Annotated in this window: 359 protein-coding genes, 8 tRNA genes, 3 rRNA genes, 1 other RNA gene and 17 pseudogenes (1 of these 388 only partly in view); 173 read left to right on the forward strand and 215 right to left on the reverse strand. The window is 67.1% G+C overall.

The features are described 5' to 3' along the window. Window positions 1–867: pseudogene (locus IPK27_19990) on the forward strand (aminotransferase class III-fold pyridoxal phosphate-dependent enzyme). Window positions 868–1,348: 481 nt separating this feature from the next. Here IPK27_19990 and IPK27_19995 read toward each other — a convergent pair. The 13 genes and pseudogenes from IPK27_19995 to IPK27_20055 form a co-directional block, all read right to left on the reverse strand. Continuing rightward, entirely contained in the window at window positions 1,349–1,651 is a 303-nt protein-coding gene (locus IPK27_19995; GenBank protein MBK8069811.1) for a hypothetical protein, read from the reverse strand. A gap of 259 nt (window positions 1,652–1,910) precedes the next feature. Continuing rightward, window positions 1,911–3,065, reverse strand: a complete 1,155-nt coding sequence (locus IPK27_20000; GenBank protein ID MBK8069812.1) for a diguanylate cyclase — start codon at window positions 3,063–3,065, stop codon at window positions 1,911–1,913. Window positions 3,066–3,134: 69 nt separating this feature from the next. Further along, a complete protein-coding gene (gene pip, locus IPK27_20005) occupies window positions 3,135–4,088 on the reverse strand; it encodes a prolyl aminopeptidase (protein ID MBK8069813.1) in 954 nt (317 codons plus the stop codon). Window positions 4,089–4,157: 69 nt separating this feature from the next. After that, window positions 4,158–4,234: transfer RNA gene (locus tag IPK27_20010), tRNA-Pro, on the reverse strand. A 183-nt stretch (window positions 4,235–4,417) separates the two neighbouring features. After that, window positions 4,418–4,801 (reverse strand): MerR family transcriptional regulator, encoded by a 384-nt coding sequence (locus tag IPK27_20015; GenBank protein MBK8069814.1) that lies wholly within the window; start codon window positions 4,799–4,801, stop codon window positions 4,418–4,420. After that, on the reverse strand, window positions 4,782–5,081 hold the full coding sequence (locus IPK27_20020; protein ID MBK8069815.1) for an integration host factor subunit alpha: 300 nt from the start codon (window positions 5,079–5,081) through the stop codon (window positions 4,782–4,784). The genes IPK27_20015 and IPK27_20020 overlap by 20 nt, the downstream gene beginning before the upstream one ends. 3 nt (window positions 5,082–5,084) lie before the next feature. Then, window positions 5,085–7,457 (reverse strand): phenylalanine--tRNA ligase subunit beta, encoded by a 2,373-nt coding sequence (locus IPK27_20025; protein MBK8069816.1) that lies wholly within the window; start codon window positions 7,455–7,457, stop codon window positions 5,085–5,087. 197 nt (window positions 7,458–7,654) lie between these two features. Next, the gene (pheS, locus tag IPK27_20030; protein ID MBK8069817.1) at window positions 7,655–8,647 is read right to left on the reverse strand and encodes a phenylalanine--tRNA ligase subunit alpha; all 993 of its coding nucleotides are present in this window, start codon (window positions 8,645–8,647) and stop codon (window positions 7,655–7,657) included. 113 nt (window positions 8,648–8,760) lie between these two features. Further along, on the reverse strand, window positions 8,761–9,123 hold the full coding sequence (rplT, locus tag IPK27_20035; protein ID MBK8069818.1) for a 50S ribosomal protein L20: 363 nt from the start codon (window positions 9,121–9,123) through the stop codon (window positions 8,761–8,763). A gap of 15 nt (window positions 9,124–9,138) precedes the next feature. Next, window positions 9,139–9,336, reverse strand: a complete 198-nt coding sequence (rpmI, locus tag IPK27_20040; GenBank protein MBK8069819.1) for a 50S ribosomal protein L35 — start codon at window positions 9,334–9,336, stop codon at window positions 9,139–9,141. A 197-nt stretch (window positions 9,337–9,533) separates the two neighbouring features. Next, a pseudogene (gene infC / locus IPK27_20045) lies at window positions 9,534–10,012 on the reverse strand (translation initiation factor IF-3). A 102-nt stretch (window positions 10,013–10,114) separates the two neighbouring features. Further along, window positions 10,115–12,023, reverse strand: a pseudogene (gene thrS, locus IPK27_20050) (threonine--tRNA ligase). A gap of 178 nt (window positions 12,024–12,201) precedes the next feature. Continuing rightward, window positions 12,202–12,276: transfer RNA gene (locus IPK27_20055), tRNA-Val, on the reverse strand. A gap of 528 nt (window positions 12,277–12,804) precedes the next feature. On the opposite strand from IPK27_20055, the gene IPK27_20060 reads away from it, so the two are divergent. Further along, window positions 12,805–13,911 (forward strand): SpoIIE family protein phosphatase, encoded by a 1,107-nt coding sequence (locus IPK27_20060; GenBank protein ID MBK8069820.1) that lies wholly within the window; start codon window positions 12,805–12,807, stop codon window positions 13,909–13,911. 203 nt (window positions 13,912–14,114) lie between these two features. On the opposite strand, the gene IPK27_20065 is transcribed toward IPK27_20060, so the two are convergent. From IPK27_20065 to IPK27_20090, 6 genes and pseudogenes are all read right to left on the reverse strand, one after another. After that, on the reverse strand, window positions 14,115–14,735 hold the full coding sequence (locus IPK27_20065) for a thioredoxin fold domain-containing protein (GenBank protein ID MBK8069821.1): 621 nt from the start codon (window positions 14,733–14,735) through the stop codon (window positions 14,115–14,117). 110 nt (window positions 14,736–14,845) lie between these two features. Next, complete coding sequence (locus tag IPK27_20070) at window positions 14,846–15,523, reverse strand: NAD-dependent epimerase/dehydratase family protein (protein MBK8069822.1); 678 nt, start codon at window positions 15,521–15,523, stop codon at window positions 14,846–14,848. A 2-nt stretch (window positions 15,524–15,525) separates the two neighbouring features. Further along, window positions 15,526–15,990 (reverse strand): DUF3828 domain-containing protein, encoded by a 465-nt coding sequence (locus tag IPK27_20075; GenBank protein ID MBK8069823.1) that lies wholly within the window; start codon window positions 15,988–15,990, stop codon window positions 15,526–15,528. Between the two features lie 43 nt (window positions 15,991–16,033). Beyond that, window positions 16,034–16,246, reverse strand: coding sequence for a hypothetical protein (locus IPK27_20080; protein ID MBK8069824.1), 213 nt, complete (start codon window positions 16,244–16,246; stop codon window positions 16,034–16,036). Further along, window positions 16,231–16,800 carry a sulfite exporter TauE/SafE family protein gene (locus IPK27_20085; protein MBK8069825.1) on the reverse strand — a complete coding sequence of 190 codons (570 nt, stop codon included), beginning with the start codon at window positions 16,798–16,800 and terminating at the stop codon, window positions 16,231–16,233. Before IPK27_20085 ends, IPK27_20080 begins: the two co-directional genes overlap by 16 nt. Window positions 16,801–16,993: 193 nt before the next feature. After that, window positions 16,994–18,654: pseudogene (locus tag IPK27_20090) on the reverse strand (IS1634 family transposase). A gap of 181 nt (window positions 18,655–18,835) precedes the next feature. Between IPK27_20090 and IPK27_20095 the strand changes: the two are divergent. Next, the gene (locus IPK27_20095; GenBank protein ID MBK8069826.1) at window positions 18,836–18,982 is read left to right on the forward strand and encodes a hypothetical protein; all 147 of its coding nucleotides are present in this window, start codon (window positions 18,836–18,838) and stop codon (window positions 18,980–18,982) included. Between the two features lie 74 nt (window positions 18,983–19,056). Here IPK27_20095 and IPK27_20100 read toward each other — a convergent pair whose 3' ends face one another. The 4 genes from IPK27_20100 to uvrB all read right to left on the reverse strand — a co-directional run bounded on the left by IPK27_20100 (window position 19,057) and on the right by uvrB (window position 25,246). Next, window positions 19,057–20,823 (reverse strand): hypothetical protein, encoded by a 1,767-nt coding sequence (locus IPK27_20100; protein ID MBK8069827.1) that lies wholly within the window; start codon window positions 20,821–20,823, stop codon window positions 19,057–19,059. Window positions 20,824–21,010: 187 nt separating this feature from the next. After that, window positions 21,011–21,544 carry a hypothetical protein gene (locus IPK27_20105; protein ID MBK8069828.1) on the reverse strand — a complete coding sequence of 178 codons (534 nt, stop codon included), beginning with the start codon at window positions 21,542–21,544 and terminating at the stop codon, window positions 21,011–21,013. Further along, window positions 21,517–23,127: a tetratricopeptide repeat protein gene (locus IPK27_20110; protein MBK8069829.1), complete on the reverse strand. Its 1,611-nt coding sequence runs from the start codon at window positions 23,125–23,127 to the stop codon at window positions 21,517–21,519. Before IPK27_20110 ends, IPK27_20105 begins: the two co-directional genes overlap by 28 nt. A gap of 85 nt (window positions 23,128–23,212) precedes the next feature. Then, window positions 23,213–25,246 (reverse strand): excinuclease ABC subunit UvrB, encoded by a 2,034-nt coding sequence (uvrB, locus tag IPK27_20115; GenBank protein ID MBK8069830.1) that lies wholly within the window; start codon window positions 25,244–25,246, stop codon window positions 23,213–23,215. 122 nt (window positions 25,247–25,368) lie between these two features. Between uvrB and IPK27_20120 the strand changes: the two genes are divergently transcribed. Continuing rightward, window positions 25,369–25,914, forward strand: coding sequence for a GspH/FimT family pseudopilin (locus IPK27_20120; GenBank protein ID MBK8069831.1), 546 nt, complete (start codon window positions 25,369–25,371; stop codon window positions 25,912–25,914). A gap of 29 nt (window positions 25,915–25,943) precedes the next feature. Next, the gene (locus IPK27_20125) at window positions 25,944–27,221 is read left to right on the forward strand and encodes a hypothetical protein (protein ID MBK8069832.1); all 1,278 of its coding nucleotides are present in this window, start codon (window positions 25,944–25,946) and stop codon (window positions 27,219–27,221) included. 52 nt (window positions 27,222–27,273) lie between these two features. Here IPK27_20125 and IPK27_20130 read toward each other — a convergent pair whose 3' ends face one another. The 12 genes from IPK27_20130 to rpsP all read right to left on the reverse strand — a co-directional run bounded on the left by IPK27_20130 (window position 27,274) and on the right by rpsP (window position 41,333). Then, a complete protein-coding gene (locus IPK27_20130; protein MBK8069833.1) occupies window positions 27,274–30,012 on the reverse strand; it encodes a site-2 protease family protein in 2,739 nt (912 codons plus the stop codon). 120 nt (window positions 30,013–30,132) lie between these two features. After that, window positions 30,133–31,341 carry an ABC transporter permease gene (locus IPK27_20135; GenBank protein MBK8069834.1) on the reverse strand — a complete coding sequence of 403 codons (1,209 nt, stop codon included), beginning with the start codon at window positions 31,339–31,341 and terminating at the stop codon, window positions 30,133–30,135. An 83-nt stretch (window positions 31,342–31,424) separates the two neighbouring features. Next, window positions 31,425–32,135, reverse strand: a complete 711-nt coding sequence (locus tag IPK27_20140; GenBank protein ID MBK8069835.1) for an ABC transporter ATP-binding protein — start codon at window positions 32,133–32,135, stop codon at window positions 31,425–31,427. Next, window positions 32,125–33,576, reverse strand: coding sequence for an efflux RND transporter periplasmic adaptor subunit (locus IPK27_20145; protein MBK8069836.1), 1,452 nt, complete (start codon window positions 33,574–33,576; stop codon window positions 32,125–32,127). The genes IPK27_20140 and IPK27_20145 overlap by 11 nt, the downstream gene beginning before the upstream one ends. A gap of 94 nt (window positions 33,577–33,670) precedes the next feature. Next, window positions 33,671–34,759, reverse strand: coding sequence for a PA0069 family radical SAM protein (locus IPK27_20150; protein MBK8069837.1), 1,089 nt, complete (start codon window positions 34,757–34,759; stop codon window positions 33,671–33,673). A gap of 206 nt (window positions 34,760–34,965) precedes the next feature. Next, window positions 34,966–35,424 (reverse strand): hypothetical protein, encoded by a 459-nt coding sequence (locus IPK27_20155; protein MBK8069838.1) that lies wholly within the window; start codon window positions 35,422–35,424, stop codon window positions 34,966–34,968. After that, window positions 35,424–36,059 (reverse strand): DNA-3-methyladenine glycosylase 2 family protein, encoded by a 636-nt coding sequence (locus IPK27_20160; GenBank protein MBK8069839.1) that lies wholly within the window; start codon window positions 36,057–36,059, stop codon window positions 35,424–35,426. Before IPK27_20160 ends, IPK27_20155 begins: the two co-directional genes overlap by 1 nt. A gap of 76 nt (window positions 36,060–36,135) precedes the next feature. Beyond that, window positions 36,136–38,985, reverse strand: a complete 2,850-nt coding sequence (locus IPK27_20165) for a penicillin acylase family protein (GenBank protein ID MBK8069840.1) — start codon at window positions 38,983–38,985, stop codon at window positions 36,136–36,138. Between the two features lie 156 nt (window positions 38,986–39,141). After that, window positions 39,142–39,504 carry a 50S ribosomal protein L19 gene (rplS, locus tag IPK27_20170; protein MBK8069841.1) on the reverse strand — a complete coding sequence of 121 codons (363 nt, stop codon included), beginning with the start codon at window positions 39,502–39,504 and terminating at the stop codon, window positions 39,142–39,144. A 35-nt stretch (window positions 39,505–39,539) separates the two neighbouring features. After that, window positions 39,540–40,292, reverse strand: coding sequence for a tRNA (guanosine(37)-N1)-methyltransferase TrmD (gene trmD, locus IPK27_20175; protein MBK8069842.1), 753 nt, complete (start codon window positions 40,290–40,292; stop codon window positions 39,540–39,542). 239 nt (window positions 40,293–40,531) lie between these two features. Further along, complete coding sequence (gene rimM, locus IPK27_20180) at window positions 40,532–41,017, reverse strand: ribosome maturation factor RimM (GenBank protein MBK8069843.1); 486 nt, start codon at window positions 41,015–41,017, stop codon at window positions 40,532–40,534. A 55-nt stretch (window positions 41,018–41,072) separates the two neighbouring features. Next, window positions 41,073–41,333: a 30S ribosomal protein S16 gene (gene rpsP, locus IPK27_20185; protein MBK8069844.1), complete on the reverse strand. Its 261-nt coding sequence runs from the start codon at window positions 41,331–41,333 to the stop codon at window positions 41,073–41,075. 234 nt (window positions 41,334–41,567) lie between these two features. On the opposite strand from rpsP, the gene parC reads away from it, so the two are divergent. From parC to IPK27_20210, 5 genes are all read left to right on the forward strand, one after another. Next, window positions 41,568–43,808 (forward strand): DNA topoisomerase IV subunit A, encoded by a 2,241-nt coding sequence (gene parC / locus IPK27_20190; protein MBK8069845.1) that lies wholly within the window; start codon window positions 41,568–41,570, stop codon window positions 43,806–43,808. Window positions 43,809–43,901: 93 nt separating this feature from the next. Beyond that, window positions 43,902–44,576 (forward strand): ribonuclease T, encoded by a 675-nt coding sequence (gene rnt, locus IPK27_20195; protein MBK8069846.1) that lies wholly within the window; start codon window positions 43,902–43,904, stop codon window positions 44,574–44,576. 6 nt (window positions 44,577–44,582) lie between these two features. Further along, complete coding sequence (locus IPK27_20200; GenBank protein ID MBK8069847.1) at window positions 44,583–44,873, forward strand: zinc ribbon domain-containing protein; 291 nt, start codon at window positions 44,583–44,585, stop codon at window positions 44,871–44,873. Window positions 44,874–45,069: 196 nt separating this feature from the next. Further along, window positions 45,070–47,211 (forward strand): S9 family peptidase, encoded by a 2,142-nt coding sequence (locus IPK27_20205; GenBank protein MBK8069848.1) that lies wholly within the window; start codon window positions 45,070–45,072, stop codon window positions 47,209–47,211. A 206-nt stretch (window positions 47,212–47,417) separates the two neighbouring features. Continuing rightward, on the forward strand, window positions 47,418–49,784 hold the full coding sequence (locus tag IPK27_20210; protein ID MBK8069849.1) for a penicillin acylase family protein: 2,367 nt from the start codon (window positions 47,418–47,420) through the stop codon (window positions 49,782–49,784). A gap of 348 nt (window positions 49,785–50,132) precedes the next feature. Here the strand turns inward: IPK27_20210 and lolA are convergent, their stop codons facing one another. Beyond that, window positions 50,133–50,786, reverse strand: coding sequence for an outer membrane lipoprotein chaperone LolA (gene lolA / locus IPK27_20215; protein ID MBK8069850.1), 654 nt, complete (start codon window positions 50,784–50,786; stop codon window positions 50,133–50,135). An 85-nt stretch (window positions 50,787–50,871) separates the two neighbouring features. Then, window positions 50,872–53,179: pseudogene (locus IPK27_20220) on the reverse strand (DNA translocase FtsK 4TM domain-containing protein). 152 nt (window positions 53,180–53,331) lie between these two features. On the opposite strand from IPK27_20220, the gene IPK27_20225 reads away from it, so the two are divergent. From IPK27_20225 to IPK27_20235, 3 genes are all read left to right on the forward strand, one after another. Next, window positions 53,332–54,177: a pyrroline-5-carboxylate reductase gene (locus IPK27_20225; GenBank protein MBK8069851.1), complete on the forward strand. Its 846-nt coding sequence runs from the start codon at window positions 53,332–53,334 to the stop codon at window positions 54,175–54,177. A 3-nt stretch (window positions 54,178–54,180) separates the two neighbouring features. Then, complete coding sequence (locus IPK27_20230; protein MBK8069852.1) at window positions 54,181–54,729, forward strand: YggT family protein; 549 nt, start codon at window positions 54,181–54,183, stop codon at window positions 54,727–54,729. Between the two features lie 142 nt (window positions 54,730–54,871). Next, window positions 54,872–56,551 (forward strand): hypothetical protein, encoded by a 1,680-nt coding sequence (locus tag IPK27_20235; protein MBK8069853.1) that lies wholly within the window; start codon window positions 54,872–54,874, stop codon window positions 56,549–56,551. Window positions 56,552–56,905: 354 nt separating this feature from the next. Here IPK27_20235 and greA read toward each other — a convergent pair whose 3' ends face one another. The 6 genes from greA to msrA form a co-directional block, all read right to left on the reverse strand. Next, complete coding sequence (gene greA / locus IPK27_20240; GenBank protein MBK8069854.1) at window positions 56,906–57,385, reverse strand: transcription elongation factor GreA; 480 nt, start codon at window positions 57,383–57,385, stop codon at window positions 56,906–56,908. Next, window positions 57,382–60,654 (reverse strand): carbamoyl-phosphate synthase large subunit, encoded by a 3,273-nt coding sequence (carB, locus tag IPK27_20245; GenBank protein ID MBK8069855.1) that lies wholly within the window; start codon window positions 60,652–60,654, stop codon window positions 57,382–57,384. Before carB ends, greA begins: the two co-directional genes overlap by 4 nt. 63 nt (window positions 60,655–60,717) lie before the next feature. Continuing rightward, window positions 60,718–61,104, reverse strand: a complete 387-nt coding sequence (locus IPK27_20250; GenBank protein ID MBK8069856.1) for a GxxExxY protein — start codon at window positions 61,102–61,104, stop codon at window positions 60,718–60,720. Between the two features lies 1 nt (window position 61,105). Then, on the reverse strand, window positions 61,106–62,263 hold the full coding sequence (carA, locus tag IPK27_20255; GenBank protein ID MBK8069857.1) for a glutamine-hydrolyzing carbamoyl-phosphate synthase small subunit: 1,158 nt from the start codon (window positions 62,261–62,263) through the stop codon (window positions 61,106–61,108). Window positions 62,264–62,411: 148 nt separating this feature from the next. Next, complete coding sequence (locus tag IPK27_20260; protein ID MBK8069858.1) at window positions 62,412–62,576, reverse strand: hypothetical protein; 165 nt, start codon at window positions 62,574–62,576, stop codon at window positions 62,412–62,414. Between the two features lie 132 nt (window positions 62,577–62,708). Further along, window positions 62,709–63,266: a peptide-methionine (S)-S-oxide reductase MsrA gene (gene msrA, locus IPK27_20265; protein ID MBK8069859.1), complete on the reverse strand. Its 558-nt coding sequence runs from the start codon at window positions 63,264–63,266 to the stop codon at window positions 62,709–62,711. A 211-nt stretch (window positions 63,267–63,477) separates the two neighbouring features. Between msrA and IPK27_20270 the strand changes: the two genes are divergently transcribed. From IPK27_20270 to frdD, 6 genes are all read left to right on the forward strand, one after another. Next, window positions 63,478–64,557 (forward strand): hypothetical protein, encoded by a 1,080-nt coding sequence (locus tag IPK27_20270; GenBank protein MBK8069860.1) that lies wholly within the window; start codon window positions 63,478–63,480, stop codon window positions 64,555–64,557. Window positions 64,558–64,757: 200 nt separating this feature from the next. Next, complete coding sequence (locus tag IPK27_20275) at window positions 64,758–65,324, forward strand: porin family protein (GenBank protein ID MBK8069861.1); 567 nt, start codon at window positions 64,758–64,760, stop codon at window positions 65,322–65,324. A 171-nt stretch (window positions 65,325–65,495) separates the two neighbouring features. Further along, window positions 65,496–67,295: a fumarate reductase (quinol) flavoprotein subunit gene (frdA, locus tag IPK27_20280; GenBank protein MBK8069862.1), complete on the forward strand. Its 1,800-nt coding sequence runs from the start codon at window positions 65,496–65,498 to the stop codon at window positions 67,293–67,295. Beyond that, window positions 67,292–68,047 carry a succinate dehydrogenase/fumarate reductase iron-sulfur subunit gene (locus IPK27_20285; protein MBK8069863.1) on the forward strand — a complete coding sequence of 252 codons (756 nt, stop codon included), beginning with the start codon at window positions 67,292–67,294 and terminating at the stop codon, window positions 68,045–68,047. Before frdA ends, IPK27_20285 begins: the two co-directional genes overlap by 4 nt. Further along, window positions 68,044–68,442, forward strand: a complete 399-nt coding sequence (locus IPK27_20290) for a fumarate reductase subunit C (GenBank protein ID MBK8069864.1) — start codon at window positions 68,044–68,046, stop codon at window positions 68,440–68,442. The genes IPK27_20285 and IPK27_20290 overlap by 4 nt, the downstream gene beginning before the upstream one ends. Continuing rightward, a complete protein-coding gene (gene frdD, locus IPK27_20295; protein MBK8069865.1) occupies window positions 68,439–68,792 on the forward strand; it encodes a fumarate reductase subunit FrdD in 354 nt (117 codons plus the stop codon). Before IPK27_20290 ends, frdD begins: the two co-directional genes overlap by 4 nt. Window positions 68,793–68,796: 4 nt before the next feature. On the opposite strand, the gene IPK27_20300 is transcribed toward frdD, so the two are convergent. Both IPK27_20300 and IPK27_20305 read right to left on the reverse strand, forming a co-directional pair. Next, window positions 68,797–69,441, reverse strand: coding sequence for an exopolysaccharide biosynthesis protein (locus IPK27_20300; protein ID MBK8069866.1), 645 nt, complete (start codon window positions 69,439–69,441; stop codon window positions 68,797–68,799). Between the two features lie 476 nt (window positions 69,442–69,917). Beyond that, complete coding sequence (locus tag IPK27_20305) at window positions 69,918–70,526, reverse strand: arylesterase (protein MBK8069867.1); 609 nt, start codon at window positions 70,524–70,526, stop codon at window positions 69,918–69,920. Here IPK27_20305 and IPK27_20310 point away from each other — a divergent pair. The 3 genes from IPK27_20310 (at window position 70,525) to IPK27_20320 (ending at window position 74,136) form a co-directional block, all read left to right on the forward strand. After that, window positions 70,525–71,205 (forward strand): ABC transporter ATP-binding protein, encoded by a 681-nt coding sequence (locus tag IPK27_20310; GenBank protein MBK8069868.1) that lies wholly within the window; start codon window positions 70,525–70,527, stop codon window positions 71,203–71,205. The genes IPK27_20305 and IPK27_20310 overlap by 2 nt on opposite strands. Next, complete coding sequence (locus tag IPK27_20315) at window positions 71,202–73,679, forward strand: hypothetical protein (GenBank protein ID MBK8069869.1); 2,478 nt, start codon at window positions 71,202–71,204, stop codon at window positions 73,677–73,679. Before IPK27_20310 ends, IPK27_20315 begins: the two co-directional genes overlap by 4 nt. A gap of 127 nt (window positions 73,680–73,806) precedes the next feature. Further along, window positions 73,807–74,136 (forward strand): PilZ domain-containing protein, encoded by a 330-nt coding sequence (locus IPK27_20320; GenBank protein MBK8069870.1) that lies wholly within the window; start codon window positions 73,807–73,809, stop codon window positions 74,134–74,136. A 123-nt stretch (window positions 74,137–74,259) separates the two neighbouring features. Here IPK27_20320 and IPK27_20325 read toward each other — a convergent pair whose 3' ends face one another. From IPK27_20325 to IPK27_20340, 4 genes are all read right to left on the reverse strand, one after another. Further along, entirely contained in the window at window positions 74,260–74,619 is a 360-nt protein-coding gene (locus IPK27_20325) for a DMT family protein (protein ID MBK8069871.1), read from the reverse strand. Continuing rightward, on the reverse strand, window positions 74,616–76,751 hold the full coding sequence (locus IPK27_20330; protein ID MBK8069872.1) for an EAL domain-containing protein: 2,136 nt from the start codon (window positions 76,749–76,751) through the stop codon (window positions 74,616–74,618). Before IPK27_20330 ends, IPK27_20325 begins: the two co-directional genes overlap by 4 nt. Continuing rightward, complete coding sequence (locus IPK27_20335) at window positions 76,751–77,677, reverse strand: phosphate/phosphite/phosphonate ABC transporter substrate-binding protein (protein MBK8069873.1); 927 nt, start codon at window positions 77,675–77,677, stop codon at window positions 76,751–76,753. Before IPK27_20335 ends, IPK27_20330 begins: the two co-directional genes overlap by 1 nt. Window positions 77,678–77,768: 91 nt before the next feature. After that, window positions 77,769–80,924, reverse strand: a complete 3,156-nt coding sequence (locus tag IPK27_20340) for a sialidase (GenBank protein ID MBK8069874.1) — start codon at window positions 80,922–80,924, stop codon at window positions 77,769–77,771. Between IPK27_20340 and IPK27_20345 the strand changes: the two genes are divergently transcribed. Further along, entirely contained in the window at window positions 80,825–81,715 is an 891-nt protein-coding gene (locus IPK27_20345) for a hypothetical protein (protein ID MBK8069875.1), read from the forward strand. The genes IPK27_20340 and IPK27_20345 overlap by 100 nt on opposite strands. On the opposite strand, the gene IPK27_20350 is transcribed toward IPK27_20345, so the two are convergent. Beyond that, window positions 81,670–84,012 (reverse strand): hypothetical protein, encoded by a 2,343-nt coding sequence (locus tag IPK27_20350; protein ID MBK8069876.1) that lies wholly within the window; start codon window positions 84,010–84,012, stop codon window positions 81,670–81,672. The two genes, IPK27_20345 and IPK27_20350, sit on opposite strands and share 46 nt — an antisense overlap. 117 nt (window positions 84,013–84,129) lie before the next feature. Here IPK27_20350 and kynU point away from each other — a divergent pair, with 117 nt between their 5' ends. The 12 genes from kynU to IPK27_20410 all read left to right on the forward strand — a co-directional run bounded on the left by kynU (window position 84,130) and on the right by IPK27_20410 (window position 99,991). Next, on the forward strand, window positions 84,130–85,458 hold the full coding sequence (gene kynU, locus IPK27_20355; protein MBK8069877.1) for a kynureninase: 1,329 nt from the start codon (window positions 84,130–84,132) through the stop codon (window positions 85,456–85,458). Then, window positions 85,455–86,816, forward strand: a complete 1,362-nt coding sequence (locus tag IPK27_20360) for an FAD-dependent monooxygenase (GenBank protein MBK8069878.1) — start codon at window positions 85,455–85,457, stop codon at window positions 86,814–86,816. The genes kynU and IPK27_20360 overlap by 4 nt, the downstream gene beginning before the upstream one ends. Beyond that, window positions 86,816–87,601 carry an RNA methyltransferase gene (locus tag IPK27_20365; protein MBK8069879.1) on the forward strand — a complete coding sequence of 262 codons (786 nt, stop codon included), beginning with the start codon at window positions 86,816–86,818 and terminating at the stop codon, window positions 87,599–87,601. The genes IPK27_20360 and IPK27_20365 overlap by 1 nt, the downstream gene beginning before the upstream one ends. A 232-nt stretch (window positions 87,602–87,833) precedes the next feature. After that, entirely contained in the window at window positions 87,834–88,706 is an 873-nt protein-coding gene (gene tesB, locus IPK27_20370; protein ID MBK8069880.1) for an acyl-CoA thioesterase II, read from the forward strand. Between the two features lie 16 nt (window positions 88,707–88,722). Next, window positions 88,723–89,466: an arginyltransferase gene (locus IPK27_20375; protein MBK8069881.1), complete on the forward strand. Its 744-nt coding sequence runs from the start codon at window positions 88,723–88,725 to the stop codon at window positions 89,464–89,466. Between the two features lie 137 nt (window positions 89,467–89,603). After that, the gene (locus IPK27_20380; protein ID MBK8069882.1) at window positions 89,604–90,146 is read left to right on the forward strand and encodes a GspH/FimT family pseudopilin; all 543 of its coding nucleotides are present in this window, start codon (window positions 89,604–89,606) and stop codon (window positions 90,144–90,146) included. A gap of 7 nt (window positions 90,147–90,153) precedes the next feature. Further along, window positions 90,154–90,684, forward strand: a complete 531-nt coding sequence (pilV, locus tag IPK27_20385; protein ID MBK8069883.1) for a type IV pilus modification protein PilV — start codon at window positions 90,154–90,156, stop codon at window positions 90,682–90,684. Between the two features lie 20 nt (window positions 90,685–90,704). After that, a complete protein-coding gene (locus IPK27_20390; GenBank protein ID MBK8069884.1) occupies window positions 90,705–92,027 on the forward strand; it encodes a prepilin-type N-terminal cleavage/methylation domain-containing protein in 1,323 nt (440 codons plus the stop codon). 32 nt (window positions 92,028–92,059) lie between these two features. After that, a complete protein-coding gene (locus IPK27_20395) occupies window positions 92,060–92,704 on the forward strand; it encodes a hypothetical protein (protein MBK8069885.1) in 645 nt (214 codons plus the stop codon). A gap of 9 nt (window positions 92,705–92,713) precedes the next feature. Further along, a complete protein-coding gene (locus IPK27_20400) occupies window positions 92,714–97,138 on the forward strand; it encodes a hypothetical protein (GenBank protein MBK8069886.1) in 4,425 nt (1,474 codons plus the stop codon). 123 nt (window positions 97,139–97,261) lie between these two features. Continuing rightward, window positions 97,262–97,675: a prepilin-type N-terminal cleavage/methylation domain-containing protein gene (locus IPK27_20405; protein MBK8069887.1), complete on the forward strand. Its 414-nt coding sequence runs from the start codon at window positions 97,262–97,264 to the stop codon at window positions 97,673–97,675. Between the two features lie 117 nt (window positions 97,676–97,792). Continuing rightward, window positions 97,793–99,991: a M3 family metallopeptidase gene (locus IPK27_20410; protein ID MBK8069888.1), complete on the forward strand. Its 2,199-nt coding sequence runs from the start codon at window positions 97,793–97,795 to the stop codon at window positions 99,989–99,991. A 205-nt stretch (window positions 99,992–100,196) separates the two neighbouring features. On the opposite strand, the gene IPK27_20415 is transcribed toward IPK27_20410, so the two are convergent. Next, window positions 100,197–100,418 carry an RNA-binding S4 domain-containing protein gene (locus IPK27_20415; GenBank protein MBK8069889.1) on the reverse strand — a complete coding sequence of 74 codons (222 nt, stop codon included), beginning with the start codon at window positions 100,416–100,418 and terminating at the stop codon, window positions 100,197–100,199. 203 nt (window positions 100,419–100,621) lie between these two features. Between IPK27_20415 and IPK27_20420 the strand changes: the two genes are divergently transcribed. Then, window positions 100,622–101,380, forward strand: a complete 759-nt coding sequence (locus IPK27_20420; GenBank protein MBK8069890.1) for a hypothetical protein — start codon at window positions 100,622–100,624, stop codon at window positions 101,378–101,380. Between the two features lie 252 nt (window positions 101,381–101,632). On the opposite strand, the gene IPK27_20425 is transcribed toward IPK27_20420, so the two are convergent. The 3 genes from IPK27_20425 to IPK27_20435 all read right to left on the reverse strand — a co-directional run bounded on the left by IPK27_20425 (window position 101,633) and on the right by IPK27_20435 (window position 104,467). Continuing rightward, window positions 101,633–102,811: an aminotransferase class I/II-fold pyridoxal phosphate-dependent enzyme gene (locus IPK27_20425; GenBank protein ID MBK8069891.1), complete on the reverse strand. Its 1,179-nt coding sequence runs from the start codon at window positions 102,809–102,811 to the stop codon at window positions 101,633–101,635. A gap of 65 nt (window positions 102,812–102,876) precedes the next feature. Next, window positions 102,877–103,908, reverse strand: coding sequence for an aminotransferase class I/II-fold pyridoxal phosphate-dependent enzyme (locus IPK27_20430; GenBank protein ID MBK8069892.1), 1,032 nt, complete (start codon window positions 103,906–103,908; stop codon window positions 102,877–102,879). Window positions 103,909–104,023: 115 nt separating this feature from the next. Further along, on the reverse strand, window positions 104,024–104,467 hold the full coding sequence (locus IPK27_20435; GenBank protein MBK8069893.1) for a hypothetical protein: 444 nt from the start codon (window positions 104,465–104,467) through the stop codon (window positions 104,024–104,026). Between the two features lie 176 nt (window positions 104,468–104,643). Between IPK27_20435 and smc the strand changes: the two genes are divergently transcribed. After that, window positions 104,644–108,141, forward strand: a complete 3,498-nt coding sequence (smc, locus tag IPK27_20440) for a chromosome segregation protein SMC (protein ID MBK8069894.1) — start codon at window positions 104,644–104,646, stop codon at window positions 108,139–108,141. A 99-nt stretch (window positions 108,142–108,240) separates the two neighbouring features. On the opposite strand, the gene IPK27_20445 is transcribed toward smc, so the two are convergent. The 4 genes from IPK27_20445 to IPK27_20460 form a co-directional block, all read right to left on the reverse strand. Further along, a complete protein-coding gene (locus IPK27_20445) occupies window positions 108,241–110,226 on the reverse strand; it encodes a M13 family metallopeptidase (GenBank protein ID MBK8069895.1) in 1,986 nt (661 codons plus the stop codon). A 38-nt stretch (window positions 110,227–110,264) separates the two neighbouring features. Beyond that, entirely contained in the window at window positions 110,265–110,540 is a 276-nt protein-coding gene (locus tag IPK27_20450) for a hypothetical protein (GenBank protein ID MBK8069896.1), read from the reverse strand. A 154-nt stretch (window positions 110,541–110,694) separates the two neighbouring features. Continuing rightward, complete coding sequence (locus tag IPK27_20455; protein ID MBK8069897.1) at window positions 110,695–113,985, reverse strand: PD40 domain-containing protein; 3,291 nt, start codon at window positions 113,983–113,985, stop codon at window positions 110,695–110,697. Between the two features lie 79 nt (window positions 113,986–114,064). Further along, window positions 114,065–115,057: an MBL fold metallo-hydrolase gene (locus IPK27_20460; protein MBK8069898.1), complete on the reverse strand. Its 993-nt coding sequence runs from the start codon at window positions 115,055–115,057 to the stop codon at window positions 114,065–114,067. 158 nt (window positions 115,058–115,215) lie between these two features. Here IPK27_20460 and IPK27_20465 point away from each other — a divergent pair, with 158 nt between their 5' ends. Beyond that, on the forward strand, window positions 115,216–116,004 hold the full coding sequence (locus tag IPK27_20465; protein MBK8069899.1) for an SEC-C domain-containing protein: 789 nt from the start codon (window positions 115,216–115,218) through the stop codon (window positions 116,002–116,004). Between the two features lie 211 nt (window positions 116,005–116,215). On the opposite strand, the gene IPK27_20470 is transcribed toward IPK27_20465, so the two are convergent. Next, complete coding sequence (locus IPK27_20470; protein MBK8069900.1) at window positions 116,216–117,271, reverse strand: DUF2333 family protein; 1,056 nt, start codon at window positions 117,269–117,271, stop codon at window positions 116,216–116,218. A gap of 276 nt (window positions 117,272–117,547) precedes the next feature. On the opposite strand from IPK27_20470, the gene IPK27_20475 reads away from it, so the two are divergent. From IPK27_20475 to IPK27_20485, 3 genes are all read left to right on the forward strand, one after another. Continuing rightward, complete coding sequence (locus IPK27_20475) at window positions 117,548–118,648, forward strand: Glu/Leu/Phe/Val dehydrogenase (GenBank protein MBK8069901.1); 1,101 nt, start codon at window positions 117,548–117,550, stop codon at window positions 118,646–118,648. A gap of 206 nt (window positions 118,649–118,854) precedes the next feature. Continuing rightward, on the forward strand, window positions 118,855–120,009 hold the full coding sequence (locus IPK27_20480) for an isovaleryl-CoA dehydrogenase (protein ID MBK8069902.1): 1,155 nt from the start codon (window positions 118,855–118,857) through the stop codon (window positions 120,007–120,009). Between the two features lie 285 nt (window positions 120,010–120,294). Further along, window positions 120,295–121,818, forward strand: coding sequence for a DUF3369 domain-containing protein (locus IPK27_20485; protein MBK8069903.1), 1,524 nt, complete (start codon window positions 120,295–120,297; stop codon window positions 121,816–121,818). 427 nt (window positions 121,819–122,245) lie between these two features. On the opposite strand, the gene IPK27_20490 is transcribed toward IPK27_20485, so the two are convergent. From IPK27_20490 to IPK27_20500, 3 genes are all read right to left on the reverse strand, one after another. Next, on the reverse strand, window positions 122,246–122,782 hold the full coding sequence (locus IPK27_20490) for a hypothetical protein (protein ID MBK8069904.1): 537 nt from the start codon (window positions 122,780–122,782) through the stop codon (window positions 122,246–122,248). 17 nt (window positions 122,783–122,799) lie between these two features. After that, complete coding sequence (locus tag IPK27_20495; GenBank protein MBK8069905.1) at window positions 122,800–125,385, reverse strand: leucine--tRNA ligase; 2,586 nt, start codon at window positions 125,383–125,385, stop codon at window positions 122,800–122,802. A gap of 95 nt (window positions 125,386–125,480) precedes the next feature. Next, a complete protein-coding gene (locus tag IPK27_20500; protein MBK8069906.1) occupies window positions 125,481–125,780 on the reverse strand; it encodes a hypothetical protein in 300 nt (99 codons plus the stop codon). Here IPK27_20500 and IPK27_20505 point away from each other — a divergent pair. The 6 genes from IPK27_20505 (at window position 125,766) to trxA (ending at window position 133,633) form a co-directional block, all read left to right on the forward strand. Then, window positions 125,766–126,914 carry an efflux RND transporter periplasmic adaptor subunit gene (locus IPK27_20505; protein ID MBK8069907.1) on the forward strand — a complete coding sequence of 383 codons (1,149 nt, stop codon included), beginning with the start codon at window positions 125,766–125,768 and terminating at the stop codon, window positions 126,912–126,914. The two genes, IPK27_20500 and IPK27_20505, sit on opposite strands and share 15 nt — an antisense overlap. A 6-nt stretch (window positions 126,915–126,920) precedes the next feature. Then, a complete protein-coding gene (locus IPK27_20510; GenBank protein MBK8069908.1) occupies window positions 126,921–130,028 on the forward strand; it encodes an efflux RND transporter permease subunit in 3,108 nt (1,035 codons plus the stop codon). Then, the gene (locus IPK27_20515; protein ID MBK8069909.1) at window positions 130,025–130,651 is read left to right on the forward strand and encodes a TetR/AcrR family transcriptional regulator; all 627 of its coding nucleotides are present in this window, start codon (window positions 130,025–130,027) and stop codon (window positions 130,649–130,651) included. The genes IPK27_20510 and IPK27_20515 overlap by 4 nt, the downstream gene beginning before the upstream one ends. A gap of 14 nt (window positions 130,652–130,665) precedes the next feature. Next, a complete protein-coding gene (locus IPK27_20520) occupies window positions 130,666–131,010 on the forward strand; it encodes an alkylphosphonate utilization protein (protein MBK8069910.1) in 345 nt (114 codons plus the stop codon). Between the two features lie 83 nt (window positions 131,011–131,093). After that, the gene (locus IPK27_20525) at window positions 131,094–132,362 is read left to right on the forward strand and encodes an amidohydrolase family protein (protein MBK8069911.1); all 1,269 of its coding nucleotides are present in this window, start codon (window positions 131,094–131,096) and stop codon (window positions 132,360–132,362) included. A gap of 401 nt (window positions 132,363–132,763) precedes the next feature. Continuing rightward, window positions 132,764–133,633, forward strand: a complete 870-nt coding sequence (gene trxA, locus IPK27_20530) for a thioredoxin (GenBank protein ID MBK8069912.1) — start codon at window positions 132,764–132,766, stop codon at window positions 133,631–133,633. A 109-nt stretch (window positions 133,634–133,742) separates the two neighbouring features. Here the strand turns inward: trxA and IPK27_20535 are convergent, their stop codons facing one another. Continuing rightward, a complete protein-coding gene (locus tag IPK27_20535) occupies window positions 133,743–135,161 on the reverse strand; it encodes a tetratricopeptide repeat protein (GenBank protein ID MBK8069913.1) in 1,419 nt (472 codons plus the stop codon). 207 nt (window positions 135,162–135,368) lie between these two features. Between IPK27_20535 and IPK27_20540 the strand changes: the two genes are divergently transcribed. Continuing rightward, window positions 135,369–136,691 (forward strand): HAMP domain-containing protein, encoded by a 1,323-nt coding sequence (locus tag IPK27_20540; GenBank protein MBK8069914.1) that lies wholly within the window; start codon window positions 135,369–135,371, stop codon window positions 136,689–136,691. Continuing rightward, window positions 136,688–137,326 (forward strand): response regulator transcription factor, encoded by a 639-nt coding sequence (locus IPK27_20545; GenBank protein MBK8069915.1) that lies wholly within the window; start codon window positions 136,688–136,690, stop codon window positions 137,324–137,326. Before IPK27_20540 ends, IPK27_20545 begins: the two co-directional genes overlap by 4 nt. Before the next feature lie 439 nt (window positions 137,327–137,765). Here IPK27_20545 and IPK27_20550 read toward each other — a convergent pair whose 3' ends face one another. Further along, window positions 137,766–138,776, reverse strand: coding sequence for a DUF3011 domain-containing protein (locus IPK27_20550; protein MBK8069916.1), 1,011 nt, complete (start codon window positions 138,774–138,776; stop codon window positions 137,766–137,768). 228 nt (window positions 138,777–139,004) lie between these two features. On the opposite strand from IPK27_20550, the gene IPK27_20555 reads away from it, so the two are divergent. The 4 genes and pseudogenes from IPK27_20555 (at window position 139,005) to IPK27_20570 (ending at window position 147,441) form a co-directional block, all read left to right on the forward strand. Continuing rightward, the gene (locus IPK27_20555; GenBank protein MBK8069917.1) at window positions 139,005–141,044 is read left to right on the forward strand and encodes a heme-binding protein; all 2,040 of its coding nucleotides are present in this window, start codon (window positions 139,005–139,007) and stop codon (window positions 141,042–141,044) included. Window position 141,045: 1 nt separating this feature from the next. Then, entirely contained in the window at window positions 141,046–142,836 is a 1,791-nt protein-coding gene (locus IPK27_20560; GenBank protein MBK8069918.1) for a hypothetical protein, read from the forward strand. A gap of 247 nt (window positions 142,837–143,083) precedes the next feature. Further along, window positions 143,084–146,777, forward strand: a pseudogene (locus tag IPK27_20565) (hypothetical protein). A gap of 187 nt (window positions 146,778–146,964) precedes the next feature. Continuing rightward, on the forward strand, window positions 146,965–147,441 hold the full coding sequence (locus IPK27_20570) for a DUF423 domain-containing protein (GenBank protein MBK8069919.1): 477 nt from the start codon (window positions 146,965–146,967) through the stop codon (window positions 147,439–147,441). A 96-nt stretch (window positions 147,442–147,537) separates the two neighbouring features. On the opposite strand, the gene IPK27_20575 is transcribed toward IPK27_20570, so the two are convergent. The 6 genes from IPK27_20575 to IPK27_20600 form a co-directional block, all read right to left on the reverse strand. After that, the gene (locus IPK27_20575; GenBank protein MBK8069920.1) at window positions 147,538–147,999 is read right to left on the reverse strand and encodes a group 1 truncated hemoglobin; all 462 of its coding nucleotides are present in this window, start codon (window positions 147,997–147,999) and stop codon (window positions 147,538–147,540) included. Between the two features lie 11 nt (window positions 148,000–148,010). Next, window positions 148,011–148,916 (reverse strand): DUF3034 family protein, encoded by a 906-nt coding sequence (locus IPK27_20580; GenBank protein ID MBK8069921.1) that lies wholly within the window; start codon window positions 148,914–148,916, stop codon window positions 148,011–148,013. A 27-nt stretch (window positions 148,917–148,943) separates the two neighbouring features. Further along, the gene (locus IPK27_20585) at window positions 148,944–149,651 is read right to left on the reverse strand and encodes a hypothetical protein (protein MBK8069922.1); all 708 of its coding nucleotides are present in this window, start codon (window positions 149,649–149,651) and stop codon (window positions 148,944–148,946) included. A gap of 312 nt (window positions 149,652–149,963) precedes the next feature. Further along, entirely contained in the window at window positions 149,964–150,596 is a 633-nt protein-coding gene (locus tag IPK27_20590; protein MBK8069923.1) for a hypothetical protein, read from the reverse strand. 54 nt (window positions 150,597–150,650) lie between these two features. Then, complete coding sequence (locus IPK27_20595; protein ID MBK8069924.1) at window positions 150,651–151,112, reverse strand: cupin domain-containing protein; 462 nt, start codon at window positions 151,110–151,112, stop codon at window positions 150,651–150,653. Further along, window positions 151,105–151,848, reverse strand: coding sequence for a sigma-70 family RNA polymerase sigma factor (locus tag IPK27_20600; GenBank protein MBK8069925.1), 744 nt, complete (start codon window positions 151,846–151,848; stop codon window positions 151,105–151,107). The genes IPK27_20595 and IPK27_20600 overlap by 8 nt, the downstream gene beginning before the upstream one ends. Window positions 151,849–151,980: 132 nt before the next feature. Between IPK27_20600 and IPK27_20605 the strand changes: the two genes are divergently transcribed. Next, window positions 151,981–153,078, forward strand: coding sequence for an MFS transporter (locus IPK27_20605; GenBank protein ID MBK8069926.1), 1,098 nt, complete (start codon window positions 151,981–151,983; stop codon window positions 153,076–153,078). A gap of 371 nt (window positions 153,079–153,449) precedes the next feature. On the opposite strand, the gene IPK27_20610 is transcribed toward IPK27_20605, so the two are convergent. Further along, entirely contained in the window at window positions 153,450–158,168 is a 4,719-nt protein-coding gene (locus IPK27_20610) for a fibronectin type III domain-containing protein (protein ID MBK8069927.1), read from the reverse strand. A 526-nt stretch (window positions 158,169–158,694) separates the two neighbouring features. Here IPK27_20610 and IPK27_20615 point away from each other — a divergent pair. From IPK27_20615 to lpdA, 3 genes are all read left to right on the forward strand, one after another. Next, on the forward strand, window positions 158,695–161,679 hold the full coding sequence (locus IPK27_20615; protein MBK8069928.1) for a 2-oxoglutarate dehydrogenase E1 component: 2,985 nt from the start codon (window positions 158,695–158,697) through the stop codon (window positions 161,677–161,679). A gap of 9 nt (window positions 161,680–161,688) precedes the next feature. Then, window positions 161,689–162,903 carry a 2-oxoglutarate dehydrogenase complex dihydrolipoyllysine-residue succinyltransferase gene (gene odhB / locus IPK27_20620; protein ID MBK8069929.1) on the forward strand — a complete coding sequence of 405 codons (1,215 nt, stop codon included), beginning with the start codon at window positions 161,689–161,691 and terminating at the stop codon, window positions 162,901–162,903. Window positions 162,904–163,041: 138 nt separating this feature from the next. Further along, window positions 163,042–164,469, forward strand: coding sequence for a dihydrolipoyl dehydrogenase (gene lpdA, locus IPK27_20625; GenBank protein ID MBK8069930.1), 1,428 nt, complete (start codon window positions 163,042–163,044; stop codon window positions 164,467–164,469). 86 nt (window positions 164,470–164,555) lie between these two features. On the opposite strand, the gene IPK27_20630 is transcribed toward lpdA, so the two are convergent. Continuing rightward, window positions 164,556–165,779 (reverse strand): PD40 domain-containing protein, encoded by a 1,224-nt coding sequence (locus IPK27_20630; protein ID MBK8069931.1) that lies wholly within the window; start codon window positions 165,777–165,779, stop codon window positions 164,556–164,558. Window positions 165,780–165,911: 132 nt separating this feature from the next. After that, the gene (locus IPK27_20635; protein ID MBK8069932.1) at window positions 165,912–166,886 is read right to left on the reverse strand and encodes a winged helix-turn-helix domain-containing protein; all 975 of its coding nucleotides are present in this window, start codon (window positions 166,884–166,886) and stop codon (window positions 165,912–165,914) included. Between the two features lie 179 nt (window positions 166,887–167,065). On the opposite strand from IPK27_20635, the gene IPK27_20640 reads away from it, so the two are divergent. The 3 genes from IPK27_20640 (at window position 167,066) to IPK27_20650 (ending at window position 173,812) form a co-directional block, all read left to right on the forward strand. Next, window positions 167,066–168,979 carry an amidohydrolase family protein gene (locus tag IPK27_20640; GenBank protein ID MBK8069933.1) on the forward strand — a complete coding sequence of 638 codons (1,914 nt, stop codon included), beginning with the start codon at window positions 167,066–167,068 and terminating at the stop codon, window positions 168,977–168,979. Continuing rightward, the gene (locus tag IPK27_20645; GenBank protein MBK8069934.1) at window positions 168,976–170,574 is read left to right on the forward strand and encodes a VCBS repeat-containing protein; all 1,599 of its coding nucleotides are present in this window, start codon (window positions 168,976–168,978) and stop codon (window positions 170,572–170,574) included. The genes IPK27_20640 and IPK27_20645 overlap by 4 nt, the downstream gene beginning before the upstream one ends. A gap of 304 nt (window positions 170,575–170,878) precedes the next feature. Beyond that, window positions 170,879–173,812 (forward strand): diguanylate cyclase, encoded by a 2,934-nt coding sequence (locus IPK27_20650; protein ID MBK8069935.1) that lies wholly within the window; start codon window positions 170,879–170,881, stop codon window positions 173,810–173,812. A 50-nt stretch (window positions 173,813–173,862) separates the two neighbouring features. Here the strand turns inward: IPK27_20650 and IPK27_20655 are convergent, their stop codons facing one another. From IPK27_20655 to IPK27_20665, 3 genes are all read right to left on the reverse strand, one after another. After that, window positions 173,863–177,435, reverse strand: coding sequence for an FG-GAP repeat protein (locus IPK27_20655; protein ID MBK8069936.1), 3,573 nt, complete (start codon window positions 177,433–177,435; stop codon window positions 173,863–173,865). A gap of 106 nt (window positions 177,436–177,541) precedes the next feature. Further along, window positions 177,542–181,480, reverse strand: a complete 3,939-nt coding sequence (locus IPK27_20660; GenBank protein MBK8069937.1) for a response regulator — start codon at window positions 181,478–181,480, stop codon at window positions 177,542–177,544. Window positions 181,481–181,495: 15 nt separating this feature from the next. Next, a complete protein-coding gene (locus tag IPK27_20665; GenBank protein MBK8069938.1) occupies window positions 181,496–181,816 on the reverse strand; it encodes a hypothetical protein in 321 nt (106 codons plus the stop codon). A 312-nt stretch (window positions 181,817–182,128) separates the two neighbouring features. Between IPK27_20665 and hsdR the strand changes: the two genes are divergently transcribed. The 10 genes from hsdR to IPK27_20715 all read left to right on the forward strand — a co-directional run bounded on the left by hsdR (window position 182,129) and on the right by IPK27_20715 (window position 199,219). Next, a complete protein-coding gene (hsdR, locus tag IPK27_20670) occupies window positions 182,129–185,515 on the forward strand; it encodes a type I restriction-modification system endonuclease (GenBank protein ID MBK8069939.1) in 3,387 nt (1,128 codons plus the stop codon). Between the two features lie 565 nt (window positions 185,516–186,080). Then, window positions 186,081–186,362 carry a DUF1778 domain-containing protein gene (locus IPK27_20675; GenBank protein ID MBK8069940.1) on the forward strand — a complete coding sequence of 94 codons (282 nt, stop codon included), beginning with the start codon at window positions 186,081–186,083 and terminating at the stop codon, window positions 186,360–186,362. Next, entirely contained in the window at window positions 186,363–186,854 is a 492-nt protein-coding gene (locus tag IPK27_20680) for a GNAT family N-acetyltransferase (protein MBK8069941.1), read from the forward strand. It abuts the gene before it with no gap. Then, window positions 186,851–188,314, forward strand: coding sequence for an N-6 DNA methylase (locus IPK27_20685; GenBank protein MBK8069942.1), 1,464 nt, complete (start codon window positions 186,851–186,853; stop codon window positions 188,312–188,314). Before IPK27_20680 ends, IPK27_20685 begins: the two co-directional genes overlap by 4 nt. 19 nt (window positions 188,315–188,333) lie before the next feature. Then, window positions 188,334–189,650, forward strand: coding sequence for a restriction endonuclease subunit S (locus IPK27_20690; GenBank protein MBK8069943.1), 1,317 nt, complete (start codon window positions 188,334–188,336; stop codon window positions 189,648–189,650). Continuing rightward, a complete protein-coding gene (locus IPK27_20695) occupies window positions 189,647–190,834 on the forward strand; it encodes an AAA family ATPase (protein ID MBK8069944.1) in 1,188 nt (395 codons plus the stop codon). Before IPK27_20690 ends, IPK27_20695 begins: the two co-directional genes overlap by 4 nt. Continuing rightward, window positions 190,831–191,424 carry a DUF4276 family protein gene (locus IPK27_20700; protein MBK8069945.1) on the forward strand — a complete coding sequence of 198 codons (594 nt, stop codon included), beginning with the start codon at window positions 190,831–190,833 and terminating at the stop codon, window positions 191,422–191,424. Before IPK27_20695 ends, IPK27_20700 begins: the two co-directional genes overlap by 4 nt. Before the next feature lie 882 nt (window positions 191,425–192,306). Continuing rightward, window positions 192,307–192,777 carry a hypothetical protein gene (locus tag IPK27_20705; GenBank protein MBK8069946.1) on the forward strand — a complete coding sequence of 157 codons (471 nt, stop codon included), beginning with the start codon at window positions 192,307–192,309 and terminating at the stop codon, window positions 192,775–192,777. A gap of 161 nt (window positions 192,778–192,938) precedes the next feature. After that, window positions 192,939–195,374, forward strand: coding sequence for a hypothetical protein (locus IPK27_20710; GenBank protein ID MBK8069947.1), 2,436 nt, complete (start codon window positions 192,939–192,941; stop codon window positions 195,372–195,374). A gap of 1,271 nt (window positions 195,375–196,645) precedes the next feature. Next, complete coding sequence (locus IPK27_20715; protein ID MBK8069948.1) at window positions 196,646–199,219, forward strand: cation-translocating P-type ATPase; 2,574 nt, start codon at window positions 196,646–196,648, stop codon at window positions 199,217–199,219. Here IPK27_20715 and IPK27_20720 read toward each other — a convergent pair. After that, window positions 199,207–201,042, reverse strand: coding sequence for a hypothetical protein (locus IPK27_20720; GenBank protein ID MBK8069949.1), 1,836 nt, complete (start codon window positions 201,040–201,042; stop codon window positions 199,207–199,209). The two genes, IPK27_20715 and IPK27_20720, sit on opposite strands and share 13 nt — an antisense overlap. Before the next feature lie 9 nt (window positions 201,043–201,051). Next, on the reverse strand, window positions 201,052–201,912 hold the full coding sequence (locus tag IPK27_20725) for a UbiA family prenyltransferase (protein ID MBK8069950.1): 861 nt from the start codon (window positions 201,910–201,912) through the stop codon (window positions 201,052–201,054). An 80-nt stretch (window positions 201,913–201,992) separates the two neighbouring features. Here IPK27_20725 and IPK27_20730 point away from each other — a divergent pair, with 80 nt between their 5' ends. From IPK27_20730 to IPK27_20740, 3 genes are all read left to right on the forward strand, one after another. Beyond that, complete coding sequence (locus IPK27_20730) at window positions 201,993–202,232, forward strand: galactosyldiacylglycerol synthase (GenBank protein ID MBK8069951.1); 240 nt, start codon at window positions 201,993–201,995, stop codon at window positions 202,230–202,232. Further along, on the forward strand, window positions 202,229–202,705 hold the full coding sequence (locus IPK27_20735; protein ID MBK8069952.1) for a hypothetical protein: 477 nt from the start codon (window positions 202,229–202,231) through the stop codon (window positions 202,703–202,705). Before IPK27_20730 ends, IPK27_20735 begins: the two co-directional genes overlap by 4 nt. 553 nt (window positions 202,706–203,258) lie before the next feature. After that, a complete protein-coding gene (locus IPK27_20740) occupies window positions 203,259–204,305 on the forward strand; it encodes a zinc-binding dehydrogenase (GenBank protein ID MBK8069953.1) in 1,047 nt (348 codons plus the stop codon). 195 nt (window positions 204,306–204,500) lie between these two features. Here the strand turns inward: IPK27_20740 and IPK27_20745 are convergent, their stop codons facing one another. Together IPK27_20745 and IPK27_20750 are read right to left on the reverse strand one after the other, a co-directional pair. Next, window positions 204,501–205,172 carry a hypothetical protein gene (locus IPK27_20745; GenBank protein ID MBK8069954.1) on the reverse strand — a complete coding sequence of 224 codons (672 nt, stop codon included), beginning with the start codon at window positions 205,170–205,172 and terminating at the stop codon, window positions 204,501–204,503. Between the two features lie 8 nt (window positions 205,173–205,180). Then, window positions 205,181–206,536, reverse strand: coding sequence for a DUF11 domain-containing protein (locus IPK27_20750; protein ID MBK8069955.1), 1,356 nt, complete (start codon window positions 206,534–206,536; stop codon window positions 205,181–205,183). A 4-nt stretch (window positions 206,537–206,540) separates the two neighbouring features. On the opposite strand from IPK27_20750, the gene IPK27_20755 reads away from it, so the two are divergent. Further along, window positions 206,541–206,921, forward strand: coding sequence for a hypothetical protein (locus tag IPK27_20755; protein MBK8069956.1), 381 nt, complete (start codon window positions 206,541–206,543; stop codon window positions 206,919–206,921). Window positions 206,922–207,094: 173 nt separating this feature from the next. Then, window positions 207,095–207,484, forward strand: a complete 390-nt coding sequence (locus IPK27_20760; protein MBK8069957.1) for a hypothetical protein — start codon at window positions 207,095–207,097, stop codon at window positions 207,482–207,484. A gap of 235 nt (window positions 207,485–207,719) precedes the next feature. On the opposite strand, the gene IPK27_20765 is transcribed toward IPK27_20760, so the two are convergent. Further along, entirely contained in the window at window positions 207,720–209,192 is a 1,473-nt protein-coding gene (locus IPK27_20765) for a hypothetical protein (GenBank protein MBK8069958.1), read from the reverse strand. A gap of 138 nt (window positions 209,193–209,330) precedes the next feature. On the opposite strand from IPK27_20765, the gene xseA reads away from it, so the two are divergent. Beyond that, the gene (xseA, locus tag IPK27_20770) at window positions 209,331–210,755 is read left to right on the forward strand and encodes an exodeoxyribonuclease VII large subunit (GenBank protein ID MBK8069959.1); all 1,425 of its coding nucleotides are present in this window, start codon (window positions 209,331–209,333) and stop codon (window positions 210,753–210,755) included. A 1-nt stretch (window position 210,756) separates the two neighbouring features. Here the strand turns inward: xseA and IPK27_20775 are convergent, their stop codons facing one another. Continuing rightward, on the reverse strand, window positions 210,757–211,272 hold the full coding sequence (locus IPK27_20775; GenBank protein ID MBK8069960.1) for an FHA domain-containing protein: 516 nt from the start codon (window positions 211,270–211,272) through the stop codon (window positions 210,757–210,759). Window positions 211,273–211,475: 203 nt separating this feature from the next. On the opposite strand from IPK27_20775, the gene IPK27_20780 reads away from it, so the two are divergent. From IPK27_20780 to IPK27_20795, 4 genes are read left to right on the forward strand one after another with little or no spacing between them, the layout of a single operon-like run. Further along, window positions 211,476–211,991: a sigma-70 family RNA polymerase sigma factor gene (locus tag IPK27_20780; protein MBK8069961.1), complete on the forward strand. Its 516-nt coding sequence runs from the start codon at window positions 211,476–211,478 to the stop codon at window positions 211,989–211,991. Beyond that, window positions 211,988–212,968 (forward strand): hypothetical protein, encoded by a 981-nt coding sequence (locus IPK27_20785; GenBank protein ID MBK8069962.1) that lies wholly within the window; start codon window positions 211,988–211,990, stop codon window positions 212,966–212,968. Before IPK27_20780 ends, IPK27_20785 begins: the two co-directional genes overlap by 4 nt. Continuing rightward, window positions 212,965–213,552, forward strand: coding sequence for a YigZ family protein (locus IPK27_20790; GenBank protein MBK8069963.1), 588 nt, complete (start codon window positions 212,965–212,967; stop codon window positions 213,550–213,552). Before IPK27_20785 ends, IPK27_20790 begins: the two co-directional genes overlap by 4 nt. A gap of 52 nt (window positions 213,553–213,604) precedes the next feature. After that, on the forward strand, window positions 213,605–213,781 hold the full coding sequence (locus tag IPK27_20795) for a hypothetical protein (protein MBK8069964.1): 177 nt from the start codon (window positions 213,605–213,607) through the stop codon (window positions 213,779–213,781). A 26-nt stretch (window positions 213,782–213,807) separates the two neighbouring features. On the opposite strand, the gene IPK27_20800 is transcribed toward IPK27_20795, so the two are convergent. Continuing rightward, window positions 213,808–214,095, reverse strand: coding sequence for an antibiotic biosynthesis monooxygenase (locus IPK27_20800; protein ID MBK8069965.1), 288 nt, complete (start codon window positions 214,093–214,095; stop codon window positions 213,808–213,810). A 119-nt stretch (window positions 214,096–214,214) separates the two neighbouring features. Between IPK27_20800 and IPK27_20805 the strand changes: the two genes are divergently transcribed. After that, window positions 214,215–215,510 (forward strand): NAD(P)/FAD-dependent oxidoreductase, encoded by a 1,296-nt coding sequence (locus IPK27_20805; protein MBK8069966.1) that lies wholly within the window; start codon window positions 214,215–214,217, stop codon window positions 215,508–215,510. Between the two features lie 4 nt (window positions 215,511–215,514). On the opposite strand, the gene IPK27_20810 is transcribed toward IPK27_20805, so the two are convergent. The 3 genes from IPK27_20810 to IPK27_20820 all read right to left on the reverse strand — a co-directional run bounded on the left by IPK27_20810 (window position 215,515) and on the right by IPK27_20820 (window position 220,047). Continuing rightward, window positions 215,515–216,534, reverse strand: a complete 1,020-nt coding sequence (locus IPK27_20810; protein ID MBK8069967.1) for a GGDEF domain-containing protein — start codon at window positions 216,532–216,534, stop codon at window positions 215,515–215,517. Between the two features lie 143 nt (window positions 216,535–216,677). Then, window positions 216,678–217,580: a ribonuclease H-like domain-containing protein gene (locus tag IPK27_20815; GenBank protein ID MBK8069968.1), complete on the reverse strand. Its 903-nt coding sequence runs from the start codon at window positions 217,578–217,580 to the stop codon at window positions 216,678–216,680. A 10-nt stretch (window positions 217,581–217,590) separates the two neighbouring features. Continuing rightward, window positions 217,591–220,047: a DEAD/DEAH box helicase gene (locus IPK27_20820; GenBank protein MBK8069969.1), complete on the reverse strand. Its 2,457-nt coding sequence runs from the start codon at window positions 220,045–220,047 to the stop codon at window positions 217,591–217,593. A 58-nt stretch (window positions 220,048–220,105) separates the two neighbouring features. On the opposite strand from IPK27_20820, the gene lexA reads away from it, so the two are divergent. The 3 genes from lexA (at window position 220,106) to IPK27_20835 (ending at window position 221,870) form a co-directional block, all read left to right on the forward strand. After that, complete coding sequence (gene lexA, locus IPK27_20825; GenBank protein ID MBK8069970.1) at window positions 220,106–220,732, forward strand: repressor LexA; 627 nt, start codon at window positions 220,106–220,108, stop codon at window positions 220,730–220,732. Window positions 220,733–220,840: 108 nt separating this feature from the next. Then, complete coding sequence (locus IPK27_20830) at window positions 220,841–221,185, forward strand: hypothetical protein (protein ID MBK8069971.1); 345 nt, start codon at window positions 220,841–220,843, stop codon at window positions 221,183–221,185. A 16-nt stretch (window positions 221,186–221,201) separates the two neighbouring features. Next, complete coding sequence (locus tag IPK27_20835) at window positions 221,202–221,870, forward strand: SOS response-associated peptidase (protein ID MBK8069972.1); 669 nt, start codon at window positions 221,202–221,204, stop codon at window positions 221,868–221,870. On the opposite strand, the pseudogene IPK27_20840 reads toward IPK27_20835, so the two are convergent. Then, a pseudogene (locus IPK27_20840) lies at window positions 221,871–222,433 on the reverse strand (DUF3011 domain-containing protein). Window positions 222,434–222,870: 437 nt separating this feature from the next. Continuing rightward, window positions 222,871–223,938 (reverse strand): chromophore lyase CpcT/CpeT, encoded by a 1,068-nt coding sequence (locus IPK27_20845; GenBank protein ID MBK8069973.1) that lies wholly within the window; start codon window positions 223,936–223,938, stop codon window positions 222,871–222,873. Window positions 223,939–224,039: 101 nt separating this feature from the next. Between IPK27_20845 and IPK27_20850 the strand changes: the two genes are divergently transcribed. The 3 genes and pseudogenes from IPK27_20850 (at window position 224,040) to IPK27_20860 (ending at window position 226,744) form a co-directional block, all read left to right on the forward strand. Continuing rightward, window positions 224,040–224,456: a VOC family protein gene (locus IPK27_20850; protein ID MBK8069974.1), complete on the forward strand. Its 417-nt coding sequence runs from the start codon at window positions 224,040–224,042 to the stop codon at window positions 224,454–224,456. After that, a complete protein-coding gene (locus tag IPK27_20855; GenBank protein MBK8069975.1) occupies window positions 224,440–225,678 on the forward strand; it encodes a TIGR03862 family flavoprotein in 1,239 nt (412 codons plus the stop codon). The genes IPK27_20850 and IPK27_20855 overlap by 17 nt, the downstream gene beginning before the upstream one ends. Further along, window positions 225,675–226,744: pseudogene (locus IPK27_20860) on the forward strand (methyltransferase domain-containing protein). The gene IPK27_20855 and the pseudogene IPK27_20860 overlap by 4 nt, the downstream one beginning before the upstream one ends. A 184-nt stretch (window positions 226,745–226,928) precedes the next feature. Here the strand turns inward: IPK27_20860 and IPK27_20865 are convergent. Further along, on the reverse strand, window positions 226,929–228,113 hold the full coding sequence (locus IPK27_20865) for a M23 family metallopeptidase (GenBank protein ID MBK8069976.1): 1,185 nt from the start codon (window positions 228,111–228,113) through the stop codon (window positions 226,929–226,931). A gap of 11 nt (window positions 228,114–228,124) precedes the next feature. After that, window positions 228,125–228,685, reverse strand: coding sequence for a winged helix-turn-helix transcriptional regulator (locus IPK27_20870; protein MBK8069977.1), 561 nt, complete (start codon window positions 228,683–228,685; stop codon window positions 228,125–228,127). A 376-nt stretch (window positions 228,686–229,061) separates the two neighbouring features. On the opposite strand from IPK27_20870, the gene IPK27_20875 reads away from it, so the two are divergent. The 4 genes from IPK27_20875 to IPK27_20890 all read left to right on the forward strand — a co-directional run bounded on the left by IPK27_20875 (window position 229,062) and on the right by IPK27_20890 (window position 231,122). Then, complete coding sequence (locus IPK27_20875) at window positions 229,062–229,949, forward strand: acyltransferase (GenBank protein MBK8069978.1); 888 nt, start codon at window positions 229,062–229,064, stop codon at window positions 229,947–229,949. Between the two features lie 144 nt (window positions 229,950–230,093). Further along, window positions 230,094–230,357 carry an AbrB/MazE/SpoVT family DNA-binding domain-containing protein gene (locus IPK27_20880; protein ID MBK8069979.1) on the forward strand — a complete coding sequence of 88 codons (264 nt, stop codon included), beginning with the start codon at window positions 230,094–230,096 and terminating at the stop codon, window positions 230,355–230,357. Further along, window positions 230,354–230,761: a type II toxin-antitoxin system VapC family toxin gene (locus IPK27_20885; GenBank protein MBK8069980.1), complete on the forward strand. Its 408-nt coding sequence runs from the start codon at window positions 230,354–230,356 to the stop codon at window positions 230,759–230,761. The genes IPK27_20880 and IPK27_20885 overlap by 4 nt, the downstream gene beginning before the upstream one ends. Window positions 230,762–230,843: 82 nt before the next feature. Next, window positions 230,844–231,122, forward strand: a complete 279-nt coding sequence (locus IPK27_20890) for a hypothetical protein (protein MBK8069981.1) — start codon at window positions 230,844–230,846, stop codon at window positions 231,120–231,122. Between the two features lie 852 nt (window positions 231,123–231,974). Here IPK27_20890 and IPK27_20895 read toward each other — a convergent pair. Genes IPK27_20895 through IPK27_20905 form a run of 3 tightly spaced genes read right to left on the reverse strand, consistent with a single transcriptional unit; the run spans window position 231,975 to window position 235,653 of the window. Continuing rightward, window positions 231,975–232,910, reverse strand: a complete 936-nt coding sequence (locus tag IPK27_20895; protein MBK8069982.1) for a hypothetical protein — start codon at window positions 232,908–232,910, stop codon at window positions 231,975–231,977. A 27-nt stretch (window positions 232,911–232,937) separates the two neighbouring features. Further along, on the reverse strand, window positions 232,938–234,956 hold the full coding sequence (locus tag IPK27_20900) for a HAMP domain-containing histidine kinase (GenBank protein ID MBK8069983.1): 2,019 nt from the start codon (window positions 234,954–234,956) through the stop codon (window positions 232,938–232,940). Next, window positions 234,940–235,653 carry a response regulator transcription factor gene (locus tag IPK27_20905; GenBank protein MBK8069984.1) on the reverse strand — a complete coding sequence of 238 codons (714 nt, stop codon included), beginning with the start codon at window positions 235,651–235,653 and terminating at the stop codon, window positions 234,940–234,942. Before IPK27_20905 ends, IPK27_20900 begins: the two co-directional genes overlap by 17 nt. 307 nt (window positions 235,654–235,960) lie before the next feature. On the opposite strand from IPK27_20905, the gene IPK27_20910 reads away from it, so the two are divergent. Genes IPK27_20910 through IPK27_20920 form a run of 3 tightly spaced genes read left to right on the forward strand, consistent with a single transcriptional unit; the run spans window position 235,961 to window position 238,274 of the window. Further along, the gene (locus IPK27_20910; GenBank protein ID MBK8069985.1) at window positions 235,961–236,494 is read left to right on the forward strand and encodes a PspA/IM30 family protein; all 534 of its coding nucleotides are present in this window, start codon (window positions 235,961–235,963) and stop codon (window positions 236,492–236,494) included. Continuing rightward, window positions 236,491–237,051, forward strand: a complete 561-nt coding sequence (locus IPK27_20915) for a hypothetical protein (GenBank protein MBK8069986.1) — start codon at window positions 236,491–236,493, stop codon at window positions 237,049–237,051. The genes IPK27_20910 and IPK27_20915 overlap by 4 nt, the downstream gene beginning before the upstream one ends. 17 nt (window positions 237,052–237,068) lie before the next feature. Further along, window positions 237,069–238,274 (forward strand): VWA domain-containing protein, encoded by a 1,206-nt coding sequence (locus IPK27_20920; GenBank protein MBK8069987.1) that lies wholly within the window; start codon window positions 237,069–237,071, stop codon window positions 238,272–238,274. 153 nt (window positions 238,275–238,427) lie between these two features. Here the strand turns inward: IPK27_20920 and glmM are convergent, their stop codons facing one another. The 4 genes from glmM to rlmE form a co-directional block, all read right to left on the reverse strand. Further along, window positions 238,428–239,792 carry a phosphoglucosamine mutase gene (gene glmM / locus IPK27_20925; GenBank protein ID MBK8069988.1) on the reverse strand — a complete coding sequence of 455 codons (1,365 nt, stop codon included), beginning with the start codon at window positions 239,790–239,792 and terminating at the stop codon, window positions 238,428–238,430. Window positions 239,793–239,839: 47 nt separating this feature from the next. After that, window positions 239,840–240,745: a dihydropteroate synthase gene (folP, locus tag IPK27_20930; protein MBK8069989.1), complete on the reverse strand. Its 906-nt coding sequence runs from the start codon at window positions 240,743–240,745 to the stop codon at window positions 239,840–239,842. 13 nt (window positions 240,746–240,758) lie between these two features. After that, the gene (gene ftsH, locus IPK27_20935) at window positions 240,759–242,657 is read right to left on the reverse strand and encodes an ATP-dependent zinc metalloprotease FtsH (protein MBK8069990.1); all 1,899 of its coding nucleotides are present in this window, start codon (window positions 242,655–242,657) and stop codon (window positions 240,759–240,761) included. Between the two features lie 99 nt (window positions 242,658–242,756). Then, the gene (gene rlmE, locus IPK27_20940; protein ID MBK8069991.1) at window positions 242,757–243,386 is read right to left on the reverse strand and encodes a 23S rRNA (uridine(2552)-2'-O)-methyltransferase RlmE; all 630 of its coding nucleotides are present in this window, start codon (window positions 243,384–243,386) and stop codon (window positions 242,757–242,759) included. Window positions 243,387–243,459: 73 nt separating this feature from the next. Here rlmE and yhbY point away from each other — a divergent pair, with 73 nt between their 5' ends. Next, complete coding sequence (gene yhbY, locus IPK27_20945) at window positions 243,460–243,753, forward strand: ribosome assembly RNA-binding protein YhbY (GenBank protein MBK8069992.1); 294 nt, start codon at window positions 243,460–243,462, stop codon at window positions 243,751–243,753. Between the two features lie 19 nt (window positions 243,754–243,772). Then, the gene (locus tag IPK27_20950) at window positions 243,773–244,138 is read left to right on the forward strand and encodes a hypothetical protein (protein MBK8069993.1); all 366 of its coding nucleotides are present in this window, start codon (window positions 243,773–243,775) and stop codon (window positions 244,136–244,138) included. 577 nt (window positions 244,139–244,715) lie between these two features. Here the strand turns inward: IPK27_20950 and IPK27_20955 are convergent. From IPK27_20955 to IPK27_20970, 4 genes are all read right to left on the reverse strand, one after another. Beyond that, complete coding sequence (locus tag IPK27_20955) at window positions 244,716–248,273, reverse strand: hypothetical protein (protein ID MBK8069994.1); 3,558 nt, start codon at window positions 248,271–248,273, stop codon at window positions 244,716–244,718. Window positions 248,274–248,387: 114 nt separating this feature from the next. Further along, window positions 248,388–249,248, reverse strand: coding sequence for a hypothetical protein (locus IPK27_20960; protein ID MBK8069995.1), 861 nt, complete (start codon window positions 249,246–249,248; stop codon window positions 248,388–248,390). Between the two features lie 17 nt (window positions 249,249–249,265). Beyond that, entirely contained in the window at window positions 249,266–251,008 is a 1,743-nt protein-coding gene (locus tag IPK27_20965) for a phosphoenolpyruvate carboxykinase (GTP) (protein ID MBK8069996.1), read from the reverse strand. Window positions 251,009–251,182: 174 nt separating this feature from the next. Next, window positions 251,183–251,788 (reverse strand): TetR/AcrR family transcriptional regulator, encoded by a 606-nt coding sequence (locus tag IPK27_20970; GenBank protein MBK8069997.1) that lies wholly within the window; start codon window positions 251,786–251,788, stop codon window positions 251,183–251,185. Between the two features lie 79 nt (window positions 251,789–251,867). Between IPK27_20970 and IPK27_20975 the strand changes: the two genes are divergently transcribed. From IPK27_20975 to IPK27_20985, 3 genes are read left to right on the forward strand one after another with little or no spacing between them, the layout of a single operon-like run. Continuing rightward, window positions 251,868–252,746: an alpha/beta fold hydrolase gene (locus tag IPK27_20975; protein ID MBK8069998.1), complete on the forward strand. Its 879-nt coding sequence runs from the start codon at window positions 251,868–251,870 to the stop codon at window positions 252,744–252,746. Between the two features lie 29 nt (window positions 252,747–252,775). Further along, window positions 252,776–255,250, forward strand: coding sequence for an acyl-CoA dehydrogenase (locus tag IPK27_20980; protein MBK8069999.1), 2,475 nt, complete (start codon window positions 252,776–252,778; stop codon window positions 255,248–255,250). 10 nt (window positions 255,251–255,260) lie between these two features. Next, a complete protein-coding gene (locus IPK27_20985) occupies window positions 255,261–255,767 on the forward strand; it encodes a DUF4442 domain-containing protein (protein MBK8070000.1) in 507 nt (168 codons plus the stop codon). 237 nt (window positions 255,768–256,004) lie between these two features. On the opposite strand, the gene IPK27_20990 is transcribed toward IPK27_20985, so the two are convergent. The 14 genes from IPK27_20990 to nadA all read right to left on the reverse strand — a co-directional run bounded on the left by IPK27_20990 (window position 256,005) and on the right by nadA (window position 270,175). Continuing rightward, window positions 256,005–256,090 (reverse strand) — tRNA-Leu (locus IPK27_20990). Between the two features lie 52 nt (window positions 256,091–256,142). Then, window positions 256,143–256,216, reverse strand: a tRNA-Cys gene (locus IPK27_20995). A gap of 69 nt (window positions 256,217–256,285) precedes the next feature. After that, window positions 256,286–256,361, reverse strand: a tRNA-Gly gene (locus IPK27_21000). 84 nt (window positions 256,362–256,445) lie between these two features. Further along, on the reverse strand, window positions 256,446–257,021 hold the full coding sequence (pgsA, locus tag IPK27_21005) for a CDP-diacylglycerol--glycerol-3-phosphate 3-phosphatidyltransferase (GenBank protein ID MBK8070001.1): 576 nt from the start codon (window positions 257,019–257,021) through the stop codon (window positions 256,446–256,448). A 34-nt stretch (window positions 257,022–257,055) separates the two neighbouring features. Continuing rightward, window positions 257,056–258,894, reverse strand: a complete 1,839-nt coding sequence (gene uvrC / locus IPK27_21010; protein ID MBK8070002.1) for an excinuclease ABC subunit UvrC — start codon at window positions 258,892–258,894, stop codon at window positions 257,056–257,058. Between the two features lie 16 nt (window positions 258,895–258,910). Next, window positions 258,911–260,341 carry a redoxin domain-containing protein gene (locus tag IPK27_21015; protein ID MBK8070003.1) on the reverse strand — a complete coding sequence of 477 codons (1,431 nt, stop codon included), beginning with the start codon at window positions 260,339–260,341 and terminating at the stop codon, window positions 258,911–258,913. Window positions 260,342–260,367: 26 nt separating this feature from the next. Continuing rightward, complete coding sequence (gene kdsB / locus IPK27_21020) at window positions 260,368–261,612, reverse strand: 3-deoxy-manno-octulosonate cytidylyltransferase (protein ID MBK8070004.1); 1,245 nt, start codon at window positions 261,610–261,612, stop codon at window positions 260,368–260,370. 93 nt (window positions 261,613–261,705) lie between these two features. Further along, window positions 261,706–261,818 (reverse strand): 5S ribosomal RNA (gene rrf / locus IPK27_21025). A gap of 77 nt (window positions 261,819–261,895) precedes the next feature. Next, a 23S ribosomal RNA gene (locus IPK27_21030) occupies window positions 261,896–264,733 on the reverse strand. Window positions 264,734–265,023: 290 nt separating this feature from the next. Next, a tRNA-Ala gene (locus IPK27_21035) sits at window positions 265,024–265,099 on the reverse strand. 60 nt (window positions 265,100–265,159) lie between these two features. Beyond that, window positions 265,160–265,236, reverse strand: a tRNA-Ile gene (locus IPK27_21040). A 145-nt stretch (window positions 265,237–265,381) separates the two neighbouring features. After that, window positions 265,382–266,914, reverse strand: a 16S ribosomal RNA gene (locus tag IPK27_21045). The 16S, 23S and 5S rRNA genes sit together here with 2 tRNA genes alongside, the layout of an rRNA operon. A 568-nt stretch (window positions 266,915–267,482) precedes the next feature. Next, a complete protein-coding gene (gene nadB / locus IPK27_21050) occupies window positions 267,483–269,000 on the reverse strand; it encodes an L-aspartate oxidase (protein MBK8070005.1) in 1,518 nt (505 codons plus the stop codon). A 152-nt stretch (window positions 269,001–269,152) separates the two neighbouring features. Continuing rightward, window positions 269,153–270,175, reverse strand: coding sequence for a quinolinate synthase NadA (gene nadA, locus IPK27_21055; GenBank protein ID MBK8070006.1), 1,023 nt, complete (start codon window positions 270,173–270,175; stop codon window positions 269,153–269,155). A gap of 232 nt (window positions 270,176–270,407) precedes the next feature. Here nadA and apaG point away from each other — a divergent pair, with 232 nt between their 5' ends. Together apaG and IPK27_21065 are read left to right on the forward strand one after the other, a co-directional pair. Next, the gene (gene apaG, locus IPK27_21060; GenBank protein ID MBK8070007.1) at window positions 270,408–270,788 is read left to right on the forward strand and encodes a Co2+/Mg2+ efflux protein ApaG; all 381 of its coding nucleotides are present in this window, start codon (window positions 270,408–270,410) and stop codon (window positions 270,786–270,788) included. A gap of 57 nt (window positions 270,789–270,845) precedes the next feature. Further along, a complete protein-coding gene (locus tag IPK27_21065) occupies window positions 270,846–271,715 on the forward strand; it encodes a symmetrical bis(5'-nucleosyl)-tetraphosphatase (protein MBK8070008.1) in 870 nt (289 codons plus the stop codon). Between the two features lie 3 nt (window positions 271,716–271,718). Here IPK27_21065 and IPK27_21070 read toward each other — a convergent pair whose 3' ends face one another. Genes IPK27_21070 through IPK27_21080 form a run of 3 tightly spaced genes read right to left on the reverse strand, consistent with a single transcriptional unit; the run spans window position 271,719 to window position 275,148 of the window. Then, window positions 271,719–272,213 carry a dihydrofolate reductase gene (locus IPK27_21070; protein ID MBK8070009.1) on the reverse strand — a complete coding sequence of 165 codons (495 nt, stop codon included), beginning with the start codon at window positions 272,211–272,213 and terminating at the stop codon, window positions 271,719–271,721. Beyond that, window positions 272,210–274,228 (reverse strand): amidohydrolase family protein, encoded by a 2,019-nt coding sequence (locus IPK27_21075; GenBank protein ID MBK8070010.1) that lies wholly within the window; start codon window positions 274,226–274,228, stop codon window positions 272,210–272,212. The genes IPK27_21070 and IPK27_21075 overlap by 4 nt, the downstream gene beginning before the upstream one ends. A gap of 26 nt (window positions 274,229–274,254) precedes the next feature. Beyond that, window positions 274,255–275,148 carry a DUF1684 domain-containing protein gene (locus IPK27_21080; protein MBK8070011.1) on the reverse strand — a complete coding sequence of 298 codons (894 nt, stop codon included), beginning with the start codon at window positions 275,146–275,148 and terminating at the stop codon, window positions 274,255–274,257. A 191-nt stretch (window positions 275,149–275,339) separates the two neighbouring features. On the opposite strand from IPK27_21080, the gene IPK27_21085 reads away from it, so the two are divergent. Next, the gene (locus IPK27_21085; GenBank protein MBK8070012.1) at window positions 275,340–275,525 is read left to right on the forward strand and encodes a hypothetical protein; all 186 of its coding nucleotides are present in this window, start codon (window positions 275,340–275,342) and stop codon (window positions 275,523–275,525) included. A 9-nt stretch (window positions 275,526–275,534) separates the two neighbouring features. On the opposite strand, the gene IPK27_21090 is transcribed toward IPK27_21085, so the two are convergent. The 5 genes from IPK27_21090 to IPK27_21110 all read right to left on the reverse strand — a co-directional run bounded on the left by IPK27_21090 (window position 275,535) and on the right by IPK27_21110 (window position 286,422). Then, the gene (locus tag IPK27_21090) at window positions 275,535–276,947 is read right to left on the reverse strand and encodes an FAD-dependent oxidoreductase (GenBank protein MBK8070013.1); all 1,413 of its coding nucleotides are present in this window, start codon (window positions 276,945–276,947) and stop codon (window positions 275,535–275,537) included. Between the two features lie 143 nt (window positions 276,948–277,090). Continuing rightward, window positions 277,091–281,554, reverse strand: a complete 4,464-nt coding sequence (gene gltB, locus IPK27_21095) for a glutamate synthase large subunit (protein MBK8070014.1) — start codon at window positions 281,552–281,554, stop codon at window positions 277,091–277,093. A 292-nt stretch (window positions 281,555–281,846) separates the two neighbouring features. Then, window positions 281,847–284,948 carry a PAS domain S-box protein gene (locus IPK27_21100; GenBank protein MBK8070015.1) on the reverse strand — a complete coding sequence of 1,034 codons (3,102 nt, stop codon included), beginning with the start codon at window positions 284,946–284,948 and terminating at the stop codon, window positions 281,847–281,849. After that, window positions 284,945–285,631, reverse strand: coding sequence for a GNAT family N-acetyltransferase (locus IPK27_21105; protein MBK8070016.1), 687 nt, complete (start codon window positions 285,629–285,631; stop codon window positions 284,945–284,947). The genes IPK27_21100 and IPK27_21105 overlap by 4 nt, the downstream gene beginning before the upstream one ends. Continuing rightward, window positions 285,514–286,422, reverse strand: coding sequence for a glycerophosphodiester phosphodiesterase (locus IPK27_21110; GenBank protein ID MBK8070017.1), 909 nt, complete (start codon window positions 286,420–286,422; stop codon window positions 285,514–285,516). Before IPK27_21110 ends, IPK27_21105 begins: the two co-directional genes overlap by 118 nt. Before the next feature lie 181 nt (window positions 286,423–286,603). Between IPK27_21110 and IPK27_21115 the strand changes: the two genes are divergently transcribed. The 3 genes from IPK27_21115 (at window position 286,604) to trpC (ending at window position 289,123) form a co-directional block, all read left to right on the forward strand. Continuing rightward, window positions 286,604–287,209, forward strand: coding sequence for an aminodeoxychorismate/anthranilate synthase component II (locus IPK27_21115; protein MBK8070018.1), 606 nt, complete (start codon window positions 286,604–286,606; stop codon window positions 287,207–287,209). A gap of 115 nt (window positions 287,210–287,324) precedes the next feature. Beyond that, on the forward strand, window positions 287,325–288,338 hold the full coding sequence (gene trpD, locus IPK27_21120) for an anthranilate phosphoribosyltransferase (protein MBK8070019.1): 1,014 nt from the start codon (window positions 287,325–287,327) through the stop codon (window positions 288,336–288,338). Beyond that, entirely contained in the window at window positions 288,335–289,123 is a 789-nt protein-coding gene (trpC, locus tag IPK27_21125; GenBank protein ID MBK8070020.1) for an indole-3-glycerol phosphate synthase TrpC, read from the forward strand. The genes trpD and trpC overlap by 4 nt, the downstream gene beginning before the upstream one ends. Window positions 289,124–289,263: 140 nt before the next feature. On the opposite strand, the gene rnhB is transcribed toward trpC, so the two are convergent. The 15 genes from rnhB to rpsB all read right to left on the reverse strand — a co-directional run bounded on the left by rnhB (window position 289,264) and on the right by rpsB (window position 303,917). Then, window positions 289,264–289,836 (reverse strand): ribonuclease HII, encoded by a 573-nt coding sequence (gene rnhB, locus IPK27_21130; GenBank protein ID MBK8070021.1) that lies wholly within the window; start codon window positions 289,834–289,836, stop codon window positions 289,264–289,266. Window positions 289,837–289,841: 5 nt separating this feature from the next. Then, window positions 289,842–290,996, reverse strand: a complete 1,155-nt coding sequence (gene lpxB, locus IPK27_21135) for a lipid-A-disaccharide synthase (protein MBK8070022.1) — start codon at window positions 290,994–290,996, stop codon at window positions 289,842–289,844. A 41-nt stretch (window positions 290,997–291,037) separates the two neighbouring features. Then, window positions 291,038–291,811 (reverse strand): acyl-ACP--UDP-N-acetylglucosamine O-acyltransferase, encoded by a 774-nt coding sequence (gene lpxA / locus IPK27_21140; GenBank protein MBK8070023.1) that lies wholly within the window; start codon window positions 291,809–291,811, stop codon window positions 291,038–291,040. Window positions 291,812–291,837: 26 nt separating this feature from the next. After that, the gene (gene fabZ, locus IPK27_21145) at window positions 291,838–292,278 is read right to left on the reverse strand and encodes a 3-hydroxyacyl-ACP dehydratase FabZ (GenBank protein MBK8070024.1); all 441 of its coding nucleotides are present in this window, start codon (window positions 292,276–292,278) and stop codon (window positions 291,838–291,840) included. 4 nt (window positions 292,279–292,282) lie between these two features. Next, window positions 292,283–293,296 carry a UDP-3-O-(3-hydroxymyristoyl)glucosamine N-acyltransferase gene (gene lpxD, locus IPK27_21150; GenBank protein ID MBK8070025.1) on the reverse strand — a complete coding sequence of 338 codons (1,014 nt, stop codon included), beginning with the start codon at window positions 293,294–293,296 and terminating at the stop codon, window positions 292,283–292,285. Further along, window positions 293,293–293,859 (reverse strand): OmpH family outer membrane protein, encoded by a 567-nt coding sequence (locus IPK27_21155; GenBank protein ID MBK8070026.1) that lies wholly within the window; start codon window positions 293,857–293,859, stop codon window positions 293,293–293,295. Before IPK27_21155 ends, lpxD begins: the two co-directional genes overlap by 4 nt. Before the next feature lie 18 nt (window positions 293,860–293,877). Next, window positions 293,878–296,214 carry an outer membrane protein assembly factor BamA gene (bamA, locus tag IPK27_21160; protein ID MBK8070027.1) on the reverse strand — a complete coding sequence of 779 codons (2,337 nt, stop codon included), beginning with the start codon at window positions 296,212–296,214 and terminating at the stop codon, window positions 293,878–293,880. A gap of 92 nt (window positions 296,215–296,306) precedes the next feature. Beyond that, window positions 296,307–297,653: an RIP metalloprotease RseP gene (gene rseP / locus IPK27_21165; GenBank protein MBK8070028.1), complete on the reverse strand. Its 1,347-nt coding sequence runs from the start codon at window positions 297,651–297,653 to the stop codon at window positions 296,307–296,309. A gap of 1 nt (window position 297,654) precedes the next feature. After that, window positions 297,655–298,833 carry a 1-deoxy-D-xylulose-5-phosphate reductoisomerase gene (locus IPK27_21170; GenBank protein MBK8070029.1) on the reverse strand — a complete coding sequence of 393 codons (1,179 nt, stop codon included), beginning with the start codon at window positions 298,831–298,833 and terminating at the stop codon, window positions 297,655–297,657. Then, window positions 298,830–299,690, reverse strand: a complete 861-nt coding sequence (locus IPK27_21175; GenBank protein MBK8070030.1) for a phosphatidate cytidylyltransferase — start codon at window positions 299,688–299,690, stop codon at window positions 298,830–298,832. The genes IPK27_21170 and IPK27_21175 overlap by 4 nt, the downstream gene beginning before the upstream one ends. Then, window positions 299,683–300,390: a di-trans,poly-cis-decaprenylcistransferase gene (gene uppS, locus IPK27_21180; protein MBK8070031.1), complete on the reverse strand. Its 708-nt coding sequence runs from the start codon at window positions 300,388–300,390 to the stop codon at window positions 299,683–299,685. Before uppS ends, IPK27_21175 begins: the two co-directional genes overlap by 8 nt. Before the next feature lie 74 nt (window positions 300,391–300,464). After that, complete coding sequence (gene frr / locus IPK27_21185) at window positions 300,465–301,031, reverse strand: ribosome recycling factor (GenBank protein ID MBK8070032.1); 567 nt, start codon at window positions 301,029–301,031, stop codon at window positions 300,465–300,467. Between the two features lie 219 nt (window positions 301,032–301,250). After that, on the reverse strand, window positions 301,251–301,979 hold the full coding sequence (locus tag IPK27_21190) for a UMP kinase (protein MBK8070033.1): 729 nt from the start codon (window positions 301,977–301,979) through the stop codon (window positions 301,251–301,253). Between the two features lie 73 nt (window positions 301,980–302,052). Then, the gene (locus IPK27_21195) at window positions 302,053–302,934 is read right to left on the reverse strand and encodes an elongation factor Ts (protein MBK8070034.1); all 882 of its coding nucleotides are present in this window, start codon (window positions 302,932–302,934) and stop codon (window positions 302,053–302,055) included. A 107-nt stretch (window positions 302,935–303,041) separates the two neighbouring features. Continuing rightward, window positions 303,042–303,917, reverse strand: a complete 876-nt coding sequence (rpsB, locus tag IPK27_21200) for a 30S ribosomal protein S2 (protein MBK8070035.1) — start codon at window positions 303,915–303,917, stop codon at window positions 303,042–303,044. Between the two features lie 469 nt (window positions 303,918–304,386). Between rpsB and map the strand changes: the two genes are divergently transcribed. The 14 genes and pseudogenes from map to IPK27_21270 all read left to right on the forward strand — a co-directional run bounded on the left by map (window position 304,387) and on the right by IPK27_21270 (window position 322,464). After that, window positions 304,387–305,160 carry a type I methionyl aminopeptidase gene (gene map / locus IPK27_21205; protein ID MBK8070036.1) on the forward strand — a complete coding sequence of 258 codons (774 nt, stop codon included), beginning with the start codon at window positions 304,387–304,389 and terminating at the stop codon, window positions 305,158–305,160. 213 nt (window positions 305,161–305,373) lie between these two features. Next, window positions 305,374–307,488 carry a [protein-PII] uridylyltransferase gene (gene glnD / locus IPK27_21210; GenBank protein ID MBK8070037.1) on the forward strand — a complete coding sequence of 705 codons (2,115 nt, stop codon included), beginning with the start codon at window positions 305,374–305,376 and terminating at the stop codon, window positions 307,486–307,488. Window positions 307,489–307,718: 230 nt separating this feature from the next. Further along, window positions 307,719–308,528, forward strand: a complete 810-nt coding sequence (gene dapD / locus IPK27_21215; GenBank protein ID MBK8070038.1) for a 2,3,4,5-tetrahydropyridine-2,6-dicarboxylate N-succinyltransferase — start codon at window positions 307,719–307,721, stop codon at window positions 308,526–308,528. A gap of 123 nt (window positions 308,529–308,651) precedes the next feature. Beyond that, window positions 308,652–309,788: a succinyl-diaminopimelate desuccinylase gene (gene dapE, locus IPK27_21220; protein ID MBK8070039.1), complete on the forward strand. Its 1,137-nt coding sequence runs from the start codon at window positions 308,652–308,654 to the stop codon at window positions 309,786–309,788. 292 nt (window positions 309,789–310,080) lie between these two features. Next, complete coding sequence (locus tag IPK27_21225; GenBank protein MBK8070040.1) at window positions 310,081–312,063, forward strand: hypothetical protein; 1,983 nt, start codon at window positions 310,081–310,083, stop codon at window positions 312,061–312,063. A 97-nt stretch (window positions 312,064–312,160) separates the two neighbouring features. Then, complete coding sequence (locus IPK27_21230; protein MBK8070041.1) at window positions 312,161–314,035, forward strand: hypothetical protein; 1,875 nt, start codon at window positions 312,161–312,163, stop codon at window positions 314,033–314,035. Further along, window positions 314,032–314,616, forward strand: coding sequence for a hypothetical protein (locus tag IPK27_21235; protein MBK8070042.1), 585 nt, complete (start codon window positions 314,032–314,034; stop codon window positions 314,614–314,616). The genes IPK27_21230 and IPK27_21235 overlap by 4 nt, the downstream gene beginning before the upstream one ends. Next, a complete protein-coding gene (locus tag IPK27_21240) occupies window positions 314,613–315,740 on the forward strand; it encodes a hypothetical protein (GenBank protein MBK8070043.1) in 1,128 nt (375 codons plus the stop codon). The genes IPK27_21235 and IPK27_21240 overlap by 4 nt, the downstream gene beginning before the upstream one ends. Window positions 315,741–315,756: 16 nt before the next feature. Then, a complete protein-coding gene (locus IPK27_21245) occupies window positions 315,757–317,616 on the forward strand; it encodes a M2 family metallopeptidase (GenBank protein MBK8070044.1) in 1,860 nt (619 codons plus the stop codon). A gap of 22 nt (window positions 317,617–317,638) precedes the next feature. Beyond that, window positions 317,639–318,037 carry a PilN domain-containing protein gene (locus IPK27_21250; protein ID MBK8070045.1) on the forward strand — a complete coding sequence of 133 codons (399 nt, stop codon included), beginning with the start codon at window positions 317,639–317,641 and terminating at the stop codon, window positions 318,035–318,037. Between the two features lie 253 nt (window positions 318,038–318,290). Continuing rightward, a pseudogene (locus IPK27_21255) lies at window positions 318,291–318,620 on the forward strand (PHP domain-containing protein). A 108-nt stretch (window positions 318,621–318,728) separates the two neighbouring features. Continuing rightward, a pseudogene (gene dnaE / locus IPK27_21260) lies at window positions 318,729–320,933 on the forward strand (DNA polymerase III subunit alpha). Between the two features lie 387 nt (window positions 320,934–321,320). Next, complete coding sequence (locus tag IPK27_21265) at window positions 321,321–321,800, forward strand: hypothetical protein (GenBank protein MBK8070046.1); 480 nt, start codon at window positions 321,321–321,323, stop codon at window positions 321,798–321,800. 262 nt (window positions 321,801–322,062) lie between these two features. Beyond that, window positions 322,063–322,464 carry a bleomycin resistance family protein gene (locus IPK27_21270; protein MBK8070047.1) on the forward strand — a complete coding sequence of 134 codons (402 nt, stop codon included), beginning with the start codon at window positions 322,063–322,065 and terminating at the stop codon, window positions 322,462–322,464. A gap of 15 nt (window positions 322,465–322,479) precedes the next feature. Here IPK27_21270 and IPK27_21275 read toward each other — a convergent pair whose 3' ends face one another. Continuing rightward, window positions 322,480–323,904 carry a hypothetical protein gene (locus IPK27_21275; GenBank protein ID MBK8070048.1) on the reverse strand — a complete coding sequence of 475 codons (1,425 nt, stop codon included), beginning with the start codon at window positions 323,902–323,904 and terminating at the stop codon, window positions 322,480–322,482. A 112-nt stretch (window positions 323,905–324,016) separates the two neighbouring features. Further along, the gene (fdhD, locus tag IPK27_21280; protein ID MBK8070049.1) at window positions 324,017–324,877 is read right to left on the reverse strand and encodes a formate dehydrogenase accessory sulfurtransferase FdhD; all 861 of its coding nucleotides are present in this window, start codon (window positions 324,875–324,877) and stop codon (window positions 324,017–324,019) included. A 143-nt stretch (window positions 324,878–325,020) separates the two neighbouring features. On the opposite strand from fdhD, the gene IPK27_21285 reads away from it, so the two are divergent. Beyond that, the gene (locus tag IPK27_21285) at window positions 325,021–325,806 is read left to right on the forward strand and encodes a DUF4200 domain-containing protein (protein MBK8070050.1); all 786 of its coding nucleotides are present in this window, start codon (window positions 325,021–325,023) and stop codon (window positions 325,804–325,806) included. 17 nt (window positions 325,807–325,823) lie between these two features. Here the strand turns inward: IPK27_21285 and IPK27_21290 are convergent, their stop codons facing one another. The 7 genes and pseudogenes from IPK27_21290 to ccoN form a co-directional block, all read right to left on the reverse strand. After that, complete coding sequence (locus tag IPK27_21290) at window positions 325,824–326,054, reverse strand: hypothetical protein (GenBank protein ID MBK8070051.1); 231 nt, start codon at window positions 326,052–326,054, stop codon at window positions 325,824–325,826. Between the two features lie 123 nt (window positions 326,055–326,177). Next, window positions 326,178–327,785: a 4Fe-4S binding protein gene (locus IPK27_21295; GenBank protein ID MBK8070052.1), complete on the reverse strand. Its 1,608-nt coding sequence runs from the start codon at window positions 327,783–327,785 to the stop codon at window positions 326,178–326,180. A 156-nt stretch (window positions 327,786–327,941) separates the two neighbouring features. After that, window positions 327,942–328,199, reverse strand: coding sequence for a hypothetical protein (locus IPK27_21300; GenBank protein MBK8070053.1), 258 nt, complete (start codon window positions 328,197–328,199; stop codon window positions 327,942–327,944). A 61-nt stretch (window positions 328,200–328,260) separates the two neighbouring features. After that, entirely contained in the window at window positions 328,261–329,172 is a 912-nt protein-coding gene (gene ccoP / locus IPK27_21305) for a cytochrome-c oxidase, cbb3-type subunit III (protein ID MBK8070054.1), read from the reverse strand. Further along, window positions 329,169–329,318, reverse strand: a complete 150-nt coding sequence (locus IPK27_21310; GenBank protein MBK8070055.1) for a cbb3-type cytochrome c oxidase subunit 3 — start codon at window positions 329,316–329,318, stop codon at window positions 329,169–329,171. The genes ccoP and IPK27_21310 overlap by 4 nt, the downstream gene beginning before the upstream one ends. Further along, the gene (ccoO, locus tag IPK27_21315; GenBank protein MBK8070056.1) at window positions 329,315–330,001 is read right to left on the reverse strand and encodes a cytochrome-c oxidase, cbb3-type subunit II; all 687 of its coding nucleotides are present in this window, start codon (window positions 329,999–330,001) and stop codon (window positions 329,315–329,317) included. The genes IPK27_21310 and ccoO overlap by 4 nt, the downstream gene beginning before the upstream one ends. A gap of 10 nt (window positions 330,002–330,011) precedes the next feature. Then, window positions 330,012–331,429 (reverse strand): annotated as a pseudogene (ccoN, locus tag IPK27_21320) (cytochrome-c oxidase, cbb3-type subunit I). Window positions 331,430–331,697: 268 nt separating this feature from the next. Here ccoN and IPK27_21325 point away from each other — a divergent pair. After that, the gene (locus IPK27_21325; protein MBK8070057.1) at window positions 331,698–332,165 is read left to right on the forward strand and encodes a hypothetical protein; all 468 of its coding nucleotides are present in this window, start codon (window positions 331,698–331,700) and stop codon (window positions 332,163–332,165) included. Between the two features lie 112 nt (window positions 332,166–332,277). Here the strand turns inward: IPK27_21325 and IPK27_21330 are convergent, their stop codons facing one another. From IPK27_21330 to IPK27_21360, 7 genes are all read right to left on the reverse strand, one after another. Then, window positions 332,278–332,628 carry a PilZ domain-containing protein gene (locus IPK27_21330; protein MBK8070058.1) on the reverse strand — a complete coding sequence of 117 codons (351 nt, stop codon included), beginning with the start codon at window positions 332,626–332,628 and terminating at the stop codon, window positions 332,278–332,280. A 481-nt stretch (window positions 332,629–333,109) separates the two neighbouring features. Continuing rightward, complete coding sequence (gene lysS / locus IPK27_21335; protein ID MBK8070059.1) at window positions 333,110–334,630, reverse strand: lysine--tRNA ligase; 1,521 nt, start codon at window positions 334,628–334,630, stop codon at window positions 333,110–333,112. 283 nt (window positions 334,631–334,913) lie between these two features. Then, window positions 334,914–336,009 (reverse strand): peptide chain release factor 2 gene (prfB, locus tag IPK27_21340; protein MBK8070060.1). Its coding sequence is split into 2 segments (ribosomal slippage): window positions 334,914–335,936 and window positions 335,938–336,009, totalling 1,095 coding nucleotides; the frame shifts between segments, so codons are not numbered across the junction. A gap of 455 nt (window positions 336,010–336,464) precedes the next feature. Beyond that, window positions 336,465–337,544 (reverse strand): IS630 family transposase, encoded by a 1,080-nt coding sequence (locus tag IPK27_21345; GenBank protein MBK8070061.1) that lies wholly within the window; start codon window positions 337,542–337,544, stop codon window positions 336,465–336,467. A gap of 372 nt (window positions 337,545–337,916) precedes the next feature. Next, window positions 337,917–339,653 (reverse strand): single-stranded-DNA-specific exonuclease RecJ, encoded by a 1,737-nt coding sequence (gene recJ, locus IPK27_21350; GenBank protein ID MBK8070062.1) that lies wholly within the window; start codon window positions 339,651–339,653, stop codon window positions 337,917–337,919. Continuing rightward, window positions 339,646–339,819, reverse strand: coding sequence for a hypothetical protein (locus tag IPK27_21355; GenBank protein ID MBK8070063.1), 174 nt, complete (start codon window positions 339,817–339,819; stop codon window positions 339,646–339,648). The genes recJ and IPK27_21355 overlap by 8 nt, the downstream gene beginning before the upstream one ends. Window positions 339,820–339,951: 132 nt before the next feature. After that, complete coding sequence (locus IPK27_21360; protein MBK8070064.1) at window positions 339,952–342,141, reverse strand: M36 family metallopeptidase; 2,190 nt, start codon at window positions 342,139–342,141, stop codon at window positions 339,952–339,954. Between the two features lie 450 nt (window positions 342,142–342,591). Here IPK27_21360 and rpmJ point away from each other — a divergent pair, with 450 nt between their 5' ends. From rpmJ to IPK27_21400, 8 genes are all read left to right on the forward strand, one after another. Next, window positions 342,592–342,717: a 50S ribosomal protein L36 gene (rpmJ, locus tag IPK27_21365; GenBank protein ID MBK8070065.1), complete on the forward strand. Its 126-nt coding sequence runs from the start codon at window positions 342,592–342,594 to the stop codon at window positions 342,715–342,717. A gap of 185 nt (window positions 342,718–342,902) precedes the next feature. Beyond that, window positions 342,903–343,229, forward strand: a complete 327-nt coding sequence (locus tag IPK27_21370; GenBank protein ID MBK8070066.1) for a hypothetical protein — start codon at window positions 342,903–342,905, stop codon at window positions 343,227–343,229. Beyond that, entirely contained in the window at window positions 343,226–344,263 is a 1,038-nt protein-coding gene (locus IPK27_21375; protein ID MBK8070067.1) for an agmatine deiminase family protein, read from the forward strand. Before IPK27_21370 ends, IPK27_21375 begins: the two co-directional genes overlap by 4 nt. Before the next feature lie 5 nt (window positions 344,264–344,268). Further along, window positions 344,269–345,150 (forward strand): carbon-nitrogen hydrolase, encoded by an 882-nt coding sequence (locus IPK27_21380; protein MBK8070068.1) that lies wholly within the window; start codon window positions 344,269–344,271, stop codon window positions 345,148–345,150. A 98-nt stretch (window positions 345,151–345,248) separates the two neighbouring features. Beyond that, window positions 345,249–346,475, forward strand: coding sequence for a TraB/GumN family protein (locus IPK27_21385; protein MBK8070069.1), 1,227 nt, complete (start codon window positions 345,249–345,251; stop codon window positions 346,473–346,475). Then, entirely contained in the window at window positions 346,475–347,824 is a 1,350-nt protein-coding gene (locus IPK27_21390) for a hypothetical protein (protein ID MBK8070070.1), read from the forward strand. Before IPK27_21385 ends, IPK27_21390 begins: the two co-directional genes overlap by 1 nt. Then, window positions 347,716–349,143 carry a DUF349 domain-containing protein gene (locus IPK27_21395; protein ID MBK8070071.1) on the forward strand — a complete coding sequence of 476 codons (1,428 nt, stop codon included), beginning with the start codon at window positions 347,716–347,718 and terminating at the stop codon, window positions 349,141–349,143. Before IPK27_21390 ends, IPK27_21395 begins: the two co-directional genes overlap by 109 nt. A gap of 233 nt (window positions 349,144–349,376) precedes the next feature. Next, window positions 349,377–349,565, forward strand: a complete 189-nt coding sequence (locus tag IPK27_21400; GenBank protein MBK8070072.1) for a hypothetical protein — start codon at window positions 349,377–349,379, stop codon at window positions 349,563–349,565. Between the two features lie 18 nt (window positions 349,566–349,583). Here IPK27_21400 and IPK27_21405 read toward each other — a convergent pair whose 3' ends face one another. Further along, window positions 349,584–350,393: an amidohydrolase gene (locus IPK27_21405; GenBank protein ID MBK8070073.1), complete on the reverse strand. Its 810-nt coding sequence runs from the start codon at window positions 350,391–350,393 to the stop codon at window positions 349,584–349,586. Next, the gene (locus IPK27_21410) at window positions 350,381–351,526 is read right to left on the reverse strand and encodes a pyridoxal phosphate-dependent aminotransferase (GenBank protein MBK8070074.1); all 1,146 of its coding nucleotides are present in this window, start codon (window positions 351,524–351,526) and stop codon (window positions 350,381–350,383) included. The genes IPK27_21405 and IPK27_21410 overlap by 13 nt, the downstream gene beginning before the upstream one ends. Before the next feature lie 556 nt (window positions 351,527–352,082). On the opposite strand from IPK27_21410, the gene IPK27_21415 reads away from it, so the two are divergent. Together IPK27_21415 and IPK27_21420 are read left to right on the forward strand one after the other, a co-directional pair. Beyond that, on the forward strand, window positions 352,083–352,523 hold the full coding sequence (locus IPK27_21415; GenBank protein MBK8070075.1) for a GNAT family N-acetyltransferase: 441 nt from the start codon (window positions 352,083–352,085) through the stop codon (window positions 352,521–352,523). 21 nt (window positions 352,524–352,544) lie between these two features. Beyond that, window positions 352,545–353,102 carry a DUF2062 domain-containing protein gene (locus IPK27_21420; protein ID MBK8070076.1) on the forward strand — a complete coding sequence of 186 codons (558 nt, stop codon included), beginning with the start codon at window positions 352,545–352,547 and terminating at the stop codon, window positions 353,100–353,102. Here the strand turns inward: IPK27_21420 and IPK27_21425 are convergent, their stop codons facing one another. The 5 genes and pseudogenes from IPK27_21425 to hrcA all read right to left on the reverse strand — a co-directional run bounded on the left by IPK27_21425 (window position 353,103) and on the right by hrcA (window position 359,063). After that, window positions 353,103–353,912 (reverse strand): 4-hydroxy-tetrahydrodipicolinate reductase, encoded by an 810-nt coding sequence (locus IPK27_21425; protein ID MBK8070077.1) that lies wholly within the window; start codon window positions 353,910–353,912, stop codon window positions 353,103–353,105. A gap of 53 nt (window positions 353,913–353,965) precedes the next feature. Then, window positions 353,966–355,091, reverse strand: a pseudogene (gene dnaJ / locus IPK27_21430) (molecular chaperone DnaJ). A gap of 160 nt (window positions 355,092–355,251) precedes the next feature. Further along, on the reverse strand, window positions 355,252–357,168 hold the full coding sequence (gene dnaK / locus IPK27_21435) for a molecular chaperone DnaK (GenBank protein MBK8070078.1): 1,917 nt from the start codon (window positions 357,166–357,168) through the stop codon (window positions 355,252–355,254). Between the two features lie 263 nt (window positions 357,169–357,431). Next, complete coding sequence (gene grpE / locus IPK27_21440; GenBank protein MBK8070079.1) at window positions 357,432–357,833, reverse strand: nucleotide exchange factor GrpE; 402 nt, start codon at window positions 357,831–357,833, stop codon at window positions 357,432–357,434. Window positions 357,834–358,001: 168 nt separating this feature from the next. Further along, complete coding sequence (hrcA, locus tag IPK27_21445) at window positions 358,002–359,063, reverse strand: heat-inducible transcription repressor HrcA (protein ID MBK8070080.1); 1,062 nt, start codon at window positions 359,061–359,063, stop codon at window positions 358,002–358,004. A gap of 263 nt (window positions 359,064–359,326) precedes the next feature. Between hrcA and recN the strand changes: the two genes are divergently transcribed. After that, window positions 359,327–360,994, forward strand: coding sequence for a DNA repair protein RecN (gene recN, locus IPK27_21450; protein ID MBK8070081.1), 1,668 nt, complete (start codon window positions 359,327–359,329; stop codon window positions 360,992–360,994). Between the two features lie 368 nt (window positions 360,995–361,362). On the opposite strand, the gene fur is transcribed toward recN, so the two are convergent. Further along, on the reverse strand, window positions 361,363–361,791 hold the full coding sequence (gene fur, locus IPK27_21455) for a ferric iron uptake transcriptional regulator (protein MBK8070082.1): 429 nt from the start codon (window positions 361,789–361,791) through the stop codon (window positions 361,363–361,365). 85 nt (window positions 361,792–361,876) lie between these two features. Here fur and IPK27_21460 point away from each other — a divergent pair, with 85 nt between their 5' ends. After that, window positions 361,877–362,254 carry an outer membrane protein assembly factor BamE gene (locus IPK27_21460; GenBank protein MBK8070083.1) on the forward strand — a complete coding sequence of 126 codons (378 nt, stop codon included), beginning with the start codon at window positions 361,877–361,879 and terminating at the stop codon, window positions 362,252–362,254. A 3-nt stretch (window positions 362,255–362,257) separates the two neighbouring features. Here IPK27_21460 and IPK27_21465 read toward each other — a convergent pair whose 3' ends face one another. Continuing rightward, on the reverse strand, window positions 362,258–362,524 hold the full coding sequence (locus IPK27_21465) for an RnfH family protein (GenBank protein ID MBK8070084.1): 267 nt from the start codon (window positions 362,522–362,524) through the stop codon (window positions 362,258–362,260). Between the two features lie 4 nt (window positions 362,525–362,528). Further along, complete coding sequence (locus IPK27_21470; protein MBK8070085.1) at window positions 362,529–362,963, reverse strand: type II toxin-antitoxin system RatA family toxin; 435 nt, start codon at window positions 362,961–362,963, stop codon at window positions 362,529–362,531. A gap of 88 nt (window positions 362,964–363,051) precedes the next feature. Between IPK27_21470 and smpB the strand changes: the two genes are divergently transcribed. From smpB to IPK27_21530, 12 genes and pseudogenes are all read left to right on the forward strand, one after another. Continuing rightward, a complete protein-coding gene (gene smpB / locus IPK27_21475) occupies window positions 363,052–363,534 on the forward strand; it encodes an SsrA-binding protein SmpB (protein MBK8070086.1) in 483 nt (160 codons plus the stop codon). Window positions 363,535–363,835: 301 nt separating this feature from the next. Further along, window positions 363,836–364,186: a transfer-messenger RNA gene (gene ssrA, locus IPK27_21480) on the forward strand. Between the two features lie 233 nt (window positions 364,187–364,419). Continuing rightward, window positions 364,420–365,666, forward strand: a pseudogene (locus tag IPK27_21485) (integrase arm-type DNA-binding domain-containing protein). A gap of 80 nt (window positions 365,667–365,746) precedes the next feature. Further along, window positions 365,747–366,331 carry a hypothetical protein gene (locus IPK27_21490; protein ID MBK8070087.1) on the forward strand — a complete coding sequence of 195 codons (585 nt, stop codon included), beginning with the start codon at window positions 365,747–365,749 and terminating at the stop codon, window positions 366,329–366,331. Between the two features lie 108 nt (window positions 366,332–366,439). Next, window positions 366,440–366,661, forward strand: coding sequence for an AlpA family phage regulatory protein (locus IPK27_21495; protein ID MBK8070088.1), 222 nt, complete (start codon window positions 366,440–366,442; stop codon window positions 366,659–366,661). Further along, on the forward strand, window positions 366,661–366,939 hold the full coding sequence (locus IPK27_21500) for a hypothetical protein (GenBank protein ID MBK8070089.1): 279 nt from the start codon (window positions 366,661–366,663) through the stop codon (window positions 366,937–366,939). The genes IPK27_21495 and IPK27_21500 overlap by 1 nt, the downstream gene beginning before the upstream one ends. Before the next feature lie 250 nt (window positions 366,940–367,189). Next, the gene (locus tag IPK27_21505; protein ID MBK8070090.1) at window positions 367,190–367,384 is read left to right on the forward strand and encodes a hypothetical protein; all 195 of its coding nucleotides are present in this window, start codon (window positions 367,190–367,192) and stop codon (window positions 367,382–367,384) included. A gap of 130 nt (window positions 367,385–367,514) precedes the next feature. Further along, a complete protein-coding gene (locus IPK27_21510) occupies window positions 367,515–369,089 on the forward strand; it encodes a hypothetical protein (protein ID MBK8070091.1) in 1,575 nt (524 codons plus the stop codon). Window positions 369,090–369,207: 118 nt separating this feature from the next. After that, window positions 369,208–369,462 carry a hypothetical protein gene (locus tag IPK27_21515; protein MBK8070092.1) on the forward strand — a complete coding sequence of 85 codons (255 nt, stop codon included), beginning with the start codon at window positions 369,208–369,210 and terminating at the stop codon, window positions 369,460–369,462. A 187-nt stretch (window positions 369,463–369,649) separates the two neighbouring features. Continuing rightward, window positions 369,650–370,375 carry a phage major capsid protein gene (locus tag IPK27_21520; protein MBK8070093.1) on the forward strand — a complete coding sequence of 242 codons (726 nt, stop codon included), beginning with the start codon at window positions 369,650–369,652 and terminating at the stop codon, window positions 370,373–370,375. Between the two features lie 23 nt (window positions 370,376–370,398). Continuing rightward, entirely contained in the window at window positions 370,399–371,073 is a 675-nt protein-coding gene (locus IPK27_21525; protein MBK8070094.1) for a phage major capsid protein, read from the forward strand. A 156-nt stretch (window positions 371,074–371,229) separates the two neighbouring features. Then, window positions 371,230–371,598 (forward strand): P27 family phage terminase small subunit, encoded by a 369-nt coding sequence (locus tag IPK27_21530; GenBank protein ID MBK8070095.1) that lies wholly within the window; start codon window positions 371,230–371,232, stop codon window positions 371,596–371,598. 355 nt (window positions 371,599–371,953) lie between these two features. On the opposite strand, the gene IPK27_21535 is transcribed toward IPK27_21530, so the two are convergent. Beyond that, window positions 371,954–372,898 carry a hypothetical protein gene (locus IPK27_21535; protein ID MBK8070096.1) on the reverse strand — a complete coding sequence of 315 codons (945 nt, stop codon included), beginning with the start codon at window positions 372,896–372,898 and terminating at the stop codon, window positions 371,954–371,956. 557 nt (window positions 372,899–373,455) lie between these two features. Continuing rightward, window positions 373,456–374,367, reverse strand: coding sequence for an AraC family transcriptional regulator (locus IPK27_21540; protein ID MBK8070097.1), 912 nt, complete (start codon window positions 374,365–374,367; stop codon window positions 373,456–373,458). Between the two features lie 248 nt (window positions 374,368–374,615). Between IPK27_21540 and IPK27_21545 the strand changes: the two genes are divergently transcribed. Together IPK27_21545 and IPK27_21550 are read left to right on the forward strand one after the other, a co-directional pair. Further along, window positions 374,616–376,604, forward strand: a complete 1,989-nt coding sequence (locus tag IPK27_21545; protein MBK8070098.1) for an amidohydrolase family protein — start codon at window positions 374,616–374,618, stop codon at window positions 376,602–376,604. A 13-nt stretch (window positions 376,605–376,617) separates the two neighbouring features. Beyond that, window positions 376,618–376,884: a DUF1161 domain-containing protein gene (locus IPK27_21550; protein MBK8070099.1), complete on the forward strand. Its 267-nt coding sequence runs from the start codon at window positions 376,618–376,620 to the stop codon at window positions 376,882–376,884. A gap of 65 nt (window positions 376,885–376,949) precedes the next feature. Here the strand turns inward: IPK27_21550 and IPK27_21555 are convergent, their stop codons facing one another. The 3 genes from IPK27_21555 to IPK27_21565 all read right to left on the reverse strand — a co-directional run bounded on the left by IPK27_21555 (window position 376,950) and on the right by IPK27_21565 (window position 378,695). After that, the gene (locus IPK27_21555; GenBank protein MBK8070100.1) at window positions 376,950–377,687 is read right to left on the reverse strand and encodes a DUF4197 domain-containing protein; all 738 of its coding nucleotides are present in this window, start codon (window positions 377,685–377,687) and stop codon (window positions 376,950–376,952) included. Between the two features lie 67 nt (window positions 377,688–377,754). Further along, window positions 377,755–378,552, reverse strand: a complete 798-nt coding sequence (locus tag IPK27_21560) for an arylamine N-acetyltransferase (GenBank protein MBK8070101.1) — start codon at window positions 378,550–378,552, stop codon at window positions 377,755–377,757. A 67-nt stretch (window positions 378,553–378,619) separates the two neighbouring features. Continuing rightward, window positions 378,620–378,695 (reverse strand) — tRNA-Thr (locus tag IPK27_21565). Between the two features lie 172 nt (window positions 378,696–378,867). On the opposite strand from IPK27_21565, the gene IPK27_21570 reads away from it, so the two are divergent. Further along, a complete protein-coding gene (locus tag IPK27_21570; GenBank protein MBK8070102.1) occupies window positions 378,868–379,371 on the forward strand; it encodes a hypothetical protein in 504 nt (167 codons plus the stop codon). 4 nt (window positions 379,372–379,375) lie between these two features. Here the strand turns inward: IPK27_21570 and IPK27_21575 are convergent, their stop codons facing one another. Beyond that, complete coding sequence (locus IPK27_21575) at window positions 379,376–380,038, reverse strand: pyridoxamine 5'-phosphate oxidase family protein (GenBank protein ID MBK8070103.1); 663 nt, start codon at window positions 380,036–380,038, stop codon at window positions 379,376–379,378. 105 nt (window positions 380,039–380,143) lie between these two features. Here IPK27_21575 and IPK27_21580 point away from each other — a divergent pair, with 105 nt between their 5' ends. From IPK27_21580 to orn, 6 genes are all read left to right on the forward strand, one after another. Further along, the gene (locus IPK27_21580; GenBank protein ID MBK8070104.1) at window positions 380,144–381,571 is read left to right on the forward strand and encodes a PLP-dependent aminotransferase family protein; all 1,428 of its coding nucleotides are present in this window, start codon (window positions 380,144–380,146) and stop codon (window positions 381,569–381,571) included. A gap of 337 nt (window positions 381,572–381,908) precedes the next feature. Beyond that, a complete protein-coding gene (guaB, locus tag IPK27_21585; protein MBK8070105.1) occupies window positions 381,909–383,366 on the forward strand; it encodes an IMP dehydrogenase in 1,458 nt (485 codons plus the stop codon). 137 nt (window positions 383,367–383,503) lie between these two features. Beyond that, on the forward strand, window positions 383,504–384,013 hold the full coding sequence (locus tag IPK27_21590; GenBank protein ID MBK8070106.1) for a hypothetical protein: 510 nt from the start codon (window positions 383,504–383,506) through the stop codon (window positions 384,011–384,013). Beyond that, on the forward strand, window positions 384,010–385,578 hold the full coding sequence (guaA, locus tag IPK27_21595; protein MBK8070107.1) for a glutamine-hydrolyzing GMP synthase: 1,569 nt from the start codon (window positions 384,010–384,012) through the stop codon (window positions 385,576–385,578). Before IPK27_21590 ends, guaA begins: the two co-directional genes overlap by 4 nt. 98 nt (window positions 385,579–385,676) lie before the next feature. Continuing rightward, on the forward strand, window positions 385,677–386,165 hold the full coding sequence (tadA, locus tag IPK27_21600) for a tRNA adenosine(34) deaminase TadA (GenBank protein ID MBK8070108.1): 489 nt from the start codon (window positions 385,677–385,679) through the stop codon (window positions 386,163–386,165). Beyond that, window positions 386,158–386,730, forward strand: a complete 573-nt coding sequence (gene orn / locus IPK27_21605) for an oligoribonuclease (GenBank protein MBK8070109.1) — start codon at window positions 386,158–386,160, stop codon at window positions 386,728–386,730. Before tadA ends, orn begins: the two co-directional genes overlap by 8 nt. Window positions 386,731–387,121: 391 nt before the next feature. Here the strand turns inward: orn and IPK27_21610 are convergent. The 12 genes and pseudogenes from IPK27_21610 to IPK27_21665 form a co-directional block, all read right to left on the reverse strand. Then, window positions 387,122–387,821 (reverse strand): annotated as a pseudogene (locus IPK27_21610) (response regulator). Further along, window positions 387,818–388,120, reverse strand: coding sequence for a hypothetical protein (locus IPK27_21615; protein ID MBK8070110.1), 303 nt, complete (start codon window positions 388,118–388,120; stop codon window positions 387,818–387,820). The pseudogene IPK27_21610 and the gene IPK27_21615 overlap by 4 nt, the downstream one beginning before the upstream one ends. Continuing rightward, on the reverse strand, window positions 388,062–389,276 hold the full coding sequence (locus tag IPK27_21620) for a HAMP domain-containing protein (GenBank protein MBK8070111.1): 1,215 nt from the start codon (window positions 389,274–389,276) through the stop codon (window positions 388,062–388,064). The genes IPK27_21615 and IPK27_21620 overlap by 59 nt, the downstream gene beginning before the upstream one ends. A 101-nt stretch (window positions 389,277–389,377) precedes the next feature. Further along, the gene (locus IPK27_21625) at window positions 389,378–389,980 is read right to left on the reverse strand and encodes a bifunctional phosphoribosyl-AMP cyclohydrolase/phosphoribosyl-ATP diphosphatase HisIE (protein ID MBK8070112.1); all 603 of its coding nucleotides are present in this window, start codon (window positions 389,978–389,980) and stop codon (window positions 389,378–389,380) included. A gap of 374 nt (window positions 389,981–390,354) precedes the next feature. Further along, the gene (hisF, locus tag IPK27_21630; protein MBK8070113.1) at window positions 390,355–391,122 is read right to left on the reverse strand and encodes an imidazole glycerol phosphate synthase subunit HisF; all 768 of its coding nucleotides are present in this window, start codon (window positions 391,120–391,122) and stop codon (window positions 390,355–390,357) included. Beyond that, window positions 391,119–391,844: a 1-(5-phosphoribosyl)-5-[(5-phosphoribosylamino)methylideneamino]imidazole-4-carboxamide isomerase gene (hisA, locus tag IPK27_21635; GenBank protein MBK8070114.1), complete on the reverse strand. Its 726-nt coding sequence runs from the start codon at window positions 391,842–391,844 to the stop codon at window positions 391,119–391,121. Before hisA ends, hisF begins: the two co-directional genes overlap by 4 nt. Continuing rightward, the gene (hisH, locus tag IPK27_21640; GenBank protein MBK8070115.1) at window positions 391,841–392,470 is read right to left on the reverse strand and encodes an imidazole glycerol phosphate synthase subunit HisH; all 630 of its coding nucleotides are present in this window, start codon (window positions 392,468–392,470) and stop codon (window positions 391,841–391,843) included. Before hisH ends, hisA begins: the two co-directional genes overlap by 4 nt. Then, window positions 392,467–393,528: a bifunctional histidinol-phosphatase/imidazoleglycerol-phosphate dehydratase HisB gene (hisB, locus tag IPK27_21645; GenBank protein ID MBK8070116.1), complete on the reverse strand. Its 1,062-nt coding sequence runs from the start codon at window positions 393,526–393,528 to the stop codon at window positions 392,467–392,469. The genes hisH and hisB overlap by 4 nt, the downstream gene beginning before the upstream one ends. 319 nt (window positions 393,529–393,847) lie before the next feature. Beyond that, on the reverse strand, window positions 393,848–394,906 hold the full coding sequence (gene hisC / locus IPK27_21650) for a histidinol-phosphate transaminase (GenBank protein MBK8070117.1): 1,059 nt from the start codon (window positions 394,904–394,906) through the stop codon (window positions 393,848–393,850). Further along, complete coding sequence (gene hisD, locus IPK27_21655; protein MBK8070118.1) at window positions 394,903–396,240, reverse strand: histidinol dehydrogenase; 1,338 nt, start codon at window positions 396,238–396,240, stop codon at window positions 394,903–394,905. The genes hisC and hisD overlap by 4 nt, the downstream gene beginning before the upstream one ends. Next, on the reverse strand, window positions 396,237–397,133 hold the full coding sequence (locus tag IPK27_21660; GenBank protein ID MBK8070119.1) for an ATP phosphoribosyltransferase: 897 nt from the start codon (window positions 397,131–397,133) through the stop codon (window positions 396,237–396,239). The genes hisD and IPK27_21660 overlap by 4 nt, the downstream gene beginning before the upstream one ends. A 79-nt stretch (window positions 397,134–397,212) precedes the next feature. Next, window positions 397,213–397,548 (reverse strand): DNA-binding transcriptional regulator, encoded by a 336-nt coding sequence (locus tag IPK27_21665; protein ID MBK8070120.1) that lies wholly within the window; start codon window positions 397,546–397,548, stop codon window positions 397,213–397,215. A gap of 1,311 nt (window positions 397,549–398,859) precedes the next feature. Here IPK27_21665 and IPK27_21670 point away from each other — a divergent pair. The 4 genes from IPK27_21670 (at window position 398,860) to IPK27_21685 (ending at window position 402,316) form a co-directional block, all read left to right on the forward strand. Continuing rightward, entirely contained in the window at window positions 398,860–399,729 is an 870-nt protein-coding gene (locus IPK27_21670; GenBank protein ID MBK8070121.1) for an SPFH domain-containing protein, read from the forward strand. 6 nt (window positions 399,730–399,735) lie between these two features. Further along, entirely contained in the window at window positions 399,736–399,945 is a 210-nt protein-coding gene (locus tag IPK27_21675) for an Arc family DNA-binding protein (protein ID MBK8070122.1), read from the forward strand. After that, the gene (locus tag IPK27_21680) at window positions 399,942–401,276 is read left to right on the forward strand and encodes an alpha/beta fold hydrolase (protein MBK8070123.1); all 1,335 of its coding nucleotides are present in this window, start codon (window positions 399,942–399,944) and stop codon (window positions 401,274–401,276) included. Before IPK27_21675 ends, IPK27_21680 begins: the two co-directional genes overlap by 4 nt. 299 nt (window positions 401,277–401,575) lie before the next feature. Then, entirely contained in the window at window positions 401,576–402,316 is a 741-nt protein-coding gene (locus tag IPK27_21685) for a hypothetical protein (GenBank protein MBK8070124.1), read from the forward strand. A gap of 109 nt (window positions 402,317–402,425) precedes the next feature. Here IPK27_21685 and IPK27_21690 read toward each other — a convergent pair whose 3' ends face one another. The 4 genes from IPK27_21690 to IPK27_21705 all read right to left on the reverse strand — a co-directional run bounded on the left by IPK27_21690 (window position 402,426) and on the right by IPK27_21705 (window position 413,958). Then, window positions 402,426–403,502: a phytase gene (locus IPK27_21690; protein ID MBK8070125.1), complete on the reverse strand. Its 1,077-nt coding sequence runs from the start codon at window positions 403,500–403,502 to the stop codon at window positions 402,426–402,428. Window positions 403,503–403,545: 43 nt separating this feature from the next. Then, the gene (locus IPK27_21695) at window positions 403,546–405,714 is read right to left on the reverse strand and encodes a glycoside hydrolase family 44 protein (GenBank protein MBK8070126.1); all 2,169 of its coding nucleotides are present in this window, start codon (window positions 405,712–405,714) and stop codon (window positions 403,546–403,548) included. A 244-nt stretch (window positions 405,715–405,958) separates the two neighbouring features. Further along, a complete protein-coding gene (locus IPK27_21700) occupies window positions 405,959–409,744 on the reverse strand; it encodes a PAS domain-containing protein (GenBank protein ID MBK8070127.1) in 3,786 nt (1,261 codons plus the stop codon). After that, window positions 409,744–413,958: a PAS domain-containing protein gene (locus tag IPK27_21705; GenBank protein ID MBK8070128.1), complete on the reverse strand. Its 4,215-nt coding sequence runs from the start codon at window positions 413,956–413,958 to the stop codon at window positions 409,744–409,746. Before IPK27_21705 ends, IPK27_21700 begins: the two co-directional genes overlap by 1 nt. Window positions 413,959–414,078: 120 nt before the next feature. Here IPK27_21705 and IPK27_21710 point away from each other — a divergent pair, with 120 nt between their 5' ends. From IPK27_21710 to IPK27_21735, 6 genes are all read left to right on the forward strand, one after another. After that, window positions 414,079–415,260, forward strand: coding sequence for a thiolase family protein (locus IPK27_21710; GenBank protein MBK8070129.1), 1,182 nt, complete (start codon window positions 414,079–414,081; stop codon window positions 415,258–415,260). A 371-nt stretch (window positions 415,261–415,631) separates the two neighbouring features. Then, entirely contained in the window at window positions 415,632–415,949 is a 318-nt protein-coding gene (locus tag IPK27_21715) for a hypothetical protein (GenBank protein ID MBK8070130.1), read from the forward strand. 102 nt (window positions 415,950–416,051) lie between these two features. Then, window positions 416,052–416,438: a hypothetical protein gene (locus tag IPK27_21720; GenBank protein ID MBK8070131.1), complete on the forward strand. Its 387-nt coding sequence runs from the start codon at window positions 416,052–416,054 to the stop codon at window positions 416,436–416,438. A 14-nt stretch (window positions 416,439–416,452) separates the two neighbouring features. After that, window positions 416,453–418,060 (forward strand): methylcrotonoyl-CoA carboxylase, encoded by a 1,608-nt coding sequence (locus IPK27_21725; protein MBK8070132.1) that lies wholly within the window; start codon window positions 416,453–416,455, stop codon window positions 418,058–418,060. Window positions 418,061–418,162: 102 nt separating this feature from the next. Continuing rightward, window positions 418,163–418,918, forward strand: a complete 756-nt coding sequence (locus tag IPK27_21730) for a hypothetical protein (GenBank protein MBK8070133.1) — start codon at window positions 418,163–418,165, stop codon at window positions 418,916–418,918. Window positions 418,919–419,575: 657 nt separating this feature from the next. Next, window positions 419,576–419,992, forward strand: coding sequence for a hypothetical protein (locus IPK27_21735; GenBank protein MBK8070134.1), 417 nt, complete (start codon window positions 419,576–419,578; stop codon window positions 419,990–419,992). Between the two features lie 316 nt (window positions 419,993–420,308). Here IPK27_21735 and mazG read toward each other — a convergent pair whose 3' ends face one another. The 12 genes from mazG to gspG all read right to left on the reverse strand — a co-directional run bounded on the left by mazG (window position 420,309) and on the right by gspG (window position 429,533). After that, on the reverse strand, window positions 420,309–421,121 hold the full coding sequence (mazG, locus tag IPK27_21740; protein MBK8070135.1) for a nucleoside triphosphate pyrophosphohydrolase: 813 nt from the start codon (window positions 421,119–421,121) through the stop codon (window positions 420,309–420,311). Beyond that, window positions 421,099–421,935 carry a 3'(2'),5'-bisphosphate nucleotidase CysQ gene (locus tag IPK27_21745; GenBank protein ID MBK8070136.1) on the reverse strand — a complete coding sequence of 279 codons (837 nt, stop codon included), beginning with the start codon at window positions 421,933–421,935 and terminating at the stop codon, window positions 421,099–421,101. The genes mazG and IPK27_21745 overlap by 23 nt, the downstream gene beginning before the upstream one ends. Then, a complete protein-coding gene (nudE, locus tag IPK27_21750) occupies window positions 421,932–422,480 on the reverse strand; it encodes an ADP compounds hydrolase NudE (GenBank protein ID MBK8070137.1) in 549 nt (182 codons plus the stop codon). The genes IPK27_21745 and nudE overlap by 4 nt, the downstream gene beginning before the upstream one ends. A 212-nt stretch (window positions 422,481–422,692) precedes the next feature. Then, a complete protein-coding gene (locus IPK27_21755; protein MBK8070138.1) occupies window positions 422,693–423,442 on the reverse strand; it encodes an inositol-phosphate phosphatase in 750 nt (249 codons plus the stop codon). A gap of 20 nt (window positions 423,443–423,462) precedes the next feature. Then, entirely contained in the window at window positions 423,463–424,236 is a 774-nt protein-coding gene (gspN, locus tag IPK27_21760) for a type II secretion system protein N (GenBank protein ID MBK8070139.1), read from the reverse strand. Between the two features lie 56 nt (window positions 424,237–424,292). Next, complete coding sequence (locus IPK27_21765) at window positions 424,293–424,769, reverse strand: type II secretion system protein M (GenBank protein ID MBK8070140.1); 477 nt, start codon at window positions 424,767–424,769, stop codon at window positions 424,293–424,295. Continuing rightward, window positions 424,766–425,923: a hypothetical protein gene (locus IPK27_21770; GenBank protein ID MBK8070141.1), complete on the reverse strand. Its 1,158-nt coding sequence runs from the start codon at window positions 425,921–425,923 to the stop codon at window positions 424,766–424,768. Before IPK27_21770 ends, IPK27_21765 begins: the two co-directional genes overlap by 4 nt. 219 nt (window positions 425,924–426,142) lie before the next feature. After that, entirely contained in the window at window positions 426,143–427,027 is an 885-nt protein-coding gene (gspK, locus tag IPK27_21775) for a type II secretion system minor pseudopilin GspK (GenBank protein MBK8070142.1), read from the reverse strand. Window positions 427,028–427,356: 329 nt separating this feature from the next. Continuing rightward, complete coding sequence (gene gspJ / locus IPK27_21780; GenBank protein ID MBK8070143.1) at window positions 427,357–427,965, reverse strand: type II secretion system minor pseudopilin GspJ; 609 nt, start codon at window positions 427,963–427,965, stop codon at window positions 427,357–427,359. Window positions 427,966–428,227: 262 nt separating this feature from the next. Continuing rightward, window positions 428,228–428,611, reverse strand: a complete 384-nt coding sequence (gspI, locus tag IPK27_21785) for a type II secretion system minor pseudopilin GspI (protein ID MBK8070144.1) — start codon at window positions 428,609–428,611, stop codon at window positions 428,228–428,230. Then, window positions 428,608–429,102, reverse strand: coding sequence for a prepilin-type N-terminal cleavage/methylation domain-containing protein (locus IPK27_21790; protein MBK8070145.1), 495 nt, complete (start codon window positions 429,100–429,102; stop codon window positions 428,608–428,610). Before IPK27_21790 ends, gspI begins: the two co-directional genes overlap by 4 nt. Continuing rightward, entirely contained in the window at window positions 429,102–429,533 is a 432-nt protein-coding gene (gene gspG / locus IPK27_21795) for a type II secretion system major pseudopilin GspG (protein ID MBK8070146.1), read from the reverse strand. The genes IPK27_21790 and gspG overlap by 1 nt, the downstream gene beginning before the upstream one ends. Before the next feature lie 266 nt (window positions 429,534–429,799). On the opposite strand from gspG, the gene IPK27_21800 reads away from it, so the two are divergent. After that, a complete protein-coding gene (locus IPK27_21800) occupies window positions 429,800–431,122 on the forward strand; it encodes an adenosylmethionine--8-amino-7-oxononanoate transaminase (protein ID MBK8070147.1) in 1,323 nt (440 codons plus the stop codon). 213 nt (window positions 431,123–431,335) lie between these two features. Here the strand turns inward: IPK27_21800 and IPK27_21805 are convergent, their stop codons facing one another. Further along, entirely contained in the window at window positions 431,336–431,545 is a 210-nt protein-coding gene (locus tag IPK27_21805) for a cold-shock protein (GenBank protein MBK8070148.1), read from the reverse strand. Window positions 431,546–431,767: 222 nt separating this feature from the next. After that, a complete protein-coding gene (locus IPK27_21810) occupies window positions 431,768–433,366 on the reverse strand; it encodes a diguanylate cyclase (protein ID MBK8070149.1) in 1,599 nt (532 codons plus the stop codon). Between the two features lie 105 nt (window positions 433,367–433,471). Here IPK27_21810 and IPK27_21815 point away from each other — a divergent pair, with 105 nt between their 5' ends. Both IPK27_21815 and IPK27_21820 read left to right on the forward strand, forming a co-directional pair. After that, entirely contained in the window at window positions 433,472–435,568 is a 2,097-nt protein-coding gene (locus IPK27_21815) for a molybdopterin-dependent oxidoreductase (GenBank protein ID MBK8070150.1), read from the forward strand. Window positions 435,569–435,648: 80 nt separating this feature from the next. After that, window positions 435,649–437,040: an MBL fold metallo-hydrolase gene (locus tag IPK27_21820; protein ID MBK8070151.1), complete on the forward strand. Its 1,392-nt coding sequence runs from the start codon at window positions 435,649–435,651 to the stop codon at window positions 437,038–437,040. Here the strand turns inward: IPK27_21820 and IPK27_21825 are convergent. From IPK27_21825 to IPK27_21850, 6 genes and pseudogenes are all read right to left on the reverse strand, one after another. After that, the gene (locus IPK27_21825) at window positions 436,989–437,441 is read right to left on the reverse strand and encodes an HIT family protein (protein ID MBK8070152.1); all 453 of its coding nucleotides are present in this window, start codon (window positions 437,439–437,441) and stop codon (window positions 436,989–436,991) included. The two genes, IPK27_21820 and IPK27_21825, sit on opposite strands and share 52 nt — an antisense overlap. Window positions 437,442–437,480: 39 nt before the next feature. After that, window positions 437,481–438,265 (reverse strand): annotated as a pseudogene (locus IPK27_21830) (dienelactone hydrolase family protein). Continuing rightward, window positions 438,262–439,170: a tetratricopeptide repeat protein gene (locus tag IPK27_21835; protein ID MBK8070153.1), complete on the reverse strand. Its 909-nt coding sequence runs from the start codon at window positions 439,168–439,170 to the stop codon at window positions 438,262–438,264. Before IPK27_21835 ends, IPK27_21830 begins: the two are co-directional and overlap by 4 nt. A 568-nt stretch (window positions 439,171–439,738) precedes the next feature. Continuing rightward, window positions 439,739–440,764: an RNA 3'-terminal phosphate cyclase gene (locus tag IPK27_21840; protein MBK8070154.1), complete on the reverse strand. Its 1,026-nt coding sequence runs from the start codon at window positions 440,762–440,764 to the stop codon at window positions 439,739–439,741. A 362-nt stretch (window positions 440,765–441,126) separates the two neighbouring features. Then, window positions 441,127–442,347 carry an RtcB family protein gene (locus tag IPK27_21845; protein ID MBK8070155.1) on the reverse strand — a complete coding sequence of 407 codons (1,221 nt, stop codon included), beginning with the start codon at window positions 442,345–442,347 and terminating at the stop codon, window positions 441,127–441,129. Between the two features lie 525 nt (window positions 442,348–442,872). Next, window positions 442,873–444,414: an RNA-binding protein gene (locus IPK27_21850; GenBank protein MBK8070156.1), complete on the reverse strand. Its 1,542-nt coding sequence runs from the start codon at window positions 444,412–444,414 to the stop codon at window positions 442,873–442,875. Window positions 444,415–444,605: 191 nt separating this feature from the next. Here IPK27_21850 and IPK27_21855 point away from each other — a divergent pair. The 5 genes and pseudogenes from IPK27_21855 to IPK27_21875 all read left to right on the forward strand — a co-directional run bounded on the left by IPK27_21855 (window position 444,606) and on the right by IPK27_21875 (window position 451,384). Continuing rightward, window positions 444,606–446,215, forward strand: a pseudogene (locus IPK27_21855) (sigma 54-interacting transcriptional regulator). A 98-nt stretch (window positions 446,216–446,313) separates the two neighbouring features. Further along, entirely contained in the window at window positions 446,314–447,939 is a 1,626-nt protein-coding gene (locus IPK27_21860) for a hypothetical protein (GenBank protein ID MBK8070157.1), read from the forward strand. Between the two features lie 42 nt (window positions 447,940–447,981). Continuing rightward, a pseudogene (locus IPK27_21865) lies at window positions 447,982–448,433 on the forward strand (sigma 54-interacting transcriptional regulator). Window positions 448,434–448,564: 131 nt separating this feature from the next. Beyond that, entirely contained in the window at window positions 448,565–449,191 is a 627-nt protein-coding gene (locus tag IPK27_21870; protein ID MBK8070158.1) for a Crp/Fnr family transcriptional regulator, read from the forward strand. A 135-nt stretch (window positions 449,192–449,326) separates the two neighbouring features. Further along, the gene (locus tag IPK27_21875) at window positions 449,327–451,384 is read left to right on the forward strand and encodes an exo-alpha-sialidase (GenBank protein ID MBK8070159.1); all 2,058 of its coding nucleotides are present in this window, start codon (window positions 449,327–449,329) and stop codon (window positions 451,382–451,384) included. A gap of 55 nt (window positions 451,385–451,439) precedes the next feature. Here the strand turns inward: IPK27_21875 and IPK27_21880 are convergent, their stop codons facing one another. The 8 genes from IPK27_21880 to pxpB form a co-directional block, all read right to left on the reverse strand. Continuing rightward, on the reverse strand, window positions 451,440–451,628 hold the full coding sequence (locus tag IPK27_21880; GenBank protein ID MBK8070160.1) for a DUF2892 domain-containing protein: 189 nt from the start codon (window positions 451,626–451,628) through the stop codon (window positions 451,440–451,442). Between the two features lie 69 nt (window positions 451,629–451,697). Next, complete coding sequence (locus tag IPK27_21885) at window positions 451,698–452,456, reverse strand: Crp/Fnr family transcriptional regulator (protein MBK8070161.1); 759 nt, start codon at window positions 452,454–452,456, stop codon at window positions 451,698–451,700. Continuing rightward, on the reverse strand, window positions 452,356–452,958 hold the full coding sequence (gene pcp / locus IPK27_21890) for a pyroglutamyl-peptidase I (GenBank protein ID MBK8070162.1): 603 nt from the start codon (window positions 452,956–452,958) through the stop codon (window positions 452,356–452,358). Before pcp ends, IPK27_21885 begins: the two co-directional genes overlap by 101 nt. Beyond that, window positions 452,955–453,887 carry a DUF979 family protein gene (locus IPK27_21895; GenBank protein ID MBK8070163.1) on the reverse strand — a complete coding sequence of 311 codons (933 nt, stop codon included), beginning with the start codon at window positions 453,885–453,887 and terminating at the stop codon, window positions 452,955–452,957. The genes pcp and IPK27_21895 overlap by 4 nt, the downstream gene beginning before the upstream one ends. A 170-nt stretch (window positions 453,888–454,057) precedes the next feature. Beyond that, complete coding sequence (locus tag IPK27_21900; protein MBK8070164.1) at window positions 454,058–454,735, reverse strand: DUF969 domain-containing protein; 678 nt, start codon at window positions 454,733–454,735, stop codon at window positions 454,058–454,060. Then, the gene (locus tag IPK27_21905; protein MBK8070165.1) at window positions 454,732–455,487 is read right to left on the reverse strand and encodes a LamB/YcsF family protein; all 756 of its coding nucleotides are present in this window, start codon (window positions 455,485–455,487) and stop codon (window positions 454,732–454,734) included. The genes IPK27_21900 and IPK27_21905 overlap by 4 nt, the downstream gene beginning before the upstream one ends. Window positions 455,488–456,324: 837 nt before the next feature. Continuing rightward, a complete protein-coding gene (locus tag IPK27_21910) occupies window positions 456,325–457,302 on the reverse strand; it encodes a biotin-dependent carboxyltransferase (GenBank protein ID MBK8070166.1) in 978 nt (325 codons plus the stop codon). Window positions 457,303–457,304: 2 nt separating this feature from the next. Continuing rightward, window positions 457,305–457,967 (reverse strand): 5-oxoprolinase subunit PxpB, encoded by a 663-nt coding sequence (gene pxpB / locus IPK27_21915; protein ID MBK8070167.1) that lies wholly within the window; start codon window positions 457,965–457,967, stop codon window positions 457,305–457,307. A gap of 115 nt (window positions 457,968–458,082) precedes the next feature. Between pxpB and IPK27_21920 the strand changes: the two genes are divergently transcribed. Further along, window positions 458,083–458,550: a hypothetical protein gene (locus IPK27_21920; GenBank protein ID MBK8070168.1), complete on the forward strand. Its 468-nt coding sequence runs from the start codon at window positions 458,083–458,085 to the stop codon at window positions 458,548–458,550. 560 nt (window positions 458,551–459,110) lie between these two features. Here the strand turns inward: IPK27_21920 and IPK27_21925 are convergent. Next, window positions 459,111–461,373: the 3' portion of an MMPL family transporter gene (locus IPK27_21925; GenBank protein ID MBK8070169.1), read on the reverse strand. Its footprint extends 251 nt past the window's final position; 2,263 of the gene's 2,514 nt are visible here — the last part of the coding sequence; its start codon lies beyond the right edge, outside the window; it ends in the stop codon at window positions 459,111–459,113.

The following is a 461,373-nucleotide window of genomic DNA, read 5'->3' on the forward strand; positions in this document are numbered from 1 at the left end:
GCACCGAACTGCCGGCGCTGTATTCGGATTCCTCGCGCAAGGCCTATGCCGACCACTCCGGCGAGCTTCGCGCACCACAACCACACGATCACCATCGAGCCCTACAGCGTCGAAGGGCTGCGCCAGGCTTTCGCCGATGCCGAAGCCAACGGCTGGCACATCGAGGCGATGTTCCTCGAGCCGGTGATGGGCGAAGGCAACCCCGGTCGCGCGGTCACGCCCGAGTTCTACGCCGCCGCGCGCGAGCTCACCAAGGCGCATGGCACGCTGCTGCTGGTCGACTCGATCCAGGCCGGCCTGCGTGCCCACGGCGTGCTGTCGATCGTCGACTACCCGGGCTTCGAGGGCATGGAAGCGCCGGACATGGAGGCCTATTCCAAGGCGTTGAATGCCGGCCAGTATCCGCTGTCGGTGCTGGCGGTCGGCGAGCGCGCGGCCAAGCTGTACCGCAAGGGCATCTACGGCAACACCATGACCACCAACCCGCGCGCGATGGATGTCGCCTGCGCCGTGCTGGACGGACTGACGCCGGCGCTGCGCGCGAACATCCGCGAGCGCGGCGCCGAGTCATGCGCAAGCTGGGAGCCGTCTCGCGCGAACTGCCCGGCATGATCCACCGGCGTGCAGGGCACCGGCCTGCTGTTTTCCTGCGAGCTGGCGCCGGACTTCAAGTGCTACGGCACCCAGAGCACCGAGGAATACATGCGTGAGCACGGCGTCGGCGTCATCCACGGCGGCGTCAACAGCCTGCGCTTCACGCCCTACTTCAATGTGCGCTCGGATGAAGTCGACCTGGTCATCGACGCGGTGCGCCAGGCGCTGACCGAGGGCCCGCGCCTGCGCCAGCCGGCCGCCCAGGCGGCCTGAGTCCTCGCGCGTGTCGAGCGCGCCCGTCGGCCTGCGTCGTCGACTCGCCAGCCACGGCTTCGAGTCGAACGACGATTACGAGTTCGCGCTGCGCCTGCTGTTCGAGGCGCAGCCGGCCGGCGTGCGCTGTCTCAATGTCGCCGGCGAATCCGGCCGGCGCAAGACCGCCTTCGCGCACGCGCTTGCGGCGGCGCTCGACTACCCGCACGTGCTCTACCACGACTTCTCGCGCAACGAAGCGCCGGTGCCGGCGCTGGTGGTCGACGCTGAAAGCGGCGAGACCCAGACCGCCGAGGCCGCCGCCAGCGCCTTCGACCGGGTCATGACCGAGGCCTGCGCCTATTCCGAGGGCGCGCGGGTGATCCTGATCCTGGACCAGATCCAGGCCAGCGATTTCCAGGACCAGATCGCGCTGTACCAGTTTGCCCAGTCGCGCGAGTGGCAGGGCGTGGTAGGCACGGTGACCGCCAATCCGGCGACCCTACTGCTGGTGCTGATCTCGGAGCAGCCGCTGTACCACTCGTTGCAGAAGATCAGCTTCCGCGTCTGGGCCGACGCCGCCGGCGGCGCGCTTGAGTTCGACCCGAAGGATTTCGGCCTGGGGGTCGAGGCACGCTCCCTGTTCGTCGCGCTGACGGACCTGTTCCGCCAGATCGGACAATCGCCTACGCCCAGCGAATTCCAGCGCATCCTCGACGACCTGCTGGTCCGCGTGCGCAGCCTTGACCAGTTGCGCACCAGCCTGTTCGGCTGGATCGAAAACCTGGACCGCGACCACCTGCATGCGCCCGCGGTCAAGCCCGCGCTCCAGCAGGTGATCGGCGAACTCGACCGCCTGATGGGCGTCGAGGAGATCGAGGTGCGGGCGGATCTAGCGCGGGGAGAAGTCGGCGGGGATCGCCAAAAGCGGGGCGCAGGCCTGGCCTTGGGCCCATGCGGTGGTTCGCTATCGCCGGCTGAGCGACGCCGGTTCCCTGTTGCTCCTGCAGCCGACGCTCTGCGTCCGCTTGGTCCCTTGCCCCTGCCCCTGCCCGCTCTTCTCGTCAGGGCACCTCCTGCACCGACCCCTGCCAGCTGGCCGGTTCCCACCTGTCTCGGACGGAACAGCCGCCCGGCCCATGATCTTCACGCACATCCCCGCCCCTGCCCCCTTTCAACTTGTCTCCCGCGCGGCGCGGCGCGGTCATCGCCGCATCAGCGGCGCGCGCCAGCGTATCGAAGTCGCTGGCGTGTCCGGGAAACATCGCGATGCCGATCGACGTGGTCACCTGCAGTGAATGCTGCTCGATCTCGAATGGCTCAGCGATCAATTGGCAGATCTTGGCCGCGACGTGCGCCGCGCCATCGGCCGCGGTATCCGGCAGGATGATGACGAACTCATCGCCGCCCTGGCGGGACACCGTGTCATGCTCGCGCACTGCCGAGAGCAGGCGTTCGGCGACGGCCACCAGCAGGAGATCGCCAACCCGATGCCCCAGCGTGTCGTTGATCTCCTTGAAGTGATCCAGGTCGAGGAACATCAATGCCAACGGCGCCTCGGTGCGCCGGGCCAGGCTCAAGGCCTGCGTGGCACGGTCCACCAGCAGGGCGCGGTTGGGCAAACCAGTCAGTAAGTCGTAGTGCGCTAGTCGCTGAATCTGCTGCTCTGCTCGGCGTCGTTCCGTGATGTCGCTGAAAATGCTGACGTAGTTACGAGTCTGCCCGTCGTCGTCCGCCACCCGGGTGATCGACAGGCTCTCCGCGTACAGGCTGCCATCGCGGCGCCGGTTCCAAAGTTCGCCGCGCCAGCTTCCTTCGCGCTCGATGGCCTCCCACATCTCGCGATAGAACGCGGCTTCCTGCATCCCCGACGACAGCATCCTCGGGTTGCGGCCGAGCGCCTCGGATTCCGGGTAACCGGTGATGGTGGTGAACGCCGGATTGACCATCACGATATTGTGGTCGGCGTCGGCAATGATCACGCCTTCGCGACTGTGCTTGAACACCGTGGCTGCCAATCGCATGCGCTCCAACTCGCGTCCGGAGCGCGGCTTCACCGCACGCCACCAGAACAGTTGCGCCAGCGCGGCCGCCAGCAAGGCGAACTTCGCGCCCAACGGCGGCCACGTCCACACCAGGCAAACCAGCGCCACTGCCCACAGCAGCGCCGCGATGGCCTGTCCGGTGCCTCGGCGAAAGCGTCCGCGTCGACCACTCATTTCTTGCCGCCCCTGCACGGCCGTCGGATCAAGCAGACGCCCTGATTACCGCCGCGGCCTTGTCGCCGGTCAAACGCCGGCGAATCGATCCGTCGCCAGGATCAGTTCGTGCAGGTTACCGGGCTCGAAGGCGGAATGACCGGCGTCCGGCACGATACGCAGGTCGGCTTCCGGCCAGGCCTGCTTCAGGTCCCAGGCGGAACGCATCGGACACACCACGTCGTAACGCCCCTGGACAATGACTGCCGGGATGCCCTTGAGCCGGTAGGCGTTCGCCAGCAACTGGTCGTCGCGATCGAAGAAGCCGCCGTTGACGAAGTAATGGCACTCGATGCGCGCGAAGGCCAGCGCGAACAGATCGCCAGCGGAGGCTTCGATGTGCGCTGGATCCTGGTACAGGAAACTGGTGCTCCCTTCCCACACCGACCAGGCTTTGGCCGCATCCAGGCGAACCTGCGGGTCGGCGGAGGTCAGTCGCCGGTGGTAGGCGCTCATCAGGTCGCCACGCTCGACTTCCGGAATCGCCGCGAGGTAGGTGTCCCAGGCATCCGGGAACAGCGCGTCCGCGCCGGCCTGGTAGAACCACTCGAGTTCCCAGCGGCGCAGCATGAAGATGCCGCGCAATACCAGCTCGGTGACGCGCTGCGGATGGGTCTGCGCATAGGCCAGCGCCAGGGTGGAGCCCCAGGAACCGCCGAACACCTGCCAACGCTCGATCTGGAGCGCCACACGCAGCTTTTCGATATCACCCACCAGGTGCCAGGTGGTGTTCGCTTCCAGGCAGGCATGCGGCGTGGAACGGCCGCAACCGCGCTGGTCAAACAGCACTATGCGGTATCTGTCCGGGTTGAAGAAGCGCCGCGCCTTCGAATTGCAACCCGCGCCCGGGCCGCCATGCAGGAACACCACCGGTTTGCCGGCCGGGTTGCCGCACTGCTCGTAGTAGATCTCGTGGCCATCGCCCACCGGCAAGGTGCCAGTTGCATACGGTTCGATCTCGGGATAGAGCTGGCGGCGATCCATGGCGTTTCTCCGGCTGCAAACGAAAACGGCGACACGGTCAGGCCGGTCGCCGTCGAATGGATCCTTCGTTGGTCGGGGCGGAGAGATTCGAACTCTCGACCCCTACAACCCCATTGTAGTGCGCTACCAGGCTGCGCTACGCCCCGACCGAAGGAGCGCGGAGACTAGCGCATTGTGGGCGGGATGGGTAGGTGTATCCCGGTGCAGGTTGTTGGTGTTGGTGTTGGTGTTGGTGTTGGTGTTGGTGTTGGTCAGAGCAGACGGTGCGAGTCGGCGTCTCCGCCGCCCAAACCAACACCAGCAACCCACACCAACACCGCTTCAAACCGTCAGCGCAGGATTTCCAGCACCGCCTCCAGATCGATACGCATCTGGCGCACCAGTTCCGCGGGGACCTTGGTCTCAATGGGTGGCGGCGCAGCGGCGGCAGCCGCCGCTCGCGTGGCCTCGCCTTCCAGACGCTGGCGCGCGCCGCCGATGGTGAACCCCTGGTCGTACAGCAAGGAGCGGATCTGCCGGATCATCAGCACGTCGTGGCGCTGGTAATAACGACGGTTGCCGCGGCGCTTGACCGGCTTCAGGCTGGGGAACTCCTGTTCCCAATAGCGCAGCACATGCGGCTTCACGCCACACAGCTCGCTGACCTCACCGATGGTGAAGTAGCGCTTCGCTGGAATCGGTGGTAGCTCGCTGTTACTGCCCGGATCCAGCATAAGCCTCTACTCGCGCCTTGAGCTTCTGCCCTGCCCTGAACGTCACTACGCGCCGCGCGGAGATCGGAATCTCCTCGCCGGTCTTCGGATTGCGGCCCGGGCGCTGGTTCTTCTGGCGCAGGTCGAAATTGCCGAAACCGGACAGCTTGACGTTCTCCCCCTTCTCCAGCGCATCGCGGATGACGTCGAAGAAGATGTCGACGAACTCCTTGGCCTCGCGCTTGTTCAGGCCTACGTCCTCGAACAACCGCTGGGCCATCTCGGCCTTGGTCAGCGCCATCCCCTAACTCCGCAACTGAGCCCCGAGTTCCGCCGCTGCACGCTCAACCACAGCGGCCACCAGACGGTCCACATCCGCGTCCCCTAGAGTGCGCGAGTCGTCTTGGAAAATCAAGCCGATAGCGAAACTTTTGCAGCCGGTTTCGATCCCAGCGCCGCGGTATACGTCGAACAGGCGCAGCTCGCGCAGCAAGCCGCCAGCTGCCTCGCGGACCACCCGCTCCAGCGCGGCGTGGGCCACCGATTCGGCCACCACCAGCGCCAGATCGCGGCGGACGGACGGGAAACGCGAGAGCTCGCGCGCCAGCGGCATCCGCCGCTCACGCACGCCCTCGAGATCCAGTTCGGCCAGCAATAACTCGCCGTCCACATCCAGCCTGCGCGCCAGCTCGGGATGCAGCGTGCCCAGGCAACCGATGACCCGGTCGCCCCGGCGCAGTTCTGCGCGCCGGCCGGGATGCAGGTAATCCGGACCGCCGGCATGCCAGCTGGCGCCGTGGTCGTCGCCCAGCAGGGCCTCGATATCTCCCTTCACATCGTAGAAGTCGACATTGCGCGCGCGCTCGCCCCATTGCTCGGGACGCGCAGCGCCGCTGGCGACGATCGCGAGCAACTCGGTCTCCACCGGTGCACCGTCTGTACCGAGCACATAGCGGCGACCGATTTCGAACAGGCGCACCCGCGCCTGCTGGCGGTTCTGGTTGCGCACCAGCGCCGACACCAACCCAGGCAGCAGCGAGGTGCGCATCGTGGCCAGTTCCGCCGACAGCGGGTTGGCCAGGGTGATGGCATTCGCGTCGAGGCCCCAGCGCACCAATTCATCGGCGCCGAGGAAGGCGAAGGTCAACGCTTCGGCGTAATCCCGCGCCACCAGGCGTTCCTTCAGGCGAGTCAGCGGCAGGCGCGATTCGCTGACCGGCAGCACCACCAGCTCGCCGCGCGGGGCGACGGTCGGGATCTGCTCGTAACCGTGGATGCGCGCCACTTCCTCGATCAGGTCTTCCTCGATCCCGATGTCGAAGCGCCAACTCGGCGGCACCACCTGCCAGCCATCCGCCGTGGCCTCCACTTGCATGCCGAGCGTGGCAAGGATGCGCTGCACCGCGTCGCGCGGAATCTCGATGCCGAGCACGCGGGTCAGGCGCGCGTGGCGCAGGCCGACCGGCTTGCGCTGGGGCAGTTCGGCGTCCAGCACCGCCTCGACCACCGGACCGGCGCTGCCGCCGGCGATCTCGAGCAACAGCGCAGTGGCGCGCTCCAGCGCCAGGCGCGGCAGCTCCGGGTCGACGCCGCGCTCGAAGCGGTGCGACGCATCGGTGTGCATGCCCAGCCGGCGCGCGCGGCCGCTGATCGCACCCGGTGCGAAGTGTGCGCTTTCGAGAAACACGCGGCGGGTGCCGTCGGTGATGCGGCTGCCGAAGCCGCCCATGACACCGGCGAGCGCCACCGCGCCAGCGTCGTCGGCGATCACCAGGAACTCCGGATCCAGCGTCACCTCGCGGCCATCGAGCAGGGTGCAGGGCTCGCCGGCGGCGGCGCGGCGCACCTGGATGCCGCCCTGAATGCGGTCGGCGTCGAAGGCATGCAGCGGCTGGCCGAGTTCCAGCATCACATAGTTGGTGACATCCACCAGCGCGCTGATCGGGCGCAGGCCGGCGCGGCGCAGGCGCTCCACCATCCAGCCCGGCGTGCGCGCGGCGCTGTCGAGGCCGCTGATCACGCGACCGCAATAGCGCGGGCAACCGGCGCCCGGCACCAGCGAGATCTTCAGTTCCTCGGCGTGCGCCGCCGGGACTGGCGTGATCGCAGGCAAATTCGCCGCCGTGCCGAGCTCTGCGGCGACTTCCATCGCCAGCCCGCGCATGCCGAGGCAGTCGCTGCGGTTCGGGGTCAGGCTGAGTTCGATGATCGCGTCGGGGAGACCGAGGTAAGCCGCAAAACCCGTGCCAGTGGGCGCATCGCCCGGCAGTTCCAGCAGGCCGGAGGCGTCTGCATCGGTGCCGAGTTCCTTGGCCGAGCACAGCATGCCGAAGGACTCGACACCGCGCAGCTTGGCCGCCTTGATCTCCAGCCCGCCCGGCAGCCTGGCGCCGACGGTCGCGACCGGCGCCTTCAGGCCCACTCGCGCATTCGGCGCGCCGCAGACAATCTGCAGCGGCGTACCCGCCTCGATGTTGACCGTGCACACACGCAGGCGATCAGCATTCGGATGCTGCACCGCCTCGACGATCTCGCCGATGACCACGCCATCCAGCGACTCGCCCAGCACCTCGGTAGCCTCAACCTCCAGCCCGCACATCGTCAGCCGATGCGTCAGCTCTGCGCGCGTGGCAGGAATATCAACCAGTTGCCGCAACCAGTTCTCGGAAAACTTCATATCTGTTCAGTCTTCTCTGGGGCCCTGGCGCGTGAACTTTGCGCTTCGATCGGGCTGGAAAAGCGTAGGACGCAAAGGACGCAAAGTTGGAAAGAAAGGACGCAAAGGAGAGCTGGTCCCGGGTTCGCATCGAGTCTCGCGCCCCCTCTTTCGCTTCTCTCCGCGTCCTCCGCGTCTCCGCGTTGAATGGGTTGGTCTCAGGCGAACTGCCCAAGGAACCGCAAATCGTTCTCGTAGAAGGCGCGCAGGTCGGTGACGCCGTAGCGCAGCATGGCGAAGCGCTCAACGCCCAGGCCAAAGGCGAAGCCGGTGTAGCGCTCGGCATCGATGCCGCAGTTGCGCAGCACATTCGGGTGGACCATGCCGCAGCCCAGCACCTCCAGCCAACGCTCGCTGCCATCGGGCAGTTCCCAGTTCATCAGCACATCCGCGGACGGCTCGGTGAACGGGAAATACGACGGGCGGAACAGCAGCTTCGGTTCTCGCTCGAAGTAGGCGCGCACGAAGTTCAGCAGCGTGCCCTTGAGGTCGGCGAAGTTGATGTCCTCGCCGACGACCAGGCCTTCGACCTGGTGGAACATCGGCGAATGGGTCTGGTCCGAGTCGCTGCGATAGACCTTGCCCGGCATGATCACGCGGATCGGCGGTTGCTGCTGCTGCATCACGCGAATCTGCACCGGCGAGGTGTGGGTGCGCAGCAGGCGCCCGTCGGGGAAATAGAAAGTGTCGTGCATCGTCCGCGCCGGATGGTCCGGCGGGAAATTCAATGCCTCGAAGTTGTACCAGTCGCTCTCGATCTCCGGGCCGTCGGCCACGGTATAGCCCAGGCGCTCGAAGATGCCGACGATGCGGTCAAGCGCGCGGGTGATCGGATGCAGGCCGCCCAGCCCGATCTGGCGACCCGGCAGGCTGATGTCGATGCGCTCGCGCTCCAGCTTGGCGGCCAGCGCCACCTGGTCGAGCGCCGACTTGCGTTGGTTCAGCGCTTCGCTGATCGCATCGCGCACGCGGTTCACTTCCGCGCCGCGCGTCTTGCGCTCTTCCGGCGACAGGCTGCCGAGGGTCTTCAGCATTGCGGTGACGCTGCCGGACTTGCCGAGCAGTTCGACGCGCAAGGCGTCGAGCGCCGCGAGGTCGGCGGCGGATTCGATGCGCGCCTGCGCACCGGAAAGCAGTTGATCGAGACTCATGGGGATCCCGGAAACGCGAACGGGGAAAAGCGAGCTTCTCCCCGTTCGTCGAACGCTTGCGCATGGTTGGCAGACGCGCCGACGATCCGGCGCGCCCGCTTTCAGCTCATGCCTCAGGCGGCGGCGAGCTTCGCCTTGGCCTGGTCGGCAACCGCCTTGAACGCGACCATGTCGTGCACCGCCAGATCGGCCAGCACCTTGCGGTCGATCTTGATCCCGGCCTTCGACAGGCCGTTGATCAGACGGCTGTAGCTCATGCCGCACAGACGGGCCGCTGCATTGATGCGGACGATCCACAGCGAGCGGTACTCGCGCTTCTTCAGCTTGCGACCAATGTAGGCGTACTGCAGCGCCTTGGTCACCGCCTGCTTGGCGACGCGATAGACCTTGCGGCGGGCGTTGTAGTAGCCCTTCGCGCGCGACAGCAGCTTCTTGTGGCGCGCACGCGCCGTTACACCACGCTTCACTCGTGCCATTTTCGAAATCCTCCCTTATGCGTAAGGCAGCATGCGTGCCACGCGACCTGCGTCTTCCGCCCGAACCAGGTTCGGAGCGCGCAGGCCACGCTTACGCTTGGTGGACTTCTTGGTCAGGATGTGGCTCTTGAACGCGTGACCACACTTGAACTTACCGCCACCGGTCTTGCGGAAGCGCTTGGCCGCCGCCCGGTTGCTCTTCATCTTCGGCATTGTCTTTCCTTCACTCACTTGGTTGAGCCAGCGGGTGACCAGTGTTGCCACTGGTACTTTCCTGATCCGTACCCGTTTGGCTGCGTGATTCCGGTTGCCCGGAGGTTGCCCGGCCGTCAGCGGCCGGAGGAGCAGCGGCCCGCCTTACCCTGGCAGGCCGGTCGGCGACGATAGACTGTCGCCCATAGAGCAGGCGATCAGGCCTGCACTGGTTTCTTCTTCGGCGAGATCATCATGCTCATCACGCGTCCTTCGACGCGCGAGCGCTGTTCGACCACGCCGTCCTCACCCACCTCCTTGGCGATCCGCGAGAGCATCGCGTCGCCAAGGTCGATGTGCGCCAGCTCGCGTCCGCGGAAGCGCAGATTGATCTTGACCTTGTCGCCTTCTTCGAGGAAGCGGCGGATCGCCCGCATCTTGACGTCGAAGTCGCCGTCGTCGGTACCCGGCCGGAACTTCATTTCCTTGATTTCGACCTGCTTCTGCTTCTTCTTGGCCAGGTTGGCCTTTTCGGCAGTTCGAACTTGTACTTGCCGAAATCCATGATGCGGCAGACCGTCGGAGCGGCATTCGGCACGATCTCGACCAGGTCAAGCCCGGCGTCCTGCGCCATGCGCAAGGCCTCGAAGCGGGACAGGATTCCAACCTGCTCGCCGTCAGGGCCGATCACGCGAATCTGCGGGACACGGATTTCTTCATTCTTCCGGGTGGGGCGTTCCAGGACAGCTATGGCGGCAACTCCTTGAAAATCAAACCGATGGGTCCGGCATCGGCACCGTCAACGGGCGCTGTGCGCCAAGTCTGCGCGCAAGCGTCCGGCGAACTCCGCAACCGTCATGACACCGAGATCCTCACCGGTGCGCAGGCGGACGGAGACGCTTCCCGATTCCTTCTCGCGCTCACCAGCGACGAGCAGGTACGGGATCTTCTGCAACGTGTGCTCGCGGATTTTATAGCCGACCTTCTCGTTCCTCAAGTCCGCAATGACGCGGAAATGCTGATCTGACAGGCTTTTGGCCACGCCAGCGACATATTCGGCCTGTCCGTCGGTGATTCCCATCACCACCGCCTGCACCGGGGACAACCAGGCGGGCAGTGCGCCCGCGTGGTTTTCGATCAGGATGCCGATGAAGCGCTCCATCGACCCGACGATCGCGCGGTGCAGCATCACCGGGTGACGGCGCTGGCTGTGCTCGTCGACGTATTCGGCGCCCAGGCGCCCCGGCATCATGAAATCCACCTGCATGGTGCCGAGCTGCCAGGTGCGCCCGATCGCATCCTTCAGGTGGTACTCGATCTTCGGACCATAGAAGGCGCCCTCACCCGGCAGTTCTTCCCAGGCGACACCGGCGCTGCGCAGAGCTGCCCGCAGGGCCTCCTCGGCCTTGTCCCAGGTGGCGTCGTCGCCCAGGCGCTTCTCCGGCCGCAGCGCGATCTTGATCTGCGGCTCGCCGAAACCGAAGTCGGCATAGACCTTCAGCGCCTGTGCGTGGAAGGCCGAGACCTCGGATTCGACTTGCGACTCGGTGCAGAAGATGTGGCCGTCGTCCTGGGTGAATCCGCGCACACGCAGGATGCCGTGCAGCGCGCCCGAAGGCTCGTTGCGATGGCAGGAGCCGAACTCGCCGTAGCGGATCGGCAAATCGCGGTAGCTGTGCAGGCCGTGGTTGAACACCATGGCCGGGGCAGTTCATCGGCTTGAGCGCGTACTCGCGCTTTTCCGACTCGGTGAAGAACATGTTCTCCTGATAGTTGTCCCAGTGGCCCGATGCCTTCCACAGGGACACGTCCAGGATCTGCGGGCAGCGCACTTCCTGGTAACCGGCGCTGCGGTAGACCCCGCGCATGTACTGTTCGATGGCCTGCCACAGCGCCCAGCCCTTGGGGTGCCAGAACACCATGCCGGGCGCCTCGTCCTGCATGTGGAACAGGTCCTGCTGCTTGCCGATGCGCCGGTGGTCGCGCTTTTCGGCTTCCTCCAGCTGGGTCAGGTAGGCGGCGAGATCCTTCTTGTTCAGCCAGGCCGTGCCGTAGATACGCTGCAGCTGCTGGTTCTTCGAGTCGCCGCGCCAGTAGGCGCCGGCCACCTTCATCAGCTTGAAGGAACCCAGCTTGCCCGTGTTGGGCACGTGCGGGCCGCGGCAAAGGTCCACCCAGTCGCCCTGTCCGTACAGCGAGATCTCCTCGCCCGGCGGGATGATGTCGTCGATGATCTCGGCCTTGAACAGCTCGCCCTTGGCCTTGAAGAAGTCGATCGCGGCGTCCTTGGCCATCACGCTGCGCTGCACCGGCAGCGCCTCGGCCACGATCTTCGCCATTTCGGCCTCGATCGCTGCGAGGTCGTCCGGCGTGAACGCGCGCTCGAAGGCAAAGTCGTAGTAGAAGCCGTTGTCGACCACCGGGCCGATCGTCACCTGCGCGCCGGGGAACAGGCGCTGGGTGGCCTGCGCCAGCAGGTGCGCGGTCGAATGGCGCACGATTTCCAGCGCGTCGGGGTGCTTCTCGGTGACGATCTCGAGCTTGCTGTCCTGCTCGATGCGGAAGCTCAAGTCGACCAGCTTGCCGTCGATCTTGCCGGCCAAGGCCGCCTTGGCCAGGCCCGGGCCGATGCTGGCGGCGACATCGCCGATCGACAGCGCTTGTTCGAAGGAACGGATGGAACCGTCTGGGAGTTGGACATTCAACATGGGACTCTCCTGCCGCCGCGCGCACAGCGCCACACGGCTGGAACAGATCGAAGGGCAAATCCGGGCACAAAAAAAGGCGCCGAGCGCCTTTGATTGCTGCATCGAGGACACTCAGGCCGTCAGTGGTTGATCGCCGTCTTAGTGCTCATGTGCCACCTCGCTGCGTTTGCCGAACTCTTGGTGGGCGCAACAGGGATCGAACCTGTGACCCCTACCATGTCAAGGTAGTGCTCTACCGCTGAGCTATGCGCCCAAGAGAGCCCGGAACTATAGCGAAGGGAATTGCGTTCGCCAAGGGGGCATGGCGCGAGTGTCGGATTGATTTCCGGTTGTCGGTGGTCGGTGGTCGCCAGCAAAGCCTGCACACCGCGGCCTTGCCCGCGACCTTTCCAACGGCCGCCGGAAGAGGTCGCGGCTGAAGCCGTTCCCACCATCGAACAATCATTATGACATTGATTTTGCTTGGAAACATCCGGATGACAAGGGGCGCGAGGGCACGCAAAAGCGCTCTATCGCACCAAACAGGCTCTTGCGTGCCCTCGTGCCCTCGTGCCCTCGTGGCCTCGTGCCCTCATGCCATCCAGTTCGATGCGCGAACAAGCGCAGCGCCAGGGACGGAACTCCCGCAGGTCCTCGGCACACCGGATCCAATGGCGACAACCGACAACCGACGGTCAGGTCCCCTGCACTTCTGAACCGCAAGCCTCATCCCCCGCACAACCTCCCGCAACGGCGCAACACTGGTAACCTGCGCACCATCACGAATTGTGCACGGGTTTCCATGTTGTCCATCCGAGTCCGCCTGCAGTGCACCGATGCGCTGGGCGCCACGCAACTGCTCGACATCACCAGCGGCGGAGTTGCCGGGCGCGATCCGGCGGGCGACATCGTGCTCGAGCACCCGACCGTTTCGCGCAAGCACGTGCGCTTCAGCGTGCGCGTGGACGAGATCGAGGTACAGGACCTCGGCAGCGCGAATGGCACCTTCGTCAACAACCGCCCGCTCGACCAGCGCCCGGTGTTGCTCGCCGACGGCGACCAGTTGCGTCTGGGTCATTTGCACCTGCGGGTGTTCATCTCACCCGGCGGCGAGGCCCTGAGCCCGCTGGCGATGACGCACGTCCCATCCAGCCGCGACCAGACCACGGTGCCCGGCGGCTCGCGGGTGGAGCCGCAACTGCTGCTCGCACGGATCTCGCAGCGGCGGATGCTGTCCGACCCGCCCCCGGCAATCGAGGGTTATGAAGTAGGCCAGGTGATCGTGCCGGCGCTCGGCGTCGGTGGCGACTTCATCCATTGGGCGATCGCCAACGACGGCCGCCAGGCCGTCGTGATGGGCGATGTCTGCGGCAAGGGCGTCGCGGCCGCGATGTACATGGCTTTCGTCAGTGGCATGCTGTTCGAGATCGTGCCCGCCTGCGGCTCGCCGGAATCGATCCTGCGCCGGCTCAACCGCTCCTTGCACAAGGTGGTCGAACCCGGTTTGTTCATCACTGCGATGGCGGTGATGCTCGATCCGCACCAGCACACCATCGAGATTGCCTGCGCCGGGCATCCGGCGGGATTGCTCAAGCTGGCTGGCGGCGAGGTGATCGAACTCGGCATCGACCCCGGCCTCGCGCTCGGCCCCGAGCGCGATCCGGATATCGGCGTGCTGCACCGGGCGATGGCAACCGGCGAGGTGCTGATGGTCACCACCGACGGCGTCGAGGAAGCGCAGAGCCCGGATGGCCGCGAACTCGGCCGCGAGCGCGTGCTCGAAGTGCTGAAAGCCGCCGCCGGCGCCGCCGATGCCGCGCGGCGCCTGCAGTCGACCATTACCGAGCACGCCGGCTCGGCGCGCCAGCACGACGATCTGACCATCGTGACCCTGGAGCGGTGTGCCTGATCTGGGTTGTGGGTTGTGGGTTCTGGGTTTTGGGCAGCGAAGCAGAAGCGGCGACGCGGGAGCGGTGCCGCTGTTGGTTCTCCTCGTCGGGATCTCCGCGCGGCGCGCCTACATCGCCGCATCCAGCCGCTGGCTCAGTTCCGCCGGTGGCACGAAGCCGAGCATGACGGTGCCGTCACTGGCAACAATCGTGGGTGTGCTGGTCAGGCCGAGCTCTGCGCCAGCGCCAGGTTGTCGGCGATCGGGTTCGGGCAGATCTTCGGTTCGACGGGCTCACCGCGCTTGGCCAGGGTCAGCGCATTGCGGCGATCATCCGCACACCACACCGACACCGATTCCTGGTAGGCCGGCGACTGCAGGCCGCCGCGCGGGAACAACACGTATTCGACGCTGATGCCGGCCTGGTTGTAGGCACCCACCTGCTCGTGCAACTTGCGACAGTAGCCGCAGTCGATGGCGGTGAACACGGTCACCGCATGCCGCGGCTGTTCCGCAGCAAAACTGATCTTGTGGTCTGCCGGGAGCGCCGCGATCGCCTCGCGGCGGCGGTCCGTGCGTGCCAGTTCGGTCAGGTTCTCCTTCTTCGCCACCCGCGCCAGGGCACCCGACAGCAGGTATTCGCCATCGGCACTGACGTAGACATCGGAGCCGTTCACCACGGCGGTGTACCAGCCCGCCATCGGCGCCGGCGCAATGGATTCAATGGTGGCGTCGGGCACGAGGCGGGCGACGGCGGCCCGCGCCTTGGCATCGTCGCCGGCCTCCGCAGACGTCGTGGCGGTAAACGCAACAGCGGCCAGCCCGAGACTGAGCAAGATTCGCATGGATCACTCCTGAAGGTTGCCGGAGCGGCAACGTGGCGATGGAGTGAACACCGTGTCTCGCAGTTCCACCCTGGCGCCGAACGGTGTCTGTCGCGCGCCGAACGGTGCGCTCAGCCGCGCCGGGCCAGGTCTTCGATCCCCACATTGTCCCAGCGCCGGGTGCCCGGCCCGGCGTCTTGCAGCAGCACCACCAGCGCCGCGGCAACAGCAGCCGATTCGACCGCCCGGTAGCGTCGCAACGGCCCGCGCAACAGCGGGTTGTAGAGCGGCGCCAGGCGCTGGGCGAAGTGCTCGCCGGGACGGCGCTCGCCACGCGCGCCGAGCAGCAGCCCCGGCTGGAGGAAATCGCAGCGTTCGAATCCGAGCGCCTCGATGCCCGCCTCCATCTCGCCTTTGACCCGCAGGTACAGGTTGGACGAGCCTGCCACAGCGCCGACCGACGACACCACGACGGCATGCCGTGCGCCGCGGCGGCGCGCCAGTTTGGCCAGCGCCAGCACCAGGTCGCGGTCGACTGCGGCGAAGGCAGCGGCCGAACCGGCCTTCTTCAGGGTGGTTCCGATCGCGCAGGCGAAGGCGTCCAGGGTCGGCAGGTCGCCCTCGATGCGCGCCAGCGTCGCCGCATTGTCAAGGTCGCCCACCGCCACCTGCAGACGCGCGTGGCGCACGCCGAGGTCGCTGCGCGCCGGCACGCAGACCGTCCAGTTCCCGGCGCGCAGCAGCCGCTCGAGCGCCTGCTTGCCCACCAGCCCGGTCGCGCCCGCCAGCATCAGCGCAGATGTGGCCATGGTCATTCCCCGCGCAGGGTCTTGCGCAGCGTGCTGTCCTCGCCGTACTCGATGTCGTCGATCCGCCAGGCCTCGCCATCCAGCACCACGCGGTAGGCGATCTCGACCGGATTACCGGCGTTCTCGAAGCGCACCAGCGCGACGGTGGCGTTGCCGCTGACCTTGGCGACCGCGACGTCCATCGTTCCGAGATCGGTTTCCTGCGCGTTGTAGAAAGGATCGAAGTCCAGGTTGCCGAGTTCCTCCGGATCGGGCCGGTCGATCTCGCGTTCCAGGGCCTCCACCAACGACGCAGTGAAGAACACCCGCCGCTCCGCCTTGCCTTCGCTGCGCAACAGCGGACCGTCGCCCTCGGCGTGGACCCGGTACAACTCGCGCATCAAGGCCTGCGGCGAGTCGTTCGGCGCATCGCCCCAGGCGGGCGCCGCGATCAGCACGCAGACCGCCGCCAGCAGGTATCGACACATGGGATTCTCCGATGCGTGGGCATGGCCGCCATCTTACGCCGGCTCAGCCGCGGATCAGGTCGACCGCCACCTTGGCGGTCAGCGCGCAGACCACGCCGAGGAAGACCCAGCGGATGAAGCGGCTGCCGCGCAGGATGGCCATGCGGCTGCCGATCTGGCTGCCGGCCATGTTGCCGATGATCAGCGGCAGCACCACGATCCAGCGCACATAGCCGCCGAGCAGCAGGACCGTCCAGGAACTCAGGTCCGCGGCCACGTTGGCCGCCTGACACCGCCGACGCACGCAGGAAGTCGAGACCGATGACGCTGACGAAGGCGAACACCATCAGGGGTGCCGGTGCCCGGGCCGATCAGCCCGTTGTAGAAGCCGGTGGCTGCGCCGACCAATCCGGCGACCATCCATTGGACGCGCCCGGCGAAGCGCGGCTCATGGTGCTGGCCGAGGTCCTTGCGCACGAAGGTGTAGACCGCCAGCAGCACGCACATCGCCAGGATCGACCACTTCAGCAACTGCGGGTCGGTGCGCCTGGCGAGCATCGCGCCCAGCGCCGAACACGGCAGCGCCGCGCCGCAGGCGGCGAGCACCAGCGGCCACGGCAGGCTGACGTGGCGGAAGTAGTTCCACGCCGCCACCGAGGTGCCCATGATCGAACTGGTGCGCTGGGTGGCGATGATGTTGAGGATCGCCCATTCGGGGAACAGGTTGACCATCGCCGGGGTCATGATCAGTCCGCCGCCGCCGACGATGCTGTCGAGCAGGCCCGCACCAAAGCCGGCCAGCATGGCCAGCACGAAAGTCCACGCATCCATGCGCATCAGGTCCGACCGCGAAGCGCGGATTCTCGCCTGTACGCGCGGCGGCAGCGCGGACATTTTGCTGACGCGCGGGGCTCACGCACCCATCGCAGGCCATGTCAGCATCCCCGAGTTCGACACTTATCCGACTTAAGTAATTGATTCGTAGCGCATCCGGTATCCCCGGTTGCCACTACGATGGCGTCGATCAGCTCGTCTGGAGGGCTTTGGTGTCGGGCAACGGCAGGTCCAGTTGCTGGAAGATCGAGCGGGTTTCCTCGCCGGTGGCGGTCAGTCCGCTCACGGTCTTGCCGTCGGCGGTGAACCGGTGCAGTTGGATGGCCTTGAGCTTGCGCAGCGCGGCTGCCGGGCTGAACTCGGTCAGTTTCGGACGCATGACCCGGTGCAACAGCAACGCGAGGAAGCAGATCAACGCGTGCGCGCGGATGCGCTCGGGGAGCCGGTGATAGACCGGCGCCAGCGCGATGTCCTGCTTGAGCACACGGAAGCCGCGCTCGATGTCCGCCAGGCGCTTGTAGCGTTCCACCACCTCGACGGCTTTCAGGTCGCGCACGTTGGTCAACAGGATCAGCTTGCCGTCGAAGGCTTCCTGGCGTGCCAGCGCCGCTTCGTCCAGGTGCCAGCTGAAGCTGTCGGCGCGCAAGTCGGCTTTGAGGATCTTCGACAGATGTGCTTCCCTCACCGCTGTGATGAAGCGCAGGTAGGCGCCGCGGTCGCTGGCTTTGCGGCCGCGGGCCTTCTTGCCCTGATCCTGGCGCTCCAGCTTGTCCACCGCAGACTGCGCCTGCGCCTCGATGGCCGCGATCCGGGCGCGGCGCTGCGCAGTCTGTTCGGCTGCCACGAGAGGGTCGTGCGCCACTACCATGCGATAGCCGCCCGCTTCGGTCTCCAGCACCTTGGGCGCGGTCGCATCGACGCACGTTCGCGCCAGTTCCACGACCGATCCATGAAGTCGCCGTAACGGCGCGCTGGCACCGCGATGATCCAGGACAGCTCGACACCCTTCGGCAACTTCAGCGCCTCCAGGGCCGCGATCTGATCCAGACTCAGCATGCCGCGATCGGCCACCAGCACCACGCGCTTGACCGCATAGCGCGCCAGACTGCGCTGGATCATCGGCAACAAGGTGCTCACCTCGCCGACATCGCCGGGGAACACCTCGAAATCCAGTGGCATCCCGCAGCCGCTCTGCACCAGCCCCAGCGCGAACTGACGCGCGATGCCGCCGGTGTCCTTGTTTATGCCAAAGGCACGCACATCGTCCGCCAGTCTGGTCTCGCCCTGGATGCGCACATTGGTCAGGTCGTAGAACACCAGGTTCAGGTCCTGATCCAGCAGCGGTCGCACCAGCCCAGCCAGCCGCGACAGGATCGTGCCCGCATGGGCATCCAGCACATCCATGGTCCGCAACAGACGCTGGTGGGTCACTTCGTCTGGCACCACGCCAGGGACGATGACTTCTTCCAGCCAACGCAGCACGCCGAGCTTGGAATCCGCGTCGCACAGGCGATTGATCACCATCAGCCGCGTCAGCGTGTCGACATCGAGCTTGGCGTCCGAGCGCGTCAGCCCGCGCAGGCAGCGCGAAAGACCCAGGCGATCCCAGAGCGCCGACAGCAGCCACGGTCCGCCCACTTCCAGCGATCGCTGGAAGGTTGGCGCCGCCGGCGGCCCGCGACCGGCCGCGCGGCTCAGGCTGGCGATAAGGCGATCGAGCTTGTCCTGTGAGTCCTCGACCCGGCCGAGGTTGGCGACATGCCGGTGGCGAGCAACGCCATCGGCATCCCGGAAGGCCTCGACGAGCTGGATGTACTGCCTCGGGCCGGACTTGGTGATCTTCGCGAACATGCCGCCACGGTATCACGCCACAACAGCGTATTCCATGGTGTTCAAGCTGAACGCGTGCCACTACACGATAGTTGCGGAATCGGCATCCTCAGACAGCGCAAGCCATTGATCCTGCAAGACCAACCCGGCAACGAGGGACCGCGAAACGGGCAAAAGGTGTCGAACTCGGGAGCATCCGGCCATGGAGATGCAGACCGACATCGTCGGCTATCGCTTCGGGCGGGTCGAGCTTGACCTCGCGCGCGGCTGCCTGCGCGTGGACGGCAGCGATGTCTCCGCCACTGGTGCGCGGCCTGATGTCGGCCTGGGCCCGCCAACGGCGCGGTGACCGGCGTCGAGCGCCTGCTGTGCCTTGCCGAGCGAGACGACCGCTTCGGGCACCTCGCTCAGTAGCCGCTTCCCTCAGCGACCTGTGGCACCGCCATCGAGTACTGCCAGCGCTGCCTCGGCTTCTGCATCGCCGCGGGCGACTGCCGCAGACAAGACCTGCCTTGGCGTGGCGCCATTGGCACAGGGTTTCTGGATGTCGGCACCGGCCTTCATCAAAAGGGCCAGACTGCGGTCATCGTTTCGCGCGGCGGCGCCGCATACGGCAGTATCCTTCCAGAGGAAATTGATGGGAATGTTCACGTCCTTGATGGATGGCAGAACCTCCGACAAGGAGTCCGCACGGCGATAGTGGATAGCGCAAGCAAACAGCGCCTGGTCCAATTCACCCGCAACCGTACCGCCCGACATCGCTGTTCGTACCGCGGCGATGATCGAAGAGTCGCGCGCTCTGCAGGCTGCGAATCCGATCTTCTCGGGATAGAAGCTCGCCTTGATCACGGCCTTGGCGACTTCGACGCGGGCAGTTAGGGCTTCCGATCGTCCCGTCGCGTCCAGCACGCGCGCCAGGTTCATGATCGCGCGGTGCCGCGTCAGTTGACGGTTGCCTGCGGCGACGATGGCAGCTCGATAGAGCCTCTCGGCGTCTGCATATTGCTTCTGGGCGTATGCAAGGTCGCCCTCAAACTGGGCCAACATCGCGTTGGCGGGATCGATCCGTCGCGCATGCGCATAGTGCTCGGCCGCCTTCTTGTCGTCGAGCTTGAGGAATTCGACATACCCAGCAAGGGCACGTACGTCTGCATCATCTGGTGCCACCGCGAGTGCGCGCTCGATGGCGATCTCCGCATGGCTATAGTCTCGCGAACCGGACGGCAGGTCGGAATCTCTCACCAAGCGCGGATCCCTAGGACGCTTGATGCCCGGCTTCTCCAATGCAAACATGACCTCGAACTTCGCAAACAGTGATGCGATTCTCGGGTTGTCCGGATCGCGCAAGGCCAAGTCGTTGAGACGGCCGCGCAAAGGCTGCTTCGTGTGGAAAGTTCCGACGGCTTCGATCTGGTCGGCGATTTCATCCAGTAGAGCAGCGATCGCATCATTGCCCAAGTGCACGACCACCGGCGCTATGCGCGTCCTCATCTGCTCCCCGAGAAGCTCGATCCAGTCTCGTTGGGCACCGGAGTAGGTCGCCGCCAATGCACGATAATAGGCCTTTCCGGGACCCGATTCGGCCCACTCCAGGAATGCCTCGATGTCGCTGTCCGGAACCTCTGATAGACGCCGGGCAAGGCGCACGTCCACCCCGATTTGTTCCGGCTCTTGCTGAGGCGCCAGGGACTCCATCATGAAGAAATTGCCCGTCTTCAAGGGATCCAGCTCGAGCTCGACCTCGGCGACAATGCGCTGGATGCCCCGTTGCTTCGCCGCAGCGAGATCGAATTTGCCCGTGGCCGTCCAGAGTCTCTGCAGAAGCTCTCGCCGCCGGCCGCTCGGCGCCGGTCCGGTTGTTGCTATTGACGCCTCAGTCATGATGGCGTCATGCACCTGGTGCAGGCGCGCATTTGCGGCCCAAGCCTCCCAGGCTTCGATCATTGGAGGAATTCGCGAATACCGAGTGAAATCACAAACGGATTGCTTGCGCAGCACCTCCTCGGAAAACAGGGTATCGAGCACCAGGCCTACATCCGCGAGTGCATTTGGATTGCGGGCCGAGAGAACGCGCTCGATTTCACCCCGAAGGATGCGAAAGTGCGTTTGCGCCCGCACCAAGTCGCCGCTCTGGCTCACGATGGCAATGGTTCGCTTGTACGCGGGGTAGTCGACGCCACGATCAGTCATGCAGTTTCTGGCGGTGGACCTCACCGGATCGTAGGCGATCGGATCAGGTTGGCCGGACTGTGGCGCCGTCCCGTTCGTGCACCCGGACAGCGTGAAAATGGCAAGAGCAACACTCAAGGACCAATAACGCATGAAACCACCGGTTTTCCTGTGCAATCGGGCAAGGGGGCGCCCTGCGGGACGGAGGTCAGCGGCCATCATCCTGACCTTCCAGCAACTGGAGCATGTCTGCGGCAGCCTTTCTGAACGACGGTTCCGCATGCGGGCGTGTAGCACGCTCGGCCAGTTGCTCTCGTACAGTCTTGCCATCGCCACAGGGAGTCACGACGTCAGGCTTCGCCTTCAGGAGCGTGCCGAAAACGATGGGATCCATCTGGCCGACAGCGCTGCATACGGGTCGTTCCCCGTGCATCGAGACGTTGGGTTGATTGATGTCCTTGACCATCGGCAGGATCTGCTTGATGAATTCATGATCGTTACTCTCAATGCCACAGGCGAGCAGTCGATCGGAGGCCGCGTTCGGCTGGTCACTTCCCGCGACTACGTCCGCAGCGACGAGGACACGTACGCGAGAGGAGCAGGCCGCCTCCACAACCTCAGCCGACGTCTTGGCGAGTTCATACGCCCGCAGCACTTCGCGTGAGCGCTGTGCGGGAACAGCTTCGCCGGCACGAAGCAGTTGCAGACGGACCATCACATCGCGTTTGTTGTGGGGAGCCAACTGTCGGGCACAGGCGAGATCAGGGCTTCAATCTCGGCTGCCGCGCCATCGGACTGGACAAGCCGGTACGCGTGTTTCAGTCGGAAGTCCCACATGTCCGGATGACGCTCGAGCTGATCGTTCGCGAGTTGCCTGAAATCGCTTTCCCGCCCCTGCTTGGCGAGCACTATCCGCAGTCTTTCCAGCGAAAAGTGATGATCGAAGGCCCGTACTTCCGGAGCGGCGATTATCTGTCGGTACACCCGCTCCGCCTGCGCATAATCGCCGCCGACATAAGCAAGGTCTGCCTCGAAATACGCAAGCGCCGGGCCCTGCGGATCGATTTGCCGCGACCGCGCATACAACTTGGCGGCTTCTTCATCTCGCGACAGCATGAACTGCACGCGACCGAGATACAGGATCGCCTGAGCGTTCTCCGGGTCAATCTCGAGCGCACGACGCAAGTGCTTTTCGACCTCGGCATAGCGTTCCGGGTTTGCGGAATGCGTACGATCGATCAGGGGACGGATCTGGAAATCGTCCTGCATGAAAGCGGGCGGCAAACTGGCCAGCGCAACCCGGGCGAGCAGGACCTGTACCTCGGCGTTGTCCGGATCCAGACGTTCGGCCTGAACCAACAGTGTCCTTGCCTCGGGAACCACCACGCGAGTACCTACCTGGTCGAATACCCGTCGAGCTGCCACAAGGAGGCGCCTCGCCTCCTCGGGGTCTCTCATGATCGTGTTCTGCCCGGCAAAAGGCCTGAGCGTCGCGGCAACCCGTTGAGTCCAAGGCTCCAATTGCATGCGGAGTTCGCGCAAGGTCGTGTAATACGCTTGGCCCTCCCGCGATTCCGCGAAGATGAGGAAACGCTGCAACTCTTCATCGGATGCGTTTTTCAACGCACCCCCGAGGAAATGGTCAACAAGAACTTGCTCCGGCGGCACACCGAGGTTGCGCGGATTCATCGCCAGATCTTGCTGCAGCGACGACGCGGGATCCATCGCAGCCTCCGCGACGGCGACAATCCGCCACCTGAGCGCGGCCATGGCATGCTGGTAACCAGGCAGATCGACTGCACGAGAGACTCTCTGAAGGTGCGCGCGACGGTTTTCGGTCAGGGATTGATTGCGAGCCGGGATAGCGCCACTCACGTCGATGTCAACTATGGCGGCGTGGATCTCGCGCATCCGTGGGTCCAACGACCAGGCTTCCCACGCCTCGAATGCTGGCTGGACCATGTCAAAACCGCTGAAGGCGCACAAGGTGAGCGTCTCGATCTCGCTGACAGAGAACACTCCGTCCAGGGCTGAATCAAAGCGCTTGCGGGTGGCGGGATCGGACTTGTCCAGTCGCGCACCCAGCAGGCCCCTGAGTTGCTGGAAGAAGTCCTGGAAGCGTTCCACCTCGCCATTGCGTCGCAGCGTTGCGGCAATGATCGAAAATCCGTCGAGATCCGGACTTCTTTGCGGGCAATCCGGAACTTTCTCGCCGGGGGAGGCATTGCCGGCTGACTGGATCGAAAGCGGCGGCTGTGGGTCGTATGTCTCCGAACATCCGGTCACCAGCAAGATCGCCGCAAGACTGAGAGATCTGGTACGCATATCAATTCGTCACTTTTTCGTATCGAGCGAGAATAGCGCATGCATCAGCGTCCATTGCGTCGTCATTTCGCGACTGCCCCCGGCCTCAGAGCAAACCCTGCGCCTTGATCTTGCGGATCTCGTCGCGCACCCGGGCGGCTTCCTCGAACTCCAGGTTCTGCGCGTGCTTGAACATCTGGTCCTCGAGCTTCTTGAGCTTGGTCCCGAGTTGCTCGGGCGACAGCGCGGCGTAGTCGACGCGCGGCTCGGCGACGCCGACGGCGCGTTTGCGGCCTCGCGTCGTGTCCGTTGCGGGAACCTCATTCGCAGCAGGCTCGCGCGCGCCCTCCATGACATCGGTGACGGCCTTGACGATGCTGCGCGGGATGATGCCGTGGGCCAGGTTGTACTCAACCTGCTTCTGTCGCCGGCGGTCGGTCTCCTCCAGCGCGCGGCGCATCGAGTCGGTCACCCGGTCGGCATAGAGGATGGCCTTGCCGCGCAGGTTTCGCGCGGCGCGGCCGATGGTCTGGATCAGCGAGCCGGTGGAACGCAGGAAGCCCTCCTTGTCCGCGTCCAGGATCGCCACCAGCGAGACCTCGGGCATGTCCAGGCCTTCGCGCAGCAGGTTGATGCCGACCAGCACGTCGAACTCGCCGAGGCGCAGGTCGCGGATGATCTCGACGCGCTCGACGGTCTCGATGTCCGAGTGCAGGTAGCGCACCTTGATGCCGTGTTCGGACAGGTATTCGGTCAGGTTTTCCGCCATCCGCTTGGTCAGCGTGGTGACCAGCACGCGGTCGCCCTGGGCTACGCGCAGATGGATCTCGGACAGCAGATCGTCGACCTGCGTGGCGACCGGGCGGATCTCGGTCGCCGGATCGATCAATCCGGTCGGGCGCACCAGTTGCTCGACCACCGCGCCGTCAGTCTGGCGCAGCTCATACGGGCCCGGCGTCGCGGAGACGAAGATGCTGCGCGGCGCGCGACGCTCCCATTCCTCGAAACGCAGCGGGCGGTTGTCCAGCGCCGACGGCAGCCGAAAGCCATAGCCCACCAGGGTTTCCTTGCGCGAGCGGTCGCCCTTGTACATCGCGCCGAGCTGCGGGATGGTCACGTGGCTTTCGTCGACCACCAGCAGCGCATCGGCCGGCAGGTAGTCGAACAGGGTCGGCGGCGCCTCGCCCTCGGCGCGCCCGGTCAGGTGGCGCGAGTAGTTCTCGATGCCGTTGCAGTAGCCGATCTCGGCCATCATCTCGAGGTCGAACTGGGTGCGCTGCTTGAGCCGTTGCGCCTCGACCAGCTTGTTCTCCGCGTACAGCACCTCCAGGCGCTCGGCGAGCTCGGTCTTGATCGTCTCCACCGCGTCCAGCACATTGCGCCGCGAGGTGACATAGTGCGATTTCGGATAGATGGTGAAGCGCGGCAGCTTGCGCAGGATCTCGCCGGTCAGCGGGTCGAACAGCGCCAGGTTCTCGACTTCGCCGTCGAACAGCTCGATGCGCAGCGCTTCCTTGTCGCTCTCCGCCGGGTGCACGTCGATGATCTCGCCGCGTACGCGATAGCTGCCGCGGCGCAACTCGTAGTCGCCGCGGGTGTACTGCAGCTCGGTCAGGCGGCGGATGATCTCCCGGTCGGGGATCCGGTCGCCGCGCACCAGGTGCAGCACCATGTTGAAGTACTGGTCGGGATCGCCCAGGCCGTAGATCGCCGAGACCGTGGCCACGATCAGCGCGTCCTTGCGTTCCAGCAGGGCCTTGGTGGCCGATAGCCGCATCTGCTCGATGTGCTCGTTGATGCTGGCGTCCTTCTCGATGTAGGTGTCGCTGGACGGGACGTAGGCCTCGGGCTGGTAGTAGTCGTAGTAGGAAACGAAATACTCCACCGCGTTGTCCGGGAAGAACTCCCTGAACTCGCCGTAGAGCTGCGCCGCCAGCGTCTTGTTCGGTGCCAGCACCAGGGTCGGCCGCTGGACCTGCTGCACCACATTGGCGATGGTGTAGGTCTTGCCGCTGCCGGTCACGCCGAGCAGTACCTGGTGCGCCAGGCCGGCGCGGAAACCAGCGACCAGTTGCTCGATCGCCCGCGGCTGGTCGCCGGCAGGCGGAAACACGGACTTCAGTTCGAAACGGTCGGACAAGGGTCACTCCGGCGGTCGTCGGGCGCGCTGTAGGCAGATTCCGACACGCGAATCGGAATGCGCCGGCTGTCGCGCGGGAGGCGCGAGCCTAGCGTATCGGAAACCCCGACCGGAGCCCGCCGATGTCCTCTCCCCGCCATGCCCCTGGCCACAGCCGTGGCCTGAGTGCGATCGAACTGCTGGCCGTGCTGGCCGTGACCAGCGTGGTGCTGTCGATCGCCGTGCCCTACCTCCGCGGGGTGAACGCCAACACCCGCCTGAGCAGCGCCAGCAATGCGCTGGTGGTCGCGCTGCAGCGCGCACGCGTCGAGGCAGTCAGCACCGGGCGCAACACGGTGCTCTGTCCCAGCCTGAACGGAACGCAGTGCAGCGACAGCAGCGACTGGTCGCGCGGTTGGCTGATCTACCGTGACCAGAACCGCAACACCCGCTTCGACGCGGGCGAGCCATTGCTCCAGGTACAAATGCTGGACAGCGCGCAGCTGAGCGTACGCAGCAACAATGGCCGGCGCTGGGTGACCTATCGTAGCCTCGGCGAGTCCGAAGGCGCGAATACCACCTTCGTGTTCTGCAGCCGGCAGGATCCGGCGCGCGGGAGGCAGGTGATCGTGGCCAATTCGGGTCGCGTGCGCACGCTGAACCACGCGCCGCCTGACGGGTGCCCCTGAACCGCAAATCCACCTAGTCGAGATCCTGCATGTCCACGTCCAAGCCCGCTGCCACGCTGCCCTTCTGGGAGCGACTGCGCCCGATGCTGCGGTACCCGATGCACTCGGAGGCACTCCTCACGATCTCCGTGCTCGCGGTGCTGCGATTGCTCGGCTATGTGCCCGGCATGGGCTGGCTGCTCAACATCCTGATCAGCGTGGCGATGCTCAAGTACGCCGCCGAAGTGCTGACCAATACGGCCAACGGCAACATGGAGGCGCCGAATGGCTATTCCACTCCGGACGAAGTCGGCTGGACCGTCCTCAAGGTGCAGGTGCTGCTATGGCTGCTCGCCATTGGTCTGACCATCCTGCTGGCCTACATGGGCGCCGGCGTGCTGTCCTACGCGCCGCTGTTCGCGGTCGCCCTGGGCGCGCCTGCGGCCTTGATGTCGGCGGCGATCGACCAGGACACCTGGGGCGCACTGAATCCTTCAATGTGGCTGGCCACGCTTTCACGCATCGGCTGGCCGTACATCGGGGCCTCGCTGCTCTGCCTGGTGATCATGTTCAGCGAGACCAACGCCCAGCGCATGCTGGTGCCCTTCCTGCCCGGGCCGCTGGCCATCATCGGCCACTATTTCATCGCACATTACTTCACGGTGGTGACCTTCCACCTGCTCGGCTACCTGGTCTACCAGTACCGCGACGCGCTGGGCTACGAGGTCAAACCTACCCACGCGAAGCCCTTGCCACGCCCACTGGACCGCGACCAGAGCATCCTGGATCAGAGCGAGAAGCTGGCTGCGGACGGCGACACCGCTGGCGCCGCGGCGCTGCTCGGCGAGCACATCCACGAGCGCGGCGGCACCGATGCGGTGCACCAGCGTTACCGCAAGCTGTTGACCCTGCATGGCGAAACCGAGGCGCTGGCGAAGCACGCGCGCACCTGGCTCAATGTGATGATCGCGCAGGAGCGCTGGCGCCAGGCGCTGGAGTTCTGGGCCGAGGTGCGCGGCGCCGATGCCAGCCTGTGGCCCAGCGATCCGGACCAGGTGCTGGAACTGCTCGACAAGGCGCACGAACTTGGACGGCCCGAGATCTCCCTGCCCTTCGCCAGCGGCTTCAGCCGAGCTTATCCGAAGCACCCGGCAGTCGGCGCCGTGCACCTGCGCGTGGCCCGCGCACTCGCCGGTCCGATGGGCCGCGCCGCGGATGCCCTGAAGCTGCTGCAAATGACCCGCGACGCGTTCCCCAGGTCGAAGGCGCTGGGCGAGATCGAGGCGATGATCGAGGAACTGCAGCGCGATCCGCGGCTGCGCGGTTGAGTCGCGGGAGGAAGTAGCCCGGAATACGCGCTGCCCGGGACTCCGGGCTACGCTACGCCTCCGGATCCTGCAACACCGACAACTGCGCCGCCCGCGTGCGCGCCAGCGACAGCACGTCGGGGTAGCGCAGCAACATACGCAGGTCGAAGACGCCCGCCTGCGGGTGTCCGCCTGGGCACAGCACGGTCGCCGCCGATACCTGATCTGAATCCGCCTGCAGTGCCAGGCACCCGACCAACTCCTCGCGCGAGGCCAGATTGGCCGGCTGTGCGCCGGGCACGCCCTGCGCGCTGCGAGGACGCGCCAGATCATTGAGCCAGATATTCCTGGCCAACTCGTCGGCATCGAGCACATGCACCTTGGCGATCGCATCCAGCCCCAGCATCGGGTGGCCGTCATGGCGCAGCAGCAACTCGCGATAATCCGCCGGCAGCGCACGCCCCAGGCGCTGCTCCGCGGCGGCCAGCGCCTCGGTCGTGGCCGGATCGGGCAGCTCAGGCGCGCCCGCGAACAGGAGCACAAGCATCGGCGTCTCCGGCTGCAGCGCCTCGAGCACGGGGTCCCAATCGGCGCCCGCAAAGCGCGCGTAGGCTCGCTGCTGCCGCTGCTGCATCTCCCGAGCGTAGCTTTGTTGCTGCTGCGTGGAAACCCACGCGTCCTGCAGCCATTCATGCAGGCTGCGATAGCCGGACGGCGACTCGGCCCACAGGTTGATCCACTGCGCCGGCTGTGCCGCCGGATCCGGATTGAACAGCAGCAGCGATTCGTCGTCGCCACCGGCCAGCAACCAGGTGCGCAGCAAGGACGCTGTCATCACGATGCTGTCTGGCTGCTCCGCACCGGGCACATGGATGTCGACCGGGTACTCGTCGACCTCAATCAACCCGAACCATTCGTCCACCTTCGCAGCGGCGGGCGCCAGGTCTGAGGCCGGGCCGATGCCCAAGGCCGGCAACCCATCGTGCCGGTGATAGAGCGCCAGCAGCGGCGGCGGCATCGGCATGCCGATGCGCGCCTCGGCGGCCGCGATGGCCTGGGCATGGGCCGGCGCTGCGGGCGCGCCGGCCCAGTCCGCGGACGCGAGAATCCCCTCGACCAGTTGCTCGTCGGACATCGCCGCTGCCGTCGCATGCAGCGCCGCCTCCTGCGCGCGGCGGGACTCGAGGGCCTCGCCAGAAATGGCCGGCTGGCGTGCGCCAAATCCCTGCAGGTCCCAGGCAAGCACCGCAATCCCGACCGGCACCACCAGCAACAGCGCGAGCGTGCCGCCCACCAACAGGGACTGCCAGGCCCGCATGGGCTTGCGGTCCAGCCGGTGGAGCACGTCCAGCGCCTGTTCCACCCGATGCTTGGCGTGCGGCGTGGGCCCGAGCAGGCGTTCGAGCGCATCGGCCACGACGCGGATGCGTAGCGGACGCGCCATCGCCGGCGCCGGCGGCTGTTGCGCCACGGCGGCGAGCGCGCGTTGCGCCTGCCAGCGGCCGGACAGCGAAAACAGCTGCAGCAGGGCCAACGCCGCCAGCAGCACGAAACCGAATTCCCACGCCGCCCATGCGCCCAGCAGGCAGGCGGCGGCGATGAATCCCACTTCGATCCAGGCCCGGCGCGGCGGCAGCAGCGCCTGCACCACGTGCGCGCCGTTCAGTGGCGGCACCGGCAGCACATTCAGGTAGTTGAGCAAGAGGAACATCGTCGCCCACGCCGAACCGTCGCCAAGCGCAGCCGGCCAGGCATCCAGCGCAACAGCGCCCATGATCGCCCAACCGATCAGGATCCCGGGCAGCGGCCCCATCAGCGACATCCACGCGCTGCGGTGCGCGCTGGGATCGACGTCCTGGCCGATGGCGACGCCGCCCACCAGCGGCAGCGCCATCATGTGCACATTGCGGTAACCGAAGGCGCGCATCGCGAGGAAATGGCCGAGTTCGTGGATCACCACGACCACCAGGATCATCCACGCCGCCATCGGATCCCACAGCACGGCGCCCAGGCCCATGAATAGCGCGACGCTGAGCGCAAACAGCGCCCACTCGACCTGGCGCGAAGGCGAGCGGCTGCGCATGCGTTCTTGCTGAGTGGCCATCAGCGCGATCCGCGCCGGCGGCACCGGCCGTGGGTCGGCCGGTGGCTTGGGCATCCTGCGCATCGCCGCCACCGCGCGCCAGGCAAAGCGCAGGCTTGGTCGCGCCGTCGAGTCGCTGGACGGCACCAGGTCGCCCGCCGCAATCAGCGCCTGGCGCTGGCGTTCCATCCATTCCGAGTAAAAGCCGAGCAACTGGGCATCCTCGATGCCGGCCGGGTCGGTGGCTCCGTGGGTGGCCACCAGCGCGCAATGCGCCGCCCACTGGCCAGCGAAGCTGGGTTCGCCGCAAGCCTGCACCAGCGCCTGTTCGCGCGCCAGCAACTGGAAGTAGACGTCGAAGGGCTGGGTGATCAGGGTGCGCCCGTCGAGCATGCGCGTGACGTACCAGACCACCGGCCGATTGGGCGCGAACAGCGTCGGTGCCTCCAGCCAGACCGCCGCGTGGCACTTGCGATGCAGGCGCACGATCCGCAGGTGCGCCTGCGCCCCGTCGGCGTTGACCACGCGCACCCAGCGCGCCGGCTCGAAGCCCAGCTCATCCAGTTCCGCATTCGCCTGCGCGACCAGGTCCGCGATCGCCGCTGGCGCCGCTGCGTCGACGAAGCGCGCTGCCTGCCGCGCGAACGGCAGCGCCGCCACCTGACGCAGCAGCACTACACGCACGATCAGCCAGATCGCCCCGATCAGCGCCAGCAGGTCCAGCCACATGCATGTGCCCCAGGGTCCGAAAGCCGTCCTCGACTATCAGCGTCGCGAAGCGTGCTTGCAACCGTTGGTCACAGTCTCCAGGGCAACTGGCCGGTGCCGGGTCTGACTGATGAACCCGGGTCATCCCTGGTGCCGCAGAGCCTCGATCGGATCCAGTTGGCTCGCCTTGCGCGCCGGGTAGTAGCCGAAGAACAGGCCGGTGGCGACGGAAAAACCTGTAGCCATCAGGATCACCTCGAGGTTCAGCGCCACCGGCAGCGAGCCGAATTCCTCCGCCAGCAGGGCGCCGCCGATGCCGAGCGCGATGCCGATGGCGCCGCCGGCGAGCGAGATCAGCATCGCTTCGGCGAGGAACTGCAGCTGCACCTCGCGCGGGCCGGCGCCGACCGCCATGCGCAAGCCGATCTCGCGGATGCGCTCGGTGACCGAGACCAGCATGATGTTCATGATGCCGATGCCGCCGACGACCAGTGAGATCGAGGCGACGGCGCCGAGCAGCAGCGACATCAACCGGGTGGTCTGGGTACGCGCGGAGACCATCTCGGTCAGGTTGCGCACGGTGAAATCGTCCTCGGCGCCGGGCGCGATCTTGTGCCGCTGGCGCAGCAAGTCGTTCAACTGGCGCTCGGCCGCCGGCAGGTCCTCGGCGCGCGCGGTGCCGACCGAGATCGACTGCACCGCACCCGGCGGCAGCGACATCGGCCCGGACAGGCGCCGCCGCGCGGTTTCCAGCGGGACCAGGATCAGGTCGTCCTGGTCGCCCCACGGGCCCTGGCCCTTCGATTTCAGCACGCCGACCACGGTGAACGGCACGCGGCCTACGCGCACGCTGGCGCCGACCGCCTCGGCATCGCCGAACAGTTTCTCGCGCGTGGTCTTGCCGAGGATCACCACCTTGGCCGCCGAACTGTAGTCGCGTTCGCCGAAGCGCGCGCCCTCGACCACCTCCCAGCCATTGGTTTCGAAATAGTCCGGCTGGATCCCGGCCCACTGGGTGCTCCAGTTCTGCTCGGCATTGACCACTTGGGTGCCGCCGCGGATCTGCCCGGCAACGTACACCGCCTCCGGAATCTCGGCGCGGATCGCGGCGATGTCGCCGTCGGTCAGCGAACTCTGGCTGCCGGCCCCGCCGCGCACGCCACCCATGCGGCTGGCGCCGCCCCAGACCTCGATGCGGTTGCTGCCGAGGCTGGCGATGGTGCGGTCCAGCTCGGCCTGGGTGCCCTGGCCGACCGAGACCATGATGATCACGGCGGCGATGCCGATGATCACGCCGAGCGCGGTCAGGACGCTGCGCATCCAGTTGCCGCGCACGGCGAACATGGCCATCTCGGCGATGTCGCGGAAACCCACGCGGTGGCGCGGACGCGCCTGCGGCCATGGGCCGGTTGCGGTGGCAGCGGCGGTCTTGTTCATGCGTGCGCCTCCTCGACCAGCTGGCCGTCGCGGATATGCAGCGCACGGTCTGCGCTTTCGGCGACTTCCGGATCGTGGGTGATCAGGATGATGGTGTGGCCGGCCATCTGCAGTTGCTTGAACAGCACCAGGATGTCATGGCCGGTCTTGGTGTCGAGTGCGCCGGTGGGTTCGTCGGCGAGCAGGATGGGCGGCCGGTTGACCAGTGCGCGGGCAATCGCGACGCGCTGCTGCTGGCCGCCGGACAGCTCGCTCGGCGTGTGCTTCGCGCGTTCTCCCAGGCCGACATCGCGCAAGGCATTCTCCGCAAGCTGGCGCCGCTCCGCGCGCGGCACGCCGGCGTAGACCATCGGCATCATGACGTTCTCGAGCGCGCTCATGCGCGTCAGCAAATGGAAGCCCTGGAACACGAAGCCGAGCTTCTCCAGCCGCAGCCGCGCACGCCCGGCGGCGTCGAGCCTGGCGACGTCGACGCCATCGATCAGGCAGCGTCCGCTGGTGGGCACGTCGAGGCAGCCGATCAGGTTCATCAGGGTCGACTTGCCGGAGCCCGACGGCCCCATGATCGCGACGAACTCGCCGCGCGCAATCGACAGGCTGACGCCGCGCAGCGCGACCACCTCGGCCGCGGTGCCGGGCGAATAGACCTTGCCGACGTTGTCGAGTTCGATCACCACCGGATCAGCTCCTGCGCGCTCACGCGCCACCCGAGCCGACGATCACGTCGGTGCCGGGCGCCAGGTCGCCGCCGATGATCTCGGTGTGGGTGCCGTCGGATACGCCGGCGCGCACGGTGACCGGGCTCGGCTTGCCGTCCTTGAGCAGCCACAGTGTCACCCGGCGGGCATTCGCCAGCAGTTGCATTTCGGCATCCCAGAGCGCGCGCTGGGTCTCATCCAGGGTGTCGCGGAAGGGCGCCATCGCGTCCTGGAACATGCGGCGCATGCGTTCGCGCATCTCCGGCGTAGGTCCGGTCGCTGCCCCCGTTGGCGCACCGTTGCCGCCACCGGCCGGCGCACCCGATCCGCCGCCCGCGGCCATCGCCTGGCGCCGCTGTTCGAAGCGTTGGCGCATTCCGGCGAGCACCTCATCCAGCGCCGCCTGCTGCGGCGCGCTGAGCTTGAGTCCGGCAGCAATCTTCGACAATTCGTCGAGCATGCCGCCGCCCTGCATGCCGCCGGTGGCTGGCGCCTCGGCCCCTTCCGGCTTGAAGCGCAGCGCGGCGTTGGGCACGCGCAAGGCATCGCTGCGACTGGCAATCTCGATCTCGGCGTTCGCCGTCATCCCGGGCAGCAGGCTGAGGTCCGGGTTGCTGACCTCGACCACCACCGGGTAGGTCACGACATTCGCGACCGCAGTGGCCGACAGGCGGATCTGGTGCACCGTGCCGGTGAAGTTGCGATTGGGGAAGGCGTCGACCGTGAAGTTCACCGGCAGGCCCTCGCGCACCTGGCCGACATCGGACTCGTCGATCGACAGATCGATCTGCATCCGCGTCAGGTCCTCGGCGATGCGGAACAGCACCGGCGTCTGGAAGCTCGCGGCCACGGTCTGGCCCGGCTCCACGCTGCGCAGCAGGATCACGCCGTCCACCGGCGATTTGATCACCGTGTAGTCCACATCGAGCTGCGCGTCCTCGACCGCCGCCGCGCGCTGCTTGATCGACGCCTGCGCCGAACCCACCCGTGCGGCGGCCTGGTCCCGCGCAGCCTGCGCAATGTCGAGTTCGCTCGCCGAGATCAGCTTGCGCGCGGCCACATCGCGCTTGCGCTTGAGCTCGGCCTCGGCCAGCTTCAGCGCGGTCTGCGCCTCGACCAGCCCGGCGCGGGCGCTCGCCAGGTCCGCCTCCGACTGGGTCAGGCGCGTCTGGAAGTTCGCCGGATCGATGCGCGCGATCACTTGTCCCTGGGTCACCCGGTCATTGAAATCGACCTCGACGCTGAGCACCTGGCCGGAGACCTGAGTACCGACATCCACCGTGGACAGTGCGCGCAAGGTGCCGGTGGCCGAGATCGACACCGCCACGCCACCGCGGTCGAGCTTGGCGGTGCGGAAGCCGGTCTTCTCGCCGGGCTGACCGTTGCATGCGGCGAGCAGCAACAGGGCGCCGAGGCAGGCGAAGCGACGCAAGGAAAGGGCTGCGGGCACGCGGTAGACCTTGGAATCAGGGAAGCCGGAGATTACAACGCAGTCAATGCGCAGATTCCGTCGTTTGCGCGCGCGCCAACTGTAACGCCTGGGCTCAGCCGAACAGATCACCCTGCGGCGAGGCGTCCTTGGCCCTGGCCGGCGCGTGGAACAAATCGCAGCGCAGGCCGACGTGCTCTTCACGCGTGGCGAAGCCCAGGCGCTTGCGCGCGATTTCGAATCGACGCTTGAGCAGGTCGGCGAACAGCCCCTCGCCGCGCATGCGCGAGCCGAAGCGCGGGTCGTTGTCGCGCCCGCCGCGCATCTGCTGGATCAGGCTCATGACATGCGCGGCGCGATCCGGGAAATGCAGCTCCAGCCACTCGCGGAACAGCGGCGCCACCTGGTGCGGCAGGCGCACCAGGGTGTAGCTGATGGTGCTGGCGCCGGCCTCGCGCGCGGCCTGCATGACACTCTCCATCTCCGCGTCGGTGATGGCCGGAATCAACGGCGCCACGAACACGCCCACCGGGACTCCCGCCGCAGCCAGTTCGGCCACCGCACGCAGCCGCGCATGCGGCGCGCTGGCGCGCGGCTCCAGTCGGCTGGCGAGGCCGTTGTCGAGCGTGGTGACCGACAGGAATACCTGCACCAGGTCATCGCGGGCCAGGTCGCGCAGCAGGTCCAGATCGCGCAGCACCAGCGCGTTCTTGGTCACGATGGTGAGCGGATGGCGCGCTTGCGCCAGCACTTCGATCACGCCGCGGGTGACCCGGTGGCGGCGTTCGATCGGCTGGTAGGGATCGGTACTGGCGCCGAGATTGATCGGGCTGACCTTGTGGCCGGGCTTGGCCAGTTCGCGGCGCAAGACCTCCGGCGCGTTTTCCTTGGCGTACAACCGGGTCTCGAAATCCAGCCCCGAAGACAGGTTCAGGTACTCGTGCGTCGGCCGCGCGTAGCAGTAGATGCAACCGTGTTCGCAGCCGCGGTAGGGATTCAACGCCAGGTCGAAGGGCAAATCGGGCGAATCGTTGCGCGTGATCACCGAGCGCGCCTGCTCGATGGTCACCTGCGTGCGCGGGGATGGCGCGTCCAGTTCGCGCCACCAGCCGTCGTCCTCGCTCTCGTGCCGGGTGGACTCGAAGCGCCCCACCGGGTTGCCGGCGGCGCCGCGGCCCTTGATGCGGGAGGGGGGCAAGGGCATGGCCCGGAAGCAGTGGAAGGGGGGCCCCGATTATGGACGTCCAGCGTCGGGACTGCCTGTGGTCGGGAGCGCATTGAAGCCGATGGCGACCTACCCTCGCGATTGGCAAACAGGCCCGCGGAAGGCTGATTCGCGGCACCGGGGGGCGCAAAGTGCGTATCGCAAGGCCGGACGTCCGAGCCGGGATGCTCCCGTCCGCGTCGTCCTCAGTTCAGCACGACCGGCCCTTGTTCCGTCCGCGGATCGGGCTGCTGCGGCAGGTCCACCGGCAGGCGGATGTTCTGCATGCCAAGGTCGTGCAGCAGCGCCTGGGCGCGCAGCGACATGGCGGGAAACAGATGCCGTGCGAAGACGGTGTGGTGGATCGCGAAATCGTTGGCCGTCAATGCACCGCTGGCGATCTGCCGATAGGTCGCCAGCGCGCGGATCTCGAGATCGAACAGCTTGGTGCGGTTGCCGCGCACCGGCGTGCCGACGCAGGTCAGGCGCGTCTGCAGGGCGAACTGCGGCGGGTTGGAACCCTCGATGGCGCTCGGTGTGAGCTGGAACTCGACGTGGGCGGTGCATTCCACCCCGCGGGCATCGCCGGTATGCATGTCTGCCCTCAGTCCGTGGATGCTGAGGCCCTCCAGCGTCAGCGCGCGAAACATCTCATCGGCGGTCATCAGTCTTTGTTTTCCCGGGCAGTGTCGACAGCGCGCCAAAGATACAGGCTGGCCAGCGATCGGTAAGGCGCCCAGGGCGCGCCCAGCTCTGCCAGTTGGGCGGTGCCCGGCATCGCGTCGAGCCCATGCACCAGCTGTGCGCCGGCGCGCACCCCGAAATCGCTGAGCGGCAGGATGTCGACGCGGCCCATCCGGAACATCAGCAGCATCTGCACCGTCCACGGCCCGATGCCGCGCACGATGGTCAGTTTGTCGATGGCTTCCTCATCGGACATCGCGTGCAGGGCGTCGGGCGATGGCAGGCGCCGCGCCTGCGCGTGCGCGGCCAGGTCCTTGAGCGCGCGGATCTTGGACCCTGACACGCCGGCCGCGCGCAAATCGGATTCGTCCGCCGCAGCCAGGGCGCGCGCTGACACGCGGCGGCCCCCGAGCGCCTGCTGCAATCGCCCGAAGATGGTCTCGGCAGCCTTGCCGTTCAACTGCTGGAAGATGATCGAGCGCGCCAGTGCGTGCACCAGGGCGAAGGGTTCCGGGCGCGGCAACGGCAGGTCGCCGACGCGGGTCATCCAGATCGCCAGCTTAGGATCGCGCTCGCGCAGGTGCTCACGTGCGAGACGGTCGACATCGCTGCTCATGGGATGGACATCCTGGAATGAGAACGGGGTGCCCTCGCGGGCACCCCGTCATGATGACAGCTGGTGCGGTCGCGCGTTACGGACGGAACTCGAGCCGTTCGCGCTCTGCCTGCAGTGCCTGGTCGCGGTTGATGATCAGCGTCTTGTAGCGGTTGGTCAGCCAGCGACCGAGCTGGCTCGCATAGGTCTGCGAACCCAACACACCCGACTGGCCACCCGGATGGATGTTCTCAGCCGAGATTGCATCGGTCATCGTGCCCACGAAACGCCGCGCCGGTCCGCTGCCGAACATGAAGCCATTCAGCGTGTTCGCCTTGGTCGAGTGACCAGCCACATCCAGCGTCTCGTATCCGCCAGGACGCGCGACGCCCGGCAGCTGCGGCGACAGGTTGCTGAAGCCGTAGGGGTTGGCTCCCGGCAGGTTGAACGGACCGCCCAGCGGGTGGTCGAACACGATGCGGTGCAACCGGCCCCAGCGATAGTCGTCGATGTTGGTCGAATTCGCATACGCCGGCGCGAAGTCGTTGCTCGCGAGCGCCGTCAGCGCATCCCGCAGCGCACGCAGCAGGATCACGTCGCGCGCCGCCTCCGGACTCGGCGCGCCGCTGACCTGGAAGAAGTTGACGCCGCTGGCGCCAACGCCGCGCGCCGTCGGGTACTTCTCCAGCAGGTTCAGCAGCGCGCGCACCGATTCCTCGGAGCCCGGTGTCTGGCTGGACAGCCCGATGCGCGTCAGCGTGGCATCCACCACGCCGCGGATCGCGAAGGAACGCCACACCGCGAAGACGGTGGCAGCGGTCGAGTTGCGGATTTCGGTCTGGCTGGGCTGCGGCAGGCTCGCCGGGTTGTCGCCGGCGTCATAGCCCTCCGGAATGCCGGTCGGCGTGGTGTAGTCCCAACTCTGCAGGCGGGCGATGGCCGCCGCCACGCGCGCGTCCGTAGCCACCGCACGCAGTTCTGGCCAGGCATTCGCCGCATTGGCGTTGGCGGCCGCTTGCAACAGGAAGGGCGTCAGCTTCTCGGCGTCCAGCGGCTGGTTGTTCGCCTGGGTCTGCTTGATGAAGTCGACCGTAATCGGGTTACCTGCGCGGATGCGGTCGGCCAGCAGGCGGTCGATACGGCCCTGGCGGAACGCGGAATAGCCGTTCTCCAGGTAGTAAATGCCGCCGCCTGGGCGCAACTGGTTCAGCGAGTTGTTGTCCAGCGTCACGCCGACCGGATCGTTGTTGCAGTTGGCGATGTAGCCCTGGGTCGGATTGATCACAAAGGGCATCTCCGCCGGCGGCAGGATTTCAAACGGCACCGACTGGTTCGGATGGTTGCTGGTGCGCGGCAGCCAGTCGTGCTTGAGCGCGCCCGATCCATCGCGGATCAGGAACGGCGGAACGCCGCCATCCGGCCGGCCGAGCGTCTGCAAATCGGTGCGCAGTGGCGCTTCGGCGGTGGTGAAGTAGGCGATGTTGTTGTCGGTGTCCGCATACACGAAGTTCTGCGAGCCGACGTCGAAGTACTGCAGGTTGTCGCGGAACTCCTGCACATTGCGCGAGCGCGGCAGGCGACGGAAGGTCTCCAGCTCATTGGTCGCGCCCCAACCGGTGTAGGCCACCGACAGGCCGGTCGAACCGGAAATCTGCACCACCGGGCCATTGTTGCGGCGCGGAACGATGATGGTCACACCGCCGTTGGTGTAGCCGATGCTGTTGCTCCGCGCCACGTTGTTGGCCACACCGTCGCCGACGTTGTTGACGAAATAGCTCTGGAAGATCCAGACCACCGGCTCGGCGACACCGTTGTAGATCGTGTGCGTCGGCAAGCCATAGGTATTGAGCCGGAAGGTCTCCTGGTAGGTGTCGGTGACATCCAGCGGATTGGTGGTCAGGCCCCAGCAGAAACGATCGGTGCAGCCGAGCAGCGGACCCGGCGCGCCAGCGACCGAGGACCCGCTGAAGGTGTACGGCACCGGAAAGCGCGAATCGGTCGAGTACAGGCGGTTTTCATAAAATACGGATGGCGTATCGAGGCCAAGGTGCGGATCGTTGGCCAGGATCGGCCGGCCGGTATTGGTGTTGCGCCCGGCGACCACCCACCAGTTGCTCGCGCCACGACCCTCGCGGAAGTTCAGCGCGGGACCGATCAGCGGGTGGTCGGCGATCTGCTCGCGATAGGCGCGCGCCAGTTCCACCGTCTGCGGCGAAATGCTCGGCACTTCGTCGGCGAGGCTCTTGGGTGCTTCGCCCTGGCCGCCGATCGATTGCAGGAAGCCGGGGATCGACACCCGGTTGTCGCCCGGCTGGGTGCGATGGGTGTCTTCGAAGAACAGCGCCGTGCCGTTGAAGCCGCCAGCGGCGCCAGCCTGCTGGTAGGCCGCCAGGCGCAGGGTGAAATCGATGTCCAGATCGAAAGACAACTGGAAGGCGAGCGCCTTGCCGATCACCAGCGAATCCACCGGCGACCAGGGATCGACACGGGTCAGTTCCAGCGCGCCGTATTCGGGCGGCAGCGCCGGGGTGGTGCGGATCCAGTGATTGACGCCGTTGGAATAGGCCTGCAGGAAATCGCGCATGTCCTGCGATGCCTTGGCGTAAGACTCCCACGCGGCGCGGCGCAGGCCGAGCGTGCGGATCTGCACGTCATTGGCGAGGCCCGCCGAGCCCACCAGTTCCGACACCGTGCCGCTCGCGCCGCGCCGGCTGAAGTCCATCTGGAAGAAGCGGTCGCGGGCGTGGATGTAGCCCTGCAGGAAGGCCATGTCGAGGTCGTTCTGCGCGACTACCGTCGGCACGCCCTCGGCATCGATCGAAATCTGGCCGTTGGCGATCAAGCCCGGCGCCACCGTCGGCGTCGACTGCGCCGCTGCCACGCCCGCCCACAACGCCATTGCCGTCGCGACCGCCAGCGGTCGCCTGTACAAACCCGTGCTGCGCATGACCCGTCCTCCCGTCTGGATACCGTCCGTCGGCATCGTCCAAGCGGTGGTTATACGCCTTCCCCATGCATGCGGAATGGCGCGGATCAATGCGAAATCCAGAAACGATGAAGGCGCCCGCAGGCGCCTTCATCTGCAACCGACCGGGTGTACCGATCAGCCCTTGGCGGCGGCCGACAGGTCCTCGCGGATGCGGGCTGCCTTGCCTTCCAGTTCGCGCAGGTAGTACAGCTTGGCGGCACGCACCTTGCCGCGGCGCTTGACCTGGACCGACTCGATCGCCGGGCTGTAGGTCTGGAACACGCGCTCCACGCCTTCGCCGTGCGAGATCTTGCGCACGGTGAACGAGGAGTTCAGCCCGCGGCTCTTGATCGCGATGACCACGCCCTCGTACGCCTGCACGCGCTCACGAGAACCTTCCTTGACCTTCACATTGACCACGACGGTGTCGCCAGGCGTGAACGCCGGGATGTCGCGGTTCATCTGCTCAGCTTCCAGCTGCTGAATGATTTTGCTCATGGCACGTCCCTCAGGGTACAAACAGACTTAGCCGACTAGTCTACACTGATTTTCGGCCTGTGTTCATCCATGAACTCAATCAGCAGTTGCCGATCGAGTTTGTTCAGTTTCAGCCGTGCCAGCAGGTCCGGCCGCCGCAGCCAGGTGGCCCCGAGCGACTGCTTGCGCCGCCATCGTGCGATGGCCGCGTGATTGCCCGACAGCAGCACCGACGGCACCTCACCTTCCTCGGCATGCTCCGGCCGGGTGTAGTGCGGGCAGTCGAGCACGCCGTCCATGAAACTGTCTTCGATCGCCGAGGCATCCGTGTGCAACACGCCCGGCAGCAGGCGCGTTACCGCGTCCATCACCGCCAGCGCCGGCAACTCGCCGCCTGAGAGCACGAAATCGCCGATCGACAACTCATCGTCAACGTAGCGGTCCACGAAACGTTGGTCGATGCCCTCGTAGCGGCCGCACACCAGCACCAGGCCCGGCAGCGTCGCGAACTCTCGCGCGCGGTCCTGGTCGAAACGCCGTCCTTGCGGGCTCATCAGGATCACCGGCGCCGCGCCAGCGCGCTCGCGCGCATCGGCCAGCGCGCGCTTGAGCGGATCGATCTTGAACACCATGCCCGGTCCGCCACCGAAGGGCCGCTCGTCGACCCGCCGGTAGTTGTCCTCGGTGTAGTCGCGCGGATTCCAGCACGCCAGGCTGACCCGCCCCTGCTCCAGTGCGCGCCCGACCACGCCCACGCCCATCGCCTGGCGGACGAAGTCGGGGAACAGGGTGATGACGTCGAAGCGCATGGGCGGGGTGAGTGCGGGTGCCTTTGGGCCGGTTGTTGGTTGTTGGTTCTTGGTTGTTGGCGGCAAAGCGCGCGCACCGCGGCTCTTGTGGGAGCGGACTCTGTCCGCGAGCTCACACCTCGGCCGCCGTCACGCGTTCGCGGCTGAAGCCGCTCCCACAAACTGTCGGCCGCCATCGCCATCGCCGCCGACACCCGACAACCAGCAACCGATAACCGGACTCAGGGCTCCGGCCTCCCTCAGAACTCGGGATCCCAATCCACCACGAGCTGCCGATGCTCAAGATCCACGGCATCCACAAAATGGTCGAGTACGAAGGGCACCAGGCGCTCGCGCTCGCCGTCGCGGATGACCAGCACCGGGTGCGCGCCGTTGTCGAACAGATGATCGACGACGCCGAGATCCACGCCCTCGCGGTTGCGCACGCGCAGCCCCTCGAGGTCGGTCCAGTAGTACTGGCCCTTGCGCAGCTTCGGCAGCGCGGCGCGCTCGATGGCGATCTCGGCGCCCTTGAGCGCGGCGGCCTGGTCACGGTCAGAGAGGCCCTCGATCTCGACGATCAAGCCTTTGGTGCTGTCCTGGCCGCGCAAAACGCGCACGATGGACGGCACGCCATTGCGCACCATCCACCATGGGGAGTAATCCAGCAATCGACGCGCGGGCTCGCAGAAGGATGCGACCATCAGGGCCCCACGCACACCGTGCGCACCGAGCACACGGCCCATCGTCACCAGCCGCTGCGCGGGCGCGGCGACCAGGTCGATGCGTTCCACCAGGGCCTCAGGCCGCGGCGGGTTGCTGCTTCTGCGCGATCTTGATCAGCTGGCGAACCTTGTCGGTCGGCTGCGCGCCGACGCCAACCCAGTGGTTCACGCGATCCAGATCGACCGTCAGCGGCACTTCCTTGCCCTGCGCGATCGGGTTGTAGAAGCCGACGCGCTCGATGCTGCGGCCATCACGCGCATAGCGCTCATCGGCGACGACGATGTAATAGAACGGCCGCTTCTTGGCGCCACCACGTGCAAGGCGAATCTTGACCATCGATTGAGTCCCTTCAAACTGATGCAGAACGAGCGAAGCCCGCGAGTTTAGCGGAGTCCGTGCGATGTGCCAAGGACCGCGGCCGGTTGTTGGTTGTGGGTTGTTGGTTGTTGGTTAAGGCAAAAGCACGCGATGCACGGTGCCTGCTGCCAACAACCAAGAACCAACAACCGACAACCCGGCTGTTCATTGTAGAGTCGCCGCCCTCCGTATGGACCCGGCGCGACGTTTCCGATGAGCACTGGCGAACTCCTGCCCTTCGAGCAGATCCCGCTGCGCGATTACGCCGAACAGGCGTACCTCAATTATTCGATGTACGTGGTGCTCGACCGCGCCCTGCCCTTCGTCGGCGACGGGCTGAAGCCGGTGCAGCGCCGCATCCTGTACGCGATGAGCGAGCTCGGGCTGAATGCCGCCGCCAAGCACAAGAAGTCGGCGCGCACCGTCGGCGATGTGATCGGCAAGTACCACCCGCATGGCGACTCGGCCTGTTACGAGGCGCTGGTGCTGATGGCGCAGTCCTTCAGTTTCCGCTACCCGCTGATCGACGGCCAGGGCAACTTCGGTTCGCCGGACGATCCGAAGAGCTTCGCGGCGATGCGCTATACCGAGTCCAAGCTCACGCCCTTCGCGAAGCTGCTGCTCGACGAACTTGGCCAGGGCACGGTGGAGTGGGAACAGAACTTCGACGGCACGCTGGAAGAACCATCGTGGATGCCGTCGCGGGTGCCGCATGTGCTGCTCAACGGCACCACCGGCATCGCCGTCGGCATGGCCACCGACATCCCGCCGCACAACCTGCGCGAGGTGCTCAGCGCCTGCATCCGCCTGCTCGACGATCCGGACGCCACCACCGCGGACCTGTGCGAGCACATCCGCGGGCCGGACTTCCCGACCAGCGCGGAAATCATCACCCCGCGCGCCGACCTGATCCGCATGTACGAGACCGGCAACGGCTCGGTCCGGGCGCGCGCCGTTTACCTGCGCGAGAACGGCAACATCATCATCACCGCGCTGCCGCACCAGGTCTCGCCGAGCAAGATCATCGAACAGATCGCCGAGCAGATGCGGACCAAGAAGCTGCCGATGGTCGAGGACCTGCGCGACGAGGGCGACCACGCGCAACCGATCCGTATCGTCATCGTGCCGCGTTCCAACCGGGTCGATGTCGACGAACTGATGGGGCATCTGTACGCCACCACCGATCTGGAAAAGAGCTTCCGCATCAACGTCAACCTGATCGGCCTGGACGCACGGCCGCAGGTCAAGCCGCTCAAGCTGCTGCTGACCGAGTGGCTGCAGTTCCGCACCGACACCGTGCGCCGGCGCCTGCAGCACCGGCTGCAGAAGGTCGAGCGCAGGCTGCACCTGCTGGAAGGCCTGCTGATCGCCTTCCTCAACCTGGACGAAGTGATCCGCATCATTCGCACCGAGGATGAGCCCAAGCCGGTGCTGATGGCGCGTTTCGGCCTGAGCGAGGAACAGGCCGAGTACATCCTGGAAACCAAGCTGCGCCAGCTGGCGCGGCTGGAAGAGATGAAGATCCGCGGCGAGCAGTCGGAACTGGCCGCCGAGCGCGCCGAACTGCAATCGATCCTGGAGTCCAAATCCAAGCTGAAATCGCTGATCAAGAAGGAACTTGAAGCCGACGCGAAGCAGTACGGCGACGACCGCCGTTCGCCGCTGGTCGAACGTGGCCAGGCCAAGGCGCTGTCCGAGGCCGATTTGACGCCATCCGAGCCGGTCACCGTGATCGTCTCCGACAAGGGCTGGGTGCGCGCGGCCAAGGGTCACGACATCGACGCCACTGCGTTGAGCTATCGCGAGGGCGACCGCTACCTCGCCAGTGCACGCGGGCGCAGCAACCTGCAGGCGGCCTTCCTCGACACCACCGGACGCGCGTACTCGACGCCCGCGCACTCGCTGCCATCGGCTCGCGGCCAGGGTGAGCCGCTGACCGGGCGCTTCGATCCGCCCTCCGGCGCGCGCTTCCTCGCGACCGTCTGCGCCGACTCGGACGCGCTCCTGCTGCTGGCCACCGATGCGGGCTACGGCTTCCACACCCGCTTCGAGAGCCTGGTCTCGCGCAACCGCAGCGGCAAGCAGCTGCTGACCGTACCCGACGGCGCCCAGGTGATGGCGCCGACCATGGTCCCCGGCAACGCCGAGACCGCGCTGGTCGCGGCGGTTTCCAGCGACGGCCACCTGCTGGTGTTCCCGCTCGGCGAGCTGCCGGAACTGGACAAGGGCAAGGGCAACAAGATCATCAACCTTCCCGCTGGCAAGCACGCCGCGGGCGCGCGCCTGATCGCACTGGCCGCATTTCAGCCTTCGCAGGAACTGGTCGTGGTCGCGGGCGGCCGCATCACCCGCCTCAAGGGCCATGACCTCGACGCCTACCGCGGCACCCGCGCCCAGCGCGGCGCGCTGCTGCCGCGCGGGCTGCAGCGGGTGGATCGGGTGGAGGTGGTGTGACGGGGCAGGGAAAAGTGAAAAGTGAAAAGTGAAAAGGGGGCGCCCGTGTGTTTTGGGCGTTCGCTTCAGCCTGCCCCTGCTATCGTGCCGCGGATGAAACCATCGCAAATTCCCTCGACGTCTCTCGCCGACCGCTTCCGCGGTTTCTATCCCGTGGTCGTGGACGTCGAGACCGGAGGCTTCGATTGCGACGGCGACGCGCTGCTGGAGATCGCAGCGGTGCTGCTGGACATGACGTCGGACGGCCGGCTGGTGCGCACCAAGACCGTGTCGACGCACGTGGTGCCCTTCCCCGGCTCCAACATCGATCCGCGCTCGCTCGAGATCACCGGGATCGATCCCACCCATCCGCTGCGGGCGGCGCTGGACGAGCGCGAGGCGCTGGACCACATCTTCGAGCCCGTGCGCAAGGCGATGAAGGCGCTCGACTGCACGCGGGCGATCCTGGTCGGGCACAACGCGGCCTTCGACCTGTCCTTCATCAACGCCGCGATCCGCCGCACCGGCCACAAGCGCTCGCCCTTCCACCCATTCAGCACCTTCGATACGGTGTCGCTGGCGGGACTGGCCTACGGGCAGACGGTGCTGGGCAAGGCGCTGCATGTCGCCGGCTTGAACTGGGACAGCAAGGCCGCACATTCGGCCGTGTACGACGCCGAACAGACCGCCGATTTGTTCTGCACCATCGTCAATCGCTGGCGCGAGCTGCATCTGGCTGCGCCTGCCGGCGCCGATGCGGATGCTGCGGTTGCGCTGATCGTGGACTGAAGCCCGATGCCGATCTACGAATACACTGCCGCCGACCCGCAACACTGCTGTCCGCATTGCCAGACGAGCTTCGAGGTGTTCGCGCGTATCAGCGATGCCGACCTTGCCCAGTGCCCGCAGTGTGGGTCGCCGGTCAAGCGCCTGATTTCTGCCGCGTCGGTGATCAGCGGCACGGCGCACCTGCACCAGGAGTCGCACTTCTCCAAGCGCGGCTTCACCCAGTACAAGAAGGCCGGCGGCGGCGTCTACGAGAAGACCGCCGGGGATGGCCCGCAGTTCATCAGCGGTAACGACTGAAACTCGCGGTGTGCGCGCCCCGCGCGTTCACCGGGTGCTTTGCGGCAAGCACCCGCTGAGCGGCTGCCGCCGCACACCGGGCTACGCTGAGTAGAGCTAGGGACTGTGCTCGAATGTACGTGCGCGCAAGAGGCCGCACAGTCGCCTTTGCCGCCTGCGTTATCCTCCGGCGCTCTCCACTTGCCGGAACACGCCGATGCGCTGCAACCTGCTGGTCCTGACCCTGCTCGCCCTCGGGGCCTGCGCCACCGCACCTGAACCTGCGAAGGACGAGGCCAGCGTCGCGGTCACCACCCTCGCCTACCCGGCCGCACGCACTGTCGATCAGGTCGACAGCTATCACGGAGTGCAGGTGGCCGATCCCTATCGCTGGCTGGAAGAACTGGACGCGCCCGACACGCGCGAGTGGATCGCGGCGCAGAACGCGCTGACGCAGCGGTATCTCGGCAGCGTGCCTCAGCGCGGCGAAATCCACGCGCGCATGACTGCGCTGTGGAACTACGAGCGCTTTGGCCTGCCCAGCCGCGAAGGCAGCCGCTACTTCCTGACGCGCAACGACGGCTTGCAGAACCAGGCCGTGCTGTACGTGATGGATGCCCTCGACGGCGAGCCGCGGATGCTGCTCGACCCGAACACCTTCTCCAGCGATGGCACCGTGGCCCTGACCGGCACCGAGGTCTCGCCGGACGGCAAGCACCTGGCCTACGGAACGGCCTCCGGCGGATCGGACTGGCAGGAATGGCGTGTGCGCGACATCGCCACCGGCCAGGACACCGGCGATGTGATCCAGTGGGTGAAGTTCTCCGGCGCCAGCTGGGCCAAGGACGGCAGCGGCTTCTACTACGGCCGATATGACGAGCCCAAAGGCGAGAACAAGCTGAAGGCGGTCAACGAATTCCAGAAGGTCTATTTCCACCGCATCGGCACGCCGCAGACGGCAGACACCCTGGTCTACGACCGTCCCGACCAGCCCAAGTGGGGCTTCGGCGCCGAGGTCAGCGAGGACGGGCGCTACCTCATCGTCAGCGTCAGCCAGGGCACAGATGAGCGCAACCGCCTGTTCTACCGCGACCTGACGACGGCCAACGCGCCGATGGTGGAACTGATCGCGGAGCTGGAGGCGGCCTACGAATTCGTCGGCAACGACGGCCCGGTGTTTTGGTTCCGCACCAACTTGGACGCACCGCGCTACCGCGTGATCGCGATCGACACCCGCCAGCCGGCGGAGGCGAACTGGCGCACCGTGGTGGCGCAAACCGACGCCACCCTGGTGCGCACCACGCTGGTCAACCGCCAGTTCATCGGCCAGTACCTGCGCGATGCGCGCAGCGAGGTGCGCCGCTACGCCATCGACGGCAAGGACCTCGGCGCCATCGAACTGCCCGGCATCGGCGCGGCCGCGGGTTTCGACGGCAAGTCCGATGGCAGCGAGACCTTCTACAGCTACACCAGCTTCACCGTCCCCACCGACATCTACCGCCTGGATCTGGCCACCGGCCAGTCGACCCTGTTCCGCCGCCCCAAGGTCGCCTTCGACCCCGCGCAGTACGAGACCCGGCAGGTGTTCTACTCCAGCAAGGACGGCACCCGCGTGCCGATGTTCATTACCGCGAAGAAGGGCCTGGCGCTGGACGGGCAGCAGCCGACGCTGTTGTACGGCTACGGCGGCTTCAACATCCCGGTGACCCCGGCCTACACCGTGCCGATGGCCACCTGGCTGGACCGCGGCGGCGTCTACGCGGTGGCCAATCTGCGCGGCGGCGGCGAGTACGGCGAGACCTGGCACCAGGCGGGAACCAAACTCAACAAGCAGAATGTATTCGACGATTTCATCGCCGCGGCTGAGCATCTGATCGCCGCCGGCTACACCAACCCGCAGAAGCTGGCGATCTACGGCCGCTCCAACGGCGGCCTGCTCGCCGCCGCCACCGCGCTGCAGCGCCCGGACCTGTTCCGCGCCTCGCTGCCGACGGTCGGCGTGCTGGACATGCTGCGCTTCAACCAGTTCACCATCGGCTGGGCCTGGGAGTCCGACTACGGCTCGCCGCAGAAGCCGGACGAGTTCGCCGCGCTGCGCACCTATTCGCCACTGCACAACATCAAGCCCGGCGTGCGCTACCCGGCGATGCTGGTGCCCACCGGCGACCACGACGACCGCGTCTACCCGGCGCACAGCTTCAAGTTCACCGCCGCGCTGCAGGCCCAGGCCGGCCCCGGCACCTACCTGACGCGCATCGAGACCCGCGCCGGCCACGGCGCCGGCAAGCCGACCGCGATGCAGATCGACGAGTGGACCGACATGCTGAGCTTCCTGGTCCACGAACTCGGGATGCGCTGAAGCGGGGGCACAAACTTGCCCCAAGGCATCGATTCGAGTAGCCCGTTGTGCCGCGCAGCGGCTCAGCGGGTACTTGTCGCAAGTACCCGGGGAACGCGCTGCGCGCGTACCACCGGGCTACTCCCGCTCAGCGCGCTGACAGGCTCCCAACGATCTCGCGCTCTCGCCTTTTCACCTTGATTGCTGACCCGACCCAAAGGCCCACCATGCGCTGGATCCGCCGCATCCTGCTCGCCCTGCTGGCCCTGGTTGCCGGCACGCTCACGCTGGCCTGGCTGCTGCTGCGCGGTAGCCTGCCGCAACTGGATGGCGAGGTGTTGGCGCCGGGGCTCGCGGCACCGGCGACCATCGAACGCGACGCGCTGGGCACGGTGATCCTGAGCGCCGCGAATCGCGACGACATCGCCTGGGCCTTGGGCTACGCGCACGGCCAGGAGCGCTTCTTCGAAATGGACGTGCTGCGCCGGCGCGCCACCGGCGAGTTGTCCGCGCTGTTCGGCCCGGCCACGCTCGAAGCCGATCGTGGCGCGCGCGTGCATCGGTTCCGCCATCGCGTGGCTGGCTACTTCGCCGCACTGCCACCAGACCACCAGCGGCAGATGCAGCGCTACGCCGACGGCGTCAATGCCGGTATCGCTGCACTGGATGTCCGCCCGTTTCCCTACCTGCTGTTCGGCCAGCAGCCGCAGCCGTGGACCGCGCAGGACTGCCTGCTGGCGCCGCTGGCGATGTACTTCAACCTGCAGGACGGCAGCAACACGCGCGAACTGAAGCTGGAACGCATGCACACGGCGCTGCCGCCCGCGGTCTTCGCCTTCCTCACCGCCGCCGGGACCGAATGGGATGCGCCGCTGGTGGGCGACCCGCTGCCCGATCCGCCGATTCCATCCGCAGAGGCCATCGACCTGCGCCAGACGCCGATTGCCGATCCCGCACTCGATGCGCCGGCCAGCAGCGAGGGCATCGGCAGCAACAACTTTGCCGTCGCCGGCACCGTGACGCCGCATGGCGGCGCGATCGTTGCCAACGACATGCACCTGGGCCTGCGCGCGCCGAACATCTGGTTCCGCGCCGAACTGCGCTATCCCGACGCCCGCGGCGAGGCCCAGCGAATCACCGGCGCAACCCTGCCGGGCACCCCGTTCATGGTCGTCGGCAGCAATCGCTACATCGCCTGGGGCTTCACCAACAGCTACGGCGACTGGCTCGATTTCATCGAGATCGGGCTGCATCCGGACGACCCCATGCAATACCGCGAGTCCGACATCATGGCGCCGCTGACGCTCAGCGAGGAAGTCATCGAGGTGGCCGGCGGCGAATCGGAGAAGCTGCTGGTTCGCGAGACCAGTTATGGTCCGATCGTTGGCGAGGACAGCGCTGGCAAGCCGCTGGCGCTGCAATGGGTTGCGCACCACAAGCAAGGCGTCAACACCGGCCTGGCTCAGCTCGAGAGCGCGCGCAGCATCGAGGAAGCCCTGGCTGCCGCGCACACCACCGGCATGCCGGCGCAGAACCTGGTGGTCGGCAGCCGCGACGGGCGCATTGCATGGACCTTGATCGGCGCAATCCCGAAGCGATTCAAGGGCTTCGGCGAAGCCGACGAACGTCTGCCGCAGCCGGGATACAAGCTGGGCTGGATCGGCTGGCTGAATGACGCAGAAACACCGTCCGTCGTCGATCCTCCGTCCGGCCGCCTGTGGACGGCCAATGCGCGCAACCTTTCCGGTGACGCACAGGCACTGATCTGCGACGGCGGCTACACCCTCGGCGCCCGCGGCCGGCAAATCCGCGACGGCCTGTACGCCCGTGAACGCCTGTCCGAGGCCGACCTGCTTGCGATCCAGCTCGACGACCGCGCGATCTTCCTGCAGCGCTGGCACGACCTGCTGACGGCCACGCTGGCGGGCCGCAACGAGCCGGAACTGGTGGAACTGCGCGAGGCGATCGGCGACTGGAACGGCCGCGCCGAAGCCGATACCCGCGCCTATCGCCTGGTGCGTGACTTCCGCCTGCGCGTGCACCGGCGCTTCTTGCAACTGTTCGCATCACCGCTGCTGGCGAAAGACCCGGAGTGGACCTGGCCGACCCTGCCGCAAATCGAGGGCGCGGTCTGGGCCACGATCCAGCAGCGTCCTGCGCACCTGCTGCCGCAGAACTTCGCCGACTGGGACGCCTGGCTGCGCGCGGCCGCCGGCGATGTGATCGCCAACCTCGCACAGCGTGACCTCAGGCCAGCGGATGCGACCTGGGGCGAACTCAACACCATGGCCATCCGTCATCCGCTGAGCGGCGCCCTGCCCGGCCTCGGCTGGCTGCTCGACATGCCCGCGCAGGCGCTCGACGGCGACCAGTACATGCCGCGCGTCCAGGGCCCGCGCTTCGGCGCCAGCGAGCGCATGGTAGTCTCACCCGGCCGCGAGGAACTCGGCTATTTCCACATGCCCGGCGGCCAGAGCGGCCACCCGCTGTCGCCCTACTACGGCGCCGGCCACGCCGACTGGGCCGAGGGCAAGCCCAGCCCCTTCCTGCCCGGGGCCGCGGAGCACCGGATCACCTTGCTTCCGTCGAATTGACACCGATTAGACGCGGAGCCGCAGAGGACGCGGAGGAAACGCAGAGAAGAGCTAACAGGATCGCTTTCTCTGTGATCCTCTGCGTCTCTGGCGCGGTCGCTGATTGACACCGATAGACGCGGAGCCGCAGAGGATGCGGAGGAAAACGCGGAGAAAAGCGAACGGGCGCATTCACAGTAATGCTCTGCCACTCTGCGTCTCCGCGTTGAAACCAGATGCGGTCGCTGACTGACAAACGTTGTGACGCGGAGCCGCAGAGGAGAAGCACACAAGAGGTGCTTTGCTTCTCTCTGCGCTTCTCTCTGCGTCCTCTCCGTCTCCGCGTTGAACCGACCCCGTCCGGAGCGGTCAGTCGCCGATCGGCACAACCTGGGCGCCGGGCTTGATCTCGCCGACGACGTCGACGCCGGGCGGCGGGTCGAAGCGGAAGGTGCCTGCCGGCAACTGCCCGTTGCGCTTCCAGTCCTGGAACACGATCTCGGTGCGCTGGCCGACGATGTCGACCATCACCATGCGCTTGAGCTCGGCATCGCGGAAAGCCAGGTCCACATGGTCGAACTCCGCGTCCTCGGACTTGGGCTTCAGCCGCATCCAGGCGGCGCCATCGGCTTCGCCGCGGTCCTCGGTCGCGAACTGGGCATCCAGCGCCTTCAGGTCCAGCAGCACCGCAAGCGGGCTTTGCTGCTCGTCGAAGGCCTGCGGGCGCACGCTGACCTGCTCCAACTCCACATCGTAAACCCAGATGTGGTCGCCGTCGGCCACAATGCGCTGCTCCTCCGGTTCCAGGTAGTCCCAGCGGAAGCGGTTCGGGCGCGCCAGCGCCAACGTACCCGAGGCCGCGTCCAGACTGTCGCCCTCGGCAGAGAACACCTGCTGGGTGAAGCCCGCCGACAGGTTCTGCACGCCCGAAGAGAACTGATCGAGCTGGGCGCGGGCATCCGCGGCGACGGCCGGCGCGGCGAACCAGGGAAGCAGGGCAAGGGTCAGGGCGATACGGCGCATCGGCAGCCTCCAGCAGACAGATGCGCGTACCCTAACCCGAATCCCCCGAACCGCGGCTGTAGGACCGCGCCGGGCCGCGGGAACTTCAATCCTTCGGCGGCGGCGGCGCGAGCACGGTGCGATTGCCGTTGTGTTCGGGCGGGCTGACGATGCCGGCGGCTTCCATTTCCTCGATCAGGCGCGCGGCGCGGTTGTAGCCGATCTTGAGGCGGCGCTGGACGCCGGAGATCGATGCGCGGCGGGTCTCGGTGACGATGCGTACGGCCATGTCGTACAACTGGTCGGCTTCGCCGCCGGCGGCGTCCTCGGGCAGGCCGGTCTCGCCGATCACGCGGCCATCGCCGAGTTCCTGGGTGTCCTCAAGGATGCCGTCCAGGTACTCGGCCTTGCCGTGGGTCTCGCGCAGGTACTTGACCACGCGGTGGACCTCGTCGTCGGAGACGAAGGCGCCGTGCACGCGCTCGGTGGTCGCGGTGCCGGGCGGCAGGTAGAGCATGTCGCCGTGGCCGAGCAGGGTCTCCGCGCCGGATTGGTCGAGGATGGTGCGCGAGTCGATCTTGCTCGACACCTGGAAGGCCACGCGGGTGGGGATGTTGGCCTTGATCAGGCCGGTGATCACGTCGACCGAAGGCCGCTGGGTCGCCAGGATCAGGTGGATGCCGGCGGCGCGGGCCTTCTGCGCCAGGCGCGCGATCAGCTCTTCGACGTTCTTCTTCGCCACCATCATCATGTCGGCGAATTCGTCGATGACCACGACGATGAAGGGCATCGTGTCGAGCGGCTGTGGCTGCTCGCCGGGGCCGGCCTTGGCCACGTTGAACAGCGGGTCGAGGATCGGGTGACCCTGCTCGGTGGCTTCGCGCACCTTGCGGTTGTAGCCGGCCAGATTGCGCACGCCGACCGCGGCCATCAGCTTGTAGCGACGCTCCATCTCGGCCACGCACCAGCGCAGCGCGTTGGAGGCTTCCTTCATGTCGGTCACGACCGGCGCCAGCAGATGCGGGATGCCCTCGTAGACCGAGAGCTCCAGCATCTTCGGGTCGATCATGATCATGCGCACGTCTTTGGCCGTGGCCTTGTACAGCAGCGACAGGATCATCGCGTTGAGCGCCACCGACTTGCCCGAGCCGGTGGTGCCGGCAACCAGCAAGTGCGGCATCTTGGCCACATCGACCACGCTCGGGCGCCCGCCGATGTCCTTGCCGAGCGCCAGGGTCAGTACCGAAGCGGCCTTGTCGTATTCCTTGGAGCGCAGGATCTCGGACAGGAACACCATCTCGCGCTGCTGGTTCGGAATTTCCAGGCCGACCACCGACTTGCCCGGGATCACGTCGACCACGCGCACGCTGATCACGCTCAGGCCGCGCGCGATGTCCTTGTCCAGCGAGGAAATCTGGCTGCCGCGGATGCCGGGCGCCGGTTCCAGTTCGAAGCGGGTGATCACCGGGGCCGGGATAGACCCCGACCACCCGTGCTTCGATGCGGAAATCCTTGAGCTTGAGTTCCACCTGCCGCGACAGCGCTTCCAGCGCCTCCGGCGAGTAGGGTTTGCCGGTCTCCCGCGGCTCGTCCAGCAGCGCCAGCGGCGGCAGATCGCCCGATGGGATGTTCTGGAACAGCGGCATCTGCAGTTCGCGCTCGACCCGCTCGCTCTTCTCCATCACCGGCGCCGGCGATTCGATCTTCACCGGCTCGCGCTTCTTGCGCTTGACCACCTCTTCCTTGCGCACCACCTCGCGCTCGGCGCGCGCCTTCTGGCCCACGCGCCAGTCCGCGTACTGCTGGCGCCAGACCTTGATGCGCTCGATCAACGCCAGCGTGGCCGCGCCGACACGGTCCATCGCCTTGAACCAGGAGACGCCGGTGGCGAAGGTCGAGCCGATCAGGAACAGCACCAGCGCGAACATCGTGGTGCTGCCACGGCCGACGCTGCCGATCAGCGCATCGCCGGCAAAGCTGCCGAGCACGCCGCCAGCACCGCCCGGCAGGCCGCCGCCGCGCATCTGCGCGTGCGCGAGCACACTGCCACCGACCAGCGCCACGCCAAGGCCGATCAACCGCGTCAGCGGCACCAGCGGATCCGGTGCGGGGCCGGTCTCCGGCGGATCGCGCAGGAAGCGCCAGGCGTACCAGAGCAGGACCAGCGGCAGCAGGAAGGCCATCCGGCCGATCAGGTACAACAGGACATCCGCCAGCCAGGCGCCGGCGCGACCGCCCCAGTTGTGCACCACCGCGCTCGACCCGGCATGCGACCACGCCGGATCCGATGCATCGAAGCTGCTCAGGGCCACCAGCAGATAGGCCGCCACCGGCACCAGCAGCACGAACGCACTCTCACGGAGCGCCCGATGGAATCGTTCCCGCCAGCCGGCCATTGCCACGCTCACCGCCATCGTCAATCCTGAGCCCTTACGCGAGGAATCGCGCGCAAGGGATTCAGTCTATTGGAAATATGGGGAAACGGGAACGCCGCCGGCAGACGACGCGGCGGCACTCGCCCAGGGAGGCGGCATTGTCAGTTGCCGCCGGGCGCCACGTACCCTCTATGCTCCGCGGCGAACCCCAGGAGCGTAGACGGATGAGCAAGCACATCGCATTCATCGGTGGCGGCAACATGGCGCGCAGCCTGATCGGCGGCTTGATCCGCGAAGGCCACGCGCGCAATGCCATCCATGTGGCCGAGCCGAATGCGGATCTGCGCGCCGCGCTCGCGCAGGACTTCGGGGTCATCACCCATTCGGTGAATGCCGCGGCAGCGCTGGTCGCCGGGACCTGGGTGCTTGCGGTCAAGCCGCAGGTGATGGGCCTGGTGCTGGACGAACTGGCGCCGGTCGCGGCTGACTGCGCGCCGCTGGTGGTATCGATCGCGGCCGGGGTGACTCATGCGCGGATCACCCACACACTCGGCGCTCGGGCGCGCGTGGTGCGCACGATGCCGAACACGCCGGCAATGATCGGTGCCGGCATCACCGGGCTGTATGCCGGCGCGGATGTCGCCGGCGACGAGCGTGTCGAGGTCGAGCGCTTGCTGGCCGCTGCGGGCGCGACGGTGTGGATCGACGATGAACGACTGATGGACGCCGTCACGGCGGTCTCGGGCAGCGGCCCGGCCTATTTCTTCCTGCTGATCGAGGCACTGGCCGCGGCCGGTACACGCCAGGGCCTGCCCGAAGCCACCGCGGGCAAACTCGCGCTGCACACTGCGCTCGGCGCCGCGCGCATGGCGGTCGAATCCGGCGAGCCTGCGGCGACACTGCGCCAGCGCGTGACCTCGCCTGGCGGCACCACGGCGGCGGCGCTCGATACCTTCGCCCGCGGCGGATTCAGCGAACTGGTCGATGCCGCCGTGGATGCCGCCACTCGGCGCGGCCGCGAACTGGCGGGAGCCTGAGCGATGGGCTGGACGATTTACGGATACCTGATCCAGTTCCTGTTCTGGATCCCGCTGACGATCCTTTTCTTCCGCATCGCCCTGCCCTTGGTGCGTGCCCCTTTTTCCGATCCGCTGGTCGGCTGGGTCTACTCGGTCACCAATCCGCTGCTGCGCCCGCTGGAGCGCCACATCCCGCGCTGGCGCAACTTCAGCATCGCCGCGGCGCTGCTGTTCTGGCTGGTGGCCAGCCTCGAGTTCGCGCTCCTGCTGCGATTCTATGGACATCCGGGAACTTGGTTGGTCGGCGGCCTGGTGGGCGCCATCAGCTTCGCGACCGGCTTCCTGATCGCGCTGATCATCCTGTCGGCGCTGTTCACCCTGTTCCAGCCGCGAGCCGGCAGTTCCTTTGTGTTCCTGACCGAACGCCTGGCCTCGCCGCTGGTACGCCGGGTGCGCCGCTATCTGCCGCCCGTTGGACCTTTCGACCTGTCGCCCGCTGTCGCGGTGTTGCTGCTGGTGATCCTCAGGATGTTGTTGGCCTGGCTGGTCTTCAAGCTCTCGGGATTCTGACGTGGGCGCCAGCGCCTGGTGTCCTTCAGCCCGCCGCTCGTCCGTTTATCCCGAAATTGCCTGCGACGGACGCCCACAACACGCGCGTGTCACGGCATGCTTGCGTGTCACACTTTCATACGTCATCCACGAGGAGTCACCCATGTTCGTGCATACCCGCCGCGCCCTGCTTGCGGCGCTGATCGCCGCCACGCTTGCCGGTTGCGGCAAGGACGAAGCCGCCACGGATCCGCTTGCCTACGTGCCGGCCGATACGCCCTATGTGTTCGCGAACCGCACGCCGACCGGCAAGGCCGTGATCGATGCCTGGCTGAACATGTACGGCGTCAGCATCGAGCAAATGTACACCGACATGGCCAACGATCCGGAGATGCAGAAGATCGAGGGCGAGTTCGGCGAATGGGCGCGCGCTGCGCTGCCCGAGATCGGCAAGATGGCCTCCGTGGGCGGCATGGAAGCGCTCGGCATGAAGGCCGAAGGCCGCTTCGCGGTCTACGGCTACGGTCTGCTGCCGGTGTATCGCATGGAACTGGTCGACGCGGCCAAGTTCGGTGAGGCGGTCAAGCGCATCGAAGGCAGGGCTGGCAAGCAGCTGACCACGCGCAAGGTCGGCGATCACACCCTGTGGGAGTTTGCCAATGACAAGGCCTTGGTGGTGTTCGGTCCCGTCGGCAACTTCCTGGTGGCCACCGTGCTGCCGGCAAAGGCCGACGAGGCACGCGTCAACGCGCAGATCGGCCTGACCCTGCCGGAAGCCTCGCTGGCCTCGGGCAAGGTGCTGGCCGATCTCGACCAGAAGAACGGCTACGACGGCCACTTCACCGGCTACCTCGACATTCGCGGCCTCGCCCAGCGTCTGACCGGGCGCAACCAGGACGACAATCAGGTGATCGCCGCCTTTGGTGGTGAGGTGCCGAAGCTGAGCGATGCCTGCGCCAGCGAGCTGGATGCGATGACGCAGAAGTTCCCGCGCATGGTGTTCGGCACCACCCAGTTCGACGCCAAGCAGATGAATGTCAACAGCATGCTCGAGGTCGAACCGGAACTGGCGAAGTCGCTGCAGAAGATTGCCGCCCCGATTCCGGGCGCCGCGGTGGGCGACGAGATGATGCTGCGGGTGGCGCTGTCGATCGACCTGCCGGAAACCGTGCGCTTCCTCAATGGCGTCGCCGATGCGATCGCGGCCAAGCCGTATCAGTGCGAGGAGCTCCAGGACATCAACCAGAGTGCGACCGAACTCAAGCAGAACCTCGCCAATCCCGGCCTGGCGATGGCGGGTTCGCTGACTGCGCTGCATTTCGGCCTGAAGGACATCAGTATCGATCCCGCCAGCGAGATGCCGACCGCTCTCTCGGCTTTCGTGACACTCGGCTCGCCCTCGCCGATGATGCTTTGGGGTTTTGCGCAACAAGGGGTGCCGGCACTGGCGCAGCTGACGATCAGCACCGACGGCAAGATCGTTGCGTTGCCGGCCGACGCCATTCCCGCGCCAATTCCGCTGGAGTTCAAGGCGCTGATGACACCCAAGAGCCTGGGCGTGGCGACCAAGGACATCGACGACGCGAGCTTCAGCGCTGCCGCGGCAGTACCGGACGCCGCCGACGGCACCGTGCTGCGCTATGGCTTCTCCGGCAAGTTCTTCACCCTGCTGGCCGACAGCATGCCGGCCCCGGGCCCTGAGGTGGAAGAAAAGCAGGCGAAGGAAATGGAGCGCGGCCGCGAACTGATTCGCTCGATGGGCAAGTCGGTCAAGGCGATGGACGTGCGCATGCAGCTGACCGCGCGCGGCATCGAGTTCGTGCAGACCAACTCGCTCAACTGATCGCACCGGGCCGGCGTCGGTGGCGCCGGCCCGTGCAATCGGTTGTGGGTTCTGGGTTCTGGGTTGTGGGCAGCAAGGCCCGCAACCCGCACCTTGGGGCATGGATGGATCGGCATGTGTCGCCAATGCCCAATGCCGCGGGCCGCGGGCTTTGCCGCCCACAACCCAGAACCCACAACTCACAACCGGCGGGCAGAAAGCGCGGCACAACGGGCTACGCAAGCGGCTGCGTCGGTGGTTCGGACCGCGCGCCTCGCTGCCCAGAACCCAGAACCCAGAACCCAGAACCCACAACCGGACTCAAGCAGGACGGCGCGATGTCCCACGCACCGCCCCAATTCCCGGGTGGACGGCTCAGTCCTCGTACCGCACCTCGACCACCTCGAAGCTCTTGCGCCCGCCCGGAGTTTCGATGTGCACGGTGTCGCCTTCGCTCTTGCCGATCAGCGCACGCGCCACGGGAGAACTGACCGAGATCATCCGCTGTTTGATGTCGGCTTCGAGGTCGCCGACGATCTGGTAGCGCACCTGTTCTTCGCTGTGGAGGTCCTGCAACTCGACCAGCGCGCCAAACACGATACGCGAGCCCGGCTTGAGCTTGCTGGTGTCGATGATTTCGGCATTCGCGAGCGTGTTCTCCAGCTCGTTGATGCGTCCCTCGGTGAAGCTCTGTTGCTCGCGCGCCGCGTGGTACTCGGCGTTCTCGCGCAAATCTCCATGCGCACGCGCCTCGGCGATCGCCTCGATGATCTGCGGCCGCTTGACCGACTTGAGGTGTTCCAGTTCGGCGCGCAGCTTGTTCGCGCCCTTCTGCGTCAGTGGTGCCCGCTTCATGCGATTGCTTCCTTGCTGTCCCGATTCCCGGTTCCCGGTTCCCCGTTCCCCACCAACTCGCTGTGCAGTTCCTTCAGCGAGTGCACGCTGTCGATGCTGCCAAAATCCAGCGCGTGCACAATGGCCCGCGCGCCTGAAATCGTCGTCGAGTAGGTCAGGCGGTGCTGCAGCGCCTCGCGGCGGATCGAGAAGGAATCGGCGATGGCCTGGCGGCCCTCGGTGGTGTTGACGATGAAAGTGACCTCGTCGTTCTTGATCAGGTCGACGATGTGCGGCCGCCCTTCCATCACCTTGTTGATCCGCTGACAGGGCACGCCGGCGGCGATCAGCGCGTCGCAGGTGCCACCCGTGGCGACCAGCCGGAACCCACGCGAGACCAGGTCGCGCGCCAGCGGGACCAGGCGCGGCTTGTCGGCGTCACGCACCGACAGGAAGGCCTTGCCGAGCGCCGGCGCCTTGACGTTGGCAGCCATCTGCGCCCGCGCGAAAGCAGCGCCGAAACTGCGGCCCACGCCCATCACCTCGCCGGTCGAACGCATCTCGGGGCCGAGGATGGGATCCACCCCCGGGAATTTGACGAAGGGGAAGATCGGCTCCTTGACCGAGTAGTACTCCGGAATCACTTCCTTCAGTGCCCCCTGCTGCTCCAGGGTCTGGCCGACCATGCAGCGCGCCGCGATCTTGGCCAGCGCCACGCCGGTGGCCTTGGCCACGAAAGGCACCGTGCGCGAGGCGCGCGGGTTCACTTCGAGGATGTAGATGTCCTCGCCCTGGATCGCGAACTGGGTGTTCATCAGGCCGACCACATTCAGCGCCTTGGCCATCATCGTGACCTGGCGGCGGAGTTCATCCTGCACCGCGGGCGACAGCGAGTACGGCGGCAGCGAGCAGGAAGAGTCGCCCGAGTGCACGCCAGCCTCCTCGATGTGCTCCATGATCCCGCCGATCATCACGTCGCGCCCGTCGCAGATGCAGTCGACGTCGATCTCGCCGGCGTGGTCGAGGAAGCGGTCGAGCAGCACCGGCGAGTCGTTCGACACACGCACCGCCTCGGTCATGTAGCGGCGCAGGTCCGCCTCGGCGTAGACCACTTCCATCGCGCGGCCGCCGAGCACATAGCTCGGGCGCACCACCAGCGGGTAGCCGATCTCGCGCGCCAGCGCGACCGCCGCCTCCGGCGTGCGCGCGGTGCGGTTCGGCGGCTGCTTCAGGCCCAGCTCGACGATCATCTGCTGGAAGCGCTCACGATCCTCGGCGAGGTCGATCGAATCCGGGCTGGTGCCGATGATCGGCGCGCCTTCCTTCTCCAGTGCGCGCGCCAGCTTCAGCGGCGTCTGCCCGCCGTACTGCACCACCACGCCCTTGGGCTTTTCCTTGTCCAGGATCTCGAGCACGTCTTCCAGCGTGACCGGCTCGAAATACAGGCGATCGGAGGTGTCGTAATCGGTCGACACGGTCTCCGGGTTGCAGTTGACCATGATCGTCTCGTAACCATCTTCGCGCAGCGCCAGCGCGGCGTGCACGCAGCAGTAGTCGAACTCGATGCCCTGGCCGATGCGGTTGGGGCCGCCGCCGAGCACGACGATCTTGTCGCGATTGGTCGGCGCCGCCTCGCACTCGTCCTCGTAGGTCGAGTACATGTAGGCGGTGCTGGTGGCGAACTCGGCGGCGCAGGAATCGACCCGCTTGTACACCGGACGGATGCCGAGCGCTCGGCGCAGCGCACGCAACGCGCCTTCATCGGTGCCGACCAGTGTGGCCAGGCGCGAGTCCGAGAATCCCTTGCGCTTGAGTTCGCGCAGACGTGCACCGTCGAGCCCAGCAAGGCCCTGCTGCGCCACCTCGCGCTCCAGCCGCACCAGGTCCTCGATCTGCACCAGGAACCAGGGATCGATCGCGCAGTGGCTGTGGACATCGGCCACGCTCATGCCGGCGCGGAAGGCGTCGGCGACATAGAAGATGCGATCCGGACGCGGCTCGCGCATCTCGCGGCGGATGACTGCAATGCTGTCGTCGTCGTACGGCGGCGGCACCCGCGGATTGAGGCCGTCGTTGCCGGTCTCCATGCCGCGCAGCGCCTTCTGCAGGCTTTCCTGGAAGGTGCGGCCCATCGCCATCACCTCGCCGACCGACTTCATCTGCGTGGTCAGGCGTGCGTCCGCCTTGGGGAACTTCTCGAAGGCGAAGCGCGGGATCTTGGTGACCACGTAGTCGATGGTCGGCTCGAACGAGGCCGGCGTCAGGCCGCCGGTGATGTCGTTGCGCAGCTCGTCCAGGGTGTAGCCGATGGCCAGCTTGGCCGCGATCTTGGCGATCGGGAAGCCGGTGGCCTTGGACGCCAGCGCCGACGAGCGCGACACGCGCGGATTCATCTCGATGACGACCATGCGGCCGTCCTTCGCATTGATGCCGAACTGCACGTTCGACCCGCCGGTATCGACGCCGATCTTGCGCAGCACCGCGATCGACGCATCGCGCATGCGCTGGTACTCGCGGTCGGTCAGGGTCTGCGCCGGCGCCACCGTGATCGAGTCGCCGGTGTGCACGCCCATCGGATCGAAGTTCTCGATCGAGCAGACGATGATGCAGTTGTCCGCGCGGTCGCGGACCACCTCCATCTCGTACTCCTTCCAGCCGAGCACGCTTTCCTCGATCAGCACCTCACCGACCGGCGACAGGTCCAGGCCGCGCGAGACGATCTCGACGAACTCCTCGCGGTTGTAGGCGATACCGCCGCCGGAACCACCGAGGGTGAACGAGGGGCGGATGATCGTCGGGTAGCCCACCTTTACCTGCGCAGCCTGCGCCTGGTCCAGCGAGCGCGCGATCTCGGCGCGCGGGCATTCCAGGCCGATCTCGGCCATCGCGTGGCGGAACAGCTCGCGATCCTCGGCCAGCTTGATCGCCTCGCGCGAGGCACCGATCAGCTCGACCCCGAACTTCTCGAGGACGCCGTGGTCGGCCAGGTCCAGCGCCGCATTCAGCGCAGTCTGCCCGCCCATCGTCGGCAGCACCGCATCCGGGCGCTCCTTCTCGATGATCTTCGCCAGCGAAGTCCAGTGCAGCGGCTCGATATAGGTCGCGTCGGCCATGTCCGGATCGGTCATGATCGTCGCCGGGTTGCTGTTCACCAGCACTACCCGGAACCCTTCTGCCTTCAGCGCCTTGCACGCCTGCGCCCCGGAATAGTCGAACTCGCAGGCCTGGCCGATGACGATCGGGCCGGCGCCGATGATGAGGATGGATTTGAGGTCTTGCCGCTTCGGCATGTTGCTTCTCGCTACATTGAGCATCCTTCTTGTCCGCAAAGGACGCAAAGGACGCAAAGGAAATCAAATGCGGTCTGATTCGTTGTGGTGCCACACGAGCCGGCGAATGCCCAACTGCGGCCTGCCGAAATTCAGCAGGAGTGCGACGGCACATCCGGTGGCACGCAGGTAGTTCATTACTTGCGCGTCATGCAATGGGCTGAATCGGTCCAGTGCCTTCACTTCCACAAGCAGCCCTTCCTCCACCAGGATGTCAACGACGTAATCGCCGACCACCGCGCCCCGGTATCGCACCAGCACCGGCTTCTGCTGCTCAGCGCGGATGCCAGCGCGAACCAGCTCAACCATCAATGCGTTCTCATACACCTTCTCCGCAAATCCACATCCGAGATGTCGGCTTACTTCGATCGCACAACCGATGACGCGTTTCGAGAGGGGTGAATCTTCCATCTCAACCGCTCTTCTTTGCGTCCTTTGCGTCCTTTGCGGACGAAATCAGCTTCACAAAGTCGTCGAACAACCCCTCGACATCGCGCGGACCAGGGCTGGCTTCCGGGTGACCCTGGAAACTGAAAGCCGGGGCATCGCTCAAGGCAATTCCCTGATTGGAGCCATCAAACAAAGACTTGTGAGTGACCTTTGCGTTGGAGGGCAGACTCGATTCGTCGATCGCGAAGCCGTGGTTCTGGCTGGTGATCATCACCCGGCCGCTGTCCAGGTCGATCACCGGGTGGTTGGCGCCGTGGTGGCCGAACTTCATCTTCAGCGTCTTCGCACCGGCGGCCAGGCCGAGCAGCTGGTGGCCGAGGCAGATGCCGAAGGTGGGGATCTGTTCCGCGAGGAAGCGGCGGATGGCGGCGATGGCGTAATCGCAGGGTTCCGGGTCGCCGGGGCCGTTGGACAGGAAGATGCCGTCGGGCTCGAGCGCAAGGACGTCTTCGGCGGGCGTCTGGGCCGGGACCACGCTGACGCGGCAGCCGCGGTCGACCAGCAGGCGCAGGATGTTGCGCTTGACGCCGAAGTCGTAGGCGACCACGTGGAAGCGGCCTGCGCCCCCCTTGAACCCGGGCGCGCCGAGATCGTAGACGCCCTCGTTCCAGTCGTAGCGCTCGGAGGTCGTAACCACCTTGGCCAGGTCCATGCCCTTCAGGCCCGGGAAGGCGCGCGCCAGAGCGAGCGCCTCATCGGCGCTCGCGTCGGGTCCGGCGACGATTGCGCCGTTCTGGGCGCCCTTCTCGCGCAGGATGCGGGTGAGTTTGCGGGTGTCGATGTCGGCGATCGCGACCACACCGCGCGCCTGCAGGTAGCCGGACAAATCGCCCTCGCTGCGCCAGTTGCTGGCCATCAGCGGAAGGTCGCGGATCACGAGGCCGGTGGCATAGATCCCGCGCGATTCCTCGTCCGCCGCGTTGCAGCCGGTGTTGCCGATGTGCGGATAGGTCAGCGTGACGATCTGCTGCGCGTAGGATGGATCGGTCAGGATCTCCTGGTAGCCGGTCAGGGCCGTGTTGAACACCACCTCGCCGCTACGGGCGCCCTCCGCACCAATCGACAAGCCATTGAAAACACTGCCATCAGCCAGGGCCAGGATTGCGGATACGCGCGCCATTCATCACTCCGGGTGCGACAAGACCCGCGGATGCACCAGAGCGGTGATCCGAAGGCTTGATCGATTGGGACCGACCGGATCATAACCGCTGCGCGGCGTGCTGACACTCGGGCCCGGCAATCCGCCGGGCCAGCGCCCTACCCTGCGTTCAGCGCCGTTCCGGTTCTGGCGGCTTGGGCGGCAGCAGCCGCGCGCGCAGCATCGCGTCTGCATATGCATAGGCCATCCGCGCGGTCCCATCGACGTTCATCGGCAACACGCCAGGCACCTTGGGCGCGGGCAGCATCCCGGCCAGCGCGTGGGCTGCGAACATGTCGCGCAATGCGAGCAGGGCCGGGTCGGTGGGCAGGCGTAGCGCTTCGTTGGCGTCGATGGGGGCAATTCCGGTGTGGGGTGCCCCACCTTACACCCTATCGAGGCCCGCGGAATGGTCCCGATCGTGACCCTACTTGAGGATCGCCGCGAAGCGCTTCTTGAACTTGGCGACTTTGGGCGCGATCACCAGACTGCAGTAGGGCTGCTCGCCATTCAGTTCGAAGTACTCCTGGTGGTAGTCCTCGGCTGCATAGAACGCCTTCAACGGCTGCACCTCGGTGACGATGCTTCCACGCCATTCACCGCTGGCCGCGGTGCGCGCGATGGCTTCCTCGATGGCCGTCTTCTGCGCCTCGTTGGCGTAGAAGGCGATCGAGCGGTATTGCGGGCCGACATCGTTCCCCTGGCGATTCAGGGTGGTGGGGTCGTGGATCGTGAAATAGACATCGAGCAGGGTGTCGCGGCTGACCACGGACGGATCGAAGGTGATCTCGACCACCTCCGCATGACCGGTGCGTCCGCCCGTCACTTGCTTGTAACTCGGGTTGGGCACCTCGCCGCCCGCGTAGCCGGAAACCGCGGACTCGACGCCGCGCACCTGGTCGTAGACGGCTTCGAGGCACCAGAAACAACCGCCTCCAAGAACGAGCGATTCGAGTTGCGGGGTCTGGGCGGCGGCTGTGTTCATGGCGGCGAGGGTCAGGACTGAGAGTGTGAGGGTGCGGAACCAGGAGGACATCTTCGGGCATTCCTTGTGCGGTTGCGCTGGAGTGGACCGTCGCGGGGTGCCGGAGCTTTCGCGCTGTGGCGTGGGCCACAGCTTCACATGTGCACGCAATGGCCATCGGCGGGATGATGCGCGCACCGCGCTCTACACGATGCGAAGAGGAACCCGCGTCATGCTTCCGAAATCCGGCCTTGCCCTGACCCTGGTGTCGCTCAGCGCGTCGCTGGCCGCCGCACCCCTGCCACGCGTGCACCCGGGCTCGCCGTGGTACCAGCGCATCGACCAGGCCGCGGCGCATCCGGACTCGGCGACGATGATCTCGACGCTCACGGGACTTGGCGGCTTCGGCAACAACCGCATGCAGATCGATTTCTCGATGCATGTGCTGTACGCCACGCCAGGAACGCCGACCCAGCCCCTGATCGAGATCCCTAGCGCGGATCCGAACGACGACTACTACCTGCCGGACTGCGATGCGCTCGGCACGCCGATCCCGCTACCGGTGGGCGGTGCCATCGAGGGCCAGGCCGGCTACAGCTGCGATGTGTTCGGCAACGACTGCCATCTGCTGGTGGTCAACGGCAACGAAATCTTCGAGGTCTACCGGGCCAACGTCACGGCACAGGGCGTGCAGAGCCAGTGCCTGGCGCGCTGGCGCATGGATGCGCTGTATCCGGCCACCGGACGCGGCGAGCATTGCACCAGCGCGGATGCCGCCGGCTTCCCGATCGCGCCGCTGCTGTTCAACGCCGATGAGGTGGCTGCTGCCGCCGCGCAGCCCGATGGCGACCTCGGCCACGCCATCCGTTTCATCCTGCCCAACCCACGGATGGCCAGCGACGCTACGCTCGGTGGCGTTTCGGGCCGGCTCTACGTGCGCCCCGGCACCCACGCGGGCGCGCCCTCGGGCCCGGCCGCCAGCGTGCCCTACGGCGCGCGCCTGCGGCTGCGCAGCGATTTCCCGATGACCGGCTACAACGCCGCCGCGCAGGTCATCCTGCGCACGATGCAGCGTTACGGCATCGTGCTGGCCGACGGCGGCACCGTGGCCCTGAACGCGGAGAGCGACCGCTACACCACGAACACCTGGGCCAGCCTGGGCATCGGCTCGCGCGTGTTCGACCAGACGGCCGGCGCGCAGAAGGTCTTCGTCAGCGATTTCGCGGTTCTCGATACCGGGCCACGGATCGCCGAGACCTACGAATGCGATCGAACGCAACTCGACCTGCTGTTTGGCAACGGCTTCGAATAAGTCGGTCACCGTCTCCGCGGCGGCGGGTGTCGCGAGAGCATTGGCTTGCGATGTGGACTCACAAGGACCAGTGAAGCGACGCGGCGATTCGGAACAATCGGTCGATTCACTCGCGGAACCAAGCCGACGACCAATTGTCAAGGATTGCACCGGCCAGCCAGAGGCCGGCATTCAACCTTTCACGAACGGACCCTGTGAACTTGAACAAGACTCTGCTTGCGATGCCCATCCTGCTGCTTTCGGCCAGCGCCCATGCGCAGTCCTTTTTTGCTGGCGCCAGCCTCGGTGAAGCGATCGTCGACGACTCCCCTCCCCAGGTCATCGGCGACCTGGACAACGAAAACAGCTGGCGCATCCATGCTGGCTGGCAGTTTCATGAAAACTGGGCAGTGGAAGCCAGTTACCACGACTTTGGCACCGCTTCGGGCCAATTCAGCCCGTGCCCAGAAGCATGCACTCCGGACATTTCCATTTCTCGCGAGTTCTCGTCTGAGGCCTGGTCGCTGCGGGCGGCGTGGCGCCTGGGTACGCAGCGCTGGCAGCCGTTCGTGGCCGCTGGCTGGACCTGGTCGAACACCGACGGTCATGTCCGCGGTTTGGGTTCGGGCACCGGTGTCGGCTACAGCGACAGCGATAATGGCTTCAGCGCAGAACTGGGGATGCGCGTGCTGCTCGGCGAATCCTTTGCATTGCGTGCAGGCTACGAGTGGTTCGATCTCGACGCGTCCGATGGCGCTTTCAATTTAGGCGGCGAGTTCACCTTCTGATTCGGACACAAGTCCCCGACGATAACTGCAGTGCGGCCAGGTGGGTTGCCGAGGCACTCGAGCACCCACCATGAAATGGGTCTGTTGATCTCCCTCAACGCAGACACACTGGCTTGGGACTAGCGTCCGGCAAGTCTGGAAAGTGCCTTCGTCGGCTACCGGGGGAGATCCGTGGATTCGTTCAAGGCAGATGTCGCGATCATCGGTGCCGGCGGCGCAGGGCTGCGCGCCGCGATCGCCGTGGCGCAATCCGATCCGCGCCTGAAGATCGCGCTGATCTCCAAGGTCTACCCGATGCGCAGCCACACGGTGGCAGCCGAGGGCGGCGCGGCGGGCGTGGTCCAGGGGCACGACAGCCTGGAGCATCACTTTCACGACACCGTCGCCGGCGGCGACTGGCTATGCGAGCAGGATGTGGTCGACTACTTCGTGGCCCACTGCACCGAGGAGATGGTGCAACTGGAGCACTGGGGTTGCCCCTGGAGTCGCAAGCCTGATGGCCACATCAACGTGCGTGCTTTCGGCGGCATGAAGATCGAGCGCACCTGGTTCGCCGCCGACAAGTCCGGCTTCCACATGCTGCACACGCTGTTCCAGACCTCGCTGCAATTCCCGTCCATCCGTCGTTTCGATGAACACTTCGCACTCGACCTGCTGGTCGACGACGGCCGCACCCAGGGCGTGGTGGCGGTCAATGTCGCCTCCGGCGAATTCGTGATGATCGAGGCCGGCGCGGTGGTGATCGCGACCGGCGGCGCCGGGCGGGTATTCCGCGAGAACACCAATGGCGGCATCGTCACCGGCGACGGCATGGCGCTGGCCTACCGCCACGGCGTGCCGCTGCGCGACATGGAATTCGTTCAGTACCACCCAACGTGCATGCCCGGCACCGGCCTGTTGTTCACCGAGGCCTGCCGCGGTGAAGGCGGTTTCCTGGTCAACAAGGACGGCTACCGCTACCTGCAGGACTATGGCCTGGGGCCGGCGGAACCAACGCCGCGCAACAAGGCGATGGAACTCGGCCCGCGCGACCGCCTGAGCCAGGCCTTCTGGTACGAACAGCAGAAGGGTCGCACCATCGAGGGCCAGCATGGTCCTTGCGTGCACCTGGACTTGCGCCACCTCGGCCACAAGAAGCTGCGCGAACGCCTGCCGCAGATCTGCGAGCTGGCCGAGCAGTTCATGGGTATCGACCCGGCGCTCGCGCCGATCCCGGTACGCCCCGCGGTGCACTACACGATGGGCGGAATCCTGGTGGACGGAAAGTGCGCGAGTCCGTTGCCGGGCCTGTACGCCGCTGGCGAATGTTCCAGTGTCGGCATCCACGGCGCCAACCGCCTCGGGTCCAACTCCTTGTCCGAGATCTGCGTGTTCGGCAAGGTGGCCGGTGAGCAGGCCGCACAGCACGCACGCTCCGCCCCGGCGGGCAACTCCGCACGCCTGATGCAGCAGGCACAGGCGGCGCAGCAGAACGCCATCAAGCTGCGCGGCACCCAGGGCAGCGAGAGGCTCTCGGTGTTGCGGCGCGAGATGGCGCAGACGATGGAAAACGGCTGCGGCATCTATCGCACCGGCGAAGGCATGCAAGCGACCTGCGACAAGCTGGTCGAGTTGCGCGAGCGTTACACACGGGTGCGGGTGGACGATGGCTCCAGTGTGTTCAACACCGAGTGGCTGCTGGCGATCGAACTCGGCTACCAGCTGGAAGTGGCGCAGGCGATGGCAGTGTCGGCGCTGAATCGCCGCGAGTCGCGCGGTGCACACCAGCGGCTGGACGGTTTCAACACGCGCGACGACGCCAATTTCCTCAAGCATTCGCTGGCGGTGTCCGCGGGCGCCGACCCGCCGAAAATCAACTATGGCGAGGTCAAGATCACCCATTCGCCGCCCGGCGTGCGCGCTTATGGCGCTGCCGGCGAAGCGGCCGATGCCGCCGGCAAGGCCCAGACCAGGGAGGCAGGCGCCCGATGAACGCATCCCCTCGCACGATCCGCATCGAAGTGCTGCGCTACCGGCCGGAACAGGAGAGCGAGCCGGCGGTGCAGGCCTTCGATGTCCCCTTCAGCGACGACATGTCGGTGCTGCAGGGTCTGCAGTACATCAAGGACGAACTCGACGGCAGCCTGTCCTACCGCTGGTCCTGCCGCATGGCGATCTGCGGCAGCTGCGGCATGATGATCAACGGCGTGCCCAAGCTCGCCTGCAGCACTTTCCTGCGCGATCTCTATCCCGGCCCGCTGCGGGTCGAGCCGCTGGCGCATTTCCCGATCGAGCGCGACCTGGTCATCGTCATGGACGACTTCATGACCAAGCTGCACAAGATCCAGCCGTACATCATTCCGAAGGAAAAGCGCGCCCTCGCCGACGGCGAATACCTGCAGACGCCGCAGCAGCTTGCCCGGTATGAACAGTTCAGCGACTGCATCAACTGCATGTTGTGCTACGCGGCATGCCCGCAGTACGGGCTGAACAGCGAGTTCCTGGGCCCCGCGGCCACGGCGCTGGCGCACCGCTACAACATGGACAGCCGCGACGGCGGCCAAGCCCTGCGCATGCCGCACATCCATGCGGAGGAAGGCGTGTTCAACTGCACCGCGGTGGGCTACTGCTCCGAGGTCTGTCCCAAGGGCGTGGACCCGGCGAATGCGGTCAACGTGAACAAGACCGAGAGCGCCAAGGACTACTTCTTGCGCTTCCTGCGTCCGCGAGGAGGACAGCCATGAACGCCCGACGTCCCTATCGGCGGCCGATGACTGGCTGGTGGCGGAAGAACCCCTACTTCGTCGAATACATGATCCACGAAGGCACCGCGCTGGCGGTCGCCGCGTATGCGCTGGTGTTGCTGGCTGGCCTGATTGCACTGGCGCGCGGCGAAGCAGCCTGGACCGCCTGGCTCTCGCTGCTGCAGAGCGCCCCGATGCTGATCCTGCATGGCGTGCTGCTGCTGGGATTCGTTTACCACACCTGGACCTGGTTCCACATCATGCCGCGCACCCTTCCGCCAATCCTGATCGGTGGCTCCCGCGTGGCCGGCAGCACGATCACCCGCGCCGGCCTGGCTGCCGCCCTGCTGGCGAGCGCGCTGGTCTACATCGTGGTTGCGAGGTTGGCCCCATGAAACGCTCGAACGCTCCAATCTTCTGGGCCCTGTTCGGCGCCGGCGGCATGCTCTCGGCGCTTGTCGGCGCGATGCTGGTGTGGATCACCGGCCTTGCCGCCCCACTCGGCATCGGCCTGTCCAAGGCAAGTTTGAGCCATGCGAATGCGCTGGCAGTCGCCCAGAGCTGGCCCGGCAAGTTGGCGATCTTCGTCGTCGTTGCCCTGTTCCTGTGGCACGCGGCGCACCGCATCTTCCACACCCTGCATGACTTCGGCATCCACGCCGGCATGGTTGCGAAGCTGCTGTGTTACGGCACCGCGATGGTCGGCACGCTGGCAGCCATCGCTGCGCTGGTGGCGATCGGCTGAGGAATCAGAACAGCTTCGGCATCCAGCCGGTGAACCACTCGACCGCCTCACCGCCGAGGAAGTACAGCGCGTAGAAAAAGGCGCCGAAATAGACGATCGTGGCAACGATCCAGAACACGCTGACGATCACCATCGCACCATCGCGCTCCAGCAGCGCAATCGCCGCCGACAGCATGGCCAGCGCCGGCAGGGTGTTGTTGAACGGCAGGATGGGCGCCGGAATCACCAGCAGCGCACCGCCGAGCGCGATCAGGCCGCCGCACAGGCGCTCGCCGAAACGGCCGTCGACCCAGCTGACCAGGCGCACTCGGGTCAGTCTTGCGAGCACCGAGATCAGCCAGCGGCACAGCCCCAGCAGGCGCTCCCACAGTTTGGTGGACGGCTTGATCTCGTAGATCTTCGCCGGCAGCCAGATGCGCTCGCGGCCGCGGAACAACTGCCAGCCGAGTGAGGTCAGCACCAGCCCACCGGCGCTCGACAGCGGGCCCAGCGTCAGCGGCTGGAGGAAGGGCAGGCACAACAGCACGGCCGAGAGAGCGAAGGCGGAGGTCTTCAGGCTGTCCAGCGCCTCACCGAGACTCATCGGCTCATGCTCCGCGCGCTCGACGCATTCGTTAAGCACGCGGATCAGGGTCTCACGATGTTCCATGCGGGGGCGTCGGTGCGGGTGAGGGGCGGATCATACGTGCCGGGGGCGATGGGGGCACGAGGGTTGGGTTGCTGGCGCGTGTCGTGGGCCCGTGCCGGCTTCGTCTTCGCGACTTCGTCTCCAAGATCGAGAGCGTTTCGGCCTGGCGGCCGAGTAACTTTTCTTTGAGTGGCCAAAGAAAAGTCACCAAAAGAAAGGCCACCCCGCGTCCGCGCTTGCCGCGCGTCGTGCGCGGCAAGTTCCCTGCGGTGCTCGCGAAGCGCAGGCCGCTGCGCAACTCGCACGTCCATGTGCTCGGACATGCTCGCTTTCCCCTGCGCTTCGCTCCGCTCCTCGGCGCTCCCGAGGGGCCCCATTTTCCTTCGACCCGGCTTCCTGCCTGGAGTTTGCTGCATCGCGGGTCAATCGGCTTCGAGTGGTGTCCTGAGGCCCCACAGCCCAAGCGGATATGCGGTCTCAGTTTTTCAGCCGCGCTTTCAAGGCAACACCGGCTCCAACCACGCGAGCACCCGGTCGCGGATCTTCGGTTGCACTTCTGCCGTCGGGTGCACCTGGTCTTCCTGGAAGTTGGACAGATCGTGCGCGATGCCGTCGAGCAGGAAGGGCAGCAGCGGCAGGTCGTGTTCGGCGGCGAGGTCGCTGTAGACCTTGCGCATGCGGCTGCGGTAGGCCTCGCCGTAGTTCGTCGGCAGTTCGATGCCGATCAGGGCGACCTTCGCGCCGGCGTCACGCGACAACTCGATCATGCGCTTCAGGTTCTCGCGCAGGGCGGGAAGCTGCAGGCCGCGCAGGCCGTCGTTGGCGCCGAGTTCGATGATGACCAACGCCGGTTTGTGCTCGGCGAGCGCCGCCGGCAGTCGGGTCAAGCCGCCAGCGCTGGTTTCGCCGCTGATGCTGGCGTTGATCACGCGGTAGCGGCCGGGGTGACTTTCGGCCAACTTGTCATCCAGCAGTTGCACCCAACCTTGCTCGATGGGCATGTTGTGTGCAGCACTCAGGCTGTCGCCAAGCACCAGCAGGGTCGCGGGCGCAGCCGCCAGCGGCGGGCACGCCAGACACAGGAACAGGAGCAGGAATCGCCACATGAATGTCGCCACCGCTGGGATCGTCGTTGCCGAGCACATTAGCAAACGGGTGAGCACCGCCGCAGGAGAGCTGTCGGTGCTCGAGGCCATCGACGTTCAGCTGGCAGCGGGCGAGAGCCTGGCGATCGTCGGCGAATCGGGATCGGGCAAGACCACCCTGCTTTCCCTGCTCGCGGGACTGGACCAGCCCAGCGATGGGCGCATCGCGCTGTTCGGCTCGCCGCTCGCCGGGCTGGACGAGGACGGGCGCGCGGCGCTGCGCCTGGGCCGGGTCGGCTTCGTGTTCCAGGCCTTCCACTTGCTGCCGAGCTTCACCGCGCTGGAGAACGTTGCCGCGCCTTTGGAACTGGCCGGCCGCGACGATGCGCTGGGCCGCGCGCGCTCCGCGCTGGAACGCGTGGGCCTCGGCCACAGGCTCGACCACCTCCCGCGCCAGCTCTCGGGCGGCGAGCAGCAGCGGGTGGCGCTGGCGCGCGCATTCGCGATCGGCCCGCGGTTGCTGTTCGCGGACGAGCCAACGGGCAACCTCGACCAGCAGACCGGCCAGCGTGTCGCCGATTTGCTGTTCGACAGCAACCGTGAGAGCGGCACCAGCCTGATTCTGGTCACGCATGATCCGCGCCTGGCCGCGCGCTGCCAGCGGCAGATCCGCCTGGAAGCCGGGCGCCGCGTCGCATGAAGATCCTTCAAGTGTTGTGGCGCCATGCGCAGCGCGAATGGCGCGCCTCCGAGCTGAAGCCGGTCCTGGCAGCCCTGCTGGTCGCCGTCGCGGCGGCCACTGGCGTGCTGGCCTTCAGCGAACGCATCGAGCGCGCCCTGGCGCAGCGCAGCGGCGAGCTGATCGGCGGCGATGCGGTCATCGCCTCGCGCCAACCCTTGCCACAGGCGCTGGTCGATCAGGCCAGGGCCGCGGGACTCAAGACCAGCGCGGTAATCTCCTTCCCTACCGTGCTGTTCGCCGGCGAAGCCAGCGTGCTGGTGGAGATCAAGGCCGTTGGTGCCGACTATCCGCTGCGCGGCAAGCTGATGGTGGACGACGGCGGCGAACTGCCCCCGCAGCCCGCCAGCGCCCCGGGCGCCGGCAACCTGTACCTGGATGCGCGGGCGCTGCAGGCGCTGGACCTCGCGGTGGGCGCCGACGTGGAGATCGGCAACGCGAAGCTGCGCGTCGCCGGCGTCCTGGTCGAGGACCCGGAGGGCGCCGGCAGTTTCCTGACACTGGCGCCGCGTGCACTGGTGCGCGACGCCGATGTCGCCGAACTGGGCCTGCTCGGCCCGGCCAGCCGCGCCTTCCACCGCGTGCTGCTGGCCGGCCCGATCGAGGCAGTCGAACGCTACGCCGAACGCATCAAACCGCAACTCAAGGGCCAGCGGCTGACGCTCGCGCGCGACGCCGAGCAGCAGCTGGCGAACGTGGCGCGGCAGACACGCGCCTTCTTCGGCCTGGCCGCACTCGCGGTGTTGTGGCTCGCGGCGCTGGCAATCGCGCTGACCGCGCGCCGCTACACCGAGGCGCGCCGCGAGGTGGTGGCGCAGCTGCGCTGCTTCGGATTGTCGCGCCGGCGCATCCTGCTGCAGCTGGGGGCCACGCTCGGCATCTACGGCCTGCCGGCGATCGCGCTCGGCATCCTCGCCGGCTACGGCCTGCAGTCGCTGATTGCGCTCGGTGTCGGCGCGCTGTTCACCGAGACCCTGCCAGCGCCAGGTGTGAAGCCCGCGCTGCTCGGCGCGCTGGTCGGCGTGCTCGCCTACCTGAGCTTCACCCTGCCCGCGCTGTCGCGCCTGGCCGGCACGGCCCCTTCCAGCCTGCTGCGCCAGGTCGAAGATCGCCTGGGCTGGCGCGAGTGGGTGGCCTATCCGCTGGCGCTCGGCGTGCTCGCCTTTGCGGTTTTCCTGCTTACCGGCGAAGGCCAGATCGGCCTGATCGCGATGGCCGGCATGAGCGCGCTTGCAGGCGCCTTGGCGGGCGTGCTCTGGTTGCTGCTGCGGCTGGTGCGGCGACACCTGCCGGGGCGCAGCTTCGTGGTGCGCCAGGCCCTGCGGCAGTTCGCTTCGCGTCCGGGCACGACGCTGCTGTCCTCGGTGTCGCTGGCGCTTGCGCTGGCGGCGGTGTTGTTGCTGGGTGTGGTCTCCGGCGACCTGGTCAGCCAGTGGCGGCGCGGCCTGGGCGTCGATACGCCGAACCGCTTCCTGCTGAACATCCAGCCGGAGCAGGTCGAACCTCTGCGCGCCGAACTCGAAGGCATCGGCGTGCCGGCGCCCGAGTTCTTCCCGTTCGCGGTCGGTCGGCTGGTGGCGGTCAACGGCGAGCCGGCAACCGCCGACCGCTTCCCGGATCCGCGGGCCGAACGCTTCCTCGACGGCAATCTCAACCTGTCCTGGAGCGAGCGCCTGCCGGAGGCCAATCAGATCGTCGCCGGCCAGTGGTGGGGTGAAGGGGATGAGGTGTCGATCGCCGAGAGCTGGGCGCAGACTTTTGGCCTGATCGTTGGCGACCGCGTGACCATCCGCGTCGGCGAGCGCGACATCGAAGCGCGCATCAGCAGCGTCCGCAAGGTCGACTGGGACTCGTTCCGGGTCAACTTCTTCCTGCTGTACAAGCCGCAGACAGTCGCCGGCCTGGAGAGTACCTGGGTGACCAGCGTGCGCACCGATGCAGCCCAGGGGCACCAGCTTGGGCCGCTGCTGCGGCAATACCCGAACGTGACGCTGATCGATGTCGAAGCCCTGCTGACGCGCATCCTCGGCGTGGTCGATGCAGTCATCCGCAGCCTGGCCACGATCTTCTGGTGTGCCCTGGCGGCCGCCTCCTGCGTGCTGCTCGCTGCGCTCTCGGTCAGCGCCGGTGTGCGCCGCTTCGAGAGCGCGCTGTGGCGCAGCCTTGGGGCCTCGCAGCAGACCTTGAGACGCACTTTGTGGCTCGAATTGGGCGCGGTCGGTGCTCTGGGCGGCGGCTTTGGCGGCCTGGCTGCGCTGGTCACCGGCTGGGCGCTCGCCGAACGGGTGTTCCGCATCGGCTACAGCGCGCCCTGGTGGCTGGTCGTGGCCGGCGCGGCGCTCGGCGCGCTGCTGTCGCTGATTGCCGGCTGGGTCGTGCTGCGTGGCGTGAACGCAGTTCCACCGGCGACCACGCTGCGCGCCGGATCGGCCTGACCGGCGGAGACTCAGGGTAACCGGGGCCACAGCGGCCCCGGCCGAGCCCCAGTTCACATCTTGACGCTCGCCGGCTTGTACCGCCCTGCGGGTGGGCTTATGGTGTCTCCCAGGCATGGAGGGCAGCATGGTTCAGGGCTACGAAAAACGCCGGCATCCGCGCACCGAGATCAGCGCCGTGGCGATCCTCGTCGCGACCGCCCGCGGCGGCTTCCTGACCAACGCACTCGACATCTCCGGCGGCGGCGCACGCGTCGCGCGGCCATTGGCCTGGAAAGACCCCGCGCAGCCACCCTTCCGACTGTTCTTCATCTTCGACCAGGACACCGTGGTCGATGTCCGCGCCACCCTCGTCCGTGCCGGCGACGACCACCTCGCCTTCCAGTTCGAATCCGGCCAGCCCGATGAGATCGACCAGTTGCTCTACGAGACCCGCTTCATCGCGCAGGCGGTCTGAGGCAGAAGCGGTGAGTGGTGCGCGCGGCTGCGCCGCGCTCAGCAGTGAGTGGTGAGTAGCGAAGGCACGGGATCCCGGATGGCCGCTTTTGCCACTCACCACTCACCACTCACCACTCACTACTCACTGCTGTCCGGGCAGGAACATGAAGTACGCCGCCAGCGCGATCAGGGCGAAGGCAAGGAAGTGGTTCCAGCGCAGGCTCTCGCCGAGGTAAGTCACCGAGAACACGCAGAACACGCAGAGGGTGATGATTTCCTGGATGGTCTTGAGCTGCGCCGCGCTGTAATGGCCGTGGCCGATGCGGTTGGCCGGGACCTGCAGGATGTACTCCGGCAGCGCGATCAGCCAGCTGACCATGATTGCGGTGACCAGCGTGGTGGTCTTGAACTTCAGGTGCCCGTACCAGGCGAAGGTCATGAACACATTGGAACCGAGCAGCAACAGGATCGGCAGCCAGGCGGCGGTCGGCCAGCTGCTCATGTCGCGCTCGCCTCGCTGCTGAGGTGCACTCGCGCGGGGCGCCGGACCAGTTCTTCCGGACTGACCGCGGCGCTCATCCAGAAGCCCTGCGCCAGATCGCACCCACGGGCGCGCAGCAGCGCGAACTGGGCCTCTGCCTCGACGCCTTCGGCGATCACCTGCATGCCCAGCGAATGCGCCATCGCGATGATTGCGCTGGCAAGCGCCAGGTCTTCTGGATCGCTGAGGATCTCGGTGATGAAGCTGCGATCGATCTTGACGCCGTCGACGCGCGCGCGGCGGAGGTGACTCAAACCCGAGAATCCGGTGCCGAAATCGTCCAGCCAGACGCGTACGCCGGTGGCGCGCAACTGGCCGAGCGCGGCGAAAGCCAGTTGCTCGTCGTGCAACAGGCTGGACTCGGTCAGCTCCAGGTGCAGCAGCCCCGGTGCCAGCCGCCTGCGTGCGAGGGTCGCGCTCACGCGCTGGCCCAGATCGTGCCGCTGCAACTGACGTCCGGACAGGTTCACCGCCACCGACATGCCCGGAAGCATGGACTGCCATGCCTGGCAGTCGGCGCAGGCGCGATCGAGCACCCACTCGCCCAGCGCATCGATCAGGCCGCAGGACTCGGCGATCGGCACGAAGATCGAAGGTGGCACATTGCCCCGTCGCGGGTGATTCCAGCGCAGCAGGGCCTCGGCACCGACCAGCATGCCGTTGGCGAGGTCATGGATGGGCTGATACGCAACCGCCAGTTCACCCGCTTCGAGCGCTTCGCGCAGATCGTGCTCCAGGCCAAGACGTTCTTCCGCCACCTCGGTCAGGTGGCCGGCGAAGAAGCGGTAGCAGCTCTTGCCCTGCTGCTTGGCCTGGTACATCGCCAGATCGCCATGTTTCAGCAGCAGTTTGGAGCTGTGTGCATCGTCCGGGAACACGGTGATGCCGATGCTCGCTCCGACCAGGATCGAATGCCCGCCAACGACGAAGGGCCGCTTCAATTGCTCCAGCAGGCTGCGCGCAGCCTGCTGGCCTGCCGCGCGGGCATCGACACCGGGCACCAGGGCGACGAACTCGTCGCCCCCGAGTCGCGCAAGGACCGGCGCGGCCTGCCCGTTCGAGCCGATGAGTGCCTGCTTGAGGCGCCCGGCGAACTCGATCAGCACATCGTCGCCCGCATCGTGCCCCAGGGTATCGTTGATCCGCTTGAAATCGTCGAGGTCGACGAACAGCAAGGCGATGCCCTGCCCTTCGCTGCGCCTTTCGATGATCGACTCGTCGAGCAGTTCGCGGAACATGAGCCGGTTCGGCAACCCGGTCAGGCTGTCGTGATAAGCCAGCTTGCGGATGTCGTGATGATGGCGACGCACCGAGTCGCTCATCCGCGAAAAGGCGCGGATCAGCTCGCCGAGCTCATCCCGGCGGGCGCTTTCCGGGTGTGCCTCGAATTGCCCGCGTTCGATCGCGCGCGCGCTCACCGCCAGCTCGCGGATCGGCCGCACGAGCCCACGCGCGACCAGCCAGCCGGACAATGCCACCCAGGTCAGCAGGATCAGCACGCAGATCGCAATGACATGGGCCGGACCGGCGAAGGCCTGGCGCAGGCGCTCGCGCGCGCTGGAGGCCTCGCGAGCCAGCGAATGCTCGGTGCGTGCCAGCGACAGCCCCACGCGGACGCCGCCCAGGCGCAAGTCGCCGATGGCGATCGGTGCGCTCGCGTCGACGCCGACGCTGGCCCATTGCACCTGCGGCTCGCCGGCTGCAATCGCCGCCGCCGCCAGGGGATCGTCCATCACCTGGCCGAAACGCGGAATGTCGCGGGTGCCGTCATGCAGCAGGCGGCCCTGGCCATCGTAGACCAGGACATAATCGACATCCGGCTGGTCCAGCGCCGAGCGCACCACCTCGCGCACGGTCATCAGATCGGTGTAATAGACCGGATTGGTCAGTGCATCGGCGAGAAAGCTGGCGAGTTGTACGCCGCGCTCGGAGAGCGCCTTGCGGCCCTGATCGCGCATCGCGCTCTCACCCTGCCGCAGCACATCGCCCATCGCGCGCGAGCTGCTGTTCCAGGCGAAGCCGAGCACCACGATCCACAGGAGCGTGGTCGCCAGCAGGCTGAGCACGAACTTTCCGCGCAGGCCGAGCGTCATCATTCGATCTCCGCACGCACCCGACGCACGCCGTCGCGCAGGTTCTCGAGCGCTGCCCAGGTGAGCTGGTCGACCTCGTCGAAACGCTCGGTGCGCAGGTAAGCATCCAGCGCCGGTCGCGCGGCAGGGTCGTCGTGCGCCGCCAGCAGGATCTCGCGCAGGCGCTGCTCGATGGCCGGGTCGAGGCCCGCGCGCACCAGCTCCAGGGCACGCGGAAACTCCCGGCTCTGGTGGAACACCACAAGTTCGGAGGCGATCGCCGGCGATGCCTGCTGCAGTTCCTCCCAGTCCTGGTTGCTGAAAGCCGCGGCATCCACCAGGCCCTTCTGTACCCAGGTCACCAGGTTGCTCTCGGAACGGGCAAACACGTAGCCGACGAACTCCGGCGGCGGCTTGTCCAGCGGTGAGGCCTGGATCGCCAGCGGAATGCCGTGATTGAGCAGGATCGCCGCCGGCACCAGGTAGGCAGTGGTCGACATCGGATGCTGCAGCCCGAGCGCCCTGCCCTGCAGGTCCTCGATGCCATGGATGCCGCTGTCCTTGCGGGCGAAGAATACCGAGCGGTAGTCGAACAGGCCGCCACGCCGGGAGCGCAGGAAGATCCGGGCGTTGGCGCGCTCGGCGAAACCCAGCGCGGCACCGGACGTCTCGGTGATCCAGTCGACCTTGCCCTGGCGCAGGTAGCTGACCATCTGCTGCGCGTCGCGCGCCATCAGCACGCGGCCGTCGCGGATGCCGAGGTCGGCCATCTTCGGAACCACATAATCCAACAGCGGCTTCAGGCGTTCATAGTGCGCCTTGGGATCGTCGCTGACCCGTCCGAGAACCAGGGTGGACTGGCCGGCCTGCGCCAGCACGGGCAGCCAGCACCACAGCGCCAGCACGGACAGGGACAGGATTCGATCAACCGAGCACGGGCGGCTCATCGGGACGGAGCGGCGGAATCGGAGGATCGAGTATAGGCGGCGCAATCAGCAAAAGGCGGCGCCCGCGCGCTGCGGGCGCCGCCTCGGTTCCTCAGTACATCCGCAGGTTGGAAAGCGGATGACGGTAGTACTTCTTCGGCGCCGAGAACCCACCCGCATTGCCGTCGGAACTGCGCGCATCGGCGGCTGCCGGCATGGGCCCCTTCGGCGGCCATGCCAGCTCCGGCAACTTGCGCTGCTGCAACTGCTGGTTGATCTTCGGCAGCGACTTCTGGCTCAGCTGGTCGAAGCTGGCGGTGACGCGGCCCAATTCCCCTTCGAGTACAGCGATGCGCTTGATCAGTGTTTCGGCCGGCTTGCCGTCGTAGCCCAGGATCGCGCTGTAGAGCATGTCGGTGTGCTCGCGCAGGCGCTCCTCGCCGGTGATCGCACCGCCCTCGGTGGTGGCGACGATTTCCTTGCGGATCGCTTCGGCATCTTCGACAAAGGTCTGCAGCCCGCTGCGCAGCTTGTCCGTTTCCGGCAGCTGGCCGGCGATTCCGCCCGCCATCTGCTGCAGGAAGCCGATGCGGTCGGTCAGCGCGGTCATCCGGCCGAACAGCGCGTGCACACGCATCGCGGCATCGAACTGCTGCTGGCGGTCGGCAACGGTGTAATCGGCGCGGCTGTCCAGGCCCACCTCGATCCGTGTCTCGTAGACCTGCTTGTTCTTGGTCAGGCGCACGGTGTACGTGCCTGGCATCACGCGCGGACCCTGGGTGCCCGCGAAGGCAATCTGGGCCGCCTTCGGCACGCGCGGCGGCTTGACCCGCATCGACCAGGTGACCCGGTTGATGCCGCGGCGCTTGCTCGCCGGGATCGTGTCGATCACGGTTCCGCTGCTGTCGAGGATCTCCAGCTTGAGGTCGCCGAACAGGTGGCGGGTACGCTGGTAGTAGCTGATCACCGCGCCGCCGGGGGCATTCGGACCGACGAACTTGGCATCGCCATCGGACCAGCCGCCGACACCACCGATGCGCTGCTGCACCGGTCGCGAGGGCAGGAAGGCCGCTTCGGCACTCAGGGTCTGCGTGCCGATGCTGCGCAGCGGGGTCAGGTCGTCGATGATCCAGATGCCGCGGCCGTGGGTACCGATGACCAGGTCGTGCTCGCGTTCCTGGACTGCGATGTCGCGCACCGCCACGGACGGGAAGTTGCCGCCCTTGAACTCGGCCCAGGTGACACCGCCGTCGATGCTGATCCACAGGCCGAACTCGGTGCCGAGGTAGAGCACGTCCGCGTCCATCGGATCCTGGCGCAGGACGTGCGCATAGCCGCGGATGCCCTGGCTGGCGGAAGCGATGCGCTGCCAACTGCGGCCGTAATCGCGGGTGACGAATGCGTGCGGCTGCATGTCGCCGAAGGTGTGGCGGTCCACCGTGATGTAGGCGGTGCCTTCGTCATGCCGCGAGGCCTCCACCCACGAGATCCACGAACCCTTCGGCACGTCCTTGAGGTTCTTCGCAGTATTGGTCCACGACTTGCCGCCATCGCGCGTCAGCTGCACATTGCCATCGTCGGTGCCGGCCCAGATCAGGTTGCGGTTCTTCGGCGATTCGCTGATCGCATAGATCACCGTGTGCATCTCGGCCGAGGAGTTGTCGACGGTGATGCCGCCGGACTTCTCCTGCTGCTGCTTGGCCGGGTCCTGGGTGGACAGGTCCGGCGAGATACGCTCCCAGGTCTGGCCCTGGTCGCGGGTGCGGAACAGGAACTGCGAGCCGAGGTAGATCGTGCCCGGATCATTCGGGCTCTGGTGGATCGGCGCATTCCAGTTGTAGCGCAGCTTGACCTTCGGGTCGTCGGATTTCGGCTGGATGTCGCGCGCCTGCTTGGTGCGGCGGTCGATGCGCGCGATGTTGCCGCCCTGGTACTCGGCGTAGACGATGTTGGGGTCGCGCGCATCCGGGATCACCCAGAAGCCGTCGCCGCCGTACAGGTTCTCCCAGCGGGAGTTGCTGACGCCGCCAGGGTAGGAGGACTCGGCCACCCAGGAACTGTTGTCCTGCAGGCCGCCATACACGCGGTAGGGATCCTGGTTGTCGACGGCGACGTGGTAGAACTGGCTGATCGGCAGGTTCTCGCCCTTCCACCAGCGTCCGCCGCCATCCTTGCTGTACCAGATGCCGCCGTCGTCGCCCAGGATGAGGTCCTTGGGGTTCGCCGGGTTGATCCAGATGTCGTGCGAATCCGCATGGGTGGAGCCGGCCGCGTCGGAGAAGCTCTTGCCGCCGTCCTCGCTGACAATCAGGCGCAGGTTCATCTTGAACAGGCGGTCGGCATTGGTCGGGTCGACCACCAGGTTGGCGAAGTAGAACGGGCGCCAGACCATCATCTGGCTCTTGTCGCGCTGCTCCCAGGTCGCGCCGCCGTCGCCGGAGCGATACAGCGCGCTGTCCTTGCCCGCCTCGATGAAGGCGTAGACCACTTTCGCATCGGAGGGCGCGATCTCCACCTCGACGCGCCCCCAGGGCTTGGCCGGCAGGCCCGGGAAGCGCTTGGCGTCGAGTTCGCTGAAGCTCTGGCCACCGTTCTCGCTGAGGTACAGGCCGCTGCCGCTGAGTGCCTTCTCGCCATCGCCGCCGGAGCGGAAAGTCCAGCCCTGGCGCCGGAAGTCCCAGGTACCGACCATCAGGCGCTCGGGATTGGTCGGGTCCAGGGTTAGGCCCGAGCAGCCGGTGGAGAGGTTCGGGCCCTTCAGGATCAGCGACCAGGTCTTGCCGCCGTCCACCGTCTTGTACAGGCCGCGGTCTTTCGAGTCGCTCCACAGCTTGCCCGGCGCGCAGACGTAGGCCACATCGCCATTCTTCGGGTGCACGATGATCTTGGTGATGCGCTCAGTCTCGGGCAGGCCGAGGTAGCTCCAGCTCTCGCCGCCGTCGGTGGAGCGGTAGACGCCGTTGCCGATCGACACCGAATTGCGGGTCCAGCTCTCGCCAGTGCCCACCCAGACGTTCTTCGGGTTCTGCGGATCGAGCGCGATCGCGCCGATCGACTGCACCGGCTGCTTGTCGAACAGGGGCTTGAAGCTGGTGCCGCTGTCGATCGACTTCCACACGCCGCCGCTCGCGGCGCCGACATAGATCGTGGTCTTGCCGTCTTCCACGTGTGCGGCGAGCGCCAGAACAGCGCGTCGTCGATGTCGACATTGACCTCGGCCTTTTCGACCGTGATCTTCTGCCCGCGACGACCGCCCTTCGGGCCGGATTCCATCGCGAACGGCAGGTAGACGCCGCCAACCTTCTCGTAGTTGCCGAGTTCGGTTTCCATCTCGGTCTCGACCCCACGGCGCTTGCTCTGGTCCACCACCAGGATCTCGAGGAAGTAGTCCGGATCCAGATAACGGTACTGCACGTCGCCGTTCTTCAGGCTGATCTTCAGCTTGTGCGCCTCGGTGCCGTCGACATCCTCGGTGCCGAGGTACTCCACCTGGTGCCCCTTGGCCTTCCAGTCGACCAGCGGGCCGTCGAAATCTGCCTGCACCTGCAGGCCCTTGGAATCCTCGGCGCTCATGCGTTCCGGATCGCGGCGGCCCTGGAAGGGATTGATCGTCCAGGCCTCCTTGCCATCGTAGGCGGTGACCTGGGTCAGGCCCTGGATGCTCGCTTCCATGCGCAGCTTGGCATCGCGCTCATTGAAGCTGACGATACCGAGGTCGATGCTGAAGTCGCCGCCGGAGAAGTTCATGCGCCCGGTGGACTTGATCGACTGGATCGCGCGGATGGCTTCGAGGCCACCGCGTGCTTCGATGTTCTTCGCGACGAGTTCGTCGACAGTGAGCGCGTGCGCGGCGGATGCGCACGCGCCGAGCATGAGCGCCAACAGCAGATGGGAACGCATGGATGGCTCCGGTTCGGGAAGGATGGACGACCGCCGGTGGGCGATCGCTGGACGCGCCGCGACGCTACGCCGTGCACATCTCGTCCACACCGGCCAGAAGTCACCCGGTCGATCTACTCGAAGCCATCGTCGAACAGGGAGTCGATACGCACGCTGTAGGCCATGCCTTCGAGCGGGTTGGCGATTCCCTTGGCGGGCGCACCGATCACGACGTTACCGGTGGTGTCCGCTGCCAGCGCGCGGCCGAAGGCATCGCCCCCGGCCGCATCCGTGGCGAACCACTGGGCGACCTCACGCCAACCGACTGCATCGCGCTCGAACACCAGCACGCGACCGCTGCCGCTGGCGCCGCTTCGGTCGAACCCGGAAGCGCCGAGGTAGGCACGCGATCCGGCCAGCGCCACGGAAATTCCGGCCAGTTCGCCGGGTTGTGCCAGCGAAGCGCGCAATTCCCCGTCCAGCGCGAGGGTATCCGCGCGATAGACATAGGCAGCGCCGCGCGCCTGCAGGCCATCCTGGAAAGCGCCGACCATCAGCCTCTCGCGGTCGCTGGCGACCGCAAAGCCATAAGCCACGTTGGATGCCGGCTGCGGTGCCCGGAGCACGCCCGTCAAGGACCAGGCCCCGCCATCGCGCTGGTAGGCATAGGCCGCGCCGGCAGCCTCCGGACCTGGTTCGACAGTCATCCCCGGCGCGCCCACCAGCAAGCGCTCTGCGTCGATGGCCACGCTGGTCCCGAAGTAGCCCAGGCCGTTCTGGGTGGGAGGGTCGATGCGCGCCTGCGCGACCCAGGTCCCGCCCTGGCGCACGAACACATGCACGGCGCCCTGCTCCAGCGCGATGTCCGAGTCGCCGCGCGCGCCGACGACCAAGGTGTCGCCATCGAGTGCCAGCGCGAAACCGAAGTAGTCCCCGGGATCGCCGGTGGCATCGGTCAGCTTGGTGTCGAATACCCAGTCGCCGTCCTGCCGCCGGTACAGGTAGGCCGAACCCTGGTCGACATTGCCATTCACCACATCCCAATAGGCACCGACCGCGAGCCAGTCGCCACTGACATCGACCGCGATGCCAAAGCGGTCTTCGATCTCTGCATCCGGCGCCACCAGGCGCCCACCCGGCAACCAGGCCTCACCGACCCGGCGGAACCAGTGCGCGGCGCCGGCATCGGCACCCGCCTGGGTGTCTTCGACATAAGCGCCGGCGACAGCGATGTCGCCATCCACCGCCACCGTGGTGGCGAAGCGGTCGAACATCGCACCATCGCCGTTGTCGAGACGTGCAACCGCCACGTATTCACCGCCCTGGGGCTGCATCCAGTGCACTGCGCCCTGCCCGCGGTTCGGCCCCACCTGGTCGAGATCGGCGCCGACCAGCAACCCGTCGCCGGCCAACGCGACCGAGGCACCCAGCCGATCTGCATTGCCACCGTCGAGCATCTCGACGCGGTCGATCTCGACGAACTGCGCGCCACTGCGCGCGTACACCAGCAAGAGCCCCTCGGCACCATTGGCGCCCACCGCCGCCACCGCCGCGCGCTGGCTCCCGAGGGCCAGCGCGTTGCCGAAGCGATCGCCCTGCACCAGGCCGGAGGCAGGCATGGCGCCGGCGGCGACCCAACCGTCGCCGTCCTTCGTCAGGATAAAGGTCGCACCGGCAGCGGAACCCGGCGCGCCGGCCAGCGCCACGCCGTTGTCGATCACCAGCGCGGCGCCCAACTCGGACTGCGGGGCGCCAGTCAGCGGAACGCGTACCGCATCGTTCCAGACCGCGCCGACCAAGCGGCTGCTGTAGACCGCCCCGGTTCCATCGGCGTCCGGCGCGCCAATCAGCAATTCGCCATCGGCCATCGCCAGGGCGGCGCCGAATCGCGCCCCGACTCCGCCGCCGGGGACGATCAGCGTGCGCCGAAACTCGAAAACACCGCCACCAACATGCCGGTACAGATCGACCGCATCGGCCGCGGGCACGCCTACCGCCAGCTGGTCCTGCCAGAGGGCGACGGCCGCGCCGAAACGCTCGCCCTGCGAGGGTATCTCGGCTGACAGCAACTGGCGCTGTTGATAGCCACGCTCGGTCCGCTGGTAGATGAAGACGCTGCCGGCCTCGGTTGCCAGCGCTACGCGCCGACGCGGCGCGCCAATCGCGAGCAGATCGCCGGCCGCGGCCACGCTGACGCCGAAATTGTCGCCATCCCCGCCGGCAGGCTCGGGCCAGAGCTTCTGGCTCTGAATCCAGTGGCTGCCCTCGCGCCGGAACACACTCGCCGATCCTTGGGCGACGCCGAAGGTGATTCCGGCAGCAGGCAGGGTATCTCCATAGGCACCGATCACCGCGTATTCGCCCACGATCACGCTGGCGATGCCGAAGTTGTCCCCCGACGCGCCGTCGCCCTGCGTGGGCGGTGGCATGCGTCCATCGATCAACTGCGCGGGCTGCGCGGACAGGCTGGCGGGCAAGCACCATCCCCCCAGAGACAGGGCGACCCACCACCCCAGGGCACTCACAAATTTTCGCATCTTGCGTCGGTCTGGCCAGGCTGCGCGCAAGCATGGCACGCCGACACCGGGACTCGCATGCCACGTCGAGCCACTGGCGCAAAACGCGTAACATCCCGCCGCCCACGCCTGCAGAGTGACGCCGTGACTGCCCACCCGCCAGCCCCCGCCGCAGGCCTGCCCCTGCCCTCGCTGCGCGACGAGTTCGCGATTCCGGTGCATCAGGGTGACCCGGTGGCCTACTTCTGCGGCAACTCGCTGGGCCTGATGCCGCGCGCGACGCCGGCGGCGCTCGAGCGAGTGACCGAACAGTGGCGCCTGCATGCGGTGGAAGCGCATTTCACCGATGCGGACGCCTGGATGCCGTACCACGAACTGGTGCGCGACGGACTGGCGCGGCTGGCCGGCGCGAAACCGTTGGAAGTGGTGGCGATGAACACGTTGACCACCAACCTGCACCTGATGATGGTCAGCTTCTACCGGCCGGTTCGCCAACGCCGCAAGATCCTGATCGAAGCGCGGGCCTTCCCGTCCGATCGCCACGCAGTGGCTTCCCAGATTCGCTTTCACGGGGGCGACCCGGCCACCGACCTGATCGAACTGGCGCCGCGCCCAGGCACGCACACCATCGACATCGAACAGGTCGCCGATGTGTTGCAGCGTGAAGGCGAGCGTATCGCGCTGGTCCTGTGGCCCGGCGTGCAATACGCCAGCGGCCAGCGCTTCGACCTCGAGGCGATCGCAGCCCTCGGCCATGCCCAAGGGTGCGCGGTCGGCTTCGACCTCGCCCACGCGATCGGCAATGTGCCGGTGGACCTGCACGCCAGCGGCGCCGACTTCGCGGTCTGGTGCAGCTACAAATACCTCAATGCCGGGCCCGGCGCGATTGCCGGTTGTTTCGTGCATGAGCGGCATGCGCAGGCGGACCTGCCACGCTTTGCCGGTTGGTGGGGCCACCAGCAAGCGACCCGCTTCCAGATGGGCCCGGAATTCATCGCGACACCCGGCGCCGAAGGCTGGCAGCTGTCCAATCCCTCGATCTTCTCGCTCGCGCCGCTGCGTACCTCGCTGGCGCTGTTCGACCGGGTTGGCCTGACCGCCCTGCGCGAGCGCTCGGTCGCGCTGACCGGCTGGCTGGCCGACGCGATAGACGCCGAGTTGCGCGCGCACCTCGAAATCCTGACGCCCGCCGACCCCTGGCAGCGCGGCTGCCAGCTCTCGCTGCGCGTGCGCCAGGGACGCGATGCGGGTCGGCGGGCCTTCGACCAGCTGTCACGCAACGGCATCGTTTGCGACTGGCGCGAGCCGGACGTCATCCGCGCCTCTCCGGTGCCGCTGTACAACGAGATCGACGACTGTCGCCGGCTGGTTGACTGCCTGGCACGGCATTTCGGGAGCATGGCATGAGCGCGCCCATCGTGATCGCCGGTGCCGGTCTCGCCGGCGCGCTGCTGGCCGCGCAACTGGCCAGCGCCGGTCACCGGGTCGCGCTATACGAACGCCGCGGGGACATGCGGCGCGTCCCGGTGGCCGCCGGGCGATCGATCAACCTGGCGCTTGCGGCGCGTGGCTGGGAGGGCTTGCGCCGCGCCAACGCCACGCAGCAAGTGCTGGAGTACGCGCTGCCGATGCGCGGCCGCATGCTGCACGACCGCACTGGCCAGACCCAGTTCCAGACCTATGGCCTGAACGCCGACGAGGTGATCTGGTCGGTGCACCGGGGTCATCTGAACCAGACCCTGATCGATGTGGCTGCGGCAGCCGGGGCCGAATTGCATTTCCACACCGCACTGCACTCGGTGGATTTCGATGCGCGCCGGGCGCTATTCGTCGACGAGCGCGACGGAAGCCAGCAAGCGGTGGCTTTCGACGTGCTCATCGGCGCTGACGGCGCGGGCTCGGCCGTGCGTGCCGCGATGGAGGCGGAGAAACCGCTCGGGCAACACACCGATTTCCTCGACCACGGCTACAAGGAGCTGACCATCCCGCCGCTGGCTGACGGCGGCCCGGCGCTGAGCCCGGATGCTCTGCACATCTGGCCGCGCGGCGGCTACATGCTGATCGCACTGCCAAACCCGGACCAGAGTTTCACCGTAACCTTGTTCCTGCCGCACGAGGGTGAAATCAGTTTCGCCAGCCGGTCGGATCCGCAGGCGGCGCGCGAATGGTTCGCGCAGGATTTTGCGGATGCGCTGGCGCTGATCCCGGATTTCGAACAGCAATACCGCGAGCATCCGGTCGGCATCCTCGGCACCCTGCGCTGCCCGCACTGGCGGCGCGGCGATCGCGCGCTGCTGATCGGCGATGCGGCCCACGCGATCGTGCCCTTCCACGGCCAGGGCATGAACTGCGCCTTCGAGGATTGCGTGGAACTGCTCGATTTGATCGAGACCCGTACCCGCCAGGGGGCGGTCGACTGGGAGCGCTTGTTCGCCGACTTCGAGGCAGCCCGGCGCCCGAATGCGCACGCGATCGCCGAGATGGCGCTCGAGAATTACATCGAGATGCGCGACTCGGTGGCGGATCCCGGCTACCAGTTGCGGCGGCAGCTGGAACTGGCACTGGCCCAGCGCCTGCCGGGGCACTTCATCCCGCGCTACAGCATGGTCATGTTCAACTCGATTCCCTACGCCCGGGCGCGTGAACGCGGCGAGCTGCAGCGCGCGCTGCTGCAGGAACTGACGGCTGGACACTCGTCGCTGGACCAGATCGACCTCGAGGCGGCCGCCGCGGCGGTGGCGCAGCGACTACCCAAGCTCAGCTGATGACATCGTCGGAACCCGCCTTTGGCGCCGAGGATCTGCTGCGCCCGATCGAAACGGTGCTGATGCAGACCTCGCATCCGGGCAACATCGGCTCCACCGCGCGCGCGCTCAAGACCATGGGGCTCTCGCGCCTGTGCCTGGTCGACCCCTTGCGCTTTCCCGATCCGGAAGCCACCGCGCTGGCGTCGGGCGCCGAGGATCTGCTGGACGATGCGCGCGTGGTGGCCACGCTGCCCGAGGCCCTCGCCGAGGCGCGGATGGTCTTCGGCAGCAGCGACCGCCGGCGGGGTATCCGCATGCTCGAAATCGGCCCGCGCGAGTTTGCGCGCCTGGCCCTGGACGCTGCCGCGGTCGGTCCGGTCGCGGTGCTCTACGGCACCGAGCGCACCGGCCTGACCAACGAGGAACTGGAACTGTGCCAGTACCTGGTGACGATTCCGGCGAACGCGGCGTACAGCTCGCTGAACCTCGCCAGCGCGGTGCAGGTGCTGGCCTACGAACTGCGCCAGGAGGCGCTGTCGCGTTTGGCGGTCGCGCCCGACCCGGACCCGCATGTGCCGGCGCCGAACGAGCAGCTGGAGCGCTACTTCGCGCACCTGGACGAGACCCTGGAGCTGATCGGATTCTTCGGCGACCGGGTCTCGGTCAAGATCATGCGTCGCCTGCGCCGGCTGTACCAGCGCGCCATGCCCGACGAACGCGAGTTGCAGATCCTGCGCGGGATCCTGACCGAAACCGCCATCGCCGTCCGCGGCCGGCAGCCGCGCAAGCACCGCGACGGGTGAGTTCCTCAGCGCGGACGTCGATCCTGGCTGCACCGTCCGGCGCGAAAGAGCGTTGGACGCAAAGTCCGCAAAGGGGAAAAGAAAGGACGCAAAGGAGAGCAAATGCTGCAGAACCATCCGGACCTGAGTTTTTGCGACCTCTAATTCCTCTGCGTCAACAACAGGGTATCGCGGACGTGGCACCAGTCTCACCTGCCTATACTGACCGCCATTCCCGCCTGTCCCCTGCCCCATGACCAAAGCCATCGTCAGCGAGCTCGTCGAATTGCTGCAGCTGGAGCGTATCGAGGAAAACCTGTTCCGCGGCCAGAGCCGCGACATCGGCACGCGCTTCGTCTTCGGTGGCCAGGTCCTGGGGCAGTCGCTGGCGGCCGCGCAGCGCACGGTCGAGGGTCGCGTGGTGCACTCGATGCACGCCTATTTCCTGCGCGCCGGCGACGTCGAAGCGCCGATCGTCTACGAAGTGGATCGCAATCGTGACGGCAAGAGTTTCAGCTCGCGCCGGGTGGTGGCGATCCAGCACGGCCAGCCGATCTTCACCATGGCTGCCTCGTTCCAGGATCCGGAGGACGGCTTGACCCACCAGTTGTCGATGCCGGACGTGCCGCCGCCGGAGGACCTGGCCGAGCCCGAACCGCTGGACGCCGGGACACTGGCGAAGATTCCGCCGAAGCTGCAACGCTGGGTCACCAGCAAGGGGCCCTTCGAATTCCGCCACGTCTACCCGCGCGACGAGTTCAAGCGCCCCAAGCGCCCGCCGTTCCAGCATGTCTGGTTCCGTCTGGTCGACCGCATCCCGGACGACGAACTGCTGCATCGCGCGCTGCTCGCCTACGCCTCGGATTTCCACCTGATCGGCACCGCGACGCTGCCGCACGGCATCAGTTACCTGCAGGGCAATGTGCAGATGGCCAGTCTGGATCACGCGATGTGGTTCCACCGCGCGTTCCGCGTCGACGAATGGCTGCTGTACTCCTGCGACAGCCCGTCGACGCAGGGCGCACGCGGGCTCTCGCGCGGGATGATCTACGACCGCCAGGGCCGGCTGGTGGCGTCGACGGCGCAGGAAGGGCTGATCCGGCTGCTGCCGGAATCCGTCGCCTGATCTGCATACACCCGACATGAGCGGCGACAGCATCCGACTCTATCGCACCGCCGAACATGCATGCGGTTACTTCGCAGGGCGGCGATCGCAGAACCTGGTGCTGGATCCGGAATCACCGCTGCTGGCGCAACTCTACGGACGTGCGCTGGCACATGGCTTCCGGCGCGCCGGCAATGTTGTCTACCGCCCTGATTGTCCGGGCTGCGGCGCCTGCGTGCCCTATCGCATTCCTGTTTCCCGCTTCAAGCCCGACCGTGCCCAGCGGCGCGTGATGCGGCAAAACCAGGATCTCGAAGTGAGCTGGCTCCCCGCGCGCGCTGGCGTCGAGCATTACCAGCTCTATCGGCGCTACCTGCGAGGACGCCACGCAGACGGCGGAATGGACGACGCCACCCAGGAGGACCAGAGCCGCTTCCTGCTGAGCCAATGGGCCAACACGCACAATCTCGAACTGAGATGCGCCGGGGAACTCATCGCCGTTGCCGTGACCGATGTGGTCGCCGATGCCATCTCCGCCGTCTACACCTATTACGCACCCGAGCTATCCAGCCGATCCCTGGGGACGCAAGCGATCCTGCAACAGATTGCATATTGCCGGCAGCAGGGGCTCGCCCATGTCTACCTCGGATTCTGGATCGAAGGCCATCCGAAGATGGACTACAAGCGCCGTTTCGGCCCTGCGGAGGTGCGCGTCGGCGACCGCTGGGAACCGATGGACCCGCCAGCCCGGGCCGCCCCCCGGGGCACCGCGCCGCCATGATCGGCGCGCCGCAAGGGCGCAGCCGCCGCGCGCATGCCGTTCGTCCGCTCTCTGCTACCTCGTGACCGCACAGGCTTGCGACCCGCGCACCGCGTGACTAGCGTAAGCTCGTGAGAATCCAATCACCCGGAACCAACATGGGCACTGCCAACAACCCGCCAACCCGCAAGCGCCGACGGGCCGCGGGTTTCACGATGGTCGAACTGATGATCACGCTGGCGGTGATCGCCATCCTCATGGCGGTGTCGACACCGGCCTTGCGCGAACTCAACATCCGCGCCAATGTGACCTCGACCACCAACGACATCGTCATTGCGCTCAATCTGGCGCGTTCCGAAGCGGTCAAGCGCGGCCGCCTGGTATCCGTGGTTGCCAACGGCGCTGACTGGAGCAACGGCTGGACCGTGCAGTCGGACGATGGCACGGTACTCAGCTCACGCAATGCCGTGGCCGACAATTACCGCGTGCTCGGCGCGCCCACCGGCGCCGGCGCCCAGACCGATCGCGTCATCTTCACCGGGACCGGTGCCCTGTCCGTGGCCACCGCCTGGGACTTCAGCATCTGTCGCCCCAGCTTCTCCCCCGACAGCACCCGCTCGCGCCGGGTCATCGTCACCGCCACCGGCACCGTCCGTTCCCGCCGCGATACCACCGGCTCCCCGGCCGGTGTCTGCACCTGATGCCGCCATGAAAAGAACGAACTTCCAACGCGGATTCACCCTGATCGAAGTAATGATCGCCCTGCTGATCTTCAGCCTCGGACTGATGGGCATGGCGGGCCTGATGGTACTGTCGGTCAAGACCAACCAGAGCGCCTACCTGCGCACCCAGGCGTCATTCCTGGCGCAATCGATGGCCGACCGCATGCGCGCCAACATGGGCCAGATCAACGCCTACAACGGTACTTACAACTACAGCACCGTCGGCAGCGATCCATGCGCGTCCGGCGCTGCCTGCCCGCCAGTGACCCAGGTGGTGCGCGACCGGGTGTTGTGGAGCCAGTTGCTGGTCGATTCACTGCCGAATCCCACCGCCGTGATTGCCTGCAACGGCGCCGTCCGCGGTACGGCCGTGCACGCGGGAGCGTCTCCCTACGACGGTCTGTGCACCATGACTGTCAGTTGGGATGAAACCACGCTCCAGCGCGGACAGCGCGGCGCAGCTCCTGCCGCTGCCACAGCCGACCTGCAGACCTTTGCCTGGGTGTTCCAGCCGTGACTTCCTTGCCGACGACCGCCATGACCGCTCACCGCCGCGCCGCTGGCTTTACCCTGATCGAACTGATGATCGCGATGGCCATTGGCCTGATCGCAATGCTCGGCATCATCAGCCTGTTCGGTGGCACCAACCGGACCAACAAGCTGCAGGAGGGTCTGGCGCGCCTGCAGGAGAATGGCCGGTTCGCAGTGATGCGGATCGAATCGGACCTGCGCATGGCCAGCGCGCAGTACTGCAGCGACTATGTCGGCAATCGATTCACAGATGCGGTGGCGCCATTGTGGGCGGACCGGGTTCCGTTTGTTTATGCGGCCAATTTGAACCTGCCGGATTCCGGTGGAATGCGCAGCGTGAATCCGATTACCGGCGCACGCTCCACCGTTGACGCCACAAATGTCTACGCGCTAAGTACGCGCTTTTTTAAACAGGGATTCACTTGTACCACCGGGACCACCTGTACGCCGACGCTGTGGAACACCGGAATGTTTCCGCCGGCCGGACTGGCCGCGGGTCGTCGCGTCCCTAACAGTGACATCCTGACCCTTCGCTATCTCCGCGGAACCGGGTGGCCCATCTCCGGTGCCGGCAACTGCGTGACTGGCGGCAATATCACGCTCGCGCCGCAACCGGGCGACGATCCACTGAACTTCCCAGCGGCGGCACCGTCGCTGGCACTACTGAGCGATTGTGGGTCACCCAGCATTGTTCCAATCTCAGCGGCAGCGGGGAACACCTTGACGGTGGGAACAATCATCGGGACATCAGCAGTAGCGTCCTGCCAAGCTCTCGGCGAACGAGATATCCGCGTGTTCAATTTTTCCACCGACTTCGTTACGGTCACCTACTATTTGGCCTTCAGGGCCAATGACAATCCGGACGCACGCCCGAACGCGGGCGGGTTGCGGTTGGTGCCCACCCTGATCCGACGTGAAAACGGCGTCGAGCAGGAACTCGTACGCGGCGTAGACCGACTGGACGTGCGCTATGGGGTCCGCGACAACGTCGGGAACCTACGCTACCTGACCGCTGCACAGGTCGACTCGCGACTCGGCAACACGCTGATCTGCCCACCCAAGGCCGGCGGTGTCGCGCCATCGCCGGACGACCAAGCGGCCATGGAACCGGGCTGCTTGTGGCGCTCAGTTCGACGAATCGAAATGTACCTGCTGGTCAACTCCGGCGACGAAGTCCCGGTGATGGATGACATCGGGCGCTCCTATCGCTATCTGGGCGTCGACGTCGCGCCGGCCCAAAACACGCCGCTGCCGTCGGGTCTGCTGCACAACAACCTCCCGCGACGGGAGTTCGTCGCGCACACCAGCGCACGCAACAAGAACCCTTGAGCATGTCAATGAAAGCCCCGATGAGAATCTTGATGAACGCACGATCGTATCGGCGCCAGCGCGGCGTCGTTCTTTTTCTGGCGATGATTTTCCTCGTCTTGTTGACCATTCTCGCAGTAACCGCGAGCAGCACCTCGGTGATGCAGGAACGGATGACCGGTGGCATGCGTAATCAGCAATTAGGTCTGATGGGCGCCGAATCTGCTGTGCGAGGTGCTGAGGATTTCCTCTGGAATACCGAGTTCAACGCAGGATCGCCACTACCGCCATGCATCGACACCAGCGACGGTAGCGACTGTGTTTACAAACCTAATCCTGATGGAACTTTGAATCCTGTCGTGCAGCGTTTCCGCACCTCGCGCGACTGGCTGGATCCAGCCACCGACGGTGCACGCGCTTATCCGCGCGCCCTGACAGCACTCACCGGAAGTGGTGAAACTGCAAGTCTCGCGGAACAGCCCCGCTTCATGATCGAGTATCTTGGACTAATGCCTGGGCCATATCGCCCCAGCGGCGGCGAGGATCCCTCCGGCCCTGCGCGGCCCGGCGAGCACGTACTGTACAGAATCACTGCGCGCAGCCAAGGTGGCACAGATGCTGTTGTTCGCGTAGCCGAATCCTACTATTCGGCCATGAACCTGACCAATATCAACTCCAACCCGGAACCGGCGCCATAGGAAACTGTCATGAACATGTCCATCCATTCGATGCCAGTCGGGCGCGTGCGGCTGCTTTTCTGGGCCACCGGTTTCGCGCTCTTTTCTGACGGTCTGGCCGCCGCGGCGCCCGGCACTGTCGATCTGCTCGCCACGCCACCCGAGATCACGGCCAGCGTTGCACCAAACGTCGTCTTGACCTTCGACGATTCGGGCTCGATGGCTTGGGAGTACATGCCGGATCAGCGCCCCTACGGCGGCGGTGGCTGGGGCATCTCTACGTCGGTGACGACCAATTCCAGTCACCCCTGGTTCTGCGCCGGGCGCATCGACGGACTGGTCAGCGATCCTGCCAATCCGCGCTCGAAGCCGATGAACGGGATGTATTACGATCCGAACGTCACCTACCGTCCGCCGTTGAACGCAGATGGCGTGACCGAATTTCCCCAGGCGAGCTTCACCGCCGCCTGGAATCACGGCATCGCGCACAATCGTCCGTCCTCACCGAACACGACGCTGGGCACGCGCAACCTGCGCACCAGCAGTTTCTGCCGCACCGCCCAGCCACTGGCCGATGCCACCTATTACCAGTTGGAAGGCGGTGACTTCGCCCAGGATTGGGAAGACACTGGACTCATCAGCGCCAATAACAACTGGAACGGGGTCCCTCATCTCTACGGTTATGCAAACGACCGCTCCGGCAGCACGGTCGACATCAATCCGCAGACACTGACGGGTTACACCACCACCTCGCTGAACGTAACCGCCAACTCCACAAATCCGGCGACCACCTCAGGTGGTATTTTCGAATTGTCCGGTGCCTCTGTCGGTGGAAACCCGACGATAGGCCTCCAGGGCGCGAGCAATCGCGATGCACCCTATATCCTGCTCCGGCTGAACACCGTGCGCTGCACTGCCGCGCAGTTGCAATACCGGTTGCGCGACCTGAATCCGGCCAACATCACGGCGGTCCAGCAGATCGACGTGCAGATCCGAACGCCGGACAGTGGCAACTTCACCAGCATCAACTATCACGCCAATGCCAACAACGGCGGCGTGATCGACGCCTCGGTCAACCTCGATGCCGCTTATCTCGGACAGGAAAAAGTCCAGATCCGCTGGATGACCACCAATGCGTCGGGCAACGACAACATGATCGGCGTCGATGACATCAAGCTCATCGGCACCTGTACCCAGCAGACCACGGACGAAAACGCCGGTTACTATCGCCTGAAGGACTCGGTCACGCTGACCACGGATGCCTTCGGGCGCATCACCACCGACCAGGCGACGCTCTACGATGCCGCCAACTGGGAATGGGTGCCGCTGCCGGTCAGCCAGCGCCAGAACTTCGCCAACTGGTACTCCTACTATCGCAATCGCAATCGTTCCGCGACCACGGCCATGTCGCGCGCCTTCGCACCCTTCAACGAGAACATTCGCGTTGCCTGGCAGAATCTCGGCCTGAATACCGCCACGGCCGGCGTGGATGCACCGATATTCGGCGCCACCACTCCAATCTACAAGTTTCTGGATGAAGCAAGCAACAGCAACGTGCGTACCAGGTTTTACGACTGGCTGTTTCAGATTCCGGCCAGCGGGAGTACCCCGAACATCGCCGCCTCCATTCGCGCCGGCGACTTCTTCAAACGCGCTGGTGGCGCAGTCGACACCAACCCGTACTGGGATCGCGACCTGTCCCGCGAACTCAGCTGTCGCCAGAATTTCCATATCAACATGAGTGACGGATTCTGGAACAACGGAAACCCGGCACCCGCCACTGCCGGTAGCCCGCCCGCAAGAAGGTACCTTGATACCAACGCCGCACTGCCTGACGGCCGCAGCTACAACACCGGCAACGCAGAAACCAAGTTCTTCAACCGCTTCGCTGGCACTCCGATCGAGCCGAGTCTGGCGGACGTCATGTTCCACTACTGGGCGTCGGATCTGAGACCGGATTTTGCAGGCCAGGACTCCACCCGCTTGAAGGTGCCTCCCTTCATTCCGGATCGTTCTACCAACCTTTTCGGCAATCCAGTCGGATCCGGTCAGAATGCGCTTGATAATCTGGAGGTCTACTGGAATCCGGCCAATGACCCCGCAACCTGGCCGCACCTGGTCAATTTCAATATCAGTTTTGGTCTGGAGGGCACCCTTCCGCAGACACCCGACGTGTACGAATCACTGCGGCTGGGCGATGATCCGGCATTCATCTGGCCATATCCGGTGGTTGGAACCGATGACGGTCGCAAACTTGATGATTTCTGGCATGCAGCATTGGTGAGTCGGGGCCGCTTCCTGTCGGCCCAGAACCCAGAAGAACTGATTACTTCGCTGCAGGAGATCATCGCCAGCATCATTGCGCGCCGCGGTGCATCGACGGCAGTGTCGGTTTCCCTGCCGATCATCACCGACGGCACGACCGGCTACGCGGCCGGCTATGACACTACCGACTGGTCCGGCTTCGTGACCCGCAACGAGTTGGATCCGAACACCGCGGAGTCCATTGGCATCGAGTGGGATGCCGGTTGCTTCCTGACCGGTGGTCCGTGTCCAACCACGGTCTCCGATTATGGCCCGGCGCGGAATCCGGATACCCGCGAGATCATCACCTCGAACGGCACGTCCGGCAGCGGCAAGCCCTTCCGCTGGGCCAACTTGTCATCGCAGCAGCGTGCACGTCTGAACGTCGATCCGACCACCATCCGCCTCGACCTGGGGACCTGGTCCACCGATACCTTCGGCGACGAGCGCGTGGCTTACTTGCGTGGCGACCGCACCAACGAAACCACGGAAACGCCGCGCTTCCGCCAGCGCAGTTCCGTGCTCGGTGGGGTTATTCGCGGCCAGCCGGTCTATGTCTCCTCGCCTATCTCAGGTTACCCAGATACCTTCCCGAACGGCTCCCCGGAGCGCATCGCCAGCGACGCCGGCAACAGCTATGCGCGCTTCCAGAACACCAATCGCAACCGCGCGCCCACGCTGTATGTGGGTGCCAATGACGGCATGCTGCATGCGTTCAATGCTTCGACCGGCGCCGAGCGCTTCGCTTATGTACCCAATGCGGTCATCGAGAATTTCCGGCTCACGCGCTCCACGCAGTTCGAGGGCGGTCTGACGCCCACCGTGGATGATGCCCCGCTGGTCACCGACGTCTTCATCAATGGCTCCTGGCGCACGGTCCTGCTCGGTTCCTTGCGCCTGGGTGGACGCGGCGTCTACCTGCTGGATATCAGCAACCCCACCGGGACCACCGACAGCAGCCCGACCGCACTGCCCATGCGGGAGGTCACGAACGTGCCGCCCCCCGGTGACACCAGTGTCGACTGCGCGCCGGGTGCACGTTACTGTTCGTCACTGGGTTACACCTACACCGGCGTCAACACTGCTCGCATCCAGTACCAGAACAAATGGGTTGCGCTGGTCTCCAGTGGCTACTTCCCGATCGATTCGCTGGATCCCGCCAGCCTGTCGCCGAAGGCCAATCAGACCTCGCTGCTGGTGATCGACATGGCCACCGGCCAGTTGATCCGCGAGATCATCACCTCCACGGCACCACAATCGGCGACTCAAAGCTTCGGCTTGTCGCAGGCGATCGTGATGGACGTGGGCGGCGACTATATTGATGACGTCGCATTCGCCGGTGATCTCGCCGGTAACATGTGGCGCTTCGACCTGACTGGCAGCCCTGCGGAATGGAAAGTGGACCTGATGTTCAAGACCTATGGCACGGGTGGCGTCGGCGTCGGCGACCAGCCTATCGCTGCCTCTCCACGAGTGATGTCTGACAGTACCCGGCGCAGCCCGCTGATCGTGTTCGGCACCGGCAAGTTCATTGGACTCCCGGACCGTTCCGCGGCGATTCCGCAACAGTCCTTCTACGGCATCAAGGATCTGGGCACCTGCGACACCACCGACAACCCGGCCGCCTGCAGCGCATACCCGACCACTCCGGACCACGCGGTAGTGCAGAAGATCACTCAGGCATCAAACGCCGTCCGCAGCATCGGCCCGTCCAGCGAACCGACGCCGAGCAATCCCATGGGCTGGCGACTTCGCCTCGATGTGGCCAGTGAACCGGGCGAGCGCGCGTTCGAGTCGGTGTTCCCATTCTACGGTTCGAACGCGGTTCTTTTGCGCTCGATCATTCCGAAGGGCGTGGATCCCTGCGATCCGGGCGCGCGCTATGGCTTGATGGTGGTCAATGCCGCAACCGGCTCTGCCATCTTGGATCCGACGAGTTCATCTCCTTCCTCATCAGGAGTTGTAGGAGGCGTAATTTCCACCCCGACGCCTCCGGGTAAGCCAGTGGTCGTTCGCGGAGGCGGCGACGTGGAGATTCCAGGGCTTCCACCGGATATCAGTGATGCCGTAATGGATGCAATCGAGGAAAGCTTGGAGGAAGCTGACGACGTCTGGCACCGCGGCGCTTGGCGCGAGATCCTGAATCAATGACCCAACACGGACGCGCCCCGGCGAACCCGGGGCGCGTTCCGGCGCAAGCCCGCCAATCCGGTCTCGACGCAGAGCAGACATCATCAGGGCGCTCAGTCGCCCATCACCACCGGAGCCGAAGCAATGAAAGGACGCACGCGCGGATTTACCCTGGTCGAACTGATGATCGCCGTCGCGGTCATTGCGGTCCTCGCAGCGATCGCGCTGCCCTCCTACCAGAACTACATGTTCCGCGCACGGCGAGCCGACGGTCGCGAAATGCTGCAGCGGATCGCGTCCGCGCAGGAGCGCTTCTATACCAACCGGATGCGCTACACGGCCGATCTGACCACCGCTGCCGGGCTCAACCTTGGCACCGCAACCTCAGAGGCTGGCCACTACGCGGTGGCTGTGAACGTGGCTGGCGACGGTCAGAGCTTTACCTTGACGGCCGCGCCGCAGGGAATCCAGGCTCCCGATGCCTGCGCCAATCTGACCGTCAACAATGTCGGAGCGCGCGGTTACTCGGGAAGCGACAGCAACGGTAGTTGCTGGTAGCGCCCTGAAGCACAACATGACCTCTGGCCCTTGCATCACCGTCTCCGTCCGCTAGCGTCGCGCAGGTTCCTGCACTGACCCGTGCCGGTGCCGCCCGACCAGTTGGAGATCCTGACGATGCGCCCTGCCCTGCTGTCCGCCGCCCTCGCTTGTGCGGTCGCCGCCCTCTCAGCCTGCCACCAGCCTACGGCCACTGATCCGGCAAAGGTGGCCGCGTCAGCCGAGACCGGCCATCCGGCAGAGACCACTGCCAACCCGCTGCTCGCGGAATGGACTGGCCCCTACGGCGGCGTACCGCCCTTCGACCAGATGCAGGTCAAGGACGTCAAGCCAGCCATCGAGACGGCGATCGCGGCGCACCTGAAGGAACTCGACGCGATCGCGGCGCAGGCCGAACCGGCGAACTTCGAAAACACCCTGGTTGCGATGGAGCGTTCCGGCGAGCTGATCACCCGCGCCCAGGTGTTCTTCGAACTCTACTCGTCGAGCCTGTCGACCCCCGAGTTCCGCGCCGTGGAAGCCGAAGTGGCGCCGATGTTCGCCGACTACCAGTCGCGCATGGTGCAGAACGAGAAGCTGTTCCAGCGCATCCAGGCGGTGCGCGAGGGGGCCGAGTTCGCCACCCTGCGCCCTGACCAGCAGCGCCTGGTGCAAGTCACCCACGAACTGTTCCGCAGCATGGGCGCGCAACTCACCGGCGAAGCGCGCGAGCGCTACGCCGCGATCAACAAGGAACTGGCCAGTCTCTACACCCAGTTCTCGAACAACGTGCTGGCCGACGAAGAAGGCTACGTCAGCTACCTCGATGCCACCCAGCTTGGCGGACTCCCGGAGTCCTTCACCAAGTCCGCCGCGGCGCTGGCGGAAAGCAAGGGCCAACCCGGCAAGTACGCGGTGCTGAACACACGTTCGTCGATGGATCCGTTCCTGACCTATTCGACCGAACGCGCCTTGCGCGAACAGGTCTGGCGCACCTACTACAGCCGTGGCGACAACGGCGATGCGCATGACAACAACGCGCTGATCACGAAGATCCTGGAACTGCGCCACGAGCGCTCGCAGCTTCTGGGCTACGCCAATTACGCCGAATGGCGCCTGCAGGACCGCATGGCGAAGACCCCGGAACGCGCCTTCGCGCTGATGGAGGCGGTGTGGCCGGCAGCCATCGCGCGGGTCAAGGAAGAAGTCGCGGACATGCAGAAGATCGCCGATGCCGAAGGCGCCGGGATCACCATCGAGCCCTGGGACTACCGCTACTACGCCGAAAAGGTGCGAACCCAGCGCTACGCCTACGACAGCGAGGCGGTGAAGAAATACCTCAACCTGGACCAGCTGACGCAAGCGATGTTCTTCGTCGCCGGCGAGTTGTTCGACTTCGACTTCACTCCGGTACCCGAGGGCCAGGTTCCGGTGTTCCACCCGGACGTGAAGGTCTGGGAGGTCAAGCGTCGCAACAGTGGCAAACATGTGGGCCTGTGGTACCTCGATCCCTATGCCCGTCCGGGCAAGGGCTCCGGTGCCTGGGCATCGAGCTTCCGCAACCACGACACCCTGCACGGCGAACCGAGCGTGCTGTCGACCAACAATTCGAACTTCATCAAGGCTGCGCCCGGCGAGCCGGTGCTGGTGTCCTGGGATGACGCAACGACCTTCTTCCACGAGTTCGGGCATGCGCTGCACACGCTGTCGTCCAACGTCGACTATCCCAGCCAGAACTGGGGCGTGCGCGACTACACCGAGTTCCAGTCGCAGCTGCTGGAGCGCTGGCTGCTGACCGAACCGGTGATCCAGAAGTATTTCCGCCATGTCGACAGCGGCGAGCCGATGCCCGCCGAGCTGGTGCAGAAGCTCAAGCAGTCGGCGAGCTTCAACCAGGGCTTTGGCACCACCGAATACCTGGCCAGCGCGTTGATCGACCTCAAGCTGCACATGGTCGACCCCAAGGGCATCGATCCCGACGCGTTCGAGCGCGACACGCTCGCCGCGCTCGGCATGCCGAAGGAGATCGTCATGCGCCACCGCACGCCGCACTTCGGCCATGTGTTCTCCGGTGAGGGCTATGCCGCAGGCTACTACGGCTATCTGTGGGCCGAAGTGCTGACCGCCGATGCAACCGAAGCCTTCGCCGAGGCGCCAGGCGGCTTCTACGACAAGGAACTGGCGCGCAAGATGGTCGACCACCTGTTCGCGCCGCGTAACAAGGTCGACCCGGCCGAGGCCTATCGCGCCTTTCGCGGGCGCGACGCGACCATCGACGCGCTGCTGCGCGATCGCGCCTTCCCGAACGACAACGTACTGCCCGGCGCGGGCAAGTAAGCGGCGTAGCCCGGGGTACGCGCGCAGCGCGTTCCCCGGGTGCTTGCGGCAAGCACCCGCTGAGCCGCTGCGCGGCACAACGGGCTACGCGGAATCAACCGCTCGCGACGATCTCTCGCGAGCGCAGCCACAGGCTTGCGCCGCCGCACCCGCGCTGCGGGCGAAGTAACAGGCCTTTCGCAACGCCAGCGGGCAGGCTGGTTGATCAGGCGCCCGCACGCACCTCGATGCGCTCGCGGCCGAGGGTGACCACCTGTCCTGCATGGATCTTGGCCGTCTTGCGCAGTTCCTGGGCGCCATCGACGTACACCGCGCCGCTCGCCACCAGTTGCTTTCCGGCGCCGCCGCTATGGCAGAGACCGGCGAGCTTGAGCAGTTGGTTGAGCTCGATATAGGGGCCTTCCAGGTCGAAATGCTGCGTGGGCATCCATCCATCCGGTCACAAGGTCGGGGCTCAAGTCTGGTCGCGCCCGCGTATCCGCGCAATGCACCCGGCGGCGGCGGTCGCGACGCCCGTGCCGGGCAGCGCGCATTCCAGCCGCAGGGTTCTCGCCGGACTGGCGGGCGCCTGAAACTCCGTTCAGCGAGGTGGGCGTAAGGTTCAAGCAACGGACTGCTGCGGAGCCGGGCATGGCGATCCTGCGTTGGTGGGCGTGCATCCTGATGCTGATGGCGCTGCGGATTGCGGCAGCAGATGCTCCGATTCGAGTACAGACCGAGGTCAAGGTCGGTGATCGATCGCTGAACTTCGATCTCCAACTTCGCCTGAGCCGGGCCCAGCACGGCGCCACCCAGATCACCACCCTGGTAGACCTGGGGCCGGTGCTGCCTGCCCTGCGCCAGGCGCTGCTGCAGCGCCTGCCGCGCGACCGCTGTCGGCGGGAGGGGCTCGACAACTGGGTGGCGGACCTGCGCCAGCTCAATCTGCGCGTCGATGAAGACTGGCTGCTGCTGGAACTCGAGCTCGACGCGCAAGCATGGGCCTGCGTGGACATCCACGGCAGCGAACTGCGGCGAAGAATCTCGCATGCGCGGGTGCGCCTGCTGCTGCCGCTGCGCGTCAGCGCCAATGATGCCGGCCTGCGCCTGCGCGTCGGCCGCCCGCAGGTGGCCGCACGCGGGCCGCTGGCTGATGCTGCCCGCCTGTGGTTCGCGCTGCGGGGAGAGGAACTCGGAGACGTGCTGGCAAGGCGAGCCCAAGCGATCGACCCGCGTCGACTGGCCTTGCCACCACCCTCGCTCTGGCTACATCAGGGGCAACTGGTGTCGGCGCGTTTCATCGACGCGGGTCGGCCATCCCTGGAACTGGTCGCGATCCTGCAGCCGCAAATGCCCGGGTGGTTAGACCGGCTTTGGCCTGGCCGTCGCACGGTGCAGCCAGGACCCTGACCGGGCGGGCTACTCCATTGCGAATCCCGACGCCGTGACCCGTTCCAGCGCTGCAACTACCCCGGCGGCGCGGCGCACAAGCGGCTGCACGACAAGTTCAGCGCGACCCTGATGCAGGTACTGAGCGATTTCGAGGCTGGCGGAGACATCGCCAGCGGCGTGCTGGAGTTGCTCAAGGACTGGCTGATCCAGCACATCCTGGTGGCCGACAAGGCCTACGCGCCGCACCTCGCGCAGGCGGCCTGAGGCGGGTCACAATCGCGCCAGCGCCTGGTCCAGGTCCGCGATCAGGTCTCCGGGGTCTTCCAGGCCGATCGACAGCCGCACCAGGTTCCACGGCAGGCCGGTCCGGTTGGACTCTGCGTTGCCGCCGCGAATGACCACGGCCACCGGCCACACCAGGCTCTCGTGGCCGCCCCAGGACACCGCGAGCAGGAACATCTTCAGGCTGTCGCAGAAGCGCTCGACGCCGGCGAGATCGTCGGCCAGCACTTCGATCGACAGGATCCCGGAGCCGCCCTGCATCTGCCGCTGCGCCAGCTCGCGCTGCGGGTCGCTTGCGCTGCCGGGGTAGTAGACTCGCGCGACCTTTGGATGGCGCTCAAGGAACTCGACGACCTGGGCGGTCGATTGCTGCACCCGCTGCATGCGTACGCCGAGGGTGCGCAAGCCGCGCAGCATCAGCCAGGCCTCGAAGGGCCCGATGATCGCGCCGAAGGTCATGTACGGGCCGCGGAAGATCTCGCGGATCATCGCCTGCGGCCCGCAGACCACGCCGGCAACGACATCGCTGTGGCCGTTGAGGTACTTGGTCGCCGAATGCATGACCAGATCGATGCCCAATTCCGCCGGCCGCTGCAGCAGCGGACTGGCATAGCTGTTGTCGCACAGCGTGCGGATGCCGCGTGGGCGCGCGATGGCCGAGATCGCCGCCAGGTCCTGCAATTCCAGGGTCAGCGAGTTCGGGCTTTCGAGCACGATCATCTTCGTGCGCGGCGTCAGCGCCGCCTCGACGGCGGCGAGGTCGGCGCCATCGACGAAACTCAGCTCGATCCCGAAGCGCGGCAACCAGTCGCGCACCAGCACGCGGGTCCACGCATAGGGCTTTTGCACGCAGACCAGGTGGTCGCCGGCACGCACGCAGGCGAGCACCGCGGCGGCCATCGCGGCGGCGCCCGATCCGAACACCAGCGCATCCTCGGTGCCTTCGAGCGCGGCCAGCTTGCGCCGCAAGATCTCCACCGTCGGGTTGTTGCCGCGGGTGTAGAAGGCATTCGCCAGTTCATCCTGGCCCGCCTCGCGCATCGCCGCGACGCTGCCGAAGGCGAAGTTGCTGGTCTCGTAGATCGGCGGCGTCACCGCCCCGCGATAGTGCTCGCGTTCCTCGGCGAGGTGGTTGAGGATGAAGCTGAGCGAGGGGTTCTCGGCCATGCGCGGGCAGACTGGAAAGGATGGCGCCAAGACTGACGGCGGCGCCAGGCCGGCGCAAGCCGGCGTCAGCGCGGCCGCGCCGGAATCGACGCGAGCGCCTTGCACACGCGCTCGATCATCGGCCGGTCCACATCCAGGTGGGTCACGAAGCGCACCGTGCGCGGCCCGAAGGCCGAGGCGCGCACATCGCGCTCGCGCAGGCTGTCGAGGAAGGCCGCCGCGGTCCAGCCTTCGGCCAGGTCGAAGATCACGATGTTGGTGTGCACCGGGCGCAAGCCGGACACGTAGGGCGCCTCGGCCAGCGTCGATGCCAGCATTCGCGCATGTTCGTGGTCCTCGCGCAGGCGCTCGACATGATGCGTCAGCGCGTGCAGGCCTGCCGCCGTGAGGTAGCCGATCTGGCGCATCCCGCCGCCGAATCCCTTGCGCAGGCGCCGCGCGCGGGCGATCAGTTCAGCGCTGCCGATCAGCAGCGAGCCCACCGGTGCGCCGAGGCCCTTGGACAGGCAGATCGACAGGCTGTCGAACTGGCCTCCCCAGTCCAGGGTGGATTCGCCCGACTCGACCAGCGCATTGAACAGCCGCGCGCCGTCGAGGTGCAGGCGCAGCCCACGCTCACGGCAGAGCGCGCGGATCGGCCGCACGCGGTCGAGCGTGTAGTAGCTTCCACCGGCTGCGTTGCAAGTGTTCTCGAGCACCACCAGGCGCGAACGCGGCAGCCAGTCGGCGACCGGCTTGATCGCGGCGGCCACCTGCTCCGCCGTCAGCCGCCCGTGGTCGCCCGGGATGGTCTGGATCGCGATCTGCGAATGGAAGGCGTAGCCGCCGTTCTCATAGCGGAACACATGCGAGGTCTCCTCGCAGATCAGCTCGTCCATCGGCTCGGTGTGCGCCTTGATGGCGATCTGGTTGCTCATCACGCCCGAGGGCATGAACAGCGCGGCCTCATGCCCGAACATCGCTGCCGCGTGCGCCTGCAGCGCATGCGCCGAGGCGTCCTCGTTGAACACATCGTCGCCGACCTCCGCCGCCCACATGGCCTTGAGCATGCCCGGCGTGGGGCGGGTCACGGTGTCGCTGATCAGGTCGATGGGCATGGTGCGCCGTTGGCTGGAATCGATGGTCTGGGTGAAAACGCGCTGGCGTGCCCCGGAAGTGGGGGCGCACGGTCAGGAGCCAAAGCCCGCCGACCCGATCGGGCGCCGCGGTGGTCTAGCGCATTTTCCCGCGCCAATGGTCTTCTTTCCGTCGGCCTTCGGCATGCCGTCGATCGCCTCCGGCCTTGTCGAAGTCGATCACGGGCTGGTCGATCGGATCCATCCGACGCTTGCGCTTGCGGTTCTCGGTAATCGGCAGATAGCGGCAGCTGCAGCGATTGCCGCAACCGGCGATCGGCACCGGGATTGCGCTCTCCACCCGAAAGCGATGGCCGCTGCACTCGCGCGCCCAATGGCAGGCGCGTTCGGGTTGCGCAACCACCAGCTCCCAGACGCGGACGCGCTTCAGACCGGAGAACTGGCGCGGGTTCTGGACCGTCGCGGGGATCAGTGCCAGCTCGCCCAGGGTGCGGCGACGCACCTGGCGACGCCATAGAACCCCCACCACGGCCAGCACCAGGGCAATGACGGCAGCGATTGCCAGTGTGATCGGATCCATCGGTGGCTCCGGCGCAGGCCTGATGGCCGCAGCATGGCCCGCCATGGCCGCGCCGGCAAGCCTTGCGTTGCGAAAGTGCTTGCGCTGAGGATCGGGTGCTCTGGAAGCGCGGTGCTATGATCCGCGCCCCGCCGCGCGGCGGGTCCCACATCCGTCCGCCATTCCAGACCGTCCTGATGCGCCTCGCCACCGTCAAACTGGCCGGGTTCAAGTCCTTCGTCGACGCGACGACCTTGCACCTGCCGACCAACATGACCGCCGTCGTCGGTCCGAACGGCTGTGGCAAGTCGAACATCATCGACGCGGTGAAATGGGTGCTGGGTGAGTCCGCCGCCAGCCGTTTGCGCGGCGATTCGATGACCGACGTGATCTTCAACGGCACCACCGAGCGCAAGCCGGTCGGCCAGGCGTCGGTGGAGCTGATCTTCGACAACTCCGACGCCAGCGTGCTCGGCGAGTACGCGGCCTACAACGAGATCTCGGTGCGCCGCGTGGTCGGGCGCGATGGCCAGTCGCAGTACTGGCTGAATGGTACCAAGTGCCGTCGCCGCGACGTGACCGATTTGTTCCTGGGTACCGGCCTCGGGCCGCGCTCCTACGCGATCATCGAGCAGGGCATGATCTCGCAGATCGTCGAGGCGGCGCCCGAAGACCTGCGCGTGCACCTCGAAGAGGCCGCCGGCATCTCCAAGTACAAGGAGCGGCGCAAGGAGACCGAGTCGCGCATGCGTGCGACGCGCGAGAACCTGGAGCGCCTGAAGGACGTCTCGGACGAGGTCGACAAGCAGCTCGAACACCTGCGCCGCCAGGCCAAGCAGGCCGAGCGCTGGACCGAGCTGCGCGCCGAGCAGCGCAAGGTGGACGCCGAGGTGAAGGCCCTGGGCTGGCGCGCGCTGTCCACCCAGCTGGCGGCCGAGATGGAGCGGCTCAAGCAGGCCGAGCTGCTGGTGGAGCAACTGGCCGCCGACCAGACGCGCAACGAGGCCGACACCGAGCAGGCGCGCAGCGAGCACGTCACCGCTGCCGAGAATTTCCGCGCGGTGCAGGCCGAGCATTACCAGGTCGGCGCCGAGATCGCGCGGGTCGAACAACAACTGGCGTTCCGCCGCGACACCGTCGCAAGGCTGAAGCGCGAACTGATCGAGGCCGGCGCGCAGCGCAGCCATCTCGACGAGCAGCTGCGCCTGGATCGCGACCAGCAGACGCTGCTGGCGCAAGCGCTCGAGCGCGAGGAGCCGCGGCTGACCGCGCTGGCCGATGCCGCTGCCGACCGCAGCGACGCGCTGGCGGCCGCGGAGGCCGCGCTGGCCGCCTGGCACAGCCGCGCCGACACCCTGACGCGCACCGCGGGCGACGCGACCAAGGCGGCCGAGGTCGAGCGCACGCGCATCGACTACCTCGAGCGCCAGATGCACCAGGCGATCAAGCGCCGCGAGATCCTCGATTCCGAGACCGCGATGCTGGCCTCGCGCGGCAGTGCCGACGAGCTCAGCGCGCTGCGCGAATCGCTGCAGGTGGAGGAAGAAACGGTCGAAACGCTGTCGGCCGAGCTGGATGCGCGCAAGGCCGCGGTGGCCGGCGCCGACCAGTCGCTGCGCGGCAGCCAGGCGCAGCTGAACCAGTTGCGGCAGCAGCTGAGTTCGGCGCGCGGCCGGTTGGCCTCGCTGGAGGCCCTGCAGCATGCCGCGCTCGGCGAAGACCGGCGCGAACTGACGGCCTGGCTGAATCGCCACGGCCTGCAGCAGGCGCCGCGCCTCGGCACGCTGCTGCAGGTGGAGCCAGGCTGGGAGGCCGCAGTCGAAACCGCGCTCGGCATGGCGCTGGAAGCCATCGTGGTCGACCAGGCCGCGACGCGCGATCTGGACATCGCCTCCCTGCCGAAGGGCGTGCTGACCCTGGTCGACACGGCACAGGCGGATGCGACCCCGGAACCCGGCACCCTGGCATCGCGCGTGCGCGGCCCGGCGGCGCTGGTCTGCTGGCTGGGCGGCATCCGTACCGCCGCCGATGCCGATGCGGCGCGCACGCTGGCGCAGGGCCTGGCGCCGCACCAGAGCGCGATCAGCCCCGACGGCCACTGGTTCGGCCCGGGCTGGCGTCGGATCGATCGCGGCAGCCAGGGTCACGAGGGCGTGATCCAGCGGGGGCGCGAGATCGAGGCGCTGAAGCAGGAGATCGAGGCCGGCGACGAGCGCTCCGCCGAGCTGGACCAGTTGCTCAGCCAGAGCCGCACCGCGCTGGCCGAGGCCGAGCGCGCGCGCGAACTGGCGCAGACCAGTTTGTACGCCGCGCACCGCAAGTTGGCGGATTTCTCCGGCAAGGTGAAGAGCCACGAAGGCAAGGTCGAGCAGGAGCGCCAGCGCCGCGAAGCCATCGCCCGCGAGCGCGAGCAACTCGGCGAGCAGATCCACCAGGCCGAGCAACAGACGCGCGAGGCGCGCGGCAAACTGAATGGTGAGATGGCGCGGCTGGAAACCCTGGCCGAGGAGCGCGAGCGCCTGGAAGCCGAACGCCAGCGCCTGACCCAGGCACGCGAGAGTGCCCGCAACGGCGCGCGCGAGGCGCAGGAAGGCGAGCGCCAGTTGGCGCTGTCGGTGGAGTCCAAGCGCACCGCAGCGCGCTCGCTTGCCGCCGCGATCGAGCGCATCCAGGTCCAGCTCGGCCAGCTCGGCCAGCGCCGCGGCCAGTTGGAGCAGCAACTGGAAGAGTCCGAGGGCCCGCTGCCCAAGCTGGAGCAGGAACTGCGGCTGCACCTCGACCAGCGGGTACTGGTCGACCAGCGCCTGTCGGCCGCGCGCCAGGCTTTGGAGCAGCTCGACCAGAAGCTGCGCAAGCACGATTTCGAGCGCCAGCGCATCGACCACCAGCTGGCCCAGGCGCGCGAGAAGAAGAGCCAGGCGCAGCTGGGAGAGCAGGCGATCCGGATCAAGGCCGAGGCGCTAGAAGAAGCGCTGCACGCCGAAGGTTTCGAGCGCGATGCAGTGATCGCCGAACTCGACCCGGCCGCGACGCTGCCGGTCTGGGAAGCGCGCCTGGCGGACCTGGAACAGCGCATCAAGCGGCTGGAGCCGGTCAACCTGGCGGCGATCCAGGAACTGGAAGAGCAGTCGCAGCGCAAGACCTACCTCGACGCGCAGCACGCCGACCTGACCGAGGCGCTGGAAACCCTGGAAGAGGCGATCCGCAAGATCGACCGCGAGACGCGCACGCGCTTCAAGGAAACATTCGACCGCGTCAATGCCGGCGTGCAGGAGCTGTTCCCGCGCCTGTTCGGCGGCGGCCACGCCTACCTGGAGCTGACCGGCGAGGACCTTTTGTCGACCGGCGTCAACATCATCGCGCGCCCGCCCGGCAAGAAGCCCGCCAGCATCGGCCTGCTCTCCGGCGGCGAGAAAGCGCTGACCGCGGTGTCGCTGGTGTTCTCGATTTTCCGCCTCAACCCCGCGCCGTTCTGCCTGCTCGACGAGGTCGACGCCCCGCTCGACGAAGCCAACGTCGGCCGCTTCAGCCAGATGGTGGTCGAGATGAGCAAGAGCGTGCAGTTCCTGGTCGTCTCGCACAACAAGGTCACCATGGAAGCCGCCAGCCAGCTCGCCGGCGTCACCATGCGCGAACCCGGCGTGTCGCGCCTGGTCAGCGTGGACCTGGCAGAGGCCACGCGCCTGGTGGGGTGAGCAACCCGAATCTCTTCCGCGTTTGCTCCGATCAGGCGCCTTCGGGATTCCGTTGGCATCTGCGCCTGGCAGGTCCTGACCGGGTGCGCCGGGGGTGGATCACCAGATTTCCACCCGTTCACTCCCGATCCGCACCATCGGATCGCCGCGCGTACACCCGAAGGCAGAGTGGAACTCGGGCATGTTGGCCAGCGGCGCGTTGACGCGGAAGGCGCCCGGCGCGTGCGGCCCGGTCTGGATGTGCAGGCGCAAGGCTTCGGGGGTCCAGTTGCGCCGCCACACGCGGGCCCAGCCAAGGAAGAAGCGCTGCTGCGGGGTGTAGCCGTCGATTGCAGACCCGCTGCCGGGCAGAGTCGAAACAAATGCCTGGTAGGCGAGGCTGACGCCGCCGAGGTCGGCGATGTTCTCGCCCAGGCTTGCCTTGCCATTGAGCCTGAGGCCGTCGGGCGTTGCAAACTCGCCGGCCTGCGCGATGAGCCGCTGCGCGCGGCGTTCGAATTCGGCGCGGTCCCGGGTGCTCCACCAGTCGCGCAGCCGGCCCTGCGCATCGAAGCGGCTGCCGGCATCGTCGAAGGCATGCATCAGTTCGTGTCCGATCACCGCGCCGATGGCGCCGAAATTCAGGGCGTCGTCGGCGTCCGGATCGAAGAACGGCGGCTGCAGGATGCCGGCCGGAAACACGATCTCGTTCAACAACGGGTTGTAGTAGGCGTTGACCTGCTGCGGCGCGATGTACCACTCGCTGCGGTCCGCCGGACGGCCCACACGCGCGTACTCCTGCGCCTGGCGGAAACGGTCGAGGGCACGCACGTTGGCGAGTAGCGTGTCCGGCGCCAGGATCAGCCCGGAATGGTCGCGCCAGCGGTCGGGATAGCCGATCTTCGCGCCGAAGCTGGCCCATTTGCGCAAGGCCTCGGCGCGGCTGCCCTCGCCCAGCCAGGGTAGCGACTCGATGCGAAGGCGCAGGGCCGAGCGCAATTGCTCGACCAGCGCCAGCATCCGTGCCTTGGCCTCCGGGCGGAAATGGCGCTCGACGAACAACTGCCCCAGCGGCTCTCCCAGGCGCTGGTTCATCTGCTCGATGGCGCGAATCTCGCGCGGCCGCAGGCGTTTCTGGCCGCGCAGGGTGGCGCCGTAGAAGCGAAAGCTCTCGTCCACCATCGCGGCATGCAGGAAGGGCGCGGAATGGCGCAGCAGCTGCCAACGCAGGTACGCGCGCCAGCTCGCCAGCGGCCATTGCGCGATGCCCTGCGCCACCGTGGAAAAATGCGCCGGGTGCGACAGCGAAAACTGCTGCGCGTGGGCGAGCCCCACGGCGTCCAGGTATCCGCGCCAGTCGAAGCCCGGCGTTGTGGCGCTCGCCTCGCCCACGCTGCGCAAGTGGTAGCTGCGGGCAGGATCGCGCAGTTCTTCGCGCGAGAGGTGTGCGCGCGCCAGCCGGGTTTCGAGCGCCACGATGCGCCCCGCGTCGGCCTGCGAGCGGCGCATGCTGCTGCCGGCAAGCGCGAGCATGCGCGCGATGTGCTCGCGATAGGCCTCCAGTTGCCGGCGCGACTCGGCATCGTGGCGCAGGTAGAAGTCGCGGTTCGGCAGGCCCAGTCCACCCTGGAAGGCATAGGCGATGACCTGTCCGGGGTCCTTCAGGTCAGGCTGCGCCACCAGGTGGAACAACACCGGTACCCCGTCCCGGTGCAGGCGCTGGATCAGCGGCTGCAGCTCCGAGCGCGCGCGGATGGCGGCAATCGCGTCCAGGTCGGCCTGGATCGGCGCAAACTGCAGGGCCTCCAGTTGCGCCGGGTCGGTCGCCGAGCGGAAGAAGCGCCCGACCAGCCACTGCGGCGATCCTTCGGTCGCGTCCCGCTGCGCCGCCGCCTCGCGCGCGATCCGCAGCAAGCGTTCGTTGTTGCGATCCTCGATCTCGTTGAAACTGCCCCAGCTCGAGTACGCCGGCGGCACCGGATTGCGCGCCAACCAGCCGCCGTTGGCGTACTGGTTGAAGTCCTGGCAGGCGGAGACGGCGGGATCCAGGTCACCGGCAACCAGCCCGCTGTCGGCGGCCTGCGCCGGGACCAGCCAGGCGAACACGGCAAGGCACACGGCCCGGCTGGCGGTGGATCCGGCAATCACGCGATCGGCAACAGGGTCAGCAGGAGACGCCGGAATTGTCCCGATCGCGGCGGCAGGGGACAGTGCAACAGGTCATTGCCTGAAAGCGGGTGTAGGCGTGAGCAGCGGGTGTTGGTTGTTGGTGTTGGTTGTTGGTGTTGGTTGTTGGTGTTGGTTGTTGGTGTTGGTTGTTGGTGTTGGTTGTTGGTGTTGGTTGTTGGTGTTGGAAGGAGCGGATGCCCGCCAGTCCGCGCCAGGCTGCGATTGCCAACATCAGAAGCCAGCAGCAACACCGGTGTTGGTTCCCGGTGTCGGTGTTGGAAAGAGCGGCTCCCTGCCAGCTCGCGCCAGCCGCTCCAACCAACACCAACAACCAACACCAACACCCGCTTCTGACGCCAACACCAACAACCAACACCAGCTTCTGACGCCAACACCCGCTTCGACTTAGTGCCCGTGCGCCCCGGACTTCGGGCAGTGGCAGGCGCCGGTGGGGCCGTATTCGATGCCGAAGGTCTGGCCGTCACGGTGGCGCTGCCAGTAGAACTCGGGTGCCGGCAGGCCCTTGCCGCCGACTTCGGCCATGTCGGCCTTGAGGTCGAACAAGCGGCCGTCGACCATCACCATCGCGGTGTTGTCGCTGTCGCGGATGTCGGCCAGCGGGTTGCCGTCGAGCACCACCAGATCAGCCTGCTTGCCGGCTTCCAGTGAACCGAGCTTCTTGCCGAGGCCGATGTAGTCGGCGCCGTCGATGGTCGCCGCGCGCAGGGCTTCGAAGTTGCTGAAGCCGCCCTGGGTGAGCATCCAGATCTCCCAGTGCACGGCGAGGCCCTGCATCTGGCCATGGCCGCCGGTCTGGATGCGTACACCGGCATCGCGCAGGCGCTTGGCGGACTTGGCCACTTCGATGTGGAAATAGTCCCAGTCCGGCGCGGTCTCCCGGCGGATCGCGCGCGCGGCGAGTTGCTCCGCCGGGAAGTAGCGGTTCAGGCGCGGCTCTTCCCACACCGGATCGCGCGCATACCACCAGTACTCACCATTGAGGCCACCGTAGGTCACCACCAGCGTCGGCGTGTTGCGCACATCGGTGCGGCTCATCAGGCCGATGATGTCGCCGTACAGCGGCGCCACCGGCAGGTTGTGCTCAACGCCGGTAACGCCATCGAGCACCATTGTCAGGTTGTGGTTAAGGGTGGAACCGCCCTCCTCCACCACGAGCATGCCGAGCTCACGCGCGGCGGTGTTGATCTGCTGGCGCTGGTCGCGGCGCGGCTGGTTGTAGCTCTTCACGCTGAAGGCACCGAGCGCCTGCATGCGCTTGAGGTGGAAGCGCGCGTCGTCGATCGAATCCACCACCGCCTTGAAGTCGCCGTCGGCGCCGTACAGGATCGTGCCGGTGCTGTAGACGCGCGGGCCGACCATGCGCCCGGCCTTGACCAGTTCCGCCTGCGAGAACACGAACTCATTGGTGGCGGACGGGTCGTGCATCGCAGTCACGCCGAAGGCCAGGTTGGCGTAGTAGGCCCAGTTCTGCTGCGGCACCACGCCCTGGCCGAAGTGCGCGGCGTGCGCATGCGCGTCGACGATGCCGGGCATCAGGGTCTTGCCGGCGACATCGATCACCCGCGCGCCGTTCGGGATCGTCAGTGCAGCGCGGCTGCCCACCGCATGGATGCGGTCGCCATCGACGATCACCACGCCGTCCTCGATCACTTCCTGGCTCTGCTCCGCATCGCGCATGGTGATCACGCGGCCACCGACGAAAGCGGTGACGCCGCTCGGCGTGTAGACCGGCTGCTTGAGGCCCACGGCGATCGACTTCGCCTCGCTGGCCTTCGGCAACTCCTTCGGCGCACCGGGCAGGAAGGCGAACACATCCTTCAGCGCGCGGCTGACGTAGCGGTCGCCGAGCATCCAGTGCAACTGCTGCGCCTCGCCGCTGCCCGACCAGTGCAGGTAGGAGCCGGCGTCGCCGCTGATCCGGGTCACCGGGATTGCGCTGGTGTCCTTGCTGAGTTCGATGCTGCCGCCGGTGGCCGGCAATGGCGCCACGTAGGCATTGAACAGTTCGGTGAAGGCGACAAACTTGCGGTCCGGGCTCAGCGCGACGAAATCGACGTACTTGAGGTTGAACACCTCACGCACATCCTCGCCATGCAGCCCTGCGGACATCAGTTTCTTGCTCAGGCCCTCTCCCGTGAAGAAGTAGATGCGCGAGCCGTCTGCGGAAAACTGCGGGGTCTGCCCGTCCTTGGCCACGCGCGTCGGCGTGCCGCCGGCGGCCGGGATCCAGAACACGCCGCGCTCGCGCGACCACAGACTGCCGGTCAGGCCACCGCCACCGCTGCGCGCGTAGACGATGCGCGTGCCATCCGGCGAATACTGCGGGCCGTAGTAGAAGCCGGGTTCGCTGCTGAGCTTGCGCTCGGCGCCGCTCGCCAGGTCGCGCTCGATGATGGCCCCCATCGCAGCGTCCGACCATGTCGTGTAAAGCAGCTTGTTGCCATCGGCGCTGAAGCTCGGCTGGTACTCGAACACCCCTGTCGCACTGGTCAGCCGCTGCGGCTGGCCGTCCGGCAGCGCCTTGCGCCACAGCGATCCGACCGCGTGGAACACCAGCGTACGCCCATCCGGGCTGGTGGCCACGTCGCGGATCATCTTCGGGCTGAACTCGCCTTCGTCTACGCGCTGCTCGAAGCGCAGCGGCTGGACCACCTGCTGGTCGATCTCGGCCGTGAACGGGATCTCGACCGGCTTGCCGTCGGCCACCGACACGCGCCACAGCTTGCCCTGCGCCCAGATCACGATGGACTGCGAATCCGGGGTCCAGTCGAAGTTCGGGTATGGGCCGAAGATCGCCCAGGCTTCCTGCTGGTCGTGGCTCAGGCCATCCCACAGCGGGCGCACGTCGCCCGATTCGAGGTCCAGCAGGTGCAGCACGGTGCGTTCGCGCACGCGCTTGACGAAGGCCAGGGTCTTGCCATCCGGCGACGGCTGCGGACGCACCGCGCCGCCCGGCGTGGCGACCAGCGTCTCGATCTCGCCGGTCTCGCGGTCCAGCCGGCGGATGGCGTAGATCAGATCGTGCACATTCTTGTTGTACTGGAAGTAGGGGCCGGCGCTGACGTCCTCGCTGAAATAGACGTAGCGGCCGTCCGGACTGACCGCCGGCTCGCCCAGGTCCTGCTGGTCGTTCTTTTTCTTGGTCAGCTGCAAGCCGTCGCCGCCGCCCACGTGGTACAGCCACAGCTCACCGGCGCCGAGCGAGCGCTCGGAACTGAAATGCTTGCGCCCCACCAGGTACTGCCCGTCCGGGGTCCACGCCGGGTTGTTCAGCAGGCGGAAGCTCTCCTTGCTGACCTGGGTGGACTTGCCGTCGGAGAGCGTCATGCGCCACAGGTTGTTGCCGCCTGCGCGGTCGGAGGTGTAGGCGATCTGCTTGCCATCCGGCGAATAGCGCGGCTGCACGTCGAAGGCCAGGCCCTGGGTCAGGCGCTTCGCCGGTCCGCCGGCGATCGGCAGTTCGTACAAGTCGCCGAGCAAATCGAACACGATTCGCTGGCCGTCCGGGCTGACGTCGAGGTTGGTCCAGGTGCTCTCGGACACGCTGAAGCGGATCCGCTTCAGCTCACCCGGCGGCTGGTTGACGTCCCACTTGGGGGCTTCCTTGTCCTTGGCCATGACCGGCGCGGGAATCGCCAGCACCAGGCCCAGGGAGATGATTGCCGCACGGATCATGCGCGCCCTCGTCAGCTTTCACGGAAGGCGCCGACGCTAGCACGCCTGCCGGGATACGCGAGGTAGACGATTGCAGCGCTCAGCCGGCGGTGGGCGCCTGGGTGCAGAAACGGTCGCGTTGCGCCGGTTCCGCACGCAAATGCTGACTGAAGTAGTAATCGAGCATCTCGCGGACCCGCGTGTGTTCCGTCTCTGGATAGAAGCTTCCGGTCTGCGCGATCCACCCGTCCGCGCATTGCGCCAGGGTCTGCTCGCTGGCGGCGCAGGCCAACAGCTCATCGAAGGCATGCCGGTAGCGCGTGAACTCGTCGCGCGTGAGGTCAGGTCCATGCCCCGGCACCAGGCGCACGAAGGGCATGTCTTCCAGCCCCGCAAGCGCACTGGACCAGCGGGCAGGACAGGCGGTGTCGAAGAATGGCACGGGCAAGGTGACCAGGTCCCCGGCGGCCAGCACGCGGCTGCCGCGATCGTAGAGCCACAGATCGCCCTCGGTGACCGCATCGGTCTCGAGGCCGATGCGCAATTGCCGGCCGGCGATGCGCCAGTTGCGCGTGCGCGTGATCGGCTCCGTCGGCAGCAAGCGCTCGCCGAGGTCGATCAGGCCGATGTCGACGCGGTACTTCTCGCGCTCCGCCGCGCGGGTCTTGGGGTCGTCGACCATGGCCACCAGTTGCGCGCGATAGCTGGCCAGCCAGCTGCCGAGCGCATGCTCGATGCCGGGACTGGCGTACACCCGCGCGTTCGGGAAGCGCTCGCGGATGAGCGCATTGCCGCCGACGTGGTCCAGGTGCCAGTGCGAGTTGACGATGGCCGCGACGCGGCTCAGGTCCTCGTCGACAAAAGCCAGGATGCGCCGCGCGTGCACCGCATGGCGGCCGGTGTCGAACACGATCCAGCCGGTGTCGCCCGACAGCAACAGGGAATTGCCATCGGGCTGCGCGCCCGGCACGAAGCTGCCGGGAAGCAGGTAGACATCGTTGGACAGTTGCAGCATGCCGTCGTTGGCCGACACCGGCGCCGCCGCGCAGACCAGCGCGCAGCAGCCACTCAGGAAGCGCAGCCATGACGTCATCGGGCAGGTAATGGTGGCGGAAGGACGCGCCGAGCATGCCCGCAATTGGTGCGCGAAACCTGAGCGGCAGCATAACGATCCCCGCGCGCCCGGATTGACATCGATGCGGGCAGCGCAAGGTGCATCATCTCAGTCATTCGATGACCGCAGCGAGCGCCATGATTCCCACCGATACCACCAACGCTGCCGATCCGGGCAATCCAGCACCAGACGAGCACGATCCCGCGCTCGACCTGCCTTCGTTTCCCGGCGGACTGTCGCGCCGCGAAATCGGCGCCGCGCGGGATTTCTGGCATGGGCAGGTGACTCCGCGCGGCGGCCTGGCCTTCGATGCGCTCGACGGCTTCCTGACCGTGCTCGCATTGCTCCCGCATCCGCCCTCGCCGCAGCGCTGGACCGCGGTAGCGCTGGGCCCCGCTTTTGCCCCGCTCGATGCGCACGCGCGCGACGAGGCCACTGGCTGGCTGTATCGGCTTGGCACCCATGTGGCCCAGCGTATCCGGCTGGACCCGGCCCAGCACAAGGCCGCCGTGCTGCCGGAATTCGACATCCTGCCGCAGGACGACGCCGACAACGACGAAGCGGCCGAGCAGCGCACGGCGAAGTCCTGGTCGGCCGGCGCCGCGGCGGCGCTGGCGCTGGACCCCACCGGCCTGCAGGACATCGTCGACCACGAATCGCTGCGCGAGGAACTGGCGCCCTTCGTCCTGCTCGGCAGGGACGGCCCCGAGGACGGCCTGGCCTACACCCGCACCCAGCGGCTGCGCCTGATGCGCGCTGCCACCTTCGGCGCGCACCGGCTATGGAAGCACTACCAGCCCATCCGCGAGCGCGGCGGCTTGCGCCGGCAACCCGTCCGCGCCACTCCCGAACCCGGCCGCAACGACCCCTGCCCCTGCGGCAGCGGCCGCAAGTTCAAGCTGTGCCATGGGAAGGCGGTGCATTGAGGGCAAGAGCGGGCTGGGGATTGGGGGCTGGGGGCTTGGGCGCGGAAATCAGCGACTGGCGCAAGACCGACTCTTAATCGGGAGCCGCCTATCGTTGTCTCAGAGCATGAACCGGGACTTGCAGATTCGCAGCCAGAAGCCGGTCGTACGCCAGTGCTGATCCCGGCGCCCCAGCCCCCAGTCCCCAGCCCCGCTCCTGCTCCCCCGCGATTCACCCCCGTTCCAACAGCTTGCGCAGATCAATCAACGCCGCGTTCGCGCGCGAGATGTAGTTGGCCATCACCAGCGAGTGGTTGGCGAAGAAGCCGTAGCCGCCGCCGTTGAGGATCATCGGGCTGTAGATCGCTGCCTGGGATTCTTCCAGCTCGCGGATGATCTGCTTGACGCTGATCACGGCGTTCTTGTCCTGCAGCACCGGACGGAAATCGCGTTCGATGGCTTTCAGCAGGTGCAGCAGGGCCCAGGTGGCGCCACGCGCTTCATAGAACACATTGTCGATCTGCATCCACGGGGTGCGCATCACCAGCACCGACGGTCCTGGCGTGGACTGGGTGGCACTGGACTCGTTGGCAAGGTCAGTATTGATGCGCACCTGGCCGACGCTCATCGACAGCCGCTGCGACAAAGAGCCCATCTGCTTCTCGACCAGTTGCAGCCAGGATGCGAGATTGTCGGCGCGCACGTAGAACTGCGCGTTGAACTCGTCCGCGTCTGCAAGCCGCTTGAGATAGCCGTCCAGGTGGGCGATGCCCTGGCGGTACTGGCTCTCGGTCGACGGCAGGATCCAGTGGTCGTTGCTGTAGGCGAACAGCGGCTGCGCCTCGCGCAGGTCCGCATCGTCCTCCGACTGGCTCTGCGAGCGCGAGAAGTCGTTGCGCAGCGCCAGTGAGAAATCCCGCAACTGCTGCAGCACACCGAATTCCCATTCAGGGATGTTGTCCATCAGCACGCCGGGCGGCGCGATGTCGTTGGACAGGTAGCCGCCGCGCTTGTCGAGCAAGGTCTCCGCCAGTTTCATGGCGGTAGACACGCTGACGTAGCCCGGCACCACCTGCTGTCCGGCCGCCTTGGCGCGCGCCTCCGCCGTCGCCAGCACCTTGAAGCGAGCGGGCTCGGTGGACCACCAGAACATCACGGCCAGCAGCGCCAACACCACCAGCCCTGTCAGCCCCAGCCAGAGGCGCAGCCCTGGGCGCCACCAGCGGCGCATCGGCGGCACCGACACAACCTCATTGACGGGGGGCACGCTGGCATCCTGGGTTTCCATGGGCACGCTCGCTCGACAGACTGGCGTCGATCCTACCGCAGCCACCGTTGCCCGCCGCTGATCGCAGCCGCACCTGAACTTTCGCTGGTGCTGTCAACCCAGTGTCATGCGCCAACGCGGTGCATCCGCGTATGATCCGCGCCGCCTGCACCCGGGGAGGTCCGGATTCGCCTTGCGCGCCGCACTGGCGACCGGTCCGCCTCCACGACGTGCCCCCGATCCTGGCGCGCGCCCCGGCGTGCGCCCCCGCTTCTTCCATCAGAGAGAGTCATTGCCATGGTGTTCGAGACTGTAGGCCTGCTGGGCCACGAGCAAGTCGTGTTCTGCCAGAACAAGGATGTGGGCCTGAAGGCGATCATCGCCGTGCACAACACCACGCTTGGGCCCGCGCTCGGCGGCCTGCGCATGTGGCCGTACAAGACGGAGCAGGAAGCGCTGAACGATGTGCTGCGCCTGTCGCGCGGCATGACCTACAAGGCGGCGGTGGCGGGCCTCAACCTCGGCGGCGGCAAGGGCGTGATCATCGGTGATCCGTCCAAGGACAAGTCCGAGGGCCTGTTCCGCGCCTTCGGTCGCTTCGTCAATTCGCTGGGCGGACGCTACATCACCGCCGAAGATGTCGGCATCGACGTCAACGACATGGAGTACGTGTTCCAGGAGACCGATTACGTCTCCGGCGTGCACCAGGTGCATGGCGGCTCGGGCGATCCCTCGCCGTTCACCGCCGCCGGCTCGCTGCAGGGCATCATGGCCAGCCTCAATGTGCGTTTCGGCACCGAGGAAGTCGGCAAGTTCAGCTACGCGGTGCAGGGCGTCGGCCATGTCGGTTATGAACTGGCCAAACTGCTGCGCGCGGAAAAGGCCAAGGTCTTCGTCACCGACATCAACCGCGCCGCGGTGCAGCGCTGCGTCGACGAACTCGGCTGCGAGGCGGTCGCGCTGGACGAAATCTACGATGTCGACGCCGACGTCTACAGCCCCTGCGCCCTCGGCGGCACGGTCAACGAGAAGACCATGCCGCGCTTCAAGTTCAAGATCGTCTGCGGCGCCGCGAACAACCAGCTGGCCACCGACGACTGCGGCGACGAACTGGAGCGCCGCGGGATCCTGTACGCACCCGACTACGCGGTCAACGCGGGCGGCCTGATGAACGTGTCGATCGAGCTCGACGGTTACAACCGCGAGCGCGCGATGCGCATGCTGCGCTCGATCTATTACAACGTGGGCACCATCTTCAAGATCGCCAAGCGCGATGGCATCGGTACGTGGAAGGCTGCCGACCGCATGGCCGAAGAGCGCATCAACACCGTCGGCAAGGTCAAGCTGCCGTACATGGGCAGCACGCGTCCGCTGTTCAAGGGCCGTTCGAAGAGCTGAGCCTCGCTCCGAACGGGGCTGCATTTTTCGAACGCAAAGGACGCAAGGGAGCGCAAAGGACGCAAAGAAGAGCTGACAAGAGGATGATGCCGAAGTAATGCTACTGGCTCCTCTTGCGTCCTTTGCGCACTTTGCGTCCTTTGCGTCCCCCATCCAGAGCCTGACCGGAGCGCCAGCGCGGCCAGGCACCATCGGAGCGCCACCGCATGCACACTTCCCACGGCGACGACATCGAGATGCTGCGCGAGACTGTCCGGCGCTTCGCCGACAGCGAAATTGCCCCGCGCGCGGAGGAGATCGACGGCAGCAACTGCTTCCCGCGCGACCTGTGGCCAAAACTCGGTGAACTGGGTCTGCTCGGGATCACAGTCGACCACGAGCACGGTGGCAGTGGCCTGGGCTACCTCGCCCACCTGATCGCGATGGAGGAGATTTCCCGCGCATCCGGCTCGGTCGGGCTGTCCTACGGCGCGCACTCCAACCTGTGCGTGCAGAACCTCTACAACAACGCGAATGCCGCGCAGAAGGCGAAGTACCTGCCGAAGCTGTGCAGCGGCGAGTGGGTGGGCGCGCTCGCCATGAGCGAGCCGGGCGCCGGCTCGGATGTGGTCGGCTCGATGGCCTGCCGCGCCGAGAAGCACGGCGACCGCTGGGTGGCGAACGGTTCGAAGATGTGGATCACCAACGGCCCGGATGCCGAGGTCCTGGTGGTGTACATGCGCACCGCCCCGAAGGACCGCGGCTCGCGCTGCATGACCGCCTTCATCGTCGAGAAGGGCATGAAGGGCTTCCGCACCGCGCAGAAGCTGGACAAGCTCGGCATGCGTGGGTCGAACACCTGCGAACTGGTGTTCGACGACTGCGAGATTCCCGAGGAAAACGTCCTGGGTGAAGTCGACCAGGGCGTCAAGGTGCTGATGAAGGGTCTCGACACCGAGCGTCTGGTGTTGTCCGGTGGCCCGCTCGGGCTGATGCAGTGCGGCTTCGAACTGACCCTCGGCTATGTGCGTGAGCGCAAGCAGTTCGACCAGCCGATCGGCACCTTCGGCATCATGCAGGCCAAGCTGGCCGACATGTACACCCAGTTGCAGTCCGCGCGCGCCTATGCCTACCGCGTGGCCGAGGCCTACGACCGTGGCCAGCGCTCGCGCGTCGATCCGGCCAGCTGCCTGCTGTACGCCTCCAAGGCGGCGGTCGACGTCAGCCTGGAGACGATCCAGGCCCTCGGCGGCAATGGCTACATCAACCAATACCCGGCCGGGCGCCTGCTGCGCGACGCCAAGCTCTACGAGATCGGCGCCGGCACCCAGGAGATCCGCCGCATGCTGATCGGACGGGAGTTGTTCGCGGGCAAGGCATAGGGGAAACGGGAGCAGGAGCAGAAGCGGGGCAAGGGGAAAGGGGCAAGGGGAGACCTCGCGCCAGACCAAAGACTGCGCTGTGCTCGCACGCAAACGCGGGACAGGCTCCGGGACAGCGAGCTTTTCCCCTGCCCCCTGCCCCGCCTTTGCTCTTCCCTTGCCCCACCTTTGCTGCCACCCTGCCCCACCGCGACACTTGTTCGCCCCCATTCACATTCCTGCGCATTTACAGCACGCCCGAGGATGGCTAGTTTCGACGAATCGGGGTCTGAGCCGGGGGCAGTAATGGCGCAGGGTGAGGAACTCTTCGAGTTCGCGGCCGAACCGGTCACGGCCGAGCCGTGGAATGTGCTGATCGTCGACGACGAACCCGCGGTCCACGAAGTGACCCGCCTGGTGCTCGGCAGCTTCCGCTTCGAAGACCGCCCGCTCAAGTTCCACCACGCCTATTCCGCCAACGAGGCCCGCAAGCTGCTGCGCGCGGTCCCGGACATCGGCGTGATGCTGCTGGACGTGGTGATGGAGTCCGACCAGGCCGGCCTGGACCTGGTCAAGTTCGTCCGCGGAGAGCTGAACAATCACTTCGTGCGCATCGTGCTGCGCACCGGGCAGCCGGGCCAGGCGCCCGAGCACGAGGTGATCACCAACTACGACATCAACGACTACAAGGACAAGACCGAGCTCACCGCGCAGAAGTTGCGCACCATGATGTACGCCACCCTGCGCGCCTACCGCGACGTGATGCTGATCGAGCGCAACCGGCTGGGCCTGGAGCGCGTGATTTCGGCCAGCGCGCACATCTTTTCGCATCAGAAATCGCACGAATTCGCCTCGGCGGTGTTGGCGCAACTGGGCAATGTCGTCGGGCTGGAACGCGGCGCGTTGTATTGCAAGCCGGTGGAAACACCGGTGGCGTCGGGCGAGCAACTGGTGGTTGCAGCGGCGACCGGCGACTACGCGCGCTTCGTCAACACGCCGGTGGACTCAGCTCTTCCGCAGCGGCTGCTGGACTCGGTGCACAAAGCCTTCGAGCGCAAGGAGAACTTGTTCGCCGACGACCACTACGTGCTGCATTTCACCGACAGCCACTCGACCGAGAGCCTGCTCTACGTCGGTGAGACGCCCAAGCTGCGCGATGTCGACTACCGCCTGGTGCAACTGTTCTGCACCAATGTCTCGATCGCCTTCGAGAACCTGCACCTCAACAAGGAACTGTTCGAAAGCCAGCTGGAAATGGTCTACCTGCTGGCGGGCGCGGCCGAGACGCGCTCGCGCGAGACCGCCAACCACGTTCGGCGCGTGGGTCTGATCGCCGAGCTGATCGGTCGCGTGGCCGGGATGGACGAGCAGGAAGCCGGCATGTTGCGCTTCGCCGCGCCGCTGCATGACATCGGCAAGATCGGTATCCCCGACGCGATCCTCAACAAGCCGGGGGCCCACACGGCCGAAGAGGCCGCGGTGATGCGCACCCATGCGGACCTCGGTGCGCAGATGCTGGCCTCATCCAAGCGCCCGCTGATGCAACTGGCCGCGCAGATCGCGCGCGAGCACCACGAGAACTGGGATGGCAGCGGCTATCCGCGCGCGCTCAAGGGCGCCGAGATCGGGCTTCCCGGCCGCATCGTCGCACTCGCCGACGTGTATGACGCGCTCGGCAGCAACCGCTGCTACAAGCGCGCGTGGGCGGTCGAGGAAGTGCAGTCCTTCATCCGTGGCCAGTCCGGACGCAAGTTCGATCCTTCACTGGTCGACCTTCTGTTCGATCACTGGGACGCCGCCGAGGACATCCGCAAGCGCCTGCCGGATTGAGGCAGGTGTTGGTGTGGGTTGAAGCTGGTGTTGGTGTGGGTTGTTGGTGCTGGTTGGTGCGGCGCGTCGCACGCAACAAGCCTCAGCCGGCTCCAAACCAACACCAACACCAGCAACCAACACCCAGACTGAAGCAGGTGTTCGCGTGAGTTGTGGCAGTTGGTTGGCGCGAGGCGCTGCTCTCACCGAACATCCGATAACTCATTGATCTGAAGAGCAGTTTGTCCGCAAAGGACGCAAAGGACGCAAAGAAGAGCGGAAACCGCTTCGCTTCCTCTGCGTTCTTTGCGTCCTTTGCGGACAAGAAAAGTGGCGCGGGTCGCGAAGAAGTTCGATGCGCGAAAAAGCGCACCGCCAGGGGCGACCGGGACTCTCACCTCAGTCCCGCTCCAATCCAACACCAACACCAAAAACCAACACCGGCTCCTCAGCGTTGCCCCGCGCTCTCGCGGTCCTCCAGCGCCCCACCCGGCTCCTGGATGCGCTGCAGGTGTTCCATGATCATGCGCACGGCGTCGCGACGCAGTTCGGTGCGGATGATCTCCTCTTCCTGGCCGGCACCGATCGCCTGCTGCTCGTCGAAGCTGTAGACGCGCGACAGCTCCACCGGGGTGTCGCGCAGCAGCGGCTTGCCGTCGGGCGCGTCGACCGCGTACAGCACGCGGTAGTGCAACTCGTACTCACCCACCTTGGCGCGGTCGTCGAGGCTGATGACATTGCGCTCGACGGTCTCGGACTCGATCTTCAGGGTGCTCGCGCCAGCGCTGTTGAGCGGCTTCAGCGAGGCGCCGGCGGCGCCCAGTTCGCGCTCCAGGTCCTGCACCAGCGGGCTGTCGAGGTCCACCGCCTGGATCGCGATGGCGCCCATGACCCGTGGCAAGGGCGCGCTGTCCTTCAGCGCGAAACCACAGGCGCCCAGCATCGACGCGACGGCGACGACGGCCAGCTTGCGGATGGCGTTCATGATCTGGGGCTCCTGGGTCAGTCGGACACGACAATGTTGACGAGTTTATCCGGCACCACGATGAACTTGCGCACAGTCTTGCCGTCGGTGAACTTGGCAACGTCGGCGTGGGCGAAGGCCAGCGGGCGCAGGACATCCTCGCCGCTGCCGGGCGCCACTTCCAGCTTGCCGCGCAGCTTGCCGTTGACCTGCACCACCACGGTGATCAGGTCCTTCACCAGCGCGGCCGGATCCGCCTTGGGGAAACCGCGGTCTTCCAGCAGTTCCTCGGCATGCCCCAGCGCCTGCCACAGCGCGTGGCTGGTGTGCGGGGTGATCGGGTTCAGCATCAGCACGATGGCTTCCCAGGCCTCCTGCAGCACCGCGCGCGAGGCCGGGCCGCTGGCCTCGAACTTGCCGATCGCGTTCGACAGCTCCATCACCTTGGCGATCGCCGTGTTGAAGGTGTAGCGCGTGCCGATGTCGCGGTTCACGCCCTCGATGGTCTCGTGCAGCTTGGTGCGCAGCGCCTTGTCGGCGGCGGTCAGGGCGGCCACGTCCAGCGCCGGCGCCGGCCCGGCGGCGACGTGCTCGGCGACCATGCGCCAGACGCGCCGGAGGAAGCGCGCCATGCCTTCGACGCCGGCCTGGCTCCATTCCAGCTGCTGGTCCGGCGGCGCGGCGAACATCGAGAACAGGCGCACGGTGTCGGCGCCGTATTCGTCGATCAGCGCCTGCGGATCGACGCCATTGTTCTTGCTCTTGCTCATCTTCTCGATGGCGCCGATGGTCACCGGCTGGCCATCCTCGATCAACGTCGCGCCGGTCATGCGCCCGTGGCTGTCGCGGACGATCGAGACTTCCGCCGGGTTGTAGTAGGTCTTCTTGCCGTCTTGCTCGCGGTAGAAGGTCTCCGCCACCACCATGCCCTGGCACAGCAGGTTGATCGCCGGCTCGTCGCTGTGGACGTAGCCGAAATCGCGCATCGCCTTGTGCCAGAAACGGAAGTACAACAGGTGCATCACGGCGTGCTCGATGCCGCCGATGTAGAGGTCGATCGGCAGCCAGTAGTTGGCGCGCCCGTCCAGCATGGTCGGCGCGCCCGGGCAGGTGTAGCGCGCGTAGTACCAGGAGGACTCGACGAAGGTGTCGAAGGTATCGGTCTCGCGCTTGGCCGGAGCGCCGGTCAGCGGATCGGTGGTCTCGTAGAAGGCCGGCATCTTCTTGATCGGCGAGGCCACGCCCTCGAACAGCACGTCCTCGGGCAACACCACCGGCAGCAGTTCCGGCGGCACCGGCACCGCCTCGCCGTTGTCGCGGTAGATCATCGGAATCGGGCAGCCCCAGTACCGCTGGCGCGACACGCCCCAGTCGCGCAGGCGGAAATTCACCTTGCGCTTGCCCTTGCCTTCCGCCTCCAGCTTCGCCGCCAGCGCGTCGAACGCGGCCTTGTAGTCCAGGCCATCCAGCAGCGACCCGGAGTTCACGCAGATGCCCTTCTCGGTGTAGGCGCCCTGGGACAGGTCGACCCCGCCCTCGCGGGCTTCGATCACCTGTTTCACTGGCAGCCCGTACTTGGTCGCGAACTCCCAGTCGCGCTGGTCGTGTCCCGGCACCGCCATTACCGCGCCGGTGCCATAACCCATCAGCACGAAGTTCGCGGCATACACCGGCACGCGCTCGCCGCTGATCGGGTGGATGGCGTGCACGCCGAGCGCCACGCCCTTCTTTTCCATGGTTTCGACGGCCGCCTCGGCCACCGCCGCGTGGCGGCATTCCTCGATGAAGGCGGCGACCTCGGCATTGGAATCGCCCGCCCGGCGCGCCAGCGGGTGTTCGGCGGCCACCGAGATGTAGGTCACGCCCATCAGGGTGTCCGGGCGCGTGGTGTAGACCACCAGGTCCTCGCCGCCTTCGACCGCGAAGTGGATCTCCAGGCCCTCGGAGCGGCCGATCCAGTTGCGCTGCATGGTCTTGACCGAATCCGGCCAGCCGGTCAGCTCATCCAGCTTGCCGAGCAGTTCGTCGGCGTAGTCGGTGATGCGGAAGAACCATTGCGGGATCTCGCGGCGCTCGATGACGGCGCCCGAGCGCCAGCCGCGGCCGTCGACCACCTGCTCGTTGGCCAGCACGGTCTGGTCCACCGGATCCCAGTTGACCACCGAGTTCTTGCGATAGACCAGGCCCTTGGCGTACAGCTCGGTGAAGAAGCGCTGCTCGTGCTGGTAGTAATCCGGCTTGCAGGTGGCCAGTTCGCGCGACCAGTCGTAGGCGAAACCAAGCGCCTGCAGTTGGCGTTTCATGTTCGCCATGTTGGCGTAGGTCCATTGCGCCGGCGGCACATTGCGCGCGATCGCGGCGTTCTCGGCGGGCAGGCCGAAGGCGTCGAAGCCCATCGGCTGCAGCACGTTCTTGCCCAGCATGCGCTGGTAGCGGCTGACCACGTCGCCGATGGTGTAGTTGCGCACATGGCCCATGTGCAGCGCACCGGAGGGATACGGCAGCATGCACAGGCAGTAGAACTTCTCTTTCGACGGGTCTTCGACGACTTCGAAAGCGCGCGTGCGCTGCCAGTAGTCCTGCGCCGTGGATTCGACGCTGCGCGGTTCGTAGGTGGTCTGCATGGCCGGGAGCCGATCGGAAGCGAGCCGGCAAGACTACAACGAGCAGCGTCGAGCAGGCACCAGACGGTGGCCTGCCCGACGCCTGCGGCCCGCGGTCAGGCCTTTTTCTGCTCCTCGTACTCCTGGTGCAGGTGGACCGGCGCGCCGGTCGCCTTGCGCGCACCGATGTTCAGCAGCTCAACCAGCACCGCAAAGCCCATCGCGAAGTACACATAGCCCTTCGGCACCGGCTGGCCGAAGCCGTCCGCGATCAGGATCACGCCGATCAGCAACAGGAAGGCGAGCGCAACGGTCTGATCGCGGCGCCCCCCAAAGGTCATATGGCAATGAAGAGAATGATCGTTCACTCTCCCGATCATTCCCTTGCCCGGTGTCTGCCCATGCGCCTGCCCCATCCCTTGCCTTCGCTGGCGTGCCTGACGCTGGTCCTGTCGCTGGCGGCCTGCAGCAGCGAGGCTCCGCCCTCGCCGCGTGGCAAGCCTGAAGTCACCGTCGTCACCGTGCAGCCGGAGGCGGTGACGCTGACGCGCGAGCTGCCGGGGCGGGTGAGTCCCTTCCTGGTGGCGGAGGTGCGCCCGCAGGTGGGCGGCCTGGTGCGCGAGCGCTTGTTCGAGGAAGGCTCGCGGGTTACCGCAGGACAGCCGCTGTACCAACTCGACGACGCCAGCTGGCGCGCCGATGTGGAGAGCGCGCGGGCGGCGCTCAAACGCGCGCAGGCCACGCTGCAGGCGGCGAAGCTGCGCGCGGCGCGGGCGGCGGAGCTGGCGGCGAAGAAGCTGGTCGCGGCGCAGGACAACGAGACTGCGGTGGCTGAGCTGGCCACCGCGCAGGCGGATGTGGGCGTGGCGCGCGCCGAACTCGAGCACCGCGAGGTGAACCTCGCTTACGCGCGGATCCTCGCGCCGATCGCCGGGCGCATCGGCAAGTCCAGCGTGACCCAGGGTGCGCTGGTCACCGCCAACCAGGACGCGGCGCTCGCGACCATCCAGCAACTGGACCCGATCTATGTCGACCTGACCCAATCCAGCGCCGAACTGCTGCAGCTGCGCAAGCAGGTCGAGGCCGGCAAGCTGGATGCGAACGCCGGCCTGCCGGTGCGCATCCTGCTGGAAGACGGCAGCCGCTATCCGCATGACGGCAAGCTGGCCTTCACCGACCTCAGTGTCGATCCGGCAACCGGCAGCTACTCGCTGCGCGTCGAGGTGGCCAACCCGGATGAGCTGCTGCTGCCGGGCATGTTCGTGCGCGCAGAGATCGGCCTCGGCCAGAGCGGCAGCGCCTTGCTCGTGCCGCAGCCCGCGGTGCAGCGCGACGCCAAGGGCGGCGCCTTCGCCTGGGTGGTCGGCGCCGACGGCAAGGTCGCGCGGCGCGACCTGAAGGTCAGCCGCACCGTGGGTGATCGCTGGCTGGTCGACGGCGGCCTGGATGCCGGCGAGCGCGTGATCGTTGAAGGCGTGCAGAAAGTGCGCCCGGATGCCGAAGTGACCGCGGTCGAACGCGGCGCGGCGCCCTCCGCGCCGCAGGGCTGACCGGCCATGGCGCGCTTCTTCATCGACCGGCCGATCTTCGCCTGGGTGATCGCCATCATCATCATGCTGGCCGGCGCATTGGCCCTGACTCGGCTGCCGATCTCGCGCTACCCGAGCATCGCGCCACCGACCATCACGATCAACGCCAGCTACCCCGGCGCCACGGCGCAGGCCGCGGAGAATTCGGTGACCCAGGTCATCGAGCAATCGATGACCGGCCTCGACGGCCTCGACTACATGTCCGCCACCAGCGATTCCAGCGGCCAGGTCGGCGTGACCCTGACCTTCACCAACGAGACCGACCCCGACATCGCCCAGGTGCAGGTGCAGAACAAGCTGCAGGTGGCCAGCGTGCTGCTGCCGGCCATCGTGCAGCAACAGGGCCTGCGCGTCAGCAAGTCGAGCGCCGGCTTCCTCCAGGTGGTCGCCTTCGTCTCCGAGGACGGCAGCATGCAGCGCGACGACATTTCGGACTATGTGTCGTCCAACCTGGTCGACCCGCTGAGCCGCGTGCCCGGCGTCGGCAGCGTGCAGGTGTTCGGCGGCAAGTACGCGATGCGCATCTGGCTGGATCCGAACAAGCTCGCGAGCTACAAGCTGACGCCGGCCGACCTGGTCAGCGCGATCCGCGCGCAGAACGCGCAGGTGGCGGTTGGCCAGCTCGGCGCCACGCCGGCGGTCGCCGGCCAGCAGATCAATGCGCCGATCACCGCGCAGGACCGGCTGCAGACGCCGGAGCAGTTCCGCGCCATCGTGCTGCGCAGCGAGCGCGACGGCTCGGTGCTGCGCCTGGGAGATGTCGCGCGGGTGGAGCTGGGCTCCGAAAGCTACGGTGTCATCAGCCGCTTCAATGGCAAACCGGCCTCCGGCGTGGCGGTCTCGCTGGCGACCAATGCCAACGCCCTGACCACCGCGCAGGGGGTGGCCGAGTTGCTGGAGCGCCTCAAGCCCTCGTTCCCGCCGGGCCTGACGGCGGTGGTGCCCTTCGACTCCACGCCCTTCGTGCGCGCCTCGATCGAGGAAGTGGTCAAGACCCTGATTGAAGCGGTGGTGCTGGTGTTCCTGGTGATGTACCTGTTCCTGCAGAACCTGCGCGCCACGCTGATCCCGACCATCGCGGTGCCGGTGGTGCTGCTCGGCACCCTCGCGGTGCTGCTGGCGCTGGGCTTCTCGATCAACATGCTGACGATGTTCGCGATGGTGCTGGCGATCGGCCTTTTGGTCGACGATGCCATCGTCGTGGTCGAGAACGTCGAGCGGGTGATGCGCGAGGAAGGCCTGTCGCCGCTGGAGGCCACGCGCAAGTCGATGGACCAGATCACCGGCGCGCTGGTCGGCATCGGCCTGGTGCTGGCCGCGGTGTTCGTGCCGATGGGCTTCCTGACCGGCTCCACCGGCGTGATCTACCGCCAGTTCACCGCCACCATCGTGGCCGCGATGGGCCTGTCGGTGCTGGTCGCCATCGTGCTGACGCCGGCGCTGTGCGCTACCTTGCTGAAACCGGGCCAGCACAGCGGCTCTGGCGCATTTTTCGGCTGGTGCAACCGCAACTTCGACGCGGCCAACCGCGGCTACCAGGGCATGGTCGGCGGCATCCTGCGCCGCGGCGGACGTTTCCTCGCGCTGTTCGCCGCGCTGTCGGCGGTCGCCGCCTACGTCTACCTGAGCGTGCCCTCCTCGTTCCTGCCGGACGAGGACCAGGGCACCCTGTTCACCATCGTGCAGGCGCCCGTGGGCGCTACCCAGGAGCGCACCGGCGCGGTGATGCAACAGGTCGAGCAGCACTTCAACACCCATGAGGCGGCGCACATCGAATCGGTGTTCGCGGTGCAGGGTTTCAGCTTCAGCGGTGGCGGCCAGAACAGCGGCATGGCCTTCGTCAAGCTCAAGGACTGGGCCGAGCGCAGCGGGGCCGATGCCAGTGTGCAGGCCATCGTCGGCCGTGCGATGGGCGCTTTCGGCGCGATCAAGGACGCGATGGTCTTCGCGGTGGCGCCGCCGCCGGTGTCCGAACTCGGCCAGACCGGCGGCTTCAACTTCTACCTGATGGACGACAACGGCGCCGGCCACGCCGCGCTGATGGCCGCGCGCAACCAGTTGCTGCAGGCCGCCGGGCAGAGCAAGCTGCTGACTGGCGTGCGCCCCAATGGTCAGGAGGACACGCCGCAGTTCCGCCTGGACATCGACCGGGAGAAGGCGAGTGCGCTCGGCGTCTCGCTGGCAGAACTCAACGAGACGCTCGCGATCGCCTGGGGCGGGCGTTACATCGACGATTTCATCGACCGCAACCGGGTCAAGCGCGTCTATGTGCAGGCCGACGCGCCCTTCCGCATGGTGCCGGAGGACTTCAACCGCTGGTATGTGCGCAACAGCGCCGGCGAAATGGTGCCGATGTCGGCCATCGCCGCCTGGCGCTGGGACTACGGCTCGCCACGGCTGGAGCGCTACAACGGCGTCGGCGCGGTCAACATCACCGGCACCGCTGCACCCGGCATCAGCTCGGGCGATGCGATGGCCGAGATCGAGCGCCTGGCGGCCGACCTGCCGGCCGGGTTCGGCATCGAGTTCAGCGGCGCCTCGTACCAGGAGCGGACGGCAAGCGCACAGACGCCGCTGCTGTACGCGCTGTCGCTGCTGGTGGTGTTCCTCTGCCTGGCCGCGCTGTACGAAAGCTGGTCGATCCCGACCGCGGTGCTGATGGTGGTGCCGCTCGGCATCCTCGGCACGGTGCTGTTCACCTGGGCGCGTGGGCTCGAACGCGACGTCTACTTCCAGGTGGGCATGCTGGCGACCGTCGGACTGTCGAGCAAGAACGCCGTGCTGATCATCGAGTTTGCAAAGGCCAATGTGGAGCGCGGCATGGGGCTGCTCGAGGGCACGCTGGCCGCGATCGGCGACCGCCTGCGCCCGATCCTGATGACCTCGATCGCCTTCGGCTTCGGCGTGCTGCCGCTGGCGCTGGCCACCGGCGCCGGCTCCGGCGCGCAGCGCGCGATCGGCACCGGCGTGGTCGGCGGCATGCTGACCGGCACCTTCCTCGGGCTGTTCTTCATCCCGTTGTTCTTCGTTTCCATCCGCCGGTTGTCTGGCGCCCGCGCGCAGGCCGGCGCATGAGCGCCCGCGAGAAGCCGCGTGCCGAGGTGCAGCGCGAGCGCATCCTGGTCGCGGCGCAGCAGTGCTTCATCCGCCACGGCTTCCACGCCGCCGGCATGGCTGCCATCTCCACTGCGGCCGGCATGAGCCCCGGGCTGATCTACCGCTACTTCGACAGCAAGAACGCGATCATCCTGGCGATCATCCAGCGCCAGTTGGACGACAAGCGCAGCAGCATCGACAGCCTGCCGCTGCAGACCGACTGGGAAGTGCGCATCCGCGAGCTGTTCGCCGGCTGGCAGCGCGGCGACCCCACGCTGATGAACCCCGCGTTGTTCCTGGAGATGAGCGCGCAGGCCACCCGCGATCCGGCGATTGCCGACGCGCTGGCCGCCGCCGACGAAGCCAGCCGCCGGCATTTCCTCGCGTGGATGCGCGCCCATGCGCAGGCGCAGGGCGCGCTCGTGCCCGAGGACGAGCTGCGGACGCGCGCGCTGGCGCTGCAGAGCTTCATCGAGGGCCTGGCCATTCGCGCCGTGCGCGAGCCAGGCATGGACGCGGCGCGAGTGGCTGCCGCAGTGCGACGGTTTGTACCTGCACTGCTGCGCTTCGAGGCCGGCGAGCCCACCGACAACGTCCTTTGACGTATTCTTCACGAATGAATACTTTGCCGAATTGCCCGAAGTGCAACTCCGCCTTCACCTATGAAGACGGCCCGATGCTGGTCTGCCCCGAATGCGCCCACGAGTGGTCGCCAGGCGCCGCCGAGACGCCCGCCGAGGCCACCCGCGTGGTGCGCGATGCGGTCGGCAACGAACTGAAGGACGGCGACACCGTCACCGTGATCAAGGACCTCAAGGTCAAGGGATCGTCCTCGGTGGTCAAGGTCGGCACCAAGGTGCGCAACATCCGCCTGGTGGACGGCGACCACGACATCGACTGCAAGGTCGACGGCATCGGTCCAATGGGCCTGAAGTCCGAATTCGTCAAGAAAGCGAACTGAACTCGCAAGGGCGGGCACAGGCGATTGCCCGGCGGCTGGGCGGACCAGATACTCCGGGGCCCATCCGCTGCCCGGAGTCGACCATGCGCCCTGCCCTGCTCGCCGTTGCCCTCGCCATTGCAGCGAGCGCTCCCGCGCATGCGCTGACCATCGCCTGCGGAAAAGTCTTCGACGCCGAGAGCGCGAAACTGCTCGGCCCGCACCTCATCGAGGTCAAGGACGGACGAATCGCCGCGCTGAAGCCCGGCAATCCGGCGAAAGGCAGCAAGTTCATCGACCACGGCAAGCAGGTCTGCCTGCCCGGCCTGATCGATCTGCACACGCACATCAGCAACATGGAAGCCGGCGCCGCGCGCTACGCCGAAGGTTACCGCCTGAATCCCGGCGACTACGCGCTGCGCGGGGCACTGAACGCAAAGAAGACCCTGCGCGCCGGCTTCACCACCATCCGCGACCTGGGCGACACCGACGGCGCCAGCATCGCCGTGCGCAACGCGATCAACGAGGGCATCGCCGAAGGCCCGCGGATCTACACCGCCGGCAAGTCCATCGCCACCACCGGCGGCCACGCCGACCCGACCAATGGCACGCGGCGTTCGTTGGCAGGCAAGCCCGGCCCGCGCGAAGGCGTGATCAACAGCGCCGACGAGGCCTATACCGCGGTGCGCTACCGCTACAAGGAAGGCGCCGACCTGATCAAGATCACCGCCACCGGCGGCGTGCTCTCCTACGCCAAGAACGGCATGAACCCCCAGTTCAGCCAGGAGGAAGCCAATGCCATCGTGGCAGCGGCGAAGGACTACGGTTTCGCCGTGGCCGCGCACGCCCACGGCAAGGAAGGCATCCGCCGCGCGATCCTCGCGGGCGTCACCAGCATCGAGCACGGCAGCTACATGGACGCCGAGCTCTACCCGCTGATGAAGGAGCACGGCACCTGGCTGGTCCCGACCCTGCTTGCCGGCGCCTGGGTGGGCAGCAAGGCCGACGAGCTGCCGCCGATCGTCGCCGCCAAGGCGCGCACCATCGGCCCGCTGCTGGCGAAGAACTTCAAGCGCGCGGTCGATGCCGGCGTGAAGATCGCCTTCGGCACCGACACCGGCGTGTCGCCGCACGGGCAGAACGCGAAGGAGTTCAAGCTGATGGTCGACGCCGGCATGCCGGCCAACCTGGCGATCCAGAGCGCCACCCGCAACGCAGCCGAGGTCCTGGGTCTGAGCGCCGACATCGGCTCGCTGGCCCCCGGCCATTACGCCGACATCCTGGTCGTCGCGGGAGATCCGATTGCCGACGTGACTGTGCTGGAGAAGCCGGTCACCACCTACAAGGAAGGCGTGGCCTATCCGCCGCTCTGATCGATCTCTTGCCAGCAGCGAGGGCAGATCGCCGACAGAGTCGGCTCCACAGGGATGCAGCAGGCGGACTCGCTGGTTGTTGCTTGATGGTTGTTGTTTGTTGGTTGTTGTTTGTTGGTTGTTGGTTGTTGGTTTGTGGCAGCGACAGCCGGTAGCCGGGGCCCGGTGGGAGCGGCTTCAGCCGCGATCTTCAGTCGTTGCCCGCGGTTAGACGATCGCCGACCGGAATTGCCCCCACGGGTCCGCCGCAGCGCCGGGACAGCACCGATTGCCTGCTTTTCTCTGCGTTCCTTCGCGTCCTTTGCGTCTCTGCGTTGAACTGTTTTCCGTTGCCAGCGGCCCGGGTGTTGCTTTCCGCACGACCGCCCCCACTTCGCCAGCTACCTTTCCGGAGACCCGCCATGGCCGACTCAGCCCATATCTTCAACGCCACCCAGGACAACTTCGAGATGGACGTCCTGGAGGCCTCGTTCACGACGCCGGTGCTGGTCGATTTCTGGGCGCCGTGGTGCGGCCCGTGCAAGACCCTGATGCCGCTGCTGGACAAGATCGTTGGCGAGGCGAAGGGGGCGCTCAAGCTGGCCAAGGTCAACACCGACGAAGAAATGGCGCTGGCCGGCAGCTTCGGCATCCGCAGCCTGCCGACGGTGGTGCTGTTCAAGGACGGCCGCCCGGTGGACGGCTTCATGGGCGCGCAACCGGAAGGCGCGATCCGCGCGCTGCTGGCCAAGCACCTTGGCGCACAGCCGGCCGCTGCGCCTGAGCCGGAACCCGAGCCGGAGGCTGACCTCGATGCCGAGGACCTGGGCGCGCTGATCGTCAGCCTGCAGGCCGCAATCAAGGCCGACCCGAAGAAGGCCGAACTAAAGGCTGAACTGGCCGACGTGCTGCTCCGCGCGGGCGAGGTCGAGGAGGGCGTCGCCCTGCTCGACAAGCTCCCGGGCGAAGCCCAGGAGCACGAGATTGCCCGCCGCGCGCGCGCCCGCCTGGGCTTCATCCAGGCGATTGAACACGCGCCGGGCGAACAGGCGCTGCAGCAGGCCATCGCAAATGACGGCGGCAACCTGCTGGCGCGTTACCAGATCGGCGCGCGCCTGCTGCTTGGCGGCCAGTACGCGGCCGCCATGGACCAGTTCCTGGCCGTGCTCAAGGCCGATCGCAAGTTCAATGACGACCTCGGCCGCCGCGCGCTGCTCGACGCCTTCCGCGTGGTGCCGGACGCTGACCTGATCGGCGACTACCGCCGCAAGATGACCAGCCTGCTGTTCTGAGCGTCTTCACCGCTGCGCCCGGGGTCCGCGCGCAGCGCCTTCCCCGGGGTGCTCGCGGCGACACCGGGTGAGCCGCCGCCCCGGCACGCCGGGTCAGCGGCTGCGGCGATCAGCTCAACCCGAGTTGCTTCAGCAACTGCGCCGGCTGCGGATCGTCGGGATAGATCTGCGCCATCTGTGCAAGCAGTTTGCGCGCGCCTTCAAGATTGTTGGAATGGGTGGCCAACACGCGCGCCAGTTGCAGCCCCGCCGCCAGATGCTCGGGGTGCGTGCGGTGCTGCTTGAGGAATGCCAGCAGCAAGCGCGAGGCGAGGTCGGAGCGCTCCGCGAAAGTGAGCTTTTTCGCGACGGCGAGCACACGGTCCGGCAAATCCATCAGGAACTGCGGCTGCAGCGCCATGCCCTGGTCGACCAGCCAGGGCAATTCCCCCGGCTTGCTGGCGCTGGCCCATTCGACCGCCAGCGGCGCCAGCTCGCGCGCCAGCGCCTCGGGCTGTCCCAGTTGCTGCATCAGCGCGGCCAGTTCCGCTTGTGACCGCAGCCGCGAACGCACCCAGTTGGCAAGGCGGCGCGCCGCGATCTCGGCGCCTTCCTCCGCATGCACCCGGGCCAATTGCTCGGCCAGGCTGACCGCCGGTGCGCTTGCAGGCGCTGCCTCCGCGGCTTGCTCCAGCGACGACTCGAGGTCCTCCTCGACGCCGAGTTCGGGCAGGTACACGCGCTCGATGACGAACCAGAACGGCAACAGCAGCAGCATCGTGATCGCGCCAAACACGATCACGATGCCCCAGCCGGCGCGCACCACCAGGCCCGCCAGGCCGTTGGCGATGACTTCCGCGCCCATCCACAGCACGCCGATGGCCACCGCCGACAGCGCCCAGGCCGGGATCGCGATCGCCAGCAGGTCGCGATTCACGCGCTGGAAACTGTCGACCAGAATGTCGCCGATGGGTTCCTCGCCACGGATGGCGCGGATCTGCGTCACGGCCGACAAGGTCGCCAGCCAGAAGCCGATCGGCGAGAACAGCCACAGCACCAGCGGAACCGTCCACCAGCCGAAGGTGCCGAACAGCCACATGCCGAATTCGATGAACGAGGGCGACTTCGCCAGCGCCATCAGCATCGCGCGCAGGATCCACGCCAGCACCAGGCCGAACAGCAGCCAGAAGCCCATGACCAGCGCCAGCCGCTCGGCAATGCCCTGGGCGGGTGTCACGCGAGCGAGGCCCCAGGGCTGTCCTTCGGCGCGAACCAGCGCGATGTAGCCGGCGGCGCAGAGCGCGGCGGTGACAGCCGAGCCAATCACACTGTCGACAATCTGGCGCCAGGCACCGGCGCGGCCGATGCCCGACGCCATCAGGTCCGGCCAGAGCCAGATGAACACGCCGTAGCCCAGCGCCACGGGCAGGATCCGCATCCAGTGGCGGGCCAGGACCTGCCAGCTGGGCAAAATCCAGTGCCAGAGCCAGGTGCCCGCCAGCGCAGTGTCAAAGGGATGCTCGCCGGTACGCGCCGCCAGTGTGCCCATCGACCACCCGATGTCTGCCCCGTTGCGACCAGTCTAGCCCGGCCGCCGCAGGAACGGTCGCTCAACCACCGGGACACCTGCGCGCGAGCACAGACAAGGGATGCGCCGCCGGAATCGACGCTGCGGCTGATGCGCCTCCCACTGCAGGAGGATGCGCTCGCCCGGGCGCCGGATGCACACGGGGCGCGCCTCGCGCATGATTCGGCCATGCCTACCCGTCGCCGCGGCCTGCGCCTGCAACTGACCTTGTTCTACATCGCGCTGTCGGTGCCCGCGCTGCTGCTGATCGAACAAATCATGCTCGGCGTGCAGTTCCAGCGCTGCCTGTCCGAACTGGACGATGGCCGCGTGCAACGCGTGCTGGCGCGCGAGGCCGGCGCGCTGGCCGAGGCCATGGCGCGCGGCATCGCCCAGCCCGAGGTCGACCAGCGTCTGCGCCGTTTCGTGCTGGAACTGGAGCGCCCGCGCGAGAGCCTGGGAACGCAGGCAGCCTATGTACTGCTGGAACTGGCGCCGCATCCTTTCGCGGTATCGCTGCTTGCACCCGGCGCTCCCGCCCTGGCGCCCGCAACGGACGGCATGGTCCATCGCCGCTGGAGCGCCTCGCTGCCCGGCCAATCGGGCACCCTGGTGCTGGATCTTGCGGTACCCTCGCCGTGGGATCCCTTCGGCCGCAAGCTGAGTTTCGAGTGGCCCATCGCCGTCGCCTATCTCGCGCTCTTCCTGGTCGGCTCCGCCTGGTTCCTGCGCCGCCGGGTGCTGGCGCGCATCGCGCGCATCGATGCGGCCGCGCAAGCTTGGGCGCGCGGCGATTTTGCGCCGCATCTGGTCGATCGCAGCAGCGATGAACTGGGCCAGCTCGCGGCCGACCTGAACCGCATGGCCGCTGACCTGAAAGCGCTGTTCGCCACCCGCGCGCAGCTGGCCACGCTGGAGGAACGCCGCCGGCTGGCGCGCGATTTGCACGACACGGTGAAGCAGAAGGTGTTCGCGCTGTCGCTGCAGCTGGCCGCGGCGCGCGAGGGCAGCGCCGATGGTGCGCGCCAACAGCAGCGCCTGGCTGAAGCGGCGGCGCTGGTCGAGGAGATCCAGCGCGAGCTTGCCGACCAGCTGCGCGAACTGCGCGAGGATGCCGGCGCGGCCGAGGACCTGGTTCCCGAGTTGCAGCGACGCCTCGACGATTTTGCGCGGCGCAGCGGGCTGGCGGTGCTGCCGAACCTGCCGGCCCAGCTGAGCCTGAAGCCGGCGCAGACCGAATCCGTACTGCGCATAGTTGACGAGGCCCTGGCCAATGTCTGGCGCCACAGTGGCGCCTCGCATGTACGCCTGGACCTGCTCCGCAGCGATCGCTGGGTGGAACTGGTGGTCGCCGATGACGGCCGCGGTGGCGCGCGCGAATCGCCGCTGGGAATGGGCATCGGCAATATGCGCCAGCGCGCCGCCGGACTGCCCGGCGGCGAATTTGCGCTCGACAGCCGGGAGCACGGCACTACCGTGCGCATGGGGTTCGAACTGGAGGCAACGGCATGAAACTCAGGGTCTTGCTGGTCGATGACCATGCGGTGGTGCGCCAGGGGCTGCGTGCTTACCTGGAGCTGCAGCCGGACATCGAGGTCTGCGGCGAATCCGGCAATGCCGCGCACGCGGCAGAACTCGCAGGGCGGCTCAGGCCGGACGTTGCGCTGGTCGACATGGTCATGCCCGGAGGCGATGGCATCGAGGCCACCCGCGGCATCCGCAGCGCGAGCCCGGCCACCCAGGTGGTGATCCTGACCTCGCTGACCGATGAAGCCAGCGTGCGCCCCGCGCTCGAAGCCGGGGCCGTCAGCTACCAGCTCAAGGATGTCGCCGGTCCGGAACTGGTCGAGTGCATCCGCAGCGCCGCCCGCGGCGAATCCCGCCTGCACCCGCGCATCGCCGCCAGCCTGGTGCGTACCCTGCGCGGCGACCACAAACCCGACCCGCTCGCCCACCTCAGCGCGCGCGAACGCGACGTCCTGCTGCTGATCGCAGACGGCCTGTCCAACCAGCTCATCGCCGACCGCCTTGGGATCGGCGAAGCCACCGTCAAGACCCACGTCGGCAATCTGCTGGCCAAACTCGAACTGGCCGACCGCACCCAGGCCGCGGTGTGGGCGTGGCGGCATGGGCTGGTGCCGGGGTGAGAGTCCCGGTCGCCCTGGCCGGTGCGCTTGTTCGCGCATCGAACTGCAGGGCACGAGGCCACGAGGGCACGCGAGAGTCGGTTCGGTGCCAAGGAGCGCCTTTGCGTGCCCTCGTGCCCTCGTGCCCTCCGAATTACCTTTTCTAAATCAATGCCTTGCGACAGGCTCGGCGAGAGCAGGCCTTGGTTTGGGATTCAGTTTTCGGTCGTCGGCAGCGATGCCGGCTGGCCGGATCTCCTGTGGAGCCGACTCTGTCGGCGGTCTCTCCCGCTGCCGCCGGGAAAGACCAGCAAACCCCGCGACATATCGCGCGGCTTCACGCTGGCCGATAGCGAACCGTCCGGCCCAACTGCGGAAATCGCGCCGGCGCCGCACCGACAGCCCGGCGAGACCAACCCGGCGCCCACAGGTGCGCCGGGTCGGGAATCAACTCAGCCGGTTACTTGCCGGCGCCAAAACGCGCGCGGCAGCCGCGATCCACCCACAAGCCACGCCGCGGCGAGTAGCCCCATGAGACGCCCTCGACACATGGCTGGCGCGAGTACTGCTCCAGCAAGTACGGCTGACCCTGACGCTGATCCCAACTGCACAGGGCATAGCGGCCGTCGAGGCTGGCGCATTCGGTGGTGAACGCGTCGTAGCGGTCCGGATCGTAGAATCCACCGCTGGAACGATAACCCTCGGCGAACACACCGCCGCAGCCGCGGTCAACCCAGATCACGCCCGGGCGCTGGCCCCAGGTACGGCCTTCGACGCACAGGCTGCTGCCGCTGAGCTGACGCAGCATCACCGCGACGCCGCGGAACGCGACATTGCATTCGCGGTATCCGCGCACGCTGCTGCAAGTGATTTCGGGCAACTGGCCGACTGCAACCGGCGCGCCCTCGATGAAGCGCGCGCGACAGCCTCCCGAGACCCAGACCACCCCCGGGCGGTGGCCCCAGTTGCGGCCTTCGACGCAGCGTGTCGAGGACAATTGACGCTCGATCGTCGGCACATTACGGAAACCGGTCAGGCATTCGCGATAGCGACCATCGCGGGATTCGCACAAGACTACCTGTCCGCGGCCCGGGAACGGCTGCTGCCAGCCCGGCGTGGTCCACTGTCCCTGCCCCGGACCCGGCCCCGGGCCCGGGCCCGGACCCGGCGGCGGGTTGTTTGGAAACGTATTGCCGTCAGCCCGATCGCGCAGGGACTCGGCCATGTCCTGGGTGATCTGTGCATAGGTCCAGCCTCGCGGGATCTGCTCCAGGTAGAACTCGAGCTGATCTTCCGGCAGGGACGCACCGCCGGACATCTCGGCGTACTGCTTCTCCAGCACGCGGACCTGTTCGGGCTGGGTCAACTTGCCCAGATCCTCGGGCGCATAGGCCTTTTCGCCTGGCGCTTGCGCCAGCAAGGGGAGCGAAACCGCCAGCATCAGGGCTGCCAACCATCGAGTCATCTTCATTGCAAGGCTCCTGGAGTTTCATGCGATCGACGACCGCACTGGCCCCGATGGTAGCGCCTGCGCCTGACCGGAGCATGATCAAGGTCGAAAATCCGGACGATCCGACAACGTCTTCGAGTGCGATTGCGCATGCGAACGGTGCTCAATCGTTACCGAAGACGTTTATGATCGTCCCGCCACAGTCGACCTGATCAGCGGTCGGCCCACCGAACTCGGGGAGGACGCAGGATGGCTTGGGGACGCAACCGCAGCGTGGCGTTGGGAATGGCCGTGGCACTGCTCGCCGGATGCGGCGGCGGCGGCGGGCCCGATTCGACCGGCACCGCGCCACCGCCCGCGACGGCACCGTCGCAGGGCTGCACCGGCAACTGCGCGACAGCCGAGTCGCGCCTGACCGTGGCCGATGTCAACACGGTGATCGCACAGGCGGTGGCGGAGGCGCAGGCGCAGAACCTGCCGGCCACCATCGCGGTGGTCGACCGGGTCGGCAACGTGCTCGGTGTGTACCGCATGACCGGCGCCAGGGCGCTGGTGCGCATCCACTCCGAGCGGACGGTCGTGGGCGGCCTGGAGAACCTCCAGGTTCCCTCCGAACTTGCGGCCATCGCGAAGGCACTGACCGGCGCGTACCTGTCGAGCGAAGGGAATGCGTTCACCACGCGCACGGCCAGCCAGATCGTGCAGCAGAGCTTCAATCCGGGCGAGGCCAATGCGCCCTCCGGACCTTTGTTCGGCGTGCAGTTCTCGCAATTGCCCTGTTCCGACTTCATGGGTCGCTTCCAGTCCGGCCAGTCGCCGGGTCCAGGCCCGAAGCGATCGCCACTCGGATTGTCGGCCGACCCAGGCGGCTTTCCGTTGTACAAGAACGGTGTGCCGGTCGGCGGCATCGGCGTTGCGGCCGATCCCGACTACACCCTCGATCCGCGCATCACCGATCGCGATCGCGATCAGGACGAGATGATAGCGCTGGCGGGCACCTTCAACTTCGGCGCCCCGACCAACCGTCGCGCCGATGCGATCACGGCCGATGGCAAGACCTTCCGCTACAGCGATGTCGAGTTCTCCGACCTTGCGCGGCAGCCTGGCGGGGCGCCGGCGTTGTCGGCAAGCACGGGCGCCTTCATCAGCGTCGCTGCATACGCTGATTCGCTGCCACGCGATGGCACGGCCTTTGGCACCCCGGCATCCGGCATCCGCCCTGCCGATGGCGACTTGTCGGAACTCGACGCATTCATCCTGGTCGACGCCGCCAATCAGAACCGCTTCCCGGCGCGGGCCGGAACGGAGGATGCAGGCGCGCTGACAGCGGCAGAGGCCCAGACGGTCCTGCGCGAGGCACTCAAGATTGCGAACCGCGCACGCGCCCAGATCCGCCAGCCGCTCGGCTCCCAGGCACGCGTGAGCGTCTCGATCGTCGACACCCATGGAACCCTGCTGGCGATGGCGCGGACCCGCGACGCGCCGGTGTTCGGCCTCGATGTCAGCCTGCAGAAGGCGCGCACTGCCGCCTTCTATTCGAATGCCGCAGCCGCGGGTGACCTGCAGAGCCTGCCTGCAGCCACCTACCTTGGCTCAGCTGTCGATGCAGCAGGCGCCCAGTTCACCAGCGTGGCCCAGAGTTCGGTCGCCGGCTACGTCGCCACCGCTCGGGAGTTCCTCGGCATCCCGACCGCCCTGGCAGACGGCGCCATCGCGTTCTCTGATCGCGCCGGCGGCAACCTGTCGCGGCCGTTCTACCCGGACGGAATCACGAGCGCAGGGCCAGGGCCGTTCTCCAAGTCCTTCGACGCCTGGAGCCCGTTTTCGGTTGGCCTGCAGCTGGATCTGGTCTACAACCAGTTGGCCCTGCATGTGGCGCACTACATCTCGCAGCAATTCCGCATCGCCCTGTTTCTGGATGGGCAGTTGCTTGCGCCCGCGCCAACCGCGGCCAACCCGGTGCCGATACCGGATATCGGCGCCAACTGTACCGGGCTGCAGCGACTGCCCAATGGCATCCAGATTTTCCCGGGCAGCGTGCCAATCTTCCGCGGGGATCGCCTGGTAGGCGCCATCGGCGTGTCTGGCGACGGTGTCGACCAGGACGACATGGTGTCATTCCTGGGGGTGCACAACGCCGGTGTCCTGCTCAACGGCGCTATCGGCAACGCGCCGCCGGGCCGCCGCGCCGATCAACTGGTGCCGCGCGGGGCACGCCTGCGCTACGTGCAGTGCCCGCAGGCGCCCTTCATCGATTCCACCGAACAGAACGTCTGCGAGGGCAAGTGACATGAGCCTGTGCCTCTCCGCTGCGCTGGCCACCCTGCTGTGCCCGGCCGATCTGCCTGCCGCCTCCCTGTCCCAGGTCAGCCCGCTGATCGGCGGCGCCCTGCCCGCCTACCTCTATGACCCGGGCAAGCCGGGCCTGGTGCGCCGCCGTCCGGGCCACCCGGCGCCGGGTGCGCGCGGCCGTCCGGACCAGAATCCATCGAATGTGGATCCGGCCCCGGTGGATGCCGTGGGCGAGTTCGTGCCAGTGCCGGACCGCTGGCGCCTGATGGAGGCGCTTGGCTTCAAGCATCCGTGGTACGACCCGTACAACCAGAACATCTGGAAGGGCGACAAGCCGCTGCACGACGACTGGTTCCTCAGCCTGCTGGCGATCTCCGACACCCTGCTGGAGCCGCGCTCGATCCCAACCCCGGTCGGCGCACAGGCCAGCCAGAATCCTGGCGCGATCGACATCTTTTCCGGCTTCGACCAGACCATCCTGGCACAGACCGTGCTCGCGGGACTGGTCTATTACAAGGGCAACACCACCTTCAAGCCGCCCGAATACGAGTACCGCCTCACGCTCGCCTTCAACTACAACCGGGTGGAGGTCGATGACGTACGCGCACTGACCATCGATCCGCGCAAGGGCACGGTGCGCGACGACGGCTTCGTGGCGATCCAGGAAGTGTTCGCCGACATCCATTTGCGCGACGTCTCGCCGCGCTACGACTTCGACGCGATCCGCTTCGGCATCCAGCCTTTCTCCAGCGACTTCCGCGGCTTCCTGTTCCAGGACCTGCAGTTCGGCGTGCGCCTGTTCGGCAACCGCGACAACAACCACCGGCAGTACAACCTGGCATGGTTCCGAAGGGTCGAGAAGGACCTGAACTCCGGCCTCAACGATGTCGCCGAGGGCCTGCGCGATGACGACATTTTCATTGCCAACTACTACTGGCAGGACCTGTTCGGCATCCTCGGCCTGATGCAGCAGGCCACCGTCGTGTGGAACCGCAATCGCGAGGACGAGTTGTTCTTCGACAGCAATGGATTCATCCAGCGCCCGTCCTCGCTCGGCACCGAACAGTTCCGCGAATACGACGCGATCTACCTTGGCCACAATGCCGACGGCCACCTCGGCGCGTACAACGTGTCGACCTCGGCCTACTACGTCTTCGGCAGCAACGACAACACCTTCACCGGGCGCGACAGCGATATCCGCGCCGGCTTCTTCGCCGCCGAGATCTCGCGCGACTTCGACTGGATCCGCCCGCGGCTGTCGATCGCCTATGCCAGCGGCGACGACGATCCATTCGACGACAAGAGCACCGGCTACGACGCGATTTTCGAGAACCCGATCTTCGCCGGCGCCGACACCAGCTACTGGATCCGCCAGAACATCCCGCTGATCGGCGGCGGTGGCGTCACCCTGGCGCCGCGCAACGGCATCTTGCCGTCCATGCGCCCAAGCAAGGAACAGGGCCAGTCGAATTTCGAGAACCCGGGCCTGCACCTGATCGGCGTCGGAGCCGACTTCGACATCACGCCGGAATCGCGCGTCTCGTTCAACCTCAACCAGCTGTGGTTCGATGACACCGCGGTACTGGAAGTGGCGCGTAACCAGGCACCGATCGACCGCGAGATCGGCACCGATCTCTCGGTGGCCTGGATCTGGCGCCCGTACATGACCCAGAACATCGTGGTGCGACTGTCCGGCGCCGTGCTGGAACCGGGCAGCGGCCTCGAAGACCTGTACGGCGAACGCGACCCGTTCTACACCGTGCTGGGCAATGTGATCCTGTCGTACTGACCGCGCGCGAGGCAATCATGAAGCTCAATGTCATCGCACTGCTGGCCACGGCCGCCGTCGCCCTCTCCGCCCAGCCGCTGCTGGCCGCCGACGAGGAACACCCGGTCGAACGCAACTACACCAAGGCCCCGGACGCGCCGAAGAGCCAGTCCTGGGCGCAGGCGGACGCCAAGAGCGCCGGCTGCATGAGTTGCCACAACCCGATCGACCAGAAATCGATGCACGCCTCGAATTCGGTAGTGCTCGGATGCGTCGACTGTCATGGTGGCGACGCCACGGTCATGGGACCCAAGGATGCGCCGGACACGTCGCGCAGGCGCCCGGCCACGGGAACCCGGGCGAGCACGCGGCCAACGAACATGGCGACGAACACGGCGAGGGCCATGGCGCCGCCGCGCACGCCTACAGCCCGGACTACTTTGGCGCGATGGAACGTGCGCATGTGCTGCCGCGTTATCCCGGCGCCTGGCACTACCCGCGCTCGTCCAACCCCGAGCGCAGCTACACCCTGCTCAACCGCGAGGCGCCGGAGTTCGTGCGCTTCGTCAACCCCAGCGATCTGCGCATCGCGCATGAGGCCTGCGGCGCCTGCCACATGCCGATCATCGAAGCCGCCAAGCGCTCGATCATGGCCACCAGCGCGATGCTCTGGGGCGGCGCGGCGTACAACAACGGCATCCTGCCGTTCAAGCGCTACATCCTCGGTGAGGGCTATCAACGCGATGGCACCGCCGCGATCATCAAGGCGCTGGAGCCGGTCACCCCGCAGGCGGCCGTCAAGGGCGCGCTGGAACAACTGGTTCCGTTGCCGGCGTGGGAAGTGATTCCCCCGGGCGACATCTTCCGCGTGTTCGAGCGCGGTGGCCGCAACATCAACACCACCTTCCCCGAGACCGGCCTGCCGAACTCGCTGGGCCAGATCCAGCGCCTGGAAGAACCCGGCCGGCCCGACTTCAAGCAGTCCAACCGCGGCCCGGGCACTGGCCAGCGCATCGCCGTGCCGGTCATCAACATCCACAAGACCCGTTTGAACGACCCGAACATGTGGTTCATGGGCACCAACGACCAGCCGGGCGATTTCCGTCAGTCCGGCTGCTCGGCCTGCCACGTGCCCTACGCCAACGACCGCGATCCGCGCCATTCCGGTCCCTACGCCGCTGCCGGCCACATGGGCCACAGCCAACAGGCGGACCCGACCATCCCAAAGGACCGTCCGGGCCACCCGCTGAAGCACGCCTTCACCCGCGCGATCCCGACCAGCCAGTGCATGAACTGCCACATGCACCAGCCGAACATGTTCATCAACACCTTCCTCGGCTACACCATGTGGGACTACGAGTCCGACGCACCCTTCATGTGGCCGGAGCAGCAGCAGTACCCCTCGCACACCGAGATGCGCAAGGCGCTGGACCGCAACCCCGAGGAAGCAGTGATCCGCGGCAAGTGGGCTGACCTCGAATTCGTCAAGGAGGTCTCGGCGCTGAACCCGCAGCTCAAGGACACCCAGTTCGCCGACTATCACGGCCACGGCTGGAACTTCCGCGCGATCTTCAAGCGCGATCGCCAGGGCAATCTGCTCGATGCCGAAGGCGCAAAGGTCTCGGACGACGACCCGAAGAAGTTCGAGAAAGCGGTGCACATGTCGAGCATCCATGTGGACCTCGGCATGCATTGCGTCGACTGCCACTTCGCCCAGGACATGCACGGCAACGGCCACATCGTCGGCGAGGTCGCCGCCGGGGTGGAGATCCAGTGCAAGGACTGCCATGGCACGCCGGACCAGTACCCGAACCTGATCACCTCGGGCCCGATGGCCAGCAAGCAGGGCCGCGACCTCTCCAACCTGCGCAATCCGGACGGCCAGAAGCGCTTCGAGTGGATCGACGGCAAGCTGATCCAGCGCTCGATCATGCAGAGCGGGCTGCAGTGGGAGATGTCGCTGGTCAAGGATGTCTCCGACAAGGAGAGCCCGGCCTACAACGCGAAGGCCGACCGCGCCCACACCATGAAGGCCGACCCGAAGACCCAGGAGTATGGCCAGCAGGTGCCACCGACCGAGTACGCGCACGGCGAGGACAAGATGCTGTGCTACAGCTGCCACACCAGCTGGACCACCAGCTGCGGCGGCTGCCATCTGCCGATCCAGGCCAACTGGAAGACCGAGCGCCACCACTACGAAGGCGGCATCACGCGCAACTACGCCACCTACAACCCGCAGGTCGCGCGCGATGACGTGTTCATGCTGGCCAAGCACGGCGAGGTCAAGGACTACAAGTACGCGCCGATGCGTTCCTCCAGCGCGCTGATCCTGTCGTCCACCAACTCGAATCGCGAGCGGATCTACATCCAGCAGCCGCCGATCGCCGCTTCCGGCTACAGCTCGCAGGCGCTGGCGCCGCACTACCCGCACACCGAGCGCCGCACCGAGACCAAGACCTGCACCGACTGCCACCTGTCGCAGGAAGGCGACAACAACGCGATCATGGCGCAGCTGCTGGGCCAGGGCACCAAGTTCATGGACTTCCTCGGCTTCAATGCCTGGGTCGGCGGCGAAGGCGAGATCAGTGCCGTGCGCGTCACCGAATGGGAAGAGCCGCAGGCGGTGGTCGGCAGCTACCTGCACCGCTACGCTTACCCCGACTGGTACAAGAAACACGAGGACAACGGCCGCCAACTGGAAGAGGCCTACGAGCACAAGGCAGGCGTTGCCAACTGCATCCAGTTGCGCGGCGAATACGTCTATGTCGCCGAAGGCAGCAAGGGCTTCCGCGTCTACGATGCCGCGTCGATCGCCAACAAGGGCGTGAGCCAGCGGATCATCACCGCGCCGTTCTCGCCGCTGGGGCATGACACCCACATCGACACGAAGAACGCCACCTGCGTGGTGCTGGCCACCACCCAGCCGGTGCAGCCCTCGCGCAACGAGGGCGATCTGATGCGCAAGGTCAACCTGGAACAGCCGGCGCATCCGATCTACCGCTATGCCTTCGTCACCGATGCCGAGGAAGGCTTGATCCTGGTCGATATCGACTCGCTGTACGACGGCGAGCCGCGCGACAACTTCCTCACCCGCGCGCTGACCTGGAACGAGAACGGCGTGCTCGACCGGCGTGCGCCATCTGACCATCGCCGGCTACTGGTTCTACTTCGCGACGCCGAAGGGCATCGTCGTGCTCAACATGAACGACCCGATGAAGCCGCAGTACGTGCGCACCGTGGAGATACCGGACGTCCGCGGCAGCCAGCAGCAGTTCCGCTACCTGTTCGTCACCACCGGCCGTGGCCTGGAAGTGGTCGACATCACGCACCCGGACAAGGCTTATGTGGTGGCCGACGCCTACGTCCCGATCCGCGATGCGCACAAGCTGCACGTCGCGCGCACCTACGCCTACGTCGCCGCCGGCGGCGAGGGCCTGGTGATCGTCGACGTCACCAAGCCGACCCAGCCGAAGCTGTACCAGCGCTTCGACGGTGGCGGCGCAATCAGCGATTCGCGCGACGTGACTGTGGCCTCGACCAATGCCTCGCTGTACGCCTACATCGCCGACGGCAAGAACGGCTTGCACGTGGTGCAGCTGACCGGCCCGGACATCCAGCCGAAGTTCTACGGCTACAGCCCGGAGCCGAAGCCCAAGCTGATCGCCAGCCATGCCACCGGCAAGCCGGCGCTGTCGCTGTCGCGCGCACTCGAACGCGACCGCGCGGTCGATGAGACCGGCGGCCAGATCGCGGTGCTCGGCCGCGTCGGCTCGCGCCCGCTGAACGAGGCCGAGCAGCGCGCCTTCTTCCTCGACGAAACCGGCAATCCGTGGTTCGTCAGCGACAAGGTCGAAGGCCCGCGCGGCATCACCTCGCCGGTGATGCCGTACAAGAACAACCGCACGCTGGAGCAACAGGGCCTCAAGGCGCCGCTCAGGAATCCGAGCGACACACCGCACTGAGGCGCAATGCGGCCGCCGGGCTCCGGTCCGGCGGCCGCGTTCTTCCTTGGCATTTCCAGCCGAAGTTGTTGTCCGCAAAGGACGCAAAGATCGCAAAGGAAAGCGCAGCGACAGCGGGCGCCGCCATGGGGACTGGCTGGCATGCCGACGGGTGATTTCTGCGCCTTTGCGTCCTTTGCGGACAACAATGACGCTCCGACAGCAGGCGGACGTCGCATTCACGGAAGCGCATGCCCCCGGCCCGATCGATACGGCGATGCAGAAACAACAGCCCAGGGTCTTCGTCGCCATCGCGGCGCTCTACGGCGCACTCGCCGTGGCACTCGCGGCCGCAGGCGCCCATGCCTTCGCCGACCTCCTCGTCGGCAGGGCTGCACTACGTTTCGACACCGCCCTCAGGCTGCACCTGGTGCACGCCCCTGCCCTGCTCGCACTGGCCAGCGCGCACGCACTCCTGCGCCCGCGCTGGTGGCTGGCTGCCGCCTCGCTGATGGCGGCCGGCACCCTGGTGTTCTGCGGCGGGCTTTACCTCGCCGCGCTGGGCATCACCGAGGCGCTGATCCCGATCGTGCCGATGGGTGGATCGGCACTGATCCTCGCCTGGCTGGTGCTGGCGGTGGCGGCGGTCATCGGCCCCCGAAACCGGGGCGAAGAGCCGGCGTAGGCCGGTGTATCGCGCCAGCGATTCACCGGCAAAGAGCGCCGGGGAGCCGCTTTGCGCAACCCCGGCCTACGCAAGTCCGCAGCGGAAAACCGGCCCTCAGCGATTGATCACTTCGCGATGCATCGGCGCCAGCTTCGCCAGCAGCTGGTTCTGCGCGCGGGTCGGGATGCCGCGGCGGTCCATCGCGATCTGCAGGTCTTCGACCAGAATGTTGAAGTCCGCGTGGGTGACTTCGATCCCGGCGTGTGCCTCGACCATGTCCATGCCGGTGTATTCGCAGTCGCCACCGAGGATCACACAGAACTGCTCGACCAGTTTGTCCTTCACCCGCTGCTGGTCCACCTGCTCGAAAAACACCGCCATGCGCGGATCGTCGAGCAGGATCAACATGAAATCGTCCATCAGCGCGGTCAGTCCCGGCTTGCCGCCGAATTCGTCGAGCACGTCGCGCAGTTCTGGGTGCGCGGGCGCGGGGTTCGGAACCGTCGCGGCCGGCTCGGCCCGCGCGGTCATCGCCGTGGCCAGCAGCAGGAGCAGCGTGGCAGTGTGCAGTCGCATCTTCATTCTCCTCAGAATCCCACCTGGACAGACAAATAGGTGCCGCTCTGCTCCGCGAGCACCACGTTGCCGAGATCGACATAGGCCAGCGTGACCGACACATGGCGGTTGGGCGCCCAGGCCAGGAACACATCCCACCAGGCGTCCTCGGCGGCAATCGACAACTGGTCCGGCTTGCTGCGGTATTCGGCGCCGAGCGCCAACTGGCGCGTCAGAAGGTAGGCCGCCGAGGCCTCCCATTGCAGGCTGCCGGAGCCGCGGTCGCCGCCGAAGCCGAGGATCCCGAGCTGGTTCGCCTCGGTGTAGCGCAGCGTGCCGTTGAGCAGCAGGCTCTGGGCCAGGAACAGCTTGGTCGCCGACAGGTAGACGTCGGTGCCGCTGTCGTCCTCGGCGCCAACCGCGCGCACCACATCGCCTTGGCGGTTGCGCTTGTGTTGCACGCCCAGCGCGATCTGCGGCAACCAGGAGTCCTGCTCCAGCACCGCATCGCCAGCGATGCGCAGCTTGGCTCCGATGACGTCCTGCTCGAATTCGAAGCCGCGCCCGAGTCCGAGCAGCGCACCCACGCCCTCGGTATCGAACACCTGGCGCGCATAGCTCAGCTCGACACGATCGTTGTAGCCAACGACCACGCCCCAGACGCCGAGGTTGTAGTCGTCGACGTCGACCCGGGTGTAAGTCGCGTTGGCACCGAATTGGCCACGTGCGCCATAGCCACCGATCAGCGCCCAAGGCGTCAGGCCGCCGCCAGCCGCACCTTCCACCTGAGTCACGCCGCCGGTCAGCAACAGCTTGCCGCCGGTGGCCGACTGCGCCAGCAGCGGGACAGGCGAGGCCGCCACCAGGGCCAGGGCCAGGCAAGCGGAATGCCGAGGGAAAACTGGTTCATCGAAGTGCTCCGGGGAGTCAGGATGTATGGGACTGGCGCGCGCCGACGCGCGCCATCAGGGCGTCGAAGGCCGCCGCAAAGCGCCGCGCGTGCCGCCACGCCAGAGCGGTGCGCGCAGATGGAAATCGCCGCCAGCAGCGCGCTCCAGCAGTCCGCAGGCGCTGTCGATTGGGTGCAGCAACGCGCGCCAGGCAACCACCGAGCAGCAGCAGCCAGACGCCGCACCACGTGACCGGGCAAGGGCCAGAATGGGCGTGGTCAGGTGGGCGGTCTCGCTGTCCGAAAGCTGTGCATGGAGAGCAACCGGCGCATCGCTGCCGAACAGCGGCAGGCGCAGCCCTGGGCCCCGGTCCGCCGACGCATCCTGCCGATCGCCGTCGGCCGGAGCGCCTGCCTGCGCCAGCGTGCGCTCATCGCGATCGCGCAGCACCAGCTTCACCGGCGCCAGCGCTGCCAGGCGCTGCAGCCAGGCCTCGTCGAGCGGTCGCGCGGCGTACAGCCAGGCTTCGATGGTCCCGCCGCGCATCAATGGAAGGATCACGCCCAGGTAGGCACGGCCCTCTTCGCGGACCACCCCGCGGACCAGCGCGTGCTCCTGTTGCGCACGCTGGAACAAGGCATGCCCCGACGGCAGCCCGCCGCTGTCCAGCCAGGGCCGGGCACCGACGACCCAGCGACCGCCGATGTCGATGATCCCGGCGATGCCCAGGCCGGTCTGCGCACGCCGCTCTTCGAGCAGATCGGCGATCGACGCGGTGTCCACCGGCTGCCCGCCGCTGGCCAGCGCCAGCGCATCCGCGATATAGGCGATCGATGCATTGTCGCTGGCGATCCATGCCGCGCGCGTTTCGAGATCGGCCGCCAGCGTCGACTCGACCTCGGCCTGTGCGGCCAGAAGCTGGCGGATCGCGACGCTTGATCGCGGCCGTTCGGCCTCGCCCTGCAGCCACAGGCCAGAGACCGACGCCGCTGGCGGCGATCAGCAGCAGACCAAGGAGCGCAGCCAGCAGCCATCGGGTCCGCAGGCGGTTCATGGGCGGCGCCCTGCGCGGGCTTGCTGAGGTCGATGCGGCGATCAAGTGGTAGTGCCCGATGGCGGGGTGACCAGCGTCTGCACGCCGGCGCGTGGATGCCAGAAATGCAGCTCGCCGCGGCCGGGCGGCAGTTCGACGAGGCGGTAACGCCCGTCGGTTCCCGGTCGCGTGTGGTGGACCGTTGGCAGCACCAGGATCTGTGCCTGCATCACGTGATGCACATTGCAGTTCACGACCACCAGGCCCGGTTGGTCGAACACCCGCTCGCGGCTCTCGCCCTCCCCGTAGAAGGGTGTTGGTGTTGGTGTTGGTGTTGGTGTTGGTGTTGGTGTTGGTGTTGGTGTTGGTGTTGGTGTTGGTGTTGGTGTTGGTGTTGGTGTTGGTGTTGGTGTTGGTGCGGGAGCTGGAGCTGGTGCGGGTGCGGGTGCTGGCGCTGATGCGGGAGCTGGCGCTGGAGCCGGTGCGGGAGCTGGCGCTGGCGCTGGCGCGACCTTGCCGCGGGCATCTCGGGGACTGCGGGCGCTGCCGGTTCTGGGCTGGCCGGTACGGGCGAAGCGGCGGGCTCTGGCGCCTGCGGCGTCGCGGGCCCGCGCTGCGGGGTCTGGGCGCAGGCGCCGAGCAACAGCGCAAGCAGGGCGATCGTCAGTCTCATGGCAGCATCCATCCGGCCCCATGCCGGTCGATGCCGCCTTACGTTTCCAATGCAGGAAACGGATGCAGCTGTGGGGTCAGCGCGCGCGCAAGTAGTGTTCGACTGACTGCGAGCGGATCAGCAGCAGTGCGCCACGCGGCGCGGACAACGGCGAATGACGGCTGCCGGGCAGCGCGTGCAGGTAATCGCCGACACCATACTCGATCCCGTCCTGGATGATCGAACCCTCCAGCACCAGGCATTCCTCATCGTCCTGGTGCGCGTGCGGCGGGATCACCGCGCCCACATCCAGCCGCCACAGGGTGGTCTCGTTGCCGCGCCCGGTATCCACGCGCAGGCGCTTGATCGAGATGCCCGCGGCCAGCGGCAGCCACTGTCCGGCATCCGCGCGCACCACCTGGATCCCGGCGGCGCGTTCGAGAATGCGCGTGCGCAGACGCTCGCGCAGTCCGTCAGCCAGCGGGAGCGGTTTCAGGGCGCTCCCGAGCAATCCGATGTCCCCGGGCTCCAGCGCCAGCTCGCGCGCCTCGTCAACCATGTTCCTGCACTCCCACCAGTTTCATCTTCAGACTTGCCATGCCACGCCGGATATGCGACTTGATGGTTCCCAGCGGCATGCCGGTGCGCTCGGCAATATCGCCGTGACTCGCCCCCTCGAAGAAGGCCATCAGGATCAGCCGGCGCTGCTCGGCACTCAACTCCGCCAGCGCGCTGCGCACCCGGTGTCCGTCGACAAAGGCCTCGAGGTCGGTCGCATTCCCGCCATCTTCACGATCTTCATACGCCGCCTCGGCGGCACCTGGATGCAGCGCGTCGAGCGATTGCATCGGCTTGGCCCGGCGCCGACGATCGCTGGCGCGGCTCCAGGCCAGCATCGACAGCCACGCCATCACGCTGCCGCGCGAGGGATCGAAGTCGGCGACGTGCTCCCAGGCGTACTGGTAGGTGTCCGCCAGCACTTCCTCGACGTCGCGCGGGTCGCCGCAGACGCGCGCCGCCACGGCGTGCAGACGATCGACCGAATGGCTGTAGAGCTGGTCCAGCGCCCGGACCTCGCGACGGCGCATGCCGTCCAGGCAGCCAAGCAGGCGTTCGTCCGCCTCCTTGTCCACGCCCCAGGCCGGGTTTCGTCCCATGTCCAAGGTCGGGTTCAGCGTTTCGGTAGCCATCCCTGTCGGTACGATCAGATTGCGGCCGATGCAGGATAGCGCCTCGCCGGGCCAACGCGGGCGAAACACGGGCGGCTGCGGCAGCGCAGGTCGACCGCCGCGCAATCAAGGCTCCGATCGCCGATCATCGCCCGCCCTGGAAGAGATGCCTGCCCATGCCGTCCGGCACTGACCGCCAGCGTCGCGCCGTCCCCCCTGCTCGGCCTGTGCCAGGGCCTGCTGCTGACCGGCAACGCGATGCTGGTCAGCATCAATGGCCTGGTGGGCTTCCAGCTTGCGCCGGATCCCCGGCTCGCCACCCTTCCGGTGACCAGCTTCGTGCTCGGTGGGGCGCTGTCGACCCTGCCGATCTCGCTGCTGATGCAGCGTCGCGGGCGCGCCTTCGGCTTCGCGCTGGGCTGCGCCGCGGCGATGCTCGGCGCGCTGCTCACGGCGCTGGCAGTGGCGAGCGCCAGCTTCTGGCTGCTGTGCCTGGGAACCCTGGTCTTCGGCTTCTACAATGCGGCCGGCCAGTACCTGCGCTTTGCCGCGGTGGACCTCGCCGCGCCGGGGCGCCAGGCGCGCGCGCTCAGCCTGGTGCTCGCCGGCGGCCTGCTCGGCGCCTTTCTCGGCCCGGCGCTCAGTCGCTTCACGGTCGATCTGCTGCCGCAGCGCTACCTGGCCACCTATCTCAGCCTGATCGGGCTGTCGCTGCTGATCTTCGCGGTCACGCGGCTGCTGCACTTCCCGCCTATTCCGCCACGGCCGGCCGCCACCCGGGCAGCGGCGGATCGCGCGGCCCTGTTCCGTCGTCCCGGGTTCTGGCTGGCCATCGCCGCATCGTCCTCCGCCTGGGCGACGATGAACCTGCTGATGACCGCCAGCCCGCTGGCGATGCAGGCCTGCGCCTACCCCTTCGCCGATGCCGCCTGGGCGCTGCAGTGGCATATGGTCGGCATGTACGCCCCGATGCTGGTCAGCGGGCCACTGATCGAACGCCTCGGCCCGCGCGGCGCCATCGCCATCGGCGCGCTGACCGTGGGCGCCTGCGCCGGCATCGCGCTCGCCGGCACCACGACCGGCCATTTCGTGACCGCGCTGGCACTGCTCGGAATCGGCTGGGCCCTGATGTTCACCGGCGGCAATACGTTGCTGACCCGCCAGTACGCGGAGCACGAAAAGGGCACCGCGCAAGGCGTGCACGACATGCTGATGTTTGCATCGATGGTGGTCTCGTCGCTGCTTGCAGGCCGCGCCGTGAGTCTGGCCGGCTGGGTCGAACTGCAGTGGCTCGCGCTGGCGGTGATGCTTGCTCTCGGCCTGCTGTTGCTGCTGCTGGGACCGCGCACACGCTAGTGTGGTGTTCCGTAATTAAGTTGAAGAATTCCGATGAATTTTGCGGCGAGGCAAGCGGAGGAGGGTGAAAGCCGGCGGCTTGCGCGGCATGCCGGCCGAGCTTGAACGCCCGCAACTGGTTGCGGGCGGAACCGGAGGTCATAGCAGGGCTATGGCGACGACGAGCAACGCCGCATCGGCGCAAAAGGCGCGGAAATAATTCAAGGTAATTACGGAACACCACACTAGTACGTCGATTGACGCGGGCGCACTCGACATCTGCGCGGCCGTGATCCGGCGCGCAGGATCCGCGGGAGCGCCTGGGGAGACTCGCTGCGATCCCGGAGGCAGCCACAGGACGGCGCGATGCCGTCCTGTGGCCGACGCTCCGGTCAGAAGCGGAAGCTGCCGTCGTTGCGGATCACCGTGCCGCTGCAACTGGCCGGAGTGGTGAACTCGCGGTTGCCGCTGGCGGTCGGGTGCGCGCCCTCCCAGGCGGCGGTCGCTCCGTTCCACTTGACGTACTTGTACTGGATCGCGGTGCCTGCGGGCAGCGTCAGCGTGCCGGACCAAGGCACATTGGCGCCGCTGCCCTGGATGGTCAGCGCGAAACCTGCGCCGGGGCTCCAGTTGCCGAGGGCAGGCTGGTTGCCGACGACATAGACGTTCTGGCCATAGACGGTGCCGGCGTTGGCGATGGTGAAACTGACCTGGCAACCGGGCGCGGGCGTGGTCACCGCCAACGCAGTGCTGGCCGCCGAGGCGTTTCCGACGGCGTCGAAGGCGCGCACGGTGTAGCTGTAGCTGGTGCTGGCCGCGACCGTGGTGTCGCTGTAACTGGTCGCCGCCGTGCTGCCGATGCGGGCACCGCCGCGGTAGACGTCGTAGCCGGTGACCCCGACGTTGTCGCTGGATGCGGTCCAGGACAGCGCCACGCTCGCGGCGCTCACCGCACCGCGCGTCAGGCCGGTGGGCACGCTCGGCGCCTGGGTGTCGCCGCCGCTGCAGGGATTGGACTTGCTGACAGTGCCGTTCTGCACCGCAGAGATCCCCGGCGTGAGCTGGTAGTTGTTGCCGCCGTTGTTGTCCCAGCTGCCGCTGCCGTTGTTGAACACCGCCTGCAGACTGGTCGCGGCGCCGAGCGCCACGGTCTGCATCTTCCAGCCGCTGCAGGCCGGATCCATCGGCACGCCGGGCACCGCGGTCCAACTCCCGCCGCCCGGCGCGTAGTGCACATTGGTCGCGCTCCAGCCGCTCGGTATCCGGTGGTAGATCGTCGCGGTGTTGCCGGCCGAGGTGGTCAGGGTGCGTGGCGCGCTGGCGGCCGATGTGTTGCCGACCGCGTCCTGCGCGCGGACGGTGTAGCTGTAGGTCGTGCCGGGCGCCAGGCCGGAGTCGCTCCAGCTGGTCGCCGCCGTGCTGGCGACCTGCACCCCGCCGCGCAGCACCAGGTAGGTGGCCACCGCGACATTGTCGGTCGACGCGCTCCAGCTCAGCGTCGCGCTGGTGGTTCCGATGTTGCTGGCGACGAGGTTGGCCGGCACGGTTGGCGCCTGGGTGTCGGCCGGGGGCGGGGTGCTCACGCTAGCGGCATTGCTGGCGGAAGACAGGTTTCCTGCCGCGTCGATGGCGCGCACCGTGTAGCTGTAGCTGGTGGCCGCAGCCAGGCCGTTGTCGACATAGCTGAGTCCACTGGTCACGCTGGCCACCTGAGTGGCGCCGCGGTAGACGCGGTAGGCCGCCACGCCGACGTTGTCGCTCGACGCCTGCCACTGCACGCGCACGCTGTTGGCGTCGATCGCGCTGGCGCTGGCATTCGCCGGGGCGGTGGGCGCGCTGGTATCCGGCGCACACGGGCTCACGCCGCTGCTGATCGCGCCGTTCGAGACCACCTGGATGCCGCTGCCCAAGGGGTAGTTGGCGCCGCCGCGGTTGTCCCAGGTGCCGGCGCCATTGTTGAACACCGCCTGCAGCGCGGTGGCCGCGCCGAGGTTGACGCTGTGGCGCTTCCAGCCGGCGCAGGCATCGGCCATCGCCACGCCCGGGACCGCAGTCCACGCGCCGCCAGCCGGTGCGTAATGGATGTTGGCCTGGGTCCAGCCGGCCGGCGTGCGATAGTAGACCTCGGCGACATTGCCCGCCAATGTCGTCACCGAGCGCGTGCCGCTCTGCGCGCCGCTGTTGCCGGCGGCGTCCTGGGCGCGGATCGCGTAGACATAGGTGGTCGACGGCGCCAGCGAGGTGTCGCTGTAGCGCAGGCCGTTCGCGGTGGCCACCTGCACGCCATTGCGCAGCACCAGGTATTGCGCCACGCCGTAATTGTCGCTGGCCGCCGTCCAGTCCAGTTGCACCGAGCTTGAGCTGATGGCCGAAGCCACCGGCGTACCGGGCGCGCCCGGCGGCAGCGTGTCCGGCGCCTGGGTGCTGGCGTTCAGCACGGCGCTGCGCGCGGACTGGTTGCCGGCCGCGTCCACCGCCAGCACCTGGTAGCTGTAGCTGGTGGATGCGGCGAGGCCGGTGTCGGTGAATGCCGGACTGCCGACCGTGCCGACCAGGGCACCGCCGCGGAACACCTGGTAGGCGGTCACGCCCACGTTGTCGCTCGAAGGTGTCCAGGCCAGCGCGATCGAACGATCGGTCCGCAGCGTCGCGGCCGGCGTTCCCGGAATTGTCGGCGGCGTGCTGTCGACCACCAGGAAGGGATAGACACCTTGCACCGTGCCGGCAGGGTCCTCGACAAAACCGGATCCGCTGGCGGTCGCGCGATAGGTGCCGGCGCCGACATACACCTGCTGGATCTCCGAACGGGTGACGTTGCCGCGGGTGTCGGTCATCTCGATGTAGTAATCGAGGTACTGGTTGCGGTAGTCGGAGAGGTAGGCGTAGTAGAGGTTGCCGATCTCCTGTGCCGGCACCACCTGCAGGGTGTCCTTGGTGGTGCGGATCCAGTCGACACCGTTCATCTGCGGGCGCAGGTCGCGCATTTGCAGCGGCACTGCGCGCCAGGCACCCACCTTGCTGGGGGTGATGTTGAGCCCCGGACGCCCGGCCAGCGCGGCCGGGTCGTAGACCTTGTAGGTGTCGTCGGACTCATCGATGCCGTTGCCGCTGTGCACGCGCACCATGGCGCGCGCCGAGGCGATCCCGGAGACGTCGAAGGCGTAGGTGTAGAGCGCGAAATCGCGGCTGTAGTGCTGCACGGTCCAGCCTTCGGCCTTGGACGCGTTGACCGAGCCCGGGTTGTAGGGATAGCGCTGCGGCCACCAGACGGAAGGGCCGGTGCGGTCCTGCGCCAGCCGCGCCTGCACATAGGGCTTCGAGAAGGCCAGCGAGTTGTTGAAAGCGAGTGTGGGCTTGACGCTGTCGTCCTGGTTCTCGTCGTAGTAACCGAAGCCCGAGTCCATCGCCGGCAGCAGGAAGTACCAGGCGAGTTCTGCCGGATTCGCGCCGCCGGCGTAGTTGTTCGCGGAATTGCCTTTCACCGGGAAGGAGAGCATCCACGGGTTCAGCTGGTTGCCTGGGTGGGTGATCTGCTGGTCGAGGACGGTGGTCGGCTGCCAATAGTTGGGATTGGCGTCCAGCCAGACTTGTTCGGCTGTTTTCGCGTAATTCAGCGCCGCCTGCAGCAGGGCGAAGTTGCGCTCCAGGTAGTGCCAGCCGTACTCCAGCGACACCGTCGCGCCTTCCTCGACCCCGCGCAAATTGCGCTTGGGCGCCAGGTTCATGCCGCTCACGCGATTGAACTCGGAGAACTGGCCCTTCCAGATCAGCATCGGCAGGCGCCAGTGGTACCAGGTGGGATCGGAGGAGGAATCGCGGGTGTCGATCCAGGAGCCGTCCTGCACATGCGCGATGTCGTTCGCCGGGATCGGGAACTGGCGCAGGTACTCGTCGATGCCCAGGCAATAACCCTGACCGCTGCAGGTGGTGTGGTAACCCGCCTGCCAGGTGTCCAGGGAGCCGGCGCGGCCGCTGGAATTGTCGCCATCGTGGGCGATCACGTAGAACTGGCGCGGCTCCAGCGCCTGGTAGGGCACCAGTTCGTCGACTGTGGTACTGCCGTCCCAGCCTTCCAGCCATGAGCCGTTCTGGCTCACCGGGATGCCCGCCACCTGGGTGACGGCGCCGGTTGCCGGATCGACATGGCGCACCCAGTGCGGGGTCGATGCGAAGGGGAATTTGTTCACCACCACCTGCTGCTCGTGGGCCATGCCCAGGGCCACCCAGCTCCCGGTGTTGCTGCTGTTGCGCAGGTCCGCCCGGTTCGGGGGTGAGGTCAGGGTGTCGCCGTTCGCATCGTAGGTGGCGTAGGGATAGTCCTTGAGCGTGCGCGAATAGTGATTGTTGCCGAGCACCGACCACTGGATGCCGAGCTTCGCGAGTGTCGGCACCAGGCGCGGCGAGAAGCCCAGTTCGGTCGGGAAAAACCCCTTCGACGAGACATAGCTGCCGCCGAGGAAATAGGGCTGGGCCAGGGTCGCGTTCTGGTAGATCAGTTCCTTGAGGAAGTAGTCCGGCCCGACCAGCGGACCCATCGTGTGATGGCCGGTGAAATGGATGGTATCCAGGGTGCGCTGGTTGTTCTGCGTGCGCAGCGCGTTCCAGGTGCTGGCCCAGCCCTGGCCCCAGTTGGGGTTGTTGTAGCCAGGCACGTTCTGCAGCTGGTTCAGGCTCTGCACGTTGTTGATCACGGCGCCGGACATGGTCACGTGGATCTGCCCGCGTCCGCCGGACCAGTTCTGTAACTCGCCGGCCACCTGCATCGGCCAGCCCATGTAGGCGCCGGTCTTGGCGTGGTGGCTGTAGTAGGCCACCAGGTCGTCGTGCGGCATGATCCCGCCGCCCAGCGCCGGTGGCAGGAAATAGCTGTAGCCCGGTGGCGGCGACTGCTTGAGCGCGATCACCTGGCCGTCGTAGCTGTAGCGGATCGGCGCCCCCACCGCCGTCGCGTCGTAGGTCGCCTGGACGTTCACCCCGTAGAACGGCCAGAAGTTCGGCATGTGGTTGTGGTAGACGTGGGCGGCGGGAACCCCCGCATCCGCGCCCACGATTCCTCCCAGCAAGCCCACGCCCGTTGCGATTGCAGCGACCACCCCGCGTTTCAGCGCCATCGTCCCCCTCCCCCATGCATTCCCTGCCGGTGTCGGACCGGCGCCGGGCAATCGACATGCAGCCGCCCTCGGTGCCGGCGCGGAGCGCGGCCTCGTCGAGTCCCGTGGGTCAAGGCGCGCGCTCCCCAGCGCGACGCCCGTCATGGCGATGTGCACCCGCAGCCCCTGCCCCGGCTGCCGGCTGGTTCAGCACACCCGGCGAATCCAGCCTAGGCCGCACACATCGCGTTCACAATGGCCCGCATACGTATTCATGCACAGTGAGTAATCCGCGTATCCGAGTGCAACCGGGGATGGCAGTTGGACAGATCGGGAGGGCACGAGGGCACGAGGGCACGTGGGCAGGAGTGCACGCAAGAATCCTCCGGCGCTGGGAGCCGGCGCTTGCGCGCCCTTCAGACCGTTGCGCGAACAAGCACGCCGGCAGTGAACTCCCGCCGGTCCCGGGTCCGGCGTCGTCGCTCCATTGCATACGTCGTCAGGACAAACCGGCAAGTCCCCGTCGCGGTTGCTCCTTTAGTCCAAAATGCCCGATTTGCGCCCGCGCGGGCGCCGTCCGTTCACGCTCGCTGGCTATACTGCGCACCCACGCCGGCGCCATGCTGCGCCGCAGCACGAATCCGAATCTCACCCCCACGAAGTTGCCTACGACGTGTGCGCTGACCTGACCCAGTTGTACCAGTCCTCCCAGTTGTCCGGCTCCAATGCGGCCTTTGTCGAGGAGCTTTACGAGGCCTACCTCGCCGATCCGGCTTCAGTGCCGGTGCGCTGGCGCAGTTACTTCGACACCCTGCAGAGCCAGGGTGCGCCGGATATCGCGCATGGTCCGGTGCTCAAGCGAATCGGCGAGATGTCGCGCCAGGGCCGCCGGCTGGTGCTCTCCGCCGCGGTCGGCGAGGTGCACTCGGTCGACCAGGCCAAGCAGGGCGCGGTGCTCAAGCTGATCAACGCCTATCGCACGCGCGGCCACCTGGCGGCCAACCTGGATCCGCTGGGGCTGACGCCGCCCGAGTCGGTGCCTGATCTGTCGCCGGAGTTCTTTGGCCTGGGCAAAGCCGACCTCGACACCGAGTTCGACGCCAGCACCGTCCACGGCGCCCAGCGCCGCAAGTTGCGCGACATCGTCGGCCAGCTCCAGCGCGCCTACACCGGCTCGGTCGGCGCCGAGTTCATGCACATCACCGAATACCCGCACCGGCGCTGGATGCAGGAGCGCTTCGAGGCCGCCGCCGATGGTTACGGCTATGCCCCGCAGCAGAAAAAGCGCGTACTCGAACGGCTGACCGCGGCAGAGGGCCTTGAGCGCTACCTGCACACCAAGTACGTCGGCCAGAAGCGCTTCTCACTGGAAGGCGGCGACTCGCTGATCCCGCTGATCGACGAGATGATCCAGCGCTCCGGCAGCAGTGGCGCCAAGGACGTGATTATCGGCATGGCCCACCGCGGCCGCCTGAACGTGCTGGTCAACACCCTGGGCAAGCCGCCGCGGAACCTCTTCGATGCCTTCGAGGGCAAGCAGGAAGGCCCGGTGGATCCGGCCCACTCGGGCGACGTCAAATACCACCTCGGCTTCTCGTCTGACGTGACCACGCCCGGCGGCACGGTGCACCTGGCGCTGGGCTTCAATCCCTCGCATCTGGAGATCATCGACCCGGTGGTCGCGGGTTCCGTGCGCGCGCGCCAGGCGCGCCGCCAGGACGCCGAGCGCACCCAGGTGGTGCCGATCCTGATCCACGGCGACTCGGCCTTCGCCGGCCAGGGCGTGGTCATGGAGCTGTTCCAGATGTCGCAGGCGCGCAACTACGCGGTCGGCGGCACCATCCACATCGTGGTCAACAACCAGGTCGGTTTCACCACCCACAACCCGGAAGACACGCGCTCCACGCGTTACTGCACGGACGTCGCCAAGATCGTCTCGGCGCCGGTGTTCCACGTCAACGGCGACGATCCGGAGGCGGTGCTGTTCTGCGCCCAGATCGCGCTGGACTACCGCCAGACCTTCAAGCGCGACGTGGTCATCGACCTGGTCTGTTACCGCCGCCACGGCCACAACGAGGCCGACGAGCCGGCAGCGACCCAGCCGCTGATGTACCAGATCATCCGCTCGCGCCCGAGCACGCGTGAACTGTACGCGCGCAAGCTGGAGGCCGAGGGCGTGATCGCCGCCGGCGAGGCCAAGGCGATGAGCGACCGCTACCGCGAGCGCCTGGAACATGGCGAGCCGGTGGTGCCGGAACTGACCACGCCGGATCCGGAACAGGCGCATGTGGCGGTGGACTGGTCGCCCTACCTGCACGGCAAGCTGGCCGACCGCGTGAAGAGCGGCGTGCCCGCGGCGCGTATCCAGGCGCTGTCCGCCCGCATCAACACGCTGCCGCCGGATCTCAAGCTGCACTCGCGCGTGGCCAAGGTCTACGAAGACCGCCTGAAGATGACGGCCGGCGAGCTGCGCATGGACTGGGGCTTCGCCGAGACCATGGCCTACGCGACGCTGCTGGAGGAAGGCTACAACCTGCGCCTGTCCGGCCAGGACTGCGGCCGCGGCACCTTTTTCCATCGCCATGCGGTGCTGCACGACCAGAACACCGGCGCCAACCACACCCCGTTGCGCAACCTGGTCGATTACCCGGAGCGCGTGACCATCATCGACTCGCTGCTGTCGGAAGAGGCGGTGATGGGCTTCGAGTACGGCTACGCCACCGCCGACCCGCGCACCCTGACCATCTGGGAAGGCCAGTTCGGCGACTTCTGCAACGGCGCGCAGGTGGTGATCGACCAGTTCATCAGCTCCGGCGAGGCCAAGTGGGGCCGGCTGTGCGGCCTGGTGCTGTTCCTGCCGCACGGCTACGAAGGCCAGGGCCCGGAGCATTCCTCCGCGCGCCTGGAGCGCTTCTTGCAGCTGTGCGCACTGGACAACATGCAGGTCTGCGTGCCGACCACCCCTGCGCAGATGTTCCACATGCTGCGGCGGCAGATGCTGCGCGGCACGCGCAAGCCGCTGATCGTGATGACGCCCAAGAGCATGCTGCGCCACCGGCTGTCCACCTCCACCCTGGCGGACCTGGAGCAGGGCGAGTTCCAGCGCGTCATTCCCGACGCGCTCGCCGCCGATCCGGCCAAGGTCACGCGCGTGGTGCTGTGCAGCGGCAAGGTCTATTACGACCTGGTCGAGGAGCATGAGAAGCGCGGGCTGGACAACGTGGCGATTGTCCGCGTGGAGCAGCTATACCCCTTCCCGCGCGTCGAGGTGTACGCCGAACTGGTGCGCTTCCCGAATGCGCGGCAGGTGATCTGGTGCCAGGAAGAGCCGATGAACCAGGGTGCCTGGTTCCAGATCCGGCATCATCTGAAGGCATCGATCACCGAACGCCACGAGTTGCACTACGCCGGCCGCACGCGCTCCCCGGCGCCCGCCTGCGGCAGCACGCAGACCCATAACAAGGAACAGGCGGCCCTCGTCAACGAGGCGCTGTCGGCAACGGACCTGGGCAAGCAGCCCAAGCACGAATAAGGAATTCCCATGACCGTCGAAGTCAAAGTCCCCATCCTGCCCGAATCGGTCGCCGACGCGATCATCGCCACCTGGCACAAGAAGCCAGGCGACGCGGTCAAGCGGGAAGAGAACCTGGTCGATCTGGAGACCGACAAGGTCGTGCTCGAAGTGCCCTCGCCGGTCGACGGCGTGCTGCTGTCGATCGTCAAGAACACCGGCGACAGCGTCACCAGCCAGGAGCTGATCGCGACCATCCAGGAAGGCGCTGCGGCTGCGCCAGCGCCTGCGGCGCCGGCCGCAGCGGGGCACGGGGCACGGGGCACGGGTCCCGACGCCACTGACCAGGCTCCGTCGGTGCGCCGCATCGCCGCCGAGACCGGGATCGACCCGGCCTCGGTCGACGGCACCGGCCGCGGTGGCCGCGTGACCAAGGAAGACATGCTCAAGGCGCAGGCCCCTGCCCCGGCGGCGGCGCCGTCCGCGAGCAAGGCGGTGGCCACCACCACTCAGGCGAGCACCGCCATCGCCGTGCCGCCGGGCGCGCGCGCCGAGCAGCGCGTGCCGATGACGCGCCTGCGTGCGCGCATCGCCGAGCGCATGATGCAGAGCAAGAACTCCATCGCCATGCTGACCTCGTTCAACGAGATCAACATGAAGCCGGTGATGGACCTGCGCAAGAAGTACGCCGAGACCTTCGAGAAGGTCCACGGCGTCAAGCTCGGTTTCATGAGCTTCTTCGTCAAGGCCTGCACCGAGGCGCTCAAGCTGCACCCGATCGTCAACGCCAGTGTCGACGGCAACGACATCATCTACCACGCCTACCAGGACATCGGCGTCGCCGTGGCCACCGACAAGGGCCTGGTGGTCCCGGTGCTGCGCAACACCGATTCGATGAGCCTGGCCGACATGGAAAAGGCCATCGGCGGCTTCGCCAAGCAGGCCCGCGAAGGCGGCCTGCAGTTGGAAGACCTGCAGGGCGGCACCTTCACCATCACCAACGGCGGCGTGTTCGGCTCGCTGTTCTCCACCCCCATCGTCAACCCGCCGCAGAGCGCGATCCTGGGCATGCACGCCATCAAGGAACGCGCCATCGTCGAAGACGGCCAGGTCGTCGCCCGCCCGATGATGTACGTGGCAATCAGCTACGACCACCGCATCATCGACGGCAAGGACGCGGTGCTGTTCCTGGTCGCGGTGAAGAACTTCCTGGAAGATCCGGTGAGGTTGATGTTGCATCTGTGATCGGCCGGAGGCCGGTCGCGGAATGCGGTGAAAGGTGAAAAGTGAAAGCCCGTTTCGGCCCTGCCGAAACGGGCAAAAGTGCCGCTTTTCGATTCCCTTTCACTTTTCACTTTTCACTTTTCACAAGGTTTCTGCCCCATGTCCACCGACTACGACGTGATCGTCATCGGCGCCGGCCCGGCCGGCTATGTCGCCGCCATTCGCGCTGCGCAGCTCGGCCTGAAGACCGCCTGCATCGACGATTTCATCGGCAAGGACGGCAAGCCGGCGCTCGGCGGCACCTGCCTCAACGTGGGCTGCATCCCGTCCAAGGCGCTGCTGGAGTCGTCCAAGCAGTTCCATGCGCTGACCCATTCGTTCAAGGACCACGGCATCAGCGCCGGGGCGCCGAGCATCGACGTGCCGACGATGATCGGGCGCAAGGACAAGATCGTGAAGCAGCTGACCGGTGGCATCGGCATGCTGTTCAAGGCGAACAAGGTGATGAGCATCGCCGGGCGCGGCAAGCTGCTCGCCGGCAAGCGGGTGGAAGTCACCGCGCACGACGGCAGCGTTTCCACCCTGAGCGCCAACCACGTGATCCTGGCCGCCGGCAGCGTGCCGATCCAGATCCCCTCGATCCCCTTCGATGGCAAGTACATCGTCGACAACGTCGGCGCGCTGGATTTCGACACCGTGCCCAGGCGCTTCGGCGTCATCGGTGCCGGCGTGATCGGCCTGGAGATGGGTTCGGTGTGGAAGCGCCTCGGCGCCGAAGTCACGGTGCTCGAAGCCCTGCCCGATTTCCTCGCCGCCTGCGATGCGGATATCGCCCGCGTGGCCGCCCGCGAGTACAAGAAGCAGGGACTGGACATCAAGCTCGGCTGCAAGGTCAACGCCGCCGAAGTCAAGGGCGAGGAAGTCCACATCCGCTACACCGACGCCAGCGGCGCCGAGCAGAGCATCGTGGTCGACCGCCTGCTGGTCTCGGTCGGCCGCCGCGCGCATACCCGCGGCCTGCTGGCCGACGACTCGGGCGTCGCGCTGAATGCGCGCGGCCAGATCGAGGTCGACGAGCACAACCGCACCGCCGCGGATGACGTCTGGGCCATCGGCGACTGCGTGCGCGGCCCGATGCTGGCGCACAAGGGCTCCGAGGAAGGCATCGCGGTGGCCGAACTGATCGCCGGCAAGGCCGGTCACGTCAACCTCGACACGATTCCGTGGGTGATCTACACCGAGCCGGAAATCGCCTGGGTGGGCAAGACCGAGAAGGAATGCAAGGACGCCGGGATCCCGGTGAAGACCGGCAGTTTCCCCTTCGCCGCGGTCGGCCGCGCGATGGCGATGAACGAGACCTACGGCCAGGTGAAGATCATCGCCCACGCCGAGACCGATCGGGTGCTCGGCGTGCACATGATCGGCCCGATGGTGTCCGAGCTGATCGCCGAATGCGTGGTCGCGATGGAGTTCCAGGCCAGCAGCGAAGACCTCGCGCGCATCTGCCACGCGCACCCGACGCTGTCCGAGGCGGTGCACGAGGCGGCGCTGGCGGTGGACAAGCGCGCGATCCATCGGGCGAACTGAGACATCAACCCGGCGGGGAGTCTTGCGGACGCCCCGCCCGGCAATGCTTGCGGAGGGACGAGGCGCGCGCGATGAGCCCCGCCCCCTCAGTGCGCTTCCTGCCTCCCCAGTGCGGTCAACGGTCCGAGGAGCGCGCTGCCGATGTCGGACTCGGCCGCCGTCGACCGTTGCACCAACACGCGCTGGCCATCCGCAGAAATCGCGATACGCGGGGCGGTCTGGAGCTCACCCAGGTCGAGGACGGTGACGGGGCTTGCGTCGGGGTGTAGCACAACACGCTTCAGCAGCGTGCGCAGGCGGTCGTCGTCGAGATCCAGGTACCACAGCGCTCCGGCAGAGATGCGCCAGGAGGTCACCGACAGCAGCGGCACGCCGCGGCGGACCACCTCCGCGCTGGTCCACGGCGGCGCGCTGCAGCGCACCTCCGAACTGCCCAGATGCAGGAGACACAGGCGCTCGCCGTCGGCTTCCACCATCGGCGCGAGCCCGTCCAGACCCGCGAGGGCGCGGGGCTGGGCGCCCGTTTCGGCGAGATCGAGCATGAATGCGCTCCAGCCGCGACCGACGTCGGCCACGTAGGCGATTCCACTGGCGTGCGGGCGGGCGGCACGCACGCGCGTCTGCGGCAGCGCGATTTCGCGCGCTGGTCGGTCGTCGCCGAAGTCGCGCAACAGCACGCGCTGGCCTGCGTTCTCGTGCAGGGCGATGCTGGTCAGCTGCCTGCCGTCGGCGCCGAAGGTGGGATCCGCCAGGAGCGCCACGTCGTCGCCAACCAACGCCCGCGGTTCGGCGTTGGCCGACTCCAGCCACCACCGTCGATATTGGCCGCTGCGGTCGGAAACGAGGACGATGCCTTCCCCGGATGGGGCGAAGGCCGGATCGCGATTGCTTCCGGTGGACTCCGCGATCCTCTGCGGCGGCGCCCGCGTTGCCAGATCGTGCAGCCAGAGTTCGAATCTCGGGCGTCCGCGTTCGATTTCGAACACTGCCTGTGCCAGTGAGTCCGGGACATCGACCTGGTCGGCACCGCGCAGCCCGAGTGCCCGCCAGTCCCCGCTCTCGGTGTCGAGCAGGTGCAGTTCGCGCTGTGCGCCAGGCCCCACCGGAACCAGCAGCTGCCGCGCATCGGGCAGCCAGTCGAACCGGCCGAAGGCGATCGGCTTCGTGGTCAGGACCTGGACCTCGCCGCCGCGGGCGGAGACGCGCAGCAACTGCCCGCCGGGCGGGCGTCCGCGGCGAAAGGCCAGCCAACGCCCATCCGGCGACAGCTTGGGTTCGCTGTCGTAGTCCTGCGCGGCGCGCGCGTACACCAGCGGATGATCGCGTCCTTGCGGGTCGCGCCACGCCAGCTGCTGCGCCGGCGAACCCTGCTCCAGCGGCCTGCCCAGCCACAGGCCGCGGTCCTGCGCGTCCCACTCGACAGGGTCAAGGTACTCCGCCTGTCAAGGCCCATATGACTGCGGCGGTCCTGCCTGCAGTCCCTCGATCGGTGCGACCAGGATCTCGCATCTGCCGCCGCGCACGCGCTGCCAGGCGAGCCGGTCTCCCGCGCGCGACCATGCCGGCATCAGATCCTGGTCGGCAGCACCGGCAATCTCGACACCTGCACCGCCGGCAACCGCCGCGATCACAATGCGCGAGCGCAGCGAGTCCGGCAGGAAGCGCACGTGCGCGAAGCGCTTGGCGTCAGGCGCCAGCGCGGGCTGGCGTTCCTGCCGCAGCGTCGAGGTCAGCAGGCGCACGCGCGGCGGCGGGATCCCCGCGACGGTCGGCGTTGTCATTGCCGGGACCGACACATCGTCGCGCGGCCACCACGCGCCGAAACCGACCGCGGTAGCCAGCGCCAACAAGCCGAGCACCCCGAGGCGCGCGCGACGTCCAGGCGCCCGCAGCGCGGCCACAGACCCGTGCCCCGCGGTGGCCGCGCGTGGATCCGGCATGACTTCCGCCGAGGCGGCGCCGGCAACCTGCGGCGCGACCGGCGGAGCCGCCGCCTCTTCCGGCAACGCTGACGGCACAGCGGCCTCGGCGGCCGGTGCCAGCGCTTCCGGCGTCGCCAGCAAGCGATAGCCGACGCGCGGCACCGTCTGGATCAATTGCGAGTGCGGAACCGGGTCACCCAGCGCGCGCCGCAGTTCCTTGATCGCGTGGCTGAGCACGTCCGGCAGCGGGTACTCGCCCGGCCACACCTGGTCCATGATCTGGTCGCGGCTCAGGGTGCGTCCGGCATGGCGCACCAGCACCAGCAGCACGCACATCGACTTCGGCGTCAGCCGCGCCGAGGTACCCTCACGCTCGATCCGCAGCGAACTGAAATCGACCCGCGCATCGCCCAGGCGCCAGACGCCGGCGGCCGCGAGCGCGTCAGCGCCGACGCGCGCGGCGCGGGCGATCTCGGTGGCAGGAACGGCGTTCATCTCCTCGGGTCAGGCAAGATCCGTTCCGGGGCCCCCGATGATAGGCCACCGGCGCAGCGGCGGCTCGAATGGCGTTCGCGGGCCACACTTCATGGTCCTTTCATCGATCCGACAGCGGCCATTCGTGCACGGCTGCCGCCGGCGGTGCAGATTGACGCAACCTGGTGAGGACCCGACCGATGTCCCTCTGCATGCAAACCCCGACCTTGTGGCTGGCGCTCGCCGCGACGGCGGTCGATGGTGACCATTTCCATGCGCACTTGCAGGCGCCCGCGGTGCCGGCCGCGGCGGTCGACTGGCGCGCGTCCAGCGGCCTGGCCACGCCGCCGCCGCTGCCAGCCGGCAAGTCGGCCAGCGACAGCTTCGCGATCAATGCCGGCCTCACCGGACCGTGGTTCGAGGCGGCCACCAGCGGACAGGGCTTCCTGCTTGACGTGGTGCCTTCCGCCCAGGTGCTGTCCTTCGGGTGGTTCACCTACGGTCCGGCGCAGCCAGACGGCAGCGCGCCGCCGCAACGCTGGCTCACCGGGGCCGGCGCCTACACCGGGGCGATCGCGCAAACCACGCTGTTCCTGTCCGAGGGCGGAGCCTTCCAGGCGGGCCCGGTGCCCGGCGCGCGCGCAGTCGGCAACCTGCGCTTCGAATTCGCCGATTGCGCACACGCCAGCGTCAGCTACTCGGTGCGGCGCAACGCGCTCAGCGGCAGCGGCGACCCGACCACCGGCGATCTCGTCGAAGGCGAGATCGCGCTGACGCGGGTGACCGCCGACCAGTACTGCGACGAGGTGGCGAGCGGCACCGCGATCACCGACGTGACCGTGCTCGCGATGGACGGCGGCCCGCCGCGCAGCGGCCATAGCGTGGTGGTGCGCGACGGGCGCATCGTGCAGATCGCGCCGAGCGCGAGCCTGGCGCTTGGTCCGGCTGTCGCGCGCATCGACGGCGGCGGCCGCTGGCTGCTGCCAGGACTCATCGATGGGCATACCCACGAGCAGCCGGGCGTCGACAACTGGCCGAACGATGTCGCCGGCAACCTCGTGATGTCGCTCGCGAGCGGCGTCACCAGCCTGATCAACATGGGCGATTTCACCAACGCGCTGCCGCCGGTGCGCGCGGCGGTGCGCCGCGGCGAACTCGCCGGCCCGCAGCTCTACCTCGGGCGCTTCGCGCGCGGACCCAGCGACGGCGGCGGCGCCGGCTATGTGGTCTCCGGTGCGCAATCGGCACAGAGCCTGGTGGCGAGCGCGGTCGAGGACGGCTACGACTTCATCAAGAGCTACGACGCGATCGACGCCGGCACCCTCGACGTGCTGTTCGCGAGCGCCCGCGAACGCGGCCTCGCCGTGCTCGGCCACGGCAACAACAGCGTCGCCATCGACGACCTCGTGGGCCGCGGCCTGCGCATGCTGGTGCACGCGAACATCTACCAGCGCTCGGCCGCGCTCGGCGGGCTCGCGTCGACTGCCGAAGTGCCGCAGCGCGCCGCGGTGCTGCGCCAGAACGGTGCGGCGATCGGCGCCACGCTCGCGGTCATCGACCTGATCGTCGGCTTCGGGCTCGATGCGCTCGCCGGCCGCGATCCCAACCTGCGCGTGCTGCAGCAACCCGGCATCGAGTACATGGACGACCGCGCGCTGGTTTCCTGGCGCTCGATGATGCAGTTCCGGTCCGACATCCGCGCGCCGGTGGACCGTCGCGCGAGCTTCGCGGCGATGCAGCAGACGGTGCTCGCCTTTCACCAGGCGGGCGTGCCGATCGTTGCTGGCAGCGACAGCATCGGCATCCCCGGCGTGGTGCCCGGTTTCGCCTTGCACCGCGAGATTGCCCTGCTGCAGCAGAGCGGCCTGTCCGCCGAGGAGGCGATCGCCAGCGCCACCCGCGTGCCAGGCGAGTTCATAAGGCGCTACTTCCCGGCGCGCGACCACGTCGGCGTGATCGCGGTCGGCGCGCGCGCCGATTTGCTGCTGGTCGACGGCGATCCGCGCGCGGACCTTGCACGGCTGATGGACCCGGCCGGCGTGATGGCGGCCGGCCGCTGGTACCCGCGCGACTGGCTGCGCGCACAACTGACGATGCTGAGGGACACGCGATGAGAACGATCTTCGCACTGCTGCTCCTCGCGGTCGCCCAGGCCGACGCCCAGTCGCTGCTGCGCAGCCACGGCGGCTGCTGCGCCTACGGCTGGGCAGTCGCCGACATCGGCGACCTCGATGGCGACGGCCGCCGCGACTTCCTGGTCGCAGCGAACAGCTCCGGACAGGTGTACGCGCACTCGAGCGCGCGCGTCGAGGCGCTATGGGTCGCGACGCTCGCCGGCAGCGATCTCGGCTACGCGATCTCTGCAGCGGGAGACGTCGACGGCGACGGCATCGAGGACGTGATCGCCGGCGCGCCGACGCGCGGCGGGCTTGGTGTCGTGCACCTGCGCTCCGGGCGCGACGGCGCGCTGTTGCGGGAGATCGCCGCGCCGGCCGGCGCCTCCCGCTTCGGCGCCGCGGTGTCGAGCATCGGTGACATCGACGCCGACGGCCGCAGCGACCTGCTCGTGGGCGCGCCCGGCAGCGGCCGTGTGTTGCTGCTCTCGGGCGCCAGCGGCGGCGAGATCGCGAGCGTCGAACAGGCCGGTGGCGAGTTCGGCGCCGGCGTTGCCGGCACCGACGACCTGGATGGCGACGGCGTGCGCGACTTCATCGTCGGCGCGCCCTCGCTGCAGGGCGGTCGCGCCTTCGTCTACTCCGGGCGCACGCGTGCGCTGCTGCTGACGCTCGCGCCGGAGGCCGGTGGCGGCCGTTACGGCGAGTTCTTCGTCGCCGGTGCCGGCGATGTCGACGGCGACGGCCTTGGCGACCTCTACGTCGGCGCCTATGCCGAGTCCGGCAACCGCGGCGCTGCCTATGTTTATTCCGGCCGCGACGGCGCGCGCCTGCACCGATTCCTCGGCGATGCCGGCGAGGGCCTCGGCCCTGGTCGCGGCGCCGGCGACGTGAACGCAGACGGCCGCGCCGACCTGATCGTCGGCGGCTACACCTGGAGCGGCGGCGGACGCACCGAGGGCGGCCGCGTGCGCATCTTCAGCGGCGCCGATGGCAGCGTGCTCGCGAGTGCGAACGGCGGCCGCGTGCGCGGCCAGTTCGGCTTCGACGCGGTCGGGCTCGGCGACGTCAGCGGCGACGGTCGCCTCGATTTCATCGTCGCCAGCGCGCCCGCGAACGCGGTCGACCTGTATGCCGGCGCGATCGACCGCGCCGCGCCCTTCGCGGTCGGCGACGGCCTCGGCGGCGCCTGGCGCGACCCGGCCAACGAGGGCCAGGGCCTGTTCCTCGAGTCGCACACCGGCCTCGACGTGATCTCCGGCGTCTGGTTCACCCACAGCCGGCTGCCACCGGATGCCGGCAGCGGCCTGCGTTGGCTCACCTTCGCCGGCCGCATCGAAGGCGCCAGCGGCGAGCTGCCGCTGGTGCTGACCCGCGGCGGCGTGTTCGACACCCCGGGCCCGGTCGAGAACCACGTGGTGGGAACGCTCTCGCTGCAGTTCCGCGACTGCACCCACGCCGACGCCCGCTACGTGGTCCGCGAGAACGCGATCAGCGGCCAGGGCGATCCCGCCAGCGGCGCGCTGCGCAGCGGGCGCATGGCGCTGACCCGGATCACCCCGGACGCGCGTTGCGGAACGCCCACAACCCGCTGAGCCCACTCGCGTTTCCAGCACGCCGAACCGGCCGCGACCGGCGCCATGGCGCGCCTTGCCGGCATCGGTACTTGCGTGTTCGCCTTTGGTCCCGCCGGCAGGGTCGAAGAGCGGCTGGTACACTCGTCCTCGTCCGGCAATGTGTCCAGGTGGTTTGCGGTTGCAGGCGCCGCGCCCCTGCTGACAACTTGATCCCCGAGGACCGGCGCGCCATTCGCTCGCTGGATGTCCCGTCTGCGCTGGCACGCCACGCAAGCCCGGCGCGCGCTTGCGGCATCATCGGGCGAGCCGAGGGAGCGCGTGCATGCGTCTGATCCTGCTGTTGGCCACCGCGATCCTGTGCCGCGTCGCCGTCGCCGCGGTGGAGCCGCCGCGCGAGCGCTTTTCGGCGTTGCCGGGCGGGCCGCCGGGCGGGATCGCCGCGATCGTCGAGGATACGAGCGGACTGCTGTGGATCGGCGGCGACGCCGGATTGCACCGCCATGACGGACAGCGCGCGCAGCCAATCGCGATCGGCGACGGCTCGCCGCGGGTCTTCGACCTGGCGCTGGTCGAGGCCGGCATCTATATCGCGCACGAATCCGGCCTCGCCTTCTGGTCGCGTACACGTGCGGCGATCGAGCCGCTGGCCTGCGCGCCGCTGGCCAACGGTGTGCGCAGCGTGCAGGCGCTGCCGGACGGCCTGCTCGCGCTCGGTCTGGGCGCCCTCGTGCGGCTGTCCCGCGAGGGCACGGACTGCATGCCCATGGCGCTCGCTGGCGCGCCTGCCGGCGTGCCCATCGAAGTCGCGCGCATGATCCACGGCGAAACCTGGCTGGCGCTGCGCGAACAGGGTTTGTGGCGCTGCGAGCAAACTTGCGCACGCGTGCGCCCCTGGGCGCCGGCGCTGGCGACGACGCGCGTGCGCTGGATCTCCGGCGACGGCGCCGGCGGGCTCTACGTAGGCACCCATCGCCACGGCCTCTATCGCCTGGATGCTCAGGGCGCGGTGATCGACCGCTGGTACCGCGGCGCCACCGATCCAACGCGTGCGCTGCCGACGATGGGCGTGATGTCGCTGGCGCGAAAGGCGGACGGCAGCCTGTGGATCGGCCTGTGGGCCGGCGGTCTGATCGGCATCGGCGCCGACGGCGCGATCCGCTCGCGCTCGCGGGCGATCCCGCAGGAGCCGACCGCGATCCGCGACGACCATGTCGCCGCGCTGCTGCTCGCCGCCAACGGCACCCTGTACCTCGGCCACGAGGCCGGTGTCGACCTGCGCGATCCGCGCCGGAACCAGAGCCGCTGGATCGGCCCGGCGGCCCCCGGCCAGCCGGGCCTCACGCGTGCCGACGTGGTCAGCCTGCACCGTGAGCCGGACGGCACACTGTGGGTGGGCAGCGAACGCGGTGGACTGCAGCGTTTCGCCGCCGATGGCATCCGCGCGCTGCGGCACGACCCGGCGCGGCCCGACACGCTGCCGCACGACACCGTCTGGGACATCGCGGCCGCCGGCCCCGACTGGTTGTGGCTGGCGACGTCCGGCGGGCTCGCGCGTGTGCACCGGCGCGAGTTGCGCGTCGAGCGGGTGATCGCCTACCCGCGGTTGCCGAGCGATGACGTGATCGCGCTCGCGCCTGCTGGCGACGGCGGGATCTACATCGCGATGTGGGCTGGCGGCGTCGCGCGTATCGGCGCGGGCGGCGAATTGCTGCAACTGTGGCGTGCGGCAGATGGCCTGCGCTCGGAGACCATCGCGCAGCTGCTGCGCGACCGCGCCGGCCGCGTGCATTGCATCAACAACGAGGGCTGGCAAGTGCTCGGCAGCGATGGTCGCTTTGCCAGCGTCGCACTCCCGCCGCGCGCGCCGGCGGCAGGCGCACAGCGGATCGCCACCCTGCACGAGGACGCGCAGGGTCGCTTGTGGGCGGCCGGGGTCGCTGGCGCGCTGGCGCGTTGGGAGCCCGCGCAGGCGGCGCCGGCCTGGCTCCCCGGCGCGGGCGCCACTCAGGCGATCGGCGCGATCGTCGCGCGCGCCGGCGGCGGCGCCTGGCTCGGCCTCGCCGATCGCGTCATCGCCGTCGACGACCACGGCGAGCCATTGCCTGCACCGCCGCTCGACGCGCGCGTCGGCCTCGACGAACCCAACGTCGCAGACTCGCGCATGCTGGTCGACGCCGCCGGCCTGCTCACCATCGGCGGTCACGGCGTCTACGTCATCGACCCCACCGCGATCGAACGCCCACCGGCGCCGGCAGCGCCACTGGTCACCGGCGTGCGCCTGTTCAACCAGCCGCTGGCGCCGGCCGACCAGGGTCCGCTGCTGGCTTCGACCCTGGTCGGCGGACCGCTGCGGCTGCGCTACGATCAGGACCTGATCACCCTGGACTTCGCGCTCCCGGGACAGCCGGCACCGCCGGGGCTGCGCTTCCGCTACCGCCTGATCGGCTTCGATCCACGCTGGATCGAGGTCAGCGCCGACGAGGCGCGTGCGGTGTACACACGGCTGCCGCCCGGCGACTTCGGTTTCGAAGTAGGCGCCGGCGATGCCGTCGGCTGGTTCGCCGCGCGCGCGCAGCTGCCGATCGAAGTGCTGCCGCCGTGGTGGATGACCTGGTGGGCGCGCGGGAGTGGCCTGGCGCTGCTGCTGTGCGCCATCGTGGCTGCGTGGCGGCTGCGCACCTGGCAATTGCGCGCGCAGGCGCTGCGACTGGAGCAGCGGGTCGCCGAGCGCACCGCCGAACTCGCGGCCGCGAATGCCGCCCTCGATCGTGCGGCGCGCACCGATCCGCTGAGCGGGCTCGCCAACCGCCGCGGTTTCCTCGCCGCGATCGAGCCGGTGTATGCGCAGCCCGCGAGCCTGGCGCTGATGGACATCGACCATTTCAAGTCGATCAACGACCGCTACGGCCACGATGTCGGCGATGCCGTGCTGGTCGAGGTCGCGCGGCGCTTGCGCGAGGCCTTGCGCAGCGAGGACCAGCTCGGGCGCTGGGGCGGCGAGGAGTTCGTGGTGCGCATCGCCGGCGACGCCGGCGCGGAGGTCGCCGAGCGCCTGCGCAGCGCGATCGGCGAAGCGCCCTTCCCGCCCGGTATCGGTCCCGAGCGCGTGACCGTCAGCATCGGCACCGCGCGCGTGCGCGCCGGCGACAGCGTCGACGCCTGCCTGCAGCGCGCCGACGCCGCGCTGTACGCCGGCAAGCGCGGCGGCCGCAACCGCGTCGTCGATGCGGACACGCTGGACGCGCTGCCCAGCTAGGTCCCCTGCCATGACGCATTCGGGGCAAAAGGCGCGGAAATAGTCGCGGCTCAATGTGCGTCGATCAGCGCCTCCACCGCCGCGGACCAGCGCTCGGGGTAGTTGATCACATTGTGTCCACTGATCCCGCTGCCGAGCGCGTAGCGGTGGAACTCGCCGCGGCCGCCGGCGTTGCGGAAGGCCTGGAAGTTCGCCTCGCTGTGGGCGATCGAATAGAAGGGGTCGTTCTCGCCGTAAAGCCAGGCGCTCCTACCGGCGAAAGCCGCGCCGCGCCTGAAGGAAGCGGTGTTGATCGCGGCGACGGTGCTGCAGCCATCGCTCATCCAGCCGCCGACGAAGTTCAGCGCGCCGACGAAGTTGCCCGGCCGGGTGCCGGCATGGACGATCGCGAGGATGCCGCCGCGCGACTGCCCGGCGATCAACATCCGCTGCGCGTCGACGTCGGGTCGCGTGCGCAGGTGCACGAGCACCTCGTCGATGTCGCTGAGTGCGCGCTCCATGCCGGCAAGCGCGATCGTGGTGTTGCAACTGTAGCCCGAGCCGTTCGCGGCCAGGCCTTCGGCGTAGGTGCCGCCGGAGCGCCCGCGGCCGCGGCGCTGCGGGAACACCACCATCCAGCCGCGCGCGTTGAACCAGCCGGCGGCGGCCTGGTGGGTCCATGTTCGGGTGAAAAGCGAGGGATCGTTGCCGCTGCCGGTCGAGCCGTGGTTGAACATCACGGTCGGGAAGGGCCCCGGGCCGGCGGGTTTGTGGATCACCATCTCCAGTTGCACCGGCTGGCCGTTCTCGCTGAGCGAGGTGGCGATGAACTCGGTGCGGACTTCGGTTTCCGGCAAATCCGCCGGGGTGTCGAAGCAGTGCGCGACCGGCGCGCTCGCCGGCAGCGCGGCCAGGCGCGCGATCGCCTTGCGCCGGGTCACACCGTCGACGCTGTACTCGAAGATGCCGTGCTCGCCGTCGCTGAAGCGCAGCCGCGCGCTGCCGGCCTCGGGCACCGGGAAACTCGTCGCCGGTCCGGCGATCGCCGCCAGCGGCGTGCCGCTGAGGGCGCGCGTGAGTGCGCCGGCGTAGCTGCCGTCGGGCTGGCGCGCGAGGCTCGACGCGATCAGCCACTGGTCGCGGCCACCGGCGCCAAAGGTGTACCAGGCGGCAACCAGGGTGTCGCCCTGCTGCGTCAGCGTCAGTCCCCAGCCGGGCTCGCGCGGGTTCCACCACAAGTCCGAGACGTTATCCAGGCGCTCGCGCGTCAGGGTGGACGCGAAGCAGCGCGGCGCGCGCGGGTCGAAACGGATTGGCGTCAGCGCACGCTGCTGGCTGACGCCCTCGACGGTGTAATCGAGATTGAGCTGTCCGGCGAGATCCCAGCCGAGTTCGGCGCTGCCGACCTCGCGCACATCGGTGAAAGCCTGCGCACCGTCGATCTGCGGATGCGGGATGCCGCTGATGCGGTAGATCGGGCCGGCGAAGCGTCGGCCCTGCTGGCGTGTGGCCTGCACGGTCAGGAACATCGGGGCGCCGTCGCTGGCGTAGGTGTACCAGGTGCCGAACACGAAATCGCCCTGCTGCGAGACGTTGAAGCCCCAGCCGGGCTCGGCCGCGTTCCAGTAGATCCCGCTGTAGCTCGCTTCCGCGGCCGGGAACAGCGGCCGCGACACGCCGCCGGCGTGGCTTTCGACGACCGCGGCGAGCGCGCTCGCGAGCGCGAAATCGAGGCGGCCGTCGCCATTGACCTCGCCGAGTGCGGCGAGCCGGCTGCCGGTCTCGCCACCACGTCGGCTGCCGTCCACCTGCGTCAGCACGCGCCCGTCGCGACCGCTGCGCAGGCTGACGCGGCCGCCGCGGGCAAGGCCGCCGGAACCGTAGCCGGGCATCCCGATCAGCACATCGCCATGGCCGTCGCCATCGAAATCTCCGGCGCCCAGCCCCGGCCCCAGCGCCTCGCCGGGCGCGCAGGCGAAGCTCCGCAGCAGGTGGCCGTCGCGCCCGGAGTGCAGGTAGCCGGCGCCAGCGCCGGCATTCTCGTCGGGTGCGCCGGTGTAGATGTCGCCGACGCCGTCGCCATCGACGTCGCCGGCGGGTGCCAGGTGCGTTTCGCCGAAGCCGCCGCCGGCGCCGTCCAGCACGAACAGCGCCGCGCCACTCGCGCCGGAGTGCACGTGCACGCGCCCGCTGCCTTCGCGTGGGGCACCGATCGCGTAGTCGTCGACATGATCGCCATCGAGATCCGGCAGCCAGGCGAGCGCCGAGCCGTACTCGCTGCCGCCCGCGCCGGCGTGCGTGCGCAGCACGCTGCCGTCGTCGCCGGCGTGCAGGCGCACCAGGGCGGCGCCCGGGTCGCCGACGATCAGCTCGCGCGCGCCGTCGCCGTCGAGGTCCTCGATGCCGGCCACCGCATGCCCGTAGCGCTGCGCCTGCGCCGGCGCCGGCAGCGTGCGCAGCACCGCCCCGTCGGCGCCGGACAGCAGTTGCGCAAGCCCGCCACCGGGCGCGGCGGCGGCGCCGACGATCACATCGGCGTAGCCATCCTGGTTCACATCGCCGGCCGCCGCGAGCGCGTGCGCGTAACCGGCCGGCCCCGGCGCGCTCTGCCACAGGCGCACGCCGCGCGCGCCGGACCAGGCTTCGACTTGCCGGGCGGTGCCGAGGCCGACGATCAGGTCGCGCTTGCGGTCGCCGTCGAGGTCGCCGATGTCGACCAGCGAGTCCACGCGGGAACCGCTCGCCAGCGTGTGCGCCAGCGGGCTTGCGGCGGGGATCGCATCCGGCATGAACACCAGATTGTGGGTGCCGTCGAGCCCACCGGCGCCGGCGCTGACGAAGTCGCCGAGGAATCTCCCGTCACTGCCCGAATAACGCAGCACCCGGTCATCGCCGAAGGAACCGACCAGCAAGTCACCGCCGGGGTGGAAGATCATCCCGATCGGGATCTGCAGGCCGCCGTCGGACGCGAAGGTGGTCGCTGCGCCGGCCAGCGGGTCCATGCGTTGCACCGTATTGGACACCGATTGCGCGACCAGCAGCTGGCCGTGGCGATCGAAGACCAGGCCGGTGGCGTTGCGCTGGCCGGGATCGCCCTCGCGGACCCGGCGGAAAGCGCCATCGGGCCCGAACACCAGCACCTTGTTGCTGAGCGCCGCGCCGACGTAGACCTCGCCATCGGCCGCGACGATCAGGCCGACCGGCCCGTCCAGGCTGTTGCCCTGCGCGAACACGCCGCGGAAGCTGCCGCTGCCGGCGGCATAGCGCAGGATGCGGTCGCCGGCGCCGTCGGCCACCAGCAGGTCGCCGTCGGCGAGGAAGGCGATCGCGCGCGCGCCGGCGAGGCCACCTGAGTCCGCCGGGATCACGAAATCACGCAGGTAGGCGCCATCGCGGCCATCGAAGACCATCACCCGGCCAACATCGCCCAAACCTACGTACAGATGTCCGTCCGGTCCGTAGGCAATGCCGTTCGGGTTGTCGAGGCCATTACCCTGCGCGAACACGCCGACGTAGGCGCCAGTGGTGGCGTCGTAGCGCAGCACGTTATCGCTGAAGCGCGAGGACACCAGCAGATCGCCCGCCTGCGCCGCCATCGCCAGCAGCCCGCCAGCCAGCCCCGCCCACCACCGCGCTTGCCACATCGTCGCACCCTCGCCAGGAATGCCCTCAGTGGACCAGCAAGCGCGGATCAAGTCCTGAAAAATCGATGAAGTGGGGCTGAAACAACGCAGAAAAGCGCCGGACTGACTATGCCGCGCGGCCGCGCACCTGGCTGGGCGGTACGCCGTAGCGCGCCTTGAACGCGCGGGTGAAGCTGGACAGGCTGTCGAAGCCGCTGGCGTAGGCCACCTCCGAGATGCTGCCCGCCGCCTGTTCCAGCAAGCGATGGCCGTGCGCCAGGCGGGCGTCGCGCAGGTAGTCGCTGGGACTCTGGCCCAGGGTGTCCTTGCACTTGCGGAAGAGCTGCGTGCGGTCCGCGTGCATGCAGCGCGCAAGCGCCTCGATGCTGAACTCCGGATCGTGCAGGTGCGCCGCGATGTGCTGGTCCAGCCGCTGGCGCCAGCGATTGTCCGGCGTCTCGACCGGCGTCTCGGGCACCGGCGTTGCGCTCGCCGCCAGGCGATGCTGCAAGCGCCGGGCGTGCGCGACGATCGCCTCGCAGCGCGCCAGCAACTCGCTCGCATCGAAAGGCTTGGCCAGGTAATCGTTCGCGCCCGCCTTGAGCCCGGCGACCGCATGCTCGCTGCCGACTTTCGCGGTGAGCAGCAGGATGCCGATGGCCTGGGTGTCCGGATGCGAGCGCAAGCGCTTGCTCAGCTCCACGCCATCGCAGCCCGGCATCATCACGTCGCTGACGATCAGGTCCGGCAGTTCATCGCGCGCCAGTTGCCAGGCAGCGTTGCCATCGGCGGCCTCGATCACCTCGAAGCGATGGCCCAGGATCTCGCGCACGCGACCGCGCAAATCGTCGTGATCGTCGACCACCAGCACGCGCTGGCGCCCGGCGGGCAGCTCGGCGGATGGGGCGGCCGACGCCGGCACGCCGGGCATCGGCTCGGCGAGGATGCCCTGCCCCTCGTCGCCATCGCTGGCGGCCAGCACCAGGGTGGGACCGCTCGCAGACGCGTCCGGCATGGCGACGGCCGGCAGCCGCAGCTCGAAGGTACTGCCGACCCCGAGCGTGCTGCTGGCACTGACCGCGCCGCCATGGGCCTGGGCGATCTCGCGCACCAGCGACAGCCCGATGCCGTAGCCGCTGGCGGTGCTGCTGCCCTCGGTCTGGAAGAAGCGGTCGAAGACATGCGGCAGGGCCTCGGGCGCGATGCCGCGGCCCTGGTCACGCACCGCGATCAGCCAGGTATCGCCTTCGCGGGCCAGCGTCAGCGCGATTTCGGTTCCACGCGGCGAGTACTTGGCTGCGTTGCCGATCAGGTTGCCGAGCGCGCGCTCGATCTGCAGCGGATCGATGTCGCAGATGGCCGGCGTGGCACCCGCGACATCCACCACCAGCGTCTGGCCGAAGCGTTCGGCCAGCGGTGCGTTCTCCAGCGCGACCCGCTGCAACAGCGGCCGCAGGTCCTGACTGGCGGTGCTCAGCGGCAACTGGCCGTGTTCCAGGCGATTGACATCGAGCAGCTCGACGATCAGGTCGAGCACCCGCCGCGCATTTCGCTGGGCCAGTTGCAGTTGCGCGCGTACCCGTTCGGACAGCCGCTCGCGGGCATCGCGCAGCAGATCGTCCAGCGGTCCCAGCACCAAGGTCAGCGGCGTGCGGAATTCATGGCCGACATTGGTGAAGAAGCGCGTCTTCAAGCGGTCGATGGCCAGCAGTCGATCGGCCTGCTCGGCCAGTTGCGCGTTCTTCTGGTGCAATTCGGCGGTGCGTTCGGCCACGGTGGACTCGAGTTCGCGCTGGCGCACCATCAGCGCCCGGCTGCGCCGCGCCGCGCCCCAGCGCGCCGCCGCAAGCAGCGCGAGCAGGCCAGCCAGGAGGTACCCCAGGTGAGCGGTGGTCGAGCGATACCAGGGCGCAGCGATGCGGATGCGGACGGCCGGGAGCGCGCTGACGCGCCCGAACACATCCTCCGCCTCGATCTCGAACAGATGCTCGCCATCGCCCAGGTTGGTGAACTGCCGCTCGCCCGACGGGCTCCAGCCGGTGTAGTCCGCATCGACGCTGGACATGCGCGTGCGATAGACGTTCTGCGATGCACGCTCGAACGAGGGCACGCTGAAACTGAAGTTCAGGCTGCGCACCTCGCTCGCCAGCGTCGGCGCGTCGACGAGGTACACGCCCTTGCCGGAAGCCGGGTCGATGACCTTGGCCACCAGCGGCGCCAGCGGTGGCGCCAGCGGGCGCTGCGCCGCGAGGTCGATGCGCAGGATGTCGTCGCTGCGGGCGAGCCAGAGTAGCTCGCCTTCGCGCAGGAAATTCATGACGGTACGGCGGGCGTCGAGACCGAGCAGTTCGTCGCCGCGGCGATAGCCATTCGCGTCCGGATGCAGCGCGATATTGCCGGCGTCGCCGCGCAGCCAGAGCGTGCCGCTGGTGTCTTCCAGCAGCGAGAACACGCGCCGCGTCACGAAGCCTTCCGGGATGCCGCTGGGCGCCACGAATCGCTGCAGCTCGCGATCGAACAGCCGCAAGCCCTGCACGGTCGCGAACCAGGTGCGGCTCTGGCCCGCATGCGGCCGGATCGTGCCCTTGGGCAGGTCGTGGGTCGCATCAAAGCTCTCCGGCGCTGCCGGACCAGGCTCGACCGGGCTGCGCCACAGCCGCCCGGCGCGGTCCGCCACCCAGATCTGCTCGCCCTCCTCCGCCAGCGCCGCAGTCGCCTCCGTGAACTGCGGCATGGGCGTCACCTGGACCGCGCCGGCGACCAGGTCGATCCGCGCCAGGCCGCCGTTGTGCATCAGCCAGGCGCGCCCGGCGTGACGCGAGGCTTGCAGGTGCGTGCACAAACGCATCCCCGGGACCTCCAGCGGCGTCGCCTGCAACGGTCCGGTCGTGTACTCAGCCACCAGCAACTGGCTGCCCGCCACCAGCAGTCGGTCGCCAAGCGCAGCCACGCAGGTGATCTGCTGGAAGTCACGCAACTCCCGCATGAAGCGGCCAGGCGCATCGCCCGGCTGCAAGCGGTACAGCGCGCTACTGTCGGAGGTGACCAGGTCGCCCTGCCAGCGGACCAACTCGTCGGCCCCCTTGAGCCCCAGGCTGGCGTCATAGCGGGTGAACCCGCGGGCACGGTCTATCCGCGCGATGGTCCGCTGCTGCGCCACCCAGAGCGCGCCATCGCGGTCCTCGATCAGCGCCCGCTGCGGATTGTCGGGCAGGCCATCGGCGCTGCCGATGCGATCCAGCAGACGCCCGTCCGCGTCCATCAGTTCCAGCGGCCCATCGCGGTAGAGCAGCGCATAGCCGTAGCTGGTGGGCTCCATGTGCACCAGCACCTGGCTCGCAAACCGCGGCCACTGGTCCACGGCAAAAGGCTCGAAGGTCGCACCACCCGGTGGCCGGCGGTACAGCTTCTGCCCGCCCACCACCCAGGTCCCGTGCGCATCCACGACCAGGCTGGCCACGCCGAGCTTGCCCAGGCTCGCGGGCCCGGGGCGCAGCTCATCGCCGGCGGCGACCAGCAGCTCGCCATCGCGGTTGAACCAGTACTCGCCCGCGGCAAAGGCACCGCTGGTCAGCGACTGGCCGCGCGCCAGCACCGTCAACTGCTGCTTCTGGATGTCGTAGCGCAGCAGGGCTCGGTTGAACAGGTAATAGACCCGATCGGCGTCTGCCGCGACATGCATGTTCTGGCCCAGCCCGGCCACCGGCTCGGGCAGCAGCGATGCCAGCGACTGCCACTGGAACGCACCGCGACCGTTCGATTCGTAGTAGCCCAGGTCACCGGTGTAGCTGGTGTAGATGCGATCCCCGAGCAGCGCCAGCGGGCCGAGCCGCGGCAAGCGATCGGGGTGGTTCCAGAAGCGCCAGCGCGCCCCGTCGTAGGCCAGCAGTCCGCCCAGGTTGGAGATCAGCACGCGCCCGTCGGGCAACTGGGTGATGAAGTTGCTGTCATGGGCCGCACCAATCTCCTGGGTGACCCAGGACTCCACCGGCCATTTGCCGCGCGCGCACACGTCGCCGGCGCTGACCAGTCCTACCCACAAGCACAGCAGCGTCCAAGTCCGCACGGCGCCTCCCGGCAGTCACAAGCTATCCAAACACGCCAGCATCAACCGCTTCAAGCGCGCCGGCGTGGTCGGCATCGCCGTGCGCCAGAGTGTCGGCCCCAGCCGGATCAGCGACTGGCTCCGGTCCACCTCCGCCAGCCACAGCGTCGGACGCAACGGACTCGCCGGCGGCTCATCGTCCACCACCACCAGATCCGCCACCACCGGCTGGTCACCGCTACGGACGCTGACCCGCGCCTCCGGCCAATACTGCGCGAACCATTCGCACAAGTAGCGGCCAAGTTCCGTCTGCAGGCCCACCAGGGCCACGCTCGGCGGGAGACGGAGCGGCTTCATCGCCAGCACCCTTGCCAGCCTTGCCAGCCCGCGGAGGAGCCCCCCCGCGCCCCCCCAGGGCCCCCCCGCCCCCCAACGCCCCAGCGGCGCCGCCCACCCTCCGGAAACCCGCAGATCCATCCCACGCCCCCGCCATCAGCCGCCGCCAGAATGCCGCGTCCGGCAAATGCTTACTCGACACCAGGTTGCCGGGCATTGGCACCAGGTTGCAGGCTCGTTGGCCCCAGCAATCCCGCGCACCGCCGGCCGCTCCCTGGTCAAAAATGTTAGCGTCCCGCCATCCATGCAGCCCGTGGACCTGCGCCCACTGCCATGACCCCAGCGATGGCTCCGAGCGAGCGGCCCAGCAACTTCTCCCACCTGCAGGCGCACGACGCGCAACTGGTGCGGCTGGGCATGCTGGCGGAGCGCTACTTCGCGGAAGATCCAAACACTTGCCTGTTGAAGCTGCGCCAGTTGACCGAGTTGCTGGCGCAACTGCTCGCTTCCAAGGTGGGCCTGTACAGCGCGGAGGAAGAGAAGCAGGTCGATCTGCTGCGGCGCCTACAGGTGCAGGGGATCCTGCCGCGCGAGGTTGCGGACCTGTTCCACGAGGTGCGCCGGGTCGGCAACGAAGCCAGTCATCGGCTCGCCGGTGACCATCGCAGCGCGCTGCTCGCCTTGCGCCTGTCATGGCAGATCGGTGTGTGGTTCCATCGCAGTTTCCGCGATCCGGCGTTCAAGTCCGGGCCGTTCCAGCCGCCGTCTTCGCCGGTCAATGAAACCGCCGAGCTGAAAACTGAACTCGACACACTGCGCGCTGAGCTGGCGCAGTTCCGCGCCGCGCACGAACAAACGGCGCGCGCGCTGGAGCAGGTGCACAGCCAGGCCACCCAGGCCGAGGGCGACCGGGCCTTCTGGGAATCCATGGCCGCCGAGGCCGAAGCCGCCAAGGCCGCGCTGCAACGCAAGCTGCAGGAACTCCAGGCCACGGCCGCCAGCGCCGCACCGCAGGCCATCGCTGCCCTGGTCACGGCCGCCAACACCGCCGCCACCCAGATCCAGCTCAGCGAAGCCGACACCCGCAAGCTGATCGATGACCAGTTGCGCGAAGTCGGCTGGACGGTCGACTCGGCCGAGCTGACCTACGCCGGTGGCGCGCGTCCGGCCAAGGGCAAGAACCTGGCGATCGCCGAATGGCCCACCGCAAGCGGTCCCGCCGACTACGTGCTGTTCATCGGCCTGACGCCGGTGGCCGCGGTGGAAGCCAAGCGCCGGCATGTGGAGGTGTCGGCCGCGTTGCAGCAGGCCAAGCGCTACGCACGCGGCTTTTCGATCACAGCGGAGCTGCAATCCCCCGGCGAGCCCTGGGGCGAGTTCCGCATTCCCTTCGTCTTCGCCTCCAACGGCCGCGCTTTCCTGCGCCAGCTCGCCACCCGCAGCGGCATCTGGTTCTGCGATTTGCGCAACCCGGCCAACCTCGGCCATCCGCTGGACGGCTGGTACACCCCCGAAGGCTTAGGCGAACTTCTGCGCCGCGACGAAGCCCGCGCCGGCGAGCATCTGCGCAACCAGTCGTTCAACTACGGTTTCCCGCTGCGTCACTACCAGCAGGCGGCGATCCAAGCGGTCGAGGGCGCCATTGCCCAGGGCCGGCGCGAACTGCTGCTGGCGATGGCCACCGGCACCGGCAAGACCAAGACCTGCATCGCGCTGATCTACCGGCTGCTGAAGGCGCAGCGCTTCCGCCGGATCCTGTTCCTGGTGGACCGCTCGGCACTCGGCGAGCAGGCGGCGAATGCCTTCAAGGACACCCGCATGGAGGGCCTGCAGGCCTTCGCCGACATCTTCGGCATCAAGGAACTGGACGAGGCGCGCCCGGACACGGACACCAAGGTTCACATCGCCACCGTGCAGGGCCTGGTCAAGCGTGTGCTTTACCCCGCGGACGATGCCACGCCGCCGCCGGTGGACCAGTACGACTGCATCGTGGTGGATGAATGCCACCGCGGCTACCTGCTGGACCGCGAGCTGTCCGACACCGAACTCGGCTTCCGCAGTTTCGAGGATTACATCTCCACCTACCGCCGCGTGCTCGACTGGTTCGATGCGGTGAAGATCGGCCTGACCGCCACGCCTGCCCTGCACACCACGCAGATCTTCGGTGCGCCGGTCTACAGCTACGGCTACCGCGAGGCGGTGATCGACGGCTACCTGGTCGACCACGAGCCGCCGCTGCAGATCCGCACCCAGCTTTCCACCGAGGGCATCGTCTGGCGCCAGGGAGAGGAAGTGGGCGTCTACAACCCGGCGCAGCACCGGATCGATCTCTTCAATACACCGGACGAGATCCGCCTCGATGTCGAGGACTTCAACCGCAAGGTCATCACCGAGTCCTTCAACCGCGTGGTCTGCGAATTCCTGGCTGGCGAGCTGGACCCGGCCACGCCGCAGAAGACGCTGGTGTTCTGCGTGAACGATGCGCACGCGGACCAGGTGGTCGACCTGCTTAAGCAGGCCTTCGCCGCGCGCTACGGCAGCGTGGAGGACGATGCGGTGCTCAAGATCACCGGCGCTGCCGACAAGCCGCTGCAGCTGATCCGCCGCTACAAGAACGAACGCCTGCCGAACGTCGCCGTCACCGTGGACCTTCTGACCACCGGCGTGGACGTACCGCAGATCTGCAACCTGGTGTTCCTGCGCCGGGTCAACAGCCGCATCCTGTTCGACCAGATGCTCGGCCGCGCCACGCGGCTGTGCCCGGAGATCGGCAAGGAGGCCTTCCGCGTCTTCGATGCGGTGCGCATCTACGAGGCGTTGAAGGATTTCACCGAGATGCAGCCGGTGGTGGTGAACCCCGCCATCGGTTTCGACCAGCTCTGCCGCGAGCTCGTGCAGGCGGGCACCGACGACCAGCGCGCGCTGGCGCGCGACCAGTTCATCGCCAAGCTGCAGCGCAAGAAGCGCCACCTGACCGAGCACCAGTCACGCGACTTCGAGACCCGCGCCGGCATGCCGCCGGATGCCTTCATCGCCCGCCTGCGCACGCTGCCGCTGGGCGAGATCGCCGCGTGGTTCACCGCGCACCCGGGCCTGGGCGAGATCCTGGACCGCAGCGAGGTGTCCGCGGGCACCCCGATCTACTTCTCCAAGCACAGCGACAAGCTGCTCGCTACCGAGCACGGCTATGGCAAGGCGAACAAACCCGAGGACTACCTCAAGGCCTTCGCCGAGTTCATCCAGAGCCGCAGCAACACCCTGCCCGCACTGATCACCGTGCTCACCCGCCCGCGCGAGCTGACCCGCCAGCAACTGCGCGAACTGGCGCTGGAGCTGGACCGCGCCGGCTTCCCCGAGGCCAGCCTGCACACCGCCTGGCGCGAGATGACCAATCAGGACATCGCGGCACGCATCGTGGGCTATGTCCGCCAGGCAGCCCTGGGCGATGCGCTGATCCCCTACGACGAACGCGTGGACCGGGCGCTGCACAAGATCCTCGCCTCCCGCGCCTGGACCGGCCCCCAGCGCGATTGGCTCAAGCGCATCGCCGCCCAGACCAAGGCCAACACTCTGGTCGACCGCGCCGCGCTGGATGACCCGGACCTGCTGTTCCGCACCCAGGGCGGCGGCTTCGAACGCATCAACCGCGTCTTCGACGGCCAGTTGCAGCAAACCCTGGAAGCCTTCAACGACGCCATCTGGACCCAGCCAGCGGCGTGATTGCCTCACAGTGGCAGCCTCTTGTGGGAGCGGCTTCAGCAGTTTTCTTGGTAGTTTCAATTGCAATCTGCTTCGGAAAAGATCGCGGCTGAAGCCGCTCCCACAATTGCTGTCGCTGTCCGGCCTTGGCGCAGTGGGAGCAGCTTCAGCTGCGATCTGGTGGGTTAGCCGTCAGCCCGGAAGTTCCGCCTCAACCGCATCCAGGAGCGTGCCACCACGCCACCGCCAGTCCTCGGCACGCTCGACCAGGCAGTGCTTGGCTTTTTGGAGAGGTCGAGGACATGCCCGGAGCATCGATGGATCGGCGTAGACCTTGAATCAGAGGCCGGGCCGAAGGACTGTCGGAGTTTTCTGATGGCGAAGATCGCGGCTGAAGCCGCTCCCACAGTTTGTGCCGCGGGGGAGCCACAGCATGAATGTGCGAGCAGCGCCGGCACCAAATGTGGGAGCGGCTTCAGCCGCGATCTTTCCTGCAACCTCAAGAGCTCCTGCAAAGCCACCCCACCCAGTCCCACGTAAGTCAATCTGACGTACAATCCGAGTATCGCACCCAACCGCTGCCGTCATGTCTGCCCCTTCCGAAGTGCTGCTTCCACGCGGCGAATCCGCCCGGATCAACCTTCGCACCAGCCCTGAAGCCAAGGCGCTGATCGAGCGCGCGGCGGCGTTGATGGGGACCACGGTGTCCAGCTTCCTGCTGCAGAACGCCTACGAGACGGCGCGGCGCGTGGTGGCCGATCACGAGAACCTGATGCTGTCGGCGGAAGCCTTCGACGCCTTCATCGCTGCGGGTGAGCAGCCGCCGCCGCCCAACGAGGACCTGCGCAAACTGCTGGCGCGGCGCTGAATGCCTGCGCGCATCGAACTGCTCGACGGGCAGCACCCACGCGCCGATTTCGATTGCGGCGTGCCTGCGCTGAACGAGTTCCTGCAGCGTCACGCGGGGCAACAGCAGCGCCGCGGCATCGGCAAGACCTGGGTGGCCGTTGACGACGGGCTGGCGGTGCTGGGATTTGTCACGGTCAGTGCGGGCGGCGTCTCGACTGCCACCTTGCCATCCGACCTGAAGCTACCGCGCTATCCGGTCCCGATCATGCGCATCGGCCGGCTGGCCGTGGACCTGCGTCATCGCGGCCAGGGCATCGGGATGGATCTGCTGTCCTTCGCCCTGCACCTGGCGCTGGACGTTTCCGCACGCATCGGGCTGTACGCCGTGGTCGTGGATGCCAAGGACGACACGGCCGCCCGCTTTTACCGCCGCCACGGTTTCATCCCTACCCTGGATGACACCCGCTGCCTGTTCCTTCCCCTTTCCTGGCTGGCGCAAGCGAAACCATGATCACCACTGACATCGTCCAGAAGCTCTGGAACCTGTGCAACATCCTCAAGGACGACGGCGTCACCTACCACCAGTACGTGACCGAACTGACCTACCTGTTGTTCCTGAAGATGGCCAAGGAAACCGGCAGCGAGGACCAGATCCCGGCCGGCCACCGCTGGGATGATCTGGAACAACGCACCGCGCCTGAGCGCCTCGGGCACTACAAGATCACCCTGGTCAAGCTGGGCGAGGAAGGCACGCGGCTGGTGCAGGAGATCTACGGCAACGCCAGTTCCTTCATCAAGAAGCCGGCAACGCTGTCCACCCTGGTGGCGGAGATCGACAAGCTGGACTGGTACAGCGCGCGCCAGGAGGGTCTGGGGGATCTCTACGAGGGCCTGCTGGAGAAGAACGCCGCCGAGAAGAAATCCGGGGCAGGGCAGTATTTCACGCCGCGGGTGCTGATCGACTCGATGGTGGCGCTGATGCAGCCAACCCTGGACGATGTGATCCAGGATCCGGCGGCCGGCACCGGCGGCTTCCTGATCGCCGCCAACCAATGGCTGCGCGCCCACGCCGACACCGACGCCTGGACCGAGGCGCAGCAGCGCAAGTACCGCCGCGGCACCTTCTACGGCATGGAGCATGTGCAGGACACGCACCGGCTGGCGCTGATGAACCTGATGCTGCACGGCCTGGACTCGGACCCCAACGCCGCCGGCATCCGCTACGGCGACACCCTGTCCCCGGACGGCGCCGCGCTGCCCAAGGCCACGCTGATCCTCACCAACCCGCCCTTCGGCACCAAGAAGGGCGGCGGCCTGCCCAGCCGCGACGACTTCACCTACCCCACCAGCAACAAGCAGTTCGCCTTCCTGCAGCACATCTACCGCGGCCTCAAACCCGGCGGCCGCGCCGCCGTGGTGCTGCCGGACAATGTGCTGTTCGAGGGCAACATCGGCCGCCAGATCCGCGCCGACCTGATGGACAAGTGCAATCTGCACACCATCCTGCGCCTGCCCACCGGCATCTTCTACGCCCAGGGCGTCAAGACCAATGTGCTGTTCTTCACCCGCGGCCACAGCGACAAGGGCAACACCCGCGAGGTCTGGGTCTACGATCTGCGCGCCAACATGGCCCAGTTCGGCAAACGCACCCAACTCACCCGCGCCCACTTCGCCGACTTCGAAGCCGCCTTCGGCCCCAACCCCTTCGGCGACGCCTCCGCCCTGGCCCGCCGCCAGGACACCGGCGAGACCGGCCGCTTCCGTCGATTCACCCGCGAATGGATCGCCGAGCGCGGCGACAACCTCGACATCAGCTGGCTCAAGGACGACAGCGCCGGCAGCAGCGACGATTTGCCCGAACCGGCCGTGCTGGCGCGCGAGGCAATGGCGGAACTGGAGGGGGCGATGGAGGAGTTGCGGGGGATACTGGCGGAATTGGGGGAGGAGGTTGAGGGGGAGGTCGGGTTGTGAGGGAGTTGCCGAAGGAGTGGTGCACAGCGCGAATTCAGGAACTTTGCACGTTGGAGAACGGAAGGGCTTTCAAACCAGCGTGAATGGACCATCAAGGCGGGCCGATCGCGAATCAAATCTAAACGCACAGACGCTCCCGGATTCAATCACTTCGCTGGATGCACCCCAGCAGGCTCGCCTTCCGGCGGAGGAACTGCTTTTCGCGAAATGGTCGGCAACTCCCGGAACGTCGTTCGGTGCCCACATCTGGAGCGGCGCGGATGCTGTTTTGAATCAACACATTTTCCGCGTTGACTTCAATCCGGACTTGGTAGAGAAGCGGTTCTTTAAACACGCGATCAACGAGAAGCTCGCCGAACTTATCGATGTTGCGCACGGCGGAGTCGGCCTCCGCCATGTCACCAAGGGAGTCTTTGAGCGCACCGAAGTGCCTCTGCCACCGCTCCCCGAACAAGAACGCATCGCCGACAAACTCGATGCCCTGCTCGCGCGCGTGGACGCCTGCCGCGAACGCTTGGACCGCATCCCCGCCATCCTCAAACGCTTCCGCCAATCCGTCCTCGCCGCCGCCACCAGCGGCGAATTGACTCGCGAATGGAGAGAGGAACGGGGTCTGTCTAGCGAATGGAGCACTACTCGTATTGTGGATATTGCATACGTAGGAACGGGCTCGACACCGCTTAGATCGAACAGTTCCTATTACGCCGAGTCGGGCACGCCTTGGATAACCAGCTCCGTAACGGGTCTTCCTTTCGTGACTGGTGCTGATGAGTTTGTCACGGATGCCGCAATCACCGCACATCGGCTCAAGGTATACCCAGTCGGCACTCTTATTGTAGCGCTATACGGAGAGGGCAAGACTCGCGGCCAAGTCACTGAACTGCGCATCGCAGCGGCTGTCAATCAGGCCTGTGCCGCGATCTGCGTCGATCAACGCAAGGCTGAGGTCGCGTTCGTACGGCTCGTACTGGAGGCGAACTACTTGCAAATGCGTGAACTCGCCGAAGGTGGAAACCAACCGAATCTCAACCTCACAAAAATCAAGGAATTCCAATTCTCGCTACCGTCAATTCTCGAACAAAACGAGATCACTCGCCGAACGACTGAACTGTTTCAAGCCATTTCGAAACTTGAGGTGAGGGTCCGTGCGGTTTCAATTCGTGCATCAAGCCTGACCCCCGCCACCCTCGCCAAAGCCTTCCGCGGCGAACTGGTCCCGCAGGATCCCAACGACGAACCCGCAGCCGCGCTGCTGGCCCGGATCGCCGCGCAGCGCGATCATGCGCCGCCCGCTGCGCGCGGTCGCGGCAGAGTCGCCTCCGGAAAGCGTCCATGAAGATCGAATCGATCCGCCTGAAGAACTACCGCGTTTTCCGCGATGTGCATCTGACGGACATCCCGGATTTCCTGGTGGTGGTGGGCGCCAATGGTTCGGGCAAGAGCACGCTGTTCGATGTGTTCGGCTTCCTGCACGATTGCCTGCACGGCAATGTGCGCCAGGCGCTGGATAGCCGCGGGCGGTTCGCCGAGGTGCTGAGCCGGGATGCCAGCGAGCGGACGATCCTGATCGAGATCCAGTACCGCATGGAGATCACCGGCGTAAAGCGGCTGGTGACCTACTCGCTGGAGATCGGCGAGCACCAGGGCGCACCGGTGGTGGAGCGCGAGATCCTGCGCTACAAGCGCGGCCGGCATGGCTCGCCCTTCCGCTTCCTCGACTTCAAACGCGGTGAGGGCTACGCCATCACCAACGAGGAGGATTTCAGCAAGTCGGACGAGGAACTGACCCGCGAAGTGCAGAAGGTCGCGTCTGACACGCTGGCAATCAAGGGCCTCGGCCAGTTCGAGCGCTTCAAGGCGGCGTCAGCATTCCGCCGGCTGATCGAGTCCTGGCATGTGTCGGACTTCCACATCAGCGCGGCGCGCGGGCGCAAGGAAGCCACGGGCAGCTCCGAGCACTTGTCGGCCACCGGCGACAACCTGCCGCTGGTCGCGCGGTACTTGTTCGAGCAACACCCGGAGACCTTCGCCACCATCCTGCAGACGATGCAGCGCCGTGTGCCCGGCGTGGCCGGCATCGAGCCACGGCTGACCGAAGACGGCTACCTGACCCTGCGCTTCCAAGACGGCAGCTTCAAGACCCCGTTCCTGGACCGCTATGTCTCGGACGGCACCATCAAGATGTTCGCCTACCTGGTGCTGCTGCACGATCCGCAGCCGCACCCGTTGCTGTGCGTGGAAGAGCCGGAGAACCAGCTCTACCCCACGCTGATGAGCGAGCTGGCCGAGGAATTCCGCCTGTATGCCAGCCGCGGTGGCCAGGTGCTGGTCTCCACCCACTCGCCCGACTTCCTCAACGCCACCCGCCTGGAAGAAGTCTGCTGGCTGGTCAAGCAGGACGGCGCCACCCTGATCCACCGCGCGCGCGACAACCCGCAGATCCGCGCCTACATGGAAGACGGCGACCAGATGGGCTACCTGTGGAAACAGGGCTTCTTCGAGGGCGCCGATCCGCGATGAGGGAACTGGTCTGCCTGCTGGAAGAGGAATCGGCCAAGGCCATGCTGGAATCCCTGCTGCCACGCATGCTGGATCCCAGCATCCGCTGCCGGCTGATCGCCTTCGAGGGCAAGCAGGACCTGGAACGGCAACTCACCCGCAAGGTGCGCGGCTACCAGAACCGCAGTGCACGCTTCCTGGTGATGCGCGATCAGGACAGCGCCCCGGACTGTCGCCAGGTGAAGGGCAATCTGCTGAAACTCTGCAGCGCCGCCGGCCGCGACGCTTGCTGCAAGGTCAGGATCGCCTGTCGCGAACTGGAGACGATCTATCTCGCCGACCTCGCGGCGGTCGAATCCGTCAGCGGCATCCGCGGCCTGGCCGGCCACCAATCGAAGCGCAAGTATCGCGACCCGGATGCCCTTGGCAACTCCAAGCAGGAGCAGAAGAAGCTCACCGACGGCGCTTACCAGGAAGTCAGCAGCTCACGCGAACTGGGCAGGGTCCTGCAACTGGACAACGCCCGCTCCTCCAGCTTCCGGCAACTCCTGGCGGCCATCCGCGCGCTCGAGTCTGAGCTGCTGGCGCTGCCGGAAGAGTCCACCAACTGAGCAACACCCGAGGTCGTGCGGACGCTGGTCGAAGCGATCACAGCGTGTCGCCATCGCGACCCCACTCGCCGCTCCCCGAAACCCGCGCGCGCCTTCTGCAAACGCTTGCGAGCGTTTGGCGAACCGACGTGACCGTTTGGCGAACCCATGCGACCGTTTGGCGAACCGACGTGATCGCTTGGCGAACCCATGCGAGCGTTTGCCGACGTCTGCGTTGCCTTTGTGCAAGCCACGCGTGGCTGTGGTGAACGCTGGGTAAGGTTGGTGGAACCCGCGTGTCGCATCAACGCAGGCATCGGTGCGTTTGCGGCAGCCGCTGGCCGCTTGGTCGAAGGTACGCAGCGCTTGGATGAAGGCATGCGCCGCTTGCGGCAAGCGGGCGGCGGGTGGGTTGATCGTTCGTGCCGCCACGATCGGCGTGGTTGTGCATCGAAGCACCTGATTCGTACCAATCCTCATCGCGGGAGCGCCCCAAGAGCAACAGCGTTTGGACAAGGTCCAAACCCACGCACAGCAAGCTTGCGGCATCTGTGGGTTCGGACCTTGTCCGAACGCTTTTCGCATCGCCGGTCCATCGGCAATGAGGATTGGTACGAATCAGGTCGAAGCAAGTCGCGCGTAGCCCGGCGGTACGCGCGCAGCGCGTTCCCCGGGTGCTTGCCGCAAGCTCCCCGGCGGTCAATCGCTGCGCGATAGCGCCCTACGCAATGGTTCCCTGGCGTTGAATCGCTCCGCGATACAACGCCCTACGCGGGATCCCGACGAATGGTTTTGCGCGTCTCAATCCCTGAGATGAACGAAGCCGAATCTCCTCCTCGGCGCCACGCTGGCGCTCCGGAGCGGCAGGGGCCGTGTCCGGTTCCGACGGGAGAGAGAACGACGATGCAGAACCTGGTTGCGTTGAACCTGAGTGAGTCCCAGCTGGCTGCGGTGGATGCGGCACTACTGGCTTTGGAAGCCCAGCTGGTGGGGCTGGTGTCGCTGCCGCCTGGCAGCAAGCGGCGCCTGGCGCAACTGGGCGACAAGTCGGAGGCCTTTTGCCGGCAGACGTTGCGGGTGCTGGGCGAGAACCCGCAACTGGTTCCTGCCACCCTGGACGTGGCCCATGCCCAGCAGCAATCGGCCATGCGCGACCAGTTGCGCAACCGGTCCCTGCGCCTGTCGCGCCTGATGTCGCGGCTGGACGACACCGAGTTTGCCCTCGGCAGCGACGCGCTGCAGGCGGCGAACCAGGGCTATGCGCTGCTCAAGGTGGTGGGCAAGGCCCAGGGTCTGGACGGGGTGCGCAAGGATCTCAGCGCCCGCTTTGTCCGGCGCCGCCGACAGCCGTCGGAGGAGACGAGCGCCGCCTGAACGGCGGCTTCCGGATCGCCCTGAAAGGCCGCCATTGGGCGGCTTTTTCTTCTTGCGCGACGGGTTTGCCGCGCACACGCCATCAGTATCCGTTCCCGCGCGACACGGGGCCTTGTCCGCACCGGTGCATTCGCGCAGCCTCGCTGGCCGGAGGTGCACGCATGTCGTCGATGGTATTTCGCAAGCTCACGGCGGATCTGGCGCAGGACACAGCCTGCGGTGGCAAGGCGCGCGGACTGGCGCGCTTGCTGGCGGCCGGTGCGCGGGTGCCGCCGGCCTATGTGCTGGACGCTGCCGACCCGGCGGATGCCGCGCGCGTGGCCGCCGAGGTGCAACTGCCGGAACTGCCGGCCGGCAGTCGTTGGGCGGTGCGCTCGTCGGCGCTGGCCGAGGACGGTCCGGCGCGCTCATACGCGGGCTTGTTCCACACCGCGCTGGATGTGCCGCCGCACGAGGTCCGCGCGGCCATCGCCGCGTGCATCGCGTCGGGCGCATCGGCCCAGGTGCTGGCCTATGCCGGCCAGCCGCAGCCGGTGGGTGTGCTGCTGCAGCAGCAGATCCAGCCGCGCGCGGCGGGCGTCTGTTTCACGCGCGATCCGCTGGGCGCCGACCGCGCGCTGCTGATCGAGGCGGTGCCCGGCCGCGGCGATGCGCTGGTCTCCGGCCACCGCGAGCCCGAGCGCTGGCGCGTGTACGTCAATGGGCTAGGCCGCGCGGAGTGGCAGCGCGAGGGGCCGGCGGTGTTGCGCGTCGAGGAGGCTTTGCAGCTGGCTGAGCAGGCACGGCGGCTGGCAGCAGCGTTCGCGACGCCCCTGGACCTCGAATGGGCGATCGGCGACGCCGGTGTCGAGTGGCTGCAGGCGCGTCCGATCACCACCCTGCGCGAGCCTGTCGACCTGCGGGTGGAGGCGAGTTTTCCCGGCGCCGACAACGGCGCGGTCTCGGTGTGGTCCAACTTCAACGTGCGCGAAACCATGCCGCGGCCGATGTCGCGGCTGAACATGAGCCTGTGGACCCACAGCATCCTGCCGACGGTGGCCGAGCCGGTGTTTGGCCTGCCGGCGGAGTCGCCGCTGCTGCGCGAGGTGCTGCCGGTGGACTTCGTGCAGGGCCGGCTCTACTGGAACATGAACGCCTTCTTGGCGCTGCCGATGGGCCGGCTGCTGATGCGCCACGCGCTGGCGCTGCTCGATCCGCAGGCGCAGCAGATCGTCATCCAGTTGATGGACACCGGGATCCTGCGCGCGCGCCGACTGCCTGGTTCGCGCCTGCTGAACACCGCACGGCTGCTGGCTGCCAGCACCGTGGCGATGTTGCGCATGCAGCGCACGCCCAGCCCGGAACGCATGCTGGTGGAACTGCAGGCGATGGCGGATGCGCTGCGCAGCCGGCCGCCGCTGGCCACGCTGACGCCCGCGGCGCTGGTAGCCGAGCTGTCGCTGGTGCGCGAATGCCAGCCGATGATCGTCGCCTCGCGGCTGATGTCGCGCGCCATCGCGACCTTCGGCATCGCCGACTGGCTCTACCGGCATGCGCCGGACGCGCGCGCGCTGCTGACCGCCGGGCTGTCCGGCAACCCGACCACGGCGATCTCGCTGAGCCTCGACGAACTGGCGCTCGCGGCGCAGCCGCTGCGTGCGGCCTTTGTCGATCCGGCCGGCTGGGAAGCGCGCCTGGCGGCGGTGGCGGCGCTGCCCGGCGGGCGCGAATGGTGCGCGCGCTTCGATGAGTTCCTGACCCACAACGGCCAGCGCTGCCCGGCCGAGTTCGACCTCACCCAGCCGCGCTGGCGCGAGGACCCGACCCTGCCACTGGAACTGGGGCGTCAGGCGGTGCTGGACGCTGGCCACCAGTCGCTGGCTGACCGCCTGGCCGCGCTGCGCGAGCGGCGGACGGTAGCGATCGACGCGGCGTTGCGTGCCTCTCCGGCGTGGAAGCGGCCGTTGATGCGCGCCCTGCTGCGCCGGCTGGAGCGCATCGCGCCGATGCGCGAGGCACCCAAGCACTACGGCATGCACGCTTTCACGCGCATGCGCGCGGCGGCGCTGGAGATCGGCCGGCGGCTGTGCGCGGACGGGCGCCTGGACGAGGCCACCCAGGTGTTCCACCTCGACCTGGCCGAACTCAAGGCCTGGGCACGCGATCCCGCCGCGGCGCTTCCCGGTCGCGATGACATCGCGGCGCGCCTCGCCCGCTGGGAAACCGATGCCACGATGGCGCCGCCCGACTTCTGGCGCTCGGACGGCGTGCCGGTGCGGGTACCGGAAACCGCCGGCGGCGACGGCGTGTGGCACGGCGTGCCGGCCAGCGGCGGGGTGGCGCGCGGGCGTGTGCGGGTGCTGGCCACGCCCGATGCCGCAGCGCTGCGGCCGGGCGAAGTGCTGGTCGCCGAACTCGCCGATCCTGGCTGGACGCCGCTGTTCCCGCGCGCGGCGGCCATCGTCATGGAAGTCGGCGGACAGATGTGCCACGCCGCGGTGGTCGCACGCGAACTCGGCATCCCGGCGGTGTTCGCACTGCGCGGCGCGCGCCAGCTGCTGACCGATGGCATGCAGGTGGAAGTCGATGGCAGCCGCGGGACGGTACGGCTGGTCTGAAGTCTGGCACGGTGCATTCGCCGGATCTCGCAAACCCCACCAGGGCGCCCCGCTCACCGATGGCGCGCTCGGGATGACACAGGTCATCCTCTCACCGAACATCCGATAACTCATTGATCTGAAGAGCAGTTTGTCCGCAAAGGACGCGAAGGACGCAAAGAAGAGCGGAAACCGCTTTCGCTTCCTTTGCGTTCTTTGCGTCCTTTGCGGACAAGAAAAGTGGCGCGGGTCGCGAAGAAGTTCGATGCGCGAACAAGCGCACCGCCAGGGGCGACCGGGACTCTCACCAAACATCCGATAACTCATTGATCTGAAGAGCAGTTTGTCCGCAAAGGACGCGAAGGACGCAAAGAAGAGCGAAAACCGCTTTCTCACCGAACATCCGATAACTCATTGATCTGAAGAGCAGTTTGTCCGCAAAGGACGCGAAGGACGCAAAGAACAGCGAAACCGCTTTCGCTTCCTTTGCGTTCTTTGCGTCCTTTGCGGACAAGAAAAGTGGCGCGGGTCGCGAAAAAGTTCGATGCGCGAACAAGCACCGCCAGGGGCGACCGGGACTCTCACCAAACATCCGATAACTCATTGATCTGAAGAGCAGTTTGTCCGCAAAGGACGCGAAGGACGCAAAGAAGAGCGGAAACCGCTTTCGCTTCCATTGCGTTCTTTGCGTCCTTTGCGGACAAGAAAAGTGGCGCGGGTCGCGAAGAAGTTCGATGCGCGAACAAGCGCACCGCCAGGGGCGACCGGGACTCTCACCAAACATCCGATAACTCATTGATCTGAAGAGCAGTTTGTCCGCAAAGGACGCGAAGGACGCAAAGAAGAGCGGAAACCGCTTTCGCTTCCTTTGCGTTCTTTGCGTCCTTTGCGGACAAGAAAGTGGCGCGGGTCGCGAAGAAGTTCGATGCGCGAATAAGCGCACCGCCAGGGGCGACCGGGACTCTCACCAAACATCCGATAACTCATTGATCTCTCACCGAACATCCGATAACTCATTGATCTGAAGAGCAGTTTGTCCGCAAAGGACGCGAAGGACGCAAAGAAGAGCGGAAACCGCTTTCGCTTCCTTTGCGTCCTTCGCGTCCTTTGCGGAAAAGAAAAGTGGCGCGAGTCGCGAAGAAGTTCGATGCGCGAATAAGCGCACCGCCAGGGGCGAGCGGGAATCTCGCCGGTATCGCTCCGGGTCATCTGGATCTCGCCGCCGCGGCAGCGCAAGCCGCGTGGGAGTCGCGTGGAGTACGATCGGCCGCGCCGCAGGGTAGTCTCGACCCATGAGCGATGTTGCGCACGCCAGTGCCTCAGCCGGATTGACCGCCGCGCAGGCCCACTCGCGCCTGTTCGAATACGGCCCGAACGAGTTGCCGCAGGCGCCGCGTCGTGGCGTTGGCCGCATCGTCCTGGGCGTGCTGTCGGAGCCGATGTTCCTGCTGCTGGTGGTGGCCGCCGGGGTCTACCTGGCCATCGGCGATCCGCACGAAAGCCTGCTGCTGGCTGCGTTTGCCGCGCTCAGTGTCGGCCTGGTGGTGGTGCAGGAGGCGCGCAGCGAGCGCGCGCTGGAAGCGCTGCGCGCGCTCGGCGCGCCCACCGCGAAAGTCCTGCGCGATGGCGTCCCGGTGCGCATTCCGGCACGCGAGGTGGTGCCGGGCGATGTGCTGCTGATCGGCGAAGGCGAGCGCATCGCCGCCGACGGCTGGGTGCTGCGCGCCGACGACCTCAGCGTGGACGAGTCGCTGCTGACCGGCGAATCGGTACCGGTGGGCAAGCGCGCGCGCCGGGATGGCGATGGCACCGGCCTGCCAGCGCCCGGCGGCGATCAGCAGCCCTGCGCTTTCGGCGGCACCCTGGTCGTGCGCGGCCACGCGCAAGTCCTGGTCGAGCGCACCGGCAGCCACAGCGCCGCCGGGCGGATTGGCGTTTCGCTGGCGTCGATCAGCACCGAGCAGACCCTGCTGCAACGCTCGATCGGGCGCCTGGTGCGCCTGTTCGGCCTGATCGCGCTGGTCAGCAGCGTGGCGATGGTGCTGGGCTACGGGCTGATCCGTGGCGACTGGGTGCAGGGCATGCTGTCCGGCATCGCGCTGGCGATGGCGATGCTGCCGGAAGAGTTCCCGATGGCGCTGGCGGTGTTCCTCGCGCTCGGCGCCTGGCGCATGGCCAAGGTCAAGGTGCTCGCGCGGCGGCCGGCGATGGTGGAAACCCTCGGCGCCGCCACCGTGCTGTGCGTGGACAAGACCGGCACGCTGACCGAGAACCGCATGCGCCTGAAGGCACTGCTGGCGCCGGATGCGCGGGTGGAACTGGGCGGCGACGAGCGCGATCTGCCGGAACCGGTGCACCGCCTGCTGGAATACGCGCTGCTCGCCAGCAAGCGGCATGCGCACGATCCGATGGACAGCGCGGTGGGCACGCTGGCGGGGCGGACGCTGGTCGACACCGAGCACCTGCACGGCGACTGGCCGCTGGAGCGTGAGTACGGCCTGAGCGATGACCTGATGGCGATCTCGCGTGTCTGGCAGCGCAGCGACGGCAGCCGCGAGGTGGCGAGCAAGGGCGCGCCCGAGGCGGTACTTTCGCTGTGCCGCATCGACGGCGCGGAGCACGCGCGCGTGCTCGACGAGGTGCACGCCCTGGCCGCGCGCGGCCTGCGGGTGCTCGGCGTGGCCAGCGGCCGCGCACCGGCCGGCGCCCTGCCGGACGACCCGCGCGCCTTCGAACTGCAGTTCGAGGGACTGATCGCCTTCGCCGATCCCGTGCGCGCCTCCGCGCCCGGTGCAGTGGCGCGCGTGCGCGCGGCCGGGATGACGGTGGCGATGATCACCGGAGACTACCCGTCCACCGCGCTCGCGATCGCGGCCGAGGCCGGGATCGACACTCGCGCCGGCGTGCTCTCGGGCCCCGAGATCGACGCGCTGGACGACTCGGCGCTGGCCGGCGCCGTGCGCCGCGTGCGCATCTACGCGCGCATCCGCCCGGAGCAGAAGCTGCGCCTGGTGCAGGCGCTCAAGGCGGACGGCGAAGTGGTGGCGATGACCGGCGACGGAGTCAACGACGCCCCGGCACTCAAGGCTGCGCACATCGGCCTGGCGATGGGCGACCGCGGCACCGACGTGGCGCGCGAGGCGGCTGGCATCGTGCTGCTGGAGGACGATTTCGGGCGCATCGTCGACGGTGTGCGCCTGGGCCGGCGGATCTTCGAGAACCTGCGCAAGGTGCTGATCTACATCGCGGCGATCCATGTCCCGGTCGCCTCGCTGGCGCTCGCTCCGCTGTTGCTCGGGCTGCCGCCGATGATCCTGCCGCTGCACGTGGTGCTGATCGAGATGGTGATCGACCCGATCTGCTCGATCGCCTTCGAGAACCTGCCGGAACGCAAGGGGCTGATGCAGAGCGGGCCGCGCCGCGGCGACGAGCCGCTGATCGGCATCCGCCAGCTGGGCGTCGGCGTGCTGCTCGGGGTACTGGTGTTCGCGCTCGCTTTCGCCTTCTACACCTGGCTGCTGGCGCAGGGCCAGGGCGAGGCGCTGGCGCGCACCCAGGCCTTCATCGCGCTGACCGTGGCCAATCTGATGCTGGTGCGGATCCTCGCCAGCGACCGTCCGGTACTGCTGACGCTGGCGCAGCGCGGACACCTGCCGTTCTGGATCATCACGCTGGTGGTGACCGGGGTGATCGGTGCCTGTGTGCTCGTGCCGGGTCTGGCCGGGCTGTTCGGCTTCGCCTCGCCGGGTCTGGCGACGCTGGCCGCCGTCACCGGAGCGAGCATTCTGGCCATGGCGCTGATCGACCTGGTCAAGCTGCTGCCACCGGTGCGGCGCACTCTGGAAGTCCAGTCTCAGCGGAAATAGCGACGGTCGATCACGCTCGTCGCGCCCGCGCGTGGCTGCACCTCGATTTGCACCGGGCCTGCGCCGGGCGCCTCGATGCGGCCGCGGAAACGCACCGCATGCTGGCCGACGCCGCTGCCGAAAATGCCCGAGAACTCGGTGCTCGGGTTGACGGACAAGCGCTGCCGCCGACCATCGGCATGCACCAGGGTGACCGCCGCGACCCCGCGCGGATCGATGGCCCAGCCGGCGAGTTCGACTGGCGCGTGCCCCAGGCGCTCGTCGCCCGGCAGGTCCAGCACGCCGAAAGCGATCGCCTGTCGCTGCGTCCGCCCCGCCAGCAGCAGCAACAGCGCACCGGCACCTCGCGCCCACGGCCGCACAGCTGAACCGCGTTCGCACCAGCTGCGATGGATCGCCCAGGGAAGCAGCATCGCAGCGACCACTGCCGCGTTGCCGGCCAGGTGCAGATGGCGTGCCAGTTCGCTGTAGCCATCGCCCACCAGCGAGGCAGCCCAGCCGAGCGCGAGCAGCGCGGCGAGCATCGGCAACAGCCAGTCGCGGATGGACAAGCCGATCGCCAGCCCACTGCCAGCAGCGATCGCCGCCGGCTCCGCCCGCGACTGCAGCGGCGGCTGCAGCAGCAACAGCCACAAGGGCAGCGACCATCCCAGCCACAAGGCCAGCCAGGGCAGTTGCGCGATGCCATCGGCGACGCTCGCGCCGATCCCCAGCGGCCCTGGCGGCAGCCGCTGGTAACGCTGCCCCGCCAGTTCGCCGAGATAGGCCGGGCGCCATTGCCCCGAGAGCGTCACCCCGCGCCCGATCCAGCGCGCGAGCGCGTCCGGTTCGCGCGCCAGTGCAGACAGCCAGCGCAGCCGCGACATGTCCATGCCCACGGGACATTCGGCGCGCGCATCGCGGCCGCGGCGCAAATACCAGGTGCTCCCGGAGAGCTCCGCGCACACCGGCGCCAGGCCCAGCCGCGCGGCGAAGACGCTTGCATCGCCTGCCGCAGGCATCGCCGCGCCGAAGAAACTGTTCCAGCGATTGGCGTCGGCGATGGTCTGGTAGCCGCGCTGCCAGTGCAGCGTCGCCGCCAGCGCCGGCAGCAGCAGCACGAGTGGCAGCGCCAGGCGCGTCAGCGGCCAGCGGCGGCGCCAGCCGAGGGCAAGCATCCACGCGAGGGCCACGAAGGGTGTCGCCACATGCTGGAAACGCGCCAGCAGCAAGGCCGACAGCAACACGCCCCAGACCAGCAGCGAGGCCGCTGAAGGCGCACGCCCGCGCAACAACCAGGGCAGCGGCCAGGCCAGCGCCAACCAGGCCGCCAGCAACGAGGCGAACTCGGTGTAGAAACCGGCGAGGTAGAGGGTGTTGACCGGGTCCGCCAGCAGCAGCGCGGCGATGCCGACATGCGCGGCGCGCAGCGTCTGCCAATGGCGCAATCGATAGTCGAGCAGCCCCAGCGCCAGCAGCAGCAGAGCAGCCTTGGTCAGGGCCAGCAGGCGCAGTGGGAACTGTTGCAGATCGCCGATGGCCAGGGCGTCCAGCGCGCTGTCGACCGCGAGCGCAAGTTGCGCAATCGCCGGCTCGGTGCCGGGCAGGCAGTTGCCATCGACTGCCCCATCACGCAGGTACTGCGGAACCGGCGCCTGGGGGCTGGCCGCACCCGATGCCAGCTCGGCATCCGGCCGCAACCCGAGGCACGCGGTCGTCCGCAGCATGTCGAACTGGTTGGCGAATCCGGCCAGCGGCTGGTGCAGCACGACATAGCCCAGGCGCAACAGCAGGACCGCCCACGCCAGCAGCCACAGGCCACGCCAGAGCCGGTTCGCAGGCAATGGCCGCACTCAGACCGCCAACAGCACGCAGGCGCCGAGCGCTGCCGCCGCGAGCCAGCTGCCGCGGTCGCGCAACGCGTGCAGCACCGGATCCCCGTGCAGCTCGCCGCGGTGCGCCAGGGTCCACAGCCGCGCCAGCCAGCACAGGACGATGGGGCCGAGCGACCACAGTACCTGGGCACGGGCATACATCCGCGCCACCTCCGGCGCATTCACGTACAGCGCGAGAACCATCGTCGATGCCAGCGCCGCGGCGATCCCGAAGCCGGCCACGATCGGCGCATCGCCGCGCCGGTAGGCGCGCCCCGGCAACTGGTCCAGCGCGCAGCGCATCAGCTCGCCATAACGCTTGAGCGCCGCGAGACTCAGGAACACGAACAGCGAGAAGCTCACCAGCCAGGGGCTGGGCAAGATGCCGGCGGCCAGCGCGCCGGCGATCACCCGCAGCGCGTAAAGCCCGGACAGCAGCACCAGGTCCAGCCACAGTGTGCGCTTGATCCCGAGGTTGTAGACCAGCGCACCGCAGGCATAGGCCGCCAGCGCCGATTGCGCCGGCCGCGGCAGGCTCCACGCCAACGCCAGCGCCAGCGTCAGCAGCAGCGGAATCAGCGAGATACCGGCGCCCAGCGAGACCGTGCCCGCCGCCAGCGGCCGCGTGCGCTTGTCCGGATCCAGGCGGTCGTTGGCCACGTCCAGCGCATCGTTCAGCACGTAGACCGCGCTGGCGCAGCAGCACAGCGCCGCGAACATCTGCGCCGATGCGAGCCAGGCGCCGCCATCCGCCCAGCGATGGGCGGCCAGCAGGCCGACGAAGACCAGCGCGTTCTTGGCCCACTGGTGCGGCCGGATGAGTTTGACGATCGGTGGCATCGGTTGATTATGCCGATGCGATCACTCGACGTTCGCCCGCCCCTGCGGCAACATCGCCGCCATCCGCTCGGAGCTAGAACATGATCGACCTGCACGACCGCGACACCGGGACCCTGATTGCCAGCATCAGCGAGGACGAACTCGCGCTGCTGGTGCGCGAACTCGAAGAAGAATCCGGTGACGACCGGGATTACTTCATCGACATGGGCACGCTGCATTTGCTCAAGGACGCCGGCGCGCCGAGCGCGCTGCTGCACGTGCTCGGCCAGGCGCTCGGTGAGCGCGACGGGATGGAGATCGTCTGGAGCCGCCGCGGATGAAGCGGCCAGCTCCATTCACCCTGGCCTTGATCGCCAGCCTGTGCGGCGCTGGCGCCGAGGCTGGCAACGGGCCACCCAGTGGTTGCAGCGACCTCAGCTCGGTGGCGCCGTTCACCCAGATCCGCTACGAGCAGATCCAGAATATCTTCAGCACCGACAGCGGCGGCACCTTGCTGTGCCTGGGCTGCCATCCGGGCTCATCCGGCGCCGGCAACCTGGGGCTGGGCCCGGAATTCAGCTACGGAAATCTCGTCGGCGTGCCCAGCGACGGCGTGCCGTCGATACTGCGCGTCGCCCCCGGCGATCCGCTGGCCAGCATCCTGTTCCTGAAGCTCAATTGCGACGATCCGCCTGGGCTGTTCGACCGCATGCCGCTGAACCGCGCACCGCTGTCGGTAGCCCAGCAGGCGCTGTTCTTCGACTGGATCCGGCTCGGCGCGCCGCTGTCGCGGCTCGGTTTCGAGGACCGATAGTGTCCTATCCCGCACCCGGTTCGTACCAATCCTCATCGCGGGAGCGCTCCAAGAGCAACAGCGTTTGGACAAGGTCCAAACCCACGCACAGCAAGCTCGCGGCATCTGTGGGTTCGGACCTTGTCCGAACGCTTTTCGCATCGCCGGTCCATCGGCGATGAGGATTGGTACGAATCAGGATCCCGCAAGTAGCGCGAAGAGGATCCGGATGGATTTCGTCGCGAGACAAGGCGCGAGGAGAAGCCACGGTGGTTCTATGGCGACGACGAGCAACGCAGTATTGCGGCGAAAGACGCCGGAACCATTCGATGGTATTTGCGGGACAGGACAATAGTGTCCCTTGCCATTGATTCGATGAATTGTTTCCGCGCCTCTTGCCTCGAATGCGTCGTTGTTCGTCGTCGCCATAGCCCTGCCATGACCTCCGGTTCCCGCCCGCAACCAGTTGCGGGCGTTCAAGCCGGCGCGCGGCATGCCGCGCAAGCCGCCGGCTTTCACCCTCCTCTCGCCTGGCCTCGGGCCAAAATGCATCGGAAATTTCTTCAACCAACTAATGCCAGGGGACATTAGCGTGCGGCGCATCGTCATCGAACGCCCCGGCGGCTACGACGCGCTGAAACTGGTCGAGGAGCCGGACCGCGCCCCGAGTCCCGGCGAGATCGCCATCGAGGTGGCCGCCGCCGGCGTCAATTACGCCGACGGCATCATTCGCATGGGGCTGTACGAGTCGGCCAAGAAGCTGCACGGCTACCCGATCACGCCGGGCTTCGAGATCGCCGGACGGGTGTCCGCGGTGGGCGCGGGTGTCGACACCTTCGCGCCGGGCGACGAAGTCATCGGCCTGACCCTGTTCGGCGGCTATGCCAGCCGCGTGGTGCTCGCCAGCGACCGCGTGTTCGCGCGCCCCGCCCGGCTCATCGCCGAGGCCGGTGCAGCCATCCCGACGGTATTCCTGACCGCCTGGTGGATGGTCCACGAGCAGTTGCACCCGCGCGCCGGCGACACCTGGCTGGTGCATTCGGCGGCGGGCGGCGTGGGCAGCGCGCTGGCGCAACTCGGACGGCTGGCCGGCTGCCGCGTGATCGGCGTAGTCGGCAGCGCGCACAAGATCGACGCCGCGCGCGCCGCCGGCTGCGATGGCGTGATCGACAAATCGAAGGGCGATCTCTGGCTGCACGCGCGCACGCTCTCTCCCGGCGGCTACCAGGCGATCTTCGATGCCAACGGCGTCAGCACCCTGGGCGACAGCTACCGCCACCTCGCGCCCACCGGCCGGCTGCTGATCTACGGCTTCGCTTCGATGCTGCCGCACGACGGCCGCCTGAACTGGCTCAAGCTGGCCTGGGACTGGCTGCGCACCCCGCGCTTCAACCCGCTCTCGATGACCCGCGACAACAAGAGCGTGCTCGCCTGCAACCTGTCTTTCCTGTCGGCCCACGCCGAGCGCCTGCGCGAGGGCATGCACTGGCTGCTGGAGCGCTTCGCCGATGGCCGCCTGGCGCCGCCACCGGTGACCTGCTTCCCGCTCGCCCAGGCCGCCGACGCGCAGCGCGCCATCGAGAGCGGCAGGACCGTGGGCAAGTTGCTGCTGATCCCTTAGCACCGTTCGAGTCGTAGCTGGCAAGCTTGTTTCGACCTGATTCGTACCAATCCTCATCGCGGGAGCGCCCCAAGAGCAACAGCGTTTGGACAAGGTCCAAACCCACGCACAGCAAGCTCGCGGCATCTGTGGGTTCGGACCTTGTCCGAACGCTTTTCGCATCGCCGGTCCATCGGCGATGAGGATTGGTACGAATCAGGTGTTTCGAAATGACACGCTGGATGCAACGCCCACGCGGCGGCGCATGATTCGAAATGGCAGACTTTCTAGTGTAATGCAATGCAAACTGACGCAGCACCTCCCTCTCGCTTTCCCGTTGACCGTCGCCAACGCTGGAACGAAACTCGGGTGTGCAACCACCAGGTAGTTGGCCGGAGGCCCATCGAGCGGGTCGGTCACCGGAGCCGACGGCGCCAGCGAAGCGTCCACGCCCCCCGCGGCGGGTTCGATCCAGTAGCGGTCTCCGGGCGCCCGGGTGCTCGCGAACTCGACGTCGAAGGGTGCGCTATCCGACACCCGGAATCCGACCAGTTCCTCCACCCGACCTGCGCGTTCGCGCAGCACCCGCACTGCGGCGGAATCCAGGCCGAGATCCGGTAGCGCGCACAATCGCCGGCAACGGCCGGGCCTGGGCTGGTCCTCGAACTCGCTGGCGTAGATCCGGTCCTGTGCAGCGCTGTCGATGACGTCCTCACCGATCTCGAACTGGAAGCGATCATCAACGGCGACCAGCGCCCGGTCATACTCGACTTCGATCGATTCGAGCATCACGAGGTCATATTCCACCCCGGTATCGGCGAGCAGTTCCACGCTGAGCGAGTTGGCGCCGGAGTTCAGCAGCCCCGGTTGCAGGTCGGTCTCGATCACCACCTGGCTCAGGCCATCAAGGTGGTCGTCGCCACAGGTTGGCCGTTGAGCAGAATCCGCAGGCTGTGATCGGGCGCCTGCGGTGCAACGATGCCACCCCAAAGCACCACCCGCAGGCGCTCGGGATTCGTGGTACTCAGCTTCTGCGGCACGCTGAATGACTCCTGTAACGGAGTCGATGCCGCACCGTCGCGATAGACCTCACCGGCGTACCAAGGATCGCTGGTCGCCGAGTAGGGTGCGTACAGTCGATTCGGGGCGTGCACGATTCGTTCCCGCGACGACAGCGACAGTGCGGATGCGCCGGGCGCCGCGTACACCACAGGAATCCGTGGCTGGGCATTTGCCGCAAGCGCGAGCCGGTAGACCGCCGTGCGCGTATAGAGGCTGGCATCCACCGGATGGCCCAGGAACGCGATCCTGCTGCCGGTACCGAAAGGACCGTGCGCGTCGTGCCAGAGCGCAACCGGGGACCCGTCGCGAGTCAACGCGAGGCGTTCTCGATCGACACCGGACCAGTCGATCCCGGCGGCTAGCAAGTCCTCGTGGCGAATCACCACCCAACCGGACTGCGCGACCCCGATCTCCGCTTCCAGGGCGCTACCCGAGCGCTGCCTCAATGCCTGCGCCTGCTGCAACCGGAACGCAACCTGCTCTGCACGAACCCGCGCCCAGTCGATCACGACCGGCGCGTCGTTCGAGCCGATCTCGCTGGCAACCGGGAACGGGCCATAGAAAATCGATTTGCCACGCGTGGTCAACTCTTCGACCCAGACCTGGGTCTGCCCGTGGAAGCCCCCGCGCACGCTGTAGTCGGCGCGCGCAAAGGCTGCGGCACGCGCGCGCGTCAGGCGACTGTCCAGGGGCGCACGAAGCGCCGGATCGGCGCCGATTCCCGCATGCACCCGGAAACCCAGCACGCCCATTTCGGTGACCGTCGAGAAATCCGCAAGCGACTCGCCACCGCACACCCGGGAAGCCACCCGCGAAAGCATGACCGGAACGGTGGAAACGATTACCTGACCGGAGCAGCGGGCAGCCGCATCGACCGGCGGCGTCGGGCACAACGGATCCCCGCCACCCTGCACTCGCGCGGTGTTGTCTCCGTTGATCGCGGCCTCGCCGACCTGCACATTCAGCAGCAACGTCGTCGAAGCCCCGGCTGCCAGGGTATTGGCGTAGGTGCAGACCAGGCTGCTGCTGCCGATGCAACTCCAGCCGGCATCCGAGCCAACGGTGTCGACCAGCGTGATGTCGAATGGCAGTGGGTCGGTGATGATCATGCCAGCGGACGCGCGCCCCGTGCCCGGCGCATTCGAGTTGCTGACGGTCACGGTGTAGGTCGCCGTGCCGCCGAGGACCACCGGGTTGGGGCTGACCGACTTGGTCGTGGTCAGCACAGGTGGATTCACGGTCAATGTATCTGTCGCGGGCAGCAGGCTGCTGCCCGCGTTGCTGCTGGTCAGCACGGTCGAGGTGTTGTTGTACACCCCCGCAGACAGCGTAGTGACATCCACCGACAAGGTGCACGACCCGGCAGCCGGGATGGTGGCGCTGCCGCCGGTCTGGCCATCGAGTTCGATGCCGACATCGCCGGGCGCCAGCGCGCCGTTGCCGGAGCCGCGCAACGTACCGCCGCATGTATTTGTGCTCGCGAGCGGGCTGGCGTCGGTCCTGCCCGCCGGGAAGATGTCCTCGAAGGCGTCGTTGGGCAGACTGACCGCGACCGCATTGGGTTGCTCAGGGTAAACGTCAGGGTGCTGCTGGAACCGAGCGGGATCGGGTCCGGCGCGAAGCTCTTGCTGATGCTTGGCCGATCGGCCAGTACGGTCAGCGTGGCGATATTGCTGGAGACCGGCGTTGGCGTCTCGTTGGATGTGAAACCGGTGGCCTGATTGTCGAAACTCCCAACGGTAGTGGTGGTGACGACCACCGTGACCGTGCAGGTACGCGCGGCCAAAGTACCGCCGAACGGTACCGTGAGCCCGGTGAAACTGAGACTTCCGCTGGTTCCACCCACGAAGAAGTTGCTGCCCGCGCCAACGCAGGTGCCGCCGGCGGCCGCATTCGCGAAGATCTGCATGTTCGCCGGAAGGGTGTCGCTGAAGCTCGCTCCGGTGAGCGGCGCGACGCTGCTTGCGTTCACCAGTGTGAAAGTGATCGTGCTGCTGGCTCCGAGCGCAATCGACGCTGGCGCGAATGCCTTCGCGATGGTCGGCGGATCCACCGCGATCAGAGTCGCGGTGGCCGGATCCGGATTGGTCGACCCCTCTACCGTCACCAACGTACTCGCCGCGATCGTGTTGACGTAGGACCCGGCCGTATTCACCGTGACCGGCACCACCACGTCACAAAAGGTATTCGACCCCAGCGGGAAATTGCCGACGGTGATGGTGCTTCCGGCTGGCGGGGCGCTCAGCGTTGCGCCGGGGCAGTCGGTGGTGGCGGCAGGGGCAGCCGCAATGGTCACACCGACAGGCAGGTTGTCGACCACGCCGGCTGGGGTGAAGGTGCGCACCGCATCGTTGGTGTTGTAGATCCGGATCGTCAACGTACTGGTACGCCGGTCGGGATCGCGGTGGGGCTGAACCACTTCTGCACATTGACGTTGCGCTGCACTGTCAGCGTCGCGGACACCGTGTTGCCATTACTCACACCTTCGCGCGAGCTGAGCTCGCCTGCGGCAATTTCGTTGATGTGGTTGCCATCGAATGTGGACGTGACCCGCACGCTGAGCGTGCACACCGAGTTGGCCGCAATGCTCGCGGACGTGAGCGAGAAGGAGCCCGCTCCGGGAACGGCGGTGATCGTGCCGCCAGTGCAACCTGCGCCGGTGAAACTGGCCGCCGGCGTGGCGTAGACCTGCACGTTCGGCGGGAGGTTGTCGGTCAACGCCACCCCAGACAGGGCGATCGACCCGGGCTGGTTGTTCGAGATCAGGACCTGGGCCACGCTGAAACCACCGCCGTTGATCGTGACTGGCACGAAGGCCTTGTTGAGCAGCAGGTTGGGAGCGGTGCGCGTCAAGGTGGCGGAGCGATCGCGTCCGTCACGATAACTGTTGGTACCGTCCGAGACTGCGAATTCGTCGTCGCCGACGCCACCATTGTTCTCGATCGTGTTGGTGCTTGCGCCGGTACCGGCGGGCGCCTGGATGTCCACCTGCAACTCGCAGACGCTGCCGAATGCCAACGAGCCGTTGGCGACGGACACACTTGCTGCCAGCGGAACTGCCGTGACGGTACCGCCGCAACTGTTGAACACATTCGGGACCGCAGCTACCGTGTGGCCGGCCGGCAGGTTGTCGCTGAAGTCCACATCCGTGAACGCCGGGGCGCCCGCAGCCCGCGTCACCCGGATCGTCAGCCGCGAGATGCCACCCCCGGCGATCGTCGCGGGCGTGTACAGCTTGTCCAGTGTGGCCGTCCGCAGCACATTGAGGACGGCCGTCACCGGCAGTGCGTACGAGCCGATGCTCGTCACCAGGGTGTTGGCCGGGATGGTGTTGGTCCGGTTGCCGGTGGTGGCGTCCGAGGCGAGCTGGATGTTGATGCTGAGGGTGCAGCTTCCGGCGGCCGGTATGGTCCCCGAGTTCATGCTGACCACCAGGCCCACAAAACTCGGAGCCCCGCCGGCGCACGTGGTGGACGTCCCGGTAATCGTTCCCAGCGTGCCGCCCATCGAACCGAGATTGTCGCTGAAGCTGGTAATCGTGGCCGGCACGCCAGAACCGTTGGCGAAGGTGACCGTCAGCACCGTGGCCGTTCCCTGGGGCCGGGTCGCCGGCGAGAAGGCCTTGCTGAGCGACACTGAGTTGACCACCGTGAGCGTGCCGCTCGTGGCCTGGTAGTTGATTCCGTTCAGATTTCCGGCGGGAATGCTGTTGACCAGACTGCCCGCGGCGTCGCCGCTGACCACCACACTCAGGGTACATACGCCAAAGTTGCTGCCGACGGCATTGGCCGCGGCGGGAATCGTGGCCCCGGTGACGCTCACCTCGGTCGATTGAGACGCTGCCATGGCAGACGTGGTGCCGCAACCATCGCCGGACAAAGCGCATTTGGCGACACAAACATTGACATTCATCGACGCGGACCCTTCGCCCCGTTGCCGGAAACCGATTCGGCGCGCAGGACCCGCTTGGGCTATGTTTCGTCAATGTCCCAGTCCATCCTCTCCTACGCCGCGCGCGAGCGCCCGGTGCTGACGCCGAGCCAGCTGAACAAGCTGGCGCGCACCTTGCTGGAGGATGCCTTCGCCCAGGTCTGGGTGGAGGGCGAGGTGTCGAACTACACCCGCGCGGCCAGCGGCCACTGGTACTTCACGCTGAAGGACAGCGGCGCGCAGATCCGCTGCGCGATGTTCAAGTCGAACAATCTCTACGTGCGGGTACGTCCGGCTGATGGGGTGCAGGTACTGGTGCGCGGGCGGATCAGTCTGTACGAGGCACGCGGCGACTACCAGCTGATTGTCGAGCACATGGAGGAAGCGGGCCTCGGCCGGGTGATGCGCGAGTTCGAGCGGCTGAAGGCGCTGCTGCAGGCCGAAGGGCTGACCGACCCGGCGCGCAAGCGCGCGCTGCCGCGCATGCCGCGGCGCATCGCGGTGATCACCTCGCCGCAGGGCGCGGCGATCCGCGACGTGCTGAGCGTCTGCGCGCGGCGCTGGCCCTTGCTGGCCATCGATGTGTTTCCGGCCCAGGTGCAGGGCGCGGAGGCCCCGGCGCAGCTGCGCGCGGCACTTACCGCGGTTCTGGCTGCCGGCGGCATCTACGACCTGGTCATGCTGACCCGCGGCGGCGGTTCGCTGGAGGACCTTGCGGCCTTCAACGACGAGGCGCTGGCGCGGCAGATCGCGGCCTCACCGATCCCGACCCTCTCGGCAGTAGGACACGAGACCGATTTCTCCATCGCAGACCTGGTCGCGGATGTGCGCGCGCCGACCCCCTCGGCCGCCGCGGAACTGATCACGCCCAGCCGCGACCTGGTCGCTACCCGCCTGACGCAACAAGCCGCTGCCCTGCGCAGCCACCTGCGGCGGCGCCTGCAGTCGGCGCAGCAGGCCAGCGACGCCTGCGAGCGCCTGTTGCGCGCGCACGATCCACGTCGCGCGCTGGAACTGGCGCTGGCGCGCGCACGCCAGTTGCAGGACCGGATGCTGGCGAGCCGCCGTCAGTCCCAGGTCTCGCGAGCGCAGCGCCTGGCGGCGCTCGCGGAACGCCTGCGCGCGCACTCCCCGGAACTGCGCATCGCGCGCACCCAGCAGAACGCCGCACTGCTGCTGGCACGGCTGCGCCACTGGGGCACCCGCTGGCTGGCCGCGCCGCGCAGCCAGTTGGAACTGCAGGTCCATCTGCTGGAGCGCGAGCTGCCCGACACCCGCAGCCTGCGCGCGCGGAGCGCGCACGCGCTGGCGACCCTGCGCCTGCTCGGGCCGCAATCGACCCTGGAGCGCGGCTATGTGCTGCTGCGGCATGCCGACGACGGTTCGCTCGTGACCCGTGCCGGCGCCCTGCGCGCGAACGCGGGCGTGGTCGCACGCTTCGCCGATGGCGAGCGCACGCTGACCAGCAGCGAGGGCTGACTCAGGTCGAGTCGTCCTCCGAGGGGCGCTCTGGATCCTGGGTTGCTGACAACGACGGCAACACCCGCTGCACTGTCGCCTTGCCCTCGCGCGCGGCCGAACGCGTCAGCGGCGGCGGGGTGCGCAGCCGCGGATCGATCCGCATCGACTGGGTGATCACCGGGTTCAAATTGGGCTCGGGCCGCTCGACGGTGAACAGGAACTCAGGCCCCTGCGCGCCCAGGCGCACATGATCGCCCGAACCCAGCGCCACGGTGCCCTTGACCCGGAGGCCATTGCGATAAGTGCCGTTGCTGCTGAGCAGATCGGTCAGGCTGTAGCTGCGCTGGCCTTCCTCGTCTTCCACCCACTCGATCACCGCATGACTGCGCGAGACCATCGAGTCCTTGTCGGCGTCGACACGGACATCGCACTTGGGGTCGCGCCCGAGGTAAAGCGAGGAGAAGCGCGTCACCGGATAGACCTCGGTATGCCCGGCGCGCCCGCCGCTGACGAACTTGACGATGATCCGGTCCACCAGGGTCTCTCGCAGAAACTGTGACGAGGTTAACGGTAATTCGGGCGCGGGGCAAAATCCCGGCCGACGAACGAACCCCATTCGCCGCCGAGGCGCGTTCCCGGAAGGCATGAACGCCCACACCGCCCGCAGCCTTCGGCTATCGTCAACGGCAAGTGATTGCCGGACCGGCCGTGGACTCCACCGACAGCGACGAGAACCTGATGCTGCGCTATGCCGCGGGCGAAGCCCTGTGCTTCGACGCGCTGTACGCGCGCTACCGGGTGCGTCTGCTGCGCTATCTGGTGCGTCTGACCGGGCAGACCGCCGTGGCTGAGGAACTCTACCAGGACACCTGGAGCCGGGTGATCGATGCGCGCGCGCGCTACCAGCCTTCCGCGCGCTTCGCCGCCTGGCTGTTCCGCATCGCGCACCACCTGGCCATCGACCACATCCGCCGCAGCCACCCGATGGTCAACGCCGACGAGGTGCTGGTGGGCTTCCCCGGGCTGCCGGAAGACGACCCGGCGCTGGCGTTGGACCAGGCCGAGCAGATGCAGCGCCTGACCACCCTGGTTGAAGCCCTGCCAACCGAACAGAAGGCGGTGCTGTTGATGCGCGCGGAGGGCGACCTCACCTTGGAGGAGATCGCGGCCAGTGTGGGGACCGGTCGCGAGACCATCAAGTCGCGCCTGCGCTATGCGCTGGCCAAGCTGCGGGAAGGATTGCGCGGGCCATGAGCAGCCGTTTCGACAAGCTGGAGGTCGAGATCGTCGAAGCGCTGCGGCGCGCGCCGGGCGCGGAGCCGTCGGCGGATCTGGATGCGCGCATCCTCGCCCGCGCGCACGCGGCGGTTCGCCCGGTGCGGCGCACCCAGCCGCGCTGGATGAGCGTGGCTGCCGGGCTCGTCGTGCTGGTCGGGAGCGGCTTGGCGCTGCGTATCTGGCAGCAGGTGGAACACGCGCCGAGCGCACTGGATGCCCCGCCGGCTGCAATACGGCCGGCCGCGCCTGCGGCCGAAGGTGCCGCTGCGCCGGATGCGGGACAGCTGGATCAGGCCGCGCCGACCAACGAGGCCGACAGGATGGCGTCAATGGAAGCTGCGGGGCCAGCACTGGAGCGCCAGGAGGCCGCCAACGCGGTGCCCGTCAACGCGGATACGCGTCGCCCTGCCCTGCTGACGGAACCGGAGAAGTCGCGCCTCCAGAGTGCGCCCGCTACGGCCGATGCCGGCGCGCCCGGCGCCGACCCGGCGCGTCCCTTCCCCGCGCAGGCGCCCTTGCCTGCGGCAGCGCCTGCGCCACCTCCGCCCGCGGAACCCGCGCCGCAACTGGCCGCCGAACCCGTCGTCCTGGCACCGCCAGCCGCGCCGCCTGCACCCGCGCCCGCTGCCACCGCGGCAGCACCCGCCGTCACCGGCGTGATGGCGAAACGCGAAGCACTGGCCCAGCCGATGGCTGAGGAAGCGCTCGCCGGCGCCGACGATATGGTCGGCGCGGCGCGCTCTGCCGCGGGCTCGCTGGCGCGCGATGCCGCCGAGAGCAAACTCGCCGACCAGGCGATCGATCCCTGGACCGCGGCCATCGATGCACTGCGCGCCGCGCGCGACACCGGCGACGACGCTGCGGCGCGCCGCGTGCTGGACGGCCTGCGCCGCGATTTCCCGTCGCGCGCCCTGCCTGAGGACCTCGCCTCCTACGCGGATTCCCTGCGGTGAGCCAGACGCTGGCCGGGCCGGCCGTGTTCGAGGAAGTGATCGAACGCAGCCGCTTCCTCGCGCGCGCCTGGCCCATCGAGGATGTCGACCAGGGCCTCGCGCTTGTCGCCGAGTGCGCCCGCGAGGAGGCGAGCCACCACTGCTGGGCCTACCGTAACGGCCAGCAGTACCGATTCCATGACGCCAACGAACCCGCCGGCACCGCCGGCCGCCCGATCCTGCAGGCCATCGACGGCCAGGGCTGCGACCGCGTGCTGGTGGTCGTCACCCGCTGGTTCGGCGGCATCAAGCTGGGTGCCGGCGGCCTGGTGCGTGCCTATGGCGGCGCCGCGGCCGAATGCCTGCGCCGCGCGCCCAAGCGGCAACTGATCGAGATGGCGGAATTCGGCGTGCGGGTGGATTTCGCCGCCGAGAGCATGCTGCGGCAACTGGTCGCCGAGTTCACCGGCGCGCTCTCGGGCGAGGACTACGATGCGCAAGGCCTGTCCTGCCGCGTCCGCATGCCCGCCGCCCAGGTGGACGCCTTCACCATCCGATTGCGCGACGCCAGCCGCGGGCGCGCCACCGTCACCACCGACCATTGAACTCCGGCCACCGGCGCCCCATTTTCACGCCACTTCACCGCGGAACCTCCCGATGCGCAGCTGGCTGAACCGGATTCTCGTCATCGTCGCCAGCGCTGCCCTGATGGTCGGCGGCGTCATCGGCGGAAATTGGCTGCTGCACCACCCGATGCCGCAAGGCGGCTGGATGCCGATCATGATGGTCGCCGGCCTCGGCGCCACGGTGTACGGGGCGCGCAAGCGCGGCTAGGCGCAGCCGCGGTCGGAAGCGTTGCCTCAAGGGGCGACGTCAAAGGACTCGAGCACCGGCGGAGCCAACACAGCTGCCCCAATCGCACCGAGGAAGGCTTGGGTGTGTGGCGCGGCAAGATGGCTATCCATCTCGGCGCGACTGGCCCATTTCTCGACGAAGACGATGGTCTGCGGGTCGTCGATCAGCTGATGCCCTTGGTAGCTGATGCAGCCGGGCTCGGACGGCGTGCGCGCGATCATTTCGCGACATGCCGCAAGGACCGCTTCGAGCGCATCTGCGCGCACCCGCGCCCGCCCCAGGAAAATCACCATGGTTCTCCCCTCCTCCATTGTTGGACATGCTGACTGTTCGCCCTACGGCGCGCGAATGCGCGCCGGATGCAGCCTCACAGATGCCGATAATGGACGCACTCATCCGGACGCACGAGACCATGAAATCGAACAGACCGCACCTCATTGTCGTCGGCGGCGGCTTCGCCGGACTCTGGTGCGTGCGCGCCCTGGCGCGCGAAGCCATCGACATCACGCTGATCGACCGCAGCAACCACCATCTGTTCCAGCCGCTGCTCTACCAGGTCGCCACCGGCGGGCTGTCTGCACCGGCGATCGCCGCCCCGCTGCGCCACATCCTGCGGCGGCAGAAGAACGTGCGCGTGCTGATGGCCGAGGTGACCGGCATCGACCGCGAAACACGGACCGTCCGCCTGGCCAGTGGCGAGTCGCTCGCCGGCGACTGGCTGCTGGTCGCGAGCGGCGCCACCCACGCCTATTTCGGCAACGATGCGTGGGCGCCGCACGCACCTGGACTGAAGACGCTCGCCGACGCGATGCACATCCGCGCACAGATCCTCGGCGCCTTCGAGAACGCCGAACGCTGCCAGGATCCGGAGCAGCGCAAGGCCTGGCTGAACTTCGTGGTGGTCGGTGGCGGTCCCACCGGGGTGGAACTCGCCGGCACGCTCGCCGAGATCGCGCGGCACACGCTCAGGAGCGAGTTCCGCAGCATTGACCCGACGCGCGCTCGCGTGTTGCTGGTCGAGGGTGGGCCGCGCGTGCTGGCCGCCTTCGAGCAAGACATGAGCGCCAAGGCGCAACGCCAGCTCGAGGGCCTGGGCGTGGAAGTGCGCATCGGCGCGCCGGTCAGTGCGATTGCCGCCGACCACGTGATGATCGGCAACGAGCGCATCGCAACCTACACGGTGCTGTGGGCCGCAGGCGTGGCCGCCTCGCCACTCGGGAAGTTGCTCGGCGCGCCGCTCGACCGCGCCGGACGCGTGCTGGTGCAGCCAGACTTGTCGGTCCCGGGTCACCCACAGATCTTCGTCGCGGGCGACCTGGCCTGCTTCAAGGACGGCGAGCGTCAGATTCCCGGCGTCGCACCCGCGGCCAAGCAGATGGGCCGGCACGTGGCCGAAGTCATCCGCGCGCGCCTGCGCGGTCGCCCGAGCCCGCTGTTCCGCTACCAGGACTTCGGCGCACTGGCGACCATCGGGCGCATGGCCGCGGTGATCCAGATGGGCCGGCTGCGGCTCTCGGGGCTACCCGCCTGGTGGTTCTGGCTGCTGGCGCACGTGTACTTCCTGATCGGCTTCCGCAACCGGCTGGTGGTGCTGATCGACTGGGCCTGGGCCTATTGGACCCACCAGCGCTACGCACGGATCATGACCGAACCGGCGGAGGATGCCCCCCCTGCGGCACCCGCCGCACGCTTGGGTACGCCCGGCTAAGGCCTCAACTCAGACCGCGACGGCGCGGCTCCAGCGCGCCGCGGTAGTCGTCGGATGCCACAACGATGCGATCCCGCCCATCGCGCTTGGCCGCGTAAAGCGCCGCATCCGCGCGCGCCAGCCAGCGCGACCAGTCCTCACCTGCACGCGCCTCGGCGATGCCGATCGACACACTGACCGGACCGCCGGGACTGCGCAGCTGCGCCCGCACCGCTGACTGCAGTTTCGCCAGCAGCGCCTGTGCCGCGACGATGTGCGTGCCCGGCATCAGCAGCACGAACTCTTCTCCACCAAAGCGGTACAACCGGTCCTGCCGACGCATGGTCTGTAGCACCAATGCGGAAAAATCAACCAGCACGCGGTCGCCCGCCTCGTGGCCATGGCAGTCGTTGACTTGCTTGAAGTGATCCAGGTCGAGCATCGCCAGGGTGCATTCCTGGCGCGCGCGCTCGGCGCTGGCCTCGTCCAGCTCGACCTCCAGCAGGCGGCGGTTACCGGTGTTGGTCAGCGGATCGCGCGAAGCGAGGATCTGCAGCCGCGCCTGTTGCGTGCTGGTACGCCATGCGAACAGGCAGGTGTAGAGCACCACCAGCGCAGTGGTGACCACGAAGGACACCAGTTCCAGGGTCGACACATAGTCGCGCGCATCCCACGCGCACACGCTGAGCAGCAGGACGCTCAGCGCAACTGCCACGCTGCGCGAGGTCAGGAAGAAGCTGATGACGATCACCGGGTAGACCCACATCAGGCCGTGGCGACCGAACATCAACGTGACCACCACGCAACCGATGTTGATCACCACCGCCATGAACAGCCCGGCGCGACGAGTGTTGCCGCTGCGCCAGGCATGGCCGATCGCTGCGCCGATCGCTGCGACGATGGCCAGATCCACCAGGCCAAGCAGGAACTGGCCATTGACGATGCGGAAGACGGCAAAGGGAACAATCGCCAGCACTGCACAGGCCCCGAACAGGACCAGGATTGCCAGATCGAAGTCCTGCCGCAATCGCGTCCAGATGGTCATCGCGCCTCCACGAACGCACCGACCCAGATCTGGCATTGTGCCGCAGCCGTCAGCCCCAGGCACCACCCGCGGGCCACGATGGCCGGGGCGGTCGCCGGGAACATGATTCCCTGGCAATGCCCAGCCTGCGGCAGGCGTGGCCGTCATGCCCGAGCCACCCGCACCGGGTTGCCGCCGATGGCTTTTTTCGATCTCCGCTCGTGGCTGCGCGGAGCGGTCGCCGCGTTCGGCAACAGCGCCGCCATCACGCGCAGCAGGGCTTCCAGGTCATAGCGGTTGTGCTGCATGACCCGCAGCAGGTCGCGCGTCGCGCCCGAACTCAGGAACTCGCGCCAGGCGCGTGGCGCCTCGCTACCGGGCAGGTCATCGCCACGCGCCTTGCCGGTCAGCATGCGCTCCGCGGTGGTCAGTCGGCAGTCCGGCCAGCTTCCCCGAAATGCGCGTCGCACCGGGTACAGCAAATCCCAGTGCGCGGCGCTGCCAGCCCCGGCATCCTGCCGGTGCAGGGTTTCCAGCGTGCGCAGCGCCCGCACATCGAAGCGCTTGCCGTTGTAGCTGACCAGCCAGGGTGCATCGCGGCATTCGTCGACCCACGCGGCGACCAACGCGGACTCGCCGCAGGGGCGGGTCATCAGGTACTGGCGCAGCAGCCAGCTATCGTCCTGCCAACGCAGGACACCGAGCAGGAAGACTTTCAGTCCCGCGCCACCGGACAGTCCGCTGGTTTCGGTGTCGAAAAAACGCAGGCGCCCGCGGTCGACAACGACATCCGGATCCCAGGGTGGCGACAGCACGCTGGGCAGTTCCAACCCGGCCAGCCGGGCGCGCAGCGCACTGACGCGGACTTCGTGCAGTTGCAGCCCGGGCGCCAACTCGATTCCCGGCAGGGCCTCGGCGCGCACCTGCCTACCCTCGCCGCGGCGCTCGCCCGCCAGCAGGCGCAAGCGCTGCAGGCGATCCGCCCAGTCGCCGTCGGCTGCTGCTCGCAGCGCGGGCGTTGCGTCCTTCATCCGCAACTGTTGCAGGCGCTGGCGCAAGCTGTCCAAGTGGGCGCCGTCAGTGGATCGCAGCGGCGCCGGCGCGCGCGCCGTCGAGGCCGACAGCAGCCGTGACAACCGACCCGCGCAGCAGCTGCAGCACCCGCAATGCGCTGCCTTTGGGCGAGCGGTGTTCATCAGTGCCGAGAATCGGACCGACGCATGCCGGACATCCTGGTCCGCAACGGCAACTGGACACCAGGCCTATCGCCGCGCTGACCAGTTCGTCGCGCCTCTCGAACAGCGGACGGGACAGTCCGATGCCGCCCGGGTAGTTGTCGTAGAGATAAACCGTGGGCGCGAAATCCGCCAGCGATTCAATGTCCATGGCCTCGCCATTCGCGCCTCGCAATTCGCCGCGGCCCTTGCTCGACACTTGCGCTGACCAGTCGTTGTCGCCGCTGCCCACCGCCTTCCCGAGATCGCGCGGCTCGGACATCGACAGCACGGTGGCCACCGTGTGCAGCGCATAGGCGGCACCGAGGAAGCCGTCCAGCGCCTCGAAGCGGGTGCGGAAGGCGCGGTCGATGGCCTGTGGCGTCAGCCGCCACCACACCGAGGTGGTCTGCAGTTCCTGGTCAGGCAGGTTGACCGGGCCATAGCCGATGTTCTCGTGGCTGTAGTAGCGGATCTTCTTGTAGCCGGTGACCCGGCGCACCACGTGCACCTCGCCGTGATGCGCACTGCCCTGCCCCGAGGGTTCCTGACCGAACTCGGACAGCGGCTTGAGCTTGGTGTAGTCGATGGCATCCGTGTAGTAATCGACATGGGTACGCGTCACATAGGCCTTGCGTCCCACCCAGTCGAGTTTCTCCACCTGCCAAGGCACTGATTGCACCATGTAGATCGCGCCTTCATACAGGGTCAGTGCGGCAGCGGAGAAATCGACCTCGGCGATGATGGTCTGGCGTCCGCCGGTTCGGTCAACGACAACGAAGTTGCCGTCTGCCACCGAACGCAGGTTGACGGCGTTGGCCGGGTAGCTGTCGTCGATCCAGTGCCAACGCGACCCGTCCCGGTGGAGTACGCGTTCTTCCGTCAGGTATTCGAGAAACTCGCGGACATCACGGCCGCCGTAGCGATCGTGCTCGTTGAATGGCAGTTCAAAGGCCGCGCAGCGAATGTGGTCGAGCAGGATCAGCAACTGGTCAGGATCGATGCGCGCCTGCTCCGGCGACTGCTCCAGGAAGTAGCCAGGGTTACGCACCACGAACTGGTCGAGCGCGTCGCTGCTGGCGACCAGCACGCCGAGCGCGGACTGCTGACGCCGGCCGGCGCGCCCGAGGCGCTGGCGCGTGGCTGCGATAGTGCCGGGATAACCGCACAGCAGCGCAACGTCGAGCGCGCCGATGTCGACACCGAGCTCCAGCGCCGAGGTGCTGACGATCGCGTCGATTGCGCCCGCGCGCATCAATTTCTCGGTCAGGCGGCGCTCATCCGGCAGGTAGCCGCCGCGGTAGGCACGCACGCGCGCTGGCTTGCGCGGGTCGTGGTCGAACACGTCCTTGAGGTACTTGGTCAGCACCTCGACCATCAGGCGCGACTGCGCGAACAGGATCGCCTTCAGCCCGGCCTTTAGCGTGATGCGCGCCAATTTGCTGACCTGCGAGCGCGCCGATGCGCGGATGCCGAGGTCCGGGTTGATCGGCGGTGGATTCCAGAACAGCAGATGGCTGGCACCGCGCGGCGCGCCGCTGTCGGTGACCGCGCGCATCGCTTGCCCGGTCAGGGCCTGCGCGTGTTCGCGCGGATTGCCGATGGTCGCGGAGCAGCAGATGTACTGCGGGCGCACGCCGTAGAAATCGCAGATGCGTTGGAGCCGGCGCAGCACATTGGCGACGTGCGCGCCGAACACGCCGCGGTAGGTGTGCACCTCGTCGATCACGATGTAGCGCAGCGACTGGAAGAACTGCGCCCACTTGGTGTGGTGCGGCAGGATCGCCTGGTGCAGCATGTCCGGGTTGGTGACGACCACATCGCCCTTGGTGCGCACCGCCGCACGCGCGTCCGAGGGCGTGTCGCCATCGAAGGTGTATGCGCGGACGCCCAGTTCTGCCGCGCGGTTCAGTTCCATCAGCTCGGCCACCTGGTCTTGCGCCAGGGCCTTGGTCGGGAACAGGTACAGCGCCTTGGACTGGTGTTTCAGTGCGGCATCCAGTACCGGCCCATTGAAGCATAGTGTCTTCCCGGACGCGGTCGGGGTGGCGACCACGCAATGCGCGCCTTCGGCCAGAACCGCCCAGACCTGCGCCTGGTGGCTGTAGAGCTCGGCGATCCCGCGCGCCTTGAGCGCCTGGCGCAACCGCGGATCCAGCGTGTCCGGAATCGGCGCGTAGCGGCCGGGCTGGGCCGGCGTGACCGCCTCGCCGGTGATGCAAGCCTTGTACTTGCGCTTGAGCCGCGCGACCAGCGCCGCCACCCGGTCCGGCGTGCCGGGCTCGTTGGCCGGAATTTCCTGCTCGACATCCGCCAACATTGCGTCTAGGCTCATCACTGTTCTCTTTCCGTTCTCCCTGACTCAGCGTAGAGAACCAATGGAAAACGCGCAAGCACTTTCTTTGACCGCCGGCCAGCGCCAGTTGCATGAGCACCTGCGGATGCGGCAGCAGCAGGGCCTGCCGCCGGCGACGCTGGACCAGCTGTGCGCGGAACTCGGACTCGCCTCGCGCGGCTCACTGCACAAGCAGGTCAGTGCGCTGATCGAGGCTGGCCTGGTGCAGCCGATGGACGGTAAGCAGCGTGGCGTGCGCCTGCGTGCCGCGCCCGCGGACTCGGGCGAGGACACCGGCCTGCCCTTGCTCGGGCGCATCGCCGCCGGGCGACCGATCGACGCGCTGCCAGGCCATGAGCGCGTCCAGGTGCCGGCCGAGATGCGCCCGCGCAGCGAGGGCTATGCGCTCTCGGTGCGCGGGGATTCGATGCGCGACGCCGGCATCCTCGATGGCGACATCGTCATCATCGAGTCGCGCAGCCAGGCGCGCGCTGGCGAAATCGTGGTCGCGCTGATCGATGGCGAATCCGCGACGCTGAAACGATTGCGCCCGCGCGATGGCTGGATCGACCTCGAAAGCGAGAACCCGGAGCACCCCACCCAGCGCTATGCGGCCGACCGCGTGCAGATCCAGGGTGTGCTATGCGGGTTGCTGCGTCGCTACCGGTAAAGTTTTCGTCAAGTTGCGGTTTGCGAAGACTGAATCGAAATCAAACAGTGAAACCATTGTCATCCGGAAGGTTCAGACTCCGGAGTCAGTTCAGGGGAGAGGCTCAAGATGAACATCCAGGTGATCGACCCCCTCGAATCCCGCCGCCAGCGCCTGCGCGCAATCTTCGTGGTGCGCGCGCTGCGGGTGCTGGAACGCCTGGCGCCGGGCATCCTCCGGCTGGTCGCGCGCTTCCGCGACGTGCCGCAGGACGCCGGCACCTTGGGGCACGAATGCAACATCGAAGTGGCACTCGCTGACGGTACGCGCTTCCGCGCCGAGGCACGCGACAGCCGATTGATCAAGGCACTGGACGCCGCGCTGAGACGCGTGTTGCGACGCATCGAGGCGGCCCGGGAAAGGCGCCTGGCGCGAGAGGGCGTCCCGGCGCTGCCCGCGCCCGGCAAGGCCTGAGGCACGCCTCGGCCCCATGTGCGGCCGGTATTTTCTCGACACCCTGCCTGAACTGCTCGCCGGGCAGTTTCGTGTACACAAGTACCCGGTGTACAGCGCCAGCTACAACATCGCGCCCACGCAAGCCGCACTGGCCGTCCGCAGGCAAGGGGACGACAACGAATGGGCCCTGCTGCGCTGGGGCCTGGTGCCGCACTGGGCCAAGGACCTGTCGATCGGTGCGCGCACACTCAACGCGCGCGGCGAATCCGTCGCGGAGAAGCCTGCATTCCGCGGCGCCTTCCGCTATCGCCGATGCATCGTGCCGGCCAGCGGATTCTACGAGTGGCAAGCCACGCCAGGCGGCAAGCAGCCATTCGCGATCGTTCCGACCGACTTGCCCTGCTTCGGTTTTGCCGGTCTGTGGGAACACTGGACCAGCCCGGACGGCAGCGTGATCGAGTCGGTCGCGGTGGTCACCACGGCCGCGAATGCACTGATGGCGCCGATCCATGACCGGATGCCGGTCATCCTGGCGCCCGAGGACTACGAGCGCTGGATGTCAGCCTCAGCGGCTGACGCGCAGACACTGATCCAGCCCTGTGCCGACAGACGCATGCGCGCTTACCCGGTGTCGCGGGCCGTCGGCAATGTGCGCAACAATTCGGCGGCGCTGATCGCGGAGATCGCGCCGCCGAGTCCCTGATCAGCGCGCGCCGAACACCGCGCGACAACCCTGGTCCACCCACAGGATGCCGCGGCGCTCGTCGTAGCCCCAGCTGCGACCGCGCACACACGGGCTGCTGGAAAGCTGGTCGACGAGGTATGGCGTACCCGAGTTCCAGTCCCACTGGCAGGTGCGGTGACGGTTGTCCTTGCTCTCGCACTCGACGGTGTAGCCACCCGACGATTGCCAGTAGCCGCCGCCGTCGTAGTTGCCGCCGCCACCGCCGTAGTAGCTCGCGCGCGGCAGCCGCGATCCACCCAGACGCCGCCACGGGTGCGGCCCCAGCTGCGCCCCTCCACACACTGCGAGGATGAGTACTGTTCGACCAGTTCGACCGGGCCGCGGAAGCCCGTGCGGCACTCGACGTAGCGGTTGTCGCGGCTTTCGCACACGACGCTGTCGCCGCCCGCCCATCCACCGCCGCCGCCACCGCGCTCTTCGAACACACCGCGGCAGCCCTTGCTGACCCAGATCGAACCCGGGCGGTGGCCCCAGCTGCGGCCCTCGACGCAACTCGAATCCGACAACTGGCGCACCAGCACTGGCGGCCCACGGAAGCCGCTGTAACACTCGCGGTATCCGCCCTCACGGCTCTCGCAGGTCACGCTGCCCGAGTAGGCCATCGACGCGCCCGACCAGAGCAGCGCCAGCAGCAGCAATACCGACTTCAGTTTGCTCATCCTTCAGCCTCGTTCTCGCGCCGTGGTCGGCAGATCATATCGCGGGCTCGCGACGGGATGGTGCGCATGCGACCTTGCCGATTTCGCGGTCCACGTTTCCGGTTGTTGGTTGTCGGTTGATGGTTGTCGGCAGCAACATCAGGTACGCCGCAAGCGCGCGGGAGCGGCCTGCGCCGCGGTCTCTTCCTGACGTCCGCGCCAGAAGCCACCGACAGAGTCGACTCCCGCAGATCCATCGGTTCCGGGATCCCGATCCCTGAGCATTGGGGCCTCGAACTGGCCACTCGGAGGTACCTGCCTCAGGGCGTCACCAAGGTCACTGGTTCAAACCGCGCATCCGGTTCGATCTGCGCAAAGTCGCTCTGGAACCAGCGCAGATTGATGCCGATGCGCTTGCTGTCGGGCGCGGCCCAGGAATAGGAGACCGGCTGGCCGGTGGCGTCGTCGATCAGGTTCAGCGTGAGCGCGCGCACGGCGTCGCCCTGGAAGCTCATCCGCGCGATCTGCACCGAGTAGCCGCTGCGCCGGCCATCTTCCCAGGTGATCGGCACGCTGCGACCCTCGCTGTGCAGCACCACGCCCTGCATGGTCCGGAAGCTGCGGTCTTCGGGCCGCGCATCGGCGCCAGCCTTGTTGATAGCCACCCAGCCGCGGAACCAGCGTACCTTGCGCTGCTTGTGCGGGACGCCATCCGGGTTGCCATACAGCAGGCGCCCGTTTTCATCGCGCGCGCGGCTCAGGATCCACAAATGATCGGCACCGAGCTGGATGCGGTCTTCGACGATCACCGCGCGACCGGCGCGCTCGGAGGCCACGCGGCAGGCGCCCTCGCGCGTGCTGCCGCTGAATTCGGCCTTGTCGGCATCGTAGCGGAACCACACGGCGCAATCGGGCGCGAAACGCAGCTCGGCCGATGTCAGTGCCGCCAGGCTCCCGGGATCACGATGCGCCTCGCGCCAGCGCTTCTCGTCGTTGAAGCTGTACTGGTCCAGGCGGATCGCATCGCCCTCGACCGCGAAGCGATAGAGGCGCAGCCGGAACACCCGGGTGGGATCGTCGTCCAGGGTCTGGCGCGCATAAAACACCGCCCCGCCGATGGCCGGCACCGACACCGGCAGGAACAGCGCGTGCACCCGCTCATGCCGCGCCGCCGGAGAACTGGCAGCCTGGCCGCGCTGCTGCACCACTTGCTCGTAGTTGTCCCATTCGCCGGCGAACCACTCGCTCAGGCGCGCCAGGTTGACGTCCAGGTCCAGCGGAGCCGGCGCAGTCTGTGCGCTCTCCAACTCGGCAAAATCCTGCCGCTGCGGCGCCGCGGTGCACGCCGCCAGCAGCAACAGCGCGAGCATCCAGCCAGTCCTGCGCATCCATTTCTCCAGCATTGTCGCAAGCGGATCGACCACATGATGCACCATGCGGGATGGACGATCGGCGATCATTCGTGGATCTGTCCGATTGACCGACCCCCATGAAGTACCTGCACACGATGGTCCGCGTCCGCGACCTGGACGCCTCGCTGCATTTCTACCGCCTGCTGGGACTCGAGGAAGTGCGCCGCAAGGACAGCCCACAAGGTCGCTTCACGCTGGTCTACCTCGCGGCGCCGGGCGACGAGTCGGCCGAGTTGGAACTGACCTGGAATTACGACGACGAGGACTACGGCAGCGCGCGCAACTTCGGCCATGTCGCCTATGCGGTGGACGACATCTACGCCCTGTGCCGGAAGCTGATGGACGCTGGGGTCACGATCTCGCGCCCGCCGCGCGACGGCCGGATGGCCTTCGTGCGCTCGCCGGACCAGATCTCGATCGAACTCTTGCAGCGCGGCGATGCGCTGCCGCCGCAGGAGCCGTGGGTGTCGATGCCCAATGTCGGCGCCTGGTGAAGCCGTGATGCGCAGGGTGGTGGTGATCGGCGGCGGCCCGGCCGGCCTGTTGGCCGCCGAGACCGCGCGCGACGCGGGCGCCGACGTGGCCGTCTTCGAGCAGATGGCCTCGCCCGCGCGCAAGTTCCTGATCGCCGGCAAAGGCGGGCTGAACCTGACCCACAGCGAGGGCTTCGATGCCTTCGTCCAGCGCTACCGGGAGCGCGCGCCGGAGGTGGGCGCGTGGCTGGCAGACTTCGGCCCGCAGCAGGTGCGCGCGTGGGCCGCCAGCCTGGGTTACGACACGGTGATCGGCAGCTCGGGCCGTGTGTTCCCGGCCGACTTCAAGGCCGGCCCGCTGCTGCGCGCCTGGATCCGCCGGATCCGCGCCAAGGGCGTCGCGCTGCACCTGGGCCACCGCTGGACCGGCTGGACTGAGGGTGGCGCGCTGCGCTTCGAACATGCCGGCGAATCCGTCGAGGTGGCGACAGACGCCGTGATTCTCGCGCTCGGCGGCGCCAGCTGGCCGGAACTCGGATCCGACGGCGCGTGGACCGCGACGCTGCAGGGTCAGCACATCGGTGTCCGGCCGCTGGCGCCCGCCAACTGCGGTTTCGAATGCGACTGGTCCGCCCATGTGCGCGAGCGCTTTGCGGGCGCACCGGTCAAGTCGGTGGCGCTGCGCCTGCCCGGAACGTTGGTCGACACCGCGCTGGCCGGCGAATTCATGCTGACCGAGCACGGCGTGGAAGGCAGCGCGATCTACGCGCTGTCGGCCGAACTGCGCGAGGCGATCGCGCGCGACGGCCATGCCGACCTGCTGGTCGACCTGTTGCCGACGCGCAACGAAGTCGATCTCGCCGCGGCACTGGCGAAGCCGCGTGGCAAGCGCACCCTGAGCGAGCACCTGCGCCGCTGCGCCAGCATCGACGGTGCCCGGGCGGCGCTGCTGTTCGAAGGCGTCGACCGCGCCAGCCTGAACGATCCGGCGACGCTGGCCGCACGGATCAAGGCCCTGCCGCTGCGCCTGCTGCGCACCCGCCCGATCGCCGAGGCGATCAGCAGCGCCGGCGGCGTGCGCTTCGAGGAACTGACCGCCGATCTGCAACTGCGCCGACGGCCCGGCACCTGGTGCGCCGGCGAAATGATCGACTGGGAAGCCCCCACCGGCGGGTACTTGCTGACCGCCTGCTTCGCAAGTGGCTATGTGGCCGGGAAAGCGGCGGCCGGAGTCGCCCAATGAAGTGCGCCTACTACGACGACAACCGCTGCCGCTCCTGCACCGAACTGCCGCGGCCCTACACGGAACAACTCGCCGCCAAACAGGCAGCCGCGGAGGCGGCGTTGGCGCCGTTCGCGCCGAGCAGGTGGCTGCCGCCGGTGGCGAGCGCGAAGACCGGTTTCCGCAACAAGGCCAAGATGGCGATCGGCGGCGGCGTCGATGCCCCAACGCTGGGACTGATCGACGCGGCCGGGCATGGTGTCGACCTTGCCAACTGCCCGCTCTACCCGGCCAGCATGCAAGCCGCCTTCGCGCCCATCCGCGACGCGCTCGCCGCCGCGCGCGTGCCGCCCTATGACCTCGCGCAGCGCCGCGGCGAGGGCAAGTACGTGCTGCTGACCGAGGCGCCCGGCACCGGCGAGTTGCTGCTGCGCTTCGTGCTGCGCTCGCGCGAGCCGCTGGAACGGCTGCAGCGACAGTTGCCCGCATTGCAGGCCGCCTTGCCTGCCCTGCGCGTGGTCAGCATCAACCTGCTGCCCGAGCACAAGGCAGTCACCGAGGGCGACACCGAGATCATCCTGACCTCCGAGAGCCAGGTCCGCTGCCGGCTCAACGATGTGGACTTCCGGCTGACCCCGCGCAGCTTCCTGCAGACCAATTCGGACATCGCCGCCGCGCTGTACCGCCAGGCGCGCGAGTGGATCGACGCCGCCGCGCCAGCATCGGTCTGGGATCTGTACTGCGGTGTCGGCGGGTTTGCGCTGCACGCCGCGCGGCCAGGGCGCACCGTGGTCGGCATCGAGAGCACCCCGGAGGCGATCGCCGCCGCCCGCGCGGCCAACCTGAGGGCGAATGGATCGCCGCCGACGCCACCACCTGGGCACGGGCGCAGGACCGGCCGGCCGAGTGCGTGATCGTCAATCCGCCGCGCCGCGGCATCGGCGCGGAACTGGCCCGCTGGCTCGAAGGCAGCGGCGCGCGCACCCTGATCTACTGCAGCTGCAATGTCGCATCGCTGGCGCGCGATCTCGCCGCCTTGCCCGGCTATCGCCGCGCACTGAGACTGGTGCTGCTCGCCCGGCGCTAGTGTGGTGTTCCGTAATGAATCATGTTTCCGCAGCCGTTTCGCGGCATCGCCGGTGACCCCGCAACTGGTTGCGGGAACGCAGGTCGCTGCTCGCCGCATCGGCGCAAAAGGCGCGGAAATAATCGGTAATACGGAACACCACACTAGCCCGAGCCACTTCCCGAAGCGTCGGTGGGAGCCTCTCTCAAGGGGCCTGATCTTCAGTCAGAACTTCGACCAAGTCGCCGCTCTGGATCGGGCGAGGTGCATCGCTCCAAGGCAACTCGATGTTGGCGAACTCCACGGGGATACCGGCGCATTGCAGCACTTGCGGGCGGTCGCAAAGGTGGAAATGCAGGTGCGGCTCGGTGGAGTTACCGGAGCCACCCAGGGCACCCAGGACCTGACCGGCTTTGACCTGCGACCCTTCCTTGACGCGCAGGCTGTCCGGCTTCAGGTGGGCGTACACCGAATAGATGGCGGTCGTGCCGACCATGTGCTCAATGATCACATGGTTTCCGGCAATGCGATCCGGCCCGCCAGCCAGCAGCGCGTCCTGGCCGGCGCGCAAACGGGTGTTGTAGTCCGCCAGCGATTCATCGGGCGCACGCAGCATCGCCACATTGTCGGCTTCGCGATCGTGCACCTTGATGACCTTGCCGTCCGCGGCGGCCAGCACTGGCGCGCCGTAAGCGTAGTAGTCGCGCATTTTCTGGCCATTGCCGCGGTAGCTCAGGCCACCGACGCCGAGGCGCAGGATATCCAGGGCAAACTCCTCCGGCACGGCCCAGCGGTGGTGACTGTGTGCGGTGGCACCCGCAGCGACAAACCAGTTGCCGGCAAGCGGAAAGCGCCAGGTGCCGGGCGCGGCGCCGCTGCGAATCGGCAGCGTCCCGACTGCCGGTTCGCTCACGCCAGCGAGATCCGCCCGCACGCGCAGCGACTGCACCTGGCCCTGCCATGCAAGCAACTGAGTGGGCACGTACAAGGCGCCGCCGGGCGGCAAGGTGCGGCTGCCGCCGAGGCCATGAGGTGCCGCGCCGAACAGCGCCTCCGGCGCGAACTGGAACGCGAGCACGTCGAACATGCCCGACTGTTGCAACGCCGCGCCGCCCTTGGCCAGGCGTTCCAACGTTGCCGTGGACAAAGTGCGCGACTCGATCACGGCATCGTCCATCAACAATTCGAAATGCAGCCGCTCAACCGTGACTGGCTCAGCCGAGCGGTTGACGATCGCCGTGTTCTGAACGACGACGCTGTGCATCTGACGCTGGCTCTCGAGCGCGTGGGACCAGAGCTCACGCTCCGGATAGAAGCGCACTTCGACGTCGCCTGCAAACGCCATGGGGACGCTCAGGAGCGCGAGGAGGCTGGAGAACGCGGCGGTCAAGGCGGAGCGACTCATGTCTTGGGCTTCCGGGCTATGCGGGTTTTGGGAGTGGTGGAGGTGGACACGCCGCGCGCTTCCGGCGCCAACAAAATCTGGAGCGCGAACAAACGGCCATCGGGTGGACGCTGGCCCGGCGCGAACAGCACGCTGAGTTGGTTCAACAGTTCATTCGCCCGAAGCAGCCCGGCCGGCGTCAGCCAGCCCTGGATCCGACCTGCCCACAGCTCCCTTTGCGGGCCGCAGGTGACTCGATCAGGATCAGCCAGGGCACGCTCGAAGGCGCGTCCGCTGGCGCGCAACATGCCGCCGACCAGCTTCTTCAGCGCTCCGTTGTCGGCGCCTGGACCGGTTGCGTAGCGCAGCTGCAGCGCCCGGTCCGGCGCGACAGTGCGATAGACGGCCTCGACATGCCGGCCCTGACTGCGGCTCCCCACCCGGCACACCAGCCCGGCGCGCACGAGCGCCCGCAGGTGGTAATAGAGTGCGTCCGCGGGTCGACCCAACTGATGCGCCAGTTCAGGCACAGAGGCTTCACCGAGCGCCTGCAGCGCATCGACAAGTTCCTGGCGCACCGTCGAGGCCAGTGCGCGGATCTGCGTTGCTGACTCCACCTGGTGAGTGGCGAGCGCCGCGGGTGGTTTCGAACGAGTCTTCATACGAGTGAATAATTGGCCATTTTTTCACCCATTGAACGTGCCGGAAGTAACCGGCCCGCTGGCTCGAGGGAAGTGGCGCGCACACCCTGGTCTACTGCAATTGCAATGCCGCGTCCCTGGCGCGCGATCTCGCCGCCCTGCCCAGCTATCGCCTCGACGCCGCGCGGTTTACGCCATGTTGTCGCGCTCGATGCACTTCGAGACGCTCGTGCTGCTGCGCCATTGGCCCGAGCAACCGTCCGCGCCCAGGGTGGTAGCCTTCGCCGTGCCCGCAACACCCCACCCCGCAACGATGCTGTCCTTCCTGCCCGGTCCCTTGATCCTGCTGCTGACGTCGGTAATCGCGCTGCTCAGCACCGCGATCCAGGTGCCGATCCTGCTGCTCCTGGCGATTTTCAAGCTGCTGCTGCCGTTCAAGCCGGTGCGCCGCGCGCTCAGCCACGGGATCATCCTCGTCGCGGAGAACTGGATCGGGATCAACAGCCTGATGATCCGGCTGTTCACCCGGCGCCAGGACTGGCGCATCGAAGGGGGCGAGCACCTGCGCCGCGACGGCTGGTACCTGGTGCTGGCCAACCACCAGAGCTGGGTCGACATCCTGGTGCTGCAGTACGTCTGCAACAAGCGCATCCCCTTCCTGAAGTTCTTCCTCAAGAGCCAGCTGATCTGGGTGCCGCTGCTCGGCCTCGCGTGGTGGGCGCTGGATTTCCCGTTCATGAAGCGCTACTCGAAGGAATTCCTGGAGCGCCACCCGGAACTGCGCGGCAAGGACGTCGAAGTGACCCGCCGCGCCTGCGAGAAATTCGCCGAGCTGCCGGTATCGGTGATGAATTTTGTCGAAGGCACCCGCTTCACGCGCGCCAAGCACGCGCGCCAGCAGTCGCCCTACACCCATCTGCTGAAGCCCAAGGCCGGCGGCGTCGCCTTCGTGCTGGAGACCATGGGCAGCATGCTGCAGGCGGTGATCGATTTCACCATCATCTACCCGGACGGCAGGCCGACCCTCATCGATTTGCTCTCTGGGCGCGTGTCACGCGTGCACATCAAGATCCAGCGCCGCGAGATCCCGCACGACCTCCTCGGCGGCAGCTACGAGAACGACCCCGCCGTGCGCGAGCGTTTCCAGGCCTGGGTCAATGGCCTGTGGACGGAGAAGGACCGGTTGATCGCGGCGGGGTGAGAGCCTGCGAGCGCCGGCGTCCCGCCGGCGTTTTGGCCTAGGGTTCAAGAGTTGGGGCGACGCCCCGACATCTGCGCGCGCCGGTTTGACTTACCACGTAAGCCGTCCTACTCTGAGCGCCAGCCAAAACGCCAGGGAATTGCGGTGTCCACTCTTCTAGTCTCGTCGAAGGGTCAGATCGTTCTGCCCGCCAATCTGCGGCGCCGGCTCGGCATGGAAGCGGGGGCCAGGGTGGAGGTGGTCGAGGAAGCAGATGGGCTGAAGCTACGCGTGGTCCGGCCGGTCGTCGCAGCGGATGTCTCGAAGTTGGCCGGAATGGTCAAGGCGCCGAGCCGGGGTGCCCCCCGTCGTCTGGAGGACTTCGACCCGGCCGTCGTCGCGACCCGTGCCAAGCGCGAACAGCCATGAAATCCCTGGACACCAACGTGCTGGCGCGGTTCTTCGTCGACGACCCCGACGATGAGCAGGCGGCGCGACAGCGGCCGGCGGCCATCGCAGCCCTGTCGGACCGCGCGTTCGTGTCGGTGACCGTGCTGCTGGAACTTGAATGGGTGCTTCGCGGCTTCTACGAGTTGCCCGCGAAGGACGTTGGCCACATCCTGAGGGCGCTCGCCAGCATCACGCACATCAAGCTCGAAGACCGGGACGCGGTACTGGCAGCCCTGGACGCTTTTGACCAGGGCCTGGACTTCGCGGATGCTCTCCACCTCGCCCGAAGTGCGCGCCTCAGCGGCTTCGCCACCTTCGACCAGCGACTCGCCAAGCGCGCGAAGAAGCTTGCGCTGATGCCGCCGGTCGAGTTGCTGGGCTGAGAATCGGTCCTCCCTGCCCCTCCCCGCCCGAAGCCAGGACAGCACAAATCCGCCGGTCCTCCTGGGCATTCGCGGCCTGTCCGTGACCGCGCTCCCCACTACCGATTACGTTCAATTGGTCGACGCCACCGGCCGCCAGTGGCACCCGACCAAACGTGGCCGAATCAGGGGCAAGCCGCCGGCCGTCCTCGAACGCCTCGGTCTGGGTGCCCGTCAATGGACCGACCGCGTGCGTGCCGTCAAACCCGACCGAGGGTTCTGCCGCGTGATTGGCAGCGAGAGTGCGCTGCTCGCCAAGGCTGCCGAGATTGGACAACGCTGGCTCCGCGGCGTAGGCGTAGCGCGCTCGCTCGCCAACTGAGCGACGACACGCCGCCCTTTCGGCGCCGCGGGCGCCTGGCTGCGTTGTTTCTGGTCGGACCAGCTCGTCGAAGCCCTGAGAGGATTGATTGCGAAAGACGCCTGCGGCAAGGTTCTTGGGGTTCAGAATCTGCGGGTGTCCTCGCATTTCCATTTCTGCCCGCCTTACGGCCTTCCCCGAACTAGGCCACGCCCAAGCAAGAGCAGTGCTATCCAGATTAGAAGGATGACAAGCCATCCAAGGACGAGTGGTGAAATCCACGCCCAAAGCATCCCTATCAAGTCTCTCACTGGCCCGCGGGGTAACCAGTCAAGCATGACGCTCAGCCCGAACAAGATCAGCCAGTAGAGAAAGGCAGCCGAGATGAACGTCGCTGGCAAGAATGCAATCCAGCGCATTTCTATTTCCCTATTCCCGGTATCCAATCAACCCCAGGATATGTCCACTCGGGAACGCCACACTCAATAAAGCACTTCGAATGGTATTCATCGATCTGCTTTCCGGTATTGCACCGGCCTCTTTCACAAGCCTTGTTCACTCCGGGAAGTGAATGCTCGTCTTCTATGACCAAGCACTTTCTGACGCAGTTGAGATTCCGACCACGAGTGACCATACCGTAATGCAGATAATCCGCATTGCGGCATACGAGCGGTGCCAAGTAACAGTGGTAGTTGCAGCCGCGCTCCGAGCACACTCGATCATAGTAACTGCAGACAGAAGTATCAGGTGTGTCTAACGGATTGGGCGGCGTGTTGGGCGGAATCGGAGAGCAACCCCTCCCAGGAACGGCGCCACATGGACGATCCATCGGGGTGCCACCATCAGGCCAAAGACCCGTTCGGTCGAATGAGCTCATCGGTCGGGCGTTGGCGTAGCGGAAATAACAAAACCAAGGCCTCCCCAGAGTCCTGCAGGATCACTCTCCACATACCTTCCAGTCCCCGCCTCATAATCCCGGAAGTAGTTGTAATTCACCCCCGTCGCCGCATCGTACTGCTGCCCCGGGAACCTGAGGTCGAACTTGACGGTCGCCGAGTTCCCGTCCGGGTTCTCCTCCGCCGCCTGCGTGCCGAAGGCATTCGACCCGCTGGCCGATGTCGCATTCAGCTTCCAGCGCCACACGACGGTGCCGGCTGACTGGCCGCCCTGGGTTTGGGCGTTGGCGAGCGCGCGCGGGGTGTTGAGGTGGTCGCTGTGGATGGCGTGGACGGCGGTGACGGCGCTGGTGCTGCTCTCGACACGGCCGACAGGAATGTTGTCGATCCAGACGATTTCCTCGTAGCTCAGCGGGTTGCCGCCGATCAGCATGCTGATGACCTGCCCGGACTCGTCGTAGACATAGCCGCGGACGCCGGCGGCGCTGGTCCACCCGGCGGAGGTGGTCGGCAGCGCGGCGGCCGGGCTGCCCTGGCTGGCGATCACACGCTCGCCGCGGCCGTTGTAATTGGCCAGCAGTTGCGCGCTCGGGGTGCCCACCTGCACCAGGCGGTTGCGTGCATCGTAGCTGGCGCTGTCGGTCTCGTAGCCGGGGATGCCGCTCACCGTGTTGCCCACCGCGTCATAGCTGCGCGCGGTGCTGCCGACCGCATCCAGCCGGTGGCTGGTCGCGGGATAGGTGTAGCTGGTGGCAGGCTGGTTGCCCAACTGATGACTCAGGCGGTTGCCGGTGGCGTCATAAGTGTACGCCTCGATCAGCGCCAGGTTCTGGTCGCGCACTTCCTGCAGGCGGTCCAGACGGTCGTAGGCCAGCGTGAGGCGTCCCGCGGGGGCATTCCTGTAGGCACACAAGGTGAGGCGAACAGACTAGGGCCCCCGTCACGCCTCAACGCTCGTTCCCGGCAACCACAACTGAAACTCCGCACCCGGATTGCGATTGACCACATCCACGTCGCCGCGCATCGCCCGCGCGAGCTGTCGTACGAGGGCGAGCCCGATGCCGGTGCCGAGGGATTCGCGGGTCAGTTCGTCGCCGGCGCGGTAGAACAGCTGGAAGATCTTCCTGAGTTGCGAGGCGGGCACGCCGGGGCCGTAGTCGCGCACGCCGATCGTGAGGCCGCCGCGCGGCGCGGTGGCGGAGATCTCGATGCGGTGTTCGGGCGAGGCCTGCGAGAACTTGATCGCATTGTCGACCAGGTTGATCAGGATCTGACAGCAGGCATCCGCGTCGACGTTCAGCACCCGTCCGGCGCAGCCGGGGTCGATACGGTACTCGACCACAAAACCGGCGCGCTCGATCTGCGACTGCACCTTGGAGCGCACCAGGTCGACCAGCACTTCGGCGGCCAGCGGCTTGAGTTCCAGCGCGAAATCGCTGCGCTCCATGCGCGCCAGCTGCAGCACGTTCGCGATCAGCCGCGACAAGCGCTCGCTCTCGTCGAAGATGAAGGCGTAGTAGCCGCGCTTCTTGTCCTCGCTGGCCCAGCCGGCCTGCAGCATCTCGGCGTACATGCGGATCGAGGTCAGCGGGGTCTTCAGCTCGTGGCTGACGGCGGAGACGAAATCCTGCTGCTGGCGCGCCAGCAGGATCTGCCGCAGCCCCAGCCGGTAAAGCAGCCAGAAGCCGCCGAGCAGCACCACGAACAGCACCGCGCTGGCCCACCAGACGATCTGCGCGCCGGCGCCCGCGGGCAGCCGGCGCACGCTCCAGATCAGCTGCAGGCGGTCCAGCGGCGCCGACAGCCGCGTCTGGTACAGCAACTCGCCGCGCACCTCGCTGGCGCGGCTCATGACCTGGCGGGCGCGCTCGCCCGGAATCAGCTTGAGCACATCCTGCTGCCAGGCGACCACCAGATCGCTCATCTGCCACAGCGCGCTGCCGCTGAAGGCGCGCGCGATGACGCCGTCGATGAAGGCCTGCTGGTCGATCAGCACGCCCTGGATGGTGCGCTCGCCGCCCTGCCAGACGCGCCGGAACAGCACGCCGTGGCCGCTGGCCAGCAGGCTGAACTCGAAGGGGTCGACTTCGCTCTCGAAGATGCGCACTCGTGCGGTGGCCGCGCGCGACTCGGCGAGATCGCCAGCCACCACCTCGTCCAGCGCCGCGCCTTGCTCCACCCGCTTGCCGCGCATGCCGGCGTTGGACAGTCCCTGCACATCCAGCGACTGCGCCTGGTCCTTCTTGCCCGCCTCTGCGTAGGCACGGTCGAGCTTCAACTCGTCCACGCGGCCGAGCTGGCCCTGCGCCTGGCGTGCGGGGGCGCTGGCGACGCTGTTCAGGCGGTCGAAGGCGGCCTGCGCGGGATAGCTGGACGCGGACTGTTCGTCCTCGTTGTCGGCCAGCTTGTTCTTGTCTGCGGCCTCCTTCGCGAGGGCCAGCGCATCGCGGTCGGCCGGTTCCCGCGCTGCCAGCAACTGGTTGCCGGACAGCACATCGACCAGTCGCTCGCGCAGCTGCTGGCGCTGCGCGAGTTCCGCGGGATCCAGGCCGAGTTCCGCCTCGTTGGCCGGCGCATCCGGCAGCAGCGGCGTCGAGAAGCGCCCCTGCGCATCCACCACGAAGTGCCCGAGCACACCCGGGAATGCCGCGTCCGCCGGCAGTTGCGACAGCGGCGAGCGTTGCACCAGGTTGGAGCTGGCCGGGTCGCCGACGACGACCAGGAAACGGTAGTCGCCCACTGCGCGCGCCTCTTCGAGCGCGATCAGCCGCTGCAGCTCCAGGTCGATCCGCGTGGCCATCTCCTCGGCCAGCGTGCGGTACTGGTGCAGGCTCTCGAAGCGCAGCTGCTGCTGGGTCTGCCACACCAGCACCGCGCTCGGCAGCGCCAGCGCGAGCAACAGCGTGGCCAGCAGCAGGCGCAGGCGCGTGGGGCTGTTGCGGCTACGCACTGCCGCCATCCGGCAGCAATCGATATCCGCCGGTGCGCACCGTCACCAGGTGCACCGGCTGGCGCGGATCGGGCTCGATCTTGCGCCGCAGCTTTGCGATGTGGATGTCCACGGTGCGCGTCTCGATCTCCAGGTGGCGCGCATAGCCCCAGACCTTGTGCAGCAGTTCCTCGCGCGGCACCGGGCGCCCGGGATGGGCGGCGAGGTACTGCAGCACCTCCATCTCGCGGCGGGTGAAGGCGACATCCCCGTCCGGCGTGTGCGCGCACAGGTTGTGCGCGTCCACCTCGAAGCCCGCGCGCAGCTTCAGCAGCGCCGGCTCTTCGCGCAGGCCCTGGGTGCGCCGCAGCACTGCCTGCACCCGCAGCACCAACTGTGCGATCGAGAAGGGCTTGGCCACGTAGTCGTCCGCACCCAGGCTGAGCCCGTGCACGATGTCCTCGTCGGTCGACTTGGCGGTCAGCATGATCACCGCCTGCTCGCGGTCCTGCGCGCGCACCGCGGCGAGGATGTCGAAGCCGTTGCGCTGCGGCAGCATCACGTCGAGCAGCAGCAGGTCGAAGCGCCCGCCCAGCGCCAGCGCCAGGCCGCGCTCGCCATCCGCCACCGCCTCGACCTCGAAGCCATGGTAGACGAACACATCCACCAGCCCCAAGCGGATGGCCGGTTCGTCTTCCACGATCAGGATGCGGAGTTTGCGGGCCATGGGTCGGCAAAGAGAGTCAGAGAGCGTTTGGTCCGCAAAGGACGCAAAGAAGAGCCATGGAGGTCGGAGACCTTGCCCGCGAGAGACTGGTCGACCTGAAAACGGCGCCCGGCCAGTCCTTCGCTCTCCTTTGCGTCCTTTGCGTCCTTTGCGGACAAAAAACAGCTTCCCCAACCTACCAAGCCCGCCCGCAGACCGCACGTAAACTCGATGTAAACCCGCGCTCGCAGAGTTTGCACGATTGCGCCTGTGATGGCGCCGGCGCCCGCCTGAGGATGGCCACACCGTCCACAGCAGGAGCGCCGCGATGGCGATAGCAGCCCGCATCACCCGATTGTTCACGGCGGATGTGCACGCCGTGCTGGACCGCCTGGAAGAACCCGAGGCCCTGCTGCGGCAGGCCATCCGCGACATGGAATCGGCGCTGGCCGAGCAGGTGCGCCGGCTGCAGGCGCTGGCGCTGGAGCGCGAGCAACTGGACCGGCGCAGCGCGGAGATCGAGCGCGCGCTGGCCGGCGTGGCTGGCGAGCTGGACCTCAGCTTCGCTGCCGGCAACGAGGCGCTGGTGCGCCGCTGCCTGCGCCGCAAGCTGGAAGGCGAACGCATGCAGCGGCTGCATGCGCAGCGCCGCGAGCAGGTGCTGGCGCTGGTCGCCCAGCTGACGCCGCAGATCGAACAGCAACGCGAGCGCCTGGAGGCGATGCGCCAGAAGGCGGCGCTGTTCGACGTCGAACCGCCCGGATGCGAGGAGTCGCATGTCGGCAGCGACGATGCCTGCGTCAGCGAGGCCGACATCGATCTCGCGCTGCTGCGCGAACAGCAGGCCCGGAGGGCGTCATGAAGAGCCTGAGCTTCTGGCCCGCGGTGGCCCTGGCGCTGGCGATCAGCACGGCCGGCTGGGTGTTGCATGCGGTGTGCGCCAGCCTGGTCGGCAGCGCGCTGTCGCTGCGCATGGTGGTGCTCGCGGCGGCCATGCTGCAGGTGTTGGCCTTGCTCGCCACGCACCCGGCGCGCAGCGGTCGAATCGTCGCCGCGGCGGCCTGGCTGCTGTTGTCGGGGCTGCTGGTACTGGTCGATCCCAACCTGACCATCTGGCTGGTCGCGCAGACCGGCTTCATCTGGCTGCTGCGCTCGCTGCAGCGTTACGACAGCCTGGTGCCTGCCGCCGCCGACGCGCTGCTCTGCGGCTTTGCGCTGGCCGCGGCGGTCGCCACCGCGATGCACACGCGCAGCCTGTTCCTGAGCCTGTGGTGCTATTTCCTGGTGCAGGCACTGGCCGCATTCCTGCCCCGCCGGCTGGGCGCGAAACCCACAGCGGCGGCTGTTGACCCGAACGATTTCGAAGCTGCTTTCCGTACCGCAGAAGCCGCGCTGCGGCGACTGTCGCTGCGCGCATGAACCCCAAGGAGATTCCGATGAAGACCCGATTGCTGGTTTCCGCCCTGCTGCTGTCCACCGCCGCGCTGGTCTATGCCTGGCCATCCGCAGAAGTGCCCGCCCCCGCCGATCCGCCGCCGGTCGCGGCCCTGCAGGCACCGCCTGCCAGCACCGCGCCGCGCCCGGTGGTCGAGGTGGTGTTCGTGCTCGACACCACCGGCAGCATGGGCGGCCTGATCCAGGCAGCCAAGGAGAACATCTGGTCGATCGCCCGCACCATGGCCTCGGCGCAGCCGGCGCCGGACATCCGCGTAGGCCTGGTGGCCTTCCGCGACCGCGGCGATGACTACGTGACCCGCGTGGTCGACCTGTCCGACGACCTGGATTCGATGTACGCACAGCTGATGGACTTCCAGGCCGGCGGCGGCGGCGATGGCCCCGAAGCAGTCAACCAGGCCCTGCACGCTGCGGTCCACGACATCCGGTGGAGCCAGGACCCGGCGGCCTATCAGGCGATTTTCCTGGTCGGCGATGCGCAGCCGCACATGGACTACCCGGACGACGTGAAGTATCCGGAGACGATCAAGGCAGCGAATGCCCGCGAAATCATCGTCAACACGATCCAGGCCGGCGACGACCCGGCCACCCACGCCGAGTGGGTGCAGATCGCGCAGCTGAGCCAGGGCGCGCACTTCAAGGTGGGCCAGCAGGGCGATGCGATCGCGGTGACCACGCCTTTCGACGCGGAGATGGCGCGGCTCTCGCGCGAGCTCGACAGCACCCGGCTGTACTACGGCGACCGCGAGGCGCAGGCGCGCGCCGCCGGCAAGCTCGCCGCCACCGACAAGCTCAACGAAAGCGCCTCGGTAGCTTCGCTCGCCCGCCGCGCGGCCTTCAACACCTCGGCCTCGGGCGCGAAGAACCTGGCCGGCGACAGCGAACTCGTCGCCGACGTGGCCAGCGGCCGGGTGGACCTCGATGCCATCGACGAGAAGCAGCTGCCGACCGAACTGCAGACCTTGTCGAGCGAGGACCGGCGCCAGCGCGTGGCTGAGACGAAAGCCAAGCGCGATGCCCTGACTGGCGACATCGCGGCCCTCGCCGAGCAGCGCCAGCAGTACATCGAGAACGCATTGAAGAAGGACGCAAACGTCGCGCAGTCGCTGGATGTGCAGATCTTCGGCGCGGTCAAGGAGCAGGCGGCGAAGAAAGGCCTGCGCTACGAAGGTGCGCCGGCGCACTGAGCGCGGGAGATAGCCCGGAGAACCGCGCCAACGCGTTCTCCGGGTGCTCGCCGCAAGTACCTCGTGACCCGCGGTGCAAGCACTCGCCAGGACGCGCACCCGGCGCAAGCGCTCGCACACGGCGGCACTGTAGTCCGGTCTGCGGCGGCATGCTCAGGGCGTGGCCAACTCGTCCGCCGTTCGCCGCACCACGTCGGCCAGTTGCTGCGCGTGGCGCTCCACCATCGCACCATCGCGCGCCTCAACCGTCACGCGGATCAGCGGCTCGGTGCCCGAGGCGCGCAGGATCAGGCGTCCGTCGGCGCCGAGCGCTGCCGCCACATCGTCGCGAGCCTGAGCGATCTCGACGGCCTGCAGCAACTGCCGCGCATTGCGCGCCACCCGCACATTGATCGTCTTCTGCGGGAACCGGTGCAAATCGCCGACCAGGTCGGACAGCGCGCGGCCGGTGTCGTTGAGCACTTCCAGCAGCAGCAACGCGCTCATCAGGCCGTCGCCGGTGCTCGCCTTGTGGCGGCAGATCACATGGCCCGAGGCCTCGCCGCCAAGCAGTCCGCCGGTCTCGCGCAGGCGTTGGTGCACGTAGCGGTCGCCGACCGCGGCACGCTCGAAACCGATCCCGAGCGCACGAAGCGCCAGTTCGATCCCGAGATTCGTCATCACCGTGCCGACCACCGGCCCGCGCAGCACCCCGCGCTGCTGCCAGTGACGCGCCAGCACGTAGACGATATCGTCGCCATCGACCAACCGGCCGTCGGCCGTGATCGCCATCAGGCGGTCGGCGTCGCCGTCCAGTGCCAGCCCGAGCGCAGCGCCGGTGCGGGTCACTTCGGCGCGCAGCGCGGTCAGGTCGGTCGCGCCGTGGCCGGCGTTGATGTTGTAGCCATTGGGCGACGCGCCGATCGCGTCGACATGGAAGCCCAGTTCCTCGAACAACCGCGGCGCGATGCGGTAAGCCGCGCCGTGCGCGGCGTCGACCACGATGCGCGTGCCGACCAGCGCATCCAGCCCGCTGTCCAGGCGCGATTTCAGGAACTCGATGTAGCGGCCATTGGCATCCGGCATGCGCGTGGCCTTGCCCAGGTCGCGCGGCGACACCATCGCTGCCGGCGCGTCGAGTGCAGCCTCGATCCCCAGTTCCACTGCATCGTCCAGTTTCTCGCCGTCGGACGAGAAGAACTTGATGCCATTGTCTTCATAGGGATTGTGCGACGCGCTGATGACAATCCCGGCGCTCGCGCGCTGGCTGCGCGTGAGGAAGGCCACTGCCGGCGTCGGCATCGGCCCGAGCAGCACCACGTCGGCACCGGCCGCCGCCAGGCCGGCCTCCAGCGCCGATTCCAGCATGTAGCCGGAGAGCCGCGTGTCCTTGCCGATCAGCACGCGCGGGCGCTCGAAGCGCTGCCGCAGCACCTGCCCAGCCGCGCGCCCGAGGCGCAGCGCAAATTCCGCGGTGATCGGCTCCTCGCCCACCCGCCCGCGGATCCCGTCGGTTCCGAAATAGTGTCGTTCAGTCATGCACCGGATGCTGGGCGCTCGCAAGCGCGAGGGCAAGACTTGACGGGCTAGTCGTCGTCGAACAGCCCTGCCAGCGGCGACTTCGGCTTGGGCGGCGCCAGCGGCGCAATCGCGCGCACTGCCTCCCACACCGCCAGCGCATCGCGGGTAGCGGCGACATCATGCACGCGCAGGACGACGGCGCCGCGTTGTGCCGCGATCAGCGCCGCGGCCACCGAGCCGTGCACGCGCTGCGCGGGATCGCTACGGCCGGTCAGATCGCCGATGCTGCGCTTGCGCGACAGGCCGGCCATCAGAGGGCAGTCGAGCGCGCGAAAACTCTCCAGCCGCGCCAGCAGTTCCAGGTTATGCGCCAGAGTCTTGCCGAAGCCGAAGCCCGGATCGATGACGATCCGCTTCTTGTCGATACCGGCAAACTGGCAGGCCAGGATGCGATCCGCGAGGAAACGCTGCACCTCGGCGCAGACGTCCTCGTAGTGCGGCGCCTGCTGCATCGAGCCTGGCTCGCCCTGCATGTGCATCAGGCAGATTGCCGCACCAGTGTCCGCCGCGGCGTCGAGCGCGCCCTCGCCGCGCAGCGCGGACACGTCGTTGATCCAGCCGGCGCCGGCCGCGACGGCCGCACGCATGACCTCAGGCTTGCGCGTGTCGATCGAAATCGGCACGGAGCAGCGCGCGGCAACTTCTTCGATGACCGGGATCACCCGGCGCAGTTCTTCGTCCAGCGACACCTCGACCGCACCCGGGCGGGTCGATTCGCCGCCGATGTCGAGCGCATCCGCGCCCTCATCGACCAGCCTCAGCGCGTGCGCGACAGCGGCCGCGGTGTCCGCATGCTGGCCGCCATCCGAGAAGGAGTCGGGGGTGACGTTGACCACCCCGAGGATCCGCGGCCGGTCCAGGATCAGGAGCCGGCCGCGGCAATCGAGCGTGGGTTTGGGCGCTTCGAACATCCGCCCGGCCCGCTCAGGTCTGCGGCGCGGGCGTCGCCGTCGGTGTCACCGGCGCGGTGGGCTTGGTCGGCGTGTTCGGGCTGCCGCCATCGCCTTCGGTCCAGTCCGACGGCGGCGGCACGTCGCGGCCCGCCATGATCGCGTCGATCTGGGTCGCGTCGATGGTCTCGTACTTCATCAGCGCCTGCGCCATGGAGTGCATCTTGTCCATGTTGTCGAGCAGGATCTGCTTGGAGGTGTTGTAGCAGCGGTCGATCAGCGCGCGCACCTCGCTGTCGATCATCTCGGCGGTTTCCGGCGAGACGGTCTTGTGCTGGGTGATCGAGCGTCCGAGGAACAGCTCTTCCTCCTCGTCGCCGTACATCAGCGGGCCGAGCTGGTCGGACATGCCCCACTTGGTGACCATGTTCCGCGCCAGTTGGGTGGCGCGCATGATGTCATTGGAGGCGCCGGTGGTGACCTTGCCGTGGCCGAAGATCAGTTCCTCGGCCAGGCGTCCGCCGTACAGCGAGCAGATCTGGCTCTCCAGCCAGGTGCGGCTGTGGCTGTAGCGGTCGCCCTCGGGCAGGAACATGGTCACGCCGAGTGCACGCCCGCGCGGGATGATCGAGACCTTGTAGACCGGATCGTGCTCCGGCACCACGCGGCCGATGATCGCGTGGCCGGCCTCGTGGTACGCGGTCAGGCGCTTCTCGTCCTCGCTCATCACCATCGAGCGGCGTTCCGCACCCATCAGGATCTTGTCCTTGGCGCGCTCGAAGTGCGTCATGGCCACGTCACGCGAGTTGTCGCGCGCGGCGAACAGCGCCGCCTCGTTGACCAGGTTGGCGAGGTCCGCGCCGGAGAAGCCCGGCGTACCGCGCGCGATCACGCTCGGGCGCACGTCGTCGGCCAGCGGCACCTTGCGCATGTGCACCTTGAGGATCTGCTCGCGGCCGCGCACATCCGGCAGGCCGACCACCACCTGGCGGTCGAAGCGGCCCGGGCGCAGCAGCGCCGGGTCGAGCACGTCCGGGCGGTTGGTCGCGGCGATCACGATGATCCCCTCGGAACCCTCGAAACCATCCATCTCGACCAGCAACTGGTTGAGCGTCTGCTCGCGCTCGTCGTGACCGCCGCCCAGGCCGGCGCCGCGGTGACGGCCGACCGCATCGATTTCGTCGATGAAGATGATGCACGGCGCGTGCTTCTTGGCCTGCTCGAACATGTCGCGCACGCGACTGGCGCCGACGCCGACAAACATCTCGACGAAGTCCGAGCCGGAAATGATGAAAAACGGCACCTTGGCCTCGCCGGCGATGGCCTTGGCGAGCAGGGTCTTGCCGGTGCCCGGCGGGCCGACCATCAGCACGCCGCGCGGAATCTTGCCGCCGAGTTTCTGGAACTTGCCGGGGTCGCGCAGGAACTCGACCAGCTCGTGCACTTCTTCCTTGGCCTCGTCCACGCCCGCGACGTCAGCGAAGGTGACCTTGACCTGGTCCTCTCCCTGCAGCCGCGCGCGGCTCTTGCCGAAGCTCATCGCACCACGGCCACCGCCGCCACCCTGCATCTGGCGCATGACGAAGATCCAGAAACCGATCAGCAGCAGCACCGGCAGCAGGTTCAGGAGCAGGCCGAGCAGCGAAAAGCCGGTGTCCGGCGCCGACTGCACCACCTTGACGTTATTGGCGATCAGGGTCTCGACCAGCCGCGGGTCTTCCGGCGCATACAGCTCGAAGGGCTGGCCGTCCTGCATCTTGCCGGTGATCTTGCGGTCCTCCGCGATCTTGACCTCGAGCACTTGCTCGCGCTCGACCTTCGCAAGGAAGTCGGAGTAGGACAAGCCGGCACTGATGCCGGGGCTTGGCCCGAAACTGCGGAACACGCCGAGCAGGACCAGTGCGATCACCGTCCACAGCAGCAGGTTCTTCATCAAGTCGTTCAAGACACGCTCCTATCGCCTCTATCGCGCCTGTGTCGCAGCCGCGCGCACAGAGTAAACCCGTTTGGACTGTACTAGACCTTAAGCAAGTCACGCACCCGAATCCTTGAACCCGGTCGCCAGCGCGTAGATCTCGCGGCTGCGACCGCGTGAGGCCTTGGGCTTGCGCAGGTGCACCTTGTCGAATGCTGCCCGCATCAACTTGACGTAAGCGTCAAAGCCTTCACCCTGGAACAACTTCACCAGATATCCGCCACCGCGCCGCAGGTGCGCCTTGGCGAAATCGAGCGCCAGTTCCGCCAGCAGCATCGAGCGCGCCTGATCCACCGAGGCCACACCGCTCATGTTGGGGGCCATGTCGGACAACACAAGATCGACTTTCGCATCCCCCAGGGTTTGCTCCAGTTGCGCCAGCACCTCGTCCTGGGTGAAATCGCCGTGGATGAATTCGACCCCAGGCAGCGGATCCATCTCCAGGATGTCGAGCGCGATTACCCGGCCCTTGCCCTTCAGCCATTCCTGCGCCACCTGGCTCCAGCCACCCGGGGCGGCACCGAGGTCGACCACCACCATGCCTGGGCGCAGGACCAGGTCCCGCTCCAGCAGTTCCTCCAGCTTGTAGGCGGCGCGCGAGCGCATGCCCTCGACGTGCGCGCGGCGCACGTAGGGATCGTTGAAGTGCTCGTTGAGCCAGCGACCGCTGCTCTTGCTGCGCGCCATCCGTGGTTTCAGTCCAGGGCTTCGGTGCAGGTCATGATAGCCTTCGCGCCCTCGATTGCCCGGAGCACAAGTCATGGCTCTCAAAAATGCGCAGAAGCGCTTCCTGCGCGGACTGACCCACGGCCTGAATCCGGTGGTGATGGTGGCCGATCGCGGCCTGGCGCCGAGCGTGATGAAGGAAGTGGAGATCGCGCTCGATCATCACGAACTGATCAAGGTCCGCGTCAGTGTGGGCGATCGCGAGGAGCGCGACGCGCTGGTCGCCGAGTTGCTCAAGTCCACCGGCGCCGAACTGGTGCACAAGATCGGCCATGTGGTGAGCATCTTCCGGCGCAACCGCGCCGAGCCGAAGATCGAGCTGCCCTGAGCACCAGCGGTTCCGATCCATGCAGCTGACCCGGGAACTCGACGAGCACCCGCTGACCATCACCGGCGTCGATGGCGTGCGCGTGCGGGTCGGCCAGACCTGGCTCGACACCAGCTTCTACGTCGGCCAGCAGCAGTTGCAGCCGTGGGCGCCGCGCCGCTTCGATGAGATCGACGCGCCCAGCCTGCAGCGTCTGCTCGACCACGGCCCCGAGCTGATCCTCATCGGCACCGGGCCGCGGGTGCAACTCTTGCCGCCGGTCCTGCAGGCGCAGGTCCTGGCACGCCGTTGCGGCCTGGAGTGCATGCGCAATGACGCCGCTGCACGGACCTACAACCTTCTGCTTGGCGAAGGCCGCGCCGTGCTGGCGGCGTTCCTGATCTGAGCGTGGACGCCTCCGCCAGCTCCTATTCCCGGATTTCCGGCATCCCAGCCGCAGGGTGAAGGAAAGGGTAGCGACAATCGCCGGCTACCCCAGCGACGCCCGGCCCAGGGGAGTCGATCCTGACTCGATGAGGACCCATTCGGGATTGGGCGGACCGGGGGGGTGGGACGTCCGCGTAGCCGGCTCCACTTCCTTGCGCGATCAGGGCGCACCCAAGGGTCGTCGTTTCCGGGTTGCCAGGCCGACCCTGATGGGTCGGAGGGTTCGGATCGTCCGGGACAACGATCATGGGATCCGACGGTTCCGCCGATCCCCCTTGTGGGTTGGCGGCACTCAGCGCTGGCAAGGCCAGCATCGCAAGCAGCACGGCCGTAGGGCATACCTGGGTCACGCGAAATCGCATCCGTCCATTCCTTTCGTCTACCGCCATGTTGGCGGCAACCGCGAGGCTACCCCCGCGCGGCGGAAGGGGTTACATACCAGGGGCCCGGCCACGTAGGTCCACTGGAATCCGCCCTCACCGACGAACACCCCCCGGATGTGCCGGGGGGTGTGGCTGGTTAAAACGTGCGCCGGGTCAGTTACAACGCTTGATTTCGACGTTGTCGATGTTCCAGCCTTCCGGCCGGTTGACCGAGCCATCCGAACTGACGCGGAAGCGGAAACGCACGGTCTGGCCGGCCCAGGGTTCCAGGTCGATCACCGACTTCAGGTAGGGCTGTGGGTCTCCACACCAAGCCGGAGCCGTGCCGCCGCTGCTGGCCGGATTGGCGGAAGCCAGCGGCCCGTTGTACGGATCCGTCAAGAGGCCGGTCGTGATCTGGGTCCAGGAGGTGCCGCCATCCGTCGAGACCTCGATGAAACCGCCGTCGAAACAGCCACCCGTGCGGTCCTCCATCACCTGGTAGTTGTAGAAGGACAAGGTCAATCCGTTACCCAGGCTGGGCAGGACCACCGAAGGACTGGTGTAGCGCTGATCGGACGCCGTCAAGGCAGGGACGCCCTGGAGTGCCTTGGTGCCGGCGAACGGGAAGCCCGACGTGATCGCCCAGGTGTTCGTCCCGGTTCCGCCCGCCTGTGGGCCCCAACCGGTCGCCGCGCCCTCGAAGTCCTCGCTGAGGACGATGGTCGGCGCCGGACCAGCCGGGCAGTCGCCCGGCGCAGCCTGAGTGGTGAACGAGAACACTGCACTCTGGGTGTTGCCGCAGATGTTGTTCGCGCGCACGCGCCAGTAGATCTGCGTGCTGGTCTGCAGCGCCACCGGTGACACCAGGCTGGTCCCCGTGACCGTCTGGCTGAACAGCGTGGTCGCGAAGTCGCTGGCCGTGGACGCTTCCACCAGATAGCTGGTCGCCTGCGCAGCCGCCGCCCACTGGAAGGTAGGCGTCGCCACAACGTTGACCGCGCCGTCGGCCGGCGCCGTCAGCGACGGCTGGGCTGCGTTGGCGGTAGACAGGTTGAGCGTCAGGGTCACGTCGCGCGTGGTCAGGCCAGCCACGCCGCGCACCACGATCGATGCTGCACCGGGAGTCGCCGTGTTGTCGGCGGACAACTGGACCACCGAGCTGCCCGGAACACTCGGCACGGTCGACGGCGTCAGGTTGCCCGACACACCGGCCGGGAACGGATCGGGGAAGTTCAGCGGCACGCTGCCGACGAAACCATTGACCGGCGCCAGGTCCAGGGTGATCGGCGGGGCGTTCGACGGCGAGGCGGCATTCGCGCACAGCGCCACGCTCGGGGTCGTGGTCTTCATCGTGAACGTCGGACCGTTGTACGAGAACACGCTGCTGACGGTATCGCCGCAGATGTTCTCCGCCGTCACGCGCCAGAAGATCTGCTGGTTGGTCGGCAAAGCGACCGGCGACAGCAGGCTGGTGCCGGTGACGCTTTGGCTGAACAGCGTGGTGGCAAAGTTGGCTGCCGTCGATGCCTCGACCAGGTAGCTCGCGGCCTGTGCGGCGGCGCTCCAGGTGAAGGTCGGTGTCGCACCGATGCCGCTGGCGTTGTTGGCTGGCGTCAACAACGTCGGCGCTGCCGGGTTGTCGGTCGCCACGGTCAAAGACAGCTGCACGTTGCGGATGATGGCACCCGAAGTGCCACGCGCCAGGATCGTGCTGGTTCCCGGCGTCGCCGCGTTGGTTGCACTCAACTGCGCCAGCGAGGAGCCGGGCAGTGTCGGGATCGTGGCCGGATCGAAGCTGCCGCTGAGACCGGTGGCGAATGCACTCGGGTAGGTCAGATTGACCGCACCGACAAAGCCGTTGACCGAGGTGGCATTGAGCGTGATCGGCGCGGCGCTGGTCGGGTCCGGGGAGTTCGCGCACACCGCTGTGGACGGCGCCGGTGCACTCAACACAGAGCTCGGGCCGCCGCACTCATCGAACTTGAAGGAAGCCACCCGATTGGTGCGCGCGCCGCCGCTGGAATAGTTGCCGATGAACCAGAACGTGCAGCCATCGACCGGGTCGATGCCCATGTCGTTGTAGTCGCCCCAGCGCTCACCCGAGACTGAACTGCTGCCGGCGACGATGGCATTCTCGCCACCGGTCATGATGCCGAGCGGATCGCCCGCGAGCCGGCCGGTGTAGCGCAATCCGGCCGAGATAGCCGGCGCTTGGCGCACGTGGTTGTAGGCCAGCGCAATGTTGCCGTCCTGATCGACCGAACTCGCCGCCATCCAGCGGTCGCCCTGCTCCGCCGGCGTCCCCGGGGTGTCCTCGGGCGCATAGGTGCCCTGCTGGTGCAAAACCCATTGGGCGCTGCCGCGCGAGGCGGAGCCGGCAGTACCTTCAAAGCCATTGGCGAACAAGTCATCGGGCGGACCGATCGGACGGCGTAGTTCGAACCAGCGCACAGCGCCGGTATCGTCCGGATACGGCGACGGTACGCACGGAACATTGACACAGAGGTCGGTGACAAAATTGCCGACCAGCACCTCGTAGTTCGCCAGCCGGCGATAGGTCAGGCGGTGCATCACGGTTTCGCGCAAGGGATCGAGCTTCTGCCCGCTGGGCTGCGCGAATGCGTTGAATGCCGTGAGTCCGTTGAGATTGGAGCTGAACTCGGCCACGGTGAAGTTGGTCGGGCCGGTGATGGTCGAATTGGCCGGCGTCGTCCAGTCGACCGCAAACTCGTACAACTCGATGAAATCCGCCGCCGGATTGTTGGAGCCGGCGTTGTGCGCCTCATCGTCGCGGTGGCGCATGAACAGCCCGGGTGCGCCCGGAGGCGGCTCATCGGTACCCGCCAGATCCGCCGGCTGGGTCATCTGGAAGCTGAAGCCTGCCAGGTTGGGAATGGTCAGCCGCTGAAAAGTTGCTGCCTGACCAGCCAGCATCTTCTGCCGGTCGAAGGCATAAAACGGACGGCGACCCGTGGTGCCGCCCTCGTTGGCGCCGACGTAATAGGCATCTGTCCAAACGCCGTATTTCGGATAGTCGGGAAAGGAGGGCATCTGGAAACCGTAGCGCGTCCAGGTGACCGGCGCCGGGCCATCCAGGTCGTCGGTGGAACTGATGTAAACGCACAGGCTGTTGCCGGCCTGGGTCGAGAATTCGGTCAGCACCCAACGGTTCGCCAGTTCGTCGAACAACACGATCGGGTCGCCCAGGCCCGACGCGCACGCACCGCCGCTGCCGAGTGATTCCATCAATGTCGGCGCCACGGTCTGCTGGCCGGTCACCTTGTCGTAGACCGCAAACTGACCGCCACCGGGGCCGTTGATCGCGGCAACGAACTGCAGGGTGCCGATGTCGCCGGTGGGGTCGTTTGGCTGAGCAGTCCCGCTGAGCACGTTCTGGTTGATGATCGGGGTACCGAAGGCGCGCGGCTGGCGAGGCTGGAACGCCTGTTGCAGGGCGACCAGCGGATCGGGCCCGAAGACCGGATTGACCGGGGTCGGGACCGGCGCATTCGGATTGCCGAACAGCAGGCGGGGAATCGACTTGATCGGGTCGCCCGGCTTCCACTCAGGCGCGGGCGGCAAACGCTGCATGTCGACGGTCAGCGACGTTGGCGCAACCGGCGGGCTGACGTAGTCGGCACCGCGGACGACTTCCGGCTCAGCCAGGGCAACGGGAGACGCCAGCAACAAAGCCAGCGCGGACAGGCAACGAGAATGAGCTACGAACACTGCGACTCCTCACGGCGGCGGAGCGACATTCCGACTCCAGCCTGAACGATGGAACCGCGGAGGATAGTCGACAACGGCCGCCAAAACATGTGCAGCGCACAAAACATGAAGAACTCAGTCTCCTGAGTCGACTGCCTGCTGCAGCACGCTCTCCGGGATGCCCGCACGCAGGAAGATCTCGCCCAAGTCGCTGCGGCTCCTGAATGCACGCCCGCCGTCGCCGAACTTCGCTTGCAAGCGACGCTTCCCGCCACTCTCGAACACGCTGCCAGTGAAGCCTGGCTCCAGTTCTATGCGCCCGCGGGTCATTGCGTCCACGCTGATGCCCGCGTACACCGGCACCGCGACAGCGATGCGTCCGGAGCGCGTGTGCAGTTCAATCGGAGTGCGCCAGTGCCCGCTGGTCTGGCTTGCAGCGATCGCGCCAGTAGCGCTGCGCAGGTCGAGGTCGGCCGCGCCGCTGACCTCGATCGAGCCCGATTCGGTGCGCGCCCTCACCGAAGCCCTGGCCTTGCGCACTTGCAGGAAGCCGTCGGTGGTGCGCAGGTCCAGGGCGACTGCGGCGGGTACGAATACGGCCAGATCCACGCGTCCGCGCGAATGGCCATGGGTGCGCAGCCAACTCTCTTCGCCGGGGTAGCGGATGGTCAGCTCCAGGCGTTCGCCGTGCTGCTGCCAGTCGAACACCGGCTCGAGCGGCTGCTCGCCGATGCGCTGCACCGTGGCGTAGTACCCGACCTTCGGCTGATCCGTGATGCGCACGCGCAGATCGCCGTGCGGGTTCTCGATTCGCATCCCGGTCGTGCCCGGGGGCAATTCGCGGCGTTCTTCACGCGGCACGATCTCGACGCGGGGAACTTCTCCGGCGGCCAGAGTTTCCTGCAGTTTCGGGCTCGCGCATCCGACGAACGCGACGCAGTACAGTCCGGCGATGCCGGCCCGCAGCAGCTTGCGCGTGGACGCTGCGAAATTCACGGCGCGGGCCTGGGCGCTCAGGACAGGGCGCTGCTCAGTTTCGCGTGTTCCTGCCACAGCGGCGCCGGCACCCGGTCGCCGAAGCTCTGCAGGTAGCCGCCAATCTCCGCCGCTTCCCGACGCCAGCCTTCCGCGTCCACCGCGAGCAGCTTGTCGAGGGCGCCGTTGAGGTGTTCCAGGCCACGCAGGTCCAGGTCTTCGCGGCGCGGCAGGTAGCCGATCGGCGTCTCAATGGCATCGGCCGCGCCGGTGCAACGCCCGATGATCCACTGCAGCACGCGCAGATTGTCGCCGAAGCCCGGCCACAGGAACTTGCCGTTCTCGTCCTTGCGGAACCAGTTGACATGGAAGATTTTCGGCAGGTGCGTCAGGCGTTCGTTGAACGACAACCAGTGTCCGAAGTAGTCGGCGAAGTTGTAGCCGCAGAAGGGCTTCATCGCCATCGAATCGCGGCGCACCACGCCGACCGCACCGGTCGCCGCAGCCGTGGTTTCCGACGCCATCGACGCGCCAACCAGCACGCCATGATTCCAGTCACGTGCCTCGAACACCAGCGGCACCAGCGATTCGCGCCGGCCACCGAAGATGATCGCTGAGATCGGCACGCCGGCCGGGTTGTCGGCTTCCGGCGTGAAGCTGGGGCACTGGCGCATCGACACCGTGAAGCGGGAATTCGGATGCGCCGCCGGACCATTGGCCGGGTCGTAGTCGCGTCCCTGCCAATCTTTCTCCGGACGCTCGTCAGAAAGGCCTTCCCACCACGGGCGATTGTCCGCCGTCACCGCAACATTGGTGAAGATCGCATCGTGACCAAGCGTATTCACGGCATTGCGGTTGGTCTTGTGGCTGGTACCCGGCGCCACGCCGAAGAAGCCGGATTCCGGATTGATCGCATACAGCCGGCCATCCGGGCCCGGGTGCAACCAGCAGATGTCGTCGCCCACCGTCCATACCTTCCAGCCCGGATGGGTTTCCGGCGGAATCAGCATGGCCAGGTTGGTCTTGCCGCAAGCCGATGGGAACGCCGCCGCGACGTAATGCGTCTGTCCCTGCGGATTCTGGATGCCGACGATCAGCATATGCTCGGCCAGCCAGCCTTCTTCGCGCGCCTGCCAACTGGCGATGCGCAGCGCATGGCACTTCTTGCCGAGCAGCGCATTGCCACCGTAGCCGGAGCCGAAGCTCTCGATGGTGAGATCCTCGGGAAAGTGCATGATGAAGCGGCGCGCGGGATCGAGCTCCCCGATCGAATGCAGGCCGCGGACGAAGCGTCCCTCGCGCTCGATGCGCGCCAGCGCCTGGCTGCCCATCCGCGTCATGATGCGCATGTTGGCCACCACGTAGGGGCTGTCGGTGATCTCGACGCCGCAGCGCGAATATGGCGAATCGATCGGCCCCATGCAGTAAGGCACCACGTACATCGTGCGCCCGCGCATGCAGCCTTCGAACAGCGCGTCCATCTTGGCGTGGGCGTCGGCGGGCGCCATCCAGTTGTTGTTCGGGCCGGCATCCTCGGCATGACGGGTGCAAACGAAGGTCAGGTGCTCGACGCGCGCCACATCCGACGGGTGCGAGCGATGCAGGAAGCAATCGGGGTGCGTCTGCGGGTTCAGCGGCAGCAAATCGCCGCGTTCGACCATCAGCGCCTCCAGCTCGCGACGCTCGCTCTCGCTGCCGTCACACCAGCGAATCGCATCAGGCTGGGTCAGCTGCGCGACTTCCTGCACCCAAAGATTCAGCACATCCAGGCGGGAGCCCATGGCAAATCCTGTGTTTTCAATGACTTATGGCCGAGCTAACGGCACTGAGGCCGCGAACATAGCGGTACACCGTGAAATATTCAATGAACAGGGTGTGCACGCCTGCATACGTTTGCATGCGACATTCGGCGAATGGCGAGGGAGCCCGCCCACGATGTCCCCTCGGGCAGCCCGCTATTCGGCTGGAATCAGCGTGTCGATCATGTGGCCGACATAGGCATCGAAGGCCTCGGTGCTCAACCGCGAGGAGCGGAACTGCAGGGTCAGCTGCAACAGGCCCACATAGGCCGAGTAAGCCAGGCGCGCGCGATGGGTGGCGGACTCGACATCCATGCCAGCCTGCTGGAACACCCGCGCCAGGTAGGCCATGCGCTCCTGCGACACCCGGTCCATCACTGGCGCCACCACCGGGTGGTCGGCGGCCTTCAGCAGCGCTGCGTAGATCTTGTGCGAGCGCATCTCGCGGCTGGTCAGGCGGAACAACTCGCGCAGACGCTTGCCGGGGTTCTCGATGGACTCGACGCGCGCCACCAGGTTGTGCGTGTCGGTCTCCTCCCAGCGCTTGAGCGCCGCCTCGATCAAGGCATCGCGCTGGCTGAAATGCCAGTAGAAGCTGCCTTTGGTAACGCCCAGCCGGCGCGCAAGGGATTCGACCGCCACCGCGGCGACACCCTCCTCGGCCATCAGCTCGAGCGCGGCGAGTTCCCAGTCCTGGGCGGTCAGTCGTTGTTTCTCGGCGCGTTCGGGTGCGACCCGCGCGCTGGCAAGTGCGTTCGTCATGGGTGAGTAGAAGAGACGTGAAAAGCATCCATACGCAAGCGTATTGACAGCTCCGCCCCGCGTCAACATACTCGACCGTATGGAAAGCGCCACCCCGCCTGCCGCCCGCCCGCCCCTGCCGTCCAGACTGCAGCGGCACCGCGGTCGCGGCGATTTGTCGCTGGCGCTCGAGCACTATGGCGAGCACGCCGCGCCCACCCTGCTGTTCGCCCATGGTTTTGGCCAGAACCGCCATGCCTGGCGCGGCACCGCCACCCAACTGGGGCAGGAAGGCTGGCACGGCATCGCGATCGACGGCCGCGGCCACGGCGACTCGGAGTGGGCGCCCGCGGGCGACTACCGGATGGAGCACTTCGCCGAAGACCTCGCCGCGATTGCCCGCTCGGTGCCCGACCTGCCGATCCTGGTCGGCGCCTCGATGGGCGGCCTGCTGGGACTGCTTGTCGAGGGCGAAGCACCGGCGAACGTGTTCCGCGCGATGGTGCTGGTCGACGTGACCCCACGCTGGGAGACCGAGGGCGTCGGCCGCATCCTCGATTTCATGGCGAAGCACCCGGAAGGCTTCGACTCCCTCGAACACGCCGCCGACGAAGTCGCGCGCTATTTGCCGCACCGCGACCGCAAGAACCCGGAACGCCTGCGCAGCCAGTTGCGCCAACACCCGGACGGCCGCTGGCGCTGGCACTGGGATCCGCGCCTGCTCGGGCACGTGGCGCGCGAGGCCGAGAGCTACATCCCCAGGCTGCAGGCCGCGGCGCGCCAGGTGGAAGGTCCGGTGCTGCTGCTGAGCGGCGGTCGCAGCGACGTGGTGTCGGCGCGCACCATCGAGGAATTCATGCAACTGGTGCCGCATGCCGAGCATGTGTGCATCGAGGACGCCACCCACATGGTGGTCGGCGACCGCAATGACGTGTTCACCCGGGAGATATCCCGGTTCCTTGAGCGTTTCAGACCCTGATTCGAAACCCCCGTTTCGAGGAGTTCACGATGTCCGGATTCATTCCCCTGCTCGGCCTCGTCGTCATCGGCTTGGTGTGCGGCTTCAATCGCACCTCGTTGCGCACCTGGACTGCAGCAAGCGCCGCGGCTTTGGTGCTGGCCACGCTCTACAGCGGCGCCTCCTGGATCACGCTCGGGCTGACCTGGCTGGCCTTCGGCGCTGTCGCCGTGGTACTCAACCATCGCCCGCTGCGCGAGCGCCTCCTCAGCCAGCCGATGCTCGACATCTACCAGCGGATCGCGCCGCAGTTGTCGGAGACCGAGCGCGTCGCGCTGGAAGCCGGCACGGTCGGCTGGGAAGGCGAACTGTTTTCCGGGCGGCCGCGCTGGAGCAAGCTCCTGGCGCAGCCCGCGCCGCAACTGAGCGGCGAGGAGAAGGCCTTCCTCGATGGCCCGGTGGCCGAGGTTTGCGCTCTGGTCAACGACTGGGAGATCACCCACGAGCGCAATGACCTGCCGCCGCAGGTCTGGGACTTCCTCAGGCGTCACCGCTTCTTCGGCATGATCATCCCGAAGCAGTACGGCGGCCTCGGCTTCTCGGCGCACGCGCATTCGGCGGTGCTGCAGCGCCTGTCGAGCGTCAGCCCGACAGTGAGTTCCACCGTCGCCGTGCCCAACTCGCTCGGCCCGGCCGAGTTGCTGCTGCACTACGGTACCGAGGAGCAAAAGAACCACTACCTGCCGCGCCTGGCCGACGGCCGCGAGATCCCCTGCTTCGGCCTGACCAATCCTTACGCGGGCTCCGATGCCACCTCGATCCCAGACTACGGCATCGTCTGCAAGCAAGTGGTCGATGGCAAGGAAGTCATTGGCATCCGCCTGACCTTCGAGAAGCGCTACATCACGCTGGCGCCGGTCGCTACCGTGATCGGTCTGGCTTTCCGCCTGCTCGACCCGGAAAAACTGCTCGGCGATCGCGAGGACATCGGCATCTCTCTGGCACTGGTGCCGCGCAATACCCCGGGTCTCGAGGTCGGCCGCCGTCACCTGCCGCTCAACATTCCGTTCCAGAACGGACCGGTCTGCGGCAAGGACATGTTCGTCCCGCTCGACTGCCTGATTGGCGGCCAGACCTACGCTGGCCAGGGCTGGCGCATGCTGGTCGAGTGCCTGTCTGTCGGCCGCGCGATCTCGCTGCCCTCCGGTTCCACTGGCAGCGTGCGCATGGCAGCGCTGGTCACCGGCGCCTACGCGCGCATCCGCAAGCAGTTTGGCATGTCGATCGGCCGCTTCGAAGGCATCGAGGAAGCGCTGGCGCGCATCGGCGGCCTGTCCTATGCGGTCAGCGCCGTCTCGCGGATGACTGCGGCAGCGGTCGACCAGGGCGAAAAGCCGGCGGTGCCGTCGGCGATCGCCAAATACCACGCGACTGAACTCGGCCGTTCGATCATTCAGGACGCGATGGACGTGCACGGCGGCAAGACCATTATCCTCGGGCCGAAGAACTACCTCGGGCGCGCCTGGGAAGGCGCGCCGATCAGCATCACGGTGGAAGGCGCCAACATCCTGACCCGCAACATGATCATCTTCGGCCAGGGTGCGGTGCGCTGCCATCCCTATGTGCTGAAGCTGATGCAGGCGGCCGCTCTGGCGGATCCGCAGCGTCGCATCGAGGAGTTCGACCGGACGCTGTTCCAGCATGTCGGCTTCGCCGTGTCGAACGCCTGTCGCGCCTTCCTTTACGGCATCACCCACAGCCACCTCGGCAGTGCGCCGGGCGACCGCTACGTGCAGCGCTACTATCGCAAGCTGTCGCGCTACAGCGCCGCACTGGCGCTGGTGGCAGACACCTCGATGCTGATTCTCGGCGGCAAGCTGAAGCAGAAGGAACGCCTGTCGGCGCGCCTTGGTGACGTGCTCTCCTACCTCTACATCGCCTCGGCAATGCTCAAGCGCTTCGAGGACCAGGGCCGCCCGGAACTGGACCGTCCATTCCTCGCCTGGGCCATGCACGAGTGCGTCTATCGCATGCAGACCGCGCTCGATGGCGTGCTGCGCAATTTCCCGGTGCGCCCGGTGTCCTGGCTGCTGCGCGCGCTGGTGTTCCCGATCGGCCGTCGCGAAGCGACGCCGGGCGACCGCCTGGGCCGCCGCGTGGCCACCCTGCTGATGTACCCCAACGAGGCGCGCGACCGCCTGGGCGAGTTCTGCTATCTCGCGCCGACCGCCTTCCATCCGGCCGGCCAGGTGAATGCCGCTCTCGCCGGCATCATCGAGGCGGAACCTGTCGAGCGCAAACTCGCCAAGGCGATCAAGGGCGGGACGATCAGCGCGCCGGGTGCCGAAGCGCAACTGGCCGAAGCGGTGCAATACGGTGTAATCACTGAGGACGAGCGCGCACTGCTGGTGCGCACGCGCGCCGACATCGCCGCAATCATCGCGGTCGACGACTTCGACACTGCCGACCTGGTCGCCGGGCGCCGCGCCGAGAACGGCCGGCCGGCACTGCGCAGCGCCGCCTGAGGCCATCGCCATGGGCACCGATGACCGTCCGGGAGCCGCCAGCGCCGCGCTGGCGCTGTTCCGCAAGTTTGGTGGCAGCGGCGTCGGCCGTTGGCTGTGTTCGCGCCTGATCTGCAACCGCGCGCCCTACTTCGGCAGCATCTCGCCGCTGCTGGAAACGCTGGAACCGGGCAGCTGCGTTGCCACCATCCAGCACCGCCGGCGGGTGCAGAACCATATCGGCACCGTGCATGCCATCGCGCTGTGCAACCTCGCGGAATTCGTCGGCGGCCTGGCGACCGACGCCGCGATAACCAGCGCGTTGCGCTGGATCCCGAAGGGCATGACGGTGCGCTACCTCAAGAAAGCCGTCGGCCCCATGCGCGCAGAGGCCATCCTCGACGAGATCGGTGAGATCGGCAGCGGTTCCGAGCGGATCGCACACGTGGTCGTAAAGGACCGCGCCGGCGAGTCCGTGTTCAGTGCCGAGATCAGCATGTGGGTAAGCCCGAAGCGCGACACCCGAGCCAGCCCCTGATACAGCCACAAAAAACCGCGACGGCGTCGCCACCGTCGCGGTTGCGAAGGTCATCCGCTGGGGAGTGCACTTGAAGCGGAGGCGCCAGCCGCGGCCATCATCCGGTGGCCAGCGCACGCACAAGGATGCCACGAAGTCGGGGCAGATTCGCGAAACTTGTATGACTGGTTGATGGCAAACCGCACGGCGAGAAGCCCCTCGCGGCAACTTCCGTCACATTTTGCGTCGCGATCACGATGGTGCCCGGAGCGGGACTCGAACCCGCACGGCTTTTGGCCGGGAGATTTTAAGTCTCCTGCGTCTACCGGTTTCGCCATCCGGGCGGAGCATTCGCACCCAAGGCTACATCAGTGTCGTGTGACACACATCGAGGAATGGAGGCCAGGGTCGGAATCGAACCGGCGTACACGGCTTTGCAGGCCGCTGCATGACCACTCTGCCACCTGGCCATACCTCGAAGGGCTTTTCGGCCCCCAGAAACAGCGAAACCTCGGTGAACCGAGGTTTCGCCCTGAAACTGGAGCGGGAAACGAGACTCGAACTCGCGACCCCGACCTTGGCAAGGTCGTGCTCTACCAACTGAGCTATTCCCGCAAGAGACTGACAATCATAGCGAAACCTCAGGCCACGTCAATAGATTTTTTTAAACTTCCGTAACCGAATCTCCGGGCAAACGCGTCAGTCGTCCGTGCCCGGTTGCCCCGCACCGATGACGCGCCAGGCCGCTTGCAGGTACTGCGCCGCCGACCACAAAGTCAGCACCGCCGCGGCCACCAGCAACCCCAACCCGATCGAGTAGATCGGCATTCCCCACAGGGGATCGCGCCAGATCAGCATCGTCAGCGCGGCCATCTGCACGATGGTCTTGATCTTGCCGACACCGCCGACGCGCACCGACGCACGTTTGCCGAGTTCCGCCATCCATTCGCGCAGGGCCGAGATGCTGATTTCGCGCCCGATGATGACCGCGCACACGACCGCCAGCCAAGGCTGCGGGTCGCGTTCCAGGACCAGGACCAGGGCAACGGCGACCATCAGCTTGTCGGCGACAGGATCCAGGAAGGCACCAAAGCTCGAAGCCTGGTCGTAGCGCCGCGCCACCCAACCATCCAGCCAATCGGTCAATGCCGCGGCGAGGAAGACCATCGCAGCAGCAAGGTGGGTCCAGGTCCAAGGAGCATAGAACAGCAACACGAGCACCGGGATCAGCGCGATCCGGCCGAGCGTGAGGATGGTCGCCAGGTTCAACGGCATCGCAGTGCGCGCAGCTAAGCTCATCGGGCGGATCCTACCTCTCGTGGAACAGGTCGTGGATGCGCTGGGCCAGCGCGCGATCGATGCCATCCACCGTCATCAAGTCTTCCACACCCGCCGTCTGAATGCCCTGCAATCCACCGAATGCCTTCAGCAGGGCGCGCTTGCGCTTGGCACCTACGCCCGGAATGTCTTCCAGGACTGAACGCGAGCGTGCCTTGGCGCGACGCGCGCGGTGTCCGGTGATCGCGAATCGGTGCGCTTCGTCGCGTACCTGCTGGATCAAGTGAAGGGCCGCCGACGCCGGCCCAGGGTGGACCTCGTGCATGTCCGGCGCAAGGATCAGCGTCTCTTCCCCGGCCCGCCGCTCGGGGCCCTTGGCCACCCCGATCACCCGGACGCCGCTGACGTCCAGTTCCGCCAGCACGTCAAGCGCCTGCTGCACCTGGCCGCGACCACCGTCGATGAGCAACAGGTCCGCGGCAATCCCCTCCCCTCGCCCAATGCGTTCGAAGCGGCGCTGCAATGCCTGCCGCATCGCGGCGTAGTCGTCGCCGCCGGTGATCCCTTCGACGTTGAATCTCCGATACTCGCTGCGCAACGGACCCTCCGGACCGAACACCACGCAAGACGCCACGGTGCGTTCGCCCTGAGTGTGGCTGATATCGAAACACTCGATGCGTGACGGCGCCTGATCGCACTGCAGCAGCAGGCGAAGGTCCTCGCGGCGGTCGCGCGCGGTGGATTGGGCTGCGAGTTCCGACGCAAGGGCGGCCTCAGCCGTACGCATGGCCATCTCGACCCAACGCGCACGATCACCCCGCGGACTGTCCACCAGCCTGACCTTACGCGTGGCACGCTCCTCCAGCATTTGTTCGACCAGTTCCTGGTCCTCGATGGCGTGGCTGAGCAGCAGTTCGCTGGGAGGCAACTGGTCCGAGTAGTGATGCAGGATGAAGGCGCGCAGGACCTCAGCCTCCGCCGCTTCGCCGAGAAACTTCGGAAAATAGCTGCGATTGCCCAAACTCATGCCACCACGGAAGAACAGGACTTCGACACAGGCCTTTCCGTTCCGGCTGACGCACGCGAGGACGTCGAGGTCGCCGCGCTCACCCTGGACAAACTGGGTCGCCAACACGCGCCTGAGCGCGGCAACCTGGTCGCGCAGCAGCGCCGCGCGCTCAAAGTCCAGATCCCGGGCCGCGCGGTCCATCTCACCTGTGAGCTCGTCGATCAACGCCGAACTCCGCCCTTCCAGCACCATGCTCGCGTGACGAACGCTCGCAGCATAGTCGTGGCGGTCGATCAGACCCACGCAAGGCGCACTGCAGCGGGCTATCTGGTGCTGCAGGCAGGGGCGCGTGCGATGGGCAAACACGCTGTCCTCGCACTGTCGCAACTTGAATGCCTTGTGCACCAGGTTCAGAGTCTCGCGGACCGCCCAGGCGCTCGGGTAAGGACCAAAATAGCGATCAGGTGCCGGCCGGGCGCCGCGATGGAACGTCACTCTCGGGAATTCGTCCGCGGCAGTCATGCGGATCCACGGATAACTCTTGTCGTCGCGGAGGTCGATGTTGTAGCGCGGCTTCAGCGCCTTGATCAGCTGGCTCTCGAGCAGCAGGGCTTCGGCCTCGGTGCGCGTGACGATCACTTCGATGCGCATCACCTGCATGACCATGCTGGTGATGCGGGCGTCATGCGCTCCTCGCGCAAAGTAGCTCTCGACTCGCGAACGCAGATTGCGCGCCTTGCCTACGTACAGGACCTGATCGCTGACCCCAAGCATGCGGTAGACGCCTGGTTCGCTGGTCAAGGTGCGCGCGAAGGCACGTCCATCAAAAACGACGGCGTCCGTCTCAGACTCCCTGCGCATGGCCACCCTGGCGCAATCAGGTCGTGATCGAAAGTCGCGACAACCGACCCGACTTCAAATCCAGCTTCAGCAACTCGTGGGCGTCGGTGTTGGCAATCCAGACCGCCTGCTGCGCGACGCAGATCCCGGCAGGCGACTGCAGCCGGTAGTTGATATTCAACGTCTTCAGTTCGTTCTTGGCGATGCCATAGACGCGCAGCTTGTGGTTCAGCGTGTCAGCGATCCACAGCACACCGCGCGCAGGATCGGCGTGCAGCGCGGTTGGATGGCACATGCGTGCGGCCATGCCGGGGCCGTCGTTCGCGCCATCGGAAAACAACCCGCCATTGATGATCGTCGCCACTCGCGTATCCGCGATTCGAATAGAGCGCAACGCCGATGTCGCGGCGTCGAGCACGTAGAGATTTTCTCCCACGATTGCCAGGGCATTCGGCTGCGCGAAACTGCTGAAACTCCCGGTCCCGTCAACGCCATCCTCGCGGCCGTTGCCTGCAAAAAGCCCGAGCGAACCGCGGCCCAAGTCCAATTGCCAGATCTGATGGGCGCCGGCCATCGCAAGGTACAGCCGGTCATTGAGCACCGCGACATCGATCGGCGTCGCAAGCGGTGTCGCACGCGGTTGTTGGATTTCCGTCGCTGCGGGGCGATCACAGCTGCCATTCCCGGCAAGTGTTTCGACATCTCCGCTGAGCAAGCGGACTCGCCGGATCGCGTGATTCCCAGTGTCAGCGACGAACAGGAAGTCCTTCCACAACGCCAAGCCGACCGGATTGCGGAACCCGGCTTCGGTACCGCGTGCATCCCACTGCCCGGGATTCCCTGAACCGAACTGACGGTTCACACGGCCGTCGAAGCCCAGTTCGAGGATTCGATTGTAACCGGTGTCGGCTACATACAGGTGGGTGGCGGAGGCCACGATCCTGGTGGGGAACCGCAAAGGCGCGCGCGGTTCCTGCTTGCGCCCGACCGGAGCAGGGTCATAACTGCGCTGGTCGAGTTCCGCCGCCTTGTCGAGCACTTGCTGGATCCGAGCCTCGATCTCGGCCTTGCGCCCCTCACCAGGAAAGGCCCCGATCATGCGGAAATCCTGATCGAACAGCACGGCGCAAGGCCACGAATCGATTCCAAGCTGGCGCCACCAGATCCACTCCCGATCGTTCGCGACCGGGTGGCGGAGATGCCAGCGATTCGTTGTCTTCAGAACGACTTCATCTTCTGCCTCGGCGGGATGTTTGGGGGTGTGCACGCCAAGCACGGCCAGCCCGTCGTGAAAGCGGCCTTCGAGTTGACGAAGCTCCTGGGCCTGCTGTTCGCAAGCAACGCTGGATCCCGTCCAGAAGTTCACCAGCAGCGCCTTTCCCCGCAATGCATCCAGCCGCGGAGGTTCATCCATGTTCACCCAGGTGATCCCGGCCGGCAATTCGGTCAGGTAGATATCACCACCCATGTGGCTCGCTCCGAAGTGAATCGCAGTTACGATGACGCACTGAGGTGCGTCCCCAGTCCATCGACGCCCAAGCGGATCAGTGTCAGCGAGTGCGCGAACACTGCCTGCGACTGCCCGTACGGGTCCGGAACGTCACGATGCCCGCAGGCCGGAGCGAAGTCCAGAAGTCGCTTCAACTTGCCGACGTGCTCGGGGTTCGCGCGAGCGTGCAGATCACGCAGATTGCGATCGTCGAGCGCCAGGATCAAGTCGAAATTTGCGAAATCCTCATCCCGCACGCGCCGCGCGCGATGCGACGACAAGTCGAGACCTGCTTTGGCTGCGACCAGCAGTGCCCCTTGATCTGCCCTCTCGCCTTCGTGGTGCCCGATCGTGCCAGCCGACGCGACCTCAACAGCGACGCCAAGCTCACCAAACCGGTGTCGCGCGTAGGCCTCCGCCAGCGGCGAACGGCAAATGTTTCCCATGCAGACGAACAACAGCTTCCTGCGCGCAGGGCTCTCTTGCGGGCCGCCACCGAGCAGCCGCGACACCCGCTCGACATCGGCCGGCGTGTCGACACCGGGCGGAATCGCCTCAGGCGCCAGACGCACGGCGATGTGCAGACCATTTTCGAGCAGGCGCAACTGTTCGAGCGACTCGATACGTTCATGCTGGCCATGCGCCAACGCCGCGAAAGCGCGGAGAGTACTTGCGCGATAAGCGTAGAGACCGAGGTGTCTCAGTGGGCGGGGAAACGGAAGGATGCCCCTGTCCTGACTCCAAGTATCGCGAGCCCAAGGGACCGGAGCGCGACTGAAATACAAAGCACGCTCGCGCACATCGCACACGACCTTCACGCACGCCGGGTCGAACATCTCATCGATCGAGGTGATTGGCGTCGCCAGTGTTGCCGCTGCAGCGTCCGGATCTTCGCGCAAGGCCTTGACGACTGCCTGCAGGCAACTCAGCGGCATCAACGGCTCATCGCCCTGGAGATTGACGACAATCAGGTCGTCGGGCCAGCAGAGTTGGTCGGCAACCTCAGCCAGGCGATCACTACCAGTTGCGTGGGTATCACGCGTGATCGCGGTCTGCACCCCCAAACCGGCCGCCACATCCGCGATGCGGGCGTCATCGGTCGCCACCACGATCTCGCCGCCGCTCAATAGCCGAGCCCGTTCGATTACATGCGCGATCAACGGTTTGCCGGCGACCATCAGGAGTGGTTTCCCGGGGAGCCGGGTCGATCCATGGCGCGCCGGAATTGCAATGACAATTCGCTCGGTCATGTGCTTGGCCCTCGGAGTCCACGGTGCCAGATTGCAGATAGCACAAAGCACAACGCCCAGCCTGTTGGCTGGGCGTTGTGGTGTTCAAAAGGTGCTTGGCGATGACCTACTCTCGCATGCGGATGCACACTACCATTGGCGCTGGCGCGTTTCACTTCCGAGTTCGGGATGGGATCGGGTGGGACCACGCCGCTATGGTCGCCAAGCATTGGAAAAGGGATGGGCAGGTAGCCATTGGCGCCGAGGGAACGAGTGTAGTTCGTTTGCATGGGCTTTGAGTTATATGGTCAAGCCTTCGAGCAATTAGTACGCGTAAGCTCAACGTGTTACCACGCTTACACACCGCGCCTATCAACCAGGTGGTCTTCCTGGGCTCTTATCCTCTCAAGGAGGGAGAGATCTCATCTTGGGGCGCGCTTCCCGCTTAGATGCTTTCAGCGGTTATCGCTTCCGAACTTAGCTACCCGGCAGTGCCACTGGCGTGACAACCGGAACACCAGAGGTTCGTTCACTCCGGTCCTCTCGTACTAGGAGCAACCCCCCTCAAATCTCTAACGCCCACGACAGATAGGGACCGAACTGTCTCACGACGTTCTGAACCCAGCTCGCGTACCACTTTAAATGGCGAACAGCCATACCCTTGGGACCGGCTACAGCCCCAGGATGTGATGAGCCGACATCGAGGTGCCAAACACCGCCGTCGATATGAACTCTTGGGCGGTATCAGCCTGTTATCCCCGGAGTACCTTTTATCCGTTGAGCGATGGCCCTTCCATACAGAACCACCGGATCACTAAGACCTACTTTCGTACCTGCTTGATCCGTCGATCTCGCAGTCAAGCGCGCTTATGCCTTTACACACTACGCACGATGTCCGACCGTGCTGAGCGCACCTTCGTGCTCCTCCGTTACTCTTTGGGAGGAGACCGCCCCAGTCAAACTACCCACCACACACTGTCCCCGATCCGGATTACGGACCTAGGTTAGAACGTCAAGCACATCAGGGTGGTATTTCAACGTCGCCTCCAGACCAGCTAGCGCCAGCCCTTCAAAGGCTCCCACCTATCCTACACAGACGAACTCAACGTTCAGTGTGAAGCTATAGTAAAGGTTCACGGGGTCTTTCCGTCTTGCCGCGGGAACGCTGCATCTTCACAGCGATTTCAATTTCACTGAGCCTTGGGTGGAGACAGCGCCGCTGTCGTTACGCCATTCGTGCAGGTCGGAACTTACCCGACAAGGAATTTCGCTACCTTAGGACCGTTATAGTTACGGCCGCCGTTTACCGGGGCTTCGATCAGGAGCTTGCACCCCATCAATTAACCTTCCGGCACCGGGCAGGCGTCACACCCTATACGTCCACTTTCGTGTTTGCAGAGTGCTGTGTTTTTGATAAACAGTCGCAGCGGCCTGGTTACTGCGGCCACCTTGCGGTGGCGTACCTTCTCCCGAAGTTACGGTACTATTTTGCCTAGTTCCTTCACCCAAGTTCTCTCAAGCGCCTGAGAATTCTCATCCTGCCTACCTGTGTCGGTTTCCGGTACGGTCCCGTGTGATCTGAAGCTTAGAGGCTTTTCCTGGAAGCGTGATATCGGTGACTTCGCCCATGCGGGCTCGTCCTTGACCTCAGTGTTGACATGCCGGATTTGCCAAGCACATCCACCTCAGTCATCTCCCCGGGACAACCAACGCCCGGTACACCTAACCTTCTCCGTCCCCCATCGCAACCACACGAGGTGCTGGAATGTTAACCAGCTTCCCATCGACTACGCATCTCTGCCTCGCCTTGGGGCCGACTCACCCTGCGCCGATTAACGTTGCGCAAGGAAACCTTGGGCTTTCGGCGAACGGGTTTTTTCACCCGTTTTATCGTTACTCATGTCAGCATTCGCACTTCCGATACCTCCAGCAGACCTTACGATCCACCTTCGCAGGCTTACGGAACGCTCCCCTACCGCTTGTATTGCTACAAACCCGCAGCTTCGGTACATCGCTTAGCCCCGTTAAATCTTCCGCGCAGGCCGACTCGACCAGTGAGCTATTACGCTTTCTTTAAAGGGTGGCTGCTTCTAAGCCAACCTCCTGGCTGTCTATGCCTTCCCACATCGTTTCCCACTTAGCGATAATTTTGGGACCTTAGCTGGCGGTCTGGATTGTATTCCTCTTCACGACGGACGTTAGCACCCGCCGTGTGTCTCCCGAGCTGATACGTTCTGGTATTCGGAGTTTGCCATGGTTTGGTAAGTCGCTATGACCCCCCTAGCCATAACAGTGCTCTACCCCAGAAGTAATACTCGAGGCGCTACCTAAATAGCTTTCCGGGGGAGAACCAGCTATCTCCGAACTCGATTAGCTTTTCACTCCTAGCCACAACTCATCCCCGTCTTTTTCAACAGACGTGGGTTCGGGCCTCCAGTACGTGTTACCGCACCTTCACCCTGGCCATGGCTAGATCGTCCGGTTTCGGGTCTACAGCTCGCAACTTTACGCCCTATTCAGACTCGGTTTCCCTTCGCCTTCCCTATGCGGTTAAGCTTGCTACGAACCATAAGTCGCTGACCCATTATACAAAGGTACGCGGTCGCCCTTGCGGGCTCCCACTGCTTGTACACATACGGTTTCAGGTTCTATTTCACTCCCCTCTCCGGGGTTCTTTTCGCCTTTCCCTCACGGTACTGGTTCACTATCGGTCGGTAGGTCGTATTTAGCCTTGGAGGATGGTCCCCCCATGTTCAGACAGGATTCCACGTGTCCCGCCCTACTCAATTTCATCTCGATAGCCCTTTCGTGTACCGGGCTATCACCTTCTATGGCCGGTCTTTCCAGGACCGTTCCACTAAAGCTATCGAGACTTTTGGGCTAATCCCCGTTCGCTCGTCACTACTTGGGGAATCTCGGTTGATTTCTTTTCCTCCGGGTACTGAGATATTTCAGTTCTCCGGGTTAGCTTCCGCATCCTATAGATTCAGATGCGGATGACCCTTACGGGCCGGGTTTCCCCATTCGGACATTGCCGGTTTTAACGCTTGTTGTCAGCTCACCGACACTTTTCGCAGACTACCACGTCCTTCATCGCCGCCTACCGCCAAGGCATCCACCGTATGCGCTTATTCGCTTGACCATATAACCCGAAGCCCACGCTCCGAGTTACCAGTCGCCCAAACTACATTACAGGTTCTCTCTGTTTGAGTTCACCGTCGCAGTCGCCCGTGCTTGCACAGCCTCCCACCACGGCGCTCAGACGCCTTTGGCTACCTGCTCATTTTTTAAAGAACACCGCTTCCTTGCGGTCAGCAACAGGTCAGTTCGACCCGCCGTACTGCTCATCCAGAGTCTCAAGCTCAACCGACGCCACGTCAGCTCAGCTCGATACTCTGATCAGTTCCCAACGATTCGGAATGCGTCATGCCATGGTGGAGCCAGCCGGGATCGAACCGGCGACCCCCTGCTTGCAAAGCAGGTGCTCTCCCAGCTGAGCTATGGCCCCGTCCGGGATCAATCCTTCGCAGCCTCCGCTGCTCAGCGGTCCAGAACGCCAGCCTCGCACTGGTGGGTCTAGATGGACTCGAACCATCGACCTCACCCTTATCAGGGGTGCGCTCTAACCACCTGAGCTACAGACCCAGTGCGGCTGATCGTCCCCACCACCAGCTTTTGGCTGACAGCAGGTTGCTCGTGCTCCCGTCAGCCCTAACCCTCCGGTCAGAACTTCCAGGCATTTCGCGTGTCTTGTGTGGGCGCTCGAATCAGACTTTGGTCCGCTGACTCTAAAGGAGGTGATCCAGCCGCACCTTCCGATACGGCTACCTTGTTACGACTTCACCCCAGTCATTGACCACACCGTGGCAAGCGCCCCCCTTGCGGTTAAGCTACCTGCTTCTGGTGCAGCCAACTCCCATGGTGTGACGGGCGGTGTGTACAAGGCCCGGGAACGTATTCACCGCGGCATTGCTGATCCGCGATTACTAGCGATTCCGACTTCATGGAGTCGAGTTGCAGACTCCAATCCGGACTGAGATCGGCTTTCTGGGATTGGCTCCCCCTCGCGGGTTGGCTGCCCTCTGTACCGACCATTGTAGTACGTGTGTAGCCCTGGTCATAAGGGCCATGATGACTTGACGTCATCCCCACCTTCCTCCGGTTTGTCACCGGCAGTCCCCCTAGAGTTCCCACCATTACGTGCTGGCAACTAGGGGCAAGGGTTGCGCTCGTTGCGGGACTTAACCCAACATCTCACGACACGAGCTGACGACAGCCATGCAGCACCTGTCTCTGGGCTCCTTGCGGCACCCCCATATCTCTACAGGGTTCCCAGGATGTCAAGACCAGGTAAGGTTCTTCGCGTTGCATCGAATTAAACCACATACTCCACCGCTTGTGCGGGCCCCGTCAATTCCTTTGAGTTTCACTCTTGCGAGCGTACTCCCCAGGCGGAGAACTTCACGCGTTAGCTTCGACACTAAGAGGCGAATTCCTCCCAACGTCCAGTTCTCATCGTTTAGGGCGTGGACTACCAGGGTATCTAATCCTGTTTGCTCCCCACGCTTTCGTGCCTCAGCGTCAGTTTTAGGCCAGGTGGCCGCCTTCGCCACTGATGTTCCTCCCGATCTCTACGCATTTCACCGCTACACCGGGAATTCCACCACCCTCTCCCAAACTCCAGCTCCCCAGTATCGGATGCCATTCCCAGGTTAAGCCCGGGGATTTCACATCCAACTTAAAAGACCGCCTGCGCGCGCTTTACGCCCAGTCATTCCGGACAACGCTTGCCCTCTCTGTATTACCGCGGCTGCTGGCACGAAGTTAGCCGGTGCTTATTCTTTCGGTACCGTCATCCGAACCGGGTATTAACCGATCCGTTTTCTTCCCGAACAAAAGTGCTTTACAACCCGCAGGCCTTCTTCACACACGCGGCATTGCTGGATCAGGCTTTCGCCCATTGTCCAATATTCCCCACTGCTGCCTCCCGTAGGAGTCTGGGCCGTGTCTCAGTCCCAGTGTGGCTGATCATCCTCTCAGACCAGCTACCGATCGTCGCCTTGGTAGGCCATTACCCTACCAACTAGCTAATCGGGCGTCGGCTCATCCTATCGCGCAAGGCCTTGCGGTCCCCTGCTTTGGTCTCTCGACATCATGCGGTATTAGCACAAGTTTCCCTGTGTTATCCCCACCATAGGGTAGATTCCGACGCATTCCTCACCCGTCCGCCACTGAAGTAGAGTTGCCCCTACCTCCGTTCGACTTGCATGTGTTAGGCATGCCGCCAGCGTTCAATCTGAGCCAGGATCAAACTCTTCAGTTCAAAAACAATGTCTTGAATCTAAAGCTGTCCGCTCAAACTACTGTTGCTGTTTGAAAGACGCTTTCGCAGACTCATCGTCTGACCAAGCGCCCACACAAGACACTCCGAATCCGTTGTGAAAGAACCGTCCCGCTTCGACCTACTCACCAGCATCTCGCCGTGTGAGCCGCCCATCATACTTCGAAATCGATGGCTGTCAACACCCTCTTTCGCTACCTTCAGAAACCGACAGGTTTCGTTCAGCTCCCTGCCGACATCGCCGGCGGGTCTTGAATCATGAAGGCCTGCGAGGAGAATTGCAAGCCCCGCTCTTGAAATTTGCACTCAGCTGCATTCACCAAGGGGCAGCAGCTTGGTCGCTCGCCGGCCAGTGCCGCCACCGATGGGCGCGATCGATCGTTCAACGATCGGCGGCACCACCGGGACGCCGCTGGCTGCGTCAGCGGTTGGTGGCGCGGGTTCGAAAGTTCAAGGGTACGTGGCGGACAGGGTCGTCAGTATCGACTCCATCCGCTTCATCCCTTGCCTGACAGCAAGCTCCACCCCGACCGCGCTGATGCCGCGACCCTCAAGCCACCGCCTGGCCGTGTTGTTGAGACCAGCTGGTGTCGCTGGAGCCCATGTAGTGGGCACCAATACTGTCGCGGCGCCGCAATGCGGCCTCGACGATCAACTGCGCCGCCAGCAACTGCCGCAGGACCGGAGCACCGGGCAGGCAACGACGCTCGAGCACCTGGATCTGGTGCAATGCCGATTGCAGACCCTCGGTGGTGCGCATGATGCCGACATCGTTCCACATGATCTGGCGCAGGCGCCCGAGGATCATGTGATCGTTGGTGGACATCGGACGGAGTGCATGTCCCACGACGGGGTCCACGCGGGTTATCGGTGCCGACGGGCCGCGTTGGGCCAGACGCTCGCCGAGCGCTTTGCCGAAAGCGAGCGCTTCGAGCAGCGAATTGCTCGCAAGGCGATTGGCGCCATGGACTCCGGTACATGCCACCTCACCCACGGCGTACAGCCCGGGCACGCGCGACATGCTGTGCAAATCGACCTTGACGCCGCCCATATGGTAGTGAGCCGCGGGGACGATCGGGACCAGGTGGGTTCTCGGATCGATGCCACGCTGGGCGCAGGTCTGCATGAAATTCGGGAATCGGGTCCGCACGCCGTCGCCCAGGCCGCGCGCGTCGAGAAAAACGCGGCGGCCGTGCGCAAGCTGGTCCCAGACCCCGCGTGCGACGACATCCCGCGGCGCGAGTTCACCCTGCGTGCTCGCGGCAGTCATGAAACGCGTGCCCTGGTCATTCAGAAGCAGGCATCCGGCGCCACGCAAGGCTTCGGTGATCAGCGGCAGCTGAGATGCATCATCGTCCGCCTTCGGCGCCATCGCGGTCGGATGGAACTGCACGAACTCGAGGTCCGCCAGCTCCGCACCCGCCTGGTGTGCCAGCGCCAATCCAGAGCCATCTGCCTCGGCCGGGTTGCTGGTGTAGCGATAGAGTTGCCCGATGCCGCCGGTTGCGAGCACCACGCTCGGCGCCAGCAGCCGCACCTGTTCGCCGCGGCGATTGCGCGCAAGCACGCCGACCACCTGGTTGCCGCGCTGGAGCAACTCGCAGGCATCCATGAACTCATGGCGTTCGATCCACGACTGGCGTGCGGCTGTCTCGCGCAGGACCCGCGCCAATTCGGCGCCGGTGGCATCCCCGCCGGCGTGCGCAATGCGCGGAAAGGAATGCGCCGCCTCGCGACCGAGTGCGAGACGGCCGTTCACCGTGTCGAACTGCATCCCCAGCGCCAGCAGCCAGCGCACCACGTCGGGCGCACCCTCGGCCAACCAGCGCACCGCGGACTTGTTGTTGAGGCGTGCGCCGGCGGAAATCGTGTCTGCCGCATGCTGTCCGGCGGAATCCCCGGGACCCACCGCGGCAGCGATTCCGCCCTGGGCCCAGCAGCTCGCGCCGTCGAGTCCGGACACTCCGCGGCTGACCACCGCCACACGCAGGACGCCTCCGGAGCCGAGCGCGACGCTCAGTCCGGCTGCGCCGCTGCCGATGACGATGAGATCGTACTGTTCGGACATGTCTACGCCCCTGTATCGCTCGCCATAGCCGAAGGCCCTGGCTTTGGTGTCAGTGTCGCTTGCTGCCGGCACCACTGTTGTGAGGTGTCGCTCATTTTAGGCGCATCGCCGGGCACACATGAGCCGGGCGGGTCCGTTGGTGACGGAAATTGTCAGGCCGCCTCGCGCCTGCCGACATCCAGCATCCGAAGCACGGCGTTGCGCGCCCGTCGGGCGGTATCGGGATCGACTTCGACTGCAGGCGCAAGGTCGCGCAGTGCGTGGTAGATCTTCGGGAGGGTGATCCGGCGCATGTGCGGGCACAGGTTGCAGGGCCGCGTGAACTCGACCTGCGGGAACTCCACTGCAAGGTTGTCCGCCATCGAGCACTCGGTGATCAACACCACGCGGTCGATGCCGCCGCGCCGGATGGCCTCGGTCATCGCCGCGGTGGAGCCCACGAAATCCGCCGCGTCGAGCACATCGGGCGGACACTCCGGGTGCGCCAGGACGGCGACGCCGGGCGCGCGCAGGGCGCGCACCTCGTCGCCGGAGAATCGCTCATGGACCTCGCAGGCGCCCTCCCACAGGATCAGGCGCTTGCTCGTCTGGCGGGCGACGTACTGGCCGAGGTAGCGGTCGGGCAGGAAGATCACGGTGTCCTGGGGAAGCGACTCGACCACGTGCACCGCGTTCGCCGAGGTGCAGCAGATGTCGGACTCGGCCTTCACCTCGGCGCTGGTGTTGACGTAGGTAACGACCGGCGCGCCGGGATAGCGCTGGCGCAGCAGCCGCACGTCGGCGGCGGTGATCGATTCGGCCAGCGAACAACCCGCATCAGCGTCGGGAATCAACACAGTCTTCGACGGATTCAGGATTTTCGCCGTCTCTGCCATGAAGTGCACGCCGCACAGCACGATCACATCGGCGGAGGTATCGGCGGCGCGCTGCGCCAGCGCAAGCGAGTCGCCGGTGATGTCGGCCACCGTGTGGAAGATCTCCGGCGCCTGGTAGTTGTGCGCCAGCACCACTGCACGCCGCGCCGTCTTCAACGTGCGGATCGCATCAATGTACGGCAGGTGCACACTCCAGTCCAATGGGCTGATCTGGTCGCGGACGCGCTGGTAGAGACCGGCGTACTGAGCTTCCAGTTCGGCGTCGAAAACGCGCGGGGCGATGGCGGATGCAGAGTTCATTCGACCTACCTTTTTCTCATGGAGAGCAATAACGCCACGTATGGCGCGTTCGGAAATCGACCCGATCCTAATTATGCTACTTATGAGCAAAATCAAGTCAAGCACTCGTGAAACCATCCGACGGTTGGTTCGCCTGCGTGTTCAGCCAACCGCTGCCCGGCGTTCGTGGCCGAACTGCCCTCCCGCCTCGCGGAACTTGTTCCGGGGCCCCCCAGTCGCTATTTATCGCCCCATGAGCAGACAGCGCTACCAGATCGACATCGCGGTACAAACGCACTACGTCGCCGACCAGTCACGGCCCGACGAGCGTCGCTTCGTGTTCGCCTACACCATCCAGATCCGCAACAGCGGCGCGGTCGGCGCGCGGCTGATGACACGCCACTGGCGCATCGTCGATGCCGATGGCAAGGTCCAGGAGGTGCGCGGCGAAGGCGTGGTCGGCGAGCAGCCGCACATGGCGCCAGGCGAGCAATTCGAGTACACCAGCGGCGCGGTGCTTGAAACGAATGTCGGCAGCATGCGCGGCAGCTACCAGATGCTTGCGGACGACGGCACCCTGTTCGAGGCGCCGATCAACGCATTCTCGCTGTCGGTTCCGCGCACGCTGCACTGACGTGGCAACATCGCGCCCCTGCCGCCCTCCGGCGATCGATCCCTGGAGCAACCCGTTGTGAGTACCTATGCGATCGGCGACGTCCAGGGTTGCTATGACACCTTGCGCAAGCTGCTGGAGAAACTCCGTTTCGACCCCGAGGTGGATCGCCTGTGGTTCACCGGCGACCTGGTCAACCGCGGCGGGCAGTCGCTGGAGACGCTGCGACTCATCCGTGGACTTGGCGATGCCGCCGTCGCGGTGCTCGGCAACCATGATCTGCATCTGGTCGCCGAAAGCGTCAAGGCGACCGAGCGGCGGCAGAAGAACCAGGACCTCAAGCGCGTGCTGGAAGCGCACGACGGCCCGGAACTGATCGAATGGTTGCGCATGCGGCCGTTGCTGCACGTGGACCACGAACTGCGCTTCGTCATGGTGCACGCCGGCCTGTCGCCGCAATGGACGCTGGAACGGGCGCGCATCGAGGCCGAGCGGGTGGAGAAAGAACTGCGCGGCAAGGATTTCAAGAACACCCTGCTGCGGATGTACGGCGACAAGCCGGGTGGCTGGAGCCGGCGGCTGAAGGGCCTGGACCGCACGCGGGCAACGATCAACGCCTTCACCCGGATGCGCTACTGCGATCCGCGCGGACAGGTCTCGTTCGATTCCAAGGGCGCACCCGGCACGCAGCCGCCGGGCTTTTACCCGTGGTTCGAGGCGCCGGGCCACAAGCCGCGCGAGTACCGCGTGGTTGCCGGCCACTGGTCGGCGCTCGGCCGCTTCCAGGGCATGGGCGTGTACGGCCTCGACACCGGCTGTGTCTGGGGCGGCAAGCTGACTGCGCTGCGTCTGGAAGGCGAGCCGGAATTCATCGCGGTCGATTGCGCGCAACCGCGCAGCACCGACGCCGATCCGCAGAGCCTGGACGAGATGGGCGACCGCGACTGAGGTTCAGCCCCGGCGCATCCGGCTGACGAAGTCGAAAGCGTGGGCGTGGCGCTCGTCGGCGGGATGATGCTCGCGTGCGGCAATCGTCCACTGGGCATCGTCGATCTGCGGGAACCAGGCATCGGCCGCAGCCACCTGGGTATCGATTTCGGTGGCCTCGATGCGATCGGCCTCCGGCAATGCAAGGCGGTAGATCTCGCCGCCGCCGATCACCCAGAGCACGCCTGACTGATGCCGGTCGAGCGCCGCGCGCCAGTCGCGCACGGTGTGCACACCTGGGTGGGTCCAGGATGCGTCGCGCGAGAGCACCCAGTTCTCGCGCCCGGGCAGTGGCCGGCCGATCGATTCGAAGGTCCGGCGCCCCATGAGCACACGCTGGCCCAGCGTCAGCGCCTTGAAACGTCGCAGATCATCCGGCAGGTGCCAGGGCAAGCCACCCGCATGGCCGATCGCGCGTTGGCGATCGTAGGCCACGATGATCGCGACTTCCCGGCTCACGGTGCCGGGCTGACGCCAACCGTGGAGTACAGCTCCGCAGGCAGGTAGCTGACGCCGTCCTTGACCACCCGCGTGACCTTGCGCAGCGCGCTGATCGATTCCAGCGGATCGCCGTCGACCAGGATCAGGTCCGCCATCCAGCCGGGCGCGATGATTCCCAGCTCGTGCGAGCGCCGGTTGACCTCGGCGGATCCCAAGGTGGCCATGCGCAGGATGTCGGCACGCGGGATGCCGGCCGCCTCGTAGAGTTCCAACTCACGCAAAAGCGCGAACCCGGGCAGGCCATCGGTACCTGGAACGATCGGCACGCCCGCCTGGTGCAGCGCGGCGAGCATCCGCAGCATCGACGGGAAGGCCTTCGCATAGTGCTCCTGCTCGCCCTCCGGCGGCGCCAGGCCGCCAAGGCGCAGGCTGCGCTGTACCTGCGGCGGCAGGCGCGTGGCGACGCTGGTGTAGCCGGGATGCATCTCGCCAGCGGCGGCCTCGAAGAAGCCCTCGAAGATGTTGATGGTGGGGTCAACGACCGTGCGCCGACCGGCGAGCATCGCGATGAACTTGCGCTCGCGCTCGCCTTCCGGGTCGATCCGGTGGGCGAACTTGCCGATGGCCGTGAAGCGCGTCATATCGCGCGTGTCCGCAGCTTCCTTCGCCAGGAAGTTCAGGAACACGAAGTTCAGGTGCTGCAATTCGTCGGCACCGGCGGCGACGAACTGCTCGGCGGTCATGAAGGCCGGCACATGGCCCGAGAGCCGCAGCCCACGCGCGTGCGCCAGGCGTGCGATCAGCGGCACCAGTTCCGGCTTCAGCGAGGAATACACCTTGACCTGCTGGTAGCCGTGGTCGGCATACCATTCGACCCACTGCTGCGCTTCCTCGGGGGTGTCGACGAAGACCTTGGTCGGTCCGGCGAATGGCCCGCGGCCGTCCATGAAGCCGGCCATGACCACGCGCGGACCGATTTCCTTGCCGGCATCGAAGCGCTCGACCCGCGCGGGCAACTGGTCCTGGTCGTTGGCGAGGTCGCGCACGCTGGTCACGCCGGCAGCCAGGTGCAGCAGGCCATCAACACCGCCCAGGTGCACGTGGTTGTCCCACAGCCCCGGCAACAGCCACTTTCCGCTGGCATCGAGGCGTTCGACATCCGCCGGCAGGGTCATCTGGCGCTCGTCGCCGACGGCCACGATGCGCTGGCCCATGACCAGCACGCAGGCCTGTTCGGCCTGGCCGGTGCGCGGATCGAACACTTTCGCCCCGTTGATCAGCAGCGGCCGCTTGTGTGGATGCGCGAGCCGCGCGGCCCATTCGGCGGCACGCTTGCGCTCGTAACCGGCCTGCGCGTCGAGGATCGGCTGCAGCCATGCCTCGCGGCCCTCCGGCAGCACGCTCATCCACTCGCCGACCACCCCGAGATAGGCGCCGTCGGCGTCGAACCAGACCAGGTCCGGCGTGAAGCCGATGCCGCTGATCTGGTAGGCGACCAGTTCGCGCTTGCGCTTACCCTTGGCGACCGGCTCGGGAATGGTCAGCGCCTCGCTGATGCGCGCGCGGCCAGCCGGCAGCAAATCGATCTCGCCGTCCGCGTCCGCCAGCAGTGCGCGCGCCAGCACGCCCATGAACATCGGTGGCGCTTCGATCGGGATGTAGAAGTGCTCGCGTGCGCCGGCCATCGAGCCCTGCTCCGCCCCGCTCTTCCAGTTGGCCACTGCACGTTCGTTGGTGTACCACTCGTCCACCGGCGCTTTCAGGTAATCCTTGCCGCTGATGCGGATGGACACCGGCAACTGGCGCGCATCCAGGCGCCAGCGCACCTCGATCTCCGGTCCGCGGCCGCGGTCGTCATACTTGAAGCGGGCGACCTGATCGTCGCCCTGCAGGAAGTAGGTTTCGCTGCCGGCGACCTTGCCGAGCATCAGCACGCTCGACTTGCGCTCGATGGGCGCCTCGCCATCGGCATTGTCCGCGATCGCGGGAAGGTGCAGCGCCAGCAGCAACAACCAGGTCCAGCGAGCGGTCATCGGGTGCCTCCGCGGGGGAGCAGCGGTCAGTGGGCGCCTGCGTACTTCTTCTCGCCGGCGGAAACGTACAGGTCCAGCCGATTGCCTTCGGGCGGCATCGGACAGGTGGCGTAGGCGGTGAAGGCGCACGGCGGGTTGTAAGCCTTGTTGAAGTCGACCACGATGCGGTCGCCCTCGGGTGGCCCAGCGTAGAGATAGCGCGCCATGCCGTAGGTTTCCTTGCCGCTGCTGCGGTCGGCGATGATGAGGAAGTATTGCTCCGTGCCCTCCTCCACCAGCGCCTCGATGCTGTGGGTCTTGCCCTCGCGCTCGAACACGATGCGCCCAGGGTTGGGATAGGCCTCGAGGGTCCCGACCACGGTGGCGACCTCGATCGTGCGCGGCTCGGTATAGCGCTCGAAGCGCGCTTCGATGCGCCAGGAGGGATCGACGTCGAAATGCGGGATGCCGCTGAACTTCAGCCGGGTGGGCGCCTCGCTGTCGCGGATGCGCAGGGCAAACTTGTCGCCGCGCTCGAGCATCTGCAGGCTGGCGCTGCCGAAGCGGACGATGACCGGCGCGTTTGCCAGTTCGGGAAGCAGTTCGACCCGGTTTGCGGGTGCGTCCGCGACAGTCGCGCCAGCGCCGTCGGCAGCGACGAACCAGGGCTTACCGGCCTCCCACTCGATGCGCCCGAGTTGCGGCGGGCCGACGCCGAGATCCACCTCATTGCCCTCGCCATTGCCTAGGGTCTGCGCGGTCCCGGCCGGCACCCAGTGCAGGCCGACCAGTGACAGCCAGCCGTCGGCTGCCGTCAGGCGCTCGATGCGACCGGTGCGCCAGGCGGCGACTTCCTGTTCGTGTTCGCTCATCGCGGTGGCATCGGCGGCCGCCAGGCTCATCAGCGCGGCCGCTCCCAGGGCAAGCAGGTGCTTCGACATCGGGTCTTCCATGCGCGGAATATCTGCGCAGAGCATGCGCGAAATGCGACTGCGAAGCACTCGTCCGCGCGGGTTCGTTTAGCCAGGATTACTGCGCCCCGACCGACGGCAGCGGCGCCCGCGAAACGCCACGCCGCCGTCATCCCCTGCACCCACGGACGTGATCGACTGTGGGCGCCAGGAGAACAATCATGCGCAGCTTCGTGGATGCCACAGACGACGAGATCTACGCGTACATCGCGCGCTTCGGGATCGAGGCGCTGGTGCCTTACCAGGTGGGCATGCGCGTGAGCGCCAGCCTGCAGCCGGCGGCCAGTGTGGCGCCCCCTGCCGCAGAACCGCGCTTCTCCGTCGAAGAGCCGCGCCGCGCCGCCTGATCCTCCGGGTCAGCCCAGCAGGAAGCCGGCGATGCTCTTCGCGGCCTCGCGGCCCTCGTAGACCGCGGTGACCACCAGGTCCGCGCCGCGGACCATGTCGCCGCCGGCAAACACCTTGGGCGAACTGGTCTGGAACGGCAGCGGGACAGCGGTTTCGTCGCGGACGTCGACGCGGCCATCCGCGTGCAGGCGGATTCCGTTTTGCGCCATCCAGGCGGGCGGGTCCGGCTGGAAACCGAAGGCGACGATGACCGCATCCGCCGGGATCACCACCTCGCTGCCCGGCACGTTCTCGGGCCGGCGGCGGCCCTTGGCGTCGGGGGCGCCCAGGCGGGTTTCGACCACGCGCACGCCACTGACCTGGCCATCCACGCCGATGATCTCCAGGGGCTGGCGGTTGAACAGGAAGTGCACGCCTTCGTCCTTCGCGTTCTTCACCTCACGGCGCGAGCCAGGCATGTTGGCCTCGTCGCGGCGGTAAACGCAGCTGACCTCGGTGGCGCCCTGGCGGATCGCCGTGCGCACGCAGTCCATGCCGGTGTCGCCGCCGCCGAGGACCACCACGCGCTGGCCGGAAAGGTGGATCGCCGGCTCCGCGTCCTGCCACTGCATCACGCGGTTGACGTTGGAGACGAGATAGCGCAGCGCCGGGTGCACGCCGCCCAGGTCCAGGCCCGGCAGGCCGCCGTCGACCGCGCGGTAGGTGCCCATGCCGAGGAACACGGCATCGTGCTCGGCCAGCAGTTGGTCGAACGCAATGTCGCGGCCGATCTCGACGCCGAGGCGGAACTGCACGCCCATGCCTTCGAGTAACTGGCGGCGGCGCTCGACGACGATTTTTTCCAGCTTGAACGGCGGGATGCCGAAGGTCAGCAGGCCGCCGATCTCGCGCTGGCGGTCGTACACCACCACGTCGATCCCGCGGCGCACCAGGCCATCGGCCGCTGCGAGGCCGGCCGGGCCGGCGCCGACGATGGCGACCCGCTTGCCGGTGCGGCGTACGGCCGACAGGTTGGGCTTCCAGCCGAGGCGGATGGCCTCATCGGTGATGAACTTCTCGATGGCGCCGATGGTGACCGCGCCGAAGCCGTCGTTGAGCGTGCAGGCGCCCTCGCACAGCCGGTCCTGCGGGCACACCCGGCCGCAGATCTCCGGCAGCGGATTGGTCTCATGCGACAGCTCCGCGGCCTCGACGATGCGCCCTTCCTCGATCAGCTTGAGCCAGTTCGGGATGTAGTTGTGGACCGGGCACTTCCACTCGCAATAGGGATTGCCGCAGTCCAGGCAGCGCCCGGCCTGGTCGGTCGCCTGCTCCGGCGCGAACTGCCCGTAGATCTCCGAATAGCCGAGCACGCGCACCGCCACCGGCAGCTCGGCCGGCATCTGGCGTTGGACTTTGAGAAACTTGAGAGGATCAGTCATGGGAGTTCGGCGGACAGAAAGGTTTCATGCGTCAAACGTGAAACGTCAAACGTCAAACGTCAATGACTCTGCGCGATCGGCCAACGAGCGCGGAGGGTCGGCGCCAATTGACGTTTTACGTTTCACGTTTGACCGCTCTTCCATCACGCCGCCCTCTTCAGCGTCTCGCTCAAGCTCTCCAGGCTCGCTGCCTTCGGCTTGACCAGCCAGAAGCGCGGCAGGGCCTCGCGGTAGTCGTCTACCAGCTCGCGCGCCCAGGCGCTGCCGGTTTCGGCGTGGTGGCGCTTGAGCAGCTGGCGCAGGTGCGAGAGGTGGTTCTCCATGCCTTCGGTGGAGATGCGCACGATGTCGATCAGCTCGGGGTTGTAGCGGTCGACGAAATCGCGCTCCATGTCGAGCACATAGGCAAAGCCGCCGGTGAAGCCCGCGCCGAAGTTCAGGCCGGTGCGGCCGAGGACCAGCACGCAGCCGCCGGTCATGTACTCGCAGCAGTGGTCGCCGGTGCCTTCGACCACCGCCAGCGCGCCGGAATTGCGCACGCCGAAGCGCTCGCCGGCGCGGCCCGCGGCGAAGAACTCGCCGCCGGTGGCGCCGTAGAGGCAGGTGTTGCCGACGATCACGGTCTCGCGGGCGACGAAGCCGGCGTCCGCAGGCGGACGCACGACGATCTTGCCGCCAGCCATGCCCTTGCCGACGTAATCGTTGGCCTCGCCGGTCAGGTCCAGAATCAGGCCGCCGGCATTCCACGCGCCGAAGCTCTGCCCGGCCGAGCCGGTCAGTTTCAGGGTCAGGGGCTGCTCGGCCATGCCGAGGTTGCCGTGGCGCCGCGCGATCTCGCCGGACAAGCGCGCACCGATGCTGCGGTCGCGGTTGCTGACCGCGTACGTGAATACGCCACCCTGCTTGCCGGCGATCGCGGCGCGGGTGTCGTCGAGCATGCGCGCAGCGAGCACGCCCTTGTCGTGCGGCGGGTTGCGCGGGTCGATGCAGCAGTTCGGCGCGTCAGCCGCCATGCCGTCCTGGCTCAGCAGCGGCGTGAGGTCCAGGCGCCGCTGCTTGGCCGAATGGCCTTCGTGCAGGCGCAGGAACTCGGTGCGGCCGATCAGTTCCTCCATCGAACGCAGGCCGAGCTGCGCCAGACGCTCGCGCACTTCCATCGCGACGAAGCGGAAATAGTGCTCGACCATCTCCGGCAGGCCGATGAAATGCGCCTTGCGCAGCGCCGGCAACTGGGTGGCGACACCGGTCGCGCAGTTGTTCAGATGGCAGATGCGCAGGTACTTGCAGCCGAGCGCCACCATCGGCGCGGTGCCGAAGCCGAAGCTCTCGGCGCCGAGCGCGGCGGCCTTGATCACGTCGAGGCCAGTCTTCAGGCCACCGTCGGTCTGCAGCCGCACCTTGTGGCGCAGGCTGTTGCGCTTGAGCGTCTGGTGCGCCTCGGCCAGGCCCAGTTCCCACGGTGTACCGGCGTACTTGATCGATGACAGCGGGCTTGCGCCAGTACCGCCGTCATGGCCCGAGATGGTGATCAGATCCGCATAGGCCTTGACCACGCCAGCGGCAATGGTGCCGACGCCCGCGTGCGAGACCAGCTTGACCGAGACCAGCGCCTCGGGGTTGATCTCCTTGAGGTCGTAGATCAGCTGCGCGAGGTCTTCGATGGAATAGATGTCGTGGTGCGGCGGCGGCGAGATCAGGCCGATGCCCGGGCGCGCAAAGCGCAGCCGCGCAATGGTCTCGTCGACCTTGTGTCCGGGCAGCTGGCCGCCCTCGCCCGGCTTTGCGCCTTGCGCCATCTTGATCTGCAGCACCTCGGCATTGATCAGGTATTCCGGGGTGACGCCGAAGCGCCCGGAGGCCACCTGTTTGATCTTGCTCATGCGCTCGGTGCCGTAGCGCGCGGGATCCTCCCCACCCTCGCCCGAATTGCTGCGCGCGCCGAGGCGGTTCATCGCGATCGCGAGCGCTTCGTGTGCCTCCGGCGACAGCGCGCCAAGCGACATGCCAGCGGAGTCGAAACGCTTGAGGATCGCCTCGACCGGCTCGACCTCGTCCAGCGGAATCGGCCCGCGATCGCTGACCGGCAGCATCAGGTCGCGCAATGCCGAGGCCGGGCGCGCGTTCACCACATCCGCGTACTCGCGGTAGAGCTCGTAATCCCCGCTGCGCACCGCCGCCTGCAGGCGCGCGATCACATCCGGGTTGTACATGTGGTACTCGCCGCCGTGCATGAACTTCAGGAGCCCACCCGGCTCGACCAGCGAGTTCGCGTTCCAGGCCTGGGCGCAGAGCTGGCGCTGGTCGGACTCGATCTCGGCGAAACCGGCACCTTCGATGCGGCTCGGCGTGCCGGTGAAGCAGCGCTCGACCACCTCGCGCGCCAGGCCAACCACCTCGAAGAGCTGCGCGCCGCGGTAGCTGTCGACGCAGGAAATGCCCATTTTCGACAGGATCTTCAGCATGCCCTTGCGGATGCCCCGCCGGAAACTGCGTCCCAGCTCCAGCGGCTCGCCGAAGCGGCGCTTGATCTGCCCTGCGCGCACCAACGCCAGCAGGCTCTGATAGGCGAGGTAAGGCTGGATCGCGGTGGCACCGAAGCCGATCAGGCAGGCGAAATGGTGCGGATCGCGCGCGGTGGCGGTTTCCACCACGATGTTGCACGCGGCGCGCAGGCCGACCCGCGTGAGATGCTGGTGCACCGCGCCCACCGCCAGCAGCGCATGCGCCGGCACCTTGTCCGGCGCGGTGTGGCGATCAGTCAGGAACACCAGCAGGGTGCCGTGGCGCACCGCATCCTCGGCCTGCTCGCAGAAGCGCGACAGCGCAGCTTCCAGAGTCTCGCCCGCCGGATAGTTGATGTCGATCTCGACATGCCCGCCGAAATCGGTCATCGACAGGATCTGCTTGAGCTTGCGCTGCGACAGGATCGGCGAGTTCAGCACGATCTGGCGCGCGTATTGCGGCGCCGCCTCGAACACATTGCACTCGCGCCCAAGTTGGGTCATCAGCGACATCACGCGGTGTTCGCGCAAGGAGTCGATGGGCGGATTGGTGACCTGGGCGAAGGACTGGCGGAAATAGTCGTAGAGCGAGCGCACCTTGCCGCTCATCACCGCGACCGGGGTGTCGTCGCCCATCGAGCCGGTGGCTTCGGACTCGCTCTCGGCCAGCGATTTCAGCACCGTGTCGCGCTCCTCGCGCGACAGGTTGAACAGCTTCTGGTGCACGGCGAGCGTGGGCGCATCCCAGGGCTCGATGGCCAGGCTGGGATCGATCAGCGAGTTGCTGAGATAGCGCACGCCGGTCTTCATCCAGCGCTTGAACGGCGCCCGCGCGCGGTTGATCGCGTCGATATCGCGGCTCTTGAGGAACTCGCCGCGCAGCAGGTCCACCGCGACCATCTGGCCGGGGCCCAGGCGGCCCTTCTCGACCACCTCATGCGCCGGCACGTCGAACACACCGGCCTCGGAGGCGATCACCACATGGCGGTCGCGTGTGACCAGGTAGCGCGCGGGGCGCAGGCCGTTGCGGTCCAGCGTGCACGCGGCGTAACGACCGTCCAGCAGCACGATGCCGGCCGGGCCGTCCCAGGGCTCCATGTGCAGCTGGTAGTACTCGTAGAAGGCCTTGATGTCGCCGTCAAGGTCCTCGCGGTCGCGCCAGGCGGGCGGGATCAGGATGCGCATGGCCTGCAGCAGGTCCATGCCGCCGATCAGCAGGCACTCGAGCATGTTGTCGAGGGTTTGCGAATCCGAACCGGTCATCGACACCACCGGCTGCAGCTCGCGGAAGTCCACCAGCGGCGAGCGGAAACGCGGGCCGCGCGCGCGCATCCAGTTGCGGTTGCCCTGGATCGAGTTGATCTCGCCGTTGTGCGCGAGGAAGCGGAAGGGCTGGGCCAGCGGCCAGCGCGGCATGGTGTTGGTGGAAAAGCGCTGGTGGAAAGTCACCGCGCTGGTAGCCAGTTCCGGCCGCGCCAAGTCCTTGAAGAAGGCCGGCAGGTCGCCCGGCATGACCATGCCCTTGTAGGCGAACACATGCGCCGACAGGGACACGACGTAGAAATCGGCCAGGTCGGACAGCGCGATCTCGGCGCGTCGGCGCGCCTGGAACAACAGGCGTTCGAGCGCGGACAAGTCGAGATCCTCGCGCACGCCCACATACACCTGGGCCACCGCGGGCATGGTCCGGCGCGCCTCGGCGCCGCACACCTCCACGTCCACCGGCACCTCGCGCCAGCCGGCCAGCAGCAGCCCGCAGGCGACCAGTTCAGCCTCCAGCGTGACCCGCGCGCGCATCGCATCGGCTTCGTCGTGGGGCAGGAACACGATGCCGGAGGCGAAGCTCTCGGGCAGCGCGATGCCCGCCTCGCGGGCGAGCACGCGCAGGAAAGCCTCGGGACGCCGCAGCAGCAGGCCGCAGCCGTCACCGCTCTTGCCATCTGCCGCCACCGCGCCGCGATGGGTCATGCGCCGCAGCGCGTCCAGGGCCGCATCGACGATTGCGCGCGACGGGCGATCGTCCAGCTGGGCGATCAGGCCGAAGCCACAACTGTCCTTTTCGAATGCCGGATCGTAAAGATCGGCACCGCCCGCACCCTGTCCCATGTCGCTCCTCCGCTGCCCCGAATCCGGAGCTTCGCCGACCGTCCTAGAGCGCATGCTCGCAAAGCCATGCGGGCCGACTAGATCACGAAGTGCTGCGATGCGTCAAACCACGGACTGCGGACGTATGGACGGCTGGACGAGCGGTGAGTGGTGAGTAGTGAGTGGTGAGTAGCGGCCGGTGCGGGTCGCGGCAGGATGCAATCGAATTCAATCACTTGGGATTGGCGCCGCGCGGGCGAGCGTGCATGGCGTCTCGCTGCTACTCACTACTCACCACTCACTACTCACCGCTTCACCGCAACAACTCCTCCAGCGCCCGTCCCAGTTGCTCTACCCGGAAGGGCTTGCGCAGGAACTGTGCGCCGTCGATCAAGGCCAGCGGTTCGCCAGGCTGTTCCTTGGCGTAACCGCTGACAAACAGCACCGGGAGCGCAGGCGCCTGCTGGCGGAGTTCGCGAGCGATCGTGACACCATCCTTGACCGGCATGGTGAGATCGACGATCGCGCCGCCGTAGCGCTCGGGCGAACGGGCCAGTTCGAGCACCGCGTCGTCGCCCGAGAGAAAGGCTGCGACTTCGAATCCGCATTGCTCGAGCATGACCACGGTGATGGCCAGCACGTCCTCGTCGTCGTCGATCGCCAGCAACGGCCGGCGTTCGCGCGGTAGCGCCGCGGGTACCTCAGGCGTCTCGGTCCCCAAGGTGACCGCCTGATCCGGCAGCAAGGGCAGGAACACACGGAATTCGGTACCGATCCCTGGCTCGCTGATCACGCGGATCGATCCGCCATGCGCCTTGACGATGCCCTGCACCACCGACAGCCCGAGCCCGCGACCGGTGGTCTTGGTGGTGTAGAAGGGCTCGAATATGCGGCGCAGGGTGTCGCCATCGATACCCGGCCCGTCGTCGCGCACCGAGAGCACCGCATAGTCGCCGGCAGCTTCCAGCGGCCACTGCAGGTGCGCCATCGGCATGCCGTCTGCGGCCGCCCGGCCCAGGCGCAGGCGCACGCTGCCGCCGCGATCGCCAAGCGCATCCACCGCGTTCTGCACGAAATTCAGCACCACCTGCTCGATCTGTGTGCTGTCCGCCTTCAGCACCAGGGGGCGATCGCTGATTTCCATGCGCCAGCGCGCGTGACGTCCGCAGGAGGCGCGCAGCAGCGGCTCGATCTTCTCCAGCAACTGCGCCAGGTCCAGCGGCTGCATGCGCGAGGCCGACTGGCCGGCGTAGGCGAGCATGCGTTCGGTCAGGCCTTCCATGCGCCCGAGCACGCTTTCGACAGTGGACAGGTAGTGACCCAGCGCACTCTGCGGCGGCACCGCAGCGACCGCAAGGTTGAGCTGACCGAGCGCCGCCATCAGCATGTTGTTGAGGTCGTGCGCGATACCGCCGGCCATCACACCCAGGCTCTCGGTCTTCTGCGCCTGGTACACCTGGCGTTGCAATTCCTCGTGCTCGGCCGCCTGCTGGCGGTCGCGCGTGATGTCGAAGATCACACTGCTCAGGGTGCCGCGGCCTTCGCGGTAGTCGCAATCGTTGCGCAGGAAAGCGCGCAGCCAACGGCGTTCGCCGTCGCTGAAGTCCAGCGGAAAATCGATGGTCGCCTTGCCGGCGGATTCCAGCAGCCGCTCCAGCTGGACGCTGACAGGTTGGCGATACGCCACCGGCAGCAAGCTCTCGAGTTCGGCACGGTCGACCACATGCGGCTGCTCCTGGCGCATCAAGCGGGCGTAGGCGCCGACCACCTCGCCGCGACCGAGTGCGCGGTCGAAACGGAAGGCGCCGATGCCGGCATCGTCGAGCACCCGGTCGAGCCAACGCTCGCGTTCGAGCATTGCGTCGCGTTCGCGCCGGACCGCGGCGATGTCGGTGGCGATGAACACGAATTCGCGGCGCCCGTCCGGGGCCTCGCCGAAGGTGCTGCCATCGACCTGGAACCAGCGTTCGCTGCCATCTGCATGCCGCAGGCGCCACGGGAAGCTGCAGGCGCCGGTGTCGAGCACCTTGCGCACGGTTTCACGACGAATCTCGGCGTCCTCGAGGAAGCAGTAACGCCGGGTCTGCTGGCCAATCACCGCCGACTGCGATTCACCGACCGTTTCGCAGAAGGCGCGATTCGCCATCCGGATGCTGCCGTCATCGGCGACCACCAGGATCGCACCGCGCGCAGTATCCACCAGCGTCTGCAGGCGCAGCAGCGCCGCGCGCGCCTCCACTTCGGCCTGCACCAGCCGCGAGACATCGCGCGCGGCGATCAGTACCGCGCCGATGCCGCCGGCCTCATCCCGCACCGGCGAGGCAACGATGTCCAGCGTCGGTCGCGCAGGGTGCAGCTCGCTGACCAGGCGGAAATGGCGCCGCTCGCCGTCGCGGAAAACGTCCTTGAGATTGGCCTCGAAAAGCGGCAATTGCGGATCCAGGGTATCGAGGTCCGCGAGGCAGCGCGGCAATCGGGCGAAGCCGCTCTCGTGGAAGAAGCGCTCGGCGACCGGATTGAGGTAAAGGAAGTTTCCCGCGGCATCGAACTGCACCACGATGTCCGGAATCACGTCCAGGATCGCGGTGCGTTCGGCCACCAGAGCGCGTGCCGAGTGCTCCGGGCTGACATCGCGGACAACGCCGGAGATCGAGGTCACCGCATTGCCGGTGTCGTCCACGCGAATGATGGCCGACGAGCGCAGCCAGCGCAGGCGACCGTCGGCGCCGATCAGGCGGTACTCGGCCGGCGCCAGGGCTCCGCTCCGGGGCATCCGCCAGCGCTCCGCCATCCGTTCGCGGTCTTCCGGATGCACCCAGCGGGTCCAGTCGCTCAAAGGGTTGCCCAGCGGCACATCGGTACCGAGGCCGAGCAATTCACGGAATCCCGGGGAACAGCGGAAACGGCCGCTCACGTGCCACTCGAAGAACTCGACGCCGGCCACCTGCAGCAGCGCCTCGAACATGCCGGCGTCGTCGGCCAGCTCCCGCCGGTGCAGTTCGAGGTCGGTCACATCGGTCAGCACCAGGGTGAAGCCCGGGTGCGCCCCGCCAGCCCTCGCCAGCACCACGCGCAGCCATGTGGCCTCTTCTGCATCACTGCGAGGCACCTGGACCAGGCAGTAATGCTCGGCATCGACATCCTCGCCGACCAGCGCCATGCATGCGCGCGACTGGGCGCAATCGTGTTCGGGGAACAAGTCGCACAGTTCGCGGCCAATCGCGCAATCCCGCTGCAACAGGTCCAGCGCTCGACGGGTCGCCGACAGCACGCGGCCCTTGACGTCGACATCGATCTGGGCCACCGGACCCACACCGTGGGATTCACGCAGTGCCCGGTTTTCGCGCTGGACCAGCGCCAGCTGGGCTTCCAGCTCGGCGATCCGTGCATCCCGGTCCGGCGACGGCGCGTTCATCCGCAGGCCCGCAGCCAGAACATCATCGGGTGCGCACTCGCAGCCTCGTGCGCGACCTCCTTCCAGTCGAAGGTGGTGACGAGGTCGGGCCTCGGCGCATATCCCCGCACGCGCCAGAAAGCATCCAGCGGGCGATAGCCTGACGGTCGGCGTGGATCATCCGCATCCCGCTGCACGGCGCAGAATGCGGTCAGCGCGAAGCCACCCAGCTGGCGCGCGTGCGCTTCACGGGCATCGAAGAAGCGATGGCCGAGGCCACGCCCGCGGTACTCGCGGTCGAGCACCGACTCACCGAAGTAATAGACGTCCTCGACCGGGATCCCGGCGGCGACGAACGGCGCCTGGAACTCGGGATTCTCGTCTGCCAGCGGCACCGCGGTGGAGCAGCCGACGATCGTGTCGCCATCGAAGGCGAGCACGAACAGGCTGCGCGGCGAACGGCTGTAGGTCTTCAGGTACTCGGCTTCGTAATCGAGGTCGCCATCGTACAGATAGGGCCAATCGCGGAACACGCGGATCCGCAGCGCCGCCAGCGCCGGCAGGCAAGGTGCGATGGCAGCGCCGCTCACGCACTCGATGCGCAGGCCCGCGGCACCCGCCGCCACTCCTTGCGACCCGCAAGCGCGGTGGCCGGGAAGTCGCTGAACAGCGCGTCGCAACCCGCTGCAAACGCCGCGACGCATTCGGCCGACGGGTCCGTTCCGGCCGCGGGTTGGTCGTCGCGGAAGGTCCAGGCGTGGACGCACTTGCCGCGCGCATGCGCCTCGCGGATGAACTCGGCACCATCGGGACGGCTTAGCAGTGCCTGCTTGCTGACGCCGAAACCATCGACATCATTCGCCGCGTCCGGCAGGCCGACGCTCAGCAGAACCACCGGCAGCCCGGTGCATTCGCGCACCCTGGCCAGCGTTCCAGCATCGAAGCACTGCACCCACACCGGCGCCGCGGGACCGGTCAGGCCGCGCGCCGCGACTTCGGCAGCGAACAGCTCGACCAGGTCGATGCCCAGCGCGCGGTAGTGCTCCGGATGCTTGAGTTCCGGATAGACCAGCAGCGGGCGCTCGCGCCGGGCGCGCTCCTGCAGCAGCAGGTCGAGCACTTCGCCGAAGCGTGGAATGCGCAAACAGCCATCGCGATGGTGCGGGCGGCCCGGCCAGGGCTGGATCGCACGCAATTGGTCGATCTCTCCGGCGCGGAAGTCGCTGATCCACCAGTCCGCGACGCCGTCGTCCCCGGCACGTCGGCGCGCGGCGTACTCCGGACGCATCGTCACATCCGTGCTGCGCGCGAGGCCCAGATCGTGCCGCGCATACAGAACGCCATCGGCGCTCGCCAGCAGGTCCGGCTCGATCACATCGGCGCCCTGCTCGATCGCCAGCGCATAACCCGGCAACGTGTGCTCGGGCAGGATGCCGCTGGCACCGCGATGCGCGATGACCCAGGGATCCCGGAATGGCTGCCAGCGCGGACTCACCGTGCGTCCCCTCGTGCGGTGCCGACCTTGGACCCATGAGTCTACTCGACGTGAAGGCGTCCACCGGAGTCGCGACCCAAGACCGGGAGGTAACGGATCGATGCGTGGCGCGTTCGCCACCGAGCAGGCGGGATGTCGCCGCGTGCTAGCCTGATGCACAGGCTCGAATCCCGGTATCGCCATGCTGCTGATGATCGACAACTATGACAGCTTCACCTACAACCTCGTGCAGTACCTGTCCGAGCTGGGTGAGGATGTGCGGGTGTTCCGCAATGATGCGCTCGGCTGCGCCGACATCGAGGCGCTGGCGCCGGACCGGATCGTGATCTCGCCGGGGCCGTGCACGCCCTCAGAGGCGGGGATCTCGCTGGAGGTGATCCGCCATTTCGGTGGGCGCATCCCGATCCTCGGCGTGTGCCTGGGGCACCAGAGCATCGGCCAGGCTTTCGGCGGCGAGGTGGTGCGCGCGCGCCGGGTGATGCACGGCAAGACCTCGATGATCCACCACGCCGATGTCGGGGTATTCGCCGGCCTGCCGAATCCCTTCGAGGCGACCCGCTACCACTCGCTGGTGGTGCGCCGCGAGAGCATGCCGGAGGTGCTGGAAATGACCGCGTGGACCGAGCATGAGGATGGCAGCGTCGACGAGATCATGGGTCTGCGCCACCGCAGGCTGGCGATCGAAGGCGTGCAGTTCCATCCCGAATCGATCCTGACCCGCGTGGGCAAGGAACTGCTGGGCAATTTCGTTCGCGCCAGCCAGCCAGCGGCACGCGCCTGCGCCTGACCCGGCGCTGCACGACCCAAGCGCGGCCCGACTGCGCTAGATTGGGCGTATCGATGGTCCCGTCGGCACCGCCGGCCGGGGCAATCCGCGGCAATCGCACATTCCTGGAGCGAACATGCTGAACGAGGTGTTGAACAAGCTGGTCGGCGGGCAGGACCTGACCGGCGCTGAGGCCGAGGCCGCGGTGCGCGCGATCATGTCCGGCGAGGCCACGCCGGCGCAGATCGCGGCCTTCCTGGTGGCGCTGCGCATGAAGGGCGAGACCACCCACGAGATCGCCGCAGCGGCGCGCGTGATGCGCTCGCTGATGACCCCGGTGGAACTGCCGAGCGAGCACCTGACCGATATCGTCGGCACCGGCGGCGACCACGCCAACACCTTCAATGTGTCGACCGCCGCGAGTTTCGTCGCGGCGGCCGGCGGTGCGCGCATCGCCAAGCACGGCAACCGCTCGGTGTCGAGCAAGTCGGGCAGCGCGGACCTGCTGGAGGCCGCCGGCGCACGGCTGGACCTGGGTCCCGATGCGGTGCGCGCGAGCGTTGAGCAACTCGGCATCGGCTTCATGTTTGCGCCGATGCACCACGGCGCGATGAAGCACGCCGCGCCGGTGCGCCGCGAACTCGGCCTGCGCACGTTGTTCAACCTGCTCGGGCCGCTGACCAACCCGGCGCAGGCGCCGCACCAGGTGCTCGGCGTGTTCGACCGCCGCTGGCTGGAATCGCTGGCGCGGGTGCTGGGAGAACTCGGCAGCAAGCATGTGCTGGTGGTGCACGCGCTCGACGGGCTGGATGAGCTGTCGATCGCCGCTCCCAGCCAGGTGGCCGAGCTGAAGGACGGCGAGGTGCGGGTGTATTCGATCGCGCCCGAAGACTTCGGCCTGACCCGCGCGTCGATCGACCCGATGCGGGTGTCGTCGCCGGCCGAGAGCCTGGCCATCGTGCAGCGCGTGCTCGGCGGTGAGGCTGGCGCCGCGTCCGATTTCGTCGCGCTGAACGCCGGCGCCGCGCTGTACGCCGCGGATCGCGCGTCCTCGCTCGCCGATGGCGTCGCCGCGGCGCGCCAGATCCTGCACAGCGGCCGCGCGCTGGAACGCATGCAGCAGTACGTTGCGCTGACCCACAAGCTATGAGCGACATCCTCGAACGCATCCTCGCCCGCAAGGCCGAGGAGATCGCTGCGCGCAAGGCCGCACGGCCACTCGGCGATCTCCAGGCGCGCGCCGCCGACACGCCGACCACCCGCGGTTTCGAGGCCGCCCTGCGCGCCCGTGTGCGCGTGGGACAGCCGGCGGTGATCGCCGAGGTCAAGAAGGCCAGCCCGAGCAAGGGCGTGCTGCGCGCCGACTTCGACCCGTCGGCGATCGCGGCGAGCTACGCGGCGGGGGGCGCTGCCTGCCTGTCGGTGCTGACCGACGAGCGCTTCTTCCAGGGCCACGACCGCTATCTGCAGCAAGCCCGCCGCGCCTGCGTGCTGCCGCTGCTGCGCAAGGACTTCACGATCGACGCCTACCAGGTGTTCGAGGCGCGCGAACTGGGCGCCGACTGCATCCTGCTGATCGTCGCCGCCCTGCCCGACTCGCGCCTCGGCGAGCTGACCGACCTGGCACACCAGATCGGCATCGATGTGCTGATGGAAGTGCATGACGGCAACGAACTGACCCGCGCGCTCGCGACCCGCGCCAGCCTGATCGGCATCAACAACCGCAACCTGCGCACCTTCGAGACCAGCCTGGACACCACGCTGGCGCTGAAGTCACGCGTGCCCGCCGATCGCCTGCTGGTCACCGAGAGCGGCATCGCCACGCGCGCCGACGTCGAGCACATGCGCGCGCAGGGCGTGCATGCCTTCCTGGTCGGCGAAGCCTTCATGCGCGCACCGGACCCAGGCGCGGAGCTGGCCAAGCTGTTCTTCTGACGGTCCCATTCAACGCGCAGACGCGGAGGCGCAAAGGACGCAGAGGAGAGCAGAACGCTTTGGCCTGGCGTCTCTGCGCTCTCGGCGTCTCCGCGTTTGAACGCTTTTCTCGGCCTGGGCTCCCGTTCAACGGGCAGGCGTCAGAACAGCCCGCCCTGCAGCAGCGCCCGCACCGGCGCGAAGCTGCGCCGGTGGATGGCGCAAGGACCGTGCTGGCGCAGGCGTTCCAGGTGCTCCGGCGTCGGGTAGCCGTAGTGCTGGGCGAAACCGTAGGCTGGATGCGCCGCGTCGTACTCGCGCATCAGCGCGTCGCGATGGGTCTTGGCCAGGATCGACGCCGCCGAAATGCAGGGCTCGCTGGCATCGCCCTTGACGATCGCGCGCGCTGGCAGCCTGAGGTCCTTGGGGACCTTGTTGCCGTCGATCAGGACTTCATCGGGCACCGTCGCCAGGGCCAGTACCGAGCGCGTCATGCCTGCCATGGTCGCGTGAAAGATGTTGCGCCGGTCGATCTCGTCCACGTCCACCACGATCACCGACCAGGCCAGCGCCGCGACACGGATCTGCGGCGCCAGCGACTCACGCTGCGCGGCGCTGAGTGCCTTGGAATCGCCCAGGCCCGCCAGCGGGCGCGCGGGATCCAGGATCACGGCCGCCACCACCACAGGACCGGCCAGCGGGCCGCGGCCGGCCTCGTCCACGCCGGCGACCAGCGCATTCACGGCAACCACTCCAGCACCGCATCGGCCGCACGCGCCGACGCGTCCTGGCGCAGACGGCGGTGGATCACATCGGCCTCCTGCTGCAGAGCCGCGACCGCCACCGGATCATCGAGCCACCGCGTGAGGGCCGCCGCGAGCGATTGCGGCGTGAGCGCATCCTGGCTGATCTCCGGCACCAGCTCGCGCCCGGCGAGCACGTTCGGCAGCGAGTAATGGCGTACTTTCAGCAAGCCGAAAGTGCGCACGATCCAATAGGTCAGCGGCGCGATGCGGTAGCCGACCACCATCGGGCGCCGGCTGAGCAGGGCCTCCAGCGTCGCCGTGCCGGATGCGACCAGCGCCACATCGCAGGCCGCGAGCACCCGGCGCATGTCGCCGACCACGATCTGCAGCCGCTCGACCAGCCCGGGTTGATGCTGCGCCGCCAGTTCCCTGAGGCGCGCGGCAATCCGCTCATTGGCGGCCGCCACCAGCACCCCAAGCCCGGGGCGCGCGGCGCACAGCAGGGCCGCCGCGCCCAGGAAATCGGCCCCCAGGCGCTCGATCTCACCGCGCCGGCTGCCCGGCACCAGTGCCAGCAGGGCCTCGGCCTCGCCTCGCCCGAGCGCCGTGCGCGCGCCGCCACGATCGACATCGAGCGGCATCTCATCGGCGAACGGATGCCCGACGAAGCGCGCATCGCCACCATGGCGCGCATACAACTCGGGCTCGAAGGGAAACAGGCACAGCACGCGGTCCGCGCACTCGCCGATCGACTTCGCCCGGCCCTGGCGCCAGGCCCAGATCGATGGGCTGACGTAGTGCACCGTGCGCAGCCCTGTGGCCCGGAGGCGCTTTTCGACCCCGAGGTTGAAGTCGGGCGCATCGATGCCGACGTACATCGCCGCGCCGCTGGCCTGGATCCGCGCGACGAACTCCCGGCGCAGCCGCAGCAGCCGTGGCAAATGCTTGAGCACCTCCACCAGCCCCATCACCGCCAGTTCCTGGCAATCCCACCAGCACTCCATCCCTGCCGCGCGCATCGCCGGGCCGCCGATGCCGGCGACATGCAGGTCGGGGCGCCGCCGCTTCAGCTCCGCGATCAACCCGGCGCCGAGCAGATCGCCGGAGGCTTCGCCGGCGCAGAGGATGAGAGTACGGGGAGTGGTCACGGCCGGTCGGGAGGATGGTGAAGCGGTGCCCCGCTCCTGCTTCACCTCAGGATGCTGCGCTCGCTGCGATCGATGAACTCGACCAGGACGCCGACTTCGGGCGCCTCGGCCGCCTGGGCGGCGAGTTGCTCGCGGGCTTCCTTGAGCGGCAGGCCGGACAGGTACAGGGTCTTGTAGGCACGCTTGATCGAGGCGATCTGGGCGGCGGTGAAGCCGCGGCGCTTGAGTCCCTCGGCGTTGATCCCGCGCGGGGCGCTCATCTCGCTGCCGACGATCACATACGGCGGCACGTCGCAGTTGATCTTGCTGCCCATGCCGGTGAAGGCATGCGCGCCGACCTTGCAGAACTGGTGGATCAGCGAGAAGCCGCCGAGGATCGCGTGGTCGTGGATGGTGACGTGGCCGGCGAGCGTCGCCGAATTGGCCAGGATCGTGTGACTGCCGACGATGCAGTCGTGGGCGATGTGCACATAGGCCATGATCCAGTTGTCGTCGCCGATGCGCGTGACCCCGCCGCCCTGGCTGGTGCCGCGGCTGATGGTGACGAACTCGCGGATGGTGTTGCCGTTGCCGATGATCAGCTCGGTCGGCTCGCCGGCGTACTTCTTGTCCTGCGGCGCGCCGCCGATCGACGCCTGGCCGTAGATGTGGTTGTCCTCGCCGATGGTCGTCGGCCCCTCGATGACGCAGTGCGCGCCGATGCGGGTGCGCGCGCCGATGCGCACGCCGGCGCCGATGACCGAGAACGGCCCAACTTCGACTGAATCGTCGAGTTCGGCGTTGGCGTCGATGAGCGCGGTGGGATGGATCGCCATCAGGCCTCCCGTTCCGCGCACAGCACTTAGGCGCTGGCGACTACCTTGCCGTCCACCTTGGCGGCGCACAGGAACTGGCCCATCTTCATCACCATGCGCTTCTGCTCGACTTCCAGGTGCAACTGGTCGCCCGGCCGCACGATCTGGTTGAAGCGCGCCTTGTCGATCTTGACCAGGTAGAACAGCGGGCGGGTATCGGGCAGCACCTGCGCCGACAACTGCACCAGCAATCCACAAGCCTGCGCCAGCGCTTCCAGGATCAGAACGCCGGGCATCACCGGATTGTCGGGGAAGTGGCCGGTGAAGCAGGGCTCGTTGACGGTCACGTTCTTGAGCCCGGTCAGGCGCTTGCCCGGCTCGAAGGCAATCACGCGGTCGACCAGCAGGAAGGGATAGCGATGCGGCAGCAACTGCGCAATGCGGCGCACATCGACGGGCAACTCGACCCGTGCGGCAGTGTCGTTCATGGAATCAGGAATCCCGTTTGTTGGTCGTGACCTGGCGCGCCAGGTCGTCGAGCTGCTTGAAGCGTACGGCGCTCTTGCGCCAGCTGCGATTATCCATCAGCGGCGTCCCCGACGAGTATTCGCCGGGCTCGCGGATCGAGTGGGTCACCAGGCTCATCGCGGTGATCGTGACCTTGTCGCAGATCTCGAGGTGGCCGAGCACGCCCGCGGCGCCACCGATCAGGCAGTAGCGCCCGATCTTCGCGCTGCCGGCCACGGCCGCGCACCCGGCCATCGCCGTATGCGCGCCGACACGCACGTTGTGTGCGATCTGGATCTGGTTGTCGAGGCGCACATCCTCTTCCAGCACGGTGTCGCCGAGCGCACCACGGTCGATCGTGGTGTTCGCGCCGATCTCGCAGTCGTCGCCGATGACCACGCCGCCCAGTTGCGACACCTTGAGCCAATGGCCCTTGTCCATCGCCAGGCCAAAGCCATCGGCCCCGAGCACGGCGCCGGGGTGAATCAGCACGCGCGCGCCAAGACGCACGCGCGTAACCAGCGTGACCCGCGCGACCAGATGACAACCGGGCCCGACATGGCAGTCCTCACCGATGCTGCATTGCGCCCCGACCACCGCACCGGCGGCCACAGTCGCGCCAGCGGCAACCCACGCCAGCGGGCCGATGTGGGCGGTCGCATCGATGCGCGCGGACGGATCCACCACGGCGCTCGGGTGGATCCCGGGCGGGCGCACGGGGCGCGGCTCGAACTGCGCGGCGATGCGCGCGAAATCGGCATAGGGGTTGCGGCTGACCAACACGGCGCAGGGCGCGCCGTCCACAGCGTCGACCCCCGCCACCACGGCGCTGGCGCGGGTCTGTGCGAGCTGGGCCCGGTACTTCGGATTGGCGAGGAATCCGAGCTGGCCCGGCAGCGCCGACTCCAGCGTGCCCACGCCATCGATGACCAGATCCCCGTTGCCGTGCAGCACCAGGCCTGATTCCGCCGCGATCTGCGCCAGCGTGCGCTCGCTCATGGCTGGCGCAACTCCTCGGCATGGGCGTTGACCCGGTCGAGGATTTCGACCGTGATGTCCAGCCGCGGATGGGCGAAGCCAACGCCATCGGTCAGCACCAGATCGAAGCCCTGCTCGCGCGCATACGCGCCGATCTCCTCCTGGATGCGTCGGTCGATGGTCTCGGTGAGATCTTTGATCCGGCGGTTCAGCGCCAGGGCCAGCTCTGTGCGACGCCGCTGCAGGCTGCGCTCCAGGGCCTCGATCTCGCGCCGCAGGTCGAGCGCGTCCTGCGAGGACAGCGTCGCCATTTCGCGGTCGCGCCGCGCTTCAAGTTCGCGCAGGCGGGCTTCTTCCAGCGTCAGCGCCTGGTCGCGGGCGGCAAATTCCTCGGTGAGCTTCTGGCGACCGACAGTGAACAGATCCGACTCGCGGATGATCCGCTCAGTGTCCACCACGGCAATCCGCGCGGCGCCACTGGATGCGCCCGTCTGGGCCCCGGAAGGTCCGATGGTCAGCAAGGACGCGACCGCGACCAGCGCCGGATACAGGCGCCGGAGCCGCGATCGCGAGGATGCATCCATGGTCCGTCGCGATGCGCGCTAGAACTGGTTGCCGAAGGAGAACTGGATGCGCTCCACGTCGTCGCCGTCCTTCGCATTCAGCGGATAAGCCAGGTTGATCACGATCGGACCCACTGGCGCGCGCCACTGCATCGTCAGGCCGGTCGAATAACGCAATTCGCCCGCATCGAAGGAATCGAAGTCCTTGTAGACGTTGCCGATGTCGAAGAAGGCGCCAAGGCGGATGGTGTCCGCGCCCTTGGCGAACGGCGTCGGGAACAGGAACTCGACGTTGCCGATCACGTTCAACGCGCCGCCTACCGGCAGCAGTTCGCCGCCCGACTGCAGGCGCGGTCCCAGGGTGTTGTCGCGGAAGCCGCGCACCGAGCGCACACCGCCTGAGTAGTAGTTCTCCCAGAACGGGAAACCGAGGCGACCGCCGCGCGCAACGGGCGGATCGCCGATCAGGGTCGGATCGGTCTTGCTGCTGCCGTAAGTGTCGCCATAGCCGAGTTCGCCGTTGATCATCAGGGTGAAGCTCTGGGTCAACGGGAAGTAGCGCTGGTACTGCGCGGTGATCTTGTAGTACTGCAACTCGCTCGGTGGCAGGACAACCTCACCTACGAACTTGGTCAGCGAACCGTCGGTAGGCGAGAAGAAGCGGTTGCGGCTATCGCGGAACCAGCTGGTTTCCAGGCGCCAGGAGTTGAAGGTCTTGTTGTCGTAGACGAACGGGATGTACTCATCCGGCGTCAGTCCCGGGAAGATGTCGATCTGGGTGTGGTCAACCGCCAGGCGGAACTGGATGCGGTCGTACTCGCTGAGCGGCAGACCGTAGGTCAGGCCAAGCTGGCCGACGTTGCTGGTATAGCTGGCAAGGTTGGCCTGGGCCGAATCGAGCTCGCGGTAGCTGACATTGAAGCCGCGCGACACGCCTTCGTCGGTGTAGTAAGGGTTGTAGTACGAGGCATCGAAGCGCTTGTAGATTCGGTTGTTGCTGACCGCGAAGCCGACCCGGTTGCCGGTGCCGAGGAAGTTGTCGAAGCTCAGCGCCACCGAGAGGATCGCGCCCTGCAACTCCGAGTAGCCGACGCCGAACTGGAAGTTTCCGGTCTGCTGTTCCTCGACTTTGACGACGATATCGACCTGGTCCTCGCTGCCCGCGACCTTGGGCGTTTCCACCTCGACCTTCTTGAAGAAGCCGAGGCGCTCCAGGCGCACCTTGGAGCGGTCGATCGCCGCCTGGTTGAACCAGCCGCCTTCGAACTGGCGCATCTCGCGGCGCAGCACCTCATCCAGCGTCTTGGTGTTGCCCTCGAAGTTGATCCGGCGCACATAGACGCGCTTGCCCGGGTCGACCAGCATGGTGATGTCGACGATCCGCTTCTCGCGGTCCACCTTCGGGATCGGCGAGACATTGGCGAAGGCGTAGCCGAAGTTGCCGAGAAGCTTCTGGATGTATTCGCTCGTCTGCTCCAGCTTCTTGCGCGAAAAGGTCTCGCCCGACTTGAACACCACCAGGCGCTTGAGCACCGACTCCTCGACCACGAACTTGCCGGTCAGGCGCACGTCGCCGACGGTGTAGATCGGGCCTTCGGCCACGTTGGCGGTGATGTAGACATTGCGGCGATCCGGGCTGACGCTGACCTGGGTGGATTCGACGTCGAAGTCGACATGGCCACGGTCCAGGTAATAGGCGCGCAGCTTCTCCAGGTCGCCCGAGAGCTTCTCGCGCGAGTACTGGTCGTCGCGGCGGTACCAGGACAGCCAGTTGGTGGTGTCGAGCTCGAACTCGTCGCGGATTTCCTCGTCGGTGTACGTGCTGTTGCCGACCACGTTGAGGTGCTTGATCTTCGCCGCCTTGCCTTCGGCGATGGTGATCGTCACGTCGACCCGGTTGCGGTCCAGCGCCTTGACCGAAGGCGTGATCTTGACGTTGTACTTGCCGCGGTTGTTGTACTGCCGCGTGAGTTCCTGGGTGACCCGCTCGATGTTGAGCTGGTCGAAGGTCTCGCCCTCGGCCAGGCCGATGTTGTTGAGGCCCTTCTGCAACTCCTCGGTCTTGATGTCCTTGTTGCCTACCAAGGTGATGGTCGAGATCGCCGGGCGCTCGACCACCGTGACCACCAGGATGTCGCCCTGTCGGTCCAGCCGCACGTCCTTGAAGAACCCGGTCTTGTACAGGGCGCGCAGGGCCTCCGCGGCGCGGCCGCGGTCGAGGCGATCGCCTTTCTGCACCGGCAGGTAGGTGTAGACGGTACCGGCGGAGATGCGCTCCAGGCCGTCAACGCGGATGTCGCTGATGACGAAATCATCGGCGGCAAGGGCGGCGGCTCCGGAGAGTGCCAGCAGTATGGACGCGACCAGTTTTTTCATGCGCGCAAAGCCTCAGGGCATATCGTCGTCAGGGGAGCCACGCGTTGTGATTGTCGTTTCGCGTGCGTGGTCTCGATGGGTGAGAGGCTAACTCAGGAGGACATCAGCCGGCTGAGGTCATTGAAGAACGCCAGGCACATCAGCGCCAGGAGTGCTCCCAACCCCAGGTAGTGGCCGACGGCTTGCGCGCGATCGCTCAGCGGGCTGCCCTTCACCCATTCGATAAAGTAATACAACAAATGGCCGCCATCCAGAATCGGGATCGGCAGCAGGTTCATGATGCACAAGGAAAGGCTGATCAACCCGAGGAAACGCAGGAACTGGGTGAAACCGCCCTCCGCCGAGTAGTTGGCGAACTGCGCGATGCTGATCGGCCCGGAGACATTCTTCAAGTTTGCATCGCCGGCCAGCATGTGCCAGATCACGCGCACGCTGCCGGTGGTCAGGCGCCAGGTCTCCGCAATGGCCTGCGGGACTGCCTGCAGCGGACCGTAGCGCCGGGTGGCTTCGCGCATCTCGGGCGCCACGCCGATCAACCAGAAGGTCCGCTCGCCGCGCTGCTCGCTGCGCGCCTTGATCAGCAGGGTCTCGCGGATGCCGCCGTTGCGCTCGACCAGCAGCCTGACGGTGCCACCCTGCGCCTTGGCTTCGGCCTGGATCGCCTCACTCATCGCGGCGAAGCGGTCGACCTCGGTGTCGCCGACCTTGACGATGCGGTCGCCGGGCTGGAGGCCGGCCAGTTCCGCCGGATCACCTGCGCGCAGGCTGCCGACCGTCGCCGGCGGCTCCCAGTGCCATGGCTTCAGGCCCAACTGGTCGAAGATCCGCTCTTCGTCCACACCGCCCATCTCGCTGGTGGCCAGCTGACGCGTCGCGACATCGCCGTTGGCGCGACGCACTTCTATCTGAACCGTCTTCCCGCGGTAGGCGCTGGTGGTCAGGTCGACCAGCACATGAGTCCAGTTGCTGGCCGGATTGCCGTCCACCGCGAGGATCAGATCGCCGCGCTCCAGGCCGGAACGTGCCGCGAGGCCGGTGGATTCGCCGATGTAGGGGGCGTAGTCGCGCACGCCGACCAGCAGCATCAGCCAGAACGCCGCGAGCGCGAAGGCCAGGTTGAAGATCGGGCCGGCGGCGACGATCGCCATTCGTTGTGGCAGCGACTTGCGGTTGAAGGACTGCTGGAGCTCGCTGGCTTCAACCTCGGCCTCGCGTTCGTCGAGCATCTTGACGTAGCCGCCGAGGGGAATCGCTGCAATCACGTACTCGGTGCCGTCCTTGCCGCGGCGCACCCACAGCGGGCGCCCGAGGCCGATGCTGAAGCGCAGCACCTTGACCCCGCAGCGGCGCGCCACCCAGTAGTGCCCGAACTCATGGAAAGTGACCAGCAGGCTGGTCGCCACCAGAAACCAGAAGATCGAGCCCAGCACCGTTTCCATCTCAGCTCCGCATTCTCGAGTCGATCACAGCCTGCGCCACCCTGCGCGCGTGCGCATCGGCCGCCAGTACCGCTTCCAGCGACTCGGCCGACGATAGTGCAATTCGATTTAAAGCCTCGTTAACGATGGCGGCAATGCCGGCAAATCCAAGCCTGCCGTTCAGGAAGGCCGCCACGGCGACCTCGTTCGCGGCATTCAGGATGGCCGGCGCGGTGCCACCGGCCTCCAGGGCCTCGCAGGCCAGGCGCAGGCAGGGGAAGGCGTCGATATCCGGCTCGGCGAAGTCCAGCCGGGCGAGTGCCGCAAGGTCCAGCGCGGGCGCGCCGGAATCGATCCGCTCCGGCCAGGCCAGGGCATGTGCTATCGGGATGCGCATGTCGGCGCTGCCGAGCTGGGCGATGAAACTGCCGTCGACATACTCGACCAGCGAATGCACGGTCGACTGCGGGTGCACAATGACGCGAATCCGCTCGCGCGGCAGGCCGAACAGGAAGCTGGCCTCGATCACCTCCAGGCCCTTGTTCATCAAGGTGGCCGAATCCACCGAGATTTTCGGCCCCATGGTCCAGTTCGGGTGGGCGCAGGCCTGCGCGACCGTGACCTGCTCCAGCTGCGCCCGGGTCCAGCCGCGGAACGGACCGCCGGAAGCGGTCAGCCAGAGCTGGCGCACGCCCACCGGCGGACGCCCGTGGCCTTGCGGCAGGCACTGGAAGATCGCGTTGTGTTCGCTGTCGATCGGCAACAGGACGGCGCCGCCGGCGTCCGCTGCGCCCATCAGCAGCGCACCGGCGCACACCATCGATTCCTTGTTCGCCAGCAGGATGCGCTTGCCGGCGCGGGCTGCGGCCAGGGTCGGCTCCAGGCCGGCCGCGCCGACGATGGCGGCGATCACGCTGTCGACCCCCGGCTCCGCCGCAGCCGCGGCGATCGCCGCCATGCCCTGCTCCACCTCGGTCGTGCATCCGGCATCGGCCAGCCGCGCGCGCAGACGCGTTGCGGCCTGGGCATCGGCCATCACCGCGCGCTTGGGGCGCATGCGCAGGCAGATCTCGGCGAGCGCGGCATCGTCGCGCGCGGCCACCGCCGTGTGCAGGCGGAAGCGCTGCGGGTGGCGTGCAATCAGGTCGAGGGTGCTGCGGCCAATCGACCCGGTCGCGCCGAGCAGGCAGATCGAGCTCATAGGCCGATCAGGTAGCGACCACAGACGAAGATCGGCAGCGCGGAGAGCACGCTGTCGATACGGTCGAGCATGCCGCCGTGCCCGGGCAACAGCGAGCCGGAATCCTTGAGATTCGACTGGCGCTTGATCAGGCTCTCGAACAGGTCGCCGACGATCGAGAACAGCACGGTCACGGTAGCGAGCAATACCAGCAGGCCGTGGCCCACCGGTACCGGCTCGATCAGCCATCCGGCGACCGCCGCAAACAGGATGGTCCCGAACAGCGCGCCATACACGCCCTCGCGAGTCTTGCCCGGGGAAATTCGCGGCGCCAGCTTGTGCTGGCCAAAACGCCGTCCCGCGAAGTAGGCGGACACGTCTGCGACCCAGATCAGCATCAGCACGAACAGCGTCCACCAGGGGCCCGCGTTGGGTTCGCGATGGATCAGCCAGGCGGCCACCCAGGCGGGCACCACCATGACACTTCCGACAAGCAGCTTGATCTCGCGATTGCGCCGGGTCGGCGCCGACCCGAATTCGAAGGCGCGCAGCCAGAAGATGGCGAGGCACCACCACGCCACCCCGACCCAGGCCACCGGCAGCAGCCAGCCGGCCGGATCAAAGGCCAGCAGTGCAGCCATGATCCCGCCGTTTACGAACACCGCGAAGCCACGCAAGCGGCGGCCGCGAAAGCCGATCACACGGGTCCACTCCCAGATCGCGTAGCACAGAACCAAGCCGAAGCACAGTGCGAACCAGGTGCTCGGCAGGAACAGAACGCCGCCGATGGCCAGCGGCGCCAGGAACAGCGCCGTCATGACCCGCGCGCGCAAACCTTCGCCAAACCATCGCGCCAGCAGCAGAGCCGAGTCAGGCATGGGCCGTGCTCCCCTCCCCGCGAAGCTGCGCGCTGGTCTTGCCGAAGCGACGCTCGCGCTGAGCAAACTCGACCAGTGCGGCCGCGAGGGCCTGGTCATCGAAATCCGGCCACAATACCGACGTGAAATACAGCTCGGTGTACGCGAGATGCCACAGCAGGAAGTTGCTGATGCGCGCGTCGCCACCGGTGCGGATGAAGAGATCGGGCTCCGGCAGCGGAGCGAGCGACAGATGCCGCTCGAAGCTCGGCTGGTCGATGGCTTCCGGATCGATGCGCCCCGCCTGCGCCTCGCGCGCCAGCGCACGCGCGGCGTTGACGATGTCCCAGCGCCCACCATAGTTGACCGCAATGTTCAGGGTCAGGCGCAGCTGCGGGATCACTGCCGATTCTGCATCGGACATGGCCGTCTGCAGTTCCGGCGAGAAGCGCCCGCGATCGCCGATGAAACGCAGGCGCACGCCGTTGCCGGCGAGTTCGCGCGCCTGCTTGCGCAGCGATCGCAGGAACAAATCCATCAGGTGGCTGACTTCGCCGGCCGGCCGCGACCAGTTCTCGCTGCTGAAGGCGAACAGCGTCAGCACCTCGACGCCCGCGCGCATGCAACCCTCGATGACGCGGCGCACCGCCTGCACACCGGCGCGGTGGCCGAATGCGCGCGGACGGCGGCGCTGGGTGGCCCAGCGACCGTTGCCGTCCATCACGATGGCGATATGCCGCGGGATGCGCCCGGCCGCGGCCTTGTTTCCCGTGGGCGCAGGCGCGCTGCCGCCGGTCAAAGCTGCATCAACTCGTCTTCCTTGTGCTTGGCCACCACATCGACCTCCTTGATCATGCGGTCGGTCAGCTTCTGGATCTCTTCTTCGGCCTTGCGGTCTTCATCCTCGGTGCACAGCTTGGCCTTGAGCAGTTCCTTGACGTGGTGATTGGCGTCGCGCCGAACATTGCGGATCGCCACCTTGGCGTTCTCACCCTCGTGCGCGACCACCTTGGCCAGTTCCTTGCGGCGTTGCTCGGTCAGCGGCGGAAGCACGATGCGAATGACCTGCCCGGCCGTGTTCGGCGTCAGGCCAAGATCGGAGGTCATGATCGCGCGCTCGACCGCGACCACCATCTGTTTCTCCCACGGCTGCACCTGGATCGTGCGCGCATCGGCGACGGTCACGTTGGCGACCTGGCTGATCGGCACCGCGCTGCCGTAGTAATCGACGCGCAGGTGATCGAGCAACTGCGCCGACGCACGCCCGGTGCGCAGCTTCATCAGCTCGTTCTTCAGCACCTCGATGCACTTCTTCATGCGCGTCTCGGCGTCCGCCTTGATCGCGGGAATGGTGGTAGCCATGGGATCTTCCTTGTAACGGCCCTGGAATGGGCGCGGAGTATAGCGGGGGTGGAGAGCAGCAGAAGCGGGGGAAGGGTCAGGGGGCAAGGGACCTTGCCCAGAGCGATAACCGACCCTTCGGTCGTTCGTCACTCACGTCCACCGACAAACGCGATCAGGCCCCTAGGCTGGTCCCCTGACCCTCGCCCCCTGCCCCGCTCTTGCTTCGGCATCCCGCCTTCAGACGCCCTGGTCAACCAGCGTGCCCACGCTCTCGCCCTTGACGATGCGCATCAGGTCGCCGCGCTTGTGCAGATCGTAGACGCGGATCGGCATGCGGTAGTCGCGGCAGAGCGCGAAGGCGGTGGTGTCCATGACCGCCAGCTTGCGCTCGATGGCGCTGTCGTAGCTGATGCGGTCGAAACGCACGGCGGTGGGATCCTTGACCGGGTCGGCCGAGTACAGGCCGTCGACTTTGGTCGCCTTGAGCATCAAGTCGGCGTTGATTTCGACCGCGCGCAGGGCGGCCGCGGAATCGGTGGTGAAGAAGGGATTGCCGGTGCCGGCGGCGAACACCACGATGCGACCCTTCTCCAGGTGTCGGATGGCGCGGCGGCGGATGTAGTCCTCGCAGATCTCATTGATCTTGATCGCGCTCATCACGCGGCAGGTGGCGCCCTGCTTCTCGATCGCGTCCTGCAGCGCCAGCGAGTTCATCACCGTGGCGAGCATGCCCATGTGGTCGGCGGTGGCGCGGTCCATGCCGCTCTTGGCCAGGCCGACGCCGCGGAAGATGTTGCCTCCGCCGACGACCAGGCCGATCTGCACGCCCGACTTGGCCACCTCGATGATCTCGGAGGCCAGGCCACGCAGGACTTCCGGATCGATACCGTAGTCTTCCTTGCCGAGCAGCGCTTCGCCGCTGAGCTTGAGAAGAATGCGTCGATACACTGGAAGTGTGCTGCTCATGCCTTGATCGTCTCCATGCAAACGGTTGCCGCACAAACGAAGGCCCCGTTTCCGGGGCCTTCGCGTCCTACCCTTACTGACTCGCCTTGACCTGCTTCATCACTTCTTCGGCGAAGTTTTCTTCCTTCTTCTCGATGCCTTCGCCGACGTTGATGCGGACGAAGCTCAGCACCTTGGCGCCGGCCTTCTTCAACGCTTCCTCGACGCCCACGCCGTTGGCGTCCGGCGCCGCGTAGGCCTGGCCCAGCAGGGTCTGCTCGGCGAGCGTCTTGCGGATCTTGCCCTGGATCATCTTTTCCAGGATTTCCGGCGGCTTGCCCGAGTCCTTGCTCTGCTCCATGGCGATGTCGCGCTCGCGCGTCATCACGTCGGCCGGGATCTGGCTCATGTCCAGGTACTGCGGGTTCATCGCCGCGATGTGCATCGCAATGCCCTTGGCGAGTTCGGCGCTGCCGCCTTCCATCGCCACCAGCACGCCCAGCTTGTTGTTGCTGTGCACATAAGCGCCGATGTTGCCGGCGGCGACCTTCGCCGCGCGACGAACCTGCATGTTCTCGCCGATCTTGGCGACCAGCGCCTGGCGCGCTTCGTCGACCGTGCTGCCATCGGCCAGCTTCAGCGACTTGATCGCGTCGACGTCGGCGGTGCCGGCGGCGGCCGCAGCGACGGCCACGGCGGCCGAGAACTTGACGAAGTTCTCGTCCTTGCCCACGAAGTCGGTTTCGCAGTTCAGCTCGACCAGCACCGCGAGGCCGTCAGCCTGGCCCAGCGCGACGCGGCCTTCTGCGGCCACGCGCGTGGCCTTCTTGTCGGCCTTGGCGAGGCCGGTCTTGCGCAGCCAGTCAGCCGCGGCTTCGATGTCGCCCGCGTTCTCGGTGAGCGCCTTCTTGCACTCCATCATGCCGGCGCCGGAGCGCTCGCGCAGTTCCTTCACGAGGGAAGCGGTGATTTCCATGCTCTTTCCTTGATTGATGCAGATTCGTTGGGGGCGCGCGCCCGCGCGCACCCCATTTCAGTCCGTGGGTCCGGAGCCGGGGCTCCGGACCGGATACCGCGTGCGGATTACTCGCCGGCGTCGTCGGAGCGGTCGCGACGGCCACCGCCGCCACCGCCGCCCGAGCGGCGACGCGGCGGACCCTTGCGGTCGTTCGGCTTGCCGCGACGGTTGTTGTCCGGCTTCGGCGCGGCGGCCAGCGGGTTGCCGTCGGCATCGAGCTCGACGAAATCGTCGCCCGAACCCATCGCGATCGCCGGCGCTGCAGCCTTGCCTTCCAGCACCGAGTCGGCGGCCGCGCGCGCGTACAGCTGGATCGCGCTGATGGCGTCGTCGTTGCCCGGGATCATGTAGTCGACGACATCCGGGTTGTGGTTGGTGTCGACGATGCCGATCACCGGGATGCCGAGCTTGCGCGCTTCCTGGATCGCGATCTCTTCATGACCGGTGTCGATCACGAACAGCGCGTCCGGCAGGCTGCGCATGTCCTTGATGCCGCCGATGCTGATGTCGAGCTTCTCCATCTCGCGCTTGAGCTGCAGCACTTCGTGCTTGACCAGGCGCTCCCAGCTGCCATCCGTGCTCTGGGTTTCGAGTTCCTTAAGGCGCGCGATCGACTGCTTGACCGTGCGGAAATTGGTCAGCATGCCGCCGAGCCAGCGCGAAGACACATGCGGCATGCCGCAGCGGGAGGCCTCTTCCTTGACCGTGGTGCGGGCGGAGCGCTTGGTGCCGACGAACAGAATGGTGCTGCGGCGCTGGGCCAGGCCGCTGATGAAGTTCATCGCGTCGTTGAACAGCGGCAGGGTCTTCTCGAGGTTGATGATGTGGATCTTGCCGCGGGCGCCGAAGATGTACGGGCCCATCTTGGGGTTCCAGTAGCGGGTCTGGTGGCCGAAATGGACGCCGGCTTCGAGCATCTGACGCATGGTAACGCTGGGCATGACTATGTCCTTGATGTACGGGGGCTTCGAGCCCCATGGTTGGGCCTCCACGCATGCGCTTCGGGAGCCCTTCCTGGGCACCGTCCCGACAGCGACCGCCATGCGTGTGTGGAGTCATCGGCGCCGCAACATTGCGTAGCCGACGGATCTCGACGCATTGCCTGCGCCGAAAAATCCGCGGGATAATAACCCGCTTCGCTCCGACCCGGCAATCCACCGCTCCGGCCGGGGCCGGTTCAACGCGGAGACGCGGAGGACGCGGAGGAGAGCAGAGGCTGCATTGTGCATTTGAGTGCGCGGTCGACTGCGCGACCTCAGACTTGCGGCTCTGGCCATGCCGGCCGGAAACTGCTTTTCTCCGCGTCTGTTGCGATCGAGCGCCACACACCGGAGCGCATCCGTCTGGAAGCAACTTTTCTCGGCGCTCTCTGCGTCTCCGCGTTTAACTGTCAAGGAATTGCGATCAGGCATGAGCATCACCTACAAGACTCCCGCGCAGGCGGACAAGATGCGCACTGCCGGGCGCCTGGCGGCCGACGTGCTGCAGATGATCCGCCCGCACGTGCGTGCCGGCGTCAGCACCGACGAGCTCGACCGCATCTGCCACGACTACATCGTCAACGTGCAGGCGGCGATCCCGGCGCCGTTGAACTACAAGGGCTTCCCGCGCTCGATCTGCACCTCGGTCAACCACGTCGTCTGCCACGGCATCCCGGGGCCCAAGGTGTTGAAGGATGGCGACATCATCAACATCGACATCACGGTCATCAAGGACGGCTTCCACGGTGACACCAGCCGGATGTTCTACGTCGGCGAGCCCTCGGTGCTGGCGCGGCGGCTGGTCGAGGTGACGCACGCGGCGATGAAGCTCGGCATCGAGATGGTGCGTCCGGGTGCCTTTCTGGGCGACATCGGCCGGGCGATCCAGAAGTACGTCGAGGCCAACCGCTTCTCGGTGGTGCGCGAGTACTGCGGCCACGGCATCGGCGAGAAGTTCCACGAAGACCCGCAGGTGCTGCATTACTTCGATCCCGGCCGCGGCCGTGGCGAGGAACTGAAACCGGGCATGACCTTCACCATCGAGCCGATGGTCAACGCCGGTGCGCGCCATGTGCGCCTGCTGCCGGATGGCTGGACCGTGGTCACCAAGGACCGCACGCTGTCGGCGCAGTGGGAACACACCGTACTGGTGACCGAGGACGGCTTCGAGGTGCTCACCCTGGCCGAGGGCGAGCCGTTTTGAACGAAGCGCCAGCGCCCGCCCGCCGGCAGGCGCTGGCGGATTTCCGCCGCGAACTCGGCGAGCACTTCCGCGCCCGTCGCAACGCCGGCCCCTGCATCCGCCGACTCACGGCTCGGATCGATGCCGAATTGCGCCAGTTGTGGGCGCAATCGATGCACGGACTGGATCAGCAAGACCCTCTGCTGCGCGCCTGCCTGGTCGCCACCGGTGGCTATGGCCGCGGCCAGCTGTTCCCCGGCTCGGACATCGACGTCCCGCCACGGGCGCCACGCCGACACTGCGCACAACCTCGAGCCCAACCTGAAGAACGGCCGCGGCGCGCTGCGCGATCTGCACACCGCACGCTGGATCGCCAAGCGTTGCTTCAGCGTCGACGGCTGGCCCGCGCTGGTCGGGATCGGCTTGCTGGAGGCCGACGAGGCCCGGCGCCTGACGCGCGCCGAGCGCTGGCTCAACGACATGCGTTTCGCCCTGCACGTGGTCAGCGGTCGCCGCGAGGAGCGCGTGTTGTTCGACCACCAGCCCGCGCTGGCGCATCTTTTCAACCCCGCCGGTCCGCCCACCGGCAGCCGCGAGCATCCGGTCGAAGGCCTGATGCACCACTATTTCCGCGCCGCCGGCGACATCGACCGGTTGTCCCAGGCGCTGGTCGAACGCATGGCGCGGCGTATCGATGGCGCCCACGCACCCTTGCAGTCGATCGCCGGCAACGGGCGCTTCGGGGTACGCGATGGCGGCCTCGAGGTGCTCGAAAGTCACCGCGGTTTCGCCACACCGACAGACCTCGTCGAGCCCTTCGTGTGCATTGCCCGCAGCGCTGCGGCAACCGCGCTCGGCCCCGACCTCGCGCAGGCACTCGCCCGCGCCCTGCCGCAGATGCGCCGCACACTGGCGACCGACCGCCTGGCACACGAGGCCCTGGAGGCCATTCTCGCCACGCGCCGTCCCTACCGGGCGCTTACCGAAATGCACCGCCACGGCCTGCTCGGCGCGCTGATCCCGCCCTTCGCGCGGGTGACCGGACGCATGCAGTACGACCTGTTCCACGTCTACACCGTGGACCAGCACACGCTATTCCTGGTGCGCAACCTGGAACGCTTCTTCGAGCCCGATCCGGGCGGCCAGTTCGCGCTGGCGCATGAGCTGGCGTTGCGCGTGCGCCAGCCTGAACTGCTGTTCTACGCCGCCATCTTCCATGACATCGCCAAGGGCCGCGGTGGCGACCACTCGCAACTGGGGGCAGTGGATGCCCGCCGCTACCTGAGGCGCATCGGCTTCGCGGTGGCTGACATCGAGCTGGTGGCCTGGCTGGTCGAGAATCATCTGCTGATGTCGGTCACGGCGCAGAAACAGGACATCCAGGACCCCGAAGTGGTGCGCCGCTTCGCCGAGAAGGTTGGCGACTGGGAACGCCTGGAGTGCCTGTACCTGCTGACCGTTTCCGACATCCGCGCGACCAATCCCAAGCTGTGGAACGGCTGGAAGGCGCGCCTGCTGAGCGATTTGTACCAGGCCACCCGTTTCCAGCTGCGCCGCGGCACCGACCAGCCGGTGAACCGCCTCGACCGCGTGCGCGCAACGCGCCTGAAGGCACTGGAACTGCTGACCGGCGAGGGCTGCATGTTCAGCGCCATCGAGGCGCTGTGGACCGATTTTCCCGAGCAGAGCTTCTGGCGTTACACGCCCGACCAGATGCGCTGGCTGACCCAGGCCATCGTCGCCAGCGGCCGGCCAGGGCAACCGCTGGTGGCGGTGCGCGCCGTGGGTGGCGGCGGCACCCGCGAGATCTTCGTGCGCATGCCGGACCAGGAAGGCATCTTCGCCACGATCACCTCGATGCTCGACCGCATGGACCTGTCGGTGATCGCCGCGCGCATCATGACCTGCAAGTCCGGCAACACACTGGACACTTTCCAGGTGCTCGACATGCGCAAGGAAGAGCAGGACGCAATGACCCGCAACCTGGAGATCCAGATGGCGCTGACCATGGCGCTGTCGGAAAAACCGCTGAAGCCGCGCCTGGCGCGCCGACGCGCCACCCGCGAGCAGCGCTTGTTCAAGTTCCCGCCGCAGATCGCCTTCGAGACCCGCAGCGACGACGCCGGCACCCAGCTCTCGCTGGTCTGCCCCGACCGCCCCGGCCTGCTGGCCTCCGTTGCGCATGCCTTCCGCGACGCCGACGTGCGCGTGCACTCCGCGCGCATCGCCACCTTCGGCGAGCGCGCCGAGGACTTCTTCACGGTCACCACCGAGGACGGTCGCCGGCTGGACGAAGCCGCGTCCGCGCGGTTGCGCGCGGCGCTGATGGAGCGCCTGGGCGACACGTGAACTGTTTTTTTAGACGCAAAGGACGCAAAGGAAAGCGAAGGACGCAAAGAAGAGCAGACCGCCGCTTCAGAGCTGCAGGACGCGGTCCTCATGTCTTGCTTTCCTTTGCGTCCTTTGCCCACTTTGCGTACTTTGCGTTCCCGCTTCACCCGGCCTGATCAGCGCGGTAGCCGCGCCTTGGCAGGAATCCCCACCCGGATGCAACCGGACATCGCGCGAGCCATGAGCACATGCAGACCCTGATCGAACAATCCTTTGAAAACCGCAACGATTTTGGCCCCGGCCGGGTCCCGGCCGAAGTTGCGCAAGCCATCGAGTCGGTGATGGCCGGCCTGGAAGCCGGCACTCTGCGGGTGGCCGAGCCCGGCGCGGATGGCTGGCAGGTCAACCAGTGGGTGAAGAAGGCGGTGCTGCTGTATTTCCGCATCCACCCGACTGCGGTGATGCCGGGCGAACCGTCGAATTTCTACGACAAGGTGCCGCTGCGCTACGCCGGCAGCGACGAGGCCGCGTTCGCCGCGGTCGGTGCGCGGATCGTGCCGGGCGCGGTGGTGCGGCGTGGCGCGCACCTCGGGCGCAATGTCGTGGTCATGCCGAGCTTCGTCAACATCGGCGCCCACGTCGGCGAAGGCACGATGGTCGACACCTGGGCCACGGTCGGTTCCTGCGCACAGATCGGGCGCAATGTGCACCTCTCCGGCGGCGCCGGGATCGGCGGCGTGCTCGAACCCTTGCAGGCCGGACCGACCATCATCGAAGACGACTGCTTCATCGGCGCGCGCTCGGAAGTGGTCGAAGGCGTGATCGTCGAGCGCGGCAGCGTGATCGGCATGGGCGTCTTCCTCGGCCAGAGCACCCGGATCTACGACCGCGCCACCCGCGAGATCAGCTACGGCCGCGTGCCGGCAGGCTCCGTGGTCGTCGCCGGCTCCCTGCCCGCCGCCGACGGCAGCCACAGCCTGTACGCAGCAATCATCGTCAAGCGCGTGGACGAGAAGACCCGCGCCAAGACCAGCCTGAACGAGTTGCTGCGGGAATGAGGCGTGGGAAAAGTGAAACGTGAAAAGTGAAACGTCAATGGGCGATCGGATGCATCCCTCCGCGGTCCCATTGACGTTTTACGTTTGACGTTTGACTTTTCACGCGACGCGCCCGGAATCCCCATGCCCAACGACGTCCTCTCCCTCACCCGCGCCCTGGTGGCGCTACCCTCGGTCACGCCCGACGACGCCGGCTGCCAGGCGCTGATTGCCGAGCGTCTGCGCGCGGCCGGGTTCGAGATCCACGCGCTACGCTTCGGCGAGACCGACAACCTGTGGGCCACCCATGGCAGCGGCGCGCCGGTGCTGGCGTTGGTGGGGCACACCGATGTGGTGCCGACCGGGCCGCTGGAACGCTGGTCGAGCCCGCCCTTCGAGCCGACCGAACGCGACGGGCGTCTTTACGGGCGCGGCGCGGCCGACATGAAATCGGCCATCGCCGCGATGACCCTGGCCGCAGAGCGCTTCGTCGCCGCGCATCCGGATCATCCCGGGACGCTGGCTATCCTTTACACCAGCGACGAGGAAGGCCCGGCGAAGGACGGCATCCAGGCCGTCATGCCGTGGCTCGCCGAGCGCGGCATCCGCCTCGATTACGCGCTGATTGGCGAGCCGTCGTCGGCGCAGCGCCAGGGCGACCGCATCCGCATCGGCCGGCGCGGCTCGATGCACGGCTACCTCACGGTCAAGGGCATCCAGGGCCACGTCGCCTACCCGGACCAGGCGCGCAACCCGATTCACCAGTTCGCCCCGGCGCTGGCGGAACTGGTGACCACCCGCTTCGACGAGGGCAACGCGCGCTTCCCGCCGACCTCGTTCCAGATCTACGAGGTCAAGGCCGGCACCGGCGCCAACAACGTGATCCCGGGTGACCTCACGGTGAACTTCAACTTCCGCTACGGCACCGCCTCCACCGAGGCCAGCCTGCGCGCGCGGGTCGAGGAGATCCTGCGCCGCCACGACATCGAGTTCGAGCTGCGCACGCGCGTCGCCAGCACCCCGTTCCTGACCGAGCGCACCGCACTGATCGACGCGGTGGTGGCGAGCTGCCGCGAGCACCTCGGCATCGACCCGGTGCAGGACACCGGCGGTGGCACCTCGGACGGCCGCTTCATTTCCCCCACCGGCGCCGAAGTGGTCGAACTCGGCCCGCTCAACGACAGCATCCACAAGGTCGACGAGTGGGTGAATGTGGCAGACCTTGCACCGCTGGAGCGGACGTACGCGGGGGTGGTTGCGAAGTTGCTGGGCGGCGGCTGACTCGATGTGGGTTGTTTGCAGCAGAGCGCGCGCGCCGCTGCGCCCGTCGGCGGACTCTGTGCGCGATCGATGCCGCGGGTGCGCAATCAGCAAAGCCACGCCGCGCGCTCGCCCCGGGGTGGACACGTACGGACCTCAACCCCGTCGGCGGGACATCGTCGAACGGAGAAGTTCGCACCCGGTCACAACCCTGACGACCTCGCGAAGCCCACAGTCGGGTTAAACTCCCGAAGATAGGTTCCGTGGGCTGGCACGCTCGCCAGCCCGCAAAACGCACCGGGAGTCATCATTCATGCACAAGCACGCGCTGGTCTGCGCCCTCCTCTTCGCCCTCGCGCCCTGCGCCGCGTTCGCCGCGACGCCAGAGCAGCCAGTCGACGAACTGCCCAAGGTCGCCAAGGCGGATGAATGGGTGATGCAGGGCGGCAGCGTGAACTTGCGCTTCAATGTGGATCGCCTGTCGGCGCAGGGCGTCGAGGTGATCCCGGGCGTCGGCATGAAGGCGGACAACCCGAACTTCAACGTCGAGATCGAGTTCCCGCTGCTGCAGGGCGGTGGCCTGCGCTTCGCTGCGCCGAAGGGTAATTTCCAGCAGTTTACCGGCGGCAAGGTCATGGGGCGCGACGGTTTCAAGGTCCGCACCATGGCGGGCCTCGAACTCGACTTCAGCCGATTCGAGCTGCGCACGGACCCGAACAACCCGCTGAACCTGCTGCTGGTCGGCACCGACGGCGAACCCTGGTTTTACGTCAACCACCTGATGTACAAGCTGGTCGACGACCATCAGTCCTACTACATCCGCAGCGCCGACATCAACGCCACCGCCGCTTTCGCCGATCGCGTGGGCGCGCCCAGCCTGGCCGGCGCCTACATCGGTGAACTGAAGATGCTGAGCCCGATCGTGCAGCGCCCGGCCGGTTTCAAGCCCGCCGATCCCAAGGCAATCGCTGGCGGCCCGAACTTCCACGGCAGCAATGGCTACCAGGCGGATGTGCTGTTGACCAGCTACACGATGCAGTTTGCGCGTTGCCGCACCAGCGGTGGCACCAACGGTTGCGACGGCCCGACGGGAGACGACGGCGAAGTGGTGTTCGTGCCCAGCTCCACGCTGCGCAACACCAACACCGCGAATACGGCCGACGTACCGTGGTACGAGAAGTTCTCGGTCAGCCCGTACAACTACCCCTACACCAACAACGACCAGCATCCCTACCTGATCTGGAACCTGTACCGCGTCAATGACGGGCAACTGCAGCAAATCGGCGCCTCCGGCGTGAAGCATGCCTTCCTGACCACCAACGTCGGCTGCGGAAACGTTTTCGGCAACCACATCCTGAGCCCCAATTGCTCGGACACCTACGGCACCGGCAACAACGACGCCACGAACGACCTCGGTCCGCGCAACGAGATCGTGCCGGCCACCGGCCGCTGGGGTCGCTGCTTCTCGATCTTCGACACCAATTGCGATGGCAATGAAAACGGGGTGGGCTCCAGCCAGTACCAGAACCGCATGATTTCGCGCGAGTCGCAGCTTGCACTGGCCGGATCCACCTTCTTCACGGATTCCTGGTATGTGATCCAGGATGACGTCAACATCTTCAACACGATGGGGCATCGAACTGCGACGCTGAGCCATTCGGGCAGTGCCTGGTCGATCGCCACCCAGGGCGCTTTCACTCTGGGCCCGGTCATTGATTCCTGGGTCAATCCGACCACCAGTCCGACCCAGAACGTGCTGCTCAAGACCGGCGAAGGCAACATCAAGGTGGCGGTCAAGGTGAAGACGCTGGACGCATGCCCGGCGGGCTCCGGTCTCAGCGGCACCTGCTACCGTTACGACTACGCCGTGCACAACTTCGACCTGGCGCGCGCCGTGCTGAATACCAGCCCGCCCGCCAATGCTGGCGCCAACCTGCAGGTCATCAGCAACAAGGGCGTCGTCAGCTTCAGCATTCCGCGCGGCGGGGATGCCGGAGTGCATCTGGACACGGGTCATTTCGCCGATATCGACATCACCTCCGGCAACGACTGGACCGGGGCGGTCAGCGCGGGCGCGGCGACCTGGACCGCGCCGGCCGGCAACGAGCTGAACTGGGGCACGCTGTTCCGCTTCTCGCTGGTAACCACGATTGCCCCGGATCCAGCGTTCACGCGTTCGGTGACCCTCGGCATGCCGGCAGCCGGTGGACCTGCAAGCTATACGATCGACCTGATGGTGCCGAATACCTTCGGCCTGTTCGACGACGGTTTCGAAACCGGGGTCCTGTCGCGCTGAGGGCGCGCCAGCGCTTTCACAACTTGCGGCTGGCCGGCGGGCATCGGGTGGATCGATACTCGGCGGCCGGCGCCCTCGGCGCCTGTCGCCGCCCGATATGCAAAAGTCCATGATCCTGCGCCATCGATACCGCCTCGCAAGCCTGTTGCTGTTGCTCTCCGCCGCCTCCGCCACGCTCGCTGGCACGGGCGTCCTGGGCCCCGGCCCGATCGACTTCACGCCCAACGGCACGCAGCCGCGATTGAATGTCCAGCTCGACGAGCCCGACGCCTGCTCCGGCTGCCACGGTGCATTCGAAGCCGTCGACGGACAACACATGCCGCACGCCACCTGGTCCGGGTCGATGATGGCGAATGCCACCCGCGATCCGCTGTTCTGGGCCGCGCTGGATGTCGCCAATCACGATGTGCCGGGTGCCGGTGATTTCTGCCTGCGCTGCCACACGCCGACTGGCTGGCTCGGCGGCCGGGTACACAAGACCGGCATCCCGGCCACCCCGACCATCGATGGCACCAACGGGTGCAAGCTCACCGGCTCGCTGACCGATCCGGACAGCGAAACCAACGACTTCGCTGGCGTGACCTGCCATTTCTGCCATCGTGCCGACGACACCGGACCGCAGGGCCAGCCGTCGATGATCGGCAACAGCAACCTGTGGATCGACGATTCCCTGCAGTGCAACACGCCCGACGGCGGCAGCTTCTTCGGCCCTTGCCGCAAGGGGCCGTACGACTACACCCCGGGCAGTGGAGTCAGCGCCCCGCCGCATGGCTGGGAGCATTCCAGCTACCTCGGCTCATCCGAGTTCTGCGGTGCCTGCCACGACGTCAGCACGCCCGACTCCAGCGCGGGCCCGCTGAAGACGCTGATCCTGGCGGATGGCACGGACAGCGGCATTCCGTTCCCGATCGAACGCACCTACAGCGAATGGAAGGCAAGCGCCTTCGGCGATCCTGTGTTCGCCGACGGCTTCGACGGGCGCACGCCGACATTGCCGAACGTGGTCAGCCAGACCCGCACCTGCCAGGACTGCCACATGCGCAACAGCATGAGCCCCAGCGCGCGCGCTTGCGTGTTCGAGGCCCAGGGCTCGCGCACCGGCGACCTGTCGGTGCACGAGTTCGTCGGCGGCAACACCTGGATCCCGGCGATCCTGCGCGATGAATACGGGCTCGGGCGCAGCGAGGCCTTCAACCGCACGATCGCATGGACCGAGGAGATGCTGTCGCAACGCAGCGCGACCATCGACACCACGATCCAGAGCTTCGCCGGCCCCGGCAACACGTTGACGGCGCGCGTGCGCGTCACCAACCTGTCCGGCCACAAGCTGCCCACCGGCTATTCCGAAGGCCGCCGCATGTGGCTGAACTTCAAGGTGACCGATGGCAACGGCGCCACCGTGTTCGAGAGCGGCGCCTACAACCCCACCACCGGCGCCCTGACCCAGGATGCGCAGGCGAAGGTCTATGAAGTGCTGCAGGGCCAGTGGAACCGCAACGGCCAGAACACCTGCGATGTCGACGACGGCAACGGCCGCAAGCTGTTCCACTTCGTGCTGAACAACTGCGTGGCCAAGGACAACCGCATCCCGCCGCAGGGCTTCCGTGGCGGTGCCGACCTCGAGCTGCGGCCGGTCGGCTACACCTATCCGGAAGTCTCTCCTGGCGTGCTGCAGCATTGGGACGACACCACCTACAGCGTGCCGGTACCGCCGGGCACGCCACTGCCGCTGACGGTGTCGGCGACCCTGCGCTTCCAGGTCGCCAGCCGCGAGTACATCGAGTTCCTGCGCGACGAAGCGGTCAACAACAGCTTCCAGAGCGAGAACCAGATGTGCAATCGCAGCAGCACGGTGGGCCCGGGCAACCAGACGCGTGCCGCCTACATGTACGACTTGTGGCAGGAATACGGCCGCTCGCCGCCTTTCGACATGGTCAGTGACAGCGCCACCACCCAGGAAAATCCGCAATGAGACCGATCCCTTTCTCGCTCGGTGCAGCAACGCTGCTCGCGCTGGCCGGCTGCCAGACCCTCCAGACCTCTGCGGGACACGTCGAACGCGATCCCCGCGCCAGCGGGATCGTCCTGGTCCGCAGCTACAACGACGAGTTCAAGATCGATGGCCAGGACGTGCGAGTCCACGTCGAATACGCCTGGGACTACAACCGAGGCATCGCCATCGAGCGCATCACTGCACCGGATGGTGCGCTGGTGTCGCAGAGCGACCAGCCGGAGCTCACGCTGAACCTGACGGACGCCGAGAAGGAATACGCCTTCGACCTGGCACGCGCGCATCCGGAAATCGGTCCACAGATCGCCAACGCCGACCATGTCTATGGTGGCTTCAGCTACCGCGAAGCGGACGACGCAGCCTGCGGATACGGCTCGCGCTGCGTACACGTCGTGGCGTCCGCTGGCGATGGCTGGCGCAAACTGGTTCACGCGATCGTCGATCTGCAGACCGGTACGGTGGTGCATCCGCATTTCGCTGCCGGGGATGTCGAACCCTACGATGCCACTCAACTCAAAGCCCACAAGGGGAGCACGCCTTGAACCACGTTCGCAGTCTTTCGCTGTCCCTGCTTGCGCTGGCATTGCTGCCGGTCTCTGGCACCGAAGCCGCCGTCACTTGCGGCCCTGGCGAGAACCTGTTGAGCTGGCCCGCCAGCAATCCTGTCTGGCAGATGTGCTGGTTGCCGCCCAGCCAGAGTGCTGGTCCGCGCGGATCGGGCATGGAACTGCGCAACGTGCAATACAACGGCTTCCCGGTGCTCAAGCGCGCGCACGCGCCGATGCTGTTCGCCGAATACACCAGCAGCACCTGCTGCCGCGACTGGAAGGACACCAACTCGAACTTCCTCGCCGAACCGCAGGTGCGCAACCAGTTGGGCGTCTCCAGCGTGTTCCAGCCAACCACCAGCTGTGACCGCTCGGCGCACCCGACGCAGTCCTACGGCCTGTGTCCGTTCCAGGTGGCGGGCCGCACTTCGGGCGACTGCTTCAATGGCGTCGCCATCGAGGACCGCGGCACCTATGTGATGCTGACCACGCAGTACTCCGCCGACTGGTACCTGTACACCTCGCGCTTCTACTTCTACGCCAACGGCGCCTTCGACGCCCAGTTCGGCTTCGGCAATCGCGATGGCACCGGCAACGGCACCACCCACTGGCACCACAACTACTGGCGTTTCGATTTCGACATCGACGGCTCCGCGGACAACCTGCTGTCGATCAACGACGTCCCGCAATCAACCGAGTTCACCTCGCTGCGATCCGCCAATGGCGGCCCGGGCGGCGTGGAGCGCACCTGGGAAGTGCGCAACAGCGTTACCGGCCGCGGCTACCGCCTGACGCCCGGACGTGGCGACTACGACACGCCCACCAACCAGTCGGGACGCAATTTCCACCTGGTCGATGTGATCGGCACAGAGTATGTCGCCAACGAGTACACCGATCGCGGCAACAGCAACAATCTTGGCGACTGCGGGATGCTGAGCGCCAACCTCGCCAACGGCGCGGATATCGGTGGCGGCGGAGCCGGCAGGGATGTCGTGCTGTACTACCGCGCTGCGGTGCGCGACCTCACTGGCGTCAACTCGATGATCTGCAAATCGGTCGGTCCGCTGTTCACGCCGCTCGGTAACTGGCAGTCGATGTACGCCAACGGCTTCGAGTAATCCCGGGGAGGCCCGCATGATCCCGTCGACTGCGCGCCTGCGCCGCGCCGCGCTGTTCCTCGCCCTGCCGGGCTGGCTCGCAGCACTCCCGGGATGCGCGCCCTCCACCTCGGCCGCGCCTGCCGATGCCGATACCAAGGCCGTGGCCGACGGCGCACGGGCGCTGGTCGCGCGGGTCAACGCGGAGGCGTACGAGCGCCAGCGCGAATCGAGCGCGGCCGGCTGGGTCGCGGCGACCTACATCAACGACGACTCGCAACTGCTGGCCGCGAAGAATCAGGAACGCGACCTGGCCTACCAGGCCGGGGTGCTCGCCGAGGCTCGTCGCTACACCGATGCCAAGCTGGATGCGGATACCCGCCGCGCGATCGACCTGATGCTGGGTGGCCAGACCGTACTGCCACCCGCGCGCGCCGCCGAACAAGCGGAGCTGACGCAGATCAGCACGAAACTGGAAGCGCACTACGGCTCCGCGAAGGCCTGCGGCGATCCGGCCAAGCCCGAAACCTGCCGCGACCTGATCGAACTGTCCCGCGTGCTGGCAGAGAGCCGCGATCCGGCCGCGCTGCGCCAGGCCTGGATCGATTGGCACGACACCGCCGCCAGCCAGCGCGCGGAGTTCCAGCGTTTCGCCGAGCTGATGAACGCCGGCGCGCGCGAGTACGGCTTCAAGGACACCGGCGACATGTGGCGCGCGGGCTACGACATGTCCGCCGAGGATTTCTCCCTCGGGACCGAGCGCCTGTGGAGCCAGGTGCAGCCGCTCTACACCCAGCTGCAGTGCTATGTGCGTACCCGCCTGAACCAGCACTACGGCGAGACCGAGGTACCGAAGACCGGGCCGATCCCGGGCCATGTGCTCGGCAACATGTGGCAACAGGACTGGTCCCAGATCTACCCGCTGGTGGAGCCCTACCCCGGCGTCGCCAGCCTGGACGTGACCGGCGGCCTCAAACGCGGCAACTACGACGCGACGAAGCTGACGCGTCAGGCGGAAGGCTTCTACACCTCGCTCGGGATGCCGGCGCTGCCGCAGAGCTTCTGGCAGAAGTCGATGCTGACCAAGCCGGCCGACCGCGAAGTGCAGTGCCACGCCAGCGCCTGGGACGTGGACATGCGTGGCGATGTGCGCATCAAGATGTGCATCGAGCCGGACGAGGACAGCCTGCGCACGATCTACCACGAACTCGGCCACGTCTATTACTACCTCGCCTACCACCCGCTGCCGCCGCTGTTCCAGACTGGCGCGCATGACGGCTTTCACGAGGCGATCGGTGATGCGGTGCTGCTCTCGCTGACCCCCAGCTACCTCGCGCGGATCGGCCTGATCGACGCACCAAAGCAGTCGGACGAGGCCTTGATCAATGCGCAGCTCAAGCTGGCGCTGGACAAGGTCGCCTTCCTGCCCTTCGGCAAGCTGATCGACCAGTGGCGCTGGGGCGTGTTCGATGGCTCGATCAAGCCCGAGCACTACAACGCGGCCTGGTGGGAACTGAAGCAGCGCTACCAGGGTGTCAAGCCGCCATTGGCGCGCGACGAGAGCGATTTCGACGCAGCTGCGAAGTACCACGTGCCCGCGAACACGCCGTACACCCGCTACTTCCTCGCCCATATCCTGCAATTCCAGTTGCACCGCGAGCTTTGCCGCAGCGCCGGCTTCGACGGCCCGCTGCATGCGTGCTCGATCTACGACAGCAAGGCTGCCGGCGAGAAGTTCTGGCGCATGCTCGGCCGCGGCGCCAGCCAACCCTGGCAGCAGACCATGCAGGAGTTCACCGGCAGCGAGCGGATGGACGCGAATGCGCTGATCGAGTACTTCCAGCCGCTGGCAACCTGGCTGGAAAAGCAGAACGAAGGCCAGCGCTGCGGCTGGTGACTGGCAAGGGCGGGAATCGAACATGCGCGCACTGTTGATGATCCCGTTGTTCCTGATGTCCGCCGCCGCCGCGAGCGATCAGGACACCGCCCGCGGCCTCCTCGAATCGCTGCTGCCCTCCGGCGTCAGCATCAGCGAGGTCAAGGCGGACCAATCGCAAGTGGAGTTCAGCGGCCGCGCCGCCAGCAACCAACTGCTGAGCAGCTACCTGCGAAGCCTGGATGCATCGCCGCACATGGAGCGCCCGGAACTGCTGGAAATCGCCGCCGATGGCAGCCGGTACCGTTACGCCATCCGGGTCACGCTGCTGTGCCTGATCAATGCCTCCTGCCCGGCACCGACCAAGCCCAAGCGCCAGAGCGTCTACAAGTGCACGGTGAACGGCGTCACCACTTTCCAGGCGACGCCCTGCGCGGAGTGAGCATGCCCGCCGGGCCGAAGGGCGCGGACGCGAGTCGTCGTAGGCTGGTGTAGCGCGCAGCGCTTCACCCGCAGAGCCGCCGGAGAGCTGATGCGCGGCACTCCGGCCTACGCAGCAGGCACCTTGAGCCGAGACGCGAGTCACCAGTTGGCCCGAGGTCTTCCCCTGCCCCCTGCCCCGCTCCTGCATCTCCCGCTGTTTCGCCTCACACACCTGTACATCCATACAGTTAGCGCTACCATGGCGACCAGCCATGGCCTACGCCGAACTCCATTGCCTGTCCAACTTCAGCTTCCAGCGCGGCGCATCGACCGCGCAGGAGCTGTTCGCGCGCGCGCGCCTGCACGGCTACCGGGCGCTGGCGATCACCGACGAGTGCTCGATGGCCGGGATCGTGCGCGCGCACGAGGCCGCCAATGAAGCCGGGATCCAGCTGATCGTCGGCAGCGAACTGCGCCTGGCCTGCGGCCTGAAACTGGTGCTGCTGGCCACCGACCACACGGGCTACACCGCGATCTGCCAGTTGATCACCCACGCGCGGCGCGCCGCCGAGAAGGGCGAGTACCGGCTGGAACGGGCGGATTTTCCGCCGGTGGTGGACGGGGTGGTGGCGTTGTGGGTAGTGGAGCGGGATATCGAGGGCACGAGGGCACGAGGGCACGAGGGCACGCAAGGCCTGCTCCCGGCAGGCATGGACTTCACCGCTGGAACTCGACCTGGCGAGCAAGCGCTTCCAACGTGCCCTCGTGCCCTCGTGCCTTCGTGCCCTCCCCCGCTCCTCGCCGACGCCGCCTGGCTGCGCAACCACTTCCCGGGCCGCGCGTGGATCGCGGTCGAGTTGCACGGGCATCCGGACGATGGCCCGCGGCTGGATTCCCTGCGCGCGCTGTCGTTGGCCGGCGGGCTGCCGCTGGTGGCAGCCGGGGATGTGCAGATGCACGCGCGCGGACGCCGCGCGCTGCACGACGTGCTGGCCGCGGTGCGCCACCACACCACGGTGCGCGAGGCTGGTTACCGCCTGCACCCGAATGCCGAGCGCCACCTGCGCCCGCTGGCCGCGCTGGGCCGCATCTACCCGCCGGAACTGCTCGACGAGACCCTGCACATCGCCGCCCTGTGCAATTTCTCGCTCAACGACCTCCAGTACCAGTACCCGCACGAGGTGGTCCCGGACGGCGAGACCGCCACCGTCCACCTGCGCCAGTTGACCGAAACGGGTGTGCGCGAGCGCTGGCCACGCGGCGAGCTGCCGGCAGTACGCGCACAGATCGAGCACGAACTGGCACTGATCGCGGAGCTGAAGTACGAGTCCTATTTCCTCACCGTGCACGACATCGTGCGCTTCGCGCGTGAACAGAAGATCCTGTGCCAGGGCCGCGGATCGGCGGCCAACTCGGCGGTCTGCTACGCACTCGGGATCACCGAGGTCGATCCGGCGCGCGGCAACCTGCTGTTCGAACGCTTCATCTCGCGCGAGCGCAACGAGCCGCCCGACATCGACGTCGATTTCGAGCACGAACGCCGCGAGGAGGTGATCCAGTACATCTACGCCAAGTACGGCCGCGAGCGCGCTGCGCTGACCGCCACCGTGGCCTGCTACCGCGCCAAGAGCGCGATCCGCGACGTCGGCAAGGCGCTCGGCCTGGCGCTCGACCAGGTGGATCAGATCGCCACCTCGCTGGCCTGGTGGGACGGCTTTTCCGCGATCGGCGAGCGGCTGGTCGAACGCGGCTTCGACCCGGCCAGTCCGCAGATCAGGAAATTGTTGAAGTTGGTTTCACAACTCCTTGGTTTTCCGAGACATCTCTCCCAGCACGTTGGCGGATTCGTGATCTCCGAACGGCCATTGCGCGAACTCGTGCCGGTGGAAAACGCGGCGATGCCCGAGCGCACCATCATCCAGTGGGACAAGGACGACCTCGACACCCTGGGACTGCTCAAGGTCGACTGCCTGGCGCTGGGGATGCTCAGTTGCATTCGGCGGTGTCTGGAGCTGGTGAATGGGTGGGTGGTGCGGGCGGGCGCTGGAGAGCGCGAAGGCACCGGGAAGGAGGGCACGAGGGCACGAGGGCAGGAGGGCACGAGAAAGGCGGAGGGTCAAAAGCCGGACGAGTCGGTATCGGCCGCTCCCGCGTGCCCTCGTGCCCTCGTGCCCTCGTGCCCTCCAGGCCCTGCTCCCCTCACCCTCGCCTCCATCCCCCCCGAAGACCCCGCCACCTACGCCCTGCTCCAGGCCGGCGACACAGTGGGCGTGTTCCAGGTCGAGTCGCGGGCGCAGATGGCGATGCTGCCGCGGCTCAAGCCGCGCTGTTTCTATGACCTGGTCATCGAGGTGGCGATCGTCCGGCCGGGGCCGATCCAGGGCAAGATGGTGCACCCGTACCTGCGCCGGCGGCAGGGGCTGGAGCCGGTCGAATATCCCTCCGAAGACCTGCGCCGGGTGTTCGAGCGCACCCTCGGCGTGCCGATCTTCCAGGAACAGGTGATGCAACTGGCGATCGTCGCCGCCGGGTTCACGCCGGGCGAGGCCGACCAGTTGCGCCGCTCGATGGCCGCGTGGAAGCGCCGCGGCGGCATGGAGCACTACCGCCAGCGGATCATCGAGGGCATGACCGAACGCGGCTACCAGGCCGGCTTCGCCGAGCAGGTGTTCGAGCAGATCAAGGGCTTCGGCTCCTACGGCTTCCCGGAATCGCACGCCGCCAGCTTTGCCCTGCTGGTCTATGCCTCGGCCTGGCTCAAGTGCCACTACCCGGCGGCCTTCGCCGCCGCCCTGCTCAACGCCCAGCCGCTTGGCTTCTACTCGGTCAGCCAGATCATCCAGGACGCCCGCCGCCACGGCGTGGACGTGCGTCCGGTGGATGTGCGGTTCAGTGAGTGGGAGGCGGGGCTGGAGGAGCGGGAAAAGGGAAAAGTGAAAAGTGAAAAGGGAAGAGCGCTTCGGGCTTTGGCGGGCGAGCACGCCGATCGACCGTCGCGGAGCCATGCAACGGCGAAAGCCCGCGCGATCGCCGCGACTACGCCCTCCCCTTTTCACTTTTCACTTTTCACTTTTCCTGCCTCCCTCCGCCTCGGCCTGCGCGAGATCCGCGGCCTGAACCAGGAGGCGGCGCTGCGGCTGGTGGTGGCGCGCGGGCGGGCACCGTTCCGCGATGTGCAGGACCTGGCCGACCGCGCGCAGCTCGACAGGGCGACGCTGGAGCGCCTGGGCGCCGCGGGCGCGCTGCGCGGGCTGGCGGGGCATCGCCACCGCGCGCAATGGGCGGTGACCGGGGTGGAGCGGATGCCGGATCTGTTCGACGGCGCGCGCATCGCCGACGACGCCGTGACCCTGCGCCCGCCCTCTGCCGCCGAGAACGTGCTGGCCGACTACGCCACCACCGGGCTGACGCTGGACGCGCATCCGCTGAAGCTGCTGCGCCCGCAGTTGCGCGCACGCCGGCTGCGCACGGTGGCGGAGGCGCAGGCGCTGGCGCACGGCACACCGGCGCGGGTGGCCGGGCTGGTCACGCTGCGCCAGCGGCCCGGCACCGCCTCGGGCGTGACCTTCGTGACCCTGGAGGACGAGACCGGCTGGCTCAACCTGATCGTCTGGCGCGACCTCGCCGAGCGCCAGCGCCGCGTGCTGCTCGAATCGAAGATGCTCGGGGTTGTCGGCGAGTTGCAGAAGGCCGAGGGCGTGGTGCATCTGCTGGCACATCGGCTGGAAAACCTGGACGCGCTGCTGTCCGGGCTGGACAGCCGCTCGCGCGACTTCCATTGAGGCAGTCCCGGCCGCCCTTGCCGGTGTGCCTGTTCATCGAACTGTTGCTTACCGGTGCCTGGTTTTTTGTCCGCAAAGGACGCAAAGGACGCAAAGAAGGCAAAAGCGTCGTCGGTTGCGCAGAATCCCCATGCCCCGCATCCGGCAATGAAATTGGCTCTCCTTTGCGTCCTTTGCGTTCTTTGCGGATAAATGTCTTTTTATTTCATCAGCATGGATCGCGTCCGGTGGGAGAATCGACGCAACACCCCCGGAGTAAACCATGCACGCCAAGGCCATCACCCCGATCCTCAATGTCTCCAACCTCGCCGAATCCTTCGAGTGGTTCGCGAAGCTCGGCTGGGGCAAGTGCTGGGACTGGGGCAGCCCGGCGAGTTTCGGCTCGGTGGGCTCGGGCGAGTGCGAGATCTTCCTGTGCCTGGACGGTCAGGGCGGCCGCGGCAAGGGCCAGAACACCTCGACCTTCGCCGGCGCGATGGACGATCGCCAGGATCGCGGTGTGTGGATGAGCGTCTGGGTGGACGATGTCGACACCATTCACCAACGCTGCCTGGAGCAGGGCCTGGAGGTCACCTGGCCGCCTACCGACATGCCTTGGGGCGTACGCGAGATGCACGTGCGCCACCCGGACGGTCACGTGCTGCGGATTTCGCGCAGCCGGTAACCTGACCACTGAGGTTCAAGGTGGCGCACCCGCCCACTCGGGACTCCACAGGAATGGGATCGAATACCGCACCCGGCCCGAGATAGCCTCATCGACCGGATGCTGCTCGCGCTCCGGCTGCGGCCGGTAGATCACTTCCAGGCGCTGTGGGCCTGGCGCCTGATTACGCAGGTCGACATACCCGGACAGGCCGCGGAACCCCAGGTCCGCGCGCTCGGCCGGAGCCGGAGCGACCAGGGCAACAACGCTGCCATTGAGGCGCACCTCCCACAGTTGCGAGAGGCACTCCGCCGTCGACCGCGCACGCGCACTCACCGTGGCATCGTCGACCCCGGTCACGCGGAGAAAGCCGCCCTCGTCGCGCTCGCGCGACGGACAGCGCTGAAGCACCACCGGGTCATCGCGAATCGGCAGGTAAGGCAGGAACAGCGGCAGCCAGGCACTCTCCACGACCGCCGAGGGAATCATCGGGACGACGCGCGCGCGATCGCGCTCCACCCGCTCGGATTCGTAGTGAACGCTGCGGTGTCCATCAGCGGTGTCGCGCGCATGCAGCAGCGCATGCGTGCCGAAACGATCGAACCCGAAGCTCGCCTGGAACTGGCGCAGCGCGAGCAGCGGCAAGATGACAATACTGCTGACGAACAGCACCAGGAACAGCCAGGGCCGGGTATTGGTTTGCAGCGTCAGCCGCAGCACGCCGGTCAGCCGCGGCGGGAAAAACAGCGTCACCACCAGTGCAAAACCGCGTGCCAGCCAGCGGAACCATCTCTGGCGTTGCAGCACGGGGAAGCGGCTCGCCAGCACCGCGTCCAGCAGCCACGATCCGATCACGCCGCCCAACAGGATGTTCACCATCCATCCGACGGCGATGTTGATGGCGCCGTTGGTGTCGCCACTGCGGTTGCCCACCCAGGCTCCCGCCATGAAGACGGCGGTGGCGAGCAGGCCCAGCCAGAACAGCACCAGCCCGCTCAGCGTGATCACGGCGAACAAGGCCGACGCGCGGCGGTCCGCTCGCTCGATGCTCGCATCCGGCCCCGGCAGACCCGATTGCAGGCGCTCGCGGCTCAAGGGACCGACGCCAACCGCACGTGTCCAGCGGATGCCGTCCGGGAATGCCGCCTTGAGTCCGATCAGTCCGACCCAGCACGCACGCAATCCCAGGTGCAATGCGAACAATCCGGCCATCACATAACAGGCCAGCACGGTCATCGGCAGCGCCATCGCCGTCGCGCTCAGCATCCACAACGGCAGCAGCGGATACAGCGACTCATAGCGCTCGATCAGCCACCCGGGCGCGCTGTACAGGGCAACCATCGCCAGGCCCGAAATCAGCAGTTCCAGTTCGTCCGTGCGCTCACGCAACTGATCGAAGCGCACACGGCCCGGGACCGCAACTGCGCCCGCGACGGGCGTGTCCTTCGCAACAGGCTCCATCCGGGCTCCGGTGACTGATCGTGACTTCGCGGGAGCATACGTGAGTGCGCGGCACGCGCCCGGAAGCCCATCTGCCTGACGGCCATCCGCAGCACGTCGACACCCCAGGGCGTCAGGCGACGCGCGCCGTGCCGGTATAGACGTTGAAACCGAGCGGATGCAGGAAGCCGACCAGCGTGATGCCGGCCGCCTGCGCCGTCTCGATGGCCAGGCTGGACGGCGCGCCGATCGCGGCGACGATGGACGCGCCTGCGCGCGCCGACTTCTGCAGCAATTCGAAACTCGCGCGGCCGGACAGCAGCACGATCCGGTCGCTCCATGGCAGCGCGCCATGCATCAGCGCGTGCCCGACCAGCTTGTCGAGCGCGTTGTGGCGGCCGACGTCCTCGCGCAGCGCCAGCAAAGTGCCGTCGAGGTCGAACAAGGCCACGCCGTGCAATCCGCCGGTTGCGGCGAAGTCCGCCTGGGCCGCGCGCAGCCGCGCCGGCAGGCCGCACAGGATCGATGTGGCGACCGGCCCCTCGCCCGCCACGCGCGCCGGTGGCGGCCCGATGGCCGCTTCCAGAGAGGTCTTGCCGCAGGCGCCGCAACTGGAACTCAGGGCCCCGGCACGCTGCAGTCGCTCCAGGCGCGGCGGCGCGCCCACCAGTTCCACCCGGAGGGCACGCAGGTTGCCGGCGCAGGCACGCACCGCCTCCACCTGGGCGGCGCTGTCGATAACCCCTTCCGCAAACAGGTATCCCAGCGCCAGTTCGTCATCGTGCCCGGGCGTGCGCATGGTTACCGACACACTGCGTGGCGCAGGTCCGAGGTCGCCATGCGCAATCCGGATCTCCAGCGGGTCTTCGACCGCCACTTGATCGGATACGACGGAGCGTGAGCTTCCCCGCAGGCGTTCGATGTCGACGGTATGGCGCGAGGATCGGGTCACGGAGGCGTGGTCGGTGCCTGACACACTCGATGCTAATCCCATCCTGCCTGCGCGGCGACCGTCCGCGCACCTGTCCGAATTCGGACACGGCACAAAGCTGCGACACGCAACGCATTGATCCAATAGTCGTTTCCGAGTGGCACGCCGGCTGCATGGGCGGCACCAAACCGCGCATGCACCGAACCATGAACACTCGATCCCCGGCTCCTTACGTCATCCTCGCAGCACTTGGATTGGTCATCCTGACCCTTGGCTGGGTATTTGTGTTCCCGCAGTGGGTCAGCGATATCTCGGCAGACGCAGTGGAAGCAGCGTACAGCGCACTCGAAGCGTTGTTCGCCGGGCTGGCCTTCCTTGGCTTGCTGTCAACGATCTGGATCCAGCGTCAGGAACTGCGGCTGCAGCGGATGGAACTGGCGCAGACGCGCGAGGAAATGCGCCGCCAGGCCGAAGCCCAGGAAAAGAGCGAGCGCGCGCTGCACGCGCAAGCCGAGGCGCTGCGCGAAGAAGCCGAACGCCAGGCGCGCGCCTACCTGCGCATCACGCTGATGCCCACCGGCAGCAGCAGTTGGGCGCTCGAGATCACCAATGCCGGACGCAGCCCGGCGGAGGACGTGCGGCTATCCGTGGACCGGCCGGTGTGGCTATGGGGCCGCGACGATGTGCTCAAACTGATGTCGCAGCTGCCGCTGTTCGCCAAGGGCGGGTTCTCGATCCCGCCCGGCTTCACCCTGACCTATGCGCTGCAGGACGGCCGCGTGCTGTCGCATGTGTTCGAGCGCGCGGTCGATCAGCCGACCCAGTTTGCAATCACGGCGCACTACCGCACGACCAACGGGCGCCAGATCGAGGAGACCAACCGCTTCAGCCTGGACCTGCTGGAGGAAACCAGCGCCGGCGACAAGGATTTCTGGACCCGCCAGGTGGTGCAGGCCCTGCGTGACCTCAAGCCGCGCGACGGAAGGGCCTGAGGGCTTCGGGCCTGGCGTCAGAGCGCTACGCCGATGGAACCCACGTCACCCTGGAGGCTGGCATCCTCGATCATGATCTCCTTGCCGGTTCCATCGGTCACGCGGTATCGGCAGACCAACGCCTGGCGACCCGTCGCGGCATCCACGACTTCCGGCTTGCAGACCACTTCGGGCCGGTCATTCGCCATCGCGGCGGTGGCGGCCGCGAAGGAAAGGGCGATGCAGAGGGTGCGGGTGAGCAGGTTCATTGGACGGGTCCTGTTTGGTGAGGTGGAGGTCCGCCGCGCGGATGCGCGGCGTCCTTGCCCCAGGACGCGCCGATCGACCGGAAACCGGCTCACCGAAGCCCGCTCCAACACGGTCAACAATTATCAAGGCGCAAAGAACCGGCTGTCCTCGTAGCGTTCCACCTTCGGATCGTCCACGGCCACGACATGCAGCCGGACCGGCACCATGCCCTTGAATGCTCCCGGTTCCGCTTCCAGCGTCAGCGGGAGGTTGCGGATGGTCCCGGCGTTCACGTCGAGCTCGGTGACACCCACGATGCGCACCCCCTCCGGCTCCACCAGCGTCACACGGAAGCTGCGCGGTTGCTCGGATTTGTTCATGACCTTGAGCTGGTAGCTGTTCTCGATCATCCCCTGCGCGCTCTCGCGGTACAGCTCGCCGCGGTCGCGGATCACGTCCACGATCAGCGGAATGCGCGTGGCCAGCGAATAGGCCAGCGCGGAAATGATCCCCAGCAGCACGAAGGCGTAGAACACCGTGCGCTTGCGGATGACCTTGGTCGGCTTGCCGTGCATCGCGTGGTCGGTGCTGTAGCGCACCAGACCGCGCGGGTATCCCACCTTGTCCATGACCTCGTCGCAGGCGTCGATGCACGCGGCACAACCGATGCATTCGTACTGCAAGCCATCGCGGATGTCGATGCCGGTCGGACAGACCAGCACGCAGGCCTTGCAGTCGATGCAATCGCCGAGGGCGCTGGCAGGGGGCTGCGCGACGGAAGCAGCGCCGGGACCCGGGACCCGGGACCCGGAACCCGGAGGCGCATCTGCCACGGCTTCCCGGGCATCACCTGCGATCTTCATGAGCGAGGCCAGCGGCCCCACACCTCGCGCCTCTCCTGCATCCTGTGCGTCGACCGGGTCCTGGGTCCCGGCTCCCAGGTCCCGCCCCTCGGACGCCCGCCGCTCCGCCACCGACTTCACCGCCCGCTTGCGCGCGCCGCGCGGCTCACCGCGGGCTTCGTCGTAGGTGATGATCAGGGTGTCCTTGTCGATCATTGCGCTCTGGAAGCGCGCATAGGGGCACATGTACTTGCATACCTGCTCGCGCAGCAGTCCGGCGTTGCCGTAGGTGGCCAGGCTGTAGAACAGGAACCAGAACCATTCCCAGCCGCCGAGGCTGAAACTCAGCAACTGGCCGCCGAGCTCGCGGATCGGGGTGAAGAAGCCGACGAAAGTGAAGCCGGTCCACAGCGCGAAAGTCACCCACAGGAACTGCTTGGTCGCCTTCAGCCGGATCTTGCGGGCGGTCCACGGCCCTTTGTCGAGGCGCATCTGGGCGTTGCGGTCGCCCTCGACCCAGCGCTCCATCCACAGGAAGACCTCGGTCCACACCGTTTGCGGGCAAGCGAATCCGCACCACAAGCGACCAGCGAGCGCAGTGAAGAAGAACAGGCTGAGCGCCGCGACAATCAGCAACGCGGCGAGATAGAAGAAGTCCTGCGGCCAGAACACCAGGCCCAGGATGTAGAATTTGCGCGCGGGCAGGTCGAACAGGACCATCTGGCGCCCATCCCAGTTGATCCACGGAAAGACGTAGTACATCCCGAGCAGCCAGAACACGGCCGCTGTACGCAGGCGCTGAAAACGCCCGCCGACCTCGCGTGGGTAGACCTTCTCGTGCGCGGCATACATGCCGCCGTCGTCATCGCCGATGACCTTGAGGGCTACCGGTAGGGGTTTGCCTTGCATCTCGCACTCTCAAAAAGCGTTGGACGCAAAGGACGCAAAGAAGAGCAAGCAAGGACGCAAAAGAAAGCGAATCGATGATTGGCTTTGTCTCTGCTTTCCTTGGCGTCCTTGCTTTCCCCTTTGCGTCCTTTGCGTCAAATGCTCTTCCCGGTTGCGTCACCGGCCACGGTGCGTGCGATCGATCTCCCCGCGCGGACGCAGCAGGATCCACGTGAACACGCTGCTGCTGAAAGTGCAGGCCCAGAACATGAAGAAGCCCAAGGTGTAGCCCCACTGTTGCGGGATGTCCACCTGCGGGAAAGTGATGGTGCCCAGTTCAGTGGGATCGACGAAGGCGAAGAACACCATCGTGGCCACGCAGGCGGCGAAGAAAGAGGGCCAGAGCACCGCTCCGACCCTCTGCACCAGCGGCACCGGAGCGAACGCACCCGCCTGGGAATCGAGGTTGGTTTCGCGTCCGTCGGTGCCTTGCATCTCAGTTGCCTTCTGTCTGCGCCACCGGCGCCTCGGAACGCAGACTGTACACGTAGCCGGCCACCATTCTCACGGCGTCCTCGCCGATCAGCGGTCCATGCGCAGGCATATGCCCTGCACGACCTTTGGTGAGCGACTCGGAGATCGCCGCTTCGCTGCTGCCATACAGCCAGGCACTGTCGGTCAGGTCGGGCGCGCCGAGCGCCGGATTGCCTTTGCCCTCCGGCCCATGGCAAGCCACGCAGATCGTGTCGTAACGCGCCTTGCCCGCTTCCGCCGCCGTCGCGTTGTGACCCAGCCCGGCCAGCGAGCGCACATAAGCGGTGACTTGCGGCGTGCCCTCGGCGCCAAGCACCGCAGCCCAACTGGGCATGGCGGCGACTCGACCGTTGAGGATCGTCTGCAGGATCTGCTCCGGCTCCCCGCCCCACTGCCAGCTGGCATCGGTCAGGTTGGGGAAACCCACGGCGCCGCGTGCGTCCGTGCCGTGGCAGGTGGCGCAGTTGTTGGCGAAGATATTGCGCCCGAGATTCACGGCTTCCGCATTGCCAGCGAGTTCGGCCACGCCCAGCGAAGCGAACTTCGCATAGGTCTGGCGCGCGATCTCATCGTACTTCTGCTGCTCGGCGCGCAACTCGCCCTCGCTGGTCCAGCCCAGCGTGCCGCTGACCGAGCCGAAGCCCGGATACAGTACCAAGTAGCCCGCGCTGAACACCGCCGTGCCGATGAACAGCCACAGCCACCAGCGCGGCAACGGGTTGTTGAACTCCTCGAGATCACCGTCCCAGGTGTGTCCGGTTGTTTCGCCTTCCTTCTTCTCCGGCTTCTTCGCGGTCATCGCCAGCAGCCACAGGCTGCCGACCACCGTGATCACCGTCAGTGCAATGACGTAAATGCTCCAGGCGCCACTCATGGCTGCCCCTCCTTCTCATCGATCGGCATGCGCGCGATGGCGTCAAAATCGCGCTCGCGCTTGAAGCCGTAGGTCCATACGACGATGCCGATGAAAATGCCCATCAGCAGTGCGGTGATGCTGCCCAGCACGGTCCCGAGGCTCATGAGCCGCTCTCCTCGCCGGTCCTGGCAGGTTCCTCAACCGCAGCGGTGGCATCCGCCGGCGCCGCAGCGCGCTGCAATTTCGGCGCATACCGGCCGAGCGACTGCAGGTAGGCGATGGTCGCGTCCATCTCGGTCTTGCCGGCGACTGCCGCCGCTGCGCCATTGATATCGTCATCGGTGTACGGCGTGCCGAGCGTGCGCAGTGCGCGCATCTTCGCCGCCAGGTCGTCCGCATCGATGATGCTGTCGTGCAGCCAGGGGAAGCCCGGCATGTTGGACTCGGGAACCACGTCGCGCGGGTTGTTCAGGTGCACCCGGTGCCAGTCGTCGCTGTAGCGGCCGCCCACGCGGGCCAGATCTGGCCCGGTGCGCTTGGAACCCCACAGGAAGGGGTGGTCCCACACCGATTCGGCGGCAATCGAATGGTGACCGTAGCGTGCGGTCTCCGAGCGCAGCGCGCGAACCATCTGCGAGTGGCAGTTGTAGCAGCCCTCGCGCACATAGACCTCGCGCCCCGCCAGTTCCAACGCGGTGATCGGCTTCATTTCCGGAAGCGGTTGCACCACCTGCGCCTGGAACATCAACGGGACGATCTGCGCGAGGCCGCCGAAACTGACGACCACGGCGATCCAGATGCCCATGCGGAAGATGTTCTTTTCGAACTTCTCGTGATTGAGACTCATGCAATTCTCCTCAAGCGTGCGCAGGGGCGACGACAGCGACGGGCGCGGTATCGCGCGCCATCTGCGACGTCTTCCACATGTTCCACAGCATGATGAACATGCCGCTCAGCACCAGCGAGCCGCCGAGGAAGCGCACGTAGTAGTACGGGTAGGTCATCTTCAGCGACTCGACGAAGGTGTAGGCGAGCGTGCCGTCGGCATTGGTCGCGCGCCACATCAAGCCCTGCATGACGCCGGCGATCCACATCGATGCGATGTAAAGCACCACGCCGATGGTCATCACCCAGAAATGGGCTTCGATCGCCTTGGTCGAATACATGCCCGGCAGCTTGAGCAGGCGCGGATACAGGCTGTAGACGCAGCCGATGGTGATCATCGCCACCCAGCCGAGTGCGCCGGAATGCACGTGTCCGACGGTCCAGTCGGTGTAGTGGCTGAGCGCGTTGACCGTCTTGATCGACATCATCGGGCCTTCGAAGGTACTCATGCCGTAGAAGGACAGCGAGACGATCATGAAGCGCAGGATCGGGTCGGTCCTGAGCTTATGCCAGGCACCCGAGAGGGTCATCATGCCGTTGATCATGCCGCCCCAGCTGGGTGCCAGCAGGATCAGCGAGAACACCATGCCCAGCGACTGCGCCCAGTCCGGCAGCGCGGTGTAGTGCAGGTGATGCGGGCCGGCCACATGTAGATCGCGATCAGCGCCCAGAAGTGCACGATCGACAGGCGATACGAGTAGACCGGGCGCCCGGCCTGCTTGGGCACGAAGTAATACATCATGCCGAGGAAGCCGGCGGTCAGGAAGAAGCCCACCGCGTTGTGGCCGTACCACCACTGCACCATCGCATCCACCGCACCCGAGTAGATGACGTAGGACTTGGTCATCGAAACCGGCAGCGAGAGGTTGTTGACGATGTGCAGGATGGCGATGGTGATGATGTACGCGGCGAAGAACCAGTTCGCCACGTAGATGTGCTGCACTTTGCGCTTGGCGATGGTGCCGAAGAACACCACGCCGTAAGCAACCCACACCAGAGTGATCAAAATGTCGATCGGCCATTCGGTCTCGGCGTATTCCTTGCTCTGCGTGATGCCGAGCGGATAGGTGATGGCTACTGCGACGATCACCAGTTGCCAGCCCCAGAAGGTGAACGCCGCCAGCGCATCGCTGAACAGGCGCGCGTGGCAAGTCCGCTGGACAATGTAGTAGCTGGTCGCGAACAAGCCCGAGCCGCCGAACGCGAAGATCACCGCGTTGGTGTGCAACGGACGCAAGCGACCATAGCTCAGCCAGGCGATGTCAAAGTTGAGCCAGGGCCACGCCAGCTGAGCGGCGATCAACACGCCAACCAGCATTCCGACGATGCCCCAGATCACGGTCATGACGGTGAATTGCTTCACCACCTTGTCATTGTAAGTTTCGACCATGAGGGTCCTCCGAAGACCTAAGGATTAGGTTCGCCGCGATTTTTCAGGTATCTCGCCCGCGACAATTTGACGCAGGTCAATCGATGCGGCCGATCGGACTTCTACCAATGTAGTATTCCGGCCTCTGGTGTGCCGGTCGTCTGCTGGTTTGACGCCATGCGTCGGCGCGGCATGCCCGCGACCCGGGCAGAGTAGGATGATCGTAACCCTTGGAAACCGCCACACGATCGGTGGCGATGGTCCTGCGCCTGCTGAATCAGGGAACACCATGACTGAGGTCGCCAAAGACGCCACGCCCACCGAACCACCGGAGATCCACCGCGCCGACCCGGGCGAACAGAAGCGCACGCTCGTGCTCGTGCTGTTCGTGGCTCTGTCTGGCGCAGCGCTGATCCTGGGTGTGCAGCAGGAGCTCGACACTATCCGCACCCAGGTTGCGTCCGGCGCGGCCGAACTGACGACCGCCCGCTTCCTCTGGCTCGCCCGCGGATCCTTCCTTCTGCTGGCGCTGACTGGCCTGGTGCTGGGCGTACTGATCGCGCGCGGGGCGCTGGCAGTGATCCGCGAGCAGCGCTACCCGCACCTGGCTGCCCGGCTGTTGCGCGACCATCGGGTGATTCGCGGCAGGAAGGCCGTGCTCTACGGCAAATTGGGCGTGCTGCTTGCCGCCTGCATCACGGTCGCCGGATGCGTGGGCGCGTGGATGGGTTGGCGGTTGTTGGCGCTGTTCAAATGAAACGACGGGCGCCGGCCGGACGGATTGCGTTCTCGCACCCTTCGCAATGGGGGCGGCCGCGCAGCGATCCTGCAAGGCGGTCCGGAAGCCAAGATCTCGCTGTTCGCCCCGTTCAGTCGCTCCAGATCTCGAGGCTGTCTGCGTAGCCGCCGAGGAGATTCCACAGCGGAGCTTCCTTGTCCGCCGGGATCTGCGAGAAGGCAAACCCGACTTCGTCGTCGGTCACCCGCGCAACCCGCGCCTCGACATGGATGTTGAGCTCGTCGCCGAAGAGCATGTCGAGCACGAAACGATCCCCACGCTGGCCGATCCAGTCGACCGGACGCCGCACCATGACACCGGTTGCGGAGATGTCCATCAGGTCCGACGTCCACGACTCGTCGCCGCGCATCATCAGGACAGCCGAGTTGATCGGCATGCGCCGATGCCGCTTGCCGATCTTGGGCACTTCTGCCGGAATCATGGGTTCATCCCCCCGCCGTCGCGCGGCAGTTCTAACGAAGCGGTCATACGAAATCAAGGAGTCGTTCGCGGCCAGGGATTTCAAACTTTCCTCCGGTACGGCAAAGACGTACCACCGGTCGCTCGCCCGGCAAGGCAAACGTCGCATACGGCTGACGTTTTGCCAATGGGCTGCGTGGCGATTTGTTGGCTGGAGCACGAGGTTGACGCTCGCGGCCGACCACTCCGCGAGCGCCTCCTCCCCGAATCTGGCGCCCGCAGGCGCCATCGTGGAATGTGATGCAATTCGCATTCCAGAGCGGGGATCACGCAGAACTTGTTTACTGCAGCGACCAATTGGCGCACCAACCGCCTTGCTGGCGTTCTGCCGGGGCATTCAATGCGGTCATCACCGGCGCGGAAGATGCCAACTGGACGGCAGCCGCGATCGCCGCGGCCGCCATCCGTACGTGCAGGTCAGAAGCTGACGCGCAGCGTCGCTGTCAACCCGCGTCCGGTCGCATGTACGGGAACAAGAGCACGTCGCGGATCGAGGCCGAGTCGGTGAACAGCATCACCAGCCGGTCGATGCCGATGCCCTCGCCCGCCGTCGGCGGCAGGCCGTATTCCAGCGCGCGGATGTAGTCGGCGTCGAAGTGCATGGCCTCGGCGTCGCCGGCGTCCTTGGCGGCGACTTGCGCCTGGAAACGCTCGGCCTGGTCTTCCGGGTCGTTCAGCTCGGAAAAGCCGTTGGCCAGTTCCCGGGTGACGATGAACAGTTCGAAGCGGTCGGTGATGTCAGGATCCGCATCATTGCGCCGCGACAGCGGCGAGACCTCGGCTGGGTACTCGGTGATGAAGGTGGGCTGCACCAGCTGGTCCTCGACCGTCGCCTCGAAGATCTCGGTCAGCAGCCGGCCCCAGCCCCAGTCCGCCTTGGTCGGGATGCGCAAGCGCTTGCAGTGCGCGCGCAGTTTGTCCGCGTCGCGGCAGTCGCCACGGCTGATCTCCGGATTGCGCTGGAGCACGGCGTCGGTCAACGGCAGGCGGGTGAAGGCCGGGCCGAAGTCGATCACCTGACCCTGGTAGCTGACCTGGGTGTTGCCGGTCAGGTCCAGCGCCAGTTCGCGCAGCAGGCGCTCGGTGAGATCCATCAGGTCGCGGTAATCCGCGTAGGCCCAGTAGAACTCGAGCATCGTGAACTCGGGGTTGTGCCGGGTAGACACGCCCTCGTTGCGGAAATTGCGGTTGATCTCGTACACGCGCTCGATGCCGCCGACCACCAGGCGCTTCAGGTACAGCTCCGGCGCGACGCGCAGGTAGAGCTTCATGTCCAGCGCGTTGTGGTGGGTAACGAAGGGTCGCGCCGTTGCCCCGCCGGGGATGTAATGCATCATCGGCGTCTCCACCTCGAGGAAGCCGTATTCCGGCCGTTCGAGGAAGTCGCGGATGAAACGCACGATGCGCGAGCGGGTGCGGAAGGCGCCGCGCACCTCGTCGTTGACGATCAGGTCGACATAGCGCTGGCGATAGCGCGCCTCGGTGTCCGACAGCCCGTGCCATTTGTCGGGCAGCGGACGCAGGGACTTGGTCAACAGCCGCAGGGATTCCGCGCGCACCGACAGTTCGCCGGTCTTGGTGCGCATCAGCACCCCGGCCGCGCCGACGATGTCGCCGATATCCCAGCCCTTGAAGGCGTCGTAGGTGTCGCCGAGAGAGGCCGCCTGCAGGAACAGCTGGATCGTGCCCGACTGGTCCTTGATGGTGACGAAGCTGGCCTTGCCCATGATGCGCTTGGCCATGATGCGGCCTGCCACCTGCACGCGCCGGCCCAGGGCGTCGAGTGCCTCGCCGGTCCAGCGTTCGCGGTCGGCGTATTCCTGCTGCAGCGCATCCGCCAGCGCGTCGATGCGGAAATCGTTGGGGAAGGCAATGCCACCCGCGCGCAAGGCCGCGAGCTTGGCGCGGCGCTCGGCGATGATGTGGTTCTCGTCGCTGGAGACGGGCGTGGTCGACTCGGTCATTCCTTGACACTCCGATGAGTTCGCAAGTTGAACAGGCTGGTTAAACCGACTGTTTAAACGCGGAGCCGCAGAGGACGCGGAGAGAAGCTTGGCAAGCTTTGTCTGCTGCAGTGGAGCCTTTGCTCTGGCCGGAGTGGGTCACACAAGAAGGGGGACCCAAACCGGGATCATTCTTGCGCCGATGTAACTTCCACCGAGCTTTCTTTTCTTCCTGCTTCTTTCTCTGCTTCCTGCTTTTCTCCGCGCCCTCCGCGTCTCCGCGTTTATCCGCTGGAACGAAGCCTCACAGCCCCTGCTTCAGGCTGGCTTCCACGTAGTCGTCGAGGTCGCCGTCGAGCACGGTCTGGGTGTCGCGGCGCTCCACTCCAGTACGCAGGTCCTTGATCCGCGCATCGTCGAGCACATAACTGCGGATCTGGTGGCCCCAGCCGATGTCGCTCTTGGTCGCCTCGAGCTTGTCCTTCTCGGCGTTGCGCTTCTGTATCTCGATCTCGTACAGCTTGGCCTTCAGCATCTTCATCGCGCGGTCGCGGTTGGCATGCTGGCTGCGCTCGGTCTGGCAGGCCACCACCATGCCGGTCGGCACGTGGGTGATGCGCACCGCCGACTCGGTCTTGTTGACGTGCTGGCCGCCGGCGCCGGACGAGCGGTAGACGTCGGTCTTCAGGTCGGCCGGGTTGATCTCGATCTCGACGTTGTCGTCCACCTCAGGCGCGCAGAAGACCGACGCAAAGCTGGTGTGGCGCCGCTTGTTCGAATCGAATGGCGAAATGCGTACCAGCCGATGCACCCCGATCTCGGTGCGCAGCCAGCCGAAGGCGTAATCGCCCTCGACGCGCAACGAGGCGCTCTTGATCCCGGCCACATCGCCCGCGCTGACTTCCAGCAGCTCGGTGTTGAAGCCCTTGCGTTCGCACCAGCGCAGGTACATGCGCAGCAGCATTTCGGCCCAGTCCTGGGCCTCCGTGCCGCCGGCACCGGCCTGGATGTCGACGTAGGCCGGATTGCCGTCCATCGGGTTGGAAAACATGCGCTGGAATTCCATCCGCGCGATGCGCTCGTCGATGGCGGCGACGTCTTTCTCCAGCGTCGCCAGCGAACCCGCGTCGTCCTCAGCGACAATCATTTCCAGCAAGTCCACCGAGTCGGCGATGCCTTGGGTCAGCTCGGTCAGGTTCTTGACCGTGGCCTCCAGGCGCGCCCGCTCGCGACCCAGCTCCTGGGCACGTTCGGGCTTGTTCCACACGTCGGGGTCTTCGAGTTCGCGGCTTACTTCGTCGAGCCGGTCTTTCTTGTTGTCGAAGTCAAAGAAACCCCCTCAGCGCATCGACGCGCTGGCGCAGGTCGGCGAGCTTCGCCGAGAGCGCATTTGTTTCCATGGTGGCCGGATCCGGAAAATTGGACCGCGGATGGTAGCGCAATGGACTGGAGAGGTGGACCAGGCGTTGTGGGTCGGGTCGGTTGTTGGTGGTTCCTGGCAGCGAAAGGCTCGCAAGCCGGGGGACTGTGGGAACCGACGCTGTTGGCGATCCTTCCCGCGCCCGCCGGAAAGAGTCGTGGCTGAAGCCGCTCTCGCCGAAAATTATTTAAGCCCATGAAATACAAAACATTTTTCCGCAAAGGACGCAAAGTAGAGCCAATCCATAGGCGGATGCGGGCGCGTGGGGACCCAAGACGCTCTTGCCTTCTTAGCGTCCTTTGCGTCCTTTGCGGACAAAAAAAGGCACCGGTCCGCGACAGTTCGATGCGCGAACAAGCGCACCGCCAGGGGCGACCGGAACTCCCACATGAGCCGCTCCCCTAGTGTGGTGTTCCGTAATTAAGCATAAATAAGTCACGCCAGTCTCGCGGCCGCACGACCGACGGCATCGATGATCTGGTCGGCGCTCTTGTGCCACACAAATGGCTTGGGGTCCTCGTTGTGGCGCGCCAGGTAGGCGCGAATCGACTGCTCCAGATCCTTCACGCTGGTGTGGGCGCCGCGCTTGATCCACTTCTCGCTCAGCGTGGAGAAGAACCGCTCTACCAGATTCAGCCAGGACGCGGACGTCGGCGTGAAGTGGACGTGGTAGCGCGGACGTGCAGCGAACCATGCGCGCACGGCATCGGTCTTGTGGGTGCCATAGTTGTCCATGATGAGATGCACGTCGTGGTCGGCAGGCACCGCGGCGTCGATGACCCCGAGGAATTGCAGGAACTCGGCACTGCGATGGCGTCGCTTGAGCTGGCTGATGACTTTTCCCGTGGCGACGTCCAGCGCCGCGAACAGTGAGGTGGTTCCGTGGCGCTTGTAGTCGTGCGTTCGTGTCGCCGGCTTGCCGAACGTCAACGGCAGTCCGGGCTGCGTTCGATCCAGCGCCTGGATCTGACTCTTCTCGTCCACACAGAGGACCAACGCGCGATCCGGTGGAGTCAGGTATAGCCCGACGACATCGCGCACCTTGTCGACGAAGTGCGGATCCGTCGACAGCTTGAAGGTGTCCTGCAGGTGTGGCTTGAGGACGAATGCACGCCAGATTCGATGCACCGAAGTCGCCGAAACTCCGGTCGCCTCGCTCATCTGGCGCACGCTCCAATGCGTTGAATTCTCGGGCTTTGTCTGGCGGACGCGATCGATCACCTCCTGCACCTGCTCATCGCTCAAGCGACGACCGCGGCCTGCGCGCGGGGCGTCCCCCAATCCCGCCAGCCGGAACGCCTCAAAGCGCCGCCGCCACTTGGAGATGGTCTGCGCCGTCGTCTTCATCCGCTCGGCGATGACTCTGCTCGACTCACCACCGGCCAAAGCCAGGATGATCCTGATCCGAAACTTTTCGTCCGTAGCACCCTTGCGCGAATTGAGCCGGGACCGCAACTCGGTCCGCTCCTCGTCGCTCAGTTGCAAACCCAGAGGCGGGCGACCATTCCTGGCCATTGGTAGATCCTAAGTCGATGATGAAGCATAGACTGCGGATCAGTGACTTAGTTCAACTTAATTACGGAACACCACACTAGCGTGGTGTTCCGTAATTACCTTGAATTATTTCCGCGCCCTTTGCGCCGATGCGGCGTTGCTCGTCGTCGCCATAGCCCTGCTATGACCTCCGGTTCCGGCCCGCAACCAGTTGCGGGCGTTCAATCCGGCGCGCGGCATGCCGCGCAAGCCGCCGGCTTTCACCCTCCTCTCGCCTTGCCTCGCCGCAAAATTCATCGGAAATTTCTTCAACTTAATTACGGAACACCACACTAGGCCCACCGCGCGAGCACTTGCCACTCACGGCGCCAGGATCGGGGCCCTGGCTCCCCGCTACACGGCAAACCCGTGCCGCACCTGCAGCCCGGCGCTTTCCGTGCCCTGCCATCGCTCCACCACCAGCTGGTAGAGCAGGCGCAGGCGCGGCGGGGTGTCGTCGAGCAGCGCCGGCGGCGCGGAGAACCAGATCGCATCCACCGGGGTCGAGCTGCCGGCGCGCAGGCGCAGCTTGAGGTGCTTTTCCTTCAGCACCCGGCGGCTGACGACGCTGAACTCGTTGTCGAACAGCGGCTCCGGGAAGGCCTGGCCGAAGGGGCCGGCGGCCTCGATCGCGCGGGCCAGATCGAGGCCGAATTCGTGCGCCGCGAGCGGGCCGTCGGTCCAGATCGTGCGCGTCAGCTGCTCGTCGGTCAGCAGCGACGCCGCAACCACCTCGAAGGCCTGCGCCAGGCGGGACAGATGGGCACTGGCGGTGGTCAGACCGGCTGCCATCGCGTGTCCGCCGAAGCGGGTCATCAACCCCGGATGCAATCGATCGAGGTCCACCAGCGCGTCGCGCAGGTGGAAGCCGCTGATCGAGCGCCCGGAGCCGCGCCACTCGTCGCTGCCCTGCTCCACCGGCGCCAGCGCCAGCGTGGGCCGGTGCAGGCGCTCGGCGAGCCGGCTGGCCACCAGGCCGACGACGCCGGCATGCCAACCGGGATCGGCCACCACCAGCGCAGGCGGCAGTTCGCCGGCGCGCTCGGTCAGCAGGCGCTCGACGATCGCGCCCGCCTCGCGCTCCATGTCGGCCTGGAGGCTGCGCCGCTCGCGATTGAGCTCGGACAGTTGCGCCGCCAGTTCACGGCTCTCATCCACATCGTCGGACACCAGGCAGCGAATGCCGAGGGTCATGTCGTCGAGACGTCCAGCGGCGTTCAAGCGTGGGCCGATATGGAAGCCGAGGTCACTGGCAACCATCCGTGCCGGTTCACGCCCGGCGTTCTCGATCAGCGCCGCAAGCCCGGAGCCGGCACGCCCGGCGCGGATCCGGCGCAGGCCCTCATTGACCAGGATGCGGTTGGTGCGATCGAGCGGCACCAGGTCCGCGACCGTGCCGAGTGCGACCAGGTCGAGCAAGGACGCCAGTTGTACCGAAGGCATCTGCCCGGTGCGCCGGGCGATCTCGGCGCGCAGCGCAGCCAGCAGGTGAAACACGACACCCACCCCGGCCAGCGCAGCGAGCGCATGACCGGAAACCAGGTTCGGATTGACAATTGCCAGCGCCGCAGGCAATTGCGGCCCCGGCAGGTGATGGTCGGTGACCAGCACGTCGATACCGGCGGCCACCGCGCGCTCTACGCCCGCCAGGCTGGAGGTCCCCTGGTCGACCGTCAAAAGTACCTGCGGCCGCAGCGGTGCGAGTTCGTCGACCAGCCCTGGCGACAGACCGTAGCCATGGCGCTGGCGATCCGGCACCGCAAAGCAGACGTCGCGCGCGCCCAGCGCGCGCAGTCCGCGCACCGCCACCGCGGTGCCGGTGGCGCCATCCGCATCGAAATCGCCGACCACCAGAATGCGCTCGCCCCGCCCGATGGCATCCGCCAGCCGCGCGGCGGCCGTATCCAGGTCACGCAGGCCCTGAGGCGGCGCCAGACCCGAGAGCTTGAGGTCGACTTCGACCGGCGAGCGCACACCGCGCGCAGCAAGCACCCGTGCGATGCGCCGCGATACCCGGGATTCGAGATCCGTCGCGCAGGCAGGCACATCGCGCTGTCGCACCGCGAGTGAAATACCGGCTGTGCTATTCACCGATGTCGATCAGCCTGTCGCTGCGCAGGCGCGCCGAACCGCGGGATCGAGGCGACAGCCGGAGTCCAGCGCGGTGGCTGGCGACGTCGCCGGTCAGGCGGATTCGTCCAATCGCGCCGAGCTTGCCAACGTCTGCGCGCCACGGCCAGCCACCAGCAACGGGCACCAGAAAAGCGGTCGCAACGCGAGGTGCAGCCCAGTGTGCACATCGCGGCGGAGACGCCACCATGATTGCTGCCCTGCAATCGCAGCCAGCCAGCCGGGCGCATCGCCCGGCCGGCCTGGCCGGTTCAGGCGATCACTCGAAACCGGTCGCAAATACGAAATCGGCCGAGCATTGCAGCGGCACCAGGAAGCCCGCAGTCTCGTCGCCCCGCGCAAACGCACCGCCAACCGCATTCGTCCCGAGCCCTTTGGGCGCAAATCCGCGCCAAATCTCGCAGACATTGGCACCGCCATTGTTGGCCTGGTCGGCCGCCAGGATCGCATCGCGCGCCGCCACCATGGTCGGGCTGCATGGCTGCAGCTTCATGCCGTCGATGACCAGTTGGATCGTCTTGTTGTTGCCGCCGGTGCCAGTGTAAATGTCAGGATCGAAGCCGTAGCGCGCGACCATGTTCCAGTAGACGTTCCACAGTGCACCGGCCCAGATCTCGCCCACGCCGTGAGGCGCATTGGTGGCGGCGACATTGGCGTAGGTCTGCGGGCTGACGGCCGGATCGGTCGAGTAGGGGAAATTGCGGATACCTGGCCCGGTGGCGCCCGACTGGAAGCTGGAATAGGCACCGATGAAGCGTGGTGTCAGCGCCGTATCCGACGGCTTGGCATGGATGACGAGCGCCCAGAAGTCGCTCCAGCCTTCGCCGCCCTGCTCCGAGGTCGCTCCGCCACCAAGAGTGGTGGCCAGGCAATTGGCATTGGACGGCCCCCCGGTCAGGCGGTTGGAGATGCCGTGACCGTACTCATGCGCAATGATGCCGGCATCCATGTCCGAGTCGCGGTGCGGTTGCGTGCTCTGCATGCTGACCGCCACGCCCGGTGCCGGGAGCTGCGCACGGATGGTGTTGCCATCGGCCTGGCTGATCATCATCGACCGGATGGTGACCGAGGCGCCCGAGACGCCCGGACCCATGCCGAACGGCGGCGTGGCGTCGTTGTTGACGACCACCGCTGCGACCGCACCCGCATTCTGCGCATTCAGCACCTTGAGCCCGAATTCGCATCCACCACGGTCGATCACTGCAATCTGGCCGGTCAGGCTGCCTGCAGGCGAGGCCGTGCAACTATCGCTGCCCGGCGCCACTCCGTCATCAACCAACTTGAGACTGCCGGTAAAGCCGGCCGAATTGAACACCGGGCCGAAACCTGCTGCCGCCCCGGTGTAATTGCCGGCGATGACCACCGGACTGGTCACCTCGAGTTCAACTGGCGCCAGCCAACGGAACATCTGCATCCGTGGCGCACTGCCATCAGGGGGCGTGGCGAAGTTGGCGTTGTTGTTCGAGCCCGAGATGCCCACGTTCAGGCCATCGAGCGCATCGGCGTTGACCGCGTCGTTACCCGCGCCACCGCCGCCATAGTTGTTGGTCTGGAAATTGCCGGCCGCCGCGTTGAATCCGTAGCGGAAGGTCAGATCGTGCATGATGTTGTTCCAGTAGAACAAGTTCACGATCGCCGCATTGAGATTGTTGCCGGCCTCCGGTTCATTCGCGGGATTGAACGGGAAGTCGAAGGCGAGCGGAGTGCTGCCTGTGCCCACCGGGCGCGTGCCGCCGCTGTTGTTCCCATCCATGTCGTCCTGCGCCAGGACATTGTTGCCGCGGGTATCGGTGAACTCGTTGCCCGCAGCGCCGTTGTTGTCGTGCCAACCGAACGGCGACGCCGTGGTGTCGTGTGGATCGGTCACCAACTGGTGGGTGGTCTGGTCCGGGTTTTCTGCCGGGAACGGGAACACCCGGTACTGGCTGAGCGAGCCCGAGGGTGCGTGTGTCTCACCCGCATGCGCCCTCCAGTTCACCGTCGAGATCGCCTCGCCGCTGGCGGCGTCCACTCGGATCGACCACCAGTTGTTGGTGTCCGCCTCGCGGATGGTCACATCCCAAGCCAGGCGCACGGCTTGGCGGTCGTCGCTCGGCTGGTACACCAGTTCCACCGGAATGTCGTCGGCTGAGATGCCGCCACCGGTGTACAGCGCCTTGCGCGAGGGCCCGCGCTCGGTTTGCAACATCAGCAAGGGTGCGCGCACGTTGAGAGCCACGGAACGCGCGGCGTTGCGGATGGCCGTCACCTGGTCGACGCTGGCCGCCTGGCCTGCTACCTTGGCCGCCAGATCGCTGACAAAACCGTTGTGCAGGTTGATGATGCTGCCGTCCCGCGCGACATTGATCGCAAGATCACCGTTCCAGACTTCGATGCCGGAGAGCCGCTGGCGCCAATAGAGGTGCCGGATGCCGTTGTGCTCGGAGACGTAGTCGTCCTTCAGGAGCATGTCCGCGGCATCCAACTGCGTCAGAGACAGGCTCGCTCGGCGAGATTCGAAGTAGCTCCGCGCGATCGTCCGCGCATCACCCTGGCTCGGGCCGGAGAGAAACCGGAATTCGCCCGTTGGCGTCACTTCGGCTGCCACGTGGGCGGAAGGGAAAGCGAGCGCAAGGGACAGGGCAAGCGACAATTGACAGCGGCCGAACGAATTCACCGGGATAGCTCCTCATCTGGAAGAGTGGATCAGCGTGCGCCCCGCGTGGTCTGGCGGGGGGCGCGAACGCGGCGCGGAAGGTACCACAAGTCGCGCGCGGGGCCGGTAAAGCATGCTTGCCTGCGCAATCATCAGCGGCGGCCTCTGGTTCGAAGCGCAGTCGCTTGGGCGACACTTGCATCTGACCCCACCACGCGTCTACACTGCCGAGCTTTCGCGTTCGGTCATCAAGGATGGTGCGCCATGAAGGTTCTTTCCTCGCTCAAGTCGGCCAAGTCGCGTCACCGTGACTGCAAGGTGGTTCGCCGCCGTGGCAAGGTGTTCGTGATCTGCAAGAGCAACCCGCGTTTCAAGGCGCGCCAGCGCTGAGCCGGGCAATGCCAGGACACATTGAAGGCCGCCTCCGGGCGGCCTTCTCATTTTCGTCCCCCAAGCGTTGAATTCGGCGCCAGCGTTCACATTCCGTTGCCACGCCACTTCTGCGCCATGCAGGCAGGCGCTAATCTAGAAGGTGTACCGCGCGGGCCATCCCAAGGAGGTGTGTCGTGACCCCAATCCGAGTGCTGCTGATCCCGCTGGCCCTGGCCTGCGCCATCGTCTCCACCCAAGCAGCGGCGGACTCGCTGCTGGTCCAGCGCGTCGAGCGCGCCAAGGCGTCCTCGCTCCCCCGCGCCGGCGCCACGATGGCGGATGTGGAAGCCCAGTACGGCGCACCCACCGAGAAGCGTGATGCCGTTGGCCAGCCGCCGATCGCGCGCTGGATCTACCCGGCGTTCACCGTGTACTTCGAGTACGACAAGGTGGTCAACGCGGTGATCAACAAGTCGATGCCCGAAGAAGTGGGGCCGAAGCCGGTACCGGCGCGGCAGCCGAAGGAATGACGGCAGCGACCCGCTGGCCGGCCGAGTGGGAACCACAGGCCGGAATCCTGCTGGCGTGGCCGCACTCCGGGACCGATTGGGCCGCCAACCTGGCTGCGGTCGAAGGCTGCTATCGCGAACTGATCCACAGCATCCTCGGATTCGAGGATGTCTACCTGATCGTGGCCGACGCCGCAGTGCGCGCCCGTGCAGTCGAAGTGATCGGCAGCAACCTGAAGCGTTTTGAGGGCACGCTGCACTTCATCGAACTGCCCTACAACGACACCTGGCTGCGCGATTCCGGCCCGATCACGCTGCTCGACGGGCGCAAGCCGCGCTGGCTGGATTTCCGCTTCACCGGCTGGGGCGACAAGTTCGAGGCCAGCCTGGATGACGCGATTCCGGCGGGACTGACGGCGCACCCGCTGTTTGCGCACGTACCGCGCCAACGGGTTGACTTCGCGCTGGAAGGCGGCGCGATCGAGACCGACGGCCAAGGCACACTGCTCGCCACCTGGACCTGCCTGGCGCGGCGGCATCCGGGCAAGTCGCGTGCGGAGGTCGAGAAGATCCTCGGCCAGACGCTCGCGATCGACCGCTTCCACTGGCTCTCGCACGGCGAGCTGGCCGGCGACGACACCGATGCGCACATCGACACCCTGGCGCGCTTCGCGGCGCGCGACCGTATCGTCTACCAGGGCTGCGAGTCGCAGCTGGACGAACATTACGCGGCGCTCAACCGGATGGCCCATGAACTGGCGGCGCTGACCACGCGCAACCGCGAGCCCTACGAGCTCTTCCCGCTGCCCTTCGCGCCGCCGATCTTCGCTGCCGACGGGCGCCGGCTGGCCGCGTCCTACGCCAACTTCCTGATCGTCAACGGCGGCGTGCTGATGCCCGGCTACGATGTCGACACCGACCTGGACGCCGCCGAGGTGCTGCAGGCAGCGTTCCCGGACCATGACGTGGTCATCGTGCCCTGCCGCGCGCTGATCGAGCAGAACGGCAGCCTGCATTGCCTGACAATGCAACTGCCGGAAGGAGTTGCCGCGTGAGTGCGATGCTGAAAGTGGCCTTGGTGCAGGACCGCGACCGCGGCAGCGTCGAGGCCAACCTGGCGAGGATCGAGGCCCGCGTCGGTGAGGCCGCGGCCGGCGGCGCCCGGCTGGTCCTGCTGCAGGAACTGCACAACGGCGCGTACTTCTGCCAGACCCAGGACGTGCGCGAGTTCGACCGAGCCGAGCCGATCCCCGGGCCGAGCACCGAGCGCCTGTCGCGCCTGGCCGCGCGCCACGGCGTGGTGCTGGTGTCCTCGCTGTTCGAACGCCGCGCCGCCGGGCTCTACCACAACACCGCGGTGGTGTTCGACGCCGACGGACGCATCGCCGGGCGCTATCGCAAGATGCATATCCCGGACGATCCGGGCTTCATGGAGAAGTTCTACTTCACACCGGGCGACCTGGGCTTCGAGCCGGTCGACACTGCCGTGGGCCGCCTCGGCGTGCTGGTGTGCTGGGACCAGTGGTACCCGGAAGCTGCCCGGCTGATGGCACTCGCCGGCGCCGACATGCTGCTGTATCCGACGGCGATCGGCTGGGATCCACGTGACGACGAGAGCGAAAAGCGCCGCCAGCAGGAGGCGTGGATGGTGAGCCAGCGCGGTCACGCGGTCGCCAACGGCCTGCCGGTGCTGAGCTGCAACCGGGTCGGCTTCGAGGCCGATCCCTCCGGCGCGGGCGCCGGGATCCAGTTCTGGGGCACCAGCTTCGTTGCCGGCCCGCAGGGCGAGTTCCTCGCGCGCGCCAGCGATGGCGAGGACGAGTTGCTGCTGGCCGAGGTGGACCTCAAGCGCAGCGAGAACGTGCGCCGCATCTGGCCCTTCCTGCGCGACCGCCGCATCGATGCCTACGGCGATTTGCTGAAGCGCTTCCGCTCGCCTTGAAGCGGCCCACGCATCGACGGGCGCCGCGCTGGCAGTCGGTGTAGCCTCGCGCGCTTGCTGTCCGCCGCCAGCGGACGGCCGCACCCATGGACGTTTGCATGTCAGCACCGAGTTCCAACGAAACTGCCACTGCGCCCTACTCTGCCTTCGACGGCCAGCCGCTGATCGAATGCAAGGTCGGCGATATCGAATACACCCTGCTCGGCACGGCGCACGTCTCGAAGGCCAGCGTGGATGCCGTACGGCATCTGATCGCCACGCGCGCCTTCGACGTGGTCGCGGTCGAACTCGACGAGCACCGCCACCATTCGCTGATGCGCCCGGACGACTGGCGCAACGTGGACCTGTTCAAGATCGTCAAGGACGGGAAGGCCGGCATGCTGGCCGCCAACCTGGCGCTTGGCGCCTACCAGCGACGCCTGGCGGAGCAGTTCGGGGTGGAACCGGGCGCCGAGCTGAAGGCCGCCTGCGTGGAAGCGGGCGCGCGCGGCACGCCGGTGGAACTGATCGACCGCGATGTCGGCGTGACGCTGAAGCGCGCCTATGCCGCGGTCGGATTCTTCGACAAGCTGAGCATCGTCGGCGGCCTGGTCGCCAGCGCGATCAGCAGCGACGAGATCAGCGAGCAGGATGTCGAGAAGCTCAAGGAAGGCGACATCCTGACCAACACCTTCGACGAGTTCGCGCGCCAGAGCCAGCCGCTGCACCACGCGCTGATCGTCGAGCGCGACCGCTACATGGCCGGGCGATTGCGCCAGGTGAGCAAGCCCGGCCAGCGCGTGCTCGCGGTGGTCGGCGCGGGGCACCTTGCCGGGCTTGCGCGTACGCTCGAAGGCAAGGATGCGGGGGACACCCAATCGCTGGAAACCCTGGCGCAACTGCCGCCGCCCGGGATCTGGCCCAAGCTGATCGGCTATGCGGTGATTGCGCTACTGGTCGGCGGATTCGTCTGGGCCTTCAGCCAGGGCGTCGATGTCGGCCGCGACCTGGTGTCTTTCTACGTGCTGGCCACCGGCGGCTTCGCTGCGCTCGGCGCGCTGCTGGCGGGCGGGCATATCCTGAGCATCCTCGCCGCCTTCCTGTCGGCGCCGCTGACGGTGTTGCACCCGGCGCTGGCCGCGGGCATGTTCAGCGCCGGCGCCGAGGTCTGGATCCGCAAGCCGCGCGTGGCGGATTTCGAGGCGCTGCGCGACGATCTCAAGCAGTGGTCGGGGTGGTGGAAGAACCGCGTCGCGCGCACCCTGCTGGTGTTTTTCCTGACCAATGCCTGCACCGGCATTGGTGTCTATCTGACCGGTATCGAGTTTTTCCGAAGGTTGACCTGATGAGCCTGATGTCCTGGTTTTCCAAGCCGGCGTGGCAGTCGCGCGACGCCGCCAAGCGCGCCGATGGCGTGGCCCATGGCCGCGATGCCGCACTCCTCGCCGAATTGCCGCAGATCGTGCGCAACGACGTGGACGCGCGCGTGCGCCGCGCCGCGCTGGAGCGCATCGACGACCTGACCGTGGTCGCCGACCGCATGAGCAACGACGCCGACGCCGGCATCCGCGAGCGCGCCAAGTCCCGCCTGATCGAGTTGCTCGCCGGCAACGCACCGGTGGCCGAGCGCCGTCGCGCGCTGGGGCTGATCGAGGATGCCGCGCTGCTGGAGCAGATCGCCCGGCGCGCGCCGGAGGCGGAACTGCGCCGCGCGGCGCTGGAGCGCTGCAAGCGCCCTGGCTTCATCGCCGAACGCGTGCTCGAGGATGCGGATGCCGAGCTGCGCCTGGAACTGCTGGCGCGGGTGGAACAGACCGCCACGCTGGAACGCCTGGCGCAGCAGGCGCGCACCCGCGACAAGCGCCTGGCGCGCGCCATCCGCGAGCGCCTGGATGCGGGCAAACTGGAGGCCGGCACCGCCGATGCGCTGCTGGCGCGCGCGGAGGCCCTGTGTGCCTCGCTCGAGCAGCAGTTGAAGCAGCCGTCCGCCGGCGCGGCACAGCTGATCGCCGCGGTCGAACGCGAATGGGCTGAGCTGCGCCCGCGCATCGACGATCGCCATGACCGCCGCTTCGATGGCGCCGTGCAGACGCTGCGCGCTGCCCTCGGGGCCATCGCGCGGATCGGTGAAGAGCCGGCGCCGGCGCCCGTAGCGGCGGAAGACGTGACGCTCGAAGTGCCGGTGGTTGCCGCAGAGGCGCCGGCGCCGCTGGCACCCGCGGTCGACGAACCCGATCCGGCGCTCGCCGAACTGATTGGGCGTGCGCGGGCGCTGGGCGAGGACGCACCGTTGGCGGATCTCGATGCCCTGGAGCGCCGCTGGGAGAACGCCTGGGCGCGGCGCAGCCCGCGCGGTGGCGCCGACCAGAGCCAGGCAGGAGAGTTCGCCGCCTGCCTGCAGGCCGCGCGCGCGGCTGCCCACGCACGCGCCCAGGCGCACGATGCGACGAAGACCGCCGCCGAACATGCGATCGCTGCAGCCGACACCGCGATCGAGGCCGGCCAGCTGATCGCCGCCCGCGCGCCGCGCGCGCGCAGGCCCGCGCCGCGGTCGAGTCGCTGCCGGAGTCGCTGGCGCGCGGGTACGTGCGCAAGCTCGCCGCGCTCGACCCGCGGATCGACAAGCTGGCGCAATGGCAGCGCTGGTCGGACAACAAGGTGCGCGTGCGCCTGTGCGAGGAGGTCGAGGCGCTGATCGGCTCCGGCATGCATCCCGATGGCCTGGCCAACAAGATTGCCGAGCTGAAAGCGCAGTGGAAACGGATCGACGACAGCGAGGCCGATCCCGCCGCGCCGGCCAGCGAATCGGGCCTGGCAAAGCGCTTCCGCTTCCTTTGCCACAAGGCGCTGGAGCCGGCGCGTGGCTATTTCGAGAAGCGCAAGGAAGTGCGCGGCAAGCGCAGCGAGGAACTTGGAGCCTTCATCGAACGCGCCCGCGGCGTGCTCGACGGCGGCACGTCCGATGTCCCGGCGTTGATCACCCTCAAGCGCGAGGCCGGCGACTGCCTGCGGCGCGTCGATGAGGTCGATCCGCGCCAGCGCGGCGAGATCGGCAAGCAGCTCAAGCAACTGATGGAGCAGTGCTCGGCGGCCATCGACGCACGTTTTGCCGGCGTGGCCGAGGAGAAGCAGAAGCTGATCGCGCAACTGCGGCGCCAGCTCACCCACGCCGAACTGGATGCGGCGCTGGACCTGGCGAAGAACGCGCAGAAGCGCTGGCAGACGCTCGGCAAGGGCTCGGCGAAGACCGACCAGGCCCTGTGGCAGGAATTCCGCGCGCTCATCGACCCGTTGTTCGCCAAGCGCAATGACGAACTCAAGGCGGCCGATGCGGCGCTGGACGCCGAGCGCGCCGCCGCCGTCGCGCTGGTCGAGGAAATGCGCGCACTGGCTGGTTCGGATCTCGACGCCAGCCACATCGACGCCGAGATTGCGCGCATCGAACAGGCCTGGCGCAGTGAGAACCGTCCGCGCGACCTGGAGCGCGCGCTCGACGACGCCGTGGCCAAGGCCCATGCCGCCGCGGGCCAGCGTCGCAGCGCCGAAAGCGCCGCGCGCTCCGAACGCGTGGCGGACCTCGCGACCCAACTGGACGCCATCGAGGCCCGCTGGTTGGGCGGCGAGGCCATCGATGGCGACCTCGATGCCATCGCGACCGCCGCGCGCGCCTTCGACGCGGCCACCGCGCAGGCATTCCTCGCCCGCGTCGAGCGCCTGCGCCGCGCCAGCGCCGATGCGAGTGCGGCCCTGCTCGCGGAACAATCGGCCCTGGGCGAGCGGCTGGCGCTGGAATACGAATACCTGAGCGGCAGCGAGTCGCCGGCCGAAGCGCAGTCGGCACGCATGAACCTGCAGGTGGAGAAGCTTGCGGCGCGCATGGCCAGCGGACAGTCGCCCTCGCCCGCGGCCGAACACGCGGCGCTCGACCGGCGCTGGTGGGCACTCGGCCCGCTCACGGTGAACGAGCGCCAGCAGTTGAGCGCGCGCCGCGCCAAGGCACTCGGGAAGGCCTGACCAAGCTGGCTTCGTTGTCACCGCGCGCCGGATGCCGGCGCGCGGCGGAGCTGTGTCCGGCGCCACATGCCTGCTGCCTGACGAAAATTCCGAAACAAATGTATTGAATTGTCCGTCGCGGTATCGGACCATTTGCAAGCGCGCCCGCACTTTGGTCTGCCCGACGAGGGGGAAAGATGGAGGTCAAGGAACGCCGCCGTGCTGCCGCACCTCCGAGCCGCGTCCTCGAGCGCCTGCTGAACCCGGCGCAGATCGATACGCTGCGCAGCCTGGAACACTTCGGCTGGGAGCTGAAGTTCGTGCGCAAGCCGCTGTTCCAGCCCGCCGTCCCGATCGTCTTCGATGGCGACCGCAGGAACTACGCGGTGATCGAAGAGGATGGCACGGTCAACCAGAACCCGCCGTTCAAGATCCGTCCTTGATCCCCGGATGCGCACCGGTCAGGGACCAGCCGGTCCCGTCAGTTCGAACGCATCTGCATCCATCCAGGCGGGGAATCGGTCACGATGCGCGGCGAGCTTCTCCGGCGACAGCCGCGCCGTCACGACGCCAGCCTCACCACCGAGTTCGACGATGGGTTCGCCGAGGAAATCCAGGGCCACGCTGTCGCCTGCGTAATGCAACTGGTTGCCGTCGACCCCGACTCGGTTGACGCCGACGCAATAGGCCAGGTTCTCGATCGCGCGGGCGCGCAGCAGGGTGCGCCAGGCGTGCCGGCGCGGGCTGGGCCAATTGGCGACATACAGCAGCAAATCGTAGTCCAGGCCTTGCCCGGCGCTGTCCATGCGGTTGCGGCTGAACACCGGGAAGCGCAGGTCGTAGCAGACCAGCGGACACACGCGCCAGCCATGCAGGTCCACGATCAGCCGCTCGCTGCCGCCGGCGTAGCGCTCGTGCTCGCCGGCCATGCGGAACAGGTGGCGCTTGTCGTAGTGCGCGAGCGTGCCATCCGGGCGCGCCCAGACCAGGCGGTTGTACACCCGGTCGCCCTCGCGCACGACCAGGCTGCCGGTGAGCACCGCGCCGACCTCGCGCGCCAGCTCGCGGATCCAGCGGATGCCCGCGCCGTCCATCGTCTCGGCATCGGCGATGGCATCGTTCGAGAAGCCCGACAGGAAGGTCTCCGGCAAGACTATCAGGTCAGCCCGACCGGCCAGGTCGAGCACCCGCGTGCCATAAAGCTCGCGATTGGCCCGCGCATCGCGCCAGACCGTCGCGTCCTGCACCAGCGCAACGGTCAGATCGCGCATAGCTTCTCCGCCGCGGCGTCCAGGGTCTGGTTGTTCTTGGCGAAGCAGAAGCGGATCAGGCGCTGCTCCGGCGGCGATTCGTAGAAGGCCGACACCGGAATGCCGGCGATGCCGTGTTCGATAATCAGCCGCCGCGCGAAGCTCAGGTCGTCTTCGTCGCTGATCGCCGAGTAGTCGGCGAGCTGGAAATAGGCGCCTTCCACGGGCAGCAGGCGAAACCGCGAGCCGGCCAGCGCGCGCGCGAAATGATCGCGCTTGGCCTGGTAGAACAGCGGCAGATCGTGGTGATGCTGCGGATCGGCGACCATGTAGTCGGCGATTGCCCACTGCGCCGGCTGGAAGGTGCAGAAGGTCAGGAACTGGTGCACCTTGCGGAACTCGGCGGTCAACGTGGGCGGCGCCACGCAGTAGCCGATCTTCCAGCCGGTGATGTGATAGGTCTTGCCGAAGCTGGAGATCGCAAAGCTGCGCTCCGCCAGCTCCGCATGCGCGAGCACGCTCTGGTGGTTGCGACCGTCGAAGATGATGTGCTCGTAGACCTCGTCCGACAGCACCAGGATCTCGCTGTCGCGCACCAGCTCGGCCAGGGTGTCGAGATCGCCGCGCGCCAGCGTGGCGCCGGTCGGGTTGTGCGGCGAGTTGATCATGATCATCCGCGTGCGCGGGTTGATCGCGTCCTTCACCAGCTGCCAGTCGACGCCGAAATGCGGTGCCACCAGCGGAATATGCACCGCGTGTCCACCGGCCAGGGCGATGGCCGGATCGTAGCTGTCATAGCAGGGATCGAGCACGATGACTTCGTCACCCGGGTGTACCGCCGCATGGATCGCCGCGAACAGGGCTTCGGTGGCGCCGCTGGTGACGGTGATCTCGCTGTCCGCGTCCACCCGCCGGCCGTAGAGCGCCTCGGTCTTGGCGGCAATCGCCTGACGCAGCGGGGCGATCCCGGGCATCGGCGCGTACTGGTTGCGTCCGGCCAGCATGTGCCGGTTGACCGCCTCGCGGAGCGCCGGCGGACCTTCGAAATCCGGAAAGCCCTGCCCCAGGTTGACCGCACCGTGCTGCGCGGCGAGCTGCGAGATGACACTGAAGATCGTGGTCCCGGCCTTCGGGAGCTTGGTGGACAGGCGCATCAGCCTCGAATTCCGGCGGAAGAAAGGGCGGATGCTAGCCCGGTTGTCGGCTGTCGGTTGATTCTGTGCAATGCGGCTGTACTCACGTCCGATCATGCCGTGTTCCCTGTCTGCATTTCTTGTCCGCGAAGGACGCAAAGGACGCGAAGAAGGCAAGAGCATCCGGAGGACACGATCAAAGTACATCCTGTCCCCGCGGCCATTGCAGCGCGGACAACTGGCCCGGCTCCTCCTGCATCCTTTGCGTCCTTTGCGTCCTTTGAGACCTTTGCGTCCTCCTGATGCGTACCAATCCTCATCGCGGGAGCGCCCCAAGAGCAACAGCGTTTGGACAAGGTCCAAACCCACGCACAGCAAGCTCGCGGCATCTGTGGGTTCGGACCTTGTCCGAACGCTTTTCGCATCGCCGGTCCATCGGCGATGAGGATTGGTACGAATCAGGTGCGTCCTTTGCGGACGAATGGTTTCTTCTTTGGGTGACTCGATGCAGGCATGCGCATCTTGCCGAATCGACGGGGCCTTGACGTTCCTATCCAGCCCACACAGCATCCCGCCCATGAATCCCGTCGCCAATGAGATCAACGTCCGGCTGTTCCGGGACCGCGACTACGCGCACCTGCCCGAGTTGTTCGCAATGCTGGAGCCCGAGCTCTCCAGCGCGGTGGTGATTTCGCGGATCCCGGCGATGCTGGCGCAGGGCTGGCGGTGCGTCGGCGCCTATCACGGGATGGACCTGGTCGGCATGGCCGGTTTCAGCAAGCGCACGCACCTGTTCTCCGGGCCAGTGATCTACATCGAAAATGTCGCCGTACTGCCCGGCTGGCGCGAGCGAGGGGTCGGCGGGCGGCTGATGGAATGGATCGAGAACCAGGCACGCGCATCCGGCTGCCTCAAGGTCACGCTCGACGTCTACGCCACCAATCGCAGCGCGCAGAATTTCTACATCCACCGCGGCTACCAGCCGCGCGGGGTGCATTTCGTGCGCGAGTTGACCTGATTCGCGCGACGGACCCGCCACATGCGCCGCGAGTACGAAGAACTGCTGCGCCAGTGGTTGCAACGCCGCAGCCGCATGCGGCGCTGGCTGCGGCCTCTGCCGCGGCATTCAAACGTCCACCGCTACCCGGTGATCAAGTGGTTCGCGCAGCACGCGCGGCGACGGCCATACCTGTGGTCCTTCAAGTACGCCCAGGTGGTGCCTGCGATCTACGTCGGCTCGGTGATCTCGCTGCTGCCGATCTACGGCGTGCAGATCCTCGCGGCGCTGGCCGCGGCCTTGCTGTTGCGCGCCAACCTCACGGTGCTGGTGGCGCTGCAGTTCATCACCAATCCGCTGACCCTGGTGCCGATCTACGCCTTCACCGGCTGGGTGGGCGTGGTCCTGATGCGCGCTGGCGGCGTCGGCGCGGATCTCCCGGCGGCGATGTACTACGCGCAGGCGCTGTTCATCGGTGGGGTGGTGGTCGGTCTCGCAGTCGGCGCGGTTGCCGACCTGCTCTGGCGTCTGGCCGCCTGGGAAGCGCGCCGCTTCCGTGCGCGGTTGGCGCAGTCACGCAAGCGCCTGGACCCGCCCTGATCAGCTCAGCACGTCGGTGATGTCGTACCAGCCGGCGCCCTGGTGCGCCAGCCACACGGCACTGCGCACGGCGCCGGTGGCGAAGATCGAGCGCGAGTTGGCGCGGTGGGTCAGTTCCAGCCGCTCGCCCTCGGAGGCGAACATCACCGTGTGCTCGCCCACCACGTCGGCCGCACGCATGACCGCGAAGCCGATGTCGCTGCGCTTGCGCGGCTCCATCATGCCCTGGCGGGTGTAGCGCGCCACGTCCTCGAAGGCCTGCCGGCGCGCATCGGCGATCGCATGTCCCAGCGCCAATGCCGTGCCCGATGGCGCATCCTTCTTGAAGCGATGGTGCACCTCCAGGATCTCGGCCTCGAACTCAGGCCCCAACTGCGCTGCGGCCATCGCCGCCATGCGTTTGAGCAGCGCCACGCCGAGGCTGAAATTGGCGCTCCACAGCACCGGGATGCGCGCGGCAGCGTCTTTCAGTCGATCAATCTGCTCCACGCTCAGTCCGGTGGTTCCGCAGACGAACGCCACCCTGCGCTCCAGCGCCATCGCCAAGGGCGTCGCCAGCGCATCCGGGGTGGAGAAATCGATGATCGCGTCGACCGCCGTATCCGGGTCCAGCGTGGCAACGAAGTCCAGGTCCGGAGCCGCCGGACCGAAGGCCAGCGCCAGCGATTCGCCGACCCAGCCAGAAGCCGCACGCACCAGCGCGGCGACGATCGTGCAATCCGAGCGCGCGCGGGTGGCACGCAGTACTTCAAGTCCCATGCGCCCGGAAGCGCCGTGGACGGCGATACGCACCGGGGAATCGGGATCCATCGAACTGGCTCGGGCTGCGGCAGATGCCGCCGATTATGGCAGCAGCGACCGGATCAGGCGCCGATGCGGCCGAAGAAGTCCTTGACGCTGTCCAGCCAGGAGTTCGAGCGTGGCGAATGGCGCGCGGACTCGCCGGTGAAACTCTCCTCCAGTTGCGCCAGCAGATCGCGCTGCTCGGCGGTCAGCTTGACTGGGGTCTCGACCACCACGTGGCACATCAGATCGCCCTTGCCGTGGCTGCGCACCGACTGCACGCCCTTGCCGCGCAAACGGAACACCTTGCCGGTCTGGGTGCCTTCGGGGAATCTTCAGGATCGCGCTGCCATCGAGCGTGGGGATCTTCATCTCGCCGCCGAGCGAGGCGGTGGTCACGCGGATCGGGATCTCGCAGTGCAAATCGTCGCCATCGCGCTTGAAGATCGGGTGCTCGCGCACCTCCATCTCGACGTAAAGATCGCCCGCGCTGGTGCCCGCCGGGCCGGCCTGGCCCTCGCCGGTCAGGCGGATGCGGTCGCCGGTGTCGACACCCGCCGGCACCTTGACCCGCACCACCTTCTCCTCTTCCAGACGCCCGGCGCCGTCGCAATGGGTACACGGATTGGTGATCGTCTTGCCCGTGCCATTGCAGGTCGGGCAGGTCTGCTGGATCGAGAAGATGCCGTTCTGCATGCGCACGCGGCCGTGCCCGGCGCAGGTCTTGCAGGTGCTCATCTTGCCGTCGGCCGAGCCGGTGCTGTTGCAATGGTGGCAGCCGACCAGCGTCGGCACGCGGATTTCCTTCTCGACTCCGTTGACGGCTTCTTCCAGGTCCAGCGCCATCCGGTGCAGCAGGTCGGCGCCGCGCCGCTGGCGCTGTCCGCCACCGCGCCCACCGCCGAAGATATCGCCAAAGATGTCACCGAAGATATCGCCGAGGTCCGGCCCACCATGGCCGCCGCGCCCCGCGCCACCGCCCTGCAGGCCGGCATGGCCGTAGCGGTCGTACACCGCGCGCTGCTCGGCGTTCGACAGGACTTCGTAAGCCTCCTTGGCCTCCTTGAAGCGCTCCTGCGCCTCCGGATCGTCCGGATTGCGATCCGGATGCAGCTTCATCGCCAGACGCCGGAACGCCTTCTTCAGTTCGTCCTCGGTGGCGGATTTCTGCACGCCGAGGATTTCGTAGTAGTCGCGTTTGGACATCGGGGTAATGATTCGAATGGGTTGCGTGGAAAAGTGAAAAGTGAAAAGTGAAAAGTGAAAAGTGAAAGAGAGCAGCGCACTGCCCAACCTTTCACTTTTTACCTTTCACTTTTCGCGCGAGACTCACCGCGTCGGCCCCTGCCGACGCGGTGGAGCAGCCTCAGCGCTTGTCATCCACCTCGGTGAACTCGGCATCCACCACGTCGTCGTTGGGCTTGCCGCCCTTCGGCGCGTCGCCGCCCGGGGCGGGGCCGCCCTGGCCGCCGGCAGCCGCGGCACGCAGGCTCTGGGAGGCTTCCAGCAGGGACTGGGTCTTCTGCTCGATGGCGCTCTTGTTGTCGCCCTTCATCGCGGTCTCGAGTTCGGCCAGCGCGGTCTCGATCTTGGCGATCTGCGCGCCGTCGACCTTGTCGCCGGCATCCTTCACCGCCTTGCGCGTCTCATGCAGCAGCGCGTCGGCCTGGTTGCGCGCGCCGACCAGTTCGTGGAACTTCTTGTCCTCGTCGCGGTGCGCCTCGGCGTCCTTGACCATCTGCTGGATCTCTTCCTCGGAGAGGCCGGACCCTGCCTTGATCTCGATGCGCTGCTCCTTGCCGGTCTTCTTGTCCTTGGCCGAGACGTGCAGGATGCCGTTGGCGTCGATGTCGAAGGTCACCTCGACCTGCGGCATGCCGCGCGGGGCCGCTTCGATGCCGGCCAGGTCGAACTTGGCCAGCGACTTGTTGTAACGGGCCTGCTCGCGCTCGCCCTGGAGCACGTGCACGGTCACCGCGGTCTGGTTGTCCTCGGCGGTGGAGAAGACCTGCGCGGCGCGGGTCGGGATCGTGGTGTTCTTCTCGATCAGCTTGGTCATCACGCCGCCGAGGGTCTCGATACCGAGCGACAGCGGCGTGACGTCGAGCAGCAGCACGTCCTTGACCGTACCCGCGAGCACGCCGCCCTGGATCGCGGCACCGATCGCGACCGCCTCATCCGGGTTGACGTCCTTGCGCGCTTCCTTGCCGAAGAACTCCTTGACTGCTTCCTGCACCTTCGGCATGCGCGTCTGGCCGCCGACCAGGATCACCTCGGAAACGTCGCCGACGCGCAGCCCCGCGTCCTGCAGCGCGGTGCGGCAGGGATCGATGGTGCGCTTGACCAGGTCATCGACCAGCGATTCCAGCTTGGCGCGCGTCAGCTTGACGTTCAGGTGCTTGGGACCGGAGGCGTCCATGGTCACGTACGGCAGGTTGACCTCCGTCTGCATCGACGACGACAACTCGATCTTGGCGCGCTCGGCGGCGTCCTTCAGGCGCTGCAGCGCGAGCGGATCGTTGCGCAAATCGATGCCCTGCTCCTTGCGGAACTCGTCGACCAGGAAGTCGATCACGCGCTTGTCGAAGTCCTCGCCGCCGAGGAAGGTGTCGCCGTTGGTGGCGAGCACTTCGAACTGCTTCTCGCCGTCGACCTCGGCGATCTCGATGATCGACACGTCGAAGGTGCCGCCGCCGAGGTCGTACACCGCGATCTTGCGATCGCCAGCGCCCTTCTTGTCCAGGCCATAGGCCAGCGCGGCCGCGGTCGGCTCGTTGATGATGCGCTTGACCTCGAGGCCCGCGATGCGGCCGGCGTCCTTGGTGGCCTGGCGCTGGCTGTCGTTGAAGTAGGCCGGCACCGTGATCACGGCTTCGGTGACCGGCTCACCCAGGTAGTCCTCGGCGGTCTTCTTCATCTTCATCAGCACGCGCGCGGAGATCTCCGGCGGCGCCATCTTCTTGCCCGCGGCGTCGATCCAGGCATCGCCGTTGTCGGCTTCGAGGATGGTGTACGGGACCATGCCCAGGTCTTTCTGCACCACCTGCTCGCTGAACTTGCGGCCGATCAGGCGCTTGACCGCGTACAGCGTGTTCTTCGGATTGGTCACCGCCTGGCGCTTGGCCGGCGCGCCGCACAGCACTTCGCCGTCCTTGGTGAACGCGACCACCGACGGGGTGGTACGGTCGCCCTCGGCGTTCTCGATGACCTTGACGCCGCCGCTCTCGATGATCGCGACGCAGGAATTGGTCGTCCCGAGATCGATGCCGATGATCTTGCCCATGGAGTTCTCCTCAATTCGGTTCGTTCTGGGGACGAGGCCCCGGTTGCGGGCTTAGATGGGGATGATTTTTGCGGGCCCAAGGGCTGCGGGTGAAGCGGGAGAAGCGGGGCGAGGGTCAGGGGGCAGGGGGACAACACCGGGCCAAGCCCATGCAATCCGGCGCGCTGGGATCTGTATGGAAACGACAGGGCATTCCCCCTGCCCCCTGACCCCTGCCCCGCTCTTGCTTGCTTGCCCCTGACCCCTGCCCCGCTCTTGCTTCCCTACCCCTGACTCACCATCACCAGCGCCGGCCGCACCAGGCGGTCGTGCAGGCGGTAGCCCTTTTGCATCACCAGCATCACGTGGTCGGCGGGCACCTCGCTGGAAGGCTGCATGCCGATCGCCTGGTGCTGGTCGGGGTTGAACGGCTGGCCGAGCGGGTCGACCACGCTGAGGCCGTGACCGTCGGCAGCCTTCTGCAGCAGGCGCAAGGTCATTTCGGTGCCCTGCTTGAGGCTGTCGATGCCGGCGCCCGGCGCATCGGCGGCTTTCAGGCCCTGCTCCAGGCTGTCGATCACCGGCAGCAGATCATTCAACAGGCGCTCGACGCCGAACTTGCGCGCCTGTTCGAACTCGCGCAGCCAACGCTTGCGCTGGTTCTCGGCCTCGGCGCGCTCGCGCAACTGCTAGGCTTCCATTTCGGCGATGCGCTGATTCAACGCTTCGATCGTGTCCTGCGGCCCGAATCCTTCGGCGTCGCTGGCGGCTTCCGGGCGCTCTTGCTCCGGGGATGCGTGCATGGGATGGCACTCCCTGACAGAAATCAAATAGTTGCGTGGAACTGGGGGCGATCAGCCCAGATTCAAGGCGCCGCCGACCGCCTGCGCGGTGGCGCGCACCACCGGGATCACCCGCTGGTAGTCCAGGCGCGTAGGGCCGATCACACCGAGCACGCCGATCGGCCGCCCGTCGCGTCGGTAGGGCGCGGTGATCACCGCGCACGCGGCGAAGGGTTCGAAGCCGGATTCCTCGCCGATGAACAGGCGCACATCGTCCGCGCGCACTGCGTTCTCGACCAGCTCCAGCAGGTCGCGCTGCTGCTCGAAGGCCTCGAACAGCCCGCGCAGGCGCTGCACGTCGGCCAGTTCCGCGTGCGCTGCCAGGCGACCTTCGCCGGAGATCAGCAGTTGTTCTTCGTTCGGCAGGCGCAAGGCCGCACCGGCGGCGTCCACCACCGCGCTGGTCGCGCCGTCCAGCGCCTGGCGCGCCGATTCGAGATCGCGCGCCAGGGTGTGCTGGATCGCCGGCAGGCACTGCCCGGCGAAGCGCTCGTTCAGCAGTTCGGCCGCGCGTTCCAGTTGCGCCGGTTCGATCGGGTGACTGGTCTGGACCAACCGGTTCTGCACCTGGCCATCGTCGAACACCAGGATCACCAGCAGCCGCCGCGGCGCCAGTTGCACGAAGTCGATCAGGCGCAGCGGCAGGCGCTCGCGGCGCGGCACCGACACGATCCCGGCACACCCGGTCAACTCGGACAGTAGCCGGCTGGCGCTGCGCAGCACCTGGTCGGGCGCGCCATCGGCCGGCAGCCGCGCACAGATCTGGTCGACCAGCGGCGTGGCCGGCGGCTCCACCTCGATCAGCGAGTCGACGAACAGGCGGTAGCCGCGCGGTGTGGGCACGCGCCCGGCCGAGGTATGCGGCGAGCGGATCAGGCCGCCCGCCTCCAGGTCCGCGAGGATGTTGCGGATGGTTGCCGGCGACAGGTCCAGCCCGCATTCGCGTGCCAGCTTGGCCGACGCCACCGGCTCGCCCGCCTCGATATAGCGTGCAATCAGGTCATGCAGCAGCTTGCGAGCGCGGGCGTCGAGGGCGTGCACCGGGGGCGTGGACTCTGCGGGTACTCCTGACAATTGGGGGCGGAGGGGGCCGGGGTCAAGGGCTGGCGGTTGGTGTTGGTGTTGGTGGTTATCGGTTATTGGTTGTTGGTTGTTGGTTGTTGGTTGTTGGTTGTTGGCAGCGACGCGCCGCGGGCCTGTGGGAGCCGGCCATGTCGGCGGTCTTTCCCTCGGCCCATGCTGCCGACCGCAAGCGACAACCCCTGCGATGGTTGCAAGCCGCAGCGACGCGCGGCGATAGTGGCGGGATCGTCTTTTCGTCGGAGCGCTGCCCTTCCATGCTGCAAAGCCTCAGCATCCGCGACTTCGCGGTGGTCGGCCGGGTCGATTTGCCGATCGCCGCCGGGATGACCGTGATCACGGGCGAAACCGGCGCGGGCAAGTCGATCCTGGTCGACGCGTTGTCGCTGGTCTCCGGCCTGCGCGCGGACTCTGGCGCAGTGCGCAGTGGCGCCGAGCGCACCGAGATCGCCGCGGAATTCGCGCTGCAGTCCTTGCCCGCGGTGCGCGACTGGCTGCAGCAGCAGGAACTGGATGAGGACGCGAGTTGCCTGATGCGCCGCGTGGTGCGCGCCGATGGCGGCTCGCGTGCCTTCATCAATGGGCGCGCCGCCACCCTGCCGCAGATGCGCGAACTCGCCGGCATGCTGCTGGAGATCCACGGCCAGCACGAACACCAGGCCCTGCTGGCGCGCGCGCACCAGCTGGATTTGCTCGACCAGTACGCCCAGGAATCTGCGCTACGGCGAGAGGTGCGCGGGCACGCGGAACGCTGGCGCGCGCTGGGTGCCGGGATCGACGAGCTGCGGCGCAACTCGCGCGATGGCAGCGACTTGGTCGAATTCCTGAAGCACGCGCTGGCCGAACTGGAACAGGCGGACCCGACCGCCGCCCGGCTGGCCGAACTGGAGAGCGAGCACCGGCGGCTGGCACATGCCGGCGAGCTGATCGAAGGGCTGGCGCGGCTGGAGGAGTCCCTCGGCGGCGACGAAGGCGGTGTCGACCGGGCGCTTGGCCACGCTGGCCATGAGCTGTCGCGACTGCTGGGCTTCGATGCCGCGCTGGGCGAGGCCGCCAGCCTGATCGAATCGGCCAGCGTGCAGATCGACGAGGCGCTCGGACTGATCCGGCGCCGGCGCGAGGCTATCGACATCGACCCCGAACGCCTGGGCGAGCTGGAACGCGATCTCGGCCGCCTGCACGCGCTGGCACGCAAGCACCGGGTGGCGCTGCACGACCTGGACAGCGTGCGCGAGGACCTGAAGCAACGGCTCGCCGCCGCCGAGGGCGCGGGCGAGCGCCTGCAACAGCTGCAGGCCGAGCAGGCCGCCGCGCTGGCCGACTACCAGCGCAGCGCGCGCCGCTTGAGCGAGCGCCGCCGCAACGCTGCCACCCGTCTCGGCACCGAAGTCACCCGGCTGATGCAGGAGCTCGGCATGGGAGGCGGTCGCTTCGAATGCGCGCTCGAATCGCACACCGGCGAGCCGCGCGCCGACGGCGACGAGGACGTCGAGTTCCTGGTCACGGCAAATCCCGGCATGCCGCCACGCCCGCTGCGCAAGGTGGCATCGGGCGGCGAACTGGCGCGCATCAGCCTGGCGATCAAGGTCGCCACCATCGCCCTCGACGACACGCCGGTGCTGGTGTTCGACGAGGTCGATTCAGGCATCGGCGGCGCCGTCGCCGAGATCGTCGGACGCAAACTGCGCGAGCTTGGCCAGCGCCGCCAGGTGCTGTGCGTCACCCATTTGCCCCAGGTCGCCGCCTGTGCGCACCAGCACCTGCGCGTCAGCAAGGCCAGCAGCGGTGCCGTCACCGAATCGTCGGTCACCCTGCTCGACCAGGCTGCGCGCGCCGAGGAACTGGCGCGCATGCTCGGCGGCGTCGACATCACCTCCGCCACCCGCGCGGCGGAGGCGGACCTGCTGCAGCGGCTCAGTGCCTGAGAAGCGGTGAGTTGTTTGCTGTTCGCGTAGCCCGGTGTGCGCGCGCAGCGCGCTCACGGGGTACTTGTCGCCAGCACCCGGAGAACCGCTGCGCGGCACTCCGGGCTACGCGAAATCAACGCCTCGCGACGGGACTTCGGCTCTCCTGATTCGTACCAATCCTCATCGCCGATCGACCGGCGATGCGAAAAGCGTTCGGACAAGGTCCGAACCCACAGATGCCGCAAGCTTGCTGTGCGTGGGTTTGGACCTTGTCCAAACGCTGTTGCTCTTGGGGCGCTCCCGCGATGAGGATTGGTACGAATCAGGCCGGCTCCTTCCAACACCAATACCAACAACCAACACTGCTTCTCCCGGTGGCAGTCGCCTCAGCCCTTCTTCGGCCGCACGTACAGCACCAGGCTGTGATCGGCCAGCTCGTAGCCGGCCTTGTCGGCGATCTCGCGCTGCAGGCGCTCGATGTCGGCGTTCTGGAATTCGATGACCTTGCCGGTCTCGACGCAGACCATGTGGTCGTGGTGGCCGTCGGCATCCAGTTCATACACCGACTGGCCGCCTTCGAAATGGTGCCGGACGACGATGCCGGCGGCCTCGAACTGGTTCAGCACGCGATAAACCGTGGCCAGGCCGATGTCGTCGCCCTGCTCCAGCAGTTCGCGGTAGACATCTTCGGCCGTCATGTGCTTCTTCTGGGCACTCCCCAGGATGTCGAGGATGCGCATCCGCGGATGGGTGACCTTGAGGCCCACCTTGCGCAGGTCCTGGCTCTCGACGGGGCGTTCGGCGCGCTGGGGCATGGTCTCGGCCTCTGAGCTCGTTGGGATCGGGTTGATCTTCGGCACTGTATTATCCCCCGCTTCCGTTGCCTGACGTGGAAATCTGATGCGAGCCATTCTAGCCCTGCCGCTGCTTCTCGCCTTGACCGGCTGCAACATGCTCTACAAGCAGAGCGTGCAGCAGGGCAATCTGCTGGAGACCGATCAGGTCGACGCGTTGAAGCCGGGCATGACCAAGCGTCAGGTGATGCTGGTGCTGGGCACCCCGGCATTGCAGAGCCCGTTCCACGACAACCGCTGGGATTACGTCTCCAGCTACAAGGATGGCGACGGCGTGGTTGATCTCAAGCGCCTGACGGTGGTGTTCGAGGACAATGTGCTGGTGCGCATCGAGGGCGACTACGAACCGGGCAAGGGCGTGCGCGCCAAGGGCACCGATCCGGAATCGCCGCTCGACGAGAAGGCCGAAGACAGCAAGGGCTGAGTTTCAGCGACGCGCCGCGTGCGCCGCGCGGCGGCGGCGCGATTCCTTCGGGTCGAACACCAGCTCGCGGTAGATTTCGACCCGGTCGCCGTCGCGCAGCAGTTCCTCGGGCGGACAGCGCTTGCCGTGGATGCCGGTGTCGAGCGCAGATGGCAGTTCGTCGCGCAGCCCACATGTGGCGATCGCATCGGCCACCGTCGATCCCGCGGGCAGCTCCAGCGCCACCAACTGTTGCCGCTGCGGCAAGGCCCAGGCCACTTCGATCCGCAGCGTCTCAGGCACGCCCGAACTCCATCCGCGCCGCGCGGCAGAAGTCGTCAACCATCCGGTCGGCGACCCGCCGGAAGCCCAACGCCAGCGCGCCGGCCACCAGGCCCGAGCTGACCTCGAACACCAGGTCCAGGCCCACCCGCGTGCCGATCTCGCCCACCGGATCGAAGCGCCAGTGCCCCTGCAACTGGCGGAAGGGCCCGGAGAGCAGGCGCAGTTCGATCCGCGACGGCGGGGTCTCGATGTTCTCGGTCGAAAAACTGACCGAGATACCGGCCACCCGGACTGCCAGCTCCGCACGCACACACGCGCCCTCGCGCGCCAGCACCTGCGCCCCCGAGCACCAGTCGAACCAACGCGGGTAACGCTCGAAATCCGCCACCAGGCCAAACATCAACGCCGGCACATGCGGCACCAGCGCCTGACGCTGAATGCGCACCTCGGAACGCTCGGCGCCGGGCTTGGCACCGATCCCCGGATCGGGCGAAGATGGAGAGCTGGGCCCAGGAGCCATCGATCAGGTACACATGAGCAAGAAGAACAACGATAGCTCACGCGGCGGCGTCATCGCCGTCAACAAGCGCGCACGTTTCGATTACCACGTCGACGAGCGGCTGGAAGCCGGCATTGCGCTGGAAGGCTGGGAGGTCAAGAGCCTGCGCGACGGCCGCATCCAGTTCGGCGAGAGCTACGCCCTGATCAAGAATGGCGAGGCCTACCTCTTCGGCGCGCAGATCACGCCGCTGATCTCGGCTTCCACGCATGTGGTTGCCGACAAAATGCGCAACCGCAAGCTGCTGCTGCACAAGGCGGAACTGAACCGGCTGATCGGCGCGGTGGAACGCAAGGGCTACACCGTGATTCCGCTGTCGCTGTACTGGAAAGGCAATCGCGTGAAGGTGGAACTCGGCCTGGCCAAGGGCAAGAAGGAACACGACAAGCGCGACACCGAGAAGGAGCGCGACTGGCAGCGCGACAAGGGCCGGATCATGCGCGAGCGCAATCGCTGAGGGAGCCCTTGTCACGCTGCTCGGCACTTTCGTGGTCGCATCGAACCGCGGCTGCGCGTAGCCCGCCGGTACGCGCGCAGCGCGTGAGACGGGGTGCTTGCCGCAAGCACCCGCTGAGCCGCTGCGCGGCACAACGGGCTACGCAATGACCTTGGCTCCCGCCGGCAGTCTGGCAAGGCGCCGCCCGCGCCCCGCCCGCGCTCGGAACCGCGATCCAGCGAAAACAGCGGCCGAAACTGAACGCCGCGCCGACACTGCCATTGCAAGCCCACACCCCCGCCCCTACACTTGGTTCTGCAACGGGGGCGCAATGGCTTCGACGGAAGTCACGAAACCTTGGGTGCATGCCGAGGGGGTAGCTTTCCTCGTTAATCCAGCTGCAAGACTCTAGTCGCGAACGACGAAGTCTACGCTCTGGCGGCCTAAGGCCGCCTAACCGCCCTACCTTGTGTTCGTGCTCGGTAAAGGCGGGTCAGAATCACGAAATCGTGAGCCACGCGGGCCTGACGCGGGCAACTAAAACCACCAGGCTGGTTGCGCAGCTTTCCCGCCGGTTGGAGCGCGGCGCAACGAGAACGAAGATCCGGCTAAGCATGTAGAGCACGAGACGTAGGGCTTGCGGACGGGGGTTCGACTCCCCCCGCCTCCACCAGTTAAGTAGTTCAGGAAGTGCCAACAAGTACCGTAACCCCGCGAAATGCGGGGTTTTTTTTGCCTTTTGCTTGGGTTTGGCGTGGGATGAAATCAGGTGGTATCGGGTGACTACAGGCACAAAATGGGGTTACGGTTAGGGGTAGCGGCGACCCTGCGGGGGTACGGAGCAGTTCGACTCCCTACCCCGCCCGATTGGGAGTCGCCCCCCGTCCGGAACGGAGTTGTGCCCCAATGCCCCTGACTGATTCCACGATCCGCGGAGCTTCGGCCCCGGACAAACCGCGCAAGCTCGCCGACGAGAAGGGGTTGTTCTTGCTCGTCAATCCCAACGGATCAAAGCTGTGGCGCCTGAAATACAGGATGGCGGGCAAGGAAAGTTGCTCGCGCTCGGCGCCTTCCCGGACGTGGGGTTGAAGAAGGCACGCGACCGCCGCGACGAAGCCCGGAAGCTGATAGCCGACGGGATCGACCCGAACGCCGTCCGAAAGAAAGAGAAAGCCGAAGCCGCGGGCGCGGACACCTTCGGATACGTCGCAGAAGACTGGTTCAAGCGCCAGCGGGAGAACTGGACCGAAGGCCACGCCGTGACTGTGCGCAGCCGTCTGGACCGAGACGTGCTGCCCTACTTGGCCCGGCGACCGCTTCGAGAAATTGACGCGCCGGAGTTGCTGACCGTGCTGCGCCGTGTCGAGTCGCGCGGCGCCGTCGAGTCCGCGCACCGAATCAAGACAATATGCGGGCAGGTCTTCGCCTATGCGGTCGCCATCGGCAGCGCGACCCGCAACCCGGCCGCCGACATTGGGCCGGGCGCGATCAGGCCGGCGCGAGTCAAGCCGATGGCGGCCGTTCTGAAGCCAGCCGAAGTCGGGGCGCTGCTGCTTGCAATCGACGACTACAGCGGGACACACGTTGTCCGGTGCGCCTTCAAGCTCGCCCCGTTGGTATTCGTTCGCCCCGGCGAGTTGCGCGCCGCCGAGTGGTCAGAATTTGACCTGGACGCCGACGCGCCGCAGTGGGTCATACCAGCCGCGCGGATGAAGCTAAAGTTGGAACACAAAGCCGACCCGACGCGCTCGCACATCGTCCCCCTTAGTCGTCAGTCCGTCGCCGTCTTGAAAGACTTGCAGCAACTAACCGGCACCGGGCGCTTTGTGTTTCCGGGCCACGGCTCACATGGCGACGCCTACGCGCGTCCGATGTCGGAGAACGCGATCACCGCGGGGTTGCGCCGGATGGGTTACAGCGGGGACGAAATGACGGGCCACGGCTTCCGATCCATAGCGAGCACAATGCTTAACGAGCGCGGATTCAACCCTGATGCGATAGAGGCGCAATTGGCGCACACGACCGGTTCAAAGGTCCGGGCCGCGTACAACCGGGCTCGCTACTTGGACGAACGCCGAGCAATGATGCAGGCTTGGGCTGATCTGCTTGACTCCCTGAAGGAAACCGCGAAGGCCGCGAAGGTCGCCAAGTGAAGACCGGACGCCCCGCCGGCATCCGATCTCGACCGCTCTCCGGCTGGGGATCTGAGCTATCGCAGGCGCAGGCACGGGCCGTGCGCGAATACATTCGCGTCCACACTGAGCCTGAAGTCGCAGGCGATGCCGACAAGCTGACTGAGCTTCAGCAGCACGTCGCGGAGCTTTTCGAGATCTACACAAGCGCAACGGCCGCCCGAGCCGAGCGCGTCGGCGCTTCGCTCGAACTCGCCGACCTTCGCGCCATTGCCGACGATGCCGAAGCCGTGGCCGAAGCTGGCGACGCCGCGCCGCGCGCCTTGCTTTCGAGACTTCGCCGACGGCTGGCGAATTTCCCGCCGTTCGCGGAACCGATGATTGCCGTGCCCGACGTGTCCGGGCACTTCGCGCGCCTGGACCGTCTGCGCGCCGCCCTGGCGCACCGAACGCCGCCCGACGCCGCCGACCTGCGCGCGCTTGCCACCGCCTGCCGCGCCTGCCCACGTCCACCGAATCATACGAAGGCCAGCCGGGCGCCCGCGGACCGGCTTCAACAAGCACTTGCCGCAATGGCCGCCGCGATGCCGCTGAAGCAGGAGCGAGGCGAAAACGTGCGGCAAAACTTCGTTGTTGGAATCTCAGGGATTCTCGGGCTGGATCGCACAACCTACCGCCGCCGGTAGTTTCGCCAGAGATTCCGGCAAGCGGCAGTCGTTGCCGTGTCAAAGAATCCACATCGCCTGTTCCAAGGCCGCCCACGCACTACCGCGAGGGCGCACCGGAGACCAGCGATGCCGAACACCAATTCAGCCGCACCGACTGCCGCCTTTTGGCGTCTTCCAGCGGTGTGCGCTTTCCTTCAATTCAGCCGATCAACCCTGCTCCGCCGCGTCGCTTCGGGCGAGTTCCCGGCGCCCGTGCGCCTGGGGCCGAACACGATTGCCTGGCCCGCCGCCGACGTGCGCGCCTGGGCAGCGGCAAAGGTCGCCGAGCGCGACGGGCGGGCCGCGTAATGAACGCCGCCGAGCGAGAGCACAACGACACCGCACGCCGCGCCCGCTACTCCGGTGCTTTCCGCCCCGCCATCGTCACCGCAACTGCCGACACCGGCCGCGCGCTGGCCGAACTGGTAGCCGGTGCCGACGCGCTCGCCGCCGCTGCCGACCGCTTGAACCGAACACGCGACCCGCGGGAAGCCGAAGCACTCGCGCTTCAGGCCGATGCAATCCGCCGGGCCGCGTTGCTGGCGCGCGCCGCGCTGCTGGCTGGAGGCGACGATGCAAGACCCTGAAAGCACTGCGCCCCCGGCTGTCGGGCCGGAGGCGCGGAAAGCGGAAGCCTGGGGAGGTTCGCCGCACCGACATAATACGGCAACCAACGTGCAGACGTCCATACGTCCGCGAAGGTGCCCTTGGTTTGCGCAAGTTGTCGAGCGCGCGGCGCGTCCTGGCCCGTGGCACGCGACGGCAATCGTTCACGCCGGGGCCGGAGCATGGGACCGCGCCCGCCCGACCCTCGCCGCCGGCCGCCGGGCTTGCACCGTGCTGCCGCCGAGCACCGACCCCGCCGCGATCTTGTGGCCGCGTGTCCGCTGGTGGATCGGCGATGCCGGCGACCTTCCGACCGCCGAAGCGCTGGAACTCGCGCGGGTTCTAATCGATTTCGGCGCCGAACGGGTGCAAATGATTGGCGTCAACCTGCGGCCGTCGCTGTCCATCCGGAGCGCGCGCAAATGATCCTGACCCACGAACCGCGGCCAACCGGACGACCCGTGATCGACCTTCGGACCGGGAGCTTCCCGCCGTCGTTGACGGTTGCGAAGGTGCGTTGATTCAAGCCGGCGCCCCAATTTATGCACGCGGTGAAATGCTGGTGCGAGCCGTCCCAGCGCCGCTCGAACCGGGAAGCGTCAAGCGCGCGGCCGGCGCCTTGATCCTGACCCCGATCACGATTGCGGCACTGCAAGATGATCTGGAGCGTATCGCCGACTTTCAAAAGTGGATCACAGGACCCAGCGGACCCGAGCCTAGGCGCGCAGATGCACCCGCGAAGGCATGCCGCGCGCTTCTGGAGCGTGTGGGGCGCTGGCGCTTTCCGCAGCTTCGGGGGATTGTACTTGCGCCCTTCATTCGCGCGGATGGCACCTTGGCGTGCACGCCGGGATATGACCCTGAATCGGGCTTGTTGCTGGCGATCCCTACCGACTGGCCGGCACCGCCGAACAACCCGACGCGCGCGGATGCGCTGGCCGCACTGACACGCCTTCGGCACGTGCTCCGCACGTTTGCATTTGTCTCCCCGGAGGACGAATCGGTAGCCGTCGCCGCAATGCTTACGCCCCTCGTGCGGCCGGCGATTCCGGCCGCGCCAATGGTCGGAATTTCGGCACCCGTTCGCGGCTCGGGCAAATCCATGTTGGCCGATCTGGTGGCGATTCTGGCAACCGGGCGCCCTGCAAGTGTCATGACCTGGGGGCCAGACGCGGACGAGAACGGAAAGGCGCTCACCGCTGCATTGCTGGCCGGCGATTCAGTGGTGACACTCGACAACGTCGAGGCGCTGTTGAAAGGCGAACTGCTGTGCTCGGCGTTGACACAAACTAGTGTGCGACTGCGACCGCTGGGCCGGTCCGAGCTGGTAACTATCCCCTGCGTCGCGACCTTGCTGGCAACCGGAAACGCGCTCACGCCTGCGGGCGACATGACCCGGCGGATACTGGTCGCCGAACTCGACCCCCAATGTGAAAGGCCAGAACTTCGCGAGTTCGCCAACGACCCGAAGGCAGATGCGCTGGCCGCCCGCATCGAACTGGTGAACGCCGCACTGACCATTGTTACTGCGGGAATTCGCGCCGACTTCCGCAGGCCGGCGCCGCTTGGGAGCTATGAGAAGTGGTCCCGAATGGTTCGTGATCCACTTCTATGGCTGGGCATGCCGGACCCCGTTGCGGTCATGGAACGGACGTTTGACGCCGACCCGGAGCGTGAATCGGCGATAGCGATCCTTGCCGCGTGGCGCGACCTCTTCGGCGACACCGCGGCAACCGCTGCCGAGGCCGCGCGGGCCGCTCAAGATCGCCCCGCACTGATGGACGCACTGCAAGTGATCGCCGCGCGATCCGGCGCCGTCAGCAATAAAGCCTTGGGCCGATGGCTCACAAAACACCAAGGGCGCGTACTGGATGGGCTCAAGGTGCACAGGGCCGGCGGCGACGCAAAGCGCGGCATCCGCTGGCAAGTGGTCGAACATGCAACTGGTGGGGTTTCTGGGGTTTCTGGGGTTTCTGGGGTTTTTCTTACCGCTTCGCGCGCGGAGGGGACCGACCTACCCAAAGAAAGAAAAACGGACCGGGCAAACGAAACCCCCAAAACCCCAGAAACCCCAACGACTGACGACGCCGGCAACTGTGCAAGTTTGCACTCCCAACGGTGGCAGCGATGACTAATGCCGCGCGCTGGCTGGCGGATCCTCCCCGGAGAACGTACGCGAGCACAAATGCTCGAAACGGTGGAATGGAAGCACGGCAAATCACGGGAAGACACTTCAAAGGAGCGAACAAATGAACGCGCGATCAAACCCGGCCGCTGTTGAACTTGCAAATTCGATTGGCGCCTTTCTTGAAATATCATTGAGCGATGCTCAAAAGGCACTGCTCATGGAAAATGATTCCGATGGCGGCGCAACCGAATTGATCTTCCACACAAGCCGACATGGTGGATTTATTCAAGTCGTTGCCGCCGACAAGTCCGGAGCGCGCGCGGTGCTGACACGAGTCACCCTGATGAGGATGGCGACGCGGGAAGAGTTGCACTGAGTGTGGACACATTTAGCGCACTTCACGTTGACGCGAGCCGCGCCAATGGACATATTCAAGCGTGCGCGCCAGTACATGACAGGGCCACCAGCGGCCCCGCCAGATGGCGCAACGAAAGGCGGACAGACCGCAATATTACCCCGCTTGTGGGGCAGTAAATTCCCTCTCAATTGTGGAAAATCTCGCCATGTGCAAAATCAACCTTGACTTCACGGTCCGCGGCATGCGCAACGCGGCCGCCGCCGATCCCGACTCAATCCGCGAGCGCCTGATAGCGACGGCTGACCGCGCAACCGCAATAGCTGCCGCCGCCGAGCGCGAAGGGCGCACCCTCACGGTAGATGAGCGCGCCAGCGTCGACGAGCTACACAGCGAATTTCTGGGGCTCCGGGCTGAACTGGACGCGATAGATCGAGTCCAGGGAATGCAACGCGCTCTTGCCGAGCCGATGCCGCGCGGAGCGCTGCCGCCGGATGTCGTCGCCGCGGCAAATGCGGAAGCAGCCTCCGGCCGCGCAACCGTGTCCGACCGTCGCCGCGGCATAGTGCTCCCCGTAAACTGTGCTCGGGCTTCCTCCATCCTTCTGCCTCGCTCCGCCGATGCGTTCGGCCAGAACGTAGAAGCATTTTTCCAATCGGTGGCCCGCGGTGTCGCCGATCCTCGAATGCTCAACCTCACCGGAACGGAATCGAGCGGTGCCGATGGCGGTTTCGCGGTCCCCAATTTCTGGTTTGCGGGCATCTTGGACCAAGCTATGCAAGCCGCTGAATTTGCGCCGCGGTGTTTGTTATTCCCGACGAGCACAAATGGAATCACCATTCCGATGCCCGATACACAAAATCGGTCAACGGATATTGCCGGCTTTCCGCCAATTGGGCCGGTGAAAACCAACAGCAAACCGCGCAACGCATGAAATGGCGGAATGTGGATGTTCGCTTGCACAAAATTTTCTTGCTCGCGGAAGCAAGCGGAGAATTGGCAGCAGACGGACTCAATTTCGCGGCACAACTGGAAACCAAAATGGCCGAAGCTGCCGCGTTTGCACTGGATGCCGCAATCTTGCGCGGGACAGGCGCCGGTCAGCCGTTGGGAATCTTGAATGATCCATCAGCAATCGCGGTAAATCCCGAAAGCGGCCAGACTGCCGGCACGGTGCTTTACCAGAATCTGATAAATATGTTCGGTCGCATTTCTCCCGCGTCGCAGAAACGGGCCACGTGGTTTATCTCTCCAAGCGTCCTCGGCCAGTTGCTGCAAATGTCCTGGCCGGGCTCCACGATTCCCATTCTGTTGGGGAATGGAAATGCGACCAATGCTGCCGCGGGTGAATTCGTGGGCACCATCTTGGGCCGTCCCGTGGTGACTACCGAGGTTTGCAACCCGATTGGCGATGCTGGAGATATCGTCATTGCCGATCTTTCGCAATTCGCGCTCGCAATGCGCACAACCGCCCGAATTGAAGTGGATCGGTCACACGGCTTTGACCGGGACGCGATTGCTTGGCGATTGATCTGGCGCGTGTCGGGTTGCGGCATGTGGAATTCCGCCATTACCCCTTACGCCGGTGGGCCGACGCTCGGATGGTGCGCCTACTCGAATGCGCGCACCTGATGCGAATACGAGTGCGGCCGGCTCCTAAAAAACGCCGGCCGCATCAAATGCCCGGAGGGGTGGGGTTCCAAAGGTTCCACCAAATGCCGCGACACGGCGCGCCAGCCGCGCTCTCATAAATCCGAGGTAGAACCTTTTTTGCGGACGGCTGGACGCATGCCCAAGACCACCCCGAGCGTGCGGCGAACAGCAGGCGAGCCGACAGCACCGCCGAACTTGTCGCCCCTCGCCTTGGCGCACTGGAACCGCGTGTGCTCGATTCTGCGCGCTCGGGGTCAACTCTCCGCTGATAGTCAATTTGCCTTGGAAGGACTTGTTGATGCGCTTGTTGATCGCGAGGAAGTCATGCGAGACATTAGAGAAAATGGGCGAACAGAAATGCGGCGGATGAGCGATGGAGTCGTGCGCGAAAGGAAACGCAGACTATATGTCCTGCTGCCAGATTTGCAGGACGCAGCGCGAAAATGGCTGCGTCAATTCGGATTGACTGACGCGAGTCTGAACGAGGTTCTGAATAGGGATTGATCGACTCTGTTCCTTGTCGATGAGTCCCGCCGATTGCAATATCGGCCGTCAAGCTGGCAAGTGACGATAGAACACCGGCAGCGCGAGCCGTGCGTAGTTTTGGCGGCGGTGATCGCGCAACTTCACTCGCCGTGTGTTTGCGGCCCGACAGACCCTAGCCAATCCTCCTCACTTAGATTTGATTCCGTGAGTTGCGGTTAGGATACCGTCTTTGACGACCAGTTTATAAAACTTCGTCTTGTCCCCGCTTGTGGACGTCATTTCAGCGCCGCTCTTAACAGCGCCCGAGCGCTCGAAATACTTGGCGCTAAGCGGACGCTTCATTTCCTGCGAAGGGACACTTGCGTTATTGAATTCATACTTCATTGGCGTAGCCCACATGGCTATGTTGGATCGCTGCTTCGTTTAGCATTTCGAATGATTGACCGCGCCGAACCAATCCAATGTGCGTTCTACCACCCACAGTCGGAATACCGCGGCAAAAGCGCATCATTCCTGATTGAATATTAACAAGTAGCGAAACAAATTCGACTGCATGTTGAAGCGGCAGGTTACCGTACGAGATGGGAGCGTTTGCCTTTTGCCAGTCGAAAGTTGGATCAAATGATTCACTTACATTCAACTCCAAGCCTTCCGGGAGCACAACGCCGGCCTGTCCTAATTCGCGTGATACGCTCTCAATTAGGCTAGTGCGCTGCGCATCCAAGGCCAACTTTACCTCTCGACTAATCCCGAGCTTTACCGTTTGGTCAAAACCACGAATCACGCGTTCGGCGTAATTAGCCGCCCCCAACCAACAAACGCCCGTGTGGTCGCCGTCGGGAAATTGCTCGAAAAACGAATTCTCCTTTATGTCAATTCTGAATATTCGAGGGTGCTCGGTCTCAAGGTCGTAACCACCGAGCAGAAATTGAACGGTGTGCAGATAAGCCTGCTGATCCAAAGGGACTGTTTCAAATCCGCAGTCCTTTTCCCACTCAATTCGCATGAAGTTTAGGAAGTCTTCCGCCACATCTGCCACATTTGCGAACTTGACGTGATTTCTTTTGTTCTTCCTTTGGAACTTCTTGGCCAAGACTTCTATTGTGACGCCATTCAACACGGCCTGTCCGGCAGTGGTAGCGGCGACGATACACTCGTGTTCATCATCCTCGTAGAGGCAAAACATCTTACTGACGCCGCCAAAAACTGAGGTCGCCACGGAACCGAAGTTGTCTTCATTTACGGAGACCAAATAGTTTCCGAAGCTGTCGCGCATCGGCTGGCCGTCTTGGTCAAGAGCCCATCGCGCAGGGTTCATGAACACAACGTTGGTTGTCATACTGGACAGGCTATCGCAACCGAACACAATTGCGTCTGAAGTCGCGAGTGCAACGTTTATCGTCACGCGAGTTGACCCAGACCACTGAGGCGTCTGCAGTCTGCGACCGATTGCTTGATTCGGCAAGGAGTTCCTTTGGCTAGGTTGCGTGGTGCATTGCTCCGCATTCCCGGACAAAGCGCGATGTTGTCGAATGCGCGCAGGTGAGCCTTCGCGGAGTCTGCAAACTTGCAGAACAGCCGTCTATACGTCTAGCCGTCTGGACGGCCGTCCTGGGCCTCCCGTGTTCCGCCCGATGCCCTCGCGCTTGCCGATGCGTACAGCACAAGGCGCAACAGCTCGCGTTCGCCGTGGGAACCACACCCGTTGCTCGGCCGTTGCTAGGGGTACGTGTAGGGGTATTGTTCTGAAAGCGTCCTGTTTCTGGCGTTGTACCACCCTATGTGGTGGACTCCGCCTCCACCAAAAGACGGCCCCAAGGTTTTGAACCTTGGGGCTTTTTTGTGCCCGAACTTTGGCCACGGCAGATCTCCGGCTCAAGCACTGCCTGACGGCGCGTCGGTACCGGATCCCCCGAGGTTCCGTCGGTACTGGCTCGGCGCAACTGCGCGGCGCGCGATGAACTCCTTGTTGAAGCTGGACTTGGTCTGGAAACCGGCATCGAACATCACCTCGGTGATCGCTCTTGCGGCCAACGCTTCGTCGGCCAGTTGCCGCGCCGCATCCTCCACGCGGTAATCGTTGAGCAGGGTCCGGAATCCGCGGCGATGGATGCGATTGACCGCGGCCGACAGTTGTCGCGACGATACGCCGAGCTTTCTTGCCACATCATCCAAGCCGATTCCAAACTCGGCATAGCAGCGCGTGGTCTGGAACAACGTGTCGAGTCGATCGCAAAGTCGTCGATCTACATCCGAATCCTCGGCGGGAGCCGGCGCAGATGGCGTCGGGACCCGGGCGTCTCGCGCCGCATCGCGCAGACGCACCAACCATTCCGGGTCGCGCCATGCCACCACGAACAGCGCACTCACGCACAGCGCCGACATGACGAGCGCGACTGTCAGGCTGACGCTCCAGCCCAGCGGCGCGCCTTGCGCCAGATCCCAGCCGATCCAGACATCGCAGGCGGCCATGGCGATCAGAAAGCTCGCCGCCACCTGCCTCGCCAGCCGACGCCAGGCACTGCCTGGGTCGCGGCGATCACTGCTGAGGATCGCCAACGCATAAAGCAGTTCGATCAGGAGCAGCGCGGCGTCGATGCGCCAACCGGCGCCCGGCATCGCCACCAGCACAACCACGGACAGCAGCGGCAGCGCGTGGAGAGCATCGCGCACTTGCCAAGAGGGGGCATCGGGGCGGCTGCGGGCGAAGAACAGGTACAGCAGCACCGGCAGCGCCGAGCCGGTCGCCGCGCGCAGGCCGGCCGGGAGCAGTTCGGGTTGCAGCAATTGCACCAGCAGCAGCCCCGATTGCAGGGCGAAGGCCAGCAGGAAGGCGAGGGCCAGGCCGCGTCCCTGCGAGCGCGACAGCGCCAGATGCCCGGCCAGCATCGCCGCAAGGACGGCCACAAACGCCACCAGAAAGGTACTCAAACCCTGCAAATCACACCTCCAGGCTCCTCAAACGGGTTTCAGGTCGCGCGTGCCACCCGACCGCGGTCACCCTGCGCGCCCCGTCCCAGCCTACGAGTGTACCCATGCCCGCCCTGTTGCTTCGCGCCCTGTTCGGCCTGCTGCTGGCCGCCCCCTGGGCCTGCTCCGCCGACGAGCTGCTGATCCGCGACGTCACCCTGGTCTCGCCGGAACGTGATACGCCCCTGGCCGGCGCCCAGGTTCTGGTGCGCGACGGGCGCATCGCCGCAATCTCGACCACGCCGATCGAAGCCGACGCTGCCCGCAGCATCGACGGCCGCGGCCGCTACCTGGTCCCCGGCCTGATCGACAGCCACGTCCACCTGGACCATGCCACCGGCCTCAAGCGTCGCTACACGCCGGACTTCGACCGCCTGCGTGCCGGCTTCCTCAGGCAGCAACCGCGCAGCTTCCTGTACTTCGGCTACACCACCCTGGTCGAGAACAACGGCGACCCCGCAGTCGACCGCGATTTCGACGCGGCGCCCCTGCATCCACGTCGCGAACACTGCGGGGCCTTGCCGCTGTTCGACGACTTCCTCGCCACCGATTTCGACAGCCGCGAGGAATTTCTCGCCGCATACCCCAACTTCCTGCACGACCGCCACCGGGAACCCGGGCTGCCGGCTGGCATCGACCCGGCCGCGCACACGCCGGCCGCCACCGTGGCGCGGATCGCCGACAGCGGTGCGCGCTGCGTCAAGCTCTACTTCGAGGAAGCGCACTGGTGGCCGAACTCCGAACGGCCGTCGTTCAATCTGCCCTCGCTGGCCATCCTGCGCGAGGTGGTTGCCGCAGCGCATGCGCGCGGACTCAGCGTGCTGATGCACGGCAACACGCCGGCGGCGCACCGCATCGGCGTCGACGCCGGTATCGACGTGATGGCCCATGGCCTGTGGGATTGGCCCGGCGCGACCCTTGGCCACGACACGATTCCCGCCGAGGTGCTGGCGGTGGCCGACCGGGTGGCCGCCAGCAAGATGCGCGTGCAGCCAACCTGGATGGCGGCGGCGGGCATGGCTTCGCTGTTCGATCCCGCAAGCCTGTCCGATCCGCGATTGGCACGGGTGTTGCCCGCCGACTTTCTCGACTACCTGCGTGGCCCGGCGCAGCAGGCACGCGCCGATTACCTCGCACGCTTCGGCCCGGCGATTGCCGCCCAGCACGCCCGTGGCGAGGCCGCCAGCGACAGCGCGGCGCAGATCATGGCCACCTATCTGCAGCGTTACGCGCGCATCCTGCGGCGCCAGCATGGCGACGGCGCCAGGTTCCTGTTCGGCAGCGATACCGCGGTGGGCACGCCGGGCTGGGGCAATCCGCCGGGGCTTTCGGGCTATCGCGAGATGCAGGCCTGGGTCGCCGCTGGCATCGATCTGCGCACGTTGTTGCGTGCCGCCACGCTCGACAATGCCCGGGCTTTCGGGCTGGACGATGCGATCGGCAGCATCGAGGTCGGCAAGCGCGCCGACCTGCTGTTGCTGGGCGCAGATCCCCTGGCGAGTGTCGAGGCCTATGACCGCATCGAGCAGGTGATCCTCGGTGGCGTAGTGATCGAACGCGCCACGCTGGCCGCCGATGCGCCGGCGCCGGTCGGTGTGCAGACCCTGCAGGTACCCGCAAGTGGCGACGCGCCGGGCTTCACCGCAACCCTGTGGTACCCCGCGCAGCCGGGCGTGGAGACGCTCTTTGGCACCTCGCGCATCCGCGCCGGCTATCTCGCCGTGGACTCCGGTGTGCCGGCGCTGGCGGCAGCGGCGCCGCTGATCGTGCTCACCCACGGCACGGGCGGTTCCGCCCAGAGCCTCGGATGGCTCGCCACCGGATTGGCTCGCAAGGGCGCACTCGTGGTCGCCGCCGATCATCCGGCCAGCAGCGGCGGCGATCCCGAGCGCGCCAGCATGATGCAGGTGTGGACGCAGCCGGCGGATGTGCGGCACCTGCTCGACACCCTGCTGACCTCCCGCCCGGCCGCGCCCGGTGCGCGCCGGGCCGCGCCCGCGACTTGCCCGTCGGCAGCTGCAGCATGGGTTTGCCGCCAAACGGGCGGCCACTGACCGGAAACCTGCCATGAAGCTGCTGATTGCCGCCACCCTTGTCGCCGCCACGCTGACCGCCGCACCGGCGCATGCGCGCAAGGATTGCGAGGAACTGAAGCGCGAGATCGCCGAGAAGATCGATGCGAACGGGGTGAAGGCCTACTCGCTGGAGGTGGTGGCCGCCGACGCCGAGGTGTCCGCGAAGGTGGTTGGCAGCTGCAATGGCGGGACCCAGCGGATCGTCTACCAGCGTGAAGCGGCCGCCGCCACTGCGCTGGTCGCCGCCAAGCCGGAGTAAGCGCATCGGATCGGTTCGCCGCCCGCGCGCGACGTTTTCTGCCGCAGCGCGGGCAGCGCAACCCCCTACTTTCCGAACACCCGGCCCAGCAGCGACGACCCGGTAGCGAGCGGATTCTTGCGGATCGATTTTTCCTGCTCGCCGATGTAGTGGAACAGGCCGTCCATCGCCTTGTCGGTGACATAGCCGTCGAGGTCGATCGAACTGCCACCGCCGAGCAACTGGTCGAGCCCGCCGCTCTTCTTGCTCAGCTTCTTGTATTTGTCGGTCACGCCGGTCTCGCTGGTCGCCTTGCCGACGATCGGCAGGAAGCTGGCGCGCAGCTTGTCGCTGGTGACGCGGCGGAAGTACCGGGTGCCGGCGTCCGGCTCGCCGCGCACGATCGAGAGCGCATCCTGCACCGTCATCTGGCGGATCGCATCGGCGAAGATGTCGGCCGCGGCGGGCACGGCCTTTTCGGCGGCGCGATTCATCGAGGTTTCGAATTCCTCGACGTATTTGTCGGCGCCCAGCTTGCGCGCGGCATCGGCCATCTTGCGCATCGACTTGGGCACGGCGATGCGCACCACCTGGTCCTTGAGGAAGCCGTCCTGGGTACCGAGCTGTTTGATCGAGGAGCTGACGCCGCGCGCGAGCGCTTCCTTGATGCCGGCGCTGGCATCGCCTTCGGTCAGGCCCGATTTGGCACTCGTGGTGCTGGTGGCGCTGCTGCCGGTGACCTGGCGCAGCAGGTCCCTGGCTTTGTCGGCGGCGGGCGCCGCAGTGGCCAGGAAAAGCCCGAGGGCAAGAAGAACCGATCGCATGTGCTGTCCTCCGACCGTTGGATGCCTGGGATCCTAACGCAACGGTCGGACCGCACCTTGCGCGCCGTCACGAGCAGCCGTCGAACAGGCGCTGCGCCTCGTCCGCGCTGACTGACACGCCGAAGGTGCCCGCCAGCAATCGGCGCAACTCGCCCGCGTCCTCGAGCACGCGGGAGCGCTCTCCATCGCAGGATGCGACGGTGTACTCACGGTTGCGCAGCGCATGGACTTCGTCATCGCGAATGACCGACACCACGAGGTTCCGCACGAAGTTCGCCTCCGGGTGGCGATGCGACCAGAAGTGCCCGAGTTCGCAGTCGGCCTGGCCGTAACGGGAAAGCTCGAAGCGGTAAAGCGAGTACCAGTCGTCGTCCTTGGCCAGTTGCAGGTGAAGCTCACCCGGATGGCGTTCGGCGACGCGGTAGACCCGGTCGCGCTGCGGCGAGGGCTGCGGCAAAAGCGGCACCGGGTGGCGCGGCCCCTGCGGACCGAACCCGACATCGACCACCAGCGACTGGCCATCCAGTTGCACCAGACTGATCCGATGCGTCAGACCGGGATGCACGTCGCGATTGTGGATCACGCGCGCGAGTGCGAGGCGCGCCTCGAAACCCAGCTCGTCGAGCACCTCGAACAGCAGCCCGTTCTGCTCGAAGCAGTAGCCACCGCGGCGGCGCTCGACGATACGTTGGTACAGCGCTGGCAGGTCGAGTGGCAGCGAGTCACCCAGGCGCGGCCCGACGCTGCTGAAGGCCAGGCGCGTGACATGCCGCTGCGTGATCTCGCGCAGGAAGTCCAGCGCCGGCGACTGCCGCTGCAGGCCCAGCGCTTCCAGGTAGCGATCCGTGATCTGCGAGCGATCCACTGGCCGGTCACTCCGACGGAAACAAAAAGGCCCCGCTGCAAGACGAGGCCCAAGTGTCTGATTCTACTGGTGCCGCTGCCCAGACTCGAACTGGGGACCTACTGATTACGAATCAGTTGCTCTACCAACTGAGCTACAGCGGCGCGTAGAGAGCCGCGCATGTTAGAGCGCACTGCCGGGTTTGACAAGCTGCAGGAGCCGCCAGCGCGTCGAACTTGCAGGAGTCCGGGGCAACTGCGCGGCAGGGGTGCCTTCGGCCAACCGTGGTCTGGCCGGTGGCTTGCGCAGGCGGGGGCGCTGGGGCACTCTGGCGCCATGCGCGCATGGATTCTCGCGGTGTTGCTGTCGAACCTCAGCACGGCCTGGGCGCTGGACAGCGGCGGCTATCGGGTGCTGCCGGACCTGGACGTGCGCGTCTTCCGCTGCAGTCCGAACCCGGAGCCCGTCGCAGTTTCCTCGGCAGCGCAGTTGCAGCAGGAACTGGCCGCACGGGCACCGCACTGCGCGCCTGAGGACTACTCCGCGGCGCGCGCAGCATTCGAGGAGGGCCTGCGCGCCATCGGTATCGACTGGACCCACGAGTCCCTGGTGGTGGTAGGCGATTGGTACGGTACCGGCATGGCCCGGGCGCGACTGGACTTTCGCATCCGCGAACCCAGGACGCTGCACGCGCAGGTGGCGTGGAGTGTGCCGCCTCCACCGCTGACGCCCGATACCGCGGTCTACTTCGGGGCCTTCGTCGTCGACCGCAAGCGTTTCGACACGCTGGAAGTCAGCGGGCGCGACCCGACTCCCCGGCGCCTGCCGCTCGCTCCCTGAGCGCTCAAGCCGACATCGGCATCCCGCCGAGGTAGCTAGGGAGGTTGACGCCCGCGGGCAAATCCGGGGACGGAATGGGGATGCCGGGCACCTGCGACAACGGGATGACGCCAGCCCACGCCGCGCTGACCAGATCGTCCGGGTGGTCCTTGGGACCGCCCTCGCGGGTCTTCACGCTGAGATCCTCGATCTCCACCGCGAGCAGAACCGTGGCGGCCAGTTCCTGCGCATCGCCCGGACGGGTCTCGGCCGCACGGCCCGGAATCAACGCATCCACCAGGTGCGCCAGTGCCGCGGCCTTTTCCGCGGGCTCGTCGATCACGCAGGCGCGCCCGAAGACCACCACCGAGCGGTAATTCACCGAGTGGTTGAAGTGCGAGCGCGCGAGCACCCAGCCGTCCATGTGGGTGACCGCCAGGGTGCACGGCGCACCGCTCGCCAAGTGCTGCATCAGGCGGCTGCTGACGCCGCCGTGCAGCAGGATGCGGTTGCCCAGGCGCGCATACAGCATGGGAATCACGAAAGGCTGGCCATCGACCGCGAATCCCACATGCGCGATCTGCGCGGCGTCGAGGATGGCGTAGGCGCGCGGGCGGTCATGGCTGCCGCGCTCGGGATGCCGGCGGATGCGATGGCGTGCGTGGCGATCGATCGGGGTGTCGGACATGGGTTGCGCTCCATTCGATGCAATGCGTGCAGATTGACCGCCCGATTGGCCCTACACTAGGTCCAGATTCCCTCGATTGGATGGGGCCAATCCGTGCAACTCCATCTGCCGCTGGATCCGGCGCTACCGCTGGTGCGCCAGCTGATCGAAGCCCTGCGCGCGGCGATCCTGGAGCGCCGCCTGCTGCCGGGCGAGCGCCTGCCCGCCACCCGGCTGCTGGCGCGCCAGCTCGGCGTGTCGCGCAACAGCGTGCTGGCCGCCTACGAGCAACTGACCGCCGAGGGCTATCTCGCGGGCCGTGTCGGCGCCGGGAGTTTCGTCCAGGCGCTGACGGCGCCCCTGACCGGTCAGACCGCAGGCAGTCCGCAGGCGGCCAGCCTGGCGACTTACGGCGAGCGTGTCGCGGCGTTGGCGCCAGGACTGCGCGAACAGCGGCACCCGCACCGCTTCGACCTGATTTACGGCTCCCCGCCAGTGGCGCCGCAGTTGCACGCCGCGTGGCGCCGCGCCCTGGTGCTGGCCGCGGACAACACCGCCTTCGACTATCCGCCTGTCAATGGCCTGCCGGCACTCCGCGCGGCGCTGGCGCAGTACCTGGCGCGACGCCGTGGGCTCATCGCGGATCCCGGCGACATCCTGATCGTCGCCGGCATCCAGCAGGGCATCGACCTGGTCGCGCGCGTGCTGCTCGATCCGGGCGACCGGGTGGTGACCGAGGATCCCTGCTACCACGGCCTGCGCGACGCCTTCGCGGCGCACGGCGCGCGGGTGGAGTCGCTGCCGGTCGATGCACAGGGCATCGATTGCGCGCGCCTGCCAGCGGATGGCGCGCGCCTGGTGGCGGTGACACCCTCGCACCAGTTCCCGACCGGCGCCGTACTGTCCTTGCCCAGGCGCCTGGCGCTGCTCGACTACGCCGCGCGCCATGGCAGCTATGTGCTGGAGGACGACTACGACGGCGAGTATCGCCACCGCGGCCACCCGCTGGCGGCGCTGCGCTCGCTCGACCGCGATGGCCGCGTGCTCTACGTCGGCTCGTTCTCGCGCATCGTCTTCCCCGCACTGCGGTTGGGCTACCTGGTCATGCCGCCAGCGCTGCGTCCCGCGCTGCAAGCCGCACGCTGGCTGGCCGACCGCGGATCGGCGGCGATCGACCAGCGCGCCCTGGCCAGTCTGATCGCCGGCGGACAACTCGAACGGCAACTGCTGCGCAACGCGCGCCGGCTGGACGAGCAGCGGGAGGTGCTGATCGCCGCGCTGCGCCAGCAATTCGACACGCGCATCGAGATCAGCGGCGGCGATGCCGGCATGCATTTGTGTGTCAGCCTGCTCGACCTGCCCGCCTCCGCCGAGCCGGCACTGATCGCCGCTGCCGCCAGGCTGGACGTGGGTGTCTACGGCGCCCGCGACTACTACCAGGCACCGCCCGGGCATGCGCAGTTGCTGCTGGGGTACGCGCATCTGCCGCCCTCAGACCTCCGGGAGGCGGTGGCGAGACTGGCGCGTGCCTTGGCGGAGGTACGGGGCGGGTAGTGGCTGGTTGTTGGTTGTTGGTTGTTGGTTGTTGGTTGTTGGTTGTTGGTTGTTGGCAGCGAAGCTCGCACGCCCGATGCACCCGTGATAGCCGACTCCGTCGACGATCTCTCCGGCGGCCGCCAGCAGTGATCGCGGCTGAAGCCGCTCCCACACGGCCACGGCACCCCGGATTTGCTGCCAATAACCGATAACCAACAACCGGCCGCAGCCTTCCAGCGGCAGTCGACGCCACCACCCGGATGGCCCACGGGAACCCCACCTGAATCGCCCGGAAAAGCGCCCTGCCCGGTGCCGCTATAATGCCGCGCCTCGCTACACCTCTGAGGCGATCACCATGCGTATTGTCGCCGAGGCGCTCACTTTCGATGACGTCTCGCTGGTTCCGGCTTACTCCTCGATCCTGCCGCGCGATGTGGATCTCGCCTCGCGCTGCGCCCGCCAGCTCGGGCTGAACATCCCGGTGATCTCGGCGGCGATGGACACCGTCACCGAATCGCGCCTGGCGATCACGATGGCGCAGATGGGTGGCCTGGGCATCATCCACAAGAACATGACCATCGACCAACAGGTCGCCGAGGTCCGTAACGTCAAGAAGTTCGAGGCCGGCGTGATCCGCGATCCGATCACGGTGAGCCCGACCGCCACCGTCCGCGAGGTGATGCAGCTCACCCGAAAGCACCAGATCTCCGGCGTGCCGGTGGTCGACGGCGCCGACCTGGTCGGCATCGTCACCAGCCGCGACTTGCGCTTCGAGACCCGCCTGGACGAGCCGGTCAGCAAGATCATGACCCCGAAGCCGCGCCTGGTGACGGTGCGCGAAGGCGCCAGCGACGATGAAGTGCTCGCGCTGCTGCACGAGTACCGCATCGAGAAGGTCATGGTGGTCAACGAGCACTTCCAGCTGCGCGGCATGATCACGGTGAAGGACATCCAGAAGGCGCGCGACAACCCGAACGCCTGCAAGGACGCGCAGGAACGTCTGCGGGTCGGCGCGGCGGTGGGTGTCGGCGGCGACACCGAGGCGCGCGTCGATGCGCTGGTGGAAGCCGGCGTCGACGTGATCGTGGTCGACACCGCGCACGGCCATTCGCAGGGCGTGATCGACCGCGTGCGCTGGGTCAAGCAGCGCAACCCGCAGATGCAGGTGGTCGGCGGCAACATCACCACCGGCGAGGCCGCGCTGGCCCTGGTGGATGCCGGCGCCGACGGGGTCAAGGTGGGCGTGGGCCCGGGCTCGATCTGCACCACGCGCATGATCGCGGGTGTGGGCGTGCCGCAGATCACCGCGGTGTCGATGGTCGCCAAGGCAATCGAACACACCGGCGCGGCGATCATCGCCGACGGCGGCATCCGCTACTCCGGCGACGTGGCCAAGGCGCTCGCCGCCGGCGCGCACTGCGTGATGATCGGCGGCCTGTTCGCCGGCACCGAGGAAGCACCCGGCGAGGTCGAGCTGTACCAGGGCCGCTCGTACAAGTCCTATCGCGGCATGGGCTCGCTCGGCGCGATGCAGCGTGGCTCCAAGGACCGCTACTTCCAGGACGATTCGGATGCGGACAAGCTGGTGCCGGAGGGCATCGAGGGCCGCGTGCCCTACCGCGGCCCGCTGCGCAACATCGTGCACCAGCTGATCGGCGGCCTGCGCGCGAGCATGGGCTATGTCGGCTGCGCGACCATCGATGCGATGCGCACCCAGCCGAATTTCGTGCGCATCACCAACGCCGGCGTGCGCGAGAGCCATGTGCACGATGTGCAGATCACCAAGGAAGCGCCGAACTACCGCCTCGACTGAGGGACGCCTGACATGCCACGCATCCAGGCAGCAGCGCACGACCGCGTAGGCCGGTGTAGCGCGCAGCGCTTCACCGGCAACAGCGCCGGAGAGCCGCTGCGCGCCACTCCGGCCTACGCCTCCGGGATGCATGGCGCATGAGCGAACAGGATCCCGAGATCCCCGAAGCCGTCGAGTGCGGCCCGTACCTGGCCGACAGCGACGGGGTGTACACCCGCGAACGCGGCGCGGAGCAGTGGCTGCTGATCGCCGGCTGCATATTGACCGTGCTGATGATCGGGCTGTTGCCGCTGACGCTGGAGCAGCGCATGCATGGCTCGCTGGGCCTGGTGATCGGCTGCGGCATCGGCAGTGTGATCGCCACCTGGTGGCGCCGGCGCAGCCCGCTGCCGCTGGTGCTGGTCAAGGACGGCGTGCTGCTGTGCTTCGCCCCGCGGATCGTGCCCAAGCTGCTGGCGCGCTTCCCGCTGGAGGCGGTCAGCAGCGTGGCGCTGTCTCCCAGCGCCGCCGGCATGCAGCTGGAATGGCTGTTCCGCGGCGGCGAACAGGGCCGCTTCACGCTCAACAAAGACCCGCGCCTGGCGCTGCCGCTGGCGTTTTTCCTCACGCTGCGCTTCGGCAACCGATTCAAGGATCGAAGGACATGACCTCCAACATCCACAGTGACCGCATCCTGATCCTCGACTTCGGCTCGCAGTACACCCAGCTGATCGCCCGCCGCATCCGCGAGATCGGCGTCTATTGCGAGATCTGGGCCTGGGACCATGACCCTGAAGAGATCGCCGGCTTCGCCCCGCGCGGGATCATCCTGTCGGGCGGACCGGAATCGGTCACCGAGGCCGGCTCGCCGCGCGCGCCGCAGCCGGTGTTCGACCTCGGCGTGCCGGTGCTCGGCATCTGCTACGGCATGCAGACGATGGCTGCGCAGCTTGGCGGCCGCGTGGTGCCGGGGCACGAGCGCGAGTTCGGCTATGCCTCGGTGCTGCAGACCGCGGCCTGCGCGCTGCTCGATGGCCTGGCGATCGACAACGAGGCACCGGCGCTGGACGTGTGGATGAGCCACGGCGACCGCGTCGAGGCGATTCCGCCCGGGTTCAAGGTGGTCGCCGCCACCCAGACGGTGCCGATCGTGGCGATGGCCGACGAGGCGCGCCGGCTGTACGGCCTGCAGTTCCACCCCGAAGTCACCCACACCCGCCAGGGCGACGCGATCCTGCGCCGCTTCCTCACCGACATCTGCGGCTGCCAGACGCTGTGGACCGCCGCCGGGATCATCGACGACGCCAGCGCGCGCGTGCGCCAGCAGGTCGGGTCGGACCAGGTGCTGCTCGGACTGTCGGGCGGGGTCGACTCGTCCGTGGTCGCCGCACTGCTGCATCGCGCTATCGGCGCGCAACTGCTGTGCATCTTCGTCGACACCGGATTGCTGCGCTTCGAGGAAGGCGACCAGGTGATGGCGCTGTTTGCCGAGCACATGCACCTGAACGTGGTGCGCGTCGACGCGCGCGAGCGCTTCCTCGGCGAACTGGCCGGGGTGGAAGATCCCGAGGCCAAGCGCAAGGTGATCGGCCGGCTGTTCATCGAGGTCTTCGAGGAAGAAGCCAGGCGCCACGGCAACATCCGCTGGCTGGCGCAGGGCACGATCTACCCGGACGTGATCGAGTCCGCCGGCAGCAAGACCGGCAAGGCGAATGTGATCAAGTCGCACCACAACGTCGGCGGCCTGCCCGAGCGCATGCGCATGGGCCTGGTCGAACCGCTGCGCGAGCTGTTCAAGGACGAGGTGCGCCGCCTCGGCGTGGCCCTCGGCCTGCCGCATGCGATGGTCTACCGCCACCCCTTCCCCGGCCCGGGCCTCGGCGTGCGCGTGCTCGGCGAAGTCACCGCGCCGGCGGTGGACGTGCTGCAGCGCGCGGACCACATCTTCATCGAGGAACTGCGCGCGCAGGGCCTGTACGACAAGGTCAGCCAGGCCTTCGCAGTGTACCTCCCGGTGCGCTCGGTCGGCGTGGTCGGCGACGCCCGCGCCTACGAGCCGGTGATCGCCCTGCGCGCGGTCGAGACCATCGACTTCATGACCGCCCACTGGGCCCATTTGCCCTACGACTTCCTCGACCACGTTGCCCGCCGCATCGTCAACGAAGTCCGCGGCGTCTCGCGCGTGGTCTACGACATCTCGGGCAAGCCGCCGGCGACGATCGAGTGGGAGTGAAGCGGTGAAAAGTGAAATGTGAAAAGTGAAACGTCGAAAGCGGGCTCGCGAGATTGACGTTTTACGTTTCACGTTTGACCGTGTGCAGAAAGGTCCAGATGAATCCGCTCACTCCCGACTCCCACTGGATGCTCCAATGCCTCGCCCTGGCCGCAGAAGCCGAAGCGCTGGGCGAGGTGCCGGTGGCGGCGCTGGTGGTGCGCGGGGATGAAGTAATCGGCCGCGGCTACAACCGCAACATCGTCGACTGCGATCCGTCGGCGCACGCCGAGATCGTCGCGATGCGCGAGGCCGGGCGCGTGGTGGGCAATCACCGGCTGGTCGGGACCACGCTCTACTGCACGCTGGAGCCCTGCCTGATGTGCGCGGGGGCGATGGTGCACGCGCGGGTGGCGCGGCTGGTGTTCGCCGCGGACGATCCGAAGACCGGCGCGGTGGGCAGCGTGTTCGACGCGCTCGCGGACCCGCGCCATAACCACCGCGTCGAAGTGGTGCGTGGCGTGATGGCGCTGGAAGCCGGGGAGCGCCTGCGGGCATTCTTCCGGCGCAAGCGGAACGAGGAAAAGGAGCGCAGGAACGGTGGCTGAGACCAAGGCAGGCAATTCGGACCGGTTGATCTGGATCGACCTGGAGATGACCGGGCTCGACCCGGACCAGGACTCGATCCTCGAGATCGCCACGCTGGTCACCGACAAGGACCTCAACGAACTGGCCGAAGGGCCGGTGTTCGCGATCGCCACGCCGCTGGAGCGGCTGCAGGCGATGGACGACTGGAACCGCAACCAGCATGGCAAGAGCGGCCTGTGGGCGCGCGCACTGGAGTCGGGTGTCAGCCTGGCCGAAGCCGAAGCGCGCACCCTGGACTTTCTGCGCCAGTGGGTGCCCGAGCGCGCCTCGCCGATCTGCGGCAACTCGATCTGCCAGGACCGCCGTTTCCTCTACCGCCAGATGCCCGCGCTGGAGCGCTACTTCCACTACCGCAACCTGGACGTCAGCACGATCAAGGAGCTGGCGCGCCGCTGGGCGCCGCAGGTCCTGGCGTCAGTGCAGAAGGAAGGGACGCATCTGGCGCTGGCCGACATCCGCGACTCGGTGGCCGAATTGCGCCATTACCGGCAGTTCATGGGCGTGCTCGGCGGCGGCATGGCCTGAACCCTGGGCATGGGCTGGAGAAGATCGCGGGCGGAGCCCTCCCGGTCCCCTCGCCCCTGCCGGTGCGCTTGTTCGCGCATCGAACCGTGACTCTCGCAAGTTTGCGGTCTGTGTTTCTGGACGCAAAGGAAGCAAAGGACGCAAAGGAGATCCAACGCGAAGCAGCGCTAGTGTGGTGTTCCGTAAGTAAGTTGAAGAAATTTCCGATGAATTTTGCGGCGAGGCAAGGCGAGAGGAGGAGTCATAGCAGGGCTATGGCGACGACGAGACCGCATCGGCGCAAAAGGCGCGGAAATAATTCAAGGTAATTACGGAACACCACACTAGGACAATCGCGGCATTTGCTTTCTTTGCGTTCTTTGCGTACTCAATTACAGGGTCGTCGTTCGCCCTACTCCCCCGGCTCCCATTTGTAGCCCACCCCATAGATCGAGCGGATCGGGTCGCTGCCCTCGCGGACGTCCTCGAACTTGCGGCGCAGGTTCTTGATGTGGCTGTCGACGGTGCGGTCGGATACCACGCGATGGTCGAGGTACAGGTGCTCCAGCAGCTGCGCGCGTGAGAGCACGCGGCCGGGACGGTGCAGCAGGGCCTTGAGCAGGCGGAATTCGACCGGCGTCAGGTCCAGCGGCTGGCCCAGCCAGCGCGCCTCGAAGCGTTCCTCGTCGATCGCCAGCGCAGTCTCCCGCGGCGCCGGCTCGCCGGCTGCGCCAGTCGTGCGCACGCCTGAGCAACGCGCGCACGCGGGCGACGACTTCGCGCGGGCTGAAGGGCTTGCAGATGTAGTCGTCGGCGCCCAGTTCCAGCCCGAGCAGGCGGTCGATCTCCTCCACCCGGGCGGTCACCATGATCACCGGCACGGTCGAAAAACGACGCAGCTCGCGACAGATGGTCAGCCCGTCGGTGCCGGGCAGCATCAGATCGAGCAGCACCAAGTCCGGCACCTCCAGCCGCAGCGCGGGCAACGCATCATCGCCGTGGTGCAGCAGGTCCACATTCGCACCGTCTGCGATCAGGTAATCGCGCAGCACCGCGGCGAGCTTGGGCTCGTCCTCGACGATCAGGATCCGTTTTCCCTGGGCGCAGCTCATGCCTTCGGCCACTCGATCCGGATCCTCACGCCACCCAAGGTTGAAGGCTCCGCTGCAATAGTCGCGCCATGCGCCTGCGCGATCCGGCGGACGATGGCCAGCCCCAATCCGGCGCCACCGGCCGCGCGGTTGCGCGAGGCCTCCACGCGGTAGAGGGGTTCGAACAAACGCGGCAGCGCATCGGGCGGCACGCCAGGCGCGCTGTCATCGATGCACAACTGCCAGCCGCGCGCCACCGCCTCAAGCGCGACGCGCACGCGGCCACCCGAATCGGTGTAGCGCGCGCTGTTGGTCAGCAAATTTCCCAGCAACTGCGCAACACGCCCAGCATCGGCGCGGACTGGCACATGCCGGCGGCAGGTCGGCGTCAACCGCGAGGCCCGCCCGCTGCAGCGCCGCGGAATGCGCGGCCACCGAATCGCGCAGGCACTCGGCGAGGTCGCAGGACTCAAAGCGGTAGGCCAGCGCGCCGGCATCCGCCAGCGACAGCTGGTAGAGATCGTCCACCAGGCGCGACAGGCGCTCGGCTTCGCCCGCGAGCGAGCGCACCGCGGCGCGGTCGAAGGGCCGCACGCCATCCTCCAGCGCCTCCAGCTCGGCGCGGATCACCGCCACCGGCGTGCGCAACTCATGGCTGATCTCGGCGGTCCAGCGCTGGCGCGCCTCGCGGTTCTGCTCCAGGGTGGCCGCCATTGCATCGAAATCGCGCGCCAGCTCGCCGATCTCATCGCCGCGCTCGCTGGCGATGCGCGCAGCGTAGTTGCCGGCAGCGATCTCGCGCGTGCGCGCCGCCATCTGCCGCAGCGGGTGCGCGGTGCGGCGCGCCAGAACCACGCCGGTACGCAATTGGGACTGCGCGAAAGCCAGGTCCCACTCGCTTTCCAGCCGTGGCAGTGGCAGGAAATGCAGACTGCCGACCACCGCGCCGTCCACTTCGATCGGCAGCTCCAGCGCGCCGGGCCAGGGCTCGGGCGGGCCGATGACCGGGATCGATGGTGCGTCGTAGCCCCCGTAGCGGCGGCGCGGGCCCTCGTCCTGCAGGGCGCCAGGGGGCGGCAATGGCGGGCGTCCCGCGCCGCCATCGCGACCGGGCGGTCCCATCCGTGGCGGCCGCTCGCGCGGTGGACGATCCTGCGGCGGCGGCGGCAGCTCAGCCCCGCGGCCGCCGCCCAAAGCCTGGTCGACCAGCCAGCGGAAGCGCATCGGATTGCGCCGGATGCGTTTCCAGCCACCGGCCTCGCGGTACTCACCGGCCAATGCCGGCAACAGCCCCTGCGCGCGCTCGCGGTCGATCTGGTTCACGTACTCCAGCAGGCCGCTGCGGAAGGCCTGTTGCTGCACCAGCAGCAACGAACCCACCGCGGCCAGCGTGGCCAATGCGGTGAGCGCGAACATCCGGTGCCAGAGCTTCAGGCGCAGCATGTGCGCAAGCGCTCGCGCGTTGGTCGTCGCCATGCGGGGCGGCGACAGCCGGCGGCCTTCCCTTTGGGCACACACGCCCCTTGCACCAGGCAGCCGTGGATGGGAGAATCCTCGGAATCTCCACAATGGGCCGGTCAGCGATGGCGCTCGCGCAGCTTGGCCGCAACATCGGCCAGTCCGAGGCTCTTGTCGCGCAGCAGCACGGTCAGGTGGTAGATCAGATCCGCGGCCTCGCCGAGCAATGCGTCGGCATCCTGCGCCACCGCGGCCAAGGCGGTTTCCACACCCTCCTCACCCACCTTCTGCGCGATGCGCCGGGTGCCGGCGTCGAACAGTTTCGTGGTGTAGCTGCCAGCCGGCCGCTCGCGATGACGCGCCTCGATCAACTTGGCGAGTTCGCCGAGGAAGGCGATATCCGGCCCCGGAAACTCGCCGAAGCAGGTCGTGGTGCCGTTGTGGCAGGTCGGCCCCTGCGGCCGCGCCAGCACCAGCAGCGTGTCTGCATCGCAGTCCACCGCCACCGACACCAGCGCCAGGAAATGCCCGCTGCTTTCGCCCTTGGTCCACAGGCGCTGCTTGCTGCGGCTGTAGAAGGTCACATGGCCGCTGCGCCTGGTCTGCGCCAGCGCTTCCTCGTTCATGTAGCCGAGCATCAGCACCAGGCCGCTGTCGGCGTCCTGCACGATCGCGGGGATCAGGCCTTTGGACCAGTCGGGGGTGGTGGCGGGGGTGGTCATGAGGCCGGATCTCGAGTGGGGGGTGGGGGTGGGGGGGGTTTGGGCAGCAGCCGCACGCCGCAGCCTGTGAGAGTTCCGGTGCCCCCGCCCGGTGCGCTTGTTCGCGCATCGAACCGTGACTCTCGCAAGATCGCGGCTGGCAGGGGGGGGGCAGCTCCCCCCCCGCCTTGCTCCGCTCCTTTGCGTCCCTTGGCCCCACGGTCGCGTTCCGGGGCTGAAAATTTGGAATCAACACCTTGGGCATGTTCGGTCGGCGGGCTTTCACCGGCCGTCGCCAAGAGATCAAGGCTTCGGGTTCCCGTTGCTGCCCACAACCCACAACCCAGAACCCAGAACCCAGAACCCAGAACCGAACTGGCCAAACAACCCTCCCGTCAAGGACGGATCTCGATTCCGCGCTCGATCAACGCCCGCTTCAAGTCCGGGATCGCGATGGCCCCCGAGTGGAACACGCTGGCCGCCAGCGCGCCATCGACATCCGCCTGTTCGAACACATCGGCGAAGTGCTCGACGGCACCCGCGCCACCGGAAGCAATCAGCGGCACCTTGCACAGCGCGCGCACGGACTTGAGCTGTTTCAGGTCGAAACCCTGGCGCACGCCGTCGACGTTCATGCAGTTGAGGACGATCTCGCCGGCGCCGCGCTGCTGCACTTCGACCACCCAGTCGAGCGTGCGGCGGGCCAGTTCGCGCGCCTTGTCGGGATCGCCGGTGTACTGGTTGACGCGGTATTCGCCTTCGAACTCGCGGCTGTCGATGCCGACCACGATGCACTGTGCGCCGAACTCGGCGGACAGCGCGTCGATCAGTTCCGGGTTCTCCAGCGCGGGCGAGTTCACCGAGATCTTGTCGGCACCGCCGAACAGCACGGCGCGCGCGTCGGCCACGCTGCGGATGCCGCCGGCGACGCAGAACGGGATGTCGATGGTGCGCGCCACCCGCTCCACCCAGCCGCGGTCCACGCTGCGGCCCTGCGGGCTCGCGGTGATGTCGTAGAACACCAGCTCGTCGGCGCCGGCATCGCGATAGCGCAAGGCCAGGTCGAGGATCTCGCCCATCACCACATGGTCGCGGAAGCGCACGCCCTTGACCACCTGGCCATCGCGCACGTCGAGGCAGGGAATGATCCGGCGCGCGATCATGCGAGCGCCTCGGCGAGGGTGAAACGCCCGTCGAGCAGCGCCTTGCCGATGACCACGCCGGCCGCGCCAATGCCGCGCAGCGCGGCCAGGTCTTCAAGGCCCTGGACACCGCCGGAAGCAAGGATCGACACCTCCGGCGCGAGCGCCTGCAGATGGCGATACAGATCGACATTCGGCCCGGCCAGCATGCCGTCGCGATCGATGTCGGTGACCAGGAAGTGCTGGAAGCCTTCGGCGGCATAGCCGGCCAGCAGTCCGTCCAGGGTGGACGTCTCCAGCGTGCGCCAGCCGGCCGTGGCCACGCGGAACACGCCGGTGTCGTCGGCGCGCGCATCCAGCGCCAGCGTCAGGCTGTCCGCGCCATAGCGCCAGCGCAGCGCACGCACCGTTTCCGGCTCGCGCACACACAGGCTGCCGATCACCACGCGCGAGACGCCGGCATCGACGAAGCGCTGGTAGTCGGCCTCATTGCGCACGCCGCCGCCGGCCTGCACGCGGATGCCGACATGCGTGGCGATTCGTTCGATGGCTGCCAGATTGGCGCTGTCGCCCGAGCGCGCGCCGTCCAGGTCGACCACGTGCAGCCACTGCGCGCCGGCATCGGCATAGGCCTGCGCCAGCGCGAGTGGGTCCTGGGCGTAGCGCTGCTCGCGGTCGTAGTCGCCTTTCTGCAGGCGCACCACCAGGCCGCCGCGCAGGTCGATGGCGGGGAAAATGATCATGCCGGCAGGTCCCCCGGACCGAGGTTGAGGAAGTTGCGCAGCAAGCGCGCGCCGACCGCCGCCGAGCGCTCGGGGTGGAACTGCGCGCCCATGAAGTTGCCGCACGCCACGATCGCCGAAAAGCGCTGGCCGTGCTCGCAGGCCATCAGCGTCAGCGCGCTCTCGGCCACCGCAAAACTGTGCACGAAATAGGCGTAATCGCTGCGGCCCAGGCCCGCGACCAGCGGGTGGTCGCGACACGGGATCAGCGCATTCCAACCCATGTGCGGGATGCGCACCCCGGGCGATTCGGGCAGGCGGCGGATGTCACCGGGGAGGATGGAGAGGCATTCCACAGCGCCCGACGCGTCCCCGCCCTCCTCCGACCCCTCGAACAGCAACTGCATCCCGAGGCAGATCCCCAGCACCGGCTGGGTCAGCGTGGGCAGGCGCTCGGCGAGGCCCAGCGCGTGCAGCTCGCGCATCGCCGCGGCGGCCGAGCCCACGCCCGGCAGCAGCACGCGCGGCGCGGCGCGGATCACGTCCCAGTCGCGGCTGACGCTGACGCTGGCCTGCGCGCGTTCCAGCGCGGCGACCACCGATCCGATGTTGGCCACGCCCGAGTCGACCACCACGACTGTGCTCACAGCACGCCCTTGGTGCTCGGCAGCACGTCGCCTTCGCGGCGGAAGGCCTGGCGGAAAGTGCGCGCGACCGCCTTGAAGCAGGCCTCGACCATGTGGTGCGCGTTGTCGCCCTGGACCGTCAGGTGCAGGTTGGCGCCGAGGGTGTCGCAAAGAGAGCGGAAGAAGTGCGGCACCAGCTCGGTCGGCAGCTCGCCGACGCGCTCGCGCGGGAAGCGACCGTCGAACTCCAGCCAGGCGCGGCCGGAGAGATCGAGCGCGGCGCTGGCGAGCGTTTCGTCCATCGGCAGCGTGAAGCCGTAGCGGCCGATCCCGCGCTTGTCGCCGAGCGCCTGGCGCAGCGCCTGGCCCAGCGCCAGCGCCGAGTCCTCCACCGTGTGGTGCTCGTCGATGTGCAGGTCGCCGGCGCACTTGAGCCTGAGGCCGAAGCCGCCATGCTTGCCGAGTTGCTCCAGCATGTGGTCGAAGAAACCCAGGCCCGTGCTGATCTCCGGCGCGGCCTCCGCGTCCAGGTCCACACTGACCTCGATGCGGGTCTCCTTGGTATTGCGCTGCACCGTCGCCGTGCGCGGCGCATCCAGCAACTGGCGCGCGATCTGCGGCCAGGAGAGGCCGGTCGGCCCGCAGCGGATACCCGCCACGCCGAGGTTCTGCGCGAACTGGAGATCGGTGTCGCGATCGCCAATCACCGCGCTGCGCGAACGGTCCCAGGATGGGTCGGCGAGGTAGTCCAGCATCATCCCGACCTTGGGCTTGCGCGTGTCGCTCGCTTCATGCGCAAAGTGGCGGTCGATGCGGATCGCCGCGAAGCGGATGCCCTGCGATTCCAGGATGTGCAGCAGCAGGTTCTGCGGCGGCCAGAAGGTGTCCTCCGGAAAGCTCGCGGTGCCCAGCCCGTCCTGGTTGCTGACCATCACCAGCTCATAGCCGGCATCCGCCAGCCGTTTGAGCGGCACGATCATGTCCGGCAGCAGCCGGAACTTCTCGATCGAATCGATCTGCTCGTCGGCCGGCTCCTCGATCAGGGTGCCGTCGCGGTCAATGAAGAGAATCTTGCGCATGAGGGTCCGGGAAATTGGTTAAACGCGGAGACGCAGAGAACGCGGAGAAAGCAGAGAAGCAGAGAAAAGCAGAGTGAAATGGATGCGTGGATTCAGCATTCTGGCTCGGGGCAATGGCTGGGCGATCGTGGGTGTATGTTTCGCTCGAAACTTTTCGACGCCGTGGCGCAGCGGCAATTGGAAGTGTTTTTCTCCGCGCTCCCTCCGCGCCCTTTGCGTGTCCGCGTTGAACACATCGTCCTGCCATCTGCCATCCCGCCAATGACTTAACGATCTCCTCTGCGCCCTCCGCGTCTCCGCGTTGAACAAGGGCAGCGGCTCACGAGAGCCCCGACAGGAACCGGTCGTTTTCCGCGGGCGTGCCGACGCTGACGCGCAGGCAGCCGGCGAGGCCGAGGTAGTGGCTGACGTCGCGCACGATGACGCCGCGGTCGAGCAGTTGCTGCCAGATCGCGTGGGCATCGTCCACGCGGAAGACCAGGAAGTTGGCGGCGCTGGGCCACACGTCGCGGATGGCCGGATGCGCCGCGAGCGCCTCGGCCAGCCGCTCACGCTCGGCCTTGGCCTGCGCCAGGTGGGCCGCGCGCGCCGCACGGGCGGCGTCGGTGAATGCAGACATCGCCGCAGCGACGCAGGGCGTGGGCAGCGGATACGGCGCCATGATCCGGCGGATCAGGCCGATGATTTCGGGCGATGCAATCAGCGCCCCGAGGCGCGCGCCGGCCAGCCCGTAGGCCTTCGACAGCGTGCGCAGCACGGCGAGGTTCGGGTGTGCATCCAGCAGCGTGGTCGCCGATGCGCGGCCGGCGAATTCGACGTAAGCCTCGTCGACCACCACCAGCGCGCGGTCCTGCAGTGCCAGCGCCAGGTCTCGCACCTTCGCCAGCGGCACATCGCCGCCGGTCGGATTGTTCGGCGCGCAGACGAACACCAGCTTGACCGGCTGCTCCAACTCCGTCTGCAGGATGGCGTCCACATCGAGCGCGAAATCGCGGGCCGGATCGAGCGGCACCGTCACGACACCCGCACCCTGCACGCCCGCCGCGACCGCATACATGCCGAAGGTCGGCGGCGAAATCAGCACGGCGTCCTCGCCGGCACGGCAGAAGGCGCGCACCAGCAGGTCGATCGCCTCATCGCTGCCGCGGCCGACGAAGAGCTGCGAAGGGCTCACGCCATAGTCGTCGGCCAGCGCCGCGAGCAGCGCCGCGGGCTGCGGATCCGGATAGCGGTTCAGGCCGAGTGCGTCTTGCTCAAAGGGCGCATACGGCGACTCGTTGGCATTCAGCATCACCGCCGCCCTGCCCGCCTCCATCCGCGCCGAGCTGTAGGGTTTGAGCGACAGCAGCTCCGGCCGCGCCAGTGCGAGCACGCTCACGGCCGGCCCTCGCTGGCGATCGCGCGCAGACGGAGTTGCACCGCCAGCGCGTGCGCGGAGAGGCCCTCGGCGTTGGCCAGCGTGATCGCGGCCGGGCCGATGCCCTTCAGGCCATCGGCGCTGGCTTCCTGCACCGTCACCAGCTTCTGGAAGGACTGCACCGACAATCCGCTCCAGGTGCGCGCATGGCCGTAGGTGGGCAGCACGTGGTTGGTGCCGCTGGTGTAGTCGCCCAGCGACTCGGGCGTATAGCGGCCGAGGAAGATCGAGCCCGCATTCTCCACCGACAGCATCAGTCGGCGCGGATCGGCCACATTGAGGATCAGATGCTCCGGCGCGTAGGCATTCGACACCTCGACCGCCTGCACCAGGTCGTCGACCAGGATCGCGCGGCTGTGCGCCAGCGCCAGGTCCGCATGGCCGGCGCGCGACAGCGTGGCAAGCAGTTCCTGCAGCGCCTCATCGACCGCTTCGACCAGTTCCATGCTCGGCGTGACCAGCAGCGCCTGCGAATCGTGTCCATGCTCGGCCTGCGACAGCAGGTCGGCGGCGACGAACTCGGCATCGGCGATGGCGTCCGCCACCACCAGCACCTCCGACGGCCCGGCCGGCATGTCGATCGCCGGGCCGCCTGGCAGTTGCGACACGCGCAGCTTGGCGGCCGTGACATAGGCGTTGCCGGGACCGTAGAGCTTGTCGCAGCGCGGCACGCTGGCCGTACCGAAGGCCATCGCCGCGATCGCCTGCACGCCGCCGAGCTTGTAGACCGTGTCCACGCCGCAGGCACGCGCCGCGTACAGCACCGCCGGGTCGGCACTGCCGTCCGCGCGCGGCGGGGTGCACAGCACGATCTGGCGGCAGCCCGCCAGCTTGGCCGGCACGCACAGCATCAGCGCGGTCGACGGCAGCGGCGCGCTGCCTGCCGGCACGTAAAGGCCCACGCGCACCACCGGCAGCGGCAGGCGTTCGCACATCACGCCGGGCGCGGTCGAGAGCGCGATCGGCTGCGGCCGCGTCTCGCGGTGGAAGCGCTCGATCCGCCGGCGCGAATCGTCGATCGCCCGCTTCAGCTCCTCGCTGAGCGCGGCCTCGGCCGCGGCGAATTCTGCCGGCGTAACGCCAAACGCCGCCAGTTCGCAGCCGTCATAGCGGCGCGTCAGGGCGCGCAGCGCACTGTCGCCATCGGCGCGCACCTGGTCGATGATGCGTTCGACGCTGGCGAGCAAATCGGCGCTGGCGCTGCTGGCCGGGCGCGCCAGTGCAGCCTCGCGCTCCGCCGCCGAGGCCCTGGCCCACTCGATGCGGGCAAGCTTGCGGAATCCGGTCTGGCTCATGACAGCATCTTCTCCACCGGCAACACGAGTAGTTGCGTCGCCCCCGCCCGTTTGAGTTCTTCCAGGTGCGCCCAGCCGATCGCCTCGTGGCAGACCACCTGGACCGACAGCCGCCCGGCCGGCGTATCCAGCCGCGACACCGTGGCCGGGTCGCCCTTCGGCAGGGCCGCCAGCACCGCCGCCAACTTCGGGGCATCGGTCTGCAGCAGCACCAGCTTGGACTCGCGCACGCGGATCACGCCGTCGATGCGGCGCAGCAGCAGTTCGCGCAGTTCGGCGCGCTCATCGGCGTAGTCCTGGCGCGAAGCAATCAGCACCGCCTCGCTTTCCAGGATCGACGCCACCTCGCGCAACTGGTTGGCCACCAGGGTACCGCCGGACTGCACCAGATCGCAGATCAGGTCCGCGGTACCCAGGCGCGGCGCGATTTCCACCGAGCCGTTCAGCACCACGATGTCTGCCTGCACCTGGTGCTGGCGCAGGTACTGGCCGAGCAGGTTCGGGTAGCTGGTGGCGATGCGCCGGCCCGCCAGGTCCTCCGGGCCAGTCCAGGATTCCTCCTGCGGCACCGCGATCGACAAACGGCAACGCCCGAAACCGAGTTCGCGAATCTCGGCGAAGGCTGGTTCGGTCACTGCCGGGTCGAGCCCCTGCTCGCTGGCGACATTGCGCCCGACGATGCCGAGCTCGCAAACGCCCTGAGCGATCAGGCCCGGAATGTCGTCGTCGCGCACCAGCAACAAATCGATCGGCATGGTCTCGCCGAAGCAGAACAGCTTGTCGCGGCTCTGGCGGAACTTGAGCCCGCAACGGCCGAGCAGATCCTGCGAGGCCTCGGAGAGGCGCCCGGATTTCTGAACGGCGATGCGCAGGCGGTCGCGGGGTTTGGTCATTTTTCGTCAGTAAAAAGTGAAAAGTAAAACGTAAAAGGGAAGAGCGGAGGGGGTGGGCGGGTGAAGCCCATTAGTGCGCTCAATCGTGGCCGGTGTGGGGCCAACGGCCCTTGCGCCGCAGACGCTTGGCCGCCAGCGCGTAGCCACCGTGATCGCCGACCAGGAAACGCGCGACGCGACCGATCGTCGTGACGCTTACCGCAGTGCGATCATGGATCTCGCGGTAGGCAATCTCGTCCATCAGGTAGGGCACCACTTTCCAGCGGTCGGTCAGCGCTTCCAGCTCTGCCGGGGTGGTCAGGTCGCGCAGGAAGGCGCGCATCTCATCCACCGTGCGCAGCGCCAGCAGGCCTTCGCACAGGAAGTCCAGCGGGGTGATTTCGGTGGCTTCCGGCTGCAGCGCGCGACGCTTCATCGTGTAATAGCGCGTTAGTACATTGTCGAAAAGCATAGACGCCGACTTCGCTGCAGGTCAAGTCGCGCGTTCGGCATGGCTTTGCGCGCTATCCCGGGCAGTAGCAGCCACGCGGCACCGCCGACGCTACCAGCCCCGCCTCGGGCGGCAACCAGTTGCCGCCAGCCACTCCATGGCTCTCACCGAACATGCCGCAAGGCATTGATTTAGAAGAGGTAAATTCGGAGGGCAAGAGGGCACGAGGGAAGAGGGCACGAGGGCACGCAAAGGCGCGCCTTCGCACCGAACCGGCTCTTTCGTGCCCTCGTGCCCTCGTGGCTTCGTGCCCTCCAGCTCGATGCGCGAATAAGCGCACCGGCAGGGGCGACCGGGACTCTCACCGAACATGCGCCAAGGTGTTGAATTTCATACATTTTCAGCCCGTGCGAAACGACGACCCTGTGATTGAGTACGCAAAGGACGCAAAGGACGCAAAGACAGCAAGTGCCGGGGATACCCCAGCGCTGTATCGCGTTTGATTTCCTTTGCGTCCTTTGCGTCCAAAACACAGTCCGCGATTTTGCGAGAGTCACGGTTCGATGCGCGAATCAGCGCACCGCCAGGGGCGGCCGGGACTCTCACCGAGCATGTCGCAAGGCATTGATTTAGAAAAGGTAAATTCGGAGGGCAAGAGGGCACACAAAGGCGCTCCTTCGCACCGAACCGGCTCTTGCGTGCCCTCGTGCCCTCGTGGCCTCGTGCCCTCCGGTTCGACGCGCGCACAAGCGCACCGCCAGGGGCGACCGGAACTCTCACCGAACATGATTTAAGTTTCTGAAATACAAGACATTTTCCGCAAAGGACGCAAAGTAGAGCCAAATCCATAGGCGGATGCGGGCGTATGGCGACTCTGCGCAACCTAGGACGCTTTTGCCTTCTTAGCGTCCTTTGCGTCCTTTGCGGACAAGAAACAGGCACCGGTCCGCGACAGTTCGATGCGCGAATAAGCGCGCCGGCCAGGGGCGACCGGAACTCTCACCGAACATGTCGCAAGGCATTGATTTAGCGATGAAGAAATCGGAGGGCATGAGGGTACGCAAAGGCGCGCCTTCGCACCTAACCGGCTCTTGGGTGCCCTCGTGCCCTCGTGGCCTCGTGCCCTCCAGTTCGATGCGCGAATAAGCGCACCGGCAAGGGCGACCGGAACTCTCACCTGGACGCGGACCGACGCAGGCAGCCGATCTCCGCGCACGGCCGCACCACCCTGTCTTTCGACCTATGTACGTATGATATCTTGGTGATATCGTTCTAGCACCAATGGAGGAGAGTGCCATGACCAAGGAAATCCAGAAATCCACCCTGCCCGGCATCCCGATGCTGCTGCTGCTCATCGCCAGCATGCTGGTCACGGTGTTCCTGATGATCGGCGCGGCCGGCAAGGGTGCAGTGGTGCCGGCGCTGCTGCTGGGCCTGGCCGGATTCGTCGAGTTCTTCCTGCTGTTCGGCCTGTTCATGGTGCAACCCAACAACGCTGTGGTGCTGCAGCTGTTCGGCCGCTACATCGGCACCACCCGCGAAGAAGGCCTGCGCTGGGCCAATCCCTTCTACTCCAAGCGTCCGGTCTCGCTGCGCGTGCGCAACTTCGAGTCGAACAAGCTCAAGGTGAATGAACTGGAAGGCTCGCCGATCGAGATCGCATCGGTGGTGGTCTGGCAGGTGGTCGATTCGGCCGAGGCGCTGTTCCAGGTGGACGACTACGAGAACTTCGTCCACGTGCAGTCCGAGTCCGCGCTGCGCCAGATGGCCACCACCTATCCCTACGACCTGCATGACGAGGTCAAGATCGCGCTGCGCAGCCATTCCACCGAGATCTCCGAGCACCTGCAGAAGGAGATCCAGGAGCGCCTGGCGCAAGCCGGCGTCAAGGTGATCGAGGCGCGCATCAGCCACCTCGCCTACGCGCCGGAGATCGCCAACGCGATGCTGCGGCGGCAGCAGGCCAACGCGGTGATCTCGGCGCGCACGCGGATCGTCGAAGGCGCGGTCAGCATGGTGGAACTCGCGCTGGCGCAACTCAGCGCACGCGGCGTGATCCACCTGGACGAAGAACGCAAGGCAGCGATGGTCAGCAACCTGTTGGTGGTGCTGTGCAGCGACAACGACGCGCAACCCGTGGTCAACACGGGCTCGCTGTACGGTTGAGCCGCGATGGCCGAGCGCAAAGCCTATCCGCTCAGGATCAGCGCCGAAGTGCTCGACGCGATGCAGCGCTGGGCCGACGACGAGTTGCGCAGCCTGAACGCGCAGATCGAATACGTGCTGCGCGATGCCCTGCGTCGCGGTGGCCGACTGAAGGGGCGCGAGCCGATGCCGGCCGCGCCCCATCCGCAGGACGACGACACTGGATCCGAACGATGAGAATTCTCCCTCCTTGCCTCGCCCTCGCCGCCCTGCTCTGCGGCGGACACGCGCAGGCGCAGGCGACTGCCCCCGGGCCGGACTGCGGCACCCGCGCCGAGGCGGTGCTCGCCGCCCTCGACGGTGGCCAATACGATCAGGCGCGTGTCGATTTCGATGCACGCATGCTCGCTGGCCTGGGTGCCGACAGCCTGGCCCAGGTGTGGAAATCGCTGCCACTTCAGGCCGGAGAGCGACGCTCACGCGGCGAATTGCAGACGCGCAGCGAGGGCGGCAGCGCGGTCGCGGTCATCCCGCTGGAGCATGCCAAGGCCTGGCTCGAACTGCAGGTCCATTGCAGTGCGGACGGCAAGGTCTCCGGGCTCTGGGTGCGTCCCGGGCGCGCACCGTCGCCGAAAGAGACCGCGGCCAGCGCCAGCCCCGACTGGAGCGAGCGTGCCATCGAAATCGACGGTGGCGGTCCCAAGCTGCCCGGTACGCTGTCCCTGCCGACCCAGACGGTGGTGGCCGGCGTGGTGCTGGTGCATGGCTCGGGTCCGCACGACCGCGACCAGACCATCGGCCCCAACCGGGTGTTTCGGGACCTGGCCCACGGGCTGGCGCGCGAGGGGATCGCCGTACTGCGCTACGACAAGCGCACCCTGGTCGCTCCGGCCGGCTTCGTCAATGCCACGTTCACCACGCGCGAGGAAGTCACCGACGACGCGGTCGCGGCCGTCGAGTTGTTGCGCGCCCAGCCGGAGCTTGCGGATCGTCGCGTCTATGTGCTCGGCCACAGCCTGGGCGCGCTGCTGGCGCCACGCATCGCCGCGCAGGCCAAAGCCGACGGCATGATCATGCTGGCGGCGCCGGCGCGGCCCCTGCACGAACTGATCCCGCGCCAGGTGAACTACCTGATCAACCTCGACGGCGCCGTCAGCGACGAGGAAAAGAAGGCTGAAGCGGAGACCTCGGCAGCCATCGCACAAGTGCGCGCCCTGACGAAGGCCGACGCGAGCAACCCGACGCCGATCCTCGGCCTGCCGGCCGCCTACTGGCTGGACCTGCATGCCTACCAGCACTTCGCGCAGGCCCGCGCGCTGGAAAAGCCGATTCTGCTGCTGCAAGGCGAGGCGGACTACCAGGTGACCATGAATGAGGACTTCCAGACCTGGCAGCACCAGATGCGCGGCGCCAAGCAGTATGTCGGCAAGAGCCATCCCGGCCTCAACCACTTGTTCATGCCGGCCGGCACGCCGCCCGGGCCGGACGACTACCAGAAGGCGGGGCATGTGGATGCCGGCGTGATCGAGGACATCGGCAACTGGTTGCGCGATACGGCGCGGCGCTGAGCGGGCACGAGGGCACGAGGGCACGAGGGCACGCAAGAGCGTTCCAGGACGGACGCAACAAAGGCAAACGGGCGCCTGGGCACGGGGTCCGGGTCGCGACAGCCACCCGACCGCCACTTGGCCCAGATGATTTTCTGTTTGCACTCTTTGCGTCCTTTGCGGACAAGAACAGCAATCGGGGAACACGCGAAATCCTGACGGGCGAACCAGGGCATCGGCAAAGGCGGCCGGCGAGCACGGATTCACCCAGCCGCGACAATCAGCGATCCTTCGCCACCCCCTTGTCCTGGTGATTCGCGATGCCCTTCCTGTATGGCCTGCTGCTTGTCCTGCAGATCGCCTGTGTAGTGCACATGGTGCGCAGCGGCAGGCCCTACTGGTGGGCGTGGATCGTGATCTTCGTGCCGGGCATCGGCGTGGCGGCCTACCTGATCACCCAGGTGCTGCCGGATTTGCAGAACGATCCGCGCGCGCGCCGCGCCGCGCGGGGCCTGGCCAAGCGTCTGGATCCGGAGAAGGATCTGCGCCGCCTGCGGACCGAACTCGAGCGCGCCGATACGGTGCAGAACCGCCTGCGCCTGGGCGCCGAATTCCTCGAACTCGGCGCCGCGGACGAGGCCGAGACGATCTTCCGCGAAAGCCTGCGCGGGATGCACGCGACCGACCCGGACATCCTGCTCGCGCTGGCCAAGGCGCAGTCGGCCCAGGGCAAGGCGGGTGAGACGATCGCGACCCTGGACACGCTCAAGGCGGCCAATCCCGGCTTCAAGTCGCCCGACGGTCACCTGCTCTACGCGCGTTCGCTCGAAGGACTGGAGCGCACGGCCGAAGCGCTCGCCGAGTACGACGTACTGGAAGACTCCTTCCCCGGCGAGGAAGCGCGTGTGCGCAAGGCGGAACTGCTGCGCGTCCTGGGCCGTGATGCGGATGCCCGCGTGGTGCTCGAAAAGGTCATCGAGCGCGCGCGCATCGCTCCGGACTTCTACCGCAAGGCGCAACGCGAGTGGGTGGACCGGGCGAAGCAGATGCTGCGGGGGTGAGCCTAGCGCGCGTAGCCCGATGTGCGGCGCCAGCCGCTCACCGGGTGCTTGCCGCAAGTACCCGGTGAGCGCGCAGACGCGCGCACATCGGGCTACGCGCCCTCCCCCGCTACTCGCAACTCCGCCGCAGCGACAGACCTTGCGCGATCTCGCCCCAGTCGAAGGCCGACACCGCCTGATCGTCGTGCACCGCATAGAACACGCCCGAAGGAAAGGCCGGACTCGCTTGCATGCTCAGGTGGATGCCGTCGGTGTTGCTGGTGTTGCGACCGGAGAAGCTGCCGAGGTGCTTGAGGCTGACGCGGTCGAAGACCTGGAAACGGTTGCCGTCATCGCGCTGGTCGGTGGCTACCCAGTAGCCGCTGCCGTCGGGGCAGCCCCACAGCGCGATGCCTTCGGCCTGGCCGTCGAAATGGCTGGGATCGAGGTCGATGCCCAGGTACTGGCCGCCCATGTCGTAGACCCGCAGCGTGCTGCCGGTTTCGAGGAACTCCTCGGCGATCAGCAGGCGCCCGTGCGGCGGGTCCCCGTAGATCGACTCGACCCAGCGCAGTGCGCCGCTCGCGCTGGTATCGCCGAAACTGCGGGTGTAGTCGACCGTCACCGCCGCGCCGGCACGCCGCATGCGGTACAGCTTCACGCGCTCGGACAACTGCTCCAGCGGCGGTGGCCTTCCGTCCGCCTTCTGGTAGCTGTCGGTGACGTAGACGTCGAACTCACCCTCGCCCTTGCGGTCGATCCACAAGCCGTAGGGCACGCGCAACTCGCTGGCGCCGAAGATCGCGAGCGGCCGGAAATCCGGCAGCGAGAGCACCTGCACGCGATGGTTGTCGCGCTCGACCACCAGCAGCAGGTCCTCGATGACCGCGATGCCATTCGGGCGTTCGAACTGGCCAGGCGCCGTGCCCGGACCGCCGACCCGGCGCAGGTTCTGGCCGGTGTCGGCATCGAAGACCACCAGGTTGTCGACATCCTTGGCCGACGCGAACAGCCAGTGGCCACCATCGGGCGCGCGCCAGGTGGCGACCGAATCGATGTTGTCCGCAGGGCTGGGCGTGGTGGTGTAGCGCTCGACCAGGCGCAGCCCCGCGCTGGTGTCGGCACGCTGCGGGCCGGGGGCGGCGCAGGCCGCGAGCAGGCTCGCGAGCAGGCCGGTGAGCAGGCTTCGAGTGGGGTATCTGGTCATCCGTCGATGCTATCGCCCTCGCCGGTCGATGTGAGCCCCGGGATTACTCAAAACCATTCGCAAAGATCATCGGCGCATCCGGCGCACGCGCGAACACCAGCAAGGTTGCGCTGTAGCCGGGCACACTGGACAGGGACAGGGTCGTGCCGGCAACCGGCAGCGCGTTGGCCACCTGAGCATAGACGCCTGATGCCAGACGCCACGCGCTGTAGCTCTGGACCGACAGGCCTGCCAGGCTGACCTCGATGCTGCGCGCCGACGGGTTGCGATTGAACAGCAGCACGCGCAGCGGGCCACCCGCCTGGTCGACCGCGTAGGCGCCTACGAGGTCCGGCTGGCTGGACGTGGCGGGTATCGAATCGCCCAGCACGCGGGTGTGGGCGCCGTCGTAGTCGAGGTACATCCGGAAGGCGTGCTCGCTCAACGTGCCGTCATTCGGTGCAACCCAGCGGGTGGCGTAGTCGACGCCTTCGCGACCGAAGATCGCCAGCAACTCGGCCTGCGCGATGGCGCCGGTGACGCCGTTGTCCGGCCCCCACTTGTACTCGGTCAACGCCAGCTTGGTGCCCGGACAGTGCGTATCGATGGCGGTGCGCGCGCGCCGCAGCAGGTTGGGATTCGGATAGGCGGTCTGGCCGATCCACGATTCGCTGGTGTAGCTGGCGTCGTACAGTTCGCGCAGCGAGCGCAAGCGGCGTGCCTGGACATCAGGCTGCTCGCCGGCGGCGACATCGTTGTCGAGGCCATCGATGCCGGCGCCCTGCGGGTAGTAGTGCAGGTCGAGGTAATCCACCAGGCGCACGCCGCCGGGACCAGGCTCGGCGCACACCCGCTGCAGGTACCACTCGACGAAAGGCGTGCCGCCATGCGCCGTGCGGTCCGGCCCTTCGAAACAGTTGCCGAGCGCGGCATCGGCGGCGCTGGTCCAGAAATCGCACCAGCCCCAGGTCACCGGGCCAAAGATCTTCGCACCCGGTTCGACCGCCTTGATCGCCAGCGCGCGGTCGCGACCGCGGGTCCAGACTTCATCGTAAGTCGGCGCCTGCGGGTGCACATCGCGGTGGGTGGAGTCCCACAGCATCGGCTCGTTGTCGAGCGAGTAGAACTTCATCCCGCCCTGCGCCGCCGCCCCGTGGCGCGCCCGCAAATGAGTCACCCAGTCCGCGGCATAGGATGGCGGCGCGGCCTTGGAGGTATCGGCCGGGTTGTTGCCGACGATCTTCCCGCCCTGGCAAAAGGGTCCGTTCGCACACAGGCCGTTGCCGGAATCGGCGCTGCACCAGTTCGGCGGATTCGGCAGGTAGAAGCGGCATTCGTCCATCGTCTGCGCACCGTACAACTGCTGCGAGAAGCCCCAGGCCTTGAGCCGCGAGTCCTTGGGCACCCAGCCGATGGTCGGGATGGTGACCAGCGGCTCGCCGCCCTGCGACTTGGTCGCCGCGATGAAGGCATTCGCGCTGGAGCCGTCCGGAAGGTTTTGCCCGCTGCCATCCGGGATGTTCTGGTAGAAGTAGTCGTTCGCCGTGTTGTGCACGTCGAACTGCCAGTTGTAGCGCGTGGTGCTGTTGCCGCCCGAGCGGCGCGTGGGATAGCGCAGGTCGGCGTGCTGCGCATCGGAGCCGAAGTTGACGCCGTAGATGTTCGGATCGATCGGACGCCGGCTGCCGCCGAGGTCGATCGTGACCGTCACCGGGCCCGGCGGCGGCCCGCCGGCTTCCAGCACCACATCGTCGATGTGGATCGCCGCCTGGTTCGCGCCGCTCTGGTCCTGCAGGATGATCCCGTCGAAGGTGCCCGCCGGCGCGCCGGCGCCGGTGAACGGCTGCCAGACCTCGCGCCATTGGCCGGCCGCGAGCGCACCGCCGCTGACGATCTGGTTCAGCGGCCGCTCGAAGACCACGGTCTGGCCGAGCTGGAATGTCAGCCGCAGGTTCTGCCCGCCGGCACTGCCGCCGTGCACCCACAGGCGCAGCCCGGTGTAGTCGGCGAAAGCGCGCGCCGCGCCGGGCGAGGCGAAATACAGCCCCTCGAAGCTGTCCGGCTCCATCGAGATCGCGAACTGCCCGGCATGCACCGGATCAGCCGACGCCAGGTTGACCGTCGCCCAGCTCCAGTTCTGCCAGCCATTGCCGAGGGCATCGGTGTACACCGTGCTTTGCGCGGCGCCCGCCAGCGGCGCCAGCAGCAACACCCAGCCAAGCATCCTGCGCACGCGAGTCTCCTGGTGCCTGTCGAGGCGAACCAATCTACGCCAGCACGACCGGGGAAGGCGGACCTGGGTCACGACTGCGAGGGTTGCGCCTGCTTGAGTCCGGTTGTGGGTTGTGGGTTGTGAGTTGTGGGCAGCCGAAGCAAAAGCTCAGTGCGCGCGCCGGAGCGAAAGGCGGCGCCGCGCCTCTGCTGCCCACAACCCAGAACCCACAACCCACAACCGGACTCAAATCGCCCACCACCGCTCACCCCACCCGCTTGGGCATCTGGATCTGGAATTCGACGCCCTTGCCGGGGGCGCTGATGCAGTCGAGTGAGCCGCGCAGCAACTGGGTCACGAGGTTGTAGACCACGTGCAGGCCGAGGCCGCTGCCGCCCTGGCCGCGCTTGGTGGTGAAGAAGGGATCGAACACGCGCTGGCGCACGTCTTCGCTCATGCCGACACCGTTGTCGCGGTACAACAGCAGCCATTCCTCGTCGTAGCTCTCGCATTCGATGCGGATCTCGCCGCGCGCGATGCCGTCGAAAGCGTGGATCAGCGAGTTCATCACCAGGTTCACCACGATCTGGCTGATCGCGCCGGGATAGGTGTAGATCCGCAGATTTTCCGGGCACTTGATGCTGACAGTGTGCGGGGTTTTCTTCAGCGCCGGCCCCAGCGAGACCAGAACTTCTTCCAGGTAGGTCCGAAGATCGATCTCGCGCGCCTGCTCGCTGGACTGGTCCACCGCGACCTGCTTGAAGCTCTTGATCAGCTGGCCGGCGCGGCGCAGGTTGGACAGGATCAGCTGCGCACTGCTCAGCGCCTCCGACTGGTAGGCATCCAGGGCGCCGCGCGAAACCTTGCCTTCTCCCACCAGTTTCATCAGTTTACGGGTCTCGTCCTCCAGGTGCGAGGCCGCAGTGACGCCAATCCCCAGCGGCGTGTTGATCTCGTGCGCGATGCCGGCGACCAGCCCTCCCAGTGCCGCCATCTTTTCCGACTCCACCAGTTGCCGCTGGGTGAGTTTCAGCTCGTCCAGGGTGAACTGCAGCTCGCGGTTGGACAGCCGGAGCGCGCGCGTGCGCTCCTCGACGCGGTGCTCGAGTTCGTCGTTGAGCTTGCGCAATTGCTCGGCCGCCTCGGCGCTGGCGCTGACATCGCGGCTGGTGCCAACCATGCGCAGCGCACGCCCATCGGCATCACGCTCCACCGCAAAACCGCGCGACAGCACCCAGCACCACATCCCGTCCAGCGTGCGCATGCGGAAGGTGTTCTCGTAGAACTCCGACTGCCCCTGGATATGCCGGGTCAGTTGCGCCAGTACATCCGGCTGGTCGTCCGGATGCACCTCGCGCAGGAACTCCTCGCGGCTGGCGAAGCGCACTGTCGCCGAGGCGCTGATGATCGGCAGGATGTTCTCGCGCACCATCCTGCCGGTTCGCAGGTCGAGGTCCCAGAGTTCATCGCGGCTGCCCCACAGGGTGAGCTTGAGGCGCTCCTCGCTGCGGCGGATCGCCTCGGCGACCGAACGCTCGCGTTCCCATCGGAGACGGGTGCGCAGCAGCGCTGCCAGGATCAGGATGGCGAGGACCAGCGCATACAGTCCCAGCGCGCCGGGCGAGCGCCAGGGTTGCGGCTCGATCGTCAGCGCCAGGGTCGCTTCCGGGCCGTAGCCGCCACTGTCGTCGTCGCGCACCCGCGCGCGGAGCCGGTACTGTCCGGGCCCCAGGTTGTTCCAGGCGGCCGTCCGCGAGAGCTGGACGTCCTCGATCCAGTCCTCGTCCAGCCCGTCCAGCCGGTAACTGAAACGCAGTCCATCGGGATTGGCGTAGTCCAGCGCCGACAGGTCGATGGCGATGCTGGAGTGCTCCGGACCGAGGATCAGCTGGTCGACCGAATGAATCGCCTGCGAGAGCGGAGAGCTCGGATCGAAGCGCTTGAGCCGGACTTCCGCGTTGTCCAGCCGCAGGTCGCTGAACACGGGTTGCGGCACGCGTCCGCGCCGCGGCAAACGATCCGGGTGGAAAGCGAGCACGCCGCGCAGGCCGCCGAAGTAGATCGAACCGTCGGCGCCGCGCGCGACACTGCCGATGAAGTAGCCCGAACGGTCCATCCCGTCACTGGCGCTGAAGCGCTGCACCTCGCGAGTGGCCGGGTCATAGGCATTGACGCCGACCGTAGTGCCGATCCACAGCCTGCCGTGGGCGTCCTCGACCAGGGTGCCGATCGCATCGGCGCCGAGTCCCTCGCGCTTGCCGACGGCGTCGAAGCGCAGCGTGCCGTCCTTGCGGCGGCTGACGCGGTTGACCCCACCACCCTGAGTGCCGACCCACAGCGTCCCGTCGCGCGCCTCGATGATCATGCTCACCGAGTTGTGGCTGAGCGACTCGAGGTCCCCCGGGCGCTCGCGATAGTGCTCGAAGCTGCCGCTGGCGCGGTCGAAGCGCGCCAGGCCGGCGCCGAAGGTGCCGATCCAGAACTCGCCGCTGGCAGTCTCGGCCATGCTGTAGACATTGCCCGACTGCAGGCTGCGTGGATTGGCCGGATCCGGCGCATACACCTCGAATCCGTGTTCGTCGTCGATCCAGCGCGCCAGTCCGCCGGTCTCGAACCCGACCCACAGCGAACCAGCGCGGTCCACATGGAGCACCTGGACGACATTGTCCGGCGGCGCGCCGGGGCGCCCGTCGTCGCGCCGGAAATGATCGAAACCGCGACCGTCCGCGCGCATCCGCGACAGTCCGGTGCCCTGGGTACCGACCCATAGCCGCCCGTCCGGCGTACGCGCGATCGACTGCACCACGTTGCCGGCGAGCGAGGCCGGATCGGATGCGTCGTGCACCCAGCGCTGCAGCACGCCCTGCTCGAGGTCGTAGTGGACCAGTCCGCCGCCTTCCAGCATGCCCATCCACAGGCTGTCATCGTGATCCCGCCAGAGCGCGCGCACCGGACTGGCCGGCAGGCTGGTGCGATCGCGCCCGTGCGATCGGATCAGGCGGACGACCTGGGTAGCTGGGTTGTGGATCGAGAACCCCCCGGTCCAGGTGCCGATCCAGATCAGCCCGTCGCGGTCCTCATAGAGTGCAGCGATCCGGTTTGCCGCGGGGCTGCCGGCGTCACCGGCGTCATGCCGCCAGGACAGGAAACCATCGCGAGCCGGCAGGTGGATCGCCAGGCCGTTCATCGTCCCTACCCACAACTGGCCCGCACGGGTGGTCAACAGCGCGCGCACCTGGTCGTCCGGCAGGGTGCCGTCGACCCCGGGCTGAGCGCGGTAATGCGCCAGCAGATCGCCTTCCGGCGACAGCCGCAGCAGGCCAAGACGGGTGGCCCCAACCCAGACTGATCCATCGGCCGCGAGCGCGAGGGCCTGCAGGTCCGCCAGCGCATGTGTCCCGGCACCGACCTTGGCGAAACTGCCGTCCTGCGATCGGTAGCGCCAGAGACCGCGGCTGCCGGCCAGCCAGACCTCGCCGGCGGCGCCTTCGACCATGCTGCGGATCACGCCGAGCTGGTCGGGCGGCGGCCCCAGCGACTGGAAGCTGGTGGCCGCCGGCGCAAGGCGCTGCAACGCGCCACCCGAGGTGGCCACCCACAACCGGCCGTCGCTGGCGCGCATCAGGGCGGTGACGCCGTCGGCCGCGAGGCTGCCTGGCTGGTCCGGACGATGGCGCCAGGCCTGGATGTCGTCGGTGGCGGGATCCAGCCGGCTCAGCCCGCCGGCCATCGTGCCGACCCACAGCGCGCCGTGCTCGCCGCGCGCCAGCGACGTGATGTGGCTGTCGCCCAGCGCATGCGGATCCCGGCGATCGCGGTGGTAGGTGCGGAAGGCGTAGCCGTCGAAGCGGTTGAGCCCATCCTGGGTACCGATCCAGACGAAACCCTGCTCATCCTGCAGGATCGCCCGCGCCGTCACTTGCGACAGCCCGCTGGCGATGCCGAAATTGCGAAAGCGCACGGAATCGACCGTAGCCGCCGCGGCGCGCTCGCCGGCCAGCGCGAACCCGCTGGCGAGCATCAGCCACCCGGCGAGCAGGCCGCGCAGCATCACGCGTCGCCTTCCGGCCGGTTGCCGGTGCGTCCGGGCGCCACGCGCGGCAGTCGCAGGTGGAAATGGGTCCCACGACCGAGTGCGCTGTCGCAACTGACCCTGCCGCACAGCACCTGGGTGGCGAGGTTGTAGACGATATGCAGGCCCAGGCCGCTGCCGCCACTGCCGCGACGGGTGGTGAAGAAAGGCTCGAAAACCCGCTTCTGCACGCTCTCGCTCATGCCCTTGCCGTTGTCGCGGTAGTCGATCACCACGTCATCGCCGTCGGTGCCGACCTCGATGTCGATGCGCCCACCCTGCTGCTCGTCGAAAGCATGCACCAGCGAATTGATCACGAGGTTGACGAGGATCTGGTAGAGCGCGCCAGGATAGGTGTCCATCACCAGATTCTCGTCGCCGCGGATCTCCACCTCGGTGCGCTGTTTCTTGATCCTGGGATGCAGTGACATCAGCACTTCGGAAAGGTATTCGCGCAGCTTGAACACTCGCCGCTGCTCGCTCGACTGGTCCACCGCGACCTGCTTGAAGCTGCGCACCAGCTGGCTGGCGCGCTCCAGGTTGCGCAGCACCAGGTCGCTGCTCTGGCGCGCCTGGTCGACATAGCGATCGAGCTCGCCGCGGTTGACCTTCCCGCCCGCCACCAGTTTCGCCAGCTGCTCGGTTTCGTGCTGCAAGTGGGATGCCGCGGTCACTCCGACCCCCAGCGGCGTGTTGATTTCATGCGCCACCCCCGCGACCAACCCGCCGAGTGCCGCGAGCTTCTCCGACTCGACCAGCTGCCGCTGTGCCCGCACCAGCTGATCGAGCGTGCGCTTCAGGTCCGCATTGGCACGCTCGAGCGCCTCGGTGCGCGTCACCACGCGCGTTTCCAGCTCTTCGTTGAGGCTGCGCAGGTCTTCCTCCACCTGCTTGAGCTGGGTGATGTCGCGGTTGGTGCCGACCATGCGCAGGGCGAGGCCCTTGCTGTCGCGCACCAGCACGCGCCCCTTGCCGAGCAGCCAGACCCAGCCGCCGTCGGCACCGATGGTGCGATAACTGCACTCGAAGTGGTCGACCTCGCCCTTCAGGTGCGCCAGCAGGTTCTCGCGCAGGCGCGCCTGGTCCGCCGGGTGCACATGGTTCATGTAGTCGGCGAGCTTGGGCACCAGCACATCGGTACTGAGGCGGATGCTCGGCAACGGGTTCTCGCGCCGGATGCGGCCGCTGCTGAGGTCGATGTCCCACATCTCGTCGCCGCTGCCCCACAGCGCGAGGTTCAGGCGATCCCGCGACGAGCGCGCCGCCTCCTCGTTGGCGCGCAGCTCGGTGATGTCGAAGGTGGTGCCGACCATGCGCAGCGCGCGTCCCGACGCATCGCGCGAGAACACCCTTCCGCGCGACAGCAGCCAGCGCCACTGGCCATCGACGTCCGAGCTGCGGTAACTGCATTCGAACAAGTCGCTGCTGCCCTTCAGGCACGCCGACAGCATGTCGCGGAAACGCGGCTGGTCATCCGGGTGCACGAAGGGCGTATACGCCTCCAGGGTGTCGGCCTTCGCCTTGCGCGTGACATCCAGGTGCTCCAGCCGGTTGCGACGGCTGAGCTTGCCGCTGCGCAAATCGGCATCCCACAACTCGCCGCGGCTGCCCCACAGCGCGTATTTCAGCATCGCCTCGCTCTGCGCAAGGGCGTCCTGGGTGTGCTCACGCTCGTGTGTGCGCGAGCGGTAGCGCCAGGCCAGCAGGGCGATCACACTCGCAAGCAGCAGCGCATAACCCAGGCGCGCCCAGGGGCCCAGCCACGGTGCAGCGAGCACCTCGATGGCCAGCGAGCGCGCGCCGATCCGCTGCGCGCCATCCCAGGCTTCCACCTCGAACTGGTACTTGGCGCTCGGCAGGCCGGTGTATGTGGCGGCCCGGCGCGACGCATCGGTGTCGATCCAGTCCGTGTCCCGACCGAGCAGGCGATAGCGGTAGTGCAGCGTTTCCGCCCGCCGCAGGTCGAGCGCGGCAAATTCGATGGCCACCATGTCCTGATCATGCCGCAGGCGCAGGGCGGTGCTGTGCTCGATGGCGCTCTCCAGCGGCGAGTCGCCCACGCCGGGCAACATCGGGCGATTGCCGATGCGCAATTCCGTCAGGACCACCGCGGCCGCTTGCTGACGGAAAGCGACGCTTGCGGGTTCGGCGATGCTGACGAGCCCCTGCGAGCCGCCAAAATGCAGCCCTCCGGCCGTATCCCGCGCCGCCGAGGCCACGAAGAAATCCGCCGCGAGCAGGGGATCGCGGTCGCCCAGGCATTCGAAACGCGCGTGCGCCAGGTAAAACAGGCACAGTCCACGGGTCGTGCTGACCCACAGGCGACCATCGCCGCCATCCAGGATCGCACCCACCATCGACGATGCCAGTCCAGCCTCCTCGCTGTAGCTGCGGGCCGCGACCGGCTCCCCGGCCGCGTCGCGCTCGATGCGGGTGATGCCGCCGCCCTGGGTGCCGATCCACAACACGCCGTTGCTGTCCTCGGTCAGGCTGGTGACGCTGTCATGCGTCAGAGCCAGGGCTGCCGGCCCCTTGCGCGTCAGGGCGCCCCAACGCTGGGTGCGCGGGTCGTACCAGGACAAGCCTGCCCGCCGCACCGCAAACCAGAGGCGGCCATCGGCGCTCTCCAGGATGTCGTTGACGGACGTGCCGAGAGGCCCGCTGCTGCCGGACGGATCCACCGGCCAGTTGCGCAGTTCCTCGCAATCGCGGCACAGCGAGTACACGCCGCCGCTGAGCAAGCCTATCCATAGCGTGCCATCGCGATCGATGCGCAGCGCCTGCACGCCATTGGCCGGGAGTGCGCGGGGACCGATGCCAGTCGGGATGCGCCGCACACCGGCATCGTCGCCGAACCAGTCCAGCCCACCGCGCAGGTATCCGACCCAGACACCGCCGTCCGCGGCGAGAATGCCGGTCACATCGCCGGAGGCCAGGCGCGGCTCGGGACCATCTTCGGCAAGGTGCCGCAGCACCCGCCCGGCGCGATCCAGCTGGACCGCGCCGCCGCGATCGACCTGGCCGATCCAGATACCGCCATCCTTGCCGCCTGCGAGCGCGTTGACCGCATTCGTGGGCAGGCCCCAGGGCGCGGGATCTCCATGCCGTTGCACGCGGATCAGTTCGGTTTCAGGGTCGAAGCGCGCCAGGCCCCCAGTCCAGGTGCCGATCCACAGCAGGCCGCGACGATCCTCCAGCAGCGAAACCACGCGATCCCCGGGCAGTGCCGCGCGATCGCCGGGACGATGGCGCCAGGCGGACACGCTGCCGTCCGCCTCGATCCTTCCCAGCCCCTGCGCCATGCCAACCCAGAGCCGGCCGGACGCATCCTGCAACAGTGATCGCACCGAATCGTCCGGCAGGCTGGCACTGTCGGTCCCCTTGCGCAGCCGGCGCACCACCCTCCCTTGAGCATCCAGCAACAGCAGGCCCTGGTTGTTGCTGCCGATGGCCAGCCCGCCGTCAGCCAGCGGCAACACTGCCTGGACAATGGTGCCCGGTGGCAGCACGCCGGAGAGCAGTACGCGGGTGCGCTTGCCGTCGGGGTCCAGTTCCCAGAGCTCATCGTCCTGCGCGACGATCAGGCGACCGTCGGTGCGCAGGTACAGCACCCGCTGCCGGTTCGCAGGTGCAGTCAGCCCCGGCAGGGCCTCGAAAGCGCGGGTTTCCGGGTCCAGCCGCTGGACCCCCCCGCGACGGGTGGATGCATAGACCTGGCCATCGGCGCCGGCGTGCACCGCGATCACCAGGTTGTCGCGCAGTCCGCCGCGCTCGGTGTCGAAACGCTCGACTCTGCCGCTGGCGGGATCCAGGCGGTTCAGTCCCCCCTGGGTGGCCGCCCAGATGCCGCCATCGCGATCTTCCGCCAGCGCCAGGACGTAGTTGTCGCCGAGCGATGCCGAGTCTGCTGCACGATGGCGCCAGACCTGGAAGCCGTAACCGTCGAAACGGTTGAGTCCGTCCTGGGTGCCGATCCAGAGGAAGCCGTGGCGATCCTCCAGGATGTCGGTCGCCGACACCTGCGAAAGGCCGGCCTCAGTGGAATAGGTGCGAAAGCGCACGTCCACCGGCGCTGGCGCGGCCAGGCCCGTCGAGGAAAAACCCAGGCAAGCAACGAGCAGCCACAGCCACACCCGCGCCAGCGTTGCCGCAGACGCCGCGGGTACACCAGGCAGTGGCGCCGATTCCCCCATCCCCGCAGCCTAACGCAGAGCCGCCCCGTCCGCGATAGCCGACCTTCCACCATCGGACGATCCACGGCTCATGCTGCACTGCCATAATGGCGCCCCTTCCGCACGCCCAGAGGATTGCCCATGAGTTCGTCCAACGTCGTCATTGTCGGCGCCAAGCGCACGCCGATCGGTTCCTTCAACGGCGTGTTCGCCGGCGTCCCCTCGCCGACGCTCGGCGCCACCGCGATCAAGGCCGCGCTGGAGCAGGCCGGCGTCGCACCGGCCGATGTCTCCGAGGTGCTGATGGGCTGCGTGCTGCCGGCCGGTCTCGGCCAGGCGCCCGCGCGCCAGGCATCGCTCCAGGCGGGCATCCCGGTGGCCACCGGCTGCACCACGTTGAACAAGGTCTGCGGCTCCGGCATGAAAGCGGTGATGCTGGCGCACGACGCGATCAAGGCGGGCTCGGCCGAAGTCGTCGTCGCCGGCGGTATGGAATCGATGACGAATGCGCCCTACCTGCTGCAGAAGGCGCGCTTCGGCTATCGCTTCGGCCACTCGGAATTGCTCGACCACATGGCGCTCGATGGCCTGCAGAACGCCGCCGACCGCAAGGCGATGGGCGAGTTCGCCGAGCTGTGCGCCGGCAAGTACACCTTCACCCGCGAGGACCAGGACGCCTTCTCCAGCGAGTCCGTCCGCCGCGCTATCGCAGCCCAGGCCAATGGCGACTTCGCCGACGAGATCGCAAGCGTGACCGTCGCCGGGCGCAAGGGCGACGTGGTGGTCGGCGCCGACGAGGAACCGCCGGCTTGCGACATCTCCAAGATCGCCAGCCTGCGCCCGGCGTTCAAGAAGGACGGCACGGTTACCGCCGCCAGCTCGTCGAAGATCTCCGATGGCGCCGCCGCCCTGGTGCTCACCAGCGAAGCCGGAGCCGCCGCGCGCGGCCTCAAGCCGCTGGCGCGCGTGGTCGCACATGCCACCCACTCGCAGGGGCCGGAGTGGTTCACCACCGCCCCGGTGGGCGCGATCCAGAAGGTGCTGGCCAAGGCCGGCTGGAACCAGGACGAGGTCGACCTGTTCGAGATCAACGAGGCCTTCGCGGTGGTCGCGATGGCGCCGATCCGCGAACTCGGCATCGACCACGCCAAGGTCAACGTCAACGGCGGCGCCTGTGCCCTCGGACACCCGATCGGCGCCAGCGGCGCGCGCCTGCTGGTCACCCTGCTGCACGCCCTGCAGCGCCGTGGCGGCAAGCGCGGCGTGGCCACCCTGTGCATCGGCGGCGGCGAGGCGACGGCAGTGGCGGTCGAGTTGGCGTAAGGTCGGACGCGGGAGCACGACGCGTCTGGCGTTGTGCTCCCTGTCCGTCGGATGTGGGTTGTGGGTTGTGGGTTGTGAGCAGCAAAGCTCGAATGCCCCAAGCCAGTCAGTGGGTGCCGACTCTGTCGGCGATCTTTTCCGTCGCCGCAGGGAGAAAATCGCGGCTGAAGCCGCTCCCACAAACTCCCGGCTCACGCGCTCTTGCCGCCCACAACCCACTACCCACAACCCACAACCCGCCACAGCACCCATGACCCCCGGCACTTGCGCCTTGCAATTCCCTGCGAGTTCGCGGCTACAATGGCGCCAGCCGAAACACCGTCGGTCATCCGGCATGCCCGGATCGTAAACACCCTTCCGAGGATTCACCCATGAAGACGATCAAGTTCGCGGCCCTGTCCGCGTCCCTCCTGCTGTTGGCCGCTTGCGGCGACCAGGGCAGCAGCACCACCGAGCCGCCCGCCCAGCCGGCCCCGCAGCAGCAGGCCGCCCCGGCCGCCCCGGCCGCCGACGCTGCCGCTGCTCCGGCCGCCGACGCTGCCGCTGCTCCGGCCGCTGACGCTGCCGCTGCTCCGGCCGCCGACGCTGCTGCTCCGGCCGCCGACGCTGCCGCCCCGGCTGCCGACGCTGCTGCGGCTCCGGCCGACGCCGCTGCTCCGGCAACCGAAGAGAAGCCGGCCGGCCAGTAATCGCCTGCCGCTTTTCGCTGCATCCACGAAGCCCGGCCCAGCGCCGGGCTTCGTCGTTTCTGCTTTATGCTCCGGCGCTCGTTCCACCCTTGCAGGGCGCGCATGAAGAGCATCCCGCTGTTGCTGGTCCCGGCCATCCTGGCGCATGTGCTGATGCTGGGCGCGGGCCTGGAGCAGGCCTGGTTCACCGCAACCCTGCCCTCCGGCGCCGGGTTCACCCTGACCGGCGGCAGCGCGGTGCTGGCGCTGGCTCTGCTGGCGCTGTTCGTCGAGGTGTTCAAGGCCACCTTCAGCGGGCGCGGCTCGCTGGTCGACCATTTGCTGTCGCTGCTGTTGTTTGTGGTCCTGCTGCTGGAGTTCCTGCTGTGGAAGGCAGCCGGAAACCCGGTGGTCGCGCTGCTGGTGCTGGCGGCACTGGTCGATGTGATTTCCGGATTCGCGGTCGGCATGGCGGTGGCACGCCGTGATGTCGGCTTCGTGCGCGACTGATTCAGGACCGACCTATGCCCGCGATCGAAACCGACATCGATACCCGCTCACCGGACTACGCCGCGAACGCCGCGCAGATGCGTGCACTGGTCGACGACCTGCACGCGCAGTTGCACCGGGTGGCCCTGGGCGGTGGCGAGAAGGCACGTCAGAAACACACCGAGCGCGGCAAGCTGCTGCCGCGCGAGCGCATCCGCGGGTTGCTGGATCCTGGCTCGCCCTTCCTCGAACTGTCGCCGCTCGCGGCGCACGGGATGTACGAGGACCAGGCGCCGTGCGCCGGGGTGATCACCGGCATCGGCCGGGTGGCGGGCACCGAGTGCGTGATTGTCGCCAACGACGCCACCGTCAAGGGCGGCACCTACTTCCCGATGACCGTGAAGAAGCACCTGCGGGCGCAGGAAGTGGCGCTGGAAAACGCCCTGCCCTGCGTCTACCTGGTCGACTCCGGCGGCGCCTTCCTGCCGCTGCAGGACGAGGTCTTCCCCGACCGCGAGCACTTCGGCCGGATCTTCTACAACCAGGCGCGACTGTCTGCACGCAACATCCCGCAGGTGGCGGTGGTGATGGGCTCATGCACCGCCGGCGGCGCCTATGTGCCGGCGATGAGCGACGAAACCGTCATCGTGCGCGAACAGGGCACGATCTTCCTCGGCGGCCCGCCTCTGGTGAAAGCAGCGACCGGCGAGGTGGTCGACGCCGAGTCGCTCGGCGGTGCCGAGGTGCACACCAGCATCTCCGGCGTGGCCGACCATTTCGCCGAGAACGATGCGCACGCGCTCGGCATCGCGCGCGAGATCGTCGCTCACCTGAACCGGCGCAAGCCGATGCCCCTGGCGCTGCGCGAGCCGGTCGCGCCGCGCTATGCCCCCGAGGAGATCTACGGCATCGTGCCGCGCGATACGCGCATCCCCTTCGACATCCGCGAGATCATCGCGCGCATCGTCGACGGCTCCGAGTTCCAGGAGTTCAAGGCGCGTTTCGGCAAGACCCTGGTCTGCGGCTTCGCCCACATCCACGGCTACCCGGTGGGCATCGTCGCCAACAACGGCATCCTGTTCGCCGAGAGCGCGCTCAAGGGCGCGCACTTCATCGAACTGTGCAACCAGCGCAACATCCCGCTGGTTTTCCTGCAGAACATCACCGGCTTCATGGTGGGCCGGAAGTACGAGAACGCCGGCATCGCCAAGGACGGCGCCAAGATGGTGACCGCGGTGGCCTGCTCGCACGTGCCCAAGTTCACCGTGATCATCGGCGGCAGCTTCGGCGCCGGCAATTACGCGATGTGCGGCCGCGGCTACCAGCCGCGCTTCCTGTGGATGTGGCCCAACGCGCGCATCAGCGTGATGGGCGGCGAGCAGGCCGCGAGCGTGCTCGCCACCGTTCGCCGCGACGGCCTGGAGGCCGCCGGCAAGCAGTGGCCGAAGGACGAGGAGGACGCATTCAAGGCGCCCATCCGCGCCCAGTACGAGCGCCAGGGCCACCCGTACTATGCGAGCGCACGGCTGTGGGACGACGGCATCATCGACCCCGCCGACACCCGCCGCGTCCTTGGCCTGGCGATTTCGGCGAGCATGAACGCACCGATCGAGCAGGATCGGTTTGGCGTGTTCCGCATGTAGCGACAGCGGGTGTTGGTGTTGGTGGCCGGTGTTGGCAAACACGGGCAACCAACCCGATCGCACGCGCCCAATCCAACACCAACAACCCATACCAACACTGCAATGTCCTGGCCCTGGAGCACCATCGGCTTAGCAAGCGACGCCACCCCGGCGGAGATCCGCGCGGCCTTCGAGGCGTGGAAGCGCAAGCTGGACGCCGGCGAAGTGCCGGGCTCCGCGCGCGACACTTTCGAGATCGAGCGTGCGTTCGAAACGGCGATCGAGCTTGCCGAGGAACGCGACCCCTCGCACCTGGATGCAAGCCAGTACCCGGATCCCTGGCGCGACCCGGACGCACCGCCGGCCGCACAACCCCCGGCGCTCCGTCCTGAGCATCCGCCACTGGCGTCGGCGGATGTGCTGGCAACGACCGTGCTGGGGCTGGTACGCCAGGCGGCCGACTTCAACGACTTCGCCACCGCCCTCGGGCGGGTACGTGCCTTCGCCGATCCGGCCACCCGCGAGGGCGCCGACCGCTATCTGCGCGACTGGATGGTCGATGGCGGCCAGTTGTCCCCACTGCAAGTGGTGCGACTGGCGCGCGCATTCGGCTGGGAGCCGGAGTCGCCGCCGCTGCAGCCGCACGATCGCGACAGCCAATGGCGCCAGATCGTGCACCAGGCTTATGCCATTGTGTCGCCACCGGACCCGGCCTACACCGGCTCGATCGGCCGCGCCTTCCTGGTGGTCGGCGCGGTCGCCGGCCTTGGCCTCGCCGCCCTGCTGATGCCGCGCGTGATGGCCGGCGGCCTGCGCATCCTGATCCCGGTGGCCTTGGCCGCGATCTGCGCCTGGGCGCTGATCAAGTGGCGGCGGTGAGGGCGGAGCGAGCGGGTTGTGGGTTGTGGGTTGTGGGTTGTGGGTTGTGGGTTGTGGGTTGTGGGCAGCGAAGCTCGCGCATCGAACGCTCGTCGCGCACCCGCGCCTGCGTTTCTTGTCGGCAAAGGACGCAAAGAAGGCAAGTAGAGCCAAGTCGATTGCTGGACATGCATGGCGATGCCGCGCAACCCACGACGCTCTTCTTTGCGTCCTTCGCGTCCTTTGCGGACAAAAAAGGCGATCGGGATCGAGCGCGAATAAGGACTGCCGGCGCGCCGGGACTCTCACCGAACATGCGCCAAGGTGTTGAATTTCATACATTTTCAGCCCGTGCGAAACGACGACCCTGTGATTGAGTACGCAAAGGACGCAAAGGGACGCAAAGGACGCAAAGACAGCAAGTGCCGGGGATACCCCAGCGCTGTATCGCGTTTGATTTCCTTTGCGTCCTTTGCGTCCTTTGCGTCCAAAAACACAGTCCGCGATCTTGCGAGAGTCACGGTTCGATGCGCGAATAAGCGCACCGCCAGGGGCGGCCGGGACTCTCACTGGCAACCGACAACCGGCCACCACTCGCCGTCAACCAGGCGCCTCCCGCCGCGTTTTTGGAAACTGACCTCGCATCGAGGCCTGGCAACCGAAAACAGGAGGGATAACATGGACTTTCGAATGATCCGCCGGCTGAGCGCGGCGCTGTTGGTGGGTGCGCTCGTGACTGGGCCGGCGTTTGCCGGTGGCGGTGCGACGACGCTTGCCCCGGTGGCGGCATCGGCCGGCGCCGCCCATGTCGAGCGCGGCGAACGCGCGCAGCGCTGGCTGCAGGCGGCGCGGGATCCGGCCGTCGCCGCCATCCGCCAGATGCGCTTGATCGAGCGCATCTACCTGCGCCAGAACCAGCCCGAGAAGGCCGTCGCGATGTATCGCGACGTGCTCGGGCGCACTCAGGACACCCTGCTGCGCAATGCGGTGAATGCCCGCCTGGCGCGCCTGGCCGCATGGCAACCGCGCGACCTGGATGCCGCCCTGGTGGAGCTCAGGCGCGGGCTCGACGAGAACCTGGCAAAGGTGCAGTAGCCGGAGGGCACGCGCGAACGCCACCAGGTGCATGGATGCCCCTGCGCCTGGTCGGCATCGAACTGTCGCGCGCTCACGCCTGCTTTTTGTCCGCAAAGGACGCAAAGGACGCTAAGAAAGCCAGATCTCCTTGGCAGCATCTTCCTGCCTCCGCATATCCGCCAATGGATTCGGCTCTCCTTTGCGTCCTTTGCGTCCTTTGCGGAAAAGGTCTTTTGTTTCATGAATTTGAATCATGATCGGCGAGAGCCAACCTTGTCGCCGATCGTCTCCCGTGGCTCGCACAAGAGACCGTGGCTGAAGCCGCGCCCACCGGCTACCCGGGTGGAAGTCGCCCGTCGTGGTCGGCCTGGCGCGCATCCGACCACAGTGCCTCCTGCGCAGACAGCGGCAACTCCTGCAGCGCCTCACCGCTTGCGGCGGTCACCTGCTCCATGCGCCGGAAGCGTCGTTCGAACTTGGCATTGGCGCCGCGCAGCGCGGCGCCGGGATCAATGTCGAGCTTGCGCGCGAGGTTGGCGAGGACGAACAGCACATCGCCGAACTCGTCCTCGACCTTGGCCCGTGCGGCGCCGCTGTCGATCTCGTGGCGCAACTCGGCGAGTTCCTCGTCGAGCTTGGCCAGCACCGCGCGCGCGTCCGGCCAGTCGAAGCCGACGCTGGCCGCGCGCTTCTGCAGCTTGCGCGCACGGATCCACTCGGGCAGTCCGCGCGGGATGTCGCCGAGGATGCTGGCGTCGGCGCGCCCGGCGCGTTCGGCCTGCTTGAGTTCCTCCCAGCGCAGCGTCTGCTCCGCGGCGTTGGCGACCACCGCGTCGCCGAACACGTGCGGGTGGCGCCGAATCATCTTGTCGCAGATCGCCGCGACCACATCGTCGAAGCCGAAGGCGCCCTGCTCGCGCGCCATCTGGGCGTGGAACACCACCTGCAGCAGAAGGTCGCCGAGTTCATCGCAGAGTTCGCCGAGCGCGCCGCGCTGGATCGCGTCGGCCACCTCGTAGGCTTCCTCGATGGTGTACGGCGCGATCGAGGCAAAGTCCTGCTCGATGTCCCATGGGCAGCCACGCTCGCGATCGCGCAGGCGCGCCATGATCGCCAGCAGATCCTCAATCGTGGATCGCGATGCCATCGAGGTAGTCCAGCCACGGCCTCGAGGCGTCGCCCCAGGCGAGAAAGTTATGCACGATGACGTTGTCGCGCTGGTTGTAGCGCAGTGGCTGGCCGCGCTCGTCGACCACGGCGCCGCCGGCCTGCTCGACGATGCACTGCCCGGCGGCGACGTCCCACTCGGAGCAGCGCGAAGCCAATCGGGCGTAGACATCGAGCCCGCCCTCAGCGAGCTTGCCGAATTTCAGCGCGCTGCCCTGCGGTACGCGCTCCACCGCTCCGAGTGCCGCGTAGTAGGCCTCTACCGCGGCATTGCCGTGCGAACGGCTGGCGGCGACTCGCGGGACCTCCGGGCAGGGCCGCTGCACGGCCAGCGCGCGCCGGCCAGCGGCATCGATCCGCCACGCGCCCAGGCCATCGGCCGCCTGCCAGACAGTGCCCGTCGGCGGGTGCAGCAGCAGGCCCAGGCGCACCTGGCCGTCCTCCACCAGCGCGACATTGATGCAGAACTCGCCATTGCGCTTGACGAACTCGCGAGTGCCGTCGAGCGGATCCACCAGCCACAGCCAGCGCGCATCGCGGCGCGCGGCGAACACCTCCGGGCCGGATTCCTCGCTCAGCACCAGCGCCTGCGCGTCGAGCGGGGCGAGCATGGTGGTGAGGCAGCGATGCGAGGCCAGATCCGCGGCGGTCAGCGGCGACATGTCCCACTTCTGCTCCACCTCGAAACGCCCGGAATAGACCGCCATGATCTCGTCGGCAGCCGCCCGCGCAGCGACGGTCACACCCTCGGTCAGTTGTTCCAGCGCGGACGCCGACCAACGCGAGGCGCTCATTCGCCGCGATCCCGGCGCAGCCACTCGCGCGCGAGGAACAGCGCGGCCATCGCCCGGCCCTCGCTGAACTCATCCAGCGTGAGCAGCCCGGACAGATCGTCGATCTTCCACGGCACCACCTCGATCTCCTCCGGCTCATCGCCCGGAAGGCGTTCCTCGTAAAGATCGCGCGCCAGCAGCACGTGGGCGACATGGCTCATGTAGGTCGGCGCCAGCGACAGCGAGCGCAGCTCGAACAACTCGCGCGCGCCGTAGCCGGTCTCTTCCTTCAACTCGCGCTGCGCGCCTTCCAGCACCGTTTCGCCGGCATCCACGCGTCCGCGCGGCAGACCGAGTTCATAGCGGTGCAGGCCGGCGGCGTACTCGCGCGTCAGCAGCACGGTGTCGGCGTCGAGCATCGGCACGATGACCACCACCGGACGCCCCGAGCCATGGATGCGCTCGTAGGTCCGGCGTTCGCCATTGGCGAACTCGAGGTCCATCTGTTCGATCTTGTAACGAGGTTCGACCAGCCGCGATTCGTGGATCTTGGGGAGTTGTTTCATGCCGCCGAGTCTACCTGCTGGCGCGTGGAGGCGGAGTACGGGAGGCAGGTGAAGCGGGGGAGGTGAAGCAAGGGAAGATGAAGCGGGTCAGGGGTCAGGGGACCCCACACCGGGCTTCGGTTGCAGATCCAAGCGGGCCGAAAGCTCCCGGGATGCGGCTCGGCATGGAGGCTCCGGCAACTCGGTCCCCTCCCCCGCTTCACCTCCCCGCTTCATCCGCCCATCGCCGCCAACGCATGCGCATGCATCGCCGGGGTTCCGGCGAGCACGCTGGTGGTAGCGAGGCCGACTGCCCCGCCGGACAGATCGGTGAACACGCCGCCGGCTTCGCGCAGGATGACCACCAGGGCGGCGATGTCGAGGATGTTGACGTCGCTCTCGATGACGCAGTCGATGCGCCCGGCGGCGAGCAGGTGATAGTGCAGGAAATCGCCGTAGCCGCGGATGCGGTGGGCGCCGCGGACCAGGCCGGCGAGTGCCTGCCAGCCGGCCGGGTTGCCGGCCAGCGTCTTCAGGTTGCCGGTGGACAGCGCAGCTTTCGACCAGTTCGTGGTGTCCGCGACCTTGCACGGCACGCCGTTGAGGTAGGCACCGCCACCGCGCCGCGCCCAGGCGGTTTCGCGGTAGGCGCTGGCGTGCGAGACGCCGAGCACCAGTTCGCCGCGGTACATCAGCGCGATCTGGGTGGAGAACATCGGGTAGCCGCGGACGAAGCTCTTGGTGCCGTCGATCGGATCGACCAGCCAGAGGTAGTCGCTGTCGCCGGTGCGCCCGCCTTCCTCGCCATAGATCGCGTGGTCGGGGTAGGCGGCGAGCAGGATCTCGCGGATCACGCGCTCGCTCTCCTCGTCGGCCAGCGTGACCGGCGTCGCGTCCGCCTTGATTCGCACATCTACGCCGCGCGCGTAGTAATACTCGATCAATTCGCCGGCCGCCTGCGCCGCATTGCGCGCCACCAGCAGCGCCTGGTCCAGGTCCAGATTCACAGGGTTTCCTCCGGGACGTTGATGCGTCCCTCGACGATCAACAATCGGCCGCCCTCGGGCCGCGGCTCGCCCACCCACTGCAGTGCCTCGACCACCGGGCCTGCGCTGGCGCGCGGGACCAGTACGGTCTCGCCGCGGTACTGGCCCTGGTCGATGCGCACCGTGCCACGCACCTCGACCTCGCCGTCGCCCTGGTCGGCCACCGTGGCGTCGATCCGCCCGTCGCGGCCATGCGCTTCGATCACCATCGTGCCCAGCCGGGCCACGACCTGGCCGCGCACGCCGGCATCGCGCCATTCGATCCGCGCATCGATCTCGCGCGGCATGCCGTTGGCGGCCAGCAACAGGCTGCCGCCGCTGATGTTCAGCATGCCGGTCGGCTCCAGCGCCGGGATCGCCAGCGCGGGTGCGAGCCAGCCGGCCTCGGCCTGGGCATCGAGGCCGACGATCCGGACCCGGCGGTCGGCTGCCGCGGCGAACACGCCGCCGAGCTTCAGGCCCGGCCCGTCCAGCGCCAGCGTGGCCGCTGGGTTGCCGCCCAACAGGGAAAGCGGCGACACCTGCCACTTGAGCTTGCCAAGCGCCTGGCCGCGCACCGCGACGCGCAGCGCCTCGCCGTTCCAGACGCTGCCACTGATGCCGGAGAGGCGCACATCGGGCACGCGATCGCCCCACCAGCGCCAGGCCAGTGCGGCCGGGAATGTCGCAGTCACCACCACGCCCAGCAGCACAAGGGTCGCCAGGCTTATCCACAACCAGCTTCGTTTCATCGGCGCCAGGAATCATCAACGGGAATGGGGTTTGGACCGCGCGGCGACTCACCAGTTCAGCGCGAGGTCTCGAGGGTCATCGTGGCGTTGACCACGCCCGGCACCAGCGCGCGGTCCACCGACCACTCGCTGATGTCGATGCCCTCGTCGCGGTCCAGGGTCTCCAGCCAGGTGGAGAGGCGGTCGAAATCGGTGCCGTCCATGATCACGCGGACGCGATTTTCGGCCAGCGGCTCGATCCGCGTCTGCGCGTTCATCAACCCGGCGTCGCGCGCGGAGGAATCGATCAAGGCGAACAGCGAACGCACCGGGCGCGGTGCGGCTGCATGGCGCGAGGCGAGGATCGCGTCCGCCTGGGCGCGCGCCTCGCCGCGCTGCTGGTTCAGCGTGGCCACCGCCGCCTGCGCGCTGCTGCGCGCGGCCTCCAGCGGGCGCAGCAGCATCAGCCACCACAGGAGCGCCGCCGCAAGCACGCCGAGCACCGTCAGCAAACGCCGCTCGCGCTCCTGCAAGCTCGCCCACCAGGCCTTCATGCGCTCCTCCGGATGCGGATGCGGCCAATCACTTCCTGGCCTTCGTAGGAGGTGCTGCCGATCTCCACCTGGAGCGTGGCGTCGAGCATGATCTGTTCGCGCAGGCCTTCGAAACGGGTGGCATCCGGGGCGCGGATGGCCACTTCGAGCGCGCCGTCGCCGTAGACGAATCCTTGCAGTACCAGGCGGCTGTCGGCGGTCAGCATCGGCGCCAGGCCCTTGAGCAAGGCCAGCGCCTCGTTGCGCGCGGCGGCGTTGGGGCCGATGCGCGAGAATTCGGTGCGGATCTGGAAGGCCGGGTCGACCATGCGCTCGTCGGGGCCGAACACGCGGCGGAAGTCCGCCTCCAGCTCGGCCGCGAGCGCCGCCTCGGTCTGGCGCACACTCCAGACTTCCAGCGCCAGCGAAACGGTGTGCACGCCGACCGCCACGAGGGCGACGATGGCAGCGATGCGCCACCAGCCAGCCCCGCCGCCGCTGCGCTGCGGCGGGGCGTAATCGCCCTGGCGCAGGTCCACCAGGCCGTCCTCGAGCGGCTGCAGCGAAATCCAGCGCAGCACCGAGTCGATCCGGCTGGCGCGGCCGAGATCGATCTCCTCGCCGCCGGTGGCGAGCACGCGCAGGCTCTCCAGCGGTTGGCCGGCAACCAGCGGGAACAAATCCGCCTCGCAGCCGCCGGCCAGGCCGCCCGCGGCGAAACTCGCGTGGCCGCCGTCCAGCAGCACATCGGCGCCGCGCTCGGGCCCGAGGAAAGCCGCCTCGGGAATGATCCGGTCTGGCTCCAGGCCGAGTTCGCGCAGCCGGCCGAGCAACTCATCGAGGCGCCGACGCTCGACCACCGCGACCCAGGTTTCGCTGCCCGCCAGGTTGAGCGGCGCCACCACCTGCAATTCGCCGATATCGCCCGCCACCCAGTCCTCGGCCAGGTAAGCCAGGCCGACGCGCCACTTCGCGCGCCCGGAAGCAGGCAGCGGCGCACGCCTGAGCACCAGGCTCTCGTCCGCCCAGACCACGAAGACCTGATCCGCCCGCGGCCAGCTGGCCGGCAGCTCGCTGCCGCCCGGCCCATGCACCACCCGGCCCCGCTCGTCGCGGCACAGCCACTCGATGGCGCCGGTCGACGCCACACGCAACCACAGTCGGATCTGGCTCACGGGGAAGGAACGGCGGAAGGCATGGGCGCGGAGTCTAGCGGGTGTGCGCCTATGTTGGTTGTGGGCGCTGGCGCGGGTGTTGGTGTTGGTTGTTGGTGTTGGAAAGGGCGAACTGCGGCTTCGCCCGCCCTCCTGCGACCATGCGGTGATTCCTGCACTTGCGCGCCTTTGCTTGTACCAACACCAACACCAACAACCAACACCCATGACGCCCTGGCGTCATTCGTACGCGGTCTGCATCCGCTGGAGCACGCGGCCGCCGGCGCCGGCGCGTTGCAGCAAGCTCCAGAAGCGGTAGCTGCGGCCGCCGAGTTCGACATCGGAGCGGGCGAGGAAGTAGCGGCTGGAGACCTTGAGGTCCTGCAGGGCCGCCGGATCGAGGGCGATGCCGGCGCTGCCCAGGGCGTCGACCAGTTCGGTCATCGAGCGGTACTTGGCCTGGCCGCCCTGGATCAGGCGCTTGGCCAGGTCCAGGCTGATTCCGTCGGCCAGACTCATCATGCCCGCGGCGCTCATGGTGTTGATGTTGAGGCCGACATCCAGCGGCAGGGCGCTCACTTCCGGGGCGAGGCGCTGGTAGACCTTGTCGTCGATGCCCTTGACCCGGCGCAGTTCGGAGACATGCACGAACGGGCGATTGCCGGCGCGGTACGGCGGATCCGCGCGCAGGTAGTCCAGATCCTCGGCACCCTGCTGCGAAGGCTGGTTGTCGCTGTCGATCCAGTCGCTGACTGCATCCAGCAGCGCCGGCGGCAGTTCCAGCGCGGCCAGCAGCCTTCCGAAGCGTGCCTGCGCCACCGGGTCGCGCGCGCCGTTGCGCACCAGGGTGTTGAGGTTGAAGCGCCCGTCGAGGTCCACTAACGCACCGCCGACCTGGCCGCCCGGCACCGGCAGCGGCGGCAGCGTGCGTGCCCACTGGTCGCTGCGCGTGTCGATGCCGTCGCCGTTGTCGAGGTCGCGCTTGAGCAGCACCAGCGCGAAGTCCTCCATCCCCTGCGCCAACAGGTACGCCTCCTGCAGCCGCGCCTGCGAGTCGCCGCGGCTGATCCCGGCGGCAGTCACCCCGAACAGCCGAGTGGCGATCAACGCGGCGAGCGCCACCACCAGCAGGGCGAGCAGCAGGGCAACCCCGCGTTGGGCGTGGCGGGCGCCGGGCGGTGTGCGGGTTCCGGCTGGCGTGCGTTGGTTGTTGGTTGTCGGTTGTTGGTTGTTGGCGGCAAAAGCACCGGCACGCCGCAGGGCCGTGGGAGCGGCTTCAGCCGCGATCTCTTGCCGGCAACCGCAGGCAAGATCGCGGACAGAGTCCGCTCCCACAGGCCCACGGCACACCGGCTCCCGCCGCCAACAACCAACAACCAACAACCAACAACCCTGCGCAACCCCGTCCCTGCGAGAAGGCGCGCCCGCCGCCTGGTCCAACTTCGACTCGCCGTTCATCGCGGCGACTCCGGCAGCTCGACCAGGCGGATCACCTCGCCGATGTCCTTGAGCGTGAGTGTCACCTCGACCGCGCGCGGCAGGCGCTCGGGCGCGGTGATGCCGGTGCGCGGGGGCCACTGGTCGAGACGCTGGCGCCCGGCCGCCACGAAGCGCCAGCCGATGCGCTCGACATCGCCGAGCACCCGCCGGGTGCGCGAGGTGTCGCGCGGGCTGCGGTCGAGCACCGCATCGCGCGAGCGCCAGAGCGCACCGTCGATCAGCGCGTAACGCACCCGCAACGCCGCGGCGCGCACGCCCTCGCGCGAGCTGGTCAGGTCGAGCACGGTCCATTCGGCGGCGACGCCGCTGCCCACCAGCGCCGGCTGCTCCTCGCCATACGGCCCGCGCGCCGGCCGCGCCAATGCCTGGCGCAAATCGCGCTCGATGCCGAGCACCGCCAACTCCAGCTCGCGCTGCCGCTGCGCCCGCGTCTCCAGGCCCTCGCGGCTGCGCAGCAAGAGGTCGAGGCCGGAATAGGCCATCGTCGCCACCACCGCGAACACCGCGATGGCGACGATCAGTTCGAGCAGGGTGAAGCCGTGGGAAGCAGGAAAGCGGGGCAAGGGGCGGGGGAGGGGGGCGCGGGCGGCCCGCGGGGGGGGGGGCGGGGGGCGGGGGGGGGGGGGGGCGGGGGGGGGGGGGGGGGGGGCCTGCCCCGCCCGCTTGAATGGCCGGGGAAGGGGCGGGGGTCAGGGGACGGAGACTGATGCCCGCATTGCCTCATCGGAGGCTCGCAGCCGACGTCCAAGAATGCGGAGAGCGTCATGAGCGCCGGAGACCTGTCCCCCTGCCCCCCGACCCCAGCCCCGCTTTTAGATCCCCCGCTCATTCCGCCCGATCCCGCCCACTGGCAAAGCCGGTCAGCGTGACCAGCGGCTGGTCCGAGTCGACCGAGGCATCCACCGGGAACACCTGGGCATCGAGGCGGCGGATGTCGCCGTCGGGGGTGTCGCTGACGGTCAGGCGCCAGGGCCACAGGTGGCCAGCCATGCGGCTCTGGCCTTCGCGCACGCCGGGCAGCGGGAAGGGCTCGTTCAAGCGGGTTTCTGCGATCAGGTTTGCCGCCACCCAGCGCGCGTAGCTGCCGTCGCGCAGGATCTCCGCCGCGCGCGCCTGCTCGCCGACCGCGCGCACCGAGGCCGCGAGCGCGATCGCCAGCACTGCCAGCGCGACCAGTACCTCGATCAGGGTAAAACCCCGCGTTCTCACGGCTTTCCGTCCCAACGCCCGAGCTCGCTGACGCCCTCGCGATTCAATGCGACACGCCACCCTTCGCGGGCACCTACAAGGGCGATGACGATGTCGTGCTCGCCGATGTCGCCGGTGGGCGCGCACAGCAGTTGTGGTTTCTCTGGCAGGATCTTCGGCAGCGGCTCGTCGGCGCCCGGCTCGACCAGGGCCAGTCCGGCGCGCACCGGATGGATCTGCAGCGGCCCGCTGCGCTCCACCATCTTCCAGCCATTCGCGCCGAGCTCGTAGCCGGCGTACTTGTCCAGCGCATAACCGAAACCTGCAAACCGTCCTTCGATCACCGCCTCGTCGCACAGCAGTTGCAGCACGCGGTACATGCGCTGCGCCTCGTCCTCGACCGCCCGGTCGCCGGCGGTGCCGCGCGCCGACAGCAACACGGCGCCGGAGATGATGGCGATCACGGCGACCACCACCAGGATCTCCAGCAGCGTGAAACCGCGCTGGCGCATCACCAGTTCCCGATGTCCGCTCCCTCGCCCTCGCCGCCCGGCTTGCCGTCGGCGCCCATCGAATAGACGTCGAAATCGCCACGCTGGCCGGGGCTCAGGTACTGGTAAGGTTGGTTCCACGGATCTGTCGGCAACTTGGAGACATAGGGCTTCCAGTTCGGCGCCGGCGGATTCCCGCTGGGCCGCTGCATCAGCGCCTCCAGGCCCTGCTGCGTGCTCGGATACTGACCGTTGTCCATCTTGTACAGCTGCAGGGCAGAAGCAAGCGACTGGATGTCGCTCGTTGCACGCGAAATCTTGGCTTCATCCACCCGACCAACCAGGTTGACCACCACCACAGTCGACAGGATCGCAATGATCGCGACCACCACCATGATCTCGAGCAGCGTGAAGCCGCGCTGGGCGCGCGTGGTGCGGTACGGCAATCGCATGAACCGGTTCCTGGCAATGTTGCTGCGTCGATCATAGCCGAGTGCCCCGCGGGCGCCGGTTTCGTGCGGATGAAGACGCCGCGCCAACCAAGGAGAACTTCATTTGTCCGCAAAGGACGCAAAGGACGCGAAGAAAAGCTCTTGATTCCCTTTGCATTCTTTGCGTCCTTTGCGGACGAAAAGCAGTTCTCCGCCAGCCGCAGGCCTCGTCCGCACGGCAAGTCACTCTGGCTATCCTCGCAAGATTGCTCACGCCAGGACCGCGCATGACCCGCAACGCCGCCCTCGCCGCACGCGATCTCAAGGTCCTGTGGCATCCGTGCACGCAGATGTCGGACCACGAATGGCTGCCGATGGTTCCGATCGTCCGCGGCCAGGGTTGCTGGCTGGAGGATGCCGACGGCAAGCGCTATTTCGATGCGGTGTCGTCCTGGTGGGTCAACCTGTTCGGGCACGCGCACCCGCACATCAGCGAGGCGGTCGCGCAGCAGGCGGCGACGCTGGAGCACGTGATCCTCGCCGGCTTCACCCATGAGCCCGCGGTGACCCTGGCCGAGCGCCTGCTGGCGCTCGCGGGGCAGCCCTACGCCAAGGTGCTGTACGCCGATTCGGGCTCGGCGGCGATCGAGATCGCCCTCAAGCTCAGCTTCCACTACTGGCGCAACTGTGGCGAGGCTGCGCGCACGCGTTTCGTGGTTCTGGACGGCGGCTACCACGGCGAGACCCTGGGCGCGCTGTCGATGACCCAGGTGCCGCTGTACCGGGAAACCTACGGGCCGCTGCTGCTGCAGCCGCTGGTAGCGCCGGCGCCGGTCGATGGCGGCATCGCCGCGGCGGATGCGGCCGCCGATGCACTCGATGCGCTGCTTGCCGCACACGCGGACGAGGTCTGCGCGGTGCTGGTCGAGCCACTGGTGCAGTGCGCCGCCGGCATGCGCATGCACCACCCGCGGTTCCTGCTGCGCCTGCGCGAGATCTGCAGCCGCCACCGGGTGCACTGGATCGGCGACGAGATCGCGGTGGGCTTCGGTCGCACCGGCAGCCTGTTCGCGCACCAGCAAGCGGGGGTGAAGCCGGATTTCCTGTGCCTGGCCAAGGGCCTGACCGGCGGCTACCTGCCGCTGTCGGCAGTGCTGACCAGTGACGCGGTGTACCAGGCTTTTTACGACGATTACGCCAGCTTGCGCGCCTTCCTGCATTCGCACAGCTACAGCGGCAATGCGCTCGCGTGTGCGGCGGCGAATGCCACCCTGGACCTGCTCGACGATCCGGCGCTGATGCCGCGCATCGAGCGCCTGGGCGCCGCACTGGAGCAGGCGCTGTCGCCTTTGCTTGGCCACCGGCATGTGACGCGGCTGCGACGCACGGGACTGATCGTGGCCGCCGACCTGGTCGATTCCGATGGCGCTCCCTGGCCGTGGCAGCAGCGCCGCGGCCTGCGGGTCTACCAGCATGGGCTGGCGCAGGGCGCGCTGCTGCGGCCGCTCGCCAACACTGTCTACTTCATGCCGCCCTATGCCGCCAGCGAGGACGAATTGCGCTGGCTCGCCGGGGTGGCCATCGAGGGCATCGGAATTGCCTCGCGGTAGTAGCCGTACCCGACGCTCGAAAAGGAAGGGCGTTTGGTCCGCAAAGGACGCAAAAGACGCAAAGAAGATCAAACGCTTTCCTTTGCGTCCATTGCGTCCTTTGCGGACAAGATCTCCTGGCCTGACCGCTTCGCTCGTGGACCCATGAACACAAAACCCACCGCTGCTCGCGCAGCGGTGGGTTTGAAGGGTGTCGCTATGAAGGCAGCGCGATCAGATCGCCTGCACTTCCTCGGCCTGGAAGCCCTTCTGGCCCTTGACGACCTTGAAGCTCACCTTCTGGCCTTCCTTCAGGGTCTTGAAGCCATTGCCCTGAATGGCGCGGAAGTGCACGAACACGTCCTCACCGCCTTCACGGCTGATGAACCCAAAGCCCTTGGCGTCGTTGAACCACTTGACGGTGCCGACCTGACGATCCGACATCTTTGCTATCTCCGAACTTCTAACTGAACTATGGCCTACCCGACACGGGTACACCGGACTACTGGTGTGCAGGGTTACAGCGGCTTGTAGCGATGGAGCGGATCGTTCTGGATCAGCGCCGCATCGAGCAACCGAGGCGACGCCCTGGCATACGCAGCGCGGGCATTGTAACGGAATCGTGAGACCTGTCGATACCCTGAACGAATCGCAAGTGCTTCGAATTCACGCGGCCAGTTCGACCCGATTACGCCCGCCCGCCTTCGCCTGGTACATCGCCTGGTCGGCGCGCTTGAGCGCAGCCCGCGGGTCATCGCCTTCGAGCGCAGCCACGCCGATGCTCACCGTCAGCCGATGCTGATCGCCATCTACATGCACCGGCGTACTCGCGGTGCGTTCGCGCAGGCGCTCGGCGAGTTCCCTGACATCGTCGCGGCTGCCGCCGGGCACGATGGCCACGAACTCTTCCCCGCCATAGCGGCCGAACACCGCAGCGCCCGCCAAGGATTCGCGCAGGCATTGCGCGAAATGCACCAGGCAGCGGTCGCCCACGGCATGCCCGTGACGATCATTGACCACCTTGAAGAAATCGAGATCGCAGACCATCAGCCAGCCCACGCGTGCCTCGCCGATCTCGCGATCGAGCATGCGCCGGTTGGGCAGCCCGGTCAGTTCATCGAGTTCCGCCAGCGCCCACGCGCGGTCGCGTTCGCGCTGCAGCGACAGTGCGCGGTCACCCAGCGCCACCGCCCAGCCAAGTCCCTGGAGCACGCAGGCGAACAGCACCCAGCGGTGCGGATCCTGGGTCTGCGGCAATCCGACCAGGCTGCCGATGCTGAACCAGGCACCGACCAGCACCATCGGCACCCAGCCGAGCAGGAACATTCGAGCGGTACGTCCTCCCGACCACGCAGCGCCCAGCAACAGCCATGCGCTCAGGGTGGCATTCGCACCGAAACTCAGATTGACGAGGTTGAAGCTGAACTGCGCCAGGGTGAAGTGGGAGCGGATGGTGAGCACGTCGACCACGCCCGCGGCGATGCCCGCCAGGGCGATCCACTGCATCGCGCGCGCTCCCCGCGGGTAGCGCAAACCGATGCCACTGACGGCGCGTAGCAAGGTCACCGCGGCCAGCGCGGCAATCGTCGACACCAGCACACCCAAGGCCGCGATCCGTTCTGGCGAAAGATGCAAAAGCTCGGCATTGCGGAAGGCCAGTGGATGCCTGAGCGTGATCGCCAGGAACATCATCTGCAGGAATCCGACATAGGCCAGGTAACCGGGCTCGCGCAGGATCAGGCTGAAGGCGAGGCTCAGGACCATCAACATCACGAGCGCCGAGGCCAATGTCACCTCGTAGATCCAGACGGCGCGTTCGCGCTGATGAAACTGCATCGGCGTCTCGACCCGCAGCCGCGGGTGCACGCCGAGCACCGAGTCGACCACGATGTACAGCGTCCCCGCCGACGCCGCCTGCGGCGACAGCGGCAAACCGGCACCGCGCAGCCCAGCCAGCGCGGGTGCCGGTGCGGTGGATACCGGCAGTTCCTGGATCAGGCGGCCGTCCGCGCGGTAGATCGCCACGCGCTGGCCGCGGTCGCGCTCCAGTACGAGCAGCAGAATGGCGCCGCCCTCTGCCGCCGAGCGATCGAGCCGGTAGAAACGTCGCAGGTCGCGGCCAGGCGCGTCATCCGCCGCCGGGAGCTGCTCGGCCACCGCCAGTGGCAGACTGTCGACTGGCGCCAGCGTCGCCGCCGTGAGCGGAGCTGGCTTGAGCGCCAGCAGGCAACAGAATGCGGCGAAGAGGGCGACTGTCCAGCGCATGCCGACCATCGAGCAACGAGGTTTGTCGAGTCTACGTGCAGCGGATACCTTCGCGCCGGGCAACTGTTAAAGTCACGCAGATCCGGCGTCCGGGGCGTTCCAACCATGTCCAGTGTCCACCGCTACCGCGCCTGCCCGCTGTGCGAGGCGATCTGCGGGCTCGATTTCCGTTTCGACGACGGCCACCTCGCGGCGATTCGCGGCGACGACGCCGATCCCTTCAGCGCGGGCCACATCTGCCCCAAGGGGAACGCGATCCTCGACCTGGAAGCCGATCCCGATCGCCTGCGGCTGCCGCAGCGGCGCACCGCCGCCGGTTGGGAAACGATTGGCTGGGACGAGGCCTTCGCCTACGCCGGCGAGCGCCTGGCGGCGATCCAGGCGGCGCACGGCGCCGATGCGGTGGCCGCCTACGCCGGCAACCCGAACGTGCATCATTTCGGGCACATCGCCTATCTGCCGCAACTGCTGCGCGCGCTCGGCAGTCGCAATGTCTATTCGGCGTCCTCGGTGGATCAGTGGCCGCACCAGCTGGTGGCCTGGGCGATGTACGGCCACCAGTTCCTGATCCCGATCGCCGACATCGACCGCACGGATTTCCTGCTGATGCTGGGCGCCAATCCGGTCGCCTCCAACGGCAGCCTGCTGACCGCACCCGGAATGCCGCGCCGGCTGAAGGCACTGGCGCAGCGCGGACGGCTGGTGGTGGTGGACCCGCGGCGCACGGAGACGGCGGAACTGGCCAGCCAGCACCTCGCCATCCGGCCCGGCAGCGATGCCTGGCTGCTGCTCGCGCTGCTGCAACGGCTGCGGACGCTCGGCCCGCCCAGGCTGGATGCCTATGCCGGCCGGATCCAGGGTTTCGATGAGGCCATGGGCGCCGTTGCGGCGGTCGCGGTCGGCGATATCGAGGCCCGCACCGGCATTCCGGCCACCGCAGTCGACGCACTGGCGCGCGGCCTGCACGCCGCGCCCACCGCCGCGGTGTACGGGCGCATGGGGCTGTCGACCCAGCGCTATGGCAGCCTGTGCCAATGGCTGATCCAGCTGCTCAACCTCTACACCGGCAATCTTGACCGCGCCGGCGGCGTGCTGCCCAACGACCCGGTGTTGCCGATCACCGGCCCGCGCACCTCGAAGGGTCACCGTGGCCGCTGGCGCAGCCGTGTGCGCGGGCTGCCCGAGTTTGCCGGCGAGCTACCGGTGGCTGCGCTGGCCGAGGAGATCCTGACGCCGGGCGAAGGACAGGTGCGCGCACTGCTGACCTGCGCCGGCAACCCGGTGCTGTCGACACCGGACGGGCGCGGCCTGGACCGCGCGCTGGAATCGCTGGAGTTCATGCTCAGCATCGACATCTACGTCAACGAGACCACCCGCCACGCCGACCTGATCCTGCCACCCACCAGCTTCCTCAGCCAGCACCACTACGATTCGGTGTTCAACGCCTTCGCGGTGCGCCAGGTGGCGCGCTGGAACGCACCTTTGCTGCCGCAGCCGGAGGAGGAGCGCGCCGACTGGCAGATCATCGGCGGCCTCGGCGTTGCCTACGCCCGCGCGTGCGGCCGCGAATGGCGCGCGCTGCCGCCGCCGGCGGTCATGATCGAAGCCGGGCTGCGTGCTGCCGGCAAGGTGGATATCGAGGCCCTGAAGTCCGCCGAACATGGCCTCGACCTCGGCCCGCTGGAACCTTCGCTGCTGCGCCGGCTGGAGACCGCCAGCGGGAAGATCGAATGCACGCCCGACTTCCTCGTCGCCGAACTCGAACGACTGCTTGCCGACGCGCCCGCAAGCGATCCGCTGGCACTGCAGCTGATCGGCCGGCGCGACCCGCGCGACAACAATTCCTGGATGCACAACGCGCCGCGCCTGATCAAGGGCAAGCCGCGCCACCAGTTGCGCATGCATCCGGCCGACCTCGCCGCCCGCGGGCTCACCGACGGCGCCCGCGTGTCCGTGCGCTCACGCGTTGGCAGCATCGAGACCGAGGTCCAGGCCGACGCCAGCCTGCGCCCCGGCGTCGCCAGCCTTCCGCACGGCCATGGCCATGACCGCGCCGACATCGGCTGGACCCGCGCCGCCACCCTCCCGGGCGCCAGCTACAACGACCTCAGCGATCCCTTGTCGCTCGATGTTCCCAGCGGGAATGCGGCGCTGAACGGGATGGTGGTGTGGGTGGAGGGCGCTCGACGAGCTGAGCGATGATCGGGCACTGACCGACGACAACCCCGGCGACCCGGAAACGCCGTATGGTGAGGGATCGTCGATCACTTCCTGGGAGCCCCATGGCCAGCATCCAGTTCCTCGGCGCTGCCGGTGAAGTCACCGGTTCCTGCCACCTGCTGCGCGCCGCCGGCAAGAAGATCCTGCTCGACTGCGGGATGATCCAGGGCGGGCGCGAGGAGGATGCGCGCAACCGCGAACGCTTTCCTTTCGACCCGGCCGATATCGACGCGGTGGTCCTGAGCCATGCGCACATCGATCACAGCGGCCGCCTGCCGCTGCTGGTGAAGCGTGGTTATCGCGGCAAGATCCATACGCAGAGCGCCACCGCCGACCTGGTCAAGGTCATGCTGGAGGACGCGGCGCGGCTGGCCGAGCAGGACGTGGAACACGCCAACCGCATGCGCGAGCGCCGCGGCCTGAAGCTGCTCGAACCCTTGTACGAACTGGCGGATGTCACCGAGGCTATCGGCCGGATCCAGGGCGTCGAGTACGACACCCGGATCGAGCTGTTCCCGGGCATCCACCTCAGGCTGCAGGACGCCGGGCACATCCTTGGCGCAGCGATCGTCGAGATCTGGATCGACGAGGGCACCGGCGAGCGCAAGCTGGTGTTCAGCGGCGACATCGGCCCGGACGGCACGCCGATCATGCGCGACGCCACGCCGGTGCACGATGCCGACCTGGTGTTGATGGAAAGCACCTACGGCGACCGCCTGCACCGCCCGCGCGACCAGACCATCGTCGAGATCGGCGAGGTGCTGGACGCCGCGCGCGGCAGCGGGGGCAACGTGATCATCCCGGCCTTCGCCGTGGGGCGCACCCAGGAGCTGCTGTACTGGTTCGCGCACCACTACGAGGAATGGGGCATGCAGCGCTGGCGCGTGCACCTGGACAGCCCGATGGCCTCCAAGGTGGTCGACGTCTATCGCCGCCATATGCACCTGTTCGACCGCGAGGGACGCGCCCAGTGGCCCAAGGGCGAGGACCCGTTCACCCTGCCCAACCTGCGCTTCGTCGACTCGATGGAGGAGTCGCAGCAGCTCAACCGCCAGGCGCGCGGCAACATCATCATCGCCGGGTCGGGCATGTGCAACGGCGGCCGCGTGCGCCATCACCTCAAGCACAACCTCTGGCGCCCGGCGGCGCATGTGCTGATCGTCGGCTACCAGGCGCAGAACACCCTCGGCCGGCAACTGGTCGACGGGCACTCCTCGGTGCGCATCTTCAACGAGATCATCCGCGTCAACGCGAAGATCCACACCGTCGGCGGGCTGTCCGCGCACGCCGACCAGCAGGGGCTGCTGAACTGGTACGGGCACTTCAAGAAGCACCCGCCGGTCTACCTGGTGCACGGCGAAAACGGCGCGCGCGAGATTCTCGCCGGCAAGCTGCGCGCCGCCTACGGTTGCGAGGCCTCACTGGCGCGGCCGGGGATGGAACGCGAGATCTGATCGACCAGCGCGCACAGTGTGTCCCTGCGCGCCGCGTCCGCCGCCTCGTCGAGCGGCACCTCGCTGCGCCCCCACACCGGCGCCGGCCAGGCCGGGTCCGTGCGATGGCGCGCGATGATGTGCACATGCAGCTGCGCGACCACATTGCCGAGCGCGCCGACATTGATCTTGTCGGCTGCGGTTGCCCGCTTGAGTCCCTCCGACAATTCCAGCGTGAGCTGCCACAGTGCAGCACGTTGCGCCTCATCGAGGTCGAACAACTCGCTGGCGCCCGCCACCCGCGGTGCCAGCAGCAACCACGGCCAGGGCACGCGACGCATCGCGCGCACCTCGATATCGTCGATCAGCGCGAGCAGTTCGCTGTCCGCGGCGAGGCGCGGATCGAGATCGAAGGTGGTCATGGGCAAGGAGTCGATCCGATTCGCGGATGCCGCAGCTGATTAATTGTCCGCAAAAGACGCAAAGGACGCAAAGAAGAGCCTGGCAGAGAGATCTTTCGCTTTCCTTTGCGTCCTTTGGTCCTTTGCGGACTGAATGCCTTTGCTCAACCGGCCGACCCGGCAACGCCGGCAGACTCCAGCCAGGAACGCGAGCGTCCGCTCGCGCGCCAGCGCCGCGCTGGCCGGATCGCCATGCGGATCGCCCAGCCGGTTGAAGGCGTGCCCGCGGGATAGCGGAACAAGGGCACCGACGGCAGGCGCGCGGCGATGCGGTCGACGGCCTCATTGGGGATCAGCGCATCGCGATCGCCGAAGTGGAACATCAGCGGCGCCTGCGGGCGCTCGTGCAGGAACTGCGGCACCAGGCGGCCGTAGTAGCTCACCGCTGGCAGGCCCAGCCGGGTGGCGGCGAGGTAGGCCACCACCCCACCCCAGCAATAGCCGACCACGCCCACCGCACAGCAGCCGTGCGCCAGCAGCCAGTCCGCCGCGGCGCGCACATCGCGCAGCGGTGCATCGAATCCGAGCTGACCGACCAATTCTCTCCCGCGCGTCATCCCGGCCTCGTCGCAGCGCAGCTGCACATCCGGCTCGATGCGGTCGAAGACCTGCGGCGCGAGCACCTGATAGCCATCGGCCGCATAGCCGTCTGCCACTGCGCGAATGTGCGGCGTGACGCCGAAGACCTCCTGGATCACGACCAGACCGAGGCCGTTTGCATGAGCGGGAGTGGCGTGGTGCGACCCGATCATGACAACATCTTCCGCGTGGAGTCCTATGTTCATTGCTGCCCGCTGCTTTCGCCAGCTTCGATTCTAGGCTTGGTTGGTTGCCATCCGGGATCCATGCAGTGATGCGGGTGCGCGCCTGAAAGATCAGCGTCCATCCGCTCAAGTTTTTCCAGATTCCGACGACAAGCAAGATGGCGCGGGTGCCCCGGCTGCAAGCTGCAGTCGAAAATGTCCAGGGCGCGCAGGTACAAGTTGCGAGCCTCGCGCCAACGTCCCTGTTGCTTGCGCAAGAGCCCCAGATTGTTGAGAGCCAATCCGAGGTCCGGGTGCCGAGGACCTAACAGTTGATCCTTCAGGGCCAGTGATCGCTCCAGATGTACCCCGGCCTCCTCGAAATCCTGCTTGGCCATGCAGACCATTGCCAGGTTGTTCAGCGTCGTCGCGATCTCGAAGTTATCGCCGGACGCTTCGTAAACGCGCAAAGCATGCCGGTAAACCGGTTCCGATTCCTCGAACCGGCCGAGGCCGTCCAGTAACGCCGCCCAAGCCACGCGGTCCGCCACCACCAAGCGATGATCGTCCCCCAGTACCCGCTCACGTAGCTCGACCGCTCGCCTCGCCAGCGGCTCACCATGGGCAAAGGCGCCTCGCGCATGCGCGAGGCCGCCAAGGTTGTGGTAGAGCGTGGCGAGCTCCGGATGGTCGGGGCCGAGCGCACCAGCAGCAAGGGCGAGCGCGCGCTCGTATGTCGCCTCGGCATGCTCGAAATCGCCGCTGTACTTCGCCAGCAAGCCGAGGTCATTGAGCAAGGGGACCAAGGCGACGGAGTCCCTTCCCAGGCTCTTTTCGGCCAAAGCCATTGCCTGCTCGAAGACTCGCTGCGACGCTCGGTATTTGCCTTCCTCGCATAGCCGGTTGGCGAGTTCATGCAACCGCCGGATCCGGGCATCGCCGTTCATTGTGGCAAAGCGATGGGCGATGGAGGCATCCGCCTGTCCTCACAGACCGCCCACGGTGCCAAGGATGCCCCGCCTGGCTGGTTGTCAGCGAATTGGTGCTTCCTCACTCTCGTCCATCTACTCCCAGCGACTCGTTGTGATTCAAGCGCGTGCTACCGCCAAAGCTCCCGGCCGGATCGCCCCCCTTCACGGACTTCGATAGGTCATTCGATACCGGGAGATCCCTGGGGGATGCAGGTTCGACAGATTCCGAGGATATCCCGGCACCCGGCTCGTTCGTCGTGCCATCCACGTTCTTGGATTTGTCAGACTTGCTCATGGCTTCCTCTCTCCTGCCTCAGGGGACAACTTGCGAATGATGATCGCGACTGACCGGTTCAGGTCAGCGGATGCTGTTCCAGCAATGCTGGGTACCAGGGCCGACAGCTACGCTGTAAGGCGCGAGTGAACACCCTCGACTGCCCCGGCTGAACCGACTGCCGGTCCCCAGACATTACGCACCTTCGCGCCAATGGAGATCAAGCAGCGCGCAAGTTCTGACCGACGCAATGTTCAAGGCAGATCTACCTCATGAAACCGACACGTGATGCAAGCCAGCTCCCAGTCCACCGATACGCACCTGCGGACCTTCGAAGCGGTTGATAAGCTCGGCATTGGATGCAAGATGCCCACTCACCGCACCCGTCACAAAGCCGCCCGAACCGGCTAACCAAAGCGGCAACAGCAACTGGTCGGCCAGATGCTCGCCCACCGGCGCACCGCTGTCGAGCCAGGCCTGCAGCGCGTCGCAGGCCTGGTCGGCCACAGCTTCCGCGGGCACGCCGCGCTGGCCATGTGCTGTGGCCAGCTCGCACACCTGCTCGAACTCGGCGTGGACGCTGAGCACATTGCCTGGCCCGGTGCGGTTGCCCAGATCGCGGTGCGACAGCGCCTCGCGGCGCAGCTTGAAGCGATCGGCCACGCGGGTGATCTCGCGCAGCGCGACATGCTCCGGCACTGCGGCGATCAACGCCTCGGCGCCGATCCCGATGCGCGCGCCGCGCTCGAGGATCTCGACCGGACGCAACGCGCCCGGCACGATCTTCGCAACCACGCGCCCGCCGCCGGCCGGAAACAGACCGACCTTCTCGACCGCGAGCGACACCCGCGCGCCCATGCGTGCGAGCTGCGGCAAAAAACAGCGCTGGATGAAGTCGGCGCTCGGCGCCAGCAGGTTGTGCGTGCCGCCCTCGATGCAGATGCGGCTCTCTGCATCAGCACGCAGCAGCGGCGGCAGCACCGTCTGCAGCACCAGCATCGCGCTGCCGGCGGTGCCGATCGCAAAATGCTGCGCGCCGCCTACCAGCGCGTTCGGCACGAACTCAAGGGCGGTAGAGCCCAACACGTCGCCGCGCACGTCCGCAGCCGAGATCGCCGCCGCGGCCTTCACGCACATCAGGTGCTGACGCATCAGCCCCGGCTTCGCGCGCCCGGCGCGGATACGCTCGATGCGCACCGGCCGCTGCTGCAGCACCGACAGGCTGAGCGCGGTACGCAGGATCTGGCCGCCGCCTTCGCCGCGGGAGCCGTCGATGGTGAGGGTTCGTGCGTCCATGCCGTGCCTCCGGATTCCCTTTCGGTTAAGGGTGTTGGTTATTGGTGTTGGCGTTGGCAAAGCCCGGAGCGAACGACGCGCCCGCTCCTTCCAACACCAACAACCCATACCAACACCTGATTGCGGTGTTGGTGTTGGCAAAGCCCGGAGCAAACGACGCGCCCGCTCCTTCCAACACCAACAACCCATACCAACACCTGATTGCGGTGTTGGTGTTGGCAAAGCCCGGAGCAAACGACGCGCCCGCTCCTTCCAACACCAACAACCCATACCAACACCTCATTGCGGTGTTGGCGTTGGCAAAGCCCGGAGCAAACGACGCGCCCGCTCCTTCCAACACCAACAACCCACACCAACACCCACTAGCCTTTGACGCACACCACCTGCCGCAGGGTATGCACGATCTCCACCAGGTCCTTCTGCGCGTCCATGACCTGGTCGATGGGCTTGTAGGCCGCCGGGGACTCGTCGATGACCGCTTCGTCCTTGCGGCATTCGACGTGCGCGGTGGCCTTGGCGTGCTGCTCCAGCGTGATCATCTGCTTGGCCCTGGTGCGGCTCATCACGCGCCCGGCGCCGTGCGAGCACGAGCACAGGGCTTCCTCGTTGCCGAGGCCGCGGACGATGAAGCTCTTCGCGCCCATCGATCCGGGGATGATGCCGAGCTGCCCGCGCTGCGCGCTGACGGCGCCCTTGCGGGTCACGAACAGGCTCTCGCCAAAGTGCTCCTCGCGCTGCACGTAGTTGTGGTGGCAGTTCACCGCCTCCCCGGTCACCGTGAATCGCTTCGGGACCGCCTTGGCCAGCGCAGCGAGCGTGTTCGACATCATGATCGCGCGGTTCTCGCGGGCGAAACGCTGCGCCCAGTCGACTGCGAACACATAGTCGGCGAAGTGCGGCGATCCCTCCTGGAAGTACGCGAGGTCGCGATGCGGCAGGTTGGCGATGTGACCCCGCATGTCCGCCTGGGCCAGCTCGATGAAGTGGGTGCCGATGGCGTTGCCGACCCCGCGGGAACCGGAGTGCAGCATCACCCACACATCATCCGACTCGTCGAGGCAGATCTCGACGAAGTGGTTGCCGGTCCCGAGCGTACCCAGGTGCGCCAGGTTGTTGGTGTTCTTCAGGCGCGGGTGCAGCTCGCACAGGCGCTTGAAGTCCTTTTCCAGCCCGGCCCAGGCTTGCGTCGCGGTGCGCGGCGGCTCGTTCCACGCGCCCTTGTCGCGGCCGCCGCGGTTGCTCGAACGGCCATGCGGCACCGACTTCTCGATCGCCGAGCGGACGCCGCCCAGCTGGTCCGGCAAGTCCTCCGCGCGCAACGAGGTGCGCGCGGCGATCATGCCGCAGCCGATGTCCACACCGACCGCCGCCGGGATGATTGCGTTGCGGGTCGGCACCACCGATCCCACCGTCGCGCCGATGCCCACATGCACGTCCAGCATCGCGGCCACATGCGGCCACACGATCGGCAGCCGCGCGAGCTGCGCCAGCTGGCGCATGGCCTCGTCCTCGACCGGCACGCCGCGGGTCCACATCTTCACCGGCACCCCGCCGTGCTGGTTCATCTCGTTGTAATTGCTCATGTTCTTCTCCTCGATGGCGGACGACGAATCGTGCGCAAGTCATTCAGTGCTCTACCAGCTGAGCTACGGTGCCATGCGACACCGGCGGGGATCGAACCCGCGACTCCTGCGTTGGATGTAGACCTGCCGGCATTCGTCCGCCGGTGAAACCGAAATTCGTGAAGCGTGGGCTTCGGCGAGCGGCGACAAGAACCACTTTGTGAGACGGACATGTTCAAGATGTAGTCCCACCCGCATTCGCCGCTCGGCGAAGCCCACGCCTGTTTGTTGCCACCGGTGCGACGAGATTGCCGGGACCTCATGTCCGAGGACATGCGCGGAAGTCGAATCCGCTCACCCCGAAGGGCTTCACCAATGTAGTCCCGACGGCATTCGCACCGCTCTTTGAAGCTGGGGAAAGGGTCAGGGGGCAGGTGTCCAACCTCGTCGCCCTGCCCGGCCATGCTGCAAACCGGTCCCCTTGACCCATGCCCCTTGACCCGCTGTCGAGCCGTGACATCACGAACTCAAGCAGCGCTGACACACTCACACCACCACCCGCTCGATCGCATCAACGAGGCGTCCGTTCGCGCGCTCGCCGCGCGAGAAGGCCGCCACCACCTCCCAGACCGCGTCGCCGAAGCCGCCGACGTTGAGCACCTCGCGCGCCTCGGCGACCTGGGTGTTCGCGTACGGCTGCAGATCGATGCACACCAGCTTCGCCTCCGGATTGCGCCGGCGCAACTGCTCCCACGCCAGCGTGGTTGCGGTCTGCGCGCGGCCGGTCCAGTCGGCCCAGCTCTGGTTGTCGGACATGATCACCACCGTGTCCGGCGCCACGCCCTGGCGGTTCAGCTCCTCGATCGGTGCGCTGATCGCGGTGCCGCCGCCGAGCAGGCTCGCCAGCGCCTGCGCAGTCTCCATCACCGTGTTGCGGCGCGGGCGGGCCCACGGACGCACACGATCATTGAACGGCAGCACCCAGGCACCCGGGTTGCGCGCCAGCACCGTCGCCGCCATCAGGCCGGCCACGTCCACGCAGCGCGTGGTGCTCGTCGCACCCTGGCGGAAACCGGTCACCGGCGAGCTCATCGAGCCCGACACGTCGACCGCCACCGCCACCGTGCCAGCAAGCTTCGGCACGTTGTGCACCGCGTGTTCCATCGCCTCCCGCAGCGCTTCGCGGATGATCTCTGGCAGCGCCGCAGTCGCCTTCCAGGTGGTCAGCAGCTGGTACGGAAAGGCACGCGCCTTGTCGATCAGCTGGCTGTCCGCCAGGCGGGTTGCGATCAGCCGCTGCATGGCCCGGTCCGCCAGCACGCCGTGGCGCGCGAAGGTGTTCAGGTTCATGCGCAGCATGGTCCAGCTCGCAGAACGCGCAATCGCGGTCCAGTGGGCCGTGGTCAGCGGCTGCGCGGTCAGCATCTGGAACGGCACCTTCGGCACCGCCCGCGACGGATCGCGCTTGAACGCCTCGAAATCCTGCAGCGCCTGCGGCAGCAACGCCTGGTTGACCTCCTTGCCGATCAGATAACCGTACAGCGCCGAACGCTCGATGGACGCCGCGCGCGGGTGGACCATCTTCACCACATCCGCCAGCGAGGGCGAGGCGCCGACCATCGCGTGCACCAGCGTTTCGTCGCTGGCGCGCTCGAGCCAGCGCTGCACCAGGCGCTTCGGCCGCGAACCGAGGCTGCTGCGCGCAACCAGGCCCGAACGCAGCGCCTGGACGAAGCTGCGCAGCTGCGCGCCGTTGTCGACCACGCGGTCGAACACCGCCTCGCACCACTCGCCGCCGAAGGACGCCAGCCAAGCCAGCAGCACCACCGGCGTGTCCTTCATCCGGCCGTGCTGGCGGGCGTAGACCGCGGTCTTCGCGACAAACGCCGGGCTCACGTCGAAGCAGCGCGCCAGCAACTGGTCGAGCTGGCTTGCGGCATCCGCGTAATAGACATCGTTCAGCGTCCCGGTCAGCGCCAGCTGCGCCAGTGCCTGGCGCGGATCCAGCCCATAGGCCTTTCCACCCGCCTCGTTGACCTGGTTGGCCACCGGCGCGGCACTCGCCGCGAACAGACGCTTGTTCAACATGACACTCTCCTGGGGCATGCACGGGTGTCCGTGCCGACGTTTCGCCTATCTCAAGGACCGTGCCAACCTCGTCTGAAATTCGTATCTCATTGATTTTGCTAGAAACGAAGAATCCTGGCCGCCAGCAGTGTTCCGCCAGGTCATGCGAATTTACGATATGATCGTATCGTCTTTATCCAGATTGATATCCCATGAAGCCCCAGGTCGTCATCGGATTCCTCGGCACCACCATCGATGCCGGCCTCGGCCCGGGGCGCTGGGAGAAATGGCGACCAACGGTGTCGCTGGGCATGCAGCCGGACTTCGCGCCGCAGCGCATCGAGCTGCTGCTGGACCAGCGGCGCTTCGGCAAGCTGGCGCAGCAGGTGGTCGCGGCCCTCGCCACACATGCGCCCGACACCGAGGTGCGGCTGCATGACGTGTACCTGGCCGATCCCTGGGACTTCGAGGGCGTGTACGCGACGATGTTCGACTTCGCCCGCGGCTACGCCTTCGACAGCGAACACGAGGACTACCTGATCCACATCACCACCGGCACCCACGTGGCGCAGATCTGCTGGTTCCTGCTGGCGGAGGCGCGCTACGTGCCGGCGCGGCTGATCCAGACGGCGCCGCCGCGCAAGCAGCGCGCGGGCGATCCAGGCAGCTGGTCGATCATCGACCTGGACCTCGCGCGCTACGATCGCATCGCGCAGCGCTTCGCCCAGGTCAGCGAGGAAACCACCACCTTCCTCAAGTCGGGCATCGAGACCCGCAGTGCGGCCTTCAACCGCATGATCGAGCAAATCGAACGGGTGGCCGGCAAGAGCCGCGCGCCGATGCTTCTGATGGGCCGACCGGCGCCGGCAAGAGCAAGCTGGCGGCGAACGTCTTCGAGCTGAAGAAGCAGCGCCAGGGACTCAGCGGGCGCTTCGTCGAAGTGAACTGCGCGACGCTGCGCGGCGACGGCGCCGGCAGCGCCCTGTTCGGCCACGTGCGCGGCGCCTTCACCGGCGCCGCGGGCGACCGCGCCGGGCTGCTCAAGTCGGCTGATGGCGGCCTGCTGTTCCTCGACGAGATCGGCGAGCTGGGCCTGGACGAGCAGGCGATGCTGCTGCGCGCGATCGAGGACAAGCGCTTCCCGCCGCTCGGCGGCGACCGCGAGATCAGCTCCGACTTCCAGCTGATCGCCGGCACCAACCGCGACCTCGGCCAGGCCGTGCGCGAGGGCCGCTTCCGCGACGATCTCTACGCGCGCCTGAACCTGTGGACCTTCCACCTGCCCGGCCTGAAGGAACGCAGCGAGGACATCGAGCCGAACCTGGACTTCGAACTCGCCCGCTACGCGCGCAGCCACGGCGAACAGGTGCGCTTCAACCGCGAGGCGCGCGAGCGCTACCTGCGTTTTGCCACCAGCGCGGATGCCGCCTGGCCCGGCAACTTCCGCGACCTCGGCGCCTCGCTGACGCGCATGGCCACCTTGAGAGAATCCGGGCGCATCACGGTGGCGGTGGTCGACGAGGAGATCGCCCGCCTGCGCCGCCTGTGGACCGGCCGCGGCGCGGACGAAGCGCAGGGCGAGATCGACTTCGTCGCGCTGCTCGGCGCCGACGGCGCGGAGCAACTGGACCGCTTCGACCGCGTGCAACTGGCCGAAGTGGTCCGCGTCTGCCGCGCATCGAAGTCCCTGAGCGAAGCCGGCCGCAGCCTGTTCCAGGCCAGCCGCGAACGCCGCGGCTCGGTCAACGACAGCGACCGGCTGCGCAAATACCTGGCGCGCTTCGGGCTGGAGTTTGACCGCGTCCACGCCGGCAGCGGCTGAGCGTGGGGGACCCCGCCGGCCTGGCTCGGCTAGAGTCACGCTCGAACGCGCCCGGCGAGACCCCATCGATGACGTCCACCCGATCCCGTACCCGTCGGATGCTCGTGCTGCTCGGCCTGTGGGCTGACCCCGTGATCGCCAGCCCCGAATCGGACCCGTGGGTCCACCCACTGCCGATCTTCCGCGATCGCGTACACGTGGCAACGCCCTGGGTCGACGCGGCGCAGGCGCAGTCGCTGCAGCGCGATCCCGAACAGACGAGTGGACTGACCTGGATTCCGCTCGCCGCCGAGCATGCGCCAGCAAGCGCGCAACTATCGGTGCAGGTCGCTGTGGTGCAAACCGCAGACGGCCTGATCGTGCTGGGCCGCGCTGGCGATGACGCAGATACGGGCGAGTGGACCCTGCAGTGGTCCACGCTGCTCTCGCTACCGCTTCAGCAAATCGGCTGGCAGCGGATCCAGTCCCCGCTGGACAGCGATGCGCAATGCGACCGCCTCGGACTGTCGCCCGTGGACCGGGAAGCCTGTCCAGGCTGGCGCGCCACGCAGCTCAAACACCGCGAACGCCTGCGCCAGGCCTTCAGGCCGGAATGGCATCTGGTTGGCGGCAGCGCCAAGGCGACCCCGCAACCCGACTGGAGTGCGCCCGCGTATGGTTTCGATCTCGTCGAGCCCGCGCCGCCGGGCCCGCACACATTGCACGAGTCCGCCTACGGGCACCGCTTCGCCCTCGCCCTGCCCTGGCCGTCCTGGCCGCTGGCGCCCTTGGGCGTGCTCCGCCACGTCTACCTGCAGGCGCGCTATTGCCGGACCGACGGCGCCTGCGTGAGTGCTCCCGCGGCGGCTGGAACGGCGCTGGCACTGGAACTGGCGCGGCCGCTCACGATTGAGGCCGATGACTGCGGGCAGTCGCCAGCCGATGCCACCGACTCGCCCTGGTACGTGCGCATTGCGGGCAGCCTCCTCCCTGCGGAGTCGGCCAGCTCCACCACTGCCTATCTGTTCCGAAATCCCGGGGGCGGCTACCTCGACCGACCCGACCCCGACCGCACCAGCCCGGAGCTCGCCGAGTTCCGCTTCGAGACACGGCCGCTGACCGCTGGCACCTGGCTGTGCCTGCCCGAGATGCGCCTGTGGCGCCCGCCGCAGGCAAGCGTGCCGGCGAGCACACTGTCGGATGACCAGATTCGCGAGGTCGCTGCCGGCGAATGGCCCGATCCAGCATCGTGGCCGGGGCGACGCCACCCCTACTGGCAAGATCACACGCCGGTCTACACGAGCACCGGCAGCGTCGATATCGATGCCGGGTTCACCGAGCGCACGCTGGACGACGGCCGCCGACTGCTGGTCGAGACCTACCGCGTGGATCCACCGCGCAGCGGCGAGGGCATGAACGGCGCCTGCGACACCGCCCGATTCGCGGTCTGGATCCTGCGGCCCGGTGCGGACAGCCTGCGCCTGGCGGTGAGCATCGGCGGCTACGGGCCCGACCTCTGCGCCGGATCCGGCCTGGAGCACGCCGCGCTGTCGGCTGACGGCCGCAGTGTCGACAGTACGCGCGTCAGCGACAGCACCGAGAACCTGGACCCGGCACAACTGGCCCGATACGAGGCCGGCGAGACCATCCGCATCCGCGAGCGCTACTGCCTCGACGACGAGACCGACAGCTACCTGCCCTGCGGGCGCCGGCTGAGCGTCGAGCCCAACGACAACCCGCCCTGAAGCAAGGCGGCCTTCAACTGAACGATCAACCAGATCAAACGGATGGCCGTCAAGTGCCGCGCGCCGATGCTGCTGATGGGCCCGACCGGTGCCGGCAAATGCGAGATCGCGGCGAATGTCTTCGAGCTGAAGAAGCAGCGTCAGGGCTTGGCCGGACGCTTCGTCGAAGTGGACTGCGCGACCCTGCGCGGCGGCGACGAGGAAATCGCCCGCCTGCGCCGCCTGTGGACCGGCCGCAGAGGGACGAAGCATAAGGCGAGATCGACTTCGTCGCCCTGCTCGGCGCGGACGGCGCGGAGCAACTGGACCGCTTCGACCGCGTGCAACTGGCCGAAGTGGTGCGTCTCTGCCGCGCCTCGAAGTCCCTGAGCGAAGCCGGCCGCAGCCTGTTCCAGGCCAGCCGCGAACGCCGCGGCTCGGTCAACGACAGCGACCGGCTACGCAAGTACCTGGCGCGCTTCGGGCTGGAGTTTGCGGCAGTATCGCGATCCTGATCGGTCGCAACCGCGACCCTTGCCCGATGGTCGTCGCCGTGCCCAGATCGAGCCACTCAGCGCGTCCCATCTGCCTGGATCCGTTCTGGACCGGACGCTCGCTGTGTGCCCGTTGCGCGGTGCGCCACAGCATGCCGTTTGCGCCGCTGCAGCCAGGCGACCTGGAAAGTACCCTGCTGCCAATCGACAGCTATCGCATCCCTGCCGGCACCCGGTTGCAGCATCCCGGCCATGCGGCGGACACGGTGTTGACGCTGCGCAGCGGGCTGGTCAAGGTGGTCGAGGAGCTTCCCAGCGGACGCCACCGGATCCTGCGCCTGCTGCGCGCCGGCGATGTCGTCGGCCTGGAAGCGCTTGCGACGATGCGCTACCAGCATCGTGCGGACGCGCTGACGGAGGTCGAAGCCTGCCGGATCCCGATCAGCGTGATCGAGCAGTTGTCGCGGCTGCGGCCCGAGTTGCACGCCAGCCTGACCCAACGCTGGAGGGACAATCTGGCGCAGGCCGAGCACATCATGCTCGACCTGCTGAGCGGCGAAGTGCAGGCCAGGATCGCGCGGCTGCTGTGCCTGCTCGATGATTTCGACCAGACGATGCCGTTCCGGATGTCGCGGCAGGACATGGCCGCGCTGGTGGACACCAGTCCGGAGACCGCCAGCCGGGTGTGCTCTGCCTTTCTCCAGCAGGGCTGGCTGAAAGAGGAAGGCCCGGGCTTCGAGATCGACCGCGAGGCGCTGCGACAGCTCTGCAAGGCCTGATTGCTGCGCCGACGTCTCCGGATGCGGGGCTTCCAGATACCCCCCTGGGCATGACGCACGTCATACCGTGCCGGCAAGCACATCGGAAACACTGCACGGAATGGCGCCGCCGGCGTCGTCAATCCGGAGCTCACGATGAAACTGCTTCCCTGGGCCACGGCCGCAGTGCTGGTCGCTGCAGGTACTGCGCTCGCCTACGTGATCAACAACAAGACGCTGCTGCTGCACCCTGCCGATGCGCCTGCCGAGATCTCCGGCACGGTCTCCACCGACAAGGTCAAGCTGCTGCGCACGCCCGACGGCACCTTGTTCGCCATCTACGGCGAGGCGCAGGACGTTCCGCGACTGGCCTACGACACCAAGTCCAAAGTGATCCGCAAGCCCTTCGACATCGTGGTCCGCGTGTCGATCGACAACGGCGACACCTGGGGCCCGTCGCTCAACATCTCCAACACCGCGTCGCTGACCTCGGCGCTCGGCATCCTCGAGGGCACCGGCGCGCCGGCGCTGGGGCCGGACGGCCACCCTGACATCGCCAATGACCCGCGAGCCACCGACTACCCGGGCGATTCGGACAAGGCGAATGTGTTCAATGTCGGCAACAACATCATCGTCACCTGGGGCGGCACCTACTGCCCTGGCGGTGCGCAGCGCTTCGTGGTCTATCCGGAGCTCAACGGCATCACCGTTCCGTACAGCTGCATGTACGTGTCGCGCCTGCGCTGGAACAGCACCACGCACGCATTCGATACCGTCTGGCCCGGCGGCCTCCCCTACCTGACCGAGCGCCTGAGCAATGGCCTGCGCGATGTCAAGCAGGATGCCAATCGCGGCAACTCCAGCGCCTTCGTGATCAACTGGCAGGAAGATCCGATGGGCCTCAAGCTCGGCGACGCCGACGGCCCGGGCGATGGCGCCTCGGGCGCGAACGTCAACAACGGCACCGATATCTGGTACGCCAGTTTGCCCACTGCCACGTTCGCGACGTCGTCCTGGGCCACCGCGACACGGATCACCCGCAACGCCAGTGACCTCGGCCCGCTGTCCAGCGCCGGCGACAAGGCCACCCATCCGCCGGGTGACTACGATCGCGGCAACGTCGGCGCATCGCGCGCCAACATCGGCCAGATCGGCACCAACGTGATCATCGCCTACGAAGAAACCAAGGGCTCGCAAGGCTTCGTGATCGGCAAGTACATCCGCTACCACACCTTTGTCTGGAACCTGCCCCCCGTCGGCGGCGAAGTCGGTTGCATCATCAGCGAACCGCACGAGAACGCCCGGCGCGTGCGTTTCCTGACGCAGGAGGCCACCAACGATGTGCCGCGGGTCTTCTTCTACAAGCAGGGCGAATACGACCAGGGCGGCCCCTCGGACATCTTCCTGCGTCGCACCACCGGCGGCCAGATCACGCCCGAGTCCCTGAGCCCGCCGGTGGATGCGGTGAACTGCCGCTCCAGCGTGGTGACCGGTGGCAATCCGCAGATCGACATCACGCAGCCGGCGGCGCTGAACTTCAGCGGCAGCGATGCGCTGAAGGGCGGCACCGGAACCGCACCCGGCGCACTCTCCGGCGACAATCCGATCGAGAACGCGCTGGCGCATCGCGGCGTGATCCGCGGCAACACGATCATCGTCGGATACAGCTACACCCCTGATCTGTTCCGCTTCCAGTACCTCGACGACACCGATCCCTACAACTTCTTCATTCGCCGCTCCACCGACGGCGGCCTGACCTGGAGTGAAGCCGTCAACATGACGCCGGAGATCACCGGCCCGTCGCGCCTGACGGTCAAGGAGCCGCGCATCGTCGGCACGCCACCGACCGTCGCAGGCGGCTTGCCCGGCAACACCCAGAACCCGAACGTGATCTACGTGGGTTACGGCCTGCAGACCAATGCCCGGGAACCGATCGAAGTGCCCCGGGACGTGGACATCTACATGATGGTCTCGCTGGACGAAGGCCTGAGCTGGACCCGTGCCAAGGCACTCAGCGCAGGCGACGTTCAGGGGGGCTACAACGATTCGCTCGAGGACTTCGAGACCCAGATCAAGGTGCGTCCGGACGGCCTCGAAGGTCATGTCGTGTGGTCGACCAACGATGGCACCGTCGCCGCTGCCAGCTATCGCCGGATCGATGTGGTCGATCTGCCGCCGGAGCCCATCTTTGCCAATGGTTTCGAAGGCGACTGATCCAACCCGGGGCTGGCCCGGCGCAGGGCCGGGCCAGCCATCGGAAACTGGAAGCTCACTGCCTCGGGCAAGTATTGATTCCCAGCAGCGGGTAAACCGGGCAGAAGCGCATGAATCCGGTGGCCAGCGGAACCAGGCCAGCCAGGCCCCAGAGGGTCTTGGGACCGACGAACACCAGGCTGAGCAGCACCAGGCCCACGACGATACGCAGGCCGCGATCGATCCCACCGACGTTTGCATTCATGACTGAATCCACTGGTTGTTGAGGTGGGGTCAGTCTGGGCGCGCGCGGCGGCGATGTCGGTGACCCAGGTTACACAGGATCGGATGCCGCCACGGCAGCCAGCCGCAGCGGATCGCGCACGACGATCGATTCGCGCGCCAACTCGACCAGTCCGTCGGCAGCGAACTGGCGCAGCAACCGGGTGACGATCTCGCGCACGCTGCCGAGATCGTCGGCCAGCCGCTGATGCGTGGTGTGCAGCGCGGGCCCCTGCTCCACCAGCAGGCGCGCCAGGCGCTGGTCGAGGCGTTTGAAGGCAACTTCGTCCACCAGCGCCATCAGATCGACGAAGCGTTCCGAAAAGATGCCGAAGACGTACTGCCGGAAAGGCGGATGCGCGGCCAGCAGGCGTTCGAACAAACCGGTCGGCACCGGCAGCAGCAGCGAATCCGCATGCACTACGCCGCGGGCGTTGTAGCGGCGCTGGCCGAGCAGGCAGCCCTGGGTAATCACGCAGGACTCGCCGGGCAGCACGCTGTAAAGCAACAGGGCGCGCCCGTTCGCGGCCACGCACGACACCCGGATCTCACCGCCTAGCAGCAGCGGGAATGCGCCGCAGGGCGAACCACGATCGAACAGTGAATGGCCCTGAGGGACGCGGACCGGGTTCAGCGCGGAGAGTTCAGCCGACAGTTCCGACGGCAGCCCACGCAGGCAGGGATATAGTTCGCCGACGGCGGGCAAGCCCTCAGCCAAGCGCCACCTCCGCCGCCACACGCAGGGCCTGCGCGATCGTTGCCAGCGGCAGGCTGGGCGTGCCCGGGCGCTCGACGATGTGCTCGCTGGCATAGGGCACGTGGATGAAGCCGGCGCGCAGGGCACTGCCTTCGGTGGCATGCCGCAGGCGGAAAAACAGCTCGTTGCAGACGAAGGCGCCGGCGGACAGCGAGGGCGCGGCGGGAATGCCCCCGGCGCGCAGGCGGGCGACGATACGGTCGACCGGCAGCGTACTCGCGTAGGCCAGCGGTGCGCCCTTGACCAGGGTCTTGCTGCGCGGCTGGCGGCCGCGGTTATCGGGGATGCGCGCGTCGGCGAAGTTCAGCGCGAAGCGCTCGGGCGTGATCTCGGCGCGGCCGACCGCGAGGCCGGTGGCGATCACCAGCGCCGGATCGCGGCGCGCGATCTCGCGCAACAGTTTCAGCGCCGCGGCGTTGAATGCGGTGGGCAGTGTCAGCGCGCGCACGCGGTGGCCGGCGATCTCCGCGCCGTCGAGCAACGCGCAGGCCTCGGACGACGGGTTGCGCGGGTCGCCGCCGAAAGGTTCGAAGCCGGTCAGCAGGATCTCGCTCATCGGAAACACAGCACTCCCAGCAGGATCAGGTTGGCGCCCAGCAGCGGAATCGCGGTGGGCACCTGGGCGCGGATCACCGCGTTGCGGTCCTTGAGGTCGAGCAACGCCACCGGCACCAGGTTGAAGTTGGCCGCCATCGGCGTCATCAGCGTGCCGCAGTAGCCACTGAGCATGCCGATGGCCGCCAGCGGCGCGGGATCCGCGCCATGCACCTGGACCAGGAACGGCAGCCCGATGCCACCGGCGATCACCGGGAAGGCGGCAAAGGCATTGCCCATCGCCATCGTCAGCAGCGCCATGCCGAGGCCATAGGCGAGGATCGCAACCCAGCGCACATCGAGCGGCACCACGGCGCCGATCGCCTGCGCCAGCGCGTCGCCCACACCGGCCTTGGCGAACAGCGTGCCGAGCACCGCGAGCAGTAGCGGCAGCAGCACCGCCCAGCCAATCGCCTCGAGCAAGTCTCCGCCGCGCGCCAGCGCCACCATGGGCCCCTCGCGGGTCACCGCGAGCGCGAGCACCAGCGCCAGCAGGCAGGCGATGGTCAGCCCGAACAAGGCCGGCGCACTGCCCGCGAACAGCGCCTGGCCGTCGACCTTGAGCAGCGGCAGCGACAGCGTCAGCACGATGGTGCTCGCCGGAATCGCCAATACCGGCGCGAGCAGCCGCGGCCGCCCGCTGGCGCCGCTGGCGGCGGGCGCAATCGCGCTCATCACCGGCAGGCCGAAACCGGCGATCAGTGCCAGCGCCAGCACGCCAACGCCAGCCAGCGCCGGCGGTAGCCAGTCGCCCGCAAGGCAAAGCAGCGCAAGCACCGCGAAGAAGCCCGTACGCGCCCAGCGCGAGGTCCGCGACCGGTCGCGCCATGCCCGCGCCGCGATCAGTGCGAAGTAGGCGCCCAGCAGCCAGTAGATCGGGGTCAGGGACATAGGGGCTTTGCGGGGCACCGGGGCACTCGGACGCGCGGGCAACACGGGAGGGGGACCTGGGCCAGGGGCGCGTTCCGAAGGCACCTTCTGGAAGCGCAACATCGCGGCCTCGCCCGACGAGCATGCGGCTCAGTCCCGCCCCGTGCCCCGCTGTCACGATGCCCGCACCATCAGGGCACCTGCCATCGCCGATCCCGCCACCACAAGCGCCCCGCATGGATCGCGAAGGCGCAAACGGCCGTCGGGATGCCCCACAGGGCGATGTGCAAGGGCGACATCTGGATGCCGCGCTCGGCGAAGAAGGCCTGCATCAGCAGCACCGCGCCGAAAGCCAGGAACAGGTCCTCGCCAAAGAACAGGCCGACATTGTCGGTGGCGGCGGACATCGCGCGGGCGTCCTCGCGCTGGGCGTCCGTCAGCGGCGTGGGCGAGTCGCGCTCGGTGGCGGCCTCAGCCATCGGCGCGACCAGAGGGCGCACCATCGGCGCGTGGCCGCCCAGGCTGGTCAGCCCGAGCGCGGCCGAACCCTGGCGCACGGCGAGGTAGCCGATCAGCAGGCGCCCGGGCCGCGCGCCCTTCCAGCCGGCAATCAGGCGCCGTGCGAGGTCGCGCAGCCCATGCGCCTCGACCTGCGCGATCACCGGCAGCGCCAGCACGATCACCAGCAGGTAGCGCACGTTGAGGAAGCTCTGGCCCAGGGTCTCCAGCCATTCGCGCCAGTGCATCCCGGCGACGATGCCGGCCGCGACGGCCGCCGCCAGCACCACGCGCGCCGGGTGCTGGCGCAGCGCGAACCCGAGCACGACCACGATCACCGGCAGCAGCGCCCAGGCGAGCTGGCCGCTCATGGCGCGCGCACCGCGATGCCGGCGGCCTCGATGGCCGCACGCAGTGCGCGTGCGAGCTGCACCGCCTCGGCGCCATCGCCATGCACGCACAGGGTGTCGACCACGAGGTCCAGCGCGCTGCCGTCCGCCGCGCGGATCGTCTCGCCGCGCGCCAGCGCCAGGCCCTGCGCGCGCGCTGCGTCGCCATGGAGCAACGCGCCGGGCTGGTTGCGCGGGACCAGGCTGCCATCGGCGCAGTAGCCACGGTCGGCGAAGCCCTCGACCAGGTAGCGCGCACCGGCCGCATTCGCCAGCTCACGCAACTCGCCGCGCGGCGGGCCGACAATGGCAAGCGCAGCGTCCAGTGGCATCACCGCATCGACGAATGCACGCGCCAGGTCCGCGTCGCGCGCCAGCATCCCATACAGCGCGCCGTGCGCCTTGACGTGCCCGAGGCGCGCGCCGGCGGCGCGAGCGCAGCCCTGCAGCGCGGCCACCTGGTAGCGCACCGCTGCGCGCAGTTCCGCCGGCGCGATCTGCATCTCACGGCGGCCGAAGCCGACCAGGTCCGGCAGGCTCGGGTGCGCGCCGATGGCGACACCGCGCGCCTGCGCCCATTCCAGGGTCTGCAGGATGGTTGTCGGATCGCCCGCATGGAAGCCGCAGGCGATGTTGCACGAGCTGACGATGTCGAGCAGCGCAGCATCATCGCCCATGCGCCAGGCGCCAAAGCTCTCGCCCAGGTCGGCATTCAGATCGCAACTCGCGCGCATGTCCATGGGTCCGTGGGGATCGCCGATCATCACCCTGCGGCAGGCCCGGGTTCAACCTGGCGTCAGGCGCCAACCCGCAACCGTTCAACGCGGAGACGCAGAGGTCGCAGAGAGAAGCCCTCTCACCGAACATGTCGCAAGGCATTGATTTAGAAATGTAAATTCGGAGGGCAAGAGGGCACGAGGGCACGCAAAGGCGCTCCTTCGCACCGAACCGACTCTTGCGTGCCCTCGTGGCCTCGTGCCCTCCAGTTCGATGCGCGAATATGCGCACCGCCAGGGGCGACCGGGACTCTCACCGAACATCAGACAACTCTCACCGAACATCAGACAACTCATTGATCTGAAGAGCAGTTTGTCCGCAAAGGACGCAAAGAAGAGCGGAAACCGCTTTCGCTTCCTTTGCGTTCTTTGCGTCCTTTGCGGACAAGAAAAGTGGCGCGGGTCGCGAAGAAGTTCGATGCGCGAATAAGCGCACCGCCAGGGGCGACCGGAACTCTCACCGAACATGTCGCAGAGCATTGATTTAGAAAAGGTAAATTCGGAGGGCAAGAGGGAACGCAAAGGCGCTCCTACGCACCGAACCGGCTCTTGCGTGCCCTCGTGCCCTCGTGGCCTCGTGCCCTCCAGTTCGATGCGCGAACAAGCGCACCGACCAGGGGCGACCGGGACTCTCACCGCACATGTCGCAAGGCATTGATTTTGCGTAGGGCGGTGTATCGCGCAGCGATTCACCGCCGGGGCTGGCGGCAAGTACCCGGGGAACGCGCTGCGCGCGTACCACCGGGCTACTCGCGCCTCTTCTCCGCGCTCTCTGTGTCTCTGCGTTGAGCGAGACTATCGGCCCAGGCGATCCAGCGCGGCGATGCGCAAGCGCATCAGGCGTTCGCGGCGCCAGGCCCACAGTCGCCGGGCGGTGTCGAGGCTGATCGGTTCGAAGCGAATCGACGAACCCGGCCGTCGCTGCGCCAGCCGCGCGAGGTCGATGCTCGCGACATGCGCGATGCGCGCGTAGCCGCCGATGGTCTGGGCCTCCGCTTGCAGGATCAGCGGCAGGCCGTCGGGCGGCAGTTGCACCGTGCCTGGTACCACGGGCTCGCTGACCAGCGCACCGGCGTCGTCGATGGCCAACGGCGCACCCTGCAGTGGCGCGGCCATCCGGTTGGCGTTCGGCGACAGGGTGAACGATTGCAGGTACAGCGCACGCCGGTCCCGCAGCAGGTGGAAATGCGCGCCCTCGATCACGCGCAAGCCGGCGTGGGCGTCCAGGTCGAGCAAGGGTTCGCCATCGGCCCACCACGGAGCCGGAAGTGCAAGCGCGCCCGCGCGCAGTCCGCGCAGCCAGCGGGCGCTCGGGCCCTCGGATGGCGCGAACGGCAGTTCATCGCCGGCGCGCAGCAACGGAGGGAAACCCTCGCTCTGCAGGGCACTGCGGCTGCCGAGCACCGCCTCGGGGGTCCAGCCGCCGGCCACCGCGAGGTAGTTGCGCGCGCCCAGTTGTGCAGGATCCAGCGCAAGCGTGGCCCCGGCGGACAGCGCAATCGGGCGCCAGGTGGGCAAGGCCATGCCGCCCGCATGCACCGGCGTGCGCGCGCCGGTGATCGCGATCAACGCCGGCAGGTTGAAGCGCAACAGGCTGCGGCCGAAACCGATTTCGATGGCCGCGGCCTGCGGATCGTTGCCGACCAGCACATTGGCCACCGCGTGCGACCACTCATCGAGTGGCCCGGATTGCGGCACGCCGAGCGCCCGCCATTCGCAGCGCCCAGCGTCCTGGACGCTGCTCAAGGGCGCGATGCGGCGGATCTCCAGCACGCTCAGGGCACCGGCACGAAGCGGACCCGGTCGCCCGGAAGCAACAGCGAGGGCGGCGACCGGACCGGATCGAACAGGCGCACCCCGGTGCGCCCGAGCACATGCCAACCACCGGGCGATTCAGACGGGTAGATTCCCGCCTGCGCGCCAGCGATGGCAACCGAGCCGGGGGCCACGCGCGCCCGCACCGAATCCCGTCTGGGCAGGCGCAGCGCCGCCGGCAGACCCAGCAGATAGGGGAACCCTGGTCGGAACCCGAGCATCGCAACCCGGTAGGCGGCCTCACTGTGCAGGCGGATCACCTCCGCAGGGCCAAGCCCGGTGGCTTCGGCCACGATGCCCAGATCGGGGCCATCGTCGCCGCCGTAGTGGACCGGCACTTCCACCACCCGGGACGGCCCATGATCTGCCTGCGTGGGCATCGCCAGCGAGGCACGCACGCGCGACACCAGCGCTCCGGTTCCGCCGGAGCGCGCGACGGCAGGCAAATCCAGCGCCAGCACCAGGGCCGCATAACTCGCGGCGATGGACCGCACACCGGGCAGGTCCGCGCGCGCCAGAGCCGCGGCCGCGCGATGCACGCCGGCATTGACGCACGCGTCCACCTGCGCGCCGAAACGCAGCAGCAGCGCGGAGTCGCCCAAGGGCCAGCAATCGAAGTCCATACGCCGGAGTATTTCATCGCGCACGCCGATTGCGCCAAGCCGGTCAAGAAATCTCCGGCGAAATGGCCTATTCCGGCGCTCATCTGCGCTACGATTAGCCGGGAGGGGGAAAACCATGGCCAATGCGCGCACGCGCTACGACACCATCTGCGAATACCTGGTGCGCACGCACGAGACCTCGCTGGGGCAGTTGTTTGGCAAGCCCTGCGCGATGATCAAGGGCCATGCGTTCATGGTGTTCTGCTTCGACGGCATGGCGTTCCGCCTCAAGGGACGCGTGCGCCTGCAGGCATCGGCCCTGGCTGGATCGCGCTACTGGGATCCGCTGGGGCGCGACGTGCCGAGCATGGACTGGATCTACGTGCCGGAGGCGCATTTCCTGCGCTGGGACCGTTTTGCGCTGGACGCCGCGCGTTTCTGCAAGGAAGGGTTCAGCGTGCGCGATCTACCGCGCGGATCGGTCTCGGTGGAGGCGCCTACCACCCCCGACCCGGCCGAACGTTCGGTGCGCAAGCTGGTCCCGACCTTCTCCTTCTCCAAACTTTGGGCGCTGGTGCCGCTGGTCGGGCGATCGGACCGCTGATTCCTACCCTGGCGGGCCGGGCCGAGCGGGGTTGCCACGCGCACCGATGCAGGCATCCGCGTTCCGGGTGGTCCCCCATCCCTGGTCGCGCCGACACGCCCGGGTCGGCGCCCGCCAGCGCCCGGCGCGCACGCCGGCTGGTTCTGTTTCCAGCGCCCCTGAGCCATCGCAGCTATCCGGTGGGTGCACACCAGCGCGCACTGGCAAAAGCTGAGAAGATCGCTGAAGCCCGCAGGCACAACCAGGCGATTGGCAACAGTTTCTGGACCTCGCAGCCACTACCGGGAGACGCGGAGGACGCGGAGAAAAGCGAAGAGACAACGTCGATATCGGCCACTGCCTGGCTCTCGGCGAGCAAGCGAAGGGCCGGATCCGCTTGATGTCCAACCGCGCCCCCCGGCCCTCGGCGTTGAAATGACCGCGGCGAGCCGAGCCCCTCTGCATCTTCGCGCCGTATCCGCCATGCCGAAACGAAGAAACGCGAAGGGCGCGGAAGAGAAGCTCTTGGCTGCTCTCCGCGCCCTCCGCGTCTCCGCGTTTGGCCAGTCTGGACGAAGCGGTCAGGACTTCGGCGGTTCCCAGTTGACCTTCTCGAAGGGCCGCAGCAGCCAGCGGCAAAGCGCCGGCAGGAACACGATGGCGGCGATCATGTTGACCACGAACATGAAGGTCAGCATCAGGCCCATGTCCGCCTGGAACTTGAGCTCGGAGAAGATCCAGGTGGCCACGCCAACCGCCAGCGTCAGTGCGGTGTAGAAGATCGCGATGCCGGTGGTCTTCAGCGCCTCGAAGTAGGACTGGCTGAGGCCCTTGCCCTGCTGCATCAGCTCGCGCATGCGGGCGAAGATGTAGATGGCGTAGTCGACGCCGATGCCGACGCCAAGCGCGACCACCGTCAGGGTATTGACCTTGAGGCCGATCGACAATTCGACCATCAGCGCCTCACCCAGTGCGGTCACCAGGATCAGCGGCAGCACGATGCAGGCGGCAGCCAGCGGGTTCTTGAAGCTCAGGATGCACATCAGGAACACCGCGGCGTACAACAGGTAGAGCATCGGTTTTTCGAGGGCGCTGACGGTCTCGTTGATCGCCGCCGCTACACCAACGCTGCCGGTCGCCAGGCGCAGGTTGACCTCATCGGTGCGGAACTCCTCACCTTTCTCTTGCGCGGCCGCCTCGGCTGCTGCGCGCTCGACGCGGAAGTTGATGTCGTAGGCGTTGTTCTTCTCGCGGAAGGCCTTCACCGCATCGACCACGCGGGTGATCGTCTCCGCCTTGTGGTCCTCGGTGAACACCATGATCGGCATCGCGCGGCATTCGGGCGAATCGATCAGGCCGGAGTCGGTTTCCACGCTCGACAGGCTCTGGCGCATCACCTCGGTGTTGCGCGGCAAGGCGCGCCACTTCAGGCTGCCCTCGTTGTAGCCGGCGGTCACGATGCGGCCGACATCGGCCAGGGACACTACCTGCTGCACGCCCGGCACGTTGCGCATGTTCCAGGCGAAGCGGTCCATGACTTCCATCGCCGCGTAGCTCTCGGTGCAGGCGAAAGGCCCTACCTCGGCGATCACGTTGATGATGTCGGTGGACAGGGCAAAGCGCTGGGTGATCAGTTGCGCATCCTGGTTGTAGCGCGCCTCCGGACGCAACTCGGCGACGCCGTCCTGCGCATCGCCGATCATCATCTTGCTGCCGTGCTGGTGCGCGAAGAACCACGCCGTGGCGCCGAGCAGGATGATCACGCCGGCGGTGACCGGGCGGCTGAAGCGCGTCAGGAAGGACCAGATGTGGTCGAAGGCGGTGATCTGTCGCAGGCGATAGGCGCGTTTGCGCGGCAGGTTGGCCAGCTTGGTGTAGGACAGCAGGATCGGCAGCAGGATCAGGTTGGTGAAGATGGTCAGGAACACACCGACCGTGGCCGTGACAGCGAGTTCGAAGATCATCTTGACCGGAATCAGCAGGATCGTGCCGAAGCCGATGCAGCCGGCCACCAGCGCCACCGATCCGGGAATCAGCAGGCGCCGGAACGCGCGTTTGGCAGCCTCTTCGGACGGGACGCCCTGGCGCGTCTGCAACTCTTCCGGGGTACCCTCTTCAAGGCCACCGAAGAAGATTTCGCCGCGATAGCGATTGATCATCTGCTCGCCGTGACTGACGGCGATCGCGAATATCAGGAAGGGTGTCAGCATGTTCATCGGATCGATGCCGAAACCCATCAGGCGCAGCGCGCCAAGCATCCAGATCACGGCAATGAAAGCCGCCACCACGGTCAATGTGGCGAGCTTGAACGACGTCGAGTAGATGAACAGCAGCAACCAGGTGAACACGATGGTCGCGAGGAAGAAGTACATGACCGAGCGCGCGCCATCGGCGATGTCGTCCACCACCTTGGCGAATCCGATGATGTGCACGGTGACGTTGCCGCTCTCCAGCTGGGTGCGGATCGCTTCGAGCTTGTTGCCGATTTCCTGGTAGTCGAGCTTGCCGCCTTCCGCCGCCGTTTCCGGAATCAGTTCGGCTTGCACCATGGCGCCCGAAAAGTCCTTCGCGACCAGGCGACCGACGATGTTCGCCTTGACGATATTGGTACGGATGGTTTCGAAGTCCTCGGGCGTGGGATCGAAACCTGGCGCCGTGGTGGAGAAGTTCGCCGGGATCACGTTGCCACCGGCAAACCCGCCCTCCACGATCTCGACGAAGCGCGTGTTCGGCGTGAATACCGAGCGCACCCGGGCCGGGTCGACTTCGTGGATCGCCTTCACGCCCTCGGTTGCCGCCTCGAGCGCGGTGAAGAACTCCTTGTTGAACATGTTGCCGCTCTTG

Source organism: Rhodanobacteraceae bacterium (assembly GCA_016713135.1).
Lineage (GTDB): Bacteria > Pseudomonadota > Gammaproteobacteria > Xanthomonadales > SZUA-5 > JADKFD01.

Bases quoted from the DNA above. Each gene is read 5' to 3' on its own strand.
- IPK27_21195 (MBK8070034.1), bottom strand. From the start codon at position 302,934: ATGGAAATCACCGCTTCCCTCGTGAAGGAACTGCGCGAGCGCTCCGGC.
- IPK27_20250 (MBK8069856.1), bottom strand. From the start codon at position 61,104: ATGGAAGATTCACCCCTCTCGAAACGCGTCATCGGTTGTGCGATCGAA.
- IPK27_21675 (MBK8070122.1), top strand. From the start codon at position 399,736: ATGGCCGAGCGCAAAGCCTATCCGCTCAGGATCAGCGCCGAAGTGCTC.
- folP (MBK8069989.1), bottom strand. From the start codon at position 240,745: ATGTTCGAAGCGCCCAAACCCACGCTCGATTGCCGCGGCCGGCTCCTG.
- lpxA (MBK8070023.1), bottom strand. From the start codon at position 291,811: ATGGCGATCCATCCCACCGCGCTCATCGACGCCAACGCCGAACTCGAC.
- IPK27_21625 (MBK8070112.1), bottom strand. From the start codon at position 389,980: ATGACCACCCCCGCCACCACCCCCGACTGGTCCAAAGGCCTGATCCCC.
- hisB (MBK8070116.1), bottom strand. From the start codon at position 393,528: ATGCGCAAGATTCTCTTCATTGACCGCGACGGCACCCTGATCGAGGAG.
- IPK27_20360 (MBK8069878.1), top strand. From the start codon at position 85,455: ATGAGCGCGCCCATCGTGATCGCCGGTGCCGGTCTCGCCGGCGCGCTG.
- IPK27_20085 (MBK8069825.1), bottom strand. From the start codon at position 16,800: ATGGATGCGTGGACTTTCGTGCTGGCCATGCTGGCCGGCTTTGGTGCG.
- IPK27_20225 (MBK8069851.1), top strand. From the start codon at position 53,332: ATGCTCCGCGGCGAACCCCAGGAGCGTAGACGGATGAGCAAGCACATC.
- rpmJ (MBK8070065.1), top strand. From the start codon at position 342,592: ATGAAGGTTCTTTCCTCGCTCAAGTCGGCCAAGTCGCGTCACCGTGAC.
- IPK27_20320 (MBK8069870.1), top strand. From the start codon at position 73,807: ATGGTTCAGGGCTACGAAAAACGCCGGCATCCGCGCACCGAGATCAGC.
- IPK27_20800 (MBK8069965.1), bottom strand. From the start codon at position 214,095: ATGGTGATTTTCCTGGGGCGGGCGCGGGTGCGCGCAGATGCGCTCGAA.
- IPK27_21235 (MBK8070042.1), top strand. From the start codon at position 314,032: ATGAGACCGATCCCTTTCTCGCTCGGTGCAGCAACGCTGCTCGCGCTG.
- IPK27_20855 (MBK8069975.1), top strand. From the start codon at position 224,440: ATGTCGGCGCCTGGTGAAGCCGTGATGCGCAGGGTGGTGGTGATCGGC.
- tesB (MBK8069880.1), top strand. From the start codon at position 87,834: ATGACCAAAGCCATCGTCAGCGAGCTCGTCGAATTGCTGCAGCTGGAG.
- IPK27_20420 (MBK8069890.1), top strand. From the start codon at position 100,622: ATGGCGATCCTGCGTTGGTGGGCGTGCATCCTGATGCTGATGGCGCTG.
- IPK27_20665 (MBK8069938.1), bottom strand. From the start codon at position 181,816: ATGAAGCCGCTCCGTCTCCCGCCGAGCGTGGCCCTGGTGGGCCTGCAG.
- IPK27_20390 (MBK8069884.1), top strand. From the start codon at position 90,705: ATGACCGCTCACCGCCGCGCCGCTGGCTTTACCCTGATCGAACTGATG.
- guaA (MBK8070107.1), top strand. From the start codon at position 384,010: ATGACCTCCAACATCCACAGTGACCGCATCCTGATCCTCGACTTCGGC.
- IPK27_21190 (MBK8070033.1), bottom strand. From the start codon at position 301,979: ATGAGCAGCACACTTCCAGTGTATCGACGCATTCTTCTCAAGCTCAGC.
- IPK27_21920 (MBK8070168.1), top strand. From the start codon at position 458,083: ATGGCCAATGCGCGCACGCGCTACGACACCATCTGCGAATACCTGGTG.
- IPK27_20575 (MBK8069920.1), bottom strand. From the start codon at position 147,999: ATGCGACTGCACACTGCCACGCTGCTCCTGCTGCTGGCCACGGCGATG.
- IPK27_20460 (MBK8069898.1), bottom strand. From the start codon at position 115,057: ATGACGTCATGGCTGCGCTTCCTGAGTGGCTGCTGCGCGCTGGTCTGC.
- IPK27_21325 (MBK8070057.1), top strand. From the start codon at position 331,698: ATGACTGAGGTCGCCAAAGACGCCACGCCCACCGAACCACCGGAGATC.
- ftsH (MBK8069990.1), bottom strand. From the start codon at position 242,657: ATGAAGAACCTGCTGCTGTGGACGGTGATCGCACTGGTCCTGCTCGGC.
- pheS (MBK8069817.1), bottom strand. From the start codon at position 8,647: ATGAGTCTCGATCAACTGCTTTCCGGTGCGCAGGCGCGCATCGAATCC.
- rpmI (MBK8069819.1), bottom strand. From the start codon at position 9,336: ATGCCGAAGATGAAGAGCAACCGGGCGGCGGCCAAGCGCTTCCGCAAG.
- IPK27_21295 (MBK8070052.1), bottom strand. From the start codon at position 327,785: ATGCAAGGCAAACCCCTACCGGTAGCCCTCAAGGTCATCGGCGATGAC.
- IPK27_21710 (MBK8070129.1), top strand. From the start codon at position 414,079: ATGAGTTCGTCCAACGTCGTCATTGTCGGCGCCAAGCGCACGCCGATC.
- greA (MBK8069854.1), bottom strand. From the start codon at position 57,385: ATGAAGCGGGCACCACTGACGCAGAAGGGCGCGAACAAGCTGCGCGCC.
- IPK27_20125 (MBK8069832.1), top strand. From the start codon at position 25,944: ATGTCCACGTCCAAGCCCGCTGCCACGCTGCCCTTCTGGGAGCGACTG.
- frdD (MBK8069865.1), top strand. From the start codon at position 68,439: ATGAAACGCTCGAACGCTCCAATCTTCTGGGCCCTGTTCGGCGCCGGC.
- IPK27_20520 (MBK8069910.1), top strand. From the start codon at position 130,666: ATGAATACTTTGCCGAATTGCCCGAAGTGCAACTCCGCCTTCACCTAT.
- IPK27_21495 (MBK8070088.1), top strand. From the start codon at position 366,440: ATGCCGAACACCAATTCAGCCGCACCGACTGCCGCCTTTTGGCGTCTT.
- msrA (MBK8069859.1), bottom strand. From the start codon at position 63,266: ATGAACACAGCCGCCGCCCAGACCCCGCAACTCGAATCGCTCGTTCTT.
- IPK27_20205 (MBK8069848.1), top strand. From the start codon at position 45,070: ATGCGCTGCAACCTGCTGGTCCTGACCCTGCTCGCCCTCGGGGCCTGC.
- IPK27_20395 (MBK8069885.1), top strand. From the start codon at position 92,060: ATGAACGCACGATCGTATCGGCGCCAGCGCGGCGTCGTTCTTTTTCTG.
- IPK27_21790 (MBK8070145.1), bottom strand. From the start codon at position 429,102: ATGCGCCAGCGCGGTTTCACGCTGCTGGAGATCCTGGTGGTGGTCGCC.
- uppS (MBK8070031.1), bottom strand. From the start codon at position 300,390: ATGGACGGCAACGGTCGCTGGGCCACCCAGCGCCGCCGTCCGCGCGCA.
- IPK27_21820 (MBK8070151.1), top strand. From the start codon at position 435,649: ATGGCCAGCATCCAGTTCCTCGGCGCTGCCGGTGAAGTCACCGGTTCC.
- IPK27_21700 (MBK8070127.1), bottom strand. From the start codon at position 409,744: ATGCTGCGCGGCCTGCTCGCCGGGTGGCTGATGCTCGCCAGCGGGTTC.
- IPK27_21720 (MBK8070131.1), top strand. From the start codon at position 416,052: ATGAAGAGCATCCCGCTGTTGCTGGTCCCGGCCATCCTGGCGCATGTG.
- IPK27_21575 (MBK8070103.1), bottom strand. From the start codon at position 380,038: ATGTCCGACACCCCGATCGATCGCCACGCACGCCATCGCATCCGCCGG.
- glmM (MBK8069988.1), bottom strand. From the start codon at position 239,792: ATGACTGAACGACACTATTTCGGAACCGACGGGATCCGCGGGCGGGTG.
- IPK27_21425 (MBK8070077.1), bottom strand. From the start codon at position 353,912: ATGGATCCCGATTCCCCGGTGCGTATCGCCGTCCACGGCGCTTCCGGG.
- IPK27_20310 (MBK8069868.1), top strand. From the start codon at position 70,525: ATGAATGTCGCCACCGCTGGGATCGTCGTTGCCGAGCACATTAGCAAA.
- IPK27_20920 (MBK8069987.1), top strand. From the start codon at position 237,069: ATGAAGACCCGATTGCTGGTTTCCGCCCTGCTGCTGTCCACCGCCGCG.
- hisA (MBK8070114.1), bottom strand. From the start codon at position 391,844: ATGATCATTTTCCCCGCCATCGACCTGCGCGGCGGCCTGGTGGTGCGC.
- rnt (MBK8069846.1), top strand. From the start codon at position 43,902: ATGAAACCATCGCAAATTCCCTCGACGTCTCTCGCCGACCGCTTCCGC.
- IPK27_20305 (MBK8069867.1), bottom strand. From the start codon at position 70,526: ATGTGGCGATTCCTGCTCCTGTTCCTGTGTCTGGCGTGCCCGCCGCTG.
- IPK27_20465 (MBK8069899.1), top strand. From the start codon at position 115,216: ATGATTCCCACCGATACCACCAACGCTGCCGATCCGGGCAATCCAGCA.
- IPK27_20260 (MBK8069858.1), bottom strand. From the start codon at position 62,576: ATGTTCGCAGCCCACGCGCTGGCCGGGATGCTGCCCGCGCCCAAGGTG.
- ccoO (MBK8070056.1), bottom strand. From the start codon at position 330,001: ATGAGTCTCAATCACGAGAAGTTCGAAAAGAACATCTTCCGCATGGGC.
- IPK27_20810 (MBK8069967.1), bottom strand. From the start codon at position 216,534: ATGACCATCTGGACGCGATTGCGGCAGGACTTCGATCTGGCAATCCTG.
- IPK27_21730 (MBK8070133.1), top strand. From the start codon at position 418,163: ATGTCCTGGCCCTGGAGCACCATCGGCTTAGCAAGCGACGCCACCCCG.
- IPK27_21385 (MBK8070069.1), top strand. From the start codon at position 345,249: ATGTCAGCACCGAGTTCCAACGAAACTGCCACTGCGCCCTACTCTGCC.
- IPK27_21805 (MBK8070148.1), bottom strand. From the start codon at position 431,545: ATGTCGGATCGTCAGGTCGGCACCGTCAAGTGGTTCAACGACGCCAAG.
- IPK27_21285 (MBK8070050.1), top strand. From the start codon at position 325,021: ATGAACACTCGATCCCCGGCTCCTTACGTCATCCTCGCAGCACTTGGA.
- IPK27_21345 (MBK8070061.1), bottom strand. From the start codon at position 337,544: ATGGCCAGGAATGGTCGCCCGCCTCTGGGTTTGCAACTGAGCGACGAG.
- recN (MBK8070081.1), top strand. From the start codon at position 359,327: ATGCTGCAAAGCCTCAGCATCCGCGACTTCGCGGTGGTCGGCCGGGTC.
- IPK27_20365 (MBK8069879.1), top strand. From the start codon at position 86,816: ATGACATCGTCGGAACCCGCCTTTGGCGCCGAGGATCTGCTGCGCCCG.
- IPK27_20905 (MBK8069984.1), bottom strand. From the start codon at position 235,653: ATGGCCCGCAAACTCCGCATCCTGATCGTGGAAGACGAACCGGCCATC.
- gltB (MBK8070014.1), bottom strand. From the start codon at position 281,554: ATGGGACAGGGTGCGGGCGGTGCCGATCTTTACGATCCGGCATTCGAA.
- IPK27_20075 (MBK8069823.1), bottom strand. From the start codon at position 15,990: ATGTGTCGATACCTGCTGGCGGCGGTCTGCGTGCTGATCGCGGCGCCC.
- rseP (MBK8070028.1), bottom strand. From the start codon at position 297,653: ATGGAAACGGTGCTGGGCTCGATCTTCTGGTTTCTGGTGGCGACCAGC.
- IPK27_20515 (MBK8069909.1), top strand. From the start codon at position 130,025: ATGAGCGCCCGCGAGAAGCCGCGTGCCGAGGTGCAGCGCGAGCGCATC.
- IPK27_20375 (MBK8069881.1), top strand. From the start codon at position 88,723: ATGAGCGGCGACAGCATCCGACTCTATCGCACCGCCGAACATGCATGC.
- IPK27_20435 (MBK8069893.1), bottom strand. From the start codon at position 104,467: ATGGATCCGATCACACTGGCAATCGCTGCCGTCATTGCCCTGGTGCTG.
- dapE (MBK8070039.1), top strand. From the start codon at position 308,652: ATGCCCAACGACGTCCTCTCCCTCACCCGCGCCCTGGTGGCGCTACCC.
- IPK27_20455 (MBK8069897.1), bottom strand. From the start codon at position 113,985: ATGATCCGTGCGGCAATCATCTCCCTGGGCCTGGTGCTGGCGATTCCC.
- IPK27_20200 (MBK8069847.1), top strand. From the start codon at position 44,583: ATGCCGATCTACGAATACACTGCCGCCGACCCGCAACACTGCTGTCCG.
- IPK27_21715 (MBK8070130.1), top strand. From the start codon at position 415,632: ATGAAGACGATCAAGTTCGCGGCCCTGTCCGCGTCCCTCCTGCTGTTG.
- IPK27_20335 (MBK8069873.1), bottom strand. From the start codon at position 77,677: ATGAGCCGCCCGTGCTCGGTTGATCGAATCCTGTCCCTGTCCGTGCTG.
- IPK27_20850 (MBK8069974.1), top strand. From the start codon at position 224,040: ATGAAGTACCTGCACACGATGGTCCGCGTCCGCGACCTGGACGCCTCG.
- IPK27_21725 (MBK8070132.1), top strand. From the start codon at position 416,453: ATGCCCGCGATCGAAACCGACATCGATACCCGCTCACCGGACTACGCC.
- fdhD (MBK8070049.1), bottom strand. From the start codon at position 324,877: ATGGGATTAGCATCGAGTGTGTCAGGCACCGACCACGCCTCCGTGACC.
- IPK27_20730 (MBK8069951.1), top strand. From the start codon at position 201,993: ATGATCGACCTGCACGACCGCGACACCGGGACCCTGATTGCCAGCATC.
- IPK27_20680 (MBK8069941.1), top strand. From the start codon at position 186,363: ATGCCTGCGCGCATCGAACTGCTCGACGGGCAGCACCCACGCGCCGAT.
- map (MBK8070036.1), top strand. From the start codon at position 304,387: ATGAGCATCACCTACAAGACTCCCGCGCAGGCGGACAAGATGCGCACT.
- IPK27_20675 (MBK8069940.1), top strand. From the start codon at position 186,081: ATGTCTGCCCCTTCCGAAGTGCTGCTTCCACGCGGCGAATCCGCCCGG.
- IPK27_20230 (MBK8069852.1), top strand. From the start codon at position 54,181: ATGGGCTGGACGATTTACGGATACCTGATCCAGTTCCTGTTCTGGATC.
- IPK27_21590 (MBK8070106.1), top strand. From the start codon at position 383,504: ATGAGCGAACAGGATCCCGAGATCCCCGAAGCCGTCGAGTGCGGCCCG.
- IPK27_20820 (MBK8069969.1), bottom strand. From the start codon at position 220,047: ATGTTGGCGGATGTCGAGCAGGAAATTCCGGCCAACGAGCCCGGCACG.
- IPK27_20735 (MBK8069952.1), top strand. From the start codon at position 202,229: ATGAAGCGGCCAGCTCCATTCACCCTGGCCTTGATCGCCAGCCTGTGC.
- xseA (MBK8069959.1), top strand. From the start codon at position 209,331: ATGTCCCAGTCCATCCTCTCCTACGCCGCGCGCGAGCGCCCGGTGCTG.
- IPK27_21870 (MBK8070158.1), top strand. From the start codon at position 448,565: ATGCCGTTTGCGCCGCTGCAGCCAGGCGACCTGGAAAGTACCCTGCTG.
- IPK27_20425 (MBK8069891.1), bottom strand. From the start codon at position 102,811: ATGGCCGAGAACCCCTCGCTCAGCTTCATCCTCAACCACCTCGCCGAG.
- IPK27_21800 (MBK8070147.1), top strand. From the start codon at position 429,800: ATGACCCGCAACGCCGCCCTCGCCGCACGCGATCTCAAGGTCCTGTGG.
- rimM (MBK8069843.1), bottom strand. From the start codon at position 41,017: ATGGGCCGTGTGCTCGGTGCGCACGGTGTGCGTGGGGCCCTGATGGTC.
- IPK27_20495 (MBK8069905.1), bottom strand. From the start codon at position 125,385: ATGCAGACCACCTACGAACCGCGCAGCGTCGAATCCACGGCGCAGGAC.
- IPK27_20475 (MBK8069901.1), top strand. From the start codon at position 117,548: ATGGTGTTCGAGACTGTAGGCCTGCTGGGCCACGAGCAAGTCGTGTTC.
- IPK27_21530 (MBK8070095.1), top strand. From the start codon at position 371,230: ATGCCCAAGACCACCCCGAGCGTGCGGCGAACAGCAGGCGAGCCGACA.
- IPK27_21225 (MBK8070040.1), top strand. From the start codon at position 310,081: ATGCACAAGCACGCGCTGGTCTGCGCCCTCCTCTTCGCCCTCGCGCCC.
- apaG (MBK8070007.1), top strand. From the start codon at position 270,408: ATGAGCAGACAGCGCTACCAGATCGACATCGCGGTACAAACGCACTAC.
- IPK27_20485 (MBK8069903.1), top strand. From the start codon at position 120,295: ATGGCGCAGGGTGAGGAACTCTTCGAGTTCGCGGCCGAACCGGTCACG.
- IPK27_20410 (MBK8069888.1), top strand. From the start codon at position 97,793: ATGCGCCCTGCCCTGCTGTCCGCCGCCCTCGCTTGTGCGGTCGCCGCC.
- IPK27_20120 (MBK8069831.1), top strand. From the start codon at position 25,369: ATGTCCTCTCCCCGCCATGCCCCTGGCCACAGCCGTGGCCTGAGTGCG.
- IPK27_21745 (MBK8070136.1), bottom strand. From the start codon at position 421,935: ATGAGCGCCTCGCGTTGGTCGGCGTCCGCGCTGGAACAACTGACCGAG.
- IPK27_20640 (MBK8069933.1), top strand. From the start codon at position 167,066: ATGTCCCTCTGCATGCAAACCCCGACCTTGTGGCTGGCGCTCGCCGCG.
- carA (MBK8069857.1), bottom strand. From the start codon at position 62,263: ATGGCGCGCGTATCCGCAATCCTGGCCCTGGCTGATGGCAGTGTTTTC.
- IPK27_20065 (MBK8069821.1), bottom strand. From the start codon at position 14,735: ATGCGAATCTTGCTCAGTCTCGGGCTGGCCGCTGTTGCGTTTACCGCC.
- IPK27_21845 (MBK8070155.1), bottom strand. From the start codon at position 442,347: ATGAGCAATTACAACGAGATGAACCAGCACGGCGGGGTGCCGGTGAAG.
- IPK27_20900 (MBK8069983.1), bottom strand. From the start codon at position 234,956: ATGGCGGCAGTGCGTAGCCGCAACAGCCCCACGCGCCTGCGCCTGCTG.
- kynU (MBK8069877.1), top strand. From the start codon at position 84,130: ATGCCACGTCGAGCCACTGGCGCAAAACGCGTAACATCCCGCCGCCCA.
- pilV (MBK8069883.1), top strand. From the start codon at position 90,154: ATGAAAAGAACGAACTTCCAACGCGGATTCACCCTGATCGAAGTAATG.
- IPK27_21815 (MBK8070150.1), top strand. From the start codon at position 433,472: ATGTCCAGTGTCCACCGCTACCGCGCCTGCCCGCTGTGCGAGGCGATC.
- IPK27_20000 (MBK8069812.1), bottom strand. From the start codon at position 3,065: ATGAGTGGTCGACGCGGACGCTTTCGCCGAGGCACCGGACAGGCCATC.
- IPK27_20635 (MBK8069932.1), bottom strand. From the start codon at position 166,886: ATGAACGCCGTTCCTGCCACCGAGATCGCCCGCGCCGCGCGCGTCGGC.
- IPK27_20545 (MBK8069915.1), top strand. From the start codon at position 136,688: ATGAAACTCAGGGTCTTGCTGGTCGATGACCATGCGGTGGTGCGCCAG.
- smpB (MBK8070086.1), top strand. From the start codon at position 363,052: ATGAGCAAGAAGAACAACGATAGCTCACGCGGCGGCGTCATCGCCGTC.
- IPK27_20290 (MBK8069864.1), top strand. From the start codon at position 68,044: ATGAACGCCCGACGTCCCTATCGGCGGCCGATGACTGGCTGGTGGCGG.
- uvrC (MBK8070002.1), bottom strand. From the start codon at position 258,894: ATGCGCAGGGAGTCTGAGACGGACGCCGTCGTTTTTGATGGACGTGCC.
- hsdR (MBK8069939.1), top strand. From the start codon at position 182,129: ATGACCCCAGCGATGGCTCCGAGCGAGCGGCCCAGCAACTTCTCCCAC.
- IPK27_21410 (MBK8070074.1), bottom strand. From the start codon at position 351,526: ATGCGCCTGTCCACCAAGCTCCCGAAGGCCGGGACCACGATCTTCAGT.
- IPK27_21555 (MBK8070100.1), bottom strand. From the start codon at position 377,687: ATGCGATCGGTTCTTCTTGCCCTCGGGCTTTTCCTGGCCACTGCGGCG.
- IPK27_21810 (MBK8070149.1), bottom strand. From the start codon at position 433,366: ATGCGCTGGACAGTCGCCCTCTTCGCCGCATTCTGTTGCCTGCTGGCG.
- IPK27_20480 (MBK8069902.1), top strand. From the start codon at position 118,855: ATGCACACTTCCCACGGCGACGACATCGAGATGCTGCGCGAGACTGTC.
- IPK27_20060 (MBK8069820.1), top strand. From the start codon at position 12,805: ATGTTGTCCATCCGAGTCCGCCTGCAGTGCACCGATGCGCTGGGCGCC.
- IPK27_20270 (MBK8069860.1), top strand. From the start codon at position 63,478: ATGCTTCCGAAATCCGGCCTTGCCCTGACCCTGGTGTCGCTCAGCGCG.
- ccoP (MBK8070054.1), bottom strand. From the start codon at position 329,172: ATGAGTGGCGCCTGGAGCATTTACGTCATTGCACTGACGGTGATCACG.
- lexA (MBK8069970.1), top strand. From the start codon at position 220,106: ATGGAAAACGCGCAAGCACTTTCTTTGACCGCCGGCCAGCGCCAGTTG.
- IPK27_21520 (MBK8070093.1), top strand. From the start codon at position 369,650: ATGTGCAAAATCAACCTTGACTTCACGGTCCGCGGCATGCGCAACGCG.
- IPK27_21665 (MBK8070120.1), bottom strand. From the start codon at position 397,548: ATGAAGCGTCGCGCGCTGCAGCCGGAAGCCACCGAAATCACCCCGCTG.
- IPK27_20210 (MBK8069849.1), top strand. From the start codon at position 47,418: ATGCGCTGGATCCGCCGCATCCTGCTCGCCCTGCTGGCCCTGGTTGCC.
- IPK27_20430 (MBK8069892.1), bottom strand. From the start codon at position 103,908: ATGCCCATCGACCTGATCAGCGACACCGTGACCCGCCCCACGCCGGGC.
- IPK27_20915 (MBK8069986.1), top strand. From the start codon at position 236,491: ATGAAGAGCCTGAGCTTCTGGCCCGCGGTGGCCCTGGCGCTGGCGATC.
- IPK27_20300 (MBK8069866.1), bottom strand. From the start codon at position 69,441: ATGGAACATCGTGAGACCCTGATCCGCGTGCTTAACGAATGCGTCGAG.
- IPK27_20135 (MBK8069834.1), bottom strand. From the start codon at position 31,341: ATGGCCATGTTCGCCGTGCGCGGCAACTGGATGCGCAGCGTCCTGACC.
- IPK27_21825 (MBK8070152.1), bottom strand. From the start codon at position 437,441: ATGACCACCTTCGATCTCGATCCGCGCCTCGCCGCGGACAGCGAACTG.
- IPK27_21015 (MBK8070003.1), bottom strand. From the start codon at position 260,341: ATGGGTGGTGATATCTACCTGACCGAATTGCCGGCCGGGATCACCTGG.
- IPK27_21670 (MBK8070121.1), top strand. From the start codon at position 398,860: ATGACCAAGGAAATCCAGAAATCCACCCTGCCCGGCATCCCGATGCTG.
- IPK27_20595 (MBK8069924.1), bottom strand. From the start codon at position 151,112: ATGGTTGACGAGGCGCGCGAGCTGGCGCTGGAGCCCGGGGACATCGGA.
- IPK27_20570 (MBK8069919.1), top strand. From the start codon at position 146,965: ATGACGCTCCGACAGCAGGCGGACGTCGCATTCACGGAAGCGCATGCC.
- IPK27_20875 (MBK8069978.1), top strand. From the start codon at position 229,062: ATGCTGTCCTTCCTGCCCGGTCCCTTGATCCTGCTGCTGACGTCGGTA.
- IPK27_21500 (MBK8070089.1), top strand. From the start codon at position 366,661: ATGAACGCCGCCGAGCGAGAGCACAACGACACCGCACGCCGCGCCCGC.
- IPK27_21275 (MBK8070048.1), bottom strand. From the start codon at position 323,904: ATGGAGCCTGTTGCGAAGGACACGCCCGTCGCGGGCGCAGTTGCGGTC.
- IPK27_21390 (MBK8070070.1), top strand. From the start codon at position 346,475: ATGAGCCTGATGTCCTGGTTTTCCAAGCCGGCGTGGCAGTCGCGCGAC.
- IPK27_20685 (MBK8069942.1), top strand. From the start codon at position 186,851: ATGATCACCACTGACATCGTCCAGAAGCTCTGGAACCTGTGCAACATC.
- IPK27_21620 (MBK8070111.1), bottom strand. From the start codon at position 389,276: ATGGCGACGACCAACGCGCGAGCGCTTGCGCACATGCTGCGCCTGAAG.
- IPK27_20405 (MBK8069887.1), top strand. From the start codon at position 97,262: ATGAAAGGACGCACGCGCGGATTTACCCTGGTCGAACTGATGATCGCC.
- IPK27_21840 (MBK8070154.1), bottom strand. From the start codon at position 440,764: ATGGACGCACGAACCCTCACCATCGACGGCTCCCGCGGCGAAGGCGGC.
- IPK27_21245 (MBK8070044.1), top strand. From the start codon at position 315,757: ATGATCCCGTCGACTGCGCGCCTGCGCCGCGCCGCGCTGTTCCTCGCC.
- IPK27_21680 (MBK8070123.1), top strand. From the start codon at position 399,942: ATGAGAATTCTCCCTCCTTGCCTCGCCCTCGCCGCCCTGCTCTGCGGC.
- IPK27_21510 (MBK8070091.1), top strand. From the start codon at position 367,515: ATGCTGGTGCGAGCCGTCCCAGCGCCGCTCGAACCGGGAAGCGTCAAG.
- IPK27_20415 (MBK8069889.1), bottom strand. From the start codon at position 100,418: ATGCCCACGCAGCATTTCGACCTGGAAGGCCCCTATATCGAGCTCAAC.
- IPK27_21380 (MBK8070068.1), top strand. From the start codon at position 344,269: ATGCTGAAAGTGGCCTTGGTGCAGGACCGCGACCGCGGCAGCGTCGAG.
- mazG (MBK8070135.1), bottom strand. From the start codon at position 421,121: ATGGCATCGCGATCCACGATTGAGGATCTGCTGGCGATCATGGCGCGC.
- IPK27_20830 (MBK8069971.1), top strand. From the start codon at position 220,841: ATGAACATCCAGGTGATCGACCCCCTCGAATCCCGCCGCCAGCGCCTG.
- IPK27_20165 (MBK8069840.1), bottom strand. From the start codon at position 38,985: ATGCGCAGCACGGGTTTGTACAGGCGACCGCTGGCGGTCGCGACGGCA.
- gspG (MBK8070146.1), bottom strand. From the start codon at position 429,533: ATGCGATTGCCGTACCGCACCACGCGCGCCCAGCGCGGCTTCACGCTG.
- IPK27_21330 (MBK8070058.1), bottom strand. From the start codon at position 332,628: ATGATTCCGGCAGAAGTGCCCAAGATCGGCAAGCGGCATCGGCGCATG.
- nadB (MBK8070005.1), bottom strand. From the start codon at position 269,000: ATGTCCGAACAGTACGATCTCATCGTCATCGGCAGCGGCGCAGCCGGA.
- IPK27_20725 (MBK8069950.1), bottom strand. From the start codon at position 201,912: ATGCCACCGATCGTCAAACTCATCCGGCCGCACCAGTGGGCCAAGAAC.
- IPK27_20965 (MBK8069996.1), bottom strand. From the start codon at position 251,008: ATGGGCTCCCGCCTGGATGTGCTGAATCTTTGGGTGCAGGAAGTCGCG.
- IPK27_21155 (MBK8070026.1), bottom strand. From the start codon at position 293,859: ATGGATGCATCCTCGCGATCGCGGCTCCGGCGCCTGTATCCGGCGCTG.
- nudE (MBK8070137.1), bottom strand. From the start codon at position 422,480: ATGAAACAACTCCCCAAGATCCACGAATCGCGGCTGGTCGAACCTCGT.
- IPK27_20975 (MBK8069998.1), top strand. From the start codon at position 251,868: ATGGAAAGCGCCACCCCGCCTGCCGCCCGCCCGCCCCTGCCGTCCAGA.
- IPK27_21545 (MBK8070098.1), top strand. From the start codon at position 374,616: ATGCCCGCCCTGTTGCTTCGCGCCCTGTTCGGCCTGCTGCTGGCCGCC.
- IPK27_21705 (MBK8070128.1), bottom strand. From the start codon at position 413,958: ATGGGGGAATCGGCGCCACTGCCTGGTGTACCCGCGGCGTCTGCGGCA.
- IPK27_20540 (MBK8069914.1), top strand. From the start codon at position 135,369: ATGCCTACCCGTCGCCGCGGCCTGCGCCTGCAACTGACCTTGTTCTAC.
- IPK27_20160 (MBK8069839.1), bottom strand. From the start codon at position 36,059: ATGAGCAGCGATGTCGACCGTCTCGCACGTGAGCACCTGCGCGAGCGC.
- IPK27_20315 (MBK8069869.1), top strand. From the start codon at position 71,202: ATGAAGATCCTTCAAGTGTTGTGGCGCCATGCGCAGCGCGAATGGCGC.
- IPK27_20590 (MBK8069923.1), bottom strand. From the start codon at position 150,596: ATGGGGCCGGATGGATGCTGCCATGAGACTGACGATCGCCCTGCTTGC.
- IPK27_21860 (MBK8070157.1), top strand. From the start codon at position 446,314: ATGCTCGTGCTGCTCGGCCTGTGGGCTGACCCCGTGATCGCCAGCCCC.
- IPK27_20325 (MBK8069871.1), bottom strand. From the start codon at position 74,619: ATGAGCAGCTGGCCGACCGCCGCCTGGCTGCCGATCCTGTTGCTGCTC.
- IPK27_20650 (MBK8069935.1), top strand. From the start codon at position 170,879: ATGCGTCTGATCCTGCTGTTGGCCACCGCGATCCTGTGCCGCGTCGCC.
- pip (MBK8069813.1), bottom strand. From the start codon at position 4,088: ATGGATCGCCGCCAGCTCTATCCCGAGATCGAACCGTATGCAACTGGC.
- rlmE (MBK8069991.1), bottom strand. From the start codon at position 243,386: ATGGCGCGCAGCAAGAGCAGCGGTCGCTGGCTCAACGAGCACTTCAAC.
- IPK27_20100 (MBK8069827.1), bottom strand. From the start codon at position 20,823: ATGACTGATCGTGGCGTCGACTACCCCGCGTACAAGCGAACCATTGCC.
- yhbY (MBK8069992.1), top strand. From the start codon at position 243,460: ATGGCTCTCAAAAATGCGCAGAAGCGCTTCCTGCGCGGACTGACCCAC.
- IPK27_21515 (MBK8070092.1), top strand. From the start codon at position 369,208: ATGAACGCGCGATCAAACCCGGCCGCTGTTGAACTTGCAAATTCGATT.
- IPK27_21265 (MBK8070046.1), top strand. From the start codon at position 321,321: ATGCCGGATCTGTTCGACGGCGCGCGCATCGCCGACGACGCCGTGACC.
- IPK27_20550 (MBK8069916.1), bottom strand. From the start codon at position 138,776: ATGAAGATGACTCGATGGTTGGCAGCCCTGATGCTGGCGGTTTCGCTC.
- IPK27_20795 (MBK8069964.1), top strand. From the start codon at position 213,605: ATGCGCAGCTGGCTGAACCGGATTCTCGTCATCGTCGCCAGCGCTGCC.
- IPK27_20605 (MBK8069926.1), top strand. From the start codon at position 151,981: ATGCTGGTCAGCATCAATGGCCTGGTGGGCTTCCAGCTTGCGCCGGAT.
- rpsP (MBK8069844.1), bottom strand. From the start codon at position 41,333: ATGGTCAAGATTCGCCTTGCACGTGGTGGCGCCAAGAAGCGGCCGTTC.
- lysS (MBK8070059.1), bottom strand. From the start codon at position 334,630: ATGACCGAGTCGACCACGCCCGTCTCCAGCGACGAGAACCACATCATC.
- parC (MBK8069845.1), top strand. From the start codon at position 41,568: ATGAGCACTGGCGAACTCCTGCCCTTCGAGCAGATCCCGCTGCGCGAT.
- IPK27_21895 (MBK8070163.1), bottom strand. From the start codon at position 453,887: ATGTCCCTGACCCCGATCTACTGGCTGCTGGGCGCCTACTTCGCACTG.
- dnaK (MBK8070078.1), bottom strand. From the start codon at position 357,168: ATGGGCAAGATCATCGGCATCGATCTCGGGACGACCAATTCCTGCGTC.
- IPK27_20470 (MBK8069900.1), bottom strand. From the start codon at position 117,271: ATGGAAACCCAGGATGCCAGCGTGCCCCCCGTCAATGAGGTTGTGTCG.
- IPK27_21230 (MBK8070041.1), top strand. From the start codon at position 312,161: ATGCAAAAGTCCATGATCCTGCGCCATCGATACCGCCTCGCAAGCCTG.
- IPK27_21100 (MBK8070015.1), bottom strand. From the start codon at position 284,948: ATGAACGCGCCGTCGCCGGACCGGGATGCACGGATCGCCGAGCTGGAA.
- IPK27_20020 (MBK8069815.1), bottom strand. From the start codon at position 5,081: ATGGCGCTGACCAAGGCCGAGATGGCCCAGCGGTTGTTCGAGGACGTA.
- IPK27_20015 (MBK8069814.1), bottom strand. From the start codon at position 4,801: ATGCTGGATCCGGGCAGTAACAGCGAGCTACCACCGATTCCAGCGAAG.
- IPK27_21290 (MBK8070051.1), bottom strand. From the start codon at position 326,054: ATGAACCTGCTCACCCGCACCCTCTGCATCGCCCTTTCCTTCGCGGCC.
- IPK27_21885 (MBK8070161.1), bottom strand. From the start codon at position 452,456: ATGCCAGCGAGCACATCGTCGAGCGCCCGGGCACGCCCAGCCTGCCGC.
- lpxD (MBK8070025.1), bottom strand. From the start codon at position 293,296: ATGAGCGAGCGCACGCTGGCGCAGATCGCGGCGGAATCAGGCCTGGTG.
- IPK27_20525 (MBK8069911.1), top strand. From the start codon at position 131,094: ATGCGCCCTGCCCTGCTCGCCGTTGCCCTCGCCATTGCAGCGAGCGCT.
- IPK27_20885 (MBK8069980.1), top strand. From the start codon at position 230,354: ATGAAATCCCTGGACACCAACGTGCTGGCGCGGTTCTTCGTCGACGAC.
- IPK27_20710 (MBK8069947.1), top strand. From the start codon at position 192,939: ATGTCGTCGATGGTATTTCGCAAGCTCACGGCGGATCTGGCGCAGGAC.
- IPK27_20785 (MBK8069962.1), top strand. From the start codon at position 211,988: ATGAGCAGCCGTTTCGACAAGCTGGAGGTCGAGATCGTCGAAGCGCTG.
- IPK27_21880 (MBK8070160.1), bottom strand. From the start codon at position 451,628: ATGAATGCAAACGTCGGTGGGATCGATCGCGGCCTGCGTATCGTCGTG.
- IPK27_21690 (MBK8070125.1), bottom strand. From the start codon at position 403,502: ATGACCAGATACCCCACTCGAAGCCTGCTCACCGGCCTGCTCGCGAGC.
- IPK27_20505 (MBK8069907.1), top strand. From the start codon at position 125,766: ATGCGCCTGCCCCATCCCTTGCCTTCGCTGGCGTGCCTGACGCTGGTC.
- gspN (MBK8070139.1), bottom strand. From the start codon at position 424,236: ATGAAACGAAGCTGGTTGTGGATAAGCCTGGCGACCCTTGTGCTGCTG.
- IPK27_20655 (MBK8069936.1), bottom strand. From the start codon at position 177,435: ATGTGGCAAGCGCGGTGGTGGGCGGGGCTGGCTGGCGGGCTGCTGGCG.
- IPK27_21405 (MBK8070073.1), bottom strand. From the start codon at position 350,393: ATGCGCGATCTGACCGTTGCGCTGGTGCAGGACGCGACGGTCTGGCGC.
- IPK27_21090 (MBK8070013.1), bottom strand. From the start codon at position 276,947: ATGACTGATCCTCTCAAGTTTCTCAAAGTCCAACGCCAGATGCCGGCC.
- IPK27_21765 (MBK8070140.1), bottom strand. From the start codon at position 424,769: ATGAAGGCCTGGTGGGCGAGCTTGCAGGAGCGCGAGCGGCGTTTGCTG.
- IPK27_20235 (MBK8069853.1), top strand. From the start codon at position 54,872: ATGTTCGTGCATACCCGCCGCGCCCTGCTTGCGGCGCTGATCGCCGCC.
- IPK27_20490 (MBK8069904.1), bottom strand. From the start codon at position 122,782: ATGAACGCCATCCGCAAGCTGGCCGTCGTCGCCGTCGCGTCGATGCTG.
- IPK27_20130 (MBK8069833.1), bottom strand. From the start codon at position 30,012: ATGTGGCTGGACCTGCTGGCGCTGATCGGGGCGATCTGGCTGATCGTG.
- kdsB (MBK8070004.1), bottom strand. From the start codon at position 261,612: ATGACCGAGCGAATTGTCATTGCAATTCCGGCGCGCCATGGATCGACC.
- IPK27_21170 (MBK8070029.1), bottom strand. From the start codon at position 298,833: ATGAGCTCGATCTGCCTGCTCGGCGCGACCGGGTCGATTGGCCGCAGC.
- IPK27_20500 (MBK8069906.1), bottom strand. From the start codon at position 125,780: ATGGGGCAGGCGCATGGGCAGACACCGGGCAAGGGAATGATCGGGAGA.
- IPK27_21905 (MBK8070165.1), bottom strand. From the start codon at position 455,487: ATGCGCGCGAGTTGCGATCTGAATGCCGACCTGGGCGAGAGCTTTGGC.
- smc (MBK8069894.1), top strand. From the start codon at position 104,644: ATGCGCCTCGCCACCGTCAAACTGGCCGGGTTCAAGTCCTTCGTCGAC.
- IPK27_20095 (MBK8069826.1), top strand. From the start codon at position 18,836: ATGGAGATGCAGACCGACATCGTCGGCTATCGCTTCGGGCGGGTCGAG.
- IPK27_20380 (MBK8069882.1), top strand. From the start codon at position 89,604: ATGGGCACTGCCAACAACCCGCCAACCCGCAAGCGCCGACGGGCCGCG.
- IPK27_20985 (MBK8070000.1), top strand. From the start codon at position 255,261: ATGGGCACCGATGACCGTCCGGGAGCCGCCAGCGCCGCGCTGGCGCTG.
- IPK27_20980 (MBK8069999.1), top strand. From the start codon at position 252,776: ATGTCCGGATTCATTCCCCTGCTCGGCCTCGTCGTCATCGGCTTGGTG.
- IPK27_20705 (MBK8069946.1), top strand. From the start codon at position 192,307: ATGCAGAACCTGGTTGCGTTGAACCTGAGTGAGTCCCAGCTGGCTGCG.
- IPK27_20155 (MBK8069838.1), bottom strand. From the start codon at position 35,424: ATGACCGCCGATGAGATGTTTCGCGCGCTGACGCTGGAGGGCCTCAGC.
- IPK27_20070 (MBK8069822.1), bottom strand. From the start codon at position 15,523: ATGGCCACATCTGCGCTGATGCTGGCGGGCGCGACCGGGCTGGTGGGC.
- IPK27_20610 (MBK8069927.1), bottom strand. From the start codon at position 158,168: ATGGCGCTGAAACGCGGGGTGGTCGCTGCAATCGCAACGGGCGTGGGC.
- IPK27_20695 (MBK8069944.1), top strand. From the start codon at position 189,647: ATGAAGATCGAATCGATCCGCCTGAAGAACTACCGCGTTTTCCGCGAT.
- rplT (MBK8069818.1), bottom strand. From the start codon at position 9,123: ATGGCACGAGTGAAGCGTGGTGTAACGGCGCGTGCGCGCCACAAGAAG.
- fur (MBK8070082.1), bottom strand. From the start codon at position 361,791: ATGCCCCAGCGCGCCGAACGCCCCGTCGAGAGCCAGGACCTGCGCAAG.
- IPK27_21415 (MBK8070075.1), top strand. From the start codon at position 352,083: ATGAATCCCGTCGCCAATGAGATCAACGTCCGGCTGTTCCGGGACCGC.
- trpC (MBK8070020.1), top strand. From the start codon at position 288,335: ATGAGCGACATCCTCGAACGCATCCTCGCCCGCAAGGCCGAGGAGATC.
- IPK27_20700 (MBK8069945.1), top strand. From the start codon at position 190,831: ATGAGGGAACTGGTCTGCCTGCTGGAAGAGGAATCGGCCAAGGCCATG.
- IPK27_21660 (MBK8070119.1), bottom strand. From the start codon at position 397,133: ATGACCAAACCCCGCGACCGCCTGCGCATCGCCGTTCAGAAATCCGGG.
- lolA (MBK8069850.1), bottom strand. From the start codon at position 50,786: ATGCGCCGTATCGCCCTGACCCTTGCCCTGCTTCCCTGGTTCGCCGCG.
- IPK27_20715 (MBK8069948.1), top strand. From the start codon at position 196,646: ATGAGCGATGTTGCGCACGCCAGTGCCTCAGCCGGATTGACCGCCGCG.
- pgsA (MBK8070001.1), bottom strand. From the start codon at position 257,021: ATGCCGTTGAACCTGGCGACCATCCTCACGCTCGGCCGGATCGCGCTG.
- trpD (MBK8070019.1), top strand. From the start codon at position 287,325: ATGCTGAACGAGGTGTTGAACAAGCTGGTCGGCGGGCAGGACCTGACC.
- pxpB (MBK8070167.1), bottom strand. From the start codon at position 457,967: ATGGACTTCGATTGCTGGCCCTTGGGCGACTCCGCGCTGCTGCTGCGT.
- IPK27_20950 (MBK8069993.1), top strand. From the start codon at position 243,773: ATGCAGCTGACCCGGGAACTCGACGAGCACCCGCTGACCATCACCGGC.
- IPK27_20025 (MBK8069816.1), bottom strand. From the start codon at position 7,457: ATGAAGTTTTCCGAGAACTGGTTGCGGCAACTGGTTGATATTCCTGCC.
- pcp (MBK8070162.1), bottom strand. From the start codon at position 452,958: ATGAGCGAGATCCTGCTGACCGGCTTCGAACCTTTCGGCGGCGACCCG.
- IPK27_20285 (MBK8069863.1), top strand. From the start codon at position 67,292: ATGAACGCATCCCCTCGCACGATCCGCATCGAAGTGCTGCGCTACCGG.
- IPK27_21085 (MBK8070012.1), top strand. From the start codon at position 275,340: ATGCGCAGCTTCGTGGATGCCACAGACGACGAGATCTACGCGTACATC.
- IPK27_20400 (MBK8069886.1), top strand. From the start codon at position 92,714: ATGAACATGTCCATCCATTCGATGCCAGTCGGGCGCGTGCGGCTGCTT.
- IPK27_21850 (MBK8070156.1), bottom strand. From the start codon at position 444,414: ATGTTGAACAAGCGTCTGTTCGCGGCGAGTGCCGCGCCGGTGGCCAAC.
- IPK27_21375 (MBK8070067.1), top strand. From the start codon at position 343,226: ATGACGGCAGCGACCCGCTGGCCGGCCGAGTGGGAACCACAGGCCGGA.
- rpsB (MBK8070035.1), bottom strand. From the start codon at position 303,917: ATGCCCAGCGTTACCATGCGTCAGATGCTCGAAGCCGGCGTCCATTTC.
- IPK27_20970 (MBK8069997.1), bottom strand. From the start codon at position 251,788: ATGACGAACGCACTTGCCAGCGCGCGGGTCGCACCCGAACGCGCCGAG.
- IPK27_20835 (MBK8069972.1), top strand. From the start codon at position 221,202: ATGTGCGGCCGGTATTTTCTCGACACCCTGCCTGAACTGCTCGCCGGG.
- hisF (MBK8070113.1), bottom strand. From the start codon at position 391,122: ATGATCGCGCGCCGGATCATTCCCTGCCTCGACGTGCGCGATGGCCAG.
- rplS (MBK8069841.1), bottom strand. From the start codon at position 39,504: ATGAGCAAAATCATTCAGCAGCTGGAAGCTGAGCAGATGAACCGCGAC.
- IPK27_21550 (MBK8070099.1), top strand. From the start codon at position 376,618: ATGAAGCTGCTGATTGCCGCCACCCTTGTCGCCGCCACGCTGACCGCC.
- IPK27_20805 (MBK8069966.1), top strand. From the start codon at position 214,215: ATGAAATCGAACAGACCGCACCTCATTGTCGTCGGCGGCGGCTTCGCC.
- dapD (MBK8070038.1), top strand. From the start codon at position 307,719: ATGCAGACCCTGATCGAACAATCCTTTGAAAACCGCAACGATTTTGGC.
- IPK27_21360 (MBK8070064.1), bottom strand. From the start codon at position 342,141: ATGCTCCTGAAGGACGACTACGTCTCCGAGCACAACGGCATCCGGCAC.
- IPK27_20845 (MBK8069973.1), bottom strand. From the start codon at position 223,938: ATGCGCAGGACTGGCTGGATGCTCGCGCTGTTGCTGCTGGCGGCGTGC.
- IPK27_21835 (MBK8070153.1), bottom strand. From the start codon at position 439,170: ATGAACGGCGATGCCCGGATCCGGCGGTTGCATGAACTCGCCAACCGG.
- trmD (MBK8069842.1), bottom strand. From the start codon at position 40,292: ATGCGCTTCGACGTCATCACCCTGTTCCCCGACTTCGTCCGCCAGGCG.
- IPK27_20110 (MBK8069829.1), bottom strand. From the start codon at position 23,127: ATGCGTACCAGATCTCTCAGTCTTGCGGCGATCTTGCTGGTGACCGGA.
- IPK27_21250 (MBK8070045.1), top strand. From the start codon at position 317,639: ATGCGCGCACTGTTGATGATCCCGTTGTTCCTGATGTCCGCCGCCGCC.
- IPK27_21900 (MBK8070164.1), bottom strand. From the start codon at position 454,735: ATGAGCGGCCAGCTCGCCTGGGCGCTGCTGCCGGTGATCGTGGTCGTG.
- IPK27_21115 (MBK8070018.1), top strand. From the start codon at position 286,604: ATGCTGCTGATGATCGACAACTATGACAGCTTCACCTACAACCTCGTG.
- fabZ (MBK8070024.1), bottom strand. From the start codon at position 292,278: ATGAACGACACTGCCGCACGGGTCGAGTTGCCCGTCGATGTGCGCCGC.
- IPK27_20535 (MBK8069913.1), bottom strand. From the start codon at position 135,161: ATGGGCACACTGGCGGCGCGTACCGGCGAGCATCCCTTTGACACTGCG.
- lpdA (MBK8069930.1), top strand. From the start codon at position 163,042: ATGTCCACCGACTACGACGTGATCGTCATCGGCGCCGGCCCGGCCGGC.
- IPK27_21075 (MBK8070010.1), bottom strand. From the start codon at position 274,228: ATGACCGCTCGCTGGACCTGGTTGTTGCTGCTGGCGCTGCACCTTCCC.
- IPK27_19995 (MBK8069811.1), bottom strand. From the start codon at position 1,651: ATGCAGGTGGTCGCGGTCCAGGTTTTCGATCCAGCCGAACAGGCTGGT.
- IPK27_21080 (MBK8070011.1), bottom strand. From the start codon at position 275,148: ATGTCGAAGCACCTGCTTGCCCTGGGAGCGGCCGCGCTGATGAGCCTG.
- IPK27_20780 (MBK8069961.1), top strand. From the start codon at position 211,476: ATGCTGCGCTATGCCGCGGGCGAAGCCCTGTGCTTCGACGCGCTGTAC.
- IPK27_21535 (MBK8070096.1), bottom strand. From the start codon at position 372,898: ATGAACCCTGCGCGATGGGCTCTTGACCAAGACGGCCAGCCGATGCGC.
- IPK27_21570 (MBK8070102.1), top strand. From the start codon at position 378,868: ATGCGCGCATGGATTCTCGCGGTGTTGCTGTCGAACCTCAGCACGGCC.
- odhB (MBK8069929.1), top strand. From the start codon at position 161,689: ATGACCGTCGAAGTCAAAGTCCCCATCCTGCCCGAATCGGTCGCCGAC.
- frr (MBK8070032.1), bottom strand. From the start codon at position 301,031: ATGGCTACCACCATTCCCGCGATCAAGGCGGACGCCGAGACGCGCATG.
- IPK27_21175 (MBK8070030.1), bottom strand. From the start codon at position 299,690: ATGCCTGACTCGGCTCTGCTGCTGGCGCGATGGTTTGGCGAAGGTTTG.
- bamA (MBK8070027.1), bottom strand. From the start codon at position 296,214: ATGAAAAAACTGGTCGCGTCCATACTGCTGGCACTCTCCGGAGCCGCC.
- IPK27_20150 (MBK8069837.1), bottom strand. From the start codon at position 34,759: ATGCCCTTGCCCCCCTCCCGCATCAAGGGCCGCGGCGCCGCCGGCAAC.
- IPK27_21685 (MBK8070124.1), top strand. From the start codon at position 401,576: ATGCCCTTCCTGTATGGCCTGCTGCTTGTCCTGCAGATCGCCTGTGTA.
- tadA (MBK8070108.1), top strand. From the start codon at position 385,677: ATGAATCCGCTCACTCCCGACTCCCACTGGATGCTCCAATGCCTCGCC.
- IPK27_21270 (MBK8070047.1), top strand. From the start codon at position 322,063: ATGCACGCCAAGGCCATCACCCCGATCCTCAATGTCTCCAACCTCGCC.
- IPK27_21310 (MBK8070055.1), bottom strand. From the start codon at position 329,318: ATGAGCCTCGGGACCGTGCTGGGCAGCATCACCGCACTGCTGATGGGC.
- IPK27_21735 (MBK8070134.1), top strand. From the start codon at position 419,576: ATGGACTTTCGAATGATCCGCCGGCTGAGCGCGGCGCTGTTGGTGGGT.
- IPK27_20910 (MBK8069985.1), top strand. From the start codon at position 235,961: ATGGCGATAGCAGCCCGCATCACCCGATTGTTCACGGCGGATGTGCAC.
- IPK27_20645 (MBK8069934.1), top strand. From the start codon at position 168,976: ATGAGAACGATCTTCGCACTGCTGCTCCTCGCGGTCGCCCAGGCCGAC.
- IPK27_20510 (MBK8069908.1), top strand. From the start codon at position 126,921: ATGGCGCGCTTCTTCATCGACCGGCCGATCTTCGCCTGGGTGATCGCC.
- IPK27_20740 (MBK8069953.1), top strand. From the start codon at position 203,259: ATGCCAGGGGACATTAGCGTGCGGCGCATCGTCATCGAACGCCCCGGC.
- IPK27_20615 (MBK8069928.1), top strand. From the start codon at position 158,695: ATGCCCGATTTGCGCCCGCGCGGGCGCCGTCCGTTCACGCTCGCTGGC.
- IPK27_21875 (MBK8070159.1), top strand. From the start codon at position 449,327: ATGAAACTGCTTCCCTGGGCCACGGCCGCAGTGCTGGTCGCTGCAGGT.
- IPK27_20330 (MBK8069872.1), bottom strand. From the start codon at position 76,751: ATGACGCTCGGCCTGCGCGGAAAGTTCGTGCTCAGCCTGCTGGCGACC.
- IPK27_21105 (MBK8070016.1), bottom strand. From the start codon at position 285,631: ATGCGTCGCGGCGTTTGCAGCGGGTTGCGACGCGCTGTTCAGCGACTT.
- IPK27_20765 (MBK8069958.1), bottom strand. From the start codon at position 209,192: ATGGCAGCGTCTCAATCGACCGAGGTGAGCGTCACCGGGGCCACGATT.
- guaB (MBK8070105.1), top strand. From the start codon at position 381,909: ATGCGTATTGTCGCCGAGGCGCTCACTTTCGATGACGTCTCGCTGGTT.
- nadA (MBK8070006.1), bottom strand. From the start codon at position 270,175: ATGAACTCTGCATCCGCCATCGCCCCGCGCGTTTTCGACGCCGAACTG.
- IPK27_21460 (MBK8070083.1), top strand. From the start codon at position 361,877: ATGCGAGCCATTCTAGCCCTGCCGCTGCTTCTCGCCTTGACCGGCTGC.
- IPK27_21420 (MBK8070076.1), top strand. From the start codon at position 352,545: ATGCGCCGCGAGTACGAAGAACTGCTGCGCCAGTGGTTGCAACGCCGC.
- IPK27_20555 (MBK8069917.1), top strand. From the start codon at position 139,005: ATGGCTTGGGGACGCAACCGCAGCGTGGCGTTGGGAATGGCCGTGGCA.
- hisD (MBK8070118.1), bottom strand. From the start codon at position 396,240: ATGAGCCAGACCGGATTCCGCAAGCTTGCCCGCATCGAGTGGGCCAGG.
- carB (MBK8069855.1), bottom strand. From the start codon at position 60,654: ATGCCGAAGCGGCAAGACCTCAAATCCATCCTCATCATCGGCGCCGGC.
- glnD (MBK8070037.1), top strand. From the start codon at position 305,374: ATGGCCGCGGCCAGCTGTTCCCCGGCTCGGACATCGACGTCCCGCCAC.
- trxA (MBK8069912.1), top strand. From the start codon at position 132,764: ATGGCCGACTCAGCCCATATCTTCAACGCCACCCAGGACAACTTCGAG.
- IPK27_20560 (MBK8069918.1), top strand. From the start codon at position 141,046: ATGAGCCTGTGCCTCTCCGCTGCGCTGGCCACCCTGCTGTGCCCGGCC.